Origin of the sequence: Chryseobacterium sp. PET-29 (assembly GCF_025736815.1) — a bacterium.
Taxonomy (GTDB): Bacteria; Bacteroidota; Bacteroidia; order Flavobacteriales; family Weeksellaceae; genus Chryseobacterium; species Chryseobacterium nepalense.
The window spans coordinates 1,095,756-1,557,128 of record NZ_CP107053.1 but is presented as its reverse complement, the minus strand read 5'-3'; the positions used below and the strand labels follow the sequence as shown (position 1 = coordinate 1,557,128).

Genomic DNA, 461,373 nt, shown 5'->3' with positions numbered 1-461,373 from the left:
AATCTAAAAAGCAGTGAGTTGTAAATATCATAAAACATTTTAGGATATCTTATTTAGCAAGATTAAATTCAAACTTTATTAACTTAAATTACTTTATGTTGAATATCAAATGTTAATAGAATAAATTATTCTAAATTAAAATCTGCGAAGTCTATGATACTTCACAGAGCATGAGTTAAGTAGACGTAAAAATCTATTATCCTTAGTTAATTTTTATGTAATAATAAATAGAAATATTTTTTGGGCGAGTCTCAATACCTCCTTTAGAATCCGTATTTACCTTCATATATCCACCCCAGTTACCGGGATCCATATCCTCCTGTCTTGGATATCCATCATTTCTGTGACCGAATACATTTAGAGTAGTTGTATGAAAATGATTTTTAAAATCATCTGTTTGTAAACTACCAACAATCCTATTTTCAGGGTCTTTCTGATTAGTATCAATTGTTTTTACAGTAGAAGGTGGATTAATATCAAAAGAATTAAGACCTCTTAAAAAAACTCCTCTTAAATCTGGAGCTAAAGAAGAACCTGATATTTTAGAAAATGTAGAATTTGCAACCTCTCTTCCGTCACATGGTGCCCATTTGCTATTAGATTTCCAAACTCCTCTTTCACCTATTGCCTCAAGAAATCTATCAAAAGATAAATATGATGCGATAATAGTACCAACTGGTGTCTCGAACTTTGAACTTTTCGTTGGACCAGAGTTATCACTTACATAGCCGTTTTCTGTTTGAAGACTAAAAACAATCTCATTAATTTCACTTCTTCTGCAAACAACCTGCATAAGAAAGGACGGAATTCTTTTGCCTTCAACAATACCTCCTGCGTTAATTAATGCGCTTTTCGGTTCTATAGTAAATGATTTTACTTTCGGAGCTTTATCATTGGGAGATGAAGGTCGGTAAAAAAAAGTAAATATCACAGTTTCCTCATTTTCGATTTTTTTCCCAGGTACAAGACCTGTTCTGTATCGATCAGAATCAATTTCTTTGCACTTGACATAAGACTCATACAGTGATGCATTAGGGAGTTGTTTTGATATATTGACAAAATCATTTATGTTAATACTTAATGAGGTAGTTTCTTCAACTTTTCTTCTAAAATTACTAAATGCATCGTCACTAGAATTCATTCCTAAAGAAAATGGAATACCTTCGATTGGAATAGAAAAAGATCCACCCCAACTTCCTTTTTTGACATCATTTTTAAAATCTTCGGAAAGAAAATATGTTTTTAAATCCTGGTTAAATGATGATCTAGTTGTGATATTCATTTTCTGATATAGTCCATCTTGAAGCAGTTTATCACAAGAGTCTTGTGATTTAAGATGATTTGCATACATTAAAACAATTAGGGCTAATAGAGTTTTTTTCATGGTCAGTTTTTTTGCAATTAGTATTTATTCGTAAATGAGTTCTAAATGTATATAAAAACTTTTATTATGAAAATACCACAAAAGGGTGATTTTTATAAATGACTGTAATTAATCGGATTTAAGTTTTAAAATTAATCAGATAGATATAAGGGTTGCTGACGATGGTTTCTAAAAGCTAAAATTTTTTATGTATATTTTGGAAACTATGTATTGTAATAGATTTTCATTTAAATTTATGATATAATCTATAAATACTTGTAACCAGTAATTAATAATATATATGATGAAAATAATTCAAAAGGATTGGCTTTATGAATTTAAAGTAGAGCTTACCGAAACCGAGGTTGTAAGAATAGTTTCTCCCTTTTTAAATGAAAATATAGTTCGTCACTTACTTGAAAATTTTTCAGGTAAAAAAATTGAGCTTATCACAAGATATAACCTTAATGATTTTCAATCTGGTGTTTCAAGTATAACTGCTTTAGAACTGTTGCTGAAAAAAAAAACAAATATAAAAGGAATTAGAGATTTACATAGTAAATTGTATTTGTTTGATAATAAATGTGTAATAATAACATCAGCTAATTTTACAAATGGCGGCTTCTTCAGGAATAAAGAATTTGGCATAAAATCATACGATGATTACACAGTTAGTGAAGCAAATGATTACTTTAATGAACTTTGGCGAATTGATGAAGAAATATTAGATACAGAGAAAATAGATAATTGGAAAAAAATACTTGATGATAGTTCACATACGAAAGTATCTGTTGAACCATTGCCAGACTATGGAAAATCCTATGAAAAGAAGATAATTGATTCGAATAAACGTTACTTTATAAAATTCTTTGGAAAAAATGAAAATAGGGTAAGTTTGGATTATCATTCAAAAGATGAAATTCGGGAAGCACATAGCCATTACACGTTATCATTTTCTAGAAAATCTAACGATAAACGCCCTCGAAAGTATAGGAATGGAGATATTGTTTTTATGGCAATGCTCTTACAAGGAACTGATTATGCAATTTTTGGTAAGGCAATCACATATGCCCATAATGATGAACGAGATATAGCATCCTCAGAAGATATAATTCACGTTCCTTGGCGAGAAGATTGGCCTATTTTAGTTCGGGTTCATTCACCTCAATTTATAAATTCTACAATGAGATATTGCCCTAAAATGAGTCAGTTAATATCACAGTTAGATTACGAAAGTTTTGATAAGACGTTAAAAAAATATAATAAAGGAGTAAGGAATATAAATCCCTGGAAGTCTTTACGACAACAAGCAGATGTTCAATTAAGTGAATATGGTGCACTGTGGATTACCAAGTATTTTGAAAATGCCATCAAACAATATGGTGCTGTTGATGATGAATATATAAATATGTTTTATCAAGGTAGGCCTATCGCTGAATAAAAATTAATGAGATTTAATGTCGACTGATAAAAAGACATTAAGTTTCAATTATAATAATCAAATGTAAAAATCATCCTTATGACTGTCAGGATTTATGATTTTTCATGGATGGGAAAACCAAGATAATATCGTATTTTATATAATGAAATATTATAAGATTGATTTAACAAGTAAGAAGATTCATAAGAAGGAATATGATGATGTTGAGAAGATTGAGAATTTAAAATACTTTAAACCAACGCTTATAAGTGAAAAATAAGGCTTGATTAAATAATCTCAGCATTGTTTTTAAATAATATATTTGAAAATAAAAATACCACACTAAAAACTAATAATTAATGAAAGACGGCTTTAAATTACTAGCTATCAGACCACAGTCGAATTGTGATAGAAGATTTCTTAAAAATTTAAAGAAAGGAATGATTTATAAATTCTACAATGACTATACGTACTATAACAATCAAGGTTTAGAAATTGAGAACTCTTATAATGAAATAAATGAAATTTTACATAACTCTACGACACCTGATAATCTCTATAGTAATAATCTTGACCACACACGTAGTTTTAATATAAATGTTTCAGCAATTGTTGGGAAAAATGGAGCCGGAAAAAGTTCCCTTTTAGAGCTTCTTTATATAACTTGTTATATTGTTGCTGCTAAAGCAAGTATAATTACAGGAGTTGATTTGATAAAGGATGAGATTAATTATCGAGAACTAAAGAAAAAAATCTCAGAGAAGGAAATGTCTGATTTATCTGAGCAGATAAATGAGATTCAAAAAGTTTATGATGATTTAGATGTCGAAATTGTATATGAAATAGATAATAGGATAAGGATTTTAAAAGTTGAAAATGGCAAGATTTCAGTAAGCCTGTTTAGTGCCACCAATAAATCACATTTTTCCAGAGAATTACACATTGATGATCGAAGCCAGATTCTGTCATTTCTGAAATATTTTTTTTACACAATTTCTATTAATTATTCGCAATATGGACTGAATGAAAACTCTCTTGGAATTTGGGCAAGGTATCTGTTCCATAAGAATGATGCATATCAGACTCCATTGGTAGTAAACCCTTACAGAGATGAAGGAAATATTGATGTTAACAATGAATTACATTTATCTCAGACAAGATTCATTACAAATTATATCCTGACCAACAACATTAAGACAGGTAATAATAAAACATTGAAATCTGTAGAATTCAGGCTGAATAAACAAAAACTTGTTAATGAATTTGGAAAGTTTCTATTCAGAAATAATCTTGATGAAATAGGATTTGCCCAAATTGTTTATAATTCCATTTATAGTATAAAAGCTAATGGTAACAGGATTTTTGACAAAGATCACAACGTAAATTTTTTGGGAGTTCAAGCAAACTACCTTTATGTTAAGATCATTAAAATAAGAGATCAATATTATAAAAATGTTAGTCTTGGATCGAGTAAGAATATTAGTTTAAAGCTAATGCTTAAATTTCTGAATATCTTATCGTTTGATAATAGCCACATAACTTTAAAATTAAGGCAAACGCTTAATAATATCAGATTCAATATCTTAAGTGATGATAGAGTAAAGTGGGAAATAGATAGATATACTATTGATTTCACTCGTTTAAGATCAAAGATAGTAAGTATTAAAAAATATAACAATTATGTCGAATATGAGGAATTAATTCCTATAGCTTGCTTTACACCTACTGTTTTTGTTTTAAATGATGATGGGATAAAGGATTCTATAAGTGAAATGACAACTTTAAGTTCCGGTGAGCAGCATCAGATACATACTATTCAATCTATTTTGTATCATATTCTGAACTTAGATTCAGTTCATCAAAATAATAAGAAGAATATCAAATACAAAAATGTAAATATAATTTTTGATGAGATTGAACTTTATTTTCACCCAGAATTCCAACGTACATTCCTATATGAACTTCTAAAATCATTAAAATCTTTACCGCTCAAAAAAATTAAAAATATAAATATTTTATTCTGCACGCATTCTCCATTTATATTGTCGGATGTAACAAAACAAGCTACGTTAAAATTAGCTGCCGGAAAAGCTCAAACTTATATCGGTACTTCGGATAACAGTTATGGAAATAATATTCATGATCTATTAAAAGAAGATTTTTACTTAGCTAAAGGTTTTATGGGCGAATACTCACGAAGAAAGACAAAATCACTTATCTATTTTTTAGATGAAAATAAGGACATCGATGATGAAATTGATTTTGAAATTAATGAATATTTTTGGAATGACGATGATAATACTCTAAAATACATTGAAACCATCGGTGAACCGTTGCTAAGAGAAACTTTGCGTGAAATGTATTTTAAAAGTAAAAAAAATAAAATCATTATTGAAAGAGAAATCGAAAGATTGGAAAAATTAAAAAAAGAATTAGAATGATTTCGATAAACAGAAGATTAGTTGATGCCAAAATTCTTGATCATATTCTCGAAATAAATGCTGAAAACCAAAAAGTTGCTGAAAGGCTGGAGTTATTTAAATCTGCAAATATAGAATTAGCTTCCGAAGCTCTAATTTATATCAATAAAATTGTTGATGAGTTCAAATCAGTAAACTTTATTTCCATGTCGCTGGAAGAATTGGAAAGAATTAAAAATGATATAGGTAAAGTTCCTACAATTAAAGCTCAGTTTGACGGACGAGACAAAATAACGTCTTTGAAAGATGAAATTCTTCATATATTTGATTATGACGGTAAAAGAAGTAAATTTTATCCTAAATATTTCTCGGATTTAGGCATAAAGGCTTGTGTCTATTGCAATTCACAATTAACGGTCGTGATAGACGAAAGTTTAAATCCAGTTAGTGGTGAAATTAAATATACCGCAAAGTTTCAATTGGATCATTTTTATCCTAAAGGTAAATACCCTCATCTAAGTATTGCGCTTTTCAATCTATATCCTGTTTGCTCAACCTGCAATCAAACTAAAAGCACTAACGAAAATGTTGATTTTAAATTGTATGCAGATAAAGTTACAAAGAGTGAATTTTCATTCAAGTTAGATAGTACATCGAAAGCATTATTCCTCCTATCGCGGGATAGTGCTGATTTAAAGATAACTTTCGAAAAGGAACTTGAAAAAAACTATACTGATGTTTTTAAGATTAACGAAATATATAAAACTCAACTTGATATTGCTGAAGAAATTATTCTTAAAAGTTTGGTTTATAACCAATCATATCGAGAGATTTTAAAAATGAATTATTTAAAACATAGAATTAATGACAGTTTAATTAATAGATTTATTTTGGGAAATTACACTGAACAGAGCGAAATACATAAACGACCTAATGCCAAATTTATGCAGGATATAGGGAAGGAAGTGGGGTTAATATGAGATTTTCATCTTTTAAATGTAAAAATACAAAGCCTGAGGTTTTGGTGAGGAAATATTTATTTGCAAATGGCTTAAGGTACAGATTGTATGATAGAAGAGCTCCTGATAAGCCAGATATTGTTCTGGCTAAATGTAAAACTGTTGTGTTTATAAAAATATGTTTTTGGAAAAGAGATGTGAATTGTAAATATGAATTTATACCAAAAAAGAGAACGGAATTTGGGCTGAACAAAATGTAAGGTAAGATAAATAGAAATACAAATATTGAAAAATTATTTAAGTAGTTAACGCTTGTAGCTCTTTTACTAAATCACCTATTGAATTCATATCGCCACTTTGTATATAATAATTTTCTGCATCCATTTTTGTGTAATGATTAAGAATGGAGTTTTGTGGCAGAACACAGCCATCGGCAATTGCCTCTCTAATATTTTGATTTGTACAATAACCTGCAAGATCGTAGCTCCAGATGTTTTCAGATATTATTTTTTCAATATCAGCCTTACTTATATTGTCGCTGTAATACATTTTATTAGTCTGAAAGACTCTTTTAATATCAGGATTAATCCTCACTAAAATAAAATAATCATATTGAGTGGTAGAACCATTATTTAACAAGATATTTGGTAAATATCTGCCTTGCTGATCCCAATCCCGGGTTTCGAGAAGCAGAAGATTTGACTGTGAAGCAACTGATTTTACATTAATTTTCATACCGTTGATCTCTAAGTCCGAATCATCCCATTGTCCGGCTCCTAATATTCTAAAATCCGGCGTCTCTAAATTTAGATTTTGTGATTTGAAATAGTTGTATAATGCAGCTTCAGCTAATTTTCCCTGAAATGTGTTGCAGAATTTTTCTCCTGCTTTTCTGCCGTACTGTCCGCCGGTTCTGTTTGCTCTATGATGCCCTTGTCCAAAGCACATATTGTATGCAAAATCAAGCACATTTTGGATGTCCTCATCAGCAATAGGTAAACCATCAAATGGTTTTGGCCTGCTGACATAATACTTATTTGAATTTGGTGTTTGATCTAATTTCATATCTGGATTGTTCTAGTGCCTGCCACTTCTGCTATGATATTCCAGTTTTCTTTATACTGCTCAAGAGAAGATAGACTCACACTGGTTATTTCATCGTCTGAAATAGTTTCAACATAGGTCATAGGAATTATGTAGCATATTCCGACCTGCTTATCAACTGCTGCGTAAATATCGCAGTGTTCCGCCGTTATTCTCTGTCCTCGGTTTCGTTCATGCTGATAATCAATTCCCTGTCCTCCTCTGTCTCTGTCTTTAAAACTGATCGTATTTCCTGATGCCCCTTTTATCTGAATCCTTAAAAGAATATTATTATAATCTATTACCGCATCATATTTGCTGGATCTGACATCAACATTTGAGCAGTTAAAACCTGCAAGTATCGCTCTTGCCAAAAATAGAAACTGAGCACTGTCTCCTGCATTGGCGGTCATTACACCGCTGTTTATATTTTGAATGTTTGTCGGAAATCCGTTTGAAAAAATAAAGTCGTACTGATTTTCCAGAATTTTCCGAAGGCTTGTAGTTGTATATCTATAGTGATGAGGATTCTCCATATTTTGTCTGATGTAATTTACTGCATTATCAATAAATCCGCGTTTATCTAATTGGTTGCTGATACTAGCTTGTAAATTAGCATCATAATAATTCTGGAGATCAGATCTTAAAATGAAATGACGGTTTGCAATATCTTTAATTCTTGCTTTTACAAAGTCAGTAGCAGCGAACTCACGATCTAAGACTTGGATAAATTCAGAATTGTTACACCGTTCTATGAAATAACGCTTCATTATATTTTTAAAATCAGTCTGGGAACCAAGCAAGCAGCCCCATTGCGGCCGACATTTGCGATATTAAAATTCGGTGAGTTTACGGCATTCATATTTTCCGTAAGATATTCAATTTGTTCTTCTGTCATCTTCCAATAAATCTATTATGCTCACACCTAGTCCATATGCAATTTTTTGAATGCTTGTCAGCGTAACGTTTTTTTCAGCTCTTTCGATCATTCCGATATAAGTACGATGGACATCAGAAAGATGAGCCAGCTGTTCCTGTGAAAGCCCTTTTTGAATTCTTAAATTCCTGACAGTACTGCCGAACTTTACTAATATTTCTGATTTCTCTTTCATTTCTGGTTGTTATACGTAAATCTATAGATTGTTCCTATTTTAATCAACATACTATAGTTAGCATGTGTTCAGGTATGATGTGATATAAACCCTTTAAATGCAGATTATATATTAAAATAATAGCCATTTGTAAACAGATTTACTTTACTTTGTATTTGTTATGAAAAATTTTATCCGCTATGTACTGCCGTTTAGAAGTGCCTTTCATCAAATTACTCTCAGCAGAAGGGAATTGTTAGTGTTAGAGAAATTAGTAATCAGATATTTAAGCGTAAGGGATTTAAATGAACTTCGTGACAGATTTGAAGGGCAGGCTTTTTTGGATAATTATTTCCAGAAAGCTGTGCCGCTGTTAGGACTTCAGAAATATCTGAAAACAGATTTAATAGATTTTGAAAATATTTCACCAGATAAAATCAAGCCGGAGATTAAAATTGATGGAAATACAGTAAATGTTATTCAGTTTGAGGATGACCTGCCTCTTATTGACACTTCTGATAATCTTCCGTGTATATTTATTTATTCTACACACAAACAGATACCTGAGCTGTGCGGTTTTGCTTCGGCAGAAACTGTTAAAAATTATATTTTAGATATTAAGAGATATGGATTTGGTTCAAAAGAAACAATAAAAGGTTCTTTCTACGGATTTGATAAATTGAAAATGTTTGAAAGTATTGGTGATTTGGCTGAACTGCTTAAAAAGTAAATTAATAAAGTTATTCAGCATCGTCATTCTCTGGTATAGGCTCACCTTTCATAAAAGCTTCAAAAGCTCCAACCGGAGCAAAATCAATATGTATTAATGAATAGTCTTGCTTTTTTCTCCAAAGACGGACTGAGTCCGTTCCCTTTTTTTCAAGCCAGTCTTTTGTAACCAAAGTTCTGCTTTTTAAGCCTAAGACATCGACAAGGAGCCACTGCCCTAAAGCTGACTGTCCATAGATATTTCCAAACTGGTCACGCTCCGTTAAGCTTCCTGATTGAAAGTTTTTCAGATTATCACCAGTCAGAAGTGCAGGAATAGTTCTTCCATCGGGAAGTGCTAAGTGAAAACGGACTTCTGGCCGTAATACTCTGCTGATTTTTCTTTCTTCTATAATTTTTAAAATATCTGGGCAGAAAAAGTTTCCGAATTTCTGATGAAAATCTATTGGTATCGGTATGTAAATTTCGTTTAGAGGTCTTAAAGTGTTAGAACCTTTATTTTTAGGAGCTGCGTTCCATGCATTCAAGCCTGATTTTTCTTCTACTTCTTTACTTTTATAAGAATATAGCGGCAGATAAATTTCAACAAACTCCTCTGCTGTATTTTTCTTCTCAATTGTTTCTGTAAGTTGGAGATAAGCTTTCAGCAGAAATGAAAATGGGTCTTCGATAATTTTAATATCAAAACGGTTTAACAGAAGAGTGTTGTATTTATCTGAATCAAATCTCTGCCATATCTGAGAATCACCGAATGTGTATTTATATTCTTTCAGGCCGTCAGACCAGACTATTCCGCTGTCATTTGAACTTACTGTAGTAATGTTTGAAACATCAATAAGGGGATAAGAACATTCATGTATACTGAAAAGACCTTTATCTCGTGTAACATAGTGATAAATGTTATCTGTCTCAGTAAGCCCGAGTCTTACGTAGTCGCTTGACATTCTTTCGTTTTTTATTCCCGAAATCTTAGAAGCGAGAGAGTGCGCATCTGTTTTGTAAAGGTCAATTTCATTCTTGTACTTTTTCAGCTGCATAACTTTCTGGAAAGAAGGTCTGCTTCCCATCCATGTTTTTAAGCCTATCCCAATCCTTTTGTTTCCAAAAACCGATAAAACATCATGAGGAGTATTTCCTATATCTACGTTTTCGCTGTCAAATATTTTAGCAAAGACAGTTTCCTGAAATTTAGAATCAAGATGAGGAACAGCATCGCCGTGCTTTTGTCTGAAAAGATTAGACAAAGCACCATAAACCTGCAGAAACTGTATGTATTCTTTCCGCTGGTCAGCTGTATACTGCTCCCAGACACTCATATTAAAGAACTCTTATAATTTCACGGCTGATTCTTTCAATTAATGTGGTGGTCACAGAATTTCCTGCCTGCATGTAAAGTTTGCTGTCTGCAATTTTTGGAAGTATGTATCTATCCATTGGATATCCCTGGAAAGCAAAACATTCTTTTGGTGTAAGTTTTCTGATTCCGAAATCGTCTTTAATTAACGGAACGTTATGTCCTCCTGCACCCATATTTGCTGTCAGAGTAGGGCAGACGTTGCTTTTATTCTCCCTTACATAAACTCTTCTCCACTGATAAACAGTATCCTTTTTTGTCATTGTTTTTTCAAGTTCAGGATAGTATTGGTGGGTTTCTTTATAATAGTATTTTTCATCCTGTTTTCCTTCCTCTAAAAAGTCGTGAATCGTATGCGTCAGAGGAATCTCTTCTGGAAATTGGAAGTCGGCGAAATCAGCTACCTGTTCGGGATCAAATGCGACAATAAATATTCTTTCTCTGTTTTGCGGCACATTTCCATGAGTCATAGAGTTTAAAACTTTTGCAAAAACTCTGTATTTCAATTTTTCTTCAAGGATTTCACAAATAACTCTAAATGTTTTCCCATTATCATGACCAACCAGATTCTTCACGTTTTCAAGAAAAACAACTTTAGGTCTGTGCTTTTCAATAATTTTTTCAATGTCAAAAAACAATGTTCCTCTTGTATCAGAAAAGCCTTTTTGATAGCCTGCAATGGAAAATGCCTGGCACGGAAATCCCGCGCAGAGAATATCAAAAGTGTCTGGAATATAATTCTTGATATTTTCCTGAGATATATCACCGAAAGGAACTTCTCCGAAATTTTCTTTATAGGTAATCTGTGCATCCTTATTCCATTCGCTGGTATATACACATCTTCCTCCCGCATTCTGCATTGCAATTCTGAAACCTCCGATTCCGGCGAATAAGTCGATGAACTTAAAAGTATAGTTTTTTGGAGTGGTAAACGGAACATTTTCAACCTCTGCGAGAAGTTTTTTTACTGCCGATTTTACAGTAGTTTTTTCAGCATTTCTTTTTCTGTAGTTTACAAAATTTTCAATGATGTTAATAGCTTTTTTTTCATAATGCTTAGCAACTCCATTATGGTAATTATGAAGGTAATGAGTCAGCACGGCTTTTTCCTCAGAGGCGTTTCCTGTTACTGAAAATTCATAATCTTTATTGTCTAATTCAGCTATTCTTATACTTTCTGTATCTAACATCATACTCCTAAAATTGTATCGCAATTTACAAAAAAAGGCTTAGATTTTTGTAAGTAAAATGTCGGTAGGACTTATAAATTTTATTTCAATTTCATCACCGATCTGAGCATCAATATGATAAAACCAGTCACCGAGAAGCTGAAGATTGCCGTCACCATGAAACTGCTTGGCGTATTTTTCTTGGGCTTGATTTCCGGAAGCTTTCAGCCGGCCGTTTGTTATAAAACCATCCGAAGTGCTGAAATTATATACCTGGCTTCTAGCTGGTTCTTTATCATTTGTAATTTCACAATTATAGGCATCGGGCGCAGGTATTTGCAGATAACCTTCTCCGTAACGGATTCCTCTCGTGTTGGTATGGCGGTGAGAACCCCATTCTAAGTGGGCTTGTTTAAGTGTTGTTCTAAAGTACTGTCCTGTAGTCGGCATAGTTTTTAATTTTTTAAGGTTTTTAGTTCATTTATTTTGCTTTCTATCTGAGCTGAGTAAAACTCTGTATTTTTTTCGATTTCTTTTGCCCAAAATCTCATTACTGTCCAGCCTTCCTTTATTAATTCGGAGTTGACAGTTTTATCTCTGCTGATGTTCCTTTCTATCTTGGGGATCCAATACTGTCGGTTAGATTTGATATTTTCTTTTTTTATTTCCCAGTCTTTTCCGTGCCAGAATTCTCCGTCGATAAATATGGCAAGTTTAATTTTCTTGAAAGTTAGATCAGGCTTTCCGAAGACTGATTTATTGTTTTTACGATATCGAAAACCCTTTCTGAACAAAGATTTTGCAAGCAATATTTCAGCTTTTGTATCAGAAGCCTTAATTGCCTGCATGTTTTTTTTTCTTTGCTCTGGTGTAAGGTTGTCCATTCATTTATATAATTACAAATTTATTTTGTATATTATTAATCAAAGTAATAGAGTTGTCTATAGCAGATTTAGAAAATGTTCTATTATTTGAAAAGTAATTGCTTAACCAATGAAAATTGTTAAAAATAATTCATGCAAATATATTTATTCTTTAGCTTAACCGAGCGAGTTTAAGTAGTTTAGATGATCTGTTGTTATATCTCTGATCTGCGATATTACTTCGTCTTTATCTTGAGGTTTAATCAGACCTAGCACTATATAACTTTCTAACATTTTCTCGACATTTTTAGTTTGGTTAAGAAATTCGCTTGTCCACCTTTTTAATTCTTCTAATTTTTCAATATCGGTAGTTTTATTTGTATAATCAACCGGCTTTAAATTCCTGTACATTTCTTTTACTATACGTAGGAAGTTTTCATTATCAGTCATAATATAGTTTAATATGTTTGTTGATATTTTAATGTATTAAGGACTCTTTAAAACAGAATAAGTTAATCGTAAAAATTATTTATACGTTCGTAAACTATTACAAATGATTAGAAAAAGGTTCAAACAATAGTCAAGACTTTCTCTTATTTTGATTTTTAAATTCTTTCTGTAGGCGTTCAATTTCTTTACTCAAATCATTTAGTTCTTTTTCGCTGAGTTTTGTAAATAGATATAAAATATCAATCTCGAAAAAATTGCAGAATTTAACAATAATTTCTAATGTTGGGTTTGTTTCACCTCTTTCGATTCTTCCAACATGATTGCTGGATAAATTTAGTTCATTACCAAGCTGTAACTGTGATAGTTTATTCTTCAATCTATTAAATTGAAACAATTTTCCCGTTTGGAATTTTAATTCTTCTATTTCCCATATATACATTTAGTAAATTTTGGGTTTTCAAAAGTTTTTCATCAACACATATATGTTATTGTATTCATTTTTTTACTATATTTGTAAAATTAGTTACAGAAATGTAACTTTGCGATACTTCAACGAATAATAGAAGCTATTGCTTAGAATCTCAACTTGAAAACTGGTAATTTACGAAACGAGAGGATAAGTATCAAGCTCACGACCTAGGCGTGAGCTCTCTTATCTGTTTCAAGGTATACCAGTACCCCAAGTTAGATAATGTAGAGTTTCACGCCGTTTTATTTTCTCAATGCAGTCCGCTTTTCTCTACAGTAATTTCTAAGCCGCTTCTTTAAGATATAGTATCAGACTGTACGATACAATGGGGTGTACAACTCATTGCGGCTTTTAATGCTTTTCACGGGACACAATTTCATTCATATTAAATGGCTTTCAGGTGCCTTGCGGTTATCTTATGTGAAATCCTTTACCAAAGGGCACTGCGAAAGTTTTGTTTTCAAATACCTGAATCCGGTAGTAATAAATAAGAAGAAATGAGATAGAATCTTCCTCAGCATAAAAAAAGCTCCTCCCATAAGTTTGCAGACCAGGGAAAGAGCTAGAGTTTATTCGAGGATTTTAATAAAATTAAAACCCATACAAAACTATGAAAAAATCCTATTCTAACATAGGAAGCATCGGTCTTGTGTTTATATCTACCGTAATATTCGGTAACATTAAAGCGCAGACCAAAACAGTGACGGGAACTGTTACTGTCGGAGAGGATCAGTCACCGCTTTCGGGAGTTGTGGTCTCTCAGGAAGGCAGTGACCAGGTTACCTTAACCAATTTAAAAGGCATATATCAATTAGAAATAACAGGAGAGAATCCATCTGTCATCTTTCGGCATCCTGAATATTCGGAAAAGAAGATCGCTATTGGCGGTAGAACAATTGTCAATCTTAAGCTGGATCATAAGGAACAGGGCATTGAGGAAGTGGTTGTCAATGCCGGATATTATAAGGTTAAGGACAAAGAAAGGACGGGAAGTATTGCTCGGATTTCCGCTAAGGAAATTGAAAATCAGCCTGTGACGAATGTGCTGGCATCTGCACAAGGTCGTATGTCAGGAGTAAGTATTATGCAAAACTCCGGTACTGCCGGTGGTGGGTTTGATATTCAGATAAGAGGTAAAAACAGCCTAAGGTTTGATGGTAATTATCCTTTGATCATTGTTGATGGTGTACCCCTCAATGCGCAGTCCAACTCTTTAAGTACTTTATCGAACAATATTCTTTCCAAGGGAGAATCAAGTCCGCTCAATTCCATCAACCCGAATGATATTGAAAGTATGGAAGTTCTCAAGGATGCGGATGCAACGGCAATTTATGGTTCCAGAGGGGCAAATGGTGTTGTGATTGTAACCACAAAAAAGGGGAAAAAGGGAAAATCTTCGCTGGAGTTCAATGCCATTAGTTCTGTATCAGGAACTAACAAGTTGGTAGAAATGGCCAATACAGAGCAGTATCTTCAATTGAGAAGGGATGCCTATGCCAATGATGGAATAACAACCTATCCTGCAACAGCATACGATATTAACGGGAAATGGGATCAAAGCAGAAATACGGACTGGTACAGGGAATTCATTGGAAAAACTTTTATAAGCCAGCAGCAACAGCTCGCTTATTCTGGAGGATCGGAAAATGTCCAGTATTATCTGGGGTTGTCCAATTTGGAGCAGGGTAGTGCTTTTGGCCATGGTTTAAGATACAAACGTTCTGGATTTAATTTTAGCACGGTAATTACCAGCCCCGACAAGAAGCTTAAAATAAGTCCGACCATCTTTTATACCAAGGAAAACAACGATCAGACAGATGCAGACCTTACCCGGCAGATCTTGCTGGCTCCCGATGCTCCAATGTTATATCAGTCTGACGGCAGTCTGAACTGGGAAGGAAATACTTTTACCAATCCTTTGGCAAAATTGGAAAATAAGTATCTGAACGCTATCAGATCATTAGTAACCAACGTTAATGCCTCTTATGAGATCTCAGAACATTGGGCTTTAAAATTGAATGCAGGATATACGCAGACGCAGCAAAATGAATCAAGGATCAATCCCTCGTCCGCCTTCAATCCAGGTTTAGGCTATACGAGCAGTACTTCTGCACGTTATGAAGGATTGGTTTCTAAGACAAGCTGGATTGTTGAACCTCAGCTTCACTGGAATACAAAATGGAATGACCATTCTTTCAGCGCATTCCTGGGTTCTACATTTGAGGATAGAAAAAATGATATCGTAAGATTGCAGGCATCTGATTTTACTTCAAATGAGTTTATAGATAATTTGTCCAATGCCAAGGTCCAGAAGATCATTGAAGATACCAATATCGACTACCGCTACACTGCGTTCTTTGGACGTTTTAATTACAATTATTTAGGGAAATACATTTTTAATCTGACAGGTCGAAGAGATGGTTCCAGCAGGTTTGGCCCGGACAAGAGATTTGCCAACTTTGGTGCTGTTGGTGCAGCCTGGTTATTTTCTGAGGAACACTTTATTAAGCAAAACTTAAAGTGGTTGAGCTTTGGAAAGCTGAGAGCTAGTTTAGGGACTTCCGGAAGTGATCTTATTGGGGATTATCAATATCTGAATACTTATACAACCACATCGCAAGCTTATGATGGAACGATAGGGATCTATCCTTCAAGATTATATAATCCTGATTTCAGTTGGGAGAAAACGACAAAGCTGGAATATGCTTTAGAACTTGGGTTTTTAAAAGATCGTATCAACCTTGCTGTAGGCTGGTTCAGAAACAGATCATCCAATCAATTGGTAGGGATTCCTCTTCCGGCTACTACGGGTTTTGCAACGATACAAAGCAATTTTTCTGCTAAAGTTCAGAACTCAGGAACGGAGGCGGATCTGAGTATTTCAATTGTAAGGGGACAATATGTGAGATGGAAAATGACCGGAAACTGGACTCTTCCAAAGAGCAGGCTTCTCGAATATGATAATTTGCAATCATCATCATATTCTTCTACTTATGAAGTAGGGCAATCACTAAATATCAAAAAGGTTTATGAACTTAAAGGGGTCAATCCGACTACAGGGTTGTTTGAGTTTTCCGATCTGAATGGCGATGGTAAGATAGATTCCAATGATAGAACGAAGGTGGTTGACATAGGTGTTAAATATTTCGGTGGAATAGGAAGTCAGGTCTCATATAAAAATTGGTCATTGGATTTTCTGTTTCAATTCGTTAAACAGAGACAGTTTAATTTAGATTATAGTCTGCCATTACTTGGCTCTATGTCCAACGTTCCAACCTATATGCTGGATTACTGGACTCCTGAAAATCCTGATGCACGTTTTCAAAAACCTAGTACAGGTTCCAATACCAATGCATCCAGAGCTTTTGCGCAGTATCAGGCCAGTGATGCGGTTATTGTCGATGCTTCATTTATAAGGCTGAATAATCTACAGATAGGCTACAAAGTTCCTCTGTCGGGAGCTTGGGTCAATGATCTGACACTGCAATTGCATGCGCAGAATCTCGTGACCTTCACTAAGTACAAAGGCATTGATCCCGAAGTGCAGGGGTTATTTCTGCCCCTGGCAAGAACGTTTGCCTTTTCAGCTAATATTAAATTTTAACAAAATGAAAAATTCATATCATTATAAAAAGTATTTTTTACGCTCTATTATTCTATTTTTCGGTTTTTATGTGATAAGCTGTGAGAAGTTTCTTGAAGTGGATGAGCCCAACAATCAGATATCCCAATCTATAGTGTTTAAAGATAAGAGTCTTGCATATGCAGCTTTGTCTGATGTTTATTCCAATTTAAGAGCCAATACGCTTTTAAATGGTTCGCTTTATGGGGTAGGAACATTAATGGGCTGTTATACAGATGAACTCAATTCTGTAAGTAATCAGTCTCTTGATTTTAAAACCTTTTTTGATCTTAGTGTCCAGCAAAATACCACGGTTGTCAATACGATCTGGGTGAATGCCTACAAGCAGATCTATGCTGTTAATAATATCATTGAAGGCGTTGAAAAAAGTACCGCCTATCTTGATCAGCAGACCGTTAATCAGATCTTGGGCGAGGCTTATTTTATACGCGGGTTCTTACATTTTTATCTGGTAAATCTCTATGGTGATGTACCGTATATCACGACTACTGATTATCTGCAAAATCAATCTGTTTCAAGACAGAGTTCAGATAATGTGTATGTTCATATTGAGGAAGATTATCAGAAAGCGGATCAGTTCTTAACAGATCAATATCCTACAGCCAATCGGACGAGAATTAACAAATCAGGCGTCAGATTGGCATTGGCCAGACTCTATCTATACAAGCAGGAATGGGCAAAAGCCAGAATAATGGCGGATTTGATTATTCAAAATCCACTTTATACCATGGAGCAGGATATTTCAAAAACATTTTTAAAAGATAGTAAAAGTGCTATTTGGCAATTTATGCCTTTGGAAGCAGGAGTCAACACTTTGGAGGGACAGTATTATATTTTTGTCACCTTGCCTCCGCAAAATGTCGTTTTATCTCAAAATTTATTGAATTCATTCGAACCCAATGATCAGAGAAAACTAAAATGGACAAAGGCTTTATCTAATGCCACGATGAATTATTCTTATCCTTATAAATATACCCAGAATAATAAAACTTCATCATCCCTAGAGTTTTCAATTGTGTTAAGAGTTGAAGAGGCTTACTTGATTTCGGCTGAAGCTGAGAATGAGTTAGGAAATATTCAGACTGCAATGACGCGTTTAAATCAATTGAGGCAAAGAGTAGGGCTCGCTGGTCTTGATAATTTAAATCAACAGCAGATAAGAGTTGCTGTGATGGATGAACGGCGGCACGAATTGTTTACTGAGTTTGGACATAGATTCTTTGATCTTAAAAGAAAAGGTCTGTTAAACATCTATATGCCCACAGTTAAATCCTCTTGGAAAAACTATATGTCTCTATTGCCCCTGCCTGAAAATGAATTGATTGCCAATCCATCTCTTAAACCTCAGAATGATGGGTATTAGATTTTATGCATCATTATTTGCCTTATTGTGTTTTTGTTGCGGAAAAATTTCTGGACAAAGGATTTTAGATGATCAAAAAATGGATAAATGGTACAAGATCGTTAATTCGGATATCAGTAATAATGGTCATTGGAGTTCATTTACTAAAATTTATGACAACTTTGAAAAAAGAACAGTTCTGTTAAATGCACAAACCAAAGATACGATCTCATTTAAAAATGTTGTTAAGAGTTTTCTCAATGATCATTTCTTTGTAGTGCTTCAATCAGATAATAGTCTATTAATGATCAACTTAAAAACTAAAGAAAACAAAGTAATTAAAGATGTATCTGATTTTAATTTTAAAGATGATTTTCAATATGGTTTTATCATAACACGTTCTAAACAGCTTTTCGGTATAGGAAAGTCTCTGAGGTTGTTTAATATTGCAGAAAGGATATCAAAAATTCAGACGCTTGATAGTGATCTGTCATTGGTTCTGGGCAGTGATTTTTCTTTCATACTTAGTTATCGAACAGGTAAGACCATAACAAGATTTGACAGTATAAGATCGCAGGAGCTGATCAATCATACGCCTGACATCTCACGTAAATTATCAAAGTTTATTGTAAAAGATAGTGGAAGACTGAAGGTATTATCGTACAATTGGAATGGGGAGAAAATATTGGATAAATTCATTGACAACAAGTTTAATGATTTTACCGGGTTCGGATTTGGCGATCAGAATATGCTTATTGCATCAAGGAAAAACAAACCCATTTCGTACAAAGACAGCATTGAGAATTGGTACGGTAGTGACCTTGCTTTAAAACCCAATTTCGATGCAAGGGCAAATAGTGATTTTGAAGCATTACTGCTTGATCTGTCAACCGGGGAACAGGTATCTAATGAGAGTGATCCAAATGTAAGCAATCGTTATCTGATCTTTAATGATCGGTATATATTGGAGGTTCTGGATTTTGCCAATGGTGATTCCGAAACTGAGTTTTTAATTCCCTCCATTAGAATTAGAAATCTTCACGATAATAAAGTTGAATTTGAAGTTGAAAAAGCGAAACAGTTTTATCCGGTAGGAGAAGGTTCACTGATCTACTTTGAGAACCGGGATTGGTGGATGTATAATTTACGTTCTAAGAAGAAAGAAAATTTGACGAGTAAAATAAAGGAAAAATTTTATCGATCTAACAGACAAAATGAGAGTAACCTCAATCCGGCAGGAGATCTGTTTTTTTCGAATAAGATGAATAAAATCTATCTAACATCAGTAAATAATTTGTGGGAATATGATCTGAATTCTAAGACATATAAAAATATGACAAACTCTTCTGATCCGGACGTATCCTTTAAAATATTAAATAGATCGGTAGTGACAAGTGCACCTCTCAGATGGACAAGATATCGGAAAATCAAAGAAAATTATATTTTGATCAAGGTAAGTCATAAAGATGATATTCGAGAGGGGCTGTCAGTGTATGACGGTAAGAAACTTGAAGGGATTTCAGGCTTGGACTTTTATAAGCTTGATCAATTCGTCTGTTCTAAAAGTAATATCAGTTTTACAAAAGAAAATGCTAACACGCCATATTTGTTAGAAAAATACAACGTCAGAGATAAAACATTGAAGGTTATTTATGAGTCCAATAAGGAAACGTTTCAGAAAGAAAAATTTCCAAAATCAGAATTAATTAATTTTAGGGATGATGATGGAAATGCAACCTATGTAAGTGTCATTCTGCCTCCGGGCTACGATCATAATAGAAAGTATCCTGCCATAGTATGTGTCTACGAGAATGAAGCAGCTTCCTACAAGTCTTTTTATTTTCCGAGCGTTTTCAATCAGTCCGGATTCAACCGTTCCCTGACGGCTATGGAAGATTATATTATCATTTTGCCCAGAATAAAATATATCATCGACCAACCTGGAGAATCTGCTCTCAAGTCCGTTAATAAAGCTATTGAAGTAGCATCTGATTCTTTTGGTATCGACCAAAATAAAATGGGAATAATGGGGGAATCATTTGGAGGCTTTGAAACAAATTATATCATTGCGCACTCGGGATTGTTCAAAGCAGCAATAAGTGGAGCTTCCTTATCGGATATTACTGCTTCTTATTTCTCAGTCAGTAAAACCAATTTTAGACCGAACATTTGGAGATATAAAGATCAAAGTTTTCGATTTTCCGGTAATTTTTATGATAATAAAAATGTGTATATTAATAATAATCCTGTCTTCAATGCCGATAAAATAAACACCCCGCTGTTGCTGTGGGCAGGAAAGGAAGATCGTCACGTTGATTTTGAGCAAAGTATTGCAATGTTTGTCGGACTAAGAAGTCTTAATAAACCTGTTGAACTCATGTTATTTCCGCATGATGGACATACACTGATGAAACCTGAAAATCAAAAGAAGGCAACTCAATATTTCTTACAATGGTTCGATCGTTATCTTAAATAGAAACTATGATAAAATAAAGAAAGCTGCCGATAGGCAGCTCTTTTTATTATGGTCTGTAAAGAGACTCAGGGCAACTTGTTCCCTGAAGTTCTCGCAAAACGTTACCGTTGCCATCCTGACAGGCAAAAGCCGAAGGGATGGTCGAACATTCAATAAATGTATTTTCACATTTTGGATTGGCCGGATCTGAAACATCCAGCATATGTCCATCTACAATAGCGCTGTTATGCGCTTTGAAACTCTGAGTTGTCAATGCTGCACCTGTAGCTAGTAATCCTACACATACAGGTAAAATGAATTTTTTCATAATAATGTAATTTTAGTTTTTGCCTACTCTTTTATAGGTTTTGGGCTTTCCCTATTAAATTGTTTTGATATCACCTGCGCATAGCGGTATCTCACAATTTCGCTTCCGATCAATGTATAAAAGAACTGATCGGTTGCCAACATCTGGGTCATCTTATTGTCACCGCGGTTCTCGACGTAAAAACTTCCCAGATATTCTCTTTTACTGATGTTGTACATATCTACAACACTATTGTTTTTCCAGTGTTTTCTCAGTTCATACCTTCCGATCAAATTCGATCTATTAAATAAAATGTCTTGCTGAACAGTTGCATATCCATTGACGATCTGTGGTGGTGCTGCCATTTTCTTTATACCATTTTTCATTTCGACCACTTTAATTTGAGGCGTTGATATCGTATCGATAGTATGATATATCAATTTTTCACTTATGGTCTTATCAAAAACATCAAAACGGTTTTTGTAGTAATAAACATAGATCAGTGATTCACTAAACGGGCTGTATAATAACTGTCCATCTGTCTCAAACAGACCATTTCCATCCAATGAGGTATCATTCAATTTTACTCGGTTATCTTCTGAAAGATTTAATATTCCTAGTGTATTGGAACCACTATTGCTACTTTTGGAACGTAAAGCAATATGATCATTGTCGACAATTTCCAGATCACTGAAATAAGCGTCGTTTACACTAATGATCTTCATTTCAGTTTGCCCTATCGGAGCTTTGCAAATTATAGGAATTTTCCCATCGTATAAAAATACATACGGAGGAGCAACTTTGATCTTCGTACTTGACCACTTGAATGTCCTATAATTTTCAGGTTTCAGTAAATACTGTTCATAAGATTGTAGGTCTTTTGAGAGTGCAGTAAGAAGAAATGGAGAAGTATAATTTCCAAGATAGATCTTATCATTATCATGTCCGGCAAAATAAAATGAATTGAATTTCAGATCATAACGATCTATTTCGACCACGCCATGATGAGGAAAACGCCTGATAAAATTGTTTTCTTTTTTTATCATGTATTCAGAGGTATAATACAATAATACCACCAAACCACTACTAAATACCAACATAAAAAGAACTACCGAGATAGTTCTTTTATAATTTACATTTCTATCAATTTCTACTAGAAAATAGGAGATAATGGCTAACAAAATGCAGCATATGTTGAATACCAGATGTGTATTCCAATCCATTTTTTCCAAAATACCGCCGCAAGAGCAAGGTATAAATTCACTATAATTCAAAATAAGATAAATGTAAGCTGTAAATGCTGCCATCAGTCCTATTGAGAAGTATAGTCCAATCCTTCTGGTTGTAGGAATGGCTAGTAAAAAAGCAATCGCTATTTCAATAATTATGGTGAAATATGATACAATTCCTGCATAGGCACTTAATAGTGGTGATTGACCGATCTGTATTTGAAAATTCTCAAAATCTAATATTTTACTTATGCTGGCATAGCAAAATAATAGTATGAAAAAATAACCTGTACATTCTACAAATCTTGATTTGAAGGTTTTCATTGGTCTGATTTTACTTCTGTTTTTATCCTTTTCTGATCAATATCCATTTGACATTCTTTCCGCAGTAGGCCGGCATGATCTCTCCCTTTGAGACATATATGATCGTGCCGAGCCTTCCCTGTGTTTCCCATTCGCCGCTGACGGTGCATTTTCGCCCTGTGGCCAGCGTGATTTTCTGATCTTCCATACCGAGGCTTATCGTCTGGGTTCAGCTTAGACTACCACACTGAATCGGTCGGCACTTTCCAATGTTGCTTGTCATCTTGCGGTTCATCGTCGTCGCCGGTATCCTTCTTAGACGCTGAATCAACCTGCGTTTCCTGACTCCGTCTGGATTCGGTTTTATGTTGATTACTCTTGTACTGGATGCGTTGAACGTTGTCCTCAGACATTTCATTTGTAGTGGTTTCTCTGTCGCACGATACCATACCAAGTACCGGTGCCAGCATTAAAATTGAGATATACTTTTTCATAGTGGTTTGTAATTTTTGATGTTTTAAAAAAGTCTATCCCGGCCGGGGTCGTCTAGAATTCTGACACCGAAATTAGTGGGACTGGTGCGTTGAAAAAAGTGAAGGTGGTAACGATGGATCTTTTAACAGGGAATTATTGGTACATTGTTCCCTGTATTTTTATGGTTATCGTTCTGATAATCAAGTATTAAAAGAATTTTAAGTTCAGGGAAAGTGAAACAGATGTTTAATTGTCGATTTTTCAGTAAATTTGAATATATCTCATTGTTATGAACTATCATAATAGCATTTTACTACTGATCTTTAATCTGTTTTGGTGTTTTATTGATGGTCATCAATACCCTGAACGATCGTATAAGGAAATCGCAGCACTTTTTAATTCCTATCACGAAAATGACGAAAGGGCTTTGATCTTCGTAAACCTGTACATTAATAAAGCAAAGGATGAGAATGATCTCAAAAAACTGATCAGAGGTTATGAAGAGGCGATATACTACAGTGCACAATCTGAGAGAAAACTGTTATATGCAGACAGTGCCATCATATGTGCCTTAAGGTCCCGCGATGCTGATCAAATTGCACGGGCCTATCTGGGCAAAGGTATTATCTACTATTATAACCGCAGGCAGTACAAGCCTGCGCTGGAAGAATACCTGATTGCATTCAGGTACTCAAAAAGTTCGGAGGACCTCTATCTTAAAAATAAGATCACCTACCATCTCGGAATGGTAAAGAGCTATTTGGGATATTACAGGGAAGCTGCTGCTCATTTTAAAGAGACTGCTGAGTACTTCGGGAAAAAAGCAAAAGAGAACGAAAACATGACGTTGAGAATCAATAACGAGCGAGGCTATTTTAACAGTATCTACAGGCTGAGTACGTGCTACAAACATTTACATCTTTATAAAGAGGAAGATTCGCTCATCAATATAGGACTGAAGCAGCTTCGAAAAAGGAAGGAGTTTCTACCTGAGCTTGGATTGTTCAGAAAGGGGAAAGGTATTCAAATGCTGCGGCAGGGCAGAGCGGATGAAGCCCAGGAACAATTAATCGCATCAAGGGATATTTTAAGCAGCGTACGTGATCAGGCTTCTTTGACAACCGTTTACTTTTATTTAGGGAAATTATACTGGTATAAGCGGGACAGAATTGATGCTGTAAACTATTTTAAGAAAGTGGACTCCCTGGTGAATAAATTCTGCTTTATCACGCCTGAGATCAGGTCCAATTACGAATACCTGATCAATGATGCAAAAAGCAATAAAGATAAAGACGGCCAGCTGTATTATACCGGGCAGCTTCTGAAGGCAGATTCGATCATTAATGCAGATTTTGCAATGCTCTCTTCCAGGCTCTACCGAGAGTATGATACAGATACTTTAATTGAGGAGAAAAACAGACTTGAAAAAAAACATAATAAAGACCTGGCGTTGATCTACATCTCTGTTGGGACCGGAATGTTGTTTTCATCTTATATGATCTGGCGATCCCGCAAAAGAGAAAGAAGGCTTACGCAGAAGTATAAGGAACTACTTATCAAATTAAGAGAGTCAGAAAATCAGCAGTCCGTTCACGATCATACGGTGAACAGCGAGGAGAAAAGTCTTTACAGTCCTGAGATCATTGAAGATATACGAAGCAAATTGAAGGGATTTGAGGATCAAAAACTGTTTCTCAACCAGAATCTTACCATCCCAACAGTTGCAAAAATGCTCGGAAGTAATCGGACGCATCTGTCTTATGTGCTCAATGTCCATATGGGGATTTCATTCCCAAGCTATCTGAAAGAATTACGGATCCGGTATATCACGAAACTTATTTTGGAGGACAACAAATATCTGAATTATAGTATTGATGCCTTGGCGGTTGAGTGCGGAATGACCAACCGGCAAAAATTTTCGTCCCATTTCCTGGAAATCAATGGAATGAGACCGATTGATTTCATCAGAAAAAGACAGCAGGAGCTGAGAGATAGTTGATTTTATCTGTTTTTAAGCCGATTTTTACGTGAACATTAAAGGTAAACGTATGAACGGAAAGAATTTTCGAAAAAAGATCGATCAGCTTTGGATAGAGCTCAACAACGCTGTCGACCAGATCAACAGGAGCAATAATGGCATCGTAAGCTGTTCCGAAGAAATATTGATGGAAACCGATTCGGCGATAAGGCAACTGAAGGAATTGCTGCGTAGTTACCAGTTCACAGACTGGAGTGAAGAAATTTATTTCTTCAAAACCATCAAACCAAAATTTATATCACTTTATATCTATTATGCGAAGATATTATCAATAGAGTCTTCAAGGCCTTATTCGGACCCCGAGGTGCTGAAGTCTTATTATCAGAATGAAAGAGCCAATCTGCTGCACTTTTATAATGAGCACAAAGATTTTATGACGTACTATCGCCGTAAATCTACTTATCTCGATAAGAAATACTTTGTCCGATTTAAGTTTGATTTCAAGCTGAAGCTCAGCCCCGAACTCTACAGCTACGACGAAGAATTTTCAACATCCCATGACCATCTGGTGTCCCAGATTCTTGCCAATGATCTGCTGGAAAAATTTCTTGCGGACAAAATCAATTCAGGGGATTACCTCGGACATTCTTCTGAAGTAATTAAAAGTATTGAATGGACAGCTCCTAAGGTAGCATTGACCGAACTGCTGTATGCGCTTCATCTCACAAAATGTTTCAATGGCGGACATGCTGACCTGGCGGAGATTTTCAGATGGGCAGAAAGTTCGATGAATATCAATTTAGGGAACTACCACAAGACGCTGGCAGAATTGCGGCTGCGTAAAACCGACAGAAGTAAGTTTCTTTCATTGCTGCAACAGAACTTTAATCAATATCTTGATGATCTGGATTCTTAATTAATTGTTTTTGATCGGTTTTTATTTGATTTTTTGTTCTGAATTGCTCTGGTAATAGCTTTTGTGATGCTTTTTTGTCTGAATCGATCACATTCTGTGTCTCTGTTTTTAAGAGCGTGACTGATGAAGCATTTGTTTGTAGGATAAACACTGTAATCTTTCGGTAGTACCGAAGAACTACCGAAAGATATCACCATTCCTTTTGGAATTTTGCCTTGTGATTATTTTATCACAAGACGATAATCTTAAAAGCTATGGAAAAGAAAAGTATTGATCCTAAGACGCCGATATGGCAGCTCACTGTTGCTGAATTTCTTGAAGTGTCCAAAAATCTGAATACAGAGAAGAAGTATGAATATGGTCTTAAAGGTCTTGCCAAGATTCTTGGATGCTCTGTTTCGAAAGCGTCTGAGGTAAAGTCTTCGGGCATACTGGATAAGGCGATCATTCAAAACGGTAATATCATCATCATCGATAAGGAAAAAGCTTTACAGCTGTTCGGAAAAAAATAAACGATGTACTATGTTGAGCTCATTGATCGATTCTGGGTATTCAGTGACAGGTTCAAACCCGGCACCGCTGTAACTTCCCTGTACCTGTATCTGCTTAATATCGCAAAAGAAAAAGATTCTTATCAGTTCAGGATGTCTGATGTTGAGCTGGGGAAAAGGCTGGGACTTAGCAGGGCAACCATAAAAACAGCCAGGGAAAAGCTTAGAGATTTTGGATTGATCCAATATGCGGTCGTAAACGGCGCGCCCACAAGCTACAAGCTAATTGTTAACTTCCCAATCGAGGAAGCCAATTGTGATGAAATGCCAAATGATGTCGTAGAGCCCATTGTTTTCACTAAAGAGAATGAAATTCGTTTTCGAAGCGAAGAGAAAAATAAGTCCGAGACTGCTGATACCATTGGTGACAAAGATCCAACGTCTGTATCCCGGGAGTCTTTAAAGGGAAAAAGAATGGTGCCGGACCTCCAGGAATTTTTAATGTACGCCAGGTCACTGGATGCCTACAGTCCTGAACTTGATGACATTATCAAAGATAAATATTCAAACTGGTTATTCAATGACTGGAAAAGCGACTCGGGAAGGGTTATTACCAACTGGCGTACATCGCTCAAAAATGTGTTGCCGTTTCTGAAATCCAGAGAGAAAGATTCTCAACTGACGATTGACAGTATACCCGATATCCGGCATCCCAAAGTAGACCCTGAATTGTAAGTGTTGTCAGAATAATTAAAAAATAAGAAGGATATGACATTCCCTCAGAAGGACAGAAGAATTGTCAGAAAAGAATATACAGCAAGGACAGGGAAGGAGCCGGAAAGAATCAGACTGGGAAATGGTTTCGTAGATGATTTTATATTCGAGGATCAGGAAGCGGCTGATATTCCGATCAATGCATTGCGTGTCATATTCAATATCATTGCAACCATCAGCAGCGAGCAGTTCCGACCGGAAGACCGACCGCAACAACTTTCTTTGTTTAATGAGGAATTCGAGACCGACAACAATGTTTTTGCCGTGATGAAAATCAAAAACCATAAGATCTCACCCAGCGGTTCCACCAGGCAGGTCATTGATGCCTATGAATTTCTGGCCAGGTTCAGGATGGGCTGGTACCGAGCGGTCAATTCCCGGGGAAAGGAGATTCGAACGTTCGGAGGTCTTATCTCAACACCAAGCTATGAGCATCGCGGCTATACCAGTTTCTTGATTAGCAGCTACTGGCTGAAAAAGCTGATGGTCATTCCACAGTATAATTATGTGCTGTATAACCTGGTGTACAACATTAGGAACAACAAGCATATCATCTTTGCGATTTGGCTGTCAAAAATTCCACCGACCGGCACAGCTCTGAAGCTCTCTACATTGAACAGAAAGTTCGGACTCAACTACAAAACAGCTAACGACCTGTGCTTTAAATTTCTAAAGCCCGCCAGATCAAATCTTGATCGGTATAATAGTTTATCATTCCACTTTAAATATAAAGGGGATATGATCTCAATCATACCGTACGCAACGGATGCTGTTCCTGAAAAAAGGGTAGAACCGGATAACGTGCCAATTGATATTACGAGACGGCTAAGGTATTTCAGGAAAAGATATGGTTTACAAGAGGATGAAATGTTGCAGTTTTCCTACCAGTATAAAAATATTCTGCAGACACGCGAGCTGATTGAAAAGGCATTCAGGCAATTGATCAGAACGTCCAGGTTAAAAGGGAAAAGTTCTACCGAATTCCAGGGCAGAAGATTTTTGATGGAGATCCAAAAGAATATGATTAAACTCTATCGTGAAAGCAAGATCGGAAAACTGCTGCCGAATGGCTATCCGGTTATCCTGTGAATTCGGATTGGTACTCATCCGTATTTCGGAATTGTACTGCTTTCAAATTCGGAATTGCGCTCGCTGAAGTTAATGACGTATTAACAAAACAAGCATAAGGAATCTGATATCGGACTTGGACTCATTCCTGAAAGTCTGGTAAGCTTGCCGTTTGTTGATTATACCTCAAGATTGCGGATAAGGTTCTGATCTGAAGAATTGGTTGTAATTGAAAACGGATTTGCACTCATTTCAAAAACGGTGCTTTTTCGAATTTATACTCATTTTAATTTCGGAAATGAACTGATCTCCATATCGGAATTGGACTCATTCCTAAAATCATCCAAGCGGTTTCTAAGATTGCAGTACACCAAATAGCTAAAAGTAGAGTGAAAAGGATGAAAAGTTATTTTTTATTTAAAAAGAAATTGGTAAGAGAAACGTGCTTTAAAAAAGAAAAAAATGAATTGCGGAAAAATCAAACAAAATATCAGCATCCGTTCGTTGCTGGAATCATTCAACCTTTTTCCTGTCAAAGAAAATCGCAGAACCGCTTTTTACTTTGCGTTGGACAGAGAAGAGACTATTCCAAGTCTTTGTGTGGATTTTATTAAGAATATCGCTTTTGATTTTGGAACAGGGAAGAGTTACGATGTAATTTCTGTTGTGCGGCAAATAAAAAAATGCTCCGTTGCGGAAGCATTGGAATACCTTGCATCGTTTAATTTTACGGTTAATATTGAACGGTTTGCTGAAGAGATACAACCTAAAACTTCTTACACAATACTAAAAGTAGACGAAGTCAGGCACCCTGCATTGATTCAATATCTGGATTCGAGAAAAGTTTCTGAGCAAAAGAAGTGCGTTAGGGAGGTGCATTATGAACTTAATGGAAAAAAGTATTTCGGGATCGGATTTAAAAACGATTCCGGTGGTTTTGAAATAAGGAACAAGTATGCTAAAATCTGTCTCGGTGCGAAAGATGTAAGTTGGATCAGTAATTCAAAGAATATGAATCATGAGGTGGCAGTTTTCGAAGGCTGCTTTGACTATTTAACCTTTAGGAATCTTGAATGTAAATTAGGTTTGACCTGCGATTGTTTAATTTTAAACTCTACGGCTATGCTTTTTAAAGCTGAGAAAATATTAGATACATATGAGAAAATCTTGCTTTATCTTGACAATGACAAAAACGGAAAGTTTGTTGCATCAAAAATTAAAAAAGAATATACTAATGTAGAAGATTGCTCTTTAATGTATTACGATTTTAAAGATATGAATGATTGGTTTGTTAAAAATGCAAACAGTTTAAATGATTTTTAACTTATTGCTGTTTTTTATAATTTAAAAAAATTAGATTATAATTTTACTATTAATTTTTATTATCGTAATATTGCAATATAAAAATATCAATTATGGGACTTACTAAAACAGAAATCTTCACAGACGAGCAAAATAATCTAGCTTCTCTCTTTAAAGTTTTGGCACATCCTGCAAGAATCGCAATCCTCCAATACATCATTAATCAGAAAGCCTGTATTTGTAATGACTTAGTGGACGAACTTGGACTAGCACAGGCGACCATCTCTCAACATTTGAAAGAATTGAAAAGTATCGGGATTATTCAAGGAACTATCGAAGGGAAATCAGTTTGCTATTGTATCGAAGATAAAAAATGGAAAAAGATTCAGGTATTGTTCAATCAATTCTTTGAACAAGATGTAAAAGTTGGGCAATGTTGCTAACAATTTTTTTTATCCATTTAACATCGTCATATTGCAATATATAAATTAAATAAACATTAATTATTATGAAATTATCAAACATCAAAGAAATCTTACCAAAATTGAACAATGTAGAATTTCAATTAGAAAACGGGAAATTTGTTCCTGAGCATTTTCACGTTACAGAAATAGGAGTTATTACAAAACATTTCATAGACTGCGGTGGCAATACCAGAAATGAAAAGGTTGTCAATTTCCAATTGTGGGATGCGAACGACTTTGAGCATAGATTGAAGCCGACCAAACTCTTGGACATCATCTCACTGTGTGAAGACAAACTGGGAATCGAAGATTTAGAGATAGAGGTTGAATATCAAAGCGAAACTATCGGTAAGTATGATTTAGATTTTAACGGAAATAATTTTGTTCTGAAAAATAAACAAACTGCTTGTCTGGCTAATGAAGCTTGCGGAGTTCCTGAAGGAAAACAAAATGTCAAAATTTCTGATTTGAATACTTCGTGCTGTACTCCTAATTCGGGTTGTTGCTAAAAAAAGAAAGCGTAATGGAAATCAGACCTATAACTAAAGACAATTTTTCGGAAGTCATAGAAATCTACAAACAGGGATTGGCAACCAATATAGCCACTTTTCAAAACGATTCTCCACAATGGGAAGAATGGGATAAAAAACATCTCGATTTTTGTAGAATCAGCATTTATGATAATGATAAGATGCTTGGCTGGACGTCTTTGACACCTGTTTCAAGCCGATGTGTCTATTCGGGTGTAGCTGAAGTAAGCGTTTATGTTGCAACGGATGCACGAGGTAAAGGAATCGGAAAAACTCTTTTGACAGAATTAATCCAACAAAGCGAAGAAAACGGGATATGGACATTACAGTCCGGTATATTCGCCGAAAATGAAGGCAGTATCAAGCTACACGAGAAATGTGGATTCCGATTAGTTGGTTACCGAGAAAAGATCGGTAAGAAAAATGGGATTTGGAAAGATAACGTTCTTATGGAACGCAGAAGCAAAAATATCGGAATAGATTAATAAGAATAAAGCTTAAATAAAGACTATGTATCCAGAATTAACCAATACTATACAGCAATTACAACATCAAAGCATTAGTGAAGAAAGAAAAATTACATTGCAGTCATTAATTGATTTTGTACAGCAAAAAATGGATGAAGGAAAAGATATTAATCTCGTTTTCATTTGTACCCATAATTCACGCAGAAGTCACCTCTCACAAATCTGGGCGCAAGCTGGAGCTGCCTATTTTAATATTCCAAATGTGCGTTGTTATTCGGGAGGTACGGAAGAAACGGCATTATTTCCAAAAGTGGCTGAGACACTCGTAAATCAAGGTTTTAACATTTTCAAAATTGCGGATGAAAATAACCCTGTATATGCTATCAAGTATAATGATGATTCGTTACCTGTAATTGGATTTTCAAAAAGATATGATAGTGCGTTCAATCCTACATCCGGTTTTGCCGCAATTATGACCTGTTCACAAGCAGACGGTGGTTGTCCTTTCATAGCAGGAGCAGAGAAAAGAATCCCTATCACATTCGAAGATCCTAAAATCTCCGATAACACACCACAGCAGTCACAAGTATATGCAGAAAGAAGTTTGCAGATCGCTTCTGTAATGTTCTACGTTTTCTCTAAGATAAAAAAATAGTTTTTATGCAACCAAAGCTAAAATTTCTTGACCGCTACCTTACCTTATGGATATTCCTTGCAATGGCAGCAGGTATAGGCTTAGGATATTTCTTTCCTTCAATTTCACAAATTACAAATGCGATGTCCGTAGGAACGACAAATATTCCATTGGCAATTGGTCTTATTTTGATGATGTACCCCCCTTTGGCAAAAGTTGATTATTCACTATTACCTCAAGCATTCAAAGATAAAAAAGTAATAGGTATTTCATTATTTCTCAATTGGTTTGTTGGGACTGTGCTGATGTTCGGATTAGCAGTTTTGTTTTTACGAAATGAACCCGATTATATGACAGGATTGATACTGATAGGTTTGGCGAGATGTATTGCAATGGTAATTGTCTGGAGTGATCTGGCAAAAGCCAACAGAGAATATACCGCTATGCTGGTTGCATTGAACAGTATATTTCAGGTGGTTTTTTACAGCTTTTTAGTTTGGCTGTTTATCAATGTATTACCAAGCAAATTAGGACTGGCCAACTTCAACGTAACGGTATCAATGAAAGATGTTTCAGAGAGTGTATTGATTTATTTAGGGGTTCCATTTTTAACAGGTTTTCTAAGTCGTTACTATCTTATCAAATCAAAAGGTATAGAATGGTATAACAGAAAATTTGTTCCAAGAATATCACCTGTTACATTGTATGCTTTACTATTTACCATTGTAATAATGTTTAGTCTGAAAGGAGACAAAATATTGGAGCTGCCAATGGATGTGATAAAAGTTGCCGTACCGTTGGTTATCTATTTTGTAATGATGTTTTTTGTCAGCTTCTTTATCAATAAATCTTTAAATATCCCCTATGATAAAAATGCCTCAATCGCATTTACCGCTACAGGGAACAACTTTGAATTAGCGATAGCTGTAGCAATAGCAGTTTTCGGAATTCATTCTCCGCAGGCTTTTGTAGGGGTTATCGGACCATTAGTGGAAGTTCCTGTGCTTATATTACTTGTAAAAGCAAGTTTGAGTTTAAAAAATAAATACTGATATTACCATTATTTTTTCCGTTGTACAAAGATCTGAACAAACTGAAAATCAGAATGAAAAAATAATAAGATTTAGAGATTTGAGTTAATTAATTCATCTTCCTTCTTGGTAATCCGATCTCATGTTCCTGTGGATAAGGCTTTCTAAAGGTCATGCTGACATCTTCCCTGATATTGTTATAAGCTTCGTACGCTTTGTCTTTATCCAAAGTATATCGGGGGTCATGAATGAAAGGCATTTTTGCCATTTTTAAAATGGTTATGGTGGGAAAGTGAAAATCGACCTCCACGGTTCCTAATAATAAATAACATCCACCACCTTGAAAAGGATATTGAGTTAGATTGTCAGGGAAATGCGCTGTATCAAAATATTCACCTTCCGCATCGATCCAAGTACCGAAAAACATTGTTCCTCTTTTTGTCGGAACGTGCTTTCGGGAAATCAGATAGGCCAACATCTTGACCTGCTTCTTGTGGTATTTCGTCAGGTCCTTTGCCATCACGCTGCCTCTGTATTTGGTTTGTAATAAGTCGAACGGACTTACCGAAACCGGAAATCCCAAGATCTCAATTTCGTCAAAAGCATCCTCCAAAGGATGCCTTTGTACTTTTGGAAGTGTGTATTCTTTTTGCGGTTCTTCCAGTAATGTCAAATGCTTAAAACTCGGCCTGTTTCCTGCTAAAAGAAATCGGGCTTCAATTAACAGTTCGTGCTTTTGCTTTCCGGTAAACCTGAATGCTCCTATGAATATTAAAGTTTGTAAGGTCTCGATACCAATGGGGATTCTTTTGACAAAGTTTTCCAGGGAGGTATAATCACCATTATTTTTTCGTTCTTCAGGAATTAAAACCGCGATTTTGCTTTCGAGCTTTTCGATGTGCATCAATCCTAAATAGACGTTTTTTTCATAAACCGTAGTCTGGTATTCACTTAGATTGACACAAGGGTTTAATATGGTTGCACCTGACATTTTCGCTTCATGGGCATATACCTCTGTTCTGTAGAAACCGCCGCCATTATTGATCGCCGAAACCATAAATTCAATAGGGTAGTACACCTTCAGATAAAGACTTTGGTAGCTTTCTACCGCATAGGATGCCGAATGGGCCTTGCAGAATGAATAGCCTGCAAAGGATTCTATCTGGCGATAGACCTCTTTGGAGAGCTGCTCCGGATGACCCAGGGCTTTACAGGATTCGAAGAAATGGTCTTTGACTTTCTGCAGGGCAGAGAGCGAACGTCCTTTGCCGCTCATCGCCCGGCGTAATACATCGCCGTCAGCAGGGGAGAGGCCTCCGAAATGAAGGGCGATTTTGATAACATCCTCCTGGTAAACCATAATCCCGTAAGTCTCTCCCAGTTCCTTTTCAAAAACCGGATGGAAATATTCAAATTGATCAGGATTATTATGGCGGAAAATATATTCCTTCATCATTCCGCTTTGTGCCACGCCCGGACGTATGATGGATGATGCTGCTACCAATACTTTATAATTGTTGCATTTTAATCTTCGGAGAAGTCCGCGCATAGCAGGACTTTCAATATAGAAGCAACCGATTGTTTTTCCCCTGCTCAGAAATTCATTGCATTTCTCTTCATCTTTTGACAAGCTCACATCACGGATATCAACTTTGATACCTCGTTTCTCTTCGATGAGTTTTACCGTATCTTTGATGGTTCCTAAGCCCCGCTGGGAAAGGATGTCGAATTTTTCCAGACCGATTTCCTCAGCCACGTGCATATCGAACTGGACGATCGGAAATCCTTTCGGCGGCATTTCCAATGCGGAGTAATTGGTGATGGGCTCTTCAGAGATTAGAATCCCGCAAGAGTGCATACTTCTCTGGTTTGGAAATTTCTCTAAAAGCTTTCCATATTTGTGAACCATTGCTGACACCGAATTAATATCGTGCTGCTCAATAGATCTGGTGGCAAGCTCGTCAAGCTCCTCTTTTGGCAGACCAAATGCTTTTCCCACCTCACGGAAGATCGATCTGTATTTAAACTCGACATTTGTTCCGCAAAATGCCACGTGGTCTTTTCCATATTTATCAAAGATGTATTGTAAAATCGTATCCCTGTTCTGCCAGCTCCAGTCGATATCAAAATCCGGCGGTGTTTTCCGGTTCAGATTCAGAAAGCGTTCAAAGTACAGATCAAGCTCCAGCGGGCAGATGTCTGTAATGCCAAGACAGTAGGCCACAATACTATTGGCACCGCTTCCGCGACCGACATGCATAAACCCCATCCGATTGCTGTACTGTATGATGTCCCATGTGATGAGAAAGTAAGCACAGAAATTCAGCTGATCAATGACATCAAGTTCCTTGTCCATCCGTGCTCTTGCCTTTCCGTCATCATCAGGATATCTCTTAATAAACCCTTTATAGGCAAGTTCCTTCAAAAGCTTTATATCGCTGTCTTTACTTTCTGTAAAGTTCTTTTTGTTTTTAGGGGTCTTATAATCAAAATGGAAATGGCATTGTTCCAGTAATTGTTTCGTATTTTCAATGATCTGTGGATAATGATGGTAATTCTTTAAAAGCTCATCCTTTGAGATCAGCTTCTCGTTTGGGCCGCATATATCATTTTCTTCAAGCTTAGTGACCAGGGTATTCCGGTCGATGGCACGCAGGATCTTATGCAGTCTATATTCTCTCTTTGTTGTAAAAGTTACCGGCTGTAACATGACCATTCTTGGCAGATACTTTCTCAGGCTGGGATTGATCAAAAGATTGATCTCTTCGGGACGTATCCCGATGTATTCGTTTCTGCCCAGTTTCTCAGGATAATTGCTCAGAGGGTATACGACAAAGACCTCCGACAGATCAGGGTGATGTACAGGCAAGTCCTTTCCTTCACAATTATGCTGTGTCAAAAGCCTGTTGATCTCACCAATACCTGATTGATTTTTTGCCAGGCAGATATAATACTGTCTATTGTCATTTCTTATATCCACACCCACGACTGGCCTTATGTTGCTTCTTTCACATAACCTGTGAAAATCATAAATGCCGGAGATACAATTGATGTCGGTCAAAGCAGACGCACCGATTCCCAGATCAACACACTGCTGAACCAGTTCTTTTACGGAAATAGTGCCGTAGCGTAAGCTGTGGAAAGAATGACAATTGATGAACATAACATCGTGAATTTATTGGTTTAAAAATGCGGATGCCCGGCCAACGCTATCTGAACCGAATCTCGTTTTAATTTTGTCCAACGTTTGATAAAGACTGATAAGCTCTTCCGTATCTTCAAACAGGTTCATCTGGTGACAGCCGTGAACTAATCCGGTAAATTTTATCCCTATCAGCCTGATTCGCATCCTGCGGTTGTAGACCTTTTCAAATAATTCTAATGCATACCTGAGCAGCGTATGGTCGGATGAAGTGTAAGGGATCATGTATTGCTTGGTCTCCGTATCGAAATTGGAATACCGAATCTTTACCACAACGGTAGATGTCAGCCACTTCTCCTGACGGAGCTGGAAGCATAAGTGTTCCACCATTCCTGACAGTATGCTCTTTATGGCGGTGATATCGATGGTATCCTGTGAAAATGTATTTTCCTTTGAGATGGACTTTCTTTCGGAATGGGGAATAACTGGCGTTTCATCAATGCCGTTGGCTTTCTTCCAGAGTTCCTGCCCGTTTTTTCCGATCAGCTGGTGCAAAACTTCAATCGGTGTTTCCGATAGGGTTTCAATGGTTCTGACTCCTAATCTGGATAAGAGTTGAAAAGTGACATTCCCAACCATTGGAATCTTCTTTATGGAAAGTGGATTCAGAAAGGGCTTGATGTTCTGCTCAGGAATTTCAAGTTTTCCGATGGGCTTCGATTCCCCGGTTCCGATTTTGGAAACAGTTTTATTGGTGGATAAGGCAAAGCTGATGGGCAGACCAGTATTTTTTCTGACAGCCTCTGCAATTTCAGTGGTCCATTGATAGCAACCGAAAAATTTATCCATCCCGGAAAGATCAAGATAGAATTCATCAACACTTGCCTTTTCAAGAACAGGGACTTTTTCCTGTATGATCTCTGTAACGATATGCGACATATTGGAGTACATTTCCATATCGCCCCGGATTACCTTTGCTTCCGGGCAAAGCCTTAAAGCCATCTTTATCGGCATGGCACTTCGCACCCCAAAATATCGTGTTTCATAAGAGCAGGATGCTACCACTCCTCTGTCTCCGCCACCAATGATAAGCGGCTTTCCAACAAGTTCGGAGTTCTTCAGTCTCTCACAGGAGACGAAGAATGTGTCAAGGTCCATATGGGCAATCGCGCGATTCATGTTGACAAAATTATTATGTTTTGTAGCAAAAAATTGTATATTTGTTGCTATAAATCATAGCAATGTCAATTTTATCAGAAAATATGCGGTATTTGAGAGGTAAGCTGGGCCATTCACAACAGAAGGTTGCTGATGATCTTTCAATAACCCGTGGCAGGTACGCAAAATATGAAGACGATGCCACAGAGCCACCTCTTGAGATCTTGGTCAAGATCTCGAAATATTATAATATCAGTATCGATCTACTGCTGAAAATAAATGTCAGCAAATATTCCATCGATGAGATCATGGAACTTCCTGACAACAGGAGCGTTCTGCCTATCAGGGTCGATCAGGATGGGAACGATCAGATCGAGATCATTCCGCAAAAGGCTTCAATGGGGTACTTGAACGGTTATAGTGACCCGGAATACATAGAAGGTCTTGATACCATATCTTTACCGTTCTTGAAGGGCGGTAAGTTCAGGGCATTTCCTGCTGACGGGGATTCCATGCCTCCCTATAAGAACGGAACTTATATCGTGGGAAGATATGTTGAAAATCTTTCTGATCTTAAAACGGACCGGACTTATGTTTTTATTACTACTAATAATGGTATCAGTTATAAAAGATTTCAGTTTCACGAAGCGGATGGAATTTGGGTCAAGGCTGACAATAGTTTTTACGAACCTTATAAAATTCCATTACCTGAGATCAAAGAGATCTGGGAATTTGCCTGTAGTATCAGTACAAAAGAATATGCGCCTGATGAGTTTGCAGAGCGTAATATTCAAAGCTTCATTGCAGAGATCAAAACTGATATAAAACAGATCAAAGAAAAGATCGGAAATAAGAATTGAGCTTTAGAGCAGAAGGTAACATAAAAAGAATTATAGATTATGGAGCAGTTAACCTTATTCAATTCCGAAGAATTATATGAATTTCCGAAAGACCTTTTGGAATTCAGGGAACATTTTTTAAATAGGGATGAAGCTGATCTTTTAAAAGATAAACTGCTTCATTCTGCACCGTGGGAACAGCGTACTCAGAAAATGTACGACAAAACAGTAATAACACCGCGTCTGACAGCTTGGTATGGTGATGACAGGAAATCATATGATTCTGCAGATAACAATACTTTAAGTTCCAATTCCTGGACTCCTGAATTGTTTTCTTTGAAAGAAAGGATAGAGAAAGAATTCGGCTATCAATTCAATGGTGTGCTGTTGAACCTTTACCGTGACAATAATGATTCAGTAGCGTGGCATAGGGATAAGGAGAGCCGTTATGGTAAACGACCTGTTATCGCATCGATTAGCCTTGGGCAAACCAGAAATTTTGATTTCAGGAAAAAAGATCATCATCAAAGCAAATACAGTCTGCCGCTTCCTCACGGTTCGTTGCTTATTATGAAGGGAGATCTTCAGGAACATTGGGAGCACAGGATCGCTAAATCCAGATTACAAATGGAACCAAGGATAAACCTTACCTTCCGGTTGATCCACGCGTTATAGGGATCATTATCTTGTCTGCCAAATTAATCAGTTCATTTTGTGTGGCTGGGTCGGCTTCATTTGACAACAGAACAATACCGGAATTCAAGTCAGGATAAAAGACCATATAGCTGCTGAATCCCAGGCTTCCTCCTGTATGTGAGATACTTCTCCTGCCATCTTCTGTTTTTTTCACCTTCCAGTTGAGTGCAATAGCTCCGTCTTCCATTTTACCAAAAGTAGGCTGATGGCTCAGAGATACAACGGGATCTTTTTCATTCAGTTGGAAGGCCATATATTTCAACATATCTGAAGTGGAGGATGCGATGCTGGCTGCTACTCTAAGGTCTTCCCAATCAATCACAGGCATTATTCGCCCTTTGCCATCGTAGCCCTTTGCCATTTTTAATGGGACTTCCCCGGATTTCAGCAGATAGGTATTTTTCATCTTTAATGGCTTTGCAAAATATTTTTTCAGAAGATTTTCGTAATTGTCATTATAAACACGCTCCATTATGTATCCCAACAATTGTGCTGCGGTATTACAATGCCTCGAAATACTTCCTGGTAACACCTTTAATTTCACCTGATGGAGATCCCGATAGAGATCCTGTCCGCTATATATCGTATGGACAGAATCTAAAATGTAGGGTATATCGTCCGGGTCTGCCTTTCCAAATAGATCCTTATCAGGCATCCAATTGGGTAGTCCCGATGTAAGATTGGCCAAATTCAGCAAAGTGATCGGTGTTCCATTATATTCCAAGTTAGGATAGTCGTCCTTCAGATATTTTCTTATATCATCATTCAGTTTTACCTTCTTGTCGAGAACGGCCTTTGCCAGTAGCGTAGCACCGAATGTCTTTGTAATGGAAGCCAGTTCGTATATGGTATTTTCTGTCGGAAGATCCTGCTTGTCTCTTTGAGTCGAGCCGTAATTATAAATAAACTTCTTCCCATTTTTTATGATACCTACTGAAATACCGACTCTGGAATTATTTTGCATAAACGCAGCAACTGAACGCTGTACCAATGAATCTAAAGGCGTCTTTAACCGATTATCAGTTGGTAATTGAGCAATCGTCTGCTGTGAAAATAATACTGCAGAGAGCAGCAATACTAACTTGATGATCTGAAATGGCTTTTTCATTTGAAATATTTAGTGGTTACTTACACTAATGACAATCGTAACAATCAAATTGTTACATGATAATCACTTTCCTTAACGATGATTGCATCAGTCTGAGTCAAAGGATAGTCTACGTATAAAAGAAAGTCAGACGATGAAAGTTAGGTGTCACTTATCCGTTTTGATAAGCATGCAGATTTGCTTACCAATTTCTACATTGAACTTAAACAAAATAGAGATTCACTAATGAAAAATGTCCGCCGAAAGTTGCTTTTAGCCCATTTTATCGAAACTAACGGACTGAGAACCATCGAATCTATAAAGAATAGATTGGATCAAATTAAAGAGAAGTGATTATTGTGTAAATTTGATAACTGATCGCTAATTATTAGAATATGTTAAGAAGCCTGGGAGTTTTTTCGGATTTTGAAGTGCAATTGTTTAATCAGAATATTGAAATCAAAACCGTCGAAAAAAATGAAATTCTACTTGCCGAAGGTGAAATTTCAAAATCGGTTTTCTTTATTAAAACCGGAGCTCTTTTTCAAGTTCAAACAATAGATGATGAAGAAAAAATTATTGATCTAAATATTCAGAATGATTGGGTTTTCAATTTTGATAGTTTGACAAATCAAATTCCTTCTAATACAATGATAAAGGCATTTGCTAGATCTGAAGTTGTAGAGCTAAAGTTGGAAAGCTTACATAAACTGATCTCGATTTCTCAAAACTTTTTGCAACTCAACAAGATCTTCAATTCTTTGTCTACTAAAATCCATATTTATGACAGCAATCTGAATCCGACTGAAAAGTATAATTACCTTCTTAGCAATAAACCTCAGATCATAAAAATTTTCCCTTTGAATATGATCGCTTCTTATTTGAAAATGCGCCAGGAAACTTTGAGCCGGGTAAGGGCTAATGTGTTTTTTTGATTTCAGTCAAGTGCTTCTTCGAGATTAATTATAGAAATTTGAAAGAAAAAAAATGATCACTGATATTATTGAAAATTGCCAATGAGGCAAAAAGAATTGACTTCAGATTTTTATAAAAAATTAGGTTTTACGGTTTTCGGAAATGAATTTGATCATTACTTAATGCTACAAAAAGATGATCTGCAATTGCATTTTTTTGAATTTAAAGATCTTGTTCCGGACGACAATTATGGGCAGATCTATATCCGTACAACATCCATCGAAAACCTGTACAATACTTTCATTGAAAATAAAGTTCCGATACATCCCAATGGTCATTTAGCGGAAAAACCTTGGGGACAAAAAGAATTCTCCATTCTTGACCCCGATAATAATTTAATAACTTTTGGAGAAACATTGAATTAAAAAGTTTTAAAACATTCATTATGCGAATAGATTTTACAGGCTCACATCGAGTCGGAAAAACAACTTTGGCAGAAGAGATCGCTGATAGTTTACCTGATCATGAATTTATAATTGAACCTTACTTACAACTTGAGAAGGAAGGATATTTGTTTTCAGAAATACCGACATTGGACGATTATATTGAGCAATTCAATTTTTCTGTAGACCAGCTACAGAATAGTGGAGACAATGTGATTTTTGACCGTTGTCCATTAGACCTCTTGGCGTATGTTTATGCGGTTGGCAAAAAGAAAAATATATCCGATCTCTATAAAGAGATGTCCGCGGCAATTGCTGAGATTGACCTTTTGGTTTTTGTCCCCATAGAAAAAGTTGATCTAATAGTTTGCCAGGAATCGGATCTGCCGAATCTAAGACAGGAAGTAAATGATATTTTAGAGGATTGGATCGGAGATTTCAGCAATGAAATCCTTGAAGTAACCGGAACTTTAGAGAACCGGAAAAAGCAAATATTGGATAAGATAACTAATATGGAAAAATAGAACCTTATTTACACTCTTATTCTCTATTTGTAATATTTGGTCGCGACTACTTTTCAATTACGTTTTCTTTCTATAATTTCACTGCATTGAAAATGTATTAGCCTCGTTTGGTTGAAACTGGACCTTTCCTTCATTTTTGCCCGCACTTCTAAAAATAGTTAATTGAGCAAAAAATTGACGACGGGTAATTTCGTACGCTATAATTCACTTTTTCCCTATTCGGCTTCTTTAAATAACTATATTTGAATTTGAAACCTTCAAAAACAAATAGTTATGAGAATAATCATGTTGATTTGACTGCTCATCGGAAGTCTCCTTCAGGCACTTCGTCCATATTTGTTCCATTATCTGCAAGCTAATACAAACACTATCACACTGAAATGATAAGATCGATCAGCTTTTTGAGTCTAATACTATTACTGAACTCCTGCATTTCATCTAAAGGTATTTTTATTGAGAATCCACAAAATAATGAAAATGAAAATCCTTACAATTATGATAATAATATATATTTATCCAATAGAGAATACTTTTATACTTATCAGATAGTTAAAGGCGATGATTCATTGAAATATAAAATTGACAGTGACAGTATTTTTTCATTATTAAAATATAATTCAAAAGATGATAAGGCAATTGATCTATTGAGTATCAAAACACTGAAAACAAAAGGTCCGATATTCCAAGACCATCCGGATTATAGCCAAACAGAAATTATTTTATCTCATTTAAATTCTAATAAAAAAACAATAACCAGTGAACTTACCGGTGTTATAGAAAATAATACAAATGTCTGGTTGCATCCTTTCCGAATGAATGCTTTCCAAATATTACAATTTTCGCCATTTCCATACGTAAAACCTAATGAGTCTAAAAAATACAAATGGAATTTAAAAATTGGTGAACATTGGAACGAATTAAAAGACATTACCTGGAAAGGTAAATTGAACCTGAAATGTGTTTATGAAAACACGCTAAAAGATAAAAAGATCATATTACCATTTGGTACCATAAATACAATTGAGACAAAATCGAGTTGTTCCTCGAAAATTGGAAAAACTTTTTTAACATCGTATTTCAATGAACAATTGGGATTTGTTCGTTTACAATATTTACTTCCTAAAGATGAAAAAATTATAATTAGCTTGGAAAAAATTGAGAATAAATAAACCCTTTAACTAACAAGGGTTATTATAAAACCGCTGAAACTTGAATAAAGATGCCATTCAAAAAATTAAGTAGATCATCAATTATACTTTTTGTGTTTTTTATTTTTTCAAAGACTGAAGCACAGACAGATAATAGCTTCAGTATTAGGAAACTCGCGCAATCATCTGACGAATTCTTTAATAAGAATCTGCTGCAAAACAAAAACATCGTTGGTCTAAGTGCTGCGATCATCGTAAATGATTCAGTGATCTGGTCAAACGGATTCGGATACGCAGACAAATTGAACAAAGTACCCATGACAGCCAATACGGTCGTCAATATGGGCTCAATAACCAAAACATTTACTTCGTTAAGCGTGATGCAGCTTCAGCAAAAAGGATCATTAAATATAAACAATCCATTAAACAGCTATCTCACTGATTTCAGGCCTAAAACAAAAAATATCGACATAAGGGATATTACGATAAGATCCGTTCTTACCCACACATCAGGTATTCAAGCCGACATATGGAAGAATTCAGATCTGAGATCTGGAAAGTACACTGACGTATTAGGTTATATCAATAATACCTATATTACCTATCCGCCAGGTATGGTAGGTTTATATTCAAATGCAGGTTATAATATTTTAGGAACTTTGGTGAAAGCAGTAAGCAAACAAGATTATGCGGACTATGTCCATCAAAATATTTTTGCCCCGCTTGGCATGAGCCGATCCGGATTTGCAATGGATGGCTTAAAATATCGTTCGAAGATCTATCTTGGTGGAAATGAAGTGGAAGAATATGAATTGCGGGATATTCCATCCGGCGGGATTTATACCAACATCAATGACTTTTCCAAATATGCGATCGAACTGATGAAAGCCTATAACGGAGAAAGTTCTTCGATAATAGATTCCCGAACTATTCATGAAATGTTTTCACTGCAAAACCAAAATGTACCTATTGAAAGTAATAAAAAAGGATTAGGATGGTTTATGTTTAAGAATGATTCCAATTTTGCTGTGTACCATGCGGGAAGTGCCGGATTTGCACAGGCAAAACTGCTATTGATTCCCAAAAGTAAATTTGCGGTGATTGTAATGACAAACTCAGCAGAAGGTGGCGCAATTGCAGAAGAATTTTGTTTCAGTTTCCTGAACAAGTACCAATTGAGTATCAGCGACCTGTTTCCTGCTCCCATAACAGGAAAAATTCATAGTTCTTCAACTCATATCAGATTATCCCGGCACAGCCTGAAAAGGTATTTAGGTAATTATGCTCAAGACGAAGATTATATAAAGGTCATTTTAGAAAAAGACCGTCTTAGGCTTATTGATGGGGAAAGACAATATTTTCTCACTCCTTTATCGAGGGATGAATTTCTACCTACTGAAATATTTCCAAATGATAGCTTAGTGGAAAGGAGCAACAAAAGATTTGTTTTCAAGAAAGTGAATAACGAAAATTTTTTATTTCAAAGAATTGGAGATCGTGAGTACGAATCCGGACTAAAACTCAAAAACGTCGATCGCTCTGTGTGGGAGAATAAAACTGGAAAATACAAGCATTTCGGATATCAAATGCTGATTGGCGATACAAAATTCAAAGAAGTTGAAATTTATATATCGGAAGACAACGTTTTGATGATGAAGCTTACAACATTTGGTAGTGTAAGACATATACCTTTACGTATAATAACACCTGATCATGCTGTTACCTGTGGCATAAATGCGGGTTTCGGAGGATTTAATGTTAGCTTCTCTGAAAAAGATGACCAAAAAGTAGTTGACTTTGCGGGTTTGACATTTAGAAAGGACAGATGAAATATCAACAGCTAATATTGCATTTGTTCACACAGAGTCGGTAGACAACTTTGAAGAAGAGATTGTATCGTAAACATTTGTGTGAAGACCATTCTCATTTCAGGTCATTTCTGGCATTATTTTATCAACACTAATGATAAAGATAATAAATGGAAGATTTGCTACTTGAAAATTGGGAAAAACTTGGACAGGTCGCACTGATGACGATTGCCTCTTTTGTCATTCTATTCCTTTTCATCAGGATCTCAGGTAAAAGGACACTGGCCAAGTTCAACGCTTTTGATTTTGTGGTCACGGTCGCTCTGGGTTCCACATTGGCCTATATGATGCTTGCGATGGTTCCCTTAGCAGAAGGTGTAATGGTGTTATTTCTTATAATAGCATTACAATACCTGTTCGCAAAACTGCCAGTACATCCGATAAGATGGAACATCTGATCAATTCCTCTCCACGCTTATTGTTCTATAAAGGCAAATACCTCAAAGACAATATGAGCACCGAGGCTATAACGGTTGATGAAATCAACGCTGTAGTGCGTCAGGAAGGAATTGAAAAGTTAGATGATGTTCTGGCAGTTGTCATCGAGCTCAATGGAGAGATCAGTGTCATCAAAAGATCGGATACTCCAGGCGGTAAAAGTTCTTTAGAGGATCTTGATATTCCTGACGGTCAGTAAAACATAGATGCTCTGTACGAAGTAATATCTTTATGAAACAATTTGATACTTGTATTTAACAGTTTTACTTCACTAAAGAATCGTTTTAGGAGGCACTATTTTGAAAATCTATTTTTTCGTCTTAACTGTTTTTAGCCAGCTTTGGTAGATCGGAAACCAAACCCGGTCACCATTAGATCCGTTGCATAGAATAATGATACCGCTCTTAGTTGGCAGGTCCAAAAATAAAGCTGCACTCCAGCCTACATTTTCGCCGGTATGCCCTATGGTTCTGAAACCTTCATAATTCATAAACCGATATCCCAGCCCGCTTTCACCTTCGTTGGAAGATGGGAGGACAGGCTTTTCCATTAACTTGATGGTTTCAGGTTTCAAAACTTTATTCAATTGTTTTGGATCACGGTTAATTGACAATTCTGCAAAATGTGCCAGATCTTTGATCGTGGTCTGAAGTCCTGCCGCTGCTTTTTCAGTGAAGATCCGGTTTTTTATAGGATTACCATTCTCATCATATGCCGTTGCTGAAGTAGCCATCATTTCTGCTGTCCATTCATAATTGGTATTCTTCATTCCAAGTGGCAGGAAGATATTACTTTTCATATAGGTGGCAAAACTCTGTTTCGTTCTCTCTTCAAGGAGCAGTTGTGCAAGAGTGTAGCCTCCCCCGGAATAGTCCCATTTAGTTCCCGGCTCGCTGATAAGATGTACGGTTTCACCATTGCGTTTGGTTTTTCCGTTTAATGATTCTTCCAGACTAAGCAGTGTTATTCCTTGGTCTGATCCTCCGTAACCGTGGACCGAAAGTCCTGCGGTATGGCTTAAGATCCGTCTCAGTGTTACTTTTGATCTGTCAAATTCGGATTCCGGCAGATGCCACCGGGTTAGATATTGATCAACGGGATCATCCAGTTTAATAAGACCTTTTTCAGTAAGCTGCATAAAGCCCCAGGCAGATACCAGCTTGGAAATAGAGCCAATATTAAAGATCGTTTCAGAAGTTACTGGTTTTTTGCTTGCAAGATCCGCATAACCGCTCGATTGTATCCAGGCAATCTTTCCATCCCGAATTACGGCTACTGCAACTCCGGGAACATTATTCTTTACGGTAAGCTCATTACTTAATGTTTCAATTTCTTCATACATCGGATCTGTCGTATGAAGAATTGAATTCTGAGAGTGCCTGGTTGCCGAACAAGAGAAAATCATTCCCAAACAGACGATCAACAAGGTAAATGAGAAGAAGCTTTTTAGGTGAATAGTATTTCCCATAAATTTTAATTAGCCAATATTCAAATATCCGAAATAATAATCAGCTGCAATAAAATATTAATTACGTTTTTATCTTTTCACTCTTTTCATTGGAAAGGTCTGTTTGCGTTTCTGTCCGTTTTTTGTTCCTGAAATTTCGGCTATCAATGAATCTGAAGTGATTTTTGTGTAAGCGATGATCTGCGGAAAGTCGTGTTGTGGATTTTCAAAGACCAATTGATCTTCAGAAATGGTTTTGGCGGCAAAACGAACAGGCAAATCATCATTTTGGTTTTTAACAGTCGGAATGTAAAACAACTTTTTATTTTCCTGCAATAGGCGGATATTTTCAAAAACAATCGTGTCTTGGTCTTTGATACTATAACTTTTTCCCGAAAATTCATTATTGCCAGCCTTGGTCCAGGTTTCATAGATACTGCCTCTTTGGGTTTTATTTTCCCAGGTCCCAATCAGCCATTCAGCTTTTTGAATGTCGTTTGTCCTTTTTATTGTCCAGGCATATAGAATAGCCAAACTAACAACCGTAATAAAAAATTTTGTTCCTGTTTTCATAATTTTAGCTCATTGAATGATTATCATTTTATTTAATTTCCAAACACGGGATAACTTCCTTGCTGAAAGTTTAGATGACAAAGTTGCAATGCTTTTGAAAACTAAAATTGTAAAAATGGGACAAGTCTAATCCGTTCCGTAAAAAAGTGAAGACATTTTGAGGTGAGTGCCATAAAATTCTTTGGGCGTAGATCCGGTAAATTCTTTAAATTCTTTGATAAAGTGTGCCTGGTCGTAATACTCGTTTTCGTAAGCCAATTCAGCGAGGTTGGAAAACTGATCATTCAACAACATTTTGAGCGCAGCTTGTAATCGAATTGTCCTGGATAGTTGTTTCGGACTTAGACCAATGGCTGAAGAAAATTTCCGTAACAATTGTCTTCGATTAACTTGGGTAAGCGTGGACAATTCGTCAACCGAGAGTTGCCCGTTGGCTGTTATAATCGTTTCAACCGTTGATTTGACAATGCGGTCAATGTTTTCTATGTCAGTCAGTCGATCCAGTAAAAATTTTTCAACAATCTTTATTTTCTCCAGAATGGAATTGGCATTTAAAACCTGTTGCTCAATTTCCTGCCCATCCTTTCCAAACAGCTTTTCCAATGAAACGGCTGTATTTTCCATCTCCTTTATGGAATTAATGGTAAAAGGCAAAAATCCTTCCGGATGAAAGCGGACGGAGAAAATTCCGGTTTCGCCAGTAGGCTCTATGTCAAGTGGTCGTGTCAGTTGACCGATGACAAAACATCTGGGCTGGATAATGCTATTCCCATTATTCAAGTATTGTTTGTATAGATCACCATAATGAAAGATCATCTCCATACATCCGTCAGGAACGATGGTTTGCTTTTCAGGCGTTTCTTCTTTCGGGCTTTCCAATGTCCAATAACATCTGATAAATGTTGTCAAGTCCTGATCCGGTTCAAATGTCTGGTAATTCATTTGGCTTCTTTTTGATAAAAATTATTCTACCTAAAAACTTCATAGTGATTCAAATATAATCAATCTTCGCACAAGAGATTGATGGATAATCTATCATAAACCTGCGTAATTTAAATACAGGTTAGCTGGAAACCTGCGCAAAATGTGCACAGGTCAGCTTAGAACCGGCTCAAAAAGTAAGCCGCTCATCCCAAAGCCGGCTCAGAATTTGAGCCGGGTACTGTTAATGCGGCTCAAAAATTGAACAACCCTGATGTTATTGTTTTTTCTGCTTTTTTTCTTTTCAAAAGTAATTATTGCAACTTATTAATAATCAATTAAATGCAGTTTCATTTCAGAGCTCTGAAAAAAATAGCGGTATAAGTAGCAAGATGTGTCTTTGTATATACAAACTTTTCAAGTTGTACATCCAAAGACTCTCTTGCCTTTTTGCAAAAGGGGAAAAGACTTCGGAACTCGTCTTTTTTCATTGTAAACAATATGGTAGATTCCAATTTATTCTTTTTTAATCTCCAAAAGATTCCTGCATCATCCAGATTGTTCTTATTTAGCCCACACTCCTCTAACACTATTGTTTTCAATGTTTTAATGCTACAACTTTGTAGAAGAAAACTAAGTCAAAAACAAAAATGAAGTAGTTATGATCGTAAACCTAATCACCAAAGAAGACCTTCAGGAATTTAGAACCGAATTGCTGGAAGACCTACAAAACCTGTTTCAAATAAAAATTTCCCAGCAGAAACTATGGCTGCGTTCGTCAGAGGTCAAAGCACTTCTGAAAATTTCTTCCGGAACCTTGCAAAATCTCCGCATTAATGGAACCTTATCTTACACTCGTATTGGCGGAACACTATATTACAATTACAAAGACATCGAAGAAATGCTGAAAAAGAAGTAATGATATTTCACATCACCGAAACCAAATTATGAATTATATTAAACACCTCACGGCTTTCTACGAAAAGGTGGCTCAGGACAATTCGCTTAATCCATCACACATCAGCCTCTATTTAGCCTTATTCCAGTTCTGGAACTTCAGCCGCTTCCGAAATCCGGTCAGTATTTCCCGTGATGAGGTGATGCGCATTAGTAAAATTCGTTCAAAAGCTACCTACCATAAATGCCTGAAGAATCTTCATTCTTCGGGCTATATTGATTATCAGCCGTCTTATAATCCGTTTCAGGGAAGTCAGGTGGTGATGGTGGATTTTGGTGGAGAGTTGAAGGTTGGTGGAAGGAAAAATAAAACTTACTAGCTTCTAAATAAGAAATCCCAATCAGTGTTTGGGATTTCTTAAGAGAGTGAAACATTAACGTTAATCTATACTGAGTTCCATTTTTTTAAAGGCCTATTTACTCATAATTTATAAACTAAAACGGTTTTAATAAAAAGATTCAACAGATAAGTTGTAATAAAAAATAGTGATATCTTTCTTTCCAATACTCTTATTTTATTTTGTATATATATGTGGTTGTACCATATTTTTTGACGTTCATAAATTTCCCAAAATTTAAGTTTAATCAAAATTTTAATTAATTTTAAAGATTTAAAAGTTATAATTACGGAAAACCGTAAATCTCACTAAAACTAATAATTTAATTTTGCTAGATTCCAAATATTGGAATCTCTAATAAACAGGAATTAAAAACTATGGCAAACTTTGAAAACTCGGAACAGCAAATCGTGACCGTTAAAGCAAGAGCTGATAAGGCAATCAATTCTCTCAAAGGAATTTTATTAGGAATCATTTCCGATGATAAAATAGACTCTTATGAGATGAAGGAATTGCAGTTATGGGCAAGAGAACACCATTATTTAGTGAACAGAAATCCTTTTCGGGAATTTATGTCGCTGATTGATAATACAGTGTCAAACGGTATTCCGCCAAAGGAAGCTATCGAAGACCTTTATTGGCTTTGTCAAAAATATGAACACGACAGTATCTACTATAATGGTATTACTTCTGATTTGCAACAGCTCCAAGGGATTTTTCACGGAATCTTATCTGATGGAGAACTCAATGATACAGAAATTTTTAAACTTCACGAATGGCTTTCAGAAAATGAGCATCTGAATTCCTATTATCCTTATGATGAAATACGAAGTCTTGTTCTTTCGGTGGTTTCTGATAAGAAGATTGATGAAGACGAGAGATTAATACTGATGGCATTTATCAAGCAATTCGTTGAACTTAGCAATAGTGAGGTAAAAGCATCAATTGAGAGAGCAACGGCCGATATAAATATTTCCGGAATATGCGCAGTTGATCCTGAGATTATTTTTGAAAATAAAACGTTCTGTGTCACAGGAATTCTCAGCAGAGGAACCAGAACTGAACTTCAGAATGCCATTAAAGATAAAGGAGGCATTCCTGTAAATTCTATTTCAAAAAAAACAGATTATTTGATTATTGGCGATACCAGCAATGCTTGCTGGAGCTATGCCTGCTATGGTAGAAAAGTAGAAAAAGCATTGGACTTGAGAAAGTCAGGACATACCATTGTTTTGGTTCACGAATTTGATGTGTTTGACGCCATATAAACGTAGGAGAATATGACTTTTTTTATCATTCTGGTAATTTTATTTTTTATCATTACCATAAGCAAAAACCAAAAGAAAAAACCTAAAAATAAAGTAACTTTTAAGAATACAAGTTCTAATCCTATAAAAGTACAACCTCAAAAAAAGTATATCGAAAAAAGAAACGAGATCCCCCCATCCCAACCTAAAAACCAGATAAATTCTGTAGAATCTAATATGAAGGATGATTCAATTATTGATGTATCTGATTTGATGAGCACTTTGATAAGTAATATAAAGATTACGTCAGAGTATTCGTCTTCGTCATCATCTTATTCTTCTGTTCCTTATTGGCCGCATCAATATGTATATTCTTATGATGAAATTAACTATGCTACACAGGAGCAGCGAAATTTTTATGACAAATTCAGAGCGGAATTTTTAAAAGGGAATGTTTTGTCTCTCAATGGAAATACCAACTATGCTTTTATTCTGCTTTTTGATTTATTAAACGATTTTGAAGTTCATAAAGATTATAAAAAAGTCGAGCATCAATTGGAAATGTTAGGAAATACTTTTCCGCGAACAAAATCATACGGTGTGTCATTTCTGCTACAGAAGCTTGAAGAATATAATATGGATGACGAAGCTGAACATTTCAGAGAAAAAAATCAACAATATGATTATGATTACTGGAAGCTTGGTAAAACATATAAGAAAAAACTTAATCTTTCAACTGAGCAAGAAGAAATCCTAAACAGAATTTGGCTTCAAACTAATGTTTTTAATAATGCTGAATTCTGTAAAACTGAAATCCTGAAGCAGTTTTTGAGAGCTGTGGAATTTCTTCAGAGCAATTATGTTTCTAGTGATAATTCATTCGTTAACCTGATGGATGAATTGTCTGATTTGATTGTGAGAAAATATTACAGATATAGAAAAGGAAGCCAAAATTATAAATATACTTTTGACTCTGTAAAAGGTGAAATTTATGGACACATTCTGAAATTAAGTGAAAACAATGTCAGAGAGGTCTACTCAAATAAAAGGAAACTGACAGCAGAGTTTAATTACAGTTCACCTGAAATTTTTACATCATACTATGAAAAAGTGATTTCAAAATTAGATGTGTTCTTAATTGATGACCAGAAGAATATTGTTTCTCCTGATACTGAAACAGAAAAATTATTGAACGAAAGCAATACCACCCGTTGGAAATCTAAATTTGAAACAATAACACAAACTTATACGGATATAGCCGACTTTGAAAATCAAATTATCAGACTAGCCGATGAAAACATAAAAAATCCTTCGGTAGAAAATATTTTTTATGAAGCTTCCAAGTTTATGGCGAAACAGGATAAGCCAAGTTCTCTTAAGCTTTACGTTTATTACATAGATTCCGATTTGAAATCATCAAAGTTTGATAACAAGCAGATGAATAAAACCATTCAGAAAAGTCTTTTTAAAACTGATGAACAATTGAGAGATTTTGAAGAGATTCTGAATGATTTTATTAAAGACAGGCAACTTGAAAATGCCTTGAAAAGAATAGCTTCTGTATATGAGCCAAAACGGAAAAAAATTATTATCGATAGAAACTCAATACAAGAAGTTCAGAAACAGCATTCCGGAACGGTCAATCTTCTGAATGAATATCTTCAGGACGAATTGGAGGATGAAATAAAAACATCTGATTCTATAGAAGAAAATGAAACCGGAGAAGTTCAGATTCATATAACCGGCGATAATAATAAAGAATCCGCTATATCAAGATTTAATTCAGATTTACGCCTTTCAGAACTTCAGAAAGAAGTATTAGAAATTTTTGAAAAAAACAGCTTCAATATTTCCCGAAATGAATTGGAAGAAGTAATGAAAAGTAAAAACCAGATGATGAGCTCGGTAATTGATTCAATTAATGAATCCTGCTATGAAACACTGGATGATGTATTGATTGAAGAAGAAGATGACCAATTTACCATATCCCCAGATTATTACAAAAAACTATTAAACAATGATTGATAATATTAAACCTAAAGAAGCTACCTCTATTATTAACTCTCTTGTAGGAGGAGTTGTTCCAAAAATTGGAGTGCAGCATATTACAGTAGGAAGAACAGAGGAAATAGAGGCCTTTATAACCGCACTGAATGATGTAAAGAACGGACACAGTATTGCAAAATTCTGGATCGGAGACTTCGGAAGCGGTAAATCATTTATGCTTCATTTGCTTAATACCGTAGCACTAAAACAAAAATTTGTGGTTGCAAATGCAGACTTTACTCCGGATAACCGACTGTATGCAAATGATGGAAAAAGTGTTTTATTATATTCGGCAATTATGGATAATATTGCCATCCAAACCAAACCGGAAGGAGGTGCTTTGCAGACATTATTGGAAAAGTGGATAGAGCAGGTTATTTCAAAAACTGCACAGGAAAACAATATTTCATTGGTTGATATCCGTAATGAAGAATATCTTGGACTCATTCAAAACAGCATAATGAAAACCATCAATGAAATCACAGAAGTAGGTGGTTTTGACTTTGGTTCTGTCATCGTTAAATATTATGAAGGCTATATCAAAAATGATGAATTTTTAAGAAGGAATGCATTAAAGTGGCTGAAAGGAGAATATAAAACAAAGACCGAAGCAAGGCAGGATTTGGGTGTGCGGGAGATTATAAATGACCAGAATTTTTATGATATGCTCAAAAATTTCTGCAAATTGTTTGTAAGTATGGGATATAGCGGATTTATGATAAATCTTGACGAAGCTATCAACCTTTACAAAATTTCCACCTCCGTAATGCGTGAGAAAAACTATGAGAAAATTCTTACGATTTACAATGACTGCTTTCAGGGAAAGGTGTCTAATCTATTCATCAACTTTGCCGGGACAAGAGAATTTCTTGAAAACGAAAGAAGAGGTTTGTTTAGTTACCAGGCATTAAAATCCAGATTGCAGACTAACAAATTTGAAACTTTGGAAATGCGTGACTTTGCACAGCCTGTCATCAAACTTACGCCTTTGGACCATAACGAAATATTTGTTCTTTTAAAAAAATTGAAATTAATCTTTGATTTTAATTACAAAACTGAAATCAGTATTTCTGATGAAGAGATTTCTGCTTTTATGGAAGAAATATTTAACAAGCCAGGTGCATCAGAGTTCTTGACACCCAGAGAAGTTATTCGTGATTTCTTGAATATTCTAAATATCATTCGTCAAAACCCGGATGTTGACAAAAAGCAGTTGTTTGGAGATATTGAAATTGAAGACGAACGGCCAAATGACTTGAATATCCTGGATAGTATTGAAGAACTATGACGGCGTTCAATCTACTTTCTGAACCCATTAGGAAATACGTCAGAGACAAAGGCTGGGAAAGGTTGCGACCGATTCAGGAAGCAGCAATCCAAAGAATATTATCAACTGAGAATAATTATGTGTTAATTTCCAGAACAGCTTCCGGAAAAACGGAAGCTGCTTTTCTACCCATTTTATCAAGAACAGATTTTAAAGAAGAGGGTGTGAAAGTGCTTTACATTTCTCCATTAATTGCTTTGATTAATGACCAGTTCCGTCGTGTTGAAGAATTGTGTGAATATTTGGACATCAGTGTAACCAAATGGCACGGTGAGGCGAGCAAAAGTCAGAAAGATAAACTGCTGAAAAATCCGAACGGAATCGTTCTGATTACACCGGAATCTTTGGAAGCAATGTTTGTTAATAAACCCTATAACTTAAAACATTTGTTTGCTTCATTAGAATATGTAGTAATTGATGAAGTTCACTCTTTTTTAGGTTCCGACAGAGGCGTTCAATTGCAATCTATTTTATCACGTTTACAAAAAATAAATAAAACCAGATTCAAAACGATAGCACTTTCTGCAACCGTCAGTGATTCTAATCAATATTTAGAACTGAAAAGTTTCCTCGGAGACGTTGAGAGCACAAAAATCATACGGGATACAAACCCCAAACCTATTAATGCAGTCTTCAGATATTTTGAAGGCAGCGGTGCAGAACTGCCTCTCAAATTATTAAAAGATTTATATATCCAAACAAGAAATAGCAAATCGTTGATTTTTCCAAATGCCAGGGGAAGAGTTGAGGAAGTTGCTGTTAAATTGAGAAAGATTTCTGATAAAGTCGGAGGACATCAGAATTACTTTTCCCATCATTCTTCCGTAGATAAAGAAGTGCGGGAATATGTAGAATTCTTTGCAAAGAATCACACATATCAGAATTTCAGCATTGCTTGTACTTCAACATTGGAATTAGGAATTGATATTGGAAGTGTAGACCAGGTTGTTCAGATTGATGCTACACATAGTATTGCTTCTTTAATCCAGAGAGTCGGAAGGAGTGGACGAAGAGATGACAAAGCAAGTAATTTGTTTTTATATGCAACAAATCGCTGGACACTATTACAATCAGTTGCTTGTTGGCTTTTATATGATGAGAAATATATTGAGCCGGTTTCTTTGAATGAAAAGCCTTATGATGTTTTACTCCACCAGACGCTTTCCATCGTAAAAGGGAGCTCTGGAATGTTAAAACCAAATTTGCTTAGTGAATTACATCATAACTGTGCTTTCAAGAATATACTGGAAAGTGAAATCGAAGAAATCATTGCATTCCTGATTGAAAAAGATCTTCTTGAACAACTCGGTTCAGAACTGATTTTAGGAATTGAAGGAGAGAAAATTGTTAATAACAGAGAATTTTACAGTGTTTTCCAAACCGAAAATTTATTCAAAGTATCTTATAAAGGAAATAAGGTAGGTGAAATTCCACTAACCCTACAGATTAGAGAAGATGAAAATGTTTACTTATCTGCAAGAATCTGGAAAATCATAGCAATTGACTTAAAATCAAAGAAAATTGAAGTAATTCCAGCAAAAGATGGTAAGAAACCAGTCTTTGAGGGCAACGTTGCCAATATCGCAGACAAAATCAGAGAAAAAATGCTGGAAGTACTGATTTCTAAAAAAGAATATGATTTTCTTGATGAACCAAGTCAGGATGTTATATCGGAGATGCAGAAAGAATTTTCAGTCTTTGATTTTTCAGATATTATCAAAGAACGACCATTACTTTCAACTAATAGAAATCTTACATTTTACTCTTTTACAGGCTCAAAAGTAAACAGAACGCTTAAACTTATTTTTGATACTTTAGGAATTAAGAATATTTTCTCCGACTTGGATTCTTCTTTTGAGATAAAAACTTCCCAAGAAGAATTTATATTAAAATTAAAAAGTATAGAATCATCCAACATTAATTTTGATTTCATTTTAGAAAATCTTCTGGAGAATACTCCTGAGATTCTGGATTTTTCGAAATACGGTAAATTTTTACCTCTAAAATTTCAAATTGAAATATTAAAGAATTCTTATTACGATTTTTATAAATGTGAAGAGTTTATAAAGCATTTACAATTAGTAATTAATTAGAAATTCTTTTGTATCTGATCTGATTATGTTTCACAAGAAAATAAAAACTATGAGTTTCAATTAATTTGTAATAAGACCTCCTGAAGAATGTGATGAAAAATCTCCTGAAATCTCATTCCACATTTGATTTATAAATTATATAATCAGTTATTACAAATACCGATAATCCCTGTAAGAATAATCATTACAGCGGCGAAAACCGTATCTCTTGCAAGGCTGATTGTTTCTAAACCTTTTGCACTCACCATTATCAAAATAATAAGAGAAACTTCTATTACGGTTATTGCAAAAGCCAAAAGTAAAGTTCCATAAGGATTGCCTACCCGATAAACAATGATTTCCGAATGATAACCGCTGCTAGAACGGCTCCTATAAGAAAGAATGTGAGGATTAAAGAATATAAATGCCCCGTTGGAAAATAATGCAGCAGTTAAGCTATCCAAGCCAATATGGGAACAATTATCGTCCAGCCTAAAAGGTAGATCTTTTTTTTCATATAATTCTAATTATCTGATGATTGAAAACTTTTGTTGGTAAAATCAGATAACATCATAGTCGTTCAAAGTTGTTACAAAATGATAATCAATAAAACTTTTAGAAGTCTTGCATAATTCTAACAATTCTTCATCGGTGTGGTATTCAAAATTAAAATCGTCAGGAATATCTATTGTATATTCCGTTATTATTTCTGTATCCAGAAGCTCAATTGCCATCAGATCATTAAGTGAACTAAGCAGACTTTTTTCTTTAAGGAGAGGCATTTTCTGCGTGAAAGAGTTTTTAAATTTATATAATATAATTGTTTTCATTTTTTTATTTTTTCTTTCTCAAAGGTAACAAGCTGCATTCTAATAGACGAAAGATATTGCTTTAGATCCTGAACCGTAATATCTTCATGATTTATAGACATAAACAGAGGCGTTTCATTCAACAGGAAATACAATTCTGGATGTGAAGACTGAATTTTACCCGTCACTTTAAAAATCTTTCTTGTAAGATTCTGTAAATTGTCCGGTGGTCTCATATTTTTTTATTTAAATGGAGCATAACATAGTAGGATATTTTCAAATAAAAAAGGACAGGGCTTTAAAAGCACCTGCCCCTTTTTCTATTAAATCCATCAAAACATATGTACTATTTCTCTGGATTTAATATGCTCATTATGAAAGTTGAGTATTATTAAGAATCTTAATAACCTCTTCACGGCTTTTGCTTAGTTTATTTTCTAATCTTCCCAGCAATTCATTTTCTTTTCCTTTTTCAAGCACTAAATCTGAATCTTTAAGCTGTGAAAATTTTTCTTTTAATTGTTTCGATTGTTCTTTCCAATCTCCTGTAATTTTAAAAGCCTCATTAGCTTTATTGTGACTTGTATTCATAATTCGAATTTATATGTAACAGAATTATTACAAGCCAAAGGTGATATATTTTAATCTTATCCTGTTATACATTTCGAAAGTAGATTTGCATATATCACACTTTTTATAAGTCTTCTAAATTTTTCAGCCGTTTTTGCTTCAGCTGTTTGTAGAAAGAAGGAGAAAGTCCTGTTATTTTTTTAAACTGATTGGAAAGATGCGCAACACTGCTGTAATTGAGTTTATAAGAGATTTCAGTAAGATTGAGTTCATCATACAAAAGGAGCTCTTTTACCCTTTCCACTTTATTGATAATGATAAAGTGCTGCAAAGTCATACCTTTCACTTCAGAAAATGTATTGGCGAGGTAAGTGTAATCGTAGCCAAGCTTTTCACTGAGATAGTCCGAGAAATTTTCTTTCGGAAGAGATTCGGAATAATGGATCATTTCTGTGACTGCATTTTTTATTTTTTCGATCAGAATGCTTTTTTTATTATCCAATAACTCAAGTCCGGTTTTGAGGAGATTTTCTTTTAACAACTGTCGCTGTTCATCCGTAATATCATCCAATATTTCTACAAGTCCAAGGTCTACTACGGCATTTCTTATATTCAGTTTTTCAAGCTCCTGATGAACCACCATTTTGCAGCGCAGGCTTACCATATATTTTATATATAACTTCATTATCCTACCGTATTTAGAGTTTGTCAATCTATATGTTAACAGCCACTCTTTCAAAGTTAGTCCTTTAAATTTTAATATCTATGATTTATGTAACAAATTGAAAGACTATTACAAACCTTTCTTTTTTTAATGGATGACCTTTACATACAATAAAAATATTTTAAAATGTCAAAAGAAAAGGATACAAAGAAAAAAACAGATAAAACACCTGCTGCCAAATCACTAAAAGAGAAGCGGGAAGACAAACAAAACAAAAGGAAAGACAAAGAAAATGAAAGTCGCAACGCAACAACCTAAATGGTAGAAATAAAAAAAGAAGGAATTATACTCAGAAAAACCAATTTAAGTTTTGAAAACGAAGGAGTTCTGAATCCTGCCGTCATTAAAGAAAATGGCAAAATACATTTGTTTTATCGCGCCGTGGCCAAAGGTAATTTCTCAACTGTCGGGCATTGTGTATTGTCAGATCCGCTTACGGTAGAAAAACGGTCAGATTCACCCATCATTGTTCCTGAATCTGAATATGAAAAACACGGTGTAGAAGATCCCCGAATTGTAAAAATAGATGACGTATTTTATCTTACTTACACCAGTTATGACGGCATCAATGCCTTAGGAACATTAACGACTTCAAACGATCTTAAATACTTTAAAAACAAAAAAATTATTGTTCCGAAAATTTCTTATAAAGAGTTTAAGCTTTTATCGGAATCAGAGGGTTTAATCCCGGATAAGTATAGAAGATACAATGAATTTCAAATCAATCATACTGACAGTGACCCCATCTTTTTATGGGATAAAAATCTGATTTTCTTCCCCAGAAAAATAAACGATAAATTTTATTTCATTCACAGGATAAGACCTGAAATTCAGATCGTCAGCGTAAAAAATATCGAAGATCTGAATTCTGATTTCTGGCAGGATTACTTTTCACATTTTAAAGCTCACATTCTTTTATCTCCGAAATATGATCACGAATCAAGTTATATCGGAGGCGGGTGTCCGCCAATAGAAACAGAATACGGCTGGCTAATGATTTATCACGGTGTTTATGATACCATTAATGGTTATGTTTACAACGCCTGTGCAGCTTTATTGGATCTTGAAAACCCGGAAAAAGAAATTTCCCGACTTCCCTATCCGCTTTTCAAACCCGAAGAAGAATGGGAACTGAAGGGTGAAGTCAACAATGTGTGTTTCCCGACAGGAACCATTGTAGAGAATGGCAGACTGTATATCTATTATGGAGCTGCAGACGAAAGGATAGCTGTTGCATCACTCAATATTTCAAAACTATTGAAAGAGTTAATGATGTACGCTGTATAAAGATGATTAGGCAGAATACGGTTAAAAGAAATTAAAAATGAATAAAAATATTAATTCAGACGTGGAGGATAAAGCAATTAGACAAACTTATAATGACAAAAAACACGAAATCTATAATAAAACCAACATTGTCTTTGTAAGCACTTTTCCTCCGAAGGTATGCGGAATTGCCACTTATACACAGGATCTTATAAAATCTCTTCATTCGAAATTCGGAGAATCTTTCAATGCGATGATTTGCCCGATAGAAACAGAAGAGGAAAACTATGAGTATAACCAATATACCGAGTACAAATTAAATATTTCAGAAGCCGTTTCTTATTTGGAATTGGCTGCAAAGATCAATAAAAACGACACAATTGAGTTGGTAATGCTCCAGCACGAATTCGGCTTTTTTAATGAAACCCGAAATGGTTTGTTTCTTTTTCTTAAGAACTTAAAAAAAGATGTTATCATCACTTTTCACACTGTTTTGCCAAAACCTGATAAAGAGCTAAAGGAAAAGGTGAAAGAAATTGCCGATTTTGCAAAATCTCTTGTTGTAATGACTAGTATTTCTGCAGACATTCTCTCGAATGATTATGAAATTCCTTCCGATAAAATTACGGTAATCCCTCACGGCACGCATCTTCTGCCATTCACAGACAAAATTGCGTTGAAAGAAAAGTATAATCTTAAAAATAAAAAAGTTCTTTCTACTTTCGGATTATTAGGTTCCGGAAAAAATATTGAAACTACACTGAAAGCCTTGCCGGAAATCATTGCTAAAAATCCTGATGTTATTTTTTTAATTCTGGGCAAAACACATCCTGCAATAGTAAGGCACGAAGGCGAAAAATACCGTGGTTTTTTGGAAGATCTCACCTGTAAACTTCATCTGGAAAACAACATCCGCTTTATCAATGATTATCTGCCACTCCCGGAATTACTAGAATATCTTCAGCTTACCGATGTTTATCTTTTCACGTCAAAAGACAGAAATCAGGCAGTAAGCGGTACATTTTCCTATGCGATCAGCAGCGGATGTGCCATTGTCTCTACTCCAATTCCACATGCTTTGGAAGTTTTAAAGGAAGACACGGGAATTATTATTGATTTTGAAGCTCCGGAGCAGTTGTCTGTTGCTGTAAACACATTATTAGAAAATGAAAGCAAACGGGAGGAATTACGTTCAAAATCACTCGAAAAAATGGCTCCGACAGCGTGGGAAAATTCATCTATTTTACATGCTTTGTTATTTCAGAAATTTAGAAATAATAAAATAGAACTCAATTATACTATACCGGAAATCAATCTTGGGCATATTCAAAATATGACAACCGATTTCGGGATGATTCAGTTTTCAAAGATCAGTAAACCAGATATTAATTCCGGATATACGCTGGATGATAATGCACGGGCGATGATTGCTATTTGCAGGCATTTTCAAATCAGTAAAGACAAAGCAGATCTGGAATTGATTTCAATTTATTTAAACTTTATTAAATTTTGCCAGCATAATGACGGAAGTTTCTTGAATTACGTTGACGAGCACAAACAGTTTACACAGCAGAACTACGAAACTAATCTGGATGATTCCAACGGAAGAGCAATCTGGGCTTTAGGTTATTTAATTTCATTAAAACAAATTTTACCACAGGAGTTTTCTGAAACTGCAGAGAAAATCATTCAAAAAAATCTTATCTGGGCAGAAAAAATCCATTCTACAAGAGCAATGGCTTTTATTATTAAAGGATTGCATTATCAAAACTCAGAAAAAAACCTTCCATTGTTAAAACAATTTGCGAATCGTTTAGTGAAGATGTATCAACACGAAGCAAAAGACGATTGGCATTGGTATGAGAATTATCTGACTTACGGAAACAGCGTATTACCGGAAGCTTTACTCTGTGCGTGGATTTCAACCAAAGATGAGCTTTACAAACAAATTGCGGAAGAATCTTTCCAGTTTTTGTTATCTAAAATTATGATTGACGATAATATAAAAGTAATATCAAACAAAGGCTGGATGCAAAAAGAAAAAACTGAAAATAACACTCCAATTGGTGGAGAACAGCCTATTGATGTCGCCTATACGGTTTTGGCACTATCTGCATTTTACAAAGTTTTCCATGATGAAAAATATTTACAAATGATGAATAACTCATTCAACTGGTTTTTAGGAAAAAATCATTTGAATCAAATCGTTTATAACCCTGCAACAGGAGGTTGCTATGATGGGCTTGAGGAAAAAAATGTAAATCTTAACCAGGGTGCAGAATCTACAGTTAGTTATCTGCTGGCAAGGCTTTGTTTTGAGTAATTAGAGATATCAATTTTTTAGGTTGACAGAAACTTCAACTATAAAAAAACACTTGATAAAGATGAGCTTTGGAATTCCTGTTTAATTTGACTTAATTGAACCAAATCACCTATAAAAGTGTTTGAAGATATGCTCGTCAAAGTCACAACCAGCCAAACGGCGCCATTTAAGACAAGTAGTGCAATTTTTCTCTTTCTAATTAATTTTAAATTTTGATCTCAAACTTACACTATCAAAGTTACTACTTAAAAATACTCCATTTGTATATTTTTAGTTCATTTTTTTGATTTTAAAAGTAAAAAAAGGATAAGAAGTTTATTATATTAAAGTTAGCAACTCCTGTTTTACGTATATAACTTTCATATAAACGATGTGATTAAGATTAGTTTAACGAATATAACTCATTTTTATCGCAAATTTTTGCGCATCCAAATTACATCAGTAAGTATAGCGCATAAAATTCCAACATGGAAAAATTATTTTACAATAGATCGTACCAATCTGAAGACAATTTGAATGTTAAATTCCTGAATTTATCGAATAGCCAAATAAACATAGTCAAGTTATAATGACATATCACTTCTTTAGTGACAGACATTTTTAAGGACACTGATTTCGATTATTTTTTTGTACATTTACGTGAAAATTAGTGACTTATGGAGAAAAAAGTGGTGCTTATCCAGGATGATGAATATATATTGGAACTTATGGATCACATCTTGAGCAATGAAGGATATGATGTAACACCATCATTAAACACCGATCCCATTGATGAGATTGATGATATCAATCCTGATGTTGTTATTGTTGACGAATTTATTAAAGGAGATAAAAGAGGAACTGACGTGATTCAAGACCTAAAGTCTGATCCTGCCACCGAAGACTTGTCAGCCTTACTGACTTCCACCTCGACCGAATTATCTAAAAAAGCAGAACAATGCAAAGCTGATGACTATATTGAAAAACCTTTTGACATTGATCATCTGGTAGATGTCGTTAAAAAGAATACGTAAAACTCAAGGTGCTTTTTGATTTAGATTTGCTGCCGAAAGATTATATCTCAGCTTCAGGCATATTAACATTAGTTAGAAAATTAGCCAGAATGAGCATAATCCTGATTTGAGGTAATAGATATTAATTACAGTAATCCGTCACAACAGATCTGTCAACTTTAAAGTAAGCATTACCATTCTTAAATAATATTATCTTTAAACAAAGACGTTAAAACGCTACGTAGATTCCTTTTACTTTCACCGTTACTAAAATTATATTTATAATAAATATTTGTCGCATAGTATTTGCTTAACTTATCCCGCAGCATGCCATTTTTATCTGGCTAATATAAATAGTCCGTTGCGTAAGATTCAAAATTATGAAGACAATATTTATATTAGAAGATGAAGACAGCATCCGCGAATTGCTGGAAGTGCTTTTCAATATGGAAGGTTACAAGATAATATCCAGTTCAAGTATCCGGGAATTCAATAAAATGAATATCGGCAGTAATATCGACCTGTATCTGCTTGACATCCGGCTTCCGGATGGCTCAGGTATTGCTGTCTGCAACGATTTGAAAAATAATGCAGAAACATCCAAAATCCCTGTACTTATGATGAGCGCCCATGCCAAAACACTTGAATTACAGGATTGCTGTCAGTATGATGAATTTATTTCTAAACCTTTCGATCTTGATACTATGGTGGCAACGGTATCAGGTTTGATAGGCAAAATGTAAAAAGTCTTCACAATGCGTTCCAATCCGATTTACTTAGAAAAATATTTTACCTTTAACAATCTTAATTAAGCCTTGGTCTTCCAAATTCTCAATGGCTGATCGAACGGTCTTAATTGACAAATTTGCTATATAAGAGATTTGCTGTAAACTCATCTTGATCACAAAAGACAATAACTCCTGATCTGTTTCATCATACTTTAGGCTGTGAAACAGGTGCTCAATCTTGTTTTCTGCACTATCCGTGATATAACAGCAGCCCTTAAGCGGCTGATAATAAAAATCACTTGAAAGCTCTTTCAGAACCATTAACATTAAAACTTTGTTCCGCCCGATCATCTGATTAAAGTTATCCTTTTGCATGACAAGTATTCGGCAGTCGGTAAGTGCTACGGCATGATGAAGTGAAGGCATCTCAACAAACACAGAATACAGACTGATATGTTCTCTATTTCTTAACAATTGAAAGGTCATATCTTTGGCATCATAACCTGTATTGGAAAGTTTGACAATACCGTCAATGATCTGGTAATAATGGTTTTGAATGGTCCCGTGACTAAAGATGCAAGAACCTGCAGTAAATTTCTTTTCTACTGCACCATGACATCTTAAATATTTTTCATCTATCATTTTTCTGCTTTTTATTTCATGATGAAGGTAATTAATACTAACTTTTTACTTTATGACTGTTGTCATAAAAGAAATTTTATAAACATAACTATTGGTTTTAAGGGACAATCGATGTGAAAAGGTAAATCATAAAGATGCCGACCAGTACAACGCCCTGCATGATGTTGGTTTTTCCTGTAGCCAGGGAAACCGTAATGATAAAGAGGGAGAGTCCCAGCAATACTGTCGACTTAATGTCAATTCCTAAGGTCATCCTGATACCACTAATGACCGAAATAATAGCGATGGCAGGAATGCTGAGTCCGATGCTGGCCAAAGCAGAGCCGAATGCCAGATTAAGAGAAGTCTGTATCTCATCATTTCTGGCTGCTCTCACGGCTGCAAGAGCTTCAGGCAGTAAAACTATCCCGGCAATAATGATCCCAACCACAGATCTTGGCGCACCAACTGCCTTCACAAGATACTCGACATCCTTTGAAAGAAGCTTGGCCATCATCACGACAATGCCCAGACTGACAAGAAGCATTAAAACACTAATGTAGCTTCTTTTGTTGCTAACTTTAATTTCAGCATCATTATTCTGAACAGTACCATCTTTCTGTGGCGACCGGAAAAAACTACGATGCCTGATCGTCTGCACCATGGTAAATCCCAAATATAGGAAGAGACATATTACTGCAATAAACAGCAGCTGAAAAGAGGTATATTCTCCACCGCCGTGACTCACAGTGTAATTGGGCAGGATCAAGACAAACACTACCACCGCGGTCAAGGTAATTAAGGCCGTGCTCACACCTTTTAAGGTAAATGCCTGCTCCCTGTATCGCAGTGATCCTATGACGATGCAAATCCCGATAATGCCATTTAGTATGAGCATTACAGCCGCAAACACCGTATCCCTTGCCAGGGTAATGGTTTCCAGACCTTTGGCACCTAGCATAATGGATATGATCAATCCCACCTCTATGACAGTGATCGCAAAGGCGAGAAGCAGCGTGCCGAAAGGCTCGCCCAACCGGTGCGCCAATACTTCAGAATGGTAGACGGCAGTGATCACGCTTCCCAGCAGAAGGACCGTAAGCAGGATCGAATAATAGCCTGACGAAAAGAAGAAGCTACCAAAATAGAAGAGCCAGGATAAAATCGGTATGACAATCGTCCAGTAGTGCAAATATTTAATTTGTTTCATAAAATAATGGTCAATCTAAATTCCTTAATAATGTAAAATTTCTATTTGAATTGATAAAGAAATACAACATCACCCGTATAAGCAGGCCTTGATTCATTCTCAACGACAAGTGTGGCACCGACAATTACTTTGACCATTCCTCGCAGATCTTTGACCGATCTGATCGTTGCCTGTAATGATACTCTGGAATTTACTTTCACAGGTACTCCGAATCTCAGGTCTTCGATCCCATAGTTGACCTCAACGCTTACATTCTGCACCGATGCTATTTGTTTCCACAAATAAGGAATCAATGAAAGCGTCAGATATCCGTGGGCAATGGTTGATCCGTAAGGACTTTCATTTGCTGCCCTCTCCTCGTTAATGTGTATCCACTGGTGGTCTAAGGTAGCTTTGGCAAATCGGTCGATCTGCTTCTGGTCAATCGTGTGCCAGGGTGAACTTCCCACAAGGATTCCTTCCAGTAACTTATATTCTTGAAAATTATTGATGATCCGCATGATGTTTTTAATTATAAATTGAATACTAAAGATTGTAGTCGAAAAAAGATAAAAAGCCTCTCGCAATATGCGGAGGCCGGTAATATAACTAACAGTAAATTACTATATTGCTCAGATTATGCCAGTTTAACGTTGATAGCGCTTAAACCTCTCTCTCCTTTCTGTACATTGAAAACAACCTCGTCATTCTCACGGATGCCTCGTGAATCAAGTCCTGAAGTATGTACAAATATATCTGCGCCACCTTCTGATGGTGCGATGAAACCGAAGCCTTTTGCCTCGTTGAAAAATTTTACGGTGCCTTTTTGCATTGTAATAAAATTAAAAATTAATATAATAAGATCTGTACACTTTACAGATTTCATTTTTTGTTGAAAATTTTGATAGAGAGGACAAAATGTAATGTTACACGATATATCTATCATACTTTGCACAGCTCACCGATAGTCTGAATACTATCCTGGCCTGCAATATCACATCATTTTTTAAGATCAAAGGAATCACTGTTCTCAATATCATTAAAAAATCGGATCTATAAATGGGAAACTGGAGAAGCAGACCGGTCCGTGTCATGGAACCGGTTAAGCAAAGGCAGGAACCTTTCTTTATGAATACTTTGCAAATGTACATGAATATTCCTCAAAATTAAAAAATATAAATAATTGATTATCATTATTTTATTCGTACATTACGCACACAGAAGAATTATTTGCACAGTGCGGATGATCTAAATTCCGTAAATATGCAGAGCAATTCAACTATATCCCAGACCCTTCCTCAGACCAAAGAAAGATATTCCGTACTACAGGTTCGTATCGCTTATTTTATAATGGTACATCAGCGACCCGAGGCCTTCAAGACCTTGCTTGAAAAAATATATACCCGTGACCAATTCTACCTGATACACATTGACCGGAAAGCCAGTGCCGAAACAACGGAAGTGATCCAGGATTATGTTGTTCAATATCCGAATGTCTACATTCTGGAAAGTATGAATATCGTCTCAGGGGGATTCAGCATGATTCAGGCTGAGCTTAACGCCATGGAATTCTTACTCAATGCCAGCAAGCATTGGGACTATCTGATCAATCTAAGTGGCGAAGACCTCCCATTGAGGTCCCAGCAAATTATCAGGCAATTTCTGACGGTCAATGCGGGAAGAAATTACATCTTTTATTATGATCAGAAGTTTTACAGACCCGACACATTGCAAAGGATCCAGAATCACTTTACAGAATTGACCCACAGGATTTCCTCACTTATCTATAAAAGAGACTTTATGAGGGGCGTCATTCCCTACATAGGCGGGAAATGGTTTATTTTTACCCGGGAAACATGCTCTTTCTTATCTAACAATGAGAAAGTGATGGATTTTGAAGATTATTACTTACACACCCTGCTTCCTGCTGAATCTTTTTTTCAGACCGTTCTGATGAATACCGATTTTAATGATATTATCGTTAATGATGACAAAAGAGCAACCATTAATCCTCCGTTAATAGGCAAAGATAATTATTACAACCGTTTTCTGAAATTTCTGAAAGAGAGTAACAGCCTTTTCATCAATAAGTTTGGTGATCTGACTGACGACCGAATAATCGAATGTGTGGCTACTGGTTATGACATCCCGCTACCGGAAATCGATGAAATTGAAAGAGAGTTGAAAAGAGATCTACCCGGCAGTAATTAGTATGTACTTACAAGTAACCATCTAGTATTCCATCACCTCAGTAAAGATAAAATACTGTGTGTTCATTGCATTCTCTTCTAGATATCGTTGTGATAAAATATAATTTAAATATTTATTAAATCTCCAAAATATTATCCAAATTTAACAACCTATTTAAAAGATATTATTATATATTTTTATTTACACGGAAATTACCGCATAAACGATTTTTTACATTGAAATATAAATTTAATGTCATTTAGTACCTTCAGTATATATCTATATCCTGTAATAAATGATTTGAGTAGATCTGTGGAGCTTGCAGGATAGGATTAATTAATTCAAAAATTATTTACAGATCATCAGATCTTTCAACAAATGTTTTAATATTTATTCATTTATAGGTAGACAAGTAAAGCCAGTGATGTACTTACCGTTCCAATACTTGTTCTTATTAATTTTTAAAATTAAATTGCGTTAAACATATATTAAGAGAAATTATTTGATTAAAATAAATTTTACAATTCTTGCTTGATTTGGCTCAAACGAAACAAATCGTCGATAAAAGTGTTTGAAGATAAGCTCGTTAATGGCCTTTGAAGAGATTTTTTTAATTATACTGTACTTAGTAGCAATCACAAAATAATAAAACTGTTAAATAAAATTTTCTAAAACAGAGTGCTACTATAAATTCTTCAGGTAATGCCTGATTGTAAAATACACTTTCATCTAATATCAAGAAAATTATACCCTACTGTTTTACAGTACATTTAAGCAATATTTGAACTCAATTTTAACTACGATAGATCAAATAACAATATTTAATGAATTACTATATTAAACAATTGCTATGAAAGTAAATATTGTCACAATTGAAGACCTAGAAGAATTTAAAGCTGAATTATTTAATGAAATCAAGATTTTGTTTCACATTATAAATAAGGAAGAAAAATTATGGTTACTTTCTGGTGAAATGAAAGAACTTTTTAAAATTTCTACTGTAACATTGCAGAAACTCCGTACCAATGGAAGCTTATCGTACACTCGTGCGGACGGGGACACCATATTACAATTACAAAGACATCGAAGAAATGCTGAAGAAGAAGCAATGATATTTCAAAATACATGCATCAATTATCATCCACTCTTTTAAAATCCATTAAGCACTTGATTGAAAATGCTAAAAATAATATTGTCCGCAATATCAACACTACAATGTTGTTAACCTATTTTGAAATAGGTAGAATAATTGTTGAGGACGAAAAAAATGGCGGAGGTAGAGCGGAATATGCTAAGGAAATACTTAAAAAGCTCAGTAAACAATTAACGAAAGAATTTGGAAGAGGATATTCTATGTCCAATCTAGAATATTTCAGAAAATTTTATTTAACATTTCAAGGCAGAATCCCCCAGTCACTGATTGGGGGTGTACTTAATGAATATATGAATCGTGACATTCAAGTTTGGACCATTAAGGACAATTATCGCTTAGGAAGTGATATTAATTCTAAAGTGTTGGCATTTGTATTTGGTTTATCAGCCGAAATTGAAAGAAAGATTATATCCCAGAGAACTAAAGAAGCATTAACTCGAAAAAGAGCAGAAGGTGTAATTTTAGGCCGTCCCATGGGTAGTAAACCCTCTAAGACAAAATTAACTGGTCAGGAAAAGAAGATTCAAGAATTAATTGAAAAAAAAGTTTCATATTCTGCAATAGGTAGGATTTTAGGTGTGCATAGATTAACCGTTTCTAGTTTTGTAAAAGAAAGAATGAACTAATTACAACTACAAATTAAAATAAAAAAAAAGAAACCAAAGGTAATTCGCTACTAAGTCCAATAGCTAAATTCTGTCAAGGTCAAGCCCTCCGGATTTTCAGAAAAACTTTTTTTACGTATGAAAATCTATAAAAAACTTTTTCCAAAAAACCTTGACAGAATGTCACGCTCATTTTCAAAAGGCTTTCTTTTTTTTCTTTTTTTCGGTTTTTCTTCGTTTTCTTTTAGAAATATTTCAACTGAGAAATTTCAGGCCAAATAGAAGGATTAAACTCTAAAAAACTTGTTCAAATTTTGGCCTTTTTACTTGCAGATTTGAGCAGAAATTTTTAGCTTTACTACGTAAAATTTAAATTAGGATTTTACCACTTTTTTGCAAATGTCCTATTTGAGGCCATTCACAGAGATGCCACAGCGAAAATCTTATCCATAAAGCGATGGGAAAAGGGCACAAAATCCCTCACTCTCCGCCAGGTTAGAAACCAAAATAAGCTAAAACGCTGTAACATCAATGTTTACAGCGTTTTTTGTTTTAGTGCAGGCACAAAAAAACCAAAATAAGCCACGATTTATATGACTTTTGAATGTCCTCTCCGAAATGATAAAAGAGGTTACCGGATTTCCGGAAAACCTATCAATTTAATTGTAGCTAGCCAAAATATGGGAAAAGCTTTGTAAATAAAAGCGCTTGTAAATAAGTATCATTAGTTTTACAATACGAAAACAAATGATTTTTATCTCATGTTTAGATTATAGTCATGAGTCAGTTGGACTAATTGAGTGTGGTTTGTAGGAAAATAATCCGATAAAAGTATAGAAAAGTACAATGTTACTTTAGGATTTTTTTCCATTACTGAGTCAAAGCCAATATTTTTAATAGGTAGATCTTTAAATTGAAGTAATTGTTTATAGACTTCATCTTTAAGTATTGATTGTAAACTATCCAACATCCATTTTAATTTCGGCTTTGATGGAAACGAGAGATAAATCTCACGGATATTCCCTTGATTTTCCTGTATCCAGTTTCCGAACAAGCGATTGTATGCCTTTCCATTTTTCAATACATCACAGAACTCTGTCAATTCAGGATGTATAAAGTTCATATTTTGTTTTGTAGTATCATTTAAGCCAAATCGATAATAACATCTGTCAAAATTTTCTTTGTCTTTCCAGCGATAGGAGTGAATATAAGAATAACCTTCTTCATGGATATATAAGCACTTATAATCATCATCTGACTCAGGGATTCGAATTCCTTGGTACATTGATTTAAGAATGCTTTCTTCCTGAATTTTTACTAAATTTTCTGATGTACCAACAAATCTTAATAAATTACTCAATTCTCGAAAAGTTTCTTTTTGGCGGTCCGGATAAAGGTATATTGTTGGTTTATAACGTGAGATAAACTCATCTCTGCTGAATTGTACTGACCATTCCATCAGTTGTTTTATGTCTTTGCGATGTAAGGTTCTGAGCAGTTTATACGTGTTTTTCATAATTCAACGGAATAAAAGAGACTGCCTGGTAGAGACAGTCTCTGAATGTTTATCTTATGACCAGTGATCCCAATGTGAAACGGCATGCCAGATGCTGGATGCTGCAGAAGCAAAAGCCCCTCCAATGGATTCAAACGCAGATTTTATGGCATCATCTGCATATCCTACCCCCAGCATAATATCACGCACCGCATCTGGGGCCAGTCCAAAAACCGTATTCAGCGCCTGTGCCGTGTCCTGTGCTCCAATGCCAATTTCCTGGAATGCCTCCGCTACTACCTGGCTGGTAGCACCATATCCTTCTTCCATCGCCTGAGCGACCTCTGTCGCAGAATAGGAGAATGCATTGCCTATGTCACTTGCAATAGTAGAGGCACTGTATCCTACAGAATTCATGATATTCGCTGTTTCTGCCGCTGTTTTATTGTAAGCCTGTTTTAATCCCTGGGCAACATCTGAAACACCATTTACTATAGCATTTTTAACATATCCGGCCCATTTTTCGGCATCATTGATGATATCCTGGAAGATTGATGACGCATTTTGGACAATATAGGTTTCAATAGCGCTTAATAATCCCGAAATACTGGAAATATTAAGGTCTGCCTCAAACGGTCCGAAATTCAGATTTAAACCTTCAAAATTAAATCCTCCTGATACCTGAAATGAGATTTCAGAAGCCGAGGTATTCAGAACTACACTTACTGCGCAGCCCGCATCCAAATGAATGGATCCTAAAGAGAAACCTGCAATGGACGGTAATGAAACATCAAAATCCAATCCGTAAGAAAAGACTCCTGAAAAATTATGATAATCAGACAGTTTGCAGGCCATTTTAGTTTCAAGTATCGCGCCGTAATCCATCTCAAAACTTATTCCGTCATTAGCGATGACAGCATCTATTTTATCATTCACCAATCCGAAAAGACTTGCAGCTGCGTCCAGTGTAAAATACGGAGAAGAAGATGTGCTGACACTCATTTCCGGTCCGCCCGCAGATACAACTGTTTTATCTGTTGCATTTTTAATAGTCTGCTGGTCCAGTTTTGTTTTCGGTACTGCATTAATCGGAATCGGATTGCCGTTTTGATCTACTTTAATTGATGCTCCCTTTCCGTCTCCTGTAATGCTCAGGATATTTCCGAAATTCAGCGGTGCCATAGTGATCGTACCATGAACCCCTGTGTTAAGATCAATCTGAAGATATCCGTAAAACTGTAACCCGAACAGATCCATCACTGCATTGAATCCGTATCCCATCGGCGCAAGTGAGCCATCGGGCAGGACAACAGGTTCCATAGGGTTTTCAGCCCATCTGAATGAAAGATCTGTGAAGGAAACCGGAAGATCGATATTGTATGATGTATTGGTGAATAATGTTATAATTTCATTAAAATCCAGTTTAGGTACATAAAATGCGATATACAAAGGATTTGGGATTTCTTCTTCCATTTCGCAAACGACTGCAAAATTATCATCCGTTAAGGGTACCTGCCCCTGGTCTCCGATATGGAATGTACCTTCCAGTCCGATGGCAAAGCCTGGGGGTTCAAAAATTACACCGAGTCCTACGCCGAATGAATCGAAATGTAATCCTTTAATTCCCGGCGGAGTAAGCAAACTTGTGGTATTGCCTCTCAGATTTACCCCGATTTCGGCCTCAATATTATCAATAGTCATGGCAATATCTGCATCAATTTCCGGACTTCCAAACAGATTAAACGGAATGGTTGCCTTAATTTCAAAAACTACAAACTTGAAAAGCGGATTTAGCGACAGCAACATGGTAGGCTTGTCAATATCAAAAGTATTTCCTCCTCCAATCGGAATTTTCACTTCATCCATACTGAATTTCAAACAAGTCATACCGGTTGCCAATCCGTCGTTATAAACAAATTCAACTCCGAAATCAATAGTCGGATTTCCGATAAAAGACTGAATGATTCCCAATACACCGGAATCGAAGGTAACATCCGTAATGTTTAATTCGCCTCCGATAAATATTGCAGTATCTGTTTCGTTGCAGTTAAAGTGAGAGATGGTAACATCCGGAATGGAAGAAGGCCAGCTGAAACCAAAATAATTGACTAATGTACTGAGGCTGTACGCCTGATCCTGAGGTGGTGATTTTTGAGTCTGCGGGGTTCGGGCCAATGCCACCACAGCCAGCATATAAGTGACAAAGGTAACTGTTTTATAATCCGTGGTTGACTGGAAAAACTGGTTTACCTGTGCTGCAGTTGCCTTTCCGTTTTTTATGAGTGCCTGAAACTGCACGACTTCCGGATTATCCGGCTGATCCTGCATTAGTTTAATAAATGCTTCCGTGGTGTTCATCGTATCCACATCGCTTTGCTGTACTTCGAAGGAAGCCGGCTGAGTGCCTAATGTGAAAAAACGGGTAAGGGGATTATTCTGATCATCAAAAACAATAAATGTTGAGATGGGTCCATGAATCGGCGTAAACTCCTGGCTGCCACCTGCCGGTACGGTAACCAGCGGTGTAAGTGTTCCGAAAAAGTTGGCTAGACTTTTATCATCTTCGTTATTTTGAAAAGCATCAAAAATCTGAATACTTGCCGACAGATCATTTTTGATCGTCACAGATGGATATGTAGTGCTCATTGATTTATATTTTAGGATTATAATACTTCTGTTTCTTCAACACCAATCTCCGCTTCGTATTCTTCTATTGAATTTGCTTTTTCCAGATTTTCATACTCCAGATCAATATTTTCCCATGTCGTGGCATCTGCAACTGCAGCATCGACAGCTGTATTGGTATTATTTAACTGAGTCTCCAGATTATTGTAATACGCTGCCTCAATGGTTTTTGATTCGTTCATTAGCTGATTTTTGGCAGCCTGAAATTCTTCCATCGCGGATTTTACTGCGATACCGCTTTCTACAGCAGCATTTGCATTCATATATTTTTCGATAAAATTTGAATAACTTTTGCTGAACTCTTCCGTGGGCACCATTCCTTCATCTGTAATCTGTTCTTTGATCGAATCAATAAGTGCGTCGGCTTCTTCTAAGCTTGAGTTTATATTTTCTTTTGACGGAAGTATTTCATTTTGTTTAATCTGAGCGACCTGTCTTTGTAAAGTTTTCAAAAGATCCTCATTGGTAATCTCATTGAAGGGTTTTCCCACTACTTTTGCAACCTGACCTTTGAGTACGGCAGACAATTCAGCGCCGGAAGCTGCAGACGAGGTCAGGGGAATTCCTTTTTCTCCCAAAATGGCTTCATTAGCAAGCACTCCCAGATGTTTGTTTTGAATTCCTTCCGGAAAATGTGTGTCAGCTGAGTTTGAGACACTGTTTCCGAAATGGGGTACGGTGTCACCCGGAGACATATCCACAACATTATATCCCGGTTGCGGAGTTTGAGAAAGCGGGACACCTCTTAAGAGTACTTCTCCTGTAGCTTCATCAATTGAAAAATCTGAATCCGGATATTCCTGTTCTTCTTCAATAAAGTCAATATCTGAAAAACCTACAGCACGGTCGTTATCGTAAATTATCATCGTTTCACCGTTACTTTCGGTTCTGCCAAGCTCTAATCGAATTCTTACAAATTTATGTGATACCGTATCATATTGGTAATAAGAAGAATATTTTGTACTTCCGGGTGCAAAGGTACCCTTGGAAGGATCTGTATTCCATGATATAATCATTTTTTTATTTTTTAAATTAATTATTATTGTATTAGGAACCTGTTTTACGAGATATGGATATATTCTTATATTTTCTTACAGGTTCCTGATTTTACAGTTCGGCCATTTCTTCTGCTTCAGGCCATTCCGAATCCTCATCTGCATCGTAGCCCGAATCATTCTCCTCATCGTTCATATCATTTTCATAATCTTCCTGTGCCGTGTCAAGTGCATCTGAAGCTTCTGCAGCATCATTTACCGCATCAGCCGAATCCTGTAAAGATTGTGTTTCCCACTCCTGCATGCTGCTTTCACTTTGAGAAATCGTCTCTTCCATATTGCTGGCGGCTGATGAGAGTTCCTTGCTGGCATCGGAAAAATTTCCTTCCTCAATCTGGGCGCTGGCATCTTTAAAAGAGTTTTGTAAATCTGAAACTGCAGATTCATATTCCTCTGTAGGGGTAAATCCGTTTTCTACCTGCTCAGTTATTTCATTATTGATATCGGACATCGTATCTTCCATGGTTTGTGTCATGACGTCTTTCTGCATAGATTCTGAAATATCAGAATAAGAATCTGCTACGGAAGAGGCATCAGAATTAAATGTTTCTTCTTGTTGGCTGACTTCATTAACAATGTTCTCATCCGGAGTATTTTCAATTTCATTTTCTTCATTTTCATATTCATTTTCTGAGGTTGCTTTTTCTTTTGCCGATGCTAATTTTTCCTTAGCACTATCAAACATTTTTTTAGCAAATTCTCCCAGCATCAACAGTCCTACCAAAAGCCCGACGCCCTGACAGATTTTTCCGAAAGTTGAATCAAATGAACTTTGTTTGTTTTTATCTGCCGGTTTGCCCGGAATCTGCCGGGCTGTCTGCGAAGAAACAACCGTTTTATTGGCGATGGTTCCCGTTAATGTAGGACCCGCCAGGTAAGTGGAAACGGGCTGACCATTTTGCATGGAGGTCTGAATGACATTCATCCAGACGGGCGTCAGGTTTACTGAAACATCATTTCCGGGATTACTGTCGCCTATGGTACCGTCTCCGTTCATAATGAGGGAAGTAGGTTGTGAATTTTCTGCATACACAGGATTTCCACTGGCATCCTGGGTGCACAATTTCAAAGTAGCCGAATTTTCAGAGGCTGTTGAAAGAATGTTGATTGTTCCCACCAAAACCGGGATATATCCGGTCGGTGCCGGATTCGGAGCCTGTTCATACATATAGAAAGGTCCCTGCCAGCCTGAGGTAAACATCTGTAACCAGCTCATTACTGCGTTCCATGAACTTAAAGTACACGCTTTAAAGTTTTGTGTGGAAGCAAAAAAGCTGTTTACCGAAGCTGTACTTCCGCCCTTCAAAGCGGCATATAAATTCTTTGTCAGCGCCGAATTCGGGTTGGCCATCGCATAGCGGTGAAAAAGGAAAGACTGGATCATGGCATTCTGATCGTCAGCCGTAATGGTAAAAACCAAAGGCGGCGGATTATCGAATGAAAACTGAACGGCTGCCATTACTTTAACCGGAAACTGGTAGAAATACAGACTGCTCAGCTGATCAATGGTTCCCGTGTACATTGCCTGTAATTGTGATGCTGCACGGATAGTCTGGATCGTACTGGTGCTTCCTGCGGGAATAGTGCCTAATTTCGTATAGGTATAAGGAACTGTTTGTCCGGTTGTACCCGGATTGAAAACATCATAAATATCAACCGGAATGGTTGAATTGTTTGTAATTTGAACGGTTGGGTTATTAGTGCTCATGATTAAAATGATTTGGATTAAATATTATTATGGATTAAAATTACGGGAACAGGATATTTTATTTTTCAGTAGTATTACCTCATTTATAAAGTAGTATTTATACTGATTTACAATCCAGTAAGTATTTATTCACTATCATGAAGTTATCAACTACTATACAAATTGATTAATTTCTCATAGCACCTTAACAATATGTTCCAATCTGACAAAAAATCTTATCAGAGATATCACAATTAAAATAATTGCTTTAATAGCTGAGGATACATATTATATGGTCCTGGATTTCCTCTTAGTAACTACTCATTATCCGATAGGAACAGTTAAAGACTATTTTTATGAGCAGTCAAAATCGGGGAATCAATACTCCTGAGTTTTCAGAGTGTCTGGGAACGATGCTTTTGCGGGGAAAAAAATTAGAATTTAATGTGAAACAATCAGATCAAAATCATTTCAGTATACCGGATCACCTATTTTGAATTTGGTTATATGGAGATTGCGGAATGAAGAATCTTGGGCCTTAAAAAGGCCCTTATTTTATCGGATGGCACTAATTATCTTCAGGAAATAGCGATGCGTAGTGATTATGAACGGCATCTGTAAAAAGGTGCTCTTTCTTCCGGTTGATAGGTCAGTTTATCATAATAAATCTTTCTGGAAAATGACATACCGTGGAATAATCTAATGTTTACTTATTATAAAGCCTAAGAATTTCTACCAATTCGGGTACGGATCGGATTTTCAGCTTCTCAAACAGCCTGTTTTTGTAAGTGCTGACCGTTGAAGAATGGATATTCAGCTGATTAGAAATTTCTTTGAGAGGAAGACCTTCTGCAAGCTTATTGGCAATTTGCAGTTCGCGGTCTGATAACGCTTCAAAAGGAGAATCTTTTGTGGCGCCGGTTAGTGATTCTAAAAACATTGCTTCTTTTACATTATCACTGAAATATCTGCCCTTATCAAGCATTGCCGTCACAGCATCCTTAACTACTTCAGGGGAGCTTTGCTTACTCAGGTAGCCACCGGCACCCATCTTTAGGTAACGCATTGCATACAGCTCTTCATCTTGAGAAGAAAATATTAAAATTTTTAATTCAGGTTTATGAATTTTTATGTAATGTATTGCTTCCTGGACAGTGCCATTAGGCATATTAACGTCCATAATGGCCAAATCAAATTCTTCTTTAAGAATTATCTTATACAGCGATTTATAATCCTCTACTTCTGAAATCAGGGCATCGGGCTTGAGTCGTTTGACTGTTTGTACCAGACCCATCCGGACAATACCATGATCATCTGCTACAACAATACGAACATTTAATTTTGAATCCTTCATGCCGTAAATTTAGATAAAAAAAGGGAAACAGTTCTATTACTTTCAGATGAAATGATACCATGTTTCTGCGCATTAAGGATATAAAATTTTTACAATTTTCAAACTTAATTCACTCGAAAAGTCGGATTTAGTTTTACAAATTTACTTCTAAAGACAGAACGGCTAACAAATCGTCGGATATTTCAAACAGCGCATCATAATTATCAGCTGTTGTTTTTTTGCTTGAATCACGATATTAGTAACGAACTCTTTCTCTGATTTTTAGGAGTATTGTTAAATTGCCGTAAAGCTATAATAAACATTGATGGAGTAGGTGGTATTTTCCTTTCCTACCAAACTTTGAGCACCTGAAGGGAGTATGGTGTATGTTACGTTCAGTTCCCGGTCCAAAACCGGTGTTCCGTTAAAAAGTATTTTTTGGGGAGTTTTCGATAAGGCCGCATTTACAGAACTTCCATCTATCCCAATTTGTAATATGTTGGAATTGATGTCGGTCTGGAGACCGCCTTTCTTAAAATAATTTTCATCCGATTTTACATACAGTTCAAAACTTTCATTATTGGACAATATAATCTGGCTTGGAATCGTCTGTGACTGACCATTCGTGTAATGGGCAGCTGTATTAAAATTGAAGTTTACATTACGCCCGGAAGTGGGGATGGTGATCTCTGAGCGGGGAAGCACCTTTAACTGAACAGCGGTATTTTGCAAACTGTTAATCGAATTATCGGTACTTGCAGCATTGAAGTTCAACTCAAAAGTATAAGTTCCGGCTTCAAAAAAAAAGTTCCTAAAATCTTCAGCAGATACATAAAGCTCTGGCGTGAAGCTGTTTCTGTTTCCTGCTACAACACTGAAATTAGCAGCGGAAAAATTCTGAAAATTGGCAGATAAGGCTTTGGTTGTGAGTGCAGATCCATTACTGCCCAATTTAATGCTTGCTATACTTCTTGTTCCCGGAACTCCTTTAGAAGATGTGAACTGAATATTTGTGGCGGCAGTTTTCGCCCATAAATTAAAATCAACCGTATGCGCGATTTCCGCATTATCCAAACTGAACACCCGCGTGCCCGTAATCCGGTAATCATTCAAAGAAGATATTTCTATATATTTTGTTAAAGATGTTGTGAGCCACCTGACGGATGCAGGAATGACTAAAATCGTTTTAAAATTACGAGGCGTGAAATCATTGTAATTCTGAAGGATATCCATGGAGTAATTCCCAGCCCGGTAGGCATTGGCAGCAAACTGTGCGCCAGGGATTTTAAACGTAAAATTGATGTTTCCCTTGTTGAACCCTCCTCCAAAAATAATGGATCCGGGCGGTTCAAACCATCTTACGGCGCTTGTACTGAACGACTGAAAACCGGGCAAGGAACCCGAAAATCCGGTAGATGGCAGCTGTCCGCCCATGCTTTCCAACTGCCACAGAAGCGTAGAGCTGGGTAAAGTAAATGAAGAAGATGAGTGAGTAAAAGCAGGTCCGGACACGGAAGTAAAAGTAGGAGCTATTGGTGCAAGTCCAAAAAAGACATAATCCCAGTTTGTTCTGTTGGCGTTTACCATTACCCTTGTAGGTAAGGAAGTGAATTCACTTCTGTTAAAAATATTATTTTCCGGAATCGACAGGTACACATCCTGTGCTTTGGCTACTGTTAATCCGCATAACACTGTAAAAATTCCTATTAAAAAAGTCCTCATCTTTTTCATACCTTTAAATTTAAAACTTTTTCACCTTAATGGTGGTGTCTTTCTTCTTATATTCAAAAACCACAGCTTTTGAATAACCTTCTTTTGTCACCTGAATGGTTTGGGTGGGTTGTGTATAGCTGTATTTGTCATTTTCAATGTAGAGGTCATATTTCCCGTCTTTAAGGAAAAACTCAAACTCATTTTTTTGATTAACTACGGCGGTATAAATCATACCATTTTCACTTTTTGCATACACCACAATTCCGGTTACATCGGTTTCCAAATTATCATAAGCTTGTTTGATTTCTGTTAATTTCCCACTTACCCTGATGTTTTTCACCAAGCCTACTTTGCGGTTGATATTGCAATTTACCATAATCATAGGATCCATCATCAACCGGGCACCTGCACTTTCGTTCACCTTCAGGGTATACATACCTTCAGGCACATTCTGGAAAACTACTTTTCCGTTCTTATCGGTCATTGCAACAAAATTGTCCAGTTTCACTATTTCATTGGCTAGGATCTGTTCACCTGCCTCCAGAAGTCCATTGGAATTTTTATCTTCAAATAACTGGAACGTCACTTTATGGTTTCCAAGGGCCGTAGCTGCAGCAAAATATTTTTTAATCCCTACTCTGAACTGGTAATAACTGCCGCTGCTTGCATAAGAAGCCGTAGATTTATAACCGGAAAAATTAAAATAACCTGTGGTAGACCAGGAAGGAGAAATCTTATATTCCAGATTACCGGTTATATTGTTGTTTAGATTTTTATAAAGTTCCGAATAAGAAGTTCCGGCTGAAAAAGATCCAATCAGATTATTATTAAGCATCTGGAAATTATACGAGGCATATACATTGTAGTTGGCGAAATTACGGTCTGCACCGTCAAAAGAATTTAAATCAAAAACATTGGTTGCATTCCATTGGGCTGTTCCGCTGAGGGAGAAGGATTTATATCTGTAAGACAAAGTTGTTTTCAGACTGTTGAACCAATCGGCCCTATTGTTTTCTTTTGAATAAGAATATTCCGCCGTCCAGTTTAATCCGTGGGCACCCAATGTAGTGCTGATATTGGCCTCTAGCCGGTAAGAAAAAAGTTCCCGTGATGTATAAAAATTGGCTGTTTTTTGTCTCTCCACCTTTGGAGACAGTAGAAAATTCCAATGTTTTACAGAAAACTGATATCCTGATCCCAAAGATTCCGTACTATTAAAATAATAACGCAAGTTGGCGGTATTCCCAAGTTGGATAGGTGCACTCTGGAAACTAAGGAACTCGGGGTCTATCTGCGAATTCTGATATTGTATAAAAGCGCGCTGAAAAGCAGAAAATTGGTGGCCAATACGCTGATTTGAGAAAAAAGATCCCCGTTTGATTCCTGCATAACTTTTGGTGGCAAAGGAATTAACAGACTGTAGGTCCCATGTTCCTATTTTTCCCTCATAATTGGCTCCTACTGAAGCTCCTGCATTTTCATCTTTATTTAAAAGGCCTTTTTCGTGGCTCAGGCCAGCTTCTGTGCGGATGGTGTGTTTATCATTAATTATAAATGATGTTACCGCGTTTGCCACCTGGGTATCGATATTAAAGCGAGGATCATGGTCGAATATATAAGATACTTTTCCATTAAAGGTTTTAGTATTCCCAAAGTTATATTTGGCACCCGCCATGGTAGATCCTTCTGTTTGCTGAAAATAAGTACCATACAGGTTATAATTATTTTCCAGCGCAAGAATTTCAATCTGGTTATTTTTACCAAATTTAGTAGAAAGTTTCCCGCCTCTCCCGAAAACCGGGTAGTCGTAATCTGTACTATTAACATTCCCCACCCGTAATGCCGTATTTTTTCTCTCCAGTTCCAGCCATGTATCATACAGGTTATAACGGCTGTCTTCAACATAGTAATCTGCGCCGATATTGAACCGCGATTTCAGATTTTCGGTCACCCGAAACGCTGTGTTTCCTCTCAGTTGAAGAAAATTAAAACCAGAACTGTTTTCGTTATAGCTAATTTCTGCAAAATTACTTCCGTTTGCTGCTTCATTTCCCCGGGCAATTTGTCTGTTGTTTGATAAGATGACTAAGTGGAGCGTGTTGCTTCCCACGATTTCATTAGTAAGCAGGTTTGTAACGATTGCATTAATACTAAATTCTGGAAAAAGCGTATTCTGTTTTCGGACCGCAATTTTGATCTCAACCGTTTGTTTTTCTAAACCTTCCAGTGATAAGGTTTGCTGTTTAGGCATCATTTCCAAACCATCAGGAATGGATTGCAAATCAATCTTAACGGTTTGTTTACTGTAGCCTTGGTTTTCTACAGTCAGCAGAATTGAAGAGTCGGGCGCAGCAGGATTAATGAAATTTTCGTATGCTGCCGTATAAATTGCGATGTTTTTATTCTCGTCTTTTTTAACGAAGAACGAGGCGCTTTCAGTTTTGGTAACTGTTGGGCTTGTATACGAAACCTGGAATTGGATTTTATTGGATCTCAGCTTCATAAAATCCACGTTGGCGATCAGTTTCACAGGAAAATTCTTAGACTGACCCGCTCCTAAAGTAAAGTCATTTTTTGGATAAAAAAGCAATCCCGGATATTTTTCATCAGGTATGATATTCTGAATGGTAATCTCTTCAGAACTTTTATTATCAATGACCAAAAAATTAGTAAAAGTAGAGCCTTTTTCAACAGCCATGCTGTCGTTTTCAAAATGGATTTGGATATCCTTCTTTTCCTGTGCAAAGGCCAGCGAAAAGTGCAGAAGAACAAATACAAAAACTAAGATTGTTCTTTTTATGATTGACATCGATATTCCATTTTGGGAGTTCAAGACTTAATTTTAAAATTTAAAGTTTTTTTCGCCTACGCGTAAATCATTGGATCCTGCCATTTTGATAATAGCCACGCCAAGGAAATTCCCTGAAATGTTTTCCGGTAAAGAAAATTGAACGGTCTGATTGGTATCGGGAAGCATGGAGATGGAGATTGCGGGTAATTTTATTTCCTTACCATTGTCTGTATTGGTCAGTTCAAACTCTACGGTAGCATCATTGATGGTATTTCCATCATTATGAATACTTACTGCTACTTTCCTGTTTGCTGCATTCTCTTTGCTTACCTCTGAAATATTGGTTATATCCAAACTTTTTACATTGTTTCCCATTGGAGTATAAAATATGTGAAGTCCCACCTCAAACAATGTGATAACACCAATCCCGTTTTGAGCACGTGCCTGATCTGCCTGTTGAGGAAGTTGGGTGAAAAATAACATACTGTTTGTAACGGCAGACTTTGATGCGTTTGCCGGAATCTGCATGGTTACAACGATCTCTTTTGTACTTCTTGCAGGAACTGTGACAGTATTTTCTAAAGTGGATACCCAAGAGGCATTGGAAGTTTTTGAACTGCCTGCATCAAGATAAACCTTATTTCCATCTTCTTCTCTAACCCAATCTTTATAGTTGAGATTAAAAACATAATCCTTATCCGAACTGTTTTGAAGCGTGACTGTCTGTGCCACTTTTTCTCCTGGATTACCGGTGAAAAATAATCGGGTAGGGGACATAGAGATACTTTGTGCCAGAAGTAAAGAGGACCCTGTGAAGATAAAAATGAAAAGGTAAATAAACTTGTGCATGGTGTAAATTGTTTAAAAATAAAAGATTCCCAAAACTACTGAAAACTTATCTTAGGAACCTTTAGAAACTGAAAAATTTTATAAAGCAGTCGCAGTATACGTTACTGTTTGCGTATAAGTTCCGGCCGGTTTACCTAAAATATCAGAAGAAGATGATTTCGCGGCAGGAATGGTGTAATCCAGATTCAGTGTCAATGCGCTTCCAAGCGGAGCATTTGCCACTAAAGTTTGATCAGCTGCAGATAAAACAACAGCGTTTTTTGTACCGCCCATGGTTCCGGAAGCTGCTGCAGCTTTAATAGTCAGAACATTTACAGGGATTACGTTGGTTCCATTCATGAAATTAGCGCCTCCTGCTTTTACTTTTACATTAAAATTCTTAGTTGAAGTTACTTTTAAAGAGTTGGCTTTAGTAATCGTCTGATCAGAATTATAATCTGCTGCAGTAGCATAGTTAAAGTCAACCGTATTCCCGATTGCAGTACTTCCCGCATCAATAGAGATCACATCGTTCAGGGTAATGTTTACCGTTGTAGTTGCGGTAGTGTTTTGAGCCTGAATAGTGTTTGTTCCTAATACGAATGCTCCGATGGTTAATGCTGCGATTGCAATTTGCTTTTTCATAATGATATTATTTTTATTTTTTATTCTTGTTTAATTGTTCTCTTTTGAACAATACAAATGTACAGCGGCAAAAAAAGTTTCTCTGTAGTGGAACATAGAAGTTCGTGTAGTGAAATCGCCACACGTATTTATTTCATTGCTTTAAAAAGAAAAAGCCCCAACACTAAAAGTGTTGAAGGCTTATATAAAATTCCCTTTTGTTTTTTATTATAAAGCTGTCGCGGTATACGTTACTGTTTGCGTATAAGTTCCGGCCGGTTTCCCTAAAATATCAGAAGAAGATGATTTCGCGGCAGGAATAGTGTAATCCAGATTCAGTGTCAATGCGCTTCCAAGCGGAGCATTTGCCACTAAAGTTTGATCAGCTGCAGATAAAACAACAGTGCTTTTTGTACCGCCCATGGTTCCGGAAGCTGCAGAAGCTTTGATGGTTAGAACATCTACGGGGATCAAGTTGGTTCCATTTATAAAATTAGCACCTCCTGCTTTTACTTTTACATTAAAATTCTTAGTTGAAGTAACTTTTAAAGCATTAGCTTGAGCTACCGTTTTTTCTGAGTTATAATCCGCTGCAGTAGCATAATTAAAGGCCACTGCGCCACTAATTGCAGTACTTCCCGCATCAATAGAGATCACATCGTTCAGGGTAATGTTTACCGTTGTGGTTGCGGTAGTGTTTTGAGCCTGAATAGTGTTTGTTCCTAATACGAATGCTCCGATAGTTAATGCTGCGATTGCAATTTGCTTTTTCATAATGATATTATTTTATTTTTTATTCTTGTTTAATTGTTCTCTTTTGAACATTACAAATGTACATCGGCAAAAAAAGTTTCTCTGTAGTGGAACATGGAAGTTCGTGTAGTGAAATCGCCACACGTATTTTAGTTCATTGTTTAAAAAGAAAAGCCCTCAACATTTTGTGTTGAGGGCTTATATAAAATTTTCTTTTATTTTTATTATAAAGCTGTTGCGGCATACGTTACTGTTTGCGAATAATTTTCTTCAGGTTTCACAAAAAATATCTATAGGTTGGTAATTTGTTATCATCGTTTTTAAGACAGGTTTATATTGTAAAATTACTCTTTGCAAAAGAGTATTTATGATTCTATAATTCGAATTATTCCCTGTTAAATTATAAAAATTATCTTGTAACTCATGTAAGTATGTACTAATAGTCCAAGTATTTTTTTGGTACACCTTATTGCCCTATTAGTATTTCTGCCTGGCTAACCTTTAAAATATCAATCATCATTATAAATGATAATTCTTCCTGAAAAACATTGCTCTTTGTCGGTTAATATATATAAAATCAAAGGCCTCCCGTAGGAAGCCTCTGAAACACCAAATCACAAAATATTAATATGAAAAAAAGTTTCTTTAGAATTAGCAATTTATAAAGCAGTCGCAGTATACGTTACTGTTTGCGTATAAGTTCCGGCCGGTTTACCTAAAATATCAGAAGAAGATGATTTCGCGGCAGGAATGGTGTAATCCAGATTCAGTGTCAAGGCGCTTCCAAGCGGAGCATTTGCCACTAAAGTTTGATCAGCTACAGATAAAACAACAGCGTTTTTTGTACCGCCCATGGTTCCGGAAGCTGCAGCAGCTTTAATAGTCAGAACATTTACAGGGATTACGTTGGTTCCATTCATGAAATTAGCGCCTCCTGCTTTTACTTTTACATTAAAATTCTTAGTTGAAGTTACTTTTAAAGAGTTGGCTTTAGTAATCGTCTGATCAGAATTATAATCTGCTGCAGTAGCATAGTTAAAGTCAACCGTATTCCCGATTGCAGTACTTCCCGCATCAATGGAGATCACATCGTTCAGGGTAATGTTTACCGTTGTGGTTGCGGTAGTGTTTTGAGCCTGAATAGTGTTTGTTCCTAATACGAATGCTCCGATGGTTAATGCTGCGATTGCAATTTGCTTTTTCATAATGATATTATTTTATTTTTTATTCTTATTTAATTGTTCTCTTTTGAACATTACAAATGTACATCGGCAAAAAAAGTTTCTCTGTAGTGGAACATGGAAGTTCGTGTAGTGAAATCGCCACACGTATTTTAGTTCATTATTTAAAAAGAAAAGCCCTCAACACAAAATGTTGAGGGCTTATATAAATTATTGTTTGTTTTAATTACAATGCAGTGGCAGTATAAATTATTTTTTGCATGTAAGTTCCTTTAGGCTTTCCCAGAAGTACCTTTGATGCTTTTTCTGCCGAAATAGAATAGGCAATATTTAAAGATTGTTTTGCCCCTAAACTTGCGTTACTTACCAGAACCTGATCGTTTGTGGATAAGGTAACCTCATTCAGGGTTCCTGTTAAACTTCCGCCCGCTATTGCTTTTACCTGTAATACGTCTACCGGAATTACATTTGCGCCACTTACAAAGTTTGCGCCCTCAGATTTTACTTTTACATCGAAATTCTTGGAAGAAATAATGACTAAGCTATTCGGCACCGTCACATTTTTGGAAGAATTATAATCTGTTGTATTCACATAATTAAAATCCACAGTGCCTCCTGAAGCAACACTTCCTACGTCCATTGAAATAACATCGGCTAAATTAATGTTGACGGAGGTATTAACCTGATTAGAATTTTGTGCCAGAACTTGGTTGCTTCCTAAAACGATTGCTCCCCAAGACAACGCAGCGATAACAAATTGTTTTTTCATGATAGAATAAATTTAATGGAACTCTAATAAAATGATGCCATTCAATATAATTATACTGACAAATGTCATTAAAATCAAATCTAATAACATTATTTGACATGACCAAACCATTATTGTTATTTTTAACTGATTGTAATTCTGTTCGTTAAGCATATTTTCTTTTGAATCGGGATATTATCACTATCATATTTCACTTTCAAATGATAAATAAATGTAGATTTTTTTACAAAACACAGGATAATGATGAAACTTGTTGATACATTTATATACCATACTGTGGTACAGCCACAGAAATACTATTTTATATTCCGGCTGCTTTAGACTGAAGAGTTGTATTTGGTTAAGTGTTACCAGGATTTTGTTAATTCTAATCGTATTTATCATTGCAATTTTGTACTTATAAAATATGACAATGAAAATAGTATTAACAGGTTCTCTAGGGAACATAGGAAATCCGCTTACCCAATTATTGGTTGGGGCAGGACATCAGGTTACGGTGATCAGCCGCAGAAAGGAAAGAATACCTGAAATAGAAAATTTAGGTGCTGTAGCAGCCATAGGAAGCATACAGGATGTGGAATTTTTAACAGAAACTTTTAAAAATGCTGATGCGGTCTACTTAATGGAAGCATGGGAAGGTATGGGAAGTCTTTTTGATCAGGAAATCGATTTTCTGGCTGAATTTAAAAAAACAGCTCGGAACTATGTAAAAGCCGTTCAACAGTCAGGAATCAGGAAAATCATTCATTTAAGCAGTATCGGGGCACATTCGGATCAAGGCACCGGAAGTCTTTTGGTTCACTATCATGTTGAGCAGATTTTACAGACTCTTCCTGAAGAGGTTTCCATAAAATTTATGCGTCCCGTGGGATTTTTCAGCAATATCTACCGCTGGCTTCCGGCAATACAATCTCAGGGTAAAATTATTCAAAGCTATGGAGGATCGCGCAAAGAACCCTGGGTTTCACCTTATGATATTGCTGCGACCATTGCAGACGAGATGGAAGAACCGTTCAGCGGCAGAACAGTACATTATATCGCCAGTGATGAGGTTTCTCCTGATGAAATTACCGTGGCATTAGGACAATCGATTGGGAATCCGGATTTGGAATGGAAGGTAGTTTCAAGTGAAGAATTATTGCATCAAATGCTGTCTGCGGGCATTAATGAATGGATTGCCAAAGGAATGGTTGCCATGCAAAGAGCACAGGCAGACGGTAGCCTGTATGAGGATTTTTATGCCAATAAACCCACCTTCGGAAAAGTGAAGTTTGAAGATTTTACAAAAGAATTTGCTCAGAAATATAAAATATAAATATAAATTAAAATGAAAATAGCATTAATAACAGGAGCCAACAAAGGAATAGGCTTTGAGACCGCTAAACAACTTTTAGAAAACGGATATTTTGTCTTTATAGGAAGCCGTGATATTGATAACGGAGAATCTGCAGTGGAACAACTGAAAAAAGCAGGTTTCGCGCATACGGAAGCCATTCAATTGGATGTAACCGACGCCGGCTCAGTGGAAAAAGCAAAATCAGCGGTCAGAAGCAAAACCGATGTATTGGATGTGCTGATCAACAACGCTGGAATAAACGGAGGAATGCCGCAGGCAGCTTTGGAAGCGCCGGTTGAGTCTTTTCAAAAAGTACTGGATACCAATCTGTACGGTGTTATAAGAATGACCCAGACATTTATGGATCTTCTTAGAAAATCGGAGGAGCCGAGAATCGTCAATGTTTCTTCAAGCGGCTGTTCCCTCACGTTACATTCTGATCCCGACTGGATCTACTACAGTCATAAAGCAGCGGTGTATACCGCTTCAAAAGCCGCCATGAATATGTATACCATCAACCTTGCCTATGAGCTCCGTGATACCCCATTTAAAGTTAATGCAGTCTGTCCGGGATTTGTCGCTACAGATTTTAATAATCACCGCGGTACAGGAACTGTGGAAGAAGGCGGAAAAAGAATTGCAAAATATGCCATGATCGGGCAGGACGGGCCTACCGGAAAATTCATCAGCGAAGAATATAATCCCGAAACCGGGGAAACACCATGGTAATTAATTCACTATTTTTACAGAACCAATCAAACAAATGAAAAGCAACCCAAATCATTTTCATAAATTTCACTCGTTAACTGAATTTCATAAGATGTTCGGAGTTCCTAAACCTGAGCATCCACTGGTCAGTTTCATCCGTCTGGAAGATATGACCCTACCTGTTGAGGAGCTATCGGAAAATCTGATATTGGATTTTTACAAGATCGCCTATAAGGATACGATCGGAAGTGCCAAATATGGCCAGCATCATTATGATTTTGGTGAAGGTGGTCTGGTATTTACAGCTCCGGGACAGCTCTTTGAAAAACCTAAGAATAATAAGAGCAAAGGCTTCCTGATCCTGCTTCATCCTGATTTTCTGCTTTCCTATCCATTGGCAAAAAAAATCAGACAATACGGATTCTTTTCCTATGCAACGGATGAAGCGCTGCATGTATCAGAAAAAGAAAAAGAGACCTTATTTTCAGTATTTAAGATTATTGAGGAGGAGCTTAATAACAGAACAGACGATGTGAGTCAGGATGTGGTTGTCTCTCAGATCGAACTTCTTCTGAATTACAGCAGTAGGTATTACAAACGTCAGTTTATTACGTATAAGGCAGTTAATGACCGCCTCATTGATAAGTTTGAAAAAGTTCTTGACGTTTATTTTAATACCGATGAAGAGCTGCAGAACGGAATGCCAACGGTGCAGGATCTTGCTGATCAGCTAAACGTATCCGCAAATTACCTGAGTGACATGTTACGTTCTTTAACCGGACTCAATACACAGCAGCATATCCACAACAGATTCATTGAAACCGCAAAGAAAATATTATCCACTACGGATCTGTCGGTATCTGAAATTGCCTACCATATGGGATTTGAGTATCCGCAGTCCTTCACCAGATTATTCAAGAGTAAAACCAATCAGACTCCTTTGGAGTTCAGGCAATCATTTAATTAGACCGTCAGCAATTGTATTTATCAACCATTTGTTTTAGGTTTTCGTAATCTGACGGTCGGTTCATCATCATTGTCTTATATAAATTAAAAAAGGTGAATCATGTTGATTCACCTTTATATATAATCGTTTATTATTCTTCAATAAACGCTAAAAGATCTTTGTTAATGGTTTCATGCTCGGTAGTTGGCATTCCGTGAGGGAAACCTGGATAGGTGATCAGTTTACCGTTCTTTAATAATTTAATGGATTTTAATGCAGCATTGGCAATAGGAACGATCTGGTCATCCTCACCATGCATCACCAAAACCGGAATATCCACCGCTTTAAGATCTTCACTTAAATCGGTCTCTGAAAACGCTTTAATTCCGTCATAATGAGCTACGATTCCGCCCATCAGTCCCTGTCTCCACCAGTTTCTCTGGACACCGTCTTTTACATCTGCGCCTTCTCTGTTATACCCGTAAAAAGGAAAAGTAAGGTCATAATAAAACTGATTTCTGTTGTTCATGGTCTGATTTCTGATATCATCAAAAACCGACATCGGCACACCGTCCGGATTGCTTTCACTCTGCACCATCACAGGAGGAATTGCACTGATCAATACTGCTTTTTTAGCTCTTCCGTTGGCATATTTATTCACATAACGGATTACTTCACCACCGCCTGTTGAGTGTCCGATGTGAACCACATCCTTCAAATCTAAAAATTCAACCAATTCTGCAGCATCAGAAGCATATTGCTCAATGGTGTGGTTGTAAATATTCTGGCTGGAACGTCCGTGACCTCTCCTGTCGTGAGCGATTACCCGGTACCCTTTTTTCAGAAAGAAAATAACCTGGGCATCCCAGTCGTCTGAAGATAATGGCCATCCGTGGTGAAACATCAATACCGGTCCTTCACCCTGGTCTTTGTAAAAAATTTCTGTTCCGTCTTTTAATGTAAGTGTACTCATAATATTAATTTTTTTAAGTTATTAATTGTTTTGTCTTATTTCTTTAGCAAATGTATGGAGGATAAAACAGGTAGAAATTAATCTAGTTTAACTTCATACATTTTGATGAAATTTTTATTAGAGGCAGCTTTTTGACAATTATCTAAAGCTGTTTGCTAATTTCTATGGCAGCTTTTCCTTGTGTAGATTATCCTGAGCTTGTGGAATGGTTTTCTCTTTTTTGCCATTACAGACATACTCAGATCGGACTGCAATTCGGGATTAATTCACATTTTCCCTTACCAGTTCGAGTAAATCTTCCGCACCGCCATTGAATTTATTTCCATTAATGAAAAACGAAGGCGTGCCGTTTACGCCGCTGATAATACCGCTCTCGAAATCTGAATCTACTTTCTTTTCCAGTTCGGGTTTCTGAATATCTTCTTTGAATTGAGAAAGGTTTAAACCTATTTTTTCTGCGAGCTGAAATAAGAAATTTTCATTCAGAGATTGCTGATTTTCATAAATGACATCATGCATTTCCCAGAATTTCCCCTGAAGATCGGCGGCTTCTGCTGCAATTGCGGCGGGTCTTGCATATGGATGCATTTCCGACAACGGAAAATTCCTGAAAACAAACTTTACCTGACCTTTGAATTCTTTCATTAATTCTTTAAGAACAGGATAAGCGGCTCCACAATACGGACATTGATAATCGCCGTATTCTACAATGGTAAGGTCGGCATTGTCGTTACCTTGCGCATGGTCAGTTTTACTTACTGATGGTTTTAGTGACATAATTATTTTGTATTAAGTGTTTCTAAAGCTTCCAATATTCCGTCTGCACCAGGATTGATGGCAGTTGGTGACAGATAACTCCATTCGATGATGCCCTCTTTATTGATAACAAATAAAGCCCTTTTGCATTCTCCTTCCTCCTCATCATAAACGCCATACTTTTTTGCGGTTTCTCCTTTTGCTTCAAAGTCGGCAAGCAAGGGAAAATGGAGGTTCCGTGATTCTGAAAAAGCCAGATGACACCATTTGCTGTCCACAGAGATTCCGAATATTTCTGCATCATATTTTTTGAAGAATTTCAGCATTTCGTTGTACAATGCCATCTGATCACTGCAAACCGGGCTCCAGTCTGCGGGATAAAAGGCGAGAATAACATTTTTTCCTTTAAATTCAGATAATGTTATTTTCTGGTCTGGTGTAGCAAATAATGTAAAATCTGGGGCAACAGTTCCTTTTTGTAACATAATATTTAGTTTTTTGGGTTATTGAATTGAAAATCTACAACAAGTTAGCAATAAAATGGCAGGTAAAAGCAAATGCCAGTTTACCAATATATTAATTAAGGCAGGAGCTACCGCAGCGCCATATAGAAATCCCGTCCACAATAGCGGAAGATTCCGTCATCATGGGTATGGAGTTCTTTTTTCTAACTGATATTTAAAGCTTAAATTTTTCAGTATGCGTCCTATTACTTTTTATGATTATTATTTACAGTTCTTAATTTCTATGGTAAAGCTACTTCCTAATCGGGTATTTTTTAGATCTTATTCGATCAACGGGCAAAATCAGTCGTTGGGCTTTATATTGGTGTAGAAAATAGTGTTGTAGATGAATATCCGTTGTATTGAGAAGTTTATGATTTGAAGATAAATTTCATTCTCGAAACATTTTTCTTCACTTTGTTACAAAAAAATACTCGAATTGACGAAGCAAATATCAAAATATTCAATACACAATTTGTAGATGAATTAAAAGTTATTTGATTACAAACAAGGTATGCTAATTCTAAAAAGGCTGATTGTATTTGCCTGTCAATGCTTTGTTTTCGATACTTTTTGCAAAGTTGGGTGTTTCTTCGTGGTTGTGCGCATCGGAAGCAGCTTGTCTGGAAGCGGCTGCACTTGCTAATTCGATGCCGTGTTCTTTCATATATTCGAACATTTCCGGCGTTGCCGTTGCGTGAATTTCGTTGGTATACAAAGTCGTGTTATCATCAATTTTTGAGGCTTTCAGCTCCCATAAAACCTGCACTTTCGTTCTTCCGTTTTTGGTAATGGAATCAGATATTGACAGCATTCTGCAGTAATCCGGTCGATAGACGGTGGCTACATAATGCTGAACCATCAAAGCGTCTCCGATTGTTTCCACATTCAGCGAAACCGGCTCGCCATCGAAAGTGGTGGAAATAGCCGCTCCGATATGTTGGGTTGAGCATCTTTGATATTCGGCATCGGGTAAGTTTAATAACCAGTCTGCAATGTTAACTTTTTCGAATGGTGCATTAATAACAGCAGTTACACTTGAGTGAGATAATGCATTTTCTGATGTTTGTAGAATTTCCATAATGTTTGGGTTTTAATTATTGTATTAATTGTTGATGTAAAGCTACTGCCAACTTAGCGGGAAATCAGCTGGTGTTCGATGAACAGGCAGAAACTGTCGTTAGATAAGATCGAAAAATTAAAAAGATAAAAAGGATGGTGTTTTTGAGAAAAAACGAAAAAAATCACTGTAAAAACAGTGATTGGTCATATTAATGTTAAATGATATTATTTAAAAAGCCATTTTCTGATCAGCTTTGTATAATTGGGCATTACAACGAAAACCATCAGGAAAACAATGGATGCAGAGATCAAAAGTCCGTCTGAATAATGATTTGCAGGGATTTTTAATAATCTTAAAAAGGGCAGAAGTAAGAGCGGAACCACTAATGATAAAGGATAAATGGCTGACCAGGTTACCAAAAACTGTTTCCATCGTACGGGAACCTTTGTTTCGTTTTCGTTTTCAAAAAGAAAATCGAGCCCGGATTTTATTTTGTAATGGTCATTTTTATGAAATAGGGGGTTGGCTTTTTCAATCAGTTTTTTTCTGTCATCGGAATCAATCCAGTTTTTGAGATTTTCAATCGTATCAAATCTGATAATCACGGTGTAAACAAAAGTTAAACCCTGGATCGGTCTGATGATCTGCCAATCAATAAAACCTTTTGCATGTCTGGTTAAAGGAACGATCTCATTGAGCCATTGCTCGTACTGTTGCTGTTTCCCATCCAGAATGTGATGCGAAATCACTACAGATGCTCCCTGATTTTCCATAACGATAGTTTTCTTTAATTAATAGTTTGTAAAAATAATTCTGCCTCGGAAACTGCTTTTAAAACAATCTCTTTTACATCTTTTAAAGTCTGTTTTGAAGCTGGGTTTTCTCCATTGGTTAATTCTAAAGTATTCAGTTTTTCCTCTAATAAAGGAAGTAATCCCATTATTGCAACACTGGATTTCAAATCATGTGCTCTGAGTTTTACGATCTTAAAATCTGTATTTTCATAAGCCGATTCCATTTCCTGCAAATGACCGGGAACTTTGTCTAAAAACTGCTTTGTGACCGTTCTTTCAAAATCTTGGTCACCATTGCTGACAGACTTCATATAATTAAGGTCAATGTATTGATAAACAGGAATGGTTTCTTGGATTTTTAATTCATTATTTTTATTTTCTTTCAATCCGAAACCTGAAATTAATTTAAATAATTCATCTTCATTGACCGGTTTGGAAATATATCCGTTCATTCCCCGGCTCAGGCATCTTTCTCTTTCTCCGGCCATTGCATGTGCGGTCATTGCGATGACTGGAAGATTCAGATTCAATTCTTCGCGGATTTTTTGTGTTGCGGTATAGCCGTCCATTTGTGGCATCTGAATGTCCATTAAAACCAGATCACAGTCGTGATTTTTAAGATATTCTACTGCTTCAAGACCATTGTTTGCGGTGTCAAACTCAATGTTCCATTGTGACAGAAGATGCTTCATCAGACTTTGATTGATGGCGTTATCATCTACTACCAAAACTTTCAATGGTGTATTGGATCTGTCTTTAAAATACGTTATATCATGAGAAGGAATTACGGCAATCTGTTCTTTCGCAATGACATAAGGAATGAAAAAATGAAAAGTCGTGCCTTTTCCCTGTTCGCTTACAACTTCAATATCTCCATTTTGTAATTGAATTAAACTTTTCACAATGGATAAACCAAGTCCGGTTCCTCCGTAATTTCTTGTTATAGAATCTTCACCCTGGTTGAATCTTTCAAAAACCTCGCTGAGTTTTTCTTTATCGATTCCGATTCCTGTATCTGAGACTTTAAAACCGACAACAACCTCGTTTTCGGTTTGATTTTTATTGTAAATCTCAATACTAATGCTGCCTTGCTGTGTAAATTTAACGGCATTTCCGATGAGGTTAACCAAAATCTGGGTTAGCCTCGTTGCATCACCATTCAGCGTATCTGGAATCGACGGATCTATTTTGCTGGAAATTGTTAATCCTTTTTCTTTTGCCCGTTCCACAAAAAAAGTTTCTACCGAATTTACCAGTCCGTTGATGCTGAATATTCCTTTGGTAATGCGCATCATTCCGGCTTCGATTTTTGATAAATCCAGAATATCGTTGATAATGGCCATCAGATTTTCTCCTGAGCTTTGAATGGATGATACAAATTCTTTTGAAGTCTGATCCAAAGGTCTTTTCTGTAAAAGATTGGTAAAGCCCAAAATTCCGCTGAGGGGCGTTCTGATTTCGTGGCTCATATTGGCTAAAAAATTTTCTTTGGTTTGTGCAGCAACCGAAGCTTTTTTTTCTGCGATATCCAATTCCTGGATCAGCAATCTCTGACGTTTAAACTGGCGAAGAATATGAAAGCCAACGATGGATCCGCTCAAAATCAATAAAATCAATAAAGAAATATCATATAACCTTGCCTTTTGCCCCATTGTTTCGGTCTTTTTGCTGAGGTCTACCATATGAAATTTACGGCTTTCATAGATTTTTGCGGTGATTGTTGTGATTTCATTTGATATTTTTCTCGCTCTCGGGTTGGCAATGGAGGTCTGATCATCCATGTTTCCGAGTGTATGATAACGAAGCAATAATTTGTCTTTCGTGGTTTTCTTTTCCATAGCGAGAACACTCAGTCTGTGAATCAGCCTTTCCTCTTCTGCATCGGTGTTGTCTTTGGAAAGGGAGTCTAAAAAGTTTTCTATCTGGCTGATCTTTTGGTCAATTCCTTCAAGGTGAGTAGTATCATTGGTTGCAATGGAAGCCCGGATTCTGCTTTCAACGCCTAAAATATCACGGTCTATTTCACGCAAATGATTGCTGGAACGCAATTCGTTAAGAAGTTTATTGTTATTACAGATAAGCTCCTTCGTATTCTGCGCCGAATTGATTTGAACCGCGATCAACAGGAGAGAACCTGCAATAAATGTGAGGATGATAAAATAGCTGAATCTCCTGTTGTCCATTATTGAAGATATTTTTTTCATAAATGTTTTTCCTTGTTTTTAATGCATACTTCGACTCCGCTCGGTACTCGCAACGTTTTTTTTCTTCTTATTGAAAATATTTAGTTCTAAAGGTACTTCGTCAAGCTTAGCATAAACTATTCACTCAGCAAGATTTAATATTAAGTTTATCATTCTGTAGGAATCTAACCGTGGATGCCGGGATTCCTACGGAATGACAAATACTGTTTTTATTTTGACGCTACTTTTTGTGCTGAATCTGCATCTTGGCTTGAGCGGAGCTCTTTTTGTTATTGCGATGCTGAACGGTTCAACAGATTGCTGCGTGAACTTAGCTCAGGATATACTACAGGAGGATTAAGCTGCCCGAATAAAATTTAAAAAACATTCATTCTCGTGTTGAGTGCTTTCCTGTATGCATCTGCAACCGGGATAAATTTTCCGTTAATCATAATTCCGCCGTCCTGAAGTGTATCTATTTTACCGACTGAAACAATGTATGAACGATGAACCCTGATGAAATTGTCTTTCGGAAGGCGTTCTTCCGCCGTTTTCATTTTACCATGGATGGCAAACATTTTTTCCCGGGTGTAGAACTTTACATAATCGCCCATCGCTTCGGCATAAAAAATGTCATCGAGCTTCAGTCGCCTTGTAATATTGGAATCCCTTACAAAAAGGAATTCATCTTTTGTGACTTCCACATTTTCTTTTCTGCTTTCCAGAATTGTCTGCGCTTTGCTTACTGCCTGTAAAAACCTTGCCGGTGTTATTGGTTTCAGAATGTAATCTGCAATATTCAGTTCAAAAGCTTCCAGTGCATATTCCTTATTGGATGTTGTGAAAATGATAATGGTACCTCTTCCCGAAAGATTCTTGGTAAGTTCAATACCTGTCATTTCCGGCATTTCGATATCGAGAAAAATCAAATCGACGTGATTAGACTGCAAGTGGTTGTAAGCCTCAATGGCATTGGAAAATTCGCTGACAATTGTGAGACTGGGAATTTGTTTTGCCAAATGTGAGAGTGTGGTTCTTGCAATGTCGTTATCATCTACGATGAGAGCTTTCATAAGGATATTTATTTATGGTTACACAAATATAATTATTCCTTTCTGTTTTCCCAATTTATCTGAAATACGAGCGGATCATCCAGGCCATTTCTTCGTGCGTTTCCATCAATCCTGTGATGAAATCACTTGTACCGTAATCTTTGAATTCTTCGGCAAAAGGAGTGATATTCCCTCTCAGAAATTCAATAATGCTTTCTTGGTCGCTTAATAGGTCTTTCATATAGCCTAAACCGTCGTTGGTTCTGTCGGTATATTCTGTAAGATGGGTTAATTCGAGATAGATTTTCATTGTTGCCGGCGCATAATGTCCTATTTTTCGCATGCGTTCTGCAACGCTGTCAATCAGCTCATCCAATTGCTTGTATTGCTCTTCGAAAAAGATATGGTTGGCATGAAAGTTATCCCCGGTAACGTTCCAGTGAGCATTTCTGGTTTTAATGTAAAGTACAGTTTCATCTGCTAATAATTTAGCCAATTGTTCTGCTACTGCTTCTGTGTTTTTTTCTGTGATTCCGATTTTTGTTTTCATAATAATAGGATTTTAAGTTGTTTGTTTTACTGATGTAAAGTTCGATCGGAATGCTGTTATTTTGAGATTATTTTCGATAAATCGGCAAAATGAGTAGTTGAATTTGATATTGAAGATTTTAAATGCCGGAAGAATCGTCATCAGCTCCCGTTGTAAATCAAGGAGCCTAAGACCGGGACATTTGATTTTTTATTGAATTTCAATATTATACATACTTTTCAGATGTTTTGCTGAAAATTTTGAGTTCTTATTTGATTAGGCAATAATATACTTAGGTTACCGGAGTTAGGTAATATCATCATTAGATAAGCACATACCGGTCATACTATCTGTTTATAAAACAAGTAATGCCTTAGTAGATCATTGCCTTTTTAATTAATTACAGTAGTAAACCCGCGGATTGGTGCTGTTCCCACATTTAAACTGGTATTTAAACTGCAGGTATTTCGGCGTGGGATTATCTGTGACTTCAAGAGGATTCATTGTTTGTCCGTTATAAGAAGGCATGGTGACCTGCGCGGCAGAACCATTCCCCAAAGCAGTATTTTTTGCACTGCTGTTTCCATTGAAACTATAATCCATCATAGCATCCAAAAGACGGTACACTCCATAATAGTCCAATGCATCGAAAATTACTCTTGAACTTGGCATGGCGTGGTCTGTTACATAATTATATCCGTTAACAGTAGACGATTTAATATAAATAAAATCCTTTTCAGCATTAGGAATATTGATATTTTTAAAGATATCAATTGCCATCCTGTGATCGTTGACATCATCCTCATCATAGACCTGGGTGATCATTTTGGTATTGGAAGGAAAACTTTGTAATTGCTGTTGGGTACTTAATGGACTGTTCCAGTTAAAAGAATACCATGGAGCCATAGTGAAAAGAAAACGTCCATTTTGTCCCCATCCCTTCTCTGTAAATGCTTTGTAGGCCAGATCGATACTTGCTCCACCTCCAAAAGAGTGGCCCATAAAACCTACTTTCTGAGTGTCAATAATGTTAGGATAATCTGCAGCAGCCTTCGTGAATCCTTCCCACAGGGTCTGGTAACGATGGTCTACACTTACATCAATGGTACGGTAAGGCACAAATACTACCACGTAACCTTTCTTTGCAATGAATTTGTACAACTCTATATTATATTCTTTGTCTTCACCACCAAACGGATGCGAAAAGAAAATGGTAGGTCTGGGAGAAGTAATCCCCTGAGGATAGAAAATTGAAACCTGTGTTCCCGGATACTCCGGATTATCAAAGTCAATTTCTGCCACATCATAGTTTCCATCTGCACCGTATCCTGTTACAGGCTTTTGAATAGGTCCTTGAAGGCTGTTGCCAACCTTTGACTGGAGAGGTGCTGTTTCGTAAGTGTCGGTTGCGCTCTGAGAGCATGCTGAGGTGGTAATAAATAAAATTATTATCCATGGATTTAATAGTTTTTTCATTTTCTTTTATTTTTAATATTTTGAATCATCTGATCTTTAATATCCTCATATTTTTTATATTGTTCCTCGCTTAAAATTTGGCTGAGCATGTTAGATTTTTCTTTCTGTAGGGCTTTCAGTTTTCTAAATTTGGAGAGCTTGCTGCTGTTACTTTGAATAATAGGCTCATTCTTCCGGGCGTACTGAAGGTTTAGCGCGGAAATCTGCTGAGTTTGTGAAGCATTTAAGTTTAATTTAGTTGTCATCCACTCCGTCTGCATTTTTGCACGCTGTTCAGGGGTACTGTCCTTTAATTTATTTTTCTGTGCCGATAAAACTGTACATGCAAGGCATATAAAAGCTGCTATAAGAAAAATCTTCTGTTTTTTTGTCTTTAGAATCATCCTGGAAATTTAGTTTTTAATAAAACAAATGTAGTAATAGCAATAGTGTATGGTAAAATAAAAAAGGGTGAACCGACTAAATCAGGTGGTAAAACAAATTATTGGTCCAGTCATTTTCTAAAAGTCATGGCTTTTGCCTTGCTGACGATGATCTGGTCCTGTGGTGAAGGATGAATTTTAATTAACAGTCTTCCGTTAAAAAAGTATTCCACGGCTTCTACGGCTTTTTTATTAATAATGAATTGGCGGTTAGCCCTGAAAAAAAGAGTAGGTTCAAGTTCATTTTCCAGCTGTTCCAGTGTAAATTCCATTATATATTGCCTGCCGTCAGACAAATGTGCATATACAATCTCATTGGCCGTATGAAACCAGTTAATCTTAGCTGCTTCCACAGGGATAAGCCTGCCGCAATAATGTATAAGGAAAGATTTTCGATAGTGCTTCGTCGCATTTTGCAGTTCCTGAAGCAGAGATGCTTTTGCATTCTGTCTTTTTTCAGAATCAGCAGCAATTAAGATGTGATATTTAAATATCGTGCGCGTTATTTCTTCTTTATCGAAGGGTTTTAACACGTAATCAATGCCATTGTTACGGAAGGCCTCAATAGCATAATCATGATATGCCGTAACAAAGATGACAGGCTTTTTTATTTTAACCTTTCTAAATATTTCAAACGATAATCCATCAGAAAGTCTTATGTCTGAAAATATCAGGTCAAAATTATTATCATTTAAGGTAAACCACTCCGTTGCTTCTGCTATACTCTGCAAACATTTTGTGATTTGTATTTCCGGATTGATTTCTTTCAGGATGTATTCCAGATGTCTCGCGGTAGCAGGTTCATCCTCAATAATGATAATATGTATATTTCTTCTCATAATAAAGGAAGCTTTACGATGAAATATTCTGTCGTTTGATGGATCTCTATCTCTTGCTGATTTTGCAGCTTATATCTTTCATTTAAATTGGTAAGACCAATTCCGGCACCCTCTGTCTTGCTGATGGTGGGCTGGAGGTTGTTTCGGATGATAAGCCATCTGTTTTCTTCATAAATCTCTATGATTAAAGGATCTGAAAGTGTCGCTCTGTTATGTTTAACCGCATTTTCGATCAAAGGTTGCAGTGATAAATGAAGGATTTGCATTTGGATTAAATCTTTGCTGATATTGATATGAATCTGGAAGGTGTTTTCCAGCCGCATTGTTATGAGTTGGGTATAAGACTTTAAATGCTCAAGCTCCTTCTCAAGGGTTACCAGATTATTACCTGAATGAACCAATGTATATCTGAAAATTTTGGAAAGATGAAGGATATAGTTTTGGGCCAGACCTGGATTTTCCATGACTATGGCAGAAAGACTGCTCAGGGTATTGAAAAGAAAATGCGGATTAAGTTGTTCCTGAAGCAATTGAAGCTGAGTCTGAAGGTAAGCGGAATTGAGCTGCTCGTTAAGCATGTCTTTTTTTCTGCTTTCACGCATCAGAAGAATGAGACGGATTACTACGGCAATCATGATGCTGCTTAGCAAAAACCTGGCAAAATACCCTCTGATTCTTCCTCCGGGAAGATGGAAGATTCCAAAAATAAAAGAATGGATCAAGCTTCCCAGGACAATTGCTGCAACAATAACCAGGGAATTGCACAGGTAGAATTTCCAGTATTGTTTGTTTTCTCTAAAGACACTTAGAAATTTACCGTCGGAAAGATTAAGGTATAATAAAAGAAGGCAGAATAACATATTATACAAAAACTGGAAGCTATATTCCTCAATATTGAACTGCCAGTAACGGGCGATAATCCCATCACTGTTCAGTGCCATCAGTTTTGCAGAATTTACCATCAATGTGATCAAAAACGCACTGTAAATATATATTTTTCTCTCATTTTTATTCATTGGTACAAAGAAATGAAAATATTAAAATCATTGATATAATAAAATGACCGAAGCGGCAAAAGTTGATGTTGAAATAACATTGCAATAGGATGTAAATACTAATTTAAAAATCTTTTGGTTATTGTGAAAATGATAGTTTATGTAAATAATTTCAATAACCATTTTAGCCTGTTATAAGTATGAAGCATAACGTAAACATAGTGCAAAAATTGAGGATTTTTGTACTAACTGTAATTTCTTATGTACCTGAAATAAGCTTTCATTAAATATCAAACAGAAGCAAAGCCGATTGCTTAAAAACCATCAGAAGAAGGTGTAGACTAGGTTCGCGGAAATATGAATATTTTGAGTTATATTTTTCATACCTTTAAACGTTGATAATATAGATATAAATGATCCACTTTTTCTCCGCATTAGGCACTGATGCAATTTTCGATATACTGAAGCAATCCAGTGATCCCACCGCAATCTATACCGGTGAGGATTTACGTATCCAGTTTGCGAATGATGCGATGCTTAAAATATGGAACAAAGATGAATCAATACGCGGCAAAAAGTTGGAGGAAGTGCTTCCTGAGCTGAATGGAGCGTCCTATTCAGATATCCTGCGGGACACCTGGCATTCGGGAAAAGCATTTGAGGTCCGCAACATACCGATAACAACTGATGTTAATGGTAAAAAGATCACGCTATATTATGATTTTAAATATAAGCCGGTTGCTGATAAAGCCGGCAAGATCTATTGTATTCTGCATACCGCAAGTAATGTGACGGAAAGACAGCAGGCCTGGGAACTCCTTCGAAACCGGGAGGCTGAGCTCAACCTTGCCAATCATGATCTTTCATCCTTAAATCATGACCTCAGGTCAAGTAACGAAGAATTGACGACGGTCAATAGAGAATACATAGAAATGAACAGGAAGTTGGATCATGCCAATAAGGAAATTTATTTTTTAAGTGATCAGTTGAGAAAAGACAATTCCGATCTGTTGTCCGGCAAGACTGAAAATGAGAGCAATATCTCTGAGCTTACTTTGCATAATAAAGAGCTTAATAGTCAGAATGATCAGCTAAAACATTTAAATGATACCATTTCCTTACTCAACGAAAAACTCACGACCAGTGAAATGAGTTTTCGTGACCTTATCACACAGTCGCCTGTTGCCATGATGCTTTTAAAGGGTGAAGACTACATGGTAACGATGGTTAATGTCGCTATGCTGGAGCTTTTGGGCAAAGATGTAACCATCATCGGGAAGCCTTTATTTAACGAATTTCCCGAGCTTAGAGGACAAAAAGCTGCGGATATGTTAGAAGATACTTACAAAAACGGTGTAAGGCATTCAGATGACGCGTCCCCTGTGATGATCAAAAAGGATGGTCAGCTGGAAGAAAGGTTTTTTAATTTCAGTTACACACCCTATGTTGAAAACGGAGTTATTACCGGGGTAATTGATATGGCTATTGATGTTACCTCACATGCTGAAGCTATAATCCGTTTGGAAGAAAATATCAGAGAAAAAGCAGAACTTGAAAATAACCTAAGGGAGAGTGAACAACGATTGAGGTCGATATTGGAAACGATGGCAGAAGGTGTTGGTGTCATAGATGCATCAGGGCAGATGGTCTATGCCAATCCGATGGCTCAGCAGATTCTTGGTTTAAAGGAAACTGAGATCAAAACTCGTACTTATGATGATCCGCAATGGCAGAATCTGCGTATCGACGGAACACCTCTGCCATCTGAAGAACATCCCATGTCCATCATGATGAAGACACAGAAACCGCTCACTGATCATGAGATTGCCGTACAGCCTCCGAATGGTGATAGAATATACATTTCCATTAATGCGGCACCGATGTTTGATCAGAACGGTGTTCTTACCGGAGGGATAGGAACCTTTATGAATGTGACCGAAAGAAGGCTCATCGCACAAAGTAAAGATGATTTTATCAGCATCGCCAGTCACGAACTCAGAACACCGGTCACTGCACTGAAAGCATCATTACAGATGCTTCAAAAAAGAGGAATGAATTTGACCGAAGAAACTAAAGTAAGGCTTATAGATCAATCTGTAGTAAGCCTCAACAAGCTCACTATCCTGATGAACGATCTTCTGGATACCAGCAGGCTTGAACAAGGACATCTGAAGATCGACAAGAAACCTTTTACACTGTCAGAATTGTTCGAGGAATGTTGTGCTAATTTTGCCCAGCAGACAGAAAGAAAAATCACTTTTGAAGGGGAGCTCCACGAAAAGATTGTTGCGGACAACCAGCAGATCGGACAGGTGATGGTCAACCTTATCAATAATGCCATTAAATATGCACCGGAGTCTGATATATTTATTAAGGCGGATCTGCTGGATGCTAAAGAGATGATAATCAGTGTTAGTGATAACGGTCCCGGAATCCCGAAAGAAAAGTTATCCAGACTCTTTGAAAGATACTACCGAACGGACTATCAGGGGCAAAAATTTTCAGGACTTGGCCTGGGACTTTTTATCTGTGCCGATATCATCAAGAATCACGGTGGTTCTATCGGTGTCGAAAGCGAGGTTGGACAAGGCTCAACTTTTTGGTTTACCCTGCCAGTGTAGTATTTAAAATCTATTTTAATATAGTTATGATGAAATAATTTGGAGAGCCAGCAGGTACTGATTGACTACTGCAATGGCTGTCCAAAGGTGATCAGATTGTTATCAGGATCCAGTATCGAAAACTCTTTTTGTCCCCAGTGCTTTTGTTTCAGATGGCCAGCAGGATGGATTTCAATATTATTTTTAAGAAAGGATTCATAAGTCGCATCGATTTCTGTACATCGGATGTAGATCTGCCCATAATTTTCAGATGGTATCAGCGCTGCAAATTCAAAAAAATGGATTTCCAAACCATCTTTCTTCAACATCAGGTATCCCTGGAAATCATTTTCAGAGACTTCAAATCCCAATTTGGCGTAGAATGTTCTGGTTATTTCTTTATTGCGCATCGGCAATTTTGGAATTACTGCTGTCATCATATTTTTTTCTTCAAAATTGATGATAATATATTAAACTCACACTTGATCGAAATCAAAAAGCAATATTAGCCCGCACTCTGCTCAGCGTTTCAGGTCTTATTTTCAGAAAAGAAGCGATCATGGATAGAGGGAACGTTTGTATCAGTTGTGGCTTTGTTTGCAATAGATGATTATATTTCTCAGCAGGACTCATATTTTCATTATAAAAATCCATTTTTAAATTGGGCGCATTGAGAAGTTGTTAAATTGCAAAAACCTCTGCGAAACTGCAATAAGCTCATGGAGATCCTGAAGCTTAAGTTCACGAACTTCGGACTTTTCAAAAGCCTTTAAAGTTGCCTTTGCCGGTTGCTGCATCACCAGACTCTGAAGATTTATTGCCCATTCGCCTTCAACGTGCAGATCCGTAATAATTTCTTCTTCAACATACTCATTCCTGTAATACTGATAAAAAGAACCTTTGACAATGTAAAACAATGATGTTGAAATACTCCTGGATTCATCTAATATTTCATTCTTATCCAAATGCCTTGTATAGAGATGGTTATCCAATAAATGCATTTCAGCATCAGAGAAATTTCCGAGTTGTTTCAGCATGATGAACTTTTTATTATTAGCAAATATAAGATGTGTCGGATGTATTTTGAGTGTAATATATCAATAAATAGCATGGCTATAAATAATAATATTGAAATTACTTTTCATCTGAGGTTTCCCGTCGAATGAGTTCACAGGGAGATTTTGACATTTTCGTAATTTTAGGATCTTTAGCAATAACTTTCTCTAAAAAATCCCGGTTCTGATCTCCCCAAATGTTCATCGCATCAATAATGGGCATTAAAGACCAGCCAATTTCGCTAAGTGAATATTCTACTTTAGGAGGTAACTGCGGATAGATTTTCTTTTCTATTATCCCGTGTTCTTCAAGTTCTTTCAGCTGTGCGCTCAGGACCCGGCGTGTTGCGTCAGGCAGTGTTCTTCCAATTTCACTTGGACGTTTTATATTCATAGAAATTGCATTAAGTATCGCAGGCTTCCATTTGCCGTTGAGTATTTCCCGGGTAAGATGCAGCCCGCAGTCAATGGTAAGAGGAATCTTTCTTTCGTACATAACAAAAATTTATACAAAAATACATCATATCAACCAATAAGTACATAGGGATAAATTTATCACCAGGGTCTTAATTTATCCATTATTGTTCTTTAGTTCGCATTACTCGAAATTTGTCAGGCATTAACATTAAATAGAAAATGGAAAATACATTATCACCTCTTTTAGAGGAATATCAATTAGGAGATCTGAAATTAAAAAACAGAGTAGTAATGGCATCACTTACCCGCGGAAGGGCGACTAATCCGGAGCTGATTCCTACACCGATAATGGCGGAATATTATGCGCAGCGGGCTTCTGCTGGACTGATTTTATCAGAAGGAACATGGGTGAATCCACAGTCTATCGGCTTTATTAATGTCCCGGGAATTTATACCCAGGAACAAGTTGAAGGATGGAAAACTGTTACGAAAGCTGTGCATGATAAAGGTGGTTTAATTTTTTCGCAACTGGGACATATTGGTGCAGGGGCACATCCTGATCTGCAGAAAAGTGAGCTTCCTGTGGGACCTTCCCCAGTGAATATACAGTCGCAGTCTTTTACGCCGGAAGGTTTTAAAGATACCGTAACGCCGCGCGAAATGACAGCTGCAGAAATCCACAGTACCATACAGGATTATAAAAAAGCTGCTCAAAATGCAAAAGAAGCTGGTTTTGATGGAGTTGAGGTACATGCTATAGCCGGTATGCTCATTCCGCAATTTCTTAGTATTGCCACCAACAGGCGTACCGACGAGTATGGAGGAAGTCTTGAAAACCGTACCCGGATAATCTTTGAGATTCTGGATGCGATTATCGAAGTCTGGGACAGCAGCCGGGTGTCCATAAAATTTTCTCCGGTAATGATAAGCCATGTGGGAATCGTACAGCCGGACGAAGAAACAATTCCGCTATTTAAATATATTTTGAAAAAACTGGATTCTTATAATTTGGCTTTTGTACATATTGTAGGGCCTGCTGAAGATTTATCAGGTACTCCCGTAGATCAGTTGCAGGAAGATTATTTCGCTCATTTTCGAAACAATTACAAAGGCAGAATCATGGCTAATCTGGGATTTTCCAAGGAAAGCGGAAATAAAATTCTAAGGGAAGGAAATGCGGATTTTGTATCTTTTGGAGAACCTTTTATTGCAAATCCGGATCTTGTTGAACGGTTTAAGCATAATGTACCGTTATCACAAAGCGACAGAGATACCTATTACACCGGAGAGGAAAATGGATATATTACCTATCCTAAAGCATTAATTACTGAATAGGAATTATAAATAATAAAGTAATACAAATGTTATTAGAGAGAAGTATTTGTAACTATTTAATTATGAATAAATCTTTTGAAGAAGGAATCATTAATTAATGATTCCTTTTCTTATAATTCGTTAGAAATAAACCTTTTTCAGAACTCTTTGAAAAATTATTGCTGAATTCCCAGAAGAAACGGGCATTTTTTCTTGCCTGCTCATTGGTGAAATGTTCATATTCAATCCTGTAAATTGAACTAAACAAACGGGAACGTCCAACCCCGTGATGACAATGAATCAGAACAGGGTAGTTTTTGGGATCATCCATTATCTTTAAAAACTTCTTCACGGTACTGTCTTGGGGAATCTGGTCGGTAGGAAGGTTAAAATAATGTACATTTGCTATCTTTCCCGCTGCGGCAGCTTCAGTGTTGACCTGCTTTTTGGTTTCAGGATTAAGTTCTGTCTGTTCTGCACCATCGCGTAAATCGATAATGGTTTTTATATGATGATCATTGATAACATCAGGCAGTTTATCCGGAGGAATAACACCGGAATTATAAACTTTATTTTCCGAGATCGTTACCAGATTGTAGCGAATTTTTTTCTGATAAAAAGCAAAAGCTAAACCAAGGAACAATACCGTAATCAATGAAATAATTGCAATTTTCATCTTTTTAGATTTAAAAATTCTGCTCATAGGCTGAAGTTGTCAAATTTTGAAATTTATGGTTGCTAAGATACTATCTTATAATTAAATATCCGGACTTTACGTCATGTAAGAAATTTTCATGATTTTTTTTGATAAGAATTAAATAATTAACGCGGAAAATGTTAGACCATGATAATTTTCACCTGATATTTCAAGGTAAAGTTATTTGCTTGTGATGTTTTGTGTTTTTTTACTGTTTGTGGTATACTTTTAATCCCTATATAGGCTCGTCTTTTTCTCTATTTTCGTATTTTCGTGATTGAAACCAATATGGAACAATGAAGGACTCGTTATCACTAAATTTTGAACAACTCACTCACATATTTTCTTTCATCAATACTGCCACTGCGGTGCATGTTGGTGAAAATGCGAGGATAGAATTTGCAAATAAAGCTATGTTGGCCATTTGGGGCCGCGGTCCGGAAGTTATCGGGAAAAGCTTGGAAGAAGCAATGCCCGAACTCTCAGGCCAGCCCTTTATTGAAATGTTTGCAAGGGTTTGGCGTGAAGGTATAACGATTTCGGGAAATGATACTCCTGCAGATCTATTAGTTGACGGAGTGATAAGTACCTACTACTTTGATTTTGAATACCGGGCCGTGAAAGACGAAAATGGCCGCGTAATAGCAATTTTACATACTGCTACTGATGTCACTGAACGCTATCTGAACAGACTTGAACTGGAAGAGGCCAGCCAAAATAAACAGCTGCTCATCCGTGAGCAATCTTTAAATGAACAGCTCGCGGCAGCAAATGAAGAATTAAGCGCAGTTAATGAAGAACTTGAAGCAAGCAGGGAAGAACTCTCCCGTATGAATACTGAGCTTGAACAGATGGTAGAAGATAGGGTAAAAGCTTTAGTGGAAAGTGAAGAGCGCTTCAGGTCTATGGCCGACAATACAGATATTCTGATAGCTGTACGTGATGAAACAGGGAAACTGATCTATTTTAATAAAGCATGGTCCACACTTAGCGGACGTAATGCACATCAGCTGCTGGAGATGGGTTGGTATGATCTTATTCATCCTCTGGATAAACAAAAGTTTTTAAACATTCATCAGCAGGCATTTGTACAAAGGATTTCTTACAGCGCTGAAATGAGGCTTCTGGGATCCGACGGATCTTATCACTGGCTGCTAAAAAAAGGAACACCAAGGTTTCTTTCCGATGGTAAATTTGCAGGATATATAAGTTCCTGTGTAGATATCACCCAAATGAAACTGAGTGAACAGCAGCTGCAGGATATGAATGAAGAGTTGGCTGCTTCTAATGAAGAATTTACAGCGCTTAATGAAGAGCTTGCAGCAACCAATGAAGAGCTTGCAGAATCTAATGAAGAACTGCTCCTCAGTGAAGCACGTTTTAGAAATCTTATCAGGCAGGCTCCGGTTGCTATTTGTGTAATCCGTGCAGAAGATCTTTTGGTTATTGAAGTGAATGACGGTTACCTGGAATTGGTGGGCAAATCCAGAGAACAGCTGGAAATGCGAAGTATCTGGGATGGTGTGGCGGAAGCTGCTGATGTATATGCCCCGATTATGCAACAGGTAATCGAAACCGGAACCGCATTTCATGGATTGGAACATGAACTCGTCCTGAACCGGAAAGGAGTAGATCAAATCATGTTTATCGACTTTGTTTACGAACCTGTTAAAGACTTAAAAGGAATAGTTACTTCCATTATGGTAGTAGGAAATGATGTGACGGCAAAAGTGATAGCGAGAAGACAGATTGAAGATATTGAAGAACGTAACCGTCTTGCCATTGAAGCATCGGAAATCGGAACTTACGAGTTCAGATATGCAGAACAATCAGTAATTGGCTCCAGGCGTTTTGATGAAATATTTGGTGTTACAAGCCCTGTTTCAAGAGCAGAAGTACTCACCAGTTTCCATCCTTTGGATGCCCATCTCAGTGATGAGGCTCATGCTACTGCCCGAAAAACAGGAAAACTTTTTTATGAAGCCAGAATTGTCCTTGCCAATAATGTGATAAAATGGATTCGTTTACAGGGTAATGTTCATTATGATAACCAGGGTAATGCAGAAAAACTTCTGGGCACCGTAATGGATATTACGGCTTTAAAACAAATTCAGCAGCAGAAGGATGATTTTATCTCAATTGCCAGCCATGAACTTAAAACACCGCTTACCAGTCTTAAGGCTTCTTTACAGCTTCTTGAAAGAATGAAGACAAATCCTACGGCTCTGCTTCCAAGATTAATTGATCAGTCCAACAAAAGCATGGAAAAGATTTCCGAGCTGGTGGAAGAACTGCTAAATGTAACCAGAATAAATGAAGGCAAGGTGATGTTAAACAAAAAGAAATTCAACTTTGCCCATATGGTAGACGAGTGCTGTTCTCATGTGATCCATCTGGGAACTCATGAGTTATTGGTAGAAGGTGAAAAAAACCTGGAAATCGTAGCAGATGAAAACAGGATCCAGCAGGTTGTTATTAATTTCATCAATAATGCCATTAAATATGCACCTAAAAGCAGACAGATATTCCTGACCATCGAAAAGGACATTTATTCGGTGAAAGTTTCAGTAAGGGATACCGGTCCGGGCATACCTGCTGAAAAATTACCTTATCTTTTTGAACGGTATTATCGGGTAGATCCGAATGGTATACAGGCTTCCGGCCTTGGATTAGGACTCTATATCAGCGCGGATATTATTGAACGCCATGGCGGAAAGATTGGCGTTGAAAGTGAAGAAGGTATGGGAAGTACATTCTGGTTTACGCTACCGGATGAGGATCAGAATGATTAAAGCTAATTTTTCTAAATTTTATCAAAGTTAAAAATTTCATTTTGCTGAGGTAGCCGAAGTTTGCGTAGTAAGCTTACACAGACCCTCGGACAGTCATTAGCAATCAGCAGAAAAATTATTAAAGATTAAGATTAAAACAAATTAATAACAAAGGCTGTCTGATGAAGACAGCCTTTTTCGTTGGTATATAAGCTCTATAATGCAATAAAAGTTTTTCTGATCGTTAATTTTTTTAAATAACCTCAATCCGGCTTCACATTTCCTCAATTTGGATACATCTGTTATTTTTTATGGGCGCATCTTTGCAATATAAATTTAAAATAATTGAAAATGGACAATAGAGAAGAAAGTAAAGTGGCACTGGTATCGGGTGCCAATACAGGAGTAGGTTTTCAGATCGCGAAAGCTCTTGTGAAAAACGGATACATTGTGTATGTCGGTTCACGTGATTTACAAAAAGGAAAAGCAGCGGTATCCGAATTGGGTGAAAATGCAAAAGCTATTCAGCTGGACATTACGGATTCGGAATCGATCAGAAGGGTAGTGGAAACTGTAGCGAATCAATATGGCTACTTAACGCTCCTGGTGAATAATGCGGCAATCTCACATATTGGAAAGGCAGGCCGAACGATGGAGGACGTTCTGGGTTCACAGCGTGCCAGCATTGCACCAATTAATGAACTGAAAACTGTTTGGGACACCAATGTTTTCGGAACTCTTGCTTTAACGCAGGCTTTTTTACCGTTATTGCATAAAGCTTCAAGTGCACGTATCGTAACGGTTTCAAGTGCATTAGGCTCTCTTGGGATTAATGCCAATCCGGAAAATCCATACAGGGGAAATTTTGACGCAGTTTACGGTGCTTCCAAGACCGCACTCAACGGCATTTTTCTTTCACTGGCGATAGACCTGGAGCATACGAATATTAAAGTCCATCTGGTAAGTCCGGGATTTACGGCTACGGCGCTTAATAATTTCCAGGGAACTGATTCTGTAGAGGAAGGTTCAAAGGAACCGATCCGTGTGGCTTTAGCCGAAGATCTTCCGAACGGCAGTTTCACCGGCCCTGCCGGTTTCAGTGGTAAAGATCATGTTCTTCCCTGGTAATATTTTAATATAGTAAACCTGTGATCACTGATCATAGGTTTTTTTATACATTTATCGCATGAAAAATAAAGAGGATAAACTGGTTCGTTTTATTTCGATATCGGAAAGCCATAAGGCATTCGGGTTGCCTGCACCGCAGCATCCGCTCATCAGTCTTGTGCATTTCCATAAAGACCATCCTTTTAATACGGAAATGGCGCCGATTTACGATATTCTGAGTTTTTATAAAATAACTTTCATCACCAGAAATAAAGGAAGGCTGAAGTACGGTCGGAATTATTACGACTATAATGAAGGAAGCATGCTGTTCCTGGCACCGAATCAGCTGGTAGGAAGCACTGATTACAACAGTGAAACGTACTGTTATATTTTACTGATTCATCCTGATTTTCTGCTGGGTTATCCTTTGGCCAGGAAAATTAAGCAATATGCCTATTTTTCCTATTCATGGAATGAAGCGCTGCATCTTTCGGATTCGGAAAAAGGAATCATTCTTTCCATTTACAAGATTATGGAACAGGAGCTGAACAGTCGCGTGGATGAATTCAGTCAGGAGGTTGTCATTGCACAGCTGGAACTGCTTTTGAGCTATGTCAACAGGTTTTATAAACGCCAGTTCATTACACGAAAAGTAATGAATAATGATATTATTCAGAAGGTAGAAGTCATTCTTGATAATTATATCAATGATCAGGATACCTTACAACGGGGAATTCCTACGGTACAGTATCTTTCGGAGCAGCTCAGCATTTCGCCCGGGTATCTGAGTGATGTTTTACGTTCCGTGATCGGGAAAAGCACACAACAGTATATCCGGGAAAAACTCACCGAAAAAGCCAAGGAAAGATTAACTTCCACTGATTTGACGGTAGGAGAAATTGCGTATGAACTGGGTTTCGAGCATCCGCAGTCATTCAGCAAAATGTTCAGGGTGCAGACAGGTCTTTCTCCCGTAGAGTTTCGTAAAAATATTTCTTAGTTATTCAAAACGATTTTTAAATATTTAAAATAAGACAGGATCATTTAAATAATATACAATTACGTTAGGAATAAGGTATTTATATAATTTAAGCACTTTCTTTATTTTTCGCCTGGTGACCTGCTGTTGGGAGGCCTCCATAATTGTTTTCAGACAAATAGCTTTTGATGTACCGTATAAACTGGCATATTCTCCGGCAATAATTTCTATAATCTCCGGATTGTTAGTAAGCCTTGCGAAATTCTTTAGCCTTTTATTAAGATCAATAGAATCGTAAAAATTCATTCTGTTAAGATCAACCAGATAAATTGAATAGCGGCTATCTTCCTTACGGATCAGGAAATTATTTGGTGAATTATCAAGAAACTGAATTCCGTCGTTATGCAGACGAAACATTAGTCGTGCATATTCTTTTATAATCTTTTCGCGATCGGTAAAAGACTGATCATGAAGAACACGGTCAAGCGTCCAGACATCCTCCAGTTGTTCACTGATATAGTAGCTGGATGTCAATCCGATAAAATCATGGTTTTCTATGTAGGCAACGGGACGGGGAGTATGGTAGTTCTTGCTGATGAGCATATGAGCATACTCGAATGAACGGTGTGCTTTAGATTTACGGTAAAATTTGTAAACGTGCCTGTTGATAATATTATGTTGTTTGAAGGACTTAAAATTGAGATGCATTCCATTAACATCGAAAACCTTAATCACATTTCGGGAACCATTACCAATTAATGTTCCTTCGCTTTTAAACTTCTTCAAAGTTGATAGAATATCATCTTTATATTGAGATAAACCTTCAGCAAAAATCAATTTCATATCATATATTTTTAGTTTGTGTAATTCTATCCTACGGTTGTACGCAGTAAACGCATAATATCTTCGTTCGTCGTATGCTGCGTATTTACAGAGAAACTTTTTGGGTTGTAAGGTTTGTAAAGATTTTCATCAGTTACCATAAATAAACCCACCGTTGGTGTCCCGCTTGCACTGGCAAGATGCATTACGCCATTATCTGCTGCAATAAATACTGCCGTATTGGCCATAAAACCACCCATTTCTCTGATATCCTTACTGTAAAAATGTGGTATGGAAAAGTTGAGTTTGGAAATGTTTTCAACGGGTAAAAGTTCTACAATATTATAATCGGGAAATGTTTCTTTCAGTATATTATAAAAATCGGACCACCATTGTTCGGAATAGCATTTATCGCCCGTAGCATTGGTAAACAGGCAGATCGTAGGTCTGTCATTGTTTGTGATGGAAAAAAGTTTCTTTTTCCCGGCTTCTATTTCTTCGGCATCCAGTTTAATATCAAGAAAGGGAATGTCATTCTTATTTTCCGGAACTCCCAGTTCGGATAAAAAATGTCTTAAGTCATAAATACTCTGTTTTGCAGAATGCTGATAATCATTAAATTCCTGTAAGTATTTTTCATCAAATTCGCCAAACATCTTGTATCTGGAATTGGCTGCTAAGGTGGATATCCTTCCTGAAGATGACCCAAAATTAGCATTAATAACCAAATCATATTTTTTTGTGCGCAGTGACATCCAGCCTTTCAGATATTTAAAAATATTGCTGAACGGTTTTTTCGGAAGCTGGATAATTTTGTCAATATTTGTATAATTTTTATAAATAATAGGGGTGATTTGTCCTTTTACAAAAAGATCAATTTTACTTTCGGGGAATGTATTGATTACTTCCTGTACCAGTGGGGTTAGAAGCAGCAGATTTCCAAGACGGTGATTAGGTCTTGTGATGAGAATTCTTTTTATTTTAATATCGTTTTTTTCAGATTTCTTTAAGCCGGACTTCCCAATATTTTTTGTTAGATTTCTCATTAATGACCTCCTAACCTTGTTAATTCCCTTCGGTATTTTCATGAAAAAATAGTATTTAAAATAGTGCACAATTTACTGATAAATACTAATGTATTTTCTATGTTATTCGGATTTCCGATAGTAATTATCTATAAAGGTAATAGGCATTTATTGTATTGCATGACACTGATTATAATGCTGATTATTAGATAAATCTAATTTTTGCTTTATACATTCAGTCTTTACTGTTACCAATAGTATTCATTAAATCGCTCCACGCTCCTCCGTTATACACATTTTTGAAGCCTCTTTCTTTTAAAATACTTTCGGCTTTTACACTTCTTAAGCCATGAGAACATACGGTAATGTAGGTTTTGTCGGGATCAAGTTCGATATACCGTTCTCTAATTATACCTAAAGAAATATTCCTTGAGCCGGGGATATGTCCGGTGCTGAATTCTTTTTCTGTTCTCACATCAAGGATTACCGCCCCGTTTTTGATCAGTTGATCCAATCCGTTGTCCAAAGTCTGAAATTTATAAATCCTATAAATTATATATACCGTGAGAACAATTCCCAAAAATATAACCGCGTTTTTCATATTTTGCTTAAAATTTTTCTGTCAATATAAAATGTTCCGAAAGGAATCATGCAGGCCAAAAGCACTTTCCACGTGATTTGTTTAAATTTCCATTGCTGTTCGACACCTACACTTAATGTATTAAACAAAAACAGAAGAAATAATGAACCGTGAAAAGGTCCCATTACTTTTACTATTGCCGGATTGTTGTATGCATACTTTAATGGCACAGCGATGAAAACAAGTACCAACAGCGAAATCCCTTCAAGGATGGCGATTATTCTTAATCTTCCGATCCTGGTTTTAAATAAATTGATCATATTATCGTATATAAGGTCTCTGAGCAAGAGGAGAAAACGGCCACGGAATAGCCAATAGTATAATAATCAATGCGATACTGAAATAGATAAGCATTATGGCAAACTTTTCCTTATCGGTAGATTTTCTTTTTGCAAGAGCGGAACCAATGGTAATCAGAACAATTGAGAAAAGCATCAGTGCAATATGGATCAGTCCGAAAAAAAGGATCTCAAACGATGCTTTGGCTTCATTGAAATTTTTCCAGAAATATTTGACTGTCGGACTTTTGGAATATAATATAATTCCTAATACCAGCTGAACATGAGCAACTGTAGCAGTCCAGTGTCTTAGGGAATCCACTGTTTTTGAGAATTCCAGATTTAAAAAATACCCTTTATAGGCTTTGAAAATTGAATATACAAGGCTTAAAAGAACCAGCCAGCGAAACAAAGAATGTAAAAAAGTCAATGTCTGATACATGTCACATTTTTAAGATGCAACAAAGATATAATAAAAAACATACTAACTGGTATGTTTTTTTAGAAAAATTATTTTAAGCTGTTAAAATAGGATTTGAGTCCGTTCAGAAATACCAGATATACCTCTTTGGAATTTTCCAGTTTGCCTAAATTTCTCACTCCCCAATATCCAGACATTACAAACACAGCAATTTCCCGGGGATCAACTTCAGGTTTTACCAGGCCATTTTTTTTGCTTCGCTCCACTGCTTCTGTGATGGCCTGTTCCCATTGTTTGGAAATTTCATTCAAAGTTTTGGTAAATTCAATATTCCAGGGTGCCATCTCCTGGGTGAAATTTGAGGCGGGGCATCCGCTTTCAACGGTCATAAAAGAATCCTCCATCAGGATATGGTAAACGAGATCGTAGATTTTTTCCAATGCATTTTCCGAACTTTTCAGAGGTTCTATAAAGTTTGCTGAAAAATTAGGACGCAATAATTCATTCAGAATAGCCAGCCCCATTTCGTCCTTGGTCTTAAAGTGATAATAGAAAGCGCCTTTCGTCACCTTTGTCTTTGCAATAATCTCATCAATGCTTGTGGTCTGGTAGCCTTTGCTATAGATAAGGATAAAAGCGGTTTGAAGAATATGCAGTCTGGTCTCCTGTGATTTTTTCATAAAGTGTACTAACTGGTATGTTTGCAAAGTAACAAATTTATTATATTATTAGCCTTTGCATTTTGCAGATACCGCCAAGTGAATGACAATTAAATCTTTGTTTTTCTTTATTAAATGAAATTCCATTATTATCTTAAAAAAATAAAGATTTATTTCAAAAATTTGTCTTTCCTATCGATAAAAAAGCGCAAGATTATACAAAGAATTATAAAAAAATACTGATTATAAAGCTAAACAAAGGCGTGTCACTTATTTTCGAAAAACAATAATTCAAAATGCACAACGGGTTATATTATAAATTGCAAAGAACCGTAATTGTAGTCTAATGGCATAGCTGGCCGTATTCGAATTATGTATATAAGTAGCTGTTATTGATGAATCGTAAATTTAACTTTCTTCAGTAATAACAATTTGTTCTGGTAAAAGTAATGTTAAAAGATTAAATCTGAATTCATTTAACGCAACCAGGCTTTCCTGATGAATTTCCCGGTGAAGATTGGAAGGATCCGGAATATCCCATAATCCGCTGTGATGCCATATTTCAGGAAAATCCCAATCGGGTCGGTCAATAATCGGGTAAATGCAACATCCATATAAAGGAATTTCTTTTTTAATGATTTTGATACATTCTTTATGAATCATTTTCAGCCAGGAATACCTTTTATGCTCCGGAATGCTGGTTTCTGAAATGACAACAGGCCTTTTGTATTGCAGATATACTTCTTCCACAAGGGAACTCAGGCTTCTCCACATGGGGTTTGGCGGATCGCAATCCCAGGGAATGGATTGGTGCTCATTGAGCGTCCATTGATTGTTAAAATAAAAGTTGACGCCGATAATATCAAGATATTCTTCTTTTCCCCGAAGTTCAGGGCACATCTTTCCACTCAATATATCTAAGACCTGAAACTGTTCCTGATGTTTTTCCTGTGCTGCAAAACATAAATCCGGATCAGACGAATCTGATGCCGAAATATGGACAAGCGGTTCGGTAACCATAATTCTTACAGAAGGATCTGCCTCTTTCATCATTTCTATACCTTCTATATAAGCTTTCATCAGCATGTATTTTACTTCCCATCCCTGGTTGATGCAATACGGACTGGTTCCTTTTACTTCCCCGCCCAGCCAGGATAAAAAACTGACTTCATTAATTGGGGTAATGATAAGTGCTCCATCCGGAACAAGGCTCCTGTATTTCTTAACAAAAGCCCTGCAGAGGTGGGCAAAACGACGCGCAAACATAGGATGTAAAGGCGTGAGATCATCCGGAAAACCAAAATGGCAGATGTCCCAAACTACCTGAATATCATGTTTATGTGCATGAATTATTAGGTCCTCCACCTGAGTCCAGTCATACACGAAAGGTTTTTTTTCTACATGGCTCCAGCGGATTCCTTCTCTCACTGTCGTAATATCGATTTCACGGAGTCGTTTATAGTCTTCATTAATCAACCGGTCGTGACCCGTTAATACAATAAGATCAATCCTTTCTCCAAATGCATTCTGATGATCTGCACATTCAAACCCTCCCATAATGAAAGAGCGAAAAGGATTTCCTGAAACTGACTTACTGACTGTCATTTTCTTTTATGATTTTTCGAAACAATGCCAGCGATTGAGCAACCACCTGATCCATATTATAATATTTATAAGTGCCCAGACGTCCCGTAAAGTAAACATCCGGCATTTCATCAGCCAGTTTTCTATACTGATTGTAAATTTCCTGATTTTCTTTTCTGGGAATAGGATAATAAGGATCTCCTTCACCGGTTGGATATTCGTATACAATGGTTGTTTTAGAATGCTTTTGACCGGTAAGGTGTTTAAATTCAGTAATTCTGGTGTAAAGGTTGGATGTAGGATAATTAATCGTACCTGTAACCTGATATTGATGTTGATCGAGAGTTTCAAACTCGAAATTGATAGACCGGTAAGGCAGTTTACCGAAACGGAAATCAAAATAACTGTCTACAGGTCCTGTAAAGATCAGCTTTTGGTGCGGAATCAGATTTACGATGTCCTTGTAATTAGTATTCAGCATAATGTGAATATTGGGATGTGACAGCATCTTTCTGAACATTTCAGTATAACCGTTTTTAGGCATTGCCTGGAAAGTGTCGGTAAAATAGCGGTCGTCGCTGTTGGTTCTGGTAGGCACTCTGGCTGTAACCGATGCATCCAGTTCTGAAGGATCAAGATTCCACTGTTTTTTGGTATATCCACGAAAAAATTTTTCATATAACTCTTTTCCCACGGCATTGATCACTACATCTTCCGAAGTTAAAACCTGCTTTCTGGCTTCAGCTTTTGAGGCCAGAAATTCTTTCACTTCAGAAGAAGAAAGCTTGCTTCCATAAAGTGTATTAATGGTAGTAAGATTGATGGGAATAGGAACAAGCTGCCCGTCGACACTTGCTAAAACCCTGTGTTCATAAGGTCTCCATTCGGTAAATTGTGAAAGATATTTAAAAACTTCTTCAGAATTTGTGTGGAAGATATGAGGCCCGTATTTATGAATCATAATCCCGTCTTCATTATAATGATCATAGGCGTTTCCTGCAATATGGTCTCTTTTGTCTACAATAAGAACTTTTTTCCCCTGCTTTGCAAGGCGTTCGGCAAGTACTGCTCCCGCAAACCCGCAGCCGATTATCAGAAAATCATACATGGATTCCGTTTTTTTCTTTAACCGTATCGATTAACAGGCACATTTTTTCAAAAGTATTGTCCCAGGAATCATCAGCAAGGAATTCGTCAACCTTCAATAACCATTCCGTGCGGGATTTTTTTTGAAGTTCCTCTTCTCCGGAAGCAATAAAGGATTCCGCATTCTTGGTAATATATACAAGGTTTTCTTCACCATACGTTCTTACAATATCCTTTATCGGGCTGGAAATTACAGGGAGACCGGCAGCAAGATATTCCGGAGTTTTTGTAGGGCTGATAAATTCTGTTGATTCATTAATGGCAAATAAAACCAGCGCAATATCCCAATGACTGATATAATTTGGAAGTTCTTCATATTTTTTAGGTCCTAAATAATGAATATTCGGGGCTTGTGGAAGTTCTGCCGGATCTATTTTTACAACAGGCCCAATCATCACAAAATGCCAGTCGGGTTTTTTCTGTGAAACCAGATTTAACAAATCCGTATCAAACCTTTCATCAATAACCCCGAAAAAACCGAACCTTGGATGAGGGATTTCTTGCTGATCGGGCTGATCTGTCATATTGAGCCGTGCCTTTTGGAAATGTTCCTTATCAATACTGCTCGGAAAAGGATGGATGTTATGATGTCTTTCTTTTTTGGCTTCATAAAGACTGTAACCACCGGTAAAAACAATATCGGCCTTATTAAAAAGTTCTTCTTCATATTCCAGTAACCGGGGAGGAGCAAAACGGAATGCAGAAAGCTCATCCATAGAATCATAGACCGTAATTTTAGGGGTAAGATGCGAAGTATATTCCAATGCCATCGGGGTATAGTACCAGCACAGGTATTCCCGGATATTATGATCTTTAAGGAAATTATCAATTTGTCTGGCCATACGCTTTTTAAAGTCAGAATGATAGTCTTCTAAATAAATAACCACTACTGAAACCCCATTTTGTTGTGTCAGTTCATACGAATCGGGGCCTGTTTTAGGTTCTTCAAAATAGAAAACATTGTATTGTTTTGCGAAACGGGTAAGTAAATGTTGAGGTCGTTGAAATACGAAATTCCACCGGAGGTGGCTGAAGCATAGAATATTTTGCATTAGATGTTATATTATGTATTCATAAAGCTACTCTTAAAAAAGTGTGAGATTCATGACCGCAGTCATAAATAAAGAAGTTTATTTTATAATTTTATACGGCAACTGGATTGATTTTGCTCCTGATAACAACTATTTATGCAAATTCTAAATCACGGAAAATCATGTACAAAAATGGTTTTCTAAAAAGAAAAAACACCCCTTTAAAAAGGAGTGTAGGATATGTGTAAAAACAAGGTAGTACATCTCAAAAATACTGCGTTTCCATCTTCATTTTTATGATCTGTTGCATAATTGTAATAATTAAAACAGGCAACTATCAGCATTTAACTTTGCCGCTAACATAATGTGTGGGCTGAAACAAAGCAATTCGCGGTCTTTTTCAGTCATTTGAATTAATCTCAGAAGCTGACTGCGTTTTAAAGGGTCTGCCCAATTTTGAAAAAAATTACCGTCGAGCCAGGCCATACCTTCCACGGGTAAAAGATCAATCGTTTCAAAACCTGCGGTGCTGAACTCTGCAATTAATTCTGAAGGACGGTGGTAAAACCCTTTTGGCAGCATAAACGGAAATCCGGATGGCGGTTCATGGATTCCCGAAGAAAGTTCTTCAGCACACATGGCACATATCTCATTCTGATAAATAAGTCCGCTGTGAAGAGCAGCAACAGCAGATGCCGAATGCGTAATTGCAAAACCTAATATGATTCCGTTTTTTTTAAGTTTACGGCCGGCTTCACGCAGTGCTGCAATTCGGTCTTCCTCCTCCTGTAAATGATACAAAGGACCATGCATAATGATCAGATCCTGGCTTGCATCATCAAGCGGAAGGTGGCGTGCTTCTCCCTGCAGGCAATTGAAAAAATTTTTTGCAGAACGCTTTTTAGCCTGATTGATATGCTTTTTAACCGGATCAATTAGCGTAACATCGTGACCTAGACCAGCCAGCCACTGCGCATAATGTCCCGGGCCACCGCCAATATCAGCAATTTTATCTGATGGAATAAGATAACGGCTGATTAATATTTTATTGCGTTCGAATTCGAGAGGTCCCAAACCTACGGAGAGCCTCAATTCTTCCTGACTTTGTGTATAGAATTGATCTATAGATGAATCTATAAACTTCATAATTGTTTCATTAAAATTAATAATAAGAGTAATGAGCCGGCTCAGAATAAGCTGGCTGAAACGCAAGGATGCGTCTGTATGATATTTATGAAACAATTTTAATGGGATAAAGATAAAGAAATTTTCAATCGGTTATAATTATTATAATAATATTATAGATGTGAAAATTGACTGACAGGTAAGGACAGGATGCTCCGGATGCTCAAAAACTATATTTTTATTTTCGTTTATTAGCAATACAAAACCGGTTATGACAATTCAAAACATATCAAAGCTTCTATTTTCTTTTTCTTTTCTCTTTTTCTTTTCCGGATTAAAAAGCCAGGAAAAATTTCCGGATGGAACTGCTATCCCGAAATGGTTCAAAGAAAACAAACCAACCGACATCAATACTTTAGGCAAAAAATACATCATTACTGAAAACGGAATGAAGAACGACAGCACAATTCTTCAGACCAAAAAACTTCAGGAAATTATTGATTTGGCTGCGAAAAACGGAGGTGGAGTCATCATCATTCCGAAAGGAACTTTCCTCATCAGTTCAGTTTTCTTTAAACAAGGAACACATTTATATTTAGAAAATGGTGCAAAACTAAAAGGAAGCGATGATATCAACGATTTTCCTGTCGTGACAACCAGAATGGAAGGTCAGACTGTAAAATATTTTCCTGCTTTAATTAATGCAGACGGGTTAGACGGTTTCACGATTTCAGGAAAAGGAACGCTTGACGGAAACGGATTGAGATTTTGGAAATCATTCTGGAAAAGACGCGAATGGAATCCCAAATGCACCAATATGGATGAAATGCGACCTAGGATCATCTACATTTCAAACTCCAAAAACGTACAGATTGAAGGAATTACCGTTAAGAATTCGCCCTTCTGGAGCACGCATTATTATAAATCTCAATTCGTAAAATTATTAAATCTCACGATTCTTGCGCCTAAAGCTCCGGTAAAAGCGCCTAGTACAGATGCAATCGATATCGATGCGTGTTCAAATTTCCTGGTTAAAAATTGCTATATGTCAGTCAATGACGATGCGATTGCTTTGAAAGGCGGAAAAGGTCCGAAGGCAGATGTTGACCCGAATAATGGCGAAAACAGAAATATTATTATCGAAGACAATACGTTCGGCTTCTGTCATTCTGCGCTCACTTGCGGAAGCGAATCGATTCATAATTACAATATCATTTTCAGAAATTCTACCGTGAAGGATGCTTCAAGATTATTACACTTGAAAATGCGTCCCGATACGCCTCAACATTATGAATACATTACTTTGGATAATATCAAAGGAAATGTAAAAACATTCTTATATGTAAAAGGCTGGAATCAGTTTTTTGATTTGAAAGGAGAAGAAGCGCCGAAAAGGAGATTGGCAAATAATATCGTCTTGAAAAATATTGACATCGATTGCGAAACTGCATTTTCAGTTGAAGCTTCAGATTTGTATGAATTGAAAGATTTTACGTTTGAAAATTTGAAAATCAGAGCGTTAAAGCCTGAAGAACAGAATTTAAAGGCTATCAAGAATTTGAAACAGACCAAAGTTAACATCACCAAAGTTGCTTCTCTTAGCCAGACTTACGATAAAAAAGACGACTCCGATACTGCTGCAAAATAATGAGTTTTTATTCCAAAATATTCGTTCTTTTATGCTTTTGCTCACAGTTTCTGCATTCGCAATCTAAGGAAATTCAATTCCTGAGCGGGACAGATGCTGAACATACCAAAGAATGGGATTTTTGGATTAATGATGGACGAAAATCAGGAAGCTGGAACAAAATTCAGGTGCCTTCGCAATGGGAACAGCAGGGTTTCGGCTCGTACAATTATGGCCGGGATTATGTTACTTACGGGAGAAATTTTAAGTTTCACGATGAAATGGGTTTGTATAAACACAAATTCACTGTTCCGAATTCCTGGAAAGGAAAATCAATCAATATCGTTTTTGAAGGTTCAATGACCGATACCGAAGTTAAAATCAATGGAAAGTTGGCGGGAGCAATTCATCAGGGCGCTTTTTATGAATTTAAATATGATATTTCCGATAAAATTCAATTCGGAAAAGAGAATGTTTTAGAAGTTAAAGTTTCCAAAATGTCAGCAGATAAATCGGTCAACAACGCAGAACGATTGGCAGATTACTGGATTTTAGGCGGAATTTTTCGACCTGTTTATCTGGAAGCGACTCCAAAAGAACATATTTTATCAGTGTCAATTGATGCAAAAGCAGATGGAAGTTTTCGTTCAAATATTAATTTAAAAGGAATTAATTCTGCTAACAATGTAAAAGTTGAATTATTTGATGTTAAAAATAATTTAGTTGGTGAATGTCAGGTTCAGATTCAAAAAGGAGATACTTTAAAACAGATTCAGTTTTCTGTTAAAAATCCAAAACTCTGGACGGCGGAAACCCCGAATTTATACAAAGCCAAATTTATTTTAAGCAAAAACAAAAAAACAATCAGCCAAACTGAAGAAAAATTTGGTTTCCGAACCATTGAAATCCGTAAAGGCGACGGAATTTTCATCAACGGAACCAAAATCAAAATGAAAGGCATCAACCGTCACGTTTGGTGGCCTGAAACGGGTAGGGCTGTTACGGAAAATATTGATTTAATGGACGTTCAGCTCATCAAAGAAATGAATATGAATGCCGTTCGATGTTCTCATTATCCGCCAAATAAATCGTTTCTGAAAATTTGTGATTCGCTAGGTTTATATGTTTTGGATGAATTGGCAGGCTGGCAAAAAAAATACAGCACCGAAGTCGGGAAAAAACTCGTGAAAGAAATGGTGACGAGAGATGCAAATCATCCTTCGATTATTTTCTGGAGCAACGGAAATGAAGGCGGACATAATTTTGATTTGGATGCCGAATTTGCAAAATATGATCTGTCAAACCGTCCTGTTATTCACGCACATCACAAACCTGGAAATGCTTTCAACGGAATCGACTGCAATCATTACGAAGATTATTACAGCACCAAAAAAATTCTTGAAGGCGAAAATATCTATATGCCGACCGAGTTTCTTCACGCACAGGACGACGGCGGTGGCGGAACTTCTCTTGCCGATTATTGGGAACTTCACTGGAATTCCAAAAAAGGTGCGGGCGGTTTTCTGTGGGCTTTCATGGATGAAGGTTTGGTACGGACGGATTTTAATAACCAGATTGATGTCAACGCCATCAACGCTCCTGACGGAGTTTTAGGGCCACATCGGGAAAAAGAAGGAAGTTTTTACGCTATCCGTGAAATTTACAGTCCGGTAAAAATTGATTTGAAAACTTTGCCGAATGATTTTAACGGAATCATTCCTATAGAAAACCGTTATCATTTTACGAATTTAAAAGATTGCCAGCTTGAATGGAAATTAGTGAAATTCAAAACACCATTTTCTTCCGAATCCGGATTTGATGTAATTCAGAAAGGAAAAGCAGAATCGCCAGATATTCAACCGACAGAAAAAGGAAATATCAATCTTAATCTTCCTCCAAACTGGAGAGAAAACGAAGGATTACTATTAACCGCAATCGATTCTTTCGGAAAAGAAATTTACACCTGGACCTGGAAAATCAAATTGAATGACGAGATTACAAAACAGTTTTCCAAATCATTAATCAAAGAATTCCCTGTTTCTCTAATCGAAAATGATTCATTATTTATTCTAAAATCACACGAAAAAGAATTTGCCATTGGTAAAAAAGACGGATTATTAAAATCCGTCATTGTCGACAAAAAAGGAAAGAAAATGACCTTCAAAAACGGACCTATTTTTGTGAACGGAACAATGGAATTATCTTCCATAAAATCTTTTGCAGAAGGACAGAATCAACTGATTGAAATCAATTATAAAAACGGAAATAAAATCATTTGGACACTCAATCCAAACGGTATTTTAGAATTGAATTATGAATATTCATTGTCGGGAGATTATCAGTTTGCAGGCGTAAGTTTTGATTATCCAGAAAATTATGTCATCAACGCCAAATGGCTGGGCAAAGGACCTTATCACGTTTGGAAAAACCGTTTGCAGGGGCAGACTTATAATGTTTGGCAGAATCTGAAAAACTCAACAAGAACCGGACAATCACCTTGGATTTATCCAGAATTTAAAGGTTATTTCGATGACGTTTCTTGGTTGCAATTGGATACGGCAGAAGGAAAAATTATGGTTGGAACTAAAGAAGAAAAAATGTTCGTCAGATTGTTTGATTTTTACGGAATTTACGGAGCAGAAGCTTACCCAAAATTACCAAGCGGAAATATTTCTTTCCTCGATGCAATTCCGCCATTGGGAACGGTTCTGGCATTTAATGTTAATAATGACACGTCCACTCTAGGACCAGAAAGCGAACCCAATCATTTGAATGGAACGTTTAAAAGAACCTTATATTTCTATTTTGGTTTGCCGGATTTAGGCGATGAAAATAAACAGTTTACAATGCCGAAAGAAAATATTTTAACGGATTAAAAATGAAAAGTCAAATACAGTTTTTAATGTTTTTTGTAGGTTCGTTTTTGTTCGCGCAACAGACGATATTCAAGTTTGATTTTGGCGGAAACAGAGTAGAAAAAGGCTTTATCCCTATCACTTCAACTTCCAAATTCGATAAGAAAAGTGGCTATGGTTTTATGGATATTTCCGGTTTGAAATCTGTTGACAATGGCGGAAATGCTTTGTCAGGAGATTTTATCACGAGCGACAAACCTTTCTATTTTTCGGTGGCAATTCCGGAAGGAAATTATAATATTACACTGAACTTAGGTGATACAAAAGGAAGTTCAGAAACAACAGTTCGTGTAGAAAACCGCAGATTAATGTTGAATGATATTAAAACAAAACAAGGTGAAGTCGTTGAAAAAACAATAACTATTCACGTTAAAGACAGCATTATTCGAAATCAGAAAGGAGAAAACATCGGATTTGTAAAATTGAAGCCAAGAGAAAGAAAATACCTGCATTGGGACAATTTGCTGACGATTGAATTTAATGATAAAGCTCCGAAAGTCTGTTCGGTAATTATTCAGCCCAATAAAACGGCGAAAACTATTTATTTGACGGGAGATTCAACGGTTGTTGATGCGCAATACGAACCCTGGGCTTCCTGGGGACAAATGTTGCCTTACTTTTTCGTTCCGAATGAAGTGGTCATTGCGAATTACGCAGAAAGTGGAGAAACTCTAAAAGCCTTTGAAGACCGCCATCGAATCGATAAAATCTGGACTCAATTAAAGCCCGGAGATTATTTATTCATCCAATTCGGTCACAATGACCAAAAAGCAGGGAATAGCACAAAATCCGGTTACCGAAAAAGATTAGAAGAATGGATTCAAAAAGCCAGACAATTGGGCGCCGATCCGGTTTTAGTAACCTCAATGAACCGAAGAGTTTTTGATGAAAATAATAAAATCATCAATACTTTAGACGATTTTCCGGATGCGATGAGGGAAATTGCGAAAGAAGAAAATGTGAATTTAATTGATTTAAATGCAATGAGCAAGACTTTGTTTGAAGCGATGGGACCGGAGAATTCTAAGAAAGCATTCGTATATTATCCCGCAAATGCTTATCCTAATCAACAAAATGCTTTGGCAGACGATACCCATTTTAATCCATATGGAGCTTACGAATTAGCACAATGTGTTGTAAAGTCAATCGTTGACCAAAACTTACCATTAAAGAAGTATATTTCAAAAAACTATAAAAATTTTAACCCCAATAAACCCGATGATGTTGAAAAATTCCACTGGCCGGAATCTGTTTTTATGGAATCTTTAAAACCTGATGGAAATTGATTGGAAAAACACTAATAAAAATATTTGATTTTTAAACTAATGTGTTCTTCTAAGCATTCGAATCACAAACTTAAAACAACTAATGTGTTTAAAAACTTTTGTGACTTTTGTGGTTAAATTAAACAAGTAAAAAATGAATATTCATAATATCATAAAAATAAGCGTTCTCTGTTTTGCCTTCGGAAATCTCTCCGCGCAAAATCCGTGGCCAAAAGCGACCAACACCGCTCAGCCGTGGACGCGCTGGTGGTGGATGGGAAGTGCCGTTGACGAAGAAGGTCTGGACAAACAACTGACAACCCTTTCTAATGCCGGTTTCGGTGGGGTGGAAATTGTCCCAATTTATGGAGCAAAAGGGTTTGAGAATAAATACATCAATTACCTTTCTCAGGAATGGATGAGAATGCTCCAGTTCACAACAACGAAAGCAAAAAGTCTGAATATGGGTGTTGATATGGCAGTCGGAACAGGCTGGCCGATTGGCGGGCCGCAAGTGAACGAACAGGATGCTGCAACAAAAATGATTGTTCAGACTTACGAGATTCAAACAAATGAAAAATTTTCTGAAAAAATTGTCCTGAAAGACGAAAAACAGAAGAATTTAAAGACCATAAAACTCGATATCGTTACTGCTTATAATGAAAAAAATGAAGCTGTTGTTTTAACGGATAAAGTCAATGCAGACGGAACTTTAAACTGGAAACCAAGCGCAGTAAAATGGACAATCTACGCAGTTTTTGCAGGCAAGACTTTGCAGAAAGTAAAACGTGCTGCTCCGGGTGGTGATGGCTATACTTTAAACCATTTTTCGCCTAATGCAACCAAAGATTATCTGAAAACTTTCGATAAGGCTTTTGGAAATTCAAACTATGGAATCCGTTCGTTTTTCAATGACAGCTATGAGGTTTATGGGGCAGACTGGACGGCAAATTTTAAAGAAGAATTTAAGAAAAGAAGAGGGTATGATTTAAGTCCTTACATCAAATATTTGGTTGGAAATGAGGAAAACGAAATCGCCGGAAGAATAAAATCCGATTACCGCGAAACGATGAGTGAGCTGATTCTGCATAATTTCGCTGAAAATTTTACGAATTGGGCACATTCCAAAAACTCTAGAAATACCAATCAGGCGCACGGTTCGCCGGGAAATTTGTTGGATTTATATGCTGCAGTTGATATTCCGGAATCTGAGACTTTCGGAAGCACAAAATTTGATATTCAGGGTTTGAAAAGAAATCTGGAAGATATCAATACAAAGGAAGTTCCAGATATTAATATGTTGAAATTTGCATCTTCAGCAGCCAATATTACAGGAAAACCTCTGATTTCCAACGAATCTTTCACCTGGTTGACGGAACATTTCAAAACATCCTGGTCACAGGTAAAACCGGAAGCTGAACAGATTTTTTTATCAGGGATCAACCATATTTTTTATCACGGAACAACGTATACGCCGGCTGATGTTCAGTTTCCGGGGTGGTTGTTTTATGCTTCGACGAATTTCGTTCCTGAAAACAGTTTGTGGCCAGATATTAAAGGATTAAATTCTTATATCGAAAGAACGCAGTCTGTTCTGCAAAGCGGCAAATCAGACAATGAAATCCTGATGTACTGGCCGGTTTACGACCAATGGGCGAGTCCGAAAGGAAAAGATATGGCGTTCAAAATTCATAATATTGAAAAGTGGCTGCATCCGACTGTATTTTATGAAAACCTCGAAAAATTAGGGAAATCCGGTTATTCTCTGGATATGATTTCGGATAAAATGATTTCCGAAGCGAAATTTGAAAATCAGAATATTCAGGTTTCAAAAAATGGAGGTTCTTACAAGGTATTAATTATTCCTCAATTGAATTATTTCTCTGAATCAACGTTAAAAAATATTTTAAACTTAGCTCAAAACGGCGCTTGTGTGATTTTTCAAAGTGAGCCAAAAGATGTTCCGGGATTTTTTGAATTTGAGAAAAGAAGAAATGTATTACAGTCTTTATGGAATCAAATTCCTTTCCAGCAAAACGAAAATTTAAAATCGGCAACATTCGGAAAAGGAAAGCTTGTGTTGAGTTCTGATGTTGAAAAAGCTTTAGAATTCTTAAAAATCGAAAGAGAAAAATTAACCGATACAGGATTGAAATTTGTCAGAAGACAGTTTGATGGCGGGAAATTTTATTACGTCGTCAATCACACTTCAAAAGAAATCAATCAAAATATTCCCGTAAATTATATCGGGAAACAGGTCGTTTTGATGAATCCGGAAAATGAAGATTTCGGCATTGCTGAAACCCGGAATAATTCAGTCAAAGTTCAGTTGAAATCCGGAGAATCTTTAATTATAAAAGCATCAGAAACGCCAGATAACTCAATTGCAAAATGGAAATATATTGAAAAAACTGATGCTCCGATTGTTTTAAACCAACCTTGGCAACTGACGTTCAAAGAAGGTGGACCCGAACTTCCGAAATCAAGAATTTTAACGAAACTCCAGCCTTGGACGAATTTCACGGAAGATGCTTCAACGCAAAGTTTTTCAGGAACAGGAATTTACACGACAACTTTAAATTTAAAAAAGAAAGAAGCAGACGATTATCAATTGAAATTTGATAAACTCTACGAAAGCGTAAAAGTGCTTGTCAACGGACAGGAAGCTGGAATTGTCTGGAGCAATCCGTTTGAAATCAATGTTGGAAAATATTTAAAAAAAGGGAAAAATACCATTCAGATTGAAGTTTCAAACCTGATGGCGAACCGTATCCGCTATATGGATCAGAATAAAATCCCGTGGCGAAATTACCATGAAATTAATTTTGTCAACATCGATTACAAACCGTTCGACGCTTCGAATTGGAAAGTACAACCTTCAGGTTTAGATGGCGAAATTCAATTAATTCCTGTATATTTCTCAAAATAATTTTAATGACATCCTGCAATTAACAATCTTTGTGTTCTTAGCTGAGTTTACGCCCTTGCGAACTTAAAAACAGTTAGTAGTTAAAAAAACTTTGCGGACTTTGCGTTAAAAAATTATAGAGAAACAGGTTAAATTAAATATTAAAATAAATTATGAGACAAATCATAGTAAAAACATTGGCATTAGGAACGCTCCTCACATTCGGATTTTCTAATGCTCAAAACAAACCAAAAGTTGTTCTGGACAACTTTTTCAACAACGAAAAAAGAGAAAATAAAGAAACCAAAGTTTTGGAATCGTGGCATTATACGTGGAATGATACAACCAATGGGGGCTTTTCTATGTTGGGCGAACTTTTCCAAAAGCAAGACGCAGAAATCAGCACATTAACAACAGCTCCTTCAAAAAATGATTTAAAAAATGCTAACATTTACATCATTGTTGACCCCGATATCGACAAGGAAGCGTACGGCGGAAAAGCCAACCTAATGGATGCTAAAACAATAAAAAACCTGGAAAAATGGGTGAAAAACGGAGGTGTTCTCGTTCTGTTAAGCAACGACAATGGCAACTCTGAGTTTGAACATTTCAACAAACTGGCAGAGAAATTCGGGATTCATTTTAATGATGACAGTATTAACAGGCTGAAAGGCAGAGAATTTGAGAAAGGTGCAGTGTACGTAAAACCGGGAAATGAAGTATTTTCGGAACTTAAATTATATATGAAAGAAGTGAGTACTATTTCAGTAAAAGCACCTGCAAAGCCATTTTTGTATGCTGAGAACCAAGTGATTGGTGCCATTGCGAAAGTAGGAAAAGGAACTGTCTTCGCTTTAGGTGATCCTTGGTGTTATAACGAATACATTGACGGAAAAAAACTAACTGAAGATTTTTCGAATTATGAAGGAACCGAAGAATGGGTAAAATGGTTATTGAAGCAGATTTCAAAAAAATAACCAAAGTTGTGCAATCGATTAAATTCGAGTGATGTCATTACGAGGGAACGACGAAGCAATCTGCTCAAGCAGTTTGCAATTTCAGCGGATTGCTTCGTTCCTCGCAATGACGATTTCCGCTCAAGTCGTGCTGCGTGCAATTCAACGTTTAAATGTTATTGATAGAACGTTTGTCATTCTGACGAAGGAAGAATCTTACCAGATAAATTGAGATTCTTCACTGCATTTTTGAACTTCGTTCGTAGACTTTCAGTCTATGTTTAGAATGACATCGAGCAAATATTATAAAGCATTCTGCTAACTTATTAAAACAAGATTTATGAAAATCAAATGCATATTCTTTACATCCGCCATTTTTCTTTCGCAAGTTTTTTTCGCGCAAAGACAAATGGAATACCTGAAAAGAGGAATCGTTGCCATTCCAGCGGAATCAGGAATTTTTATAAGTTGGCGATTATTGGGAACGGAAGCTCAGAACACGCATTTCGATTTGTATCGCACAGAAAAAAATCAGACCAAAAAACTGAATGATAAACCTTTGCTCAGCGAAACCAATTTTTTAGATAAAACCGCTAACAAAGGAAAAAACTATACCTACTTCGTAAAATCAAATACGCAACACCAAGACGTTGACCAGGATTTTGCGGAATATACGGCGAATCAAAAACCTTATTTTTCAATTCCACTGAAAACACCTCAAGGTTACACGCCGAATGACGCTTCAGTGGCTGATTTGGATGGCGATGGCGAATATGAAATCATCCTTCATCAAACCGGAAGATCGCACGATAACAGCCAGAAAGGAGAAACTGACCCACCGGTTATTCAGGCTTACAAACTGAATGGAAAGTTTCTGTGGGAGATTAATTTAGGCAAAAATATCAGGGAAGGAGCGCATTACACGCAGTTTTTAGTTTATGATTTAGATCAGGACGGAAAAGCGGAAATCGTAATGAAAACTGCCGACGGAAGCAAAGACGGAAAAGGAAAATTCATTGGCGACCCAACGAAAAATTACGTTAACGAAAACGGAATAATTCTTTCCGGACCCGAATTTCTGACGGTTTTCGATGGGCAAACAGGAGAAGAAATTCATACCGTCAATTATCAGGTTCCAAGATTTGCAGGAAGTTTAAATCCAACTGCCGAACAAATGACCGAAACCTGGGGCGATGCCAAAGGAAACCGTATCGATCGGTTTTTGGGAGCTGTTGCTTATCTCGATGGGAAGACTCCGAGTGTGATTATGTCACGAGGCTATTACACCAGAACAGCGATTGCAGCCTGGGATTTTAAAGACAAAAAACTGAGTCTTCGGTGGCTTTTCGATACCGAAAGTTCAGAAGAAAACAAACAATACCGCGGACAGGGAAATCATAACTTAACAATTGCCGATGTCGATAATGACGGAAAGGATGAAATCGTTTTCGGAGCAATGACGGTTGATGATGACGGAAAAGTGTTGAACAGTACAGGCTTCGGTCACGGCGATGCTTTGCACGTTGGAGATTTAGACCCATCTAATCCGGGATTGGAAATTTTTGATATTCAGGAACGTTTTGATGATGCGGGAGCGCACTTCAGGGATGGAAAAACAGGAAAAGTGCTTTGGAAATTGCCGTCAACCGTGTACAGTCAGGCGAGTAAATTCCAGGGTCCGGGAAGAGGTTTGTCTTTAAATATCGACACTCGTTATGAAGGTTCCGAATGTTGGGCGGCCGGTGCAGGACTGAAAGGCGTTTATAGTGCAAAGGGAAAGAAAATCAGTGATAAAAATCCGGCAGTGAATATGGGGATTTATTGGGATGATGATTTTTTAAGTGAAATTTTAGACGGAACTGTTGTTTCCAAATGGGACTGGGAAAATGAAAAGTCAAACCTGATTTTTGATGCTAAAGATTTTCAGTGCGAATCCAATAACGGAACAAAGAAAAATCCGGCTCTGGTTGCCGATTTATTCGGAGACTGGCGAGAAGAAGTGATTTACAGAACTGCAGATAATCAGGAATTGAGAATTTTCAGCACGACCATTCCGACAAAACACAGATTGTACACTTTAATGCACAATCCGCAATACCGATTGAGTATCGTTTGGCAAAATGTGGGGTACAATCAGCCTCCACACACCGATTATTATTTGGATGAATCGGTGAAAGAAGTTCCAAAACCTAATGTTTATGTTGTAAAACCTAAGATTGATAATTAAATTTAAATATAAAATGAAAAGACTATTAACAGCAGGCATTTTTGCACTGATCATCGCAGGAATGACTTCCTGTTCGGTTCAAAAGAAAAATACAGCAAATGCAGATCTTCCAAATAAAAAAGAAGTTCTGGAAGTTGCAGAACGAGCCAATCAATACTTTATGAAAAAATGGCCGGATCCGGGAAAAGAAATTGTCGGGAAAAAAGTCTGGCCGAGCAATCTATGGACTAGAGCGGTATATTATGAAGGACTGATGGCATTGTACAAAATCGATCCGAAGAAAGAATATTATGACTACGCTTTGGATTGGTCGCAAAAACACAATTGGGATATGATGCGCGGAACATTTACAAGAAATGCTGATAACCAGGCGTGCGGACAGACCTATCTTGATCTTTATGAGATCGATGGAAAAAAGCATCCGGAAAGAATTAAATATGTAAAGATGTCGATGGACAGTATGATTGCTTCCGGGAAGTCGGATGATTGGTGGTGGATTGACGCTTTACAAATGGGAATGCCGATTTTTACAAAATTGGGAGGAATCACCGGCGACAAAAAGTATTTTGACAAGAATTACGAAATGTACGCTTTCACCAAATATAAGCACGGAGGAAACGGCCTCTACAACGCAAAAGATAAACTCTGGTGGAGAGATAAAAGCTTTGTTCCGCCATATAAAGAACCGAACGGCGAAGACTGCTACTGGAGCCGCGGAAACGGCTGGGTAGTAGCCGCACTTGCGAGAACTTTGGAAGATACACCCAAGTCGGATGCGCATTATCAGGAATATCTGCAGGATTATAAAGATTTGTTATCGGCTTTGGTTTCCATCCAGAGAGAAGATGGTTTCTGGAATGTAAGCCTTCACGATCCCACAAATTTCGGTGGTAAGGAAATGACGGGAACTGCATTGTTCGTATATGGAATGGCCTATGGAATCAACAAAGGTCTGATTGATAAAAAGACATATCTGCCGGTTGTAATCAAAGCCTGGAATGCCATTGTGAAAGATTCTGTTCAGCCCAGCGGATTTTTGGGTTGGGTTCAGGGTACCGGAAAAGAACCGAAAGATGGACAGCCACTTTCCGTGAGCAAAGAACCTGATTTTGAAGATTATGGCCTTGGTTGTCTATTGCTGGCTGCAAGTGAAGTGTATCAATTAAAATAATAAAAGGCTTTTGTTTTCGAATTTTTATTTGATTGAAACCTTTAACAGATGCTTACAACATGGGTTTTACGTTTAAATGTATACTATAATTATATTTATTTATAGTTTAGAAATTTTAAATTTGCCTTTTCAATCCAGAATCACATTTATTTACATGACACTACAAGATGCGCGATCGATTACATCTTGTTAATTTTCAGACTCAATCGAACGATAAAATTATGAACGCATTATTAGGAGTTATTTTTCATTTTTTAGGAGGTTTTTCTTCGGGAAGTTTTTATTTGCCCTATAAAAAAGTTAAAGGCTGGCAATGGGAAACATTTTGGTTAATAGGAGGTGTCTTTTCATGGATTATTGTTCCGCCGCTGGCTGCCTATCTTACTATTCCGGATTTTTGGGAAATTATTCAGAATGAAAGTTCATCAATTTTAGGATTAACCTTTTTGTTCGGAGCGTTGTGGGGAATCGGTGGCTTCATGTACGGTTTAGGAGTCAGGTACTTAGGGGTTGCCCTGGGAAGCAGTATCATGCTGGGGCTTACCATGGTGATCGGTTCGCTTGTTCCTTCCATTTTTTACGAATTTTCGCCTCACGAAGGAAAGGACAATATCGGACTGATGATTTCAAGCACATGGGGAATAATGGTCCTTCTGGGACTTTTTGTATGCGTTATCGGAATTATCATCAGCGGAAAGGCCGGTGTTATGAAAGATAAAGAGCTTCAGAAAGAATCTAAAGATCCTCACGGTACATCGGTAAAAACCGAGTATAAATTCGGACTTGGACTTACGGTGGCTATCATTTCCGGAGTTTTGAGCGCCTGTTTCAATTTCGGACTTGAAGCCGGAAAACCTATGGCGATGGTAGCCAACGAAGCATGGAAAGCTGCAAATCCCGGTCAGGGAGAATTTCTGTTCCAGAATAATGTAACCTATATTGTTGTCCTTTGGGGCGGTATGGCTTCCAATCTTTTGGGCTGCCTTTATCTTTCATTTAAAAATAAATCTTATTCAGATTACACTAAAAAAAATGTGCCTGTTGCAAAAAATATTCTTTTCTGCGCATTGGCAGGGACCATGTGGTTCTTACAGTTTTTCTTTTACGGAATGGGTGAAAGTAAAATGGGGAACGGTCCGAGCTCATGGATTTTACACATGGCGTTTATCATCTTGATCGCCAATCTCTGGGGAGTGGTCATTAAAGAATGGAAAGGGGTTTCCAAAAAAACAATTTCTACTATTGTGGTTGGGATGATTGTTATGTTTATCTCTATTCTTATCGTAGGATACGGAAATTCCTTGCGCTAATAAAGCTTTACCACGGTATTATTTCATACAGTTTATATAGTTTAATTTCTCTTAGGTGTTGATTTTTCAGCACCTTTTTTTATGCTATGTGTATAATTTCGGGAGAAGGTGTTTGATTTATCTTGAAATTTATTTATTGCGAATTTTTATTTTAATTCATTTAATTGTGACTAAATTTTTATATTTAATTGATTTTAATTATAAAATTGATATTTAATTAACTTAAATAATGAATATTTTAATACAGGATATTGCAGGATGGCTGAATATTTCTAAGGATGTATTTTGGTGATGTAAAAATTAATATATGTCTATTAAAATCAAACAGAAGAATTTTAAGCCACTTATTGCACCGCTATTTTTGCTTGCATCTGGCTTTATGTTCGGGCAAAAGGCAGTAAATGACACTGTGAAAGAAAAGACTAAAGATATTGAGGAGGTGGTCGTTATTGGTTATGGTAAAGTTAAAAAATCAGATCTTACAGGATCGGTATCTTCAGTTTCTGCAAAAGATCTGGCGGCAACACCGGCAATGAATGCTTTACAGGCATTACAGGGCAGGGCAGCAGGATTAAATATTGTTACGGCAGGTGGTGCACCCGGAGCAGGAGCAAATGTTACCGTTCGTGGTGGTGCTTCCATTACCCAGGGAACGGAGCCTCTTTATATTGTAGACGGTTTCCAGCTGGACAACGCGCTTAATATTATTAATCCCAACGATATTGAAAGTATTGATGTACTGAAAGGTGCTTCCGCCATTGCAATTTACGGTGCAAGAGGTTCAAACGGTATTATTGTTATTAAAACTAAAACCGGAAAAAAAGGAAGAATTACCATCAACTACAATTCATTCATGTCTTTCGATATGCTGTCAAAGAAGCTGGACATGGTTTCAAATTCTGAACAGTTTGTGAAATATCAGTATGAAATGGCACAGCTCCAGGGAAAAACCACTCAGTGGAGCAATGTTTTTGATAACAGTTTAGGAACAGACTCTCCCGGATTTTACACTGGTGCATTTGCCAGGATCAACAACCGCTACGCATCTGCACCTGCACTGGACTGGCAGGAAAGAATGCTTGGGGGGACGGGAGTTACCCAAAACCATAACGTGAGTGTTTCGGCAGGTAGTGATAAGACGCAGACGTTCATCAGTTATAATTATAATAAGCAGGATGGTTTGCTGCAGAATTTCAGTGAAACCAGAAACTCTTTACGTGCTAATGTCAATTCAGAACTGTACAAAGGAATAAGGTTGGATTTCAGTTCCATGTTTAATTCAAATTCCACTAATGGTGGCGGAGCCTATTCGGGAATGAAAAAAATATTGCTCCAGCCTATCACAGGAGGAACATTATTTAGCCAGGATCAGTTATTCAATACGCAGACTTTTCCTGATTTTTCAGCATTGGATTCAGGTTTCGACACGGAAAATCCGTATATCGAAACGGCAGCATCTACGCAGAACAGAAGGGTAAGAACCTTCCTTGCCAATGTGGGTCTGGAATTTGATTTCCTGAAAGATTTTACATTCAGAACGGCAGGATCTTATAACTGGACCAATACAAAAGCCACTGCTTTTTCAGATAAAAATTCCCGTGCGTACCTTACAGATCCTGTCAATACCGGTATTAACGGAAGTATCGGGAATTCTGAGGCATACCGATATCAGATCACCAATACATTGACATATAATAAAACGTTAGGCGAGAAACATAAAATCACCGGTTTGATCGGGAATGAAATCATCTATCAGGAAAGTGAGAGCAACAGCATGAGGCTAGTAAGATTTCCATCTATTTTAAATTATGGACTGGATGATATATCCAATGCGACTGTTGCGGATAAAAGTACGGACAGATCATCATTCAGCCTGCTTTCCTATTTTGCAAGAGTAAATTATAATTATGATAATCGTTACCTTCTTACCGGTACGGTGCGCCGTGACGGATCTTCAAAATTCGGACCGGATAATAAATGGGGTGTATTTCCTTCTGTAGCTGCTGCATGGAGAGTTTCAGAAGAAGGTTTCTGGAAAAACTCCAAAATCGAAAATTATGTTAATGATCTTAAATTCAGGTTTGAATACGGCATCGTTGGTAATAACAGTATTCCGGATAATGTTTTCAGAACCAATGTTGTGGGAACAGATTATCCTCTGAATAATACGGTAGGAAATCTTGCTCTGGTAACAAGCAGTGTTCTGGGAAATCGTATGGTTCAGTGGGAGGAAATGAGATCCACCAATATCGGGGTAGATTTAGCCTTGTTTAATAACAGGATTAAATTAACCTCAGAATGGTACAACAACAATGTAACCGGCATGTTGCTGGAAACTGTATTGCCTGCATCTACGGGATATGCGAGACAGTTTAAAAATATCGGTTCCATGAAAAATACCGGTATGGAATTCACTTTAAACTCAATCAATGTAAAGTCCGGTGATTTCAGATGGTCTACAGATGCTAATGTTGGGTTCAATAAATCAAAAGTATTATCACTGGATGAAGGAAGACAATTCAGAAACTTCAGTGTCGGCAGCAACAGGGCGGGTATGGTTACATATTACGCTACAGTTGGGGAAGAACTGGGAGATATGTATGGATATGTTTATCAGGGAATTTATACGACCGACGATTTTATCCAGGAATCCAACGGATCATTAACATTAAAACCAGGAGTTGTAAAACCGGCTTCCGGAACTCCTAAACCCGGAGATATTAAATTTGCAGCAGATAATGAGGCCGGAGATCAGTTTACAAGAAAACTGGTAAAAATAGGAAATGGAACACCGGATTTTATCGGAGGGATCAGCAATAATTTTTCGTATAAAGGTTTTGATCTTGCAGTATTCTTAAAATTTAGTGTAGGGGGTGATATTTACAATGCTACCAAGCATAGTTTGAGCCCTTATGCTCTGTTCCAGAATACGCCTTCGGAATTCGGAGATAATTATTATCGTATTATTGATCCTAATACCGGTCAGGCCACTACAAATCTTGCACGATTAAAAGAACTGAATCCTGATGAGGAATCCCGTCTTTGGAGCTTAAATACTACCAACTCAGGATATATTACTTATCCGTCATCGTATTATGTGGAAGATGGTTCTTATTTAAGAATTGCTATGGTAACGCTGGGGTACTCATTCCCGAGAGAATTTTTAAGCCATGTGAAACTTACCAATGCACGTATCTATTTTACCGTTAATAACTTAGCAACAATTACGGGGTATTCAGGCTATGATCCGGAAGTTTCTGCGGCCAGCGGTGTTACGGTTACGCCGGGATACGACAGCTCTTCATACCCACGTTCAAGAAGTTACGTTCTTGGTATTAATTTAACTTTCTAAATGCAAACGATTACATCATGAAAAACAGATATAATAAAAAAAATCTTTTAAAAACGCTGATTATCATTCCGGCAATTTTAGCCGGCAGCGTCAGTATCAATTCCTGCAGTGATGATTTTTTGGATCAGCCTGCTTATAATTCATCCAATACAGAATCGGTATTTGACAATATAGAAACCGCAGATGCTTTTGTCCAGGGACTTTACAGAGGGCTTGTTCCTACTGAAATGTTTTATCAGCTCGGTGCCGGAGATACCGTAACCCACTCTGCGGAAGACGGCTCAACCAACAATTCCAAGTACAATATCTGCAACTATCAGTACGATGCCTATACTCCAAATACCGTTACAGGAATTTATGCTGCCATGTATGCTATTATTGAAAGGGCTAATATTGCCATTAGCAGATTACCGACCATGCCTGCAAGCACAAAGCGTGATGCCTTATTGGCAGAAGCGAAAGCAATTCGTGCATTTTGTTATCATAACTTAATACGCGTTTACGGAGATGTGCCTGCTATTTGGATCCCCCTTGAAGATGCAGATCCTAATGATCAGAATACATTTTATCCGAAACGTTCTCCAAGAGACGGAATTTACGATCGCATCATTGCTGATATTCAGGAATCGGTAAACAATTTGCCGGGTTCAAACGGAACTCCGGAAAGACTGAACAAACAGTCTGCTAATGCACTTTTAGCAAGAATTGCATTGTATGCCGCGGGATATTCTCTTCGTTGGGATCTGAATACAGGATCTGCCGGTACGATGTCCCGTCGCCCTGATAACAGCAGAGTTCAGCAGCTTTACCAGATTGCAGATGCAGCAGCAGCTTCTGTAATTAATGCAGGTACCAACAGCCTGGTGCAGGCTCAGGGAGGAAAAAGTGGTTTCGAAGCCTTATGGTTCAATTTTGACAGAAGAAACTTTGCAGCCGTAAATCAGGAGATGCTTTGGCATATCGCCGAATATGGTCCGAATACCAACTCTGCATTTGGTGTTTATGCACATCCGGGTTCCAGAGGGGGTACATATGGATCCAGAAAAGCTTTACAGTTCATATTGCCAACCTATTATTTGTCTTTTAATCAGGCAGATAAACGCAGGGATGTCGCATGTACTTCTTACAGTATTTATTTTCTGAAAACAGGTGCTGCATCAGACACCTGGGTGGATGTGGGAACTACTTATTCCTGTATTATGCCGGGTAAATTCAGAATAAGCTGGTGTGTGGAGCCACAGGCGGCCGACGCACGTAACCTCAATATTCCGATCATAAGATATGCTGATGTATTGCTGATGTATGCAGAAACTCAAAACTATCTGAACGGAGGTCCTACAGCCGCAGGAACTGCTGCTTTGCAACAGGTGAGAAACCGTGCCGGAATAGGCCCATTGCCAATACCAAGCGGTCAGCAGGCGTTTCAGGATGCTATTGTTCAGGAGCGGAAGTGGGAGTTTTCCGATGAATTTATGCTTCGTACAGACTTAATAAGAATGAACCGCATCGCCAGCGAAATTAATGCGACAAAACAGGCAATGAAAAATCTTTCGGACCGTACAGGACAGTTTGCATCGACCCCGGTGTACAGATTGTATAAATTTCATAAAAATGCACAGGTTTACGGAGATCCGTTCCTGGCAGTTACCTATATAGATTTAACAAATCCGGCAGAAATTGCTGCGGTTCAGGCGGTTCCTACCAATTCTTCAGGGTATGCCGCTTATCAGACGACTCTAAAGAGTATTGCACTGGCAAACGGACAAACTTCAGCGGCTGAAGACAAATGGTATCCTGTAAATATGTTCCAGGCTTACACAAGTACATTTAACGGAAATGCCAGAAAAGCGGTAGGATTTGTTGAAGGATTTAATGCATTGCAGATCGGGAATATTATCTATACCAAACCTACAGGTTCCGCTGAAAACGGAGGCACTTATCCGAACTGGATTGAAGGAGGCGGAGACGGTCTCTTCTATGGATTTGTACCTAATAAAACAGAGCTATTGCCTTTCGCAGCAGCTTCTGCAGGACATCCTTTGGTTGATAATCCTAATTTGACTCAGTTGCCCGGATATTAATTAAACTAAACTCATTCAGCATAAACATTGAGAAGTTCTAGATTTCTTGATGTTTATTTTTTAAAATATAGATCACAAAATATTAATTATGATTCATCCGGATCAGATTGAAATAAACCATACTAAGCTGAATTAAAAGTAACGTGTTAATTTATTTTTACATAAAGCATTTAGCAGTATAGTACGGGATGCTGTACAAAACAGAACAATCTAATTTTGGGTGAGAATTTAGAAATATAAGTAAAGACAATGGAAAAACTAAAAACATTTAGATACGTAAACTATTTGTGGGATGATGAAAAAGCAGCATCTTTTGGAGATGACCAGGTAGCCTTATTTTTATACCGTTCAAATATTCTGGGAGCAGACTTAAGAATCACCAACTACGGAGGAGGAAATACAAGCTGTAAAACCATAGAAAAAGATCCTTTAACCAATGAAGAAGTTGAAGTAATGTGGGTGAAAGGTTCCGGAGGCGATATCGGGACTTTAACAAGAAAAGGAATTGCGGGTTTATATACTGAAAGGTTGAGAAACCTTAAAAATGTTTACGAAGGTCTGGAAGATGAAGACAGAATGGTAGGATTATTTGATCACTGCATCTACGATCTGGACAGTAAAGCGCCATCCATCGATACACCTCTTCATGGACTTCTTCCATTCAGACATATAGACCACCTTCATCCTGATGCATTAATTGCAGTCGCTGCAGCAAAAGACAGTGAAGCTATCACCAAAGAAATCTGGGGTGATACAATGGGATGGGTGCCATGGCAAAGGCCGGGCTTCGACCTGGGTTTGCAGCTGGAAAAATGTTTAAACGATAATCCGGGAATCAGGGGGATTGTTTTAGGTAGTCATGGATTATTTACCTGGGGAGATACTTCCTACGAGTGTTATATTAACAGCCTGGAAGTTATCGAAACGGCTTCAGAATATATTGCTAAAAAAATTGAAGAAAAAGGACAGGTTTTTGGCGGACAAAAAATAGAATCTCTGCCTGCGGACGAACGTAAGAATAAAGCGGCGCAGATTATGCCGTTGTTGAGAGGTCTGGCTTCTTCAGAAAACAGGATGGTTGGCCATTTTACTGACAGTGATACTGTTCTGGAATTCATCAATAGCAATGATCTTGAAAGACTGGCTCCGCTGGGAACTTCATGCCCGGATCACTTTCTGAGAACGAAAATTCAGCCGTTGGTGCTCACTTTAGGTAAAAACGAAGATCTTACTGATTCTAAAGCTGTTTTGGAAAAATTAACTCCGCTTTTCGAACAATACCGACAGGAATATAAAGAATATTACGAAACCTGTAAACATCCGAACAGCCCTGCAATGCGAGACCCGAATCCGGTGATCATCATTTATCCGGGAGTGGGAATGTTCAGCTTTTCAAAAGATAAGCAGACTACGCGTGTGGCCAGTGAATTTTATGTCAACGCCATCAATGTAATGCGCGGTGCAGAAGCTATTTCTGAATACACCTCATTACCAAGACAGGAAGCTTTCGATATCGAATACTGGCTGCTGGAAGAGGCTAAACTTCAGAGAATGCCGAAGGAGAAGCCTTTGTCAAGAAAAGTTGCCATAGTTACGGGAGCAGGAGGCGGAATAGGGCAGGCCATTGCCGATAAAATGATTGCTGAAGGTGCAGTTGTTGTGTATACGGATTTGAATACAGAAGCCGTACAATCGGCTATTTCAAAATACAGCAAAGACCAGGCAATTGCCGTTCAGTGTGATGTAACGAGTGATGAAGCGATTGCCGATGCATTCAAAGAAACCGTTTTGGCATTCGGTGGAGTAGATATCATCATTCATTCTGCCGGACTGGCCATTTCAAAGTCGCTGGAAGAAACTACTTTAAATGATTGGGATCTTCTTGAAAATGTTTTGGTGAAAGGGCAGTTTTTATTGTCAAAAATCGGAACCGAGATCATGAAAAAACAGAATCTGGGCGGAGATATCGTCAATATTGCAAGCAAAAACGGACTCGTTGCGGGACCGAATAATGTAGCGTACGGAACTGCAAAAGCGGCTCAGCAACATATGACTAGACTGTTGGCTGCAGAACTGGCTGCAGATAAGATCAGGGTAAATGTTGTAAATCCGGACGGTGTAATTGTAGGAAGCAAAATCTGGGAAGGAGAATGGGCAGAAGGCCGTGCAAAAGCCAATGGAATCACGGTGGAAGAACTTCCGGCATTTTACGCCAAAAGAAATCTTTTAAATGAAATCATTCTTCCGGAAGACATTGCCAACGGAGTTTTCGCTTGTGTTGCCATTTTAGATAAAAGCACAGGAAACATCATCAATGTAGATGGCGGAATGGCTAATGCTTTCCCAAGATAATTTTTTGTATCAATCCTGAAAGAATTTATTTTAAATCGTAAGTTTGATATTATTATGTTAAATGAATTTGAAAATAAATTTCCTCAACCAGAGCCACGAAGTGGCGACCTACAATAGCACAGGATGCAAGTCCTGTGCATAATAAATATAATTCTGTAAAAAATAAATCAGAATATGATTATAAACAAAGAAAGTATAGAACAGTATAATAAAAGTGAAACCGCAAATTTCAATTCAGACTTTGACTATTTATCAGATAAACTCACGAAATCAGGAGCGAATGTTTCTGAAATTGTCAAAAAAATTGCCGATTTTCAGGTAGCCATTCCAAGTTGGGCTTTGGGAGCAGGCGGAACACGTTTTGGAAGATTTTCTTACGGTGGAGAGCCGGCAACATTAGAGCAGAAATTAGATGATGTTGGATTGATTCATGCTTTAACACACTCCGCAGGAGCAGTTTCGCTTCACATTCCCTGGGATATTCCTGGTGATATAAAAGCGATTAAAGAAAAAGCAATAGCTCACGGATTAGTTTTCGATGCAATGAATTCCAATACGTTTCAGGATCAGCCGGGAGCAAAACAATCCTACAAATTCGGCTCTTTGAATGCAGCGAATGAAGAGGTAAGAGCCTATGCCGTTGAACACAATAAAGAAGTAATCCGCATTGGTGAAGAATTAGGTTCAAAAAGCTTAACGGTTTGGTTGGCAGACGGCGCAAGCTTCCCGGGACAGTTAAATTTCCAGACCGCTTTGTCGAAAACAGAGCAAAGTTTAAAAGAAATTTATGCAGGAATGCCGGAAGACTGGAAACTGTTCATCGAATATAAACCTTATGAACCGAATTTCTATTCAACAACCATTCAGGATTGGGGAACGTCTTTCATGTTGGCCAATGCTTGTGGAGAAAGAGCTTATACTTTGGTTGATCTTGGTCATCATTTGCCCAATTCAAATATAGAGCAGATTGTTGCTACGTTAATGTATAAAGGAAAATTAGGTGGATTCCATTTCAACGACAGTAAATATGGCGATGATGATTTAACAGTAGGGTCTATCAAACCTTATGCATTATTCCTGATTTTCAATGAATTGGTATACGGGATGGAAAACAATCCGCAGAATCCGTATCCGGCTTGGATGATTGATGCAAGCCACAATATTAAAGATCCGTTGGAAGACCTTATTCAGTCACTGGAAGCGATTTTGATCGCGTATGCTCAGGCACTTTTAGTAGATCAGAAAGCATTGAAAGATGCGCAGCTGAATAACGATGTGGTTCGTGCACAGGAAATTTTACAAAATGCATACAGAACGGATGTTCGTCCTTTATTAAAAGCTGCAAGATTACAGACAGGCGCAGCGATTGATCCTATTTCGGCTTACAGAAATCTTAAAGTGAGAGAAAATTTAATTTCCGAAAGAGGCCTGAATGTAAAAGCTACAGGATTATAACCTGTTTTAATTTGATAATTTGAACTTTCAAGTGCAATCGAAAGTTTTTAATTATATGTATCCTTATATTTTTATCATTAAGGTTGAAAGTGTTTAGATTATTGGGGTTTAAGCAATATGCTTGAAGAATTAGTGGATTTTTTCTTAATGATCTTAATATCTGAACACTCCTTAATGGTGTTAATTATTAATGTAATTGAATATTTAACAAAATACATTATGAATTTACAGAATATACAGTACATTCTTTTGTGCTCTTTGCTAAGTAAGACGCCTTTGCGAACTTAAAAAACGTATAGTATTAAAAAAACTCTTTGCGGGCTTTGCGTTTAAATAAAAGAAAGTGCTTAATTAAAAAGATTGCTTGGTCGCTCCTCGCAATGACAGAATAATCTTTGCTTAAAAAAGTTATAAATAAAAAATAACACAATTGAATTTACAGAATATATAGTACATTCTTTCGTGATCTTTGCTAAGTAGAACGCCTTTGCGAACTTAAAAAACGTATAGTATTTAAAAAAAAATCTTTGCGGGCTTTGCGTTTAAATAAAAGAAAGTATTTAATTAAAAAGATTGCTTGGTCGCTCCTCGCAATGACAAAATGACCTTTGCTTAAAAAAGTTATAAATAAAAAATAACACAATTGAATTTACAGAATATACAGTACATTCTTTTGTGCTCTTTGCTAAGTAAGACGCCTTTGCGAACTTAAAAACATATAGTATTAAAAAAACTCTTTGCGGACTTTGCGTTTAAAAGTCATTCGCAATGACCAAAATAATCATCCTTGAAAATGTCTAAAAAAAAGAAAGTAACCATTGTATTTGATATTGGAAAAACCAATAAAAAATTCTTTCTGTTTGATAAAAATTACAAAGAAGTTGTCCGGGAATATACCGAATTACCGCTCACAACTGATGAAGATGGCTATCCAACGGAAGATCTGGCTGCACTCCAAAACTGGATCAAAGATAATTTCAATACTATTCTTGATGATGAAAATTTTGAAGTAAAAGCCATCAATTTCTCTACATACGGGGCAAGTTTTGTACATCTGGACCAGAAAGGAAATGTTCTCACACCATTGTACAATTACACCAAACCGATGGATGAAGAAATCTTGGATTTATTCTATAAAAAACACGGCAGTAAACTTAAAATTGCCCGTGAAACAGCCTCTCCGCAGGCAGGAATGCTGAATTCCGGATTACAGCTTTTCTGGTTGAAATATAAACATCCGGAAGTTTTCAAAAAAATCCGGTACAGTCTTCATTTACCACAATATTTATCCTACCTGTTTACCGGAATCTGTGTCTCCGAATTTACATCAATCGGCTGTCACACCAATTTATGGGATTACGATAAAGCAGATTACCATGATTGGGTGTACGAAGAAGAGATCGATGCTTTGTTACCGCCGATTGTGCCGACTTCAGCAAGCATTAATACCTCATACAGAAATAAGAAAATTAAAATCGGGGTTGGAATCCACGACAGTTCTTCGGCACTCTTGCCTTATATTTTAAGCAAAAAAGAACCGTTCTTGCTGCTTTCAACAGGTACCTGGAGTATTTCTCTCAATCCTTTCAATGATGAGAGTTTAACCGATGAAGACATCGAAAACAATTGCCTGAATTACATGAGAATCGACGGAAAACGTGTGAAAGCATCCCGTTTTTTCATGGGAAATGAATATAAAATTCAGGTTGAAAAATTATGTGCGCATTATGGAAAAGAGTATGGTTTCCACAGGGAAGTACAGTTTGATCAGGATTTGTACCTTCGTTTAATGAAGCATAAAGCAGTTTATTTCCGTTTTGAAGGCATTATTTTAAAAAGAAAAATGATCAGCGAGACCGATTTAAATTCTTTCGCAACTTTTGAAGAAGCCTATCATCAGCTGATGATCGAGCTTATGGATCTACAAATTCATACGATTGCAAATGCCATCGGAAATTCTGAAATTCAGCATATTTATATCGATGGTGGATTTACCGATAATGATGTATTTATGAAACTGATGTCACACCATTTTCAGCATTATAATGTAATGTCCAGCCATTCGCCGCTGGGTTCTGCATTGGGAGCGTCCATGGTGATTTCCAACAAAAAAATAGATGAAGCTTTTCTGCAACAGCATTATCAGATGAAAGTGCTTCAGCCCTTAATTTTTAATTTGTAAATATGTAAAGTAAAATGTGAAAGAATCAACTTCTAATTTTTACTTCTGACTTCTGACTTTTTAACATAAAACCTGTAATCATGGCTTTCCCATTTGACACAAGATATGCATCGCTTGAGCTTTTAATTGAAAGAGCAAAGAAAAGAATGCCCCGTTTTGCTTTTGAATACCTGGACGGCGGCTGTAATGAAAATATAAACCGTGACAGAAATACCAACGAATTAAGAGAGGTGTTGCTTCGCCCGCGTTATCTGAATAACAATTTTGCCGAAGCCAATATGGAAACCGAATTATTCGGGGTGAATTATTCCGCACCTTTCGGGATTTCTCCTGTTGGTCTGCAGGGATTAATGTGGCCGAATGCCCCGGAAATCCTTGCAAAGGCAGCTTTTAAACATAATATTCCTTTTATTTTAAGCACGGTTACCACAAGCAGCATTGAAAGAATTGCGGAATTAACGGAAGGAAAAGCATGGTATCAGCTTTATCACCCGAGGGAAGAATGGCTGCGTGATGATATTCTCAACCGCTGTGAAGCTTCGGGATATGATGTCCTGGTGGTTCTGGCAGATGTTCCTACCTTCGGGTACAGAGCCAAAGAAATCAGAAATGGATTGGCGATGCCGCCACAACTGAATTTCCGGAATGTTTCCCAGGCACTGGCAAAACCTCAATGGTGTCTGGAGATGCTGAAACATGGCGTTCCGGGTTTTAAAACAATAGAAAAATATATGGATAAAAACATGAATGTAAAACAGCTGGGACAGTTCATGAACTCCACTTTTTCAGGAAGATTAAATTCAGACAGAATCAAGGCGATCCGCGATCAGTGGAAAGGAAAACTGGTCATCAAAGGCGTGGCTTCCGATGAAGATGCGGAAGAAGCAGTACGTTTGGGTTTCGACGGAATGATTATTTCCAACCACGGAGGAAGACAGCTGGATGCCGGAGAATCTACCATTGCGGTGGTAAAAGAAATCAGTGAAAAATATAAAGATCAGATTAAAATTATGATGGACAGCGGCGTGAGAACCGGTCCTGATGTAGCCCGAGCCTTGAGCTGCGGTGCAGAATTTACCTTTATGGGAAGAACATTTATGTATGCTGTAGGTGCTTTGGGTGATCAGGGTGGTGATCATATTATTGAAATGCTCAAAATGCAGTTCAGACAGGTAATGGAACAGCTTTGCTGTGAAAAGCCGGAACAGCTGCGGGATTTTAGGGTGAGGTAGGTTTTGAGCGCGAAGCTGGATGATGGAAGTTAATAAGCTTTCTCAAAAAATTAACAGAAGAAATTGATTAATAGAAACGGGCTTTAAGCCCGTTTTTTATTAGTGTATCTCAATCGGCTTTAGCCGAAACTTAAAATAATGTAAATGTAAAAGTTTTAATTTGTGCTGACTCTCATAAGCCCATCAATCCCTCTTTTTCCATATAAACTGACAGATTGACTTTTGGGAGTAATATCAATCTGTTTGATGTTTAATTTATTTAATACTTCAATTAATTTACCTTTTTCATAATCTACTATTTTCCAATCTACCATTAATAGTGGATTTTCTCCAAGCTCATTGTTGGCTAATTTAACCTTCATAAATTCAGGAATGTTATATTTCTGAATCGTGGAATCAGAACTGTAATACTGGGGCTTTTCAATTTTCAGATTGTTATTTTGAATTAAATCCCAAAATTTTTCTGACCAATTTCCAACATCCCATATTTTTATTTTCGAATTTAATGTATTTTCAATGGCAGACTTATCACTACCATTTTCAATTAAAAGCTCTGATACTATATACATATCGTAAGGAAAAGCCGCAGTTTCTAATTTTTCAAATAAAATCTGATTATAGGGTTTTAAATCAACTTTAGACAATTTAATATGGTACAAAAAATTGCCTAATTCTGTACCTGTTTTAGATCGTAAATTTGAAGATATGTACTCGTTACGTTCACGATTACTCATTTTTTTTAATGAAAAAGCATCATTTGATTTACAACTTAAAATCATCATCAAAATGACAAAAAGAATGCATTTTAATTTCATGGTCGAAATATAATTGTTGCAAAAATAATTAATTTACTTTTTCTTCTCCGCTTTCACAGCCTGTCTTGCCAATAATTTCCAGTCGTTTTTCACTTTAGCCCAAACCAGTAAAATATCCAGAGTAACATCACCGGGAGCTTTTCCTGCGTCGGCGGTCGTTGCGTAAAAATGATGGCGGACAATCGCTGTATTTCCAACAATCTGCACGGTTTGATTGGTTATATCAATTGTCAGAAAATCAGATTTCTTCGTAACTAATTTTTCCACAAATTCTGTGGCATCATCAATGTGGCCTCCGGAATGTCCGTATGTAAGTTCAGGTAAAATTAAAGATTCGAGAGCAGATTTTTCCCCGCTTATCATGGCCGTTCGCAACTTTTCGGCGGCGGCTGTCACAGCATCAGTATCATTTATTTTCTGTGCGGTGATGGTAATTACCATGATAAAGCTCAAAGCAAAAATTAATTTTTTAATCATAATGAAATAATGTATTTAAAATAAAAAATAGTGTAATCGATTGCGCAATTTTTGCGAAATTTAAATATGGGTTAAAGAGAATCCCTCTGAATAAATTTGAAAACATTGTTCACTGATTCTTTTTTGTTCTTTAGGATCATATATGCTGCAGATTCGCCCATCGCCTTAAAATCAGTCGTGATTACGGTAATTCCCAGCAGTTCCTTTAGCGGTGTCTCATTGTATGAAATAATGCCGATATCTTCACCAAGCTTCAGATTTTTCTGCCTGATCTGTTTTACAAGGTTTACAAGATCACGTTCACGGATGGTAATAAAGATATCTTTGTCCTGCAGTTCCATGTCATGATAAATTTCATCGAGAATTTCATAATCAAGCTTAAAATCCCTGCAGAATTTTTCAAAACCTCTTACGATCCTGAAAGGATAGGGATGGATGGATTTATCGGGATACACGAGTATAATTTTCTCGTATTTCCTGATCTTATCCAGACCTTCTTTTAAAGCATTGTAAATATCATGCTCGAAATCCTGAAAAATAGAACCGTATTCTCCTGAAATATTGGGTTTTGTATTGTCCAGCATCAGCAATTTATTCTTAGGAATTTTTTCAATCATTTCAATTACCTCTCTGGTAGAGCTCGTGTGTTTAGACTGTTCGTCCCGGAAATGGGGCATGATGACATAATAATCAAAACCTCCTATATTTTTTTTCAAAGCATTTATAAAAAGCGTTTCATCGCAGTGGTAAATATACATTTCCACATTGCCTTTGGTACCGATTGCATTCACAAAATAATTATAAATCATCATTTTGTATGTGCTCGGCTTATTGATCAGAAAGAAAATATTAATCGTGTCATTCTTATTGATTCGGGAAATATAATATCCTTTGCCTTTCACAGATTCAATTATCTGTCGTTTTCTCAGTTCTTTATATGCTTTTTCCACTGTATCTCTTGAAAGAAAACAGGATTCACTTAACTCATTAATGGAGGGAATTTTTTCGCCGATGCTGATCTCTCCGCCATCAATTCCATTTAAAATAGAATCTACAATCTGTTTGTATTTGGGAACTCTGGAGTTTTCGTTGATATGTATTTCAAAAGTTTCTGCCATAGCTTTTGTGGTATAGGAATTATTTTCTTTAACCAAAATGAATTTTCAGAAAAATGATTTGTTAAAGAAGACAAGTTACAAAAATTTATAATAACTGATAATCATCATGTTTAATGAAATAAATTAATATAAATAACTTGTTTTCAGTGTTTTATAGTTGTGGATTCATATGAGTTTAAATTTATTAAATTACCAATCCTCAACTGTAAAACGATGATAACTCCAATTTTATTGTAAACTTTAATCCGAACTTTGAACCCTAAACCTTAAACAAAAAAGCCTGCCCTATAAAAGGACAGACTTCAACTATATGAATGTGAAATTTTTAAGGCATCTTTTTAAACCCTTCCGTTTTTATTTTCCAGCTGCCGTCTTTCGGGAAACCTGGAAATTGTCCTGTTGAACTGTCCCAACCTTCCAGCATCATCGCAACGGCTGTTAAAGTTCCGCCGTTTCCGGGAAGATAAATTCTCAAACGTCCATCCTGGAAATTATGCCCGTTTTTTAAATAAGTATTGGTCTGAATATCCATAAAAAGCGCATCCAGAGCCTTATTCGGAAGTCCAAGCCTTGCAGCATTCATCGCCGTCATCGGGAAATCCCAACCCCAGGTATGAGCCCAGTTCCATCTTTCCCAAACGGTATCCAAAGTATTTTTCATAATCTTTTTATCCAGTTTCAGAGATTCCGGAACCATTCCTAATGCTCCCAAAACTGAAGGGTGGTCGGTCATCCATTTTGGAAAAGTGAAAGAATCTTTCGCCGATTCTGTTGACAAATAAACGCCGTCCTGCACCGGAAGCGGAGCCAGTTTGGTAATCACGTCATCCCATTTTTTATTTCTTGATTCACCCAGTCTTTCTTTCCATTGCTGAGCAACTTTCAGCGCCCAATCCCAATAAGCGACTTCGTAAGTCGGATTATAAGTATCTTTTGCAGGGAAAACTTCCTGTGCCGGAATCACACCTTTTCCGAGATTATAACGGTTTTTTTCTTTGTCGAAAGTCGCAAAATCAGCCATAAACTCAGCCGTTGCAAAAACCAGGTCTTTATATTTTTCTAATACTTTTTTATCCTTTTTATCACGATATAAAAGCTCGGTCATATAAATCAAATGCGGTTGTTCCCAGATCAAAAATGCAGCCACAGAAGACGGACTTTCATTGCCGTCATTATCCGACATTTTAATCCAACGAACGCCTTTATAGCCTTGTCTTTCCGCTAGCTTTTTAGCTTTGTCAAATGACCTGAAATAATAATCCAGTTGCTTTTCCAAAATTTCAGATCTTCCCCACAAAGCGAAATGAACGCCGTGCCACCAGTGCATTTCGGTGTGTGGCTTTCCGTACCAGCTGTTGAAGGTCAAACCTGTTTCCTGCGGCGGATTGCTTCCTCCACACTGAACTTTCGTTAGATATTCAGACAAAACAATTCTTCGCTCTAATTCATTGGCTCTTTTATCCGTACTTCCTTCAAAATCAACAGCAGCACCGCTTTCCCAAAAGTTTTTCCAGCCGGAAATACTTTCTTTTTCAGCATCCGTAAATAAACTTTTTGTAGTCTTTTGATTTTTATCTGAAAACTCAACTGTCAATTCAAGAGTTTTGTTTTTTGAAGAAGGTTCGTAAACAAAATGATGTTTTCCGGCTTCACTTAATTTTCCATCGGTGAAATATAATTGCGTAAAATAATCTGCAGTTTGTAATTTATGTTCAATCAGTCCCTGCGTTGAGTTTGATGAAATGATTTTTGTTGAATGTTTATCTGCGTTTCCATAAAAAGCCGCTTCATCTAAAAACTGTCCGCTCGGATAAGGATATTTAGCGAAAACCTTTAATCTTTTCTGACTAATCAAATCAGATTCAATTTTCACCCCGATTTTATCTGAATTTTGGAAAGAAGCCGTCCACACTTTTACAGGAGTTCCTTCCAAAGTAAATTCACTCGTAATAATTCCCGTCCATAAATCAATTTTCTGATTGATATTCTGCAAATCTGAAACCTGAGCTTTTTGGCCGTCTTTTTTAAGCAGCTCAAGACCTATATTTCCCAACTGCAAACGATGTTGATTGACCCTGAAATATTCCACCGCTTTTCTGTTGCGTTCGGGTTCTTTCAGTTGAACACTGTACAAAGCTTTTCTACCGTCATTATTGAAATCGTAAGGTTTTAAAGTTTCCTCAAACGTATAATTTTCAGTATTCGGAAAACTGTTCCAGCCCCATTCCGACTGCGTTCCCAATGAAACACCGTTTTTGTAGTATTCAGGGAACGACTGCATTCCGGTAATGTCAACAGTGTAGGCAAATTTCCCGTTGCCAACCGTTAAAGTGGACAACGTATCTGCTTTGGTGTTGACGATATTATGCCGCTGAACGACTTTTTTACGGTCAATTTTCTGGGCATTGATTGAAGAAAGTCCCATCAGGAAAATCCCGAGATATATGGTTAATTTTTTCATTGTATACAGAAATTTTATTTTTATCCGGTATGTTATTTTAAAATAGCATTCCTACGGAATGTGTTTTTTGATATTATTTTACTACACATATGGCATTCCTCTGGAATGCGTCTACAGTAGTCATTTTCAATCCACATATACATTGTGATGAAACATTTTATTCCGTTAAGGAATAATATCTGTGTAGAAATAACGTCTGATATTCCGGTGGCATTCCGTAGGAATGCTATTATTTTCATTATCTTTTATTTTCATTAATATTAATGTGAAAATTAAACTCATCTCAAAACCGTCGCACTCATCATCCCAATCACAACGTCATTGCTCAATGTCGTTAATTTTATCGATTTTAATTCTTTATTCGGGGCAATCGGCAAATCCAAAATCGTTGCAGAGCCGCCATCAATCTGACGGTCTGTAAATCCTTTAATGCTCGAATAGTTGCTTAAAGTTCCGCCTTTATATAATTCCCCCGTTTTCAATTTTACACGATACGGAATTTTATCATCCGGAATTTCAAAAGCAAAATTATCATCAAACAAATCCTGCTCGATTGGCCACCAGTTCATCGGATTTTTCAATTCTAATTCCGAAGTTGAACCATCAACGTATTGAACGGTAATTGTTCCATTCACAATCTGCGACTGCATCGGATTGGTAGAGCCGGCCATCAGGAAATAGATTTTTTTGCCTTTTCCTGAAACCGGAATTTCAATCGAATCCGGGTAATTATCCCACTGACTTGCAAATGCAATATTTTTATCTGATTTATCAATTAAAAAAGGAATTCCAAGGAAATCAACTTTGTTATTTTTTCTTTTATTCATCAACCCAGAATCATCAATTTGAGCAGTAATCAATGGATAACACCAGTTTCCGATTCCCTGCCACGGAAGTTGTAGAGTAGGGAATTCTAACCTCGGCGAAAGATACTTTTGATTGAAAATCTCTGTTACTTTTTCATTGTATTTTGAAGCTAATGAAATGTTGTTAAACTGACCTTGGTTTTCTACTTCCCAATCCGTGATTTCAATATTTTGTTTGATTCCGTTGTATTCAAGCTCGATAGAATTGGTTCCTTTGCTTAAATAATTTACAGGAATTTCAATTAATATATTTTGATTTTTCTGAATGCTAAAAGTTTTTTTTAAACCATTAACAGACAGTTTTCCATTAATTGGATTGGAAGATTTTGACTGAATCTGAAGTTTTTTATTCACCCATTTTGTCTCCAACGGAAAACGAATATCTACATTCACAGGTTGCCACCAAATTGTTCCGTTTTGCTCAACTTGCACGAAAAAAGTTCCTTTTCTTTCTTCCTGAATCAAATTAAATTGACTTCCATTTCTGGATTTAATCAATTCCTGAGGGTCAAGAACATCTTTAATTTTCTTTTTTGAATCAAAATTTAGCTGAAGACTTTCAGAAATATAAGTGATATAATCGGTTTGTTCATTTTTGATTTCTCCTGAATGAATAATTTCAATTTTAAAATCTTTCGCTTTGGGAGTTTCAAACTGAATGATTGGCTGTAAAATAGAATTTGGTTTCACTTTCCAATCCACTTTTTTACCATTCACTTTTACCGATTTGATGTTGGAATGATTCACGGGAATCTGCATTTCCAGCGATACCGGATTCTGATATTTTGATTTAAATAAATATTCTGTTTTTTTCGAAGTTCGGTTAAATTTATATTCCCAATCCGGAAGTTTCAGTTCGGCAGAATTCCAGTCTTTCGGAAAACCAGGTTTGATGCTGATTTTATTTTCCAACAAATTCGGATGAACGCCAAAAAGTCCTTCCGTCAAAGTTCTGGACGCCACACCAATCGGGTCAGCAAAATCTCTGTACAATTCACCACGAAACGCATCATAATGAGAAAGCTGCTCAAAATTCCCCGGGCTGATGCCGTAATACATCGACTCCACCAGATTTCCTTTCCAAAGTTGGTACGCCTCAGCATTTCTTCCGGCCTGCCAATACGCCAAAGCGGTTTGTAGATTTTCCGCCAAAGCAACATTGTTAATCGACCAATCGTAAGGTTGCCAGTTGGTCGTCGCCAACGTAAAATAATCTTTATTGTCCGCACCTTTTACCGTAATCGGAATTTTCGGAGTGTGATTATTGATGTACTGTAAATTCTGATAATCCTCAAATTCATTCAAAATAAATGCATCAGAAACGTGATAAATCGACCAGATTCCCGGTTGGTCGTGAACAATTTGATTTCCCAAAGCATCTTTATATTCAGCAAAATAACCTTTGTTTTTAATCCAAAGTTCTTTTTTCATTGCTTTCAAAATCGCATCAGCTTCCTGTTCATAGGGTTTTGGATTTTTACCAATAATTTTCGCCAGTTTCGCCATTTCACGGTTGGCTCTGTAGTTATAGGCCGAAGTATGCGTCACTTTTCCACCCGAATATTGCAGGGCATCACTCGCCCAAATTGCCGCATACGCATCATACAAATCGCCACGCTTGAAGTTTCTTTTTTCCCAATCCATATGTCGAACCATCGTCGGCCACATTTTTTTCAGAAATTCTTTGTCTCCCGTGTAATTGAAATGCGAAAACATCTGGTCAAAAAACACCAGATTCATATCATAATGATGCGGTTTTGTATTGTCATTAGGATTTCTGGAAATATATCCGCTTGAAAAAACGGAAGTTCCCATTTTCTCTTCATGTCTTGCTAAATGACGCATCGTATCCATTTCCACAGGCGCAGAATCGGGTTTCAAAACCTGCGAATTGGCATAACTTTCAAAATGTTCTTTCGCCCTGTCGTGCCAGCTCAAAGCATCGGCCGTGTAAGCTCCTCTCCAGGCATTTAACCGCATTCTCCAGGCAATAGCGCCGTGAAGGAAAGTCGGACTTTCCCAAATTCCGTCTGCGGCAACCGCTAAATTGGCTCCGAAATTATTCAAATCTGCATCCGGAGTTTTTAACTGAATTCGATTCGTTAATGTTAAACGAGCTTTTTCAGCTTCATTAAAAATGCTTTTCAATTCTTCGTCAGAAAATTTTTTAGCTGATTTTCCTTTTGCAACCTGAATGTAAATCAGTTGTTTTTGCGAAGAATACGAAGCGTAAACAATCGGTGATTTGTCTGTCTTATTTTGAGTAAACTCACCCAATTTTTCTAAAGTTGTCGCATCGGTTTGCTGTAAGGAACTGACATTCGAAAAACTTCCGCTGACGATCTGAATTTCCTTTTTCTTATTTATATAATTGAGCTGAAACTGATTGTTATTAATCTGAAACTGATTGTTCAGGCAATATTCAGGCAACAGGTAAAATCCGGATTCCGGGTCTGCGCCGATGTCGCCGTTTCTGCTGAAAGTCGTTCCGCTTGCTCCGCCGTAAACCGCATAGATTTTTGTTGAAGAATCTATGTTTACCGTTTCCATTTTTACAACCAAACCTTCTTCTTTAGCCTGCGCTAAAACTGTTAATTTCAAAGTTCCGGTTCCAAGAATCGGGTCTTTGATTTCATATAACATAGAACCCGGACGATAACGGGTTTCAATTTTATCAGCCTGAATTAATTTCTTGATTGAATTTCCTTTCTGAATAACGAATTGAAGGTTTCCGCCCATTCCGGGAAGATACAATGCAAATTCCGGCAAGTCTCCAGCTTCGACTCTTGATGCACGGTTATCTCCGTACAACGCACGGTTGAAACGGTATTTCCCGTTGACCAGTAAAAAATCGCCGTTGTCTTCTTTGTAATGCAGCTCACGCTCGATGTTCTGCCAATGTTTCGATTGGGCAAAAGAGTGTGAAATTGATGATAAAGCAATCAGTCCGGCGACAATGGTCTTTCTACGCATTTTAGGGTTTTAACTCGGTTAAAGGCTTTCCGTTTACAGTTACATTTTTTAAGGTCACGTTTTTCATATAATCTACTTTGTACGGAATCTGAACACCGACCATTTTAGTTTTAATCATTGTGAAATCGGTTACAGGTGAAGATTCGTAAGCATCAGAAAATACAGCATATTTTCCGCCTTTATCAACGGTTAGATTTTCAACCCAAATATTTCTGATGGTCGGAATGTGATTTCCAGGCTTTTCATAATGCATATTGAAACGCACTGCCGCTTCTTTATAAGCGCCCACTTTTGTGTTATAGAAAAATACGTTTTCGATAATTCCGCCACGGCTTGAGCTGGTTTTTATTCTTAAAGCTCTGTCAAGGTTTTTGCTATCCATTACATTTCCAACGGCATAAATATTTTTCGCTCCACCAGCAATTTCGCTTCCGATAACGACTCCGCCGTGACCGTCTTTCATTTCACAGTTTTCAATGATATGGTTTTCGGCTGGTCTTCCGATGTCTCTTCCGTCTTCGTCTCTTCCGGATTTGATGGCGATACAGTCATCCCCGGTATCAAAATAGGAATCTTTGATCCAGACATTTTTACAGGCTTCAGGATCGAATCCGTCGTTGTTAGGCCCGTGACTGATGACTTTTACTCTTTCAATTAAAACATTTTCACAAAGCACAGGATTCAGATTCCACATCGGAGAATTTTTAACCAAAACATCTGCCATATAGAAGTTCTTGGACTTGTAAGGCTGAACGAAATTCGGTCTTAAATAATAACCGTCGCCAAAAATTCTTTCTCTTGCGGGTTTTCTCTGTGCCATATATTCGTGAAGCTTTGCGCGGGCAGGATTTTGTCTTCCCGGACGGGTTTCATTGTAACCGTATTTTGTAGCTCCGCACCAAAACCACCAGTTGTCATTGTCAGCGTTTCCGTCCAACGTTCCTTTTCCTGTTACGGCGATGTTTTCCTCTTCGTAAGCGTAAATTAAGGATGAATAATTCATACATTCCATTCCTTCCCAACGCGTGAAAACGATAGGATAGTCATTGCTGTCCTGGCTGAATAAAATCGTAGAATCATCATTTAAATGAAGTTCGACGTTACTTTTTAAATAAATAGCTCCCGTTAAAAATATACCTTTTGGAACGACAACTCTTCCGCCGCCTTCAGCATTACATTTTTCAATCGCTTTTTTGAACGCTTCCGTATTTTTTGTTTTTCCGTCGCCAACTGCGCCGAAATCGGTAATCAGATAATCCGCCTTTCTGAATTCTGGTTTTTTGATTTGCTTTTTTAAAGCTTTGATTTCCTTTAAAGGCTGTTTTGCGGAAGCCCAGGGTTTATATTGAGCCGAAACTGTACCAGAAAGAACTAAAAAAAGAAGAAACAGAATATATTTTTTCATAAGAATCAGGGAAATGTAGAATGGTTTTATGTATTGCAATCTAAAATAAATATAAGAATTGATTATCCTGCACTGTCGGTAAGAAAAATTATTTGTTCGGAAATAATGTTTTCAGCCAATCGGAACAAAGTTTCTTCCAGTTATCGGTTAATTCTGATTTGTTTGTAATTCCGATTTTATGTTCGCCTTCCGGGAAAATAAATAATGAACCTTTCACCTTATTTTTTGTCATTGCCTGATAATAAAGAAGGCTGTTCATCACCGGAACTGTCTTATCATTTTGCGCGTGAAAGAGAATGGTGGGCGGTGTTTTTTCGGTCACTCTGTTTTGCATAGAATATTCGCTGATTTTTTCCGGAGAAGCATTTTCACCCAACAAGCTCTTGCGACTTCCCACGTGCGCAAATTCTCCCAAATCGATAACGGGAGAAATTAAAATTGCAAAATTGGGAATGGTGGAAATGGAGGTCCAGCTGTCCTTCAGTTCTGTGTAATCCGTAGCGATATTACTTACAGATGCGGCCAGATGTCCGCCGGCTGAAGTTCCGATCACACCGATCTGCTCCGGTGAAATTCCGTATTGTTCTGCATTTTTTCTTATGTATTTTATCGCCGCCTGAATATCCTGCAACGGAGCAATCTCCCGCTGTTTTACATCAGGAGAAATCGGTAATCTGTAATTCAGGACAAAAGCAGAAATTCCTAAGGTGTTGAACCATTTTGCAATCTGGTAACCTCCAAGATCATACGTCAGTTTGTAATAGCCTCCTCCGGGAATCACAATGACCGCCATTGGTTTTCTTTCTTCTTTTGGAGGCAGAAAGGCAAATAATTCGGGTTCTTTTATCTGTATAATTCGTCCGTCCTTTTCTTCAGTTTTTAACTGTAATCCTTTGGAGTTTGGCATCTGGCCTTTTGGCCACAAAATGATTTTCTCCTGTGCAATGATTAAGTTTACCATTAGAAAACACAGAAACAATAACCGTTTTTTCATTATAAGTCCAATTTATTGATGATCTTTTTTTTCAAACTCTATACTGGCGAGTATAAATGGTCCGGTTCCTTTGGCATCGTTAGAACGGATCTTTTCATTCACATAATATTCGTAAGAACCATCTCTGTATGGCTTTCCTCCTAAACCGGCAACCGCACAGCATTTGTTGAGATTAACAACGCCGTTTTCATCAACTGTGATTAAATTTTTAATAATTCCATGATAGCCTTTTTTAGCATACACTTTATAAGATTGGGGAAGATATCCTTTGTTGACGGCTTTTATCATTGTGTATACAAACATTGCAGATGCAGTTGCTTCTTCATAATTCCCGTTTTCCAAAGGTTTATCCAAAACCTGATACCAAAGTCCGGAATTTTTGTCCTGAACTTTGATGATAGCGTCTGAAAAAGATTTAATATAAGAAATTAATCTCGCTCTGCCGGGATGATTTTGGGGTAAATAATCCAGAACATCTACCATAGCCATTCCGTACCAGCCCATCGCTCTGCCCCAGAAATTAGGAGATAATCCGGACTCTTTATCAGCCCAGGCTTCCTTTTTACTCTCGTCCCAGGCATGATACAGCAGTCCTGTTTTTTTGTCTAAAAGATTTTTCTGAACAGAATCAAACTGGAAAATAATGTCATCATACGCTTTTGCGGCATCATTTCCTTTTGAGAAATCTTTTGTGTAATGCGCGTAGAAAGGCATTCCCATATAAAGCCCGTCCAGCCAGACCTGATACGGATATATTTTTTTATGCCAGAAAGAACCTTCATTAGTCCTTGGCTGACCGGTGATTTGTAAACGAAGAGTTTGAAGTGCCTTAAGGTATTTTTCTTTTTTCTCTTTTTCATAAAGATAAAGCAATACGTTTCCGCTATTGAGAAGATCGATATTGTACTTTTCCAGTTCGTATGTGAGAATTGTACCGTCTTCTTTTATGAGTTTTTCTCCGAAACCCCTGATGTAATCGTAATATTCCTTTTTGCCGGTCTTTGTATAAAGCTGCTCGGCACCGTCCAGTACAATAGCTGAAGGGTAAGTCCATTTCGGACTTTTACTGAAATCAAGCATCCAGGATTCCGGAAAGCGATGCATTTCAGAAAGCAGCATTCTTTCTGACCATTTCAGATTTGTGGGCACAACATTGCCGGATTGTGCTTTTGCCGTTTCAGCTTTGTTGTGAATTGCAGGCTGAGCTGATGTCTGCATTATTCCTGTATGAAGAATTGTGAAGACCAGGATTTTTATTTTATCATTGATGAACTTCATTTTCAAAATATTAATAATTGCAATCTAAGACAAACGCCGGTAAATATTGTCCTGCACTGTCTGGATTTCATTTGAATTTACTAATCTGATTGCTTTCATTTTGGTAATAATTCAGATGTAATTTTATAAACTAATGATAATAATTATTTATCATTTTCATATTCATATTATTTTATTGAAAATTATTCTTAATCTGATGAAAAGTTTTTAAATTAGTAATAGAATAAAAACTAAAACCAACCACAATAATGAAAATCTTTTTAGTTGATGATGATCCTTTCTTCGCGGAAATGCTTAAATATTACCTGCAGCTGAATCCCGATTATAATGTTCATATCTGCAACACCGGAAAGGAATGTCTTTCTGCACTTTACCAGGCTCCTGATATTATCTGTATTGATTTCGGATTACCTGATCTGCAGGGAGACGAATTGTTTACCCAAATTAAGAATTTATACCCCGATCTTCCGATTATCGTCATCAGCGGACAGGAAAATATTGAGGTAGCCGTTAATTTTTTAAAACTCGGTGCGAGAGATTATATTGTAAAAAACGAGCATACAAAAGAACTGCTCTGGAATTCAATCATTAGGCTTAAAGAAAATATTTCCCTAAAACAGGAGGTTAAAGATCTGAAGGATGAGCTCGGAACCAAATACGCCTTTGAAAAAACCATTATCGGCCAGAGCGAATCTGTGAAAAGAATATTTTCAAAAATCAACAAAGCATTACAATCCAATATCAACGTTTCGATAACCGGCGAAACCGGTACAGGGAAGGAAGTTGTGGCTAAAGCAATTCATTACAATTCTCCCAGAAAAAACAAGCCGTTTATAGCGGTGAATATGGCTGCGATCCCGAAGGAGCTTGTTGAGAGCGAGTTTTTCGGGCATGAAAAAGGCTCATTTACAGGAGCAACAGAAAGAGCGTTAGGAAAATTTGAACAGGCTAACGGCGGAACTATTTTTCTGGACGAGATTGCAGAACTTGATCTCAATATCCAGAGTAAACTGCTTCGTGCGCTTCAGGAAAGAGAGATTACCAGAGTCGGCGGAACCCAGAAAATAAAGCTTGATGTACGTGTTATTACGGCAACACATAAAGATCTTGCTAATGAAGTTAAGAAAGGTACTTTCAGGGAAGATTTGTATTACCGGATTATCGGACTTCCGATTGAGCTTCCACCGCTTCGCGAAAGAGAACAGGATGCCTTAATTCTCGCAAGACATTTTATAGAATTATTTGCAAAGGAAAATAAAAGCAAACCTTTAGCTTTGTCGGATGAGGCTAAAAAAAAACTTTTGTCATACAGTTTTCCGGGAAACGTAAGAGAGCTGAAATCGGTTATTGATCTGGCATGTGTAATGGCGGATAACGGGGAGATTATGGCAGAAGATATTACTTTTTATAACCTTGAAAAAAAATCGGAGAACTTCCTTAACGGCCGGAAAACACTGAAAGAATACACCACCGATATTATCTTCCATTTTCTGAAAAAAAATAATAATGATGTTATTAAAACAGCCAAAATGCTGGATATCGGGAAATCAACGATATACAATTTACTAAGCCAGACTGAAAATAAAAGAACAGAATAACATGAAAGTTGCCGAACTACTTTATAAGAACAGAGAATGGAAGCTTGAAAGGAATGATGAAAACCTTAACTACGAAAATGCTCAGCTTGTATTGGCTTACGGAGCAAGAAACATTATTGAAGATGCCTCTTTTTTTAAGCTTTTAAAAGAAAAATTTCCCAACGCGGAGATCGTTCTGTCATCATCTTCTGGCGAAATTTACGACAATGATGTTTATGATGATACTGTAGCAGTAACTATACTCAAGTTTGAGACAGCCTGGCTGAAAACCTCCCAAATTGATATTACCAATTTCCCGGATAGCTATCAGGCCGGAAAAGTGCTTATGGACAAGCTTCCCAAAAAAGATCTCAAATGGGTCTTCATTTTGTCGGACGGAAGCAGTGTCAACGGAAGCCAGCTTGTTGAAGGTCTCAATTCCGGACGTCCTGAAAATGTTTTAATTACGGGAGGTCTGGCGGGCGACGGTGATCATTTTGAAAAAACGGTAGTAGGGTTAAATGCTATGGCAGAACCCAATAAGATTGTGGCCATAGGATTTTACGGCAACAATTTGGTATTGTCTCATTCTTCATTAGGGGGATGGGAAAGCTTCGGACTCGAAAAAACAGTTACAAAGTCCCGGCATAATATTCTTTATGAAATCGACGGAAAAAATGCTCTTGAGTTGTACAAAAAATATCTTGGGAAATATGCCCAGGATCTACCGGGATCAGCTTTACTTTTCCCGCTGTCGCTTACTTCAGGCGATCATTCTTATCCTGTGGTGAGAACTATTTTATCGGTAAATGAAAATGATAAAACGATGGTATTTGCAGGAGATCTTCCGGAAGGCAGCAAAGTGAGGTTCATGAAGGCCAATATAGACCGGCTGGTTGACGCAGCCCATGAGGCAGCCAACCAATGTCTTGAAATATGCCGCCAAAATCCTAAAATGGCAATTATCATCAGCTGTGTGGGCAGAAAACTCGTTTTGGGAGACCGTACTGCAGAAGAAGTTGATATGGTAAAGGATGTTTTAGGTCCGGATACTTTAATTTCAGGGTTTTATTCTTACGGCGAAATATCACCGCTGCGACCTTTTGATAACGGTGTTTTACATAACCAGACCATTACCATTACTACCATTAACGAAATTACACAAAATGGAAATTGAATTTCATAAGCTATTAAGAAGGCAGATTGATAAATACCTTACGGAAGACTGCAAAAATCATCCTCAGTTTAAAAGCTTTATCAATGCAGTCAATGAATCGTATAAATCTTTTGAGCGGGATAAAGATCTTATGGACCATGTTTTTAAGCAAAGTGAAGAAGAGTATAATGAGATCAATGAAAGCCTCAAAAATGAAAATATTCTCAAGCAAAAATCAATTTCAAATCTCTATGAAGTTATTAAAATGCTGGACTCTTCTGTTGAAAATCGGGGTTCCGAAGATCTTACAGAGTTGTCATCTTATGTTTCCGAACAGCTTAAAAAGAGAATATTCTTACAGGAACAGCTAAATAAACAGCTTGAATTTCAGAATCTTTTAATGGATATATCTTCAGAATATATCAATATTCCCATTGAAAAAGTATCTCAAAGTGTTAATAAATCCCTTAAAGAAATGTCTGAATTTGTACATGCAGACCGTGCATATATCTTCAGATATGATTTCGCTGAAAAAACCTGTTCAAATGTTTACGAATACTGCAATGAAGGAATTACTCCGCAAATAGACAACCTTCAGGATATTCCTCTTGAAATGATGGGCGATTGGGTAGACATCAACAAAAAAGGAGGAAGTATTTATTATCCCGATGTTGATGAACTTCCCGAAAGCGAAATTAAAGAAATTTTGCAGGCGCAGGATATCAAAAGTCTTTTCGTCATTCCGGCCATGATGCAGAATGAATGTTTAGGTTTTGTCGGTTTTGATTTTGTGAAAGATTATCACAACTTATCAGATACGGAAAAAAACCTGCTCACCATATTTACCCAGGTTCTTGTCAATGTGAGAGAACGACTCGTATTGGAAAGAAACCTTTCCCGAACTGTGGAAATGCTTAAAAAGCTATTGGCCAATTTGCAGTCCGGGATATTAATGGAAGACGAAAAGCGTCAGATTATTTTCACCAATGATCTTTTTTGCAATATGTTTAATATACCGGTTTCTGCTGATGATATGATTGGTCTGGACTGTACAAATTCTGCGGAAGAATCTAAGACGCTGTTTAAAAATGAAGAATATTTTGTTCAGAGAATCAATAAAATCCTTGAAGAGAAGAAAATTGTAACCAATGAGCTTCTGGAAATGCAGAACGGAAGGTTTCTGGAAAGAGATTATATTCCCATTTTCATTAATGACCGCTATCAGGGACATCTCTGGAAGTATAATGATATTTCTGAAAGAAAAAGGGCAGAAGATCATCTCAGAAGACAGGAAGAAAAATACCGCAATATTATTGCCAATATGAATCTGGGGCTTATTGAAGTCGATAATAACCAGATGATTCAGTACGCCAATCAAAGCTTTTGTGACGTATCGGGCTTTGAAGCTGATGAATTGATAGGGAAAAATCCGTCTCAGCTTTTCCTTTATGGAGAAAATAATATGAAATTCCTGGAAGAGCAGATCGAATTAAGGAAAAAGGGAGTTTCTAGTGTTTATCAGCTTCCTGTAAAGAACAAACGCGGAGAAATAAGGTGGTGGGCAATAAGCGGCGCGCCCAATTATGATGACCAGGGAAATCTTCTCGGTTCTGTAGGAATTCACCTGGATATCACAGATCAGAAAAAACTGGAAGAAGAACTGAAACTCCAGCGCGCCAAAGCGCTTGAAGCATCTAAAGCGAAAGAAGTTTTTCTCGCTAACATGAGCCATGAAATCAGAACGCCGCTCAATGCCATTATCGGATTTCTTCGTGAACTGAAAAGAGCAGGAGTAAGTGGTTCGCAACAGGAATTTTTAGATTACAGCTATAATGCTTCCCAGCATTTACTTTCAATCATCAACAATATTCTTGATATTTCAAAAATAGAATCCGGTGAGATGCTGCTGGAGAATAAAAACTTTTCATTAAAAGAAAGTATTGAAAATGTAATTACGATCCTTAAACCCAAAGCACGGGAAAAAGGACTGATGCTTACCACATCATTTTCCGATAGGCTCTATCCTGTTTTTAAAGGAGATCCTTCTAAAATAGAACAGGTTTTATACAATATTCTCGGTAACGCCCTTAAGTTTACGAATCAAGGGAAAATTGCGGTTGATTGTAAAGTGCTGCAGGATTTACCTCATCAGCAGACATTCTCAATCGTTATTACTGATACTGGCATCGGGATGAGCGAAGAATACGTCAGAAGCATATTTAAAAAATTCAACCAGGAAGATAGTTCTATTTCCAGAAAATATGGAGGCACGGGATTGGGAATGTCTATTACTAAAGAGCTTATCCATCTGATGAAAGGAGAAATAGATGTGAAAAGTGAGAAAAACGTCGGAACTTCCATTACCATTCAGCTGGTTCTTCATAAAGGAAATGAAAAGTTAAACCGGGACGTTTCAGCAGAAAAACAGCATATTGTTCTGGATGGTATCCGTGTGCTTTTGGTTGAGGATAATGAGCTTAATCAGCTTGTTGCCGAAAATTCGCTGAAACATTACAACTGTCTGGTCACAAAAGCAGATAATGGCAGAATAGCAGTAGAACTTCTTGAAAAAGAACAATTTGATATTATTTTGATGGACATTCAGATGCCCGAGATGGATGGTATTGAGGCTACCCAGATTTTACGGGAAAATATGGGAGTCAAAACACCGATTATTGCACTTACCGCCAACGCTTTTAAAAGTGAAATCGACAAATGCATCAGCATCGGAATGGATGATTATATTACCAAACCTTTTGCGGAAGAAAGCCTGATCAACATTATTGAGAAGCATATCGGGCGACAAAAAAATCAATCAGATGCAGTGAAGGTAAGAGCAATGCCTTATGATTTAACAGGCATTCAAAAGCTGGGACAGGGCGACGAAGCTTTTATTAAGAAAATCATTACTTTATTTATTACTCAGACACAAGAAATGATTCCGATGATAGATCTTGCATTCAATAACCAAAACTTTGCAGAAATCGCCAGGCTTGTGCATAAACTCAGACCGAGTGTGGAAGCGGTTGGCATTGCATCTATATCTGAAGAAATGAGAGAACTGGAAGTTTCGGCAAAGGAGCAGAGCATGGAGAGTTCTAAAATGTATTCCTTATTTGAAAAAATCAAAAATATACTTATCGAAGCAATTGAACAGATGAAAGAAGACTATCTGTAACGATCCGGAATCCGGATTAAATTCCATATTATGGAAATGTATTTAAATTTAAATAATTGAAAATCATATCCTTATGTAAAAGGTACGGTTGTGGGGAGCTTATTCTATAAATTAATTATAAAATGGAAAACACTCACAACCTGAAGCTTTTTATTGTAGATGATGATCAATTCTGCTCAAGCATGTATGAGCGGTATTTAAAAAATCACCATTACAGTGATATTACCATCTTCAGCAACGGCACGGAATGTCTAAATGCGCTTCATCTTAAACCCGATATTATTTTCCTTGATCACAACATGGAGGATCTCAACGGCTTTGAAGTTCTGAAAAAAATAAAACGCTACGATCCGAATATTTATGTAATTATGGTTTCGGCGCAGCAAAGTATTGACACCGCTGTAGATACGCTTAAATACGGTACTTTCGATTATTTGGTAAAAGGAAATGATGTCTGCGAAAAAATGAAGGAGACCATAGAAAAGATTGTAAGCATCAGGCAGGAAATGGCCCAGAATAAATTTAAAACAATCAGAAGGTTTTTTTCATTTTTATTTTAAAGCCATGTTGAAAAAATTACTCTTTTACGCAATTGTCCTACTGTCGGTGCTTTCGTGTAAGACGTATAACGTTCTGGAAGAAGAAAAAGCCACACGGAATATGCAGGATTTCAGCTTTGATCCGTCCTATCAGTACAGGATCCGGAAAGATGATAAAATTACCTTGTCGGTATGGGGGCAGGATGATCTCAGTGTAGGCTCGGTGTACGGAATCTATAACTCCAATGAAGTGTACGGAAAATGGCTGCTGGTAGATGCCGGCGGAAATATTGAAATTCCGAGGCTGGGAACTACGCCGGTGATCGGGAAATCCGTTCCGGAACTTAAAGAAGAAATAAAAAACAAGCTTAAAAAATGGCTGGTGAATCCCATTGTTGATGTAAAAGTGCTCAACAAGGAAATTTCAGTGATGGGAGAAGTCCGTAATCCTGCGGTAATCCAGGTTGATAAAGATCAGAATACCCTGCTGGAGCTGGTCTCCAAAGCCGGAGGTTTTGAAATGTATGCCAATCTGAAATCAGTCAAAATATTAAGACAGGAAGGCGAAAATGTGAGGGTAACCAATATAGATCTTACTCAGATGAAGGATATTCCTAATCAGAATATTGTACTGCATCCCGGAGATTACGTTATTGTTCCTTCCAAAAAAAGCAAAGACTTCGATAAGCGAATTTCTACCATTATCCCGTTTGCTACGGTTACATCTGCTGCGGCAATATTATTCGGAATGTTATAACGATTACCATGAACAACGAGAATGTAAGATTTTTAAAACCTCTGTTAAGAGGGCTTCCCATTGTAATTGCCGTGATGGTGATTTCCGTATTGGGTGCAAAAAAATACCTAAATTACGTTACCCCGATGTACGAAAGTACTGCCAAACTGAAATTGGCAGACACCCAGGAAGGTGTTCCCAGTGCCAATCTTTTTAAAGATTTTGATGTCTTTGCATCGCCCAATAAAATAAGCACTGAAATTGAAGTCCTGAAATCAACATCATTAATTGAAAAAACACTCGGAAAATTACCTTTTTCAACGGAAATATACCGAAAAGGGAAAGTCCGTTCCGTAGAATTATTCAATGATTCTCCCATTAAGGTAGAAGCAACTTTTAATGATAAAAAAAACGATGATAAAAAATTTCAGCTTGTTGTCACTTCACAAAATCAATACACTTTATTAGTGCCGGATTCATCAAAAGAAATAAAAGGAACTTTCAGTATTCCGGTAAACATCAAAGGCGGAAAAATAATAATCTCAAAAAATGAAGAGTATCTTTCGGGAAAACGGGATGCAAAGATCATTGATCAGTATGAGTTTGAATTTCTGAGCAGGGAAAAACTTTTAGATAAAATCAATAAAGACCTGGATATTGTTGCGGTTGATAAAGATGTTCCCGTTATCAGGATCAATTTTAAAAGTAATGTGCCTGAAAAAGCTTCACTCTTTGTGAATACGCTGGCTGAAACTTATATTCAGGATTATATAGAAAATAAATACCGTGCTGCCAATACCACGGTAGATTTTCTTAAAGGTGAGATCGGACAGGCCAACAACAAACTTTCGGATGCCGAAAACAGGATAGAACATTACAGGGAAAAGGAAAATATCATCAATATCCCGCAGGAAACCGAAACGGATCTCAGGAAAATTGCACAGCTGAAAATTCAGAAAAGCAATATTAAAATGGATCTTGATGCCATCAAAAGTCTTAACAGCTATGTAGAAAATGGAAAAGATAATTTTCCTGATCTGGCCACAAATTTTGAGGCTTTCAACGATCTTCTTTCAACGGAAATGATCAAAAATATCAAACAGCTGCAGGCTGAAAAAAAGGAACTTCTTCTTACCTACACTCCCGAACATGAAAAAGTGAAAACCATCGATGCTAAAATAAAAGATCTTACCGATTATCAGATCGAAAGCATTAAAAATACACAGAATAATCTCCAGATCAAGTATAATGATCTGAACCGCGATATCAATGTTGCCGAACAGGCTTTTGTAGGGCTGCCGGAAAAAGAAAAACTGCTCAACATTATGAACAGGGAATTTAATCTTTATGAGAAAAATTATAACTTCCTGAATGAAAAAAGGATAGATGCGGAAATTGCCAAATCTGCCAAAATTTCTTTTCATAAAATCATTACCAGAGGAGAGCTTCCCGAACACCCGGTGTCTCCCATGCGCTCCATTATCATTATTGTTGCCGCTGTTATGGGAATGATCGGTTCAATCATATTGATTTATGCTGTTCATTTTGCCAAAGCTAAAGTAAATGATATTTACACCATTGAAAAGAACAGTTCAGTTCCTGTTGCTTTTACGACGCCTTACATCAGAAATAAAGACCAGGTAATGCACCATTTCCTTGAAAATATCCTCGAGATGGATCTCAAAGGTATTCTTAAAGAAAAAAAAGTCATCTGTCTTACCTCTTACGACGATGCTTCTCAGCATGCTTTTCATGCAGAACATATGATAAAGGCGTTAAATGCTCAGTCAAGAAATATATTGGTAGTTGATGTTGCCGGAACATTAAAAAATACAATCGGAGGTCAGTATATCCATTGTTCAGCGGAAGAAAACCTTCAGCATACTGCTCATGAAATGGAAGAGATCATCCACCGGAATATGGAAGATAAAGACCTCTGCATTATTAATAATCAGGCTATAAAACAGGGAAAACTTCCCTTGATGTTCCTGAAACTTGCCGATCAGAATATTTTTCTGCTGGACAGCCGGAAAACTGCCGCCCGAAATATCATGAATGTAGAACTCCTGAAAGATGAATACCATCTTGATAATCTATGGTTTGTCCTAAACAAAGAAGGATATAACCCAAGCCTGATGACCACAATTATGAAGATGCTGAAAAAATTCAGATCATGAAAAATATTTTTAAAATCGTACAAAAACATTCTTTTCTTGTCTTGGCTGACCAGATGATATTCAGCGGATCTAATTTTCTGCTGGCATTTCTTCTGGCCAGGAAATTAAGCATTTCGGGTTTCGGATTTTTTTCATCCGTTCTTTTGATAACCTATCTTTTGGTTGCAGTTTCTAATGCGCTTATTGTACAGCCATTTCAGATTCTGGCGGCGAAAGAATTCGGTAAAAAATCACTGGGGTTTGTATTTCAGGCTGCACTGCTGCTGCTATTGATTTTTGCCTTGCTGATATTTTCGTCTGCATTTTTACCGTTTTCAGTTTTGACAATTTTTCAGCATCATATTTTTTCTATTATAATTTTTATATCAGCATATATTTTACAGGATTTTCTGAGAAAAGTGTTGCTGATAACAGACAAGATTAAGCTTGTACTTATTATCGACAGTATTTTTCTCCTCGTTTTTCCCCTAATCGCTATCCAGGAAAATCTTTCGCCCGGTAAAAGTTTGATGATCATTGGATGGGTCAATGGTATTGCTTCCATACCGGGAATCTACCATATCGTAAGGAATTCGGATTTAAGCATTAAAAATTCCGCTCTCTGGAAGTATCACTGGAATGCGGGAAAATGGTTCGTAAGCGCATCCCTTTTACAGTGGTTTTCATCGAATTTCTTTACGCTGGCTGCCGGAATATATTTAGGGGCGAGTGCGTTGGGAGCTTTACGACTGGTGCAGTCGTTTTTTGGAGTCATCAATATTATCCTGCAGACAGTAGAGAATTATTATATTCCTAAAACAGCAAAGCTGTACTATGAGGATCAGGAATCAGCAAGAAAAACACTGTTTAAAAATATGGTACAGTGGATGACGGCCCTTGGAATCGTCATTGGGTTATTCTTCGTTTTTTCCCAACCGCTGATTGCTTTGCTTGGCGGTGAAAAATACCGTCAGTACGGATTTGTAGTAAGGCTCATTTCGGTACTGTATCTTTTGATTATTTACAGTTACCCAACCCGCATTTCCATCAGGGTGCTTGAACAGAATAAAGCATTTTTTACCGGATATTGTATTTCTTTTTTATTTTCTGTTCTCAGCTTTCATTTTTTATTACAATTCGGAGGATTGTACGGAGCCGTGGGCGGACTCGCCATGAATCAGATTCTGATGATTGCTTACTGGAAAATTCTCCTCAACAAAAAAAAGATTTCACTATGGACATAGTACATCTTATATTAGGAAAAGCGAACCCCGAGAAAATGAACGGGGTGAACAAAGTTGTTTTTAACATTGCTTCCAAACAGGCTTCGCAAAAGATGAAAGTGGAAGTTTGGGGTATTTCGGAAAATACAGAAATTAATTATCCTGCGAGAGTATTTATTACAAAAATTTTTAAAAGAAGGAAAAATCCCTTTTCCATTCCGGAAGGATTGAAAAAAGAAATTCTGAAAAGCCGTCAGGAAACGATCTTTCATTTTCATGGCGGATGGATTCCTGTATTTTCCTCATTGAGCCGGTTTTTAAAGAAAAATAACCGCAGATACGTGATCACGCCGCATGGTTCCTATAACGAAATTGCAATGAAGAAAAGCAAATTTGTTAAAAAGCTGTACTTCAGGTGGTTTGAAAAAAAAGTTATTATCGATGCCCAAAAAATTCACTGTATCGGAGAAAGCGAAATCGATGGCCTTCAAACGCTTCAGCGTACTGATAAAACGGTTTTAATTAATTACGGATTTGAAAAAATAAATTCAGATCGTAATACAGCTACAGCAAATGGACCTGTTGTTTTTGGTTTCGTAGGTAGGCTTGATGTGTACACAAAAGGACTTGATCTTTTGATTGAAAGTTTCACAGCATTTTCTAAAGAATATCCGGAATCCCGGCTGTGGCTTATCGGAGACGGTGCGGAAAAAGAAAAGCTTCATCAGCAGATTAAACAAAATAATCTTGAGAATAAAGTAGAACTGATGGGCAGTAAATTTGGAGAAGAAAAAAATGACCTTATCCGGAAAATGGATGTTTTTCTGCACCCTTCAAGAAATGAAGGTCTTCCGGTTTCTGTAATTGAAGCGGCTGCTTTCGGCAAACCTTGTATTGTTACCAGAAATACGAATGTAGGGCATCTTGTAGAAAAATATAACGCCGGCATTTGCATAGCTTTTCCTGAATCAAAACTTCTTACTGATGCTTTAATTAAAATCTGCAAGATACGGCAAAAAAATAATCAGGAATATCAGATGATGGGCAATAATGCCTTAAAAATGGTAGAACAAGCCTTTAACTGGAATACAATTCTTGATGAAATGAACAGAAAATTATATACTTTCTGAAATGCAAACACCCACTACAGAACATCAGCGCTTTCTCAAAAAGATCAACAATCAGCTTTTTATTATTCTGCTGCTTATGGTGGCTTGTTTTTTTACGTGGAGTGAAAACGTAGCCATTACGAGAGCCATAAAAGTTGTCGGCAGAATGGGAGTGATGATTTCATCTATAATCGTTTATTACAGAATTATTTCTTACGGAAGTGTTAATTCATTAGTATATAAAAATATATTTTCACCGATTTTATATATTGCCTATCTTATCTTAGGCTTTATCTCGTTTTCCTGGAGCACCAATCCGGGATTTAGTGCTTTGCAATGGTTTATGACTTTTCAAAGCTTTGTTTTTGCTTATTTTTTTGTGAAGAGCCTAGCGATACTTGATGTCTATTTTGAAGGTCATTCAATACGGCTGTATCATCTTTTAGGAAATACGGTTTTTGTACTGCAGCTGGTTTTTGTGATCGGCATGTGGACGAATCCGGACGTTTTTTTCCGTCTTACAGACGGAGGGGAAGAAGCCCGTCTGGGGGGAACTTTAATGAACCCCAACGAATTGGGAATGCTTGCCGGAGTAGGCTCTGCATGCCTGATTTTTGATCTTTATCGGTTTAAAAATAAAGTCTGGACCATCATCAAAATTATGATCATTTTATATGCATTATATATGACCGGTTCAAGGTCTTCGCTGATTGGTGTTCTGCTGATCATATTTTTTCATGTTAACCAAACCAAACGGAAAGGACTGAAGCTGGGCATTATTGCAGTGGTTTTGGCAATAGCACCATTTGCAGTGTACACGGTCATTCTTAAAGGCGGAGACCAGTCCAGGCTGGAAGAAGTGATGAGTCTTACCGGAAGATTGCCTTTCTGGAAAGCCCTGATTACAGAAGGGTTGCCCAGGGAACCTCTTCTGGGCTTCGGTTTTATGAGGATTGACTATAAAGAATTCTTTCAGAGTGCTCATACTTATCCCGGAAAAATGACGCACAATACCTTTATGCAGGTACTGATGAACCTCGGTTTTATCGGTTTTACCATCGTTCTTTTTCAGGTATTTTTTACCGTTAAATCCATACTTTCCGCACAGAAGGAACTAAAACTTATGCTGATCGGTATTCTGATACCTATTCTCATCAACTCATTCACCGAATTTGGAATTTTCGGAGAAAGTAACTATGGAATATTATTTTATCAGATCATTATTTTCTCAATTGCATTCCGCAATAATAATCATCTTACGAGAATACAAAGAATAATTCTTCAAAAGAAAAGACCGGATATGATGGGGGCAATTCGAGTTTAAAAATTAGACTTTATTCCAGAATATGGAAAAAAGGTATCTTTTTTATTGTATTTAAATTATTGATAATCATATAATTGTATTTTTGGCAGCGTATTTATATCTCTTTGTATAAAAGCAAGAATTATGAAGACTTTATTTAAAAATACAGGATATAAATTGTACGCCAAAGAACAGCCTGAAAGTTTTAAAATATCTTTTTCTTACATCAGAAACACAGACGGTTCTCTACGCTGGTTTTGGAATTCAAAATCAAAAAAACCATTGTTTTTAAAATTTTATAATGCTTCTTCTTTTAAAGCAAAATTATATGCAATAGCGGTAAAACTGGTATTTGAACTTGGTCTGCAAAATCTGATCTTCGAAAAAGAAATCTTATACTATAAAGTTGAGGGAAATCCTATTTTCAATATCAAATCAGACTGGGCCATGTTCACCGGAACACCCGGACCTAATAATAAGGCTCTGTTGTATACAGCGGGAAGTTTTTATAAAATTGCCTGTACGGAAACAGCAAAAGACCTGTTGATCAATGAATTTGCCAACATACGCTTTGCTTCCGCCAGCCGGTTATATACTGTTCCGAAAACGGTCTTACACAACGGCAATATTCTACAGACCGATGATATGTCAAAAAAAGGCAATCGAAGTAATACCTTTGGAAGAATTCATGCTAAAACAGTGCAGGGTATTACACAGAAATATCAGCGGTGTTGTTCAATATCAGAATGGGGGTATTTTCAGATGCTGAAAAAAGAAATTAATACATTAAGCGATGAAAGAATACCGCCGAATCTGCTAAGGAAGCTGAATTCCCTATTGGAAAAAGTAGATGAAACCGAACGTATCAGCCTTTCTTTTTCTCACGGTGATTTCACTCCATGGAATTGTTTTCTTCACCATAATACGCTGTCGGTTTACGATTGGGAACTGGCTTCCTGCGAAAAGCCTAAAGGATTCGATTTCTTTCATTTCATTATTCAGAAAGGAATTTTGATTGATAAAAGATCTTGGAAATCTATCCTAGACGAAATTAGACATAAAAACAGGCTTACTTTTCATTTTAATGAAGATGAATTGTATCATCACCTGAAATTTTATCTTTTAATCAACATATCAGTTTACCTTAAAATATATTCGGAACAAAAGGAATGGCACCTTCAGATTCATTGGCTGCTGAAGACATGGACAGAAGCGCTGAACCATTTTGCAAAAGAAATATATACGGAAAGGGAGCTGTTGATCATGGATATTTTTGACAGTCTTCACACGATTCCTTACGCAGCGTTGAAATTTCACGATAAGAAACCTGAAAAGCTGAGCCTTGATTCTGACATTGATATTCTGATGTCTTCTCAAAATGCAGAAGGATTAATTCGTTTTCTGAAAAGAAACAGTCTTGCAGAACGTATGGTAGTTTCAAAAAAATCATATATGTACAGGGTCAGGATTATTACAAATGATAAGCAGATTCTTCATCTTGACCTGATCCTGAAAATCCAGTGGAAAGGTTTTGAATTTATGAATGTGAATAAAGTCATCAAGCACTCTGTTTCAAATGAATATGGTGTTAAAACAGCATGCGACAGTGATACCGCCAAATACCTGCATTACTTCTATACTCTTAACGGCAGTGAGATACCGGAATATTACAGAGGTTTTACTGAAAAAAATATTTCAGAAAATAAGCTTGTAAAAATAACGGACCATATTAATCAACTGAAAATGAATACAAAACGAAGAATATCCTTTTTGAAAGACACATTCATATATATCAAAGACACATTCTCAGAAAAAGGATTTGTTATGACCTTCAGCGGTGTTGACGGTGCCGGAAAATCAACAGTCATTTCGGAAATTTCGAATCTTATTGAAAAACGGTACCGCAGACCGGTGAAAATTTTAAGGCACAGACCTTCTTTACTACCGATTTTAAGCGTCTGGATAAAAGGGAAAGAAAAAGCGCATCTTGATGTAGTCAGTTCATTGCCAAGACAAGGCAGCAATAGCAACACATTTTCGTCTTTTGCAAGGTTCTGTTATTATTATACGGATTACATCATCGGGCAGTTTATTATTTATCTGAAATATGTCTTGCGTGGTAAAGTTGTTCTGTATGACCGGTATTATTTTGATTTTATGGCCGATGCCCGAAGGAGTAATATTAAACTTCCCAAATCAATTGCCGAAAGCGGGTATTTTTTCTTAATGAAACCGAAGTTCAACTTCTTCCTGTATGCATCACCAGAGAAGATTCTCAGCAGAAAAGAAGAACTTTCTTATCAGTCGATCTCCTATCTCAATGCAGAATACAATAAACTGTTCTCAAAACTGGGAAAGCATAATAACAGTGCAAAATACATTGCAATTGAGAATAATGATCTGAATGACACTTTAGATATCATCATGAACAGCATCATCACAGCAAAATGAAAATATTGATTGAGAAAATTGTAAAAATGAGAAACCCGGATTTCACGGTAGACCCCGGTTTGAATTCCGGTGCGGTTATGCAGATGATCTGGATTCAGGCGTGCAGTATGCTCCGCGGATTAAGCGTTCTTTTATTTCTTAAAAATCCAAAAGGAATGTTGTTGGGAAAACGGGTAGGTTTTTTTAACCTTTCCAAAATAAAATGGGGACAGTTTTTAAGATTGGGGAATGACGTCTATGTTTCCGCACTGGGAAAGAAAGGAGTGGAGTTTGGCAATAATGTTTCCATCGGGGCTTTCAGCCGGATTATTCTATCCACTTCCATGAACAATATCGGAGAACAGATCAAAATAGGAAATAATGTCGGTATCGGAGAATTTGCCTATCTCGGTGGTGCAGGAGGATTGGAAATTGGTGATGACTGCATTGCAGGACAATACTTAAGCTGTCACCCGGAAAATCACAATTATGAAAATCCTGATGTTTTCATCCGGCTTCAAGGGGTAAGCCGGAAAGGAATTAAAATAGGAAAAAACTGCTGGATCGGAAGCAAAGTTACCATTCTGGACGGTGTGAAAATAGGGGAAGGAAGCATTCTGGCAGCAGGAAGCGTTATCACAAAATCATTCCCCGCAAACAGTATCATCGCAGGAGTTCCTGCAAAACTAATAAAAACAAGAAATTATGAAAACGAATCAGACTATATTGGCGAGTTGCTATGCCGTAAATCCATATAAAGGATCCGAAGATGCAATGGGCTGGAATTTTGTATGCCAGATTGCGAGATTCCGGAAAGTAATTGCTATTACCCGGGAAAACAACAGGGCAAACATAGAAAAATACATTTCAGAACATCCGGACGGTGTGCACAGAAATATCACCTTCCTTTATTTTGACCTTCCTTACTGGATGAGGTTCTGGAAAAAAGGCAGCAGAGGAGCATTACTGTACTATTACCTATGGCAAAAAGGCATTGTTTCTTTCATCAAAAAACAGAAACTGGATTTTGATATCACCCACAATATAAATTTCCATAATGACTGGACCCCGAGTTTTCTCTGGAAACTCCGTAAACCAATGGTTTGGGGTCCGGTAGGGCATCACCCGCTGATTCCGGGTCAATACTTAAATATGTATTCGAAAACACATTTTATAAAAGACAGGCTTACGTGGATGGTTAAGAATTTTTTCTGGAAATTTTCGTCTTCATTACAAAATACCATCAGACATTCCGGACATATCTGGTGTATGAATACCAGTGTTCCGCAGAAACTGAATCTTGCTGAAAGTTCCTATTCTTTGTGTCCTTCAGTTGCAACGGAAGATTTTAAGAAACACGAGGAAATCAGCCCTAAATCAGGATTTACGGTAATAAGTGTGGGAAGGTTTGTCCCTTTAAAAGGTTTTGATTTAACGATACGCTCATTTATAGAATTTATTAATCAGCTTCAGGAAAAAAAACAGTCCGAATGCAAACTCATCCTTGTAGGAGCAGGAGAACAGAAAGCGCTCTACGAAAGCCTGATTGAACGCAGCGGAATGAATGATTTCATTGAAATTAAAGAATGGGTAGAGCGTAAAGAACTTATGAAACTGTATGACAGTGCTTCGGTATTTCTTTTTCCTTCCCACGAAGGTGCCGGAATGGTAGTGCCTGAAGCACTCTGTTTCGGTTTGCCGGTGATCTGCCTGCAAAATGAAGGTCCCGGAGAATTTATCAATCATTCCTGTGGAATTGCCGTTCCGAAGCAGAGTTATAAAAAAACATTGGAAGAATTGAGTCTTGCTTTGATAAGAGTGTATTTAGATGAGCCTCTCAGAAAAAAATTAAGCCTGGGAGCCAGAAAACAATATGTTGAAAAGTTTTCATGGGAGAAAAGGGGAGAGCACCTGGATGAAATTTATAGCAAAATGTAATATGAATAGAATTGTAGCCATACATTTATTAAACGACTATAGCGGAAGCCCGAAGGTATTAATGCAGCTTCTAAAAACCTGGACAGGAAAAAATATAGAAGTTCACTTATTTACTTCCGGCGGGAGTACAGGCTTTTTATCAGATTTGCCTAAAGTAGCCCGCCATCTGATTTGGTACCGGTTTTCTCAGAACCCGCTGATAAAAATCTGTAACTTTTTTATCAGTCAGCTTTTTCTTACGATTAAGCTTCTGTTATTCCTGAAAAGGGAAGATATTATCTACATTAATACCGTGCTTCCTTTTGGAGCAGCTATTGCGGGAAAATTACGGGGTTGCAGAATAATTTATCATATCCATGAAACTTCCGTAAAACCTAGAATTTTTAAAGATTTTCTGTTCGGAATCGCAAGATTAACGGCTTCAAAAGGGGTTTTTGTTTCAGATTATCTGATGAAAAAAGAACCGATTGTTCAAAATCAGGTACTTCTTTATAATGTTCTGGAGCGCGAATTTGCCGAAAAGGCAGATCAATCCCATGGTATTTACGGTAAAGAACCTATTATTTTAATGATCTGCTCTTTAAAGTCTTACAAAGGGGTAGATGAATTTGTAAAACTTGCAGAAATAAACAGGACGTATCTTTTTAAACTGGTGCTGAATGCTTCGCAGAAGGAGATCGATATTTATTTTAAAGGAAAAACTTTACCGGATCATCTTAAAATTTATCCAACCCAGACTGATACCCATTCTTTTTACCGGGAAGCAAGCATTATTGTTAACCTTTCCCGACCGGATGAATGGGTGGAAACTTTCGGATTAACGATTCTGGAAGGAATGCGCTACCGGCTTCCTGCAATAGTCCCGCCGGTGGGAGGAATCACAGAACTGGTAAACGAAAATAAAAACGGTTTTCTTATTAATTCTGCAGACGTATATGAGCTGTCCGGCAAAATCCATTATCTGATGTGTAATGAAGAAATTTACAAATCTTTCAGCGAATCGGCATATCAAAAAAGTCTGATGTTTTCAGAAGATTATTTTGAAGAAACCTGTGTGCAGATGATTTCCATTTAACGGTTGTTTTTCCGGAATCTGGAATGATGGTCATTTAATTTTTAATTTAAATATTTGAAAATCAGTTATTTGTAATTTAATTTGAATTTGGAATATCAATAGTATAGCTTTTATAAAAATATAATCGTATGAAAACTAAAGTAGCTATTATCGGAACTGTCGGACTTCCTGCCCGATACGGTGGATTTGAAACCCTTACGGAACATCTTGTAGAAGAACTTTCTGATACTTATGATTTTACGGTGTACTGTTCATCAAAAAAATACAGCAGGGAAGAAAGAAAAGAAAGCTGGAAAGGTAGCAGACTTAAATACATTCCTCTTGATGCAAACGGAATTCAGAGCATATTCTACGACAGCTGGTCTATCCTGCATGCATTGCGCGGCAGTGATGTGTTGCTCATTCTCGGAGTTGCTGGGGCATGGCTTCTGCCTTTTGTAAGAATGTTCACCAATAAAAAAATAATTATTTCTATTGACGGAATCGAATGGAAGAGAGATAAATGGCCGCTGGCTGCAAAACTATATTTGTGGTTTGCAGAAAATCTGGCCGTAAAATATTCCCATATTGATATTTCAGATAACGAGTCAATTCAGGATTATACGTCTTTACGGTATGAAACCATCAGCAGGGTTATTGAATATGGTGCAGATCATACAAGAGTAAATGCTGCTCCCTCAGAACAGGATTTTCTGACCTATCCTTTTTTATCAAAGCCATATGCAGTAAAAGTATGCCGGATAGAGCCCGAAAATAATGTTTTAACGATTTTAAAAGTTTTTAGTGAAAATCCTGAGCATCACCTTGTGTTAGTCGGTAATTGGGAAAACAGTCATTATGGAAAAGATCTGAAGCAAAAATTTTCTGTTTTTGAGAATATCAGTCTTCTTGATCCTATTTATGACCAGCATACATTAGATATGATCCGCGGGAATGCTTCTCTGTATATTCACGGGCATTCGGCTGGAGGAACCAATCCTTCTCTAGTAGAAGCGATGTTTTTGGGGCTACCTGTTATCTGCTATGGCGTTTCATATAACAGAACGACAACAGGCGACCAGGCCTTCTATTTTTCTGATGAGAAAGAGCTGGAAAACCTCCTTAAGACCCTTACGCAGGCTGATATTAAGAAATGCGCTTTGAGAATGAAAAAAATTGCGGAAAATAAATATGTATGGAACACTGTCGCCGAAAAGTACAGCCAGGTTATTCAGGAGAGTTTTTCGGTTACAGCAAAGAAAAATGTCTATCCTGAAATTTCAAGGCTGGATAAAAAAATGCTTGAAAAATATAATATCAGTCATCTGCAGAATATACAGTTATTTAACAATGCTAAAAGCAGGATTTAAAAATTAAACCATTATGAAAAATTTTACAGAACTTACCGTGTATGGGCTTCTTGCTTTTACCCTGTCGATCTGCATCATTCCGCTGATGACGATGGTTGCCCAAAAATTTAAATTAGTTGATGTTCCTAACGCCCGGAAGGTGCATCAGAAAGCCATTCCGCTTATTGGTGGCTTAGCGATAGGTATTATCGTGGCATTGCTTGGCGGATTAACCAGCATGAAGGATGTAGAGGAAATCTTACCGATAATCATTACTTCTTATATAATGCTTCTGGTGGGGACTATGGATGATAAAACAGATATCAAGGCAATCTATAAGTTAGGAATTCAGATTTGTATAAGTATTATTATTGCTTCTTCAGGAATAAGAATTACCTCTTTATACGGACTTTTCGGGATCTATGAAATTGACGTGCTTGCTCAATATATAATTACGGTGTTGGTGATTGCAGCTGCAGTGAATGCCTTTAACCTTATTGATGGTATAGACGGACTGGCAGGAAGCGTTGCCGGAATTGGCTTCATTTTGCTTTTAGCGATTGCCGTTATCGAAAAAAATTACGGTTTGATGAAACTGGTGATGTTATTTATAGGAGGTATTGCTGCTTTTCTCAGATATAATTTTTCAAAAAAGAATAAAGTTTTCCTGGGAAATTCGGGATCACTATTCTTAGGATATTTTCTGGTGTCAATAGGAATTTATATATCAAAATTTGATCATCCGGCGTCCGGTTTCCCTCATGGATTATTTTTCCTGTTATTTGTGTTTACCATCCCGATGATCGACTCCGTGAGAGTATATGCAGACCGGGTATTGCAGGGTAAATCACCTTTTAACGCAGATAAATCCCATATTCATCATTACCTTCTGCAGCTGGGAATATCACATAAAAAAATTACAATACTTTTTGTGATGATGAATATTTCCATATTTGCTGCACAATACATCTTTCTGAAAAGCTTTTCCATATATACCTTTCTGGTATCATTGATTGCTTTTGTGGCCATTTTTAAATGCATTAAAGTTCTTAATTTCTTTACCATATGGAAAACTAAAGTGAAAGAATTGGAAAATAATGCACAATGATGATTCTGGGTCTGGTTAATAATTTTTGTTTAGCTAAAGTTGTTTTTCATGTATAATTAGTTTTTGAAAATGCTCCGGAATTTTTCGGAGCATTTATTCATTTTAAAAGTTAACCCTGATGTCTGCAGGTTTTTTCATTCTTATGGTAATCTTTAAAGGATCATCTGTGATCTGATAATCTGCGTCTTCATAGATTTCATCATCTTTTCTTTCCTGTACTTTGATTTCATCAAATCCGATCTCTGCCTTGGAGATCTCGATCACGAAATCATTTGTATTTTCATCCTCTTTAAAATGTTCTTTTTTAAAATCAATAAACTGCATAATATTTTGTATTTGGTTTGTTTTACAGATGGAGCAAATTGTATGCAAATACGATCTTTATTAGGTTTTTAAATTTAATGAAGATAAGAAAAACCGATAAAATAATGTTTTTCCGAATGGTGCTGTAATCCATAATTAAGTCCGGCGTCGATTTTAAAATTTTTCATCACTTCCATCTGAAGGGCAGCATTAATGTAGTTTGAAAATTCATGTGCTTTAAAATCGTAAGTATAATAAGTTTCTGCAATTCCGTCAAGGTTTTTGGTCAGCGGATGACTTATGGTAAGAGTCTGCAAAATTTCCGTATGCATTTCGGGAAGGTCCTGGTCTTTCAGTCGGTCCACTTCTACCTGAAAACCTAAATTCCAGTCTCCTGCAAATTCATAAAGCATAGGTACGATCAATCCGTATTCAAACCGGCTTTCGTCATCATATTGTGAAGAAGGAATTTTAGCATACGGCAGTACTGCCATTACAAAATTGCCTTTATCGTTTCCTGTAATATTCTGTTTTATCCGTAAAGTAATATCACCAAAACCATGCGTTTTAGAAATATCCCCGGAGCTTTTTTCAGTTTCTTTTTGTATGCCGTAACTCTGAAAACCGACCTGTACAGCGGTTGATCCGGTAATTCCGATTTTTATATTACCCTGATTGATTAGTAAGGTTTTTGTTTTCGTAAGATCAGATTCTTCTCTTGTTAATCGTACGGCATCTGTTTCATATTGAATATGCCCGGCATCCACTGTGTAAGGTGATTCTGTGACATCCGGACGGTCGGTTTCCATTTCCCGCATCATTGATTTCGGAACGGGATTAAATAATGTATATTTTTTTTCATGTTCTTCCTGTGCACTGCAGGTGAAAGAAATTAAAAAAGCCGATAAAACCAATAAGGAGAAACTGTAATGATGAGTCATTGTTTTTTTTAATGACTATTGCAAATTGTATACTAATTTTCATCATAAAACTTATATGTGGTATTTAAAATTAAATTTATCTGCAGGCATAATAGCCAATCAAGAAATTCCATCTTGTAAATTGTTTTCAAAGCAATTACTTTTGCATAGGCTGAATGCAAACTTTTTATTCTATGAATACATTTCCAGAACATCATCATATAGGTTTGGTTTCCTCATTTCCGGAATTGGTAAAAACACAATTTCGGGGGAATGTGAATGCTGTTTGCTGGGAAAGAAATCTGGAAGGCGATTTTCAGGAAATTGTATCAAAACTTAAACTGAAAGAGAATATTACAGAAGTTTTTATAGATGATCTTTTGGCACTTGATCTGTCTGAAAAAGGGAATACAGCAAGAGAAACCATCATAAAGGATATGCAGATGCTGTCGGATTTTGGAGCAGCACCGTCCCTTAATTTATTGAAAAAGTATGAGCGTGATAATGAATTTGATTTTATATCCACCGATGTTTATTCCTATCATGCAGACCGCTCCCCAATAGAGACTTCTACTTTTTTATGTACATACTACGGAGCAGCAAGCGAACTTATCCCGAATGATCAATGCACGCAGAAAATTCTCATTCCTGAAATAAGAGAATCCCTTAAAAAATTGTACGAAGGCTCCGATGAAGAGTTTGAAAATTTTCTGAAAGACAACTTTTTTGACCTTCATTATGCGGCAAATGAAGATGCGAAACCGGTTAATTTAGGAAAGGGTAACCTATGGAGACTTGCAGTAGATCATCCCGGACAAAATGTTTTACCCTGCATTCATCGGGCCCCGCAGGAAAATCCGGGAGAATACCGTCTTCTGTTAATTTGTTAGTAGGCACTACTTTGTAATTTTATACTTTTGTTTCAGAATCCCTTTTTATTTGACGGGACAACATATTAAAACGTTGGGATTAAATTGATATTAAAAAAGTTTGTCAATCACTTTTCTCGTCTGCTCCATCGCTACGCCAAATACTAGATGTGACCCGAATTCCCATACCCACCAGGATGTTGGCATTTCGGAAACTTTTCCCTGTAGATTAAGAGCCGGAACGGTAGAACCGTGGGTTAATGCCCAAACTGCTGTTCCTGCTGCAATACCTTCACCTGCTGTGAATTTTTTTCTTTTATCTGTCAGAAAAATATAGCTTACTCCAATCAATGCTCCTAACGTGTAATGGATGATTTTCATGGATTTCATTGTGCTATTATATGAAAGTTCTTTTCCTGTTATCTCAGAATATACTTTTTTAGCCAAAACCGCCGGCGGCATATTTTCCGCCTGATGGGTTACATCTGCACCACGCAACTTCAGTTCATCTTTTTTGGGCGGAAATTTTTTTTCTCCTATTTTCTGAAGTGGTGGTTCTGCAAGAGATTTGACATAAGAAGCAATCAGTCCTACAGCAACTCCTTTTATTAATATTTTTGTAATGGTATTCATTTTTATAATGTAAGATTGTTATTTGGGCAGATTTTCGGGCGGCCGTTTTCAACGGCCGCCCTAAAAATCTTATATTCAAAAAAACCAAATTATTTCTTCAGAACAGACATTAATTTTTCTGCAACACCTTCTGAGGAAGCCGGATTTTGTCCGGTAATCAGCAATCCGTCCTGCACAACATGTACGCCCCAGTCGTCTGTTCTGGTATAGTGTCCGCCTGATTTTTTAAGTTCATCTTCAACAAGGAAAGGCACAATCTCTGTAAGCTGAACAGCCTCCTCTTCACTATTTGAAAAACCGGTAACATTTTTATCTTTAACAAAAGGATTACCGTTTTCGAGAACGATATCTTTAAAAACTCCAGGAGCATGACAAACCGCTGCTACTGGCTTCTCATTATTGTAAAAATCAAGGATCAATTGCTGAGAATCTTTGTCAAAAGCAAGATCCCAAAGCGGACCGTGGCCTCCCGGATAAAAAACAGCATCAAAATCAGCTGCTTTCTGATCGCTCAGTTTTTTGGTATTGGCAATGATATTTTTTACTTCTTCATCCTGATAATAACGTTTTGTTGCAGTGGTCTGCGCATCAGGATCTTCACTTTTCGGATCAATAGGAGCCTGTCCGCCTTTTGGGGTTGCTACGGTAATATCAAATCCCGCATCTTTCAGTAGATAATAAGGTGCTGCAAATTCTTCTACCCAGAATCCTGTTTTTTTTCCTGTATTTCCCAACTCATCATGGGAGGTTACTACGAATAGTATTTTCATTGTATTTATTTTATGGTTGATTTTTTAATAGATTTAGGTTGAAAAGTGTACTGTTTTTCAATAGAATGGCAAGTTTTATCAATAGAAAATCCTGCCTTTTCTTAAGGTACTTTTCACACCATATTCGGGTACTACTATACAACTTTATTGCCAATCAGGATCAAAATCAAATAAAATGTGGTATGTAATGAATAGATTAAAAAGAAGGAAATATTTCTTTGATCTATTGACTTTTCATCAGAAGCTCGATCATGAGGATAATAGAAATAAATTTCTTAGAAGACTGATATTTGGGATTCAGCTGTTCCCGGATTTCACCCAGCGCATTGCTCAGCTTGTTGCTGACGGTTTTATTGCTCAAGCCTAATGTTTCAGCAGTTTCATCTACCGACATATTTTTGCGAATTCTCATGTCATATACCTTTTGCTCAGTGGCAGGAAGTGTTGAAACAACTTCGTCAATCATTGCAAAAAGATCGGTAATTTCATATTCGTCAAGAATTTCAAAATATTCTGTATCAGTAAGGTGTACAAAATTTTCAGATTCGTCAATGCTTACGGTAGCCCATTCTTTTTTATGGCTGTTGAAATAATCAATCACCCGGTAATGAAGATGCTTCAGGAAATACCCTTTTGCACTTTCGTTTCCGTCGGTCTGGATGCTTTCTGCATCTTCCAGAACTTTTATCCATAGATTCTGAAGTAATTCTTCTGCCAATTCCTTGTCTTTGGTTCGTGCAAAAACAAAACGGTACAAATCATCCCAATACCTTTCATAGAGTATCATAAAAGCCGGCCGGTCGCCTGTTTTTATTTTTTTCAATAAGATGTGATCCGTCTGATTCATTGATGCAAAATTACCTAAACGAAAATTAACTTTTTGTGAACTTTGGGGAATGTAATATTAATTATTTCTGAAAATGAGACATGAATAATGGAATGAATTTTTATAAATGATTAAAAAATACCGCAAATTGTTAACAAGTCGATGCTAATATAAATACAATGTTAAATCCTTGCTGGGGAAGTTTTTCATTTTTGCTGTTTTATAGATGTAACGGCAAACGTTGATCAGGCATTTATGAAAAACCTACAGTATAAAGAAATTCAGGCATTCGTTTTCAGACTTTGGGAAAGGGAGGTTACTGAAGAAAAAATTTCAGAAAAAGAAAAACAACTTTTAGGGCAATGGAAAACCGGTGTGGAAAAAAATCTGGATGAACACTATATGAAAGAATCAAGAGAAAGAGTTCTGTTTTCTTTGGAACCTTATTTTGCATCAAGACATATTTCACATCATTCGAATACGTTTAAAAAACATTTTTTCCGGATAGCGGCTGCAATCATATTGCTTTTTACGGTAGGTGGTTTTTTCATCTATCATTCGTTCTTTAAGGTGGACAAATATTATGCAGAATCTGCCAATAGAAAAATAATATTGGCAGACGGTTCAGTTGTCATATTGCTTCCCGGTTCGCAGCTTACGGTAGAAAAGTCTTTTCCACAGGATACCCGGATTGTTGATCTGAAAGGTAACGCTGTTTTCACGGTGGCAAAATCAAAAAAACATCCGTTCATTGTACATGCTGAAGGTTTCAGTACAAAAGTATTGGGAACTGTTTTTAAAATTACACAAAACGGAAACAGTAAAACAGTAGATCTTTATGAAGGAAAAGTTGCCGTTTCTTACGCGGGTGCTCCGGTCGCTTTTCTGAAGCCTCATCAGAAATGGACGAATTTCGGGATTTCACGGACTGCAGCTGTAATTTCTTATGAGAAAGAAAAAACAACTCATAAAATATTTCCGTCTTTATTATCATTAAGCTTTAATGATGTTATGATGAAGGAAGTAGCGGAAGTTCTTCAGAAAAACTACGGTATCAGTATCATTTATCCTAAAGAATTTGCAGAAAAGAAAATAACCGCCGATTTCACAGGTGGTAGTACTGACGAAAATATTGAAGCACTTGCTTTCATACTTGGACTTGAAGTACAAAAAGAAAATCAGACCTACATTCTTAAATAATACCAATTAAACTAATAATCAGATCAATATAATAAAGTAAACACTAGAAATGAAAAGTTTGAAATGTAGTTTTACCATTGCGGCCATATTTTTTTCGATAGCGGCAGAGGCGCAGGAATTGTCACAGAAAGTGTCGTTTACGGCTCCGGCAGGAAGGTCTTTGATCGAAGTGCTGGAAGAATTTGCAGGTAAAACAGGAATGAGATTGGCTTATTCAAAGACAGATATTAAAGATGTAAAAATAAAAAAAATACAGTGTGAAAATATTCCTGTTCATCGCTGTCTGGACGATTTAACCACCGGGCTTCCTGTCGTATATCGGCTTCGTGGAGATCTTATTTCGGTTAAATATAATGCATCTGAAGTTTCCGTATCGGGAAACGGAAGAATATCCGGAAAAATAGTGGATGAAGTCGGGAATCCGGTTGCAGGTGCAGAAATCAGTATTGCAGGCAGAAGAACCGTAACCGATAACAACGGAGATTTTGTGATAGAACTTCCTTCAGGAATCTATACGTTAACGGTAAAGTCTCCCAAATACAACTCTTTACGTGTAGAAAAACTGCAGGTAAAAGATAATACAACCAATACCGTTTCTTTTGCCATGCGGCAGGTTTCGGATAAAGTTTCAGATATAAAAGAAGTGGTGATCACGGCGACAAAAAAAGCAGATACACAGGCCGGATTATTAACGCAGCAAAAAAAAGCTGCTCAGATGAGTGATGGAATCTCGGCAGAACAGATTTCAAAAACACCGGATAATGATTTGGGTGCAACTCTGAAAAGAGTAACGGGCGTCACTACTATCGATAATAAATATGTGGTAGTACGATCCATGGGCGAGCGCTGGAATACCGCTGCGATGGATGGAATCAACCTTCCAAGTACGGAAGCCTATAACCAGAATTTTTCCTTTGATATTATTCCGAATTCTATGGTGGAAAGTGTTGTGATCAGTAAAACCGCAACACCCGATATGAATGCAAGTTTTGCCGGAGGATTTGTAGAAGTAAAAACAAAGGACATTCCTAATGAAAATTTTACAACTGTGACACTGGGAACTTCTTATAATGATATCGCAACTTTTAAAGAATTTCTTACCCGGAAAAGAGGGAAATATGATTACTTCGGCTATGACGATGGAACAAGAGATTTTCCTCTAGACCTTGTGTACACAGATTGGAATAATCCGTTGTTTTTTGAACAGTCAAAGCGTTTTGTTAATGATAATTTTACCAATTATAAGACGAAGGCAGATCTGAATTCCAATATGCAATTAGCATTGGGAAGAAGCTTTAAATTGAAAAATGATAATAAATGGGGACTTGCCGGCGCACTGACTATTCGGAACGAACAAAATAAACTAGATATAGATCACACCGGAAGGGGAGGATGGCTGGATAATGCAGGACTTATCAACAACTGGCAGGAATTGGGAGTGGCACCAGTGAAGTTTTTTAATTTTAAAAATAAAGGAGCATCTTACAGTTACAATTCCACCATTGGAGCGATGCTGAATTTCGGATTGCAGCTGGGAAAGAACAGGTTATCCTTCCGTAACTCATATACGCATATTTACGATCAGACCCTTACAAGAATTACGGGATGGAACGAGTATACCGGTGGTACCGGCCAGCCGGCAATGGCAGAAGGTTCATACAATTATTTTTATAATGGGATCATCCCTGATAACGATCCTTCTCAGCTTGCTGCCCTGGATCGTCCTTATACGGATAATACGGATTATCCTGTTTATCAGACCTTACTGCAGAATAAGCTGGAGGGAAACCACAAGATAAAAGAGTTGGAAATCAACTGGTTTGCTGCAAGAACAGGTGTAATTTCAGATACTAAAGATTATACGCAGTACCAGACTTTTTATGATTTTGTGGGAAGTGAAATTTTAACCTACCATCAGATTTATAATTCAGGGAATAATTTTTCAAGAGGATATATCGGAAATAAAGAAACCGATTATAATTTCGGAGCTTCGGCAAAATGGAAAATGAATGCCGGAAACTTTAAAACCGATATCAAAATAGGGTATGCCGGCGCTCTGAAAAGCAATACCAACGAGCAGCAGAAATTTTTCCTGAAAGTGGATGAAAACCGTGATGTTCCCAATAGTGAAAAAAATTACCTGAAAATGTACGGTCTGCTTTCAAACTGGTTTGATGGTTCACACTATACGCAGGGAGGCATCGGGTGGCAGACCAAACCGCTTTACAAAAGTGATACATATGAAGGAGAGGTAGATCAGCATGCACCCTACATCATGTTTGATAACCGCTGGAAAAACAAATTGAGACTGGTTTGGGGAGTTCGCGCCGAATATTTTAAATATACACTTATCTCTCAGCAGCTGGATGCAGATGATCCTAGAAACGTAACCAAAGGATCTATTGAAGAAAAGCCGTGGCAATGGATGCCTTCTGCCAACTTCACGTACAGCCCTTCCAGTAAAATTAATGTGAGGCTTGCGTATAACAGATCGGTAATCCGACCACAATTTAATGAAAGAACCGGTCTGCCTTATTTTGATCCTGTTGCCAATGGGTTGATTTACAATACGGAAATGACCTCTTCCGTAATCAATAATTATGATTTCAAATTTGAATGGTTTCATAATTTGGGCGAAATTATTTCAGCAGGTCTATACTACAAAAATATCGATCGGCCAATAGAACGTGAAGGTTTTATTTCTAATGAAGGAAATCTTTTTTTATACAATGGAAATTCAAAAAATGCAAAACTGAAAGGATTTGAAGTGGAGGTAAAGAAAAGTTTGGGTTTTATACAAGAGAGCTTTTTTCTGCAGCATCTTTTTATCAGCGGAAACTTTACCTATAACACGACGAAGGTAATCGCTTTTAAAGACCGTTACAAAACTGAAGATACCGATGAGACTTATGAAGTGGAACGGCCGCTGTATGGACAGACACCCTATGCTTACAATCTTGGACTTTTATATGACGGAGAGCGCCTTGGAGTGAACTTCCTGTACAATGCCAAAGGAGACCAGTACATCACTGTAGGATATGCTTACATCGGGGAAGAGATCCAGAGGCCTTATGCAGTGGCCGATGCACAGATTTCTTACAAATTGTTAAGGAATAAAAACTTAGAAGTAAAATTTAATGTCAGAAACCTGTTTAACAGGGTAAAAGAATTTTACAACAATTTCAATTCCTATTCAGTCTTTAAAGGATCCGGAACGGATTATCAGACGCAGAGAGAAGCGCTTGAGCTTCTACCCGGAGCTACCGATAAATATGATAAAGATATAGACAGGATATTGTTCAGAGCTTATAACGGAAGAACTTTCGGGTTAAGCGTGAATTATACTTTCTAAATAAATGAATATTCAGTAAAGAGCTCATTGCAATGTTACAGGTCTTATCCTGATGATTTGAATCAATATAATACTGATGATGCGCGCCACAGTATTGATTCGGAAAAAGCTGATACCTTCCCGAATATCAGCAATGAAAAATAGGGGACTCTTCATTATAGCTCCTCATGTAATGTTGGGTAAAAATAACCAAATCGCAGAAATACAGAGGCGGGTATTTCTAAATATTTAAAAACATCAGGTCTGGAAAAACTTAGATAAAAGGCTTGATCATTCAAAAACTTTAACAATGAGAAAATTAACTTTAATCGCAGTTACAGCTTTATCTCTTACAGCTTGTCAGCATGAAACTTTAGCAGATGCTACGACACCGTTCGAAATGCAGTCTGCTTCTGCAGAATATTTAACAGCTTCTTCACTTCCTGTTACCACAGTAAGCGGAGCCATTACATCAAATACTACATGGAGCGGAGTTGTTGAGCTTGATGGTATTGTAACCGTGAAAAACGGAGCGGTACTTACCATTCAGCCGGGAACATTTATTAAAGCAAAGCCAACTGCTGCCAATACGGCCACCGGAGTATTGGTAATTTCAAGAGGAAGCAGGCTTGATGCTCAGGGAACTTCTTCTCAGCCAATTGTTTTCACAAGCTACAACTTATTGGATGGAGACGAAAGCACAACCGCTAAGCCTGGAGATTTTGGAGGGGTAATCATGCTGGGAGCTGCACCTACCAACAAACCGACCACTACGGTAATCGAAGGGTTATCCGGAGCAGATTACCAGTACGGAGGCTCTAATGCTTCAGACAACAGCGGAATTCTGAAGTACGCCCGTATCGAATTTGCAGGGTACGATCTTCTTGCTCCTAATTCAGGAAACGAAATCAACGGATTAACTTTAGGAGGAGTTGGAAGCGGTACTACTTTGGATCACATCCAGGTTGCTTACGGTAGAGACGATTCTTTCGAATTCTTCGGAGGTACTGTAAATGCATCAAATCTTATTTCTTTTGCATCGGATGATGATAACTTCGATTTCGATTTCGGATACAGCGGAACAATTGACTGTGCTCTGGCATTGGCAGATCAAAATTCTACGCACAGTCTTAGTGGTTCTAATCCTGATTCTAATGGTATTGAGCTTGATAACGACGGAACTGGTTCTTCTGCTTCACCATTTACGCATCCGGTAATCAACAATCTTACGATTGTAGGAGCGGGTACTTCTTCATTCGGAGCTTTGTATGAAAATGCAATTCACGTGAGAAGAAATGGAAAATTAACATTAAACAATGCTACGGTAACGGGCTATCCTGTTGGGGTACTATTGGAAACGGTAAGCGGTGCTCCTGTGAACCTTTCTGATCTTAATTTTACGAATGTACAGGCTTATGGGTATACTTTCAATTTTGCTTCATTAGTAGGATCTACAAAGTCTGCACTTACTGTTTCCGGAGGTACGGCAACCACACTTAACGGAGGTATGCCTCAGCCGTTCTTCAACTCAGGTACTGTTGATCTTGGATCAAGAAACTGCGGAAATTTCTTTGCTTCCTGGACTAAATATGATTTCTCAATCGTAGAATAACTTTCAATGCAGGAAATAGTGGAGATGCTGCTGTTTCCTGCTTTTTTAATCTGATAAATATTTTCATAATGAAAAAAACAATTTTATTTTCTATTCTGCTTCTGCCGCTGATGGCTTATTCTCAGATTCCTGTATGGGTAAATTCTTTTGATACCCCTGATGATCTTCAGGGATGGACGTTTTTTAACGGAAATGGAAACAGCAACCAATGGCAGCAGGGAAATAATATTTACTACAACGGAACGGCTCTTACATATGGTGCTTCAGGGGTTTTAAGATATTCCATTAATCTTGTGCCTACTGGTACAGCTGCCAATTTTTCTACGGAGAATGACTGGATTATTTCGCCTGAAATCGATTTAACAGGAGCTTCAGGAACGATCACTCTTGCAGCCTATATCAGCAGACAGAGAACAACCCATACTATTGTAGGGAGAGATCTTTGGATTTTTACCAGCACCCCTCAGAAACCGGTTCCTACCGTTGCAGATTTCCAGGCAATGACGGTAGACGGAAACGGTAACACCATTACAAGCCCATATACCATTATCGCCGGAAATACGGCGAATCCGTGGCCTTCTACAGATTTAACACAGTCTGCGGAAAGTTTAGTGAACCTTTCAAGCTTTGCTGGAAAGAAAATTTATATCGGTTTCTGGTCAAATAGAATTACTTCAGGACTGAACGTTCAGAATATCAATATTGATGAGATAGGAATTTATGCATCCTCATTTGTTCTTGGGACAAAAGAATCAGCAGCACAAAAAACACTTACGAAAGTAAAGGAAAATCCTGTTTCCGAATTTTTGCAGCTTAAGCTTAATCCGGTATTGAATGAAAATTCGGTTGTGGTAAGCGTTTACAATATGTCAGGACAAAAAGTTTTGATGTCAAAGTATTCAAAAAACATTAATGTTACAGCTTTATCTTCAGGAACATATGTGGCAGAAGTATCCGATGGTAAAATAGCGGAAAGACTGAAGTTTATTAAAAAATAAAAGATTCCTTTACAAGGAAACCATGAAAACTCAAGTAAACATTTTCAATTAGATTTTAAAATTAGGTAATTGCCCGATGCCAGATCGGTTTTGGGCAGTTTTTTTAATGTTGATAATGACCCAATACTAATAAAATGAAAAACTTTTTAGCATTTTTAGCGTTCACCATATTTTTTTCATGCACCGACAACAGCACGTTGGAAACTTATGATAAAGATCAGATTCCTGCCGAAGTTACGGTGAAAGGATTTTCAAAACCGGATATTATTCAGATGAGGCTGAATGGCCAGCCCGTTTCCATCAATGGTGCCACATCTTATACGGATAAAATAGAAACCAAAATCAATTTTGTGCTTGATAACGGGGAAACCGACGAATTGGAAATTTACAACCATCAGACAGGAAGCAAGATTGTTGCATATTCTATTAATTATAATAATGCCAAGGGTTACAAAAATCTGTATTTCTTCAATCTTCCTGGAATTTTCCTGCAGACCTATGCCGTAAAACCACAGGTGAATTTGGGAAAAGTAGGCTTTGAGTTTATCTTTCCCAATCTTGGCGAATTTTCAGGATCTTCCCTTCAGAGTGTGAAAGGTGTCCTAAAAAGAGAAAATGGCGTCGTGCTTGCCGAATTTGACAACATTGGAAGAAGAGATTTTACCAGTGTAAAAATATATAACTATTTCAGTGCTACCGCTCCTGTCTATCTTGAATTGTATAAATCTGGAACTACGGAACCTTACACAGGAACTACTATTATAAAAGCAACCTTAAAACAGGATATTGGAGCCAATATGATTGTTCTTCAGGAAAAAATGGAAAATGGAGTATTGGTCATTAAAGGAGATATTGACGTAGCAGATTATTTATAAATAATTATTTATGAAAGATTTTTTTAAAATTCAGTTTTTGTGGGTAATGATGTTGTCAGCTTTCACGGTTTCTTGTAACCGGACGGATGATGACGTGCCGGACTTCCCGGAAGGAACTACGGAATATACCAACCGCTGGATTCAGGATAGCATGCGCCGGTATTATTACTGGGCAGATCAAATGCCTGCAAAACCGGACTATTATCTTTCTACAAAGGATTTTTTTAAAAGCTTATTATCATCCCAGGACCGCTTTTCTTTCATTGTTAATACTGCTGATCCCAATACATATCCGAAATCTGTACGGAACTTGTTCGGTTTCGATTACGCGATCCTGCAGTTGTCAGGAGGTGAAATAGTAACGGTAGTTAAACTGGTTTTAAAAAATTCTCCTGCTTCCAACTCAGGCCTGGAACGTGGAATGGTGATCAAAAAAATAAACGGACAAGCCATTACTGCTTCCAATGCGAAACAATTGACGGAATCCATTTCAAGCAAAACCGTTATTGATCTGACAGTCGGAAACTGGCAGAACGGATCTGTTATTAATGAAAAAAATGTAACGGTATATTACGGTTATTCTCTTGAACAGCCGCTACTCTCCAAAATTTTTGAGCAGAACGGTAAAAAAACCGGTTATCTTTACATGTATGATTTTCCGGATGGAATGACTTCCGCTCTGAACCAGAAGTTCAGTGAATTCAAATCATCAGGGATTCAGGAACTTATTTTAGATCTCCGCTACAATTACGGAGGTTCTGTTTCCTCTGCAGCAGCACTGTGTGCAATGATACCTTCAGGAATTTCAGCGAATTCCAAGTTCATTATCTATAAAGGTAATAAGAACGGTGGTGAACTCAGCAGAACCTTTTCCCAGCAAATGGCCTATGATCCCGGTGCACTATCTTTTGATGCTTTGCATGCCCATTCCTTAGGCTTAAACAGAGTGTATGTGCTGACTTCGGGAAGTACAGCATCCGCCGCTGAAATTGTAATCAATAATCTTAAGCCGTACATGGAAGTAATTCAGGTAGGAGAGGCTACTTTAGGAAAAGATATGGCCGGATTTATCATTGAGGATAAAAGAAAACCGAAAAAAATTACATGGCAGCTTCATCCTGTTATTTATAAAGTGTTCAATGCCAATGAAGAGGGTGGTTATATCAATGGTATAAGTCCGCAATTTGCTGTCAATGAATTTAATAATTTACCGTTAATGCCTTTAGGCGATCCTGCTGAAGCTTTACTTTCATCTGTTCTGAATAAAATCTATTCTAAGCAGGGAAATACGAATGCTGATGAAAATGAAATTAAAGTTTTATTTCAGAGTGACAGTCCGGCAGCGGGATTTTCAGGGTTAAATTTTAAATAAACAAAAATGCAGGGAATAGAGCCGAAAATCCATACCAGTCTCATCGAAAGAATGAAATATTATTCGGATCTCATCAAGAATTCGAAACATGAATCCTGTATCAATCCGGAAGATGCTCATCAGATGATGATCGAGCTGAATGAGCTGTATGAAGATTATTTAAGCAAGAAAAGAAACCTGGAAAAGAGTATAAAAAAATACCGGGAGTTCTATCAGGGACAACAAAAATTACTGACTCCCAGAATACGCCAGTTAAAAAGGACACGGAAATAATACTCATAAAAAGAGCTCACCGTTATGCGAGCTCATTGATTTATCATTAAATATTCTGAATTAAGAAACGATTTGGTCAGCAATTATCCCTGATTTTAAACAGGTTGCCACTCTTTTTCCCGCGGTATCACAAAAATCAAGACCCGAATAATCCGGATTGAGTCCTGCAATGTATGGCACGGTCATAATAAAAAGATTTTGTGTTGCCCTTCCGTAATAATCAAGTGCCTGGAAATAATCGTTTATATTCAGTCCATCCACACGAAGATAATAGTTTTCCGGTTCGATTTTCAGGATTTTTTTATTGCCTTCTTCAAACTGCATTTTCCCTGTACTTGTATCTTTAAACTTAAGATATCCGGAACTGATTAATCCTTCTTCACGAAGTGTTTCGAATGGAATATCATTGAATTGTACCGGCTGCTGTCCCACAGCATCAACATACATTCTGTAATGATCTGATTTTGCCTCTCCTGAATGATGATCGGTATAATGATATATTGCACCTTCTTCCTGATGGGGTTCTACATGGCTTTCATCATCTACGCTGACAAGACTGATGAGCCCCTGATTATATAAAGCAATAATTTCCCTGTATGAGGACTGTGGTAATGATGCAATAATCACCGAAATAAGAGGAAGCAGCGTTTTTTTCATCCTGATCATATCTTCTGCCGAAAAATGCTTGGCAGGATAATTAATCGCATAGCTGAATGCCGAAAGTGTTTCTTTCCAGGCGATGGTCTGGTGTCTTTCGATTGATTTTTGTGCTTCGTAATATTCTGCTTTAAACAGCTCGAAACTGTCCAGTTCCTCACGCAAAGCCAGCATTTTTTCTACAAACTGTTCAATGGTGAGGTCTTTAATTTCATTATAAAATTTTTCATTTTTTTTACGGAGCGGCTGCTTGAAATTGCGTTCAAATACATAATTTAAATCTACAAAACCTCCGTTTTTCTCTTTGTATTCATAAATTTCTTCCTGAGACATAATCCATCCCTCTGAAAAAGCACTTCCCTCAGAATGAAAACGAAGCGCAGGAAGATACCCTCTTTTTGAAAATAAGGTAAGGGAAAAATTACTGCTGTTTTCATGTAAAGTATAGGTCATCTCATTATCTTTTTCACTAAATGTTCCGTTAATTCTCGCAAGTGTTTTAATAGCATCAACCGCTGTGAGAGAAGTTCCGCGTATGGCAATCGGGTAATTGGTTGGCGAAGAAAATTTTGACGGCGGATAAGGAGAATCGTACCATCCGTTTTTATTTCCTTCAAATTTTTTAGGCCAGTGATGCCCGGTACAGATAATTGTTGCCGAGCACTCATAGATATCATCCCCACCTGTAATAATTTCAAAAAGATGATCTTTTTTGCGGATATCAATAACTGTCGTTTCGGTGAACACTTTTACTGTAACACCTTTTTTTCTGGCAGTATTCAGAAGTATTTTGAATTGTTCTTCCAGATAATCGCCTAATATTAACCTCGGGATCACTTTATATTCATTGATATTGCGATAATCTGAGAAATCAGGATGATGCGGATAAGGTTTTCTTTGGATAAATGATGAAAAAGTTTCGGGAAGCTCAGGAAGTTCATTGGCAGAAACATTAGCTACATGCTCTTTGGCTGCACCTTCTTGGCTGTAAGGCATTCCTGCGCCTATTCTCGTGTTTTTTTCAAAAATATATAATGTCTGGGGATATATATCTTCGGAGATCAGATGTTTGACAACAAATAATGCTGCCGGTCCGCCCCCGACAATTCCTATACTGTCGATTTTTTCCATATCTATACTTCTATTTTGCAGTAATTGATGCATCATTGAAAACCGGTTGTATAAATTTTTTTGAACCGGTTTATGATTGCAGTCATGATCTTACTCCAAAGCGTATGCCAGTACCTGGGTACCTAATAAAATGTGGTATATATAGAATTAAAAAATGATTCTGATCATCTAGATCATCTTTGAAAATTCTTCGGCGAAAAGTTTTACCTGAAGTGGCCGTTTCTTTTGATCCACTTCCAGTCTGTTGTAAAATCCGGTTTTTACAATAACCATTTTTTTTTCAGGAATCATAATGATAAACTGGCCTAAAAAGCCGTAGAAAAACCGGTATTGTAAAGAATCTTCATCATCTGCCCAGATGGTAAAGCCAAATGCGTCATTTATTTTCGTTGGTGTCAACATTCTTTTGCAGTATTCTTCGCTGATAATTTGTTTTCCTTTCCAGCTTCCATTCTGCATCACCAGCTGACCAATTTTAGCAAAATCTCTTGATCTGGCATGAATGCAGCAGAATGCTTTTTCTACACCTTTTTTATCAATGCTCCATTTTGCGGGAGATTCCATACCCAGAGGTTTCCATATTTTTTCAGAAAGATATGTGGCAAGATCTTTTTGTGTGGCTTTTCTTAACGCAAGACCAAGAAGCTGTGCAGCAACGCTTTGATATTCATAATGCTGACCCGGCAATTCTTTACATTCAGTTTCAAAAGCCTGTTGGGCAAGATCTTCAACAAAATATTGTTTTGAATTTTCAGAAAAAGGGTGGTGGTATTCTTCCTTCCAGTCCAGTCCGGCCTGCATGGTCATGAGATGGTATAAGGTAATATGCTTACCGTATTTATTGTTTTTATAGGATGGAAAAATTGATGAAAGAAGCTGATGTTCCGACTGAAGATAACCGTCGTCAATGGCACATCCCACCAATAATGAAAGAATACCTTTAGCCATTGAAAAAGAATTCATCAGGGATGAAGAATTGTGGTCTTTCCAATATTTTTCGTGAATGATTTCGTTATTTTGGATAACAATAAGAGATGAGGCTCTTGTTTTTTTCAGCTCTTTAAGAATAGTTTCCGGAATTGCAGCAGAATTGTACGATGTTGATTTTTGCCAGGGCTCGGGATTTTTATTCGGAATGCTTCTGGAAGAAAACTTTTCTGCATCATCGCTTGATGGCGTTATCGGACCTTTTTTGATATTCAGGGCAAACACTTTAAATATAAAATGGTAACCTGAAAGACAGATTACAGCAATAAATGCTGATATTACGGCGATGAATACAGACAGAAATTTTTTCATATTGATTTCAGATGAAGTCGGTTCAGATTGCTGTAATTATAGTGGATATCCTGATGATCCGGTTTTACAATTACAACACATCTGCTGATTTCATTCAAAGGCTGTGCCGACAATATTTTGGAATCTGAATATGATGTTTAAGAATTATTCAATATAGAAATTATAAAAAATCAGTCTTTTATAATTTTATCCACATGCGATTTAGCATATTGGAGTGCTTCTTCCGCATCCTGAAATAGAATTTTCATGGAGATCTGAAAACCGTTCATCATAAAATAAGTAACCTTACTTTCCGTATCAAAGCTTAAAAAGGTAACATGATCAGCGTTGATAATTAAAGGACCACCGGAAACTTTTGCACCGTCAATCGAGTTGGGTCTGCTTACTCCTATAATGCTTGAAGCTTTAATATAAATCAATCCTTCCTTCGTTGTTTTTATGGTATAAGACACCTTTATTTTTTTGCTAATGTATTAAAACATTGGAGAAAAAATAATAATTGTGGTATGTAAAGCAGGTTGATGAAATTGTAATGATTTATGATTACAATGTTAAAATTTCAGGATTTTTGAATTTTATTTTCTGTACGAAAGATTTTGGGAGATTTGTTGGTGGCAGACTTAAAATATTTTCCGAAATGTGAATTGTCGCTAAATCCGAGTTCATAAGAAATTTCAGTAACGGATAGATGAGTGTGGAGCAACAGCCTTTCTGCTTCCAGAATTACCCTGTTTTTTATAAGCTGTCCTGCACTTAGGGCAAGATGTTGCTTAATAAGCATGTTTAAATAATTAGGACTAAGATTTAATTTTTCTGCATAGGGGGCAGTTGTTTTCAGTTCTTTATAAAACTGATTGACAAGCTCTGAAAACCTGTCAACAATTTCTTTTTTATGATCGGCAGGCAGGCTGTGTTCTTTTATTATTTTAGAAGCTCTTATGCATCTCAATATGAATATCTTAAGCTGCATACAGATCATTTCTTTTGCAAACATCCGGTTTCTGCCGTATTCTTTTCTGATGATATAAAATTGCTGCCAGAACTCCGCTACAGATGATGCACCAAGATCTATCATCTGTGGCATTTCCGCCATTGCGGTGTCGCTTCTGATGAGCTTATTGCCGGTATAAACATGATTGTAAAAGGATTTTGTAAATAATATCACATAGCCTTCGGGAACCAATGAAGGATTAAAATAATATACCTGGTTGTAATTAAGGAAGAGCAGACTGTCTTTTTTCAATTCATACAAATGATCATCAATGATTACCGAACCTTTTGCTTCTTTAAACAGAAAAATAGAATAAAAACGGTTTCGCCAATGTTTATTAACGTTCATTTTATCAAATAACAAAGCAACAGGGAGAATCAGTACTTCATTTTTCAGATAATGCACTTTCTCCAGATGATACAATTGCAGTGTTTTGATATCCTGTTTCACAATGTATGCTTTTCCTTTATTGATTTAATACCGAAAGTTTAAAAATTAAACTTCTGCCTTTTCGGATTTTTTCTTCATTTTTAATGAATTGACTACCTTCTTGTCTACATAATCTGAATTCATAGCACGCAGTACAGCGAGATAGCTTACTCCGAAATTGATTTCATCGCCAACTTTTAAATCTTTTTTATCATCGGTGATATTCAGAATCATCATGTCTGAGCTTGCTCCCAACACTTCAATCCCTTCAGAGAGAGGATATACCTGCTTCACATCAATATCAAGAACGCCAAGATCTACAATGGCCCTTACAGAAGTCTTATCTCTGTCTTTTTCATCGTATTCCGGACTTTCACCGGTAAGATTTTTTCCCACTCTTCCGGTAGGAACCATGGGTTTTTTAATCATTTCAATTACTTCCGCCGTCAGGGTAAAAACATCCTTGTGCATTCCTTTAATGTAAGTATCATTAAAGACATCGGTTCCGAAGAAAAGACTTTCTCCAACCCGGAAATGATTGATTCCGTCCGGAACTTTGCCCTTGCTGATCAAAGGAATCGTTACGGATGAACCTGCACTGATGTATGGAATTTTCTTTTTAAAAATCTTCTCAGTGTTTCTTCTGTAATTCACAAGACGATTAAGTTTTTCCCGGTCCGGAAGAATCCCGTTAAGACATTTGAGGTTGGTTCCGATTCCTGAAACTTCAATATTGGGAAACTTTAAAACTTCCGCATAAAAATCAGGAAGAGAATCTGCCATAATACCTTCCCGAAGCTCACCCATCTCTATCATAATGACGATACGGTGAATTTTGTCTTGTTTGAAAGCTTCTTCTGAAAGTGCTTTTATGGTTTCAATTTCTGAATTGAAACTTACATCTGCATATTTTACAATACTTGCTGCAAGACGTTTTGCCGGAGGTTTTATGTAAACAGTTTTGGTTTCAGGGGAAAGTTCCTTGATTTTTTTCAGATTGCTGAGACGCGAATCACAGATATCCGTATCTATTACTGAAAGAAGACTCTTCAGGAAGATTTCGTTTCCGCAGAGAAGTTTGGCAACAACTGCCCATTCTATTTCATGCCTGTCAAAAAGATGATTTAAAAAATCATAATTCTGCGCAAGCTTTTCTGTATTTAGAGTGATATAAGACATATTATTTTTTTAATCGCATTTCAAGATATTTGCTTTTGAATCCAAGTTTTTCGTAAAGGTTACGGGCAGGATTTTCGCTTTCACAGTGAAGAGCGATATCTCCATCTGTGGTTTCAATAACTTTCTGCATGATATTTTTTCCAATTCCCAGTCCTCTGGATTCTTTGTCTGTAGCAATGTAAACCAGAATATTTTCGGGAATGTAACCGCTCATTCCGGTTTTATTGACAACACAGACTCCCTTCAGTTTTCCGGTCTGCTGATCCACCGCTGTGACAATTGTTCCGCCGGGTTTATTTTCAATACCTAAAGCATATTCTATAGCTTTTCTGATATCTTTCTTAGGATCTCCGTACTGGCCGAGGTGCTTGAAGAGAAATGCTGTTAATGCTGAAATTTCAGTTGTTTCTGTTAAATTTTTTGGGTTGTATATATTAATTGTTATCATCTTTATTATTATCCCGGAAAAGGCAGTGTAATGTCGTAACCCGCCGGTTCCGGATCCTGGGCAGGCATGTCATCATCTTTAAAAAACAACAACGGAACGGATGTGTTATTAATGATCTGCTTGAAAAAATTCTCAGAAAAGAATGATTTCCAGCTTTCTTCATCCTGATAATTTAGAATAATAAGATCAAATTCGGCATCTTTAGAAGCTTTGGATATTTCCACGGCTTTATCATTGCTCACAGTAAATGAAGTATAATGTTCCGTATCACTTCCTTTCAGAGATTCCCGTATATTTATAAAAGCTTTTCGGATGCTGGTAAAATTTTCATCTCCCGAAATTCCGAAAAGACTGATAAAACCTTTATTTTTTTCGGCTATAAGTTTTGAGATTTCCATTTTTTCTTTAAGTTTTTCAAGAACACGTACAGGAACCAGGATTCTCTCAAATTTGAATTGTCTGGAATCTTCCGGCATCATCAGAACCGAACAGTTTACTCCTTTAAGAATCTGATAAGAAGACGACCCAAGGATAAGCTCCCGCAATCCCTGTTTTCCGGATGTTCCGGTAATGACAATGTCTACAGATTCTTCCTCAACAATCTTATTGATGCTGTTGGTAATGGTCTCTGTCCCGATTCTTTTTAAAAAGGTAATGTCGTTATAGTTTTGCTGCAGAGAATTTTTAATCATTTCGAGACTGTTTTCTGCTTCAGCATATTGTTTAGTAACTGTATCTTCACCTACGATCTGCCTGCCTGTCCGGTCAATGATAAAAAAATTCATTACATTATGGAACAGGATGATTCTTGCATTATGTCTTTTTGCCATATGTACGGCAAGAATTGTTGCGCTATCTGTTTTTTGGGTAAAATCAATAGCAACTAAGATTGTTTTTATTTTGGTGTGTCTTTCCATATCAATTGTGATATAAGAGTGCAAAATTACGGCCAAGCATAAGAAAAACATGTCATGATTTATTGTTGTTATGGTATATTTTACTTTTTATATTCGATTAGGTCTCATATTTGTTTTATCAAATGAAACTATTTGACAATCGTTCTGTGTGGAAAAAAAAGTTCTCTTTTAAATATGGTATGTTAAAAGTGGAGTTATTTTTTTAATTGATTTTTGGATTGTATTAATGAATAAAAGATATTATTTTTAAATTTTTGACTGTCAATAGTTTAAAAATTATTTCAATAGATCCTGCGTTAAATTACTTAGCATTTTATTAGTGGCAGCACTGTTTTAAAACGGGTACATTACTTTGTAATTCAATAAATTTTAAGTTTTATTTTTTCATTTATTTTCTTAAATCTGAATATATTTTACTAAATTTGAATTCAATATGCGGTGATATAATAAAATCCGGAAAAATTATATGAATATTCTTATAGGAAATAAGAAGTAATTATTATATTTTTACTATGTCTAAATTTAGAGGTAAAAGCTTTATCTTTAGGTGCTAAAAATTATTTTTACTATGAACATAAAACTATTATTATCCGGAATCTTATTATTATCCCTTTTAGCGGCTTGTTCGGATAGGTATGAAGAGGGAGATTCATACCCGAAGACGAGTAAGACTTCAGAAGCTTTTAAAATTGAAAGCAAACAAGGAGATGAAACCGCTAAAAAAACAGATTCAACAAAAAGCAAGGAAATTATCGATGTACCACAAGCAATCCCAGCAGACATCTCCGCAGAACAGGCAGGAACTGACACAGGAGAAACAATTGATCCGACAAAACCGGACAGGCCTAAGTAAGCTCATTATTGAGATTACGGCTTCTGTTTTTGTTATTATTTCAGCTATATTGCCTTTTCTGAACAATATAGTAGGATACTTCACTGATGTAACGGTGCAGTTGGATAATAACGCAGGTGTAAGAAGTCTTGATCTGGATTCTGCTATTTACTTTTTGTCGATACCGGTTTGTATGATACTGTTGGCGCTGGGCGGATTGTTCAGGGCAAACAGGTTTACTTTTTATGCGGCTTTAATATCGGGGTATTTTCACCTAAGCACTTATGTGAAATTTGTGTTCTTTAACCAGAACAAAATTTCCGCAATTGCGGATGCAGCAATAATTTGCCTGCTGTTGGTGATTATAGTCCTTGTGTTTCTGCTGGATAGATATTACAGAAAAATTTATCTGCTTGATAAATTTAATAACAGTACGCTTGAAAGATTTTCTTCCATATTATTTAAACGTTTAGGAAAAAATGAGTAGTCACAGAGATAGATTAAAGATTCTTGTTGCTCTCTCGGATAAATTATGGGAAGATTATGACAATACGGTAATATCTGAGGAGGAATATATAAGAAAAATGAATTTGGTAAAGAAAGAAATCAATAACGGATTTATAAAAACCCTTGAGGAACTGGAAGTATTTACCAATGAACTGGGGTATATCGTTATGTCTGTACCTACGAAGAGTTTTATTTATGGTTCAGAAAAGATTATCATTAATAAAAACTAATTTATTTGGCAGATATTTTCATTGCTGAAAGTATTTCGTTCAACATCTTATTTTGTTCTGAAATAGCTTTACTGTATTTCTTTTCAATTTTACTGATCTGGCTTTGCAGAAACATTAATGTTTTGTCCTGAGTATTATACTGGGCAAACAAATTGGCAAGCAGATCTCCAATCTTATCATTAATCTCATTAGTATAAAGATCATCATTCCGATGGTCTTTTTTGTTTTTATCAGCTTCTGTTAATAATTCTCCTTCACCGGTGATCAGCCAGACAAGGTTATCATTAAGGTCCGGATAGACTCTTAGAATCCGGGCAAGCTTATCTACACCCAGGTCACTCTTCAGTCCGGCACCTTTAAAATTGGATGCCGAAATCCCGCTTTCTCTGTAAAAAGTTTCCTTTTTAATGTTGTTTGCCTCTAAAAAAATTAAAATTCTTTCTTTCGTGGTCTGAATTTTGTCCATAATTATTTTTTATAGTCGGAATTTAGTCTATATTTGCAAAGATAAAACAAAATTATAGAATATTAATACAAATGAAAAATTATATGCAATCGGCGAATGACTATTACCGTCATTTTATACAGCCAAGAGATTTTATTGAATTCCAATCCGGATTTTTTCTCTCTGAAGGGATTTTCAGAATATCCGGCGAAACACAATGCCAATGGCTTTTACAGATCATCTGTTTTCAGCAGAAAGCATCTGGTGTACAACTGGTGGAGTTCTGGAAGCTGAAGAGAAAAGAAGGGTTAGAATATGAGCTCCAATGCAAAGACAGTTCAGGAAGTATTCTTTTTGAAAATACTTTTATATCACCGGATTTTTTATTTAATGAAATCACGATATGGAAAATTGGCAGCTACCTCATCTTGCCGGGAGAATATAATGAATTTGTAAAGCTTATCAAAAATGAAACAGCCAATCATACTTCCAAAAGTATGGATGATATTAAAACAAAATTGAACTAAAACTAAGAATAATTAATTAACTAATCTCATGAGTATTAAAAGAAACAAAAAAAGAAATTCCGTAAACACGCTTTACGACTCTTACACATCAACAGAAGAACTGTTTGAATTTAAAGAAGGTTATAAATTAACCAAAGGAATTGTGGATGTTTCCAACGAAGAAGATTGCAGCTGGCTGCTGGAGATCATTCTGGAAGAACAGCCAAAAATCAACTGTGAAACACAGCACTGGCATTTTAAAAGAGTAGAAGGAAACGTTTTCAGGCTTTACTGTACCGATGAGGACGGAATAATTCTTACTGAAAAAAATGATATCTCTATTCCTTTTTATTTTGATGACCTCTTCCTGCTGGTAAAGAAAAACCTTCTTTGTCTGCCGATTGAATCAAAAATGTATGCGTAACCATTGGAAATGTTAAGATTTGAACTCAAAATTTATTATTAAATAAAGTGCCGTTATTGAATAACGGCACTTAACTTTTCTGAGGTATGCGCGGAAAAGTATCCCAGCGCGCCATTACTGATATTACTCGGCGGATTGGCCGGCGTAATTCCGCCACCGGGACCACTGCCGGAAAGCTGAAGAAGAGCAGAGTAGAAGGTATATACCTGGTTATCGATACACTGCATTTCAACATAAATAATATCTCCGGGCACAACTTTTATATCTCCGGGATCACTGTCATCATTAGGAAGCAGCAATGGCCTTTGATTGAGCATACCATTATTTACATTGTCTGAAAATTCCGAGAAAAACTTTTTAGGATTATTGTTTACGGTGAAACTGAAAAGGTAACGGTTCCCTAAGGCAGGAGGATCCGTGAAAACAGGCAGAAGTGTATAGCTTGTTTCGCCTGCCACTACAAAAGAATCCTGCAGAAGGCCTTCAAAAGCAACCGGCTGGGGCATGGTGCTCTGCGCAACATATTCATTACCTTCAGCTTTTACTGTCAGGGTATACGTTCTTCCCGGCTCACCGGTGATCGCGGAGGTCCGATAGTTTCCGCCGCCTATGTACTGCAGTATTTCAGAATGTCCCGCATCGTCTCTCAGGGTTACCTGAGCACCTTCTACGGCAGGATACTCATTGAGAGAGGTAAAAGAAGCCGATTTTGTTATTTTTACAATATAAGGACCTGCTTTATCCGTAATATTACCTTCAATTACAATTTTTCCGCTTTGATTTTCGAGATCAAGATCAATTTCTTTTTCACATGAAACGGTTATTGTAAGTGCTGCTATGATTAAAAATATTTTTTTCATGATTAAAACTTAAAATTATAAGTGATATTGGGAACCCATCTGAACAGGGATGTCTGTACGGCCCTCGTTGTTCCCGGGCTGTCAGGATTATCTTCAAAATTAATTACATAGGCATTTTCCCGGCCGTAAACATTGTAGATCCCGAATGACCATGATCCCTTAAAGCGTCGGTTGGAAGCGGGTTCATAAGTGGCATTCAGATCCATTCTGTGATAAGCCGGCATACGGTCTGCGTTTCGTTTGCTGTATTGAAAAACAGTTTGCCCGTTCAGTTCATATTTTCCTGTAGGGAAAGTTACGGCATTACCGGTACTGTACAGAAACAATCCGGAAAAAGACCATTTCGGATTAAGCTGATACGTTGCTACTAGCGAAAGATCATGCGTTTTATCCATTCTTGCGTTATACCATTCATTATCATTAATGCCGTCAATTTTTCTTTCCGTTTTCGAAAGGGTGTAGGAAATCCATCCGGTAAGTTTTCCGCTTTTCTTTTTGGCGATAATTTCAAGTCCGTATGCTCTTCCTTTACCGAAAAGAAGCTCACTCTCTACATCGGCTGCCGTATCGAAGGTTATCTGTGCCCCGTTTTTATAATCGATCTGGTTCTGCATAGATTTGTAATATACTTCAGTATTAAGTTCATAATTATTATTACTGAAATTTCTGCTGTAGCCAATGCTTACCTGATCTGCGATTTCCGGTTTCACTGTATAGCTGCTTCCGATCCATTGGTCTGTAGGATTTCCGCTTCCACTGTTGCTCAGCAAATGCAGGTTCTGCGTATTTCTGGAATACCCTCCTTTTATGCTGCTTACATCGTTGATGCGGTAGTTGGCTGTAATTCTAGGTTCCGGATTTATATAGGTTTTGCCAAATTTTCCTTTTTCAAGAAATTCCGAATCTGTAAGAACTCCATTTTCATACGTGTTGAAAGTATCACCGCCTAAAACACTGAATAAGGAAAGCCTTATCCCGTAGTTCACGGTAAGTTTCTCATTTACTTTATAATCATCATTTATGTAAAAAGCATTTTCCCACGAGTGTCTCGGATTTCTGGGAAAACTGCTGACACTGGTTCCGGATGCGCTGCTTGGTGTAATGGTGTGGTAAATCGACTGAAGACCAAACTTCACGGAATGATTATTCCCCGCAAACCAGGTAAAATCCTGCTTCAGATTCCAGTCTTCAATTTCGGAAGAAAGTCCGAAAGTATTATTGTTGCTGCTTAAGCTTACATTATAATTATAATTGCTGAATATAAAAGAGGTATTAGAAAACAATTTGCTGCTGATGATACTGTTCCAACGCAGGGTAGCAGTAGTATTTCCCCAGTCGGTTGCAAAAGTGTCACCCAATCCCAAAACATCTCTTCCGAAATATCCTGATAAATAAAGCCTGTTGTTTTCGTTAATCTGGTAATTAGCCTTTAAATTTAAATCGTAAAAATAAAGTTTACTGTCTTTAAAATCATCGGTTGCCTTTAAGAATACATCAGCATAGGTTCTTCTTCCGGAAACAATGAAAGAAGACTTTTCTTTTTGAATAGGACCTTCAACACTCAGTCTGCTGCTGATCAGTCCGAGGCCGCCGTTCACATTATATTCTTTATTATTTCCATCCTTCATTTTAACATCCAGTACAGAAGACAGGCGGCCGCCATATTGAGCCGGACTGTTTCCCTTGATAATACTCGCATCCTTCAGGGCATCACTGTTGAAAGTACTGAAAAAACCAAGAAGATGTGAAGCGTTGTAAACGGCAGCTTCATCAAGCAGAATAAGGTTTTGATCTGTTGCTCCGCCACGAACGCTGAATCCGCTGCTGCCTTCTCCATTGCTTTTTATACCCGGTAAAAGCTGAATGGTTTTCATAATATCTTTTTCGCCAAAAAGAACAGGCAGTTTTTCGATATTTTTGATGCTTAGCGTTTCTGTTCCCATTTGTGCGGTAGTCAGGTTTTTGTCCTTTTTAACTCCCGAGATGACTACCTCCTCAATCTTCGCTACTTTTTCTTCTTCCTGAGCGAGCTGCAGATCCTGTTTTATATTATCTTCAACCGTAATATTTTGCTGAAAATCTTTAAAACCTGGATTTGAAATGATGAGGTGATAAGTGCCTTTGGGAAGCGAAAGCGAATAAAATCCATAATCGTTGGAAACTACAGAAATGGTAGGGTCTTCAGCAACTTTTACTGTAACCCCAATCATAAGCTCTCCGTTATTAATATCTTTTATAGTACCGCTTACAGAATATTTTTGTTGTGCAAAAACAGCCGTACTGAAACAAATTGCTGCTGCGGAAGTGGCAATTTTAAAGGATAATATCTGCATTTTGGTTTAATTGATTGAGGATGTAATAATATTTTTAATCTGAACTGGTCAAAAATACAATTTTTATAGACGTCATCATATCTCTTAAGACATGATTTTTAGCGAAAAGAAATTATCTGTCGAGAATGAATTATTTCAGATGATTATTGATAAAATCAGCCAGCATTTTCGTATTGCCACCATAATGATGATCTCCGGGGATATGTTTCATCTGATAATTGTTCTTCAGGGTAATTTGTTGATAAGGAAAATGCGTGTATTCAAAATCGCTGAGGACGACCATTACCGGAATTTGCGTTATTTTATTAATTTCCGGGATAACGGGTAAACTTCCTTTAGGTTCCTGACCCAAATATTCTTCAAGATGAATTTTAAAATCATTACTTTTTGAAGGGCCAATAATAAATATTTTCTGAATTTTATTTTTTAAATTATTTGAAAATCTGTTATATACGAAAGGTGTGACATCTGCTCCAAATGAAAATCCTATGATGATCACATGCTGGTTTTTTCTTCCCTGCAGCTGTTCGTTAATATACTTTTCAATATCGGAGGAAGTCTGTTCCGGTGTTTTTTTATCCCAGAAATAAATTTGGGTATTCAAGGCAAAAATATCATATCCGAAATGATGCAGGTTTTCACCTAAACTTTTTGAAAAAGTATTAAAACCGGCATCTCCGCTGAGGTAAAAAATAATAGGTTTTTCAGAATGACTATTCCATTCGGTAATCCTGAAATCAGATTCAGATTTGCATCCTCCGATGGTCAGAACCAGTGATACACAGATTATTTTAAAGATTAATGTAATGAATTGCTTCATGGTTTCATTATTTTATTTAGAACGGCAGGCAGCTGCAAAAGATCGAAATCATTATCATATATTATATACTTGTTTTCCCACAGATCGGCATATTTTTCTTTAAAATTTCTCAGGGTTTGATAATGCTTAAAACTTCCGACTCTCTGATAGGCAAATTTCATTATTTCTTCTGCAGTATTACCGGGTTCTTTAATCCCGGCCATTGGCGTCATTCCCATATTAATGAATTTGAGGTTTTTGCTTTTAGCATATTCTATTAATTTCACAATCATGGCATCAGTAGAGCCATTGGGAGCATTTTCAGTTTTCCTGATCATATCATAACTACACTCATCCGGAGCGCAAAAAGGGATTATATTAAGAAAAGCAATACATTTTCCTTCCGGATCGGATATCGTTATAAGGTCCTGGTTTTTTACGACTTCACGTTCAAACATTCCTTCAGCAAAAACAATTTCTTTTTTGTCGAATTCTTTCAGCCATTCGTTCGAAACAGACTCCACCTGATCTAAAGTTTTTCCATCGTGTGGGGCGTATTTTATTTCTGTTGAATATCCGGATTTCTGAAGAGCATTAATTCCGTTTCTTACTGACTTTCTTTCTTTACCTGTCAGATTGAAGTTTTCGGCATCCAGAATAGCATCCTGACCAATAAAAAGTTTCTGCTTTTGAAGCGGATTGAAATAAATCAGGCTGCTTTCCCCAACGCGGTAATAAGAAGTTTTTAGGCTGTGATTTCTGCAGTAATTTTCAAATTCCAGAATACTGTTTGTTTTATTACCTTCTGCGCATACGGGATCTTCAAGCACTACCGCAAAACCATTGGCGATCCGGTAAGATAAAAAAGCTTCCCTGTTTTCGGAAAAGAAAAACTGCTTATCCCGGGTCAGTTTAAAATAATCTAGAGAAGAGGCTCCGTATTCTTTTACCAGGCTTTCTGCATCTGCATGATTTTGTGAACTGTTCTGCTTCTTATAAGTATTGGTACGGTAAAATGAAAAGATAAAAACAAGCCATGAAATAACTCCCAGGATATAATTTAATTGCTGAAAATCTTTAGCAAATCCTGTTTTGGGCACCAATCCGGAATCTTTAAAAAGAAGAAAAGTATGCAAAGTATAATACAGGGCTTGCTCCTTTGTAAAATCTATTCCGAAATGAGACTTACTGATAAAATAAAATGCAAGATAATTAAATAGAAAGATTGCCGTGAAGATTCCTATAAACCACTCAAATCCGCGCTGAAGTGACATTCTGCTTGTTGTGAAAGTATATTCTTTACGGCTGTAAAATAATAAACCAAGTGTAAACAGTGCAAATAATGCCTCTTCGTAGTCGAGGGCTTTCGCAATATTGAAAATAACTGATGTGATGGCCAGCCCTACCGCAAAATACCACGCTCTTTTTGTTCCCTTAAAGAGATTGGCGGAAGTTACCAACAGCAGAACTCCCGCAATAAGGGTGAGCATTTTTGAAAGATGAATAAAATCTAATGATAAATAATTTTTTACAAGATTCAGCCTGTTGGCCAAGGCCGGGGTAATAACCGAAAGAATATTGATCACACCAAGTAAAAAAATCATCATAACAGGCAGAAGGCGCGCAAACAATTTCCGGCCACCCCACAGAAAAGCTAAAACTCCAAAAACAAGCGGCAGCCAAAATTCAAAAAAACGATAAAGAAGAGTGATTCCCAATCCTTCAGAATGCTGATAGCCAAAAACAGAAAGAATATAAGTAAGGGAAAATTCCACAGCACCCAGTCCTCTTAAAAAAGGAGATATGATCATCAGTAATACAGAAATTACATAGGAAATTGCTGCGGCGGAGAAAGAATCTTTAACGCCAAAAGCGTACATTGCAATCAACAAATGAAAAACACCGCAAAATTCTATAATTACCGAAATCGCAACGGTGTACCAGAAGTTTTTCTTGTTGACCTCGCTGCTGAAAATTTCTTCGGAGGAACTGATCAATTTTGGAAATCTTTGTCCGATAAGATGATAGAATCTGTTTTTTCTCTTAAAAGAAATAAAGATTGCATACAATAAGGAAAGTGATGCAATTAACACAAAAATTCCAATCCAGCTGTTACCAAAATTTTTATGAATTGATAAAGCATAAAAAAGTAGGGGAATTCCTACAATAACAACGGTAAGAAGACCTACAAAACCATAAATGGCACTGGCCTGATGCACTTTTGAAGATTTGTAGCCGAGAATTCTTATATTTCTTGGAAGATAAGCCAGAGAGCTTACTCCTCCGGCCGGCAGAAAAACACTTAAAAAATTACGCTTCAGAAAAAGCGAAATGGCATCAGGAGTACTGATAGACAGGTCAACACTTTTAAAGCTGGTAACATACATTAAACCCTGGAGAAGAATATAGATAAGTGATAAAAAAATTCCGGCGACAATCCATGCAGGGTCTGATTCCTTGAGTTGAGGCCCGATAGAAGCAAGTTCATGCCTTTCACTTCTGAAGAAAACAAATGCCAAAAGTAAAATGACAATGGCAAGAATTTCTTTCCAGCGGATTAGTTTGAAGACTCCTGATATTTTGGAACTTTTCATATCAGTTAATTTTGGATTTAGCTTCTCAAAAATACTAAAATTCCGTGTTGAAACAGCTGTTAATAATCTGATATTTAAAAAATCTAATCCGACTTTTGTTAAAATTTATTAATTAATGAAAAGCTTTTAGAAATGGTTTTTAGATATATAAAATAAATATTATTTAAATAATTTACATTGTTTTGAGATATTAATTGATTTTTTAATGATTTTAATGATTTTGATAATAAGCAGTTTTTTGAACTTTATTTTTTTCATCATAAGCATTTGTGTAATTTTATTCTCTGGAAACAGAATTTATATTAATATCAATACAATGAAAGGATATAATTATGGGATGGTTGGTCTCGGAGTGATGGGAAGAAATCTTCTCTACAACATTGCTGACAACGGATTCTCAGTAGCAGGTTTTGACCTCGATGAGGAGAAAGTAAAACAGCTGCACAGCGACGCAACTTCGGAAATGCAAATCAAAGGAACAGGCTCTCTGGAAGAATTTGTAGCCACATTGGAAACTCCAAGAAAAATCATTCTTATGGTTCCTGCAGGAAAACCGGTGGATGCCGTTCTGGACAATATTTCACCATTACTCAGCAAAGGTGATATTGTAATTGATGCCGGGAATTCTTACTTTAAAGATACCGACAGACGTATTTCCGGGATGTCTTCCAAAGGTCTCCATTTTATGGGAATCGGCGTTTCAGGTGGTGAAAAAGGGGCCAGAACGGGACCGAGTATTATGCCCGGCGGAGATGCTGAAGCATTCGGCCTTCTTCAGCCTATGCTTGAAGCTATTGCTGCCAAAGTTGACGGTGAAGCTTGTACGGCGTATATGGGAAAAGGTTCTGCCGGAAACTATGTGAAAATGGTGCATAACGGTATCGAATATGCCATTATGCAGCTCATCAGTGAAGCGTACGATCTTCTAAAAAGAGGAGCAAACCTTTCCAATAATGAATTGTATGAAGTATTCAGAGATTGGAATAATGGTGAAATGAATTCATTTCTCATCGAAATCACCAGAGATATTTTTAAACAGAAAGACGAATTTACCGATCATGATCTTCTTGATCAGATCCTGGATAAAGCCGGCGCAAAAGGAACGGGAAAATGGACCTCGGAACAGGCCATGGAAATAGGCGTTTCTATCCCGACTATTGATATTGCGGTAACATCAAGAATTTTATCCGCCTATAAAGATGAAAGAATTCAGGCTTCAGAGCTGTATGCCGAAAAAGAAATTAACACTCCTGAAGATAAAGAACTTTTCATCCGTGAAGTTGGAGAGGCACTTTACCTTTCCACTCTTATCAGCTATGTGCAGGGATTAGCTTTACTCATCAAAGCCTCTGAAGAGTATGACTTCGGAATTCCTTTAAAAGATGTTGTGAAAATTTGGAGAGGCGGTTGCATCATCCGGTCGCTGCTTCTTGAAAAATTCTATTCCGCTTATACGGAAAATCCTCAATTAACGAATATTTTACTGGATAATGAGATTTCAGAATTGGTGAAATCTAAAATAAAGTCCCTTCGAAAAACTGCTGCATTTGCGGTTTCAAACGGAATTTCAAGTCTTGGCATTCAGACAGCTCTGGGATATTTTGATGCGTATACCACAAAATCATTGCCGGTAAATCTTATCCAGGCACAAAGGGATTACTTCGGCGCGCACACTTACCAAAGAATTGACAGAGAAGGGATCTTTCACACAATCTGGAACAGTACAAATCAATAAAATTTCGGGAAAATGAATGAAAATAAAAGCCTGAGGCCGACTACTGTTATCATCTTTGGTGCTACAGGCGATCTTGCAAAAAGAAAATTATTTCCGGCATTTTATAATTTATATATTGACGGAAGAATGCCTAAAGGATTCAATATACTTGCTTTGGGCAGGGCAGAAAATACGGATGAAGATTTTAAAAATTATGTAAAAGAAAATCTTGAGAATTTCTCAAGGAAAAAACTGACTCAGGAAGACTGGGCAGGATTTCAGGCGCATATTACCTATTTCAGACATCAGCTTGACCAGGAAGATTCTTATGCAGATTTACAAAAGAAGTTAAAAAACTTCGACACGATCTACGGAACCAGGGCCAACCGGTTATTCTATTTGTCCATCGGACCAAATTTTATCTCCACCATTTCCAATCACATTAAAAAAAGTGAGCTTGCTTCCGATCCTAAAAAAGACAGGATTATTATTGAAAAACCTTTCGGACACGATAAACAATCGGCCATTGAGCTGAATAATCTTCTCTCCGAAGCTTTTGAAGAAGAGCAGATTTATAGAATTGATCATTATCTGGGTAAAGAAACAGTACAGAATATTCTGGCTTTCAGATTCGGAAATTCTATTTTTGAACCTTTATGGGATCACAAACATATAGAATCAATACAGATTACCGTAGCAGAAGAAGTAGGCGTAGAGACAAGAGGAAGCTTCTACGAACAGACCGGGGCACTCCGTGATATGATCCAGAACCATTTGCTGCAGATTCTCTGCATGGTGGCCATGGAACCGCCTGCAACACTGGAATCCGGAGAAATAAGAGACCGTAAAGTTGACGTCCTGAAGTCAATCCGAAGAATTCCCGCCGATAAGGTGGATCATTACGCTGTGAGAGGTCAGTATGGAAGAAATAAAATCAATGGTTTTGAAGCCAAAGGCTACCGCCAGGAAAACGGAATTGCACCGGATTCCAACACAGAAACTTTTGCAGCGGTAAAATTCTATCTTGATAATGAACGTTGGCAGGGTGTTCCTTTTTATGTACGTACTGGTAAAAAAATGAAAGAAAAGCATTCTTATATTACCATTCAGTTTAAACCGCTCCCGAATTCCACTTTTTCAGATACGCAACATCATCTTGCGGCTAACAGGTTGGTTATCAATATTCAGCCGCTGATGGATATCAGGCTGCAGTTCATGGCCAAAAAGCCAGGACTTACCCTGTCGCTTGAGCCGGTAGAAATGATCTTCGATTATTTCGTGTGTCAGGAAGATACTCCAGAAGCATATGAAACATTACTGCTTGATGCATTGTTGGGAGACCTTACTTTATTCATGCGTTCCGATCAGGTGGAAGAAGCATGGGATGTTGTGAAAACAATTCAGGAAGCCTGGGAAAACAGTAAAGACGCTTCTTTTCCGAATTATAAAGCCGGAAGCTGGGGTCCTGATGAAAGCTTCACGCTGGTGGAAAGACAGGGAGACAAGTGGTGGTAACTTTAAATAAAGAAAAAATGAATATCAGAATATTTGATGATTTAGATACATTGTATACGGAAGCAGCCGATATTTTTAAGGATCTTTCCGAAAAATCAATACACGAAAAAGGACGTTTTACCATTGCTTTAAGCGGTGGCTCTTCACCAAAAGCCATATTCAAATTGCTCGCAACACAGCAATATGCAGAAAAGATTGACTGGAGTAAAATCTATTTTTTCTGGGTTGATGAAAGATGGGTTCCTTTACATGATGATAAAAGTAATGCAAGAATGACCTTTGAAACGCTGCTGGATAAGGTTCCGGTTCCTGATGATCATATTTTTCCGATGTATAAAGATCACACCCTTCCTGAAGAATATGCTCAGGAATATGAATCCTACATCCGAAATGTACTCGGAAATGAGGGCGTTTTCGATTTTATCCTTCTTGGAATGGGGGATGATGGTCACACCGCGTCGCTGTTTCCGGGAGAAGAAATTCTTAATGAAAAAGAAAAATGGGTTTCTGCATATTATTTAAAACCACAGGAAATGTATAGAATTACCCTGACTGCACCTATTATCAACAAGGCGGAAAATATACTGGCCGTTGCATTCGGTGAATCTAAAAAACATGCATTGAACGAAATCCTGAACGGAGAATATAACCCGGAATTATATCCTATGCAGCTTATTGAAAAAAAGGAAAATTTTATGTTCTTTACAGATCATAACGCAATGGGAAAATAGAAATCGTAAAATATATCATTTGGTCCTGCAGAATAATCTGCAGGATTTTTTTATTATAAGTATATTATAAATTGATTAATTATTAAGATAATACAGATTTCATATTGTCCGATTTAAAAAAATGCATAGTTTTGTATGAAAACTAGAAAATAACCCTTATGAAACACTCAATTTCGATGCATATTCGTGCAGCAATTCATTAAAGCTTTAATTAACCGGCAATTCTATCATGTCCTTATTTTGATGTGATAAAAGTTCTGTTATACGCTTACAATTAAGAAATAATCTTTTAAAATATTCAAATAATTAATAACTAAAAAAAACGAAACATGGCAGACGAATCAAAAAGTATATTCATAGCACATGCTAACATCACTTTATGGGGGGGTACGCTCGAAGGAATCATTGACAATTCACAAAAGTTTTACAGCCTGAAAACCTTGAAACCAATAGAATTGAGCAAAGTACAGATCGGAGAAACAAAGATCGGAGACGAAGTTGCAAAAGCGCAACTGGGGCTGGAAGATTTAACAGTTGATTTCATGGTAGAATATCAGGGAGATTCTGCAGCACAAGGAAGTCCGAAAAAAAATGACAATTATACAAAAATGGTTTTTGCAGTTACATCAAAGGAAAAAACTGAGGAAGCATTAAAAAAAGGAGGTCTTTTAGGAAATGACTTTACAATCAATTCGGTTAAAGTAGGATACCTGAGCTATGGTTCGGAACAAGAAAAACAAAAGGAAGAATTTGTCACCTGGATGAGCGACAATGTAAAAAAGCTGGAAAAATAATATTCTAATTTACAAAATCGAACTTTTATAATATTGGGAAGCCATTGATGCATTTGCAGAATGGCTTTTTATTCTTACCGTTACACTATGCATTTTCAACTGCCTGTAAAAATACAAGCTTTACTTCTTGAGGCTCCGGAACAAATGATCGGTCAGGATATTGTTTTTGAAAATATACCCTGGTTCAATCAGCAGGAAGAAACATTCATCAATTCGCTTACGCCGTTTGTTTCGCAATCGGTGATTCCACGGCCGTTCTCCAATGATAATCTTATTACTTTGGGAAAAGGGATGCACCTCCACTGGTCGCTGCCGTCTCTGCTGAAAACATTCGATGAATACGGAACTCTTCCCGAAGTGCCCAACCGGTGGCTGGTTATAAAACAGGATCAAAACGGTAAAAAAGAAGAGTGGGTTGTAGAAAGCGATTATATCTGGAATATCAATACAGATGGGTTTTCCAGCGCTGAACTTTGCTCTTATCCGATCATAAAAAAAGGACAAAATTCCGGGATAAAAGAAGGTTTTGAATTCCGGTATGTAGGAAGGAAATATCTTAAAAACGAATATAAAGAAAGTCAAAAACCAGATTATCTTGAAGGGCTCACCGCTCTGGGTTGGGGAAGTCTTTCATTTGACAGCCATTACGCAAATTGCAGAAGTATTTTCGGTTTTTATGATGATGATTTTAATGGTGAAATTGATTCAACATATACCATCACAGGCTATTACAGTGAAAATAAAAAAGAACAGGATTATTTTAAAAAACTGCTTGAGGTAAACAGGATTAAGCTCAAAAAAAGAATAGAGTCCCTTGATCTCCGGAAAATGGCGGATGATGAGCTTTTCAGAATGGGAATTCAGGCTGATGAAAGGTCAGAAGGCAATTTTTCTGCAGAACAGCTGGAGGTCATGCGAAATTTACATATTGATTATTTATCCGAAGAAATCAATAAAGCTGTGATATTTGATCCGGATCATGCATTCCGGTATTTCGTCAACGGAAACTCTTTCAAAGCAGATGATTACGCACTCCATCTTTCGGAATCTTCCGTGAATATTAACGAATGGAAGATTAATTCTTTTAACATAAGTAACATTTCAGGAGATATAAAAACAATTTGTTTTGGGGTTTTTGAATATAAAAAATCGGCCGTTAAAGAATACGAAGACCATTCGGAAAGTCTTAATATTTCCATTGCAAATACATTACCGGAAGCACTTACAGCCATCCTTTTGAAAGATCATGATGAAGTGGAAAAACTGGTGAAGGAAGAGCAGCTGGAAGCCATCCTCAACTGGGGCGAACTGAATGATAAAAACCTCGACTGGGTAAGCAGGCTGCGTCACAAAAGACATGAAAATCAGTTTAAAACAAACGGAAATATAAGAAAATGGGAAATTGTTCCCTCCCTAAAACCAGATGAAAACGAAGAATCTGCAGTTCCTGAAATTCCGGTACGTATTGAAGAAAGGCTGGACAGTCTAAATGCAAAACAGGCTCAGCTTGATTCTGAAAAATACAGGTTATATCGCGACCTGGAAAATCTTTATATGGACTGGCATACTTATCTTATGAGTCTTTTCGTGTATAAGAATGAAGATATTTCCAACAGCAATATCCGCGTGATCATGGAGAAAAAACTGCTGCCGGTTATTCTCAATACGGAACGTAAAATAAAAATGCTTCATGCTAAAATTTATAATCAGAAAAAATACATCGCAGATCTGCTGGGTGATCAGTTTATATTGGAACGTAAAGATGATTTTTATTTTCATGAACCTATTCCGCCTACAGTTATTGTTTACGATAAGAAGAGTTCCGGACAGGAAAAAAAGAACATTGATTTTCTGAGAAATTCTTATGAAGAACCGGTTAAAGAAATTTTGATTTCTGATATCATTTTTGATGAAAACGGCATGCCGGTTTTCAGGCAGGAAGATCATCAACTTTTTAAAAAGTATACCCTTGTAAACTCATGGAATACCTATAAAATTGATTGGGAAGCTTTTTTTATGGCTCACAAAACCCCAAAACCAGAAACAGGATTCAGCCAGGATTTTTTAACGGCAGGCTATATTTTGGATGATCAGAATGCCGATCTTGTTAAGAAATATGATCTTCAGAATCTTACTTATTCTCAAACCCCGGATTTATATTATGGATCTTCATTTGTAAATGATTCGGTAAAAGGATTTGTTGAAAGCAAACTCAATGCTTTTCTAAACAGCCAGGACGTTGAAAATGTCCAGATTACGGAAGGGAGTCCGGATAAAGTAAAATCCAGTAACAGGCAATATATCCGGAATATAAAAGAAAGCCTTAATTCTATTGATTTACTGGAAATAAGCCTTAGCGATTTTAATACTATTTTTACACAGCGGACAAGTGCATTAAGCATGATGCCACTCATTCCCAATGGTTTCAGAGATCATCGCGAATTAGCAGGAACCATCACAGGACTGATTAAAAAATATGAGTCGAGGCTTAATCTTCTAACTCCCAATTCCAATGCTGCTTTCAACCCATTCAGAAATGGAGCATTTAAAGTCAACAGAATACGGTTGGTAGATACTTTTGGCAGAAGTAAAATGATGACCGTAAATGAGGTTACAACAGGATACCATCAACAGATTCCAGCCAAAAAAAACTGGATTTCCTTACCTCCGAGGTTGGCGCAGCCTGTATCGGTTTCCGGAAAATGGAAAAAACTTCCGGGTACCAATTCTCCGGTACTCGGCTGGTTTGTTCTCAATACAATAAACACCAGACTTGAAATATTCAACGAAAAAGGTGATCACCTGGGTACTTTTACGGATAAAGGAAAATGGGAGTTTTCTCCTTTTGATCATGCTTTTGGTGAAGGATTTTCGGAAGAGGATCAGAATAACGATCTGAATCTGGTTTTAAGCTGGCTTAATGTACAAAGCAAAAAAGAGAATTTTATTGAAAATTTTATTGAAGAAACCATATTTGCGTTAAAAAGTGTTCAGCCGGAATCTGCTTACGATCCTTCGTTATTAGAAAGTATATCAACAACACCTATTGCTATTACCCGTTTAGATGTCGGATTATATCTGAAAGGCGGACTTTATTATGATTTAAGTACGGAGAGCCAGAAAATATTTTCCGAAAAAGGAGGCGAACGCAACGAACTGGAATATTCCAGGGTTAAAATTCCTGTAAGTATCGGCGATCCGAATCAATACAATGATGGGTGTGTTGCCTATTGGCATTGCAACAATGACAACGATGGAGAAACACGCAGTATTTCTGAAGAAATTTATTTTAACAGTTCTCAGAAAGCGGTTTTTAATCCGGATAAATCAATCGATGAATCTGTAGTTGATCTGGATGATCAGTTCAGGGCATCAAATCAGCAGAATAACGGTACAAAATCATTTCTCGAAAAACGTGAAAGTCTGATCCGTTTTCTTAATGATCTGATGGAAAACGAGGATACAGGCTATATAAACCAGAGAGATTTTCTGAAAAATTACATTATTGAAGGAAACAATATCTGGTTTAAATTAATGGAAAAAGGAATTCTTATTCCTTATCCGGAATCTTCGCAAAATACGGCTCTCAGACTGAAAAAAAGCGATACGGAAAGCTGGCTGGCTGCAGCAACGGATTTACGTTCCAGATCCTATATACTTCTTATGCATCCTAAGGGAGAAGTTTTTATAAAGTCTGGTATTCTGCCTGTTACAAAACTGCAGATGCCTTACAAAAAAATTAAAAGTGCACTCAGAAAAATTGCTTTAACGATATACACCGGACCAGTTCTTACGCCTAAGGATCGCTTTGAAATGACACTGCTAAAAGATCACCGCTATCATTGGAGCTGGATAGAACTGAAAAAAGAAAAGAGCAGCCGGTCTGTGGTAACCGAAAATAGCGTTAAAAAAATCCGGCTGACACAAACAAAATCGTTGGATCTTAAAAAATGCAATATTGAAGGGGAGTTCAGAACGGTAAGTGAACTTAGGGAGTATCTTTTCATGCAAAAAATTATCACAAAGATAAAGCCCTGTGTTAAAGGGCATCCGGATGCGTATATTGTTACGGATCAGAGGAAAAGAAGAGCTTCTTTTGGTCGGGCTGTTTACGAATATGCCGAACAGAAGTTTTTTGATAAAAGATGGAGACTTTTTGATCCAAACTTCGGACAGGATTATACTTTGGCAGAAATAATTAATTATACTTCAGGTTTAAAAAAAACACTCCTGGACAATGAAATAATTTATGATGCTCCTTTTTTTCATGATGAAAAATATATTGTGGTTACAGAAAAGTATTTTCAGATGTTCAGCAGACATGATTCTGAAAATGAAAAGGTATTAAAAAGAATTCGTGTTCTTGCTTCAGAAGAGACGAAAGACATTCAGATTCAAGCGAGTAAGCTTGTCGATGTCGATGATGAGCTTTTGATTCACATCAACCTGAACCTACGGTCAGAGGAATATCTGCAATCTGTATTCTTGAATCCCGATGATTTTTTTCCGGATGAGCATATTTATTTCATCAATGAGAAGCCTTATGCTGAATTTGAGAGCATTTACAATGACTGGCATTATGTGTATGATACTTTTTCAGAACAAAATCTTATAAAAATGGAAAAAGATAACCTGTCCGTTAAAAGCAGGCTGATCGGTGTATTATCTTTTTCAGAAGCTTTGGGTGCAGAAAATATCCCGGAACTAAAGGTAATCGATATTTTGAATGCACGGAGACAAACACTTATTGATGACAGGGAACAATACGAAATACTGTTGGATTTTTTTGAAAGAATTGAGCTGATGGTTTTTAACGGCAATGAAGATGTACGTTCTAAATATTCATTAAGAAACAGGCTTTCCCGCATCATGGCTGCTAAAGAGAAAAATTTTACGGAAAAGCTTAAGAATCATTATAAAACATTTGAATTCATTCTTGCAAACAGTCAGGCAATATCTTCGATTAATGATTTTAATACCAACAACCCAACTGTTCCGGAACTCATGATGAAAGAAGGCTGGCTATCCATAAAACCTACTAATAACTAATTATGAATAAAGAAATTTTTTATTGTTCGCTTGATCAGTTTGACAGTTTCAATACTGTGATCAATCCCTGGGCAGATTCCCGGAAAGAGGGTACGATAAAGCTTGAAATAAAAAATCCGGAACTGCCGTTAATGAGTTTTGACAGGTTTAAAGGTTCTTTTATGAGAATCCGGAACAAAACAATACTTCAGATAATTCCGGGAAACAATGATCTGCTGTTCGGGAATAATACTCTTAGTGTTAATATGTTCTTGAATATCAGTCTGATAGCTGAATCAGGTAAAAATAATTTTATTCTTTTTGATATAAAACTCGATGAGTTTTTAATAACTTTTTATCTGATTAAAAATTCAGAGAAAAGCAATACGGCAGAAATTTACATAGACTGCAGAATGACGGGAGAAAATGAAGAAATATTTGATGTGATCAATCAAAAAACCGGTGTTGAAATAAACCTGGATTATTGGTATAATGTCAACCTGAATATTAATAAAAAAGGAGTCCTGGAAATCAGTGTATTATATATAAATTCGGTATTACATTCAGGAAATATTTCGGAGCGCCTTGCAGGTAGTTATCAGCTTGATCTCAAAGAACTTATCGATAACGACAATATTAATTTCCGGAAAATTCATGCTCTCAATTTCGGGTCGGAGAACAATAAAGGAGAATTCAATCTTTCAGATCTGTATTTATTCAAAGGATTAAATGAAGAAGAATTGTGGACGTATATTGAAAAAGGGGTAAATGTCTCATCCAAATATACTTACAGATCCAGAATCAATTTTGAAATATTTACGGATTATCAGGGCGAAGAATATAAAGGCATTCAGGTTTTTGATCGCAGAAACGAAAAATATATTCTGAAACTTTTACCGGACCGCTATTCTTTTGCTTCAAGAGCAGGAAATTCAAGCATCATCATAAAACTGAAGAAAGGATTTTTTACAGTAAGTGATAAGGAAAACCTATTTAAAATTAAAGAAGAAAAAGATGAATTGCAGATTTCAATGGATTTTAATGACAACCTGTTTGAGTATGAATTGCCGCATATAAAGGCTGTTAGCATTGCCAATACGGAAAACCTTTTTGTCCAGTGCGAAATTACGGACATTACGGTGTTTGAGAATAATAATCCTGTTGAAGTCTGCGAAAGCCTTTCGATGGATAAACTGATTTTCATTAAAGATCTGTCAAAGAAAACAACGGTTCCTTTAGATGCTATGATGTTGGGAGAACCATCTTTTGAAATTAAGCCCGATACGGAGATTCTTGTACAGCTTAACCTGATCAACAAATCCGGGAATGATCTGAAATTTATCCATCAGGAATCCCGTGGAATAAAAGGAAGGCTCAAAATTCATTCAATTTTCTGGAAGCAGTTGATTCCAAAAGATGCGGTTTCTCTCATAAAAATAGAGGCCAGACGTATTTCAGGAAATGCGTTAACAGAAATCAAAGAATTGGTTTTTAAATGCAGTCAGAATGAAGTATTTCTGGAAACCAATCAGGATTTTATACTTAAAAAAGATGAGATTATAAGATTTAAAATCAGTGGTTTAAAGATAAATGGCTTATCAGAGCTTACTCCTCCAGGTGCTTATCCTTTTCAGATTCAGTTTGAAAATATCGAAGATTATAATGACGGCAGTATTCCCTTCACAATCGGTCTTATAGCCGAAAAAGAACTTTCCTGTCCTGTTGGAAGTATTGTTGCCTTTTACACCAGGGATATACCTGAAAACTGGCTGCTGTGTGACGGACAGCGTGTTGATGCAAAACTTTATCCGGAATTGTATAACTTATTGCAGCACCGAAACGTACCGGATTTAAGAAACCGTTTTTTAGTAGGTGCGGGTGACAATTATCCATTGGGCAGCACAGGAGGCCAGGAATCTGTTACCCTGCAGACAAGCCAGATTCCTGCTCATACGCATCATATTAAGGGAATACAGAGTAACTATGAACCTTTCAAGGAAATTGACCTTGGATGGACACAGAGAGAAGAAATGCACGGCGTTTACGGAACAGATCGTACGGTATATTATTATGGAAAGGATTCGGCACGTTCCACAACCTTTTTCAACACCAAAACATCTACTCCGATCCAGAGTACAGGTGACGGACTTTCCCACGAGAACAGACCTCCTTATCATGCAGTGTACTACATCATAAAAGCAAAATGAGATGAATGCGAAAATGATCGTCCTTTCGGCTGATGTTCAGATTTTTAATAAAAATTTCATCCTTACAGGTTCTGTACAGGAAAAAGAAACGATACTGCAGGTGAAAACCAATGATATTGCTTTCATTGTGAAGGATTTGGTGGGCGATGCATCATTTTTTTCGATGATAGAGGGAATCTTGCCTGAAGAGGTTGAGCTGTCATTAATAATACCAAAAGGGAAAGAAAATATCCTTTCTATATCTGCAGATTTTGCGGAAAAAAAGGTCAGTATCCAGATTGTTAAGACCGGAAAATACACGTTGTTTAGCTGCTGGATCAACAATTCAATCGGATTTTCCAATCTTCCGCTGGTGGGAGAATATATCCCGGCAGAACATGCCATTTCCGGGATCAGTTTTATATATCTGAAGAAGCAGGACAAAAATAGTACGATTTATCCTGAAGATTTTTCATTATTGCTATTTCCGCAACTGGAAAAAATATATTCTGATGATGGTAAAACCATGATGCTGAATGAAGGTGAAAATATATTCATACATTACAATGCAGGAAAAGGAAAAACTTTCTTAACCTATCCTGAAGATCTGCAGGATAGCAGTTCTGATGCGGATAATAATATTTCGTTGCCGCAGAAGAATCCGGAAAGCAAGGAGTCTGTATTCAAAATTACTGAAGTAGGAGCTGATACCGATTTTCAGAACGGCAATAAATCGGTACTCCTGAAATTATCGGCCAGACTTTCCATATCAAGATTTTCCTTTGAAGTGATCGGGTTAAATGTCGGCCTGAATATCAATCATTATTTAGAAACTATAAAAGAATATTCCAGGAAAAAAGAAAGTGATCCGCTTAAATTAATTGCCGGATTTTTTAAAGGAACATCTTTTGGAATCCAGGGATTGGCACTTCAGTATAAATCGCCTGCTTTTTCTATTTATGGAGGCTTTTATCGTGAAAAATCTGCTAAAAACGAAGAATACAACGGCTTATTGACCATTAAGCTACAGAAAATTGAAATCATAGCCTTAGGCTCTTACGTAAAACAAAGCACATATTCTTCATTATTTGCATTCGGATATCTAGGTGTAACAATTCCTCTGCATCCCGCATTTGAAATTAAAGGCTTCGCGATTGGTTTAGGTCTGAACCGGGAGTTTAAACTGCCGGCAATCAGTGAAATTGAAAATTTCCCGTTAATTCAGATTGTCAAAAACAATGGGCCGCGTCCCGGAGAAGGCATTAAAGAAATCTTTTCAAAACTAAACCATTATATTCCGCCTAAAGAAGGGGCTTATGTAATCATGATCGGCTTACGTTTTCAGTCTTTTAAAATAATTGATACTATCGCACTTATTGCGCTCAATATTGAAAACGGACTGGTATTTAACATGCTTGGGCTGAGTGTGATGGAAGTTCCGGAAGTTTACAGGATCAAATTTGCATTTTCATTACAGGCAGATTTTAATTCGGGTTTTGTGATCGCGCGGGGGGAAATTACCGACGGAAGTTACCTGATTTTTAAAGAAGTTAAACTGCAGGGAAGCTTTGTTTTTGCAATGTGGTTTTCGGAAAGTCTGAAAGGTGATTTTTTATTTACCATCGGTGGATATCATCCTAATTTTAATGTACCGAAACATTATCCGTCTTCAGGAGAATTATATCGATTAGGATTTTCGTTAAGACGCGGAAATCTTTCAGCTGCACTCCAGATGTATTTTGCTTTGACGCCACAGGCAATTATGTTCGGGTTAATTGGTAGATTAAATTACACATTAGATCTGTCAAAAAGCATTACTATTGATTATTGGATCGGATCCAAAACTTTTACTTTTACCATTGGTGTTGAAGTTGAAATAAAACTTGAAGCTAATTTTGTAATGTTTTGGAAGCCTTTTAGTTATAAGGCTGATTTAGAGTTGCTGTTTAATGTAAGACTCTATGCGGATTTCTGGTTTTTTGCCATCAATATTAATGTAAGTCTCAATGCAAGATTAAGCATTTGGGGGCCGGATCTGGAAGGAGTGGCATATCTTAGTGTTGCAGGATATAGTTTTACGGTGAAGTTCGGGGATTCGGTTTCCAGAAATTCACAGTTGAGCATGTATGAATTTAAAAAAGAATTTATTCCTGACGATCATCTTAAGCTGAATATTTCCAATGGTAAGATTGGCAAAGAAACGGATAAGGATGATCATACGGAAGCTGCTGTTGTGAATCCCAAAGAGTTTATGATGGAGTTCACCAGCCAGATTCCAATTACTTCATTAACACTAAAAGATACAAAAGTAATATCCGGTAATTCTGCATTTGGAGTTACGTATCAAAGAGATAATTCAAAAGCATTTATACACGAAGTTAATATCGAAGTGCTGTATATGGAAGGCCGCGTGCCTCAAATACAGAAAGGCTGGATGATGGAACCGCTCCTTCAGAATATGCCTAAAGCTTTATGGAGCAGGGAACCGTTAACCCAGAATTCTGTACTTTCAGGGGATGGACTGATAAAAAACTTAACTACCGGAGCGGTAATTAAATTCCCGGAAGCAAAGGCTGGACAAATCATTTCCGGAGAAAAAATACAGAGTTATGACGAAAACCTTTACCGCTATACCCAAAAAAGTACCACAAAAGTTCAGGATTTTAAAAAAGAAAAAATAAAAGAAAAAGATAAAGCCGCCTCCGTGTTCGAAAATTTTGGCTCTGATAAAAAAGTTTTCGCTGCCATCCTCGATGAAAACGACTGGGATTTTGCCGACGTACTGTCTGGTAAAGAAATATACTCATACCAGTCAGATAATGAAATTATTAGCTATTCAATCAATGCATAATTATGGCTGAAAATACTATAAATGTTATAGCATCCCATATTCCTCAGGTCGCTGCAGGAAAATACCGTATCAATGTGAAATCTGAAAATGAGATTCTTACAGCTTCATCGTCTGTAGATTTTATTGTTTCAGGATTTGTCAGTCAGATTCCGCAGACGGAAATATTATCGGTTTATCCGCCTAAAGAAGGACATGGCAATTATGCAGGCACTTTTCCTATGGTTCAGTTCAGGAGAAGCTCTCTTCCGTGGGATTTTGAATTCACTGCAGAAGGGGAAAGAATACCATATCTTTTTCTGGCACTTTTTGAAGAAGATGAGTTTGATCAGGAGTCCGGAAGTATAGATTCAACAAAAATAAAAATAAGAAACGGAAATACTTCCGATCTGGATCCGGGCTATGAGAAGGATAAAGAATTTACCTATCTCACTGTTCCTAAGGGAAGTATGCACCTTTTACCGGATGCTGATGAAATGGGGCATCTTGCGCATGTAAGAATTCAGGAAGATCAGAATGCGGAAATGAATTCTCCGTCACAGACTTCCATTGTGCTTTCAAAAAGGATGGCTTTCCCGGAAAAAAAATACAGGGCAGTTGTCTGTTCTTATCTTATGCGTTCGGGAAATACGTTCCGGATTTCAGGAGAAAAAACAGAGGTGCTGATTGTTCTTTATCAATGGAATTTTGAAGTGCTTGCAAATAATGCTTATCAGTTTAATGATTTGAAATTCAAAGGTTTTTATGAAGAAAATACAAGTGAGAGAAGAAACTATGAAAATCCCGTGCTTTATGGAGAGGACAAATTGTTTGCATTTTTAGAAAAGAATAAATCCCGTTTTGGGAGTATGCTTAAGGGTATTAATTCGGATGATAAAAAAAGATCGGAAATCTTGTCTCTTTTAAAATATGAAGGCAAAACATTAAAGGGACTTCTTCATGAACTCAAGTTTTCAGAGATTGGTTATCACAAAACGTTGATGGGCAACCAATGGATCTCGGAATTAATAGACCTTGGCAAAGTACCGTTGCTTCATCACCTGAAATCAGGAGGAAAAACTGTTTCGTGGTATCATGGTCCATTCGTGAGAAGCGGGTATAATGTTGTTTTTAAAGAGTTTAGCATTAATCCGGAACAAGGAATCGATTTGGGTGAAAATATTCCGGACCATTCGGAAAAATTGATTTTTTACAGCAAAGACACGAATATGCTTGATCTTGGCTATGCGGCAGCGTGGCAGTTGGGCAGACTGCTGGTTATGAATAATGTTAAAGTTGTTCAGGAGATCAAAAAGTGGAAACATCAGCTGAAAATAAATGAACTGATTCTTTCGCAAAATCAGGAATATAGTCCTGTTAATTTATCTGTCGATAATAGTGTAAGACAACTTCCTGATTTTATAAGGAATTTTATCATAAACATTTTGAAGTTTGTTGATTTTCCATATGACTACCTTTTCCCGGACGAAACGATGCTACCTGAAGGTTCACTAAGTTATTTTAAATTAGATAATACCTGGATTCTGTCATTACTTTTCGGGATATTTAGTATAGGTAATGATTTTAAAATCAGAGATTTTAAAAGATATGTGCTTCACAATTCTTCATTGAGGGAGGTGTTCGATTATAAAAAAGACTATACCGGTTTTGTAATGCATTCGGAAATTATTTCCAATTGGCCGCAGCTTCAGATTGAAACCGATAATATTTTAGGTTTTCAATATGTTACGGATGTTGCCTCTACGGTAAGAATATTCCTGGTAAATGGAACTTTCAAAACAATATTCTTATATATGAAAAATGAAAACGCACATTTTGCCCTGGATTTTCCCAATCAATATGCGGTGAACAAAAATACGGATGGACTGTTAACTTTTTCAAACAAGAATGGAGACACAGAATATTCCGTATCTGGATTTGAAAAGAATATTTATAAAAACAGAATGCCTTTCGATCTTTTATTCAGACAGCCAAAAGTGGTTTTTACCATCAGTTAAATATTGCTTTTAGTTTATGTAAATGATTTATGGCGTTATGGTTATCGTTAAAATTAATAACTAATTGTATGCTTTGGTGTTCATTGCATTATTTTAACGTGTTAATGTCTTCCTAATGTGGTACTTTTTCATTAAATTTGTTAGTGGCCCTGAACATAGTAAACACCATTCACAAATGTTATGAGCATAAAGAAAACTTCCGTGTCGCTTTTTTTAATGCTTTCGGCAAAAATTTTCTGTCAGCAGTTTTCTTTAAAATATTGCATGGAGAAAGCGCAGCAAAATAATACCGCAGTAAAGCTTGCCGAACAGTCGCTTGAAACCCGGCAGAAGCTTCTCGAATCCAGTAAAAATAACGGACTCCCGAAGCTTGACCTTCTTGCGGGGTATAATTATATCGGTGAACCTCTAAGAGTCAATCTGCAACAGGTAAAAGACGGTATCGTTGAAGGCTCTGCCAATCAGGCGGTATATTCAGCAAATACTGCTTACCAGCAGATTACAGGCAATCCGCTTTCACAGCAGGTACAGAATGTGATTTATCAGACCTCAAAAGATATCATCAGTGCTGTTTATCCTGATTATAATCCTGAAATCACGAAGCAAAGTTATTTCCTTGCCGGCCTCGTTGTACGGCAACCCATTTATCTTGGTGGGAAACTGAAATCTTCCCGAAAACTTTCCGAAGAACAGGTAAAAAGCAGCGAAGCAAACCTTCAGTCTTCAAAAGATCTTACGGCTTACAATATTACCCTGCAATATCTACAGGTGATGTATCTGAACTCAATGATTGACAAGCAAAAAAGCAGTCTGGAATCTTTACAGAAGAATGAAATGTATGCCGGAAACCTGCTTAAAGCAGAAATTATTGCCCCTTATCAGAAGAACTGGGCAGATATTGCCAGAATGCAGGGCGAAACCAACCTGAAAAATTTAACGACTGAAAAAGAAAATGCTCTTTTCATTTTAAAAGATATGATGGGAATTCCTCTCGACGAACCGGTAGAAATTACCGAAATGTTGAAAGAATCTGCAGAATTTCCGGTTTTTTCATCACAATCGGTAAATGCCGATGTAAAGTTTCTTCAAAGTAAGAAAGCAGAAGCGGAAACCGGACTGGATATCACAAAATCATTGTCAAGACCCAATATATTTGCCATAGGAAATGTTCAGTTCTTCAGAAAAGACCTTCCTGTAATTACTCCTCCATGGCTTGTAGGTATAGAGCTGCAGTGGACACTTTTTGACCCGGAAAGACGTTCCAGGAATCTGGCCTCACAATCTCTGGTGAAAGAAGCTGATCTTCTTATAGAGCAAAAGCACAAATCGGTAAACCTTGCTGCGAAAATAGCGGAAAATAAAATGATGAGTCTTAAACAACAAAGTGAAACCCTGGATGCATCACGCAAACAGGCGTATCAGACAACGGTTATGGTGAGAAAGAGAATGGAAAACAGCCTTTCTTCCGTAAAAGATGTTAATGATGTATTACAGCTGCAGTATGAAACCGAAAAGCTTTATTATACCTCACTGGTAGCTTATCAGACCGCTCTGGCAACTTATTTTTATATCATCGGAAAACCGGAGAATATTACCACTTATATTCCGTGATAGTAAGACGTGGGCTGAGCATATTTCTTGCATAAATTAATAACCGGATAGTATCCGAAGCATAATCAACCAACAGATGAAAAATTTTATAAAAAACTACTGGGCTGTTTTTATTCCGGTTGCTGTACTCGCAGCAGCTCTTATTTACCTCCTGAAAGACAAATCTGCTGATACGCCTAAAGATGCTGTGATCGGTATGGTGGATGCTGAGTTTATTGATGTTTCAGCTTCTCTTCCGGGACGTGTTCTGGATATTCCGGTAAAGGAGGGGGAAGACGTGAAAGAAGGACAGACCGTGGCCCAAATGAAAACTTCTGAAATAGAAACCATTCAGTCTCAGGTGGCAGATGCGGTTGAGATTGCACGCAGTCAAATGGATAAAATAGATCGTGGAGTAGAGCCGGAAGTGCTGGCTTCTGCAAAAAACCTTCAGCAGATTGCCCAGCAGCAGATGGATCTGATGTCTAAAACCTACAGCAGGTTTCAGAATCTGTATTCCGAAGGCGTTGTTTCCGGTCAGGAAAGGGACGTCATTTATTTTAAATATAAAGCAGCCCAAAAAGAACTCGAAACCGCAAAGTTGAATGTACAGCTTCTGGAAAGAGGCAGTAACATGGAAATGAAAAATTCTGCACAGGCTATTCTCAATCAGGCCCAGAAAGCGGAAAAACTTACACAGGAAATTAAAGAGAATGCTTCTATCAAAGCGCCTGTATCCGGCAGAATATCGACCATAGTTTCTAATAAAGGCGAAATGGTAAATGCAGGATATCCCATGATGACCATTCAAAAAGACGATTCATTTTTTGTTAAATTTAATCTCCGCCAGAATCAGATGGCAAAAATTGATAAAGGGAGCATGGTAACGATGAAAATCCCCGGCTGTATTCCGGAAACCGTGAAAGGTAAAGTTTCTGAACTGGCTCCGGCATTGGGGTATGCAGATTGGGTCCCTGAAAAACAGAACGGAGAATTTGAGCTGAGAACTTTCCAGATCAAAGTAAAGCCCGAAAATCCGAAAGCCATAAAAGGGCTTCGCTCGGGAATGACAGCACAGCTTATCTTACCTTAATTTAAATCTTTTAAGCTTGAAAAAAATCAGCATCATCATGGTACGCGAATGGAAACGGATTTTTTCGATTCCTAATTTCTATGTGGTATTGCTGATTATTCCGCCCATTATTTTCCTGTTTTATGGGTTTATTTATCAGAAGCAGTTTGCCAGAGAGCTTCCGATGGCGGTATGGGACGAAGACAGGTCCTCTGTTTCCAGAATGCTCACGGATATGATGGAGCAGAATGAAAGCATCCATTTTACTCATGTTGTTTTCAGCAATGCGGAAATTGAACAACTGATGAAAGAAGGGAAAATTTTCGGAGCCGTTCATTTTCCGAAAAATATGGAAGCGAATGCCAAGAAAAATCATCAGTCGAATATCACATTATATACCAATGGCGCTTACCTTGTTCCTGCAAAAATGATTTATAAAGGTGCTGCCGAAATCATCATTAAAGGAGGCCTTGCGGTGGTGCTTCAAAAAGCGAAAAAGCAGGGAATGGCAGCTGATAAAGCCAATGCTCTTGTACAGCCTGTTAAACTCAACACAACGGTTCTGTATAATCCGGAATTCAATTATCAGATGTATCTTACCCCGGGGCTGGTTACCGTAGGCTTGCAGATGGCGTTAATTGTCGCTTCCGTTCTTATTCTTAATCTCGAATTTAAAAAAGAAACAATAGACAGTCTGCTGAAAATTTCTGCTTCATCTTCACAGATCATTACCGGAAAGTTACTGGCACATCTTTGTATAGCCTGGTTATTATTTATCCTCATCAGTTTTGTGGTGTTTCCTGTTTTTGATCTAGGGAAACCGGAGACGGATTTCAGCTTTTTCATATTATATACATTACTGGCTCTTTCATGCATTGGGATCGGAATGATGCTTTCCGCGATTTCAGACAATCTTCTTTTTGTGGTGGATGTAGCACTTTTTTTTACTTCACCGGCATTTGTGTTCAGTGGTTTTACGTTTCCAAGATGGGCAATGCCGTGGTACGATCAGCTGTACGCAGACATCATGCCTTATACACATTTTCTGGATGGTTTCATCAAACTTTATTTTATGGAACTTCCCATTGGATATGCTATTCCGGAGATGGTAAGGCTCCTGGTTTTTACAGGAATTACTTTTCCGGTGGCCATCATATTTTTTCAGAGAAAAATTAACCGGTATCTAAAAAATCATCGGGCATGAAAGATATTTTTAACATAATGAAAAGAGAAGTAAGGAATATTTCGGGAGATTCCAGCCTTTTTCTTATTCTGTTGATTGCTCCGGTTTTATATGCTTTTATGTACGGCAGTATTTACCTGAATAAAGGTGAAGAAAAAGTAAAGCTGGCTCTTATTGATGATGACGGATCTGCGGTTTCAAGATTACTTACGGATCAGCTTAATGTTACGCCTATGATTGAAATTGTTCCGGCTTCCAATATCTCGGAAGCCCAGGAGAAAATGTACCACGGCGAAGTAGAAGGGTATTTTTATATTCAGAAAGATCTTGAAAAATATATTCTTTCCCAAAAACAGGGCAATGTAAATTTAGTCTTAAATGCGTCCCGTTTTCTGCCTTCCAGCGATTTGCTGAGTACCGTAACAAAAGTCTGTCTTACGGTGGGAGCCGGTGTAAGAAAGACCTATTTTAATAAGCAGGGAATGGGTGAAGACGAATCCATGAAAATGACCAATCCTATCAATATGGATTACAGACCTTTATACAATTCGGGGATGACATACGGCTCTTTTCTTTTGCCGGGGTTGCTCGCCATTATTCTTCAGCAGACTTTGCTGATTGGTGTTGCTGCAGGTTTCACATCCGAAAGGGAAGAAAAGAAATTACCGGAGCTTTATAAGATTTCAGGATTCAGTATTTCAAAATTAATCTTCGGGAAAGGAATTCTTTATCTGTGTATTTTTATGATCTTCGGAACTTTTTTTACCATCGTTAATTTTTCAGTGTTTGGCGTTTCGGTAAGGGGAAGCTTTATGGATCTTGCTCTTATTGCGGTTCTATTTATTTCTTCCATAATCATTTTGGGAATGCTGATCGGAAGTTTTTTCAGAAGTAAACTTTTTGCTTTTCAGGTATTGGTATTTTCGTCTTACCCTATATTTTTGATTACGGGGTATTCCATGCCTTATCAATCATTGCCGTCTGCCATTCAGGTAATGTCTGATCTGATTCCCACTTCGCCATTTCTGAAAATATATATATCAATGGTTCAGGCGGGCGGATCACTCAGGGATAATATTGATTCGGTAATACATCTTGTGATTTTGCTTCTCGTCCTTCTTATTCTTTTAATTTTAAGATTGAAATATCTTATAAAGCTCGATAAAAAATAGCAGCATTTATTAAATTTAAAAATATATTTAAATATTGATCTGCTTTATTAGAAGGGTTTAATTTAAATTGCTTTAAAACAGACTTATTAATAATATCCTAAAACTTTCATCCAGATTCCGCCAAGTCCCATATAAATAATCAATAAAACAATTCCGATTTCAAGTCCACGCAGCCACCACGATTTCAGATCAACATAACCACTTCCGAAAAACACAGGCGCAGGGCCATGCCCGTAATGCGTGAGTACACCGTAGATAGATCCTAAGAAACCAAGCATCATTGCCAGGAGCATTGGCGGAATTCCTACAGCAATTCCTACCGCCAGTAAAGCGGCATACATGGCGGCAACATGTGCCGTGGCACTCGCAAAAATATAATGACTGAAAAAATACACCAGAATAATAACCGGAAAAGCAACAGTCCACGTCATACCTCCGATTTTTTGTTTAATAAGATCACTGAACCATCCGATGAATCCCAGTTCATTTAAGGAACTTGCCATCATCACCAGAACCGCAAACCAGACAATGGTGTCCCATGCTCCTTTTTCAGATTTCACATCTTCCCAGGTAAGAACCGATGTGAGTAACAGTAACGTAAGACCGATGAAAGCTGTTGTTGTAGCATCAATAGACAGGCTTCCTCCAAAAATCCAGAGCGTAAGCAATATGAAAAACGCAAAAAGCATGAGCCATTCATTTTTGCTGATAGGGCCCATTTCTCTCAGTTTTTCGGCGGCCATTTTCGGGGCATCACCTGTTTTTTTCAATTCCGGCGGATAAAGTTTATATAAAACCAAAGGGACGATGAAGAATGCTGCCAATCCTGGAATAAAGCCTGCCGCAGCCCATGACATCCATGTAATATTAACTCCCAGGTTAGCTGCAAATTTCTGGCACATCGGATTACTGGCGGTTCCCGTTAAAAACATCGAAGAGGAAATCAGATTCATATAATAACTGTTGAGCGTAAGATATGAGCCTAATTTTCTGTGCGTTTCAGGTTTTTCAGGTACCGAATCGAAACTGGTTGCCATTGATTTCATAATGGGATAAATAATTCCTCCGCCTCTGGCTGTATTGCTGGGAATTGCCGGAGCGAGACAGACATCTGCCAGTCCTAGTCCATAAGCCAGTCCAAGAGAACTTTTACCGAATATCCGGATAAATAGGAACGCGATACGATTTCCCAGTCCGGTCTTGATAAATCCTCTGGCTATAAAAAAAGATATTCCGATCAGCCATATTACCTTATCTCCGAAACCGGAGAGCGCTTTGGTAATAGATTTTCCTGCATCTCCCGGAGCGATTACCTGCGTAAGTGCAGTAAAGCCGATGGCCAGCATACACATCGTGCCCATAGGCGCCGCTTTAAGAATTATTCCTAAAATAGTAGCCGCAAAAATCGCAAAAAGATGCCATGCGTTCTCACTTACACCTTCCGGTACGGGAATGAACCAAAGAATAAGTGCTACTGCAAAAGTAATTGCAACATTTTTGATATTTATTTCTTTCATGATAATTTAAGTTTTTTAGAACCGGCTCTGTACCTGAATGATAAAGAGATTATTATTGTATTGCGTAGTATTTTCCACCTGATATTTATAACGGTCAATCTGCATCCCAATCTGAATTCTGGCTCCGTAATTTTTCAGAAATTCCAGGCCGAACATGGGAGTAATGGTTTGCCTCGGGTTTGAATGAACTCTAAAGCTTCTGTCTAAATATTCGTACCGGCAGGAAAGCTCAAAGGCACTAAGATTTTTGTGGTTGATTTCATAACGGATGTTCGGAAGGAAATAAGCTCCTCTGATCAGGTATTCATCGGGATTCCGGGGTCTTGTTTCGGGATCTTCCGAAAAATAAAGAGTATGATTCGTTGCCTGTTTTGCCTCAAGCTGCATATCCAGGCTCCATTTGGAATCAAAATGAATTAACGAGCTGATGTCTATTCCCAATGCATATACTTTTTGACCAAAAACTTCTCCGATGCCACCGTTTAAGCCCAGGTTCAGATTATATTTTTCTGAGAAACCGAAAACAAGCCTTGTGGAATATTGTTTACCGTTATCATTGTCATTCACCTGGTTTTTACCATTACCGTTCACTACAGAAACGGCATACTGAAAAGGAACTTTACCCAGATTGAGCTGGCCTGTTGCTGAAAGACCAATCTGAAAGCTCGTCCAGCCCAGTCTACCAAATTCGGTATACTGATTGGACCAGTCCAACGATTTAATAATATCGATAGGGTAGGTCTCTTCGATCCCGAACCAGGGGCGGAACTGCCCTACAGTGAATGCCAGCTTAGGATTAAAAGTGTATTTTAAATATGCATTCTCGAGCACTCTCGACTTAGGGTCATTTTTAAAATCCGCAAGATTAGCCAGCGCCACAACTTCCGTACGTTTGCTGATCTGGGCACGCATCTGAACTCTCATATATTTGATCATGAAATTATTATCAGTGCCGCTGTGATCAGAATGATGGAGTCCGTTTACATCCACGTCTTTACTCATTCCCACCAGATATCGGGCTTGGAAAAGCCCTTTTACCTGTAGTTGGGGATATTTTATATTTTCCTGTTCCGGTTTGGTGTATAATGAATCCGGTTTCTGAGCGGCAGTTAAACAAAAAAATATGATAAAGAAAGAGGAGGCAGCCTTTTTTGTAAGTAAAGCCATATCGTATTGTATTTGATTAATAAGATATCCGAATTACTTTAACCCTAAAAATGTAAAGGGTTTTGTTTCTTTAAAGCTCGCATTGGCTTTGCCACTGTATGTTTGAAAATTGCTCAGGTCCAGTTTCATGGTCTTACCTTTTGGGCTGAGATCAAATTCCTTAAGATTTATCCAAAAAGTATTCGGAGTAAAAACGGTTTCAAAATAATACGTCAGATTTTTTTGATCGGAAACGGAACGCCATCTTGTGGAGGAAATATTAGGTTCTGTTTCGGAGGTAATTCCGTACGGAACAGAACAGTTTCGGATGACACTGAATACGCTTGCTACGGCGGTTCTTGTATCCGATGTCTGCGGAATGGCATTGATATAATAGGAAGCTCTTACAAAACGGTCGGCGGCGCGGTTGGTTCCGGGCAGCATTATTGTCCCAGGAATTCCTTTCCAGTAATTGTTTAGCGCAAGCTGCTGATCAAAAACAGGCGAGTTGGTCATTACGGTGTAATCTGAAGAATGGTGAATTACCAGTCTGCCTCCGATATATTCGAAAACGGCGCTGTCTCCGGACGCATCTGAAATGGAAAGATGAACGGTAGTAAAACGTTCTGTTCCGGGAATATAATCGCTTACAATGACGAAGCTTTCTTTTCGCGCAGCTTCCACGGCTTCTTTCACTGTTGCAAAATTATCAAGAAAGTATTGTGCCCATAAAGAGATGGCTATTCCTTTCTGCTTTCCTTTTGGATCAAATTTCGGGTACTGTGACTCTCCAAGCCAGAGAAGATTGGCTACAAGTCCGCTTTCATTCATTCCGTCGCAGGAGGCAATATCCCAGGAAGTACTTACTACGCTGCCGTATTTCGACTTCCATTTCATAGAAAGCGGTCCTACTTCACCATTTCTTTCTGTTCCTTTGGGAAGAATCCAGATATTGGCAGGGATTTCATCTCGCCAATCCATTGATCGGGCAGTGATTACTGTGTTTTCCGGACCTTTGTAAACGATCCTTGTACAGGCTTCGGAATGGGTCCATGCTCCAGCAAAAAGAGCAGCTGACAGCAGACTCAGATAAAATGTTTTCATGATATAGTATTTTGTGTGATGACATTATTTTATGCAGTTATAAAATAGTATCCAATTGGTGAAATAAATGTAATGAAATAATTTTACAATCCCTGCATACCTGTTGACATAATTTTCCAGATCAAACGATCAAGGAATGATTGGGTAATGTTTTTAAAAAAGGTAACGTTTTTAAAAAGGTTATTGTAAAAATTAATCAGGAACAGGAATTCCTGCAGAAAAAATCATGAAAAGTTATTCTTGACGGATGATAAGAATGTTGTATAGAAGTTCAGCCATTGATATTACATTCAGTGACCAAAAAGCAAATTGAAATTCATAAAAAGATTTTTCCTATGCTTACTGACCAAACTCTATACGTAAGGATTTAATTAAGTTCGTAATTGGAAATAATCATGCTCAACATAAAGTGGATATAATTCTGGTCCGCTTCTTTTCTATTGATCAGTTTATTTTTATAATCATAAGAATTTAGCACTTTTGATAATTGCTGATAGGCATCAAATTTGTCATCTTTGATTTTTACCCTTAGATTTCCATCTCTTCTTTTAATAATTTCATCATCCAGTGTTCTTAGCTTAAAGATAACCTCGCATAATTTCGGATTAAAATTCATTTTACCGGTATATCTTTCAATAATATTTACCTTAAATGTATCAAATTTTATGGTGTTAAAAATAAGATTAGAGCCAGACTCCTGTGTGTTGAGCTCAAGCGTGTAGTTCATAAGTTTAAATTTAGTACAAATGTAATCAGAAGCTGAAAAAATTCAAAATAATTTGATCAACTAATGTACCATTTATATCAATTTTGTTTTTAATTTCAGAAAAGGGTAGGTGGCAAGACTATTGAGTACCGAATTTTTTCACCCGGATTTTCTTTTCTTTCACTTTAATAGTGAACGGACTGAGTTCGGCTATTTTTCCCGGTTCAACATTAAATTCCTGAAGGATATTCTCACAATAAGTATTGGAAGGCAGCGAATTTTCATTCAGTTTTATCTTGTAATTGCCGGATTCTATGAATGATATGATCTCCCCGTTGTCATCTGATATTGTGTGTCTTACAAGTGTATCATCCTTATAGATGTCGAAAGCAATAGCCGCCAGTTTGGGATCGAATTCAAGTGAGGTTTTGGCATCAAAATCATAAGTTACTTTCCCGTGAACCGTTCCGTTCTGATGCAGCGGAATTTCTAAAGAATGGTTGTGCGTAGTTACATCAAAGGCTGCTTCATCATAATACCACCCCTGCTGAATAACCTGTCGCAAATTATATTTGTTATAAGGAATCGCACGATATTCAATATTTCCATTGTCATCTGTTTTAAATGATATATTGTTAATCATAATAATATATCCTGCAGCTTTTTCGTCTCCGTCATCATAAACATTATTATTATTTCGGTCATAATATACAAAAGCTTTAATATTACTTTTCTTGCCCGGATCGAGGTTATTGCTTCTTAAATTAATCGTAACCCCGGCTTCTATTGTAAAAAGATTATTGGTGAAATTATTAAGGGAATAATTAAACCATGAAGAATTCAGATAGAACCCGTACTGCTCTTTTGAGTATTTCAGATTGACAAATCCTGAAGGGGATTTTCCATAAAGTGTATCTTCTGTGTAAGACAGCCCGGAATTGATGCTCAGCTTTCCATGAAGCATATTGTGGGTAACAAATGCTGAAGCTGAAGATTTTTCATAATTGCTGTTAGTGGTTAATAATTTAGAAAATGCAAATTCTGAAAGGTAATAGCTTCCATACTGGTAAATAAACTGGAAATTAAGCCACTTGTAAGCATATGTTCCGGTAAACCGCATCTGATATTGATTGGCATCGCTGTCAGGATAATTTACAAGTCCCGTTTCAATACCCAATATGGATGAATGCTTCCTGTCCGGGCTGGACCAGCTTACACGTTCCACCAGCCTTTTCGCGCTCATTTCTTTAAGATCCCTGCTTTGGGCAAGCCCTAAAAAAGAATTATAAGTATTGGAATTTTCATTCTGATACTGAAGGCTTATGCTTAATCCGAAATTTTTTCTTTTAGGGAAATTGAATCCCGTTTCCAGCCTGCTGCTGTTGGTCTCCAGGTTATTATCGAAAAAATAAAATTTAGGAGAAAAATTGGACACCATGAAGTTGGCGTAAATAGATTTGTCGTTAAATAAACTGCTGGAAATATTCTGCTGAATCTGGAATATTCCTCTCTGGTTTCCCGGATAATAGTTGGAGCTGAAAGAATAGTTACCGCTCAGGTTAATTTTATTGATAGTTCCTGAGTATTGTGTTTCTATTGCACCGGATGGTTTTGTAGTATTGATCGTTTCATAAATGCTCATCCCGCTGAATAATTTACCGCTCATTTTCCATTCTTTATTAAAAGCATACTGGAAATCGGTTCCCAAAAGATTATGCTTTACATGTTCGAAAGGATCACTTTTAAAGATATAGGCTGCTGAAATATTGCGGGTTGCATTGCTTGCTCCCAGTGTGCCGCGTACATAAAATCCATATCCCAGTTTCAGGAAACGGGTCCTGTCGATAAGGCTGAAACTCTGATCTATAAACCCGAATTCAAGCTTTTTGTCTTTATCCGCAGACGTAAAAGCATATTCTGCGCCTCTTCCGTACAGCGAGACTTCAATGATTTTGGTAATGTTTCCGAGGGTAAACTCATTCTGCTCTCTTTTATACGTTATAAAAGTATTGTTCACTACAGGATCTTCCGGCCCGTTGGTTTTGTAAATGTTTCCTCTGATTGAAACATATCCGGAAGGAAGGTTAAAGCCTCCCGAACCAATAACCTGATATAAATACGTTTCCCTCCCCAGATAGCGTAAGCTCGTTGTAATGCTGTTTTTGGTGTAGCTGAGCGTATTGTTGTCTAAAGAGTGATACCGTTGCATGGAAGAGTTATTCTGAATGGAGACCGTACTGTTTCCGAATATTTCTTTATCAGGTTCTCTGAAACCAACGACATTTACACTGAACTGAGGAATTTTAACCATATTAGCGGAAGGTCTGAACCTGTAAATAAACACCGAATCTTTCTGTACCGAGATGCTTCCTTTTTGCTCTGCAAAAAAACTTCCCTGGTCTGTTTCCGGAATTTTAAATACAATAGTAACATTCTGTTTTTTATTGCCTAAATTCGATACCCTCGCTCTTATTTCTATAGAATCGTTCACATTACTCATGTAGATAACAGGAATATCCGTACTAATTGCCATGGAATTGTTTTCTGCAATGGTGTGAGAAAGGGTATGTGTTTTTATAACATTATTCTGTAAGTCTGTAAGGGTAAATTCTATTTTGCTTTCTCCGAAATTGGCATTGCTGTTTACAAGTATTTTCAGGGGCAAAAATAAATTTCCTCCTGCGGGTATTTCAATGTCTGAAGCATTTACTGAGATATTTCTGAAACCTTTTGGAACAATAATATTCAGTTTGCCTTTAAAAGGATTTTGAGAATCATTTTTAATTTCAGCAATGGTACTTATAATACGATCCTGTCCTAAGTTGGAATCGTTCCGGATTTCCATGGTAATTCCATTACCGGTTTGTGCGGAAACCAGTGCAGAAATGAAGGAAATAAGAAATACAAATAAAATTCTCCGGAATTGGCTTGAAAACATTTTGTTTTATTGAGGTGTTATCTCGTACTGAAGAGTTGCGGTATAATCGTCTGATTTTGCATTGATAAAAATTTCATCATTATGAATGGTAGAATATTTCACATCATAATAAATCATATTTCCCTGCGTAGCATTTCCTTTGGCAACAATTTGTGACGCTGCACTTAATGAGATAGGATACACGTTTATATTGGGTGTCGCTGAAGAAAGTGCCAGTTTTACAGCATCTATCGGAATGGTATTACCATAAGACGAAGTAAACTGAGACTGCAGTGATTTCAGTTTAATCTGATAATTGGTATTGCTTTTCACCATCAAAGCATTGTTGTACGTTACACTTACTCCGTTGGTGTAATCATCCATGGTTTTGAATTCCAGTAACGCATTTTGTGCATTCGGTGCAAAAGTAAGTGACATTTCAGGAATATCCACAGGGGGAGTTCCGGATAATGTACCAATCTGGATTTCAAAGTTATGGTTCATTTTACCGGTAACATTGTTGTATTTATCATACATGGTAAATTCTACCGGGGCATAGAATTTCATCCACGCAGGGTATGTACCAAGATAAGCTCCTCCCATTACGGTAAGGCTGAATTTTATCTGCAGGTTATAATATCCGTTCGGCTGTGAAGGCTGATTGTACAGTGGTGCATTAGAATCCGGAACCAGAAATACTTCCTGGCCTTCCTGAAGAATAACATTAAGGGGCATCCCAATCTGCGGAATGGTAGGAACCGGCCCGGGCTCTCCCTGTCCTGAAGAAGCTACAGGATGAAGTGATATTTTGTTCCCCGGAATGGTATAATTACCATCAGTAGATTTTATGGGCTGTTTCAGTTTTGCAGACAGTCGCCATGAAGGAATATTAAAATTGCCGTTTCCGCTCAACATGGCGGTATAAGCATCGGGATTTGTGTTTCCTTCGTAGGAATTTATCTGAATGTAACTATTTACCCAAGAATAATATGAAATTTGTGAATAGCAATATTGACTTAATAACAGTACTAATACTGTGATTATTTTAATCATACGTGAAGTTTAACTCTCCGAGTTCAAGGTTATTATCTCCGTAATCAATCATTACGGAAGCTGTATATTTTCCTTTCGGAAGATCTGCAGGAAGTGAGATCCCCATTTCTCTTTTATTACCGGGTAAGGTATAAAATATGATAGGATCTATGGAAAACTTCTTGCCGTCTTCAATATTTACAAAATCTGCGTATACTTTACCGTCTGTCCAGATATTTCCCTGATTTTCAAAAAAAAGGTTAAGCTGTTTTTTAGTTTTATCAAAGATGAGGTTCTGGATTTCGATTTTTTTAGTCTTCGCTGATGGAATTTTATGAAAGACCTTAATACCAGAGCGGATACTTACTTTGATTTTTGCGCCCTTATTATCCACATCATCTACAGGATTCATCTGGCTTACAAACAAAACAGCGGTGTGTGCCGCCAATGTATCCGTAGGTTTTGTGGGTGTGGTAATGGTGACATCTATGTCTTTTCTTTCTCCCGGTGCCAGTGAAAAATAATTATCTTCTTTTTTTACACTGATCCATCCCGCGCAGGAATTTTTCAAGGTATTGGCTGCGTACATAAGATTTTCACCTTTTTCGCTATATTCCCAATCTCCGAGGCTTACCGCAAGATCCAGCGTATTTTTTGTACTTACGTTGGTAATGGTAATGGTTTGTGTATTACTGTTTCCCGCAGTAGATTCGAAATACAATCTTGGGGGAGACACGGAAACACCTGTTTGTGCGTAATTCAGGGAGAAAAGCAAAACGAATATAAAAAAGTAAATGCGATGATGTATTGTATAGGTCTTGTTCATCATGAAATTTAAGACTAAAACAGCATGAAAAATGCCACAATTTCTTGTAGCATTTTTTATTTTATAAATAGATCTACAATATTATTGTGCAATAATGGTGTAGGTAAGCTCAGTACTGTATACTGTAGGATCCTGTCCTGCGATATAATTGTCAAGGTAAGCATTTCCTCCTGCACCTTTGTATTCAACACTGATTTTTTTGTTTACACCTCCGGCTGCAGATGTTACCAATGTTGTTTCGTTGGCAGAAAGAGTAGTACCTTGTGCATATTGTGCTCCGTTTACAGCTTCTGTACCTGCAGACGCTTTAATCTGGATGGTGTTAGCCTGGATGTTTTTACCACCGTTTTGTAAAGCTGCACTGGCGCTTTTTACTTTTACCTGGAATCCTCCTGTACTGTAGATTGTTAAGTGATCTGGATTATTAGAAGTTACTCCATTCGCATAATCATCTTTCGTTACATAGTCTAAGTTTACAATTTTCTGAGAATTGTTAACTACCAAAGTCTGGATTGGTTTTAATCTTACGTTTAACGTAACAGTTTGTTGTGCTCCTACAGTTATGAACCCTAATAACGCAGCAGAAGCTAGAATACACTTTTTCATAAATTGATTATTGTTTTTTAATTTTTAATTCAAAAATTATGGTGCAAATGTATATACTTCTTTGAGTAGCGTTATTGTGAAAAAAGACTATTTTTTTGTGATTTTTGTCGCTGATAATAAGCAACATAAGAATATACTTTTATTGAATATTCAATAAAAATTATTTATGAAAGTGGAAATAACTCCACAAATGACGATTATTTTATCGTTAAATAATCATTAATTAATTATGAGTGGAAAATTAATAAATCTTTAATTCTATAAAATTTTATTTTTAATATTAATTTTTTTCTTCTAATTGGACATCATTGTTAAAATATAGTAATTATTGTCCGTATTTGAAGTATAATTTTTTTCTTCTTTAGCATGGTGATTAATTTCAAATATTTTTTCAATAACACCTTTTTCATAGTTAATAAGATTGTATGCTTTATCTTTTTCCCCAAAAAGATGCCCCGGGTCTGAATTTTTTAAACCCGCAGATTGATTTTGCATATTTTGCTGCATGATAATTTCAAATCCGGAAGGACTTGAGATAACAACAAAACTGGATTCCTTATTAACTTTTGTTTCGGGTGAATTTATAACCGCAGGGTTTATAGCCAGCATCTGAACAGGGTATAAACGTACATTCACAGTAGTTCCGTCGTGTTGAGCACTGACAGAAGTAAAGGCCAGAAGACAAAATACTATGAAAAAATATTTGATGTACATTTTCTGATTTATCACCGTGTGGTTACTTAATCAAATATACAAATATTTTTCAATTATCTCATTTCTGAAGGGTTTTTTTTTGTGTGTTTTTTAAAAAAATTTGTAAAGTTGCCTTCATCGCTGAATCCCAGGTCATAAGCGATTTGAGAAATCGTATAGTTGGTATAGCTAAGCATTTTTTTAGATTCTGCTATAAGTTTCTCAATGATAACGTGTTTCGCGCTTTTTCCCAAAACATATTCAGTCATTTCAGTGAGTTTTCTTGGGGTAACATTTAGCTCGGATGCATAATGGGAAACTTTTTTTGCAGTCTTATAATCTCTCTGTAAAGTAACTTTGAACTTATTTACACAATAAAGATAGTCAAATTTTACATCTTTTTTTACTTCTTCGGTAGGGATGTGAAGGAAAGCATCCAGCATTAATCTTTCAATTGCGTTGTGAGCAGCAGAAAGATAAAGGCTTTTGTCTTTTTTACGGAAACTGTTCATTCTGTCCATAAAAACCACACGCATTTCTTCTATATTAATAAATGGAGCAATGAAAATGTCGGAATTATAATTGAAAAACAGCTGTGAATTTATAAATAAGCTGTCTTTTATAGACCGTTCAAAAAAAGTAGAAGAAAATGTGATGAGGAAGGTGTCATAGCCTCGTGCTTTTAAAAACTGTACATTTTTTTGAGGTCCTACAAAAACGATGTTTCCGGCGGCTATGTCATATGAATTATTTTCTACTATCAGATGAAGATCTTCCATAATAATATAGATGCAAAAGTATTCAAGCGTGTTAAACTGTCTTTTATTATTGTTTCTCTTTATAATCTGATCCAAACGGTTGATGCTGAAACCATTTTCCCTTAACTGATCTGTAATAATATACATATTATGTTTTAGTAGACTTAATAATGGGCTAAGATAATTTTTTACAAAGATTATATCGATATTATTAGATTAGACATAATTCTATAATTAGTATGGAATTATATAGTATTTTTTATATCAAAAACTGGTCCTGAAAAGAAAATAATGTTATTGTTGATATTAAAATATGGTTAATCAATTAATGATAAATTCAAATAATTTTTATAAGTAGTCTTATAATATTCTCTTAAAAAAATAAACAGCTGACATTTATTTCTAAAAACAATGAGTATTTTAATTATCCAAAATATTGCGGTTATTAAAAGTTGTAAGAGTATTATGCTGAATGCTATTTATTTATTGATCTGAAGTGTAAGATATCGTATGAATATTCCTGTTGTGTAGAATTATTTGCAATTATTATACACATAATTTATTATCTTTGGCGTGCTGAAATTGTATTGTATTTAAAATGAAAATGGTGTGTGACACTGCAATAGCTCTTTCAAAAAAAGAAATGTTTTTAACTTCAGAGAGTTAGAGCTTAAGCCGGAATTCCGGGTTGCAGTTGCTGCGCTCTGGTTGTTTTTAATGCCGTTTTCATTTATTTGCATAAAATACATACTGTATAATTGATACGCATTTTCTTGACCTGTTATCAAATGTTTCTAACCGTAGCTGCTGCTTTTTTGTTATTCGTTATATATAATTATAATGATGAAATGTTGATGATCATTTAATTTTAATGCTATATTAAATTAAGAAAAGAAAGCATATATTTATATGAAAAAATATAAATGAATTTTTGATGGGAGTATATTATAATTGAATAAAAAATAATACAATTTAATTATGCTGATAATCTGATAATTCCATTTTATAATAAATAATATTCTTCTTATTATAGCATTTCGGCAGAAAAATTGATATAAGAAAGCATTAAAAAATCACACATAAAGTGTGATAATGGATTTATAATATAAACTTTTAAAATAAGATGGCTCTCTTAAACAGAGTGCCGTCTTAGCAGAGTGAATGAATATGAATAAAAATATCATTACGTATCTATTATTGATATCAATTACCTTACTTTCCTGCAAGCCCAAGCAGAACATGGTCTATATGTCTAAAAGCAACATGGAAGAAGAAGTTGCAAAAGCGAAATACGACGGACTGCGCATTCAGGAAGGAGATGTACTTCTCGTCCTTGTCTCCGCACTTGATGAAGCTGCAGTGAAACCCTTCAATCTTAACACCGCCAATAAAGTTGGAAGTGAGAACAGCACAGGAATTAACCAATATGTGCAGCCAAGTGAATATCTTGTAAATGAAGAAGGGTATATCAATTTTCCAGTTCTTGGACCTGTATTTACGAAAGGTATGACGCAAATCCAGCTGAAGCAGGATCTGGAGTCCCGTCTGAAAAGATATCTTACTGATCCTTTGGTTACCATCACACTTAAAAACTTCAACGTCAGTATTCTTGGAGAAGTTAAACAGCCCGGACAAAAGGAAAGTGTTTCTCAGAAAATTAACATTTTTCAAGCGCTTGGTTTGGCAGGAGATATGACGGATTTCGGCGACCGTACCCAAGTAAAGCTTATCCGTACAAAAGATGATGGTAATGACGAAATTGTTAATCTGGATCTTACAAGATCAGACATTGTAAGCTCACCTTATTATTATATGAAACAAAACGACATATTGTATGTGCAGCCTGATAAAAACAAACAGATCCAGGCTAATTCTAATCCGAACAGAGCTCTTACCTTCCAGATTATTGGTGCAATATTAACAGCAGCTACTCTAATTGTTGCTCTAAAAAGATAAATGTAAATATGCAGCAGTTAGAATTACAAGAGAAAGAAGAGAAAGTTGATCTAAGAAAAACCATCGCCAAATATCTCAACAAATGGCCATGGTTCGTTGCATCTGTCCTGATTTGCATATTAGGTGCTTATATTTATCTCAGATATAGTGTTCCTAAATACCAGACAAAGACTACCCTTAAATTTGATAAAAAAGAAAGCGATCTTACTTCCGCGTTAGCCGATCTTTCCAACCTGGGTACAGGCCTCGGAAATTCAGATGAATTAAAAAGTGAGGCAGCTGTAGTTACTTCAAGACCAATTTTAATGCAGGTTGTGAAAAACCTTAATCTCAATGTAGAGTATTTCAATACCGGTGAGATTAAAGATTCCCAGCTGTTTACAGAACTGCCCATATCCGGGAGAATTCTCAATTTTAAAAAAGATTTTGTATCATCAGAATATTATATAAGAAAAATTAATGGCGATGAGTTCACCCTGACGAGCGAAGCGCACGGTAAATTTACGGGAAAATTTGATGTGCCTTTAAAACTCGATTTCGGAACTGTTATTTTAACCAGAAACCGACAGCTCGTTCTTAAGCCGGATTACAAAGTTATTTTCTGGAATCCGATCGAAAAAGTAAAAAAACTTGAAAAAACAATTCAGGTTACTTTACCCGATGAAAAGGCTCTTCTTATGGATATTACCCTGATTGGTACAGTGCCGGATAAATCGGAGAGAATCCTTAATGAAGTTACCCGTCAGTATAACTTAGATGGGCAGAAAGATAAAAACCTGCAGGCTGAAAATACCCAGAAGTTTATCGATAAAAGACTGGAAGTGATTACCCGAGATTTGTCAGGAGTAGAAAATCAGAAGGAAGATTTCCAGAACCGTAATCGTATTGTTGACCTTCAGGCACAGGCAGAACTGGCTCTGCAAAATACCAGTGAAAATACAAAATCACTTCTTCAGCAGCAGGCCCAGCTTGATCTTCTGAACTCTCTTACTGCGGAAGCCGCAAAAGGCAATAATCAGCTGATGCCTTCCAATCTTGGGCTTAATCCATCACTGGAACAGTCTATTGCGCAATACAATCAGATGCTTATCAGTAGAAATAAAACGCTGAAGCAGGCTACCAGCGAAAACCCTGCTGTTATTGAAATGAACAGGGAAATTGCTTCTTTAAAAGATATCATCAGAGATAATATCAGGGAGCAGAAAGATGCGGTAAAAGCTACTATTTCACAAATCCAGAATCAGATTACAACAAGCAACAGCCTTATAGAAAAAGTTCCCGGACAATCGAAAGTATACAGAGGAATTGAACGTCAGCAGAATCTTAAAGAACAGCTCTTCTTATTCCTTCTTCAGAAAAGGGAAGAAAATGCGATAAATTTATCCGTGGATGTTCCTAAAGCTAAAATTGTTAACCCTGCATTTACAGATGATATACCGGTATCTCCTAAAGGAAATATTATTCTTATGGGGGCTTTCTTCCTTGGGTTATTATTACCATTCGCTGTCTTCTATATCGTATTTATCGTAGATGATAAGATTTATAACAGAGATGATATAAAAGCCCGTTCAGGCTTGGGCGTACTGGTAGATATCCCTTCATTAAACGAAGATGAAAACCACCTGGTACAAAAAAACGACTTCTCAGAACTTGCAGAATCATTCAGAGTGTTGGTTTCCAACCTTAAATTTGTTTTGCCTAAAAAAGATTCGGCTAAAGTGATTATGGTTACTTCTTCCGTAAAAGGGGAAGGTAAAACCCTTGTATCCGTTAACCTGGCATTAACAATTGCCAATAAAAACGGAAGAGCCCTGCTGATAGGTTCAGATATCCGGAATCCGCAGATTCAGAGATATGACAGTGAGCCTGTAAAAAGAAAGGGTCTTACAGAATATTTATACGATGAATCTGTAGATGTGGAAGATCTCATTCATACGTCTTATACCAATCCTTACTGTGATGTAGTTTACGCAGGTACCATTCCTCCGAATCCTCAGGAACTTCTTTCCAATGGAAGATATCAGAAGCTGATTGCTCAGATGGCATCTCAATATGCTTACATTATTATAGACTCGGCTCCGCTTATGCTGGTTTCAGATACCCTGAGCATAGCAGATGTTGCTGATGCTACATTGTATGTAGTAAGATCGGGAGTTTCAAGAAATGTTCTTATTGATTTTGCGGAAGATCTGGTAAAAGAATCAAAACTAAGAAACGTATCGTTTGTGGTAAATGATGTTTCCAAGAAAGCAAGAGGATACGGATATGGTTATAATTATGGCTATGGTTATGGCTATAATAATAAAGAAACTGAAAAAAGTTGGTGGAATAAAATTTTTAAATCATAAAAATGGGTAAAATTTTAATTACGGGAGGAGCAGGGTTCATAGGCTCCAACCTTACGGAGTACTTTTTAAATAAAGGCTATCAGGTAGTTTGTCTGGACAATTTTTCAACCGGACACCGCCACAATATCGAGCCTTTCTTAAAAAATCCGGATTATAAACTGATTGAAGGAAGCATCTGCGATCTTGAGGTCTGCAGAACCGCAATGGAAAATGTAGATTATGTGTTGCATCAGGCGGCATTAGGGTCTGTTCCAAGATCAATCAACGATCCCATTACCAGTAATGAAGTTAATGTTTCAGGTTTCCTGAACATGCTTGTTGCAGCGAGGGACGCAAAAGTTAAACGTTTCGTGTATGCTGCATCATCTTCTACATACGGCGACTCGGCTGCACTTCCGAAAGTGGAAGAAGTGATCGGAAGACCGTTATCTCCCTATGCGATTACCAAATATGTTAATGAGCTGTACGCAGATGTTTTCTCTAAAACCTACGGGATAGAATGCATCGGGCTAAGATATTTCAATGTATTCGGACGCAGACAGGACCCTAACGGTACTTACGCAGCCGTAATTCCGTTGTTTGTAAAACAGCTGATGAATCACCAGTCCCCAAAAATCAACGGTACGGGAGATTATTCCAGAGACTTTACTTACGTTGATAACGTGATCCAGATGAATGAGCTGGCGATGCTTACCGAAAATCCGGAAGCTGTAAATACCGTTTATAATACGGCAGTGGGAGACCGTACCACATTAAATGATCTCGTACATTATATTAAAAAATACCTGAGTGAATACGACGGAAATATAGCTGATATCGAAATCGTACATGGCCCGAACCGCGTAGGAGACATTCCCCATTCACTCGCATCAATTGAAAAAGCTAAAAACCTTTTGGGATACAATCCCAGCCATACTATTGAAAATGGTCTGAAAGAAGCTATTAAATGGTATTGGGAAAATTTAAAATAAACTATTAAAAGAATTTTTGTGGAAAAACAATATAAAATTGCCGTTATCGGTCTTGGGTATGTAGGATTGCCGCTGGCCCGTTTATTTGCAACACAATATCCTGTAGTAGGATTTGATATCAATCAGAAAAGAATTGAAGAATTAAGAACAGGAAACGACAGTACGCTCGAAGTCGAAGCTGATGTTTTACAGTCGGTTTTAGTCGATCATAGTCCTTTTAATGATGAAAAGGGAAAAGGATTCTTTGCTTCAGCTGATATTGAAGATATTAAAGATGCAAATATCTATGTGGTCACTGTACCGACACCTGTAGACAAGCATAACCGTCCGGACCTTACTCCGCTTTACAAATCTTCTGAAACCGTAGGAAAGGTTTTGTCTAAAGGTGATATTGTAATTTACGAATCTACCGTTTATCCTGGTGCCACTGAAGAAGAATGTATTCCTGTACTGGAAAGAGTGTCGGGGATGAAATTCAATGAAGATTTCTTTGCAGGCTATTCTCCGGAGCGTATCAACCCGGGAGACAAAGAACATACAGTAGAAAAAATTCTAAAAGTAACCTCCGGTTCTACACCGGAAATCGGCGAAATTGTAAACAGTTTATACCAATCTGTTATTGTAGCAGGTACCCATCTTGCACCTACCATCAAAATTGCTGAAGCGGCCAAAGTGATTGAAAACTCCCAGAGAGATATCAATATTGCATTCGTGAATGAGCTGGCGAAAATTTTCAACCTTCTCGAAATCGATACGCATGAAGTACTGAAAGCGGCAGGAACAAAATGGAACTTTTTGCCTTTCAAACCGGGATTGGTTGGAGGTCACTGTATTGGAGTAGATCCTTACTATCTTGCACAGAAAGCACAGGAAAACGGCTATCATCCCGAAATCATCCTTGCAGGACGCAGACTTAATGATTCTATGGGACAATATGTAGCCTCTGAACTTGTGAAATGCATGATCAAGAAAAATATCAACATCAACGGTGCGGAAGTTCTGAATTTGGGAATAACATTTAAAGAAAACTGTCCTGATGTACGCAATACGAAAGCCGTAGATGTAATCTGCGGACTTGAAGATTACGCATTGAAAGTAACTACTTTCGATCCGTGGGCAAATCCTGAAGAGGTGGATCATGAATATGGTCTTCAGGTAGTGAACGAAATTCCGGAAAAGAAATTTGATGCGGTGATTCTTACCGTTGCCCATAAAGAATTTATGAATCTTAATCTCAAGGATTACCTGAAAGAAAACGGTGTGATCTACGATGTGAAAGGAATTCTGGCAGATTGTGATTCCAGATTATAACAAAAGCAGTAAGACGATAATATGCCATTAATGTCAATAAAGTCTAAAATATCTGGTTCAGGTTTCGTTAAAAAACTCGTATTAGGTACTTTTTGGATGACCTTCGGATCATTGATGTCCAGAGGATTGTTTTCCTTAGCGTCGATAGTATTGGCAAGGATTTTAACTGTTTCTGAATTCGGGGAATTCGGAATGATAAAATCAACCATAGATAATTTTCTGATATTTGCTTCATTGGGAATCGGCTTAACGACAACAAAATATATTTCTGAGCTGAAGGACGATCATAAGCAGGAAGCTTCTTCCATGCTCGGAGCATCGCTGTCACTCGTAGTATTGCTCAGTTCAGCCGTTGCAGTAATTATCATGCTGTTTTCCGGACCGATATCCGGAACCTTTTTAAACAATCAGGATCTCCAGATCCCGCTTATCATAGGAGGAGGTACCCTGGTTTTTATTTCTCTGAACGGAACGCAGATGGGCGCGCTGCTTGGTTTTCAGGCATATCGCAAGAACTCCACTGCAAATATCCTTCAGGGTTTGTTTCTGTTTTTAGGTTTAGTGATAGGAGGATATCTTGGTGGCGTAAAAGGAGCTTTACTGGGAAACCTGATTGCAATATTTTTAGTATCGATTGCTTTGCAGAAACTGGTAAGGGATGAAAGTAAAAAACAGTCTATCAGTGTAAGCTTTAAAGAATGGAAAGCTAGTGTACGGAAGATCTACAAATTTGCCATTCCGGCTTCATTAAGCACCATTATCGTTGCGCCGACAATATGGGTTTTAAATACCATGCTGGTTAATCAGCCGAATGGTTATAAGGAACTTGGGCTATATAGCGCGGTAATTATTTTCTCCACTGCTATTCAGATGTTTAACGGTGCTATCGGGAATGTTCTGCTGCCTATTTTTCTTTCCAAGTCAGAAGGAAAATCGCCGAAAAAAGAGTTCTTCAATTATTTCGGTTCATGGATTATTTCCATTATGATTGCTATTCCGCTGATTTTATTTCCTGAAGTAACTTCACTTATCTTGGGTAAAAAGTTTAGTATAGAACAAATTGTGCCTATTCTAGGCATGTCTATAATAACAACTCTTATTATTACCAACAGAGCGGGTGTTTCAAGAGATTTGATCGTAAAAAATAAAATGTGGCTCAGTGTTTTCAGTATGGGACAATGGGCAATTACGAATCTTATTATATTTTATTTTTTAAAAGATCTTGGAGCATGGGGATTTGCTTTTTCATATATGATTTCTTATGTAATTAATTATTTGGTTTTTGTTCCATATTTTATTAACAAAGGAATATCCCCCAGAATTATATTTTACAACAAATGGAATATGATTTTATGGCTAATGATAGCATCGCTTGTTGCAGTAAATGTTTATTATTTCGATGTTTTATTTCTTAGAATAATTATTTCTGTTATAATATTACTGATCATATTATTTTCAATTTTTAAACTGTATAAGGTATGTTTGCAAAAATTATAAATTTATACTGGAAATTATCAAGTTCTAAAATAATAAACCGAATTGGAAAAAGAGGCGAGAATGTTATTATTGGAACTCCTATAGATATAACCAAACCAGAAAACCTTCAGCTAGGAAATCATGTTTATATAGGACCGAATGCTTGGATTTCAACATATGGAACCGTTCAAATAATGACTGGAACGATCATAGGACCGAGATTAAAAATTTATACAGGTAATCACAATTATAACAGTGATAGACTTTTGCCTTATGATGAAATTACCATAGCAAAAAATGTTACTATAAAAGAAAACGTCTGGATTGGAGGTGATGTAACAATCCTTCCGGGTATAACTATAGAAGAGGGAGCCATTGTAGGAGCTTCTTCGGTAGTGACTAAAGATGTTCCTAAAGGTGCTATTATAGGCGGAAATCCTGCGAAAATCCTGAAATACAGAGATCTTGAAAAATATGATAAATTAAAACAAGAAGGAAAAATTTATCTGCAGGAAAAAACGAAAACAAACTTAAAAATGGTTGTGAAAAATTATGAAAGCAATATTTAGTGGATATTATGGTGCGAAAAATTCAGGGGACGATGCTTTTGTGGAAGTTTCAGCCTGGGGAAGCCGGAAATACTGGAATTCAACAGAACAGCTTTTCTTCGCCGCTGAATTGCCTACAATTTTAACACCGGCAGACCACTATTTTGCGCATAAAAACTATCTTTCTTTTGCACGGGCAGCCAAAGATATTATGTTAAGCGATGTCTTTGTGTCTGCAGGAGGATCTACATTCCATTCGGCATTGAAAAAAACGGATCTCCGTACTTATGCAAAGCTTAAGAAAAAATTAGGAATGAAAGGCCAAACCGGCGCCATAGGAATTTCATTAGGACCTTTTGTGAATGCCGCTGCAGAAAAAAATACACAGGAGTATTTAAAAACACTGGATTTTCTTGCATTACGGGATGATGTTTCTCATAAGCTCGCACTTACTTATGATCTGCCTTATGAACCGGTGAGAGCATTTGATCTGGCGGCGTTGCTTCCGGAAATATACCATTTTAATCCTGATAAGAATGCAGACAAAAAAGAATTTGTCATCGGGATCAGTGTTTGTCAGTATGAATCTTATACAAACGGTGATCTGAACAGGGAACGTAAAAGAAATCAGTTCATCGAGAATGTAATTAAAAATTTAAAGAAATACCACAATATTAAGTTTCGTTTTTTCGTTTTTAATGGTAATTCTATGAAAGGTGATCATAAGCTTACGATGGAAACAATCGGAAATCTTAATACAGATAACACATTGAATTTTGAAGTAGTAGCGTACAATCCTCTTGTAAAAGATACTTTTGAGAAAATTGCGGAATGTGATGCTGTGATCTCAACAAGATTACATGCGAGCATTTTTGCGTGCTACAGCAATACACCTTTTTTCCTTCTGGAATATCACAGGAAATGTACCGATTTTCTGAACGATGTAGGACAACCCGAAAAATACAGGGTCTTTGATGGTGATGCGGAAGTAGAATCAATCGTTGCGGAAATAGAAAAAATTGTGTTCAATAAAGAAATTACGGCTCCTCAATACATTCGGGAAACAACAGAACGTGCCCGGCTGAATTTTACCGCAACCTATAAAACCATATGATTACAGTAGTAATACCTTTATATAACAAAGAAAGAAGTATTTTAGATACAGTACATTCGGTTTTGGCCCAAACTTATAAGGATTTTGAGCTGGTTATTGTAAATGACGGATCGAAGGATAACAGTCTCCATGTTGTACAAGGCATCAATGATGTCCGTGTGGTAATTGTAGATAAAGAGAACGGGGGTGTTTCATCGGCAAGAAATGCCGGTATACTGGCCGCTAAAAACAACTATATCGCTTTTTTGGACGGTGATGATATCTGGCATCCCGAGCATCTGGGGATCCTCGCAGATTCTATGAAAATACTGGACAATGATGAAATCGGAGGGGTGGGATCAAGCTTTTATAAATCAAATTCAAAAGAATTTGACGGATCAAAGTTTAAAAGAGAAGAGGCGGTAATTATTGATGATTATTTCAATTTTATGTCTTCCTCAGCTCCCAGATTCAATTCTTCAACACTGATGGTAAAAAAGGATAAGGTACTGGAGACAGGCCTGTTTGATGAGCAGTTGAAATACGGTGAAGATGTAGATTTCTGGTACCGGCTTTTTTCAAAATATAAACTGATCTATAACAAAGCTGTTACCACCATCTATTTCATAGCGGCGGAAAACAGGAGTGTTCATTATGTAATGCCTCTGGAAAGAAGATTTCACCAGTTTGATTATGCAGGTAAAACAGCTTCCGAAAAAAGATATCTTGATAAGCTTGTTGCATTGATTGTACTGGATTATTTCAATCAAAAGGCCTACAAACAGGCTGGAATCATCTTAAAAATGTATGCTTCAAGAATGGTTGGAGTGATGCTGTACTTTATAGGATTAATTAAAAAGAAATTAAAATGAGAAAATATCTGGCGATCTTTCTGTTTTTAATACCTGTTTCATTATTTTTTGCCCAGGTTAAATATTTTGACCTTACGAAAGTACTTCCCAAAGGATATGTAACGGACGGAAGTGTAGATTATACCGAAGTTCTTCAGAAGGCAATTGATCAAAGCGGGGATATTACCTTTCCCAACTTTCCGGTTTTAATTAATGATAACGGACTTAAGTTAAAAAACGGATGCTCTTATACATTCCAGGCTAATTCCAAACTTATTTTAAAACCTTCCTTGAAGTCCGGGTACAATATGCTGGATTGTAATAATAAAGAGAATATTACAATTACCAATGCTGTACTGGTTGGAGATAAAAATACACATCTCGGCAAACAGGGAGAGTGGGGATTCGGGATCAGCGTAAGAGGATCAAAAAATATTACCATCAACAAAGCCAAAATTTATGACTGTTACGGGGATGGCATTTATATCGGCCGTCTTAACAATAAAATATCGGATAATATTACTATTACCAATACTCTGGTATCCAACAGCAGGAGAAACGGACTTTCAATAACTTCCGGAACCAATATTAAGGTCTATCATTCCAAATTTATGAATTCCAGCGGTAAAGGACCTTCAAGTGGCATCGATATTGAACCCAACAATGCTCAGGATGAGCTTAAAAACATTACCATCAGCGATGTTTCTACTGCAAATAATGAAAATTGGGGACTGCTGCTGAATCTTGTGAACCTGAGAAAAGATAACTCCATTAATAAGGATATTTCGATTACCATTACTAATTTTTCTGACAACAGATCAAAGTACGGAATGTCTATGTGGCTGAACAGGAAGAATAACTATTCCAGAAATATATCCGGGAGTATCACCCTGAATAATGTAAGCCTGCTTAATAATACGGAAGAACCTGTAAAATATTACGGAACTAATGATAATGCCATCAACGTTTCCGTAAACCAGCTCACCGTAGATTCAAAAAGCTATAGAAAACTACAGAATACCATCAACAGTTATCAAAACGATCAGCGAATTAAATTTAAACAACTGAAAACTAAATAAATTGATAAAGCTTTATAAAAATAAAACGTTTTTTAATCTGCTAAATGTCCTGATCGTCATCGTAGCATTCATGCTCTTTGTCTTTCCGAATTCATTTAGGAACATTAAACTGCCGTTTTTACTGTTGTTTTTTATCGTTGGTCTTTCTCAGATACATAAGATTGAAAGGGTAGTTGTTTTCAGTCTTCTGCTGAGTCTGATGATCACCATTATTTATCTTGTGATCGGGGTCAATAAGTCTAAAGATCCTATGGAAGCACTCAGTCAGGTTCTTATTGTTTATGCTTTTACACCGATCATGTGGACGGTTATTATGAATTATTGCTTTGAGAAATTTCCCTTACCAAAAATCATCAGATACCTCAATATATACATGGTTTTAGGCTGTATTTCCGTATTTGTGGCCATCTGGCTTTTCATGAACGGAAAAAGACAGATTCTGGAGCTCATTATCGAAGATCCGAATATGACCTTTACTAAAAAAGGTATTGTGGAGATGAAGCTTTTCGTTTATGGTTCACTGATCTTTTTTATTCCTGCATTTATACAGATACAGAAAATTTTCCCGAGAAAAATCCTGTTTTTTGTGATCCTTCTTTTAACGATAAGTACAGCAATTGTTTCCGGAAGATCCGCACTTCTTTTAAGTGTTTTTTTAGGATTGTTTTTTTATGTTATGATTAATGCCTCCTTTGAAATTGTAAAGTATATTTTTCTCGGGCTTTTATTGGCGGTCTTACTGTTTTTTATATTAAACAGTTATGGGGTAAATGTATTCAACGTATTGGAAGGTTTTTATGATAAATTATTCGGTGGAGGAGATAAGGTTCGTGCAGAGCAGACCGAGGCACTGATTAAAGGGATTAACAGAAATATTTTCGGAGCCGGGCACGGCGTAGGTGTTGACTATATTAGAAGTAAAAAATTCCCCTGGCGTTATGAAAATGTGCCTTTTGCAATCATTTTCAGAGTAGGGCTTTTCGGATTTTTAATTTATTCTATTCCTTTTCTGTATTCGGTATATAAATACGTGACGTTAAAATCAAGAAATCCGTACGATCATTATATGCTGGTAGGATTTATATCGATGCTTGTAGCCACCTTTACCAATCCTTATCTGGAATCTTTCGAGTTTAATATATTTTATGTGATACCATTCATATATTTTGTAAAAAGAGATAAAATTTTTAATGAAAAAAATAGTTTACTTCACTAAATATTCTTCTTTGGGTGCAAGCAGCAGGCTCAGGAGCTTTCAGTTCTTTTCTTCTTTACAGGAAAAAGGATTTGAAGTAAGCCATTCTTGTCTTCTTGGGGATCGATATCTCTCGGCTTTGTATGATAACAGGAAAAGTAGGTTTTTATATTTGGTTGCAGGATATTTTAAGCGGATGCTTGTGCTGCTTTCCGTCAAAAAGTATCATATTGTTGTTATAGAAAAAGAATTATTCCCTTACCTGCCGGCTTGGGCAGAGGTCGCTTTAAATAAAGCCGGAATCGGATATTTCGCAGATTATGATGATGCTATTTTTCACAACTATGATCTTAGCAAAAACAAATGGCTGCGAAAATTTTTGTCTGATAAAATAGATATCGTGATGAAAAACAGTAAATGTGTATTTGCCGGTAACAGCTATCTTGCAGACAGAGCAAAAAAAGCGGGCGCCAGGAAAATAATTCTTTTACCAACGGTAATTAATCGTAATAAATATTATAAAATAGATAATAAGGATCTTTCCCATTTTACACTAGGCTGGATCGGTTCACCATCTACCTATAAATATATTGAAGAATTATTTCCTGTATTCAAAAAACTTAACGAAGAATTTCCGCATTTCAGGGTCAATATTATCGGGGCCAGGCAATCTCCGGAAACAGATGGATTTATCAGCTTTATTCCCTGGAATGAAAATACAGAGGTTGAAGAAATCAATAAATTTGATCTTGGAATAATGCCTTTACATGACACACCTTGGGAACAGGGCAAATGTTCTTACAAGCTCATACAGTATATGGGATGCAGTATCGCGGTTCTTGCATCGCCTGTAGGGATGAATAACGATATCGTAAATCCGGGGAAAAACGGAGATTTTGTACACGGAGATGATTGGTATAATGCCATAAAAAAATACATAGAAAATAAGCAGGTAACAATTCAGGAAGGTCATGAAGGAAGAATGTTGATAGATTCAACATACAATACAGATAATAACTTGAAAAAAATAATTAGAGCGTTTGAAAACTAAATTAGTACGTATAACAACAGTTCCGGTTTCTCTGAAAGTATTACTGAAGGGGCAGCATAAATTTATGTCAGAATATTTTGATGTAACGGGCGTTTCTTCATCAGGACAAGAGCTATATGATGTAAAAGATTCGGAAGGTATTAATGTGGTAGCTATTGAAATGTCAAGGGCAATTACTCCTCTCAGCGATTTAAAATCTCTTTGGAAAACCTATCAGTTTCTAAAAAGACAGAAACCACAGATCGTTCATACGCATACTCCGAAAGCGGGAATTATAGGAATGCTGGCTGCAAAATTGGCAAAAGTTCCGCTTAGGCTTCATACTGTGGCTGGACTGCCTTTAATGGAAGCACAGGGAACCAAGCGTAAAGTATTGGATTTTGTTGAAAAACTCACCTACACTTCCGCAACAAAAGTGTACCCGAATTCTAAAGGATTGTATGATTTCATCCTTAAAAATAATTTAACACAAAGCAAAAAACTGAAGGTTATAGGCAATGGATCATCCAACGGAATCGATACCCGCTTTTTTTCTCCTGAAAATATTAATGATGAACAAAAAGATCAGCTAAAAAAAGAGCTCAACATCACTGCATCAGATTTTGTTTTTGTATTTGTAGGACGTTTGGTAGGTGATAAAGGCATTAATGAACTGGTTCAGGCTTTTTCACAGATCAGTAAGAATGCAAATCGGTCAAAATCGGTAAAGCTTTTACTGATCGGCCCTTTGGAAGAACACCTTGATCCCTTGCAGCCGGAAACAGTACAAGAGATAAAAAACAATCCTGATATTTTGGATTTAGGATTTCAGAAAGATGTGAGACCCTATTTTGCGGTTTCAGACGCGCTGGTTTTTCCAAGCTACCGTGAGGGCTTCCCTAATGTTGTTATGCAGGCGGGAGCGATGGAATTGCCAAGCATCGTTTCCGATATCAACGGCTGCAACGAAATCATTGTTGAAGGACAAAACGGAATGATTATTCCGGTAAAAAATAGTGATAAACTCAAAGTAGCCATGGAGAAAATACTTTCGGATACAGATTTGTATCAGAAGCTGAAAATAAATTCCAGGCCTATGATTCAGTCGCGGTACGAGCAGTCTGTGATCTGGAATGAATTATTAAAGGAATATAAAACCCTGCTTAAAGAAAATAATATAGATGTATAAGAACTTATTGAAAAGAGTAATTGATTTTCTGATTGCTTTTTCAGGTTTGATTTTATTGTCACCTGTTTTTCTTATTGTACTTGTGGTGCTGTATTTTCAGAATGACGGCAAACCGTTCTTTTTCCAGAGAAGGCCGGGACTTAATGAAAAAATGTTTAACATTATTAAGTTTAAAACCATGACGGATAAAAAAGACAGCAAAGGAAATTATCTGCCGGACGCTGACAGACTTACGCCAATGGGAAGTTTTATACGCCAGACTTCTCTTGATGAGATTCCGCAGCTGATCAATGTTCTTAAAGGAGATATGGCCATCATTGGTCCGAGACCTTTATTACCACAGTATCTGCCTTTGTATAATGAATCTCAGAAAAGAAGACACGAAGTTCGTCCGGGAATCACAGGTTGGGCTCAGGTCAATGGAAGAAATGCTATTTCATGGGCAAAGAAATTTGAACTGGATGTGTGGTATATTGATCATGTTTCATTTGTCCTGGATTGTAAAATTGTACTCCTTACTATTAAAAAAGTTTTTAAAAAAGAAGGAATCAATAAAGAAGGGCAGGCAACAACAGAAGCCTTTAACGGAAATAATTAAAAAGTGTAGCAGTGTATTTATATGGGAGTAAGCGTCATGGCAAGGTAGTTGCTGAAACTGCAGAATAAAACGGATTCATATTGAAGCATCCATAAATGAAGATATTTCAGATAAAATTCCTGATTATTCTGTACGTTATAAACTACATAAGAAATATAGAAGTCGTTATTGCGACAGAAAAGACAAATAAGAAAAAGTAATTGATCAACTGTTATTAATTATTTGAGCTTACCTGACCCTCCAATCATGAATATTCAAAAATAGTACATAAAAATGAGTGTGCTTGTAGTTGTCCCAAGTTTTAATTAATGTTGCTGATACAGTAAGAAGTTTCAATAGCAAAAAATGGGAAGACTATAAATCACCAGATTTGAGATAGTAATAAATTAAAAAAAATAATTATGAGCATTGAAATATGGCTCTCTTCCCCTCATATGGGTGGAACAGAAATAAAATATGTCAACGAAGCATTTGATACCAATTGGATAGCTCCTCTAGGTCCGAACGTAAACGGCTTTGAAACTGATCTGGAAAAATTTCTGAACCAGGAAGTAAAAGTTGCGGCACTTTCATCCGGAACAGCAGCCCTGCATTTAGCATTGATCGAATGCAATGTTGGTTACGGCGATGAAGTGATTTGTCAGTCTCTTACTTTTTCAGCTTCGGCCAATCCTATTGTATATCAGGGAGCGACCCCGGTTTTTGTTGATTCAGAAAAAGATACCTGGAATATGTGTCCTGTCGCATTAAGGGAGGCAGTAGTAGACAGAATTTCCAAAAATAAAAAACCAAAAGCTATTGTTGCGGTTAATCTTTATGGGATGCCGGCAAAAATGGATGAGATTTTAGCCATCGCTACAGAATTTGATATTCCTCTTATTGAAGATGCTGCCGAATCACTTGGTTCTACTTACAAAGGAAGATCTTGTGGTACTTTCGGACGTTTTGGAATTTTATCTTTTAATGGAAATAAAATTATCACAACTTCCGGCGGAGGAGCATTGGTATGCCATTCAAAGGAAGACAAAGACAGGGCCGTTTTCCTTTCTACACAGGCGAGGGATAAGGCACCGCATTACCAGCATTCAGAGATAGGATACAACTATAGAATGAGTAACGTTTCAGCAGGAATAGGAAGAGGGCAAATGGAAGTCCTGAACAGCCGGGTAGAAGGCCGAAGAAAAATGCACGACTTCTATGCTGAAATTACCAGAAATATGGATGGTGTAGAACTGTTTTGCGAGCCGGACACAGATTTTTTCAGCAACCACTGGCTGTCGGTAATAACAATTGATGAAGCAAAAGCATCTAAAAACCGGGAAGATCTTCGTCTTGCATTTTTGGAAGATAAAATAGAATCACGCCCAATCTGGAAACCGATGCATATGCAGCCCGTTTTTAAAGACGCACCCTATTACGGAGGAGATTTTGCAGAGAAGCTTTTTGAAAGCAGCCTGTGCCTGCCATCGGGATCTAATCTTTCTGATGCTGACAGAGCAAGAATTGAAAAAGTAATGGTAAACGTTTTTTCAAACAAAAAACTTTCAGATAGTATCGTACCTTAAAATCCTAAATAATTTATAATTTATAAGGCAAAACAAAAAGCAGAGATGATATTATCTCTGCTTTTTTATAGTGTAAATACAAGTATCGGTTATCTGAATTTCCGGTTAGAATTGCTGTAATTACCGGCATTTATTCCGTGGAAATTATTGTAGGTGTAATAAAGATCCTTAAAGTAAATATCCGTATCGGCATCATACTTTTCGATCGCAGGAAGAGTGTGCTGCTTCTTGGATGCGCTGTAAGCGTATTTCTTTTTGGAAACTGTTTTTTTCTTAGGACAATGGCAGTGCAGATGGTCCTGTTTTCTGTGCTCATCAAGTTCAACAACTTTAATCTCAGTACGCTCATACTTTTTGAATTTTTCAAAAGCATTCAGATCAAGGGTAAACCAGGGTTCGCCATGATAAAAATAATGATCGGTAATTTCAGGATTAAAAATATCTTTATTTTCTAGTGGTGCGGATGAGTAGTAACCATTGCAGTCAGTACACTTGGCAACTTGTATTTTTATCGACATAATATTAGGATTTAAAGTGATTCTCTTTGCTATATCAGAAGTTGTGCCATAGGTGCAAATCTCACATAAAAATTAATAAACCACATCAGGAAGATGGCAAATAATATCAGAATAGACTTTACGTAAAGAAAAACTCCGGCGAATCTTCATCAATAATAATTTCTTTTTATTTAATTTTCGGTTATCATAAATTTAATCTCCAAATTTTCTCCCGATTTTCTTTTTACTATAATTTTTACGTCTTGCATATAAAAATGGTTAAGGAAAAATCAAAAAATTAACGAATTTTTATGTCTAAAAGTGTTTTTTTTACACTTTTTAATAAAAAAAATAATCTTTTTTTTAACGTTTCTTATCATAGTATTTTAAAACAAAATTTCAGTCTCTTTTTTTAATTATTTTTTTTCCAAGGTGTTGTAAACTCATGTTTTAAGATTATCATAAGTGTAATTTTAATGATAACCTTATCATAAAATATATACAATTGTTATCATAAAAAATCGATATGTAAATAGTTGATATGTAAGTGTTAGCAGTAAATTTATTTTTTTTATTCAATTGAATTTTTATATTTGTGATGTTACATAAATGTTAACGATTAAATGAGCCCTGACTTTATTCATACATACGTGTCTGTAGATTGTGTAGTATTCGGATTTGATCTCGAAAACCGCCTGAACATTTTATTGGTTCAGCGACATGTAGATGAGATCCCTTTGGAAAGAAGAAGAAAACTGCCCGGAAGCCTGATCTTTAGCAACGAAGATGTAGATGATGCTGCAGAAAGAGTACTTCATGAACTTACAGGAATCCGTAAAATGGTTCTTAAACAGTTTAAATGTTTTGCAGATCCGGGACGTGCAAATAATGAACATGATATCACGTGGATGGGTAAAGAATATAAACACCATATCGACAGGATTATTACGGTGGCTTATCTTTCACTCTGCAAGATTGATCATAAGATCAACAGTACCAAGTATGATAATGTAGACTGGTTCCCGATTGATGAAGTGCCGGAGCTGCCATTTGATCACAATAAGATTATCAGTGAATCACTGGTGGAAATCAGAAAATGGATAGAATCAGACTTCTCTATCATTTTTGAACTGCTGCCGAAAAGATTCACCATCAGACAGCTTTATCAGCTCTACAGCGCATTAAGTGAAAAATATATTGACATTAAAAATTTTCATAAAAAAATATCATCATTCAACTATATCGTGCCGCTGGACGAAATTGAAAAAAATGTTTCGCACCGTGCTGCAAGATATTATAAGTTCGATGCGAAAATCTACAAGAAAAACAATACTAAACTCATTAAATAAAAGCTCCTCAATAAAATTATGTACTTACTAGGCTATGACATCGGCAGTTCTTCTGTAAAAGTTTGTCTCATCGAGGCATCCAGCGGAAAAGTGATTGCTTCAGAATTTTCCCCGAAAAAGGAAATGAAAATCACCGCTGTGAATCCGGGATGGGCAGAACAGAACCCTGTTGATTGGTGGACTAACCTTAAACTGGCACACGAAGCCGTCATGCACGAATCAGGAATTCATCCTGAAGACATCAAAGGAATCGGAATTACCTGGCAGATGCACGGTCTTATCCTTGTAGATAAAGATCAGAATTTATTGAGACCGTCTATTATATGGTGTGACAGCCGTGCGGTACAGTATGGTGAAAGAGCTTTCAAAGAAATAGGAGAAGAAAAATGCCTTTCGCATTTGCTGAATTCACCGGGTAATTTTACGGCATCCAAATTAGCCTGGGTAAAAGAAAACGAACCGGAAATTTTTAATAAAATTGATAAAATAATGCTTCCGGGAGATTACATCGCCATGAGACTTTCCGGACAGATAGGAATGACCATTGAAGGCCTTTCGGAAGGGATTTTCTGGGACTTTAAAAACAACTGTATTTCAGAAGATGTGATTGGCCACTACGGAATACCTAAAAGCTTCTTCCCTGAGATTATTCCTACTTTTGGAATCCAGGCTTCGGTTTCGGCATCTGCAGCCCAGGAATTAGGTTTAAAAGAAGGAACCCCGATTTCCTACAGAGCCGGAGATCAGCCGAACAACGCACTTTCACTGAACGTGTTTAATCCGGGAGAAATCGCTTCCACTGCCGGAACTTCAGGAGTTGTTTACGGAGTGCTTGATCAGCTGGAATATGATAAATTATCAAGAGTTAATACGTTTGCCCACGTTAATTATACTCCGGAACAAATCAGGCTGGGCGTTTTACTCTGCATCAACGGGACAGGAATTCTGAATTCATGGTTGAAGCATAATTTTGCAACGTCCTTATCTTCATATGGAGACATGAATGAGCTGGCTTCGCTTTCGCCTGTAGGATCTAAAGGTCTTAGCATTGTCCCTTTCGGTAACGGTGCCGAAAGAGTGTTGGAAAACAAAGAAACCAACTGCTCTATTCACGGAATTAATTTTAACATTCACACTAAAGGAGATATTCTGCGTGCGGCGCAGGAAGGAATTGTCTTTTCCTATGAATACGGAATGAATATCATGAGAAATATCGGGATGGATATTCAGGTAATCCGTGCAGGAAATGCCAATATGTTTTTAAGTTCAATATTTCGTCAGTCACTTTCCAGTGTCAGCAATGCGGTTATTGAACTTTATGATACCGACGGAGCCGTAGGAGCTGCAAGAGCTGCGGGAATAGGAATCGGGTTTTATGCAGATTCTAAAGAAGCTTTTTCATCACTCGAAAAAATAGCAGTGATAGAGCCTGAACACGAAAAACAAGAACAATATCTGGAAGCTTACACAAGATGGAAACATCATCTTAATGAAATAATCTAAAAAATCAACAGAAGTTTTCCATAGCTCTTACCGACCTCTCAAAGCCGGTGAGCAGGGGATTTCTACGCAAAAAAAAAATTAAAATAAATAAAAAATATGAACACTTTAACTGGTACGAAAGAGTTTTTTACGGGGATCGAAAAGATTAAGTTTGAAGGGAAAGAAAGCAGAAATCCAATGGCATTCCGCTACTACGATGCAGAAAAAGTAGTAATGGGAAAACCCATGAAAGACTGGACCCGTTTTGCAATGGCGTGGTGGCACACTCTGTGTGCAAACGGAAGCGATCCGTTCGGAGGGGCAACCATCCACCATCCGTGGGATATCGGAAATGATGCCGTAACAAGAGCAATGCACAAAATGGATGCAGGCTTTGAATTCATGTCTAAAATGGGATTCAGCTACTACTGTTTCCATGATATCGACCTTGTAGACCCGGCAAATAACTGGAAAGATTATGAGAAAAACCTTCAGACTGTGGTTGAGTACGCCAAACAAAAGCAGGCAGAAACCGGAATTAAACTTTTATGGGGAACCGCCAATGTTTTCACCCACGAAAGGTACATGAACGGAGCTTCTACCAACCCGAATTTTGATGTAGTAGCATGCGCGGGAACTCAGGTGAAAAACTCTATCGATGCAACCATTGCTTTAGGTGGAGAAAACTACGTATTCTGGGGCGGAAGAGAAGGATATATGAGCCTTCTAAACACAGACATGAAACGTGAAAAAGACCACCTTGCCCGTTTCCTTTCAATGTCCAGAGATTATGCGCGTCAGCAGGGTTTTAAAGGAACTTTCCTGATCGAACCTAAACCAATGGAACCTACAAAACACCAGTACGACTACGATTCTGAAACGGTAATCGGGTTTTTAAGACATTACGGACTTGACAAAGATTTTAAATTAAATATTGAAGTAAACCACGCAACCCTGGCAGGACACACTTTTGAACATGAGCTTCAGGTAGCGGTGGATGCCGGACTTTTAGGAAGCATTGACGCCAACAGAGGAGACTATCAGAACGGATGGGATACAGACCAATTCCCGGTAGATTATCTGGAAATGGTTCAGGCATGGCTAGTGCTTCTTCCGGCAGGCGGACTGGGAACCGGAGGGGTAAACTTTGATGCAAAAATCAGAAGAAATTCTATTGATCCGGAAGACTTATTCATCTCTCACATTTCAGGAATGGATGTTTTTGCAAAAGGACTTTTGGCCGCTGCTGATATTCTTGAAAACTCAGACTATAAAAAATTAAGAACAGACCGCTACGCTTCTTTTGACAACGGAAACGGAAAGGCATTCGAAGAAGGAAACCTTAAACTGGAAGATCTTCAGAGAATAGCACATGAAATAGGGGAACCTCAGCCAAAAAGCGGAAAACAGGAATTGTTTGAAGCTATCGTAAACATGTATATCTAATCTTAAAAAATGAAAAGGCTGCTAACACTAGGGATTTACCAGAACTATAATTATTAATAGCCTTTTATTCAACCCTAATATTTAAAAATAATAATTATGAACCGATTTTATTTAGCTAAAACCAATAAGGCGGCCCTGTTTTTTGCCATGGCCTTATTACCTTCCGGCTTCGCGTATGCCCAGGTTAAAAAAGATTCGGTAACAAAAGAGAGAAAGATAGATGAAGTTGTTGTTATTGGATATGGTACACAAAGAAAAGAAGCTGTCACGGGATCTGTGGCTACCGTAAAAGGAGATGTTCTTCGTGAAGTGCCTTCAGCAAACATTACACAGGCTTTACAGGGAAGAACTGCCGGGGTAGATATTTCCCAGACTTCTACAAAACCTGGAGCAGCCATGCAGATCCGGATCAGGGGAACAAGATCATTAACAGGGGACAACAACCCGCTTATCGTTCTCGATGGGATTCCGTTCGTGGGATCTTTGAGCGATATTAGCTCAAGTGACATTAAAAGTATAGACATCCTCAAAGATGCTTCTGCAACGGCAATTTATGGCTCAAGAGGTGCAAACGGAGTTATACTCGTAACAACAAACAGAGGATCAAAAGGACAAAAACCGAGATTTACGTACAACTCTTTTACCGGAGTTCAGACTCTGTTTTCAAAATACCCGATGATGGATGGGCCTAAATTTGCCCAGCTTCGTGCCTATGCCACACCTGCAGGAAACACAACGCCTTTGTATACCAATGGTGCAGACGAAAATAACAATAACAATACCGACTGGCAAAGTCTTTACTACAAACCGGCAATGATGACCAGCCACGATGTCGGTGTTTCAGGAGGTACGGAAGGAGGAAATTATAATGTAGGATTGTCTTACTTTAAACAAGATGCATTAATACCGCTTCAGAGCTACGAAAGATTCTCTTTGCGTACGGCAATAGATCAGCAGGTAGGAAAGTCCTTTAAATTCGGATTCACCACTAATACCAATTATTCGGTTTCAGAAGGAAACGGAGTAAATCCGGGAGCTGTTCTGGGATATTCACCGCTTGCGGATCCTTATAATGCAGACGGAACCTTCAAAAGAGTAATGAGTACTGCAGGAGGAATAGATCAGACCTGGATCTATACCCGTAAAACATTAGAAGGATTAAACGATAAATATGTAGATGAAACCAAATCTTTTGCCTCGTACAATAACCTTTACGGTGAGGTAAGTCTTCCTCTGAACGGGCTTAAATACAGATTGAATGTTGGATTAGACTTCCGTACAGCCAATAACGGAAACTACACGGGAGTTGGAGTATTCAATACCAATCCGCTCGGGCCGTCATCTGCAGGAAGAGGGAATAACCAGACCTATCACTGGGTAGTGGAAAACCTTTTAACTTACGACCGTACATTTGGCAAACATAAGGTAAACGCGGTAGGATTATATTCGGCAGAAGGAAACAGGTTTACAAGTTCCTACATGAGTGCAAAAAATGTACCTGCAGACTTTTTCCAGTATTATAATTTAGGACAGTCTCCTCAGGCGGACATTACCGTAAGACCGGAAGATCAAAGGTATGAGCAGACAGGTCTTCTTTCAGCGATGGGAAGAGTAATGTATACTTATGACAATAAATATATGTTGACCGCAACGCTTCGTGCAGACGGATCTTCAAGACTTGCTCCGGGAAATAAATGGCATACCTATCCGGCACTGTCTTTAGGATGGAACATTACGAATGAATCTTTCATGCAGAATATCAAGGCGCTGAATCTTTTCAAGCTAAGAGCAGGTTGGGGACAAACTTCCAATCAGGCAGTAGCTCCTTACTCAACATTAGGATCACTTACCGTAACGCCTTATAATTTCGGAGGTTCAAATGGTACAGGGGTTTACGTAAATCAGGCTCCCAACGCTGATCTCGGATGGGAATATTCTAAAACACAAAACTACGGTGCAGATTTCGGATTATTCAATAACCGTATTACCGGTAGTATAGAATATTACAGAACACATACTTATGATCTGTTATCTAATAAATCGCTGCCACCATCTTCAGGTCTTTCTTTTGTAACGAAAAATGTTGCGGAAACAGAAAATAAAGGATGGGAATTCTCTTTAAACGGAACAATTTTAGACAATCCGGACGGTTTCTCTTTGGATGCAGGAGTTAACTTTTATACCAACAGAAATAAGATTTTAGCACTTGCTTCAGGAATTGACAGAGATGTAAACAACCTTTGGTTTGTAGGCCATAATATTAACTCTCTGTATGATTATCAGTATATTGGTCTTTGGCAGGCAGGAGACCCATACCAGAATATTCTTGAGCCGGGAACGGCAGCAGATGTGGTGGGTTCTATTAAAGTGCTGTATACCGGAGGATATAATGCGGACGGAACTCCTGTACGTGCTATTGGCCCGGATGACAGGCAGATTTTTGATACGGCACCGAAATATCAGGGCGGATTTAATATTCGTCTGGCATATAAAAATTTCGAACTTAGTACCGTTGGGGCTTTCCAGCACGGCGGAATTTTAATCAGTACATTGTACGGATCTGCAAGTTACCTGAACAGGTTAACAGGTAGAGGAAACAACGTAGATGTAGATTATTGGACGGAAAATAATACAGAAGCATACTTCCCTCGTCCGGGACGCCATTTAAGTGGTGACAACCCGAAGTATTCTTCCACGTTAGCTATGTTTGATGCTTCTTATCTTAAGCTTCGTACTATTACTTTAGGATACAACATCGATAAAGATTTCTTAAAAGATCTGAAAATCACAAGTTTCAGAATCTATGTAACGGTTACCAATCCTTTAGTCCTGTTTTCACCATATCATAAGTTTTCAGGAATGGATCCGGAACCTAACTCTTTCGGAAATGAAAACCAGGCGGTTAGCGGATATCAGAGCCGTCAGCTTATTATCGGAACCAATAATCCGTCTACAAGAAATTATTTAATGGGTCTTAATTTAACTTTTTAAAACTGTACAGTCATGATAAATTTTAACAAAAAAATGATATTGGGAGCAATCTTTTTATCATTAACATTTACAGGATGTAACGAGATTCTTGACGAGCAGCCAAGGTCCGTCTATACTGTTGATTACTTAAGTACACCAGACGGTATCAACCAGAGTTTTACTTCTTTATACAGACAATTACGACTTTTATATGGTAACGGTTACTTTATGAGCAACTGTCAGAATGGTACCGATGAATCTACCTGGGCACAAAGTGCGGATGGTAATTTTAAAGAACTGGATATGTCAGGACAGGGGAATATCAATTCCAATACATTTCCTACAAGCATGGTTTGGGGTTCTGTTTTTCCATACATAAATACAGCCAACGGAATTATTGAAAAAGGGCCTGCTGCAGGTGTTGCAGAAGCCATGATTTCTGAAGCCAGGTTTTTCAGGGCGTTTGATTATTTTATGCTTGTTCAGACCTACGGAGGTGTTCCTTTGGATCTCGGTTCGGGAGAACTTAAATTTAATACAGCACCGGTAGCTACTTCCACAAGAAATACGGTACCGGAAGTTTACTCAAAAGTAATTTTCCCGGATCTCAAAAAGGCGGTAGACAATTTGCCAATTTCACCACGTGTAACGGGAGGTGTTACGAAAAATGCAGCTAGATTATTTTTGGCTAAGGCATATCTTACTTACGGTTGGTGGTTGCAGAACCCTAACAATATCCCTACCTATCCGGAAACACCCAGAACTGATCCGGACGGTCACAATGCACAATGGTATTTCCAGCAGGCTTATGACGTGGCAATGGCGGGAATTACCAATCCTGCACCGTACAGTTTACAGGCTACTTTTTATGATGTAAATGTAGGTTCCAATGATAGAAATAATGAATGCATGCTGTATGCAGACCATACTTCATCCAGCACATATTACAATGAAAGTGATCCTGTAGGATTCGGTTCAGGATGGGCTCCTGATAACTTTGCAGCCTGGATGCAGACCTGGAACTATACGGCCATCAAAAGCAGCAAAACAGCAGCGTGGGGCGCGAATGACGCTGTGAGTTCTATTCAGCGTGAAGCAGCTCAGTCACTGGGAAGACCTTGGGTTCGTATGTGTCCTACATTAGGTGTTATTAAAAATACTTTTGCCGATAAAACCCTTGATTCCCGTTACGATGGTACTTTTGTAACCACGTATAGAGGAAACTGGAATAAAAACGGAACAGGACTTACAACAGTACCGGTTCTATACAACGCAAACAGCCTTCCGGTACAGCCTGGAGGAGCTATTCTCAGCTTCCTGAACGACGATTCTCAAACTCCTACCTATCCTTCAGGGGCAGGACAAAGCGGAGTAGGAGCAGGAACACTGCCAGGAAGAGCAGACTGGGTAATTGCACCGAACGGTATCAGCAGAATTGTTTATCCTGGTCTTTGGAAAATCGGAACTTACCGTACGGATGATCCGAATGGCTTAGGTTATCCGAATGCAGGCCTTACCCGTCCGTTTAATGTTGCGAAATTCTCCGAATTTTACTTCATTGCAGCGGAAGCAGCCGTAAAAGGAGCTTCTGGAGCAATGAGCGCAAGAGATCTCATAAACGTTATCCGTGCAAGAGCAGGAAAATGGAAGTTCAATAATGCGCAGAATGTTTCTTATATCGCTGACAACAGCGCAGCTATGATCGCCGCAACGCCTTCAACAATCACTATTGATTATATCCTTGCAGAAAGATCCAGAGAATATTATGGAGAATTCTACAGATGGTATGATTTGGTACGTACCCAAAAATGGGAGCAGTATGCAGCCACTTACCAGATCGCAGGAGCTTCTTACGGAGACCATACGCCGCAGACGGTAACAAGAACAATAAAACCTTTCCATTATCTGAGACCGATTCCTCAGAATCAGCTGGATGCGATGGAAGTGTCTGCAGATGTAAAAGCAAAATACCAGAATCCTGGTTATTAATTGATTTTTATTCTTACATTCATATTAACAGCAAAGTAGGTGTTTACCAAAAAGCACCTGCTTTGTTTTAATAAAATTAAAATATAATATTATGGAAAAAACATGGCGTTGGTTTGGGAAGAATGATCAAATAAAGCTTGGCACACTCCGGCAAATCGGGGTAGAAGGAATTGTTTCTGCACTTCATGATATTCCGAACGGAGAAATCTGGAGTTTAGAGGCTGTTAATGATTACAAAAACTATATAGAAAGTCACGGTCTTCGCTGGTCTGTTGTGGAGAGCCTTCCGGTAAGTGAAGCAATAAAATACGGAGGTCAAGACCGGGATTTTTTAATAGATAATTATATCAAAAGTCTCGAAAATCTTGGAAAAGCAGGAATAACAACAGTATGCTATAACTTTATGCCAGTGCTCGACTGGGCAAGGACAGATCTATTCCACGAATGGGAAGACGGTTCATCATCATTATATTTTGATAAAGCTAAATTTGCTTATTTTGAAATTCATATTCTGAAAAGTAAAGACGCAGAAAACGATTATACACCGGAGATTCTTCAGAAAGTGGAAGAGCTGAAAAGCACGCTTACCGAAGAAGACAAAAACATTCTCATTGATTCGGTTATTGTAAAAACCCAGGGATTTGTTAATGGAAACATTAAAGAGGGTGATTTAAACCCTGTCGATAAGTTCAATAATTTACTGGCTTTGTATGATGGAATTGATAAAAACCAACTTCGCCAGAATCTTAAATACTTCCTTGAAAAAATAATGCCGGTTTGTAAAGAATGGAACATCCAGATGTGTGTACACCCCGATGATCCTCCGTTTGCGCTCTTAGGCTTGCCAAGAATCGTAACCAATGAAGAAGATATAGAGTGGTTTCTGAATGCCGTGGACAATCCTCACAACGGATTGACCTTTTGTGCAGGCTCTTTAAGTGCCAACCCGAATAATGATGTACCAAAGCTGGCTGAGAAGTTTGCCCGCCGGACAAAATTTGTTCACCTGAGAAGCACAAATGTTTTCGAAAACGGAGATTTCATAGAGGCACACCACCTTGGAGGAAGAGGTAAATTGATTGACGTAGTCCGCATATTTGAAAAGGAAAATCCTGAGTTGCCGATGAGAATTGACCACGGAAGACTTTTAACTGAAGATATCGGAAAAGGTTATAATCCCGGTTACTCTTTCTTAGGAAGAATGCTGGCTTTAGGACAGATTGAAGGCGTGATGGCGGCTGTACAAAATGAAATATCGAAGAAAAAATAGGATCCGAAGGATCCAATAATAGTAGCCACATATGAAACCTGTGGAAAATATATCAATCATCATTTATCATCAATTATAGTCATGAAAGATTTATTCAGCATTAAAGATAAAGTTGCCATCATTACAGGTGCTTCAGGCGTTTTGGGAGGAAGTCTTGCCAAAAGTTTCATAGAAGCAGGAGCAAAAATAGTAGCATTGGGCAGAAATCAGGAAAAACTGGATGCTCTTGTAAAAGAACTGACGCTATCAGGAGGTGAAGCATTTGCCGTAGAAGCAAACGTGTTGAACATTGAAAGTCTTGAAGCGGCCTCAGAAAAAATTAAGGAAAAATACGGAAGAATTGATATTCTGCTGAATATTGCCGGTGGAAACATTCCTTCCGCAACATTATCTCCGGAACAGTCATTTTTTGATATGAATATACAAGGCTGGGATGAGGTTACCGATCTCAATATCAACGGTACCGTTTACCCAAGCTATGTTTTCGGAAAAGCAATGGCAGAGCAGGGAAGCGGAAGCATCGTAAATATATCATCAATGGCAGCTTATTCTGCGATTACCCGAGTGGCAGGATATTCTGCGGCCAAATCCGCAATTACCAATTTTACCCAATGGCTGGCTTCAGATATAGCATTGAAATTCGGAGATAAAATCCGTGTGAATGCAGTAGCTCCCGGTTTTTTTATTGGTGACCAGAACCGGGCGATTTTGTTAAATCCGGACGGTTCTCTTACGGACAGAAGCAAAAAAGTAATTGCTAAAACGCCGATGCAGCGTTTTGGTGAAGTAGAAGAACTAAACGGGGCAATACAATTTCTCTGTTCAGATGCGGCAAGTTTTATTACCGGTGCATTATTGCCTGTTGATGGTGGTTTCAGCGCTTTCAGCGGGGTTTAAATTTGAGTTAATTTTCTTCATGTTAAAGTAACAGAACTACATGCAGGAAATGTATATCCTTTATAATATCAGATTATTAAAGTGATAAATAAAAACGAAACAGCTTAATATCAGTTTGCAGTTTGAAGTATTAAAAAAGTAAAAATGAAATCTAAACTTTGCAATATCGCAATCTGTCTTTTGATCAGTATATTTTCCTCTGCCCAAAAAGGAGGAAAATATAAGCTGTGGTACATCAAGCCCGCCCAGCAATGGGTTGAAGCTTTACCTATCGGCAACGGAAGAATTGCAGCAATGGTTTTCGGAGATCCTCACAAGGAAAAACTTCAGCTTAATGAAGCGACATTCTGGTCGGGAGGACCTTCCCGAAATGATAATCCGGACGGCCCTAAAGTCCTGGATTCTATTAGATATTATCTCTTCAAGGGAAATTATAAAAAAGCACAGATTCTTGCTGATAAAGGTCTGACGGCAAAAACACTTCACGGCTCAGCATTTCAGAATATCGGTGATTTCACACTTGATTTTCATAATCTTGATGACATTAAAGATTATTACAGGGAATTAGATATTGAGAAAGCACTTACGACGACAACTTTCATTTCCGGCGGAGTTCATTTTAAAAGAGAGGTATTTGCCTCAATTCCGGATAATATAATGGTGGTTAAACTCAGCGCTGACAAAAAAAATGCACTGAATTTCACAGCAAATTTCGACAGTGAGCTCAAAAAAAATACTCAGGCCGATGGTGTTACATTGCAGATGAACGGTTTATCATCAACTTTAGACGGTGTAGCAGGACAAGTGAAATTTAATGCCGTGGCAAAATTTATTACAAAAGGCGGAAATACTTCTATTTCAGGAAAATCTGTCTCGGTAAACAATGCAGATGAAGTTACCATTTTGATATCAATCGCAACAAACTTTACAGATTATAAAACGTTAAATACAGACGAAGTTCTGAAAAGCAGAAAATACATTTCGGAAGCAGAACATAAAAATTTTAAAACCTTATTTAAAAATCATTTAAAGACGTATCAAAACTACTTCAAAAGGGTTGATATTGATTTAGGAACTTCTGAAGCCGCAAAAAATCCTACTGATATTCGTGTTAAAAATTTTGCATCAGGTTACGATCCGGAACTTATCTCATTATACTATCAGTTCGGGCGTTACCTTTTAATTTCTTCATCACAGCCCGGCGGTCAGCCTGCCAATCTTCAGGGAATCTGGAACAATTCGAATAAACCGGCATGGGACAGCAAATACACCATCAATATCAATACGGAGATGAATTACTGGCCTGCCGAAAAAACCAATCTCTCTGAAATGCACGAACCTCTGATTCAGATGGTCAGAGATTTAAGCAATACAGGAAAAGAAACGGCGAAAGTAATGTACAACAGCCGAGGCTGGGTAGCTCATCACAATACCGATATCTGGAGAATAACAGGGGTTGTGGATTTTGCGAATGCCGGTATGTGGCCGATGGGCGGAGCTTGGCTTTCGCAGCATCTTTGGGAAAAATACTTATACAATGGTGATAAAAATTATTTAAAATCTGTTTATCCTGTACTTAAATCAGCTACAGAGTTTTATGAGGATTTTTTAATTGAAGAGCCTACGCACCAATGGCTCGTGGTAAGTCCGTCCATGTCTCCAGAGAACATTCCTCAAAGGCATCAGGGAAGTGCATTGGCAGCCGGAAATACCATGGACAATCAGCTAATGTTCGACCTATTTACAAAAACAAAAAAAGCAGCAGAAATTCTCAATGTGGATGCTGGAAAAGTTCAGGTCTGGAATTCTGTTATTTCAAAATTACCACCCATGAAAATCGGAAGATATGGACAGCTGCAGGAGTGGATGGAAGATCTGGATAACCCTGAAGATAATCACAGGCACGTTTCCCATTTATACGGATTGTTTCCTTCCAACCAAGTTAATCCGTTTACTGCTCCTGAACTAACGGATGCTTCGAGAACGGTTTTAATTCATCGTGGCGACATTTCCACAGGCTGGTCAATGGGCTGGAAAGTAAATCTCTGGGCAAAACTTTTGGATGGAAATCATGCAAATAAACTGATCAAAGACCAGCTTACCTTGGTCGAAAAAGATGGCTGGGGGAAAAAAGGAGGAACCTATCCGAATCTTTTTGATGCGCATCCGCCGTTCCAGATCGACGGAAATTTCGGCTGCACTTCAGGAATTACGGAAATGTTGCTGCAGACACAGAATGGCTTTATCGACGTGCTGCCTGCACTGCCTGATGAGTGGAAAAACGGAAAAATTTCCGGTTTAAAAACATACGGAGGTTTTGAAATAAGTATTATATGGGAAAATAATAAGGTAAAAGAGGTAATGATAAAGTCAGGACTTGGCGGGAATTGCAGAATAAGAATTCCGAATGAAATGCAGCTTTCAGGAAGCTCAAAACTTAAAAAAGCACAAGGTAAGAATCCGAATGCATTTTTCGAAATTCCTGAAATCAAAGCACCTTTAATTTCGGCAGATGCAAAATTAAATCCTTTTGAAATTAAAGCATCGTTGATATATGATTTCCAAACAGAGCCGGGAAAAACATACATCTTAAAAATAAAGTCCTGAAAGGACGACCTAATCAGAATAGGATGAAATCCTATTAAACAATGAAAAACAAACCCGAAGGGTTCAACAAAAATAGCCACAGGTGAAACCTGTGGAATAATGACAAAATAATAAAGAACCCGAAGGGTTCAACACTTAAAACAGAAATTAAGAAATTTATATATGAAAAAGAGACCCATGAATCCAAATTTTTTAAAGAACAGGACTAATATTCTGGCAGCAGCGGCCCTGCTTTCCATAAGCAATATTTCCGCACAGACATTCTCCAATTTCAATTACCGTGGAAACGATAAAATATACAATGATAATCCTTTACAGTCAGATGAATTTTATTCACCGATTCTTCAGGGCTGTTATCCGGATCCGAGCATCACTAAAAAAGGTGAAGATTATTATCTGGTGAATTCTTCCTTTTCAATGTTCCCGGGAGTTCCGATTTTTACGTCCAAAGATTTGGTAAACTGGAAACAGGTAGGGCACGTTCTGGACAGACCTTCTCAGTTGAAAGTTGAAAAAGGAGGAGTCTCGCAGGGAATTTACGCACCGGATATCAAATACAACAAATACAACGATACATTTTATATGATTACGACCCAGATTGCTGGTGGAGTAGGAAATATGGTCGTAAAAACGAAAGATCCCGCAAAAGGTTGGAGCGAAGTTCAGAAGCTTAATTTCGACGGAATCGATCCTGCGATTTTCTTTGATGAAGACGGAAAAGCCTATATCGTTCATAATGATGCGCCGCCAAAAGGAACCGAACAATACAACGGACACCGCGTGATCAAAATCTGGGATTACGATCTGGAAAAAGACCAGGTGGTACCGGGTACAGATAAAATTATAGTAAACGGTGGTGTTGACCTTACCCAAAAACCAATTTGGATTGAAGGTCCGCATCTTTACAAATATAAAGGAAAATACTACCTGATGTGTGCAGAAGGAGGAACCGGTGGCAATCACAGCGAGGTAATCTTTATGGCCGATTCTCCGAAAGGCCCTTTTATTCCTGCAAAAAATAACCCTATTCTTACACAGCGCTATTTTCCGAAAGACCGAAAAGAGAAAGTAGATTGGGCTGGTCATGCCGACTTGGTGGAAGGCCCGAACGGACAATGGTACGGGTTTTTTCTGGCCATTCGTCCGAATGTAAACAACCGTGTGAACAAAGGCCGCGAAACATTCATTCTTCCGGTTGACTGGAGCGGGACGTATCCTGTTTTCCAAAACGGATTGGTTCCCATGAAACCAACGTTGAAACTGCCTCAGGGTGCGCAAAATCAAACCGGGAAAAATGGCTTTTTCCCGAACGGAAATTTTACATATTCGGATAAATTAACCGATAAAAATCTGGATTTCCGATGGATCGCTATGAGAGGACCGCGTGAAAATTTTATCACAATAACAAAAAACGGAGTAAAGGTGAATCCTTTTCAAACCAATATCAAAGCATTAGCACCGGTTTCGGCTTTATTCCACAGATTGCAGCATGAGGATTTTGAAACATCTGTCAGTTTGGATTTTAAACCTAAATCTGAAAAAGAACTTGCCGGAATCACCTGCTATCAGAGCGAAAGATTCAATTATGTTTTCGGAATTACGAAGAAAGATAAAGATTTTTATATGGTCTTGGAAAGAACTGAAAAAGGGGAATCTAAATTGATAGCAAGCGAAAAAATTTCCTGGTCGAAAGCTTTTACACTAAAAGTAACCGGTGAAAAAGATATGCTCGGTTTCAGTTATTCTGCGGATGGTAAAAATTTTAAAAGTCTTGGAGAACCGGTTTCGGGAGATATTCTTTCTACAGATGTTGCGGGTGGCTTTACAGGAAGTTTAATAGGATTATACAGTACCTCTTCAAATGATATTGTTCCGAATTAATTAAATACTGATTCTAAATCTTCAGGATTTCAAAACCTTGAATGCTGTAAAATAACCATATCACCATGAATATCAAAAAATCATTTTATATAGTTTCTTTTTTGGGATTTATCGGGCTGAATCATCTTTCAGCCCAGATAAACCCTTTTCAGAAATCCGTTACAAAATTTACCAATCCCATTATTTGGGCTGATGCTCCGGATTTGTCCATCACCAGAAACGGTGATGATTTTTATCTCATTAGCACTACCATGCATCTCATGCCGGGAGCACCGGTGATGCATTCCAAAGATCTCGTACACTGGGAAATGTCTGGCTATGTTTTCAATACATTAAATGACAATTCGAAATATGATTTATTAAACGGAACAGTCTATGGACGCGGACAATGGGCCTCTTCCATCCGTTATCACAAAGGAAAGTATTACGTACTGTTTTCTCCCAATGACGAGCCGTTCAAATCTTATTTTTACATAACGGAAAATCCCGAAAAAGACAGTTGGAAATTAATCACCAGAACAAAACACTTTCATGATGCGTCCTTGTTTTTTGAAGATGATGACCGCGTGTATGTTTTTACGTCCAATAAAGTTTTTGAGCTCAGTCCTGATTTTAAAAATGTTATCGGAGATCAGAACGGAACGGAGATTTTTCAGAAAGATGCTGAAGAAACCGGACTTCTGGAAGGCAACCAGATCATCAAAAGAGATGGAAAATATTATTTGATGATGATTTCCTGGCCGCGAAATGCAAAACGCCGACAGGTCGTTTACAGAGCTGATAAAATAACGGGACCCTACGAAAAAAAAGTAATTCTTGAAGATAATTTTCTGGGGTTTTCTTACGCAGGGCAAGGTGCTTTGATCGACGATAAAAATGGAAACTGGTATTCCTTAATTTTCCAGGATCGAAACGGAGTGGGGCGTGTGCCCATTTTGCTTCCTGTAAAGTGGCAAAACGACTGGCCGGTGTTGGGAGATAACGGAAAAGTTCCTTTGCATGGAGAAATTCCGCTTCCACCTTTTAAACCTAAAAACCACCTGATCGAAAGCGACGATTTTTCCGGAAAGAAAATGAAAATCCAGTGGCAATGGAATCATAATCCGGTAAATGAAGCCTGGTCTCTATCTGAAAGAAAAGGATTTTTAAGACTGAAAACAAGCAGGGTTGTAGATAATCTGTTTGCCGCTCCCAATACTTTAACTCAAAGAATGGAAGGCCCGAAATCGAGCGGAATTATTTCCCTGGATGTTAAAGGGATGAAAGAAGGTGATGTAGCCGGTTTCAGTGCTTTCAACGGAGATTCCGGAATTTTATCTGTTGTGAAAGAAGGCAGCAAAAAATTCATCGTTTTTACTTCTGCTTCGGTAAGTTTGGACAATAAAACAAAAGCCATTACCGATGTGAAAGTGCAGGAAACAAAACGTATTCCGCTAAATTCGGACAAAGTTTTCTTGAAGATTGATGCCGATTTTAATTTAGGTAAAGACACAGCCGATTTCTATTACAGCACGGATCAGAAAAACTGGACGGAAATGGCAAAAGACTACAAAATGATTTTCGATTACAGAAGGTTCTTTATGGGGTCCAAATTTGCCGTGTTCAACTATGCAACAAAAACTTCAGGAGGATTTGTAGATGTAGACTTTTTTGAATTTAAACGAAAAGATTAAATCAATCTTAATAAAATTTTTTATCCAAACTAATAAGTGTATAAAATACAAATAAAAATATGAAAAATTCAATTGTATTTGCAATCGCATTTTCACTCACAGGAATTTTTGCATCAGCCCAGAATTTTGAAAAGCAGGCTCCTGTCGGTTTTGACCAGATAAAACAAAATATTCCCCATGGAAAAATTGACAGCATTCAGTATCCTTCCAAAACGGTAGGAACGGTAAGAAAAGCGTTGATTTATACACCGCCGGGTTTTAATAAAAATAAAAAATATCCTGTTCTGTATTTGCTGCACGGAATCGGAGGCGACGAAAAAGAATGGTATAAAAACGGAACGCCCCAAATCATTCTTGACAATCTTTATTCCGAAGGGAAATTAACACCCATGATCGTTGTTTTGCCTAATGGCAGAGCCATGAAAGACGATCGTGCAACGGGAAATATCATGGCAAAAGATAAGGTGGAAGCATTCGCAACTTTTGAAAAAGATTTGTTGAATGATCTTATTCCTTTTGTTGAAAAGAAATTTCCGGTAAAAAAAGACCGTGAAAACAGAGCCATTGCCGGACTTTCCATGGGAGGCGGACAAACCCTGAATTTCGGACTGGGAAATATTGATAAATTTGCCTGGGTAGGTGGTTTTTCATCTGCTCCTAATACAAAAGAACCTCAGGTTTTACTTCCGGATTCTCAAAAAGCAAAAGAATTAAAACTGATCTGGATCTCCTGCGGCGATGCCGACGGATTGATGCCGTTTAGCAAAAGAACCAGCGATTATCTCAGACAAAACAAAATTCCACACATATTCTACATTGAACCGGGCGGACATGATTTTAAAGTCTGGAAAAATGATTTGTACATATTTTCACAGCTCATTTTTAAACCCGTAGATCAGAGTGCATTTCCCAATTTTACCGTATTGGGAATTCCTGCTGAATCTAACATAAGGAATGCCCAGTTTCCACAGATTTTACCCAACGGAAAGGCTATTTTCAGGGTGAAAGCGCCGGAAGCACAGAAAGTGCAGATTGATCTCGGAAAAAAATATGATCTTACAAAAGACCAGGACGGTATCTGGAAAGCCACAACAGATTCTTTAAGTGAAGGTTTTCATTATTATTCCTTAGTAATTGATAACGTTGCTGTTGCCGATCCTTCCAGCAAAACATTTTACGGAATGGGAAGATATGCCAGCGGTATAGAAGTGCCTTTTGCGGATGATGGATACTACGCAATGAAAGATGTTCCGCATGGAGAGATCAGAATTCAAAGTTTTTTCTCGAAAGTAACCAATTCATGGAGAAGAGTTTTCATTTACACGCCTCCCGGTTATGATAAAAATCAGAATGAAAAATATCCTGTTCTCTATATTTTGCACGGCGGCGGCGAAGACGAAAGCGGCTGGGCAATGCAGGGGAAAACGAATTTTATTCTGGACAATTTAATTGCTGAAGGTAAAGCAAAACCAATGATCATCGTAATGCCGGATGCCAATATCGGACCTGCCGGGTTCGGAAGTTTCGGAGCCAGGAATCTGCAGATGTTTGATAAAGAATTAAAGGAATCTGTTATTCCATTTACCGAATCTAATTTCAGGGTTAAAAAAGATGCAGCGAACAGAGCACTTGCCGGACTTTCAATGGGCGGAATTTACACATTACATACAGGCGTTCAGAATTCTGATATGTTTTCTTCATTGGGCGTTTTCAGTTCAGGATGGATTCTCCCGTCTCTTCAGGAAGTAGCTGATAGTGAATATAAGTTTATGAATGACAACAAAGAAAAAATCAATTCCAATATAAAAAACTTCTGGATCTCAATGGGCGGAAAAGAAGATATTGCCTATAAAAATTGTCAGGTTATGATGAAAAAACTGGATGAGTTAGGCATTAAGTATTCGTATTCCGAGTATCCCGGAGGCCACACCTGGCCGGTCTGGAGAAACAACCTGTACAATTTTGCTCAGCTGCTGTTTAAAGATTCTGAATAGTTTTTTAGCAGTTACACAGCCGGGAAAATCTAAAAGAGACAATATATTTTTTATTATGATGATAAAAAAATGAAAGCTTAAAATTTAATTACAATCCAAATCACAAAATGAATTTCAATACCATCAGAAATAAAGCGTTTATCGTAACGATTGTATTACTTTCGGGAAATTTCAATGCACAGTCTTACAGAAAAACAGACTCAGGCATCAACGTTACTGTAAAAAATGCAACTGTTGAATTAAAATGGTATGGTGAAAATACGGTAAGAATCATTAAGTATCCATCTGGAAAAACATTCATAAAAAATAGTCTTTCCGTCATTCAAAAAGAACAGAAAACCAAATTTTCGGTTTCGGAAGGCAAGAACAATATTTTAGTAAAAACAAAAGATCTTCAGCTTTCTATAAACAATACAACAGGAGAAATAACCTATCAGCTGCCATCAGGAGAAGAGCTTCTTAAAGAATCGGGAAGCGCATTCAAACCTTTTGACGATGCCGGAAATCAGACTCTTTCTGTTTCACAGTCTTTTCAGCTTGAAAAAAATGAACCTGTTTATGGCTTGGGAATTTTACAAAACGGAAAAATGTCCCAACGGAATACAGACGTGAAAATGATTCAGAATAACACCTGGGATTTTGTGCCGTTTTTTCAGTCTGTAAAAGGGTATGGTATTTTTTGGGACAATGCATCTCCCACGCAGTTTACCGATACACCGGAGAAAACATCGTTCTCTTCGGAAGTAGGAGACGGGATAGATTATTATTTTATCTACGGAAAAAATGCCGACGGAGTGATTGCAGGAATGCGCAGCCTCACAGGAAATGTGCCGATGCTTCCTTTATGGACCTACGGCTACTGGCAAAGCAAAGAGCGGTATAAAAGTCAGGAGGAACTGGTAGAGGTGATAAAAAAATACCGCGATTTAAAAGTTCCTTTAGATGGAATCATCCAGGACTGGCAATATTGGGGGAATAATTATCAGTGGAACGCGATGGATTTCATCAGCCCCGATTTTCCCGATGCCAAAAAATTGATACAGGATATTCACGATATGAATGCACATCTCTCCGTTTCTATTTGGTCTTCTTTCGGACCAATGACCAATCAGTACCGTGAAATGGATAAAAAAAGGATGCTTTTCAATTTCAAAACCTGGCCGGAATCAGGAAGAGACACTTGGCCTCCGGATCTGAACTATCCTTCAGGTGTCCGTGTTTACGATGCTTACAACCCTGAAGCCCGGGAAATTTACTGGAAATTTTTAAATAAAGGGTTGTTCAGCCTTGGAGTAGACAGCTGGTGGATGGATTCTACGGAACCGGACCATCTTAGCCAGAGCCCCGAAGATTTAAATACCAAAACATATCTCGGTTCTTTCCGCAAAGTGAGAAATGCCTATCCTTTGATGACAGTAGGCGGAGTTTACGATCACCAGCGCGAAACCACAAGTGATAAAAGAGTTTTTATTCTCACAAGATCGGCTTTTGCCGGCCAGCAAAGATATGCTGCCAATACTTGGTCCGGCGATATCAATTCTTCCTGGGAATCGTTGAGAAACCAGGTTCCTGCAGGACTGAATTTCAGTCTGACAGGCAATCCGAATTTTAATTCAGATATTGGTGGGTTTTTCGGCGGGGTTTATAAAAGAAACGGAGGCCCTCAAAACAAAATGTTTCAGGAACTGTACGTTCGGTGGTTGCAGTATGGAACTTTCACACCCATGATGCGTTCACACGGAACTGATGTGCCGAGAGAAATTTATCAGTTTGGCCAGAAAGGCGATCCGGCTTATGATGCAATAGAGAAATTCATCAGGTTGCGTTACAGTATATTGCCCTATATCTATTCTGTTTCTTGGGACGTTTCTAAAAAAAATTCAAGTTTTCTGCGTGCTCTTTCAATGGATTTTTCGGCAGACAAAAAAAACTGGGATATCAATAACGAATATCTTTTCGGAAAGTCATTTTTAGTTGCTCCGATTCTGAATGCACAGTATACTCCTGAAAAAATAGTAAAAACCGATGAAAATGAAGGCTGGAATAAAACTGATGCCAACAAAAAAGAAAATTCACTTTCCAATGTAGATTTCTCACAAAATAAAACGGTGAAAGTCTATCTTCCGGCAGGCGCAGATTGGTTTGATTTCTGGACGAATGAAAAACACAACGGAGGTCATGAAATTCAGAAAACGCTTAATCTTCAGGTCATTCCTTTATATGTAAAAGCGGGAAGCATCATTCCGTTTGGTCCCGATGTACAATATGCGACTGAGAAAAAATGGGACAATCTTACCATTAAAGTTTATCCTGGAGCTAACTCGGATTTCATCTTATACGAAGATGAATTTGATAATTACAATTATGAAAAAGGAAAGTATACAGAAATTCCCTTTCACTGGAATGATAAAGCTGAAATACTTACGATTTGTGCCCGGAAAGGCGGATATCAGGGAATAATTGCGAAAAGGACTTTTCATATAATTCTACCGGATGGGCGGGAGAAAAAAGTCAGTTATTCCGGCAAGAGCGTAAGTGTAAAATTTAAATAATCTTAAAATAATAACGATGAAATATTTAGCTCTAATAACAATTTTAGGATTTTTTCAGATGTCATTCGCCCAGAATCCCATTATCCAAACCAAATTCACTGCAGATCCTGCACCGATGGTCTACAAAGACACGGTTTTTCTGTATACGAGTCATGATGAAGATGATGCTTTCGGATTTAAAATGAAAAACTGGCTGCTTTATACTTCCACGGATATGGTCAACTGGACAGACCACGGCGTTGTGGCTTCCCTTAAAGATTTCAAATGGACCGATCCGGAAAACGGAGCATGGGCGCCGCAGGTAATCGAAAGAAACGGGAAATTTTATATGTACTGCCCGATGCCCGGACAAAGAGGAATTGGAGTTCTGGTCGCTGATAGTCCGTACGGTCCTTTCAAAGATCCGATTGGAAAACCTTTGGTTAAAAATTCAAGCGACGATATAGACCCTACGGTCCTGATTGATGATGACGGGCAAGCTTACCTGTATTGGGGAAATCCAAACCTTTGGTATGTGAAGCTGAACGAAGATATGATTTCGGTAAATGGCAATATTGTAAAAGATCCATCTGTGGCCAAGATCAAAGGCTCTCCTGACCCTTTTCATTATCAGGAAGGACCCTGGGCGTGGAAAAGAAACGGGAAATATTATATGGCCTATGCATCTACCTGCTGTCCCGAAGGAATCGGTTATGCGATGGGAAAATCGGCAACAGGACCTTGGGAATTTAAAGGAATGATTATGGACAGCGACAAACGTTCCAACGGAAATCATCCGGGAATCATTGATTATAAAGGTAAATCTTACGTTTTCGGATTCAATTACAATATAGGAAAACAGACAATGAGCAAACATTACGAGAGACGTTCTGTCTGCGTAAGTGAAATGAAATACAATGCTGATGGTACCATTCAGAAGCTTCCGTTCTGGGATTCGGAAGGCGTGCAAAGAATTGCAACGCTTAATCCATATCAAAGAGTAGAAGCCGAAACCATCGCTTTTAGCGAAGGCCTTAAAACCGAGAAAATGACCGAATGGGAAAGAAATAATCCTTATGATACTGGTAAAAAAATCACCGATCGTATCGTTGTATCGTCGGTCAACAATGGAGATTATATCAAAGTCCAGGGCGTAGATTTTTCTAAAGGAACCCATTCTATAGAAGTGTCTGTAGCAGCATTGTACGGCGGAAAAATAGAAATTCGTACCGATGCGATCGACGGACCTCTTTTGGGAACGGTGACAGTAACCGGAAAAGCTGAAGGTGATATTTTCAAAACCATAAAGACGCCGGTTAAGAATATGAAAGGCATTCATAATGTATATTTTGTTTTCAGAGGAGACAGAGACCTTTTCTATTTCGACTGGTGGAAGTTTAATGAAATCTAATCTAAAATAATGTTGAAGAATACAATACTCCTTACAGCAGTAACCTTTTTATTGTCGGTCAATATTTACAAATCTCAGTCAGTAGTCTGGCTGGATAAGCTCGATCTCAGCGTTGCTACACAGGGAAACGGAAAACCGGGCATCAATACTTCGGTGGACGGAAAAAAATTGACGATTGCCGGAGAGACATTCGACAGGGGTTTCGGCACTCACGCCGAAAGTTCTTTATTGATAAAATTGAATGGTAAAGCCCACAAGTTTTCAGCATTAGTGGGATTAGATGATGAAATGAAAGGCCATGATCCTGCCGTGGAATTTGAAATTTACGGAGACAACAAAAAGCTTTGGTCCAGCGGAATCATGCATTTGGGCGATAAGGCAAAACCCGTTTCGGTATCATTAAAAGGAATAAAGCAGCTCGAACTTGTAGTAACGGATGGCGGAAACGGTCCTTATTACGATCACGCAAACTGGGTCAATGCAAAATTCGAAACCAACGGAATTGCTACTTTGGAAACATTCAATCCGATTGCTTCAGAACCATATATTTTAACTCCAAAACCTCCAGCAACGCCCCGTATCAACTCAGCAGGTGTTTATGGTGTTCGTCCCGGTTCGCCTTTCCTTTTCAGAATTGCAGCAACAGGGGACCGGCCGATGATTTTCTCTGCAAAAAAGCTTCCCGAAGGATTAAAGCTGGATCCCGAAACGGGAATCATTACCGGAAAAATAGATTCGAAAGGAACGTATGAAGTAGAATTATCTGCAAAAAATGCAAAAGGTTCAGCCTCAAAAAAATTAAGAATAGAAGCAGGGGACAGAATTGCACTTACCCCAACGATGGGCTGGAACAGCTGGAACTGTTTCGGACACGAAGTTTCTGCCGACAAAGTGAAACGTGCTGCCGATGCTTTGGTTAAAACAGGATTGGTAAACCACGGCTGGAATTACATCAATATCGATGATTCGTGGCAATTTAACAGAGACGGAAAAGACCCTTTGTTTCAAGGAAAGATGCGCGATGAAAACGGTTATATTTTAGCCAACTCCAAATTTCCGGATATGAAAAATCTGGGCGATTATATTCACGGAAACGGACTGAAAATGGGAATTTATTCTTCTCCCGGACCATGGACGTGCGGAGGATGTGCAGGGAGCTATGGCTACGAAAAGCAGGATGCCGAAAGCTATGCAAAATGGGGTGTCGATTACCTGAAATACGACTGGTGCAGCTACGGCGGTGTCATTGACGGATTACCGGATAATGATGCCGATAAAGTTCCTTCTCTTGCTTTTCAGGGCGGCGGTGATCCTGAGAAAGGCGTAAGACCTTTCCTGCTGATGGGAAACATGTTGAAACAGCAGCCTAGAGATATCGTATACAATCTTTGCCAATACGGAATGGGTGATGTCTGGAAATGGGGTAATGAAGTTCATGCTCAGTCATGGCGTACTACCAACGATATAACGGACACCTGGGCAAGCGTGAAAAATATCGCATTGGCTCAGGAGAAAGCTGCTTCTTACGCAAAACCCGGTAACTGGAACGATCCCGATATGCTGGTGGTGGGTGTAGTGGGTTGGGGTAATCCGCACCAGAGCCGTTTAAAACCGGATGAACAATACCTCCACATCAGCCTTTGGAGTATTTTTTCGGCACCATTGCTGATTGGCTGTGATCTCGAAAAACTGGATGATTTTACCTTAAACCTTCTGACAAACGATGAGGTGATTGCCGTTAATCAGGATGCTTTGGGAAAACAAGGTGTTTGCTTACATACCATCGGCGAACTCAGAATTTATGTAAAAGAACTGGAAGACGGAGGAAAGGCTGTCGCTTTCGCCAATTTCGGAAGGGAAAAAGTAAAGTTGCCATATAAAGATTTCAAAAAATTAGGAATTTCAGGAACTCAGACTGTAAGAGATCTCTGGAGACAGAAAAAGATCGCAGACATCAATACGGATAAAGAAAGCCTTTCATTGGATATTCCCGCGCACGGCGTTGCGTACTATAAATTTATTCCAACAAAATAATAATAACTATGATTCATCGAAATTTAAAATATATTACATTACCTTTTCTGTTGGCAACCACTGCTATTTTTGCTCAGAATCCGGTTGTTCAGACGCATTTTACACCCGATCCGGCACCAATGGTGTATAAAAACAAACTATATGTGTACACGGGAGACGATCAGCCTGGATTTGATTTTTATACGATGACCAAATGGCGGGTTCATTCAACTGATGACATGGTAAACTGGACGGATCATGGTGTTCCCATTTCTTTAGAATCCTTCAGCTGGGCGAGGGACAGAGCCTGGGCAGCACAATGCATCGAACGAAATGGTAAATTTTACTGGTATATCTGTGCTCAAACTGTTGATAATAATATGGCGATTGGTGTTGCTGTTTCGGATAGTCCTGTCGGTCCTTTTGAGGATGCAATCGGAAAACCATTGATTTCAACCGGAACATGGGATAATATCGATCCTACCGTTTTTATTGATGATGACGGACAGGCTTATCTCTATTGGGGAAACAGCAAATTATTTTATGCTAAACTAAATAAGGATATGATTTCTTATGCCGGGAAAATTACGGAAATTCCACAATCGGCGGAATCTTTCGGCGGATTGAGACGTCCCGGAAGAAGTGATGAGGTTTTACAAAAACAGGAAAAGTTTGATGATGTTTATGTAGAAGGTCCGTGGCTGTACAAAAGAAACAATCAATATTATATGATGTATGCAGGTATGACCGGAAAAACGGAGTGTTTATCATATGCAACCAGCGAATCACCAACCGGGCCATGGAAATATCAGGGGAAAATTATGACCGATCAGCCCACAAACAGCTTTACCAATCACGGCGGAATTATCGATTTTAAAGGGAAATCCTACTTGTTTTACCATACCGGACTTTTACCAAACGGCGGAAGTTACGGACGCTCTACTGCTGTTGAAGAATTTAAATACAATGCCGATGGAAGTATTCCAAAAATAAAAATGACTAGGGAAGGAGTAACCCCTGTCGGAACATTAGATCCTTACAAAAGAAATGAGGCGGAAACCATGGCCTGGTCGGAAAAATGCAGCACTTCAGAAAATAAAAAAACCGGAGTTTTTGTTTCCGATACCAGAGTGGGCGGATTTATAAAAGTCCGTGCAGTGGATTTCGGAACTGGCGCTACAGAATTTTCAGCTTCAGTAGCTGCAGGCGTGGACGGCGGAATTTTAGAAGTCCATCTTGATGAGGTAAAAGGACCAAAGATAGCGTCAATTGATATTCCAAGAACCGGTGGCTGGGAAGACTTTAAAACAATATCATCAAAAATTTCAGAAAAGGTTTCCGGTGTTCACGATGTCTATTTTGTATTTCAGGGGAAAAATATTACGGCAGGAAGAAAGCTATTTAATTTCGATTATTGGAGCTTTAAGAAAAAATAGAGCGCTACCACAAAGTATCAATGACGAATATGAAATTTTCAAACATAAAAAATCTTGTGATCTGAAATATGCGCAAAGTTGGAACTAAAACCTAATGTGTTCATGTGCAAAAAACTTTGTGGATAGACTTTGTAAAATTTTAGATAGATATAAAAGATAAGTTCATTCTTAAATGATGTCTGAACAACAGCTACAAATAAAAATATGAAAAATACGATACAATCTATATTGGGTTTGTTTTTAATGATTTCAGGAGCAGTTTCTGCCCAGAATCCTATCATACAGACCAACTACACCGCAGATCCGGCTCCTATGGTTTACAATAGAAGGCTCTATGTTTATACCACGCATGATGAAGACGATTCAACATGGTTTACCATGAATGACTGGAAAGTTTATTCCACCAATGATATGGTAAACTGGACCGACCACGGAACCATTCTTTCATATAACGATTTTGAATGGGCAAAACGAGATGCATGGGCTGCTCAGTGCGTGGAAAGGAACGGCAAATTTTTTATGTATGTTCCCATGTGGTCTAAAACCAACAATAAAGGAGCGATTGGTGTTGCCGTTGGCGACAGTCCGTTCGGGCCGTTTCACGATCCGTTGGGAAAACCGCTGGTGCAGAGCGAATGGGGTGATATTGATCCCACCGTTTTCGTTGATGATGACGGTCAAGCCTATATGTATTGGGGAAATCCGAAACTGAAATATGTTAAATTAAATGAAGATATGATTTCCTACTCAGGAAATATTATTGAAGTACCCATGACCGAAGAATCATTCGGAAAAAGAGACGGAAAACCCAATCCCGAAAGACCCTCAAAATATGAGGAAGGGCCTTGGCTGTATAAAAAGAAAAATTTATATTACCTTTTCTGGCCGGGTGGTCCGCTTCCCGAATTCATAGGATATTCTACCAGCAAAAATCCGCAGGGACCATGGAAATACGGTGGAGTTATTATGCCTGCCGAAGGAAAATCATTTACCAACCATCCCGGAGTCATAGATTTTAAAGGAAAAACATATTTCTTCTATCATAATGGTGCTTTGCCGGGCGGGAGCGGATTTACACGTTCTGTCAGCGTTCAGGAACTGGAATTCAACAAAGATGGTTCTATTTCACCATTTACAATGACTAATGGAATTACCAAAGCCACCGCAACAGTAAATCCTTACAGCTTTAATCAGGCGGAAACCATCGCATGGTCGGAAAATGTAAAGTCGTATCAGAACAAAGAAGCCGATGTTTTTATTAAAGCCAAAAAAAGCGGTGCTTACACCAGTGTGAAAAATGTGGATTTTGGAAAAAATGATGCCAAAGTATTTTCCGCAAGAGTAGGAACCACACACAACAGCGAGGTAACGATGGATGTTCATCTGGACAGTGTTACCGGACCGGTAGTAGCCACAATAAAAGTTCCCTTGACCGGCGGGGATGACCGTTGGGAAACCGTGAAAACAGAATTAAAAGAAAAAATGACCGGTATTCACGATGTATATTTTGTATTTAACGGAAAAGCAGCAAAGGATGTCATGTTTTTCGATTACTGGACTTTTCTTGAAAATAAATGATTATGATTAAAATAATATCTTACGTATCACTACTATTATGCCTGTTGAGCGGAATTTCAGTTTTTGCCCAGGTTGCAGAGGCTATCAGTCCCGATGGGAAACTGAAGCTGAATGTCTTTTCAGAAAACGGAAAAGCTCTGTACAATATATCGTATCAGGAAAAAGTTATGCTGGAGAAATCTCCGCTGGGTTTAATCACCAATGAATCTGATTTATCTCAAAATTTAAAATTCACCGACAGTAAAAAAGATCAGGTTTCAAAAACGTATACCAACGAAAAAAATAAAAAATCACAGGTCGATTATAAAGCCAATACATTAACAGTTAATTTCACCAATGCAGATCAGTTCAGCATCAGTATTGAATTTCAGGTAAGCAATAATAATATCGCATTCCGATATCATCTTTTACCGATGAAAGACCGCCTGAGCGCAGTTGTACAATCAGAAATTACCGGTTACCGGTTTCCCGTTCAGACCACTACCTTTCTTTCTCCCATAATGAAACCGATGACCGGGTTTGCCCGTACGGCGCCAAGCTATGAAAGCGGGTATAAAGCGGATGCGGAACTCGGAGCCAAAGCTGATTACGGATATGTTTTCCCGGGATTATTTCACCTCGGAAATAACGGCTGGATATTGCTTTCGGAAACAGGTGTGAACAGTTTATACTGTGCCTCTCATCTGGAAACGACTTCTGAAAAGAGTCTGTATAAAGTTGCTTATCCCAATATGGCTGAAAACAACGGATTCGGAAGTACGGGGGCAGCCATTTCCCTGCCCGGATCAACACCATGGAGAACCATTACCGTTGGTGCATCTTTACAACCGATTGTAGAAACTACGGTTCCGTTTGATGTAGTGAAACCGATGTATGAATCCTCCCGGAAATATCAGTTCGGAAAATCTACCTGGAGCTGGATTCTTTGGCAGGATAACAGTATGAATTATGATGATCAGGTGAAATTCATTGATCTCGCTGCTGCATTAAACTTCCAATATATCCTTATGGATGCGCTTTGGGACAAAAACATCGGCAAAGACCGGATGAAGGAACTCATTCAGTATGCAAAATCCAAAAATGTTGGGGTTATGCTTTGGTACAATTCCAATGGCGCAGCCAATGATGCACCAATGGGACCGAGAAATAAAATGAGTTCCTCCGTTGAACGCAAAAAAGAAATGAAATGGCTGAAGGAAGTTGGCGTAAAAGGATTAAAAGTCGATTTCTTCGGCGGCGATAAGCAGGAAACCATGCGTCTTTATGAAGATATTCTTTCGGATGCGAATGATTTTGGTTTAACGATTATTTTCCACGGAACCACCTTACCGAGAGGCTGGGAAGTCATGTACCCGAATTATGCCGGAAGCGAAGCCGTTTTAGCATCCGAAATGCTGTATTTTTCTGAAGATGTGCGTAAACAGGAAGCTTTTTTCGCTTCGTTACATCCGTTTATCAGAAACACGGTCGGAAGCATGGAATTTGGGGGGACTTTCCTCAACAAGTTTTTAACAAAATCCAATAAGGATAAAAATAAAAGATATACCACAGACGGTTTTCAGCTGGCAACAGCAGTATTATTCCAGAATCCTGTTCAGATGTTCGCCGTAATGCCGAATAACCTGACGGATGCCCCGAAATTCCAGCTGGATTTTATGAAAGACATTCCTACTCTTTGGGACGAAACGGTTTTCATAGATGGGTATCCCGGAAAATATGCTGTGATAGGGAGACGACATCAGGATCAATGGTATATTGCCGGAATAAATGCAGAAAAAACGGGTAAGAAATTAAAGATCAGACTTCCGATGTTCGCAGGAAAAACAGGGAAATTAATCAATGATGATGCTCAGGGAAATTCTTCCGAAAAAGAAGTCAAAGTTAATAAAAACGGTGATTTCACGATAGAAATCCAGCCTAATGGAGGTTTTGTGCTGAGAAATTAGATTAAAAATTTGGGCAGCTTTATCCGCCTTCCGCTCCCGCTTTTTTGCCTACGCTTCGCTGCGGCAAAAAGAGCTCCGCTCAAGTCGGGCTGCAAAAAATTCGCTGCAATCAAAGAATCCGCAGGATTCAATATCAATAGCCGTAGGTAAAACCTATGGATAAAAGAATAAGATATTACATTCAACCTCATAGGTTTCAAAAGCCTATGAGGTTTAGCAAAAAGAAAATAAAAAATATGAAGCATATAAAATTCTATATTCTGGTCATGCTATTCGGATTCTGCCTGCACATCAAAGCAGCACAGCCGTTCATCACCACGGAAAAAAATTCTGAAACCATTGTTTTAAAAGAGAAAAATTCAGGATTTTCGATTTTTACCAATCCGGGAATCGACAAAGGAATTCTCAGGGCTGTTAAAAGCCTGCAATCCGATTTCCAAAAAGTGTCCGGAGCCGAGCCGAATTTGCTGAATCAGCTTTCCGCACAGCAATCGCCTTTGATTATTATTGGGACAGCAGGAACAAAATCGATAATTGATGATTTAATCAGGCAAAAAAAAATTGACGGAAAATTATTAACAGGAAAAAAAGAAAAATACATTATCCAAAATGTAAGCAATCCATATCCGGGAATTTCCGAAGCCATCGTAATTGCCGGAAGCGACAAGCGCGGAACGATTTACGGAATTTACGAAATGTCCCGGCAGATCGGGGTTTCGCCTTGGTATTACTGGGCAGATGTTCCGGTTGAGGTAAAAGAAAATATCTATTTTAAAAAAGGAATCTACACCGATGGAGAGCCGGCTGTGGAATACCGCGGGATTTTCCTAAATGATGAAGAACCTTCACTCGGAGGCTGGGCGAGAGCTACTTTTGGCGGGTTCAATTCCAAATTTTATGAGAAAGTTTTTGAACTGATCCTGCGTTTAAAAGGCAATTACATCTGGCCTGCCATGTGGGGAAAAGCATTTTATGACGATGATGTGTTGAACGGACCGCTGGCAAATGAAATGGGAATTATTATGGGAACTTCACACCACGAACCGATGGCTTTGGCACAAACCGACTGGCATCGGTATATCAAAAAAAATAATCTTCCAAACGTGTGGGATTATAATAAAAACAGTGAAGTTTTACGGAAATTCTGGAAATCGGGGATTGAAAGAAGCAACCACTGGGAAAGACTTGTAACGGTGGGAATGCGTGGCGACGGCGATGAAGCCATGGGAGAGGGAACGAATATTACTCTGCTGGAAAAAATCGTAAAAGATCAGCGGAAAATTATTACAGATGTTACCGGGAAAAAAGCGGAAAAAACACCACAGGTGTGGGCATTATACAAAGAAGTGCAGGATTATTACGATAAAGGAATGCGAGTTCCGGATGATGTCATCCTTTTATTCTGTGATGACAACTGGGGCAATGTGAGAAAGCTTCCGGACCTTTCGAAACCTCTGCATAAAGGCGGTTACGGAATGTATTATCACTTTGATTATGTGGGAGGGCCTAGAAATTCAAAATGGATCAATATCAGTCCCATCCAGCGGGTTTGGGAGCAGATGAATCTTTCTTATGAACATAAAGTAGATAAGCTCTGGGTCGTAAATGTAGGAGATTTGAAACCCATGGAATTCCCGATCAGTTTTTTCATGGAAATGGCCTGGAATCCGAAACAGTTTAATTCAAAAAACCTTTTGGAATATACCGAAAATTGGTCTGCACAACAGTTCGGCGAAAAATATGCTAAGGAAATTGCAAGGATGATCAACCTGTATGCAAAATACAACCGCAGAGTAACGCCGGAAACACTGGACAGCAAAACCTACAGCCTGGAAAATTATTATGAATTTGAAAGGGTTCTGAATGAGTACAGAGCTTTGGCAATCGATGCTTTACGATTAAAAGAAAAAATTCCCGCAGAATATCAGGATGCTTATTACCAGCTGGTTTTGTACCCGATTGATGCCTGCAGCAATTTGTATGAAATGTACTATGCTGTTGCCAAAAACAGGCAACTGGCCGCAAAATATGATTTGCAGGCAAATTATTATGCAGACAGGGTAAAAGAATGTTTTGAAAGAAATGCTTATCTGGATCGTAAATACAATACTGAGATTGCCGGCGGAAAATGGCAGCATATGATGGATCAGATGCGTATTGGTTACAAATCATGGAATGATAGCAAAGAAAACATCATGCCTGAAGTAACATATGTTTATGACGATAATGCTTCAAAAGAAAAAGTCTTTCAGGAGAAGAATGGCTACATTTCGATGGAAGCCGAAAATTTTTCAGGATTGAATAATTCAGACCGGATCCATTGGGAAGTGATTCCTGATTTCGGAAAAACCAAATCTGGAGTAACAACTTTTCCTCAAAATGCTTACCCAAAAGCTGATGAAAATATATATCTTGAATATGATATTAACTTTGAATCCAAAGGGGAATTTGAGGTTCAGTTATTACTGGCTCCGACATTGAATTTTAATCATAATAAAGGGTTGCGTTACGAAATTTCTTTCGACGGACAGGCTCCGCAGGTGGTTAATTTCAACGGTCATTATAAAGGAGAACTGGGAAGATGGCAGTCAGAACATATTATTAAATCAGCTACAAAACATCTTATTTCACAGCCCGGAAAGCATAGATTACGATTCCGTGTTCTGGAACCGGGAATTGTTCTGGAAAAGATCATGATCAATACCGGAGGTTTAAAACCTTCCTATCTGGGTGCACCCGAAAGCGAAATCCTTCAATGAAATTTCAAAAAATAGTAACCACTATCAAATATGCCTATGAAATAATTATCTCTAATCTCAATTTCATTTAAATATTGTTTTATCAAAATGAAAAGATAACAGCAAAAGACCTGATATCACTTTATTTATAATGGTTGCCTGAATTATTTCAGGAGATTTTTCTTGGCGGTTTTTTAATCAGACTGTCTTGAAGGGGATTCTTTGCCCAAAACTTTATACCTGAACATCACAAAATTAAAACTAAAACATTATGAAAAAACTAGTCAGCCTTTTTACTATTCATGCGCTGTGCATGCTTTTTAGCAGCTTGTGTTACGGACAGCTTACCACTGTTAAGATCGATAAAAATATTACCTACCAGAATATAAAAGGTTTTGGTGGATTTGTCTGCAGCCCTCAGTTTGCGTATAATCATATGTCAACATCTGAAATTCAAACACTTTGGGGATCGGGAAGTACAGCGGGATATAACATTATGCGATTATATATTCCTGAAGACAGCAATAACTGGAATGTGGTATTACCTACTGCACAGCTTGCAAAATCAATGGGTTTAACCATTTTCGCAAGTCCGTGGACGATGCCCGCAGCATGGAAAACCAACAATCACGTAAATGCAGTGTATACCGATGCAAACGGCGTACAACAAATTGGTTATTTAAAACCGGAAAACTATCAGGATTATGCTTTATATCTCAATAGTTTCGTAACTTATCTTCAGTCTAACGGTGTGGATCTGGACTATATTTCCATTCAGAATGAACCTGATGAAATGGCACAATACCAGGGATGCATCTGGACTCCGACGCAAATTGCGACTTTCGTAAAAGATTACGGTCATCTCATCAACTGTAAGGTGATTGCTCCGGAAAGTGTAGGTTTTACTGATAATTTTGCCAACGCTATGCTGAATACCGCTACAATAGCTAATTTTGAAGTGTACGGTGGACATCAGTACGGATTGATGCAGTCTGCTTACAAGCAATTTCAGAATTATAATAAAGAAATATGGCAGACGGAATATCTCATCAACTGGAATTCAGGAAGTCAGACGCCGCGCGATTTTAACTGGAATCTGGATGCTTTCAACTTCGCTTCAAGTATCAATAATTCGATGCTGGGGAATATCAATGCCTGGATTCATTACGCTTCCAAAAGATATTACGGACTGATGGGAGACGGTACCAACGGAACTGCGGCAGGAGTAATAACGAAAAGAGGATATATTCTTTCTCACTTTGCCAAATATACAACCGGAAAAACGCGTATTGCAGCAACCTGGGGAGACAGTACGGGTGCGCTTCAGGGATCTTCCTACATTTCTTCAGACGGGAATCAGGTGGTTTTAATGGTCATTAATCCCTCATCAAACACTTATAATCTTAAAGTGGATCTGCCTTTTTATACGACTTCAGGAACAAAAATATTAACGAATTCTTCGTCTGATATGCTTACAACTCCGGTTTCATTCAGTACCCAGACTTTCCGGCCGGGAGTGGAAATAACACCGTCCAGCGTAATGACTTTCGTTTTTAACAAAAGCGCCGACAGGCCTGTTTCTTCAATGACAGGAGGAAATATTCGTTACAACAAAATAGAAACGCAGACAGCAACAAATTCAGCTTTCGGAACAGCATTTAACATCAGCAACACAACCGTTACTTTCTCCAATCCAAGCCCTTTGTTCAGTAACAATATGACCGCTTCCAATGGTTATCTTCAGCTGAATGACCGGTTTAATAAACTGATATTGCATGTTAACAGTTATACAACGGCAGGGCAGAGCTATTCGGATAATACGACTTTATACTACATTAACAGTCAGGGAATGGCCAAATCCTATAATTATGGAAGAATTAATTTTCCTTCGGGCGGAAACTTTGATATCACTTTAGATATTTCAAGACAGGTTCTTACGGACGGATGCAAAGGCATTTTAGGACTTAGAAATTCAAACTACAGTTCTGTACTTACGCTGAATTTGGGAGATGTTTATTTTAATGTGGGAAATGAAATTGCATCAAAGTTTAACGGCACGTATTCGGACAGCGACAGCAATATGATGGATGCGCTGGAAAACGGATATTATACATCTTTGGATTTCAGAACAGTTTCAGGAATCACCGCCACCAACTGGCAGCCTTTAAGCGTTAATTCAAACAATATATTTTATGTGAATTCAAATGTAAATTCTACCGCTAACAATGTCATTTCGGGGACAAATTGTTCAAACCTTGTTCTCTCAGATTCAGGAAAAGATTTTCAGGTACCATTTAATTTCACAGCAGGAGCAGCTTCCTACAGCAGGGTATTTAATGGTTATGATATACTGTTGCTGCCTTTCGAAGCCAATATTCCTTCCGGAGTGAATGTATATCTGATATCACCCGGAATAACGGCCATTTCCTGCACTCCGGTTTCTAACGGAATTATTCCTGCCAATACTCCAGTGCTTGTAAACGCTACAGGAAACGTTACATTTACCGGTACGGGAAATGTCTCTACCCCGAAAGCAATCACTGTCAGCCAGATGAATGGTGTTTATCATACAATTAAAGTTCCTGCCAATGCTTATGTTTTAAAAACAGAAAACGGACTAACAGGATTTTATAAAGTTGCAGCAGGCAGCGAACCGATGATTAATCCTTTCAGAGCTTACGTGAGTGAAGAAAATACATATGCTGCCAATATTCTTCCGTTAAATTTCTCAGTGCTTTTGGCAAAAGAGACAGAATTAAATCAGTCTAAAATATATCCTAATCCTGCAAAAACAGAAATCTTTATAGAACTGAGATCCAGTAATTCGACGGCTTCTATTTATGACTCAAAAGGAAGTTTGATAAAATCAGGTCTGAAAATGACTTCAGGTAAAAACAGGATTGATGTTTCAACACTTACTTCAGGAGTTTATTTTATTGAATTATCTGATGAAAACAATAAGGTCTTAACGCATAAATTTATAAGGCAGTAAGCTCTATATCAATTAATTTTATCCCATAGGCTGTCTCATTTCTGAAACAGCCTATTGCTTTAAAGGTGAAAACATACATTACAAATCAGTTAATAGATTTTTTATTTAAAATTCGATTGGTTAGCAATCTTAAGTTCTAATTTTTGTCAAATGGCAAATAAGCGTCAGTTAACAATTTGTAATTTTATAAAATGGAAAAATTTATTGATTATATCCTGCAATTTGATAATCTGAACAGTCAACAGCTGGATTTTATAAAAAGTAAAGCCCGTGAAATCGAACTCCATAAAGATGAGTTTTTCTGGGAAGCCGGAAAAACAGTTAAACAGATTGGGTTCCTTACAGATGGTATCATTAGGGTTTTTTATTACAACAATAAAGGCGAAGAAATTACGCGATATTTCATTGACGAAAAACATTTGATTTTGTCAGGAAATACAATTGACGAAATTTATATGCCTTCAGAATATTTGTCGGCCATTACAGACTGCAAGCTGGTTGTTTTTTCAAGACAGGACTGGAAAGAAATCTCCCAGACAATAATAAATTGGGACCATATTATTCAGAAAATAATTACCAAACATCACAGTGAGAAGATCGTTCGGAGAAGTGAATTGGTCTCACAGGATGGAACTGAACGCTATCTTGATTTTATTCAGAAATTTCCAACCTTGGTCAACCGTGTTCCTTTATCATACATCGCTTCTTATCTTGGGATTACCCAGTCTTCATTGAGCAGAATAAGAAAAAATATCCGTTAAAGTCACTTTTTTGCCAAATGACAAATCCATTCATTTTTCTTTGAACCAACTTTGATGTGTTAAATTTTAAATCAAAAAATAATGAATACACGAAAATTAGGCAAGAGCGGATTAGAAGTCTCAGAATTGGGTTTTGGCTGTATGGGATTAAGTTTCCCAAATGCACCGGCAAAGGATGAAAGCATACAACTGATTCGTTCGGCAGTTGAAAACGGAATCACTTTTTTCGACACGGCTCAGGGTTATGGCGAAAACGAGATTTTAGTTGGCGAAGCACTCAAACCGTTAAGAAATGAAGTTGTCATTGCAACAAAGTTTGGTTTTAAAGATGGTAATGTGAAATTCGGTTTAGACAGTCGCCCGGAAACCATAAAAGCAGTTGCAGAAGCTTCTTTGAAAAGATTGAGAACCGATGTCATTGATTTGTTTTATCAGCATAGACCCGATCCGGATGTTCCGATTGAAGACGTTGCAGGAACCGTAAAAGATTTGATACAGCAAGGAAAAGTAAAACATTTCGGATTGTCGGAAGCCAATGCAGAAACCATTCGTAAAGCAAATTCTGTTCTGTGCGTCACGGCTTTGCAAAGCGAGTATTCGATGTTTTATCGTGAACCTGAAAAAGAAATCATTCCTGTATTGGAAGAGTTAGGAATTGGTTTTGTCCCTTTCAGCCCTTTAGGCAAAGGCTTTCTGACGGGAACAATCAACGCTGATGTTGAATTAGCTAAAGAGGATACCCGAAATATGCTGCCACGTTTCAGTAGAGAAAACAGAGAAGCCAATCAAGCTTTGGTGGATTTGGTTGTATCGATTGCGACAGGCAAAAACGCAACACCTGCACAAATTGCATTAAGTTGGTTGCTTGCTCAAAAATCTTTTATTGTCCCAATTCCGGGAACATCAAAATTACATCGCTTACAGGAGAATATTAGTGCAACAGGCATCTCACTTTCAAATGAAGAATTGAAAGAAATAAATTCTACTTTGGCAACTATTAAAATTGTGGGCGAAAGATATCCTGCATATATGCGGGATTCTGCAGAAAGGAAATAGAAGATTTTAAATTTTATCGAAATTACATTTGTAATAAATTAAAAACCCATCGATTCTGTTGGGTTTCTTTTTTATGTATGCTGATGGCGATGAAATGAACTAATTTCAATAAATTAAGTGTGAATATTACATTTATTTAAAATAGAATCTTATATTTGTTTTTCTTATCAAATTATTAATGATAATCTAAATGGGTTATGATTTAACAAAAAGAATTAAAAAAAATTCCATGAAAAAGATTCTGTTAAATATATCAATCTTCATCTGCGCTGTCTCATCTGCACAGAATTTCAAATATCCTTTTCAAAACCCCAAACTTCCGGTCGATCAGAGAATCGAAAATCTTCTCGGATTACTAACAGTGGAAGAAAAAATCGGGATGATGATGGACAATTCCAAAGCAGTTCCCAGATTGGATATCCCCGGTTACGGCTGGTGGAATGAAGCGCTTCACGGCGTAGCAAGAGCAGGAACGGCTACCGTTTTTCCACAGGCAATCGGAATGGCGGCAACCTGGGATGTTCCGGAACATCTCAAAACTTTTGAAATGATTTCCGATGAAGCCCGTGCCAAATACAATAAGTCTTTCGATGAATCCCAGAAAACAGGCCGTTACGAAGGTCTTACTTTCTGGACGCCGAACATCAATATTTTCCGTGATCCGAGATGGGGAAGAGGCCAGGAAACCTATGGTGAAGATCCGTATCTGACTTCCGTTTTAGGCGTTGCTGCGGTGAAAGGCTTACAGGGAAATGATCCTAAATATTTCAAGACCCACGCCTGCGCCAAACACTTCGCAGTTCACAGTGGCCCGGAATGGAACCGACATTCTTACAACGCCGAAGTTTCCAAACGAGATTTGTACGAAACCTATCTTCCGGCTTTCAAAGCATTGGTGTTGGAAGGAAATGTGAGAGAAGTGATGTGCGCTTATAACGCTTTTGACGGACAGCCGTGTTGCGACAATAATACATTATTGACAGAAATTCTCCGCGGAAAATGGAACTACGATGGAATGGTCGTTTCAGATTGCTGGGCGTTGGCAGATTTCTATCAGAAACAATACCACGGAACACATCCTGACGAAAAAAGTACCGCTGCAGATGCCTTGAAACATTCGACAGATTTAGAATGTGGTGACACGTATAATAATTTAAATAAATCTTTAGCGAGCGGATTAATCACCGAAAAAGACCTCGATATTTCGATGAGAAGAATTCTGAAAGGTTGGTTTGAGTTGGGAATGCTTGACCCAAAATCTTCCGTTCACTGGAACTCAATTCCATATTCTGTTGTGGATTCTGAAGAACATAAAAAGCAGGCGTTGAAAATGGCACAAAAATCAATTGTGCTGATGAAAAATGAGAATAATGTTTTGCCTTTAAATAAAAACATCAAAAAAATCGCTGTTGTCGGTCCAAATGCTAATGACGGACTGATGCAGCTGGGAAATTACAACGGAACACCTTCTTCAATTGTTACTATTTTGGATGGAATTAAAGCCAAATTTCCAAACGCTGAAATCATTTATGAAAAGGGAACCGAAGTGGTCGATCCATCATCCAGAACTTCGCTTTACCAAAACTTTTTAAGCCAAAAAAAAGGCGAAAAAGGAATGAAGGTAACTTTTTTTAATAATAATGAATTCAAGGGAGAACCGGCTAACATTTCAATTAATAAAGGAGGAATCAACTACAACAGTTTCGGCGGAACCCAGCTTGCCCCGAATGTGGGAAGGGAAAATACTTCGGCGATTATTTCCGGTATTTTCAAAAGCCCTTACACTGGTGATGTTATTCTTTCACCTTCAACATCTGATGTTTACATACTTTTCGTTGACGGAAAAGAAATTGCCACGAGAAAAGGTCCCGATGCCAGACATCCTTCAGAATTTCCTGTGAAAATGGAAAAAGGCAAAGAATATCAGATCGAGTTACGCCACACCCAAAAAGGAAAATATGTGAGCATCACTTTCGATGTTTACAGAAAAGACCCTGTAAATTTTGCTGCGGTTAGGGAAAAAGTGAAAGATGCAGATGTTATCGTTTTCGCAGGCGGACTTTCTCCAAGTCTGGAAGGCGAAGAAATGATGGTAAATGCAGAAGGTTTCAAAGGCGGTGATAAAACTTCCATTGATCTTCCGAAAGTTCAGCGTGAATTGCTCGCTGAATTAAGAAAAACCGGAAAGCCTGTCGTTTTCGTGCTTTGTACGGGAAGTTCATTGGGATTAGAACAAGACGAAAAATATTATGATGCATTACTGAACGCATGGTATGGCGGACAATCCAGCGGAACTGCAGTTGCGGACGTTTTGGCAGGAGATTACAATCCGTCCGGAAAATTGCCAATCACATTCTACAAAAATCTGGAACAGCTCGACAATAATTTGTCTAAAACCAGCAAACATCAGGGCTTTGAGAATTACGATATGCAGGGAAGAACTTACCGTTATATGACCGAAAAACCTTTGTACGCTTTCGGACACGGGTTGAGCTATTCAAAATTTAATTATGGTGATGCTAAATTGAGTAAAAATACCATCAATACGAATGAAAATTTAAACATTACAATTCCTGTTAAGAATATTTCAAAGGTAGATGGAGAAGAAGTGATTGAAGTGTATGTGAAAAGAAATAATGATGCTTCAGCTCCTGTAAAGACTTTGAGAGCTTTCGAAAGATTCTTGATTAAAGCTGGTGAAACCAAGAATGTTCAGCTTACTATTTCTCAGGATTCATTTAAATTTTATGATGAAAAGGTAGATGATCTGGCTCCAAAAGCAGGAAATTATACGATTTTCTACGGCGGAACTTCTGATGAGTCAGGTTTGAAAAATCTAAAATTACAAGTTAAATAATTTTTGATGAAAAAATAATCGTGGAATTATATTCTGAAATTAATTACTTGAAATCAAAAAAGCGCACTTCCGCTCCGTAGGAGCGCCATCTGTGTAGAAATTATGATTTAAGGTCAAGCGGAACTCCATAGGAGTTCTATCTAAGTCCTCCAAAATAAAATTAGTAAATGAAAACAAAATCCAAAATATTCGCCACCGCATTTTCTTTAAGCGTCGCCTTCTTTTCAGCGCAAAACGGAAATGCCAAAAAGCATTTTCTCGATTTAGATGGATCTTCCACCAATATCAAAATCCAACCAACGATGTACGGAATTTTCTTTGAAGACATCAACTTTGCGGCAGATGGTGGCTTGTATGCGGAATTAATCAAAAATCGCAGTTTTGAATTCGACGAACCGTTGACAGGATGGAAACAGCCCAACACAAAGACATTGTCTCCTAATTTAGATTCCGGCTTTCTGACGATAATCACCGATAAATCCAAAACCAATAAAAACTACGCAAGATTCACGGTTTGGAATGATAAAAATTATTCGCTTGAGAACGAAGGGTTCAGGGGAATTGGCTTGCATCAAGGTGAGAAATACGATTTAAGCTTTAATCTCGAAAATGTTTCAGGAAATATTTCTGCGGTCAACGCAAGCCTGATTGATGAAAATGGAAAAGTAATTTCTTCAGTTTCTACCATCATAAAAGGTGGAGGCTGGCAAAAATATAATACTGTTTTCACACCTTCCAAAACCGTTGAAAAAGCAAAACTCCATATCACTTTTACCGGGAAAGGCATCGTAAATATGGATATGATTTCACTGTTTCCGCAAGACACATGGAAAGGAAGAAAAGGCGGGATGAGAAAAGATTTAGTTCAGAAATTATATGATTTGCAGCCGGGATTTTTACGTTTTCCGGGTGGATGTATTGTGGAAGGCAGGACATTGGCGGAACGCTACCAGTGGAAAAAAACGATTGGTAAAGTAGAAGACCGCGAAAATCTCATCAACAAATGGAACAATGGATTTGCGCACCGCCTAACGCCGGACTACTGGCAGTCTTTCGGGCTTGGATTTTTTGAATATTTCCAATTGGCGGAGGATTTGGGCGCAGAACCGCTTCCTATTTTAAGCTGCGGAATGGCGTGCCAATTCAATACTGCCGAACTCGTAAAAATGGAAGATTTAGATCCATATGTTCAGGACGCTTTGGATTTGATAGAGTTTGCAAACGGTGATTCCAGTACGAAATGGGGGAAAATTCGTGCTGAAATGGGACATCCGAAACCTTTTAATATGAAATTCATTGGTGTTGGAAATGAGCAGTGGGGGGCAGATTATATAGAACGTTATAAAGTTTTTGAAAAAGCCATTCACACAAAATATCCAGATATCAAAATCATTTCCGGAAGCGGACCGTCACCTGACGGAGAATTTTTCGATTATGGCTGGAAAGAGCTTAAAAAACTCAATGCTCAGATTGTTGACGAACATTACTATAATTCCCCGGAATGGTTTATGGAAAATGCCGGAAGATATGATAAATACGACCGTTCAGGACCAAAAGTTTTCGCTGGTGAATATGCAGCGCAATCCGTTGGTGTTGTAAAACCTGATAACAAAAACAATTGGCTTACCGCACTTTCGGAAGCTGCTTTTATGACCGGACTGGAGCGCAATGCAGATGTTGTGACAATGACTTCTTACGCACCGCTTTTTGCCCACGCAGAAGGATGGCAATGGACGCCGGATTTGATCTGGTTTAATAATTTAAAATCTTACGCAACTCCGAATTATTACGTTCAGAAATTATTTTCAAATAATAAAGGAACTGATTTAATTAAAATATCCGAAAACGGAAAGTCATTGAAAGGGGAGAATAATCTCTATGCATCGGCAGTTCGTGATCTTAAAAAAGGAGAAATAATCATTAAAATAGTCAATTCAAATCCAAAGGAAACTTCGCTTGAAATTAACCCAAAAAACATTAAAATAGGCAGTCAACTCACCAAAATTGTACTGACTTCTACAGGACTTTCCGATGAAAATAATTTCCAGTCAGAAACCATTTCGCCAAAAGAAGAAACGCAGACCATTAAAAGAGGAAAAATTTCTGTTGAAATTCCGGCAAATTCTTTGGTTATTTTGAAAATGAAATAGCTGTGAAATACCATGAATAAAGTAAAATTTAAAATTAAGTGTAAATATTACATTTATTTAAAATAGAATCTTATATTTGTTTTATCTCTTAAACAGAAAACTGAAGAATTCTTTAAGGTAAATTAAAACTTAAAGAAAAATCTTTGCATAATGTAATCCATTGCATCTGTTATTTTAAAAAGAGCTAAAACAAATAATCAAATAAATCACTTTCGTTAATGAAAAAATACATTATCGGCTTAGACTACGGAACAGACTCTGTTCGAGCCGTTTTGATTGATACGGAAAATGGGGCAGAATTGGCGACTTCCGTAAGCTATTACAAAAGATGGAAAGAAGGAAAATTCTGTAAGCCGGAAGAAAATCAATTTCGTCAGCATCCGCTCGACCATATCGAAGGATTGGAAAAAACCATTTCAACCGTTGTAAAAGAAAGTGGCATTACGCCTGAAAATATTGTTAGCATTTGTATTGATACGACAGGTTCGTCACCTCTTCCCGTAAATAAAGAAGGAATTGCATTATCCCTTTTACCTGAATTTTTAGAAAATCCCAATGCAATGATGGTGTTGTGGAAAGACCATACTTCCATCAGTGAAGCTGAAGAAATCAATCATCTGGCGAGAAACTGGGGTGGCGAAGATTACACAAAATTTGAAGGCGGGATCTATTCTTCTGAATGGTTTTGGGCTAAAATTCTTCACATCAACAGAGAAGATGAAACCGTAAAAAATGCGGCATACAGCTGGATGGAACATTGCGATTACCTTACGTTTTTACTTTCCGATAACCAAGATTTAGCAACATTTAAGAGAAGCCGTTGCGCTGCGGGTCACAAAGCCATGTGGCACGAGTCATGGGACGGTCTTCCTTCCAAAGATTTTCTTGGTCAGCTGGATGCTTCGCTGGCAGAACTTCGTGACAGATTATATGATAAAACCTACACTTCTAATGAAGTTGCAGGAAATCTTAATAAAGAGTGGGCAACAAAATTGGGCTTAACAACCAACACGGTAATTGCTGTCGGGACTTTCGACGCACATTCCGGAGCGGTTGGTGCAAAAGTCGAGGAGAATACGCTGATTAGAATTATGGGAACATCAACCTGCGATATTATGGTGGCTCCCAACGAACTTATCGGCGATAAAACCGTGAAAGGGATTTGCGGACAGGTCGATGGTTCAGTGATTCCCGGATTGATGGGATTAGAAGCGGGACAATCTGCATTTGGCGATGTTCTTGCGTGGTATAAAGATATTCTAACTTGGCCGACTCACAATATTCTGATGAATTCCAATGTGATTGATGAAAACCAAAAACAATTGCTGAAAGAAGAAATAGAAAATAATATTATCCGCAATCTCACCTTGGAAGCGGAAAAAATTCCACTTTCAGAAGTTGTTCCGGTGGCCTTGGATTGGATCAACGGACGAAGAACTCCCGATGCCAATCAGGAACTGAAAATGGCGATCAGCAATCTTTCGTTGGGAACAAAAGCACCGCATATTTTCAAAGCATTGGTGAATGCTATTTGTTTTGGAGCCAAGAAAATCGTCGATCGGTTTGAGGATGAAGGCGTTAAAATCAATAAAGTAATAGGAATTGGAGGTGTTGCCAGAAAATCACCGTTCATTATGCAGACGTTGGCTAATGTCCTGAATATGCCGATTGTAGTGGCAGCTTCAGACCAGGCTCCGGCTTTAGGTGCAGCCATTTATGCAGCCGTTGCGGCAGGAATTTATCCGACTGTCCAGGAAGCAAGTCAGAAAATGGGCTCCGATTTCGAAGCAGAGTATTTCCCTCAAACAGAAAAGGTAGAAAAATATGCAGAATTTATGAAGCAATATCAGATCCTGGCAGATTTTACCGAAAATAATATCAAATCAAAGAAAAAGTTGACGGTTGATAGTTTATAGCAATTTTAAAGCTAATAACCATCAACCAAAAAACTAACAACTAAAATAATTATGGCGCTTAATCCGTCTGTAGTTTATCCTTGTCAAAGGACTCCGCTTTTTTGTTCTGCCCAAGCAGGCGCGATTGATTCGTAGGAGAGAACCCGAAGGGTTCAATATAAATAGCCGTAGGTGAAACCTATGAATTTAAAAGACAGATTTTCCAACAAATATGTAAATAAAATGAGCATCTATAAAGAATTAAAAAGAGAATGTTATGAAGCCAATATGCAGCTCGATGCATTGAAGCTGGTCGTTTATACGTTCGGAAATGTAAGCGCGGTTGACCGTGATAAAGGGATTTTTGCCATCAAACCGAGCGGTGTTCCTTACGAATCACTGAAACCGGAAGATATCGTAATTTTGGATTATGATGCCAATGTTGTTGAAGGAAATCTAAGACCGTCTTCCGATACCAAAACCCACGCTTACTTGTATAAAAACTGGGAAGACATTGGTGGAATATCGCATACACACGCTGTTTATTCCGTAGCTTGGGCACAGGCACAATTAGACATCCCGATTTTTGGGACGACCCACGCAGACCATCTGACAACAGATATTCCTTGTGCGCCGCCAATGCGGGATGATTTAATCGAAGGCAATTATGAATACAATACCGGAATTCAGATTCTCGATTGTTTTAAAGAAAAAAACTTGTCTTATGAAGAAGTCGAAATGGTGCTCATCGGAAACCACGGACCGTTCACTTGGGGCAAAAATGCGGAAAAAGCAGTCTACAACAGCAAAGTCCTGGAAACCATCGCGGAAATGGCTTATCTCACAAGACAAATAAACCCAAATGCGCCTCGCTTGAAAGATTCATTAATCAAAAAACATTACGAACGAAAACACGGCAAAAATGCCTATTACGGCCAGTAAGTTGGCTTTTAGCTTTTGGCAATTGTCATCGTTCAATAAAAGACTACGAACCCGAAGGGTTCAACATCAGTAGCCGTAGGTGAAACCTATGGCGAAAATGCACAAATTCTACAGAACCCGAAGGGTTCAACATTAATAGCCGTAGGTGAAACCTATGGAAAAACGAAAAAATAAAAATTAATTATAAATCATCATTTATCAATTATAACTATGTTAACACCTCTCAATACGAAAGAAATCTGGTTCATCACCGGAAGCCAGCATTTGTACGGTCCTGAAACATTAGCACAGGTTGCCGAGCATTCAGCAAAAATCGTGGAAGCGCTCAATGCTTCGTCACAGATTCCTGTAAAAGTTGTTTTAAAACCAACGGTAAAAACGACAGAAGAAATTTTTGAAACACTTACCGCTGCCAATTTTGCAAAAGATTGTATCGGAATTGTAACCTGGATGCACACGTTTTCACCCGCAAAAATGTGGATTCGCGGACTGACCGCTTTGCAAAAACCAATGCTGCATCTTCACACGCAATTCAATCAGGATATTCCGTGGTCTACGATGGATATGGACTTTATGAACCTGAATCAGGCTGCTCACGGCGACAGGGAATTCGGATTTATGGTGAGCCGTCTTCGCAAAAACAGAAAAGTCGTTGTAGGACATTGGGCTGAAGAAAGAGTTCAGAAACAAATCGGAGAATGGAGTAGAGTTGCGGCTGGTTGGGACGATTGGCAAGGAGCGAAGTTTGCCCGTTTTGGTGATAATATGAGATTTGTTGCGGTTACGGATGGCGATAAAGTGGAAGCAGAAACCAAATTCGGATTTTCGGTTAATACTTGGGGAATCGGGGATTTGGTAAGCGTTGTTAATTCGATTGGTGATGGTGAAATCAGAACATTAATTGAAGAATATGAGGCTTCATATAAAATGGCAGAATCTCTTCTTTCCGGAGGTTCAAACAGAAAATCTCTGGAAGTTGCCGCAAGAATCGAATTAGGTTTGGAAAAATTCCTGAAAGACGGAAATTTCAAAGGGTTCTCTGATACTTTCGAAGACCTTCACGGCTTGGAGCAACTCCCTGGAATTGCCGTTCAGAGATTAATGGAAAAAGGATATGGATTTGCCGGTGAAGGCGACTGGAAAACCGCTGCATTAGTTCGTGCAATGAAAACAATGGGCCAAGGTCTTGAAGGTGGAAATGCTTTTATGGAAGATTATACGTATCATTTAAATCCATCAAATCCTTCTGTTTTAGGCTCTCACATGCTGGAGGTAGATCCGGTTTTGGCGGTTGACAAACCTTCTTGTGAAATTCATCCGTTAGGAATTGGTGGAAAAGCAGATCCTGTCCGTTTGGTATTTAATTCAAGAGGAAATATTGATTCTTTAAATGCTGCGTTGATGGATTTTGGAAATCATTTCAGACTGTTAATCAACAAAACAAAAGCATTGGAAATCACCGAAGAATTGCCAAAACTTCCCGTTGCAAGAGTGCTTTGGAAACCACTTCCTGATTTATATACCGCTGCTGAAGCCTGGATATTGGCAGGTGGCGCGCATCATACTTGCTACAGCGAAAATATCAGTGCGGAGCAACTGGAAGATTTTGCTGAGATTGCAGGTATTGAATCGTTGGTAATTGATGAAAACACAAAAATCCGTGATTTCAAGAATACACTTCGCTGGAATGAAATATATTATCGTTAAACTTGCAAAATATTCAGAAAAATGAAAAAAACAGGTAGGAACCTGATAATTCTTTTTGCCGTTTTATGTATTTTCGGCTGTAATAAAAAGGAAAATCAATCAAAAACTCATTCAAAATCCATGGAAAACATACAAGTTTCAGATTACGGAGTAACTTCAAAAGGGGATTCCATTAAAAGATATACACTTACCAATAAAAATGGAATGAAGGTGGAAGTCATCAATTTCGGTGGAATTATAACTTCACTTACCGCTCCCGATAAAAACGGAAAGTATGAAGATGTTGTACTAGGATTTACCAGGTCTGAAGATTATTTTAATGGAAATCCATATTATTTCGGAGCTTTAATTGGCCGTTATGGAAACAGAATTGCCAACGCCCATTTTAATTTGGAAGGAAAAGCTTTTAATATCGATAAAAATGACGGACCGAACAACCTTCACGGCGGGAAGGAAGGATTCCACACCAAATTCTGGAATATTGAGCCTGTAAAAGATCCAAAATTTCCAACATTGAAGCTGACTTATACGAGTGCAGATGGAGAGGAAGGCTTTCCTGGAAAATTAACAACAACGGTTCTTTATACGCTAACAGACGATAACGCTCTGGAAATTTCTTACGAAGCTGAAACAGATAAACCAACAATCGTAAATCTTACACAGCATTCCTATTTTAATCTTTCCGGAAATTTCACAAAAGAAATTACAGACCATGAACTGCAGATTAACGGCGATAAATTCTTACCGGTGAATGAAACATTGATTCCCACAGGTGAACAAAAATCAGTAAAAGGAACTCCATTTGATTTCACGGCTTCAAAACCAATCGGAAAAGATATCAATTCTGATGATGACCAGCTGAAAAAAGGAAAGGGCTACGATCATAACTGGATTCTTAACGGAAGCGGATTAAGAAGCATTGCCAAAGTTTATCATCCGGAATCCGGAAGAGTAATGGAGGTTTTGACCGATGAACCGGGAGTTCAGTTTTATTCCGGGAATTTCCTTGATGGAAAGTTTGATACGAAAACCGGTGGTAAAAATGAATTGAGAACAGGGTTTTGCCTGGAAACACAGCATTTCCCGGATTCACCAAATCAGCCGAGTTTCCCTTCTACAGAGTTGAAGCCGGAACAAAAATACCAGTCGAAAACAATTTATAAATTCTCAGTAAAAAAATAAAGTATGGGGAATTTAGCAACTCTTGATATCATTATATTTTTGGTATATTTTGTAGTCGTTGCAGGCTACGGAATCTGGATCTATAACAGAAAAAAATCTACAGCAACAGGCAGTAAAGATTATTTCCTGGCAGAAGGGTCACTCACGTGGTGGGCAATCGGCGCAAGTTTAATAGCCTCCAATATTTCTGCGGAACAGTTCATCGGAATGTCCGGAGAAGGATTTTTCGTAGGAATTGCAGTGGCAGCTTACGAATGGATTGCTGCAATTGCCTTAATCATCATTGCCGTGTGGTTTATTCCGATTTATCTTAAAAATAAGATCTACACAATGCCACAGTTCCTCGAAACCCGTTACAATAAGTCGGTTTCGTTGATTATGGCGGTATTCTGGCTGTTTTTGTATGTCATTGTAAACCTTACCTCCATTCTTTATCTGGGGGCTCTGGCCATTGATACACTGCTTGGCGGAGGAAGTTTGCATATCATCATGATCGGATTGCTTTTAATGGCTTTACTGATCGGACTTGGCGGGATGAAGGTAATCGGTTACACAGATGTAATTCAGGTAGCCGTTTTAATCATCGGAGGTTTTGCTACGGTGTATATGGCTTTGCAAATTGTTGACCAGAGAATCAACGGCGCGGCGGTAGGAAATGCACTAGCAGGTTTCAACACCCTGATTAATGAAGCACCGCAGCATTTTAAACTTATTCTTGAAAAACCGAAAGCGACTACCACAACGTTGGCTATGCCTGAAAACCTCAATGTTCAGAAATATGTTGTTTTACCAGGATTGGCAATGTATTTTGCAGGACAATGGATTGTAAATTTAAATTATTGGGGGTGCAATCAATACATCACACAAAGAGCTTTAGGAGCTGATCTGAAAACAGCAAGAACCGGGATTTTATTCGCGGGATTCCTGAAATTATTTATGCCGATTATCGTAATGCTTCCTGGAATTGCAGCTTATGTTCTGTATACGAAAGGGCATCTGCCTGGCTTCAATGGAGTGAAAGACGGTGCTTATTCTGCTATTTTAGGATTCTTGCCGGTGGGTCTGAAAGGTCTTGCCGTAGCCGCTCTTACTGCAGCAATTGTAGCGTCGCTGGCTGGAAAAGTGAACAGTATTTCAACGATCTTTACGTTGGATATTTATAAAAAATACCTGAAAGCAGATGCTACGGAAATTGAGATGGTGAGAACCGGAAGATGGGCGATCATTATTGCGATGTTCCTGGCATTGACGTTTACATGGACCGATGTTTTAGGTATTGGCGGAGAAGGTGGGTTTACCTTCATTCAGAAGTATACAGGATTTATCAGTCCCGGAGTTTTTGCCATGTTCCTTTTAGGAATGTTCTGGAAAAGAACAACGGGAACGGCGGCTTTAGTTGGGGTAATCTTAGGATTTGTTCTGGCGATTTTCTTCAACAGTTTTGCAGTGGATATTTTCGGCAAGGAAACATGGCTGTATACCGCTTTCACCTATGAAAAGTTAGAAGGAGGAGTTGTTCACACCATTACGGAAATTCCGTTTCTGATCAACATGGGATGGTCGTTTGTAATTACCATTGCTGTAATGATTCTTATAAGTCTTGCCGGCCCGAAAGTGAATCCGAAAGCTTTTGTTATCGATGCCTCTATGTTCAAGGTAGACAACAGAACGCTGGTTCTGATTGTGGTAACATTACTTTTGCTGACTGCGCTTTATGTAAGGTTTTGGTAAAATTTAAATATTTGAAAATAAGCAGGATATCAGTCTTTGATATCCTGTTTTATTTTTAATCCAAATTGCAGTTGTTTTGTATAATACTTTTGTATATTTGGCGCAAAACTGTTAACTATAAAAATAAATTAGATGAGTTTCTTCAGAAAAATTTTTTCAAAAAATAAGGTGACGAACAACGAAAATCATAAAGCTCCGGGATTAAAAGAAGTCTATACTGAAGAATACTTCAAAGGAAGATACACTGAGCAGAAGCTTTCTGAAAATGATCTGTTGGTAGACGGCTCCTTTAAAATGCTTGAAAGTTTTTTCATTGACAATAAAATTAAGCCCGTTATAGATCAGCCGGTTTACCATCCGCTGAATATCGATCAGGCTGTGCAGGAAGGAATGGGATTTTATGAATATTGCAAACAATTTGATCAGGACGACAAACAGATTGGCTTAATAATCACCATCGCATTTTCTTATTTCTTAATTAATGAGTGGGATTTTAAACTTTTTAATGATAAAACACCTGAATTTCCGCTGAGATTTATGACATTAAAATATGACAGGGACGGCGGTGTACTCTCGTTGTATCCATTTGAATATTCATTAAAAGTGCTAAACGGTGAAGCGAGATTCAGTGATTTGTTTGAAAAGATAAAAAATAATCTTGGAAATATTCCTTCAGCAAAAGATATTTTAGACAATTTAAAACGGGATCTTAATCAGGAATGATATGATTTGAATTATAATAGCAGCAGAAGAATTTTCAAATGAAAGATTTCAGCCGGTTAGTACAGGAACATTTCGGGGCGCTTAGTCAGGATGATTTAGCAGTTATTCATTCTTTCTTTAAAGAAGAAAAACTGAACCGGAATGAAAAATTTACAGAATCCGGACAGATTTGCAATAAACTGAGTATCGTAAAATCAGGAATTCTTCGGGTATATGCTTTGTCGGAAGATGGCAGAGAAATTACACAATGGCTTTCGACCAAAGATTTTTTCGTAACTGAATTGATGGGATTTTTCTTTAATCAACCCAATCGCTGGACAATACAGGCTTTCACCGACACAGAATTGTTATCCATTTCAAAAACAGATTATATAACACTTTGCCGGAAATTTCCAAAATGGATTGAAATTGAGAAACAATTTATTATTAAATGTTTTGCAATGATGGAAGACCGTATTTTTTCGCATCTTTCGATGACGGCGGAAGAACGGTATAATCGGTATTTTGAGCAGCATAAAGAATTATTTCATCTGGTTCCGTTGCAATATATTGCTTCAGTTCTGGGAATGGCGCCGGAAACATTCAGTAGAATAAGAAAACGAAAGGCACAAAATTCTTGATTTTTGTCAAGAGAACATGTGTTGAATTGTCAGACATTTGTCTGATAAATCTTAGACATGAAACATCTTTTACAGCTCGAAGAATTGGGACAATTTGGTCTTGCTATTTTTCTTTTTACTCAGATAGGATTTCAGTGGTGGCTTTTTCCACTTTGCCTCTTGCTTCCCGACGTTTCGATGGTTGGCTATTTAATCAATCCTAAGGTTGGAGCCTGGCTCTACAATTTTTTCCATCATAAATTGCTCGCAATCTTTGTTTTGGTTTTAGGATTCTACCTCAAAATTCAGACTGTAGAATTCATTGGAATTATTTTATTTGCACATGCTGCGATGGACAGGATTTTCGGATACGGATTGAAATTTGAGGATGATTTTAAGCATACCCACTTAGACTGGATTGGGAAGAAATTATAATGTTTAAATCTTAAACATAAATCCTTCGGCAAGCTTTTTTTTATATTGATCCTCATCAAAACGATATAGGAAAGATCCTTTTTTAGACGAGGTCATATCTTTTTCCTCTGTTTTTACCAGAATATCCAGTGCATTGATTTTACTGATGAAATTCCGTTTGTCGTATTGTTCATTAAAAATGGCTTCATAAAGACTCTGCAGATCTTTCATGGTGAATTTCTCCGGAAGAAGCTCAAAGCCGATCGGTCTTGTGGAAGCTCTTCTTCGTAATCTTAAAACAGCATCTTTTACCATCTCATTATGATCGAAAATGAGAGTAGGAAAATCCTGAAGATCAAACCATTTTGCATTATATTTTTGATTGATACGGATATTCTTTTCAATATTAATCAGGGCATAATAAGAAATTGACATGATTCGTGCGGTAGGCTCACGGTCAATCTGCGTATAACAGTTAAGCTGCTCAAGATAAATGTTTTCCAGGCCTGTCAATGTTTTAAGAACACGCTGTGCAGCCTCATCAGAGGTTTCATCGCTCCCGATAAACCCTCCCATTAAAGACCATTCTCCCATTTTGGGTTCGAAGTTTCTTTGCACAAGAAGAATTTTAAGATTTTCACCGTCAAAGCCGAAAATAATACAGTCAACGGCTACCAAATGTCTTGGATATTGAGAATAATCCTGGGTCATCTTTATATTTTATACAAAGGTAACTTATTTACCCTTATGATTATATATAAATGTATTTTTCACACTTTTTTAATGAAATTATTTTCTTTCGGTTAAAAAAGCAATGCTGAAGAACATTTCGGGAGAAAATATGTTGTCTTTAGACGTAATTATTTCCCAAAAATTGATTAATCAAATATAAAATTAATGTTAAAATTATGTTAATTTTTGAGTCTGATTTTACCGGATTAAAAAAAAATAAATTTTCAACCTTACTATTAAAAATACGATAAGTTCTTACATGTATTATTTTCCTCTTCTTTCAAATGTTATGTATTCATTTTGTACACAAACATTTAATTTTATGTTCCTGATTTTCTATACCATCAATAATCTTATTTTTTATGATAAGCTTTAATCGGTTTATAATTTTTAAAGTTTGTTAAAACTTGTTTTTATATGCAATCTCCGGTTCATATTTTTAAAAATGTTTTATATATAAATTCTTTCTTTTATTTTAGAAATGTTGAAATAACATTTATTAATGAACCGAAAAATCTCCATTATCGTATTCGCATTTTCATCATTTACTTTTGCACAGGTAAATAAGAAAATTCAGTATTTCCCGCTGAGAGATGTAAAGCTGTCGGAAAGTGTTTTTAACAAAGCCATGAAGGCTGATAAAAATTATATGATGTCTATGGAACCAGACAGGTTGCTGGCTCCTTATCTCAGGGAAGCAGGCTTGCAGCCAAAAGCTGAAAATTATCCGAACTGGGAAAATACAGGCCTGGACGGGCATATCGGAGGACACTATATTTCTGCACTTTCATTAATGTATGCTTCAACAGGAGATCCAAAGGTTAAGCAGAGACTCGATTATATGATTGATGAGCTTGACCGTTGCCAGCAATCATCCGTAAACGGTTATCTTTCAGGGGTACCTTCGGGTAAAAAAATCTGGAAAGAAATTTCGGAGGGAAATATTCGCGCTTCAGGTTTTGGATTGAACGACCGCTGGGTACCTTTATACAATATTCATAAAATTTATGCAGGACTCCGCGATGCCTATTGGTATGGCGGAAGTGAAAAGGCAAAAAAAATGTTGGTACAACTTACCGACTGGATGATGAATGAAGTTTCCGGACTTTCAGATGAACAGATTCAGGAGATGCTTCGCAGCGAACATGGGGGACTGAATGAAGTTTTCGCTGATGTGTATGAAATTACCGGAAATAAAAAATATCTTCAGCTTGCCCACAGATTTTCACATCAGGCCATTCTAAATCCACTGCTTTTAGGAGAAGATAAGCTTACAGGAATTCATGCCAATACCCAAATTCCAAAAGTAATCGGCTACAAACGAATTGCAGATCTCGAAAACAATGTGCAGTGGAGCAATGCTGCAGTTTTTTTCTGGCACAATGTTACTGAAAAAAGATCTTCCGTTATCGGTGGAAACAGTGTCAGTGAGCATTTTAATCCTGTTAATAATTTCAGCAGCATGATTAAAAGCATTGAAGGTCCCGAAACCTGCAACACCTACAACATGCTGAAACTTACCAAAGAGCTTTTCGCAACTTTGCCCAAGTCATATTATATGGATTATTATGAGCGCGCGCTCTATAATCATATTCTTTCTACTGAAAATTATGATAAAGGAGGATTTGTATATTTTACACCGATGCGTCCCGGTCATTACCGTGTATACTCACAGCCGCAGACAAGTTTCTGGTGCTGTGTAGGTTCCGGACTGGAAAATCACGCCAAGTATGGTGAAATGATTTATGCACATTCTGATAATGATCTTTATGTTAATCTTTTCATTCCATCAACACTCAAATGGGCAGAAAAGAAAATCCTGATCAGACAGGAAAATAACTTTCCTGAAACTCCGTCCACCAAACTGATTGTTGATCTGGCCGGAAAAGGAAATTTTAACCTGAAACTAAGATCTCCGCAATGGACAAATCCTTCTGAAGTAAACATTTCAATTAACGGGAAAAAGCAAAATGTACAGCCGGATGTCAACGGTTATTTTACTTTAACTAAGAAATGGAAAAAAGGAGATGTGATCGAAATGAATCTTCCGATGCATCTTTCTGCAGAGCAATTGCCTGATAAATCAGATTATTATGCCTTTAAATACGGGCCTGTTGTTCTTGCTGCGACATATGGAACCGAAAATCAACAAGGATTATTAGCAGATGACAGCCGCGGCGGACATATTGCGCACGGTCCGCAGATTCCGTTGAATGAAATTCCGGTTATTTTAGGAAATAATCAGGAAGTTATTAGTCATGTAAAACCGGTTGAAAATAAAGATCTTACATTCAGTCTTACAGGTTTATATCCGGAAGAAAAATTTGGTAAAGGTTTTCAGCTGGTGCCGTTTTACAAGATTCAGGAAGAAAGATATATTTTGTACTGGCCGCAGGCTGATCAGGATAAAATTGAATCTATCCAGAAAAAGAAAGCGGAAGAAGAAGCTGAAACCCGAAAACTTGATCTCATTACGGTCGATAAAATTCAGTTGGGTGAGCAGCAGCCGGAGTCTGATCACTATTTTGAAAGCAAAGATTCCAACACGGGATATATGGAAGACCGTCATTTCCGGGATGCAAAAGGATGGTTCAGCTACCGGATGAAAAATCAGCATAAAAATGCTGCTTATCTGTATGTTTTATATTTTGATGCGAACGCCAACCGTTCTCTCAATGTAGAAATCAACGGCAAAAAAGTATCAGCAAAAAAACTGTACGGAAAAGCCGGAAGCTCGCCTCAATTCATGCTTTTACCAATTCCAGAAACGGAAAAAAATAAAGAAATTCTTAGCGTAAAATTTTATGCAGAAGAGCAGATGCTTACTTCAAAAATAATCGAGGTTCGTTTGCTTACGCAGAACTACCAAAAGTCTGTTAATAAAAATTAAAACATCAACCCATGAAAATATATTGCTCAAAATTATTTCTAATAATAGCCATTTTCAGCGCCTGTTTATTTGATGCTAAAGTAAGGCTTCCTGCACTGGTTTCAGACGGGATGATTCTCCAGCGGAACCAGAAACTTAAAATCTGGGGTTATGCGGATTCGGGAGAAAAGGTACATATTAAATTTTTAAATAAAACCTATTCTGCAACTGCAGATAATAGCGGCAACTGGAACATTATGCTTTCTGAACTTAAAGCCGGTGGACCGTTTGTGATGACCATTAACGACATTACGATTAAAGATGTTTTAATCGGCGATGTTTGGGTGGCATCCGGACAGTCTAATATGGAACTTCCCATGAGAAGACTTAAACCTTTATATGGTGAAGAGATGAAAACGGTAAATAATCAGAATATCAGGTTTTTTACGGTTCCGCAGAAATACAATTTTAAAGCACCGCAAAATGATCTTGACGGCGGAAAATGGGAAAGCACCAATCCACAGACGATTCAGAATTTTTCGGGTGTAGCTTATTTTTTTGCTAAAAATCTATATGAAAAAAATAAAGTTCCTGTAGGCATTGTCCATACAAGTTTAGGCGGTTCTCCGGTTCAGGCATGGATGGATGTCAATGCTCTGAAAAAATATCCCGAATATCTTGAAGAAGCTGAAAAATGGAAGAATGATGATCTGATAAAATCTACAGAATCCGGTGAACAGGCTTTAAGCAAAGCATGGTATTCCGAACTGGATCAGAGCGACATTGGTTTAAACCAACATTGGGAAAAATTTGATCTTGATGATTCTTCATGGAAAACCATGAGTGTTCCAGGATCATGGGAAGATCAGGAAGGACCGTTTGAAGGTTCGGTATGGTTCAGAAAAGAGATCACACTGTCAAAAAGAGAAGCAGGAAAAGCAGCTTTCCTGAATCTTGGTAGAATAAAAGATGCCGATGTAACTTATATCAACGGGGTGAAAGTAGGAAACGTTACTTATGAATATCCACCGAGATGGTATGATATTCCTGCCGGTATTTTAAAAGAAGGTAAAAATAGTATTGCCGTAAGAATCACCAACGGAAGCGGAAAAGGACAGTTTATCGCTGACAAAACGTATTATCTTGAAATCGGCGGAAAGAAAATCGATCTTACAGGTTCATGGAAATATAAAATCGGTGCAAAAATGGATAAAATGGCTCCGGGCCAGACATTCATCCGCTGGAAACCAACCGGGCTTTACAATTCTATGATCAATCCGTTAATTAACTATAAAGTAAAAGGATTTCTCTGGTATCAGGGAGAAAGCAATACCGGAAAACCGAAAGAATACGGTGATCTTTTAACCACGATGATCAACGATTGGCGGTTAAAATGGAACGAAAAAGACGCTCCATTCCTGATCGTTCAGCTTGCAAATTTTATGGAAGCTAAAAATCAGCCGGTGGAAAGCAACTGGGCAGAACTCAGAGATCAGCAGCGTAAAGTTTCGCTCAATGTTCCGCAAACCGGACTTGCCGTAATCATCGATGTTGGAGAATGGAACGATATTCATCCGCTTGATAAAAAAACAGTGGGCGACAGGTTAGCATTGCAGGCCTTGAAAATTGCTGATAAAAAAGATATTGTTGCAGACGGACCTGTTTATCAGTCAATGAAAATTGAAGGAAATAAGATCATGCTTTCATTTAAAAAAGGAACCGATGATTTTGCTTCCGTTTCCGAATTAAAAGGTTTTGCAATAGCAGGTAAAGACAGAAAATACCAGTGGGCAAAAGCGAAAACAGAAGGTAAAAATATTATTGTCTGGAATGATGAAATTAAAAATCCCGTTTCAGTACGCTATGACTGGGCCGACAATCCTGACGGAAATTTAAAAAACAAATCAGGTCTTCCGGCTTCATCCTTCACCACAGAATAAAATTAAAAAAATCATATAGAATTTATATTTTGAGAAACAGGTTAGAAAATCTATGATCTATCAGTCTATCATCTATAATCGTTTATCAATTATCAAGCATCAATTATTTAATAACATATCTACAACCATATGAACAATCCATCACAGAAAATATCTGTCATTGAAAAAATAGGCTACAGCCTGGGAGACCTTGCCGCCAATCTTGTTTTTCAGACTTTGGTAACCTATCTCGCCTACTTTTATACGGATATTTACGGACTCAAAGCAGAAGATGCTTCGGTGATCACATTAATTGTAGGATTGATTGCCGGTTTTGGTTTCAACCCGATGGTTGGCGCCTTGGCAGACCGTACCGCGACAAGATGGGGGAAATTTCGTCCGTGGATTCTTTTCACGTCTGTTCCTCTTGGAATCACTGCTTTACTGGCATTTAGTACGCCGGATTTTTCTTATAAAGGTAAAATGATCTACGCTGCAGCAACGTACTCGTTGTTACTGTTGTTATATGCAGCGAATAACCTGCCGTACGCAGCACTAAGCGGCGTTATCACGGGAGATATGTCAGAACGTAACAGTATTTCTTCTTACCGTTTTGTGGCGGTGATGTTTGCGCAGTTTTTCGTTCAGGTATTTATGTTGCCAATCATTTTATCTGTAGGGAATGGTGATAAAGCTGCCGGTATCGAAACGGTGATGACCTGGCTTGCGATAATTGGCTCCGTAATGTTGCTGATTACCTTTTTCACCACCAAAGAAAGAATCATCCCAAAACCTGAACAGAAATCAACCTTGAAAGAAGATTTAAAAGATGTTTTCCAAAACAGGCCATGGATTATTATGCTTACTGTTACAGCTTTCATTTTCATAACCCTGGCGATGAAAGGCGGCGCTTATGTGTATTACTTTAACAATTATGTGGATGAAGCTTCACTTAAAAGTTTTATTTCACCGATTACCACATTTTTTAACTCGGTAGGAATGAATTTCTTTGGTGAAGATCCAAAGTCTGCCGGTTTCGGATTGTTTAATGCAGGTGGAATTATCATGATGATTGTCGGGATTACTTTTTCCAAAAGATTTGCCGATAAGTACGGAAAGCGGGATACATTTATCGCGTCACTTTTTATTTCCACGCTATTTGTACTGTTCTTTATTTTTTATCCTCCGAAAGCAGTAGGAGTTATGTTCCTTTCCCAGATTTTGCACGGATTCTTTTATGGCATCAGTACCCCTTTACTTTGGGCTATGATTGCAGATGTAGCCGACTATTCCGAGTGGAAAAACAACAGGAGAGCCACTGCTATTATCTTTTCTGCAATGATGGTAGGCTTAAAAGTAGGTTTAAGTATTGGAAGTTCTTTGGTAGCATTAATCATCGGTAAATACGGATATATTTCTGCTGAAGGAGGCGTAAACGCCGTTCAGCCTGAAACCGTTGCAACAGGCGCGAAAATGCTTGTGAGTGTGTTCCCTTCGATACCGTTTTTTATCGCATGCGGATTACTTTTATTCTATAAAATCAACAAAAAAATGGAAGTTCAGATTGAGAAAGATCTGGCCGAAAGAAGAAAATAATTATGACTATGAAACGATTAATTGTATTGGGCTTAATGACCCTGGCGGTCTCAAATGCAGTTGCCCAGAAAGCAGAAAATTCCCTGAAGAAAGCTTTTAAAGATAAATTTTATATCGGTACAGCCATGAGCCTTCCGCAGATTAACGGAACAGATGTGAAATCTGATCAGATTATCACTTCACAGTTCAGTTCCATCGTCGCTGAAAACTGTATGAAGTCGATGTTCCTGCAGCCTCAGGAAGGAAAATTCTTTTTTGATGACGCCGACCGTTTCGTGGCTTTCGGTGAAAAAAACAAAATGTTTATCGTCGGTCATACCCTGATCTGGCATTCACAGCTGCCAAAATGGTTTTTCGTGGACAAAGACGGGAAAGATGTTTCTGCTGAAGTGCTTAAACAACGAATGAAAAATCATATTACGACTGTTGTCTCCAGATACAAAGGACGCGTAAAAGGTTGGGACGTAGTCAATGAAGCCATTATGGAAGACGGAACGTACAGAAAAAGTAAGTTTTATGAAATTTTAGGCGAAGAATTTATCCCTTTGGCATTCCAATACGCCCAGGAAGCTGATCCTAATGCTGAACTGTATTACAATGATTATAATGAATGGTATCCTGAAAAGGTAAAAACGGTCATAAATATCGTTAAAAATCTCAAATCGAGAGGAATCAGGATCGATGGCGTAGGAATGCAGACACACGTCGGCCTGGATACTCCTAAACTGGCGGAATATGAAAAAGCAATAACAGATTATGCATCTGCCGGAGTAAAAGTAAATGTTACCGAAATGGAAATCAGTGCGCTGCCTTCACCTTGGGGAACTTCTGCCAACGTCTCAGATACGGTAGAATATCAGGCGAAGATGAATCCTTACACCAAAGGTCTTCCTGAAAATATAGAGAAAGAATGGGAAAATCGTTATCTTGATTTCTTCCGTCTTTTCATCAAACACGAAGACAAAATCAGAAGAGTGACGTTGTGGGGTGTTACCGATAAACAATCATGGAAAAATGATTTCCCGGTAAAAGGCAGAACCGATTATCCTTTACTTTTCGACCGTAATTTTAAAGCAAAACCAGTGGTTGAAAAAATTATTCAATTAACAAAAGAGAAAAAATATTAACAAACCACAAAAGCCACAAAAGAAATAATTGGAAACAGAGTAATTAGAAGAACAAAAAGCGGAATATTTATTACACTAATACTTTTTGAACTTTTGGAAAACTTATTAAAAAAAATCTTTTGTGACTTTTGTGGTTAAAAATAAAATCTATTATCTAAAAGTCTAAACTAAAATGAACAAAGCAAAATATCTATTCCCGAACGACTATATGGCAGATCCTTCAGTACACGTTTTTGAGGGGAAAATTTATATCTACCCTTCCCACGACCGCGAAAGCGGAATTGAAGAAAATGACAACGGAGATCACTTTGATATGAATGATTACCATGTGTTTTCTTTAGATGATGTAGAAAACGGAGAAATTACGGATCATGGTGTAGTGCTTTCCGTTAAAGATATTCCATGGTCGGGGAGACAGCTCTGGGACTGCGATGTTGCTTTTAAAAACGGCAAATATTTTATGTACTTTCCCTTGAAAGACAAAAACGATATCTTCAGAATCGGGGTTGCAGTGAGCGAGAAACCGTACGGACCTTTCGTCCCTGAAAAACACCCAATGATGGGAAGCTACAGCATCGATCCTTGTATTTTTGAAGAAGATGGAAAACATTATATGTATTTCGGAGGAATCTGGGGCGGACAGCTTCAGCGTTACCGAAATAATAAAGCCCTGGAATCTGCCGTAATTCCTCAGGATGATGAGCCTGCCATTCCGTCCAAAGTTGCCTTGTTAAGCGACAATATGCTGGAATTTGGTGAAGAACCTAAAGACATTCTTATCCTCGATGAAAAGGGAAATCCGCTTCTTCACGGAGACAAACACCGTTTCTTTGAAGCTTCCTGGATGCACAAATACAACGGTAAATATTATTTTTCGTATTCAACCGGTGACACTCATTTGCTTTGTTATGCAACCGGAGATAATCCTTACGGACCATTCACTTTTCAGGGTGAAATTTTAACACCAGTAGTAGGCTGGACTACCCATCATAGTATTGTTGAATTTAAAGGGAAATGGTACCTGTTTTTTCACGACAGTGTTCCGAGCGGAGGAAGAACATGGCTCAGAAGCATGAAGGTTGTAGAACTTGAATATGATGAAAACGGTAAAATAAAAACCATCGAAGGATTGGACAAAAATCAGTAAAATGCAATCAACTTTGTCAAAATTCTGAACCTTGACAAAGTTTTTAAACCAATTTCACACGCGGAACCCGAAGGGTTCAATAACAATAGCCGTAGGTGAAACCTATGGAATTTAAATTAAATGTAAAAAATTGCCATGCAGCATTTCCGAATTTATTTTATCGCATTTCTAATGATTCCGTTAATGACCTTCGCGGAAGACGGAAGCCAGCTTTGGCTTCGCTTTCCAGCAAAAAACGGAATTTCTGCAGATCATATTATTGCTAAAGGAAACAGTGCGACGCTGAATATTGCCAGAAAAGAACTGAGCAGTCACTGGCAGGGCCAAACCGTGGAGCTGCGAACAGATAAAACCTTAAAAAACCTGAAAGACGGTTACACCATAAAATCCGGACAGAATAAAATTGTCATTGCTTCAGGAAAGGAAATCGGATTATTGTATGGGGTGTATCATATTTTACGGCTTCAGCAAACCAACGTTTCCACTACCAATTTAAATATTACAGAAAAACCTTCGTACGATGTAAGAATTCTAAACCATTGGGATAATCTGGACGGAACGATTGAACGCGGTTATGCAGGACATTCTCTCTGGAAATGGGAAGATCTTCCGAATACAATTTCTCCCCGATATGAAGAATATGCGAGAACGAATGCCTCTGTCGGGATCAATGCTGTAGTATTGAATAATGTTAATGCCTCTCCGAACATGCTTCGTGAAGATTATCTGAAAAAAGTAAAAATACTGGCCGATATTTTCAGACCGTATGGAATCAGGGTTTATCTTTCGGTCAATTTTGCCTCGCCAAAAGTGTTGGGAGGAACCGAAAATTCAGATCCGTTAAATAAAAATGTTCAGAAGTGGTGGAAAGAGAAAGCCTCTGAAATTTATAAATTAATTCCTGACTTCGGCGGATTTTTGGTGAAAGCCAATTCAGAAGGCCAGCCAGGACCACAGGATTATGGAAGAACGCATGCCGACGGAGCCAATATGATGGCTGATGTTTTAAAACCATACGGAGGAATCGTAATGTGGAGGGCTTTCGTATACAGTCCGAGCAAAGACGACCGCGCGAAGCAGGCTTATCTGGAATTTGTTCCTCTTGATGGAAAATTCAGGGATAATGTGATCATTCAGATTAAAAACGGACCTGTTGATTTTCAGCCTCGTGAAGCATTTAATCCTTTGTTTGGTGCATTAAAGAAAACTCCTGAAATGGTGGAATTTCAGATCACACAGGAATATCTGGGACAGGCTAATCATCTGGCTTATCTCGCTCCTTTATTCAAAGAAACTTTGGAAAGCGATACTTATTCTGATGGCAAAGGCTCAACTATTGCTAAAATTACCGACGGCACATTAAGACCCGCAAAAATCACAGCCATTTCTGCTGTGGCCAATATCGGAGAAGATACCAACTGGACAGGCCATCATTTTGCACAGGCCAACTGGTATGCATTCGGACGCCTTGCGTGGAATCATGAGCTTACGCCAGAACAGATTGCCGACGAATGGATTACAATGACCTTTACGGATAATGAAAAATTCGTTAACCCGGTGAAAGAAATGATGCTTACTTCAAGGGAAACGGTTGTTGACTACATGATGCCCTTAGGACTTCATCATATTTTCGCAGGAGGACATCATTACGGTCCCGAACCTTGGGGAGATTACAAAGGCGGTAGACCCGACTGGTCGCCGGTATATTATCATCAGGCCGATAAAAATGGAGTAGGATTTGACAGAACCGTAACAGGAAGTAACGCGGTTTCACAATATTTTCCTCCTTTAAATGACATTTATGGAAATATTAAAACGTGTCCGGAAAATCTTATCCTTTGGTTTCATCATGTTCCGTGGGAGTATAAAATGAAAGATGGGAAAACATTATGGGAAGAACTTTGCTACAAATATGATTCAGGAGTTCATAAGGTGAGGGATTACCAGAAACTCTGGGACACGATGAAACCTTATATCGACGAACAAAGGTTTACGGAAGTACAGTCGAAACTAAAAATCCAGGCGAAAGATGCTGTCTGGTGGAAAGATGCTTGTCTATTATATTTCCAGACTTTCTCTGAAATGCCTATCCCGTATGATATTGAAAGACCTGTGCATAAGCTGGAAGATTTGAAAAAAATCAAACTGAATATGGGCCACCATAATTAAAAATAAGGCAACTCTTTTCTGTATTTGAAAGAAGAGTTGCCTTATAAAAAATAACTGTACTTGAAATTTTATCCGGTATTAATCGGAATAACTATATAATAATTAGTATATGGAATAATTAGTATTACACTAAATGTTCTTTATTTTAATGAAATGATCTTATTAAAAACATTTCCGTTTTCTTCTACCCGGATAATGTAATTTTCTGATGTATTTTTGTCCAGATCAAAAGTAACATTCAGATCTCCGTTTTCAGACTGCTTGGTTGCTGTGTAATAGTTGTTGTCTGAAAAATCTGTTACAGAAATCATTACAGGATTTTTTACAGCAGACATATGAAGTTTTACAAAGTTACCTGAAACAGTATATTCCGGTTTGTTGATAACACTTACAGGGGTTTTATCAACTTCCATCACATTATCTTTGTTAATGCTGATTCTGTATTTTTCAACTTTTCCTTCAGATTCCGCCACTAGATAATAAGTACCTGTAGAAAGTTCCTTAAGATCGTAAGATTTTGAAATAACGTTTTCCGCATCAAGTTTTTCAGAAAATATTTCGCCGTCTATATCGTTATATACAAACAATGAAACATTTTTAGCATTAGATATCTCAAAGTTTATTGTTTTTGCACTCACCGTTCCTAAAGCAATAGAAAAGTCTCTGTCTTTACTCATCAGGCTTGCTGAGATTAATAAGAATCCTGCAAGAAATGTAGATTTTAAAAATGTATTCATAATGACAAGTTTTTTGTTATCAATAATTTATACTGCAAATCTACAGCAGATCCTCTTTCAATTCTACAATACAATTTTCACATATATGTACAATATTAACCTAATTGTTATATTAATTAAATATTAATTGTTAATTTTACATATAATTAATTGAACAGCATATGAAACATGCCAATCCTGCTTTTGAAGCCATAAAACCTAATATCGGAAGCAGTTTTACAAGTCTGAAGTTTCAGCGTAATGAAAATATAAAATCCCACGTCTGGCATTATCATCCGGAAGTAGAACTAATATTTGTTTGCAAAGGTTCCGGAAAGAGACAGATCGGGAGTAATATCTCCTATTTTTCGGATGGAGATCTCGTATTGATCGGCAGCAATCTTCCACATTGCGGACTTACCAACGAAAATACCAATAATGATTACGAAATGGTCATCCAGTTCAAGCCGGATTTTTTAGGAGAAAATATTTGGGAAACTCCTGAAATGCAGCGGATTTCTGCCCTGCTTGAAAAATCAAAAGCCGGAATTGTTTTTAACGAAAATATAAAAAAAACAGTGGGTAAGAAAATTGCTGATATGCACGAAATGTCATCGCTCAACAAGCTGCTGAACTTCCTGGAAATATTAGATGAACTTGCCACCACACAGGATTACAGAATACTGAATGCCGGGAAATATTATCTACAGACACAAGTGGAGGATAATGAGAGAATCAACCATATATTTAATTATGTGAAGGACCACTTTAAAGAACAGATCACGCTGGAAGAAATAGCGGATCTTGCCAATATGAAAGTGCCATCGTTTTGCCGTTATTTTAAGAAAATTACCAATAAAACATTTACCCAGTTTGTCAATGAATACCGGATTACCCATTCGCTGAAACTCCTTGCGGAACAGCCGTTAAGCATTACCGAAGTCTGTTTTGAATCCGGATTCAACAATTTCAGCTATTTTAATAAAACGTTTAAAGAATACATTAAGAAAAGCCCGTCACAATACCGTAAAGAATTTAATTATTTTATGGAATAATTTTAAAAAAACAACCTTGTTTTATTTGAAATATACGTGTACATTTAACACTTATAAAATTCATTACAATACTCTTATTTTGATCCAGGAAAAATTAATTAATAATACGAAAGAGGCTTTTCGAAAAGCCTTTCAAACTCAACCGGAGCATATTTTCCTTTCTCCCGGAAGAATAAATATTATCGGTGAACATGTAGATTATAGTGACGGCTTTGTTTTACCGGCAGCCATTGATAAATATATCTGTTTTGCTGTTGAAAAGGCAGAAAATTCTGATATCTGTACTTTTTTTGCGAAAGATTTTAACGACAGTTTCAGTTTTAACGTGAAAGAAAAACAATCGCCGGTTTCGCAGACGTGGGTCAATTATTTACTTGGGGTTTTCAATGCCATTCAGGAAGAAGGAAAAATAACTGGAGGATTGAATATAGCTTTCAGCAGCACGATTCCTATGGGTTCCGGGTTGTCTTCATCAGCCGCTCTGGAATGTGGTTTCGCCTATATTCTCAACCAGATTTTTGACCTCGGTTTTTCTAAAAAAGAACTCGCCTTGATTGGCCAGAAGTCGGAACATACTTTTGTCGGAGTAAAGTGCGGAATTATGGATCAGTTTGCGTCCGTTTTCGGAAAAGAGGAAAAAGTCATCATGCTCGACTGTCACTCGCTGGATCATCAATATTTTAACGCGGATCTCAAAGGCTACAGCCTGGTTTTATTTGACAGTTGTGTCAAGCATACGCATCTTAATTCCGGGTATAATGACAGGCGCAGAGAGGTAGACAACGGAAAAAATGCACTTTGGAAAAAGTTTCCGGAAATTACAAAATTCCGGGATTTCAGTGTAGATATGCTTGATGCAGTGCGCGAAGAAATAGGAGAAATTTCATACAAAAGATGTTTCTACCTCCTGAAAGAAATCGGAAGGGTAGAGCAGGCTGCTGTTGCACTTTCTGAAAATAATGCCGCACGTCTCGGAAAATTGCTTACCGAAACCCATTCCGGACTTTCCAATGAATTTGAGGTAAGCTGTAATGAACTTGATTTTCTGGTGGAGCAGACCTTACAGGAAAAAGGCGTTATCGGGGCAAGAATGATGGGAGGCGGATTTGGCGGCTGCAGTATCAATCTTATCAAAGAAGATTGTGTTGAAAATGTAATCAGCAGAATCCGTGAAAAATACGAAGCTGAATTCAATATTCAGCTAAAAGTGTATCAGGTTAAAATTTCCGAAGGAATAAAAGAATATACCAACAATGAATGTAGAATTTGACAGTAAAAAACACCCTCACAGAAGATACAACCCGCTTCTCGACGAATGGATTCTGGTTTCTCCGCAACGCTCCAACAGACCATGGCAGGGACAGACCGAAAAAACGGTTCAGGAAGAATTGCCGGCTTATGATTCCGGATGCTACCTTTGCCCGGGAAATGAAAGGGCAAACGGTGAAAAAAATCCCGACTATCAGGGGGTCTATGTCTTCGACAATGACTTCGGATCTTTGCTCAGCGATAAGGTGGATTTTTCTGTTAACAATTCAGATTTTTTTTCCATAAAACCTGAAAGAGGAATTAATAGAGTAATCTGTTTTTCTGAAAATCACAGCCTTACTTTGCCTGAAATGGAAAAGGACGCTATTAAAGAGGTAATTGACGTCTGGCAGCAGCAGTATGATGAACTCGGAAGTAAAGAATTCATTAATCATGTACAGATTTTCGAGAATAAAGGGCAGATCATGGGGTGCAGTAATCCTCATCCGCATGGTCAGATCTGGGCTCAATCGTCGATTCCGACTGCCGTGGTAAAAACTCAGGAAAATCTTAAAAACTATTTTGAAAAATCCGGAAGATCACTGTTGGAAGATTACCTTAAAAAAGAACTTGAATCCGGTGAAAGAATGGTACTTGAAAATGAAAGCTTCGTTGTTTTGGTTCCATTTTGGGCGGTTTGGCCTTATGAAACGATGATCATCAGCAAAAGGAAAGCCGGAAATATCCTTGAGTTTTCAGAAGACGAGAAATATGATTTGGCCGAAATAATAAAAGATCTTACCATTAAATATGATAATCTTTTTGAAATTTCGTTTCCATATTCTGCAGGAATTCACCAATCTCCAACTGATGGAATTTCACATCCCGAATGGCATTTCCACATGCATTTTTATCCGCCGCTTCTTCGTAATGCAGAGGTTAAAAAATTCATGGTGGGTTATGAAATGCTCGCCGAAGCACAAAGAGATATAACTCCGGAACAAAGCGCAGAAGTACTTAAAAATCTTTCTACCATACACTATAAAAGCAGAAACTAAGTTGTTAATGCTTTAAAAAATTATATCTTTAAAATTCTAAGAAATTAAGATTAGTTTCCATTTTAAAATCTTTAAATTTAATTTCTTGAATATTAAAACAAAAATAAGAGGACCCTAAAAAGAGTTCTCTTATTTCTAATATTACTGAAACAGTAGGTATTAACTTAATTCTTCCAGATTTTCAAATCTTGAATAAGAAGATTTCAAATGATGAAGATGATCAGAAACCACCTGTGAACTTTCCGGACAAAGATCTCCGCTTTCTAAAGCATCCTCATAAGCATTGATTGCCGCTTTTTCCCCAAATACAACATTTTCAAGGGTAGACTCATCTTTGTTACCGGTAAAAGAATTTTTGATGTCGATCCATGCTCTGTGCACGGCACCTGCGGTACTTGTTGAATTGTCAGCCTCACCTCCTTTTTCATTAATAAGCCTGATAAGATCAGATTTCATAGTCTGAGACTGTGATACCATTTGGTCATAATCATTTTTCAGAGCAGAATGGGTGTCCCATACTTTGTCCTCTACTTTAGAAAATCCTTCAATTCTGTCGTTCGTGATGTTCAGTAAATCATTTAGTACTGATACTGTTTTTTCGTTGTTCATATTAAATTTTTAATTGGTGTCCTTTGTAGGTTACAATAAACATGCCTTGTTTAGGGACTTTCTAAATTTTTTTTTAAAAGTTTTTTGGCATAAAAAATGATGATAGTATATTATTGTACTAAGATCTAAAAAATTAGTATATTTATATAAAAATTCAATATCATGAATTACAGAATGACAAAAGAAGTCATTGATCTTCTCGAAAAGTTTGAAAAAGAAAATGATAAACAGTATTATACTGCTGATATCAATGGTTTTAAAGAATGGGTTTGCGATCGCACATCCTCAGGAAATTCACAAATAGACGAGCCTTATTGGGAAGGAAAAGAAAAAGGAAGATCTCCTGAAAGCGCTATTACTACTTTACTGCTACATTTGAACAGATATGCCAAAAACTATTCGAAATCTGCCATTTCGGATTCTGATTTTGTGACACAGGAAGATTTTATTTATCTTATTAATCTCAGAGCTTTTGGACAAATGACCAAAATGGAGCTTATTAAAAAGAATATTCATGATAAGCCTGTAGGAATGCTCATTATCACCAGATTGCTTAAGAATGGTTGGATTGAGCAGACAGAATCTGATATAGACCGAAGAAATAAATTGATAAAAATTTCTGAAAAAGGTAATGAAGCACTTGAAAAACAGATGACAAAGATTCGGCAGGCTACGGATATTGTTTCAGGAAATCTTACCTACAGTGAAAAAATGGAGCTTATCAGAATGCTTAATAAGTTAGATCGATTTCATTATCCTATTTTCTCAAAAAATATTGACAGTAAAGATCTTATTAAAACAGTTTACGAAGAACATTCATTTAAAAATTAACTATGAAAAAAAAGATTGCGGTAATAGGATCTGGATTTTCAGGACTTTCGGCTGCGGCATATGCTTCAAAGGAAGGCCATGAAGTTCATCTTTTTGAGAAGAACGGCAGCATTGGAGGAAGAGCCAGAAAATTTACAACAGATAACGGCTACACATTTGATATGGGGCCCAGCTGGTACTGGATGCCCGATATTATAGAATCATTTTTTAATGATTTTGGTAAAAAAGCCACAGATTTCTATACGCTTGTTCCTTTGGATCCGCAATTTGAAATGGTTTTTTCAGACGGCACCATGAATATTCCTCACAACTATGAAGAAATGAAAGAACTGTTTGAAAAAACAGAACCCGGAGCCGGAAAAAAACTGTATGCATTTATGAAAGATGCACAGTATAAATATGAGGTCGGGATGCAGGATTTTGTGAATAAGCCATGCCACTCCTGGTTTGAATTCGTATCTCCGAAAATAGCCAAAAGCGCACTGAAACTGGATCTCCTCACCAATTTTCAGCGTTTTGTAAGAAAATATTTCAATAATCCTAAACTGATTGTTTTAATGGAGTTCCCTGTTATTTTTCTGGGAGCTGCTCCAAAGGATATTCCTGCGTTGTACAGTTTAATGAACTACGGAGGATATAAGTTAGGGACATGGTATCCAATGGGCGGTTTTTCAAAAATTATAGAGGCAATGAAAAATATTGCTGAAGAGCAGGGAACCCGTTTTTATGTAAATGCGGATGTTGAAAAAATTAATATTAATCAAAAAGAGGCTTCTTCGCTGACGGTCAATCAGAAACAGATTGATTTTGACGTAATTATTGCATCATCAGATTATCATCACACGGAAACAAAACTTTTACCGGAAGAATTCAGGAATTATGATGAAAGTTATTGGGAGAAACGTGTTTTTGCTCCTTCCTGTCTCATCTATTATCTCGGGTTTAAAGAAAAAATCCCGAACCTTAAACATCATACTTTGTTTTTTGAAAACGATCTGGAACTTCATACCCATGAAATTTATAAAGATAAAAAGTGGCCTACTAAACCATTATTCTATGCCTGCTGTCCTTCAAAAACAGATCCGGACATGGCTCCCGAAAATTGTGAAAATGTTTTCCTGCTAATGCCCGTAGCTCCGGGAATTGAAGATTCTGAAGAAATAAGAGAAATGTATTTTATGGAAATGATTCTCAGGCTCGAAAAACATACAGGAGCAACCGATCTCCTGCTGAAAATTGACTATAAAAAAAGCTATTGCGTAAAAGATTTTAAGGAAGATTACAATGCTTATCAAGGAAATGCTTACGGGCTTGCCAACACTTTATCTCAGACCGCCGTTTTAAAACCTTCACTCAGAAACAAAAAAATAAAAAATTTATTTTATACAGGGCAGCTTACCGTACCTGGACCGGGCGTACCGCCTTCCATCATATCAGGAAAAATAGCTGCAACAGAAGCCATAAAAAATTGATTGCTATGAAAAAATTATTTGACGAACTTTCTTTCAAAGTAAGTAAAGAGACCACAAAACAGTACAGCACCAGTTTTTCGCTGGGAATCCTTGCTCTTTCTTCCGCTATCAGAAATCCTATCTATGCTATTTACGGATACGTACGTCTGGCTGATGAAATTGTAGACAGCTTCCATGATTATGACAAAGAAAAGCTGCTCCGTAAGTTTAAAAAAGATACTTTTAATGCATTGGAAGACGGGATTTCTCTAAATCCTATTCTCCAGTCTTTTCAGGAAACCGTCCATCAATATGATATTGATGAGAGCCTTATTCATCAGTTTTTGAAAAGTATGGAAATGGATCTTCAGAAAATAGATTATAATTCGGATCTTTACAAAGAGTATATATTGGGATCTGCAGAAGTGGTGGGATTAATGTGTCTTCAGATTTTTGTAAATGGAGACAAGGAACAGTACGAAAAGCTTAAGCCATATGCTATGATTTTAGGATCGGCTTTCCAGAAAGTAAATTTTTTACGGGATATGAAGGACGATTATTACACGTTGGGAAGGGTTTATTTTCCGGGACTGGACATGACATACTTTGACAACAATGTGAAATCATCAATTGAAAAAGAAATTGAAGAAGAATTCAGACAGGCATTGATCGGTATTAAAATGCTTCCGCCTTCCTCTAGATTCGGGGTGTATCTTGCATACAGATATTACATATCCTTATTCAGGAAAATCAAAAGAAAATCTGCCCAGAATATATTAAACGGAAGAATAAGAATATCCAACGGCGCGAAAATTTCTTTAATGATGAGCTGCTATGTTCAGTACAAAACTTCTTTATTTTAAGATTAATAAATACAACTAAAAAATGAATTTTCTCATTGTAGTAGCAACTTTTTTTGTGATGGAAGGAATAACCTGGCTCACACACAAATATATTATGCACGGATTTTTATGGTCTCTGCACAAAGACCATCATGACCACAGCAATGACGGCCATATGGAAAAAAACGATTACTTTTTTGTAATCTTTGCAGTTCCGACTATTCTTTTGATGTATTACGGGACTGTTCAGGGATTTAATTACTGGTTCTATATAGCGATAGGCATTGCCCTTTATGGGATGGCCTATTTTTTTGTACATGATATTTTTATTCATCAGCGGATAAAATTGTTACGTGATACACAAAACCCGTATTTACTTGCTATCAGAAGAGCACACAAACAGCATCATAAGCATATCGGAAAGGAGAAGGGGGAGTGTTTCGGTTTTCTTTGGGTGCCTGTAAAATATTTTAAATTATATTTTAATAAAAATAAATAGATGCAGCAATATACCTATCTTCTTATTAATTTTTTTACGGTCATCGTCTGTTTTATTTTTTCATTTCATCATAAGATTAAATTCAACAGGTATTTCGGTGCTTTTTTAGCTGCTTCATTAATTGTCGGAGTGGTATTTGTTGCCTGGGATGCGTGGTTTACAAAAATAGGAGTGTGGTGGTTCAATGACCAATATCTTTTAGGAATACGTTTTGCCGGACTTCCCCTGGAAGAGCTGCTTTTCTTTATCTGTATTCCTTTTGCCTGTCTTTTTACCTATTTCTGTTTGGATAAATTTTTTAAACTCGACTGGAAGCCGCTTCCGGAGAAAATTTTTGTAATAATAAGTATTATTATTGCTTTATGTATTGCATTCTGGTTCAGGGAAAAGATTTATACCTTTATTACTTTTCTGTCAACAGCGTGTAGCCTTTTTATTTTAAAATTTTTATTGAAAGTAAGATGGATCGGAAAAGTTTCTTTCGTTTACCTTCTTCTAATGCCGGGTTTTCTGATGGTCAACGGAATATTGACAGGCACCGGACTGGAATCTCCCATCGTAAACTACAATCCCGAAGAGTTTATGGGGATCAGAATATTAACTATTCCTGTGGAAGATACGGTCTATGGCTATGAACTTATTCTTTGGAATATTTTTCTTTTTCAAATGTTTAAAAAATCTAAAACTACCTCCTTGGTCGAAGTGGAGGCATAATTCAGCAGGTTTAAATCATATTTGAACAGTTAAAATAATGAACCGATGACACTCCGTAATATTACGGGCAGGTATTCAGGCTAATCGATGACGTTTTTTAATGCTCCGGATCTTTATATAACGCTTCTAAAGTGATAATCAACGTATCGCAACAGGTTAAACAACCCCAAAAGACACATTATTTACCTTACCGGATCATTATACTATGCCACCAGATGGCTGTGGAAACCCATATATTATCGAGAATTACTCATCCGAAGTATTCTGAAATAGGTCGTGATGAATGTGAAACCTTTCCGGACAGATAAACCTATGTCTCGCGATACGTTATACAACCCCGAAATACACGTCCTGAACCCCGCCGGACAGGTTACTAAATGTCGTCGGATAGGTTATGCAACCTATCTGTTGCGGTGAAAAACATCTCCAGATCATCAAATTACGTGTGCAGATAGGTGAACAACGTTTCGCAATACGTTATACAACCCCAAAATATACGTCCTGAACCCCGCCAGATACCTTACTAACATGGTCTGAGAGGTTATACGACCTATCTGTTACGGTAAATAACGCCTCCGGACCAATAAACAACGTCTCTCGATAGGTCCGGAACCTGTTTGGAAATATTTTTAATGGATCGAAATGCGGTAAAAACTCAGGAACCCGCTTTTATATAATGTAAAGATGCTTCAAAATTAAAAAATATCCTCAATTCAATAGGGGCGTGCTTAGCCCGCTTTTCTCTACCAAACACTACATTCGGTTTTAACCAAAATTTAAAAATAAACTTTACACAAATTCGAGCTCAATTTCTTTTTCAGGAATACACAATTCTTTATTAAAGCGAATAAGGAGTTAATAAATTTACGGTATTACGTAAAATATTCTATTCTGGGTTTTATTTAATGTATTATAAATCAATATTTTAAATCTTTAGGTTGTTTTTTGGCATTACTCAGGGAAATAAATATAACCTTTAAAATATTTTATCATGAAAAAAACTAAACCCATTATCGCAGTTGCTGTTTTATCGGCCCTTATGTTTGTTTCCTGCACAAAGGCAAGCAAATCAGAAAATCAATCCCAGGATGCAGCACAGACTACTACCCAGGCAAGAGCAGAATACATCGAAGTTGAGCCCAATGTAAGGCTTCACGTAACCGACCTAGGTGAAGGAAAACCGGTTGTTTTAATTCACGGATATCCGGTGAGCGACGCTTCATGGGAATATCAGTATCTTCCTTTAATCAAGGCAGGATACCGTGTAATCGGGATTACTTTGAGAGGATTCGGACAATCGGATAAACCATACGGAAAATACAATTACGACCAGTTTGCTTCTGATATTAAAACGGTTTTAGACAAATTGGATATCAAAGATGCTACATTAGGCGGGCACTCAATGGGCGGTGCTATTGCTTTGCATTACGTGGCAAAATATAACGCTGCTCACGTTAGCAAATTAGCTTTATTCGCTGCTGCTGCACCTGTTCATACCAAAAAACCGGATTATCCTTATCCATTATTTACCAAAGAAGAAATCACCAAATGGGTAGACCTTGTCAGCGTAGACAGACCTGGATTACTGAACACCATTGGTGAAAGATTCGTTTTATCTCCAACTTCTGTTTCACCGGGTATTGGTGCCTGGTTAGGCGGAATCGAAATGCAGTCATCGGCATATGCCATGGAACAGGCATTAATCGCTTTACGGGATGAAGATTTAAGAGGTGACCTGCCGAAAATTAAAATTCCAACGCTTATCATGCAGGCAAAACAGGACCGGATTGTGGCGTATGCTTTAGCAGAGCAAATGAACAAAGCCATCAAAGGATCTACCTTAATTCCTTTTGAAAACAGCGGACACGCATTATTCCTGGAAGAAAAGGATAAATTCAACGCAGAACTCCTTAAGTTTTTAAAACAATAATTAGCCCCGATTGCCTGTGGCTGAAGTTGCGGGCAATTTTTTTTAAGATTTAAATACATATTTAACCAAAATAAACTTTTATGAAACCATCTACAAACTTATTATCACCGGAGAATCACGCATTGGTACTGATTGATTTTGAAGGACAAATGGCATTTGCCACAAAAAGTATCGCCATCAGCGAATTAAGAAATAATGTCGCCATCATTTGCGGAGCATCAAAAATATTCAATGTTCCTACCGTTGTAACAACCGTTGCCGAACAAAGTTTTTCGGGTCCTGCATTTCCTGAAGTTCAGGAAGCCTATCCTATGGAAGCCTCAAATTATATCGATCGCACTACCATGAATACCTGGGAAGATGAAGCGGCTTACAAAGCCATTACAGGGACTCAAAAACAGAAACTTGTTCTTGCAGGTTTATGGACAGGGGTATGTATCGTAGGTCCAGCCTTGTCTGCGCTGGAAGAAAATTATGATGTATATGTCATTACAGATGCCTGCGGCGATGTAAGCGATGAAGCTCATGAAAGAGCTATACAACGTATGATCCACGCCGGTGTGAAACCTGTAACTTCTGTACAGTATCTGTTGGAGCTTCAGAGAGACTGGGCCCGTCAGGAAACTTATGTAGCGGTAACCGACCTGATGAAAAAGTACGGAGGATCGTACGGACTGGGAATTCACTATGCTCACAATATGCTGAATCATTAATATTTAAAATTAAAATGTTGAAGTCTTCATATTTCATATCCTGCCTCTCCGGAATTTTAATGGTTATCTTGTTTTCGGGAAAGATCTCTGCGCAGTCTTTTAAGCTGTTGCGATACGATGAAAACTATGAATATCTCAAAGATTCTTCAGACACTTTTTATAATAAGGTGAAATTTCTCCCGCTTAATAATGAGAAAAATATCTATTTATCTTTCGGGGGAGAAGCACGGTATGAATATGTAGATTTCAACAATGAAGACTGGGGCAGACTCAATCTCGGACACAATAACTTTTTCCTCCAACGGTATGATCTTCATGCAGATCTTCATTTGGGAGAACGTGTCAGAATATTTTCACAAGTGCGCAGTGCCTTGCAGAACGGAAGAAAAAATGGTCCACGAGGAATCGACGAAGATGAGCTGAATATTCAGAATCTCTTTGTTGATGTTAAAGCTTTTAAAAGCCAGGATAAAAATCTCGTTTTTCGTGTAGGAAGACAGGAACTGGATTACGGTTCCGGGAGGCTGATCTCAGTAAGGGAAGGTCCGAATGTCAGGCTTTCATTTACCGGAGCTAAACTGATGTATTCCCAAAAGAATTTTTCGGTGGATGCATTTGCGATGATGGCAGACAGCATTAATGCCGGAGTTTTTGATAATACAATATCTAAACAGCTTAATCTTTGGGGAGCTTATTCTAAAATCATCTTTCAGAAAGCCGGGAATCTGGATATGTATTATCTGGGAATCCGCAGGGATAATGCGGTTTTCGAAGCAGGAATTGCCAAAGAAAAACGACATACGCTTGGCGCACGTTTCTGGAAATACGGCGGTGGATTCATCTACAACCTGGAAGCCGCCTACCAGTTCGGAACTTTCGGGGATAAAGCGATTCGCGCATGGACAGGCTCGGTAGATCTCGGATATTTATTTGAAAATATAAAGTTTAAACCCAGCATTAATCTCCGCAATGATTATATCTCGGGAGACCGTTCCAAAGATGACAATACGCTTCAGACCTTTAATCCTCTGTATCCGAAAGGCGGGTATTTCGGGTTCAGTCCGCAGGTTGGACCAGTGAATCTTATTGATATTCATCCTTACGTTACGTTAGATCTTTCTTCAAAGCTTAAAATGCAGGCAGATGTTGTGTTCAACTGGCGATATTCTCTTCAGGATGGGGTCTACAGACCGAGCGGAGCCCTGAATCGTCCGGGCAGCAGCTCTGATAAAAGATATATCGGGACGGCATATTTAACCAATTTTACGTACAGTTTTAACAAATATATGGCATTGGTAAGCGGTATCCAGTATTTCAGGAAAGGAGCGTTCATTGAAGACATTATTCCCGGAGCTAAAAGCGGCGTGTTTTATAATATCCGTTTAGGCTTTAAATTTTAATTATCACTTAAAAAAAATAAACTTTCTATTTAACCACAATAGTATTTAAAAATCTTTGATTTTTATTCTTTTGAGAGCTTTGTTTATCTAAACTTTAAAATAATCTTTTGTCTCTTTTGCGGTTAAAATCAAATTAGTTTAAAAGGTAAATCACTAAAACTACTTATTATGCAAAATATAATATCAAAATATTTCGGAATCTCAAAAGTATTGCTTGTTGCAGTACTTGTAGGAGGTTCAATAACAAATTATGTTTCGGCTCAACAAACAGCAGACGCAAAAACGGCTGTCGGCACAAAGAAAGTATGGGGAACAGTAGATGGCGTGACCATTGAAGGTCTGGTGAACGGTCCTTCTGCAGCGGTGGCAGATCTCCAGATTGCCTGCATTTTTGAATATACGGAAGGTGATATTTTTAAATCTCCGGCACTTCCTGCAGAACTTAACGGAATGGTACACTTAGATGAGGCATTAAAAGGAATCATCACAGAAGTAAGAAAGACCGGAAAATTCAAAGGCTATGCTTTAGAAACATTACTGATGGATCCTCCGAAAGGAAGTATGGGTTCTAAAAAACTCCTGCTCATCGGGCTTGGCGACAGAAATAATTTCGATGCGGAATTAATGAAAAAAGTTGGAAGCGTAGCCATGAGAGAAGCATTAAGACTGAAAGTTCAGACCGTTTCATTTGCCAGTGACATTAAGGATGCCGGTATTGATTCTCCTACAGCACTTGTTGCCGGAAATGTAGTGTTAGGCGCATTTGATGCCTACCGCGCTCAGGCTTACCTTAATACTCAGCATGTATCAGAAAAAATGACCGTGAAAAAGCTGATCTTATTGGCCGGCCCTTCATTTTTTACGGTTGCCGGGGGCGGAATTAAAGAGGCGATTGATCAACTTAATGCTAAATAACCATGACAGCAGATCTTATTTTATATAACGGAAAAATCCACAGTTTCAGCAATGAAGCTCAGGATATTTCAGCAGTTGCCATTAAAGATGGAAAAATTATCGCAGTAGGAAATGACGGATTGACTGATCAGTTTGTCGGTGAAAAGACCAGAATCATCGACCTTAAAAAGAAAAGAGTGGTGCCGGGAATTAATGATTCGCATATTCATTTGATTCGCGGCGGACTGAATTATAATCTTGAATTAAGATGGGACGGCGTGCCTTCACTCGCCGATGCATTGCGTATGCTGAAAGAGCAGGTAGACCGTACGCCTTCTCCGCAATGGGTGCGTGTCGTTGGTGGCTGGTCAGAGTTTCAGTTTGCGGAAAGAAGAATGCCAACACTGGAAGAGATTAATGCGATTGCGCCTGAAACTCCTGTTTTTATTCTCCATCTTTATGACAGAGCATTGATGAACAGGGCTGCTTTGAAAGCAGTGGGATATACTAAAAATACACCAGCTCCTCCCGGAGGACAGATCGAACGTGATTCTAATGGAGAGCCGACAGGATTGATTATCGCAACACCAAATGCCATGATTTTGTATTCAACACTGGCTAAAGGTCCCAAGCTTTCTTACGAACATCAGCTGAACTCTACAAGACACTTTATGAAAGAGCTCAACCGCTTTGGAATAACGAGTGTTATTGATGCCGGCGGAGGTTTTCAGAATTTCCCGGATGATTACCAGGTGGTGAATGAATTGAATCAGAAGAAACAGCTGACAGTAAGAATTGCCTATAATTTATTCACACAAAAACCAAAACATGAGTTTGAGGATTTCAGTGAATGGATTGATACGGTAAAACTCTATCAGGGTGACGACATGTACCGTCACAACGGTGCCGGGGAAATGTTGGTTTTCTCTGCGACAGATTTTGAAGACTTTTTGCAGCCAAGACCCAATCTTCCGGAAAATATGGAGGAAGAACTCGAAAAGGTTGTTCGTTTGCTCGTTGAAAATCGTTGGCCTTTCAGGCTGCATGCTACCTATGATGAAAGTATCTCCAGGTTTTTAAATGTTTTTGAAAAGATCAATCAGGAAATTCCATTCAATGGGCTGCCATGGATTTTCGATCATGCGGAAACGATCAGCGAAAGAAATATTGAAAGAGTCAAAAATCTTGGTGGTGGCATCGCCATACAAAGCAGAATGGCCTATCAGGGAGAATATTTTACCGATCGTTATGGCTCAGCAGCTGCAGAAAATACACCGCCGGTAAAGAAAATGATTGCCATGGAAGTACCTGTAGGAGCAGGATCTGATGCCACAAGAGTGAGCAGCTATAATCCCTGGGTTTCTATGTATTGGTTAACAGCCGGTAAAACGGTTGGCGGTCTTCAGCTGTATCAGGAATCAAGGCTGGACAGAAGGACAGCGCTTGAACTTTATACCAAAGGAAGCGCTTGGTTTTCTCAGGAGCATCATAAAAAAGGAGATATCAAAGTAGGAATGTTTGCCGATCTGGCAGTTCTTGATAAGGATTATTTCACCATCGATGAAGAAGATATTAAAAATATTGAAGCTGAAATGACGATGGTAGACGGTAATATTGTTTACGCAAAAGGAGAATTTTCATCATTTGCGCCACCTTCTGTTCCCATTCTTCCGGAATGGTCGCCGACGAATCTGTATAACGGCTATTATCCTGTAGGAGGACACACTCAGAAGGAAATTGAAAAGAATTCAAAGTCAGCACATAAAGTACCGCTGACTTCCCAGATTCACAGTTGTGCAGGAAGTTGTGGTGTTCATTCCCACAATCATGATCAGGCAAGGATGAGTAATCTTCCCGTTAATAATTATCATGCGTTTTGGGGAGCTTTAGGATGTTCATGTTTTGCTTTTTAAATTAAAATTATGGAAATTATACAACAGATTCTCCATTCAGATGTAGGATCATCATTTAATAACGTATCGTTGTTGGCCTTCAGAATACTGCTGGGATTTGAACTCTTCAGAGTACACGGACTGAAAAAATTCAGACTGGAAAACGGAAAAAAGGAAGTCATTCCTAATCCTTTGGGACTGCCAACAAAGCTGAATGCCCTCGTAGCTTCTTTTGCCGATCTGGTAGTACCTTTTTTAATTATTCTCGGCTTGGGAACGCGGCTCGCGGTACTTCCAACAATTGGCGTGACAGCTATCGGATATTTCGTAGTTCACAGAAAAGATTCTCTGGAAGTACGGGATGTTCCTTTCATGTACACCTTATCTTTATTGTTAATTCTTGCTTTAGGTGCAGGAACATATTCACTTGATTATTACTTATTAAATACACTTTAAGAAAATGAAAACTTCAATTGGAATTAAAAATGAAAATTTAGCAAAAGTTGCTGAAGTATTGGTAAAAGTATTGGCAGACGAATTCGTGCTGTACACCAAAACAAGAAAAGCCCACTGGAATGTGGAAGGCGCAGATTTTTACAACAAACATCTGTTTTTTGAAGCCCAGTATCAACAATTAGATGAAATGATCGATGGCCTTGCAGAAAGAATAAGAACTTTAGGACATTATGCACCGGCTACTCTGAGAGAATATCTTGAATTAACACATCTTTCGGAACATCATCTTGATGCTAATGACAGTTTTACTTACATCAAAGAACTTCTTTCTGATCATGAAAGTGTTTTAATTCATCTTAGAGAAAATATCAATAATTTTGCTTCTGAATTTCATGATGCGGGAACCAGCGATTATATCACAGGTTTAATGGAAACTCATGAGAAAATGGCCTGGATGCTGCGTTCACATTTAAAATAACCTTATGGAGACCAAATCAAATATAGCTTGGGTAACTCTGCTGCTGACCATGATTGCAGGGTATTGCGATACGGTAACCTTTGTTTCAGCAGATTCTATTTTTTCCGCACACGTGACCGGTAACTTTATTGTGTTTGCCTATCAGCTGATAAAAGGATCTGAGCTGAATGCATGGGTGAAACTGCTGACTTTCCCCATATTCATTATGGCTGTGATTACAGGCGGAAGAATGGCATACAGATTTACCAATCATTATTTTATTATGTTTTGGGAAGGTTTGTTGCTGCTTCTAAGCGGAATTTTTGTAGCCGTATTTACGTATCTGGGAATTTTTGAAAAATGGATGATGTATGCCGTAGTGATGGCCACCGTATTTGCGATGGGGTTGCAAAATGCATTCGGAAAGCTTTACGCTAAAGAAACTTACGGGCCAACTACCATGATGACGGGAAATGTGACGCAGGCCTCTCTGGATTTCGGAAATTTACTAAAAAACGGTTTCAAAAATCCTGATGCCATAACCAGCCTGAAAAAACAGATGATAACCATCTTTGGCTTTCTTACCGGATGTTTCCTGGGAGCTTTTGCGGGGAAGCAGTTCGGGTTGATAACACTGATTGCTCCGGGAATAGGAATGCTGATCTGTTATTTTTACCATCGTAACAATTCAGAGTTTAAAATTTAGATTAGATTTGATAATCAATTATCTTTAGCAAATGAAGTCCAATCCTTATTTTTTTATTAAATCTCCGGTAGCGATATTCCGTTTACCATTGGTTTTTGTTCTTTTAAGTATTTCTTTGAAAGCCCAGACGAAGGAGAATCCGTATCTGTTATCAAAACAGATTAATTCTTCACAGAATGATAAGGAAAAAATTAAATTATACCTCAGGCTGGGAGAATATTATGTAACAAAAGCAGGAGAGAAAAAAAAAGATCTGGACAGTGCCGCAATCAGCAACAAACAAGCGCAAAAGCTAAGTTTGAAACTAAATGATAAGCTAAGCCTTGGAAAAGTGATGCTTCTGGATGCCAAAATAGATAAAGACAGAGGAAAATGGGACCTTGCTATTTCTAAAATGAAAAAGTCATTAAACTATTTTCTTTCTCAAAATATGCAGGAGCAGGCCGGAGATGCCTATAATGAACTTTCTTATATGTATACCAATGATTCCGGAAGTTTTGAAACTAAGGTAGAACTCAAGAAAAAGGCGATCGAATGTTTCGGAAAATCTGGTGTATTGGTTAAGAAAGCAGCGGTCCTTAAAGATTTAGCTGAACTTTATAGTGTCATAGATAATCCGGATGAGGCGATAAAACTCCTTAAGCAGTCCCTGTCAGCTTATCAGTCGGCCAAATACAAAGATATACACACGGTGTATAAGCTCTTGTCTCTTGCAGAAGCCCAGAAAAGTAATTATAATGAAGCACTGAAATATGCACATTTAGCAGAAAAAACAGCGGAAAAAGCAGGTGATTATTCTACGGAGCTGGCTTCTATTTATAATCAGATAGGGCTTGTTTATTACTACCTGAAAAAAAATCAGCTGGCTTTAGACTATTGGGAAAAAGGATTGGTTGTCGCGAAAAAGAATAAAGATAAACCATCGGTGAGATTAATTGCTTCCAATATTTCCACAATGCTGATCCGGCAGAAAAAGTTTGATGAAGGTATTGCGATCATTAAAGAGTACAAAAAGCTTTATCCGCTTGATGATAAAGTATTTGAAATGAGAGAAAATTATATTTTATTTCACACGTATACTACTCTCAGACAGCTTAAAAATGCGGATAAATATTATAAAAAACTGATAGAATATTACGGTGAATACGGTGAATACGGAGGAGGCCAGACAACGGTATTGCTCAGTTTTGCGATGTATCGTCTGTATAAAGACGATTATCGGGCATTTTATAAAAGTGTAAAATTGTTAGATTCCATAAATGCTAAAACGGGAAATGACATGGTGCGGGCACAAAATTTTATGCTTTGGTTTAAAGCAGACAGTACACAAGGTAAATATCTGGACGCCATTAAACATTATCAGTTGTATAAAAAACATTCGGATTCTGCTTTTAATGGTGAAAAAAGCAGGCAGATCAATAGCCTTCAGATTCAGTTTGATACTGAAAAAAAAGACAAGGATATTCAGCTGTTGACTCAAAAAGGGAAACTACAGGAAGCACGCATCAGTACAGACAGTATTCTGCGATATGTTTTTATCGGAAGTATCATTGTCCTTATCCTTTTTGCAGCGCTTTTGTATAACCGTTCAAGGCTTAAAAACCGGGCGAATAAAACACTGGAACTAAAACGTCAGCAGATCGATGAGCAGAATGAACAGCTTAAAAAACTTCTTGGTGAAAAAGAATGGCTCCTGAAGGAGATCCATCACCGGGTAAAAAATAATCTACAGATTGTTATCAGTCTGCTGAATACGCAGTCTGCATATCTTGACAATGAAGATGCTTTAATGGCTATTCAGAACAGTCAGCACAGAATGCATGCCATGTCACTGATCCATCAGAAACTTTATCAGTCTGATAATCTGGCAACAATTGATATGTCATGGTATATCTATGAGCTTATCAATTACATTAAAGAATGTTACTCGTCAGAAAAAAATATCAGCTTTGTAATGGATGTGGATAAAATATTTCTGGATGTTGCTCAGGCAGTTCCCCTGGGGCTTATTCTTAATGAGGCAGTAAACAATACCATTAAATATGCTTTTCCGGACAGCAGAAGAGGAGAAGTGCAGGTTTCATTTAAAAAATCAGAAAATGGAGAATACAAACTGATGATTTCTGACAACGGAATTGGACTTCCTGATGATTTCAATATTGATGAAACAGAATCTCTCGGAATGAATCTTATGCGCGGACTTACCGATCAGCTGGAAGGAAATTTCACCTTAGAAAGCAGAAACGGATTAAAAATTACAGTCAACTTTAGAAAAACTACAGATGTTGATGATCAGAATATCAATATCGTAAGACAATAATGAAAGAAAAAATTTTAATTGTAGAAGATGAATTTATCGTAGCCAATGATCTTAAAATCATGCTTAAAAAGGCGGGCTATCAGGTGACGGGAATAGCCTCTTCCGTGCAGCAGGCCAGAAAATCAATACAGGAAAAAAGACCAGACTGGGTACTGATTGATATTATCCTGAAAGGCGACCTCACAGGAATTGATCTTGCGTGGGAACTGCGAAAAATTAATCTGCCGTTTCTCTACATTTCTGCCAATACCAACCAGTCAATACTGGAAGCAGTAAAGGAAACACAGCCTTACGGATTTATGGTAAAGCCTTTCCGCGAACGTGATCTGATGGTGATGCTGGATATCGCAAAATACCGTTACGATATTGAAAAAAAATCCGGGATTGCAGATGTTCCGGCTCCTCAGAAAATAGAAGGAATCATTGGTAAAAGTGATTCGCTCCAGGAAGTGATTGAAAAAATAACAGTAGTAGCCCCTACCGATACTTCGGTTCTTATTGTTGGCGAAAGCGGTACCGGAAAAGAAAAAGTAGCTCATGCCGTGCATGAACTGTCAGACCGTAAATCAAATCCGATTGTTATTGTAAACTGCGCTGCTCTTCCGCATTCTCTCATAGAATCCGAGCTTTTCGGTCATGAGAAAGGAAGCTTTACCGGAGCAAATTCCATGAGAATCGGGAAATTTGAACAGGCCAATGGCGGAACGATATTTTTAGATGAAATTGGTGAGCTTCCTCTGGATTCCCAGGTAAAGCTTCTCCGGGTCCTTCAGGAAAAAGAAATAGAACGCCTGGGAGGAAATAAAACCCTGAAAGTGAATGTCAGAATTGTAGCGGCAACAAACCGTTCCCTTGAAAAAGAAGTCGCAGAAGGAAGATTCAGGCTGGATCTTTATTATCGCTTAAATGTATTTCCGGTAGAACTTCCGCCGTTGAGAGAAAGAAAAGAAGATATAGAACTGCTTGCCCATTTTTTCCTTAAAAAATATGCATCAGCTTCTAAGAGAAATATTAATTCAATAAACGGCAAAGCAATGGAACAGCTCCTGGGTTATTACTGGCCGGGAAATATCAGGGAGCTGGAACACCTTATCGAAAGAAGCGTTCTCCTTGCTAAAACTTCAGAAATTGAAAATTTTGATCTTCCTAAAAACACTGAAGTAAAATCTGATATCAGTTCGGGAGTATTAAAATCAATGGAAGAAATGGAAAGAGAACACATTATGAATGCACTCGAAAGTAGCGGCGGGAAAGTTTCCGGCATTGGTGGTGCAGCAGAGCTGTTAAAAATGCAGCCTCAAACTTTATACTCTAAAATGAAAAAACTGGGAATTGATAAAGGGTACAGATAAGCAGTGACAATTAACACATTCAATAGGTCATTATCCTGAGCCTGTCGAAGGATGGCGACTACCATTAAACGTAAAATAAAAAGCTTTAACAACTCACTTATTCAATAAGTGAAGCATTATCCTGTATATAAACATTAATATTAAATCACATCAATTATGGAAAAAGAAACCGTACGAATCGAAGGCTTCAGCGATGCCGTTTTTGCCATTGCCATTACCCTTTTAGTGCTGGATCTTCATATGCCGGAAGAAAATTCTGTGAAAAACAGCAATGATCTGCTCATCTTTCTTAAAAACCAATGGCCGGCATTTTTAGCATTCTTCCTGTCTTTTTTCAGTATTTTTATTATGTGGGTGAACCATCATAAAATTTTTAAACAGATTTACAGCAGGAATTCCGGAATTATGTTTTCCAACGGGCTGATTTTATTTCTCGTCTCTGCAGTTTCATATCCTACTTCCTTGCTGGCGAGATTCTTTAATGGAGAAGCTTCCGCAGCTGTAGTGGCAATTTATACGGGGATATTTGTATTAATCAATCTTGCGTATAATCTGTTATGGTTTCTGGCCAGCCGTAATAAAAATCTTTTACGTCCGGGCATCAGCGATGTAGCGATCAGGAAAATTCAAAACAATTACCTGTTTGGATTTCCTGTGTATTTGATTGCATTGATATGTTCTTTCAAAGCTCCCTCAGTGGCTCTTGTTATTATTTTAGGATTATGGATTTTCTGGGCATTATCATCAGGAAAAATAGAAATGGGAATTAAAAAAGAACTGGAATCTGAGCTTTAATGTTTAAAAATTTTAATCTTTATCTTTAAAATAATGTTGCTTATGGATGCCTAATTTCTGCATCTTGGAAATCAGTGTTGTGGATGGAAGTCCCAGCAATATTGCAGCTCCCTGCTTTCCTGAAATCCGGCCATTACATTTTTCAACAACCTTCAGGATATGTTCTTTTTCAATTTGCTGAAGAGTCTTAACCTGCCATTCCTGTGAATTTTCCTGCTGAAGATCAGTGATTTTCGGAAAAGCCATTTCTTTGATCATATTGTCTTTTGCGGTGATGATGCTTCTCTGGACCATATTTTCCAGTTCGCGGATATTTCCCGGCCATGAATTCAGGGACATCTGCTGAAGTACCTTCTGTGAAAATCCGATAATTTTTTTTCCGCTGTTCCGGCCATGTTTTTCCAGGAAAAAGTTTGCCAGAAGAGGAATATCTTCTTTTCGTTCTCTAAGCGGTGGCAATTCTATCGGGAAGATATTTAAACGGTAATACAGATCACTTCTGAATTTACCTGCGGTTACTTCTTTTTCCAGATCTCTGTTCGTGGCTGCAATAACGCGTACTTCTACCTTTATCCTTTTATTTCCACCGATACGTTCCACTTCTTTTTCCTGCAGCACCCGAAGCAGCCTTCCCTGAAGTTCCAGCGGAAGCTCGCCGATTTCATCTAAAAAGATCGTTCCGCCATTGGCCAGTTCAAATTTTCCTTTACGCTGTTCCGTCGCTCCCGTAAAGCTTCCTTTCTCATGCCCGAAAAGCTCAGATTCAATGAGATTGGAAGGAATGGCCGCACAATTGATGCTAACTATTTTTTTATGCGATGAAGGCGAAAGATCATGGATAGCCTGCGCAATAAGTTCTTTTCCGGTTCCCGTCTCACCATATATTAAGACTCCCGATTGAGAAGGTGCTACCTGTGCAATCTTTTCGTAGATTTTTTTCATTGCCGTACTTTCTCCGATAATTCCATTAAAACCTTTCTGAATCATTTTTTCCTGCGGTTCAACGGTTTCGGTTTCCCGTGCAGGAATTTTTAAAGAACCGGCCATCCGGAGAATCTGGATCGTGCGCATGCTTACAGCCAGCTGTGTGGAAACGGCAGCAAGTATTCTTTCAGGAATATCTTCTGGGGTGAGATAATTTTTATACAGTAGAAAAAGGATGCTTTCATGATCATGAAGGGAAGGAAGCGCTAGTCCGGCCGCCATACGCATTCCCGTATTTCCGGAGGACAAAAGCGATGAAAATTCCTGATTTTTCCGGTCACTAAAATTCTTAAGATCAAAGATAATGGGCTCTGCAGATCTTTGGCACTGCATCAGGATTTCATCTTTGGAAGAATATACGGTGTCAGATCCGAATTTCCTGTCTGCAAAACTGCTGTGGAAAACCCTGAAGTTTTTAGCATCGCGGTCACCATGTAAAATAATAATTTCATCATAGTTCAAAACCGGTTTACAGTGATTTTGCAGAGCCATACCAAACTGAAACAAATCCATAACCTTTGAAACCGCCATATTCACAGAAGATATGCCGAGATGTTCTTTCTGCATGTCCTGAAGCCGCTTGATGAGGATGAGATTTTGCTCAGATGTATTCATTTGTCCGGAATTGAAAGGTTAAAGATAATGAAATTGCTTTTTATTCGACAGCTTTAAAGAGATAGAGTAGTTTAAATTTATGTTTAGGAATTATTAACAATTTAGGTCAGCATCAAATAAATAATTTGAACAATAAAACGTCAATAAAAAAGAGATGAAAATTTTTCCACCCCTTATTATTGATTTTAGTTCAGGCTAAAGTTATTTCTTTTCATGATCTGCAATCGTAGAGTTTTTTTGCTGCTTTTACCAATTCATTGATTTCTGCATACAAGAGTTCCCAGCCTGTGACTTCTTTCATGGCGCTGATAAGATTGAGATAAGATTTTAAGGTCTTCTCCAGATCCCTGCGGATTGCAGAGGCACTTTTCATATTTCGAAGGTTCGCATTCGCTTCTGCTTGTCCCGCAAAAATTTGTTCAAAGAAATTTTGTTTGGACTTCATATCTTCAAAAGTGGGAAATAAAGAAAGTGCATTAAGCTTTTGAATATTTTCGGGTTTCTCAAGATCTTCAACCAGTTTTTTCATCCGGGCAGTTTGAGAAGAATAGCTCATCTTGTCGAGAGTCAGATCATACCGCAGAAAAATTTGAAACAGCTCTTCCGCCAACTGATAATTCGGTAATAAAGGCATTTTCCGGTAGGCGTTCACATAATTTTTAAAAGCTCTGAAACTAATATCTCTATCCCTGTCTGCGCGCGCTACGTCATTACCTTTCCCGCTGAATGTAGATTTTGTATAGACCACATCATAATCTGCATATATGGTTTTAACTTCTGAAAGTAATGGATGACCGGAGATGATTTCATATTTCCCTGAATCGGAAGCAACAATGATTCTTTGTGCTAATGTAGCTAAATCTTTTGTGCTGAGTTTTGCTAATGTAATTTTCATAACATCCGTGTTGAGCTTGTAAATACTATTGAATTTTGAAAATTAAATATAAATAAATTGTCATTTTAAACCAAATCTGATATTTTAAACTAAAACAGTTTTGTATTTCTTTTTATTCCGGAAGATTAGACTTTCACAGTGTTTTGCTTTTGTTTAATCTGGTGGATTAGACTCTCCACAAGTTTTGTTTTTGTTTAATCTGTCAGTTTAGACTAAAATACAGTTGTGATTTTGTTTAAAATGGCGGTTTGAAATGAAATGGTATTGTAAGACTCATTTCGTTAGCGCGAGGGTCCCGCTGGTGCTTAGATTTGTTATTTTTTATAAATATTTTATATTGGACACGAGCGAGACGCTCGCGCCAGCATCGTATCAGGATATACTGTCCAATAAAAATAAATTCTTCTCCGCTGGCGCTAGCGCGAGCGTCTCGCTCGTGCTGAATATCTATTATGTTTTTAATAAATATTTATGTTTAACATGAGCAAGACTCGCACTAACATTGCAGGTTTAAACATAAAAGAGTTTACCATTAATAAAAATTTCCTGACTATATTATATATTTACTGAAAAATACAAATGAGTAGAAAATATAAGTTTAACGAAAAAGAGGGAGCTTATTTTATAAGTTTTGCAACAGTTTTCTGGATTGATGTTTTTACCAGAATTGAGTACTTTGATATTATTATAGAATCTTTAGACTATTGCCGAAAAAATAAAAGCATGATTATTTTCGGATATTGTATTATGCCAAGTCATATTCATTTGATATTTCGGTCTGAAAATGGTAAACCATCAGAATTAATAAGAGATTTTAAAGGATTTACCTCTAAAAAAATGCTAAATGTTATAAAGGAGAATCAACAGGAAAGCAGAAGAGATTGGATGCTGTGGATGTTTAAAAAAGCAGGAAGTAAAAAATCTAATGTTACGGAATATCAATTCTGGCAACAGCATAATCATCCCATAGAAATATGGTCACTCAAAGTATTTGAGCAAAAACTTGAGTACACTCATAAAAATCCTGTCGAGGCAGGATTTGTAATGGAACCATGGGAATGGAAATACAGCAGTGCCCGCAATTATTGTGATGATTATGATGGTATTTTAAAGATTGATGTTAATTTATAATATTGTTTTTCCGCTCGAGGCAGGATTTGTAATGGAACCATGGGAATGGAAATACAGCAGTGCCCGCAATTATTGTGATGATTATGATGGTATTTTAAAGATTGATGTTAATTTATAATATTGTTTTTCCGCTGGCGCGAGCGTCCCGCTCGTGCTTATATTTTAATAATGATTTTATAGTGGCACGAGCGGGACGCTCACGCCAGCATTGAGAAAATCAGATAGTAAACGGAAACCGTTAAAAAAAGTTATTTTTTTATCCGTGATCAAATTTATTTGTTCTTTTGTAGAAAATAAAAATAGGAAAATGATAAAAAGTCTAAAAATTACGGGAGTAGTTCTGCTCTTGCTTTGTTCACAACAAATCTTCTCTCAGCAAAAATCAGATGATGATGCTTTGAAGTTCAAAAGTGAAAACACCCATAGAAATCTGCAGAAAAAGATAACAGTTTTTACCGGAAATGTTTCTTTATCATCAAAGGCCATCAGCTTTGAAAATGCAGAAAAGGTAATTGTTGATGAAACAACAAATGAAGTAAAAATTTATAAGCCAAAGAATTTTAAGATTGTTCATGTTGACGGTTTAATGAAAACAGGAAAACAGCCGGATGATGATGTCATTGTTTACAATACCAAAACAAAAACAGTTTCGATATAATTTTATTAAATATAAAAAACAAAAACCTGCCCAGCGGCAGGTTTTTCCCTTATATAAAAAATAATATTTAATGTCCCGATTTTGCATCGGCATCTTGCTTTACATGCGCCAGATACTTGGTACAGTAAGCTCCGAAAATCAGAATCACGATATAGCAGAATACGGGAATAATAAACGAATGCTGCACTCCGAAAACATCAGCCAGATATCCCTGGAATATAGGGACGATAGCTCCTCCTAAAATAGCCATTACAACTAACGAAGAGCCTTGACTCGTATATTTACCCAGTCCTGAAATCGCCAGTGTATAGATATTCGAGAACATGATGGAATTGAAGATTCCGATTCCCAGAATGCTGTACATCGCCATTTCACCATGATTTAACATAGCGGAAATTAACAGAACGACATTCACTGCCGCGAAAATGGATAAGGTTCTTGCCGGAGCTGCTTTCCCGATGAAGAATGCCACAAAATTCAACGCTATAAATACAAGGAAGAAGCTGATCTGTGCAAAAGTAAGATTTACAATACTGAAGATCACCAAAAACACAGCGGACGCTGCTCCCAGCATATACAATGCTTTTTTCCCCTGACTGATCGATTGGTTTAATGATATAGCGCCTAAGAAACGTCCAATCATGGCGCCACCCCAATATAAGGAAAGATAATTTTTGCTGACTACTTCAGATAAGTTCATCACCTGTGGCTGCTCCAGGAAACTGATGATGAAACTTCCCACGGCTACTTCTCCGCCTACATAGCAAAACATCGCCAAGACTCCGAATTTCAGGTGGTTGTGTTGCAATGCTCCGAAACCTTTCACGATTTCTTCACCTTTTACCTGAAAGTCAGGAAGCTTCACTCTTGAAATTAATAAAGCTACGAGTAAAAGAATTCCGGCAAAGATCAGATAAGGAATCTTAGTTGCTGCCGCAGAGAATGAACCGTCCGGTGCAGAAAATAATTCAAAAATAAGATGTCCGCCCAAAACCGGTGCGATCGTTGTTCCGAAGGCGTTGAAAGCCTGCGTCATATTCAGTCTGCTGGATGCAGATTCTTCCGGACCAAGCAGGGAAACATAGGCATTCGCTGTAATCTGCAGGACGGTAAATCCTAATCCTAAAATGAACAGCGCTCCTAAAAACAATCCGTATGAGGCAAAGCTTGCTGCAGGATAAAAGAGTACGCAGCCTAATGCCGCAAGAAAGATCCCGAAAAGGATTCCTTTTTTATAACCCACTTTATCTATCGGGTCACCCTGTGTACTCGATATTAAGAAGTAGATCAGGGAACCAATAAAATAGGCACCGAAGAAACAGAATTGCACCAGCATCGATTCAAAGAACGAAAGGTTGAAAAGCTGTTTCAGATAAGGAATAAGGATATCATTCATACAGGTAATAAATCCCCACATGAAAAATAAGAGGGTGATGGTAATGAGAGGAACTGTATAATTCCTGCCTTTAGCCTTTACATCATTGATCATAACATTCATTTATTTAAAAAAGTGGTTAAAGATACCTATTTTAAAGATAAAATCTTAATTTGAGACATTAAACTTATCATGAAAATTCTATGTTTCTTAAACATAAAGGAGCCTTGAAATAAAATACAGAAAAGTGTTTGGGTTTTAATTTTTGAATTAAATATGAATGTAAGCATTCTATATCTTCAGCTCCCTATATGTAAATCCTTATGGTTTCATATCCTCAAATGGTGTATCTGCAGAAAACACATGCTGAACTTTTTCAACTACCAATTCTTTCGGTAAAGAAAATTCCGCTGTCTGTCTGATGTCTAAAGAAGACGCTCCGACAGAAACTTTATAATTTCCCGCTTCAGCAACCCAAGCCGATTTTGCAGTTTCATAGGATGCTAAATCTTTCGGATTCAATGTCAGAGTAATCGTTTGAGATTCTCCCGGTTTCAGATCTTTGGTTTTAGCATATGCCTTCAGCTCAGATGTTGGTTTATCGATACTTTTGTTCGGTGCAGAAAGGTATAATTCTACCACTTCTTTTCCGTTTACTTTTCCGGTATTTTTAACATCAATACTTACTTCTAATTTATTATTAAAAGTTTTTGAACTTGTTTTAATATTGGAATAAGCAAAATCGGTGTACGATTTTCCGTATCCGAATTCATACGAAGGTTTTACCCCAAAGGTATTGAAATAACGGTAGCCGACATAAACACCTTCCTGATAGGTTACGTCTTTCGGATTATCTGCAGGTACTCCCGGGAAATTCTTTGCTGAAGCATGATCTGAGTACTTCACAGGGAACGTCATCGTCAGTTTTCCTGAAGGATTTACCTTTCCTGAAACCACATCTGCAACGGAATGTCCGCCTTCCTGTCCGGGTTGCCATGCCAGCAAAATAGCATCTGCCTTATCCTTCCATGAAGCTGTTTCGATTACGCCACCAATATTTAAAATCACAACAACTTTTTTCCCTTTTGCATGGAATGCTTTTGAGATCTTGTCCAGCATTTCGATTTCTTCTGTTGCCAGATTAAAGTCGTTATCTACAACTCTGTCGCCGCCTTCCCCGGAATTTCTTCCCAGCGTTACAAAAGCGATTTCTGAAGTTTCTGCTTTTTTTGCGATAAATGCATCATCCATTTTCATTTCAGGAAGCCTTTCGGGTAAAGCTAAAATCCCTCTTGCTTTTCTTCTTTCCTTTTCGGCGGCAACTTCTTTTTCAGCATGGGGTCTGTACAAATCAACTAATTGTTTGTCTAATTTATAACCGGCAGCAGTTAAACCTTCCAATAAAGAAACAGTGTGCTTGTTATTCACACTTCCGCTTCCTGTTCCTCCGGTAATCCACGCATAAGAAGTTACCCCGAATAACGAAACTTCTTTTTGTTTATCGGCAAAAGGCAGCGCATTATTTTCATTTTTAAGTAAAACCATTCCTTCTGTCGCAGCGTTTCTTGTTACCTCAGCATGGTCGCTTAAATTTGGTTTGTCGCTGTATTTGTATTGTGCGAAAGTCGGCGTTTTAAAAATATATTCTAAAATTCTTTTGACATTTAAATCTGCCACTTGCTGAGAAAGCTTACCAGAATTAAGAGCTTCCAGCAATACCTTTTTCTGCGCAGGAATTCCCGGCATTAAAAGGTCATTTCCGGCATTCATCTGTTTAACAACATCAGAAATTCCACCACTCCGGATAGATTCAAATCCCGGGAAACCGCCAAACCAGTCGGTCATTACGATTCCTTTGAAGCCCCATTCGTTTCTCAAAACCTGAGTCAGCAAATCTTTTGAGTCTGAGGTATACACACCATTTACTTTGTTATACGATGACATTACCGTCCACGGTTGGGATTCTTTAACAGTGATTTCGAAATTTCTCAGATACAATTCTCTCATTGCTCTTTCGGAAACGTGAGCATTAATCGTCAAACGGTTGGTTTCTTCATTATTTGCTGCAAAGTGTTTGATGGAAGTCCCCACACCCTGAGATTGAATTCCGTTCACAATAGCTGCTGCTGTTTTCCCTGAAATTAAAGGATCTTCGCTGTAATATTCGAAGTTTCTTCCGTTAAGAGGATTTCTGTGAATATTAAGAGCAGGAGCGAGTAATACATCAACGCCGTATTCCTTTACTTCATTACCCATTGCTTGTCCTACCTGCTCAAGAAGTGCTTTATTCCACGTTGAAGCTAAAGCAGTTCCCACTGGGAAGGCAGTAGCGTAATATGTTTTGGAATCGTTTTTTCTTGTTGGCGAAATTCTCAATCCTGCAGGACCGTCTGCCACTACCGTTGCCGGAATTCCGAATCTTGTCAACTCTGCAGTTCCTCCCGCAGCACCGGGAACCAGTCCTTGCTTAGAATCTCCTACAGGCCCGGTAAGAACTTCTATACCTGGCATTCCGGTTCCTATCAGCAGGTCCACCTTTTCTGCATTGGTCATCTGTTTGATGATGGCATCAATTCTTTTGTCGGTTGAAAGTCGGGTATCTTCCCAAGCATCAAGTTTTCCGTTTCCGTTGAGGTCTTTGAAGGTTTTTCCGTTAACCGTTACTGTCGGATTATTCTGGGCTTTAACAACTGGTGAAGCTGCTAATAATGCCAGGAATAATCCTGCATATTTTGCTTTCTGAGAAAGTGCTGTTAATGTTGATATATTCTTCTTCATAATTCTTTTTTTTATTGATTACATTCTAAAATCACGGCAACAAACTGTGCAGATACAGTCATTGCCGTAAAAAAAGAAACTATATATTAAAATTGATTTTGATTTTCTGATTATAAGCTCTCGCAGATCTTGCAAATTTTGCAGATGAAAAATCTGCTTAATCTGTGGGAAATAAAAACTATAAGAACTTGTGGAATTTCAGCCAATTCAGATAGATATCCGACCATTTATCGACAGGCAAATTCTGTTTTGCCATTCCGAATCCGTGACCGCCTTTTTCGTAGATATGCAGTTCGACCGGTTGTCCGGCCTGCAGCCATTTACTGTAAAGCAAAACTGATTTTGGAGCCAGCTTCAGTTGGTCGTCGCTGGCTGCACAGATAAACAGCGGTAGAGTAGTGTTCGGTATTTCTGTATTTAAAATTTCTTCACTTGGTCCTCCGTAAATGGAAGCAGCAAAATTTGGTAATGTGGAAGCATCTTTGCTATGAAGTACACTTTCCAGAATCACACTTGCGCCTGCAGAAAACCCGATAACGCCTAGTTTTTCTGTATTGATATTTAATTCTTTTGCATGCGTTCTGATGTAGGAAATTGCAGTTTTGATGTCTTCACCAGCCATTACTTTGATTGGTGCTGTTTTTGCGTCAAAAGCTTTTCTGTCTTTAATGTTTTCCATCATTTCGCGAGCAGGATCTCCGGTTTTGGTTTCCAGCAAACGGTATTTTAAAACAACCGCTGTAATTCCTTTCTCCTGAAGAATTTTTGCTAAATCTCTTCCTTCTTTATTAATAGAAAGACTTTGAAAACCACCACCGGGAGCAATAACGATTACGGTACCATTGGCTTTTGCCTTTGGGGCTTCGTAGATTTCTATTGCGGGAGCGGCAACGTTATACACCAAATGGGTTTTGAACAAATCGGAATCCATTTCTTTTTCAGAATACGTCCAGTTTTCTGAACCAGGTGCTTTTCCTTGATATAATGGAATTGATTTTTGAGCATTAATGCTATTTAATCCGAATAGGAAGATACTTGCTATAATTAATTTTTTCATTTTGATTTTAGATTTTAACGCAAAGAGCGCAAAGTTTTTTTGATTATTAAACTGTTTTAAAGTTCGCAAAGGCGTTGGCACTCAGCTAAGGACCAAATTAAATAACAGTTATTTTTGTTATTGATTTTAACAGCGAATCTCACGCAGCCCGACCTGAGTGGAGCTCTTTTTGCCGCAGCAAAGCGGAGGTAAAAAAGCGGGAACGGAGGGCGGAAATAGCTGCCCAAATATTTATTTTACTTAAATAATTGAGGAACAAATTCATTTAAATATGTTCTCCAATTGCTCCAGGTGTGACCGCCTTCGGATTCTACATATTGATATCTGAAATTCATTTTGTCGAGTTTCTGACGATAATCCGATACATTTTTGTACAGGAAATCTGTTTTTCCGATTCCGATCCAATAAAGTTTATAAGTATTGTTCTGCTGGGCTTTCAGCTTTGAATCTAAATTCTGGTAAACCGAGCTTTTCTTTTCATCCGGCGGAAGAATGGCAGGAGAAAAAAGACCGACATAATCAAACGTTTTCGGCTGATTGGCAGAAATGTATAATGAATGGAAACCTCCCATTGAAAGTCCGGCAATTGCGCGGTTTTTCGCATCGGCTTTTGTGCGGTAGTTTGCTTCAGTAAAATTCATAATTTCCTTGAAGTAGGTTTCCATATCACCGCTGAAAATATCCGGTGTTCTCATATCGATTTTATAAAAACCTTTCGAAGATTCTCCGGGTGCAGCGGAATTGCTGGTGTGACCGTTCGGCATTACGACGATCATCGGTTTTGCTTTTCCCTGAGCAATAAGGTTGTCTAAAATCTGGGAAGCTCTTCCTAATGTCATCCATGCTTCTTCATCGCCACCCATTCCGTGCAACAAGTACAGAACAGGATATTTTTCTTTGGAATTTTCGTAACCCGGTGGTGTATAAATCGTTAATCTTCGGTCTTCTTTCAGTCCATTTGATTTGTACCACCTTTTGGAAACGGTGCCGTGAGGAACGTTCTGAACTTTGTAATTTTCCGACTGCTTTCCGTCCACCAAAACCATACTCATCACCGAAGCGACATCGCGTACCTGATAAGAATTGTTCGGGTCATTGGCTTTTACGCCATCCACAATAAATGAATAGGTATATAAATCCGGTGCGAAATCATTTTTACTGAACGACCAAATGCCGTCTTTGTCTTTCTGCAAATCCACGGAACCTGGCTCCATTCCTTTCGACGGAAACCAGTTGCCCTGGAGTTTTACGCTGTTCGCATTGGGTGCGAGTAGGCGAAAAGTAACATTCTGACCGCTGATTTCCGGAGAAATTAAATTTTTCTTTCCGCTGAAATCTAGGCTTTCCTGAGCAAACATGAGTGAACCCAGCATTAATGAATATAAAGTGTATCTGATTTTCATATTAAATTGTTTTTATCTTTTTAACCGCAAAAAAAACACAAAAGTTTTTGATTTTGACACATTAGTCACTTTAGATTTAATTTTAAAATGCTGAAAAATCTTAGAACACAGAAGTTTTTAAAATATTGGATTTCCATTTTGTTAACTTTTTAAAGTATTATTTACAGCTATAATTCTTTTGTGTTTTATTTAAATTTTAATCTAAAAAAAACCGGACAAAGAATGCCCGGTTTAAGACATCAATTACGAATCAATTTATGATGAATCATTTTTTATACTTCTCTGTTCTTGCATCTTTGATAACACCAGACCAGTTCATTCCGTATCCGAAATCGTAGCTGTGACCTTCAGAATCTTTATGCGTTTCCATATCGTAAGGCACGTCTTCTTTCTGCTTTTCCACCGTTGTCATATTTGCTGGCATCTGAAGCGGAAGCAATCCGGAAGGTTCATACTTTCCTGTAATGATATCCAAAACGGCCTGATTGGATACGTTGAAATTCATAAGAATCGCATCGGCGTGCTTTTCAAATTCATTAAAAACCATCGGTTTTGATGCGGTTACAGAAACAATCACAGGTTTTCCGTTCATTGCTTTGTAAGTGTTCTGGATGGTTAATAAATCTGTAAAGTTGGTTGCTGTTGAAGTTTTATTTTTAAACGTTCTGTCGTGTACATTCGGTGCTACCACAGGATCTCCCACTGCAATACTTTTTTCACGGGCTTCTGTTGCTGTATAAGTCTGGTACTGAAGCGAAATCGGGAGGTAACCGTTTCCGCCCTCTGCCACATCAATGTCGCTGTATCCGCCTTCTTCACTGTGCGGACTTTTTACGAAAACCAAGGCAAAATCAGCTTTTGAAGGGTCTTCAGTGATGTTATAATGTGTCTTTACTTTTTCAATATCGATAGGATAATCTAAAGACGGTGCCGTGTAAATTCCCCACCAGTTAAACGTTGCCGGAGAATATCTCTTTGGAATATAAACCGTTTTTCTTTCTTTAATCGGAAGAATATTGGCTTTGTTTTTTAACATCACGATGGATTTTACCTGAGCTTCGTAACCTGCTTTCATAAATTCAGGATTACCCACTATTTTCTTGGTTTCTTCAACATTGACGTAAGGATTTTCAAACAATCCGATTCTGAAGAAATTTCGCAGCAAACGAACGGCTGACTGCTCAAATTTTGCACGATATGCTTTTTCACCATGCTCTTTCACACCCATCTGATACGCTTCCAAAACAGGTCCTTTATCATTATTTCCTCCGAACTGGTCAACGCCCGCTTCCAAGACTTTGTAATGACGTTCAGCGATGGATAATTTTTCTGCACCCCAAGGTTTTCCGGCAAATCCGCCCGGAGATTTTGGTTCGTCAGCGGTAATTAGCCAGTCGGTGCAGACTACGCCGTCGTATTTGTATTTACCACGAAGTAAATCGGTGATTAGATATTTACTGTATCCGTTTCCAACGTTTTCTCCGTTTTTGGTATCCTGGTTAAAACTAATCGTATAATAAGGCATTACCGCGGCAGCTTCTTTCGTTCCTCCATTGAGTTTGAAAGCACCTTCTGTAAAAGGTTTTACGTGGTTCTGGAAATTATTTCCCGGATAAACCGCGAATTTTCCCATCGCCCAGTGAGCGTCGCGACCGCCTTCTTCAGGTCCGCCTCCCGGCCAGTGTTTCACCATGGCATTCACACTTTTGTTTCCCCAGCCGTTTTTATTTCCGACAGTGGTCTGGAATCCGTCGATGTAGCCTCTTGCCATATCTGCTGTCAATTCAGGACTTTCAGAAAAGACATAGGCAATTCTGTACCAACGAGGTTCTGTTCCCAAATCGATTTGAGGAGATAAAGCGGTTGAAATTCCTAGCGCTCTGTATTCTTGTGCGGCAATATTTCCGAATTTCTTCACCAATTCTGGGTCAAAAGTCGCGCCCATAGCCAAACCATCCGGCCAAAGAGAGATTTGCCCGCCAGAACCTTCATTAAATTCGGCTGTTACTGTTGCAGAATGTCTCGGGTCTGTACTATTGTTGGCGGGAATTCCCAATCCCAAGCCTTCAATGTACGCCTGGATGTTGTTGCTCCATTTCGCGGCAACTTCCGGTGATTCTACTGTTGTTACCAGCACATGACGCAAATTATCTTCCTTTAAAAATTTCTTCTGCTGATCCGTAAGATCCCATGCATTGGCACCGCTTTCTTTATATAATTTTCCATTATATTTTCCGGCTCTGAAGCCGTCTGCTGGAGCAGGAACAGACTGGTGACCGCTGTATAGCATCAGACCTGCAATCTGCTCGATGGTCATTTTTGAAGCTAAATCTTTCGCTCTTTCATCAACAGGAAGTCTCCAGTCTTCGTATTTATCGAGTTTTCCGTTTTTGTTTAAATCTTTGAATTTATTTCCGCCAATGGTTAGAATTTTTACTCCCGAATCTGCGGAATATCCTAAAACCGGACCTTTAGAATTGGTAACCGTTTGAATATTCTGTGAAAATGCTGTTATTCCGAAAAATAATGCAGCCACATTTAAAACTGTCCTTTTCATTGTTTTACATTTAGAAATTAAAGCTTACTGAGAATTGTCCTGTTAATGGCATAATGTAAGTTCCCGTCAACAATTTTCCGTAGTATGGACTTGCATCGGTGATCAGTTCGGCACCGTTAATTGTTCCGCTGGCTCCTCTTTGATTCAGGAAGTTGATCACCGTTGCGCCAACGTTGATGTTTTTATTAACCGTATAACTCACACCGCCAAAAGTTTCCCATCTCGGAGCGAAATACAGTGCATTGGTAAGGTTTGCATATTGTTTTGAGAAATATCTGAAACTTGCCCAGAATCTCCATTTGTCAACGGTATAGCTTGGGTCGATTTCCATCAACACTTTAGCAACGCCCAATACATTGTTATCACTGTAGTTGTAATCTTTTCCGAAAGCATTGAAATTAAATTTCTTGTATACCGGATTCTGGAACGTCACCAAATAATGTAAATTGAATCCTTTAAATGGTTTTAAAACAAAATCAGTGGTCCAGCCTAATGTCTGAATATCATAATAAACCGTTGTCGTTTGAGCCTGAGAACTATTAGCTGGGTTTACAAGATTATATCTGTTAAGGTTGTTGTTTTTCTTAAGATAAGTCGCCTGAGAAATCAATTGGATCCAGTTGGTGTTCCAGAAAACCCCGAATGCTCCCAATGGACTTTTAATTTTATTGGTATTCGGTTCGAAAGCCTGAGAATAACTTTCCAGTCTTCTGTTTTCTTCCGTGTATAAGAAGTTGGCTAAAACTCCGAAGTTTTTGGTAATGTTGTACGTTGCATTCAGGCTTCCTGCAATCTGGAAGAAACTCTGACTGATATGATCAAACTGAGCAGGATCTGTGAAGTTGAAACCAATTGTTCTTGGCGTCAGAGAATATTCACCGTCAAGGATGTGATTTCTCAAATGCAATCCATAGCTTACATTGAAGTTGTCGGTAACTTTCCATTCATCCGTTCCATAGATTGACAATTTGTTTTCTGTTCCGCTGTGATATTCTCCGCCTGCATTATAATTGTAGAAACCGTCTGCATCTGTATTTGGGCCGATCAGTCTTTGCGGCTGCGGTTCAACAGTCTGAAAGAAGAAGGTACGGTCGGATGTGAATTTGTTAACGTGGTAAAATTGTTCCAACACTCCGAAGGTTACATTGTGATTTCCAAGCTGTTTATTTAAAGAAAAACGTCCCGCAACGCTGGTGATCGGAGTCTCCGGTGTGTACATTCCCAGAATTGTTCCTACCGGACCTGAATAAGACTGACCATTGGAAGCCAAAGTATATCCTGCTGAAGAGTCCGCATTGAAAATACTTAAAGGGATCATATTAGACATTTTCACTTTAGAAAAATGTGCTCTTGTTGAGAATTTAAAATTCCAGCCGCTGTCTAAAAGATAATTACCGAAAATATCGATATTATGCGATGTTGATCTGTTATCATTTCCACTCATCGAGCGCCACGAATACTCACCGGTAAGAATATCTTTTACTTTCATCAGCCCGTCTCTTACCACATAAGAATCTCTTCCGATTTTGAAATTATCGAGCTCGGTCACTTTACCTTCCGCTCCATATTGGAAAACGGCATAATTGGTTATACTGTAAGAATCTGCATATTTGTATAAAACCGAGATTTTACCCTTATCATTATTGAAATATTTGGTAATACCTGCTCTGAAAATTTTGGTTTCATCAGCATTTCTTGCGAAGCCTAATTTGTACGTACTCGGGTCAAAGTTGGCAAAAGCACCTACGGTATACGTCCATCCGTTTTTGGAAACCGGTCCGGAAACATTAACATCTCCCTGAAGCCATCCAAATGTACTTGTTGTAAATTTTCCTTTTACTTTAAGATCTTTTGTTCCTGTCTGAGAATAAGAATTAACTGCAAAACCGAGATCACCCATCGTATTGGCGAGCTGATCCATTTTTAAAAGCCCGGTTTTTTCTAAAGCTACACTTTGTCTCCATGTTTTATTCGGGAGTTCCGGCCAAAAGAAATAGACAGCGGGAAGATCATTTTCAAGAATCGTAATTCCGCCTACGGTGGAAGGTAATCCGATATTTACATCCCGCGGACTTGTATTGTTTGCTGCGTTCAGCATTACATTTCTGTTGTTATCTTCTTTTGACGAAGTGGTAACCGTTTTTACGCCTTCTTCATTTTTAACCACTGCTTTTACTGCTGTTTTCACTGAAGCACTGTCGGTTTCCTGTCCAAAAGCTGTTGCGAAGGAAAGCATCAATGCCAATGCTGAAATCTTAAGAGTTGATTTTCTCATTGCTTAGTTTTCTAAAATTCTATATAGTTGTTATCGTACATGTTTAAAGGCATAGCTCATCCTGCATCCAAAAAGTGTATGGATGAAACTTATTTCAGTACCGGAATTATTTTTACAGCCGGTATTCCTCAGCATCGGGTTTCTCGAAAATGGGTCAGCAGCTTTTGCTTTTACTGATCTGCTTTCGATTCAGTGTAAAGACGGTTGTCTTTCGATTCAATTCTTTATTTCTAAAGTGTAATCGTCGAAGCAATTTCGTTCAGATTAGTGTTTAAATTCATTGCTTCTGTATGAAGCAATACAATACTACATTCTTTTGTTCAATTATCCAAAAAAATGTTAATAAAATTTAATAATGTAATTTAGTTGTTTGATAATCAATTATTTGAACTTTTTATTTTAAAAATATAATCATTGTTTCCTATTGAAACAATGATTATAAATAACCAAATTGTTCCCGAAAAAGTATCACGATACGGCCCTTTTTAAGTTTTTTCAAAATTTTTACTAGATTTGTTTAATAAAATTTTCCCAAATTCCCGAATGGATTCCAAACAACAAATTCTAAATAAATCTAATGAGCTGAAAGAGGTTTTTTTACCTCACCTTTCTGCCGATCCCGTCATTTTCGGTTTTGATCAAAATGAGCTCAAGGTTCTTCTTCTTAAAATGAATTATAGAAAACAGTGGCTTTTACCGGGAGGATATGTACGAAAAGACGAAGATCTTGATGAAGCTGTCGTGCGTATTTTGCAGGAAAGAGCCGGAATCACGGGAGTATATCTTGAAGAATTTTGTGTTTTCGGCAAAAAGAACAGAAGTGAGTTTTATTTTGAGGATTTTGATGAAACGCTTTTTCACAAGCAGAGATTTGTCACAATAGGCTATTATGCACTCTATAATCCGGGCCGTTTTAAGCTTATAGCCGATGAATACAGTGAAACCTGTGAATGGGTTTACCTAAGTAAACTTCCTGAAATCGAGCTGGCAATGGATCATAGGGATATTATTGAAAAAGCATTGTTAACATTAAGAGAAAAAATTTCACATAAACCAATAGGTTATAATCTTTTACCTGAAAAATTTACGCTTTCGGAATTGCAGAAACTGTATGAAGTGATTCTCGGGAAAGAACTCAACAGAGGAAATTTTTACCGGAAGATTAAAAATATGGGGATTCTTAAAAAGCTTAATGAACAAAGAAAAGGAGGCGCTCACAAAGCCCCTGATTTATACTCATTCGATAAGAGAAAATATATGAAAGCTCTGGAAAACGGGCTCAACAGCTGGTAATTATCATGAAAATAAGTGCAGGAATTTTGCTGTTCAAAAGATCGGAAGAACATACTTTTTATTTTCTTGTTCATCCGGGCGGACCGTTTTGGAAAAATAAAGATTCGGGAGCATGGTCTATCCCAAAAGGAGAAGCCGAAGAAGATGAAAGTTTACTGGACCGTGCGAAAACTGAATTTATGGAAGAAACTGGAAAAGTTGTGAACGGAAATTTTATTGAACTGATGCCGATTACACAAAAAGCCGGCAAGAAAGTTTTTGCATGGGCGTTGGAACAGGATCTTGAAACATCCGGATTAAGCAGTAACATGATCACAATCAGCTGGCCGCCAAAATCAGGAAAGACCATACAAATCCCTGAGGTAGACCGTTGGGAATGGTTTTCTTCAGAAGAAGCAAAGCAAAAAATAAATCCCGCACAGGCAGGATTTATTGCTCAGTTGGAAAAAATTCTTTCATCCGAATAATCGTTTTTACTTATTCAGTGGTTTCTTTTTTGAAACTTACCACTTCATAATTTCCGTCGGTACAATATTTTTTACAGCTTTCATCGTTGAAAGACTCCGGGGATTTCAGAAAATCTTCAATAAATTTTGCACTTTCATCCGTATTCGCGGGCGTGATTATTACATGAAAAAGATTCAGTACAGATTCGTCGGCATTTTTCAGGGATTCCTTTTTATGTTCTTTTGCTTCGTTAAAGTTCATACTAATATTTTTGTTTTTGGCTAATGAATAAATTATGCCATCACAGATATTTTTGTTTAATAAGTAAATATTTTTAGAATTATGATAGAATAAATTCAATAGTAATGGCTTGATTTTAGATAAGTGTAATTTATTAAACTAAAATTGAAAATAGATGGAAAGGTTTAAAAGAATCGTTATAAAGATTCTGAAATGGATGGGGATTTCAATCGCATCCATTCTTTTTTTGATGTTTATTATCCCTATTTTATTTCCGGGAACCATTTCGGAACAGGTAAAAATATTTGCCAATCAGCATCTTGCCGGAAAGCTTGATTACAGAAGAACCCACCTTACATTTTTCAGGCACTTTCCTTCGCTTACTGTTTCGGTAGATGATTTTTTATTGAAAGGATCAAAACCTTTTCAGCAAGATACCTTACTCGCTGCACGTGAAGTTGCAGTAGGAATTAATCTAAAAAACCTGATCTTCGACCGTGAAGTTAAAATTGATGAAATTTACGTAACGGATGCCTACGGAAATGTTTTTGTTAACAGTAAAGGTGAAGCTAATTATAACGTATATGTTTCAAAACCTTCACAAAAGCCTAAAGATACCACGGGTTCAGGAACATCGATAAAACTTGATCTTATCAAACTTAAAAACTGGAATATTACCTACAGAGACCATGCAGCAAGAGTTTTGGTAGATGCGAAAGGGCTTAATTACACAGGACGCGGTGGATTAAGTGAAGATATTTTTGATCTTGAAACTGATTTGGATATTGATAAACTTGATTTCAGCCTCAATAGAATTTATTATGCTAAACAAAAGACACTGCATGCGGATCTTATTACAAGAATCAATACGAATGCGCTGACCTTTGTATTGAGAAAAAACGAATTACGAATTAATGATCTTCCTTTAAAATTTACCGGTTTTTTAAGTATTCTCAAAGATGGTTACAATCTTGATGTAAAAGCAGCTTCTGAGAAAACAACCATTCGGGATATGATCTCCGTTCTTCCGCCACAATATCTGGATTGGGCAAAAGATACTAAAATTGAAGGCAACAGCGACCTCTTCTTCAACCTTAAAGGTCGTTTTAGCGAGCAGAAAAACCTAAAGCCGCGACTTAAAGCAAGATTGCTCGTAAGGGACGGATTTGTTTCCAACGGAAAAGCGCCGGTTCCGATGAATCATCTCAACATGGATCTGAATGTTGATCTGCCTTCTCTTGATACGAATCAACTGGCAATCGATCTTAAAAATCTCGGTTTTGATCTCGGCCCGAAGAACAGTTTCAAAGCTGTAGTAAAAACAAAAGGTCTGGATGAAATGCAGATCAATGCCGATATAAAAGGAGCAGTGGATTTGCAGACGCTGGATCAGGCATTAGGTTTGAAAGATATTGATATGCGCGGCCTAATGGATACCAATATTAAAGCCAACGGAGTTTTCAGTCTGGATAAAAAGTTATTCCCAAAAACCAATGGTTACCTCAATCTTAAAAATGGCTGGCTTAAAACAAAATATTATCCGAATCCTATTCAGAATATCAACATTGTAGCCAACATTACCAATACAGACGGGACTTTCAAAAGTCTTGGTGTGAAACTGGATCCTTTCCGGTTTGATTTTGAAGGAAATCCTGTTTTTGTAAATGCAGATCTGCAGAATTTTGAAGATGTTTTGTATAAAGTCCGTGCAAAAGGAGTCCTGAATGTAGGAAGAATTTACCGCGTTTTTGCGAAGAAAGGCTTTGATGTGAGCGGACTAATTATGGCCGACCTTTCCCTGAACGGAAGACAAAGTTATGCGACTACCGGACAGTACAGCAAGCTTGACAATAAGGGTAATTTAATTTTAAAAAATATAAAAGCAACAACAGAATTTTTACCGAAATCATTTTTTATTAAAGAAGGAAACTTCAGGTTTGAAAATGAGAAAATGTGGTTCAGTAAATTCTTTGCGACATATGGAAAATCAGATTTTTCTCTGAACGGATATCTGCTGAATACGATCAATTATTTTATCGAAAGAAAAGGGACGCTGCATGGTAAGTTCAACCTGAATTCCAACTATGTCCTCATTGATGAATTTATGGCTTTAAAAAATGGCGATAATTCAAGGAAATCGATTGAAGTAGAGTATGCAAAAGTAGAAAATCCTAAAAGCAGCGGCGTAGTGATCATTCCTAAAAATCTTGACGTTTCTTTACAGACGAATATCAGGAAAGTAGAATTTAAAGGATTGGCATTAAATCATGTTAAAGGTCAGGCTTCCGTGGAAAAAGGCCAGGTTTATCTCAAAAATACGTCTTTTGATATCATCGGAAGTAAAATGAATATTGATGCCCGTTACCAGGATGAATCTCCGCTTACCGCAAATTATGATGTTGCCCTGAAGGTTTTGGATTTTGATGTACAGCGTGCTTACAAAGAAATTGATATGGTACGTGAAATGGCAACGGCAGCGAAAAATGTAAAAGGAATTGTTTCTGTTGATTACAAATTAAAGGGAGATTTCGACCGGAATATGAAACCGATTTATCCCTCTCTTGAGGGCGGCGGAATCGTTAATCTCCGGGATGTGGAAGTTAAAAACTTAAAAATGCTTTCTGCGGTAGGCGACAATATCGGTGCAAAAGCCTTCAATAATCCTGATATGAAAGGCGTCAATATTGAGACTCATATTAAGAATAATCTGATTCATGTTGATAAATTTACATTCAGGGTTTCTATTTTAAGACCAAGCATCAGCGGAACTACCAGCTTTAATGGTCTCCTTGATCTCAGAGTGAGAATAGGAATTCTTCCGGGCGGACTGATCGGGTTTCCTATTGTGGTAACCGGAACCCATGAAAATCCGAAAATTAAGATTTTCAGTAAAAAAGGACAGGGAATTCTGGATGCGGCTTACAACAGAAAACTCAATAAAGTAATCCGACAGGAGAGAAGGGCTGAGAAAAAAACAAAAAGACAGCAGCGTAAAGAAAAAGAAGCGCAGGAAGAACGCGCTAAAAATGCCGAAAAACAGATTACTAAAGACTTAAAAGAAAAATAAAATGAGCCAGCTAAGCCTGTTTGAAGCAGATGAATATTATGAATTTCCGGAAGAATTGTTGGAATATAGAAAGAGTTTTTTATCTGAACAGGAAGCTTCGGAACTTTTTAATCAGCTTATAGCTACAACACCCTGGAAGCAGAACACCCAGAAGATGTATGATAAAACAGTTGTTACTCCAAGATTAACGTCATGGTTCGGCGATAGCAGTAAAATGTATCATTTGGGAAATAACGATTTTCATGTCAATGAATGGTCTCCGGAATTAATTGGTTTAAAAGAGAAAATCGAAACATTTTCGGGGTATGAATTTAATTCAGTACTCCTTAACCTTTACCGGGACGGGAATGATTCGGTTGCGTGGCATCGGGATAAGGAAAGCGAACTGGGAAATCGGCCCGTAATTGCTTCTGTTAGTCTGGGCCAGGTAAGGAATTTTGATTTCAGAAATATTAATGATCATCAAAAGAAATACAGTCTTGCTTTAGATCACGGATCGCTCCTGATCATGAAGGGGGACTTGCAGGTCAACTGGGAACATCGGATTGCAAAGTCTGTAAAGAAAATGAATCCGAGAATCAATCTTACCTTCAGGCTGATTCGTGAAATATAGCTTGGAATATTTATTCTTGAAAATATTTTCATGGTTATAATAATAAAGTGAAAAAAATAAAAGGCATTAACATAATTTGGCAAAGAAATTGTGTATTGATAACCAAAGTATTAAAACATCCGCTATGAATATTTCTTATTACGATTTTAAAAATATGCCTAATCAGGATCAATTCAGCTTAGTGATGAATGAAGGACGTGTTATGAACGAAAGAACAATTAATACTCTTAAGTATGTTCTTTACGAAATATCTCATTTTACGGTTGAAATGATTTACAATGTTCAGAATAATAAAATTGAAGGAATTAATGTATTCCAGAATAAAGGAGCGTACGCGATCTAAGTAACACAAACTGACAGGAAATAATGCAGAGCAGCTTTTAAATAAGCTGCTCTTTTATTTTGTTTTAATAGGATTGGAAAAATAATAACGTCGAATTTTTATCATATTAATATTAAAAATTGTTTAAAACAAAAAAATCCTCAGAAATCTGAGGATAAAAACTAATAACCATGAAAACTCAAATTAAACATGAGTACTAGTATATATTAAAATATTATGCCACTAAGACTGTCCGACAGGATTTTTTAATATTATTTATAAGTTTTTAAGAAAAAATATAATTTTTGATTTTAATTTGGAGAAAAATTTAAAACACGAATTTTAATGTTCGGAATTAGTCGCTCTTGGCACGGTTTATTCAGTATTTACAAAAATATAAATATGGCACATAAAAATTTCAGAAAAGAAGATTTTGTTAAAGATGAAGGTTCAGATCTTTACCAGGTGGAATTCCGAAAAGGAAATATAGGCGAGGGAGCTGATTTAATTGTTGAAAGACAAAAAGAAGATGGAGAATACGAAAACCTTCAGGCAGAAATCAGGAGGCACAATGATCGTATTTTTATCTGCTGGAGTGAACCTTTCAACGGTAGAGTAATTTTCGACGAATAAAAAATCCCGGCTAATTTCCGGGATTTTTGTTTATTATAAGCGTTTGAGGGATGTGGCATAATAATAGGTGAGTTATAGATAATTAACCAAAACCAATTACAAAATGAAATCCAATAACGAAATTCACGAAAGCCTTAAAGGTAAAACAGTTGTCATCACCGGCGGAAGCAGCGGAGTAGGGAGAGCAGCAGCTGAAGCATTCGCTCTGGAGGGCTGTACTATCGTTGTGGCAGCGCGCGGAAAAGATGCACTTGACGAAACCGTTTCTTTATGCCGTGATCTGGGAGTTGCTGCACTGGGCGTTCCTACTGATGTATCAATCGCTGCCGATGTTCAGAACCTTGCTAATAAGGCATTACAGTTTAACGGAAGAATAGATATATGGATCAACAATGCAGGAGTAATGGCAAGCGGTAAGTTTGAAGAAATTCCTATGGATCTGAACGAACAGGTGATCAAAACCAATCTTTTCGGATATATGCACGGTGCATACAGTGTTCTGCCGATTTTTAAAAAACAGGAAGACGGAATTTTAATCAACAATATATCAATAGGAGGTTTTATGCCGGCTCCTTACAGTGCAGTGTACTCTGCTACCAAATTCGGAATTCGGGGGATGATGGAATGCCTTCACGGTGAGATTTCAGATTTCCCGAATATACACATATGCAATCTGTATCCGCAGATTCAAAGGTCTACCGGAAACATGCATTCTGCTAAATTTTCCGGACTGGATTTTAAAATTCCTCCTTTTGCTGCAGATCCCCGGGATACCGCTGCGAAATTTGTACAGCTTGCTAAAAATCCACAAAAAGAATTATTCCCGGATATTACCTCCAGACTTCTCACGGGAGTTTATAAACTTTTTCCAAAACCCGTTATCAATACCGCTTCTGCCGGAATGAGAATGATGATGAAAATGAAAAAGGCACCGTCAGATTCTGGGAATATCTTATCGCCTTCACCCGAACCGCATAGGATTTACGGTGATACCATGTTTCCTGTTCCTTCCAGAAAAACAGGATTGGCAGTAATAGCAGGACTTGGATTAGGACTTGCTTTTATGTTTCTTAAATTAAAATCATCCAACGAAAATTAAATCAGAATAAATTTAATTTTATAAAAGTTTCGGGCAAATCTTCGATTTGCCCGAAACTTTTTTTACTTTCTGATGATTTTAGACATAATCACACAAATTAATCTATTATTGTAAGCATAATTAATTTAAAACTGATATTTTTGTGTCCAGTGAATAAGTTGATGGGAATTTAGAGGTAAGCAATTATTTTAATCAATATAAAAATGATCAAAAAGCCTTTACACAATTTCCATATTCCCGTAATGGGATTAGCGTACACTATTGACAGTCCTGTCCGTGTGGCGCAGTACGGAATTTCATCCGTAGTTTCTATAATTGATGATGAGATTATAGAAAAAATGAAAAATTTTTACAGCAACCGGTTCAACCTGAATTATGCAAGTATTTCGACAAGGGTTGAGGACTACCGTGCCAAGAGAATTACCGCGTATCTCAATATGCTGGATGATATTGTGACCGAAAAATTTGAAGCCTTTAAAGAGGAACTTTCAAAAAACAGAATGGCACTTGCCAATTTTGCGGATATGCTTCCCAACACTTCGGAACTGAAAGCCGGTCTTGAGCATTTCATGACCCACAAAGAAGGAATTGCTTCTGCTATTAAAAGCTTTATCGAAAAACATCTTTCTCCGGGAAATATTGATGTCAATATCATGACGAAAGTTGATAAGGATAATTTTAAAAACAAGCAACAACTGCCAGTAACCTATAATGATGCACATGCCTCATTGCGTGGATTTGCAAATAGCAAATTGTCTTCATCGGTAGTGCTTTCGGCAGGAATGAATCCCAGACTTTACAGTTATATCGAAGAATTTGAAGATTTTTATCCTGATGAAAAAGGAAGCATTAAAAAGAAAATTATTCTTAAAGTAAGTGATTTCCGTTCTGCGATGATTCAGGGGAATTTTTTAGCTAAAAAAGGGCTCTGGGTATCGGAATATAGGATTGAATCCGGGTTGAATTGCGGCGGACACGCCTTTGCAACGGAAGGACTTTTACTGGGACCTATTCTTGAAGAGTTTAAAAATAAAAAACATGAACTTATTGAATCTTCCCATATTTTAATGAACAAAGCATTGGAGCAGAAAGAAAAACTTCCTGTTGTCCAGCCTTTAGAATTAAAAATTACGGTTCAAGGTGGAGTTGGAACAGCTGAAGAACATGAATTTCTTTTAAATACCTATAATATTGACAGCATTGGCTGGGGCTCTCCTTTTTTACTGGTTCCTGAAGCGACCTCAGTGGATCACGAAACCAGGAAACTTCTTTCAGAATCAAAAGAAAAAGATTTCTATATCAGTAATTTATCCCCGCTTGGTGTGCCTTTTAATACGGTTAGAGATTCTTCCAATGAAATCATCAGACGTCAGAAACAGTCGAGAGGCAGATATGGAAGTTCTTGTCCTAAAAAGCTGCTGGCTTTAAGTAAAGAATATTCACCGGAAGGAATTTGTACGGCATCGAAAAAATATCAGGAACTGAAATTACAGGAACTTGAATCGCAAAAATATGAGTTTAGTTCCGAAATATATCGTAGAAAAAGACACAATATAACCGAAAAAGCATGTCTGTGTGTTGGTTTAGTAAATTCCGCATATCTTGAAAACGGTATTGAAATAAAAGGGGAGCAACAGGGCGTTGTGATCTGCCCCGGCCCGAATCTGGCGTACTTTGATAAGGAAGTTTCACTTTTGGAAATGGTAAAGCATATTTATGGTAGATCTAATGTTATTTCACATAAAAACAGGCCAAATATTTTCGTCAACGAAATGAAAATGTATATTGATTATCTGAAAAAGGAGATTGAAGAGTTTTCAGGAAATATAACAGCAGGCCAGATAAAAAAGTGGAAAAATTTTAAGGAAAATCTACTTCAAGGCATTGAATATTATGAGAACTTACTGAAAAAAACAGATTTTTTCAAAACAGATCTTAATATAAAATGTCTTCTACAATACAATAAATCAATACTATCAGGCATTGTAATTCCTGAAAGTTAGTCAACTGAAAATTAATTTGAAATTGTCTATGTGATTATATTTAATCTAAAATCTTTAAGTCACATCAAATTAATTAAAAATTGTTCTATATAAAGTGCTACAGGAAATTGTAGCACTTTTGTTTTATATTAGCTTGAAATTACCTTTAATATCAAATTAATTATAATATAAGAAGTCGTAATTACTTTTGTGCAATTGCAGATTAAAAAAACTGAAGGAAAAATGAACAAAAGATTACTAAAATACAATATATCACAGTAATCCATTTTATACTTGATGCTGCATAAATTTTTAACTTTGAGTGGTTAATCAATCTGTTCAATGAATTTTCTATTTCGAGTCTTTCATCAATATGGCCAACCTCTTCAGCCTGTAGCTTCTGGACCCGATATATTAACTTTTTAGTCAGATAGTTTTCACCGATATCGCATAGATAAGCTATAAAAGGAAGTATAAGTGCATATTGCAGAAAAGGAAACATGGGGAATATAGCCGAATTATACTCTCTTGAAAGAAGGTAAAAATGCGTAATCAGCAAAAAAATACTTGTATAAGCAAATGGCATAAAAATATTATCCATTTTCAGTGATTTTGTAATAATTTTTTGGGTTTTCGGGTTGATTTTAAGAATGATTTCGTTAAACATTCTACTCTTGTACGGAAGCTGGAGATCAAATATAGAAAAGTAGATCACGCAATTTTCCTTTTTCCCCGATTTGACTTCATAATAGAGGGTTGGTGCAAACGAAGAAAGACATGCACTTGTAATAATGGTGCCAAATATCATAAGTATTGAAAGCCATAAAATAACCTGGTCAAAATTTTCAATACACAGGTCAAAGGTTTCTCTAAAAATATATATAAATAACATAATTGGAAATTTAGTTGGTAAAACTGGATTTTTCTTTTAGTTTAGGACTAAGATTTTTATAAATCTCTGCCATTCCGCGTTCCTTTTTATAATTTTCCCAGTCGAAGAAAATGTCAGGATATACAAAATCTTCTAGCTTAAAATCAGTAATTCCGAAATCGGATTTTGCTTTTTGAAGGAGCTTATCCCGATCTTCAAAATTTAATTTTTTGCCTGACAGAAAGATCGTAGCGGCCAGTGCGCCTCTGTAAAACAGTTCAATCTGCTCATACGATTTTGGTGCAAAATTCAGCCAGCTTATTTTTCCTGTATCTACACTTCGTACTGTTTTTCTGAAATTGCTGTTTCTGATTAAAAAATCACGATCATAAAAATAGCGCATCGTTGAAATCATGGATAGGGCAAGCTTGGATTCATTATCTATCAGTTTATATAAATCGTCATTATCATACTCTAACTTAATGCCGAAAGTAGGTCGGGTAGGTATTGTGTGATGATTGCTGTCATAGAAAACATTGATAGGAAAATTTGATAGCGCTCCGCCATCTACAAAGAGAATCTCATTATTTCCCTGAATAAAATTCTTATAAGAGCCCAATTTTGTTTTCCAGGTTTCATTGATATTAATAAGTTGGGTATTAGACATCGTAACTTTATAAGGCTTGAAGAAAAAAGGAATTGACATAGAAGCTCTTACGTACTCTGCCGGCGAGATGGATTCGTCGGTTCCCCAATAAAACTCATGCATTCCGGGAAATTCAACTTTAATTTGGTTGGTAATGTCTGCCGCAACAACCACAAGCTGCTGAAAAAATTTGTTACCACATGCATTTACGATATTTTTTGTGTTTATAAAAAGTTTTTTTAGTATTTCCTCAATTATTTTATCGTTATTATTAATAGAAATAAATTTTTTGGTAGTGAGAAATTCGTTGATTATTTTAAGATCCTGCCAATTAATTTGGCTAAAATTGGAAATCCCACAAATTAATTGGATAAGGAGATGATCGACGAATTTCTGATCTTCGGCAGCTAAGTTATTTTTTGTTAGGTAATCGTCAAAAATTTCTTTAAGCTGTATATCTATCATTCTGTCTTTTAACTCATGCCAATCATTCTTTGAATCGTGCTGCGTATCCTGTTCTCCTATTTTATTTTCAGCACCACCATCAGAGGAATTTGTTGTTTCTTTAGTATTTACTAATTTTTCTGTACTTTCATTACCATTGGGATCTGTATTTTCAAAATGAGGATGATCAGGGACATAATAACACCGGTAAAGATCATTTTCTGTAAGCATTTTCCTTTTAAGATCACTAACGGTCTTAATGCCATTATTTTCCATGAGCCCCTGAATCCATTCTTTGAAATTATCTCCTGGATTAATACCCATTTTTTCGCTATTGAAGTATAATAGCCGTAAACTTGTAATATTTCTAATAAGCAAGGCTATACAAATCATAAACCCTATAATGGCCGCCAGAAGAGTTCGGTTAATCCATATTTGCCATGAAGCGGGATAATGCGTTAGAATTCCGACTCCGGTACCGCTAACAATAATTAGTAACAATAATATAGGCAAAAAGATAACGGTTAATCTCAGCCTGTTTTTAATTCTCTTAAGAAGAGGTCCTCTTTCTTTATTTGAAAAAAACTGTAAAATAAAAGATCTCCATGAGGGATGCCCGTCTACCAGTTCCCGCAAATCTTTTTGGGATAAATATTCAATAATTTTTTCCGAACGGGTTTCGTAACATTGTCTGATAAATTCTTCTTTCATACCCATCATAATAGCATCTCGGCGGGAATATACGCAGTTGAGCATCATGGTGTTGATTGCTCCTGCGCTTGTGCCTGCGCTGTTTAAAAAGGAAATTCCCATTTTTTCTAGAATATAGGTATAGCCCGCCAGTGCAATGCCGTGGACACCTCCGCCTTCTTGAATCAAATCCACATATTGCCTTGATGATTTTGGATTAATTCCGTATTTTCTGAGAAGGTCTTTTTTAGAATCTTCCCAGTTGATATTATCTCTGATATCAGAAACATGTAAGGAATCATTACTATAAAGTTTCTCGAGATGATCCAGCATGTGTTCAACAGTTTGAGTGAAATCTGATACATTCATGGTATTTATAATTTTATTTGTGATTATAATAGTTCAGATCGGATGAACCGAAAAACATCTTAGCATGGTTTATAATTTGGAAACAATCACTTAAGGAAGCTGATCTTTCTTTATAACCATGATGAGAGTAAATGTCTTAATTCGAAACCAAATGAGTGTGAATCTGGTCTTTTAGAAAAATATAGGATAGTTTTTTAAGTATCCTCAATGCAAAAGAATAATTTCATAATAATGGTTTTTAGTTTATATAAAGATAATTAAAACGGATGGTATGTAAAATAACACTTTTGTAGTATTTTGCTTTAACATCTTCAATATTAGTTTATTAAGCAGGTAATTCTTTCCATTTAAATATGTATATGTTAGTTAGTTTAGAAAATTAACATGTATCAACTATAGAAGGAATTATTCAGATATTTGTAAATGAATATTATAGTACCAAAAAATATTATTGTGCTCTGATTTTATTCTTTTTGATGAAGATAACAGATGGAATGTTTTGTGTGATAACTTAATGCTTTAGTAATTTACTTTTTGTTACCACTTTTTGCAAAATGTACAATCGTTAAACTGCCTATTGGTCAGGCTTTCCTTGATTTTTCTTGACCCATTTTTTATTTTTTGAATGGGACATGAAATAGGACATATAAATCGTGACCTATTTTGTTTTTTTTTGATACTGCGCTAAAACAAAAAACGCTGTAAACATTGATGTTTACAGCGTTTTAGCTTATTTTGGTTTCCCAACTGGCGGAGAGTGAGGGATTCGAACCCCCGGACCTGTTACAGTCAACAGTTTTCAAGACTGCCGCAATCGACCACTCTGCCAACTCTCCAGAAACTCCGATTATATCGTCGTTTTCAGTGGTGCAAATATAGAAATATTTTTTATACCTGCAAAATATTTTTTATATCATATTTATGCACCATATTTTTCAGCTGTCAGATAAATGTTTTGGAAATTGAACCCCCTTTAGATTAATTGCTTGGAACCAACAGGTTATCAATTTTCAGCAGTACAGCATCAATATCGAACGGTTTACTGATAAATTCATCGGCGTTGCATCTGCTGATTACTTCATGATCTTTTGCGTGTGCACTCATAATCATAATAGGAATATTTGACGTTTCAGGACGTGTTCTCAATTCATTGCAAACATCAATCCCGTTTCCGTCGGGCATCATCACGTCCAGGATAAAAATATCAGGAACTACAGAAAGATCTCTGTTGTTGAATGCTTCTACTGTAGAGAAAGAGCGAACGTCGTAGTCTTCGAATGACAGGAGGAGCTGTAATGCATCTCTGATGCCTGTCTCATCTTCAAGTATAAAAATTGTTTTCATAACGGTTGCATCGCAAAAACAAAGCCAAATCATTAATGACGGAAAATTTTATAATAATTATTTAAAGATTTTAATTTTCGAATAAAGTGTATTATTGAATCTGACTGCATTTGGGGCATATTCCGCTGATGACAAAATTATAACTATGCGCCGTAAAATTTTCAGGAAGATTAATTTCAGGAACCACATTTTCAATACAGGTCACTTCTTTACAATTTTCACAATTAAAATGTAAGTGATTATGTGAGTGTCTTTCCTTATTGCAATGGTTGCACTTCGCATAATTGACAACCCCGTCCATATTGATAATTTTATGAATTTTTCCTTCTTTTTCAAGCCTTTCCAAAACACGGTATATCGTTACCCGATTGCAGAGACCATTGAGCTTTTCCTGTATTTCATGATGTGATAAAGCACTGGTAGCATTGCTTAAGAGATGGAGTATTTCTGTTTTTGCCTGGGTATTCCGTACCTGTTTCATATTGAATTGCTAATGAAAATATGATGTAATATGCAACAAAGTTACAATAAGAATTTGTATATAATCTTAATATATAAAATGATAGTGCCTAATATGATGACATGCTTAAACATCAGATAGATTTTAGTCTATAATCGCGTGAAAAATTAATCAAGGGTAATCCACACCGGAGCATGGTCGCTGCTTTTCTCCCATCCGCGGACATGCTTATCCACGCCTCCTGATTTCAGATTTTTAGACAGATAAGGACTCAGCAATATATGATCCAGCCGCATTCCCGCATTCCGGCTGTAGGAATTATAAAGATAATCCCAAAATGTATAAACAGTTTCTTCGGGATAAAGCGTACGGATAGAGTCTGTCCAGCCTTTTTTTAGAATTTGCTGGTATGCTTTTTTTACCTCAAGCCGATATAAAGCATTATCTTCCCAACGTTCAGGTTTGTATACATCAGATGCGGTGGGAATTATATTGAAATCTCCAATGACAACTGCGGGAAGATCCATTTCTATAAGCTGATTCAGTCTTTTTTTTAGACGTTTGATCCATGAAAGTTTATAATCGAATTTTGGTCCGGGATATGGATTTCCATTGGGGAGATAGAGACAGCATATAACGGTCTGGTTAATGATTGCTTCAATATACCGGCTTTGTTCATCTTCCGGATCTCCGGGTAAAGATCGCTGAACTTCGGTGATTTCCATATCTTTTGCCAGTATTGCAACACCATTCCAGCTTTTCTGTCCTTTCCAGATTGCGTTGTAGCCTGCAGCATTGATTTCACTTACAGGAAATCGTTCCTGCGGAGCTTTCAGTTCCTGAAGACATACAATGTCAGGTTGAGCTTCTTCCAGCCAGCGAAGTAGGACAGGAAGTCTTCCGTTTATTCCGTTTACATTATAAGTTGCTATTTTCATAAGCTGCAGGGATTTATTTTTTTCATATCCACAATATTTGTTCCATATGAAAGCTATGTTAATGCGTAATTTATTATAAAAAATAAGTTGTGGTATCATAAATAACTTATTTGTTAAACTTTGGCAAATAAATTGTTACTATCAGCGTGAGCAATATAATTGCTATTTATCTTTAACCATTTTACAATAATATTATGAAAAATTCAATTTTAACAGTTCTTGCGGTTGCTGCAATGGTAGCTTGTAAGAAAAATGAAACTACAACTTCCGACCAGTCTGCAGATTCAACGACAATGTCTGCTCCTGCAGATACCTCAATGAATAGGGGAGATTCTGCCACTACAGCGATGTCGGATTCCAATGCTGCGAACAGCACATTAAGTGCTCAGGATAAAAAATTTGCAGACGCAGCAGCGACAGGTGGTATGATGGAAGTAATGCTTGGACAGCTTGCTTCAACCAATGCTTCTAGTGCAACTGTAAAATCATTGGGAGCAATGATGGTAAAAGATCATGGAAAAGCCAATGATGAACTTAAAAAGTGGGCTTCTGCGTCCGGATATACCTTACCGACAAATTTGAACGCTGAACAACAGAAAAAACATGACGAGCTTAAAGCTAAAAAAGGAGCAGAATTTGACCGTATGTATGCAGATCTTATGGTAACAGATCACCAGAAAGATATTGCTGAATTTAAAAAACAGGCTTCTGAAGGATCTGAAGCATCTCTGAAGTCTTTTGCAAGCAGTACTCTTCCTACATTGGAGCATCATCTGATGGAATCTGAAAAAGCAAAGACTGCTGTAAAATAAACATATTCAATATTTATTATAAATCCAATTTAATTACGGAAGATCAAAACTCTTCCGTAATTTTTTTATCAATTATTTAATTACTTTTTACTTACATACCGATTGTTTTTAAGGTAAAACCGAAGCGGCAGTTGGGCATGTTCATCAGCATAAGCAACCCCGATCCGTGAGGTAGAAGCAATATCCTCCGTACGATACTGTAATCCCGAATCTTCAATCCAAATATCTTCTCCTGTCAACGATTTTCTGTTGAAGGTCATATCGATACCCAAAGCTTTGCAGACAGATCCGGGACCTGAAGAAATGGATTTGTCGGATGAAGACCTGTTTCTTCTGTTTTCGATAACCGAGAATCCCTTATATGGCTCTACAGATCTTATAAGAACACTTTTAGGATCGTTTTTTAGTGAAACCACAATATTAAAAAGATGATGAATGCCATAACATAAATAAATGTAAGAATATCCACCCGGCTGATACATAGCTTCTGTTCTCAATGTCCGCCGTCCGCCGTAAGCATGAGAAGCTTTATCCTCTTCTCCGAAATACGCTTCTGTTTCAGTAATAATTCCGGCGGTGATTTCTCCATTTTTCTTCGTGAAGAGTATTTTGCCTAAAAGATCCTGGGCAAGGAAAATAACATCTTTATTCTGAAAATATTCTGGTTTTAGCTTTGCCATAAAACAGCGTTTGATTGAAATGTAATAATTTTTTTACTGTTAAACGTATATTTTTCTTTCAATAATTTTAAGATAATTTTCTTTTTCAAGCTTTTTGATGCATCTTACCACGGTTTCGGTTCGCAAACCCGTGATTGCAGCAAGTTCTTTTCTGGTAAAAGGAACTTCAAAAGCAAATTTAGACATATTGTTGCTGAAACTTTTATGATATTCCAAGGCGCCTTTAATCCTGATTTCGGGATGAAGCGACGAATTGTTTTGCAGCATGATGTATTTATAATACAGCCGTTGGGACAAAAAACTGTTGATATCCATTGAAATATTGGGGTTTTCATCCAAAAGCTTCATGAATTTTTCTTTAGAAAGAGTAATAATGCTTGTAGGCTCAATGGCAACTGCATTTACGGGATATTTTTTATCAATAAAAAGCAAAAGTTCACAGACACTGAAACCATTATGCAAAACAGCAAGAATAAGTTCTTTGCCGTCTTCATTAAAATGGCTTAGCTTTATCCGTCCTCTTCTGATTTGGTAAAACAGTCTCGGCGTATCTCCTTCGTTGAAAATAATCTCAGAATTTTTCAGGTCTTCAACTGCTGCACCGTACGATAGCAAAAGTTCTTCTTCAATTAGCATGGATATGGTTTAAGGTTAAAAAGCTGTGAAGATGTATTCTTGACATCTTATCCTTCGAAGTTATTATTATAAAAGCGAAAAGATTATGACCTATATCATATCACCCTCATTTTCTTTAATATGAAATTTCATATCACCATCATAATAAAACAAATTGTATTTGCATTGATTAGAATCAATCATATTGTTAGAGTTCTTTCGTAAATTCGATAGAAGCAGAAAACAAAATATTGATTATCATATGAACAGCAAAACGAAAGACAAGGCAGTTCCAAAAGGAAAATTGTTGATTATCGGGGGAAAAGAAGACCGTAATGGAACAGAAGTGGAAATAAAGGATAAAAATAAAAATTTCATCCCTCACGAAATTCTTCAGCTTCTCATAAATGATAAGGCAGACAGAATTGAAGTCATTACCACGGCAAGTTCAGAGCCTGAAAGCATGCGCGAAACCTACACCAAAACATTTAAAGAAATAGGATATATTAATTTCGGATTTATTCATTTCACCGGAAAAGCTGAAGATGAATATGTTCAAAGAATCAGAAAAAGTAAAGCTGTCTTTTTCACCGGAGGCGATCAGAACAGAATTTGTAATGAAATAAAAAATACCGAAATCTGCGATGTACTGATGGAGAAATACCTCGGTGAAAAGGATTTTATAATTGCCGGAACCAGCGCAGGAGCTATGTGTATGCCTGAAATTATTATTTGTGAAGCCGAAGATGATGAGGCGATTTTGGAAAACGATATTAAACTCGCATCAGGACTTGGACTTTTATCGGGCTGCATTGTAGATACTCATTTTGTTCACAGAGGAAGGTTTGGAAGGCTGGCACATGCCGTAATGCTTCACCGTGAATGTTTCGGAATTGGTTTGGGGGAAGATACTGCACTTTTAATTGAAGAGGGAAAGAAGGCAATCTGTAAAGGATCCGGAATGGTGATCGCAATGAGTGCGAAAGAAATCGGAAAAACAAATATAGAAACAGTGGAAGAGGGCCATCCTGTATATGCAGAAAATATAAAAGTTCATATCATTACGGACGGCTGTTCCATCAATCTGGAATCCGGAGAATTCAGGGCTTCCTAAAACTCAGGAATAAAACAAAAGGAATATGCAATTTCAGCAGATTCCTTTTTTTATTTATATTTTAAAAATTGCTTATTTCAAGACCAGCAGGCCATTTATTTTTGAAACAATATGATCAAGATCAAAAGGTTTCGCAACAAAATCATTTGCTCCCGCATCTGCTGCAATATCATCTCCGTCAACGCTTGCGGAAAGTACGATTACCGGAAGATCTTTAATGTCCTGTGTGTTTCTGATTGCCTTTAAAACCTGGTCACCCGACAAAAGGGGCATCCAAAGATCAAGAAGAATAAGATCCGGTTTGTCGATCTGGATCTGCTTAATGAGGTTCGTACTGTTGATTTCGGTGAAGACGGTAAAACCTTCAGATTCCAGAAGCATCTCCAGGACATCAAGTATACCTTGGTCATCATCACAGACCATTATTTTTTTGCTATTCATTCTTAGTGATTTTTCATAATGGGTAATGTAAAACTAAACGTAGAACCTGCCCCGATTTCACTTTCTACCCAAAGTGTCCCGCTGTGGTTGGCAATAATTTCATGTGAAATATAGAGTCCGATTCCCAGTCCCGGAAATTTTTTCTGTATTTCTCGTGCCCTGAAAAAGCGGTCGAAAATTTTCGCTTTATCCTGAGTACTTATTCCCATTCCGTAATCTGTGACCGAAACTTTCACGAAATTTCCAACCCTGTTGATATAAATATCTACTTTATCTGATCCCGGAGAATATTTTATGGCATTCGATATTAAATTATTAATAACCTGTGAGATCTGCAGCTCATCCCCTAAAATAGTAGCATTGGTGGAGCCCGTTAATGAGATGTTGTGGCTCGGTGCAGATACGGAAAGATTATCAACGGTATCGCGAATGGTTTTGTCAATATCAAAAGGATCAAGATGGAGTTCTATATTTCCCGACTGTATCTTGGAGGTATCCAGAAGATCCGAAATAAGTACGTTCAGACGGTCTACATATACCGATACTTTATCAAGAGTTGTATTGAATCTCTCCGGAGAATTTTCCGGAACCATTCTCTGTAAAAGCTGTACAAGACCTTTTATAGTGGTCAGAGGTGTTTTAAGCTCATGACTTGCAATGGAAAGGAAATCATCTTTTCTTCGGTCAAGTTCTTTCTTTTCTGTAATATCTTCAATTGCAATAAGAATTCTGTCTTTATATTGACCTTCAAATTCAATACGATAAGCATTCAGGAGCATTACTTTTTTACCAATATGTGGAAAATCGTGTTCTACTTCATAATCAATTACCGGATTATTGGTCGGTAATATTTTCGTCAGGAGTTTTTTCAGAGGATCAATATCCCATTGATGATTACCCAGTTCAAAAAGGATTTTTCCTACGGTATCTTCTGAAGTTACTTTAAATGAATTTAAAAAATGCGTATTTGCACTTAATACTTTATAATCAGCATCAAGTACCAACAGACTTTCCCTCACGGTCTGAACAATACTTGAAAGAAAAGTCTCACTGTCTACAAGTTCTTTTGTTCTTTCAAGGATCTTTCTTTCTACTGAAGATTTTTCTTCCCTCAGCTCATGCTCTGCTTTTTTACGTTCCGTGATATCATTTTGCACTCCGATAAAATGAGTAATAATGCCTTCTTCATTTTTTACAGGAGAAATATAAAGTTCATTCCAGAAGAGTTTTCCGTCTTTTTTGTAATTTCTTATTTCAAGTTTGCTGTCTTTTCCTTTTCTGATGCATTCTTTAATGAATTCTCTTTCGGGCTGAGATCTGTCCTGTCCCTGAAGAAACCGGCAATTGTGCCCAATGATTTCGTCATGTGAATATCCTGTTATGGTTTCGAAGGCCTTGTTACAGTAAATAATTGGATTGTCCGGCTGGGTATTATCGGTGATGATAATTCCGCAGTTGGCCGAGTTCAGTGCCTGTATATAGATGTCAATGTTGTTATTCATCGGATTATAGCTGTTTTGTAAAGTTTCCAAGCTTTAAACTTTCATTGATATGCAAATATGAGAAAAAGCAAAATGTTTTGCAAATTTCCATAAATGCTACAAGGTTATTCGCAAATAATATGCCTTTAATATATTTTTTAAATTTAATCTTAAAAAAAATAATTGTTTTTTACTTTGAATTATAATTGGTGTATGATTAATCTCATAAGTATATATCTTTGTGCTTTATACTGAAACATGAAAAAAGTCGGAATTATAGGTTATGGTTGGTTGGGGTCAAGAATAAGCAGAAACTTTGCTGAAAGTTTTGAGATGCATGCTACCACAACATCACCGCAAAAGCTTAAAAATATTCGCTCTGAAGGAATTCAGGCGGATCTTGCAGTTTTTAATGAAGATGAAAAGCAATTTCCTGATCCATGGAATATTGCTCCGGAGCTTGATGTCATTATTATCACGGTTCCTTTTTCAGAAAGAAGAACATCAAAGGAAATACTGCAAAAAAAGCTTTCAAACTTAATTTCATTCATAGGAAAATTTGAAAAACAACTGTTTTTTATGAGTACCACAAGCGTTTACCCTGACGAACCGGGTATTTTTAAAGAAGAAATGTTGCCTTCAGAAAATGTTTTTACAGAAAATAAAATTAAAGAAGCTTTTCCACAGATTAACATTCTGAGGCTTGGCGGATTGATGGGAGATTCAAGGTTACTGAAGAATTTTAAGATCTCGGATCTGTCCGGAGTTGTCAATCATGTTCATTATGAAGATGTTTCAGCAGTGATCCTGAAAATGATTGAAAAGGATGTTCGTAGGAAAGTTTATAATGTTGTGGCGCCGCTTCATCCTTTAAAACAGGAAGTGATTGCCGCTCAGAATAATCAACATATTGATGATTTGCAGTATAATAATAAAGAAAGAATCATCTCGTCTGAAAAACTCATTACTGAATTAGATTTTACCTTTATACATCCTGATCCGAAAAACTTTCATCTGGATTAATAATATTAATTTAATGTAAATTCATTTATATAAGAAAATATTTTCAGGTTTTGCTAAAAAATGGTCTGCTTTATGCTAAGACAATAGTAAGCTGGTTAAAAGCTTACACCATAATCAAACACCTTAAAATATTAAATTATGAAAGAATTTACACAATGGGAAAATTCCCCGTCGCTTAACAGAGAAATTGAACGCCAGAAAGCCCTTAAAGTTCTTGAAAAAGCAAAAATGATAAAAAGAAAAGTTGTTTTCCTGCCTAAAGGAGCTACAGGAAATGCAAGATTGAACGATATTTTTTAACGTATCTATTTAAAAAGATTTTATTTATATTGCGAACAATACAATAGACCATAGCAGTTTCTGTTATGGTCATTTGTTTAAACAAGGCTTTACAAAGTCAAATGAACAAGGACCGTGAAAAAATGATAATCGATATGAGTTTTCCGGAACAAATTAATGCCGGTAAATCTTTTGTAGGATCTGAAGATATTATTTAAATCTGCAAAATTAATTATTGTAAGCTTCTGACATTCACATTCGGACTTTCTCCTTTCGGTACGATAAAGATTGCATCATCATTTACAGAATCGCCGCTGTCAAGGTAATATCCTGCAACAATGGGAATGACAAAGCTTTGGTATTTACCATCCTTGGTATAAGCCCAGTAAGTAACATTTACATTTTGAGGCTTAAGTTTAAGATCAATTTTTTTTGATGTAAGTTTAGCTCCTGTAGCATTAATGCAGTTAACTTCCACTAGTGTATTGCTGGGAACGAGCTGCGGAGCATTACTAAGCCGGACATTATAGCTTTTTTGAGTATTGTTCACCAATTTTGCAGATACCTTATAACGGTCGAATTCTTTGCCGCCAACAGTTATCGCTTCTTTATTAAGGATATTAAAGGTAACGGAAAGTCCGTTAACATCTACTGATTCACCATCTGTTATTTTCTGTGCACTGACAAAAGAAAAAGAGGTAACTAAAACGAAAATAGAAGAATAAAATAGTTTTTTCATAATAATATTGAGTTTTGAATGGTATATATTTTAAATAAAATTAATGAAAATTATGAATATACCACACTTCTTTACTAAAGTTTAATATTATAGAAGCTTAAATGATTTATGCTTGAAAACATTGTCCCTGGTTAAAACTTTATTTACCTTTATCATACCAAATTACTGATATGAAAAAATATACCATTGGAGCATTGTTGTTCTCGATGATGCTTATAAATGTTAATGCCCAATCCTTACAATCTCCTGACGGAAAGTTTGAAATGAACTTTCAGCTGAAGCAGGGAATTCCGTATTACAATCTGAAATATAACGGAAATGTAGTAGTGGAGGATTCTAAATTGGGGCTGAGATTATTTAAAGATACCGCCATTAAATTTGCTTCGGAAATCGCAAAACCCGAAGATGCCAAATTTGACCTCAACAACGGCTTTACCAAAACAGAAGAAAAAAAGGATTCTAAAAACGAAACCTGGCAGCCTGTGTTGGGAGAGAAAAAAAATTATATCAATCAATACAATGAACTGGCGATAACTCTTCATCAGGACGCTACCGATAGAAATATTGTGGTTAAGTTCAGGCTGTTCAATGACGGATTAGGATTTCGGTATGAATTTCCTCAGCAGAAAAACCTGAATTATTTTGTGATCCGTGAAGAAGACTCGGAAATTGATTTTCCAACGGATATGAAAGCATGGTGGATTGTTGCTGATTATGACTCCCAGGAATACCAGCCGCAGACAACAAAAATCTCTGAAATTCCCGGTCGATGGGATCAGGCATTTGATAAACATTCTTCCCAGACTTTAATAAAAAATGCCGTACAGTCTCCTTTAATGCTGAAAAAAGAAGGTAAAGATCCTTTGTACGTAAATGTTGGAGAGGCAGCGGTGTTAAATTATCCTGCTTCACATCTTGAAGTAGATCCGGTTAATTTTAAATTTAAAACACATCTTACTCCTGATAAGCAGGGTGCAAAAGGATATATCCAAACCTCTTCCGTTTCCCCGTGGAGAACAATCATTGTTTCTCCTAAAGCAGAAGAAGTTTTAGCATCTAAAATGATGTTTAACCTGAATGAACCTACAAAATATACCGATACTTCATACATTCACCCTACAAAATACATGGGTGTCTGGTGGGAAATGATCATCGGAAAATCACAGTGGGCGTATTCTACAGCCAATAATGTGCACATCGGAGAAACTGATTTTACAAAGCTCACCCCAAACGGAAAGCATGCCGCCAACAATACAAAAGTAAAAGAATACATCGATTTTGCAGCAGCCAACGGTTTTGGCGGATTACTTATCGAAGGATGGAACATCGGCTGGGAAGACTGGATCGGTCATAACAAAGAATTTGTTTTCGATTTCATCACACCTTATCCTGATTTTGATATTAAAATGCTGAACGATTATGCGCATTCAAAAGGAATTAAATTAATGATGCACCACGAGACCTCAGCATCTGCAACCAATTACGAAAGGTGGGCCGATCAGGCATTTCAGCTGATGAACAAATATGGTTATGATGCCGTGAAAACGGGTTATGTAGGGGATATGGTTCCAAGAGGTGAACACCACTATTCCCAGTGGACCATCAACCATTTCTATAGAATTGCAGAAAAAGCGAATGAATACAAAATCATGGTGAATTCCCATGAATCGGTAAGACCCGGAGGAGAGAGCAGAACGTACCCAAACTGGATTTCAGCAGAAGCAGCTAGAGGAACGGAACATGAAGCTTTTCAGGGTAATAATCCGGATCACCAGACGATTCTTCCGTTCACGAGATGGATGGGAGGATCTATGGATTATACACCGGGAATTTTCCAGACGAAACTGGATTATTATTTTCCGGGTGATAAACGTTTTGTAAAAACAACGCTGGTAAAACAACTCGCTTTGTATGTGGTTATGTACATGCCGCTTCAGATGGCTGCAGATTTACCGGAGAATTATCAAAAGCATATGGATGCTTTCCAGTTTATTAAAGATGTCGCTGCAGACTGGGATGATACGAAGATTTTATCGGCAGAACCGGGAGATTATATTATCACGGCCAGAAAAGCAAAAGGCACAGAAAACTGGTTCGTAGGAGGAATCACCGACGAAAACAAACGTGATTACACGGTAGATTTTTCATTTTTAGATAAAGGAAAAAAATACGAAGCCACGATTTATGAAGATGGAAAAGATGCGGATTACATCAACAATCCACAGAGTTACAATATCTACAAAAAACAGATCACAAGTAAGTCTAAAATCAATTTTAAAATGGTGAGAAGTGGCGGTTTCGCGATTTCAATAAAACCATTGTAAGCATATACATAAACTTGTCAAAGTTTTAATTTTCTGATCTGAAGAAAGAAAAGCTCCGGTTAATTCGATTAACCGGAGCTTTTAACTTTAATGGTGTCTTACACCTTTTTGGTGGTAATTAATATCCTTATTTACCGCTTCATAATTTTTTGGAATATTTCCGGACTGTTCATCAAATGCATGATTTCCCGAAAAATTCTGTTCCGTTACCGGAGTTTCAAAATGGATTTCTTTACCATTTTTATAAAGTTTATTATCAAAAGTCCGGTATATTTTATTCTCCTCATAGGTATTTCCGTCGGGAGCCGTAAAAGTTTTCACTTTCGGTTTCTTTTTTCTGTTTATTCCCCAGGCAACTGCTGTTCCTGCTCCTACAAGCGCTAGCGCTATTTTTATTTTGTTATTCATAATATGATGATTTTTGATTAATTAAATGTTAACTGTTACGGCTGACCGCTTCCTCCTGCAGCACCGTAAATCTGGCCGGTAGAAAAACTGGCGTCATTCGCGGCAAGTTGCACAAAGATTGAAGCAAGTTCTGCCGGTTGTCCAGGTCTTCCCAAAGGGGTATCCGCCCCGAATTTTACAAGATTTTCCTGTGTCTGTCCGCCACTCACTTCAAGAGCGGTCCAAACGGGCCCCGGAGCAACACCGTTTACCCGGATTCCTTTGGGACCAAGCTGTTTGGCTAAGGATTTTACATAACTTGTTGTTGCCGCTTTCGTCTGTGCGTAATCATACAGATTTTCAGAAGGATCATAAGCCTGAACCGAAGAAAGTCCGATAATAGAAGAACCTGGTTTCAAATGGGGCAAGGCAGCTTTTGTAATCCAGAAAGGTGCATAAATATTGGTTTTCATCGTTCTTTCAAATGCTTCAGTACTGATATCCAAGATTGATTCATGGGTTTTTTGATGTCCTGCATTGTTGACAAGGATATCAAGTCCGCCCAGCTGTTCCACAGCCTGTGCAACAAGTTTTTTACAAAATGATTCATCCCGGATATCTCCCGGAATAGCGATCGCTTTTCTTCCTGCTTTTCTGATAAGTTCAATAACTTCTGCTGCATCAGATTCTTCTTCAGGTAAATAATTAATCGCAACATCTGCTCCTTCACGAGCATAAGCAATTGCTGCAGCCCTGCCTATTCCGGAATCTCCGCCCGTAATTAGCGCTTTTCTACCCATAAGTCTTCCTGACCCTACATAGCTTTTCTCGCCATGATCAGGGACGGGATCCATTTTGCTTGCCAATCCCGGGAAAGGCTGCGACTGGCTTTTAAAAGGGGGCCGCGGATATTTTGTTGTAGGATCTGTGAGATCAGGACCTGTAGAATTTTTTGGTTTTTGATTTTGTGATTGCGCAAACGCTCCCGGAGAAACAGCAGCAACTGCAACAGTAGCCGCAATCTTTCCAAGAGCATTTCTTCTTGTGATTGATTTTTCCATAATATCAGATTTGGTGTGGTATGGCCTTAAATGCCTTTCAATAATGTATAGCAATGAATATTCCAAGCTGTACAAACTTTTATTTTTTTAACAGAAATTGCAGATAAGATTTGACGTTCATCTAAAAAAGACCAAGTTTTGAATGAATATTATATTAAATTTATATCTCAGCGGCAAGATAGTTGCTAAATTTTAATACCCAAATTACAATTTATATGAGCCTGCAATTAACCAAAGAACCCAAAAAAAGAAGTGAAAAAAATAATTCGGATCATTTTCTGAATGATGTTCTTACCGGTCTTCAAAGCGATCCTAAACATTTATCTTCAAAATATTTTTATGATAAAACAGGAGACGAGCTTTTTCAGAAGATCATGGCAATGCCGGAATATTATCTTACCCGATGTGAACTTGATATTTTTAAAAATAAAACGTCCGGACTTGCAGAAGCTATCCGATCCGATGAGCAACCTTTTGATCTGATTGAACTCGGAGCAGGAGATGCCATGAAATCGACATATCTGCTTAAATATTTAAGTGAAAAACGAGCCGATTTTACTTATATGCCGATCGATATTTCGGGTAATATTTTATCCGTACTTGAAAATAATCTTAAAGATAAACTTCCTGAAATCAATATTAAAACTCTTGAAGGAGAATATTTCCAGATGCTGAAAAAAGCAATGAAGCTTTCATCAAGAAGAAAAGTAATTTTATTTTTAGGGGGAAACATTGGAAATATGACCAGTAAGGAAGCTGAAAAATTCTGTACTTCACTACATCAGCTATTGAATAGTGAAGATATTGTTCTTATCGGTTTCGATCTTAAAAAAAATCCTTTTACCGTATTGAATGCTTACAGCGACAAGTCAGGAATTACGGCAGAATTTAATCTGAATCTTTTAACGAGAATCAACCGTGAGCTGGGTGGAAATTTCGATATTGAACAATTTGAACATTATGAGTCGTACGACCCGATTACAGGAGCGTGCCGAAGTTTTCTGATAAGCTTAAAAAATCAGCAGGTAAAAATTGAAGAAGAAACAATTGATTTTGCTGAAAATGAAGTGATTGATATGGAAGTTTCACAGAAGTTTTCAAAATCGGACATTGAATATCTCGCTGAAAAATCGGGATTTTCAATAACTAGGAACATCAGTGATTCAAAAGAGTGGTTTATAGACAGCATCTGGAAGGTAAACAAATAAAAACAAAAGCATGGAAATCATTACAAAGCCAAAATCTGTTTTAAAAAAGTTCATGGATGTAAGATCGCGTTCTGAAGAAATCTGTAAGCCTCTTGAAATTGAAGATTATGTGGTGCAGCCTATTGTGGATGTTAGTCCGCCAAAATGGCATTTAGGGCATACAACGTGGTTTTTCGAGACATTCATATTACTTCCGAATTTTCCTTCTTATGAAGTTTTTGATCCGCAATATAATTTTGTGTTCAACAGTTATTACGAAACCATTGGGGCAAGAGTGATCCGTACCGACCGCGGAAATTTAAGCCGCCCGTCTGTTTCAGATGTATACCGATACCGAAAATACGTTGATGAGAAAATGACCGAATTTCTCAACAGTTACCATATGAATGATGCAATTCTTCCGATTCTGGAATTAGGCCTTAATCATGAACAGCAGCATCAGGAGCTTTTAATTACCGATATTAAATATATTTTGGGACATAATCCCCTTTTCCCGGCTTATAAAAAAGAGATTAAGGAAAACCAAAATCTATCTGGTGAAAAAAGAATGCTTCATTTTTCAGAGGGAATTTATGAAATCGGATTTGATGCACCTGCATTTTGCTTTGATAATGAGATGGGAAAACATAAAGTTTATCTGAATGATTTTGCAATTTCGAATCATCTGGTTACCAATGGAGAATATCTTGAGTTCATGGAAGCGGGAGGGTATTCGGATTTTAAATACTGGCATGCGGACGGCTGGAACTGGGTAAAAGAAAACGATGCACAATCTCCTTTATACTGGCATAAAATTGACGGCAAATGGATGCATTATACTTTAAGCGGACTTCAGGAGGTAGATCCGGATGAAGAACTTTGTCATATCAACTTTTACGAAGCTTCCGCTTTCGCAGCATGGAGAGGAATGCGACTTCCGACCGAGCAGGAATGGGAAGCCGCTTCATCATGTTTTTCATGGGGGAAAAGATGGGAGTGGACTAACAGCGCCTATCTTCCATATCCCGGTTTTAAAAAAGAGGCGGGAGCCGTAGGCGAGTACAATGGAAAATTTATGGTTAACCAAATGGTTTTACGCGGAGCATCTGTAGCCACTCCTCCGGGACACAGCAGACGTACATACCGGAATTTTTTTCAGCCTGAGCTGAAATGGCAGTTTAGCGGAATAAGGCTTGCAAAATAAACATGAAAGACCAACTATCATACTTAAATTTTGATTCCGACAAGTATTTCTGGAAGCCGGATATAGATTACAGGAAACATCCTGAAAAATATAAAGTAGGAAAAGGAGAGCAGGGTGTTTTGATCTGTGAACCTTATAAGTCGGAAATTGGAAAATACTGGCGGTTTAAAAATGTGGATATCGCAAAAGAAAGTTCGGTGAAAATTTTTGAGCTGTTCAAAGAATATCTTGCTAATGATGATTTTGTAGGAGCCGACATGGCCCGGAAATATCTTCAAATGGGATTTACCCGGGCAAGGCGGTATTTCAACTATAAAAGCGGAAAAAAATATGATTCGCAAAATGATCATAAACCTTTACAGCGCGGAACAGGAGATCCCGAAAAAGAAAAATCAGCAGCTATTTTTTTCAGCAAATGGAAAGAAGCTGAAGCAGATGAACAGTACGCACAAATGAAAAAAGACTGGAAAAAGAATTTTGGATAACAAACAGTAAAAATATAACAATGTAACAATTTATCAGTGTACCAGTTTACCAATAATGAATTGTTATTGTTACACTGATAAATTGTTACATTAAATTTATTTCTTCACCGCATTAATCATTTCCCTTTTCCCCGGAGGTCCCTGTTTTTTTTCCACTATAAAATCAAGTTCCTGAAGAATCCGTCTCACACTTCCTTTTGAAGAATAGGTTGTTAACAAACCGTTAACCGCCATTTTGTCAGAAACCATTTCAAACAGAGGTTTTTCCCAAAGATCAGGCTGTACTCTTGCGCCAAAACAGTCGTAATAAACCAGGTTTATTTTCGGTAAGTCTATGTTTTTCAGTTCAAAAAAATCACATTCTATTTTTTTTAGATGAAAACCTTTAACAATTTCAATATCTTTTTCCCACTCAGTCTGATGAATTTTATGATAAATATTTTTGAATTCCGGGTTATCAAACAGGTCAAAATATGCCAAATCGTTCATTTCAGATTCATTTATGGGATATTTTTCCAATGTAAAATAGTTGATGATATGATTTTTGTCAGTTTTTAAATATTCATTAATTGTTACCAAAACATTCAAACCTGTTCCAAAACCCAGTTCTAAAATATTAATTTCGTAATCATTTATTAAATTTAATCCATTTTTAATAAACACGTGTTCCGCTTCCTGAAGCGCTCCGTGATGAGAATGGTAGTTTTCATTTAATTCGTTGATAAACAATGTTTTACTACCATCGTTTGTGGTCCTAATTTCTCTTTTCAAACTATTTTTTTACAAAATTACTCTAAAATTTTTATATTTAGAAAATTATGTTAAATTTGTAGAACATCATAAAAAATTTTAGAAATGATAATTCAAAAAACTGAAAACTCCCGAATTTCTACATTCGATCCAAACAATTTTTCTTTCGGTAATACTTTTATTGATCACATGATCATCTGTGAGTATGAGGACGGAAAATGGGGTGATGTAAAATTGGTTCCTTATGGTCCACTGATGTTTACGCCTGCGATGATGGGGGTAAACTACGGACAAGCTTGTTTTGAAGGTATGAAAGCCTATAAAGACAAAGACGGACAGGTTTTCCTTTTCAGGCCCGAAAAGAATTTTGAACGTATCAATAAGTCGGCAAAACGTCTAGCGATGCCGGAAGTAACGGAAGAAATGTTCCTTGATGGATTAAAAGCTTTGGTTGATATTGACAGAGACTGGATTCCTCACGGAGAAGGAATGTCCTTATATATCAGACCTTTAATTTTCGCAACAGAAGAAGCATTGAAAGCAAGAGTATCGAATAAATATATGTTTGCTATCGTTGCAACACCGGCAAAAAGCTACTATACAGCTCCGGTTTCCGTAAAAATTTCAGACCACTATTCAAGAGCGGCCAGCGGAGGAGTAGGTTCTGCAAAAGCAGCAGGAAACTATGCTGCATCTTTCTATCCTACACAACTTGCCATTGAAGAAGGGTATGAGCAGATTATCTGGACAGATGATGCTACTCACGAATACTTCGAGGAAAGCGGAACGATGAATGTTTTTGTGAGAATTAACGATACCATCTATACACCACCGACTTCAGAGAAAATCCTGGACGGAGTTACCAGAGACAGTTTTATCCAGTTGGCTAAAAAAAGAGGTATTGAAGTGAAAATTGAGCCTATTAAAGTAAAAGACGTTATTGAAGCTCAGAAAAACGGAACCCTGAAAGAAGTATGGGGCGTAGGAACAGCTGTGGTAACAACAGTTTTTGAAGCGTTAGGATATCAGGGAGAAAAGCTTGAATTGCCAAAATTATCCAGTGAAGAGAGTTATGCAGAATTGCTTAAAAATGATTTGGTAAGCCTGCAGAATAACCTCTCGGAAGATCCTTTCGGATGGAGAGTGCAGGTAGACCATGTTTTAGAAACTGTTTAATTTTTTTAAACTCTAAATAAATAAAAGCCGGGATTTTCCCGGCTTTATTGCTTTTACTATGTTTGTTATTTGTTTTTCATGAGGTTGTTTATGCCAAAATCTTTAGGTGGAAGTAGTTCAAGCATCTTAATATAACTTGTTATAAATACTTTGCCTGCTTAGATCCTTACACAATGACAATTGGAGTGTGAAAGCATCTCAACATGATTGTATAAAGCCTTTACTTGGTTTAGATCCTTACAAATTGGAATTAATTTTAAACGAGTCATAATGAACGTGAAAATTCCCCTCCCTTGGAGGGGTGTCAAAATTCCTGAGAATTTTGACGGGGTGGTTCTGAAAAGTAACACTACTGAATGATGAATTTCACTTCTTGAGTAAACGGTTAATTTTTAAAATTCACGATTGATCATTCACTTTCCACCTTTCCTAGCCGCGATTGCAGCAATTGTCTGAGCTCATTTTTCAGTTTTTAGGCAGGCATGAAGCCGCCGCCCAAAAACTGAAAAATAGCGAGTGCGGAAAGCGTGAAAAAGCTCCTGAAAAAATCAAACGGCACATGTATTAATAAGAAACGTCAAAAATTCTTACTCTTCATATTTGTGAAATATTTAAACTTTACTTTACAAGTTTTGTTAATCATTTCCGAAATGTGTATTTTCGCAAAAGTTTATGAAAAAAATACTCTTCATATCGATTCTCGGCTTATTCAGCTGCAGCAAGAATACGCAGACGCATCCACCCGTAGGAGGTGTGCTCAGCAAAAATGATCTTGATGTATCCAAACAAAGGATGAAAAACCTTAACAGCCAGGAAAGATATCACATCCAGGAATGGATCAGCGGCCAGCCGGTAAAATATTATCCTACCCAGCTGAATTACTGGGTAAATGTTCAGGGGTTTGATCAAAGACAGAGAAGGCAGGATGATACTTTCATTTCGTATTCGTACGATCTTTATGATTTCGATCAGACAAAGATCTATGACCAGCCGGTGCAGAGAAGAGATGCCAGATTCGGACACTTTGATGAGCTGAAAGCGGTAGAAGATGCTTTGCGTTTTATCCATGATGGGGAAGAAGTTACGCTTTTGGTTCCTTCGGCGCTTGCCTACGGTACATACGGAGATGAGAAGAAGATCGATAATGATATCCCTTTAATCATAAAATTAAAAGCATTATAATCAATGAAATTGTTTAACAAGAATATAATTCTGGCAGCGGCAAGCATTTCGCTCATGAGTTGTACACCAATTTATAAAAAAATGAACGTAGACAAAGAAACTTACGAAGGTCTTAATGACGGACTGTATGCAAATCTTCAGACAACGAAAGGAAATATGATCGTAAAGTTTGAAGACAAAAAAGCACCTGTAACTGTAGCCAATTTTATTGGTCTTGCAGAAGGGAAAATCGACAACAAGGCAAAAGCCAAAGGAGTTCCTTACTATGACGGAACTATTTTCCACAGAGTGATCAAAGATTTCATGATCCAGGGAGGAGACCCTCAGGGAACGGGAATGGGAGATCCCGGGTATAAATTCGAGGACGAAAGAAACGATCTTAAACATACCGGAAAAGGAATTCTTTCCATGGCCAACTCAGGACCGAATACCAACGGTTCTCAGTTCTTCATCACAGAAGTGGCTACACCATGGTTAGACGGAAGACACACCATTTTCGGCAAAGTAGTAAAAGGAGAAGAAGTAATTGATGCGATTGCCAATGTAGAGAAAGGGCCTCAGGATAAGCCTAAAACAGATATCGTATTGGAAAAAGTGTCTGTCTTCAGCAAAGGAGACGAGTATAAAAACTACGACGCTGCAAAAACCTTCACGGAAGGAAAAGCAAAAATCGCAGAAAGCAACAAAGCGTATTTAGCAAAAGAAGAAGCCGATAAGAAGAAAAAAGAAGAAGAATTCAAAGCCAACCAGGAAAAAATGGTGGAAGATATGAAAGCCGGAATGCAGAAAACCGAATCCGGGCTGTATTATAAAATCACCAAAACTACCGATGGGAAAGCTCCCAAAGCAGGTGATAATGTTTCCGTACATTATGCCGGAAAATTGGTTGACGGTTCCGAATTCGATTCTTCATTCAAAAGAAACGAGCCGATTGAAATTCCGATCGGAATGGGAAGAGTAATTAAAGGATGGGACGAAGGTATCCTTTTATTAAAAGAAGGTGAAACCGCTACCTTATTGATTCCGCCGGCAATGGGCTACGGAGAAAGAGGGGCAGGAGGGGTAATCCCGCCAAATGCATGGCTGATCTTCGATGTTGAGCTGGTAAAAGTAAAATAATCAAAAAACTTACCATATAATTGAAAAGCCGTCCGTAAGGATGGCTTTTTAACGATTTAACCCAAGATTAAAATAACCATGAATAAAAAATACTATTTAATCATCCTTTTATTGTTTTTTAATAATGCTTTTTCACAAATCAGCTTTTTGCCCTATGAAAACAAATGGACAGAATCCTGGCCGGAAGTTGTGGAAATAGGAGATGTAAATAATGACGGACTTAATGATGTGGTTTTAGGGCTGCAGAATTACGGTTCAAGTATAAATAATCATTCGATTTTGGTATATCTGCAAAATGTAAATGGAACGCTGGATGCACCGGTCAGATATCCTTACGCAAGTGATTTTAAAAACATAGGTTCTATTGACATCGGGGATCTTAATCAGGACGGGAAAAATGATATCATTGTCGGAATCAAATCGCCATCCTCTTTTTACGGGATCTTTTACCAGAATGCATCCGGAACGTTGGATCCTATAATTACCTTTCCCATCTCTGAAACCAATGAAAGAGTAAGAATTGCGGATATGAACAGGGATGGCAGAAATGATATTGTTCTTTCCAACTGGCAGAATATTCAGGTGTTATATCAGCAGAATACACCCGGAACTTTCCAGACTTTTACAATTCCTAAGCCTGCAAATGCTTATTTTCATCCGGCTCCGATGGTAGAAATTGCTGACATGAATAATGACGCCAGCAATGACCTGGTAATCCATATCCCGAATCTGCATGCAGTGTATACCTATTTTTCTGTAGGAAATACATTGAATCCCAATCCCGTAGTATTTGATACAGGCCAGACGTACGACGGTATGACGTTAGGAGACATTAACAATGATACTAAGAAGGATCTGATTCTTTGTAAAGGATCGAACGGAAATTCTAAGATCAGGATATTACATCAGGTTTCCGGCAGTGCACTTTATGCAGACCAGGGGGAAATTCCGGCTTATGAACTTCCTGATGCCGTAAAAATTGCAGATCTCAATAATGACGGGAAGAACGAAATTATTGCTGCTCACGGAGGCTGGAGTAAAGTAACGGTGTATTCCCAAAATACATCGGGGAATTATGCCAACGGCTATCAGTCATTTCCGGTGGCTTATGCTACGAGTTATAACGAAGATGGCGTTGCGGTTGGTGATATTAATAATGACGGCAAAAAAGACATTGTAATTGCTGATTATAATGTCGGCTTGGATATTTTATATAACATAAGTGCAGTTCTGGCAAACGAAGAGGTTGAAAAAAAATATTCATTGGCGATCTATCCGAATCCTGCAACCGATTATATTAGCATAAAAGGAGTTTCAGTATTTGACAGGTATAATATCTATGATATGTCAGGAAGAATGATCACATCCGGTAACCTGAACGGCAAAGACATTGATATTAGGAATTTATCAGCCGGAAAATACATATTGGCTTTACATGCATCCAGGAATGCGAATGCAAAACAGGTGATGACCTCTTTTATCAAAAAATAATGTAGAAATCACTTTGTAACGATTCCACCGAATTCCACGACCTATCAGCCAAAATCCAATGTCACTTCGGATAGGTTTTGAAAGTTCGTATTGGAAAGTTAATTATCTGAATAAGTTGATGCATTTCTCAGTTGTATTATGAAAAACACCGAGCTGACGTACATAAAAAATAGTAAAATTATGAAAACCAGATCACTGCTGTTTGTATTCGTCCTGATCTCCTCTTTAACATTTGCTCAGGCAAAGCAGAATCCCGACGATGCAGCCATTAAAAAGAGCCTTTCCTATTTCATGAATTCGGTGATGACTAAAAAAATCGACCAGGCTGTCGGCTATATTTACCCGAAATTCTTTACCGTTGTTCCGAAGGAACAGATGACCCAGATCCTGAACATGACGTACAACAATCCCTTCATGAAGATTGAAGTCAGCAACCTGAAATTCGGGAATATTGAAAAGGCGGAACTCATCAACGGGGAATATTTCTCCATTGCCCATTATTATTTTACCATGAAATGCAATATGTCTTCCCTGAATGACGATATGAAAAAGCAGGTCAACACCATGCTGGAAAAAAGATACGGGAAAAACAACGTGAAATATCTGTCAAAAGAAGGCATCTACACCATCAATACGAATATGAAAGCCTGTGCCGTTTCCAAAGACCGCAAAAACTGGAAGTTTGTGATTGTCGAAAAGGAATACAAACCGCAATTGGTAAAAGTGCTTCCGAAAAAGATTTTGGATAAAATATAGAATTTAAATGTTTTTATTGAAAGCCGTCCGTTGGGATGGCTTTTTACATAATAAATGATGAATTTAAGCTACAAAGGTAAGTTTAATGATTTTACATTTCCCACAAAAATCTTATTTTAGCCATAAAATAAGCCCATGATAAAAATCCTTTACACCTTATTTCTATTCTCAGCAGTTACGGTTTTCGGACAGGGGAAATTTTTTTTTGAAAAAGGGGAGGTACAGCTGCAGCAGCCTGTTGAAAAAGTCGGCCTGAGATATGAAAACAACCTGCCGTTTGTAAAGGTGAACATCAGCGGGAAAACCTACAATTTTATTTTCGATTCCGGGGCGCCGACGGTTATTTCCCAGGCGATTTACAAAGAACTCAACCTCAGGAAAAAATACAAAAGATCCATTAAAGATTCTGATGAAAAGGTGCAGCAGCAGATCTTCACCGAACTTCCGGAAATGAAAGTGGACAACCTTGTTTTTAAAAACGTAGGCGCTATTGTACTTGATCTAAACTCAGCGGAACTGGGATGCCTGAAAGTGGATGGCATTATCGGAGCCAATCAGATGGCAAAACTCTTCTGGAAAGTCAACTATTCCGAAAACACCCTGGATGCTTCTGCAGATCTTTCCAATTTTAACGTTCAGGATTATGACATTGTGATTCCTTTTGACAGTCAGCCGCAAAAGACGCCTGTCATTACCGCATCGCTTCTCCATAAAGATATAAAACTGACTTTCGATACCGGGTTTACAGGCAGGCTGGAAATTTCCGGCGATGGCATTGATCCCAAAATCTTTCAGCATGTGATCAAAACTTTCGGGACACGTACTACCGGCGCTTTCGGGACCGCCACTCCGGCAGCTGGATATATTTTCCGTGCCGATTCCCTGAAAATGGGAAATACAGTGTTTCAGGATGAAAAGATAGGCTCAGGAAAAACGGATCTTATCGGGAATGAATTCTTTAAAGATTTCACCTTCATCCTCGACTGGAAAAACAGCAAAATCTACATGAAAAGAATCGCCAAAAGTCCTTCAACTCTTGAGTCGTTCGGTTTCAGTTATAGGTTTGTCAATGGCAATGCGATGGTAACTTTTGTTTTCGAAGAAGACAATTTTCCACTGAAAATCGGGGACGCTATTCTCAGCATGAACGGAATTTCTTTCCAGAATCTTGATAAAGAAAAGTCGTGTTATTATTTCATTAACCGCGTGGAAAAGGATCTGGATCGCCTCAAATTACAGATAAAACGAGGCGGTAAGATTATTGATATACAAATGAATAAAAAGGTGTATCTGAAGTAGTTTTTCTAATGATGCTTATAATAATCGGAACAGTTTTTATCCTACCATAAATCTGCTAAATCAGCAAAATCAGCGGGAGAAACAAATTAATCTTTTTTAATTTTTAGCGCAAAGTATGCTTGGTTATTTAATTAAATATTGCGCTTATCTCCGTTCGCAAAGGCGTTCTACTCAGCAAATGACAGATGTATTTTGAAGATTAACAATTTTGAATTCAGCATTGCTATCATTTGCTGAACAGAGTGCCCTTGGGAGCGTAAATTAACAAACAATAAAATATCGCCTTGCGGACTTAGCGTTAATGTATATAATATCAATCATTTTTTAATTAGTCCCGCAGATCCTACAGATAATCCAGATTAAATCATGAGCTTTCAAATCAACCTGTTGATTACTCTTTGCTCCTTAAATAATACGGTTATTTATCATCAACTTTGCGATTGAATTCATACACAATAACATTGCATTGCGATCATAGTATTAAAAATAAGAAAACTTTATTTTTTATCGCAAAGAACGCTTGGTTATTAATTAATATCTTGCGTCTATTTCCGTTCGCAAAGGCGTTCTACTCAGCAAATGACAGATGTATTTTGAAGATTAACAATTTTGAATTCAGCATTGCTATCATTTGCTGAACAGAGTGCCCTTGCGAGCGTAAATTAATAAACAATAAAATATCGCCTTGCGGACTTAGCATTAATGTATATAATATCAATCATTTTTTAATTAGTCCAGCAGATCCCAAAGATTATCCAGATTAAATCATGTGCTTTATCAAATCAACTTGTTGATTACTCTTTGTTCCTTAAATAATACGGTTATTTATCATCATCTTTGCGATTGAATTCATACATAATAACATTGCATTGCGATCATAGTATTAAAAATAAGAAAACTTTATTTTATCGCAAAGAACGCTTGGTTATTAATTAATATCTTGCGTCTATTTCCGTTCGCAAAGGCGTTCTACTCAGCAAATGAAAGATGTATTTAAAGATTAACAATTTTGAATTCAGCATTGCTATCACTTGCTGAACAGAGTGCCCTTGCGAGCGTAAATTAACAAACAATAAAATATCGCCTTGCGGACTTAGCGTTAATGTATATAATATCAATCATTTTTTAATTAGTCCCGCAGATCCTACAGATAATCCAGATTAAATCATGAGCTTTCAAATCAACTTGTTGATTACTCTTTGCTCCTTAAATAATACGGTTATTTATCATCATCTTTGCGATTGAATTCATACATAATAACATTGCATTGCGATCATAGTATTAAAAATAAGAAAACTTTATTTTTTATCGCAAAGAACGCTTGGTTATTAATTATATCTTGCGTCTATTTCCGTTCGCAAAGGCATTCCACTCAGAAAATGAAAGATGTAAAGATTAACAATTTTGAATTCAGCATTGCTATCACTTGCTGAACAGAGTGCCCTTGCGAGCGTAAATTAACAAACAATAAAATATCGCCTTGCGGACTTAGCGTTAATGTATATAATATCAATCATTTTTTAATTAGTCCCGCAGATCCTACAGATAATCCAGATTAAATCATGAGCTTTCAAATCAACTTGTTGATTACTCTTTGCTCCTTAAATAATACGGTTATTTATCATCATCTTTGCGATTGAATTCATACATAATAACATTGCATTGCGATCATAGTATTAAAAATAAGAAAACTTTATTTTTTATCGCAAAGAACGCTTGGTTATTAATTATATCTTGCGTCTATTTCCGTTCGCAAAAACGTTCTACTTAGCAAATGACAGATGTATTTTAAAGATTAACAATTTTGAATCAGCATTGCTATCACTTGCTGAACAGAGTGTCCTTGCGAGCGTAAATTAACAAACAATAAAATATCGCCTTGCAGACATAGCGTTAATGTTATAATATCAATCATCCGGGAAATCTGCTGCAGGGGTGCAACAACCTTTCCCGGTTCCCGGAAAAGTCATTGCAGGGGTGCGTGGAACTTTCCCGGTTACCGGAAAGCTTCCTGCAGGGTGCAGCAGCCTTTCGGTAACACCCGAAAGTTCATTACTAGGGTGCGACAGGTTTTCGGGAAAGTATGCTAAGAAATCATCTCAAAAAAACCGCTCTTAAAAAAGAACGGTTGAATATATTTACCAGTTTTTATCAATCATATAAATAAGCTGGGTCATGGCTACTGCGCCCAAAAGAAGTTCCCGGCGGTTTACCTTTTCAAACGTATCTTCTTCTGTGTGGTGAATATCAAAATACCGCTGAGAATCCGGAACCAGCTCTGCCGCAGGAATGCCCATATCATGAAGAGGATATAAATCCGTCCCGGAATAGGTGTTTTTAAAATCATAAATTCCGTACGGTAAGAAAAGTTCCGACCAGCTTTGGATCTGCTTTCTTTTTTCCGGATCCATATCCAGGGAAATTCCTCTCGGGGTAAATCCTCCCGCATCGGATTCTATGGCGAAAAGATGTTTCTCATTGCTTTCTTTGGCAGTTTTTCCGTACTGAACACCGCCTCTAACTCCGTTTTCTTCATTGGCAAAACACACCACCCGGATCGTATGGTTATTCCGGATTCCCAGGTTTTTAAAAGTCCTCAATACTTCGATGCTCTGAACAATTCCAGCGCCGTCATCATGAGCTCCTTCCCCCACATCCCAGGAATCGAGATGTCCGCCGACGACAATGGCGCTTTGATCTTTCTTACCGGTAATTTCTCCGATAACAGAGTGGGAGCGCCTTTCGCCTTTCATCCCACAGTTGGAATTAAGCTTTGCCGTAACTTTTTGGGATTGCAGCAGTTCGGCAAGTTCATCTGCAGTAGTGCTTCCGATGGCAACGGCAGGAATTTTTTGTTCATCTGCATAACGCATTGCCCCGGTATGCGGTACGTCGTCAAATGCCGAGGAAAGTGAACGGATTATGGCAAACTTACCGCCCTTTTTTGCAGTTAAAGAAGCGGCAGTTGTTCTGTATTTCGCAGCATCGCTATATCCTAAGAATGTTTCGATATACGACTGGCTGAAAGGATAATTGAAGAAAACAATTTTATCCTTCACCTGTTCCGGAGAAAGTTTTTCATATTCCTCCATCGAGCGCACCATGATCATCTCGCCGGAAACGTCTTTGCCGCCGGTTCCTTCGGAATTACCCAACGAAAGCATTTTTAAGCTTTTCCAGTTTCCTTTTGCTGTTTTGATGTACAGAGATTCTTTTCCTCTCACCCAGACCGGAATCATCACTTCCTGGAGCCACACTTTATCTGCTCCGGCTTCCCGAAGTTTTTGTGCAGACCATTGTACGGCCTTCTCGTAGGATTCTGAACCGCTGAGACGGTGACCGATATTTTTGGTTAACTCTCTTAATTCCGTATATCCTTTTCCTTTATTTAAAATTTCCGTGGAAATTTTTGCAAACTGTATGGAGTCTTCTTTTACCTGTGCGGAAACAGCGATGGTTCCGGCTAAAAGAATGGTGCTTAAAATATTTTTCATATATTTTCAATACTAATTATAATTGGTTTGATGGGGAACTTCTTAGTGAAAGAAGCATATAATAATTTTAAATTAATTTATTAAAATCATTAAACTAATATTTAAAATCTTATATTTTTTAATGTTATAAATAAATTAGTTATCTGTTGATGTCTTTCCTGTTAAGCTTTAATTTCAACATCCAGCTGTCTTCCTTCCGCTTCAGCTTTTTTATCAAGAGAAGTGCCGACGGCAACGCCAATGCCCATCCCGATAGGTAATCCGATACTGAGCAGTGCAATGTTTCCCATCAGCAGCCCGAATGCAACACCAATTGGAAGCCCGAACGCGCCCATCCCTGCAGCCAGCCATAAATTGCGGTAGTAGTTTTTAGGGACGATTTTATGTTCTTTTTCAAGAAGTTTGATGATGCCGGTTTGCTTTTGTTTCAGCATTTTATATAAATCTTTATCCCTTAAAGAAGTGGCGCTGATTGCTGCGGTCTCGCTGTTGATCTTTTGTACTGTTTCTTCCGAAATTTTCTTTTTCTCAAGCTCGTTCAGGAGGTGTTGCAGCTGTTCATAGAGTGCTTTGGTTTTGGTATCGGCAAGAAGTTCAGGTTTCAGGTCAGGTTTGATGATTTCCATGTAATATTTATAGTGGTTATTTTTATAAAACGCAAGGTTGCACAAAGTTCTTTATATTTGAGATACAAATTTTGTATGAAACTTCGTTTTTCCTGCGATATAAGAGTTATTTAAATTTCCATTTTATTGCTACCAGTTGTTGTCGATTATAAAAATCATCTGTGTCATGGCGACAGCGCCGAGAAGAAGTTCTCTTTTATTTACCTTATCAAAGGTATCTTCCACGGAATGATGGTAATCGAAATATCTTTGCGTATCAACCACCAGTTCAGCCAGTGGAATATCAAGCTTTTTCAATGGCGAAATATCCTGAATGGCATCTGTCTGGTCAAAATCATAGACTCCGTAAGGAAGGAAATAGTTTTTCCATTCAAAGATCTGTCTTCGCCTCTGAGGAGACATATCCAGTGAAAATCCTCTTGGGGAATATCCTCCGGCATCTGTTCCTAACGCAAAAACGTGTTTTTCCTCTTTCTTTTTCACGTAAGCAGCATACATTTCACGGCCTTGTCCGCCATTTTCACTGTTTGCATACAATACAACTCTTATGGTGTGATTATTTTCAATACCCAGAGCTTTGAAGGTTCTTAAAACTTCAATACATTGCGCAACACCGGTACCGTCGTCAATTGCACCTTCTCCAAAATCCCAGGAATCAAGTTGAGCACCCAGAACGATTACTTTAGAATCTTTTTTACCGGGAATTTCCGCAATGATATTGGGATTGGTAGTTTCGCCTTTCGATTCTGCGGTCATGTTGATTTTAGCGGTAACTTTCTGCTTTTTCAGCAGGTTTTCAAGTTCATCTGCCGATTTGGCTCCTATGGTGAGAGCCGGAATTTTTACTTTATCATCCGGTTCATAATAAATCATCTTTGCATGTGGCGTATCATCGCTAGCGGTGGTTAATGACCGTATGATTAATGCTTTTGCTCCAGTTTTGGCTATCACAGAAGGTGAAATCAGCTTTGATTTTGCGGCAATAAGATAGGAATCACTTGTATTGATAATTTTCGGGTCCATAGGAAGGTTTACAAAAACGACCTTATCTTTCAGCTGACCTATCGACATGGCATTCAATTCTGAAGTAGTGCTGATCAATATGATTTCTCCGGTAAGATCTTTTCCTCCGGTGCCTTCAGAGTTGCCGAAAGACAGCATCCTGATATTTTTCCAGTCTCCGTTTCCTGCTTTTATCTGAAGAGATTCTCTTCCTCTTATCCAGACCGGAACTTTTGCTTGCTGCCTCCAGATCATTTCCACACCTATTTCTTTCAGCTTTCTTTCAGCCCATTCCACTGCTTTCATATATCCCGGAGTAGCGCTGAAGCGTGGACCGATCCCTTTGGTAAGTTCTCCCAGATTGTTATAGGCCATACCGTTCACCATGATTTCATCCGAAATTTTTTTAAACTCATCATGATAGTTGAGTTTTTGGGTGATGGCAGTCTTTTTTACCGGTTTTTTTACCGGTTTTTTCTGAGAAAATAAAAATCCACCCAAAAAGAGTGGAATGATAATGAAGATCTTTTTCATTTATTTTACCGTTCTTTTTCCATGCTAAAAGTAAGGAAAAAATGGTTAGTATTTATTGTTTCATATCGTACATCAGGAGTGCAGTAACCAATTTAGGTTCAATGAATGTACATTTCGGAGGCATACTCAGCTTTAAATCGGAAATTTTAATCATATCGTTAAAGCTTACTGGATAAATTCCGAATCCCGCTTTGCCACCACCGCTATCAATTCTTTCTTTGAGATGGCCGATTCCTTCAATATTCGATGTTCCTTTGATATAATCGATTTTTTCAGAGCTGTCCGGGTCTTCAATTTTCAAAATATTTTTGAAAACATATTTATCAAGAAGGTGGTGATCCAGGTTATCAAGAGACATTTCCTGTGAACGCAGGTCATGTTTTACGTGAAGTGAGTAGAATTTACCATCCATGTACATTGAGATATGGAATTTCTGCGAAGGGAAATAGGGCGTTTCTCCTTTTTCGTGGATAAGGAAGTAGGTTTCCAGCTCTTTTAAAAATTCTTCGTTTGACAGTCCGTTAAGATCCGTTACGATTCTATTGTAATCATGGATTTTAATAGACTGGTTGGAAACGATAAAGCTGTAGACGAAGTTGTAAAGTTCTGTTCCGTTATGTCTTTTGTTTTTGTCTTTCTGATGTTTGGCATTCAGTGCCGTAGAACCTATTCTGTGGTGGCCGTCTGCAATATAAAAAGAATCAATCTGATCAATCACTTCCTTGAACTGCTGTAATTTAAGACGGTTGTCGATCCTCCAGATTTTATGCCTGATTCCTTTGGTATCAACGTGGTTAAAGATCGGAACGTTTTTTTCCTCATGGTTCATGAGAAGTTCAATCTTCGAATTAGCAGGGTAGGTAAGCAAAACCGGTTCTGCCTGAAGGTTTACTTTTTCCAGGTAATGCGCAAGCTTTTCTTTTTTCTGCGGAATGGTACTTTCGTGCCTTTTAATCTTTCCGTTCCAGAAATCTTCAATACTAGCCAATCCTAAAAGTCCTCTGAAAACCTGTTTGTTGGGATAGATCTGCTCATAAAGATAATAGGCCGAATTGTCCTGAACGAGCTTATTTTCGTCCATCAGTTCTTCAAATGTAGAACGGATTTTTCTTAAATTCCTATCAATATCTTTGGATTTACTTACAACATAAGGTTTTATCATATTAATGTAAGTATCTTCAACTTGAGCTTTTTCCGCTATCTCTTCCTGTGTGAAGTTATCAAGAGGGTGAGTAGGGAAAGTACTCTCATAGTCTTTATGAGGTCTTATTCCGCGAAAAGGTTTAAAAACAGGCATATTTTATTGTATAGTTTCTTTTATTTTGATAATTTGTTCTGCAAGTTCCACCCCGATTTTTTCCTGGGCATCTACCGTATTTCCGCCCACGTGCGGAGACAGGGACAGAGCAGGGTTCATCAACAGAAGAACTTCCGGATTGGGTTCTTTTTCAAAAACGTCCAGTGCAGCGCCGGCAACTTTCCCGGATTCGATAAAATCGATCAGGGATACTTCATTGATGACACCGCCTCTTGCAGTATTTACGATATAGACTCCATCCTTCATTTTTTCAAATTGGGGAGTATCTATGATATATTCATTTGTTTTCGGAGTATTGATGCTGATAAAGTCTGCTTCTTTAAGGAATGCATCCATATCGTTGGTAGAAGTAATTTCAAAATTTAAAGTCTGACCGTCAAAAAATTCAAGCGTAAGAACTTTTGTTTTTGGTTTTCTTGTGAGAACAATGACTTTCATTCCCAGAGAAATTCCCATTTTCACTACTTCCTGACCTATGCTTCCAAAGCCGATTACTCCTAATGTTTTTCCTGAAAGTTCATGTGCTTTGCTGAACGACTTTTTCATTGCATCAAAATGGGTTTCCCCTTCCAGCGGCATCAGTCTGTTGGATTCATGAAGAAATCTTGCCAGTGAAAAAAAATGCCCGAAAACAAGTTCTGCAACGGATTTCGATGAAGCAGTCGGCGTATTGATGACATACAGTCCTTTATCAATCGCATACTCCACGTCGATATTATCCATTCCGATACCGCCTCTTCCGATGATTTTGAGGCCTGGACAGGCATCTATCAGATCCTGTCTTACTTTGGTAGCGCTTCTTACCAGCAGAACATCAACGTTATTTTCGTTGATGAAATTGATGACATGATCCTGCGCAACCCTGTTATCCAGAATTTCAATTCCTGCATTCTTTAATGCCTGTTCACCTGCTTTGGAAATACCGTCGTTAGCTAAAACTTTCATTTTTTATTTGATTTAAGATTTAAAAAATTAATGTATTTAAAAATTCCAAATCGGCTCGCAAATTAAGAAAATTTAAAATAATGGTATTCATTTTTTAATCTCTGAATTTTTAATCTTTAATTACTTGATCGATTTCATGACATCTACCAATACCTGAACACTTTCGATCGGTAAAGCATTGTAAAGGCTTGCACGGTAACCTCCAAGGCTTCTGTGTCCGTTTAATCCGCTTATTCCTGCAGCTTTCCATGCGTTATCGAATGCTTCTTTTTTGCTTTCATCGGTAATCTTGAAGGAAACATTCATCAGGGAACGATCTTCCTTTACACAGAATGTTTCAAAAAGCGGGTTGCGGTCTATTTCGTCGTATAATAATTTTGCTTTTGCCTCATTTCGGGCTTCAGCTCCTGCAATTCCGCCGTTTTGTTCAAGATGCTGCAAAGTCAGCAAAGACGCATATACCGGGAAAACCGGAGGCGTATTGTACATTGATTCTTTAGCAATATGCTGGGAATAATCCAAAATGGAGAACATGTTTTCTCTTCCTGTTTTGCCTAAGATCTCTTTTTTGATTACTACTAAAGTCACTCCTGCAGGGCCCATATTTTTCTGTGCTCCGGCGTAGATCAGATCAAATTTTGAGAAATCTAATTGTCTTGAGAAAATATCTGAGCTCATGTCACAAACCATCAGCGTGTCTACTTCCGGGAAAGATTTCATTTGGGTTCCATAGATGGTATTATTGGACGTGCAGTGAAAATAATCGTATTCTGAACCTACTGTGTAATCTTTTGGAATGAAAGAATAGTTTTCCTCTTTGGAAGAGCCCACTACATCAACAGTTCCTACTTTTTTAGCTTCTTTAACGGCTCCTGCTGCCCAGGTTCCCGTATCAAGATAGGCTGCTTTTCCGCCCACCTTCATCAGGTTATACGGAACCATAGCAAACTGAAGGCTTGCACCACCGCCCAGATACAACACTTCATAATCATCACCCAGATTCATCAGTCTTTTTACAATGGCGCGTGCTTCATCCATTACCGCCACGAAATCCTTGCTTCTGTGGGATATTTCCAGAAGAGACAAGCCGATTCCGTTGAAATCTAAAATGGCCTGTGCCGATTTTTCGAAAACTTCCTGAGGTAAAATACATGGTCCTGCGCTAAAGTTGTGTTTTTTGCTCATATTATTGATTTTTTGGCTGCCGCAATAGATTCATCTTACGGCTTCATTTATAATGTATTGATAAAATATAGGATTTCGGATATAAAAAACCGTCTCATAATGAATGAGACGGCAGTTTTTATTCTCCGTGTAAGAATGCTTTTTTATTAAGCAGTGCTTCTTCAGATTCTACATGATCTTCATCCGGAACACAGCAGTCTACCGGACATACTGCAGCACACTGCGGCTCTTCATGGAAGCCTTTGCACTCCGTACATTTGTCTGTTACAATAAAATAGACATCATCACTTACCGGTTCCTGCGGTGCATCTGCATCTACCGTAAGACCTGATGGTAATGTTACGGTACCTTTGAGTTCTGTACCTTCTGAAGCTTTCCAGTCGACTGCTCCTTCATAAATTGCATTATTCGGGCATTCCGGTTCGCAGGCTCCGCAATTAATGCATTCATCAGTTATTTTAATAGCCATCGCTAATTTTTTTTAAATTTGCACAAAATTACAAAATATTCCCCAATTTTGCAGTACTTATGAATATTGAAAATCAAGTTTTAGGACTTATACGGCTTAGTGATTATATAAAAGCATTTTTATCAAAAAAATCTGAAAATTATAACGAAAATGATGTTGATTTTGAACTTTTGATAAAGAAGTCTGAAATTGAGAACCCCTGGTTTACGGTTGAGAACCAGAAATTTGCTTTGAAACAATGGGCTGATCTGCTGACGGATGAAAATATAAATAATTGGCTTAAAGAATATTCCATTTCCAAAACATCAAAAAGAGTAGGGCTCATCTTGGCCGGCAACATTCCTCTTGTGGGATTTCATGATGTGATCTCCGTGGTACTGAGCAATCATATTCCAATAATAAAACTGTCTTCAAAAGATCGTTATATGATTCCTTTTTTACTTAAAAAATGGAAAGAATTTTCCGATGAAAATGTAACATTTGAATTTGTGGAAAGGCTCGAAAATTTTGATGCGGTAATTGCTACGGGAAGCAACAATACGGCACGGTATCTCGAGTATTACTTTAAAAATCATCTACACATCATCAGAAAGAACAGAACGTCTGTTGCCGTAATCAAAGGTGATGAAACAGAAGATGAACTGAAGCTTCTGGCTGAAGACATTTTCCGGTATTTCGGGTTAGGCTGCAGAAATGTAACCCGCCTTTTAATTCCGCAAGATTATGTTATTGACAGGCTTTTTGAAAGTTTCATTGGTTTTCAGGATATTATCAATCATAATAAATACGCGAATAATTACGATTATAACAGGGCGGTTTATCTTTTAAACCAGGAAAAATTCTGGGATAATAATTTTGTGATGCTGAAAGAAGACGATAAGCTGTTCAGTCCGCTTTCGGTTATTAATTTCAGCAGATATTCTTCTCTGGATGAAGTAAAGGACTTCATTGCTGAAAATGAAGAAAATATTCAGTGTGTTGTGGCGAAGGAAGAATTGGGATTAAACTCCGTTGCTTTGGGTGAAGCTCAAAACCCGGGTCTTGATACGTACGCCGATAATGTTGATACGATGAAATTTTTATCAGTAATATAATTCTTCGTATCTTGCTATCAACCAATCATAGATTCACATGAAAAAAATACTTTTTATAGGTGCGTTTTTTGCCTTTCACTGGGCTGTTTCCCAGCAAAAGAGCAGTATAAAGATTGTTGAGAGCAAGAAGATAGAGCTTACCTCGGAATTAAGTAAGGATAAAGTTGATTTATATAATCAGGCCTTCATGAAATTTGTTGCTGCGCTGAAATCTTCGGACAAAGGAAAAATCAAAATTCTGGTTTCTGATAAAATAGCCTATTATATGTCTGATGATATAATTTCAAAATTATCAGGCGGAATAAGCTTTGAACGGAAAATGGTAGTGTACAAATCCGGCTATCAGAAATTGTACGAAAATGAAACCTATCCGATCATTCAATATAAATATGCCGATGATCAGCAGACTCCGCCGAGGGATATTATCAATGTAATTTTTGAAAATGATGGTAAAATTCTTGGGGTAAAACCTGAATATGCAGAGTAGCTCATGAGTAATGAGCAATAAATAATGAGTAATAAATTAATATATAAACTATGATGACAGACGTTTTGGTTGCGCATTCTTCAGATATTGAAAAAGCCGACTTTTACAAAAAAACGTATTTACACGTTGCATTAGCAATTCTTGCGTTTATCGGTGTGGAAACTGTTTTACTGCAGGTTGTGCCGGATCAGTTAATCTTTGCCATGTTTGCTCAGCGCTACATCTGGCTTTTAATTATCGGAGTATTCTGGATTGCTTCTGTTTTGGCTACAAAATGGTCGCTTTCACTGAGCAAATCGACACAATATTTCGGGTTAGGATTTTATATTTTGCTGGAAGCAGTTATTTTTCTTCCGCTGATTAAAATTGCAACGCTTTATACCGGGCCGCAGGTGATTTTCCAGGCAGCAATGCTTACGATTGCCATGTTTTCAGGGATTTCATTCGTCGCATTTACTTCAAAAAGGGACTTTTCTTTCCTTAGAAACATCATTGTGATTGGAGGATTTATATCTCTTGGGTTGATTGTTGGGGGAATGTTATTCGGATTTAATCTTGGACTTTGGTTCTCGGTAGGAATGGTAATTCTGGCTTCTGCAACCATTCTTTATCAGACAAGTAAATTAAAGGATTCTTACAGCACGAACCAATATGTAGGAGCTTCTTTACAGCTTTTTGCTTCAATCATGCTTTTATTCTGGTATATCTTAAGTATTCTGATGAGCAGAAGAAGTTAAGATGGTGAGAAATGAGAGGTAAAAAGTTAGAAGTGAGAAGTTAGAAGTAAAAAGGTAAGAAGTTAACTTTTTTATAACAAAAATCCTGATGTTTTTTCATCGGGATTTTTGTTTGGAAGTTATGGGTAAACTTCGCAAAAATTTAGTTTAAAATCTTTCAATTTTAAATCAGATTTATTTATCAATCGATCCTAAAACCTTCTGAGCAAAAGAGTTTAAAGCATCTTTTTCACTCATTCCTGTTTGTACGTTGGCATGAACTTCCAGAGCTCCGCAGATATTGGTAATCAATTCTCCGGCAACATTAAGGTCTTCCTCGCTTGTTCCTCTGAATTCACAGAAACTTTCCAGTACTTCCAGTGTTTTTTCAAGGTTTTCAGGCGTCTGATTCTGATAAAACTGTCTTATGATGGGTAACTTCATTATAATTCGTTAAATAATTCGGTTAAACTCTCTGCTTTATTGGTTTGAACCTGATTCACCAGCTCACCGTTTCTGAAGATGGCAAACGTTGGTAAATTGTCTACTTTAGCCAATTTTCTGCTTTCCGGCAATTTTTCGGCATCTACATATAAGAAAGGAATACTGTCATTTTCAGAAGCTAATTTTTTGAATTTCGGCTTCATTATTCTGCAGTTTCCACACCATGTTGCACCGTACTGCACTACTACTTTTTCATTTTCGCTTACAATATTCTGCAGCGTATCTTCTGTTAATTCTGTATACATAAATTTATTTTTATAAAAATAACAATGTAACAATCTAAAAATTTACCAATGTAACAATTCAAAAAACTACTTTTAAAATTGTTATACTGTTAGATTATTACATTGTTATATTAAAAATTATTAATTTTTAGCTAAATATTCAGCGGTAGAAGTTCTGTCAGCTTTCATTGCATCTTTTCCTTCTTCCCAGTTGGCAGGGCAAACTTCACCATGCTTCTGAACGTGAGTATAAGCGTCAATTAATCTTAAATATTCTTTTACATTTCTTCCCAAAGGCATATCATTTACAGACTCATGGAAAATTTTTCCTGTTTCGTCGATAAGATAAGTTGCTCTGTAAGTAACGTTTGAACCTGTGAAAACTTCTTCACCTTCGTCATTGTATTCAAAATCCTGATCAACAATTCCTAAAAGGTTTGCCAGTTGTCTGTGCGTATCGGCAAGAATTGGATAAGTAACTCCTTCAATACCTCCGTTGTCTTTTGAAACATTCAGCCATGCAAAATGCACTTCGTTTGTATCGCAAGAAGCACCGATTACTTTAGTGTTTCTTTTTTCAAATTCTCCTAAAGCTTCCTGGAAAGCGTGAAGTTCGGTAGGGCATACAAAAGTGAAATCTTTCGGATACCAGAACAAAAGAACTTTTTGCTGATTTGCAGTTGCTTCTTCAAAAACATTGATTCTAAGATCATCACCCATTTCAGACATTGCGTCAATGGTTACATTCGGGAATTTTTTTCCTACTAAAGACATAATTTCTTGTTTTTTTATTTAAATTTTTCTGTTGCAAATATAGAAATACTTCGTCTATCAAACAAACAAGTTTTGATAAATAAAATCTATAATCATTTTAGCCTTAATACAAATAAAAAAGCCCTGAATTCAGGGCTTTTTGTTATTTATGGTGAATTTTAATAACCAAATATTTCCGTAAGATTTAATTTTTTTACTTCACCGAGTTTTTGCATGTCAGCCTCTTGTATTTTATCCTGAGAAGCTACAACACAGTACGTATAGTTTTTGCCTTTCATTTCTTTGTTGTGGAAAGTATTGATGTCTGCAAAAGTAAGTTTAGGAGCCTGTTCGTAAACGATCTTTCTCACGTCTGAATTGTTCCCGAGTTTCTGTGCTCTCAGATAATTAAAGATAATACCGTCCTGAGTGATCCTTTCTGCAGCAATAGATTTTTTCAATCCGCTTTTTGCTGTTTCGAATAGCTGATCAGATTTCGGAAGGGTAGTAAGCAGTTCATTCATGGCTGTTGTAGATTCATTGAATTTATCAGCCTGAGTTCCTACATAGGCCATAATCATATCTTTATCCTCTTTTTTTCCCGGAAGAGAAAAATAAGAATATGTAGAATACGCTAAAGCTTTAGACTCCCTGATCGTCTGGAACACTACTGATCCCATTCCGCCACCGAAGTAGTTGTTGAATAAACTTACCGTTGGTGTAATGCTTACATTATAAGGATCGCTGTTTCGTACCCAGAAGATTTCTGCCTGAACCATGTCATAATGAGCAAATAGAACCTGATTTTTATCTGTTGAAACCTGTGTGAACGTTTTAGATTTCGGCATGTCTTTAAGCGAGGCCGGAACATTATGAATGGTTGCTAAAGAAGATGATACTTCATTCGCAGATTTTGGCCCGTAGTGAAGGATTTTATGTTTATAATTAAATAAATCATGAAGCATATTCACCAGATCTTCTGCTTTTAATGCATCAAGCTCAGCATCCGTTAAAACATTATTGAATGGATTCTGTGCACCGTATTGAGCATAACTTCTTAGTCCGCTCATGATTGCACCTTTATTTTGTTTTGCGTTTGCTCTGGACTTTTTTACTCTTGCTTTATAGGAATCCAGGGCTTTCTGATCCGGTTGGCAGTTTTTAATAAGATCTTCGAATAGCGCAGCCGTTTTTTCGAAGTTTTCATTTAAACCTTCCAGCGAAACGTAGGTTTCTTCATTTCCTGCACTTACATTAAAGCTTGAAGCCAGTTTGTAAAACTCCTTGCTGATTTGTTCCGAAGATTTGTTTTTTGTTCCTAAATATTGCAGATACTCTGCAGCAAAAGGAAGCATTTTGTTATTCCATCTTCCGGAATCAAAATAATAATATAGTCTGAAAAGCTGATTGTCCGTATTCTTTACCGAAAGAACATCAACTGATTTCAGCTTGCCTTTATCAATATCTTTATTAAAATCAAGCCACATTGGAGCGATCGGCGATTCCGGCATCTCATCAACTTTTTTCAGGAACGGCGACTGATCTTCTCTGTTTACGGAAACTGCAGTGATAGCAGGTTTGTCTACCTTCAGAATATTTTTATCTTCTCCTTTTCTCTTGTAAACTGCTACGTAATTGTTATCTTTAAGATATTTTGAAGCAAAATCCATAATATCTTTTTTCGTTATCTTGGAGATTTCTTCAATATATTCTAATTGTGTTCTATGATCTACTTCAGAGGTAAATTCATCCATGAGAGACTCTGCTCTTGAATTATATTTTTCATACTTCTGAATAATATTCTTCTTCTCATTGTTAACAATGGACTGCATGAGATCATCTGAAAATTCACCCTTTCTCAGCTTATCAATTTCCTGAATCAGAAGGCTTTTCACCTCGTCCAGAGATTGTCCTTCCGTAGGATTACCCTGCAATAAAAGGACGGAATAATCTTTCAGAACATATGGGAAAGCATAAGCGCTGAGCAGTTTTTGTTTTTTAACAAGATCAAGGTCGATTAATCCGGCCTGGCCGTTGGTAAGCATACTTCCGATGAAATTCAGCATTCTTGCGTCTTTCGTTGTTGCTCCAGGAAAACGGAACCCGATCATTATATTTTCAGGATTCGGGCCGTAGACTTCTCTTGTAATAGGTGCCGTAATCGGACTTTCCTGGCCAACTTTATAATCAGGAATCGTTTTAGGCTTCATATAAGAGAATGCTTTATCGATTTTGGCAATCATTTCATCAGGATTAAAATCTCCGGACATGATAATTCCCATATTATTCGGCACGTAATAATTATTGTAATATTCTCTGATCGCTTTTAATGAAGGATTTTTAAGGTGTTCAATGGTTCCTATTGTGGTTTGTTTTCCGTAATTGTTGTTAGGGAAAATCGCCGCAAACATCGCTTCGTACACTTTTCTTCCGTCGTTATCCAGACCTCTGTTTTTTTCTTCATAAACGGCTTCCAGCTCGGTGTGGAAAAGTCTTAAAATCGGTTGTCTGAAACGTTCTGCCTGTACAGCAAGAAATTTATCCGTTACGTTGGCAGGAATATCTTCCGTATACACGGTCTGTTCATAAGACGTAAAGGCATTGGTTCCGTCCGCACCCATTCCCGACATCATTTTGTCATATTCATTGGCGATGGCATATTTTGCAGCTTCCCCGGAAACTTTATCAATCTCTTTATAGATTTCTTTTCTTTTGGCTTCGTCTTTCGTAGAGTTATACTTTTCATAAAGAGCGTCAATCTGATCTAAAAGAGGTTTTTCTTTTGCCCAGTCCTTGGAGCCGAACTGATCTGTTCCTTTGAATAGCATATGCTCAAGATAATGAGCAAGACCCGTATGATCTGCCGGATCGGTTTTGCTTCCGGCTTTGGTAGCAATAAAAGTCTGTATCCTAGGGTCTTTTTTGGTTGGACTTAAAATCACGGTAAGCCCGTTTTTCAGGGTGTAATATCTTGCAGCAGTAGGATCATTGGTTACATATTTATAAGTGTAACCGTTTGATTTTGCTTCTTTCCACTGGAAATCCTGTCCATAAGCATATCCGCAGTAGCTGGCCGCGGCAATGCTTGTAGCGATGGTAATTCTTTTAAAAAAATTCATTGTAGAAATAGTTTTAGTTTTTTATTGTAATTATATTTAACTGAATTGTTCTAATGTATTCTTGATTCTCTTCATTGCTTCAATGAGGTCTTCTTCAGAAGCTGCATAAGAAAATCTAATGCATTCCGGGCTCCCGAATGACACTCCGCCTACACAACCAACATGGGCGTTTTCGAGAAGGAACATGGCAAAATCGTCAGAGTCTTTAATTTCTGTTCCGTTTAATGTTTTTCCTATATAAAATGAGATGTCCGGAAAGAAATAAAAAGCAGCTTTTGGAAGTACCACTTTGAATCCGGGAATTTGTTTAATTAAATCATACACAAGATCTCTTCTTTTTCTGAAAGCGTCAATCATATACTGATATTCCGAAGGATCTGTTTTTAATGCGGTAATGGAAGCTCGCTGTGCTACCGTGTTGGCTCCGCTCGTCATCTGTCCCTGAATTTTTTCACAGGCTTTTGCCAGCCATTCCGGACATGCGGAATACCCGATCCGCCATCCTGTCATTGCGAAAGCTTTTGACATCCCGTTGATAACGGCTGTCTGCTCATATACTTCAGGAAACTGAGCAATCGAAGTGGTTTTCGTTTCGTAATTGATATATTCGTAGATCTCATCCGAGATTACTGTGACATGAGGATATTTTGCGATAACTCTCGCTATGGATTTCAACTCATCATAGGTATAATATCCACCTGATGGATTACATGGTGAACTGAAAAGCACCGCATTGGTCTTCTCAGTAATGGCTTCTTCCAGCTGTTCGGCTGTAATCTTAAAATCCGTTACATAGGAAGTGGGAAGCATCACTGAAGTTCCGCCCATCATTTTTACCATTTCGTCATAGCTTACCCAGTAAGGGTTTGGAAGGATCACTTCGTCACCGTCATTTAGCAAAGCGGCCAAAACATTTAAAATAGACTGTTTTGCGCCGTTTGACACACAAATTTGTGACGGTTTGTATTCTAATTCATTGTCTCTTTTCAGTTTGTGGACAATTGCTTCCCGAAGTTCCAAAAATCCGGGAACAGGAGAGTAGTGACTGTAATTCTGGTTAATGGCATCGAAAGCTGCCTGTTTGATATTATCCGGAACATCAAAATCCGGTTCACCTAAAGTAAGGCTGATAACGTCTATTCCGCCGGCCTTCATTTCCCGTGCCTTATTGGACATAACAAAAGTCTGTGAGTAACCAAGTCGTTTTACTCTGTCTGAAAGTTTCTCCATTTAATAATTTCTAATTTAACAAATATATAATAAAAAGTATTTTATGGAAAATTAAAATATAAGTAAACTTTTTTGTCCGGCTGAAAGTTTATCACTATGTTTGTAGTTATTCGATTGGATTCTGATTCCTAAAATATTAATAATGTATAAATTACTCTTTCTGCTCATTGTTTCTTTTGTTTCGGCTCAGCAGTACCGTTTTACGTATTCTTACCAGATGAAACCTGATGCAGGTAAAAAAGATTCTGTGATTACCGATTATATGAATCTTGATACAGATGGCATGAAATCTTATTTTTATAATACCGCCAAGTATGAAAGAGATTCTTCCTACGCTGTTACAAGAAATTTCGGTGATTTACTTCAGGCAAAATCTTATGATCAGAATTTAAGCTATATTGTAGAAAAGGATTATACAAAAAAGGAGATAAATTTTTATGATCAATTTAAAACCGTACATCTTGTAATTCAGGAAAGCGATGTTCCGAAATGGAAGATCGAAAAGGAATTTATGAAGATAAAAGGTATCAGCTGCCAGAAAGCCACCGCGCGTTATAAAGGAAGAGTCTGGGAAGCATGGTTCAGTAAAGAGTATCCCATCAACGATGGTCCGTATAAATTTTCAGGCCTTCCCGGAATTGTTGTCAGCATTAAAGATTCTGAAAACGATCACGTTTTCAATTTAATTCAGATTAAGAAGATTAACAAAATTTTTTCACTGCTTCCAAAATCTGTAAAAAAGATGACCTTTACGGAATATAAAAAAATAATGCGTGGTTATATTTTTAATAGTGAAGATATTGAAAATATGAGTGTTAATAAGCAGGAAGGCAGGGTTGATCTTCAGCTTAAGGACGGATATATTGCAAGGATCGGAACGGATGAAATGAAGAAGATGAAGAAGATGGATGAAGAAATGACAAAAAGGTTACGAAGAACCAATAATAATATTGAAAGAGAATAACTCTAAAAAAGTAATATCTGAGAATCTTTAGTTAATGTTATTTGAATAAAGTTTATAAAAACTTATTTTTGCTTTTTATAATATTTTACATGTCTACAACGTTACTACTAAAATACTTTCCGGATCTTACAGAAAAACAGATTGAACAATTCGGTAAACTGGAAAATCTTTATCATGAATGGAACGAAAAAATTAATGTAATTTCCAGGAAAGATATGGAATCACTCTATGAGAAGCACATTTTGCATTCTCTGGGGATTGCCAAAGTAATGGAGTTTGCTCCCGGAACCAGGGTTTTGGATATCGGAACAGGCGGCGGTTTCCCCGGAATTCCACTGGCGATTTTGTTTCCGGAAACAGAATTTACTTTAATTGATTCTATCGGAAAGAAAATAACTGTTGTACAAGCAGTTGCGGAAGGTGTAGGACTGCAGAATGTGAATGCCGTTCACGGAAGGGCAGAAAAGCTGAAGGAGAAATTTCATTTTGTGGTAAGCCGTGCGGTAACCCAGATGCCGGAATTTCTGAAATGGCTGAAAGGCAAATTTGAAAAGGAACAATTTAATCCCAAGCATAACGGAATTTTATATTTAAAAGGTGGAGATCTTGCGGAAGAGCTCGCCGGAATCAAATGTGAAATTTTCAATCTTAAAAACTATTTTGATGAAGAATTTTTTGATACGAAAAGAGTGGTTTACGTGTCAAAAGGCAATTTCAATTCTTAAATTTTAACATATTTTAGGAATAATTTTTGCTCAAAATATACTGATAATCAAAATTTGTTGTTATGAAAAAGCTTCTGTTTTTTGTGCTGATTTTAGGATTGTCCATTACTTCCTGTGATGATGACGACGATTATCAGACGATTGAATCTATCGATAAAATTAAAATAGACAGCGTAAAAATAGTGAATGACACGATGGATGTTTTCAGTATTCAGAGCATTAAAACGTATTCTACCTATCCGTCTCATTGTGAGGGATTTTATGGCTACGATTATGTTCATAACGACAATCTTACCAGAACGGTTACCGCTTATAAATATATAACCAGCGGACCTTGTACCCAAGCCACGTACACTTCTGCCAACCAGATAAATTTCAGTCCTCGTAAAACGGGTATTTATACTTTTAAATTCTGGAACGGAGGTAATAACTGGATCACCAAGACAATTGTAGTTGAGTAAATAAATGAAATGGATTTTTTTAGCCTGTTTTCTGATTTCCAATGTATTATTCAGTCAGAAAATCTATTGGAATGAAAATGTAAAGTTAGACTGGAGTAACTTTAAAAGTAAAATAAATAACCAGAGAGGAACCAATGTAGTCGCCTATACCAATTGCGGCTGGATTTATTCCTATGTAAAATCATCAAATCCGCAAGCACCGATTAAAATAGAAATCAATACGGTTTTTAACGAAGATAAATCATGGAAAGATGTTAAAAGGATTAACGATTATGTGCTTCTTCATGAACAAAAACATTTTGATGTAGCCGAAGTATACGCACGTAAACTTCGCAAAGAAGTGGCGGAAAATATAAAAACATCCTCGGATTTCGACAGGCATTTTAAAACAATTTATAACAGAATTCTCAAGGAATATCAGGATTTCCAGCGACAATACGACAGTGAAACAAAAAACGGAATTCTTGAAGACAAACAATCGGAATATAATCGTATTATTGCTGAAGGATTAGAAAATTACAAAAGCTATAAATCGTCTTGAAATTCCTGAATAAAATCATTGATGAACTTCTTGGGCAAAACACGGATCTGTCCGGGTTTAATGTCATTCTACCCGGAAAACGGCCTATTGTCTTTATACGTCAGATTTTAAAAGAAAGAAATTACTCCGGTTTTTTACCCAATTTTTTTACGATTGAAGAACTCATTCATCGTATTGCCGATACACAGGAAATTCAGGGAATTTCACTCTGGCTTTTTGCTTTTGATGTTTATAAAAGCCTTAATCTTATTCCGAATGACGATTTTTCAGAATTTCTGAAATGGTTTCCTACTTTGCAGAAGGATTGGGACGACATGATGAAATTCTCAGAGAGCGACCAGGCGGTGCTGCACTACATGTTTGATGAAGAAAGAATAAAAGACTGGGCGCAAAATCTTGGTGATGAAGACGATGTTCCCAGAAAGAAATTCCTCAATTTCTGGAAAAATATGAATGTTTTTCTTCCGGTATTAAAGAAAAAATTGCTGGAAAAAAACTGGGCAACCTCAGGAATGATTCATGAGACGGCAAGAAAGCACATTGATGAGTATTCTAAAAATACAAAAGAAGAATTTGTCTTTTGCGGTTTCAATGCATTTACTCCGGTAGAGGAAAAACTGGTGAGAAGCCTTCTGCAATGGAATAAAGCACAGTGTTTCTTTCAGGCAGACAGATACTATTTTGATGATGAAAGACAGGAAGCAGGAAAGTTCCTCAGAGATCATAAAACATGGAAAGAGTTTAATGACAGTCGTGTTTTTAAATGGATTGAGGACGATTTTAACCAGCCCAAAAATATAAAAGTGTATGAAGTTTCCGGAAATATTACCCAAACCAAGATTTTACCGGAAATTTTTAAAGAAATTGACAATAAAACCTATTCGAATACAGCTGTAGTCTTGCTGGATGAAAATCTTCTGCCTGCAAGCCTTGATGTGATGTATGGGATTCAGAACCTGAATATTACGATGGGCTTTCCGTTGAAAAACCTTTCTTTTTCAAATGCGGTCAAACAGCTTTTTTATCTTCAGAAGCAACTGGAAAAAAATAAATCTTCTTATTATTACCGCGATATTTTTCCTATTCTTGAAGAACTGCCGAAATCTGCTGAAGATGAATTGGTTATCAATAATTTTAAAACTAAAATTGAGGAAAGAAATATCGTCTATATTTCTAAAAAACTTCTGAATGAACTGCTGAGCAGTCTTTCCTACTTTAATTTACTCCAGAAAGCAAACTCTACCAACGATTATCTTGATGCACTGATTGCTTTCTGCCAGGAAATAAAATGGCTTGACATTGATGATATTCAGTATGAGAATGTTTCCCATTTTGAGAATGCGTTCAGGATTATTAAAAATCAGCTTTCTCCGTATCTGTTTGAGATAAAAATGGAGACACTGGAAATCCTGATCAATCAGCATATTAATTCAGAAAGCATTGATTTTCAGGGAGAACCTTTACGAGGACTTCAGATCATGGGACTTCTGGAAACGCGTCTTCTCAACTTTGAAAATGTTATTTTACTTTCCGTGAATGAGGGAAAACTTCCACTTGGAAATTCGCAGAATACCTATATTCCTTTTGATGTAAGAAAGTTCTTTGACCTTCATACCTTTTTAGAAAACGACAGTATTTATGCCTATCATTTTTACCGGCTTATTCAGGATTCTAAGAATGTTCACCTGTTGTTTAATGCATTAAGTTCGGGTGTAAATACCGGAGAAAAAAGCAGATTTATTACGCAGATCGAAATGGAAAGCTCCCATGAAATTGAACATCTTATTATAGAGAATTCTTCGGAGCCTATCATTACACAGCCCATTGAAATCAAGAAAACGGATATCGTTCTGGAAAGACTGGCAAAATGGAAATCAAAAGTTTCGGCATCGCACCTTACCAGTTACCTGTATAACCCTATTGATTTTTATCTTTCAAAAATTCTTAACACCTCTGAAACAGATGAGATTGAAGAAGAACTTTCTGTGAAAAACTATGGAAATCTTGTTCATTACTCACTTCAAGAAGTTTATGAGGCTTTAAAAGGTAAAGTATTAAAAGAAAATGATTTAAAGAATTCAATTAAAGCAATAGATCATTATATAGAAATTGCTATTGACAAACTGAAACACCAGCCGGAATTTTATGAAAAAGGAATGAATTTTATTCATCGGGCAATTGCTAAAAAAGTAATCGAAACAATTCTGACGTATGATCTAGAGCTAGTGAAAAGTGGAAATTCATTAGAAATTATTGATATTGAAAAACGCTTTGAAGGAGTAGATTTTTATTTAAATGAAAACGATAAAATCTCTTTTTTTGGTTTTATAGACCGAATCGACAGGCTCAACGGAACGCTTAGAATTATAGATTATAAAACAGCTAAAATCAAAAATCTCGTTGTAAAAATCGATGAAGATAAAATTGATGAATATTTCCATAACAGTGACCGAAAGCAGGCTTTGCAGCTTTGCATTTATCAATATGTGGTTGAAAATCTCCCCGAGTTCTGGGGAATGCCTGTAGAAACAGGAATCTGGAGTTTTGCCGAAGCTAAAAAAGGAGTAGTTTCTCTTCAGTTTGAGAAAGGAAATATTGAGGATGCTATGAAATCCGTAAAGAGCCTGATTGAAGAAATCCTGAATCCTAATATTAATTTTATTGAAGAAATTAAGACGTATTCAAATTAAAAAAAGGTGGCTGAGATTATCGAAGCCACCTTTTTTGATTATTTAAAATGCGTTTATTCCGGTAATATCAAGACCTGTAATAAGAAGGTGTACATCATGAGTTCCTTCATAAGTTATTACAGATTCCAGGTTCGCAGCATGCCTCATCATTGGGAATTCTCCCATGATTCCCATTCCTCCTAAAATCTGTCGGGATTCTCTTGCAATATCAAGGGCCATTTTCACATTGTTTCTTTTCGCCATTGAAATCTGTGCCGGGGTAGCTTTATGCTCATTTTTAAGAGTCCCCAACTGCAGGCAAAGTAACTGAGCTTTCGTGATTTCCGTTAAAAATTCTGCTAATTTTTTTTGTTGCAGCTGATAAGAACCGATTGGTTTCCCGAACTGCTTTCTTTCTTTAGAGTATTGAACTGCAGTACAGTAACAATCAATAGCAGCACCGATGACACCCCATGAAATACCATATCTCGCTGAATTTAAACAAGATAAAGGTCCTTTCAATCCGGTAACTCCCGGAAGTAAATTTTCTTTTGGAACTTTCACATTATTGAAAACAAGTTCTCCTGTTTTGGAGGCTCTCAAACTCCATTTATTGTGGGTTTCCGGAGTAGTAAAACCGTCCATTCCTCTTTCAACAATCAATCCCTGTACTTTGCCTTCTTCATTTTTAGCCCAAACTACAGCAATATCGCACAATGGCGAATTGGTAATCCACATTTTGGCACCATTTAAAAGATAATGATCTCCCATATCTTTAAAGTTGGTTTCCATAGAACCGGGATCAGAGCCGTGGTTAGGCTCGGTAAGACCGAAGGATCCGATCATTTCTCCGGCTGCGAGTTTAGGTAAATATTTTTTCTTCTGCTCTTCAGAACCGAATTCATTGATAGGAAACATTACCAGCGAACTTTGTACGGAAGCCGCAGAACGCACGGCAGAATCACCTCTTTCAAGCTCCTGCATAATCAGCCCGTAGGAAATCTGATCCAGTCCGGAACCACCGTATTCGACAGGAATATAAGGTCCTAAAGCTCCGATCTGTCCCAATTCTTTCATCAGGTTCGGGATATCGGTGTGGTTTTGTGCAGCATGATCAATCTGTGGCATTACAAAACTTTCTACCCAATCTCTTACAGACTGGCGGATAAGTTTGTGTTCTTCGGTAAGTAAGGAATCAATCCCGTAATAATCGGGAATGCTTGTAAGGGAATAATATGACATTATATTTTAATTTTCCTAAAAATAAGACTTTTAACTATTTCAGAGAAATTTTTTTGAATGTCTTTTTATAAGCTGATTTTTAATAGTTTATGTTGATGTATCGGTTTAAAAACAATAAATCAGTTTTCCTCTTCTTCGTTTGAAATAGGGTATTGATTGGTAGGATTGTAAATTCTGTTTTTAAATTTGTATAAATAGGGCGCTTTATTAGCAGATCCGTCATACAGTTTTTCAAGCCTGTCTAAAATATTTAAGCTTAAGATTTTGCGCTGAAAGTTATTTCTTCTGAATTTCTGTCCTAAAATTGTTTCATACAGGCACTGAAGATCTTTCATGGTGAATTTTTCGGGAAGAAGGTTACTTGCTGCCACTTCCGTATTGATATTCATTCTTAAATATTCCAGTCCGGTTTCAATAATTCTGTCGTGATCGAAAGCCATTTTAGGTAAGTTGTTGACTTCAAACCATTCGCAGGTTTCATTGAAAGCATCGGGAAAAGTATTTGCAATAGAAAAATCGATAAGGCTGCAGTAGCCCACTGTGATAAATCTCTGGAAAATCCAGTGGTCTTTCGGAACTTCAATACCTTTATTTTTTAACAGGATCTGATGCACATTATTCTCTGTTCTGTCGATTCTTCCAAACGTGTGAAACTGTTTCAGAAAAATATCCTTAAGATGCGTTCTTTCATGTAAAACTCTTTCTGCCGCTTCGCGAAGATCTTCATCATTGAATACAAAACCTCCCGGAAGAGACCACAAATCAAGATCATGGTATTTTAAAAGCAAAACCTTAAGAATATTGTTATGAAAACCGAATATGGTGCAGTCGACAGATACGTGTGCTACAAAATCTTTTGTATCAATAAGTTCCCGGAGTGTTTCCTTATTTTTTTCGGTATTCATTTTCATGGTGGTAAAAATAAAATTATTTTCTAAATTTCTTTATCTGCAAATCTAAAATAAATTAAACTAATTATAAATATCACAATAACAGCAGATAAGATATACAGCGGATAGAAAGACAGCAGTTCGTTTCCGAATAAAAGGGCCATAATAATAGAACTTACAGAACTTCCTAAAGACGAAAAAATAACAATAAGCGATGTAAAAAGGTTTGCTCTGGATTTATCTATCCTTGCAATCATTTTTGAATTGATAACAGGGTAGAGCGGGGCTAGAAATAATCCTATTACAGGAAACAGGAACAAAAGCGCCCTTGAATCTTCGGTATCAAAAAACTGTATTCCTATGATGATGATCAGTACCATTATGATAAGCGATATACAAAAAATATAATATCTTGACAGTGAAAATCTGTGAATGATATTTGCCGTAATTGTTCTTCCCAAATAAGAAAATAGTGCTAAAAATGATGAAGCCTGCAATGCAAAAAAAGAATTGACTTTCAAATGTTTCTTATAGAAAGAAGGCAGCCAGGAATTAAAACTCTGTTCAAGAAATACGGTAGAAAAAATAACCGCCAAAAATATGATTAATATCGGATTAAAAATTTCCGCAAGATCTTTTATAATATTATCTTTCCTTATTCTTTCCGGCTCTGAAACGGGAAGTTTTGAAAATAAAAAGATCGTAACAGCACATAGCAGGGAAACTGATAAAAATCCGAATTTCCAGAATTGTGAATACTGACTGGAAATAAGCCATCCGAAACCTGTATTCACCACAAAAATTCCTATCATAAAAGACGCCTCTACGCTGTTCATGGTTTTGGCGAGTGCTTTTTCTTCTGAAATATTATTCCTGATAATCCCGAAAACACATATTTTGCCAATCGCAAAACAGGCCCCGATGATTGCAAACCACAGCCGGTAAAACCAAAATACTTCCACAAATGGTAAAATAAGTGAACAGATCCCAACAATTGTTAAAGCCAGAATGAGTGATTTTTTCGTTCCGAATCTGCTGATAAAATTTACTGCAAAAAGTGAAATAAATGCAATCGGAAGATCCTTGAATGATTCTAAGAAACCAAGTTTTTCATAGGTAACTTTTGCCTCTGAAAGCTGGAGGATAACGATACCCATACAATTCAGCACCATCGAAAAAATTAGAAAAGTAAGTCGCAGCGGAAGTGAAATTTTTGAAAGTTTGGTTGTCATTTTGGGGACGGTTATCATTAAAATTTTAACAAAAATCAGCTTTTTAAAGATAAAAATTATGCCTTTAAACCCCCAAAAATAAACGAAAAATTAAAATAATTATTAATAAAATGTTAAATAAAAGAAAAAAAATATATTTTTATTGTCTCAATTTGAGAATTAAAAAACTAACTGTATATGAATGTAAGAATATCTAGAAGTTTGGGAATGGTTGCAGTGCTTTATTTTACTGCCAATTTCAATGCCCAGAACACAAAGAATGACACCCTCGAGAAAGAGCAGAAAATCGAAGAGGTTGTAATGATCGGTTATGGAACTCAGAAGAAGAGTAATGTTACCGGTGCTATTTCAAGTATCAAGGCAAGTGATATCGAAAATATTCCTGCCGGAAAACCTGAGCAGGTACTTCAGGGTAGAGCTGCAGGGGTAAATGTAATCACCAATTCAGGACAGCCTGGATCATCAGCTACGATTCGGGTAAGAGGTATTACCAGTTATTATTCCAATAACGATCCTTTGTGGGTGGTAGACGGTATTGTTGTGGATGGTATCGGATGGCTGAATCAATCTGACATTGAAAGCATGGAAGTACTGAAAGACGGTGCATCTTCTGCCATTTACGGGGTTTCAGCTGCAAGAGGAGTTATTCTTGTAACAACCAAAAAAGGAAGAAGAGGAAGACTAAATCTTTCGTATAATGGTTCTTACGGTACGGCAAGGGCATCACGCAAGCTGGACCTTTTAGATGCAACACAGTATGCAACAATCCTGAATGAAGCTTATGTAAACGGAGGGCAAAACCCTGTATTCCAGAATCCACAATCATTGGGTGGCGGAACAGATTGGCAGAATGTCATTTTTGGTACAGGAGAAAGATCAAACCACGAAGTAAGCATCAGCGGAGGAAATGAAAAATCTACATTCTACGGTTCATTCGGATATTTTGATCAGACCGGGATTGTTTTAAGTGACATTTCTTATTACAAAAGATTAACAGGACGTTTAAATTCAACACATAAATTAACAGACTGGTTGACGGTAGGACAGACCTTTGCCTATACGCATACAAAGTCTCAGGGAATTAATTCCAACGGTGAATTCGGAGGGCCTTTAAGCTCTGCCGTAAATTTGGATCCTACAACACCCGTAGTTGTAACAGATCCTGCTGTAGCCAACAGCAACACCTATTCAAATCCAAATATTGTAAGAGATCCTTATGGAAATCCTTACGGTATTTCAACATTGGTGGGACAGGAAATGTCTAATCCGCTTGCTTTCAGATATACGCAATTAGGAAATTCAGGATGGTCTGATGATTTCATCGCCAATATTTTTGCAGAAGTGAAGTTTTTAAAAGATTTTACATTTAAATCATCAATCAATGGTAAAAAAGCATACTGGGGCAACCAGAGCTTTACACCGCTTTTTTATCTAAACCCTAACTACAGTAATCTAAATTTTAACAGCTTAAGCAGAACTACCCAGCAAAAACTGGAGTGGAGTTTTGAAAATACATTAAACTGGCAGAAGAGATTCGGAGAGCATAACCTTAATGTTTTGGCGGGTACCGGATATTACGAATATAATATCGGATTCGGACAAACAGTGACGCACACCAATCTTCCTATCAGCAGTTATGAAGATGCATCTTTTAATTATTTTATTCCTCAGGATCAAAAGAATGTTAATGCATGGGATTACATCAATACTCACAAAGCATCTTATTTTGGTAGAGTTGTATATGATTATGCAAATAAATATTTATTCACCGGAACCATAAGACGTGACGGATCATCTAAATTCGGGTCAAATAATCATTGGGGGACATTCCCTGCATTCTCTTTGGGTTGGAATGTAGATAAAGAAAATTTCTGGCCAGAAAATAAAATTGTCAATACCTTAAAATTACGCGGAGGATACGGGGTATTAGGAAATGATGGTATCGGCGATTTCCTTTTTGCAAACTTTTATGTACCGGGAGCGAATTATACCAATGGAAACAATGTAATTATGCCGGGATATATCCCAAATACACTTGCAAATCCTGATCTGAAATGGGAATCAACATCACAGCTTAACGTTGCGGCGGATATTAAATTCCTGAATAACTTTAATTTAACGGTTGATTATTATAAAAAGAAAACTTCAGATATCTTAAGACAGGTTCAGATCCCGGGATATGTGGGAGTAACGGTTGCGCCTACGGCCAATATTGGTGACATGGAAAACGAAGGGGTAGAAGTTGAGTTAGGATACAAAAAAAACTGGACAGATTTTGGTGTTTCTGTTAACGGAAACTTTGCATACCTTAAAAACACGGTTACAAGTTTGGAATCCGGAAGATTATATATCGACGGACCAGGCTTCCAGTCTATGGGACCTGTTTCCAGAATTCAGGTAGGAGAATCATACGGTTCCTTCTATGGATATAAAACATTAGGAATTTTCCAAAATCAGGATCAGATTAATGCATACAGAAACGCAGGCGGCCAATTGATCCTTCCTGATGCGAAACCTGGAGATTTCATCTGGGCAGATACCAATGGTGATGGGAAAATAACTGATCTGGATAAAGTAAATTTAGGAAATTCGGTTCCGAAATATACCTTCGGTATGACGGTTAATATGAATTATAAAAACTGGGATTTAATGGTATTTGCACAAGGACAGGCTGGTAATAAGATTTTCCAGGGACTTAGACGTCTTGATATCTTAAATGCCAACTACCAGACTGCTATCTTAGATCGATGGACGGGTGAAGGGACATCCAACACCACACCAAGAGTAACAACTAATGACACCAACCATAACTATACATGGATGTCCGATTACTATCTGCAAAAAGGAGATTATGTAAGGGTAAAATTAGTTCAGGTAGGATATACTCTTCCACAGACAATGACGCAAAACTTCGGAGTAAGCAAACTGCGTTTTTATATAACTGCGGAAAATCTTTTCACATTTACAAAGTATACAGGATATGATCCTGAAATTGCTGCGGGTGACAGCTTTGGTATTGACAGGGCATACTATCCACAGGCAAAGACTTTCCTTTTTGGAGCAAATATCACATTCTAAATTTTACTGACAATGAAAAATAAAATATATAAAATAAGTATAGCAGCATCATTATTAATAGGGACAGGGCTTATCAATGTTGCCTGTACTACCGATAATCTTGAAGATGTAAAAAACCTGGGTGCATTCGATACCAATAATTTTTTCAGAAATGAACAGGAATGTTTCTTTGCTCTTGTAGGAGCATATGATCCTGTAAGAAAATATGCCGGAGGATTTGAAAATATGGTTACTTTTTTCAACGCAGGTTCCGATGATTTCTACGCCGGAGGAGGAAGTGCCACAGACGGGGCAGGAATTCAGGGATTATCAAACTATCAGCTGAATCCTAATACAATGCCTGCAAGCTATTGGAGAGATTACTATCAGGGTGTTTCAAGAACAAATGTCTTGATTGAAAAGGTTCCTCTGGCAAATATGAGTGATGCCATTAAAAAAAGATTTGTAGCAGAATCCAAAACGTTAAGGGCATTATATTATTTCGAACTGGTGAGAATGTTTGGTAATATTCCGTTGATTCTTAATGAAATTAAAGCTAATGACGATTATTATAATATTCCTCAGGCAGCAAAAACGGCAGTTTACGCACAGATAGAGGCAGATTTGGTTGCTGCTATTCCGGATCTTCCAATGACTGTTTCGGGAGATCAGAGAGGAAGATTTACGCAGGGTGCAGCCAGAGCTTTACTTGGAAAAGTATACTTATATGAGAATAAAAAAACGGAGGCAGCAGCTCAATTTGCTGAAGTAAACGGAACTCCGGGAGGAACAAGCCAGTACGGGTACAAATTAGTATCGGACTTTGCCAGCCTTTGGGTAACCGATAATAAATTCACGTCAGAATCTATTTTCGAAGTGATGCATACCAATAAAGGAAACTCGGACTGGGGCTTCTGGGGACAGGGAAATGATGAAGGAAACTCTATTAATATTATGGTTGCACCAAGAGGATACAGCAAATCTGCAACAACAGCTCCGGATGTAGTTGCCGGCTGGGCATTCAATCCTGTTACACCGGATCTGTATAATTTCATGCTGGGGGATCCGAGAATGGGTGCTACTATATTAAATGTAAAACAGTTGAAACAGGAAGGTAAAGCAGATTATTCACCTGCTTACATGGATTCAGGATACTTCCTTAATAAGTTTATGCCTACAAAAGATGAAGTGACTACATTACCCGGAGCTTCAGAGCTAAATTACCGCCAGAACTACATCTATATCAGATTAGCAGATACTTACCTAATGGAAGCTGAAGCACTTAACGGAACGGGAGCAAGAGCACAGGCTCTTCTTGATGCAGTAAGAGCAAGAGTAGGGCTGTCTTCAGTACCGGTAACTTTACAGGCGGTAAAAGATGAAAGAAGAAGAGAACTTGCAGGAGAAGGACACAGATGGTTTGATCTGGTAAGATGGGGAGAAGCATCTTCTAAATTAGGTTCAAGAGGATTTATCACAGGTAAAAATGAAATCCTTCCAATTCCTTATACAGAGCTTACAGGAACAATCCTAAAACAAAATCCTGGATATTAATTTAAAAATTATATAAAAATGACAACTAAATATATTTGTAAATCATTCTTATTAGGAGCTGCAGCCTTATTTCTTGCAAGCTGTACACCGGATACTTTGGATGATAACGGAAACGGACTTACTCAAGGCAGTGTGGATGCATCTTTTAAGGTATCTAAAACAGCTGAAAACAGATACAGACTTACAACAAATGCCAATAACTATATTACCACAAAATGGAATATAGATGATGAAGGATACAACATAGGAAAAAACATTCAGGATATTTTTCTTCCGGATAAAGGAACTTATGTAATACAGCATCAGGCATATGGTATAGGTGGTACCCTTGCAGGTACGGCCAGCCAGACAATTACCGTTCCTGCAGATGATCCTGTGGCCGGAAACATTATTCAGGGCGGAAGATTTGATTCAGCGGATGATGTTTCAAAATGGACGATACATCCCATAAGTGCTTCGGGGGCTCAATGGATAATGGGAAATGGTACGGGCGTAGCAACTATCGTAGCGAACGGCGGAAATCAGCAGGCAATCTATCAGGCTGTGAATGTCGTTGCAGGGCAGAAATATGCCATCGATATGGTAGCATCATCCAACTCTGCTCTGGTAGATACGTGGTTTGAGGTGTATATGTTGAACAGCATTCCTCCTGCGGGACAGGACGTAAGCGGAAAAGTGTACAGAAATATTAATACATGGGACGGATGCGGAAAATCGGCTTTTAAAGGAAGAGTTTCGTCAATAGGATGTAACGGTGACAAAAACGGAGGAATATACACAGCAACAACAACGGGAACAGTTTATCTTGTTATTAAATGCGGAGGAACTACAGTCAACGGTCTGAGTATTGATAAGGTTGAACTAAGAAGAACACAATAAACTTTTCCAAAAATTTGATATGAACTCACAATATTCATATAGTTTCTTATTCAGAAGTGCTGCACTTTGCGGTGTAGCGCTTCTTTCTTTTTTAAACTGTAGCAGCACATCTTCGGATCTGGCAAATAATAATGATAACTCCGGGAACAACGGAGGGGGAGGTGCCACGGGAGATCCTGTACAGGTATGGCTTACCAAAGGAGACCAGTCTGTAAAATTACAACAACAGAGTACCGCCTACTTTTCAGGAAATCAAAACTCGGGAACAACCATTGAAGTTGATGCTTCACAGGTATTCCAGACTGTTGATGGTTTTGGGTACACCTTAACCGGGGGAAGTGTGCAGGTGATCAATCAGCTGAATGCTGCTAAAAAGCAGGAGCTTCTAAACGATTTATTCAGCAGCTCGGGAATCGGAATCAGCTATTTAAGAATCAGCATCGGCGCTTCAGACCTTAACAGTGAAGTTTTTTCCTATGATGATATGCCGACAGGACAGACAGATCCTACATTGGCACAGTTTAGCCTTACGAAAGACCAGGCAGTTATTCAGATGTTAAAAGATATTCTGGTAATTAATCCGAATATTAAAATATTGGCTACTCCATGGTCGCCACCGGTTTGGATGAAAGATAACGGAAACAGCATGGGAGGAAGTTTAAAACCTGAATTTTATGGGGTATATGCACAATATTTCGTGAAATATATTCAGGCAATGCAGGCCCAGGGAATCAGGATTGATGCCATAACTCCTCAGAACGAACCTCTACACCCGGGTAATAATCCCAGCATGTACATGAGTGCGGGAGATCAGGCAACTTTCATTAAAAACAATTTGGGCCCGGCATTCCAGGCTGCAAATATTACAACAAAGATCATTGCTTACGATCACAACTGTGATAATCCGGCTTATCCTTTATCCATATTGAATGATGCTGCAGCAAATCCTTATGTAGACGGATCTGCATTTCATTTATATGCCGGAGATATTTCAGCATTGGGAACCGTTCACAATTTATTTCCTAATAAAAATGTCTATTTTACAGAACAGTGGACAAGCTCCACAGGAAATTTCGGCGGAGATTTGGATTGGCACACAAAAAACATTATTATTGGATCTATGAGAAACTGGAGCAGGACAGCTTTGGAATGGAATGTAGCCAATGATGCATCATTCGGGCCTCATACACCGGGTGGTTGTACGCAGTGTAAAGGTGCGGTTACCATTACCGGATCTGCAGCGTATGATAAAAATGTTGCCTATTATATTATTGCTCATGCCTCGAAATTTGTTCCTGCAAATTCTCAGAGAATTGAATCTACACAAGGGGATAACCTCTCAACCGTAGCTTTCAAAACTCCGGCAGGAAAAACGGTTTTAATTGTTCAGAACGGCAATTCAACGGATAAAGCATTTAATATTAAATATAATCAGAAAACGGCCCCTGTTACCATTTCAGGAAGCTCAACGGCGACCTATATTTTTTAAGTTTAATATGATTATCTGAAATTTGTAAAGAATAAAAACTTTGTGTCTTTATAAGTAGAAAAAGCATTTAGTTTAAAAATCTTTGCGGTTTTGCGTTAAAACAAACAGCAAAAAACAGATAGTCAAAAATAATTATAAATGAAAAGAGTTTATTTCTTATTGGCAATTACAGCCTTTGGAATGAATGCATTCGGGCAAAAGACCATTGATCAGAAAGTTTCTGAACTGTTATCTAAAATGACGCTGGAAGAAAAAGTTGGCCAATTGGTTCAGTACAGTGGTTTTGAATACGCAACGGGGCCTCAGAATTCCAATTCTGCAAGTGTTTTAAACGAAATAAAACAAGGTAAAGTCGGTTCTATGCTCAATGTAGCCGGAGCCGGTGAAACCAGGAAGTTTCAGGCATTAGCTTTACAGTCAAGGTTAAAAATTCCTTTATTGTTCGGGCAGGATGTTATTCATGGGTACAGAACAACGTTTCCTGTAAATTTAGGTCAGGCAGCAAGCTGGGATTTAGCATTAATTGAAAAATCAGAAAGAATTGCAGCAACGGAAGCTTCCGCATACGGAATTCACTGGACTTTTGCACCCATGGTAGACATTGCCAGAGATCCGAGATGGGGAAGGGTGATGGAAGGTTCCGGAGAAGATACCTATTTGGGAACGCAGATCGGCTTGGCAAGAATCCATGGTTTTCAAGGAAAAGGTCTTGGAAATCTTGATGCCATCATGGCCTGTGCGAAACATTTTGCGGCTTACGGAGCAGCAGTGGGTGGAAGAGATTATAATTCGGTAGATATGAGCTTGAGACAGCTGAATGAAACGTATTTACCTCCTTTCAAGGCTGCAGCAGAAGCCGGGGTTGCCACGTTTATGAACTCTTTTAATGATATTAACGGAATTCCTGCTACAGCCAACAAATATATTTTAAGAGATTTATTAAAAGGATCGTGGAATTTTAAAGGTTTTGTTGTATCAGATTGGGGAAGTATCGGAGAAATGGTTCCTCACGGTTACGCTAAAGACAATAAAGAAGCTGCGGAAAGAGCTATTCTTGCAGGAAGCGATATGGATATGGAAAGCCGTGCTTACATGGCGGAACTTCCAAAACTGGTTCAGGAAGGAAAAGTGGATCCAAAGTTTATTGATGATGCTGCGAGAAGGATTTTGGTTAAAAAATTCGAGATGGGATTATTTGATGATCCTTACCGTTTCAGCGACGAAAAAAGACAAAAGGAGCAGACGAATAATCAGGAAAACCGGAAATTCGGAAGAGAATTCGGTTCAAAAAGTATTGTCTTACTGAAAAATGAAAAAAATATTCTTCCGCTTTCAAGATCAACAAAAACCATTGCTTTAATCGGGCCTTTCGGAAAAGAAACTTCTGCCAATCACGGATTCTGGTCGGTGGCATTTAAAGATGATAACCAAAGAATTGTAACGCAGTTTGACGGAATTAAAAATCAATTGGATAAAAATTCAACCTTATTATACGCAAAAGGCGCCAATGCTGATGATCAGGACCGATCAATGTTTGCAGAGGCAGTGGAAACTGCGAAAAAAGCGGACGTTGTCATTATGACATTAGGTGAAGGCCATGCGATGAGTGGTGAAGCAAAAAGCCGAAGCAATATTCATTTTTCAGGAGTTCAGGAAGAACTTTTAAAAGAAGTTACCAAAACCGGGAAACCGATTGTCTTAATGATCAATGCGGGCAGACCTTTGGTTTTTGATTGGGCAGCAGACAATATTCCTACAATCTTATACACCTGGTGGCTGGGTACGGAAGCCGGCAATTCTATTGCAGACGTACTTTTCGGAACCGTAAATCCAGGAGGAAAACTTCCAATGACTTTCCCAAGAACAGAAGGACAGATTCCCGTGTATTATAATCATTATAACACCGGAAGACCTGCAAAAAACAATACCGACAGAAATTATGTTTCGGCATATATTGATCTGGATAATGATCCAAAATTTCCATTTGGTTATGGTTTAAGCTATACACAGTTTAAATATGCTGATATGAATTTAAGTTCTACGAACCTTAAAGGAAATCAGACTTTAAAAATCAGTGTCAACATCAGCAACAATGGGAGGTATGATGGCGAAGAAGTGGTTCAGCTGTATATCAGAGATCTGTTTGGAAAAGTGGTACGACCTGTAAAAGAGCTGAAAGGATTCCAGAAAGTTTTTATTAAAAAAGGAGAGACCAAAACCGTCAGTTTTACTTTGACTCCGGAAGATCTTAAATTCTATGATGATGAATTAAATTTTGACTGGGAAGGCGGCGAATTTGATATTATGGTAGGAACAAATTCACGGGATGTTCAGACGAAAAGAATTAATTGGTTAAAATAATACTATAGTTTACTTACTAAGAGCGGGATAAAACCCGCTTTTGGCAGTATAAAACTGAATGTTTTTACAAAATCATACTATGAAAATTACGTTTCAATATATATTTAATTTTATTATCGGGGGAACGCTCGCTTTTACTATGGTAAATTGTACGGCTAACAAATATCCCGGTAAAAAGCTGGTCTGGTCGGATGAGTTTAATTATAAAGGTCTGCCGGATTCCACCAAGTGGAATTATGATGTTGGCGGACATGGTTTCGGAAACGAGGAATCTCAGTTTTATACCAAAAACCGACTGGAAAATGCAAGGGTAGAAAAAGGAAATCTCATCATTGAAGCTAAAAAAGAAAATTGGGAAGAAAGCAAATATACTTCTGCAAGACTTCTTACAAAAGGAAAGTTCTCATTTGAATACGGAACCGTTGAAGTAAGAGCCAAACTTCCGAAAGGCCGCGGCACTTGGCCCGCAATCTGGATGATGAGCGAAAAAATGAAAACCTGGCCGGACGACGGTGAGCTGGATATTATGGAACATGTAGGTTATAATCAGGGATTTATCCATGCATCGGCACACACCAAAAATTACAATCACAAGATCAATACTCAGAAAACCGATACGATCTTTGTAAAAGATGTCAGCGAAAAATTTCATGTCTATAAAGCAAACTGGACTCCGGAAAAAATTGAAGTATACGTAGATGATAAAAAGTTTTTCACCTACGAAAACAAAGAAAAGACCTACGGCGCATGGCCTTTTGACCAGCCTTACTTTCTGATTCTGAATGTTGCGGTAGGAGGATTTTGGGGTGGATTAAAAGGTATTGATGATACCGTTTTCCCTCAAAAATTTGAAATCGATTACGTAAGGGTATATCAGGATAAATAAATTCTTCAGTGAAAAGATTTCTCAGAATTTAAAAGTGAATAGATAAAGAAGAAGAAATAAATGAAAAAGCTAATTGTAAGTTGTTTTGTGATAGGAATTGCCTGTAATATAAATGCACAGAGCTACTGGAAGAAGAATGCGGGAAAATCGGCAAAAGTTATTTTTACCCATTCTGAAACCAACGAAAAAATGGTTGATAAGGGAATGGTGAAGTTTGAAAAAATGCCTCAGCCTAAAGAAACGGATGCCTGTATTTTCGTGGATCCTGATTTCAGATATCAGAAATTAATAGGAATCGGAGGAGCAATTACGGATGCATCCGCTGAGACGCTGTACAAACTTCCAAAGAATAAGCAGAAAGAAATTCTGGAAGCATATTATGGAAAAAACGGACTTGGTTACACTGTAGTTCGTGCCAATATGAATTCATGTGATTTCTCAAGCGATTCTTATACTTACGTGCAGGATAACGACAATGCGTTGAAAACTTTTACCGTGGCACATGACGAGAAATATAAAATTCCGATGATTAAGGAAGCTCAGAAAATGATCGGTAAGGATTTCACTTTTTATTTTTCACCATGGAGCCCGCCGGCGTGGATGAAATCCAACAAAAGTATGCTGAAAGGAGGAAGGCTTGAAAATGCTTTTTACCAGAGCTGGGCAGATTATTATATTAAATTCATCAAAGAATACGAAAAGAGAGGCATCAATGTTTGGGGATTAACAGTGCAGAATGAGCCTATGGCTACACAGACCTGGGAATCATGCATTTACACGGCAGAAGAGGAAGGCGAATTCCTTAAAAATAATCTGGGACCGACACTCTGGAAAAACGGCTATAAAGATAAAAAAGTGATGATCTGGGATCATAACCGTGACCTGATCTACCAAAGAGCAACTACCACGCTAAGCGATCCCGAAACTTCAAAATACGCTTCAGGAATCGGATATCACTGGTATGAAACCTGGAACAACAAAACGCAGCTTTTTGATAATCTTTCTGAAACACATAAGGCTTTTCCGGATAAATTTCTTGCCTTTACGGAAGGCTGTAAGGAACAGTTTGACCTATCTAAAATCGATGATGTGAAACTGGGCGAACTCTACGGAAGAAATATGCTGAACGACTTCAACAAAGGAACAGCTTTATGGACAGACTGGAATGTTCTCCTGGATGAAACAGGTGGCCCGAACCATGTCGGTAATTTCTGTTTTGCTCCTATCATTGCAGATACCAAAACCGGTGAAGTTCATTATACTTACGAGTATTATTATATCGGTCATGTTTCTAAATTCATAAAGCCAAATGCACAGCGCATCGGAACCTCATCGAATCGTGCGGCACTTACTTCCACAACATTTATGAATGAAAACGGACAGCTGGTAACGGTAATCATGAACGACTCCGATACTGATATTGACACCAATCTCTGGATTGAAGGAATGGCAGCAAAACTATCTGCTCCGGCACATTCTATACAAACCGTAATTTTATAAAACTCTTCATATTAACATTATTTTTAAAGAATCAGCGGCACCTTTGGTGCCTGCCGATTCTGTTTTTCAGAATTAATATTATTCCTTCTTCAATTGCAGCCAATCCTGTACGGTGGCTTCACCTCCAACTCCTTTAATATAATATTTTTCTCTATCTTTTTTTAGGTAAAATATACCAGAAGATGTACAGTTGTCTTCCTTATCATTGTAAGATAATTCGAATATATTGTTATTTTCTCTTACAAGGTATTTTCCGTTACATCTTATAGGTTCATGATAAGTATTTGTTTCCAATATCGCTTCATTGCCTCTTATTTTAAATGAATAACTGATGGAAGCCATTCCTGTAGAGGTAGTTTCTGTTTCTACATGAATATTATAATTACCGTCAATACCTGAAAGATTGGAACTTTTATTATTGTTACTCAATGACAGATTTGCTTTATAGTATTTAAACGTTTTTGAATCATCATCGGTAACTTTTATTCCGATATAATCATCACCGAACCAGACTACATCTTTAATATTAAAATTATCTGAAGAAAAGCTCCGATATTCAGTGAATGTCTTGTTGCTGTTAATTTTAAGGATACCTAAAAAACTTTCATTTGTACCGTAAACGTAATTATAATAGTATGCTACATATTTTGTGTCAGGAGAAATAACAGGATTTTCTACTTTGTCATCGCCCGGCGATACAATGCTGTAAACAGAAGGATTCGTTGCATTAATCAGGTAAAGTTCGCTAAAGCCTAAATTATCGCTTATACTGTTTGCAGAAAATGCGTACATATTTAAAGATGGATAAAATCCTAAATAATCATATTGGGTTTCTCCTTCTTTTAATGTATTATCTCCTTTTTTTAACTGAACAATTTTATCGTTTATTTTTAGTTCATAATTATCATTTCTGGCCTGGAGTGGTAAATCTGTAATAATATGGGCCGTACTTTTCAGATTATCATATTCATTTTTAGTAATCTCTGTAAAATCTAATAAGGGCAGCGTTTCAAACTTTTCTTCAAGCCCAACCTGAAAATGTTTTAAATTTTTAATACCTACGATTTCCTTTTGAACAATCGGTTCTGATATTACTTTCTGTTCTTTAGTACAGCATACAAGAATTACCGATCCAATAAGTATTTGTGTTATATTTTTCATTGTTGATTGCAATAAAAAAACCAAAGTAAATTATACTTTGGTTTATATATTTAAAATAATTTAATTATTGCTCAGTATCATATTTATTGATTACTTTCTGCGTTACGCCGGAACTGCTGAATCCACCGTCGTGGAAAAGATTCTGCATGGTTACTTTTTTCGTAAGATCAGAGAATAAAGTAACACAGTAGTTGGCACAGTCAAGAGCCGTGGCATTTCCAAGAGGAGACATGTCTTCAGCATATCCAAGGAATCCTCCGAAGCCTTTCACGCCGCTTCCCGCCGTAGTAGGAGTAGGAGACTGTGAAACCGTGTTTACACGAACTTTTCTTTCACCCCAGTAGTTACCGAATGTTCTTGCAATACTTTCCAGGTAAGCCTTGTTATCAGACATATCGTTGTAATCCGGGAAGGTACGCTGAGCTGCAATATAAGAAAGGGCCAAAATACTTCCCCATTCATTCATACAGTCTTTTTCCCATGCCACGCGCATTACTTTATGGAAAGAAACGGCGGATACATCCCAGCCTTTTTCCAACCAGTCATAATTCATTTCCGTATAATGTTTTCCTTTTCTCACATTCACGGACATTCCGATAGAGTGAAGGATAAAATCGATTTTACCAAATTTTGCAACAGCGGCATCAAAAAGTTTCTCTAAATCTTCAATGGAAGTGGCATCAGCTCCTATTACTTCAGATCCTGTTTTTTCTGCTAACGCGTTCAGTTCGCCCATTCTCATAGCGATAGGAGCATTAGACAAAATAAACTCAGCACCTTCTTCATGACATCTTTCTGCAACCTTCCAAGCGATCGATTGTTCATTAAGGGCTCCAAATATAATTCCCTTTTTGCCTTTAAGTAAACCGTATGACATATTTTTAATGTTTATTAGTTTACAAATGTAGCAATATTTGTGTTTATTACATAATAAAAAACGGAGCCTCTTGTAAAAAGACTCCGTTTTTCTTGAAAATATTTATATGACTGAAATTAATTTGTTTTTTTATTCCATTCTGCCTTCACATCTTCTGCTGCATCTTTGGTTTTTTCCCATGCTTCATTAGCTTTGTCTTTTACGTTTTCCCAAGCGTCGGAAGCATTGTTTTTTGCTCTGTCCAGCCAGTCTTCATGTCTTGCCTCTTCATCATTGGCTCTTTTTTCGTTGATATAATCTTTTGCTCTGTCTGCAAACTCCTCAACTTTCCATTTTGTTTTGTCAGCTGCATTTTTTAAAGAGTTTTCAGTGTTATCTACTGCGTTTTCTGCTTTGTTGTATTCTGAATTGTTCATAATAAAATATTTTAGTGATATTACTAGTAAAACAATAACTATTCCTAAAATCGTGGTACACTGTTAAATTTTTCATAAAAACAATAAATTTATTCATAAATATTTTCATATAGTTGATTTGTAATTTATTGAGAATATTTATATTTGTGATTCAATACAAAAACACAAAAGATGAAAAAAAGCACTTATTTTAAAGTAATATCTGTTTGTATATTATTATTTAAATCTACTTACGGCTTCACTCAGGTTGGAATAGGTACAACCACACCTGCCAATTCTTCTATCCTGGATATCACTTCCGGAAACAAAGGAGTTCTTATACCAAGAATCACTCTCCTGTCAACCACAGATGTTACTACAATATCATCGCCGGCAGAAGGTTTACTGATATGGAACAACGGCCTTGGCGGTGTTTCTCCTTCCGGATTTTATTTCTGGAGCAATTCAAAATGGAACCAGATTGCTACGGTCTCTACAGTTTTACCAAGTTCGGGAAACTGGAGCACATCAGGAAATAATGCGGGAAATTATGGTGGCAATGCTACCAATCTTTCCATAGGAACAGCAACTTATGATGACCTCATCTTTAAAGTAAACGCTTCTAATATTGGGAAATTAAGTGTAGATGGATCAATAAGCTTCGGTAATTCGGCAAGCTCAAAATATCAGTCAACAGCTATCGGATACAATGCTGTTGCAGATAATAACGAAGCTGCCGCAGTGGGGAAAAATGCGTTTTCAGGAGGCTATAGATCTCTTGCCTTAGGTTTTGCAGCAAAAACTAACAGCAATAACGAAACAGCAGTGGGCAATAATACACTTACATCAGGACAAAACTCTACGGCATTGGGTTCCGGAGCTTCTGCAAGTGGGCAGAATTCTACGGCAATAGGTTATAACGCTTCAACATCTCAACCTAATGCAATTGTTTTAGGAGACATCAATGCAAATGTGGGTATCGGAACCGGTACACCCAATACTGCAGCGAAACTAGATGTTAGTGGGCAGTATAAATTGGGAAATAAAGGAACGGTGCAAAAGAATCAAATCAGTTTTGAAGTATTTCCTTCGGTGTCTATTACCAACCTTCCCTCAGGAAAAACTACAACGATGGATATTCCTGTTCCGCCGGCTTTGGTCATGACTTCTACAAGAGCAACTATTGTCGTTACACCGGCAAATGATTTTGCAGGAAATTCTACCTTCTCGATATCAAATCCCAGGTTGACCTCGGTTTCAAACATTACCATTAACCTTACCAATATTGCAGGTAGCGCCGAAAGCTTAAATTCAGCACATTTTTATGTTACCATTAATGAATTTTAGATTATATATTGCTTTATTGTTTCGTATGTTGTCAAGATTAAAATCAAATGCCTTACAATAATTACTGTATTTCAGTTTCAAAAGTGAATTTGTAATATATTCTTGACCTAAATTGATTTCACAATAGTAATTTTTTAATAATTCTAACTTATTTTTGAGATATAATAAATTTTAGTATGTTTGAGCTTCGAAAGATTAAACTAATAATACTTTATGAAACTTAAATTACTTCTTTTATTAATTTGTATCACAAGTACAAAATTATTTTCTCAACCTTATGGAAAACAAGGTACTAAAGATTTACCCAAAGTGGAGTTTCTGTTAACGGACGGTTCCAAGGCCGATGGTTTTTTTGTGGGATTTACTTATCCCAACGGAACATATCCTGCATTTTTTGACAAAGATAATATCTACAATTTCATTTATAAGAAAACGAAAAGTTCCGAAGATGAGAAATTTGGTGCAGATGAAGTAAAATCCGTAAAAATATATGATGAATATGGCGACGTAACAAATGAAATAAACAGACTCGACATGAAATATGTTGATAAAGACGGTAAAGTCAGCGATAAAAAGAAGAGGTCATTTCAGCCGTTACTTTATGATGGGAAAATCCAGATCTATGGTTCAAATATAAAAATGTGCAGCACTGCGATCTGTAATTATGGTTATTCTCAGCTTTATATCAGGAATGCTAAAGATGATTTTGCCGTTATGCCTGTAGATTACGACAAGTTGGGCTTGTTTGCGGGTTCTTTATATGACAAAATGGTGGAAGCCTTCAGGTATGCAGGCCGCGACTGCCCGGAATTCCAGAAATATATGAATACTTTTGAGGCAAAACTACAAGATAAAGATTTCAAAAAAGCATTGAATACGAAATTTAAAGATATCAGAAAACAGGCTTTTGATGAAGGCAAAAAAAATAAACTGGGTCATAATGCAACTCAGGATTTGCTCGGAGATTATATGCTTCAGGCTTACCTGGAATTCTATGGCGGCATTATAAAAGAATACGAAAAGAATTGTCCGTACTAAAAACATAAAGGATTGCGTTTCTGCAATCCTTTTTTAATTTATTTGATAATTCTTTCCAAAACCCATTCAATGAGGTTCTTTTCGGAAGCGTGATGATCTGATGAAAACTCGCCGCGTCTTCTGTTGGCAATGACATTATTTACGGTAATGGCTTGATGCCCTAATAATTTTGAAAACGCATAAATTGCGGAAGTTTCCATTTCAAAATTCGTGATGCCCAGATCATTCAATGTTTCAAGGAATTGATCATCCAGAGCTTTTAAACGAAGCTGTCTGCCCTGAGGTGCATAAAAGCCGGGAAATGTCGCTGTATTTCCGTGGTATTTCGCGTCTTTATATAATTCACCCAGTTCTTCTGACCATTCTGAAAAATAAAGCATCGGTTTTATATTTTCATACGGGAATTTTTTATAAAAGTTTCTGGAAAATTCGTTTTCAAAATGGTAATCCTGGTAAAAATGCATTAAACCGTCTAATCCAACCACATTTTGTGTTACCAGCATATTATCCACCTGAACATCCGGATTTACACTTCCGCAGGTTCCCATTCTGAAAAGCTTCAGAGAAGTATGTTCGGTTTTGAATTCCTTTTGTTTAAGGTCAATGTTCACCAAAGCATCCAGCTCATTCATTACGATATCAATATTCTCCGTCCCGATTCCTGTTGACATTACAGTGATTCTTTCACCACGAAGTGTTCCGGTATGGGTATAAAATTCCCTTTTATTTTTGCGGATTTCCACCGTGTCGAAATATTTTGAAACTTTGGCAACACGATCGGGATCCCCAACGAGAATAATCTTTTCAGCAATATCTTCAGGTAAAAGATTCAGATGATAGACACTTCCGTCTTCGTTCAGAACAAGTTCTGAAGCAGCAAGTTTATTGAGCATAATATGTTTTTATTTGAATTAAAGTTGTATTAAATCTGTCCCAAATATCCTCTTCATTATTAAAACATCGGTATAGAAACCGTTAGTTTAGTTCTGAATGTGATTTCGGGATTTAAAATTAGTAAAAATTCCATTATCTGAAATGTAAAGATTAGTTAATTCAAATTTAAAGTTGGGATAACCTGTAAAGCTTTTCCTATCGGTAGTTTTGCAGAAAAAAATTAATGAAGTTTTATTCTTTGATTGTTCTGTTTGTGTTGTTAGGTTTTGCTGTAATGTCTTTCAATCCTTCTCATAAAGGTTTTAAAAATGAAAATTCTGTGATCCATGAAGGTTTATCAGATTTTAAAACCAGACTCAGTCAATTGAAATCCGATGCTTATGGTTTTTCCGAAAACAAAATAACGCTTGAAGATTTGCGCAAAACTTTAAAGGAAACAAGAAATTCATTCAAAGAAATAGAGTTTTATGTAGCCTATCATTATCCTGAATTTACAAAAACACACCTTAACGCTGCTCCTTTATTTCATATTGAAGCGGCTGGAACAACTTCTTATACACTTCCTCCGGAAGGTCTTCAGGTTCTGGATGAACTGGTGTTTTCTGATGAAGCAGAAACCAAAAAAGAAGAAATAAAGACTATTGCCGATTTTCTTTTCAACAGTTATTCAAGTTTCTATTTAAGCTCACTGAAAAACGGTTTAAGTAAAGGAAGCAATAAAACATTGCCGTTGAGAATTGAACTCATCAGAATATATAGCCTCGGCGTGACAGGCTTTGATACGCCGGGCTCTTTAAATATTTCCGAAGAAACCCTGCATGCCTTTTCAGGAATGAAAAAGTATATTCAGGATGATCCTTATTTTAAAAATTACAACACGGAAAAAGCAGATCAGTTGTTTTCCGCAGGCATCACTTACCTTTCAGAAAATAAAGAATTTGAAACTTTCGACAGGATAGAGTTTTACAAAAAATACATTCAGCCTTTATACCGGGAACTGGGAAGCTGGGACGGAAGAACGGATGATCTGAAAGAATTTTCCGGATGGAATCCCGGAAGCAAAGATTTTTTCAGCAGCGATTTTCTTGATCCCTATTTTTATACTTTGCTGAAAAAGGATGAAGATAATGAAGCGTTAAGAAAGCTGGGCAAACAAATTTTCTATGATCAGAATGTAAGCGGCAACGGTAAAATGAGTTGTGCTACATGTCATCTTCCCGAAAATGCATTTACGGATCTTAAATCCAAATCGCCAAGCAATGTAGACGGAAAAACAGTACTGAGGAATTCTCCTACACTTTACAACGCTGTTTTTGCCAAAAGATTTTTCTATGATTTAAGGGCTTTTTACCTCGAGCAGCAGGCCGAACATGTTATTTACAACAAAGACGAATTCAACACCAGTTATGATAATATTATTAAGAAAATAAACGTAGATCCGGAATATAAGAAAGCCTTCAAAAAAGCTTTTAAAAAAGGAAATATCAACCGGGAAAATTTTTCAAAAGCGTTGAGTTCTTACGTTGCTTCCCTCTATTCTTACGAGAGTGATTTTGATAAATTTATGAGAAGTGAAAAAGAAATTTCTGACGATGCAAAAAAGGGTTTCAACCTGTTTATGGGAAAAGCCAATTGCGCAACCTGCCATTTTGCACCGAACTTTTCAGGTCTTGTGCCGCCATTTTTTAATGAAAATGAATCTGAAGTATTGGGAGTCACCAAAAGACCTATCGATCAAAAGCCTGTTGAAATTGATGCCGACAAAGGAAGGATCAACAGCCCGGTGAAAAAAGAAAATTCATGGATTTACGAAAATTCTTTCAAAACCGTAACCGTAAGGAATATTGCGCTTACCAAACCCTACTTTCACAACGGCGCTTTCAACAGCCTGGAAGAAGTTCTTGAGTTCTATAATGAAGGAGGTGGAGAAGGATTAGGATTAAAAATGAAAAACCAGACGCTTGCTCCGGATAAATTAAATCTCACTCAAACCGAAATCAAACAGGTTATTGCTTTTCTTAATTCTTTAACGGATATCAGCAATAAATAAAAAAGCATCCTTTTGTCATTCTGGAAAATCTCAACGTCATGATAATTTAGGCTGATATATATAATCTTTATTCCTTTTTGCGGTTAAATTTTTCCTCCCGCTGATTGCACGGATTTCGCAGATTTTTATCTTGAGATATTACATGTTGCGATTTTTTAGCGGCAATCTTGTATTTCAGCTTATAGTTTAAATACTCTTTGTTTTTTTGCGGTTAAAAATTAATGTAACATTTCCTTAACCTGATTAACATTAAATTTTCCATTAATTAATATTTCGAAAGAATTATTTAAACTCCTATTAATAGGCTCTTCACAGCAATAAAATAGATTTGCAGAGTCTAATAAATCGAAATTTAAAATGAAAAGAAAACTACTAACAGTTGCAGCTCTTGCAATGGTTTCGGGTACGCTGTTGAATGCCCAGACTTTTATCTTCAACAAAAATTCTTCATGGAAGTACAATGATACCAACACCGCGTTGGCAGACCAGTGGAAAAATGCAAACTATGATGTTACGGCATGGCAGCAGGGAAATGGTCCGTTAGGATACGGAGATCCTGTAACCACCCAAACCAATACAGGATTAATCACCGCCTATTTTGCGAAAGATTTCACGGTTAATTTAAATGATCTTTCCTCAACGATGGAACTGGGTGTGATGAGAGATGACGGAATTGTAGTTTACCTGAACGGGGAAGAAGTGGTAAGAGACAATATGCCTTCAGGAACAATTGATTTCACTACTTTGTCTTCAACAACCATAGACGGAGCTGCAGAAAGCGTATATAACGTATTCTCTATTCCAAAATCTAAATTTGTAAACGGAAACAACAGGATTTCCATCGAATTACATAACAGAGGCGCTTCAAGTTCGGATTTAAGAATTGATGCTTATCTGAAAACAACAGCTACGGTAACTCCCGTACCTTGTAACGCAACTCATATCAGCTGCTTTACATCCATTGTTCCTACAGCACAAACGAATAAATTAATCATTCCTACAGAACATAAATATCAATTGATCCTTAAAGAAGGAGACAGCTATACAGAAGGAGGAGGATTAGTAGGAGGCCAGAATGACTTCACAGGATACGTGGCTAAAAATTCAAGCAGCACGAACGGTTATCTTTCCGTAAACCACGAAACCAATCCTGGAGGTGTTACAATGGCGGAAATCAATTATAACGCAACAACCAAATTGTGGCAGCTTACAAGATCAAGAGCCGTAAGTTTCTCTGCACCAAGCCTGGTTCAGACCATCAGAAACTGTTCAGGAGGAGTAACGCCTTGGGGAACGATCATTACAGCTGAAGAACAGACCACTTCCAATGATGTTAATGCCGATGGAATGAAGGATTATGGCTGGCTGGTAGAAATTGATCCGGTTACTGCACAGGTAATTACTCAGAATACGGACGGTTCTAAAGGAAAACTTTGGCAGATGGGAATCATGAACCACGAAAATGTGGTGGTGAACAATACCGGAACGGTGGCCTATTATGGTGAAGATGGCGGAACACATATGGTGTACAAATATGTAATGGATACGCCGAATAACCTTTCTTCAGGAAATCTTTATGTATTGAAATTAGATCAGGGATTAAGCAGCGGGGATCCTGTAGCGACAACTGCAACCTGGGTTCAGGTGCCTAATAAAACAAAAGCAGATCAGAACAATACGTCATCTTTGGCGCAATCGCTTGGTGGAACTTCTTTCAATGGAATAGAAGACGTGGAAATCAGTCCGCTTGATGGCAAAGTATATTTTACAGCAAAGGGATTGAATAAAGTATACCGGTTAAAAGACGACGGAGCAACCGCTTCTCAGGTGGAAACTTTCGTGGGAGGTCTTACGACTAACTATTCTTTCGACACGGCACAGGGAACAAAAACTGAAGCCTGGGGAGACGGGAACGACAACCTTACTTTTGATGAGCTTGGGAACCTGTGGGTTCTTCAGGATGGTGGGAAAAATTATATCTGGGTAGTGGCTCCGGATCATACGCAGGCAAATCCTAAAGTGAAATTATTTGCATCCATGCCGGCAGGATCAGAACCTACCGGACTTACTTTCACGCCGGATCACAAATTCGGGTTCTTCTCTATCCAGCATCCGGATTCTACTATTTCTACAGATGTTGACGCTACCGGAAATACGATTGACTACAGAGGGAAATCTGCAACAATAGTAGTAGCCCTGAAAAACAATCTGGGTACGGCAGGTTCTCTTGGAACCATCGAAACACAGCCGGAAAACACAGTAACCGTTGCTCCGAATCCTACTTCAGGAATCGTAAAAATCAATTCTCCAAAAGGACTGAAAAACATTATGGTAACAGCTTACAGTATTGATGGTAAAATTGTTTTTACCCAGAAATATTCAGGATTAAACAAAGTTTTAGACCTTGATTTTACCAATCAGCTTAATACTTCAAGAGTTTTAATTCTGAACATTGAAGCGGAAGGAGGATTCCAGCAGACCGTAAAATTGCTGAAAAAATAAATTATTAATATTTTACACAACTGCCGGTAATCCATGGGTTGCCGGTAGTTTTTTTAGTTTATGAAAAAGTTATTTTTTTCTGTTCCGTTAATCATTTTTTTACAGGCAAAAGCACAGATTGATCCTGTAAAATACCCAACATATACCAATATAGATGATGCGTTGAAAAGTGGAAAAACAGTTTACAGCATGAGTTTTCGGGGGAAAACAATGTTTAATCTTCCTGTTGAAATTCAGAAGTTCGATTCTGTTTTCTTTCTGAATCTGATGGAAAATAAATTTGAGAAAATGGACGAATCTATCTTTAAACTGAAAGAGCTTACGATTTTGAACCTCAATGAAAACAGCATCAAATATATTCCCGATGAAATTGCAGAACTTCAGAAACTTGAAAGTTTTTCCATTAATTTAAATAATCTGACCAGTATCAATCCAAATTTAGGTAAGCTTAAAAAGTTAAAAACCATTCATCTTGATGCCAATAATCTGAACGTTTTTCCGGAAGCATTACTGGAAATTCCGGGACTGGAAGAAATTAACTTGCAGGGAAACCAGATCAGCTTTATTGCTAAAGATTTAGATAAAATTAAAAATCTGAGATCATTGAATTTATCTTCCAATCAGATTAATGATCTGGGAAAACTGGAATTTCCGCAACAGTTGAAATATCTTGAATTACAACAAAATTCTATTGCTCAGTTGCCCGAAGGTTTATTTAAATCTAAGCAACTGGAATTTTTAAATCTAAGCCAGAACAGCATCAGGGAAATCTCCCCTAAAGTCAAAGGGTTAAAAAATATGGTAAGTATGAATCTGGCCAATAATCAACTTACTGATCTGCCACCGGAATTTTCTGAGTTGAAAAATCTTAAAACCTTAATATTAACAGGCAATCCGATAAAAAAATCAATCCTTGAAAAACTAAAGAAAATGATTCCGCAAACGCAGATTTACTTTTAAAAGGAAAATTAAAATATTTTTAGCGCAATATGCACAAAAGTCTTAGCTGAGTGAAGCGCCATTGCGAACAAAAAATGTTTTCAAGTTTAATTAAAAAACTTTTTGCGGTCATAGCGTTTGAAGTATTTAAAAATTGTAAACTATCCGCCGACTCTTTTGGTCTTATATCCCATTTCTTTAAGGATATCCATTATTTTATCACGGTTATCCCCCTGAATGATGATCGTTCCATCCTTTTCAGAGCCACCGATTCCCAAGGTGGTTTTTATTTTTTTTGAAATTTTCTTCAGTTCTTCTTCGGTACCTTCCCAGCCCTCAATGACGGTCACAGGCTTGCCATTTCTGCCTTTCTTCTCAAATTTACATACCAGAGGTTCTTTCTGCTTAAATTTCTCTTCAGGCATTTCAAAATCCTGCTCATCATGATCAGGAAAAAGGTTTTTCAGTTGATCTCTTAAATCCATAAGGCAAAATTAATAAAATATTTAAGGCAGAAAAATACCAGCCCATTCAAACCTTCAAGGTTTAGATAAAACAATTTTAAATAAATTTTAAGTCCTTCAATTCTTCAATTCATTTCAAAATAAATAAATTTGTAATACAAAAGTTTATACAAAATGTCGAAAAAAGCAATATTAGCAATCCTTGACGGATGGGGATTGGGAATGAATCCTGATGTTTCAGCCATTGATAAAGCCAATACACCATTTATAGATAACTGCCTTAAAAACTTTCCGCATACAACCCTCGAAGCAAGCGGTCTGGCGGTAGGATTACCGGCGGGACAAATGGGAAATTCCGAAGTAGGACATATGAATCTTGGTGCGGGAAGAGTGGTATATCAGAATCTGGTAAAGCTGAATATGGCGGTGGAAAATGGTTCTCTAGGCCAGCAGAAAGTTATTCAGGATGCATTTGAATATGCTAAAAGAGAAAATAAGAAAGTACACTTTATCGGTCTGGTTTCAGATGGAGGTGTGCATTCCCATATCAATCACCTTAAAGGACTTCTTACGGCGGCACACGAATTCGGACTACGTGAAAACGTATTTGTTCATGCTTTCACAGATGGGCGCGACTGCGATCCGCACTCCGGAAAAGGTTTTATTGAAGATCTTCAGGAACATATGATAAAAACGGTAGGCAAGCTTGCTTCTGTTGTAGGAAGATATTACGCGATGGACAGAGATAAACGATGGGAACGTGTAAAAATTGCTTACGATGCAATGGTGGAAGGTGTAGGAGCGCAGACAACCAATGCTTTGCTGGAAATTCAAAAATCCTACGACGAAAATATTACCGACGAATTCATGAAACCGATTATCATGATTGATTCCACCGCAATTGGAAATGTGGTTCCGGTGGCTAAAATCACAGATCATGATGTTGTTATTTGTTTCAATTTCCGTACAGACAGAGGCCGTGAAATCACAGAAGTGCTTACACAGCATGATAACCCGGAATATTTCATGAGAAAGTTGCCATTGTATTATGTGACACTTACGAATTATGATAAAACCTTCCAAAACGTACACGTGGTTTTTGATGAAGAAGTATTGCATGAAACGATGGGTGAAATCCTGGAAAGAAATCATAAAACACAGATCAGGATTGCAGAGACTGAGAAATACCCTCACGTAACATTCTTCTTTTCAGGAGGAAGGGAAGAACCTTTTAACGGAGAGAAAAGACTGCTTTGCCCGAGTCCTAAAGATGTTCCTACTTACGATCTTAAACCGGAAATGTCAGCCTACGATATTACCAATGCCATTCTTCCGGAACTTGAAAATGAGACTGCGGATTTTATATGTTTAAATTTTGCCAATACCGATATGGTAGGTCATACAGGTGTATTTTCAGCGGCTGTAAAAGCAGCGGAAACAGTGGATCAATGTATTGAAAAAGTAGCGACTACAGCGTATGAACATGGCTATGCAGTTTTCATTCTTGCCGACCATGGGAATTCAGATGTTATGATTAACCCGGACGGATCACCAAACACGCAGCATTCAACCAATCTGGTTCCTTTTATCGTGATGGATAAAAACCATACCTGGAATCTGAAACCTGGCAAGCTTGGTGATGTGGCACCTACCATTTTAAAAGTAATGGGTGTGGAAATACCACAAATAATGACCGGAGATATATTAATAAGCTAAAATAATAATATAAGAGATAAATTGCCGTTATAATTATGTATAGCGGCATTTTTATGATTAATATTAGAACAATTAACAGTTTATTATGTTCTAAATAATAAATAAAAAACTTAAATTTGCAAATTAAACCTAAATTTATAAAATGTATCAAAAGCTTGTTAGGAAAGAAGTAATGGGAATTTTGGAAAAGGAAGTAGGCTCTTTTCTGGATAAATTTTTAACGCCAATCGAGAAGATCTGGCAACCTTCTGATTATCTTCCGGATCCTTCAAGCTCAGAATTTAAATATGATCTTGAAGAAATTCAGACGTTCGCAAGAGAAATGCCTTATGATCTTTTTGTAACCCTTATCGGAGACTGTATTACGGAAGAAGCTTTACCTTCCTACGAATCCTGGCTGATGGGCGTAGACGGTGTAGATCAGGAGCAAAGAGAAGTAGGCTGGGCACACTGGGTAAGAGCATGGACCGCTGAAGAAAACAGACACGGTGATCTTTTGAGCAAATATCTTTATCTGTGCGGAAGAGTAAATATGAGAGAAGTGGAAGTAACTACCCAATACCTGATTAATGACGGTTTTGATTTGGGAACAAGTATGGATCCGTACAGAAACTTTATCTACACAAGTTTTCAGGAAACAGCCACTAATATTTCTCACAGAAGAGTAGGGACGCTGGCAAAACAATCCGGAAACGGGAAGCTGGCTAAAATGTGTGGTGTTATTGCCGCCGATGAGGCAAGACATGCCAAAGCTTACAAGCATTTTGTGGCAAAGATCCTGGAAATAGATCCTTCGGAAATGATCCTTGCTTTTGAAGATATGATGCGCAAGAAAATTGTAATGCCTGCTCACATGATGAGACAGTCCGGACAGAAAGCCGGTGAACTTTGGGGACATTTTTCAGATGCGGCACAAAGATGTATGGTGTACACAGGTCAGGATTACATCAACATTATGAAAGAACTTCTTGACGAGTGGAAAATAGAACACGTTAAAGGTCTTAATGAAAAAGCCGAAAAAGCTCAGGAATACCTGATGAAGCTTCCGGCAAGACTTCAGAAAATTACGGACAGAATATCCACTCCGGATCTGCAGTTCCAGTTCAGCTGGGTAAAAAGTTAATCTATATTATTAAATTATAAAAGTAAGAGCGCCGGAGTATACTTGGGCGTTCTTTTTTGTATCTTTGCATTTTTAAAAACAAATTCACAGAATGAATAATAAAAAAATTGCAGTTGACTTTGACGGAACTATTGTTGATGATGCTTATCCCGCGATTGGCAAACCAAAGATTTTTGCTTTTGAAACACTAAAAAAACTTCAGTCGGAAGGATACAGACTTATCCTTTGGACTTACCGTCACGGAAGAGCATTGGATGAAGCCGTAGAATTCTGTATGAAAAACGGTGTTGAGTTTTATGCGGTAAATTCCAGCTTTGAAGGAGAAGTTTTTGATTCCGAAAATCAATCCAGAAAAATTGATGCGGATTGGTTCATAGATGACAGAAATCTGGGAGGATTTCCGGGTTGGGGTGAAATCTACAATATTATTCAGGAGAGAATAGAATTCCGGGTTGAAGGAAAAGAAGTCCTGGCTTATTCAAAGCTTAAAAAAGAAAAGAAAAAAGGATTGTTCTGGTAGAATATCCGATGTAACAATTTACCAATATAACAATCTACCAATCAGACATTGTTACACTGATACACTGTTATATTGTTACATTTTATAATTAAAAAATGATTCAATTAAAAACAATAGACGAGCTTCGTCTTATGAAAGAAAGTGCCCGATTGGTTTCCAGAACATTAGGAATGCTGGCAAAAGAAATCAAACCGGGAATTACCACTTTATATTTGGATAAACTGGCACATGATTTTATTAAAGATCATGGCGCGGAGCCTGCATTTTTAGGATATGGAGGATTTCCGTATTCCCTTTGTATTTCACCAAACGAACAGGTGGTTCACGGTTTCCCCAGCAAAGAAGAAATCAAAGAAGGCGATGTGCTTTCCGTAGATTGTGGTGCTATTTTGAATGGTTTTGTGGGCGATCATGCCTACACTTTTGAAATCGGTGAAGTAAAACCGGAAACCAAAAAGCTTCTGAAAGTTGCTAAAGAATCTCTTTACAAAGGAATTGAGCAGTGTGTCAGGGGAAAAAGAATCGGAGATATTTCTCATGCCATACAATCGCACTGTGAAAAAGAGGGATATGGTGTTGTAAGAGAGCTTGTGGGGCATGGTGTCGGAAGACAGATGCATGAAGATCCTCAGGTTCCCAATTACGGAAGACAGGGTAGCGGAAAAGTAATCAAAGACGGACTTACAATTGCCATCGAACCCATGATTAATCTCGGTACGGAAAAAGTAAAATTCCATAATGATGGCTGGACAGTCACTACTCTTGACAATCAGCCATCCGCACATTTTGAGCATGATGTTGCCGTGATCAACGGAAAACCCGTGTTGCTTTCCACCTTTCAGTATATTTACGATGCCCTGGGTATTGAAAGTGATGAAGAGAAAGCTTTTCAACTGGATTTTTAAATGAAAAAGGCAGCCAAATTTTTATTAAATAAAATTCCGCGTCCTATGCTTATTAGGTTAAGCATCTGGGCGAGGCCGCTTATTTACCAGCTGTTTAAAGGAGACCGGTTTGTTGATCCTATCGATGGACGGTCCTACAGGAAGTTTCTTCCTTACGGGTATGGTAAACAAAGAGAAAATGCTTTATCGCCAGGGACTTTAAGCCTCGAAAGACATCGCCAGATGTGGCTGTATCTCCAGAATGAAACGGATTTTTTTATTAAAAACCATAAAGTTTTGCACATTGCTCCCGAACAGGAATTTCTAAGAAAATTCAAAAGGATGAGTAATCTGGATTATATTTCGTCGGATCTTTTTTCTCCCATAGTGGACGTAAAAGCAGATATTCTCGACCTCCCGTTTGCAGATGAAAGTTTCGATATCATTTTCTGTAATCATGTACTGGAGCATATTGCTGATGATGCTAAAGCAATGAGCGAATTATACAGGGTGCTAAGACCAGGAGGATGGGGAATATTACAGGTTCCGATGAAAAACACGTTGCAAAAAACGTATGAAGATTTTACCATCACAGATCCCAAAGAACGACAAAAACATTTCGGGCAGTATGACCACGTACGCTGGTACGGGATGGATTATTTCGAAAGGCTTCAGAAAGCAGGCTTTGAAACAGATGCCAATTTCTATTCCCAGCGTTTTTCAGATGAAGAAATTGAAAAATACGGACTCAGGAAAAGTGAAATTTTACCCATTGTTTATAAAAAATAACGTCTCCAAACCGGAGACGTTTTTAGTTATTTATTCTTTAATAAACTTCAGGGGTTTTTCCGCTTGGGTTCAATAATATTTAAATAGATTATTTAAGCTCATACCTATTTTTTAATAAAGTTTAATGAGAAGAAACTGCTTTAAGACCTACAACAGAACCGATTAGTGTTACAATAAAAAAGATTCTCCAGAAGCTTACCGGGTCTTTAAAAAAGAAAATCCCCATTAATACCGTTCCCACTGCGCCAATACCTGTCCACACGGCATATGCCGTTCCGATAGGAAGGGTTTGGGTAGCCTTAATGAGCAACAGCATACTTATGGTAAGAGAGATCAGAAAACCTCCGAACCAAAGGTACATAGTAGTTCCGCTTGTTTCTTTTACCTTTCCCAGACATGACGCAAAAGCAACTTCAAATAATCCTGCAATAATTAAGATGATCCAATTCATTTTTTAAGTTTCTTCTGCAAATTTCAGCATTAAAAAGCAATTTTGCTTTAAATAAATATTTTTCTGTTAATAATTTTCAAAAAACCTTCTTTTTCGAGTTTCTTAATGGTGCGAATTACCGTTTCGACCCGTAAAGCGGTTATGGATGCGATATCTTTTCTTGTAAGCGGAACTTCAAATGAAAATTGCTCCTGATTATCACTGAAACTTTTCTGATAATTAAGGGCTCCTTTTATGCGGACATCAGGCCTTAAGGAAGTATTGTTTTCCAGCATGATATATTTGAAATAAAGGCGTTCGGATAAAAATTTATTGATATCCCTTGAAATCTGGACATTTTCATCCAGCAGTCTGATAAAATCACTTTTCGGAAGTTTCAGTACACTGGTTTCTTCGAAAGTAATGGCGTTAACGGGATATTTTTCATCAATAAATAAAAGAAGCTCACACACGCTCAGTCCTTTACTTAGGATCGCAAGAATAAGCTCTTTTCCGTCTTCATCGTAGTGATTGAGTTTTATTCTGCCTTTTATGATCTGGTAATAAAATTTCGGTGTGCTGCCTTCCTCGAAAATGACATACGAAGAATCGAGGTCTTCAATTTCTGCACCGTAAGACAGTAAGAGTTGTTCTTCAATTAACATAATAATAATCTGCTTTAATTGGAATTAGGGGTATACCACATTTTTAAATTTATCAAATTGAAAAACGTTTCAATTATGATCCTGATCATAAATATACAGTTATATTTTGATAAAGTTATAGAAATTTCACCATTATTAGATTGTGATTACCGTCATAAAAAGCTCATCGATTATTCAATAAGTTTGAGAATACCAAATTTTTAAATATGAAAAAAATAATTTTCACAGTGTTTATTTTTACAGTCACTATGGGCTGCACAAAATCAGAAACGCAGTATACTGATCAGGAAAACAAAGGGGAAACCGTTAACAACCGCCAATCTGACACCATTAATACCCTGGAGCAACGCTCTGACACGCTGCAGAACCAGGATAATCTTAAGAATGTACCGACGGATAATGAATAACGATTTTAAGAAGTGAACATCCTATTCGTGGAAACTTTAAAAGTAATATTCTTGAGGCTGTCCGCTGAAAAACGGGGAAGTTCTGAATACGGTACATAAATTAAAATACTTTACACTAACTGCAGAATAGTATAATATGGCAAAAGGAAGATTGTTAATCATAGGAGGGAAGGAAGATAAAAACGGGAACGACTCCGAAATGGAAGAAAAAAACAAGGATTTTTCACCAAATGAAATTTTAAAGCTTCTCACTGCTTCAAAAGATGACAGGATTGAGGTTATTACAATCGCAAGCTCCGAGCCGGAAAGTATTCGGGAGACCTATACCAAAACATTCATTGAAATTGGGTATACTAATTTTGACTTTCTGGATCTCTGCGATGATCAATTGCATACCGATTATCAGTTTAAAAGAGTCTCAGCAGCAAAAACAGTATTTTTTACGGGTGGAGATCAACGCAGGATTTATGAAAAATTAAAAGATTCTGCATTGAAATATTTGCTTAAGGAAAAATACACCAATGAGAAAGATTTTACCATTGCAGGTACCAGTGCCGGCGCCATGTGTATTCCGGAAATCATCATTATGGAAGCCGTAAATGGTGAAGCAATGCTTGAACATGACATCGAACTGAATTCCGGATTGGGCTTTATCAATAACTGCATTATAGATACTCATTTCGTGCATCGCGCCAGGTTCGGGAGGCTTGCACACGCTGTTATCCTTCATCAGCATTGCTGGGGAATTGGTTTAGGTGAAGATACGGCACTGCTTATTGAGGAAGGATATAAAGCAACGTGTCGCGGATCTGGTATGGTTTGGCTGCTAAACGCTGAAAATATTGGACAAACAAATATTGATACGGTGAAAAAAGGATCGCCTATTTATGTTGAAAATCTTAAAGTACATATCTTAACAGACAATTGTATGTTTGATTTTAACGAGAAAATTTTTAAAGGCGCAGAATAAACTTATAGGTACAGGAGAATATGTACCGTAGATCATAATCACACTTGAAAAACAATAAACCCCTGATAATACAGGGGTTTATAATTTGAAAGTATATATTTAAGTGAAAAAGTGTTGCCAGTCAATATTCAAACACTGTGCCGTGAATTATAATTTTAAAGGAAAATTTTCTAAGTTTATTTCATTTTAAATTAAAAATATTTCTAAAATATTGATTCAGTGGAATAAATATTGCTTCGTCCTTTACAATTTTTTTAATGTTAAATAATATTCACAGTAATGTGGTACCTACAACTATAATCGCTAAAACATTACTGTTTTTCGGAATATTGTGAGTATTTTTGATGTTGAACTAAATATAATTAATTATTGATTTTATATTTCTATGATCTTAATTGTTGATGATAACCAGAGCAACCTTTATTCCCTGAAAAAACTGCTGGAATCAAAAGATTTTCAGGTGGATACGGCTGACTCCGGTGAAGTAGCGTTGGGAAAAGCACTGAAGAATGATTATGCATTAATTATTTTAGACGTACAGATGCCCGATATGGATGGTTTTGAAGTGGCCGAAACACTTGCCGGTTATAGCAAAACCAAAGAAGTACCTATTATATTTTTGTCTGCGGTAAATACTGAGAAAAGATTTATTACACGGGGTTACGCTTCAGGAGGTAAAGACTACGTGACAAAACCGGTAGACCCCGAAATTCTTATGCTGAAGGTAAAAACGTTCTACAGTCTTCAGGAACAGAATCTCGCGATGAAGAAAGCGCAGCAAAGCCTGGAGCTTGAAGTAAAAGGCAGAAGGGAATCCCAGGTTACCATGAAGTCACAGATCGATCATTTTCATCTGATGCTGGAATCACTTCCGCAGATCGCTTTTACATTAAATGAAGAAGGAGTCATAGATTTTGTAAATGGCAAGTGGTACGAATATTCCCAATCTGAAAAACAATTTCCCGAGACTCATCCGGATGATTTCAATATCAAAGAAGAATTAAAGCGTTGCAGAAAAAAAGGAACCGCCTTAGAACTTGAAGTCAGAATCAAGAAAATGGAATCCGGTAAGTATCGTTATCATCTTCTTAGGGTAACTCCTGTCTACGACGGAGACTCAATCAAAAACTGGGTGGGAACTTTTACGGATATCGACGATCAGAAGAAAGTAGAAAAGGAAAAAGATGAATTCCTGAGTATTGCCAGCCACGAACTCAAAACTCCTTTAACAAGTATCAAAGCATATGTTCAGCTTCTTGAAAGGAAACTTAAGCTTGATAAGGAAAGTGCCGAAGCAGGTTTCGTGACTAAAGTTCAGGACCAGATCGAAAAACTTAATACCCTCATTACCGATTTGCTTGATGTTTCCAAAATAGAAAACGGTAAGCTTAAAATTAATAAAAAACCAACCAATCTGGAAAGTGTTATCAGTAATGCGATCGATACCATTCTTCAGACTCATGATGAAAATCGTGTGAAAATAAAACGCGACGGCGTGAAGCCCGATATTCTTATTCCGCTTGATGAAATCCGCATTGAGCAGGTCCTCATCAATTTTTTAACGAACGCTATTAAATATTCTCCTAAAAACAATCAGGTAATTGTTACCACTTTTGTAGATGAAGAAGAGCAGGAAGTAAAGGTAAATGTCACCGATTTTGGAATCGGTATTCCGGATTTCAAGCAGGAAGCTGTTTTCAGGAAGTTTTATCGTGTTGAAGAATCTTCCCTCCAGTTTCAGGGGATGGGGATAGGATTATTCATATGCTCTGAAATCATTAAGCAGCATCATGGAAGTATTGGTGTTTCCAGTAAAGTAGATGAAGGATCTACGTTTTATTTCACATTACCATTAAACTAATTTTCAATGCCGAAAAAAATTATAAGAAATCTTCAGTTTGGAGTAGGACTCTCTTTAGTGATACTGATTGCGAGTTCAATTGCCTCTTATGTAAGCATACAAAAACAGATGGAAAATCGGGAAAGCCTTTCAAAAAGCCGGAGATCCATCACTGCCGTTAAAGATGTTTTGATTTCTTTACTGGATGCTGAAACCGGGAGCCGGGGATATCAGCTTACCGGCCGGGAAAATTTCCTCGATCCTTTCAATCGCAGCCTTATTGAATTTCCAAAAGCAATAGAGCGGGCAAAAAACCTTGATATTACCGATGAAAATCAGGTGAAACTTTTACATGAGCTTGAACGAAATGTTAACACGAACATTTCAAATCTGAAACATTTTGTAGACAACAGGAAGAAAGGCATTGTCATGAGCCAGGAGCAGGTTCTTATGAGTAAATCATATATGGACAGATGCCGGAAAATTGTTCAGGAATTTGTACAAACCGAAGAGTCACAGCTCGCTATCAAAAACAAAGACCTTACCAGATCATCCAACACTACGGTTTTATTCATCATCTTTTCTGCCATTGCTGCCATTGTAGTAACCACATTCTTTTATCTGAAATTACGGGCAGACCTTATTCGCAGGGACAAGCTTGAAAGGGCACTTCAAGCTAAAGATATTGAAATCAGCAAAAGAGTAAGTGCAATCCGTGAAATTGCCAACAGGGTTGCCAACGGAGATTATAACCAAAGGGCGACAGATAACTCCCAGGACGATCTTGGAGATCTTGCCGAGTCACTTAATCACATGACCGAATCATTGAAAATTTCTTTCGATAAAATTAATGCCAGCGACTGGCGCCAGAAAGGTCTTGCTTTGCTTAATGAATCTCTTATGGGGAACAAATCGGTACAGGAAGTCTCAGATAATGCCCTGAAACAGATCATTGAATATGGAAAATGCATCAACGGATCAATTTATCTTTATGATGAAGGAATGCTGAAATTGAAAGCTGCTTTCGGACTGGAAAACAATATGAAAAAAGTTTTTGAACCCGGAGAAGGAATGGTAGGACAAACTTTCATTAGCAAAAAAACACAGGTTTATAATAATCTTCATGAAGAAGATTTTGTAGTAACCTTTGCCAGCAGTACCATAAAAATTTACGGAATATTACTACTGCCGGTTTTTGCAGACGGCAACATTATCGGGGTGCTGGAACTGGGATCTACTAATAATTTTGATGAAAGCAGAATTGATTATTTCATTGAATGTACAAGAAATATCGGGGTTGCGCTCAACGCTGCGAAAAGCCGCGAAAAAGAACAGCAGCTTCTGGAAGAAACACAGGCACAGTCCGAAGAATTACAGGTGCAGCATTCGGAACTTGAAAACCTGAATACAGAACTTGAAGCACAAACCCAAAAGTTGCAGGCTTCTGAAGAAGAACTGAAAGTGCAGCAGGAAGAGCTGATGCAGGCCAATGCAGAGCTGGAAGAAAGATCAAGATTGCTGGAAGAAAAAAATCATCTGATTGCAGAACGTAACAGTGAAATTCAGAAAAAAGTAGAAGAATTGGCTTTAAGCACAAAATATAAATCTGAATTTCTTGCAAATATGTCTCACGAATTACGTACACCGCTTAATTCAATTCTGCTTTTATCCCGTTTGATGGCAGAAAATCCGGAAGAAAACCTGAATGAAGATCAGATTGAATCGGCTA

379 protein-coding genes and 1 tRNA gene (1 of these 380 cut by a window edge) are annotated in these 461,373 nt (G+C 37.3%); 229 read left to right on the top strand and 151 right to left on the bottom strand.

The genetic code is table 11. From position 1 onward, the window contains the following. Positions 1 to 202: 202 nt before the first annotated feature. Positions 203 to 1,384 (bottom strand): hypothetical protein, encoded by a 1,182-nt coding sequence (locus ODE14_RS06755; RefSeq protein WP_263603458.1) that lies wholly within the window; start codon positions 1,382 to 1,384, stop codon positions 203 to 205. Positions 1,385 to 1,664: 280 nt separating this feature from the next. Here ODE14_RS06755 and ODE14_RS06750 point away from each other — a divergent pair, with 280 nt between their 5' ends. The 4 genes from ODE14_RS06750 to ODE14_RS18725 all read left to right on the top strand — a co-directional run bounded on the left by ODE14_RS06750 (position 1,665) and on the right by ODE14_RS18725 (position 6,422). Then, complete coding sequence (locus tag ODE14_RS06750; protein WP_263603457.1) at positions 1,665 to 2,804, top strand: phospholipase D-like domain-containing protein; 1,140 nt, start codon at positions 1,665 to 1,667, stop codon at positions 2,802 to 2,804. A 338-nt stretch (positions 2,805 to 3,142) separates the two neighbouring features. Next, positions 3,143 to 5,224, top strand: coding sequence for an AAA family ATPase (locus ODE14_RS06745; protein WP_263603456.1), 2,082 nt, complete (start codon positions 3,143 to 3,145; stop codon positions 5,222 to 5,224). Further along, on the top strand, positions 5,221 to 6,183 hold the full coding sequence (locus ODE14_RS06740) for a hypothetical protein (protein WP_263603455.1): 963 nt from the start codon (positions 5,221 to 5,223) through the stop codon (positions 6,181 to 6,183). The genes ODE14_RS06745 and ODE14_RS06740 overlap by 4 nt, the downstream gene beginning before the upstream one ends. Beyond that, complete coding sequence (locus ODE14_RS18725) at positions 6,180 to 6,422, top strand: hypothetical protein (RefSeq protein WP_412059349.1); 243 nt, start codon at positions 6,180 to 6,182, stop codon at positions 6,420 to 6,422. Before ODE14_RS06740 ends, ODE14_RS18725 begins: the two co-directional genes overlap by 4 nt. Positions 6,423 to 6,459: 37 nt before the next feature. Here ODE14_RS18725 and ODE14_RS06735 read toward each other — a convergent pair whose 3' ends face one another. From ODE14_RS06735 to ODE14_RS06725, 3 genes are all read right to left on the bottom strand, one after another. After that, positions 6,460 to 7,227, bottom strand: a complete 768-nt coding sequence (locus ODE14_RS06735; RefSeq protein ID WP_263603454.1) for a hypothetical protein — start codon at positions 7,225 to 7,227, stop codon at positions 6,460 to 6,462. After that, complete coding sequence (locus ODE14_RS06730; RefSeq protein ID WP_263603453.1) at positions 7,224 to 8,015, bottom strand: hypothetical protein; 792 nt, start codon at positions 8,013 to 8,015, stop codon at positions 7,224 to 7,226. The genes ODE14_RS06735 and ODE14_RS06730 overlap by 4 nt, the downstream gene beginning before the upstream one ends. 108 nt (positions 8,016 to 8,123) lie before the next feature. Next, positions 8,124 to 8,357 (bottom strand): helix-turn-helix domain-containing protein, encoded by a 234-nt coding sequence (locus ODE14_RS06725; RefSeq protein WP_263603452.1) that lies wholly within the window; start codon positions 8,355 to 8,357, stop codon positions 8,124 to 8,126. A 160-nt stretch (positions 8,358 to 8,517) separates the two neighbouring features. On the opposite strand from ODE14_RS06725, the gene ODE14_RS06720 reads away from it, so the two are divergent. Next, positions 8,518 to 9,066, top strand: a complete 549-nt coding sequence (locus ODE14_RS06720) for a hypothetical protein (protein WP_263603451.1) — start codon at positions 8,518 to 8,520, stop codon at positions 9,064 to 9,066. A gap of 10 nt (positions 9,067 to 9,076) precedes the next feature. Here ODE14_RS06720 and ODE14_RS06715 read toward each other — a convergent pair whose 3' ends face one another. From ODE14_RS06715 to ODE14_RS06690, 6 genes are all read right to left on the bottom strand, one after another. Then, the gene (locus ODE14_RS06715; RefSeq protein ID WP_263603450.1) at positions 9,077 to 10,381 is read right to left on the bottom strand and encodes a restriction endonuclease PLD domain-containing protein; all 1,305 of its coding nucleotides are present in this window, start codon (positions 10,379 to 10,381) and stop codon (positions 9,077 to 9,079) included. 1 nt (position 10,382) lies between these two features. Next, entirely contained in the window at positions 10,383 to 11,612 is a 1,230-nt protein-coding gene (gene dcm, locus ODE14_RS06710; protein ID WP_263603449.1) for a DNA (cytosine-5-)-methyltransferase, read from the bottom strand. 36 nt (positions 11,613 to 11,648) lie between these two features. Continuing rightward, the gene (locus tag ODE14_RS06705) at positions 11,649 to 12,038 is read right to left on the bottom strand and encodes a hypothetical protein (protein ID WP_263603448.1); all 390 of its coding nucleotides are present in this window, start codon (positions 12,036 to 12,038) and stop codon (positions 11,649 to 11,651) included. Positions 12,039 to 12,043: 5 nt separating this feature from the next. After that, a complete protein-coding gene (locus tag ODE14_RS06700) occupies positions 12,044 to 12,472 on the bottom strand; it encodes a very short patch repair endonuclease (protein ID WP_263603447.1) in 429 nt (142 codons plus the stop codon). A 156-nt stretch (positions 12,473 to 12,628) separates the two neighbouring features. Continuing rightward, the gene (locus ODE14_RS06695; protein WP_263603446.1) at positions 12,629 to 12,901 is read right to left on the bottom strand and encodes a hypothetical protein; all 273 of its coding nucleotides are present in this window, start codon (positions 12,899 to 12,901) and stop codon (positions 12,629 to 12,631) included. 130 nt (positions 12,902 to 13,031) lie between these two features. Beyond that, positions 13,032 to 13,340 (bottom strand): helix-turn-helix domain-containing protein, encoded by a 309-nt coding sequence (locus ODE14_RS06690; RefSeq protein ID WP_263603445.1) that lies wholly within the window; start codon positions 13,338 to 13,340, stop codon positions 13,032 to 13,034. A gap of 640 nt (positions 13,341 to 13,980) precedes the next feature. Here ODE14_RS06690 and ODE14_RS06685 point away from each other — a divergent pair. The 3 genes from ODE14_RS06685 to ODE14_RS06675 all read left to right on the top strand — a co-directional run bounded on the left by ODE14_RS06685 (position 13,981) and on the right by ODE14_RS06675 (position 20,831). Then, complete coding sequence (locus ODE14_RS06685; RefSeq protein ID WP_263603444.1) at positions 13,981 to 16,974, top strand: SusC/RagA family TonB-linked outer membrane protein; 2,994 nt, start codon at positions 13,981 to 13,983, stop codon at positions 16,972 to 16,974. A gap of 4 nt (positions 16,975 to 16,978) precedes the next feature. After that, complete coding sequence (locus tag ODE14_RS06680) at positions 16,979 to 18,376, top strand: RagB/SusD family nutrient uptake outer membrane protein (protein ID WP_263603443.1); 1,398 nt, start codon at positions 16,979 to 16,981, stop codon at positions 18,374 to 18,376. Between the two features lie 79 nt (positions 18,377 to 18,455). After that, positions 18,456 to 20,831: an alpha/beta hydrolase family protein gene (locus ODE14_RS06675; protein ID WP_263603442.1), complete on the top strand. Its 2,376-nt coding sequence runs from the start codon at positions 18,456 to 18,458 to the stop codon at positions 20,829 to 20,831. Positions 20,832 to 20,877: 46 nt separating this feature from the next. Here the strand turns inward: ODE14_RS06675 and ODE14_RS06670 are convergent, their stop codons facing one another. From ODE14_RS06670 to ODE14_RS06655, 4 genes are read right to left on the bottom strand one after another with little or no spacing between them, the layout of a single operon-like run. Continuing rightward, positions 20,878 to 21,138, bottom strand: a complete 261-nt coding sequence (locus tag ODE14_RS06670; protein WP_241613706.1) for a DUF6520 family protein — start codon at positions 21,136 to 21,138, stop codon at positions 20,878 to 20,880. Positions 21,139 to 21,161: 23 nt separating this feature from the next. Continuing rightward, positions 21,162 to 22,670: a MauE/DoxX family redox-associated membrane protein gene (locus ODE14_RS06665; protein WP_263603441.1), complete on the bottom strand. Its 1,509-nt coding sequence runs from the start codon at positions 22,668 to 22,670 to the stop codon at positions 21,162 to 21,164. Between the two features lie 22 nt (positions 22,671 to 22,692). Next, positions 22,693 to 22,857, bottom strand: a complete 165-nt coding sequence (locus ODE14_RS06660; RefSeq protein ID WP_241613702.1) for a hypothetical protein — start codon at positions 22,855 to 22,857, stop codon at positions 22,693 to 22,695. A 31-nt stretch (positions 22,858 to 22,888) separates the two neighbouring features. Next, positions 22,889 to 23,143, bottom strand: coding sequence for a hypothetical protein (locus ODE14_RS06655; protein ID WP_263603440.1), 255 nt, complete (start codon positions 23,141 to 23,143; stop codon positions 22,889 to 22,891). Positions 23,144 to 23,412: 269 nt separating this feature from the next. On the opposite strand from ODE14_RS06655, the gene ODE14_RS06650 reads away from it, so the two are divergent. The 11 genes from ODE14_RS06650 to arsB all read left to right on the top strand — a co-directional run bounded on the left by ODE14_RS06650 (position 23,413) and on the right by arsB (position 32,799). Next, positions 23,413 to 25,122: a helix-turn-helix domain-containing protein gene (locus tag ODE14_RS06650; RefSeq protein ID WP_263603439.1), complete on the top strand. Its 1,710-nt coding sequence runs from the start codon at positions 23,413 to 23,415 to the stop codon at positions 25,120 to 25,122. 49 nt (positions 25,123 to 25,171) lie between these two features. Then, positions 25,172 to 26,017, top strand: a complete 846-nt coding sequence (locus tag ODE14_RS06645; protein WP_263603438.1) for an RteC domain-containing protein — start codon at positions 25,172 to 25,174, stop codon at positions 26,015 to 26,017. 254 nt (positions 26,018 to 26,271) lie between these two features. After that, complete coding sequence (locus ODE14_RS06640; RefSeq protein WP_073000169.1) at positions 26,272 to 26,529, top strand: DUF3853 family protein; 258 nt, start codon at positions 26,272 to 26,274, stop codon at positions 26,527 to 26,529. A gap of 3 nt (positions 26,530 to 26,532) precedes the next feature. After that, complete coding sequence (locus ODE14_RS06635; protein ID WP_263603437.1) at positions 26,533 to 27,243, top strand: hypothetical protein; 711 nt, start codon at positions 26,533 to 26,535, stop codon at positions 27,241 to 27,243. 33 nt (positions 27,244 to 27,276) lie between these two features. Further along, positions 27,277 to 28,371, top strand: coding sequence for a hypothetical protein (locus ODE14_RS06630; RefSeq protein WP_241613691.1), 1,095 nt, complete (start codon positions 27,277 to 27,279; stop codon positions 28,369 to 28,371). 441 nt (positions 28,372 to 28,812) lie between these two features. Further along, entirely contained in the window at positions 28,813 to 29,673 is an 861-nt protein-coding gene (locus ODE14_RS06625; protein ID WP_263603436.1) for a toprim domain-containing protein, read from the top strand. 92 nt (positions 29,674 to 29,765) lie between these two features. After that, positions 29,766 to 30,095 (top strand): ArsR/SmtB family transcription factor, encoded by a 330-nt coding sequence (locus ODE14_RS06620; RefSeq protein ID WP_241613687.1) that lies wholly within the window; start codon positions 29,766 to 29,768, stop codon positions 30,093 to 30,095. Between the two features lie 65 nt (positions 30,096 to 30,160). After that, positions 30,161 to 30,625: a DUF6428 family protein gene (locus ODE14_RS06615; protein ID WP_241613685.1), complete on the top strand. Its 465-nt coding sequence runs from the start codon at positions 30,161 to 30,163 to the stop codon at positions 30,623 to 30,625. A 14-nt stretch (positions 30,626 to 30,639) separates the two neighbouring features. Beyond that, a complete protein-coding gene (locus tag ODE14_RS06610; protein ID WP_241613683.1) occupies positions 30,640 to 31,131 on the top strand; it encodes a GNAT family N-acetyltransferase in 492 nt (163 codons plus the stop codon). A gap of 25 nt (positions 31,132 to 31,156) precedes the next feature. After that, complete coding sequence (locus ODE14_RS06605; RefSeq protein ID WP_241613682.1) at positions 31,157 to 31,768, top strand: hypothetical protein; 612 nt, start codon at positions 31,157 to 31,159, stop codon at positions 31,766 to 31,768. A gap of 5 nt (positions 31,769 to 31,773) precedes the next feature. Then, a complete protein-coding gene (gene arsB / locus ODE14_RS06600) occupies positions 31,774 to 32,799 on the top strand; it encodes an ACR3 family arsenite efflux transporter (RefSeq protein WP_241613679.1) in 1,026 nt (341 codons plus the stop codon). 88 nt (positions 32,800 to 32,887) lie between these two features. Here arsB and ODE14_RS06595 read toward each other — a convergent pair whose 3' ends face one another. Then, complete coding sequence (locus ODE14_RS06595) at positions 32,888 to 35,941, bottom strand: DNA polymerase III subunit alpha (protein ID WP_241613677.1); 3,054 nt, start codon at positions 35,939 to 35,941, stop codon at positions 32,888 to 32,890. Positions 35,942 to 35,953: 12 nt separating this feature from the next. After that, positions 35,954 to 37,099 carry a DNA polymerase IV gene (gene dinB / locus ODE14_RS06590; RefSeq protein WP_241613675.1) on the bottom strand — a complete coding sequence of 382 codons (1,146 nt, stop codon included), beginning with the start codon at positions 37,097 to 37,099 and terminating at the stop codon, positions 35,954 to 35,956. A gap of 62 nt (positions 37,100 to 37,161) precedes the next feature. Here dinB and ODE14_RS06585 point away from each other — a divergent pair, with 62 nt between their 5' ends. Together ODE14_RS06585 and ODE14_RS06580 are read left to right on the top strand one after the other, a co-directional pair. After that, complete coding sequence (locus ODE14_RS06585; protein WP_241613673.1) at positions 37,162 to 37,938, top strand: XRE family transcriptional regulator; 777 nt, start codon at positions 37,162 to 37,164, stop codon at positions 37,936 to 37,938. A gap of 39 nt (positions 37,939 to 37,977) precedes the next feature. Next, entirely contained in the window at positions 37,978 to 38,592 is a 615-nt protein-coding gene (locus ODE14_RS06580; RefSeq protein ID WP_241613671.1) for an alpha-ketoglutarate-dependent dioxygenase AlkB family protein, read from the top strand. Here ODE14_RS06580 and ODE14_RS06575 read toward each other — a convergent pair. Next, complete coding sequence (locus ODE14_RS06575; protein ID WP_241613669.1) at positions 38,564 to 39,721, bottom strand: serine hydrolase domain-containing protein; 1,158 nt, start codon at positions 39,719 to 39,721, stop codon at positions 38,564 to 38,566. The genes ODE14_RS06580 and ODE14_RS06575 overlap by 29 nt on opposite strands. Positions 39,722 to 40,137: 416 nt before the next feature. On the opposite strand from ODE14_RS06575, the gene ODE14_RS06570 reads away from it, so the two are divergent. The 7 genes from ODE14_RS06570 (at position 40,138) to ODE14_RS06540 (ending at position 45,235) form a co-directional block, all read left to right on the top strand. Continuing rightward, positions 40,138 to 40,635, top strand: a complete 498-nt coding sequence (locus ODE14_RS06570) for a Crp/Fnr family transcriptional regulator (protein ID WP_263603435.1) — start codon at positions 40,138 to 40,140, stop codon at positions 40,633 to 40,635. 81 nt (positions 40,636 to 40,716) lie between these two features. After that, the gene (locus tag ODE14_RS06565; protein WP_241613666.1) at positions 40,717 to 41,040 is read left to right on the top strand and encodes a hypothetical protein; all 324 of its coding nucleotides are present in this window, start codon (positions 40,717 to 40,719) and stop codon (positions 41,038 to 41,040) included. Between the two features lie 20 nt (positions 41,041 to 41,060). Next, positions 41,061 to 41,582: an ATP-binding protein gene (locus ODE14_RS06560; RefSeq protein WP_263603434.1), complete on the top strand. Its 522-nt coding sequence runs from the start codon at positions 41,061 to 41,063 to the stop codon at positions 41,580 to 41,582. 380 nt (positions 41,583 to 41,962) lie between these two features. After that, complete coding sequence (locus ODE14_RS06555) at positions 41,963 to 42,751, top strand: hypothetical protein (protein WP_263603433.1); 789 nt, start codon at positions 41,963 to 41,965, stop codon at positions 42,749 to 42,751. Positions 42,752 to 42,843: 92 nt separating this feature from the next. Continuing rightward, positions 42,844 to 44,559 carry a serine hydrolase domain-containing protein gene (locus ODE14_RS06550; RefSeq protein WP_263603432.1) on the top strand — a complete coding sequence of 572 codons (1,716 nt, stop codon included), beginning with the start codon at positions 42,844 to 42,846 and terminating at the stop codon, positions 44,557 to 44,559. Positions 44,560 to 44,708: 149 nt separating this feature from the next. Continuing rightward, positions 44,709 to 44,996, top strand: a complete 288-nt coding sequence (locus ODE14_RS06545) for a hypothetical protein (protein WP_263603431.1) — start codon at positions 44,709 to 44,711, stop codon at positions 44,994 to 44,996. Then, positions 44,984 to 45,235 carry a YetF domain-containing protein gene (locus tag ODE14_RS06540; protein ID WP_241613655.1) on the top strand — a complete coding sequence of 84 codons (252 nt, stop codon included), beginning with the start codon at positions 44,984 to 44,986 and terminating at the stop codon, positions 45,233 to 45,235. The genes ODE14_RS06545 and ODE14_RS06540 overlap by 13 nt, the downstream gene beginning before the upstream one ends. Before the next feature lie 108 nt (positions 45,236 to 45,343). Here ODE14_RS06540 and ODE14_RS06535 read toward each other — a convergent pair whose 3' ends face one another. The 3 genes from ODE14_RS06535 to ODE14_RS06525 all read right to left on the bottom strand — a co-directional run bounded on the left by ODE14_RS06535 (position 45,344) and on the right by ODE14_RS06525 (position 47,998). Continuing rightward, positions 45,344 to 46,504, bottom strand: coding sequence for a serine hydrolase domain-containing protein (locus tag ODE14_RS06535; protein WP_263603429.1), 1,161 nt, complete (start codon positions 46,502 to 46,504; stop codon positions 45,344 to 45,346). Between the two features lie 69 nt (positions 46,505 to 46,573). Next, positions 46,574 to 47,056, bottom strand: coding sequence for a DUF6265 family protein (locus ODE14_RS06530; protein ID WP_241613651.1), 483 nt, complete (start codon positions 47,054 to 47,056; stop codon positions 46,574 to 46,576). A 126-nt stretch (positions 47,057 to 47,182) separates the two neighbouring features. Then, on the bottom strand, positions 47,183 to 47,998 hold the full coding sequence (locus ODE14_RS06525; protein ID WP_241613649.1) for a helix-turn-helix transcriptional regulator: 816 nt from the start codon (positions 47,996 to 47,998) through the stop codon (positions 47,183 to 47,185). A 640-nt stretch (positions 47,999 to 48,638) separates the two neighbouring features. Between ODE14_RS06525 and ODE14_RS06520 the strand changes: the two genes are divergently transcribed. From ODE14_RS06520 to ODE14_RS06495, 6 genes are all read left to right on the top strand, one after another. Next, positions 48,639 to 48,896 (top strand): helix-turn-helix domain-containing protein, encoded by a 258-nt coding sequence (locus ODE14_RS06520; RefSeq protein WP_241613647.1) that lies wholly within the window; start codon positions 48,639 to 48,641, stop codon positions 48,894 to 48,896. Positions 48,897 to 48,924: 28 nt separating this feature from the next. After that, the gene (locus ODE14_RS06515) at positions 48,925 to 49,254 is read left to right on the top strand and encodes a hypothetical protein (protein WP_241613645.1); all 330 of its coding nucleotides are present in this window, start codon (positions 48,925 to 48,927) and stop codon (positions 49,252 to 49,254) included. 395 nt (positions 49,255 to 49,649) lie between these two features. After that, complete coding sequence (locus tag ODE14_RS06510) at positions 49,650 to 50,540, top strand: BRCT domain-containing protein (protein ID WP_241613643.1); 891 nt, start codon at positions 49,650 to 49,652, stop codon at positions 50,538 to 50,540. Between the two features lie 12 nt (positions 50,541 to 50,552). Continuing rightward, positions 50,553 to 52,544 carry a tellurite resistance TerB C-terminal domain-containing protein gene (locus tag ODE14_RS06505; protein WP_241613640.1) on the top strand — a complete coding sequence of 664 codons (1,992 nt, stop codon included), beginning with the start codon at positions 50,553 to 50,555 and terminating at the stop codon, positions 52,542 to 52,544. After that, positions 52,537 to 53,853: an ATP-binding protein gene (locus tag ODE14_RS06500; protein WP_241613638.1), complete on the top strand. Its 1,317-nt coding sequence runs from the start codon at positions 52,537 to 52,539 to the stop codon at positions 53,851 to 53,853. The genes ODE14_RS06505 and ODE14_RS06500 overlap by 8 nt, the downstream gene beginning before the upstream one ends. After that, positions 53,850 to 55,985, top strand: coding sequence for a DEAD/DEAH box helicase (locus tag ODE14_RS06495; protein ID WP_241613636.1), 2,136 nt, complete (start codon positions 53,850 to 53,852; stop codon positions 55,983 to 55,985). The genes ODE14_RS06500 and ODE14_RS06495 overlap by 4 nt, the downstream gene beginning before the upstream one ends. A gap of 143 nt (positions 55,986 to 56,128) precedes the next feature. Here the strand turns inward: ODE14_RS06495 and ODE14_RS06490 are convergent, their stop codons facing one another. The 5 genes from ODE14_RS06490 to ODE14_RS06470 form a co-directional block, all read right to left on the bottom strand. Then, on the bottom strand, positions 56,129 to 56,428 hold the full coding sequence (locus ODE14_RS06490) for a hypothetical protein (protein WP_263603428.1): 300 nt from the start codon (positions 56,426 to 56,428) through the stop codon (positions 56,129 to 56,131). A gap of 96 nt (positions 56,429 to 56,524) precedes the next feature. Continuing rightward, the gene (locus tag ODE14_RS06485; RefSeq protein WP_263603427.1) at positions 56,525 to 56,794 is read right to left on the bottom strand and encodes a heme oxygenase; all 270 of its coding nucleotides are present in this window, start codon (positions 56,792 to 56,794) and stop codon (positions 56,525 to 56,527) included. Next, complete coding sequence (locus ODE14_RS06480; protein ID WP_263603426.1) at positions 56,791 to 57,009, bottom strand: hypothetical protein; 219 nt, start codon at positions 57,007 to 57,009, stop codon at positions 56,791 to 56,793. Before ODE14_RS06480 ends, ODE14_RS06485 begins: the two co-directional genes overlap by 4 nt. 136 nt (positions 57,010 to 57,145) lie before the next feature. Then, the gene (locus ODE14_RS06475) at positions 57,146 to 57,364 is read right to left on the bottom strand and encodes a hypothetical protein (protein WP_105700755.1); all 219 of its coding nucleotides are present in this window, start codon (positions 57,362 to 57,364) and stop codon (positions 57,146 to 57,148) included. A gap of 103 nt (positions 57,365 to 57,467) precedes the next feature. Beyond that, positions 57,468 to 58,028, bottom strand: a complete 561-nt coding sequence (locus ODE14_RS06470) for a helix-turn-helix domain-containing protein (RefSeq protein ID WP_241613629.1) — start codon at positions 58,026 to 58,028, stop codon at positions 57,468 to 57,470. 165 nt (positions 58,029 to 58,193) lie between these two features. On the opposite strand from ODE14_RS06470, the gene ODE14_RS06465 reads away from it, so the two are divergent. The 5 genes from ODE14_RS06465 to ODE14_RS06445 all read left to right on the top strand — a co-directional run bounded on the left by ODE14_RS06465 (position 58,194) and on the right by ODE14_RS06445 (position 63,391). Next, positions 58,194 to 58,325: a hypothetical protein gene (locus tag ODE14_RS06465; RefSeq protein ID WP_263603425.1), complete on the top strand. Its 132-nt coding sequence runs from the start codon at positions 58,194 to 58,196 to the stop codon at positions 58,323 to 58,325. Next, the gene (locus ODE14_RS06460) at positions 58,326 to 59,354 is read left to right on the top strand and encodes a pesticidal protein Cry7Aa (protein WP_263603424.1); all 1,029 of its coding nucleotides are present in this window, start codon (positions 58,326 to 58,328) and stop codon (positions 59,352 to 59,354) included. 37 nt (positions 59,355 to 59,391) lie between these two features. Continuing rightward, positions 59,392 to 61,656: a glycosyltransferase gene (locus ODE14_RS06455; protein ID WP_263603423.1), complete on the top strand. Its 2,265-nt coding sequence runs from the start codon at positions 59,392 to 59,394 to the stop codon at positions 61,654 to 61,656. Between the two features lie 668 nt (positions 61,657 to 62,324). Continuing rightward, on the top strand, positions 62,325 to 62,669 hold the full coding sequence (locus tag ODE14_RS06450) for a two-component system response regulator (RefSeq protein WP_263603422.1): 345 nt from the start codon (positions 62,325 to 62,327) through the stop codon (positions 62,667 to 62,669). 359 nt (positions 62,670 to 63,028) lie between these two features. Next, positions 63,029 to 63,391 carry a response regulator transcription factor gene (locus tag ODE14_RS06445; protein ID WP_263603421.1) on the top strand — a complete coding sequence of 121 codons (363 nt, stop codon included), beginning with the start codon at positions 63,029 to 63,031 and terminating at the stop codon, positions 63,389 to 63,391. 33 nt (positions 63,392 to 63,424) lie between these two features. Here ODE14_RS06445 and ODE14_RS06440 read toward each other — a convergent pair whose 3' ends face one another. The 4 genes from ODE14_RS06440 to ODE14_RS06425 form a co-directional block, all read right to left on the bottom strand. Next, positions 63,425 to 64,018 carry a Crp/Fnr family transcriptional regulator gene (locus tag ODE14_RS06440; RefSeq protein ID WP_263603420.1) on the bottom strand — a complete coding sequence of 198 codons (594 nt, stop codon included), beginning with the start codon at positions 64,016 to 64,018 and terminating at the stop codon, positions 63,425 to 63,427. 97 nt (positions 64,019 to 64,115) lie between these two features. Then, positions 64,116 to 65,207, bottom strand: coding sequence for a calcium:proton antiporter (locus ODE14_RS06435; protein ID WP_263603419.1), 1,092 nt, complete (start codon positions 65,205 to 65,207; stop codon positions 64,116 to 64,118). A 41-nt stretch (positions 65,208 to 65,248) separates the two neighbouring features. Beyond that, entirely contained in the window at positions 65,249 to 65,707 is a 459-nt protein-coding gene (locus ODE14_RS06430; protein ID WP_241613618.1) for a MaoC family dehydratase, read from the bottom strand. 116 nt (positions 65,708 to 65,823) lie between these two features. Next, the gene (locus tag ODE14_RS06425) at positions 65,824 to 66,018 is read right to left on the bottom strand and encodes a cold-shock protein (protein WP_241613616.1); all 195 of its coding nucleotides are present in this window, start codon (positions 66,016 to 66,018) and stop codon (positions 65,824 to 65,826) included. Between the two features lie 431 nt (positions 66,019 to 66,449). Here ODE14_RS06425 and ODE14_RS06420 point away from each other — a divergent pair, with 431 nt between their 5' ends. From ODE14_RS06420 to ODE14_RS06410, 3 genes are all read left to right on the top strand, one after another. Further along, positions 66,450 to 67,397 (top strand): beta-1,6-N-acetylglucosaminyltransferase, encoded by a 948-nt coding sequence (locus ODE14_RS06420; protein ID WP_263603418.1) that lies wholly within the window; start codon positions 66,450 to 66,452, stop codon positions 67,395 to 67,397. 829 nt (positions 67,398 to 68,226) lie between these two features. Next, positions 68,227 to 68,529: a hypothetical protein gene (locus tag ODE14_RS06415; protein ID WP_241613612.1), complete on the top strand. Its 303-nt coding sequence runs from the start codon at positions 68,227 to 68,229 to the stop codon at positions 68,527 to 68,529. Then, positions 68,502 to 69,155 (top strand): DUF1016 N-terminal domain-containing protein, encoded by a 654-nt coding sequence (locus tag ODE14_RS06410; RefSeq protein WP_263603417.1) that lies wholly within the window; start codon positions 68,502 to 68,504, stop codon positions 69,153 to 69,155. Before ODE14_RS06415 ends, ODE14_RS06410 begins: the two co-directional genes overlap by 28 nt. Before the next feature lie 733 nt (positions 69,156 to 69,888). Here ODE14_RS06410 and ODE14_RS06405 read toward each other — a convergent pair. The 12 genes from ODE14_RS06405 to ODE14_RS06350 all read right to left on the bottom strand — a co-directional run bounded on the left by ODE14_RS06405 (position 69,889) and on the right by ODE14_RS06350 (position 86,048). Further along, positions 69,889 to 70,650 (bottom strand): hypothetical protein, encoded by a 762-nt coding sequence (locus ODE14_RS06405; RefSeq protein ID WP_263603416.1) that lies wholly within the window; start codon positions 70,648 to 70,650, stop codon positions 69,889 to 69,891. 54 nt (positions 70,651 to 70,704) lie between these two features. Next, positions 70,705 to 73,275: a phage tail tape measure protein gene (locus ODE14_RS06400; protein ID WP_263603415.1), complete on the bottom strand. Its 2,571-nt coding sequence runs from the start codon at positions 73,273 to 73,275 to the stop codon at positions 70,705 to 70,707. 17 nt (positions 73,276 to 73,292) lie between these two features. Next, entirely contained in the window at positions 73,293 to 74,330 is a 1,038-nt protein-coding gene (locus ODE14_RS06395; RefSeq protein ID WP_263603414.1) for a hypothetical protein, read from the bottom strand. A gap of 91 nt (positions 74,331 to 74,421) precedes the next feature. Further along, the gene (locus ODE14_RS06390; RefSeq protein WP_263603413.1) at positions 74,422 to 76,077 is read right to left on the bottom strand and encodes a hypothetical protein; all 1,656 of its coding nucleotides are present in this window, start codon (positions 76,075 to 76,077) and stop codon (positions 74,422 to 74,424) included. Between the two features lie 685 nt (positions 76,078 to 76,762). After that, positions 76,763 to 77,410, bottom strand: coding sequence for a response regulator transcription factor (locus ODE14_RS06385; protein ID WP_248392658.1), 648 nt, complete (start codon positions 77,408 to 77,410; stop codon positions 76,763 to 76,765). Positions 77,411 to 77,683: 273 nt separating this feature from the next. Next, a complete protein-coding gene (locus ODE14_RS06380) occupies positions 77,684 to 79,120 on the bottom strand; it encodes a hypothetical protein (protein WP_263603412.1) in 1,437 nt (478 codons plus the stop codon). Positions 79,121 to 79,130: 10 nt separating this feature from the next. Continuing rightward, complete coding sequence (locus ODE14_RS06375; RefSeq protein WP_263603411.1) at positions 79,131 to 81,911, bottom strand: hypothetical protein; 2,781 nt, start codon at positions 81,909 to 81,911, stop codon at positions 79,131 to 79,133. 33 nt (positions 81,912 to 81,944) lie between these two features. Next, positions 81,945 to 82,742, bottom strand: a complete 798-nt coding sequence (locus ODE14_RS06370) for an Fn3-like domain-containing protein (protein ID WP_263603410.1) — start codon at positions 82,740 to 82,742, stop codon at positions 81,945 to 81,947. Positions 82,743 to 82,820: 78 nt separating this feature from the next. Further along, positions 82,821 to 83,366: a peptidoglycan-binding protein LysM gene (locus tag ODE14_RS06365; RefSeq protein ID WP_248392674.1), complete on the bottom strand. Its 546-nt coding sequence runs from the start codon at positions 83,364 to 83,366 to the stop codon at positions 82,821 to 82,823. A 207-nt stretch (positions 83,367 to 83,573) separates the two neighbouring features. Further along, complete coding sequence (locus ODE14_RS06360) at positions 83,574 to 84,119, bottom strand: peptidoglycan-binding protein LysM (RefSeq protein ID WP_248392676.1); 546 nt, start codon at positions 84,117 to 84,119, stop codon at positions 83,574 to 83,576. A 638-nt stretch (positions 84,120 to 84,757) separates the two neighbouring features. Further along, positions 84,758 to 85,303 (bottom strand): peptidoglycan-binding protein LysM, encoded by a 546-nt coding sequence (locus ODE14_RS06355; protein WP_248392682.1) that lies wholly within the window; start codon positions 85,301 to 85,303, stop codon positions 84,758 to 84,760. Between the two features lie 202 nt (positions 85,304 to 85,505). Further along, positions 85,506 to 86,048: a peptidoglycan-binding protein LysM gene (locus ODE14_RS06350; RefSeq protein ID WP_263603409.1), complete on the bottom strand. Its 543-nt coding sequence runs from the start codon at positions 86,046 to 86,048 to the stop codon at positions 85,506 to 85,508. A gap of 412 nt (positions 86,049 to 86,460) precedes the next feature. On the opposite strand from ODE14_RS06350, the gene ODE14_RS06345 reads away from it, so the two are divergent. Genes ODE14_RS06345 through ODE14_RS06335 form a run of 3 tightly spaced genes read left to right on the top strand, consistent with a single transcriptional unit; the run spans position 86,461 to position 89,059 of the window. Then, complete coding sequence (locus tag ODE14_RS06345) at positions 86,461 to 87,363, top strand: NAD(P)H-binding protein (RefSeq protein ID WP_263603408.1); 903 nt, start codon at positions 86,461 to 86,463, stop codon at positions 87,361 to 87,363. Between the two features lie 12 nt (positions 87,364 to 87,375). Continuing rightward, positions 87,376 to 88,113, top strand: a complete 738-nt coding sequence (locus tag ODE14_RS06340) for an SDR family oxidoreductase (RefSeq protein WP_263603407.1) — start codon at positions 87,376 to 87,378, stop codon at positions 88,111 to 88,113. A 34-nt stretch (positions 88,114 to 88,147) separates the two neighbouring features. After that, the gene (locus ODE14_RS06335; RefSeq protein ID WP_263603406.1) at positions 88,148 to 89,059 is read left to right on the top strand and encodes a helix-turn-helix domain-containing protein; all 912 of its coding nucleotides are present in this window, start codon (positions 88,148 to 88,150) and stop codon (positions 89,057 to 89,059) included. A 130-nt stretch (positions 89,060 to 89,189) separates the two neighbouring features. Here ODE14_RS06335 and ODE14_RS06330 read toward each other — a convergent pair whose 3' ends face one another. From ODE14_RS06330 to ODE14_RS06275, 12 genes are all read right to left on the bottom strand, one after another. Continuing rightward, positions 89,190 to 90,011, bottom strand: coding sequence for an alpha/beta fold hydrolase (locus tag ODE14_RS06330; protein ID WP_248392691.1), 822 nt, complete (start codon positions 90,009 to 90,011; stop codon positions 89,190 to 89,192). A gap of 261 nt (positions 90,012 to 90,272) precedes the next feature. Continuing rightward, a complete protein-coding gene (locus ODE14_RS06325) occupies positions 90,273 to 90,788 on the bottom strand; it encodes a DsbA family protein (protein WP_263603405.1) in 516 nt (171 codons plus the stop codon). Positions 90,789 to 90,790: 2 nt separating this feature from the next. Then, complete coding sequence (locus ODE14_RS06320; RefSeq protein WP_248392695.1) at positions 90,791 to 91,252, bottom strand: redoxin domain-containing protein; 462 nt, start codon at positions 91,250 to 91,252, stop codon at positions 90,791 to 90,793. Between the two features lie 541 nt (positions 91,253 to 91,793). Continuing rightward, positions 91,794 to 92,351, bottom strand: coding sequence for a hypothetical protein (locus tag ODE14_RS06315; protein ID WP_263603404.1), 558 nt, complete (start codon positions 92,349 to 92,351; stop codon positions 91,794 to 91,796). Positions 92,352 to 92,557: 206 nt separating this feature from the next. Further along, positions 92,558 to 93,106: an antibiotic biosynthesis monooxygenase gene (locus ODE14_RS06310; RefSeq protein WP_263603403.1), complete on the bottom strand. Its 549-nt coding sequence runs from the start codon at positions 93,104 to 93,106 to the stop codon at positions 92,558 to 92,560. Positions 93,107 to 93,120: 14 nt separating this feature from the next. Continuing rightward, positions 93,121 to 95,331, bottom strand: coding sequence for a hybrid sensor histidine kinase/response regulator (locus ODE14_RS06305; protein WP_263603402.1), 2,211 nt, complete (start codon positions 95,329 to 95,331; stop codon positions 93,121 to 93,123). A 356-nt stretch (positions 95,332 to 95,687) separates the two neighbouring features. Next, positions 95,688 to 96,383 (bottom strand): LytR/AlgR family response regulator transcription factor, encoded by a 696-nt coding sequence (locus tag ODE14_RS06300; RefSeq protein ID WP_263603401.1) that lies wholly within the window; start codon positions 96,381 to 96,383, stop codon positions 95,688 to 95,690. A gap of 55 nt (positions 96,384 to 96,438) precedes the next feature. After that, positions 96,439 to 96,912, bottom strand: a complete 474-nt coding sequence (locus ODE14_RS06295) for a Dps family protein (RefSeq protein WP_263603400.1) — start codon at positions 96,910 to 96,912, stop codon at positions 96,439 to 96,441. A 375-nt stretch (positions 96,913 to 97,287) separates the two neighbouring features. Further along, complete coding sequence (locus ODE14_RS06290) at positions 97,288 to 98,367, bottom strand: alpha/beta hydrolase (protein WP_263603399.1); 1,080 nt, start codon at positions 98,365 to 98,367, stop codon at positions 97,288 to 97,290. Continuing rightward, entirely contained in the window at positions 98,364 to 98,750 is a 387-nt protein-coding gene (locus ODE14_RS06285) for a hypothetical protein (protein WP_263603398.1), read from the bottom strand. Before ODE14_RS06285 ends, ODE14_RS06290 begins: the two co-directional genes overlap by 4 nt. Positions 98,751 to 98,860: 110 nt before the next feature. Then, on the bottom strand, positions 98,861 to 99,628 hold the full coding sequence (locus ODE14_RS06280) for a LytR/AlgR family response regulator transcription factor (protein WP_263603397.1): 768 nt from the start codon (positions 99,626 to 99,628) through the stop codon (positions 98,861 to 98,863). Next, on the bottom strand, positions 99,625 to 100,644 hold the full coding sequence (locus ODE14_RS06275; protein WP_263603396.1) for a sensor histidine kinase: 1,020 nt from the start codon (positions 100,642 to 100,644) through the stop codon (positions 99,625 to 99,627). The genes ODE14_RS06280 and ODE14_RS06275 overlap by 4 nt, the downstream gene beginning before the upstream one ends. 392 nt (positions 100,645 to 101,036) lie before the next feature. On the opposite strand from ODE14_RS06275, the gene ODE14_RS06270 reads away from it, so the two are divergent. Further along, on the top strand, positions 101,037 to 103,244 hold the full coding sequence (locus tag ODE14_RS06270) for an ATP-binding protein (protein ID WP_263603395.1): 2,208 nt from the start codon (positions 101,037 to 101,039) through the stop codon (positions 103,242 to 103,244). Positions 103,245 to 103,309: 65 nt separating this feature from the next. On the opposite strand, the gene ODE14_RS06265 is transcribed toward ODE14_RS06270, so the two are convergent. The 3 genes from ODE14_RS06265 to ODE14_RS06255 all read right to left on the bottom strand — a co-directional run bounded on the left by ODE14_RS06265 (position 103,310) and on the right by ODE14_RS06255 (position 104,774). Continuing rightward, the gene (locus tag ODE14_RS06265) at positions 103,310 to 103,663 is read right to left on the bottom strand and encodes a bleomycin resistance protein (RefSeq protein WP_263603394.1); all 354 of its coding nucleotides are present in this window, start codon (positions 103,661 to 103,663) and stop codon (positions 103,310 to 103,312) included. Between the two features lie 216 nt (positions 103,664 to 103,879). After that, entirely contained in the window at positions 103,880 to 104,260 is a 381-nt protein-coding gene (locus ODE14_RS06260) for a Crp/Fnr family transcriptional regulator (protein ID WP_263603393.1), read from the bottom strand. Between the two features lie 97 nt (positions 104,261 to 104,357). Beyond that, positions 104,358 to 104,774, bottom strand: a complete 417-nt coding sequence (locus ODE14_RS06255; protein WP_248392720.1) for a winged helix-turn-helix transcriptional regulator — start codon at positions 104,772 to 104,774, stop codon at positions 104,358 to 104,360. A 140-nt stretch (positions 104,775 to 104,914) separates the two neighbouring features. On the opposite strand from ODE14_RS06255, the gene ODE14_RS06250 reads away from it, so the two are divergent. Then, positions 104,915 to 106,030 carry an alkene reductase gene (locus ODE14_RS06250; protein ID WP_263603392.1) on the top strand — a complete coding sequence of 372 codons (1,116 nt, stop codon included), beginning with the start codon at positions 104,915 to 104,917 and terminating at the stop codon, positions 106,028 to 106,030. A gap of 94 nt (positions 106,031 to 106,124) precedes the next feature. On the opposite strand, the gene ODE14_RS06245 is transcribed toward ODE14_RS06250, so the two are convergent. After that, the gene (locus ODE14_RS06245) at positions 106,125 to 106,685 is read right to left on the bottom strand and encodes a dual specificity protein phosphatase family protein (RefSeq protein WP_248392724.1); all 561 of its coding nucleotides are present in this window, start codon (positions 106,683 to 106,685) and stop codon (positions 106,125 to 106,127) included. Between the two features lie 317 nt (positions 106,686 to 107,002). Here ODE14_RS06245 and ODE14_RS06240 point away from each other — a divergent pair, with 317 nt between their 5' ends. The 3 genes from ODE14_RS06240 (at position 107,003) to ODE14_RS06230 (ending at position 111,584) form a co-directional block, all read left to right on the top strand. Continuing rightward, a complete protein-coding gene (locus ODE14_RS06240; RefSeq protein WP_263603391.1) occupies positions 107,003 to 109,498 on the top strand; it encodes a PAS domain S-box protein in 2,496 nt (831 codons plus the stop codon). A 330-nt stretch (positions 109,499 to 109,828) separates the two neighbouring features. After that, positions 109,829 to 110,605 (top strand): SDR family NAD(P)-dependent oxidoreductase, encoded by a 777-nt coding sequence (locus tag ODE14_RS06235; RefSeq protein WP_263603390.1) that lies wholly within the window; start codon positions 109,829 to 109,831, stop codon positions 110,603 to 110,605. Positions 110,606 to 110,663: 58 nt separating this feature from the next. Then, positions 110,664 to 111,584, top strand: coding sequence for a helix-turn-helix domain-containing protein (locus ODE14_RS06230; RefSeq protein WP_263603389.1), 921 nt, complete (start codon positions 110,664 to 110,666; stop codon positions 111,582 to 111,584). A gap of 24 nt (positions 111,585 to 111,608) precedes the next feature. Here the strand turns inward: ODE14_RS06230 and ODE14_RS06225 are convergent, their stop codons facing one another. From ODE14_RS06225 to ODE14_RS06180, 10 genes are all read right to left on the bottom strand, one after another. Next, a complete protein-coding gene (locus ODE14_RS06225) occupies positions 111,609 to 112,406 on the bottom strand; it encodes a lipopolysaccharide kinase InaA family protein (RefSeq protein ID WP_263603388.1) in 798 nt (265 codons plus the stop codon). 26 nt (positions 112,407 to 112,432) lie between these two features. Further along, positions 112,433 to 113,431 (bottom strand): glycosyltransferase family 9 protein, encoded by a 999-nt coding sequence (locus ODE14_RS06220; RefSeq protein ID WP_263603387.1) that lies wholly within the window; start codon positions 113,429 to 113,431, stop codon positions 112,433 to 112,435. A 214-nt stretch (positions 113,432 to 113,645) separates the two neighbouring features. After that, positions 113,646 to 114,011: a rhodanese-like domain-containing protein gene (locus tag ODE14_RS06215; RefSeq protein ID WP_263603386.1), complete on the bottom strand. Its 366-nt coding sequence runs from the start codon at positions 114,009 to 114,011 to the stop codon at positions 113,646 to 113,648. Beyond that, on the bottom strand, positions 114,008 to 114,310 hold the full coding sequence (locus tag ODE14_RS06210) for a DUF3817 domain-containing protein (protein WP_263603385.1): 303 nt from the start codon (positions 114,308 to 114,310) through the stop codon (positions 114,008 to 114,010). The genes ODE14_RS06215 and ODE14_RS06210 overlap by 4 nt, the downstream gene beginning before the upstream one ends. Position 114,311: 1 nt before the next feature. After that, positions 114,312 to 114,770 (bottom strand): hypothetical protein, encoded by a 459-nt coding sequence (locus ODE14_RS06205; RefSeq protein ID WP_263603384.1) that lies wholly within the window; start codon positions 114,768 to 114,770, stop codon positions 114,312 to 114,314. A gap of 68 nt (positions 114,771 to 114,838) precedes the next feature. After that, on the bottom strand, positions 114,839 to 115,429 hold the full coding sequence (locus tag ODE14_RS06200) for a TetR/AcrR family transcriptional regulator (protein ID WP_263603383.1): 591 nt from the start codon (positions 115,427 to 115,429) through the stop codon (positions 114,839 to 114,841). Between the two features lie 387 nt (positions 115,430 to 115,816). Beyond that, a complete protein-coding gene (locus ODE14_RS06195; protein ID WP_263603382.1) occupies positions 115,817 to 117,013 on the bottom strand; it encodes a hypothetical protein in 1,197 nt (398 codons plus the stop codon). Then, complete coding sequence (glf, locus tag ODE14_RS06190) at positions 117,000 to 118,100, bottom strand: UDP-galactopyranose mutase (RefSeq protein WP_248392762.1); 1,101 nt, start codon at positions 118,098 to 118,100, stop codon at positions 117,000 to 117,002. The genes ODE14_RS06195 and glf overlap by 14 nt, the downstream gene beginning before the upstream one ends. Beyond that, positions 118,093 to 119,190, bottom strand: a complete 1,098-nt coding sequence (locus ODE14_RS06185; protein ID WP_263603381.1) for a glycosyltransferase family 1 protein — start codon at positions 119,188 to 119,190, stop codon at positions 118,093 to 118,095. Before ODE14_RS06185 ends, glf begins: the two co-directional genes overlap by 8 nt. Before the next feature lie 300 nt (positions 119,191 to 119,490). Next, positions 119,491 to 120,315, bottom strand: a complete 825-nt coding sequence (locus ODE14_RS06180; RefSeq protein WP_248392764.1) for a class I SAM-dependent methyltransferase — start codon at positions 120,313 to 120,315, stop codon at positions 119,491 to 119,493. 250 nt (positions 120,316 to 120,565) lie between these two features. Here ODE14_RS06180 and ODE14_RS06175 point away from each other — a divergent pair, with 250 nt between their 5' ends. The 14 genes from ODE14_RS06175 (at position 120,566) to ODE14_RS06110 (ending at position 147,327) form a co-directional block, all read left to right on the top strand. Beyond that, positions 120,566 to 121,942: a glycoside hydrolase family 28 protein gene (locus ODE14_RS06175; protein WP_248392765.1), complete on the top strand. Its 1,377-nt coding sequence runs from the start codon at positions 120,566 to 120,568 to the stop codon at positions 121,940 to 121,942. After that, entirely contained in the window at positions 121,942 to 124,797 is a 2,856-nt protein-coding gene (locus tag ODE14_RS06170) for a glycoside hydrolase family 2 TIM barrel-domain containing protein (RefSeq protein WP_263603380.1), read from the top strand. Before ODE14_RS06175 ends, ODE14_RS06170 begins: the two co-directional genes overlap by 1 nt. A 2-nt stretch (positions 124,798 to 124,799) precedes the next feature. Then, a complete protein-coding gene (locus ODE14_RS06165) occupies positions 124,800 to 126,122 on the top strand; it encodes a rhamnogalacturonan acetylesterase (RefSeq protein ID WP_263603379.1) in 1,323 nt (440 codons plus the stop codon). Positions 126,123 to 126,255: 133 nt separating this feature from the next. Further along, entirely contained in the window at positions 126,256 to 129,030 is a 2,775-nt protein-coding gene (locus ODE14_RS06160) for a glycosyl hydrolase (RefSeq protein WP_263603378.1), read from the top strand. A 152-nt stretch (positions 129,031 to 129,182) separates the two neighbouring features. After that, the gene (locus ODE14_RS06155) at positions 129,183 to 129,986 is read left to right on the top strand and encodes a DUF4350 domain-containing protein (protein ID WP_263603377.1); all 804 of its coding nucleotides are present in this window, start codon (positions 129,183 to 129,185) and stop codon (positions 129,984 to 129,986) included. A 319-nt stretch (positions 129,987 to 130,305) separates the two neighbouring features. After that, a complete protein-coding gene (locus ODE14_RS06150; RefSeq protein WP_263603376.1) occupies positions 130,306 to 132,192 on the top strand; it encodes a rhamnogalacturonan lyase in 1,887 nt (628 codons plus the stop codon). Between the two features lie 13 nt (positions 132,193 to 132,205). Continuing rightward, complete coding sequence (locus ODE14_RS06145; RefSeq protein WP_263603375.1) at positions 132,206 to 133,363, top strand: glycoside hydrolase family 88 protein; 1,158 nt, start codon at positions 132,206 to 132,208, stop codon at positions 133,361 to 133,363. A gap of 221 nt (positions 133,364 to 133,584) precedes the next feature. Then, positions 133,585 to 134,673, top strand: a complete 1,089-nt coding sequence (gene rhaT / locus ODE14_RS06140; protein ID WP_263603374.1) for an L-rhamnose/proton symporter RhaT — start codon at positions 133,585 to 133,587, stop codon at positions 134,671 to 134,673. A gap of 307 nt (positions 134,674 to 134,980) precedes the next feature. After that, positions 134,981 to 138,025 (top strand): SusC/RagA family TonB-linked outer membrane protein, encoded by a 3,045-nt coding sequence (locus tag ODE14_RS06135; RefSeq protein ID WP_248392776.1) that lies wholly within the window; start codon positions 134,981 to 134,983, stop codon positions 138,023 to 138,025. Positions 138,026 to 138,042: 17 nt separating this feature from the next. Next, on the top strand, positions 138,043 to 140,106 hold the full coding sequence (locus tag ODE14_RS06130; RefSeq protein WP_263603373.1) for a RagB/SusD family nutrient uptake outer membrane protein: 2,064 nt from the start codon (positions 138,043 to 138,045) through the stop codon (positions 140,104 to 140,106). A gap of 249 nt (positions 140,107 to 140,355) precedes the next feature. After that, entirely contained in the window at positions 140,356 to 142,458 is a 2,103-nt protein-coding gene (locus tag ODE14_RS06125; RefSeq protein WP_263603372.1) for a bifunctional aldolase/short-chain dehydrogenase, read from the top strand. A gap of 174 nt (positions 142,459 to 142,632) precedes the next feature. Beyond that, a complete protein-coding gene (locus ODE14_RS06120) occupies positions 142,633 to 143,913 on the top strand; it encodes a sugar isomerase (protein ID WP_263603371.1) in 1,281 nt (426 codons plus the stop codon). A gap of 793 nt (positions 143,914 to 144,706) precedes the next feature. Continuing rightward, on the top strand, positions 144,707 to 146,095 hold the full coding sequence (locus ODE14_RS06115) for an FGGY-family carbohydrate kinase (protein WP_263603370.1): 1,389 nt from the start codon (positions 144,707 to 144,709) through the stop codon (positions 146,093 to 146,095). 80 nt (positions 146,096 to 146,175) lie between these two features. Beyond that, positions 146,176 to 147,327 (top strand): alpha-hydroxy acid oxidase, encoded by a 1,152-nt coding sequence (locus ODE14_RS06110; protein ID WP_263603369.1) that lies wholly within the window; start codon positions 146,176 to 146,178, stop codon positions 147,325 to 147,327. Between the two features lie 155 nt (positions 147,328 to 147,482). Here the strand turns inward: ODE14_RS06110 and ODE14_RS06105 are convergent, their stop codons facing one another. From ODE14_RS06105 to ODE14_RS06070, 8 genes are all read right to left on the bottom strand, one after another. Further along, entirely contained in the window at positions 147,483 to 148,142 is a 660-nt protein-coding gene (locus ODE14_RS06105; RefSeq protein ID WP_263603368.1) for a hypothetical protein, read from the bottom strand. 33 nt (positions 148,143 to 148,175) lie between these two features. Further along, positions 148,176 to 148,619 (bottom strand): nuclear transport factor 2 family protein, encoded by a 444-nt coding sequence (locus ODE14_RS06100; protein ID WP_263603367.1) that lies wholly within the window; start codon positions 148,617 to 148,619, stop codon positions 148,176 to 148,178. 71 nt (positions 148,620 to 148,690) lie between these two features. Beyond that, positions 148,691 to 149,737 (bottom strand): GntR family transcriptional regulator, encoded by a 1,047-nt coding sequence (locus tag ODE14_RS06095; RefSeq protein ID WP_248392788.1) that lies wholly within the window; start codon positions 149,735 to 149,737, stop codon positions 148,691 to 148,693. A 325-nt stretch (positions 149,738 to 150,062) separates the two neighbouring features. Further along, a complete protein-coding gene (locus tag ODE14_RS06090) occupies positions 150,063 to 152,198 on the bottom strand; it encodes a hypothetical protein (RefSeq protein WP_263603366.1) in 2,136 nt (711 codons plus the stop codon). A gap of 278 nt (positions 152,199 to 152,476) precedes the next feature. Beyond that, positions 152,477 to 156,037, bottom strand: coding sequence for a DUF4450 domain-containing protein (locus ODE14_RS06085; RefSeq protein WP_263603365.1), 3,561 nt, complete (start codon positions 156,035 to 156,037; stop codon positions 152,477 to 152,479). Position 156,038: 1 nt separating this feature from the next. Then, a complete protein-coding gene (locus ODE14_RS06080; protein ID WP_263603364.1) occupies positions 156,039 to 157,442 on the bottom strand; it encodes a glycoside hydrolase family 28 protein in 1,404 nt (467 codons plus the stop codon). 88 nt (positions 157,443 to 157,530) lie between these two features. After that, positions 157,531 to 158,436 (bottom strand): alpha/beta hydrolase, encoded by a 906-nt coding sequence (locus ODE14_RS06075; protein WP_263603363.1) that lies wholly within the window; start codon positions 158,434 to 158,436, stop codon positions 157,531 to 157,533. Positions 158,437 to 158,448: 12 nt separating this feature from the next. Further along, a complete protein-coding gene (locus ODE14_RS06070) occupies positions 158,449 to 159,714 on the bottom strand; it encodes a glycoside hydrolase family 105 protein (protein ID WP_263603362.1) in 1,266 nt (421 codons plus the stop codon). A 248-nt stretch (positions 159,715 to 159,962) separates the two neighbouring features. Here ODE14_RS06070 and ODE14_RS06065 point away from each other — a divergent pair, with 248 nt between their 5' ends. From ODE14_RS06065 to ODE14_RS05995, 15 genes are all read left to right on the top strand, one after another. Next, positions 159,963 to 161,312, top strand: a complete 1,350-nt coding sequence (locus ODE14_RS06065; protein ID WP_263603361.1) for a sigma-54-dependent transcriptional regulator — start codon at positions 159,963 to 159,965, stop codon at positions 161,310 to 161,312. 1 nt (position 161,313) lies between these two features. Continuing rightward, on the top strand, positions 161,314 to 162,468 hold the full coding sequence (locus tag ODE14_RS06060) for an FIST signal transduction protein (protein ID WP_263603360.1): 1,155 nt from the start codon (positions 161,314 to 161,316) through the stop codon (positions 162,466 to 162,468). Beyond that, a complete protein-coding gene (locus ODE14_RS06055; protein WP_263603359.1) occupies positions 162,458 to 165,625 on the top strand; it encodes a response regulator in 3,168 nt (1,055 codons plus the stop codon). The genes ODE14_RS06060 and ODE14_RS06055 overlap by 11 nt, the downstream gene beginning before the upstream one ends. Before the next feature lie 122 nt (positions 165,626 to 165,747). Next, on the top strand, positions 165,748 to 166,185 hold the full coding sequence (locus tag ODE14_RS06050) for a response regulator (protein WP_248392812.1): 438 nt from the start codon (positions 165,748 to 165,750) through the stop codon (positions 166,183 to 166,185). 4 nt (positions 166,186 to 166,189) lie between these two features. Beyond that, the gene (locus ODE14_RS06045) at positions 166,190 to 166,921 is read left to right on the top strand and encodes a polysaccharide biosynthesis/export family protein (protein ID WP_263603358.1); all 732 of its coding nucleotides are present in this window, start codon (positions 166,190 to 166,192) and stop codon (positions 166,919 to 166,921) included. 8 nt (positions 166,922 to 166,929) lie between these two features. Continuing rightward, a complete protein-coding gene (locus ODE14_RS06040) occupies positions 166,930 to 169,077 on the top strand; it encodes a GumC family protein (protein ID WP_263603357.1) in 2,148 nt (715 codons plus the stop codon). Next, positions 169,074 to 170,300, top strand: a complete 1,227-nt coding sequence (locus ODE14_RS06035; protein WP_263603356.1) for a lipopolysaccharide biosynthesis protein — start codon at positions 169,074 to 169,076, stop codon at positions 170,298 to 170,300. Before ODE14_RS06040 ends, ODE14_RS06035 begins: the two co-directional genes overlap by 4 nt. Further along, positions 170,291 to 171,409, top strand: coding sequence for a glycosyltransferase family 4 protein (locus tag ODE14_RS06030; RefSeq protein ID WP_263603355.1), 1,119 nt, complete (start codon positions 170,291 to 170,293; stop codon positions 171,407 to 171,409). Before ODE14_RS06035 ends, ODE14_RS06030 begins: the two co-directional genes overlap by 10 nt. Position 171,410: 1 nt before the next feature. Then, complete coding sequence (locus tag ODE14_RS06025) at positions 171,411 to 172,712, top strand: O-antigen ligase family protein (protein ID WP_263603354.1); 1,302 nt, start codon at positions 171,411 to 171,413, stop codon at positions 172,710 to 172,712. Positions 172,713 to 172,835: 123 nt separating this feature from the next. Then, positions 172,836 to 175,142 (top strand): hypothetical protein, encoded by a 2,307-nt coding sequence (locus tag ODE14_RS06020; RefSeq protein WP_263603353.1) that lies wholly within the window; start codon positions 172,836 to 172,838, stop codon positions 175,140 to 175,142. After that, positions 175,139 to 175,879, top strand: coding sequence for an acyltransferase (locus tag ODE14_RS06015; RefSeq protein ID WP_263603352.1), 741 nt, complete (start codon positions 175,139 to 175,141; stop codon positions 175,877 to 175,879). The genes ODE14_RS06020 and ODE14_RS06015 overlap by 4 nt, the downstream gene beginning before the upstream one ends. Next, a complete protein-coding gene (locus ODE14_RS06010) occupies positions 175,827 to 177,059 on the top strand; it encodes a glycosyltransferase family 4 protein (protein ID WP_263603351.1) in 1,233 nt (410 codons plus the stop codon). Before ODE14_RS06015 ends, ODE14_RS06010 begins: the two co-directional genes overlap by 53 nt. A 1-nt stretch (position 177,060) precedes the next feature. Continuing rightward, positions 177,061 to 178,134: a glycosyltransferase family 4 protein gene (locus ODE14_RS06005; protein WP_263603350.1), complete on the top strand. Its 1,074-nt coding sequence runs from the start codon at positions 177,061 to 177,063 to the stop codon at positions 178,132 to 178,134. Between the two features lie 128 nt (positions 178,135 to 178,262). Then, positions 178,263 to 179,483 carry a DUF1972 domain-containing protein gene (locus tag ODE14_RS06000; RefSeq protein ID WP_263603349.1) on the top strand — a complete coding sequence of 407 codons (1,221 nt, stop codon included), beginning with the start codon at positions 178,263 to 178,265 and terminating at the stop codon, positions 179,481 to 179,483. Positions 179,484 to 179,496: 13 nt separating this feature from the next. Then, a complete protein-coding gene (locus tag ODE14_RS05995; protein WP_263603348.1) occupies positions 179,497 to 180,570 on the top strand; it encodes a glycosyltransferase family 4 protein in 1,074 nt (357 codons plus the stop codon). A gap of 102 nt (positions 180,571 to 180,672) precedes the next feature. Here ODE14_RS05995 and ODE14_RS05990 read toward each other — a convergent pair whose 3' ends face one another. Both ODE14_RS05990 and ODE14_RS05985 read right to left on the bottom strand, forming a co-directional pair. After that, positions 180,673 to 180,894: a hypothetical protein gene (locus ODE14_RS05990; RefSeq protein ID WP_248392832.1), complete on the bottom strand. Its 222-nt coding sequence runs from the start codon at positions 180,892 to 180,894 to the stop codon at positions 180,673 to 180,675. A 74-nt stretch (positions 180,895 to 180,968) separates the two neighbouring features. Beyond that, positions 180,969 to 181,814, bottom strand: coding sequence for a transporter (locus tag ODE14_RS05985; protein WP_263603347.1), 846 nt, complete (start codon positions 181,812 to 181,814; stop codon positions 180,969 to 180,971). A 173-nt stretch (positions 181,815 to 181,987) separates the two neighbouring features. Between ODE14_RS05985 and ODE14_RS05980 the strand changes: the two genes are divergently transcribed. Further along, positions 181,988 to 182,683 carry a DUF1826 domain-containing protein gene (locus tag ODE14_RS05980; RefSeq protein ID WP_263603346.1) on the top strand — a complete coding sequence of 232 codons (696 nt, stop codon included), beginning with the start codon at positions 181,988 to 181,990 and terminating at the stop codon, positions 182,681 to 182,683. Between the two features lie 90 nt (positions 182,684 to 182,773). Here ODE14_RS05980 and ODE14_RS05975 read toward each other — a convergent pair whose 3' ends face one another. The 3 genes from ODE14_RS05975 to ODE14_RS05965 all read right to left on the bottom strand — a co-directional run bounded on the left by ODE14_RS05975 (position 182,774) and on the right by ODE14_RS05965 (position 184,912). Further along, complete coding sequence (locus tag ODE14_RS05975; protein WP_263603345.1) at positions 182,774 to 183,295, bottom strand: DUF1440 domain-containing protein; 522 nt, start codon at positions 183,293 to 183,295, stop codon at positions 182,774 to 182,776. An 89-nt stretch (positions 183,296 to 183,384) separates the two neighbouring features. Further along, positions 183,385 to 184,065: a type 1 glutamine amidotransferase domain-containing protein gene (locus ODE14_RS05970; protein ID WP_248392837.1), complete on the bottom strand. Its 681-nt coding sequence runs from the start codon at positions 184,063 to 184,065 to the stop codon at positions 183,385 to 183,387. 223 nt (positions 184,066 to 184,288) lie between these two features. Further along, the gene (locus ODE14_RS05965; protein WP_263603344.1) at positions 184,289 to 184,912 is read right to left on the bottom strand and encodes an RNA polymerase sigma factor; all 624 of its coding nucleotides are present in this window, start codon (positions 184,910 to 184,912) and stop codon (positions 184,289 to 184,291) included. Positions 184,913 to 185,146: 234 nt separating this feature from the next. Between ODE14_RS05965 and ODE14_RS05960 the strand changes: the two genes are divergently transcribed. The 7 genes from ODE14_RS05960 to ODE14_RS05930 all read left to right on the top strand — a co-directional run bounded on the left by ODE14_RS05960 (position 185,147) and on the right by ODE14_RS05930 (position 194,552). Then, positions 185,147 to 186,091, top strand: a complete 945-nt coding sequence (locus ODE14_RS05960; protein WP_263603343.1) for a FecR family protein — start codon at positions 185,147 to 185,149, stop codon at positions 186,089 to 186,091. 49 nt (positions 186,092 to 186,140) lie between these two features. Next, entirely contained in the window at positions 186,141 to 189,443 is a 3,303-nt protein-coding gene (locus tag ODE14_RS05955; RefSeq protein WP_263603342.1) for a TonB-dependent receptor, read from the top strand. Between the two features lie 289 nt (positions 189,444 to 189,732). Next, positions 189,733 to 191,034, top strand: coding sequence for a hypothetical protein (locus ODE14_RS05950; RefSeq protein ID WP_248392841.1), 1,302 nt, complete (start codon positions 189,733 to 189,735; stop codon positions 191,032 to 191,034). A gap of 68 nt (positions 191,035 to 191,102) precedes the next feature. Continuing rightward, positions 191,103 to 192,032, top strand: coding sequence for a T9SS type A sorting domain-containing protein (locus ODE14_RS05945; protein ID WP_248392842.1), 930 nt, complete (start codon positions 191,103 to 191,105; stop codon positions 192,030 to 192,032). Between the two features lie 134 nt (positions 192,033 to 192,166). After that, positions 192,167 to 192,907: a hypothetical protein gene (locus tag ODE14_RS05940; RefSeq protein WP_263603341.1), complete on the top strand. Its 741-nt coding sequence runs from the start codon at positions 192,167 to 192,169 to the stop codon at positions 192,905 to 192,907. A gap of 10 nt (positions 192,908 to 192,917) precedes the next feature. After that, on the top strand, positions 192,918 to 194,279 hold the full coding sequence (locus tag ODE14_RS05935) for a S41 family peptidase (RefSeq protein ID WP_263603340.1): 1,362 nt from the start codon (positions 192,918 to 192,920) through the stop codon (positions 194,277 to 194,279). 6 nt (positions 194,280 to 194,285) lie between these two features. After that, positions 194,286 to 194,552 (top strand): hypothetical protein, encoded by a 267-nt coding sequence (locus tag ODE14_RS05930; RefSeq protein ID WP_263603339.1) that lies wholly within the window; start codon positions 194,286 to 194,288, stop codon positions 194,550 to 194,552. A gap of 60 nt (positions 194,553 to 194,612) precedes the next feature. Here the strand turns inward: ODE14_RS05930 and ODE14_RS05925 are convergent, their stop codons facing one another. The 7 genes from ODE14_RS05925 to ODE14_RS05895 all read right to left on the bottom strand — a co-directional run bounded on the left by ODE14_RS05925 (position 194,613) and on the right by ODE14_RS05895 (position 201,603). Then, on the bottom strand, positions 194,613 to 196,376 hold the full coding sequence (locus ODE14_RS05925) for an FAD/NAD(P)-binding protein (protein WP_263603338.1): 1,764 nt from the start codon (positions 196,374 to 196,376) through the stop codon (positions 194,613 to 194,615). 132 nt (positions 196,377 to 196,508) lie between these two features. Then, the gene (locus tag ODE14_RS05920; protein ID WP_263603337.1) at positions 196,509 to 197,639 is read right to left on the bottom strand and encodes a serine hydrolase domain-containing protein; all 1,131 of its coding nucleotides are present in this window, start codon (positions 197,637 to 197,639) and stop codon (positions 196,509 to 196,511) included. Positions 197,640 to 197,809: 170 nt separating this feature from the next. Further along, the gene (locus ODE14_RS05915; RefSeq protein WP_248392858.1) at positions 197,810 to 198,091 is read right to left on the bottom strand and encodes a hypothetical protein; all 282 of its coding nucleotides are present in this window, start codon (positions 198,089 to 198,091) and stop codon (positions 197,810 to 197,812) included. A gap of 107 nt (positions 198,092 to 198,198) precedes the next feature. Continuing rightward, positions 198,199 to 199,080 carry a helix-turn-helix domain-containing protein gene (locus ODE14_RS05910; RefSeq protein WP_263603336.1) on the bottom strand — a complete coding sequence of 294 codons (882 nt, stop codon included), beginning with the start codon at positions 199,078 to 199,080 and terminating at the stop codon, positions 198,199 to 198,201. Positions 199,081 to 199,125: 45 nt separating this feature from the next. Continuing rightward, a complete protein-coding gene (locus ODE14_RS05905; protein WP_263603335.1) occupies positions 199,126 to 200,238 on the bottom strand; it encodes an alanine/ornithine racemase family PLP-dependent enzyme in 1,113 nt (370 codons plus the stop codon). 1 nt (position 200,239) lies between these two features. After that, on the bottom strand, positions 200,240 to 200,686 hold the full coding sequence (locus ODE14_RS05900; RefSeq protein WP_263603334.1) for a GNAT family N-acetyltransferase: 447 nt from the start codon (positions 200,684 to 200,686) through the stop codon (positions 200,240 to 200,242). Positions 200,687 to 200,694: 8 nt separating this feature from the next. Continuing rightward, on the bottom strand, positions 200,695 to 201,603 hold the full coding sequence (locus ODE14_RS05895) for a universal stress protein (RefSeq protein WP_263603333.1): 909 nt from the start codon (positions 201,601 to 201,603) through the stop codon (positions 200,695 to 200,697). A gap of 568 nt (positions 201,604 to 202,171) precedes the next feature. Between ODE14_RS05895 and ODE14_RS05890 the strand changes: the two genes are divergently transcribed. From ODE14_RS05890 to ODE14_RS05880, 3 genes are read left to right on the top strand one after another with little or no spacing between them, the layout of a single operon-like run. Continuing rightward, the gene (locus ODE14_RS05890; protein WP_263603332.1) at positions 202,172 to 202,456 is read left to right on the top strand and encodes a hypothetical protein; all 285 of its coding nucleotides are present in this window, start codon (positions 202,172 to 202,174) and stop codon (positions 202,454 to 202,456) included. Continuing rightward, a complete protein-coding gene (locus ODE14_RS05885) occupies positions 202,359 to 202,922 on the top strand; it encodes a hypothetical protein (protein ID WP_263603331.1) in 564 nt (187 codons plus the stop codon). The genes ODE14_RS05890 and ODE14_RS05885 overlap by 98 nt, the downstream gene beginning before the upstream one ends. Beyond that, entirely contained in the window at positions 202,915 to 203,172 is a 258-nt protein-coding gene (locus tag ODE14_RS05880; protein WP_072883220.1) for a hypothetical protein, read from the top strand. Before ODE14_RS05885 ends, ODE14_RS05880 begins: the two co-directional genes overlap by 8 nt. A gap of 1 nt (position 203,173) precedes the next feature. On the opposite strand, the gene ODE14_RS05875 is transcribed toward ODE14_RS05880, so the two are convergent. Further along, positions 203,174 to 203,638, bottom strand: a complete 465-nt coding sequence (locus ODE14_RS05875; protein ID WP_248392866.1) for a hypothetical protein — start codon at positions 203,636 to 203,638, stop codon at positions 203,174 to 203,176. A gap of 71 nt (positions 203,639 to 203,709) precedes the next feature. Here ODE14_RS05875 and ODE14_RS05870 point away from each other — a divergent pair, with 71 nt between their 5' ends. Together ODE14_RS05870 and ODE14_RS05865 are read left to right on the top strand one after the other, a co-directional pair. Then, positions 203,710 to 204,144, top strand: a complete 435-nt coding sequence (locus ODE14_RS05870) for a DUF6876 family protein (protein WP_263603330.1) — start codon at positions 203,710 to 203,712, stop codon at positions 204,142 to 204,144. Positions 204,145 to 204,172: 28 nt separating this feature from the next. After that, entirely contained in the window at positions 204,173 to 204,547 is a 375-nt protein-coding gene (locus ODE14_RS05865; protein WP_072883217.1) for a DUF6876 family protein, read from the top strand. A 53-nt stretch (positions 204,548 to 204,600) separates the two neighbouring features. Here ODE14_RS05865 and ODE14_RS05860 read toward each other — a convergent pair whose 3' ends face one another. The 4 genes from ODE14_RS05860 to ODE14_RS05845 all read right to left on the bottom strand — a co-directional run bounded on the left by ODE14_RS05860 (position 204,601) and on the right by ODE14_RS05845 (position 211,133). Further along, on the bottom strand, positions 204,601 to 205,407 hold the full coding sequence (locus ODE14_RS05860) for a DUF4249 domain-containing protein (RefSeq protein WP_263603329.1): 807 nt from the start codon (positions 205,405 to 205,407) through the stop codon (positions 204,601 to 204,603). Between the two features lie 2 nt (positions 205,408 to 205,409). After that, complete coding sequence (locus ODE14_RS05855; RefSeq protein WP_263603328.1) at positions 205,410 to 207,740, bottom strand: TonB-dependent receptor; 2,331 nt, start codon at positions 207,738 to 207,740, stop codon at positions 205,410 to 205,412. A gap of 130 nt (positions 207,741 to 207,870) precedes the next feature. Next, positions 207,871 to 208,560 (bottom strand): virulence factor, encoded by a 690-nt coding sequence (locus ODE14_RS05850; protein WP_263603327.1) that lies wholly within the window; start codon positions 208,558 to 208,560, stop codon positions 207,871 to 207,873. Further along, positions 208,557 to 211,133: a phosphatidylglycerol lysyltransferase domain-containing protein gene (locus ODE14_RS05845; RefSeq protein ID WP_263603326.1), complete on the bottom strand. Its 2,577-nt coding sequence runs from the start codon at positions 211,131 to 211,133 to the stop codon at positions 208,557 to 208,559. Before ODE14_RS05845 ends, ODE14_RS05850 begins: the two co-directional genes overlap by 4 nt. 316 nt (positions 211,134 to 211,449) lie before the next feature. On the opposite strand from ODE14_RS05845, the gene gndA reads away from it, so the two are divergent. The 12 genes from gndA to ODE14_RS05785 all read left to right on the top strand — a co-directional run bounded on the left by gndA (position 211,450) and on the right by ODE14_RS05785 (position 232,963). Further along, a complete protein-coding gene (gndA, locus tag ODE14_RS05840; RefSeq protein ID WP_263603325.1) occupies positions 211,450 to 212,868 on the top strand; it encodes an NADP-dependent phosphogluconate dehydrogenase in 1,419 nt (472 codons plus the stop codon). 12 nt (positions 212,869 to 212,880) lie between these two features. Further along, positions 212,881 to 214,362 (top strand): glucose-6-phosphate dehydrogenase, encoded by a 1,482-nt coding sequence (gene zwf / locus ODE14_RS05835; RefSeq protein ID WP_263603324.1) that lies wholly within the window; start codon positions 212,881 to 212,883, stop codon positions 214,360 to 214,362. Positions 214,363 to 214,379: 17 nt separating this feature from the next. After that, positions 214,380 to 215,093: a 6-phosphogluconolactonase gene (gene pgl, locus ODE14_RS05830; RefSeq protein ID WP_263603323.1), complete on the top strand. Its 714-nt coding sequence runs from the start codon at positions 214,380 to 214,382 to the stop codon at positions 215,091 to 215,093. Positions 215,094 to 215,422: 329 nt separating this feature from the next. Next, complete coding sequence (locus tag ODE14_RS05825; RefSeq protein ID WP_263603322.1) at positions 215,423 to 215,887, top strand: hypothetical protein; 465 nt, start codon at positions 215,423 to 215,425, stop codon at positions 215,885 to 215,887. Positions 215,888 to 215,974: 87 nt separating this feature from the next. Then, on the top strand, positions 215,975 to 220,936 hold the full coding sequence (locus tag ODE14_RS05820; protein ID WP_263603321.1) for a hypothetical protein: 4,962 nt from the start codon (positions 215,975 to 215,977) through the stop codon (positions 220,934 to 220,936). Between the two features lie 2 nt (positions 220,937 to 220,938). Continuing rightward, the gene (locus tag ODE14_RS05815; RefSeq protein WP_263603320.1) at positions 220,939 to 223,122 is read left to right on the top strand and encodes a phage tail protein; all 2,184 of its coding nucleotides are present in this window, start codon (positions 220,939 to 220,941) and stop codon (positions 223,120 to 223,122) included. Between the two features lies 1 nt (position 223,123). Continuing rightward, complete coding sequence (locus tag ODE14_RS05810; protein WP_263603319.1) at positions 223,124 to 225,952, top strand: DUF6603 domain-containing protein; 2,829 nt, start codon at positions 223,124 to 223,126, stop codon at positions 225,950 to 225,952. Between the two features lie 2 nt (positions 225,953 to 225,954). After that, the gene (locus tag ODE14_RS05805; protein ID WP_263603318.1) at positions 225,955 to 227,946 is read left to right on the top strand and encodes a hypothetical protein; all 1,992 of its coding nucleotides are present in this window, start codon (positions 225,955 to 225,957) and stop codon (positions 227,944 to 227,946) included. A gap of 180 nt (positions 227,947 to 228,126) precedes the next feature. Then, positions 228,127 to 229,557: a TolC family protein gene (locus tag ODE14_RS05800; protein WP_263603317.1), complete on the top strand. Its 1,431-nt coding sequence runs from the start codon at positions 228,127 to 228,129 to the stop codon at positions 229,555 to 229,557. 76 nt (positions 229,558 to 229,633) lie between these two features. Continuing rightward, positions 229,634 to 230,629: an HlyD family secretion protein gene (locus tag ODE14_RS05795; RefSeq protein ID WP_263603316.1), complete on the top strand. Its 996-nt coding sequence runs from the start codon at positions 229,634 to 229,636 to the stop codon at positions 230,627 to 230,629. A gap of 16 nt (positions 230,630 to 230,645) precedes the next feature. Further along, the gene (locus tag ODE14_RS05790) at positions 230,646 to 231,812 is read left to right on the top strand and encodes an ABC transporter permease (RefSeq protein ID WP_263603315.1); all 1,167 of its coding nucleotides are present in this window, start codon (positions 230,646 to 230,648) and stop codon (positions 231,810 to 231,812) included. Next, positions 231,809 to 232,963, top strand: coding sequence for an ABC transporter permease (locus ODE14_RS05785; RefSeq protein ID WP_263603314.1), 1,155 nt, complete (start codon positions 231,809 to 231,811; stop codon positions 232,961 to 232,963). The genes ODE14_RS05790 and ODE14_RS05785 overlap by 4 nt, the downstream gene beginning before the upstream one ends. Before the next feature lie 86 nt (positions 232,964 to 233,049). Here ODE14_RS05785 and ODE14_RS05780 read toward each other — a convergent pair whose 3' ends face one another. The 10 genes from ODE14_RS05780 to ODE14_RS05735 form a co-directional block, all read right to left on the bottom strand. Then, positions 233,050 to 234,480: an anion permease gene (locus ODE14_RS05780; protein ID WP_263603313.1), complete on the bottom strand. Its 1,431-nt coding sequence runs from the start codon at positions 234,478 to 234,480 to the stop codon at positions 233,050 to 233,052. Between the two features lie 15 nt (positions 234,481 to 234,495). Further along, the gene (locus ODE14_RS05775; protein ID WP_263603312.1) at positions 234,496 to 235,647 is read right to left on the bottom strand and encodes an OprO/OprP family phosphate-selective porin; all 1,152 of its coding nucleotides are present in this window, start codon (positions 235,645 to 235,647) and stop codon (positions 234,496 to 234,498) included. Positions 235,648 to 235,680: 33 nt separating this feature from the next. Beyond that, positions 235,681 to 236,730 (bottom strand): linear amide C-N hydrolase, encoded by a 1,050-nt coding sequence (locus tag ODE14_RS05770; RefSeq protein WP_263603311.1) that lies wholly within the window; start codon positions 236,728 to 236,730, stop codon positions 235,681 to 235,683. A 367-nt stretch (positions 236,731 to 237,097) separates the two neighbouring features. Next, positions 237,098 to 237,457, bottom strand: a complete 360-nt coding sequence (locus ODE14_RS05765; protein ID WP_248392899.1) for a prevent-host-death protein — start codon at positions 237,455 to 237,457, stop codon at positions 237,098 to 237,100. Positions 237,458 to 237,575: 118 nt separating this feature from the next. Next, positions 237,576 to 240,374: a hypothetical protein gene (locus tag ODE14_RS05760; protein WP_263603310.1), complete on the bottom strand. Its 2,799-nt coding sequence runs from the start codon at positions 240,372 to 240,374 to the stop codon at positions 237,576 to 237,578. Positions 240,375 to 240,380: 6 nt separating this feature from the next. Beyond that, a complete protein-coding gene (locus ODE14_RS05755; protein ID WP_263603309.1) occupies positions 240,381 to 241,406 on the bottom strand; it encodes a hypothetical protein in 1,026 nt (341 codons plus the stop codon). Continuing rightward, positions 241,399 to 242,214 (bottom strand): molecular chaperone, encoded by an 816-nt coding sequence (locus ODE14_RS05750; protein WP_263603308.1) that lies wholly within the window; start codon positions 242,212 to 242,214, stop codon positions 241,399 to 241,401. Before ODE14_RS05750 ends, ODE14_RS05755 begins: the two co-directional genes overlap by 8 nt. Positions 242,215 to 242,292: 78 nt before the next feature. Next, a complete protein-coding gene (locus ODE14_RS05745) occupies positions 242,293 to 242,817 on the bottom strand; it encodes a hypothetical protein (RefSeq protein ID WP_248392910.1) in 525 nt (174 codons plus the stop codon). 294 nt (positions 242,818 to 243,111) lie between these two features. Beyond that, positions 243,112 to 243,531: a hypothetical protein gene (locus tag ODE14_RS05740; RefSeq protein WP_263603307.1), complete on the bottom strand. Its 420-nt coding sequence runs from the start codon at positions 243,529 to 243,531 to the stop codon at positions 243,112 to 243,114. 53 nt (positions 243,532 to 243,584) lie between these two features. After that, complete coding sequence (locus tag ODE14_RS05735) at positions 243,585 to 244,415, bottom strand: helix-turn-helix domain-containing protein (RefSeq protein WP_263603306.1); 831 nt, start codon at positions 244,413 to 244,415, stop codon at positions 243,585 to 243,587. A 1,020-nt stretch (positions 244,416 to 245,435) separates the two neighbouring features. Between ODE14_RS05735 and ODE14_RS05730 the strand changes: the two genes are divergently transcribed. The 14 genes from ODE14_RS05730 to ODE14_RS05665 all read left to right on the top strand — a co-directional run bounded on the left by ODE14_RS05730 (position 245,436) and on the right by ODE14_RS05665 (position 261,478). Continuing rightward, complete coding sequence (locus ODE14_RS05730; protein WP_263603305.1) at positions 245,436 to 246,224, top strand: polysaccharide biosynthesis/export family protein; 789 nt, start codon at positions 245,436 to 245,438, stop codon at positions 246,222 to 246,224. An 8-nt stretch (positions 246,225 to 246,232) separates the two neighbouring features. Continuing rightward, a complete protein-coding gene (locus tag ODE14_RS05725; protein WP_263603304.1) occupies positions 246,233 to 248,572 on the top strand; it encodes a GumC family protein in 2,340 nt (779 codons plus the stop codon). Between the two features lie 2 nt (positions 248,573 to 248,574). Continuing rightward, a complete protein-coding gene (locus ODE14_RS05720) occupies positions 248,575 to 249,543 on the top strand; it encodes an SDR family oxidoreductase (RefSeq protein ID WP_248392916.1) in 969 nt (322 codons plus the stop codon). A gap of 18 nt (positions 249,544 to 249,561) precedes the next feature. Continuing rightward, the gene (locus ODE14_RS05715; protein WP_312172703.1) at positions 249,562 to 250,854 is read left to right on the top strand and encodes a nucleotide sugar dehydrogenase; all 1,293 of its coding nucleotides are present in this window, start codon (positions 249,562 to 249,564) and stop codon (positions 250,852 to 250,854) included. 30 nt (positions 250,855 to 250,884) lie between these two features. Further along, complete coding sequence (locus ODE14_RS05710; protein WP_263603303.1) at positions 250,885 to 252,351, top strand: oligosaccharide flippase family protein; 1,467 nt, start codon at positions 250,885 to 250,887, stop codon at positions 252,349 to 252,351. After that, on the top strand, positions 252,333 to 252,899 hold the full coding sequence (locus tag ODE14_RS05705) for an acyltransferase (protein WP_282569132.1): 567 nt from the start codon (positions 252,333 to 252,335) through the stop codon (positions 252,897 to 252,899). Before ODE14_RS05710 ends, ODE14_RS05705 begins: the two co-directional genes overlap by 19 nt. After that, complete coding sequence (locus tag ODE14_RS05700; RefSeq protein ID WP_248392920.1) at positions 252,883 to 253,992, top strand: polysaccharide pyruvyl transferase family protein; 1,110 nt, start codon at positions 252,883 to 252,885, stop codon at positions 253,990 to 253,992. Before ODE14_RS05705 ends, ODE14_RS05700 begins: the two co-directional genes overlap by 17 nt. After that, positions 253,989 to 254,843 carry a glycosyltransferase family 2 protein gene (locus tag ODE14_RS05695; protein ID WP_248392922.1) on the top strand — a complete coding sequence of 285 codons (855 nt, stop codon included), beginning with the start codon at positions 253,989 to 253,991 and terminating at the stop codon, positions 254,841 to 254,843. Before ODE14_RS05700 ends, ODE14_RS05695 begins: the two co-directional genes overlap by 4 nt. Then, entirely contained in the window at positions 254,840 to 255,901 is a 1,062-nt protein-coding gene (locus tag ODE14_RS05690) for a right-handed parallel beta-helix repeat-containing protein (RefSeq protein ID WP_263603302.1), read from the top strand. The genes ODE14_RS05695 and ODE14_RS05690 overlap by 4 nt, the downstream gene beginning before the upstream one ends. Before the next feature lies 1 nt (position 255,902). Continuing rightward, complete coding sequence (locus tag ODE14_RS05685; protein WP_263603301.1) at positions 255,903 to 257,117, top strand: hypothetical protein; 1,215 nt, start codon at positions 255,903 to 255,905, stop codon at positions 257,115 to 257,117. Then, positions 257,092 to 258,147, top strand: a complete 1,056-nt coding sequence (locus ODE14_RS05680; protein ID WP_263603300.1) for a glycosyltransferase family 4 protein — start codon at positions 257,092 to 257,094, stop codon at positions 258,145 to 258,147. The genes ODE14_RS05685 and ODE14_RS05680 overlap by 26 nt, the downstream gene beginning before the upstream one ends. Then, positions 258,137 to 259,315, top strand: a complete 1,179-nt coding sequence (locus tag ODE14_RS05675) for a glycosyltransferase family 4 protein (RefSeq protein WP_263603299.1) — start codon at positions 258,137 to 258,139, stop codon at positions 259,313 to 259,315. Before ODE14_RS05680 ends, ODE14_RS05675 begins: the two co-directional genes overlap by 11 nt. After that, on the top strand, positions 259,308 to 259,913 hold the full coding sequence (locus ODE14_RS05670; protein ID WP_263603298.1) for a sugar transferase: 606 nt from the start codon (positions 259,308 to 259,310) through the stop codon (positions 259,911 to 259,913). The genes ODE14_RS05675 and ODE14_RS05670 overlap by 8 nt, the downstream gene beginning before the upstream one ends. Positions 259,914 to 260,314: 401 nt before the next feature. Then, positions 260,315 to 261,478 (top strand): DegT/DnrJ/EryC1/StrS family aminotransferase, encoded by a 1,164-nt coding sequence (locus ODE14_RS05665; protein WP_263603297.1) that lies wholly within the window; start codon positions 260,315 to 260,317, stop codon positions 261,476 to 261,478. 89 nt (positions 261,479 to 261,567) lie between these two features. Here the strand turns inward: ODE14_RS05665 and ODE14_RS05660 are convergent, their stop codons facing one another. Then, positions 261,568 to 261,996, bottom strand: coding sequence for a hypothetical protein (locus ODE14_RS05660; RefSeq protein ID WP_248392936.1), 429 nt, complete (start codon positions 261,994 to 261,996; stop codon positions 261,568 to 261,570). Between the two features lie 602 nt (positions 261,997 to 262,598). On the opposite strand from ODE14_RS05660, the gene ODE14_RS05655 reads away from it, so the two are divergent. The 31 genes from ODE14_RS05655 to ODE14_RS05505 all read left to right on the top strand — a co-directional run bounded on the left by ODE14_RS05655 (position 262,599) and on the right by ODE14_RS05505 (position 314,216). Next, positions 262,599 to 263,324 (top strand): NUDIX hydrolase, encoded by a 726-nt coding sequence (locus tag ODE14_RS05655; RefSeq protein ID WP_066438240.1) that lies wholly within the window; start codon positions 262,599 to 262,601, stop codon positions 263,322 to 263,324. Positions 263,325 to 263,342: 18 nt separating this feature from the next. Next, positions 263,343 to 264,827, top strand: a complete 1,485-nt coding sequence (locus ODE14_RS05650) for a xylulokinase (protein ID WP_263603296.1) — start codon at positions 263,343 to 263,345, stop codon at positions 264,825 to 264,827. Positions 264,828 to 264,923: 96 nt separating this feature from the next. Next, positions 264,924 to 266,252: a xylose isomerase gene (gene xylA, locus ODE14_RS05645; protein ID WP_263603295.1), complete on the top strand. Its 1,329-nt coding sequence runs from the start codon at positions 264,924 to 264,926 to the stop codon at positions 266,250 to 266,252. A gap of 96 nt (positions 266,253 to 266,348) precedes the next feature. Then, positions 266,349 to 269,243 (top strand): SusC/RagA family TonB-linked outer membrane protein, encoded by a 2,895-nt coding sequence (locus ODE14_RS05640; RefSeq protein WP_248392941.1) that lies wholly within the window; start codon positions 266,349 to 266,351, stop codon positions 269,241 to 269,243. Between the two features lie 12 nt (positions 269,244 to 269,255). Next, positions 269,256 to 271,211: a RagB/SusD family nutrient uptake outer membrane protein gene (locus ODE14_RS05635; RefSeq protein ID WP_263603294.1), complete on the top strand. Its 1,956-nt coding sequence runs from the start codon at positions 269,256 to 269,258 to the stop codon at positions 271,209 to 271,211. A 91-nt stretch (positions 271,212 to 271,302) separates the two neighbouring features. Further along, positions 271,303 to 272,481, top strand: coding sequence for a mannonate dehydratase (uxuA, locus tag ODE14_RS05630; RefSeq protein WP_263603293.1), 1,179 nt, complete (start codon positions 271,303 to 271,305; stop codon positions 272,479 to 272,481). 81 nt (positions 272,482 to 272,562) lie between these two features. Then, positions 272,563 to 273,378, top strand: coding sequence for an SDR family oxidoreductase (locus ODE14_RS05625; RefSeq protein WP_263603292.1), 816 nt, complete (start codon positions 272,563 to 272,565; stop codon positions 273,376 to 273,378). Between the two features lie 144 nt (positions 273,379 to 273,522). Beyond that, entirely contained in the window at positions 273,523 to 275,985 is a 2,463-nt protein-coding gene (locus ODE14_RS05620) for a glycoside hydrolase family 95 protein (RefSeq protein WP_263603291.1), read from the top strand. 177 nt (positions 275,986 to 276,162) lie between these two features. Continuing rightward, entirely contained in the window at positions 276,163 to 277,866 is a 1,704-nt protein-coding gene (locus ODE14_RS05615) for a glycoside hydrolase family 43 protein (protein ID WP_412059348.1), read from the top strand. 65 nt (positions 277,867 to 277,931) lie between these two features. Next, positions 277,932 to 279,539 carry a glycoside hydrolase 43 family protein gene (locus ODE14_RS05610; protein WP_263603289.1) on the top strand — a complete coding sequence of 536 codons (1,608 nt, stop codon included), beginning with the start codon at positions 277,932 to 277,934 and terminating at the stop codon, positions 279,537 to 279,539. A 59-nt stretch (positions 279,540 to 279,598) separates the two neighbouring features. Then, complete coding sequence (locus tag ODE14_RS05605; protein WP_263603288.1) at positions 279,599 to 281,533, top strand: alpha/beta hydrolase-fold protein; 1,935 nt, start codon at positions 279,599 to 279,601, stop codon at positions 281,531 to 281,533. A gap of 107 nt (positions 281,534 to 281,640) precedes the next feature. Beyond that, a complete protein-coding gene (locus ODE14_RS05600; RefSeq protein WP_263603287.1) occupies positions 281,641 to 284,085 on the top strand; it encodes a TIM-barrel domain-containing protein in 2,445 nt (814 codons plus the stop codon). A gap of 16 nt (positions 284,086 to 284,101) precedes the next feature. Continuing rightward, a complete protein-coding gene (locus tag ODE14_RS05595) occupies positions 284,102 to 285,475 on the top strand; it encodes a glycoside hydrolase family 43 protein (RefSeq protein ID WP_263603286.1) in 1,374 nt (457 codons plus the stop codon). 9 nt (positions 285,476 to 285,484) lie between these two features. Continuing rightward, on the top strand, positions 285,485 to 287,509 hold the full coding sequence (locus ODE14_RS05590; RefSeq protein ID WP_263603285.1) for an NPCBM/NEW2 domain-containing protein: 2,025 nt from the start codon (positions 285,485 to 285,487) through the stop codon (positions 287,507 to 287,509). Positions 287,510 to 287,517: 8 nt separating this feature from the next. Further along, the gene (locus ODE14_RS05585) at positions 287,518 to 288,924 is read left to right on the top strand and encodes a glycoside hydrolase family 43 protein (protein WP_263603284.1); all 1,407 of its coding nucleotides are present in this window, start codon (positions 287,518 to 287,520) and stop codon (positions 288,922 to 288,924) included. Between the two features lie 204 nt (positions 288,925 to 289,128). Next, on the top strand, positions 289,129 to 290,502 hold the full coding sequence (locus tag ODE14_RS05580) for a glycoside hydrolase family 43 protein (protein ID WP_263603283.1): 1,374 nt from the start codon (positions 289,129 to 289,131) through the stop codon (positions 290,500 to 290,502). A 2-nt stretch (positions 290,503 to 290,504) separates the two neighbouring features. After that, positions 290,505 to 292,448, top strand: coding sequence for a glycoside hydrolase family 97 protein (locus ODE14_RS05575; protein ID WP_263603282.1), 1,944 nt, complete (start codon positions 290,505 to 290,507; stop codon positions 292,446 to 292,448). A 236-nt stretch (positions 292,449 to 292,684) separates the two neighbouring features. Next, positions 292,685 to 295,207: a glycosyl hydrolase 115 family protein gene (locus ODE14_RS05570; protein ID WP_263603281.1), complete on the top strand. Its 2,523-nt coding sequence runs from the start codon at positions 292,685 to 292,687 to the stop codon at positions 295,205 to 295,207. A 250-nt stretch (positions 295,208 to 295,457) separates the two neighbouring features. Next, complete coding sequence (locus tag ODE14_RS05565; RefSeq protein WP_263603280.1) at positions 295,458 to 298,178, top strand: T9SS type A sorting domain-containing protein; 2,721 nt, start codon at positions 295,458 to 295,460, stop codon at positions 298,176 to 298,178. Positions 298,179 to 298,369: 191 nt separating this feature from the next. Next, a complete protein-coding gene (locus ODE14_RS05560; RefSeq protein ID WP_263603279.1) occupies positions 298,370 to 298,939 on the top strand; it encodes a Crp/Fnr family transcriptional regulator in 570 nt (189 codons plus the stop codon). 81 nt (positions 298,940 to 299,020) lie between these two features. Next, complete coding sequence (locus ODE14_RS05555) at positions 299,021 to 299,995, top strand: aldo/keto reductase (RefSeq protein ID WP_263603278.1); 975 nt, start codon at positions 299,021 to 299,023, stop codon at positions 299,993 to 299,995. A gap of 229 nt (positions 299,996 to 300,224) precedes the next feature. Further along, a complete protein-coding gene (locus ODE14_RS05550; protein ID WP_263603277.1) occupies positions 300,225 to 302,852 on the top strand; it encodes a glycoside hydrolase family 3 C-terminal domain-containing protein in 2,628 nt (875 codons plus the stop codon). Between the two features lie 167 nt (positions 302,853 to 303,019). Next, positions 303,020 to 305,002, top strand: coding sequence for an alpha-L-arabinofuranosidase C-terminal domain-containing protein (locus ODE14_RS05545; protein WP_263603276.1), 1,983 nt, complete (start codon positions 303,020 to 303,022; stop codon positions 305,000 to 305,002). Positions 305,003 to 305,220: 218 nt separating this feature from the next. Further along, complete coding sequence (locus ODE14_RS05540; RefSeq protein ID WP_263603275.1) at positions 305,221 to 306,918, top strand: ribulokinase; 1,698 nt, start codon at positions 305,221 to 305,223, stop codon at positions 306,916 to 306,918. 222 nt (positions 306,919 to 307,140) lie between these two features. Further along, positions 307,141 to 307,839: an L-ribulose-5-phosphate 4-epimerase gene (locus tag ODE14_RS05535; protein WP_248395004.1), complete on the top strand. Its 699-nt coding sequence runs from the start codon at positions 307,141 to 307,143 to the stop codon at positions 307,837 to 307,839. Between the two features lie 210 nt (positions 307,840 to 308,049). Next, complete coding sequence (araA, locus tag ODE14_RS05530; protein WP_263603274.1) at positions 308,050 to 309,546, top strand: L-arabinose isomerase; 1,497 nt, start codon at positions 308,050 to 308,052, stop codon at positions 309,544 to 309,546. A 21-nt stretch (positions 309,547 to 309,567) separates the two neighbouring features. After that, on the top strand, positions 309,568 to 310,728 hold the full coding sequence (locus tag ODE14_RS05525) for an aldose epimerase family protein (protein ID WP_412059347.1): 1,161 nt from the start codon (positions 309,568 to 309,570) through the stop codon (positions 310,726 to 310,728). Positions 310,729 to 310,731: 3 nt separating this feature from the next. Continuing rightward, positions 310,732 to 312,459, top strand: coding sequence for a sodium:solute symporter family transporter (locus tag ODE14_RS05520; protein ID WP_263603272.1), 1,728 nt, complete (start codon positions 310,732 to 310,734; stop codon positions 312,457 to 312,459). A 132-nt stretch (positions 312,460 to 312,591) separates the two neighbouring features. Beyond that, positions 312,592 to 313,182, top strand: coding sequence for a hypothetical protein (locus tag ODE14_RS05515; RefSeq protein ID WP_263603271.1), 591 nt, complete (start codon positions 312,592 to 312,594; stop codon positions 313,180 to 313,182). Positions 313,183 to 313,220: 38 nt separating this feature from the next. Continuing rightward, the gene (locus tag ODE14_RS05510; protein ID WP_263603270.1) at positions 313,221 to 313,802 is read left to right on the top strand and encodes a Crp/Fnr family transcriptional regulator; all 582 of its coding nucleotides are present in this window, start codon (positions 313,221 to 313,223) and stop codon (positions 313,800 to 313,802) included. Between the two features lie 57 nt (positions 313,803 to 313,859). Continuing rightward, positions 313,860 to 314,216: a DUF4260 domain-containing protein gene (locus ODE14_RS05505; protein WP_263603269.1), complete on the top strand. Its 357-nt coding sequence runs from the start codon at positions 313,860 to 313,862 to the stop codon at positions 314,214 to 314,216. Positions 314,217 to 314,219: 3 nt separating this feature from the next. On the opposite strand, the gene ODE14_RS05500 is transcribed toward ODE14_RS05505, so the two are convergent. Next, entirely contained in the window at positions 314,220 to 314,906 is a 687-nt protein-coding gene (locus ODE14_RS05500; protein ID WP_248392996.1) for an NUDIX hydrolase, read from the bottom strand. Between the two features lie 523 nt (positions 314,907 to 315,429). Here ODE14_RS05500 and ODE14_RS05495 point away from each other — a divergent pair. From ODE14_RS05495 to ODE14_RS05470, 6 genes are all read left to right on the top strand, one after another. Then, the gene (locus ODE14_RS05495) at positions 315,430 to 317,817 is read left to right on the top strand and encodes a glycoside hydrolase family 127 protein (protein ID WP_263603268.1); all 2,388 of its coding nucleotides are present in this window, start codon (positions 315,430 to 315,432) and stop codon (positions 317,815 to 317,817) included. Between the two features lie 11 nt (positions 317,818 to 317,828). Beyond that, the gene (locus ODE14_RS05490; RefSeq protein WP_263603267.1) at positions 317,829 to 319,736 is read left to right on the top strand and encodes a sialate O-acetylesterase; all 1,908 of its coding nucleotides are present in this window, start codon (positions 317,829 to 317,831) and stop codon (positions 319,734 to 319,736) included. 129 nt (positions 319,737 to 319,865) lie between these two features. Then, entirely contained in the window at positions 319,866 to 321,311 is a 1,446-nt protein-coding gene (locus ODE14_RS05485; RefSeq protein ID WP_169230329.1) for an MFS transporter, read from the top strand. Positions 321,312 to 321,319: 8 nt separating this feature from the next. Then, positions 321,320 to 322,438, top strand: a complete 1,119-nt coding sequence (locus ODE14_RS05480) for an endo-1,4-beta-xylanase (RefSeq protein ID WP_263603266.1) — start codon at positions 321,320 to 321,322, stop codon at positions 322,436 to 322,438. Between the two features lie 172 nt (positions 322,439 to 322,610). Continuing rightward, positions 322,611 to 323,585, top strand: coding sequence for a glycoside hydrolase family 43 protein (locus ODE14_RS05475; protein ID WP_263603265.1), 975 nt, complete (start codon positions 322,611 to 322,613; stop codon positions 323,583 to 323,585). A 135-nt stretch (positions 323,586 to 323,720) separates the two neighbouring features. Next, positions 323,721 to 325,754 (top strand): alpha-glucuronidase, encoded by a 2,034-nt coding sequence (locus ODE14_RS05470; RefSeq protein ID WP_263603264.1) that lies wholly within the window; start codon positions 323,721 to 323,723, stop codon positions 325,752 to 325,754. 140 nt (positions 325,755 to 325,894) lie between these two features. Here ODE14_RS05470 and ODE14_RS05465 read toward each other — a convergent pair whose 3' ends face one another. After that, positions 325,895 to 326,491 carry a hypothetical protein gene (locus tag ODE14_RS05465; RefSeq protein WP_263603263.1) on the bottom strand — a complete coding sequence of 199 codons (597 nt, stop codon included), beginning with the start codon at positions 326,489 to 326,491 and terminating at the stop codon, positions 325,895 to 325,897. Positions 326,492 to 326,652: 161 nt separating this feature from the next. Between ODE14_RS05465 and ODE14_RS05460 the strand changes: the two genes are divergently transcribed. The 3 genes from ODE14_RS05460 to ODE14_RS05450 are packed head-to-tail and all read left to right on the top strand — an operon-like array spanning position 326,653 to position 329,831. Next, complete coding sequence (locus ODE14_RS05460) at positions 326,653 to 327,525, top strand: AraC family transcriptional regulator (protein WP_263603262.1); 873 nt, start codon at positions 326,653 to 326,655, stop codon at positions 327,523 to 327,525. Between the two features lie 25 nt (positions 327,526 to 327,550). Continuing rightward, positions 327,551 to 328,795: a galactokinase gene (gene galK, locus ODE14_RS05455; protein ID WP_263603261.1), complete on the top strand. Its 1,245-nt coding sequence runs from the start codon at positions 327,551 to 327,553 to the stop codon at positions 328,793 to 328,795. Continuing rightward, positions 328,779 to 329,831, top strand: coding sequence for a UDP-glucose--hexose-1-phosphate uridylyltransferase (locus ODE14_RS05450; protein ID WP_263603260.1), 1,053 nt, complete (start codon positions 328,779 to 328,781; stop codon positions 329,829 to 329,831). Before galK ends, ODE14_RS05450 begins: the two co-directional genes overlap by 17 nt. A 159-nt stretch (positions 329,832 to 329,990) precedes the next feature. Here ODE14_RS05450 and ODE14_RS05445 read toward each other — a convergent pair whose 3' ends face one another. Beyond that, positions 329,991 to 330,440, bottom strand: a complete 450-nt coding sequence (locus ODE14_RS05445) for a PA2169 family four-helix-bundle protein (protein WP_263603259.1) — start codon at positions 330,438 to 330,440, stop codon at positions 329,991 to 329,993. A 162-nt stretch (positions 330,441 to 330,602) separates the two neighbouring features. On the opposite strand from ODE14_RS05445, the gene ODE14_RS05440 reads away from it, so the two are divergent. From ODE14_RS05440 to ODE14_RS05365, 16 genes are all read left to right on the top strand, one after another. Next, positions 330,603 to 331,271: a MarR family winged helix-turn-helix transcriptional regulator gene (locus ODE14_RS05440; protein WP_248393020.1), complete on the top strand. Its 669-nt coding sequence runs from the start codon at positions 330,603 to 330,605 to the stop codon at positions 331,269 to 331,271. A gap of 2 nt (positions 331,272 to 331,273) precedes the next feature. Then, on the top strand, positions 331,274 to 332,743 hold the full coding sequence (locus ODE14_RS05435) for a phytoene desaturase family protein (RefSeq protein ID WP_263603258.1): 1,470 nt from the start codon (positions 331,274 to 331,276) through the stop codon (positions 332,741 to 332,743). Positions 332,744 to 332,748: 5 nt separating this feature from the next. Then, on the top strand, positions 332,749 to 333,585 hold the full coding sequence (locus ODE14_RS05430) for a phytoene/squalene synthase family protein (protein ID WP_248393023.1): 837 nt from the start codon (positions 332,749 to 332,751) through the stop codon (positions 333,583 to 333,585). Between the two features lie 22 nt (positions 333,586 to 333,607). Further along, positions 333,608 to 334,063 (top strand): sterol desaturase family protein, encoded by a 456-nt coding sequence (locus ODE14_RS05425; protein ID WP_263603257.1) that lies wholly within the window; start codon positions 333,608 to 333,610, stop codon positions 334,061 to 334,063. Further along, positions 334,064 to 334,777, top strand: a complete 714-nt coding sequence (locus ODE14_RS05420) for a lycopene cyclase domain-containing protein (RefSeq protein ID WP_263603256.1) — start codon at positions 334,064 to 334,066, stop codon at positions 334,775 to 334,777. 991 nt (positions 334,778 to 335,768) lie between these two features. Next, the gene (locus tag ODE14_RS05415) at positions 335,769 to 336,707 is read left to right on the top strand and encodes an alpha/beta fold hydrolase (RefSeq protein WP_263603255.1); all 939 of its coding nucleotides are present in this window, start codon (positions 335,769 to 335,771) and stop codon (positions 336,705 to 336,707) included. An 80-nt stretch (positions 336,708 to 336,787) separates the two neighbouring features. Then, positions 336,788 to 337,420: a hydrolase gene (locus tag ODE14_RS05410; protein ID WP_263603254.1), complete on the top strand. Its 633-nt coding sequence runs from the start codon at positions 336,788 to 336,790 to the stop codon at positions 337,418 to 337,420. 14 nt (positions 337,421 to 337,434) lie between these two features. Continuing rightward, positions 337,435 to 338,820, top strand: coding sequence for an alginate export family protein (locus tag ODE14_RS05405; protein WP_263603253.1), 1,386 nt, complete (start codon positions 337,435 to 337,437; stop codon positions 338,818 to 338,820). 168 nt (positions 338,821 to 338,988) lie between these two features. Beyond that, a complete protein-coding gene (locus ODE14_RS05400; protein ID WP_263603252.1) occupies positions 338,989 to 339,735 on the top strand; it encodes a M17 family peptidase N-terminal domain-containing protein in 747 nt (248 codons plus the stop codon). A 2-nt stretch (positions 339,736 to 339,737) separates the two neighbouring features. After that, positions 339,738 to 341,627 carry an amidohydrolase gene (locus tag ODE14_RS05395; RefSeq protein WP_263603251.1) on the top strand — a complete coding sequence of 630 codons (1,890 nt, stop codon included), beginning with the start codon at positions 339,738 to 339,740 and terminating at the stop codon, positions 341,625 to 341,627. A 9-nt stretch (positions 341,628 to 341,636) separates the two neighbouring features. Beyond that, on the top strand, positions 341,637 to 342,062 hold the full coding sequence (locus ODE14_RS05390) for a DoxX family protein (RefSeq protein ID WP_263603250.1): 426 nt from the start codon (positions 341,637 to 341,639) through the stop codon (positions 342,060 to 342,062). A gap of 4 nt (positions 342,063 to 342,066) precedes the next feature. Next, complete coding sequence (locus ODE14_RS05385) at positions 342,067 to 342,540, top strand: Dps family protein (RefSeq protein ID WP_263603249.1); 474 nt, start codon at positions 342,067 to 342,069, stop codon at positions 342,538 to 342,540. Positions 342,541 to 342,544: 4 nt separating this feature from the next. Next, positions 342,545 to 343,225 (top strand): YoaK family protein, encoded by a 681-nt coding sequence (locus ODE14_RS05380; RefSeq protein WP_263603248.1) that lies wholly within the window; start codon positions 342,545 to 342,547, stop codon positions 343,223 to 343,225. Positions 343,226 to 343,256: 31 nt separating this feature from the next. Then, positions 343,257 to 345,545, top strand: a complete 2,289-nt coding sequence (locus tag ODE14_RS05375) for a histidine kinase dimerization/phosphoacceptor domain -containing protein (protein WP_263603247.1) — start codon at positions 343,257 to 343,259, stop codon at positions 345,543 to 345,545. Further along, positions 345,545 to 346,897, top strand: a complete 1,353-nt coding sequence (locus ODE14_RS05370) for a sigma-54-dependent transcriptional regulator (protein ID WP_263603246.1) — start codon at positions 345,545 to 345,547, stop codon at positions 346,895 to 346,897. Before ODE14_RS05375 ends, ODE14_RS05370 begins: the two co-directional genes overlap by 1 nt. 156 nt (positions 346,898 to 347,053) lie before the next feature. Next, positions 347,054 to 347,692: a TMEM175 family protein gene (locus ODE14_RS05365; RefSeq protein ID WP_263603245.1), complete on the top strand. Its 639-nt coding sequence runs from the start codon at positions 347,054 to 347,056 to the stop codon at positions 347,690 to 347,692. A 12-nt stretch (positions 347,693 to 347,704) separates the two neighbouring features. On the opposite strand, the gene ODE14_RS05360 is transcribed toward ODE14_RS05365, so the two are convergent. Both ODE14_RS05360 and ODE14_RS05355 read right to left on the bottom strand, forming a co-directional pair. Continuing rightward, the gene (locus tag ODE14_RS05360) at positions 347,705 to 349,291 is read right to left on the bottom strand and encodes a sigma-54 interaction domain-containing protein (protein ID WP_263603244.1); all 1,587 of its coding nucleotides are present in this window, start codon (positions 349,289 to 349,291) and stop codon (positions 347,705 to 347,707) included. Between the two features lie 211 nt (positions 349,292 to 349,502). After that, positions 349,503 to 350,186 (bottom strand): DUF6261 family protein, encoded by a 684-nt coding sequence (locus tag ODE14_RS05355; protein WP_263603243.1) that lies wholly within the window; start codon positions 350,184 to 350,186, stop codon positions 349,503 to 349,505. Between the two features lie 579 nt (positions 350,187 to 350,765). Here ODE14_RS05355 and ODE14_RS05350 point away from each other — a divergent pair. Together ODE14_RS05350 and ODE14_RS05345 are read left to right on the top strand one after the other, a co-directional pair. Further along, positions 350,766 to 351,317, top strand: coding sequence for an REP-associated tyrosine transposase (locus tag ODE14_RS05350; protein ID WP_248393057.1), 552 nt, complete (start codon positions 350,766 to 350,768; stop codon positions 351,315 to 351,317). Positions 351,318 to 351,624: 307 nt separating this feature from the next. After that, positions 351,625 to 351,975, top strand: coding sequence for a hypothetical protein (locus ODE14_RS05345; protein WP_263603242.1), 351 nt, complete (start codon positions 351,625 to 351,627; stop codon positions 351,973 to 351,975). 67 nt (positions 351,976 to 352,042) lie between these two features. On the opposite strand, the gene ODE14_RS05340 is transcribed toward ODE14_RS05345, so the two are convergent. The 6 genes from ODE14_RS05340 to ODE14_RS05315 form a co-directional block, all read right to left on the bottom strand. Then, positions 352,043 to 353,473: a sugar MFS transporter gene (locus tag ODE14_RS05340; RefSeq protein ID WP_263603241.1), complete on the bottom strand. Its 1,431-nt coding sequence runs from the start codon at positions 353,471 to 353,473 to the stop codon at positions 352,043 to 352,045. Positions 353,474 to 353,671: 198 nt separating this feature from the next. After that, complete coding sequence (locus ODE14_RS05335) at positions 353,672 to 356,128, bottom strand: glycoside hydrolase family 3 C-terminal domain-containing protein (protein WP_263603240.1); 2,457 nt, start codon at positions 356,126 to 356,128, stop codon at positions 353,672 to 353,674. A 178-nt stretch (positions 356,129 to 356,306) separates the two neighbouring features. Further along, the gene (locus tag ODE14_RS05330; protein WP_263603239.1) at positions 356,307 to 357,185 is read right to left on the bottom strand and encodes an alpha/beta hydrolase; all 879 of its coding nucleotides are present in this window, start codon (positions 357,183 to 357,185) and stop codon (positions 356,307 to 356,309) included. Between the two features lie 236 nt (positions 357,186 to 357,421). Then, entirely contained in the window at positions 357,422 to 358,588 is a 1,167-nt protein-coding gene (locus tag ODE14_RS05325) for an esterase (protein ID WP_263603238.1), read from the bottom strand. A 265-nt stretch (positions 358,589 to 358,853) separates the two neighbouring features. After that, positions 358,854 to 361,145: a glycoside hydrolase family 3 protein gene (locus ODE14_RS05320; RefSeq protein ID WP_263603237.1), complete on the bottom strand. Its 2,292-nt coding sequence runs from the start codon at positions 361,143 to 361,145 to the stop codon at positions 358,854 to 358,856. Positions 361,146 to 361,155: 10 nt separating this feature from the next. After that, a complete protein-coding gene (locus ODE14_RS05315) occupies positions 361,156 to 363,420 on the bottom strand; it encodes a TonB-dependent receptor (RefSeq protein ID WP_248393068.1) in 2,265 nt (754 codons plus the stop codon). Positions 363,421 to 363,502: 82 nt separating this feature from the next. On the opposite strand from ODE14_RS05315, the gene ODE14_RS05310 reads away from it, so the two are divergent. From ODE14_RS05310 to ODE14_RS05300, 3 genes are all read left to right on the top strand, one after another. Next, positions 363,503 to 363,661, top strand: coding sequence for a hypothetical protein (locus ODE14_RS05310; protein WP_248393069.1), 159 nt, complete (start codon positions 363,503 to 363,505; stop codon positions 363,659 to 363,661). Between the two features lie 302 nt (positions 363,662 to 363,963). Then, positions 363,964 to 364,713, top strand: a complete 750-nt coding sequence (locus ODE14_RS05305; RefSeq protein WP_263603236.1) for an NUDIX hydrolase — start codon at positions 363,964 to 363,966, stop codon at positions 364,711 to 364,713. 5 nt (positions 364,714 to 364,718) lie between these two features. Then, positions 364,719 to 365,180 carry an NUDIX hydrolase gene (locus ODE14_RS05300; RefSeq protein ID WP_263603235.1) on the top strand — a complete coding sequence of 154 codons (462 nt, stop codon included), beginning with the start codon at positions 364,719 to 364,721 and terminating at the stop codon, positions 365,178 to 365,180. Positions 365,181 to 365,190: 10 nt separating this feature from the next. Here the strand turns inward: ODE14_RS05300 and ODE14_RS05295 are convergent, their stop codons facing one another. Further along, complete coding sequence (locus ODE14_RS05295; RefSeq protein WP_263603234.1) at positions 365,191 to 365,421, bottom strand: hypothetical protein; 231 nt, start codon at positions 365,419 to 365,421, stop codon at positions 365,191 to 365,193. Positions 365,422 to 365,575: 154 nt separating this feature from the next. Here ODE14_RS05295 and ODE14_RS05290 point away from each other — a divergent pair, with 154 nt between their 5' ends. From ODE14_RS05290 to ODE14_RS05265, 6 genes are all read left to right on the top strand, one after another. Next, positions 365,576 to 368,467, top strand: coding sequence for an AsmA-like C-terminal region-containing protein (locus tag ODE14_RS05290; RefSeq protein ID WP_263603233.1), 2,892 nt, complete (start codon positions 365,576 to 365,578; stop codon positions 368,465 to 368,467). 1 nt (position 368,468) lies between these two features. Then, a complete protein-coding gene (locus ODE14_RS05285) occupies positions 368,469 to 369,080 on the top strand; it encodes an alpha-ketoglutarate-dependent dioxygenase AlkB family protein (protein ID WP_248393079.1) in 612 nt (203 codons plus the stop codon). Between the two features lie 124 nt (positions 369,081 to 369,204). Beyond that, positions 369,205 to 369,423, top strand: coding sequence for a hypothetical protein (locus tag ODE14_RS05280; protein WP_248393081.1), 219 nt, complete (start codon positions 369,205 to 369,207; stop codon positions 369,421 to 369,423). Positions 369,424 to 369,804: 381 nt separating this feature from the next. Further along, complete coding sequence (locus ODE14_RS05275; RefSeq protein ID WP_263603232.1) at positions 369,805 to 370,035, top strand: glutathione synthase; 231 nt, start codon at positions 369,805 to 369,807, stop codon at positions 370,033 to 370,035. A gap of 103 nt (positions 370,036 to 370,138) precedes the next feature. Beyond that, the gene (locus ODE14_RS05270) at positions 370,139 to 371,134 is read left to right on the top strand and encodes an SDR family oxidoreductase (RefSeq protein WP_263603231.1); all 996 of its coding nucleotides are present in this window, start codon (positions 370,139 to 370,141) and stop codon (positions 371,132 to 371,134) included. Between the two features lie 203 nt (positions 371,135 to 371,337). Then, the gene (locus ODE14_RS05265; protein ID WP_263603230.1) at positions 371,338 to 373,137 is read left to right on the top strand and encodes a hypothetical protein; all 1,800 of its coding nucleotides are present in this window, start codon (positions 371,338 to 371,340) and stop codon (positions 373,135 to 373,137) included. Between the two features lie 202 nt (positions 373,138 to 373,339). Here the strand turns inward: ODE14_RS05265 and ODE14_RS05260 are convergent, their stop codons facing one another. From ODE14_RS05260 to xth, 6 genes are all read right to left on the bottom strand, one after another. Next, positions 373,340 to 374,008: a hypothetical protein gene (locus ODE14_RS05260; protein WP_263603229.1), complete on the bottom strand. Its 669-nt coding sequence runs from the start codon at positions 374,006 to 374,008 to the stop codon at positions 373,340 to 373,342. Between the two features lie 10 nt (positions 374,009 to 374,018). Then, entirely contained in the window at positions 374,019 to 376,136 is a 2,118-nt protein-coding gene (locus ODE14_RS05255; RefSeq protein WP_263603228.1) for a patatin-like phospholipase family protein, read from the bottom strand. Between the two features lie 748 nt (positions 376,137 to 376,884). Continuing rightward, positions 376,885 to 376,972: transfer RNA gene (locus tag ODE14_RS05250), tRNA-Ser, on the bottom strand. Positions 376,973 to 377,114: 142 nt separating this feature from the next. Further along, positions 377,115 to 377,480, bottom strand: coding sequence for a response regulator transcription factor (locus ODE14_RS05245; protein ID WP_248393087.1), 366 nt, complete (start codon positions 377,478 to 377,480; stop codon positions 377,115 to 377,117). A 91-nt stretch (positions 377,481 to 377,571) separates the two neighbouring features. Continuing rightward, complete coding sequence (locus ODE14_RS05240) at positions 377,572 to 377,961, bottom strand: Fur family transcriptional regulator (protein ID WP_248393088.1); 390 nt, start codon at positions 377,959 to 377,961, stop codon at positions 377,572 to 377,574. A gap of 146 nt (positions 377,962 to 378,107) precedes the next feature. Beyond that, on the bottom strand, positions 378,108 to 378,878 hold the full coding sequence (xth, locus tag ODE14_RS05235; protein WP_263603227.1) for an exodeoxyribonuclease III: 771 nt from the start codon (positions 378,876 to 378,878) through the stop codon (positions 378,108 to 378,110). A 194-nt stretch (positions 378,879 to 379,072) separates the two neighbouring features. On the opposite strand from xth, the gene ODE14_RS05230 reads away from it, so the two are divergent. After that, a complete protein-coding gene (locus ODE14_RS05230; RefSeq protein WP_263603226.1) occupies positions 379,073 to 379,690 on the top strand; it encodes a DUF4142 domain-containing protein in 618 nt (205 codons plus the stop codon). 80 nt (positions 379,691 to 379,770) lie between these two features. Here ODE14_RS05230 and ODE14_RS05225 read toward each other — a convergent pair whose 3' ends face one another. Both ODE14_RS05225 and ODE14_RS05220 read right to left on the bottom strand, forming a co-directional pair. After that, the gene (locus tag ODE14_RS05225) at positions 379,771 to 380,370 is read right to left on the bottom strand and encodes a DNA-3-methyladenine glycosylase (protein ID WP_263603225.1); all 600 of its coding nucleotides are present in this window, start codon (positions 380,368 to 380,370) and stop codon (positions 379,771 to 379,773) included. A 39-nt stretch (positions 380,371 to 380,409) separates the two neighbouring features. Next, positions 380,410 to 381,006 (bottom strand): Crp/Fnr family transcriptional regulator, encoded by a 597-nt coding sequence (locus ODE14_RS05220; RefSeq protein ID WP_248393101.1) that lies wholly within the window; start codon positions 381,004 to 381,006, stop codon positions 380,410 to 380,412. Between the two features lie 241 nt (positions 381,007 to 381,247). Between ODE14_RS05220 and ODE14_RS05215 the strand changes: the two genes are divergently transcribed. Beyond that, the gene (locus tag ODE14_RS05215) at positions 381,248 to 382,099 is read left to right on the top strand and encodes a cyanophycinase (protein WP_263603224.1); all 852 of its coding nucleotides are present in this window, start codon (positions 381,248 to 381,250) and stop codon (positions 382,097 to 382,099) included. Between the two features lie 72 nt (positions 382,100 to 382,171). Here ODE14_RS05215 and ODE14_RS05210 read toward each other — a convergent pair whose 3' ends face one another. After that, complete coding sequence (locus ODE14_RS05210; RefSeq protein WP_248393105.1) at positions 382,172 to 382,540, bottom strand: response regulator transcription factor; 369 nt, start codon at positions 382,538 to 382,540, stop codon at positions 382,172 to 382,174. Positions 382,541 to 382,542: 2 nt separating this feature from the next. After that, positions 382,543 to 384,042, bottom strand: coding sequence for a PAS domain-containing protein (locus ODE14_RS05205; RefSeq protein WP_263603223.1), 1,500 nt, complete (start codon positions 384,040 to 384,042; stop codon positions 382,543 to 382,545). A 237-nt stretch (positions 384,043 to 384,279) separates the two neighbouring features. On the opposite strand from ODE14_RS05205, the gene ODE14_RS05200 reads away from it, so the two are divergent. Together ODE14_RS05200 and ODE14_RS05195 are read left to right on the top strand one after the other, a co-directional pair. Further along, positions 384,280 to 385,044 carry a hypothetical protein gene (locus ODE14_RS05200; RefSeq protein WP_263603222.1) on the top strand — a complete coding sequence of 255 codons (765 nt, stop codon included), beginning with the start codon at positions 384,280 to 384,282 and terminating at the stop codon, positions 385,042 to 385,044. Positions 385,045 to 385,182: 138 nt separating this feature from the next. Beyond that, positions 385,183 to 385,344 carry a hypothetical protein gene (locus ODE14_RS05195; RefSeq protein WP_248393111.1) on the top strand — a complete coding sequence of 54 codons (162 nt, stop codon included), beginning with the start codon at positions 385,183 to 385,185 and terminating at the stop codon, positions 385,342 to 385,344. A 211-nt stretch (positions 385,345 to 385,555) separates the two neighbouring features. On the opposite strand, the gene ODE14_RS05190 is transcribed toward ODE14_RS05195, so the two are convergent. Continuing rightward, on the bottom strand, positions 385,556 to 386,062 hold the full coding sequence (locus ODE14_RS05190; protein ID WP_263603221.1) for a hypothetical protein: 507 nt from the start codon (positions 386,060 to 386,062) through the stop codon (positions 385,556 to 385,558). 170 nt (positions 386,063 to 386,232) lie between these two features. On the opposite strand from ODE14_RS05190, the gene ODE14_RS05185 reads away from it, so the two are divergent. After that, positions 386,233 to 388,386 carry a glycoside hydrolase family 97 protein gene (locus ODE14_RS05185; RefSeq protein ID WP_263603220.1) on the top strand — a complete coding sequence of 718 codons (2,154 nt, stop codon included), beginning with the start codon at positions 386,233 to 386,235 and terminating at the stop codon, positions 388,384 to 388,386. A gap of 87 nt (positions 388,387 to 388,473) precedes the next feature. Here ODE14_RS05185 and ODE14_RS05180 read toward each other — a convergent pair whose 3' ends face one another. Both ODE14_RS05180 and ODE14_RS05175 read right to left on the bottom strand, forming a co-directional pair. Further along, positions 388,474 to 388,794 (bottom strand): hypothetical protein, encoded by a 321-nt coding sequence (locus tag ODE14_RS05180; protein WP_263603219.1) that lies wholly within the window; start codon positions 388,792 to 388,794, stop codon positions 388,474 to 388,476. A 35-nt stretch (positions 388,795 to 388,829) separates the two neighbouring features. Further along, entirely contained in the window at positions 388,830 to 389,834 is a 1,005-nt protein-coding gene (locus tag ODE14_RS05175; RefSeq protein ID WP_263603218.1) for an SDR family oxidoreductase, read from the bottom strand. Between the two features lie 215 nt (positions 389,835 to 390,049). Here ODE14_RS05175 and egtD point away from each other — a divergent pair, with 215 nt between their 5' ends. From egtD to ODE14_RS05160, 3 genes are read left to right on the top strand one after another with little or no spacing between them, the layout of a single operon-like run. Next, positions 390,050 to 391,042: an L-histidine N(alpha)-methyltransferase gene (gene egtD, locus ODE14_RS05170; protein ID WP_263603217.1), complete on the top strand. Its 993-nt coding sequence runs from the start codon at positions 390,050 to 390,052 to the stop codon at positions 391,040 to 391,042. A 10-nt stretch (positions 391,043 to 391,052) separates the two neighbouring features. Further along, the gene (egtB, locus tag ODE14_RS05165; protein WP_263603216.1) at positions 391,053 to 392,225 is read left to right on the top strand and encodes an ergothioneine biosynthesis protein EgtB; all 1,173 of its coding nucleotides are present in this window, start codon (positions 391,053 to 391,055) and stop codon (positions 392,223 to 392,225) included. Between the two features lie 2 nt (positions 392,226 to 392,227). Next, a complete protein-coding gene (locus ODE14_RS05160; RefSeq protein WP_263603215.1) occupies positions 392,228 to 392,710 on the top strand; it encodes a DUF4385 domain-containing protein in 483 nt (160 codons plus the stop codon). Between the two features lie 96 nt (positions 392,711 to 392,806). On the opposite strand, the gene mnmD is transcribed toward ODE14_RS05160, so the two are convergent. Further along, positions 392,807 to 393,481, bottom strand: a complete 675-nt coding sequence (gene mnmD / locus ODE14_RS05155; RefSeq protein WP_263603214.1) for a tRNA (5-methylaminomethyl-2-thiouridine)(34)-methyltransferase MnmD — start codon at positions 393,479 to 393,481, stop codon at positions 392,807 to 392,809. An 84-nt stretch (positions 393,482 to 393,565) separates the two neighbouring features. On the opposite strand from mnmD, the gene ODE14_RS05150 reads away from it, so the two are divergent. From ODE14_RS05150 to ODE14_RS05120, 7 genes are all read left to right on the top strand, one after another. Continuing rightward, the gene (locus ODE14_RS05150; RefSeq protein WP_248393130.1) at positions 393,566 to 394,636 is read left to right on the top strand and encodes a branched-chain amino acid aminotransferase; all 1,071 of its coding nucleotides are present in this window, start codon (positions 393,566 to 393,568) and stop codon (positions 394,634 to 394,636) included. A gap of 672 nt (positions 394,637 to 395,308) precedes the next feature. Then, on the top strand, positions 395,309 to 395,818 hold the full coding sequence (locus ODE14_RS05145; RefSeq protein WP_248393131.1) for an FKBP-type peptidyl-prolyl cis-trans isomerase: 510 nt from the start codon (positions 395,309 to 395,311) through the stop codon (positions 395,816 to 395,818). A gap of 81 nt (positions 395,819 to 395,899) precedes the next feature. After that, positions 395,900 to 396,937 (top strand): peptidylprolyl isomerase, encoded by a 1,038-nt coding sequence (locus tag ODE14_RS05140; RefSeq protein WP_263603213.1) that lies wholly within the window; start codon positions 395,900 to 395,902, stop codon positions 396,935 to 396,937. 78 nt (positions 396,938 to 397,015) lie between these two features. Beyond that, positions 397,016 to 398,428 carry an FG-GAP repeat domain-containing protein gene (locus ODE14_RS05135; RefSeq protein WP_263603212.1) on the top strand — a complete coding sequence of 471 codons (1,413 nt, stop codon included), beginning with the start codon at positions 397,016 to 397,018 and terminating at the stop codon, positions 398,426 to 398,428. Between the two features lie 180 nt (positions 398,429 to 398,608). Then, entirely contained in the window at positions 398,609 to 399,184 is a 576-nt protein-coding gene (locus ODE14_RS05130; protein WP_263603211.1) for a hypothetical protein, read from the top strand. Positions 399,185 to 399,319: 135 nt separating this feature from the next. Next, the gene (locus ODE14_RS05125; RefSeq protein WP_263603210.1) at positions 399,320 to 400,483 is read left to right on the top strand and encodes a retropepsin-like aspartic protease; all 1,164 of its coding nucleotides are present in this window, start codon (positions 399,320 to 399,322) and stop codon (positions 400,481 to 400,483) included. Between the two features lie 1,935 nt (positions 400,484 to 402,418). After that, the gene (locus tag ODE14_RS05120) at positions 402,419 to 402,601 is read left to right on the top strand and encodes a hypothetical protein (RefSeq protein ID WP_263603209.1); all 183 of its coding nucleotides are present in this window, start codon (positions 402,419 to 402,421) and stop codon (positions 402,599 to 402,601) included. Between the two features lie 20 nt (positions 402,602 to 402,621). Here the strand turns inward: ODE14_RS05120 and ODE14_RS05115 are convergent, their stop codons facing one another. The 7 genes from ODE14_RS05115 to ODE14_RS05085 all read right to left on the bottom strand — a co-directional run bounded on the left by ODE14_RS05115 (position 402,622) and on the right by ODE14_RS05085 (position 410,056). After that, positions 402,622 to 403,977 carry a M20/M25/M40 family metallo-hydrolase gene (locus ODE14_RS05115; protein WP_263603208.1) on the bottom strand — a complete coding sequence of 452 codons (1,356 nt, stop codon included), beginning with the start codon at positions 403,975 to 403,977 and terminating at the stop codon, positions 402,622 to 402,624. 161 nt (positions 403,978 to 404,138) lie between these two features. Beyond that, complete coding sequence (locus ODE14_RS05110; protein WP_263603207.1) at positions 404,139 to 404,603, bottom strand: hypothetical protein; 465 nt, start codon at positions 404,601 to 404,603, stop codon at positions 404,139 to 404,141. Positions 404,604 to 404,732: 129 nt separating this feature from the next. Beyond that, positions 404,733 to 406,139, bottom strand: a complete 1,407-nt coding sequence (locus tag ODE14_RS05105; protein WP_263603206.1) for a M28 family peptidase — start codon at positions 406,137 to 406,139, stop codon at positions 404,733 to 404,735. Positions 406,140 to 406,191: 52 nt separating this feature from the next. Further along, the gene (locus ODE14_RS05100; protein WP_263603205.1) at positions 406,192 to 407,436 is read right to left on the bottom strand and encodes a DUF1015 domain-containing protein; all 1,245 of its coding nucleotides are present in this window, start codon (positions 407,434 to 407,436) and stop codon (positions 406,192 to 406,194) included. 3 nt (positions 407,437 to 407,439) lie between these two features. Beyond that, positions 407,440 to 408,402: a D-2-hydroxyacid dehydrogenase gene (locus tag ODE14_RS05095; protein ID WP_263603204.1), complete on the bottom strand. Its 963-nt coding sequence runs from the start codon at positions 408,400 to 408,402 to the stop codon at positions 407,440 to 407,442. A gap of 120 nt (positions 408,403 to 408,522) precedes the next feature. After that, positions 408,523 to 409,587: a 3-phosphoserine/phosphohydroxythreonine transaminase gene (serC, locus tag ODE14_RS05090; RefSeq protein ID WP_263603203.1), complete on the bottom strand. Its 1,065-nt coding sequence runs from the start codon at positions 409,585 to 409,587 to the stop codon at positions 408,523 to 408,525. Positions 409,588 to 409,705: 118 nt separating this feature from the next. Next, positions 409,706 to 410,056, bottom strand: a complete 351-nt coding sequence (locus ODE14_RS05085; RefSeq protein ID WP_034682968.1) for a 4Fe-4S binding protein — start codon at positions 410,054 to 410,056, stop codon at positions 409,706 to 409,708. A gap of 59 nt (positions 410,057 to 410,115) precedes the next feature. Between ODE14_RS05085 and ODE14_RS05080 the strand changes: the two genes are divergently transcribed. From ODE14_RS05080 to ODE14_RS05070, 3 genes are read left to right on the top strand one after another with little or no spacing between them, the layout of a single operon-like run. Then, on the top strand, positions 410,116 to 411,150 hold the full coding sequence (locus ODE14_RS05080; RefSeq protein WP_248393161.1) for an acyl-CoA reductase: 1,035 nt from the start codon (positions 410,116 to 410,118) through the stop codon (positions 411,148 to 411,150). 37 nt (positions 411,151 to 411,187) lie between these two features. Beyond that, positions 411,188 to 411,637, top strand: coding sequence for a peptidylprolyl isomerase (locus ODE14_RS05075; RefSeq protein WP_263603202.1), 450 nt, complete (start codon positions 411,188 to 411,190; stop codon positions 411,635 to 411,637). 50 nt (positions 411,638 to 411,687) lie between these two features. Further along, positions 411,688 to 412,374, top strand: a complete 687-nt coding sequence (locus ODE14_RS05070; RefSeq protein WP_263603201.1) for a Bax inhibitor-1 family protein — start codon at positions 411,688 to 411,690, stop codon at positions 412,372 to 412,374. 174 nt (positions 412,375 to 412,548) lie between these two features. On the opposite strand, the gene ODE14_RS05065 is transcribed toward ODE14_RS05070, so the two are convergent. The 5 genes from ODE14_RS05065 to ODE14_RS05045 form a co-directional block, all read right to left on the bottom strand. Continuing rightward, positions 412,549 to 412,797: a DUF6952 family protein gene (locus ODE14_RS05065; protein ID WP_248393165.1), complete on the bottom strand. Its 249-nt coding sequence runs from the start codon at positions 412,795 to 412,797 to the stop codon at positions 412,549 to 412,551. Beyond that, a complete protein-coding gene (locus tag ODE14_RS05060; RefSeq protein WP_072883076.1) occupies positions 412,797 to 413,102 on the bottom strand; it encodes a thioredoxin family protein in 306 nt (101 codons plus the stop codon). The genes ODE14_RS05065 and ODE14_RS05060 overlap by 1 nt, the downstream gene beginning before the upstream one ends. Before the next feature lie 120 nt (positions 413,103 to 413,222). Next, entirely contained in the window at positions 413,223 to 413,855 is a 633-nt protein-coding gene (locus ODE14_RS05055; RefSeq protein WP_248393166.1) for a peroxiredoxin, read from the bottom strand. Between the two features lie 158 nt (positions 413,856 to 414,013). Further along, positions 414,014 to 416,953 (bottom strand): M16 family metallopeptidase, encoded by a 2,940-nt coding sequence (locus tag ODE14_RS05050; protein WP_263603200.1) that lies wholly within the window; start codon positions 416,951 to 416,953, stop codon positions 414,014 to 414,016. Positions 416,954 to 416,989: 36 nt separating this feature from the next. Continuing rightward, positions 416,990 to 418,183, bottom strand: coding sequence for a pyridoxal phosphate-dependent aminotransferase (locus tag ODE14_RS05045; protein WP_263603199.1), 1,194 nt, complete (start codon positions 418,181 to 418,183; stop codon positions 416,990 to 416,992). Positions 418,184 to 418,325: 142 nt separating this feature from the next. On the opposite strand from ODE14_RS05045, the gene ODE14_RS05040 reads away from it, so the two are divergent. From ODE14_RS05040 to ODE14_RS05020, 5 genes are all read left to right on the top strand, one after another. Further along, the gene (locus ODE14_RS05040) at positions 418,326 to 419,147 is read left to right on the top strand and encodes a GLPGLI family protein (protein WP_263603198.1); all 822 of its coding nucleotides are present in this window, start codon (positions 418,326 to 418,328) and stop codon (positions 419,145 to 419,147) included. 89 nt (positions 419,148 to 419,236) lie between these two features. Further along, positions 419,237 to 419,872 carry a 16S rRNA (guanine(527)-N(7))-methyltransferase RsmG gene (rsmG, locus tag ODE14_RS05035; protein WP_263603197.1) on the top strand — a complete coding sequence of 212 codons (636 nt, stop codon included), beginning with the start codon at positions 419,237 to 419,239 and terminating at the stop codon, positions 419,870 to 419,872. A gap of 62 nt (positions 419,873 to 419,934) precedes the next feature. Continuing rightward, on the top strand, positions 419,935 to 420,333 hold the full coding sequence (locus ODE14_RS05030; protein ID WP_248393184.1) for a hypothetical protein: 399 nt from the start codon (positions 419,935 to 419,937) through the stop codon (positions 420,331 to 420,333). Between the two features lie 4 nt (positions 420,334 to 420,337). Beyond that, a complete protein-coding gene (locus ODE14_RS05025; protein ID WP_263603196.1) occupies positions 420,338 to 420,874 on the top strand; it encodes a DUF922 domain-containing protein in 537 nt (178 codons plus the stop codon). Beyond that, the gene (locus ODE14_RS05020) at positions 420,871 to 423,564 is read left to right on the top strand and encodes a PD-(D/E)XK nuclease family protein (RefSeq protein ID WP_263603195.1); all 2,694 of its coding nucleotides are present in this window, start codon (positions 420,871 to 420,873) and stop codon (positions 423,562 to 423,564) included. Before ODE14_RS05025 ends, ODE14_RS05020 begins: the two co-directional genes overlap by 4 nt. Positions 423,565 to 423,606: 42 nt before the next feature. Here the strand turns inward: ODE14_RS05020 and ODE14_RS05015 are convergent, their stop codons facing one another. The 3 genes from ODE14_RS05015 to ODE14_RS05005 all read right to left on the bottom strand — a co-directional run bounded on the left by ODE14_RS05015 (position 423,607) and on the right by ODE14_RS05005 (position 426,907). Continuing rightward, positions 423,607 to 424,785, bottom strand: coding sequence for an acyl-CoA dehydrogenase family protein (locus ODE14_RS05015; protein WP_263603194.1), 1,179 nt, complete (start codon positions 424,783 to 424,785; stop codon positions 423,607 to 423,609). Positions 424,786 to 424,904: 119 nt separating this feature from the next. Continuing rightward, positions 424,905 to 425,690 (bottom strand): NUDIX hydrolase, encoded by a 786-nt coding sequence (locus ODE14_RS05010; RefSeq protein WP_248393204.1) that lies wholly within the window; start codon positions 425,688 to 425,690, stop codon positions 424,905 to 424,907. A 29-nt stretch (positions 425,691 to 425,719) separates the two neighbouring features. After that, positions 425,720 to 426,907 carry an MFS transporter gene (locus ODE14_RS05005; RefSeq protein WP_248393207.1) on the bottom strand — a complete coding sequence of 396 codons (1,188 nt, stop codon included), beginning with the start codon at positions 426,905 to 426,907 and terminating at the stop codon, positions 425,720 to 425,722. A gap of 177 nt (positions 426,908 to 427,084) precedes the next feature. On the opposite strand from ODE14_RS05005, the gene ODE14_RS05000 reads away from it, so the two are divergent. The 7 genes from ODE14_RS05000 (at position 427,085) to ODE14_RS04970 (ending at position 438,633) form a co-directional block, all read left to right on the top strand. Continuing rightward, positions 427,085 to 429,985 carry a SusC/RagA family TonB-linked outer membrane protein gene (locus ODE14_RS05000; RefSeq protein ID WP_263603193.1) on the top strand — a complete coding sequence of 967 codons (2,901 nt, stop codon included), beginning with the start codon at positions 427,085 to 427,087 and terminating at the stop codon, positions 429,983 to 429,985. 12 nt (positions 429,986 to 429,997) lie between these two features. Beyond that, complete coding sequence (locus ODE14_RS04995; protein ID WP_263603192.1) at positions 429,998 to 431,518, top strand: RagB/SusD family nutrient uptake outer membrane protein; 1,521 nt, start codon at positions 429,998 to 430,000, stop codon at positions 431,516 to 431,518. A gap of 18 nt (positions 431,519 to 431,536) precedes the next feature. Beyond that, positions 431,537 to 432,397 (top strand): hypothetical protein, encoded by an 861-nt coding sequence (locus ODE14_RS04990; RefSeq protein WP_263603191.1) that lies wholly within the window; start codon positions 431,537 to 431,539, stop codon positions 432,395 to 432,397. Between the two features lie 19 nt (positions 432,398 to 432,416). Then, a complete protein-coding gene (locus ODE14_RS04985; RefSeq protein ID WP_263603190.1) occupies positions 432,417 to 433,886 on the top strand; it encodes a glycoside hydrolase family 30 protein in 1,470 nt (489 codons plus the stop codon). A 138-nt stretch (positions 433,887 to 434,024) separates the two neighbouring features. Further along, positions 434,025 to 436,247: a beta-glucosidase BglX gene (gene bglX, locus ODE14_RS04980; protein WP_263603189.1), complete on the top strand. Its 2,223-nt coding sequence runs from the start codon at positions 434,025 to 434,027 to the stop codon at positions 436,245 to 436,247. Between the two features lie 79 nt (positions 436,248 to 436,326). Continuing rightward, on the top strand, positions 436,327 to 437,133 hold the full coding sequence (locus ODE14_RS04975; protein ID WP_169230433.1) for a family 16 glycosylhydrolase: 807 nt from the start codon (positions 436,327 to 436,329) through the stop codon (positions 437,131 to 437,133). A gap of 60 nt (positions 437,134 to 437,193) precedes the next feature. Beyond that, on the top strand, positions 437,194 to 438,633 hold the full coding sequence (locus tag ODE14_RS04970; RefSeq protein WP_263603188.1) for a glycoside hydrolase family 30 protein: 1,440 nt from the start codon (positions 437,194 to 437,196) through the stop codon (positions 438,631 to 438,633). Positions 438,634 to 438,711: 78 nt separating this feature from the next. Here the strand turns inward: ODE14_RS04970 and ODE14_RS04965 are convergent, their stop codons facing one another. From ODE14_RS04965 to ODE14_RS04955, 3 genes are all read right to left on the bottom strand, one after another. After that, positions 438,712 to 439,794 carry a hypothetical protein gene (locus ODE14_RS04965; RefSeq protein WP_263603187.1) on the bottom strand — a complete coding sequence of 361 codons (1,083 nt, stop codon included), beginning with the start codon at positions 439,792 to 439,794 and terminating at the stop codon, positions 438,712 to 438,714. Between the two features lie 64 nt (positions 439,795 to 439,858). Next, a complete protein-coding gene (locus ODE14_RS04960; RefSeq protein WP_248393225.1) occupies positions 439,859 to 440,671 on the bottom strand; it encodes an enoyl-ACP reductase in 813 nt (270 codons plus the stop codon). A gap of 116 nt (positions 440,672 to 440,787) precedes the next feature. Beyond that, positions 440,788 to 441,087: a hypothetical protein gene (locus ODE14_RS04955; RefSeq protein ID WP_248393229.1), complete on the bottom strand. Its 300-nt coding sequence runs from the start codon at positions 441,085 to 441,087 to the stop codon at positions 440,788 to 440,790. 171 nt (positions 441,088 to 441,258) lie between these two features. On the opposite strand from ODE14_RS04955, the gene ODE14_RS04950 reads away from it, so the two are divergent. Further along, positions 441,259 to 442,413 (top strand): hypothetical protein, encoded by a 1,155-nt coding sequence (locus tag ODE14_RS04950; protein WP_263603186.1) that lies wholly within the window; start codon positions 441,259 to 441,261, stop codon positions 442,411 to 442,413. 213 nt (positions 442,414 to 442,626) lie between these two features. Next, positions 442,627 to 443,451 carry a hypothetical protein gene (locus tag ODE14_RS04945; protein ID WP_263603185.1) on the top strand — a complete coding sequence of 275 codons (825 nt, stop codon included), beginning with the start codon at positions 442,627 to 442,629 and terminating at the stop codon, positions 443,449 to 443,451. 38 nt (positions 443,452 to 443,489) lie between these two features. On the opposite strand, the gene ODE14_RS04940 is transcribed toward ODE14_RS04945, so the two are convergent. Next, the gene (locus tag ODE14_RS04940) at positions 443,490 to 444,344 is read right to left on the bottom strand and encodes a nucleoside phosphorylase (RefSeq protein WP_263603184.1); all 855 of its coding nucleotides are present in this window, start codon (positions 444,342 to 444,344) and stop codon (positions 443,490 to 443,492) included. A gap of 224 nt (positions 444,345 to 444,568) precedes the next feature. On the opposite strand from ODE14_RS04940, the gene ODE14_RS04935 reads away from it, so the two are divergent. From ODE14_RS04935 to ODE14_RS04925, 3 genes are all read left to right on the top strand, one after another. Continuing rightward, the gene (locus ODE14_RS04935) at positions 444,569 to 446,395 is read left to right on the top strand and encodes a cytochrome-c peroxidase (RefSeq protein WP_263603183.1); all 1,827 of its coding nucleotides are present in this window, start codon (positions 444,569 to 444,571) and stop codon (positions 446,393 to 446,395) included. Between the two features lie 357 nt (positions 446,396 to 446,752). Next, a complete protein-coding gene (locus tag ODE14_RS04930) occupies positions 446,753 to 448,897 on the top strand; it encodes an alkaline phosphatase PhoX (RefSeq protein ID WP_263603182.1) in 2,145 nt (714 codons plus the stop codon). A 60-nt stretch (positions 448,898 to 448,957) separates the two neighbouring features. Further along, complete coding sequence (locus ODE14_RS04925) at positions 448,958 to 449,857, top strand: leucine-rich repeat domain-containing protein (protein WP_263603181.1); 900 nt, start codon at positions 448,958 to 448,960, stop codon at positions 449,855 to 449,857. Positions 449,858 to 449,997: 140 nt separating this feature from the next. Here the strand turns inward: ODE14_RS04925 and ODE14_RS04920 are convergent, their stop codons facing one another. Then, positions 449,998 to 450,321: a translation initiation factor gene (locus ODE14_RS04920; RefSeq protein WP_248393254.1), complete on the bottom strand. Its 324-nt coding sequence runs from the start codon at positions 450,319 to 450,321 to the stop codon at positions 449,998 to 450,000. Between the two features lie 153 nt (positions 450,322 to 450,474). Here ODE14_RS04920 and gpmI point away from each other — a divergent pair, with 153 nt between their 5' ends. The 5 genes from gpmI to ODE14_RS04895 all read left to right on the top strand — a co-directional run bounded on the left by gpmI (position 450,475) and on the right by ODE14_RS04895 (position 455,332). After that, positions 450,475 to 452,016: a 2,3-bisphosphoglycerate-independent phosphoglycerate mutase gene (gene gpmI / locus ODE14_RS04915; RefSeq protein WP_263603180.1), complete on the top strand. Its 1,542-nt coding sequence runs from the start codon at positions 450,475 to 450,477 to the stop codon at positions 452,014 to 452,016. A 142-nt stretch (positions 452,017 to 452,158) separates the two neighbouring features. Then, positions 452,159 to 453,139 carry an acyl-ACP desaturase gene (locus tag ODE14_RS04910; RefSeq protein WP_248393257.1) on the top strand — a complete coding sequence of 327 codons (981 nt, stop codon included), beginning with the start codon at positions 452,159 to 452,161 and terminating at the stop codon, positions 453,137 to 453,139. Positions 453,140 to 453,230: 91 nt separating this feature from the next. Further along, the gene (locus tag ODE14_RS04905; protein WP_072882997.1) at positions 453,231 to 453,659 is read left to right on the top strand and encodes a BT0820 family HAD-type phosphatase; all 429 of its coding nucleotides are present in this window, start codon (positions 453,231 to 453,233) and stop codon (positions 453,657 to 453,659) included. Between the two features lie 95 nt (positions 453,660 to 453,754). Continuing rightward, complete coding sequence (gene map / locus ODE14_RS04900; protein WP_263603179.1) at positions 453,755 to 454,564, top strand: type I methionyl aminopeptidase; 810 nt, start codon at positions 453,755 to 453,757, stop codon at positions 454,562 to 454,564. Then, positions 454,565 to 455,332 carry a class I SAM-dependent methyltransferase gene (locus ODE14_RS04895; RefSeq protein ID WP_263603178.1) on the top strand — a complete coding sequence of 256 codons (768 nt, stop codon included), beginning with the start codon at positions 454,565 to 454,567 and terminating at the stop codon, positions 455,330 to 455,332. Positions 455,333 to 455,453: 121 nt separating this feature from the next. Here ODE14_RS04895 and ODE14_RS04890 read toward each other — a convergent pair whose 3' ends face one another. Together ODE14_RS04890 and ODE14_RS04885 are read right to left on the bottom strand one after the other, a co-directional pair. Then, positions 455,454 to 455,783, bottom strand: coding sequence for a DMT family transporter (locus ODE14_RS04890; RefSeq protein ID WP_248393264.1), 330 nt, complete (start codon positions 455,781 to 455,783; stop codon positions 455,454 to 455,456). Positions 455,784 to 455,830: 47 nt separating this feature from the next. Further along, positions 455,831 to 456,427 (bottom strand): Crp/Fnr family transcriptional regulator, encoded by a 597-nt coding sequence (locus ODE14_RS04885; RefSeq protein WP_248393266.1) that lies wholly within the window; start codon positions 456,425 to 456,427, stop codon positions 455,831 to 455,833. Positions 456,428 to 456,633: 206 nt separating this feature from the next. On the opposite strand from ODE14_RS04885, the gene ODE14_RS04880 reads away from it, so the two are divergent. From ODE14_RS04880 to ODE14_RS04865, 4 genes are all read left to right on the top strand, one after another. Then, positions 456,634 to 456,834, top strand: a complete 201-nt coding sequence (locus tag ODE14_RS04880) for a hypothetical protein (RefSeq protein ID WP_263603177.1) — start codon at positions 456,634 to 456,636, stop codon at positions 456,832 to 456,834. A 136-nt stretch (positions 456,835 to 456,970) separates the two neighbouring features. Continuing rightward, the gene (locus ODE14_RS04875; RefSeq protein WP_263603176.1) at positions 456,971 to 457,804 is read left to right on the top strand and encodes a cyanophycinase; all 834 of its coding nucleotides are present in this window, start codon (positions 456,971 to 456,973) and stop codon (positions 457,802 to 457,804) included. Positions 457,805 to 458,189: 385 nt separating this feature from the next. Next, positions 458,190 to 459,665 carry an ATP-binding protein gene (locus tag ODE14_RS04870; RefSeq protein WP_248393273.1) on the top strand — a complete coding sequence of 492 codons (1,476 nt, stop codon included), beginning with the start codon at positions 458,190 to 458,192 and terminating at the stop codon, positions 459,663 to 459,665. A 6-nt stretch (positions 459,666 to 459,671) separates the two neighbouring features. Next, positions 459,672 to 461,373: the 5' portion of a response regulator gene (locus ODE14_RS04865; protein ID WP_263603175.1), read on the top strand. It continues 1,916 nt past the right edge of the window; 1,702 of the gene's 3,618 nt are visible here — the first part of the coding sequence; the start codon lies at positions 459,672 to 459,674; the stop codon falls past the right edge of the window.

Excerpts from the sequence above, each read along its gene's own strand:
- ODE14_RS06755 (WP_263603458.1), bottom strand. The coding sequence starts at position 1,384 with ATGAAAAAAACTCTATTAGCCCTAATTGTTTTAATGTATGCAAATCAT.
- ODE14_RS06750 (WP_263603457.1), top strand. The coding sequence starts at position 1,665 with ATGATGAAAATAATTCAAAAGGATTGGCTTTATGAATTTAAAGTAGAG.
- ODE14_RS06745 (WP_263603456.1), top strand. The coding sequence starts at position 3,143 with ATGAAAGACGGCTTTAAATTACTAGCTATCAGACCACAGTCGAATTGT.
- ODE14_RS06740 (WP_263603455.1), top strand. The coding sequence starts at position 5,221 with ATGATTTCGATAAACAGAAGATTAGTTGATGCCAAAATTCTTGATCAT.
- ODE14_RS18725 (WP_412059349.1), top strand. The coding sequence starts at position 6,180 with ATGAGATTTTCATCTTTTAAATGTAAAAATACAAAGCCTGAGGTTTTG.
- ODE14_RS06735 (WP_263603454.1), bottom strand. The coding sequence starts at position 7,227 with ATGAAATTAGATCAAACACCAAATTCAAATAAGTATTATGTCAGCAGG.
- ODE14_RS06730 (WP_263603453.1), bottom strand. The coding sequence starts at position 8,015 with ATGAAGCGTTATTTCATAGAACGGTGTAACAATTCTGAATTTATCCAA.
- ODE14_RS06725 (WP_263603452.1), bottom strand. The coding sequence starts at position 8,357 with ATGAAAGAGAAATCAGAAATATTAGTAAAGTTCGGCAGTACTGTCAGG.
- ODE14_RS06720 (WP_263603451.1), top strand. The coding sequence starts at position 8,518 with ATGAAAAATTTTATCCGCTATGTACTGCCGTTTAGAAGTGCCTTTCAT.
- ODE14_RS06715 (WP_263603450.1), bottom strand. The coding sequence starts at position 10,381 with ATGAGTGTCTGGGAGCAGTATACAGCTGACCAGCGGAAAGAATACATA.
- dcm (WP_263603449.1), bottom strand. The coding sequence starts at position 11,612 with ATGATGTTAGATACAGAAAGTATAAGAATAGCTGAATTAGACAATAAA.
- ODE14_RS06705 (WP_263603448.1), bottom strand. The coding sequence starts at position 12,038 with ATGCCGACTACAGGACAGTACTTTAGAACAACACTTAAACAAGCCCAC.
- ODE14_RS06700 (WP_263603447.1), bottom strand. The coding sequence starts at position 12,472 with ATGGACAACCTTACACCAGAGCAAAGAAAAAAAAACATGCAGGCAATT.
- ODE14_RS06695 (WP_263603446.1), bottom strand. The coding sequence starts at position 12,901 with ATGACTGATAATGAAAACTTCCTACGTATAGTAAAAGAAATGTACAGG.
- ODE14_RS06690 (WP_263603445.1), bottom strand. The coding sequence starts at position 13,340 with ATGTATATATGGGAAATAGAAGAATTAAAATTCCAAACGGGAAAATTG.
- ODE14_RS06685 (WP_263603444.1), top strand. The coding sequence starts at position 13,981 with ATGAAAAAATCCTATTCTAACATAGGAAGCATCGGTCTTGTGTTTATA.
- ODE14_RS06680 (WP_263603443.1), top strand. The coding sequence starts at position 16,979 with ATGAAAAATTCATATCATTATAAAAAGTATTTTTTACGCTCTATTATT.
- ODE14_RS06675 (WP_263603442.1), top strand. The coding sequence starts at position 18,456 with ATGGATAAATGGTACAAGATCGTTAATTCGGATATCAGTAATAATGGT.
- ODE14_RS06670 (WP_241613706.1), bottom strand. The coding sequence starts at position 21,138 with ATGAAAAAATTCATTTTACCTGTATGTGTAGGATTACTAGCTACAGGT.
- ODE14_RS06665 (WP_263603441.1), bottom strand. The coding sequence starts at position 22,670 with ATGAAAACCTTCAAATCAAGATTTGTAGAATGTACAGGTTATTTTTTC.
- ODE14_RS06660 (WP_241613702.1), bottom strand. The coding sequence starts at position 22,857 with ATGGAAGATCAGAAAATCACGCTGGCCACAGGGCGAAAATGCACCGTC.
- ODE14_RS06655 (WP_263603440.1), bottom strand. The coding sequence starts at position 23,143 with ATGAAAAAGTATATCTCAATTTTAATGCTGGCACCGGTACTTGGTATG.
- ODE14_RS06650 (WP_263603439.1), top strand. The coding sequence starts at position 23,413 with ATGAACTATCATAATAGCATTTTACTACTGATCTTTAATCTGTTTTGG.
- ODE14_RS06645 (WP_263603438.1), top strand. The coding sequence starts at position 25,172 with ATGAACGGAAAGAATTTTCGAAAAAAGATCGATCAGCTTTGGATAGAG.
- ODE14_RS06640 (WP_073000169.1), top strand. The coding sequence starts at position 26,272 with ATGGAAAAGAAAAGTATTGATCCTAAGACGCCGATATGGCAGCTCACT.
- ODE14_RS06635 (WP_263603437.1), top strand. The coding sequence starts at position 26,533 with ATGTACTATGTTGAGCTCATTGATCGATTCTGGGTATTCAGTGACAGG.
- ODE14_RS06630 (WP_241613691.1), top strand. The coding sequence starts at position 27,277 with ATGACATTCCCTCAGAAGGACAGAAGAATTGTCAGAAAAGAATATACA.
- ODE14_RS06625 (WP_263603436.1), top strand. The coding sequence starts at position 28,813 with ATGAATTGCGGAAAAATCAAACAAAATATCAGCATCCGTTCGTTGCTG.
- ODE14_RS06620 (WP_241613687.1), top strand. The coding sequence starts at position 29,766 with ATGGGACTTACTAAAACAGAAATCTTCACAGACGAGCAAAATAATCTA.
- ODE14_RS06615 (WP_241613685.1), top strand. The coding sequence starts at position 30,161 with ATGAAATTATCAAACATCAAAGAAATCTTACCAAAATTGAACAATGTA.
- ODE14_RS06610 (WP_241613683.1), top strand. The coding sequence starts at position 30,640 with ATGGAAATCAGACCTATAACTAAAGACAATTTTTCGGAAGTCATAGAA.
- ODE14_RS06605 (WP_241613682.1), top strand. The coding sequence starts at position 31,157 with ATGTATCCAGAATTAACCAATACTATACAGCAATTACAACATCAAAGC.
- arsB (WP_241613679.1), top strand. The coding sequence starts at position 31,774 with ATGCAACCAAAGCTAAAATTTCTTGACCGCTACCTTACCTTATGGATA.
- ODE14_RS06595 (WP_241613677.1), bottom strand. The coding sequence starts at position 35,941 with ATGTTCATCAATTGTCATTCTTTCCACAGCTTACGCTACGGCACTATT.
- dinB (WP_241613675.1), bottom strand. The coding sequence starts at position 37,099 with ATGAATCGCGCGATTGCCCATATGGACCTTGACACATTCTTCGTCTCC.
- ODE14_RS06585 (WP_241613673.1), top strand. The coding sequence starts at position 37,162 with ATGTCAATTTTATCAGAAAATATGCGGTATTTGAGAGGTAAGCTGGGC.
- ODE14_RS06580 (WP_241613671.1), top strand. The coding sequence starts at position 37,978 with ATGGAGCAGTTAACCTTATTCAATTCCGAAGAATTATATGAATTTCCG.
- ODE14_RS06575 (WP_241613669.1), bottom strand. The coding sequence starts at position 39,721 with ATGAAAAAGCCATTTCAGATCATCAAGTTAGTATTGCTGCTCTCTGCA.
- ODE14_RS06565 (WP_241613666.1), top strand. The coding sequence starts at position 40,717 with ATGAGGCAAAAAGAATTGACTTCAGATTTTTATAAAAAATTAGGTTTT.
- ODE14_RS06560 (WP_263603434.1), top strand. The coding sequence starts at position 41,061 with ATGCGAATAGATTTTACAGGCTCACATCGAGTCGGAAAAACAACTTTG.
- ODE14_RS06555 (WP_263603433.1), top strand. The coding sequence starts at position 41,963 with ATGATAAGATCGATCAGCTTTTTGAGTCTAATACTATTACTGAACTCC.
- ODE14_RS06545 (WP_263603431.1), top strand. The coding sequence starts at position 44,709 with ATGGAAGATTTGCTACTTGAAAATTGGGAAAAACTTGGACAGGTCGCA.
- ODE14_RS06540 (WP_241613655.1), top strand. The coding sequence starts at position 44,984 with ATGGAACATCTGATCAATTCCTCTCCACGCTTATTGTTCTATAAAGGC.
- ODE14_RS06535 (WP_263603429.1), bottom strand. The coding sequence starts at position 46,504 with ATGGGAAATACTATTCACCTAAAAAGCTTCTTCTCATTTACCTTGTTG.
- ODE14_RS06530 (WP_241613651.1), bottom strand. The coding sequence starts at position 47,056 with ATGAAAACAGGAACAAAATTTTTTATTACGGTTGTTAGTTTGGCTATT.
- ODE14_RS06525 (WP_241613649.1), bottom strand. The coding sequence starts at position 47,998 with ATGAATTACCAGACATTTGAACCGGATCAGGACTTGACAACATTTATC.
- ODE14_RS06520 (WP_241613647.1), top strand. The coding sequence starts at position 48,639 with ATGATCGTAAACCTAATCACCAAAGAAGACCTTCAGGAATTTAGAACC.
- ODE14_RS06515 (WP_241613645.1), top strand. The coding sequence starts at position 48,925 with ATGAATTATATTAAACACCTCACGGCTTTCTACGAAAAGGTGGCTCAG.
- ODE14_RS06510 (WP_241613643.1), top strand. The coding sequence starts at position 49,650 with ATGGCAAACTTTGAAAACTCGGAACAGCAAATCGTGACCGTTAAAGCA.
- ODE14_RS06505 (WP_241613640.1), top strand. The coding sequence starts at position 50,553 with ATGACTTTTTTTATCATTCTGGTAATTTTATTTTTTATCATTACCATA.
- ODE14_RS06500 (WP_241613638.1), top strand. The coding sequence starts at position 52,537 with ATGATTGATAATATTAAACCTAAAGAAGCTACCTCTATTATTAACTCT.
- ODE14_RS06495 (WP_241613636.1), top strand. The coding sequence starts at position 53,850 with ATGACGGCGTTCAATCTACTTTCTGAACCCATTAGGAAATACGTCAGA.
- ODE14_RS06485 (WP_263603427.1), bottom strand. The coding sequence starts at position 56,794 with ATGAAAACAATTATATTATATAAATTTAAAAACTCTTTCACGCAGAAA.
- ODE14_RS06480 (WP_263603426.1), bottom strand. The coding sequence starts at position 57,009 with ATGAGACCACCGGACAATTTACAGAATCTTACAAGAAAGATTTTTAAA.
- ODE14_RS06475 (WP_105700755.1), bottom strand. The coding sequence starts at position 57,364 with ATGAATACAAGTCACAATAAAGCTAATGAGGCTTTTAAAATTACAGGA.
- ODE14_RS06470 (WP_241613629.1), bottom strand. The coding sequence starts at position 58,028 with ATGAAGTTATATATAAAATATATGGTAAGCCTGCGCTGCAAAATGGTG.
- ODE14_RS06465 (WP_263603425.1), top strand. The coding sequence starts at position 58,194 with ATGTCAAAAGAAAAGGATACAAAGAAAAAAACAGATAAAACACCTGCT.
- ODE14_RS06460 (WP_263603424.1), top strand. The coding sequence starts at position 58,326 with ATGGTAGAAATAAAAAAAGAAGGAATTATACTCAGAAAAACCAATTTA.
- ODE14_RS06455 (WP_263603423.1), top strand. The coding sequence starts at position 59,392 with ATGAATAAAAATATTAATTCAGACGTGGAGGATAAAGCAATTAGACAA.
- ODE14_RS06445 (WP_263603421.1), top strand. The coding sequence starts at position 63,029 with ATGAAGACAATATTTATATTAGAAGATGAAGACAGCATCCGCGAATTG.
- ODE14_RS06440 (WP_263603420.1), bottom strand. The coding sequence starts at position 64,018 with ATGATAGATGAAAAATATTTAAGATGTCATGGTGCAGTAGAAAAGAAA.
- ODE14_RS06435 (WP_263603419.1), bottom strand. The coding sequence starts at position 65,207 with ATGAAACAAATTAAATATTTGCACTACTGGACGATTGTCATACCGATT.
- ODE14_RS06430 (WP_241613618.1), bottom strand. The coding sequence starts at position 65,707 with ATGCGGATCATCAATAATTTTCAAGAATATAAGTTACTGGAAGGAATC.
- ODE14_RS06425 (WP_241613616.1), bottom strand. The coding sequence starts at position 66,018 with ATGCAAAAAGGCACCGTAAAATTTTTCAACGAGGCAAAAGGCTTCGGT.
- ODE14_RS06420 (WP_263603418.1), top strand. The coding sequence starts at position 66,450 with ATGCAGAGCAATTCAACTATATCCCAGACCCTTCCTCAGACCAAAGAA.
- ODE14_RS06415 (WP_241613612.1), top strand. The coding sequence starts at position 68,227 with ATGAAAGTAAATATTGTCACAATTGAAGACCTAGAAGAATTTAAAGCT.
- ODE14_RS06410 (WP_263603417.1), top strand. The coding sequence starts at position 68,502 with ATGCATCAATTATCATCCACTCTTTTAAAATCCATTAAGCACTTGATT.
- ODE14_RS06405 (WP_263603416.1), bottom strand. The coding sequence starts at position 70,650 with ATGAAAAACACGTATAAACTGCTCAGAACCTTACATCGCAAAGACATA.
- ODE14_RS06400 (WP_263603415.1), bottom strand. The coding sequence starts at position 73,275 with ATGAGCACTACATATCCATCTGTGACGATCAAAAATGATCTGTCGGCA.
- ODE14_RS06395 (WP_263603414.1), bottom strand. The coding sequence starts at position 74,330 with ATGATTATATCATGGAATACAGATCCTTCCAAGGGTACCTTTGCACCC.
- ODE14_RS06390 (WP_263603413.1), bottom strand. The coding sequence starts at position 76,077 with ATGAGCACTAATAACCCAACCGTTCAAATTACAAACAATTCAACCATT.
- ODE14_RS06385 (WP_248392658.1), bottom strand. The coding sequence starts at position 77,410 with ATGAAGGATTCAAAATTAAATGTTCGTATTGTTGTAGCAGATGATCAT.
- ODE14_RS06380 (WP_263603412.1), bottom strand. The coding sequence starts at position 79,120 with ATGAAAAAGATGAGGACTTTTTTAATAGGAATTTTTACAGTGTTATGC.
- ODE14_RS06375 (WP_263603411.1), bottom strand. The coding sequence starts at position 81,911 with ATGTCAATCATAAAAAGAACAATCTTAGTTTTTGTATTTGTTCTTCTG.
- ODE14_RS06370 (WP_263603410.1), bottom strand. The coding sequence starts at position 82,742 with ATGCACAAGTTTATTTACCTTTTCATTTTTATCTTCACAGGGTCCTCT.
- ODE14_RS06365 (WP_248392674.1), bottom strand. The coding sequence starts at position 83,366 with ATGAAAAAGCAAATTGCAATCGCAGCATTAACCATCGGAGCATTCGTA.
- ODE14_RS06360 (WP_248392676.1), bottom strand. The coding sequence starts at position 84,119 with ATGAAAAAGCAAATTGCAATCGCAGCATTAACTATCGGAGCATTCGTA.
- ODE14_RS06355 (WP_248392682.1), bottom strand. The coding sequence starts at position 85,303 with ATGAAAAAGCAAATTGCAATCGCAGCATTAACCATCGGAGCATTCGTA.
- ODE14_RS06350 (WP_263603409.1), bottom strand. The coding sequence starts at position 86,048 with ATGAAAAAACAATTTGTTATCGCTGCGTTGTCTTGGGGAGCAATCGTT.
- ODE14_RS06345 (WP_263603408.1), top strand. The coding sequence starts at position 86,461 with ATGAAAATAGTATTAACAGGTTCTCTAGGGAACATAGGAAATCCGCTT.
- ODE14_RS06340 (WP_263603407.1), top strand. The coding sequence starts at position 87,376 with ATGAAAATAGCATTAATAACAGGAGCCAACAAAGGAATAGGCTTTGAG.
- ODE14_RS06335 (WP_263603406.1), top strand. The coding sequence starts at position 88,148 with ATGAAAAGCAACCCAAATCATTTTCATAAATTTCACTCGTTAACTGAA.
- ODE14_RS06330 (WP_248392691.1), bottom strand. The coding sequence starts at position 90,011 with ATGAGTACACTTACATTAAAAGACGGAACAGAAATTTTTTACAAAGAC.
- ODE14_RS06325 (WP_263603405.1), bottom strand. The coding sequence starts at position 90,788 with ATGTCACTAAAACCATCAGTAAGTAAAACTGACCATGCGCAAGGTAAC.
- ODE14_RS06320 (WP_248392695.1), bottom strand. The coding sequence starts at position 91,252 with ATGTTACAAAAAGGAACTGTTGCCCCAGATTTTACATTATTTGCTACA.
- ODE14_RS06315 (WP_263603404.1), bottom strand. The coding sequence starts at position 92,351 with ATGGAAATTCTACAAACATCAGAAAATGCATTATCTCACTCAAGTGTA.
- ODE14_RS06310 (WP_263603403.1), bottom strand. The coding sequence starts at position 93,106 with ATGGAAAATCAGGGAGCATCTGTAGTGATTTCGCATCACATTCTGGAT.
- ODE14_RS06305 (WP_263603402.1), bottom strand. The coding sequence starts at position 95,331 with ATGAAAAAAATATCTTCAATAATGGACAACAGGAGATTCAGCTATTTT.
- ODE14_RS06300 (WP_263603401.1), bottom strand. The coding sequence starts at position 96,383 with ATGAAAGCTCTCATCGTAGATGATAACGACATTGCAAGAACCACACTC.
- ODE14_RS06295 (WP_263603400.1), bottom strand. The coding sequence starts at position 96,912 with ATGAAAACAAAAATCGGAATCACAGAAAAAAACACAGAAGCAGTAGCA.
- ODE14_RS06290 (WP_263603399.1), bottom strand. The coding sequence starts at position 98,367 with ATGAAAAAACTATTAAATCCATGGATAATAATTTTATTTATTACCACC.
- ODE14_RS06285 (WP_263603398.1), bottom strand. The coding sequence starts at position 98,750 with ATGATTCTAAAGACAAAAAAACAGAAGATTTTTCTTATAGCAGCTTTT.
- ODE14_RS06280 (WP_263603397.1), bottom strand. The coding sequence starts at position 99,628 with ATGAGAAGAAATATACATATTATCATTATTGAGGATGAACCTGCTACC.
- ODE14_RS06275 (WP_263603396.1), bottom strand. The coding sequence starts at position 100,644 with ATGAATAAAAATGAGAGAAAAATATATATTTACAGTGCGTTTTTGATC.
- ODE14_RS06270 (WP_263603395.1), top strand. The coding sequence starts at position 101,037 with ATGATCCACTTTTTCTCCGCATTAGGCACTGATGCAATTTTCGATATA.
- ODE14_RS06265 (WP_263603394.1), bottom strand. The coding sequence starts at position 103,663 with ATGATGACAGCAGTAATTCCAAAATTGCCGATGCGCAATAAAGAAATA.
- ODE14_RS06260 (WP_263603393.1), bottom strand. The coding sequence starts at position 104,260 with ATGCTGAAACAACTCGGAAATTTCTCTGATGCTGAAATGCATTTATTG.
- ODE14_RS06255 (WP_248392720.1), bottom strand. The coding sequence starts at position 104,774 with ATGTACGAAAGAAAGATTCCTCTTACCATTGACTGCGGGCTGCATCTT.
- ODE14_RS06250 (WP_263603392.1), top strand. The coding sequence starts at position 104,915 with ATGGAAAATACATTATCACCTCTTTTAGAGGAATATCAATTAGGAGAT.
- ODE14_RS06245 (WP_248392724.1), bottom strand. The coding sequence starts at position 106,685 with ATGAAAATTGCAATTATTTCATTGATTACGGTATTGTTCCTTGGTTTA.
- ODE14_RS06240 (WP_263603391.1), top strand. The coding sequence starts at position 107,003 with ATGAAGGACTCGTTATCACTAAATTTTGAACAACTCACTCACATATTT.
- ODE14_RS06235 (WP_263603390.1), top strand. The coding sequence starts at position 109,829 with ATGGACAATAGAGAAGAAAGTAAAGTGGCACTGGTATCGGGTGCCAAT.
- ODE14_RS06230 (WP_263603389.1), top strand. The coding sequence starts at position 110,664 with ATGAAAAATAAAGAGGATAAACTGGTTCGTTTTATTTCGATATCGGAA.
- ODE14_RS06225 (WP_263603388.1), bottom strand. The coding sequence starts at position 112,406 with ATGAAATTGATTTTTGCTGAAGGTTTATCTCAATATAAAGATGATATT.
- ODE14_RS06220 (WP_263603387.1), bottom strand. The coding sequence starts at position 113,431 with ATGAGAAATCTAACAAAAAATATTGGGAAGTCCGGCTTAAAGAAATCT.
- ODE14_RS06215 (WP_263603386.1), bottom strand. The coding sequence starts at position 114,011 with ATGAAAAACGCGGTTATATTTTTGGGAATTGTTCTCACGGTATATATA.
- ODE14_RS06210 (WP_263603385.1), bottom strand. The coding sequence starts at position 114,310 with ATGATCAATTTATTTAAAACCAGGATCGGAAGATTAAGAATAATCGCC.
- ODE14_RS06205 (WP_263603384.1), bottom strand. The coding sequence starts at position 114,770 with ATGTATCAGACATTGACTTTTTTACATTCTTTGTTTCGCTGGCTGGTT.
- ODE14_RS06200 (WP_263603383.1), bottom strand. The coding sequence starts at position 115,429 with ATGAAAAAATCACAGGAGACCAGACTGCATATTCTTCAAACCGCTTTT.
- ODE14_RS06195 (WP_263603382.1), bottom strand. The coding sequence starts at position 117,013 with ATGACAGTCAGTAAGTCAGTTTCAGGAAATCCTTTTCGCTCTTTCATT.
- glf (WP_248392762.1), bottom strand. The coding sequence starts at position 118,100 with ATGTATGATTTTCTGATAATCGGCTGCGGGTTTGCGGGAGCAGTACTT.
- ODE14_RS06185 (WP_263603381.1), bottom strand. The coding sequence starts at position 119,190 with ATGCAAAATATTCTATGCTTCAGCCACCTCCGGTGGAATTTCGTATTT.
- ODE14_RS06180 (WP_248392764.1), bottom strand. The coding sequence starts at position 120,315 with ATGAAGTTTATAGATTCATCTATAGATCAATTCTATACACAAAGTCAG.
- ODE14_RS06175 (WP_248392765.1), top strand. The coding sequence starts at position 120,566 with ATGACAATTCAAAACATATCAAAGCTTCTATTTTCTTTTTCTTTTCTC.
- ODE14_RS06170 (WP_263603380.1), top strand. The coding sequence starts at position 121,942 with ATGAGTTTTTATTCCAAAATATTCGTTCTTTTATGCTTTTGCTCACAG.
- ODE14_RS06165 (WP_263603379.1), top strand. The coding sequence starts at position 124,800 with ATGAAAAGTCAAATACAGTTTTTAATGTTTTTTGTAGGTTCGTTTTTG.
- ODE14_RS06160 (WP_263603378.1), top strand. The coding sequence starts at position 126,256 with ATGAATATTCATAATATCATAAAAATAAGCGTTCTCTGTTTTGCCTTC.
- ODE14_RS06155 (WP_263603377.1), top strand. The coding sequence starts at position 129,183 with ATGAGACAAATCATAGTAAAAACATTGGCATTAGGAACGCTCCTCACA.
- ODE14_RS06150 (WP_263603376.1), top strand. The coding sequence starts at position 130,306 with ATGAAAATCAAATGCATATTCTTTACATCCGCCATTTTTCTTTCGCAA.
- ODE14_RS06145 (WP_263603375.1), top strand. The coding sequence starts at position 132,206 with ATGAAAAGACTATTAACAGCAGGCATTTTTGCACTGATCATCGCAGGA.
- rhaT (WP_263603374.1), top strand. The coding sequence starts at position 133,585 with ATGAACGCATTATTAGGAGTTATTTTTCATTTTTTAGGAGGTTTTTCT.
- ODE14_RS06135 (WP_248392776.1), top strand. The coding sequence starts at position 134,981 with ATGTCTATTAAAATCAAACAGAAGAATTTTAAGCCACTTATTGCACCG.
- ODE14_RS06130 (WP_263603373.1), top strand. The coding sequence starts at position 138,043 with ATGAAAAACAGATATAATAAAAAAAATCTTTTAAAAACGCTGATTATC.
- ODE14_RS06125 (WP_263603372.1), top strand. The coding sequence starts at position 140,356 with ATGGAAAAACTAAAAACATTTAGATACGTAAACTATTTGTGGGATGAT.
- ODE14_RS06120 (WP_263603371.1), top strand. The coding sequence starts at position 142,633 with ATGATTATAAACAAAGAAAGTATAGAACAGTATAATAAAAGTGAAACC.
- ODE14_RS06115 (WP_263603370.1), top strand. The coding sequence starts at position 144,707 with ATGTCTAAAAAAAAGAAAGTAACCATTGTATTTGATATTGGAAAAACC.
- ODE14_RS06110 (WP_263603369.1), top strand. The coding sequence starts at position 146,176 with ATGGCTTTCCCATTTGACACAAGATATGCATCGCTTGAGCTTTTAATT.
- ODE14_RS06105 (WP_263603368.1), bottom strand. The coding sequence starts at position 148,142 with ATGAAATTAAAATGCATTCTTTTTGTCATTTTGATGATGATTTTAAGT.
- ODE14_RS06100 (WP_263603367.1), bottom strand. The coding sequence starts at position 148,619 with ATGATTAAAAAATTAATTTTTGCTTTGAGCTTTATCATGGTAATTACC.
- ODE14_RS06095 (WP_248392788.1), bottom strand. The coding sequence starts at position 149,737 with ATGGCAGAAACTTTTGAAATACATATCAACGAAAACTCCAGAGTTCCC.
- ODE14_RS06090 (WP_263603366.1), bottom strand. The coding sequence starts at position 152,198 with ATGAAAAAATTAACCATATATCTCGGGATTTTCCTGATGGGACTTTCT.
- ODE14_RS06085 (WP_263603365.1), bottom strand. The coding sequence starts at position 156,037 with ATGCGTAGAAAGACCATTGTCGCCGGACTGATTGCTTTATCATCAATT.
- ODE14_RS06080 (WP_263603364.1), bottom strand. The coding sequence starts at position 157,442 with ATGAAAAAATATATTCTGTTTCTTCTTTTTTTAGTTCTTTCTGGTACA.
- ODE14_RS06075 (WP_263603363.1), bottom strand. The coding sequence starts at position 158,436 with ATGAAAAAACGGTTATTGTTTCTGTGTTTTCTAATGGTAAACTTAATC.
- ODE14_RS06070 (WP_263603362.1), bottom strand. The coding sequence starts at position 159,714 with ATGAAGTTCATCAATGATAAAATAAAAATCCTGGTCTTCACAATTCTT.
- ODE14_RS06065 (WP_263603361.1), top strand. The coding sequence starts at position 159,963 with ATGAAAATCTTTTTAGTTGATGATGATCCTTTCTTCGCGGAAATGCTT.
- ODE14_RS06060 (WP_263603360.1), top strand. The coding sequence starts at position 161,314 with ATGAAAGTTGCCGAACTACTTTATAAGAACAGAGAATGGAAGCTTGAA.
- ODE14_RS06055 (WP_263603359.1), top strand. The coding sequence starts at position 162,458 with ATGGAAATTGAATTTCATAAGCTATTAAGAAGGCAGATTGATAAATAC.
- ODE14_RS06050 (WP_248392812.1), top strand. The coding sequence starts at position 165,748 with ATGGAAAACACTCACAACCTGAAGCTTTTTATTGTAGATGATGATCAA.
- ODE14_RS06045 (WP_263603358.1), top strand. The coding sequence starts at position 166,190 with ATGTTGAAAAAATTACTCTTTTACGCAATTGTCCTACTGTCGGTGCTT.
- ODE14_RS06040 (WP_263603357.1), top strand. The coding sequence starts at position 166,930 with ATGAACAACGAGAATGTAAGATTTTTAAAACCTCTGTTAAGAGGGCTT.
- ODE14_RS06035 (WP_263603356.1), top strand. The coding sequence starts at position 169,074 with ATGAAAAATATTTTTAAAATCGTACAAAAACATTCTTTTCTTGTCTTG.
- ODE14_RS06030 (WP_263603355.1), top strand. The coding sequence starts at position 170,291 with ATGGACATAGTACATCTTATATTAGGAAAAGCGAACCCCGAGAAAATG.
- ODE14_RS06025 (WP_263603354.1), top strand. The coding sequence starts at position 171,411 with ATGCAAACACCCACTACAGAACATCAGCGCTTTCTCAAAAAGATCAAC.
- ODE14_RS06020 (WP_263603353.1), top strand. The coding sequence starts at position 172,836 with ATGAAGACTTTATTTAAAAATACAGGATATAAATTGTACGCCAAAGAA.
- ODE14_RS06015 (WP_263603352.1), top strand. The coding sequence starts at position 175,139 with ATGAAAATATTGATTGAGAAAATTGTAAAAATGAGAAACCCGGATTTC.
- ODE14_RS06010 (WP_263603351.1), top strand. The coding sequence starts at position 175,827 with ATGAAAACGAATCAGACTATATTGGCGAGTTGCTATGCCGTAAATCCA.
- ODE14_RS06005 (WP_263603350.1), top strand. The coding sequence starts at position 177,061 with ATGAATAGAATTGTAGCCATACATTTATTAAACGACTATAGCGGAAGC.
- ODE14_RS06000 (WP_263603349.1), top strand. The coding sequence starts at position 178,263 with ATGAAAACTAAAGTAGCTATTATCGGAACTGTCGGACTTCCTGCCCGA.
- ODE14_RS05995 (WP_263603348.1), top strand. The coding sequence starts at position 179,497 with ATGAAAAATTTTACAGAACTTACCGTGTATGGGCTTCTTGCTTTTACC.
- ODE14_RS05990 (WP_248392832.1), bottom strand. The coding sequence starts at position 180,894 with ATGCAGTTTATTGATTTTAAAAAAGAACATTTTAAAGAGGATGAAAAT.
- ODE14_RS05985 (WP_263603347.1), bottom strand. The coding sequence starts at position 181,814 with ATGACTCATCATTACAGTTTCTCCTTATTGGTTTTATCGGCTTTTTTA.
- ODE14_RS05980 (WP_263603346.1), top strand. The coding sequence starts at position 181,988 with ATGAATACATTTCCAGAACATCATCATATAGGTTTGGTTTCCTCATTT.
- ODE14_RS05975 (WP_263603345.1), bottom strand. The coding sequence starts at position 183,295 with ATGAATACCATTACAAAAATATTAATAAAAGGAGTTGCTGTAGGACTG.
- ODE14_RS05970 (WP_248392837.1), bottom strand. The coding sequence starts at position 184,065 with ATGAAAATACTATTCGTAGTAACCTCCCATGATGAGTTGGGAAATACA.
- ODE14_RS05965 (WP_263603344.1), bottom strand. The coding sequence starts at position 184,912 with ATGAATCAGACGGATCACATCTTATTGAAAAAAATAAAAACAGGCGAC.
- ODE14_RS05960 (WP_263603343.1), top strand. The coding sequence starts at position 185,147 with ATGAAAAACCTACAGTATAAAGAAATTCAGGCATTCGTTTTCAGACTT.
- ODE14_RS05955 (WP_263603342.1), top strand. The coding sequence starts at position 186,141 with ATGAAAAGTTTGAAATGTAGTTTTACCATTGCGGCCATATTTTTTTCG.
- ODE14_RS05950 (WP_248392841.1), top strand. The coding sequence starts at position 189,733 with ATGAGAAAATTAACTTTAATCGCAGTTACAGCTTTATCTCTTACAGCT.
- ODE14_RS05945 (WP_248392842.1), top strand. The coding sequence starts at position 191,103 with ATGAAAAAAACAATTTTATTTTCTATTCTGCTTCTGCCGCTGATGGCT.
- ODE14_RS05940 (WP_263603341.1), top strand. The coding sequence starts at position 192,167 with ATGAAAAACTTTTTAGCATTTTTAGCGTTCACCATATTTTTTTCATGC.
- ODE14_RS05935 (WP_263603340.1), top strand. The coding sequence starts at position 192,918 with ATGAAAGATTTTTTTAAAATTCAGTTTTTGTGGGTAATGATGTTGTCA.
- ODE14_RS05930 (WP_263603339.1), top strand. The coding sequence starts at position 194,286 with ATGCAGGGAATAGAGCCGAAAATCCATACCAGTCTCATCGAAAGAATG.
- ODE14_RS05925 (WP_263603338.1), bottom strand. The coding sequence starts at position 196,376 with ATGATGCATCAATTACTGCAAAATAGAAGTATAGATATGGAAAAAATC.
- ODE14_RS05920 (WP_263603337.1), bottom strand. The coding sequence starts at position 197,639 with ATGAAAAAATTTCTGTCTGTATTCATCGCCGTAATATCAGCATTTATT.
- ODE14_RS05905 (WP_263603335.1), bottom strand. The coding sequence starts at position 200,238 with ATGTCTTATATCACTCTAAATACAGAAAAGCTTGCGCAGAATTATGAT.
- ODE14_RS05900 (WP_263603334.1), bottom strand. The coding sequence starts at position 200,686 with ATGATAACAATTAATATATACAACCCAAAAAATTTAACAGAAACAACT.
- ODE14_RS05895 (WP_263603333.1), bottom strand. The coding sequence starts at position 201,603 with ATGGAAAGACACACCAAAATAAAAACAATCTTAGTTGCTATTGATTTT.
- ODE14_RS05890 (WP_263603332.1), top strand. The coding sequence starts at position 202,172 with ATGAACATAAAACTATTATTATCCGGAATCTTATTATTATCCCTTTTA.
- ODE14_RS05885 (WP_263603331.1), top strand. The coding sequence starts at position 202,359 with ATGTACCACAAGCAATCCCAGCAGACATCTCCGCAGAACAGGCAGGAA.
- ODE14_RS05880 (WP_072883220.1), top strand. The coding sequence starts at position 202,915 with ATGAGTAGTCACAGAGATAGATTAAAGATTCTTGTTGCTCTCTCGGAT.
- ODE14_RS05875 (WP_248392866.1), bottom strand. The coding sequence starts at position 203,638 with ATGGACAAAATTCAGACCACGAAAGAAAGAATTTTAATTTTTTTAGAG.
- ODE14_RS05870 (WP_263603330.1), top strand. The coding sequence starts at position 203,710 with ATGAAAAATTATATGCAATCGGCGAATGACTATTACCGTCATTTTATA.
- ODE14_RS05865 (WP_072883217.1), top strand. The coding sequence starts at position 204,173 with ATGAGTATTAAAAGAAACAAAAAAAGAAATTCCGTAAACACGCTTTAC.
- ODE14_RS05860 (WP_263603329.1), bottom strand. The coding sequence starts at position 205,407 with ATGAAAAAAATATTTTTAATCATAGCAGCACTTACAATAACCGTTTCA.
- ODE14_RS05855 (WP_263603328.1), bottom strand. The coding sequence starts at position 207,740 with ATGCAGATATTATCCTTTAAAATTGCCACTTCCGCAGCAGCAATTTGT.
- ODE14_RS05850 (WP_263603327.1), bottom strand. The coding sequence starts at position 208,560 with ATGAAGCAATTCATTACATTAATCTTTAAAATAATCTGTGTATCACTG.
- ODE14_RS05845 (WP_263603326.1), bottom strand. The coding sequence starts at position 211,133 with ATGAAAAGTTCCAAAATATCAGGAGTCTTCAAACTAATCCGCTGGAAA.
- gndA (WP_263603325.1), top strand. The coding sequence starts at position 211,450 with ATGAAAGGATATAATTATGGGATGGTTGGTCTCGGAGTGATGGGAAGA.
- zwf (WP_263603324.1), top strand. The coding sequence starts at position 212,881 with ATGAATGAAAATAAAAGCCTGAGGCCGACTACTGTTATCATCTTTGGT.
- pgl (WP_263603323.1), top strand. The coding sequence starts at position 214,380 with ATGAATATCAGAATATTTGATGATTTAGATACATTGTATACGGAAGCA.
- ODE14_RS05825 (WP_263603322.1), top strand. The coding sequence starts at position 215,423 with ATGGCAGACGAATCAAAAAGTATATTCATAGCACATGCTAACATCACT.
- ODE14_RS05820 (WP_263603321.1), top strand. The coding sequence starts at position 215,975 with ATGCATTTTCAACTGCCTGTAAAAATACAAGCTTTACTTCTTGAGGCT.
- ODE14_RS05815 (WP_263603320.1), top strand. The coding sequence starts at position 220,939 with ATGAATAAAGAAATTTTTTATTGTTCGCTTGATCAGTTTGACAGTTTC.
- ODE14_RS05810 (WP_263603319.1), top strand. The coding sequence starts at position 223,124 with ATGAATGCGAAAATGATCGTCCTTTCGGCTGATGTTCAGATTTTTAAT.
- ODE14_RS05805 (WP_263603318.1), top strand. The coding sequence starts at position 225,955 with ATGGCTGAAAATACTATAAATGTTATAGCATCCCATATTCCTCAGGTC.
- ODE14_RS05800 (WP_263603317.1), top strand. The coding sequence starts at position 228,127 with ATGAGCATAAAGAAAACTTCCGTGTCGCTTTTTTTAATGCTTTCGGCA.
- ODE14_RS05795 (WP_263603316.1), top strand. The coding sequence starts at position 229,634 with ATGAAAAATTTTATAAAAAACTACTGGGCTGTTTTTATTCCGGTTGCT.
- ODE14_RS05785 (WP_263603314.1), top strand. The coding sequence starts at position 231,809 with ATGAAAGATATTTTTAACATAATGAAAAGAGAAGTAAGGAATATTTCG.
- ODE14_RS05780 (WP_263603313.1), bottom strand. The coding sequence starts at position 234,480 with ATGAAAGAAATAAATATCAAAAATGTTGCAATTACTTTTGCAGTAGCA.
- ODE14_RS05775 (WP_263603312.1), bottom strand. The coding sequence starts at position 235,647 with ATGGCTTTACTTACAAAAAAGGCTGCCTCCTCTTTCTTTATCATATTT.
- ODE14_RS05770 (WP_263603311.1), bottom strand. The coding sequence starts at position 236,730 with ATGAAAACATTTTATCTGAGTCTGCTGTCAGCTGCTCTTTTTGCTGGA.
- ODE14_RS05765 (WP_248392899.1), bottom strand. The coding sequence starts at position 237,457 with ATGAACTACACGCTTGAGCTCAACACACAGGAGTCTGGCTCTAATCTT.
- ODE14_RS05760 (WP_263603310.1), bottom strand. The coding sequence starts at position 240,374 with ATGTTTTCAAGCCAATTCCGGAGAATTTTATTTGTATTTCTTATTTCC.
- ODE14_RS05755 (WP_263603309.1), bottom strand. The coding sequence starts at position 241,406 with ATGATTAAAATAATCACAGTATTAGTACTGTTATTAAGTCAATATTGC.
- ODE14_RS05750 (WP_263603308.1), bottom strand. The coding sequence starts at position 242,214 with ATGATGAACAAGACCTATACAATACATCATCGCATTTACTTTTTTATA.
- ODE14_RS05745 (WP_248392910.1), bottom strand. The coding sequence starts at position 242,817 with ATGAAAAAGTGTATTCTAGCTTCTGCTGCGTTATTAGGGTTCATAACT.
- ODE14_RS05740 (WP_263603307.1), bottom strand. The coding sequence starts at position 243,531 with ATGTACATCAAATATTTTTTCATAGTATTTTGTCTTCTGGCCTTTACT.
- ODE14_RS05735 (WP_263603306.1), bottom strand. The coding sequence starts at position 244,415 with ATGTATATTATTACAGATCAGTTAAGGGAAAATGGTTTCAGCATCAAC.
- ODE14_RS05730 (WP_263603305.1), top strand. The coding sequence starts at position 245,436 with ATGAATAAAAATATCATTACGTATCTATTATTGATATCAATTACCTTA.
- ODE14_RS05725 (WP_263603304.1), top strand. The coding sequence starts at position 246,233 with ATGCAGCAGTTAGAATTACAAGAGAAAGAAGAGAAAGTTGATCTAAGA.
- ODE14_RS05720 (WP_248392916.1), top strand. The coding sequence starts at position 248,575 with ATGGGTAAAATTTTAATTACGGGAGGAGCAGGGTTCATAGGCTCCAAC.
- ODE14_RS05710 (WP_263603303.1), top strand. The coding sequence starts at position 250,885 with ATGTCAATAAAGTCTAAAATATCTGGTTCAGGTTTCGTTAAAAAACTC.
- ODE14_RS05705 (WP_282569132.1), top strand. The coding sequence starts at position 252,333 with ATGTTTGCAAAAATTATAAATTTATACTGGAAATTATCAAGTTCTAAA.
- ODE14_RS05700 (WP_248392920.1), top strand. The coding sequence starts at position 252,883 with ATGAAAGCAATATTTAGTGGATATTATGGTGCGAAAAATTCAGGGGAC.
- ODE14_RS05695 (WP_248392922.1), top strand. The coding sequence starts at position 253,989 with ATGATTACAGTAGTAATACCTTTATATAACAAAGAAAGAAGTATTTTA.
- ODE14_RS05690 (WP_263603302.1), top strand. The coding sequence starts at position 254,840 with ATGAGAAAATATCTGGCGATCTTTCTGTTTTTAATACCTGTTTCATTA.
- ODE14_RS05680 (WP_263603300.1), top strand. The coding sequence starts at position 257,092 with ATGAAAAAAATAGTTTACTTCACTAAATATTCTTCTTTGGGTGCAAGC.
- ODE14_RS05670 (WP_263603298.1), top strand. The coding sequence starts at position 259,308 with ATGTATAAGAACTTATTGAAAAGAGTAATTGATTTTCTGATTGCTTTT.
- ODE14_RS05665 (WP_263603297.1), top strand. The coding sequence starts at position 260,315 with ATGAGCATTGAAATATGGCTCTCTTCCCCTCATATGGGTGGAACAGAA.
- ODE14_RS05660 (WP_248392936.1), bottom strand. The coding sequence starts at position 261,996 with ATGTCGATAAAAATACAAGTTGCCAAGTGTACTGACTGCAATGGTTAC.
- ODE14_RS05655 (WP_066438240.1), top strand. The coding sequence starts at position 262,599 with ATGAGCCCTGACTTTATTCATACATACGTGTCTGTAGATTGTGTAGTA.
- ODE14_RS05650 (WP_263603296.1), top strand. The coding sequence starts at position 263,343 with ATGTACTTACTAGGCTATGACATCGGCAGTTCTTCTGTAAAAGTTTGT.
- xylA (WP_263603295.1), top strand. The coding sequence starts at position 264,924 with ATGAACACTTTAACTGGTACGAAAGAGTTTTTTACGGGGATCGAAAAG.
- ODE14_RS05640 (WP_248392941.1), top strand. The coding sequence starts at position 266,349 with ATGAACCGATTTTATTTAGCTAAAACCAATAAGGCGGCCCTGTTTTTT.
- ODE14_RS05635 (WP_263603294.1), top strand. The coding sequence starts at position 269,256 with ATGATAAATTTTAACAAAAAAATGATATTGGGAGCAATCTTTTTATCA.
- uxuA (WP_263603293.1), top strand. The coding sequence starts at position 271,303 with ATGGAAAAAACATGGCGTTGGTTTGGGAAGAATGATCAAATAAAGCTT.
- ODE14_RS05625 (WP_263603292.1), top strand. The coding sequence starts at position 272,563 with ATGAAAGATTTATTCAGCATTAAAGATAAAGTTGCCATCATTACAGGT.
- ODE14_RS05620 (WP_263603291.1), top strand. The coding sequence starts at position 273,523 with ATGAAATCTAAACTTTGCAATATCGCAATCTGTCTTTTGATCAGTATA.
- ODE14_RS05615 (WP_412059348.1), top strand. The coding sequence starts at position 276,163 with ATGAATCCAAATTTTTTAAAGAACAGGACTAATATTCTGGCAGCAGCG.
- ODE14_RS05610 (WP_263603289.1), top strand. The coding sequence starts at position 277,932 with ATGAATATCAAAAAATCATTTTATATAGTTTCTTTTTTGGGATTTATC.
- ODE14_RS05605 (WP_263603288.1), top strand. The coding sequence starts at position 279,599 with ATGAAAAATTCAATTGTATTTGCAATCGCATTTTCACTCACAGGAATT.
- ODE14_RS05600 (WP_263603287.1), top strand. The coding sequence starts at position 281,641 with ATGAATTTCAATACCATCAGAAATAAAGCGTTTATCGTAACGATTGTA.
- ODE14_RS05595 (WP_263603286.1), top strand. The coding sequence starts at position 284,102 with ATGAAATATTTAGCTCTAATAACAATTTTAGGATTTTTTCAGATGTCA.
- ODE14_RS05590 (WP_263603285.1), top strand. The coding sequence starts at position 285,485 with ATGTTGAAGAATACAATACTCCTTACAGCAGTAACCTTTTTATTGTCG.
- ODE14_RS05585 (WP_263603284.1), top strand. The coding sequence starts at position 287,518 with ATGATTCATCGAAATTTAAAATATATTACATTACCTTTTCTGTTGGCA.
- ODE14_RS05580 (WP_263603283.1), top strand. The coding sequence starts at position 289,129 with ATGAAAAATACGATACAATCTATATTGGGTTTGTTTTTAATGATTTCA.
- ODE14_RS05575 (WP_263603282.1), top strand. The coding sequence starts at position 290,505 with ATGATTAAAATAATATCTTACGTATCACTACTATTATGCCTGTTGAGC.
- ODE14_RS05570 (WP_263603281.1), top strand. The coding sequence starts at position 292,685 with ATGAAGCATATAAAATTCTATATTCTGGTCATGCTATTCGGATTCTGC.
- ODE14_RS05565 (WP_263603280.1), top strand. The coding sequence starts at position 295,458 with ATGAAAAAACTAGTCAGCCTTTTTACTATTCATGCGCTGTGCATGCTT.
- ODE14_RS05560 (WP_263603279.1), top strand. The coding sequence starts at position 298,370 with ATGGAAAAATTTATTGATTATATCCTGCAATTTGATAATCTGAACAGT.
- ODE14_RS05555 (WP_263603278.1), top strand. The coding sequence starts at position 299,021 with ATGAATACACGAAAATTAGGCAAGAGCGGATTAGAAGTCTCAGAATTG.
- ODE14_RS05550 (WP_263603277.1), top strand. The coding sequence starts at position 300,225 with ATGAAAAAGATTCTGTTAAATATATCAATCTTCATCTGCGCTGTCTCA.
- ODE14_RS05545 (WP_263603276.1), top strand. The coding sequence starts at position 303,020 with ATGAAAACAAAATCCAAAATATTCGCCACCGCATTTTCTTTAAGCGTC.
- ODE14_RS05540 (WP_263603275.1), top strand. The coding sequence starts at position 305,221 with ATGAAAAAATACATTATCGGCTTAGACTACGGAACAGACTCTGTTCGA.
- ODE14_RS05535 (WP_248395004.1), top strand. The coding sequence starts at position 307,141 with ATGAGCATCTATAAAGAATTAAAAAGAGAATGTTATGAAGCCAATATG.
- araA (WP_263603274.1), top strand. The coding sequence starts at position 308,050 with ATGTTAACACCTCTCAATACGAAAGAAATCTGGTTCATCACCGGAAGC.
- ODE14_RS05525 (WP_412059347.1), top strand. The coding sequence starts at position 309,568 with ATGAAAAAAACAGGTAGGAACCTGATAATTCTTTTTGCCGTTTTATGT.
- ODE14_RS05520 (WP_263603272.1), top strand. The coding sequence starts at position 310,732 with ATGGGGAATTTAGCAACTCTTGATATCATTATATTTTTGGTATATTTT.
- ODE14_RS05515 (WP_263603271.1), top strand. The coding sequence starts at position 312,592 with ATGAGTTTCTTCAGAAAAATTTTTTCAAAAAATAAGGTGACGAACAAC.
- ODE14_RS05510 (WP_263603270.1), top strand. The coding sequence starts at position 313,221 with ATGAAAGATTTCAGCCGGTTAGTACAGGAACATTTCGGGGCGCTTAGT.
- ODE14_RS05505 (WP_263603269.1), top strand. The coding sequence starts at position 313,860 with ATGAAACATCTTTTACAGCTCGAAGAATTGGGACAATTTGGTCTTGCT.
- ODE14_RS05500 (WP_248392996.1), bottom strand. The coding sequence starts at position 314,906 with ATGACCCAGGATTATTCTCAATATCCAAGACATTTGGTAGCCGTTGAC.
- ODE14_RS05495 (WP_263603268.1), top strand. The coding sequence starts at position 315,430 with ATGAACCGAAAAATCTCCATTATCGTATTCGCATTTTCATCATTTACT.
- ODE14_RS05490 (WP_263603267.1), top strand. The coding sequence starts at position 317,829 with ATGAAAATATATTGCTCAAAATTATTTCTAATAATAGCCATTTTCAGC.
- ODE14_RS05485 (WP_169230329.1), top strand. The coding sequence starts at position 319,866 with ATGAACAATCCATCACAGAAAATATCTGTCATTGAAAAAATAGGCTAC.
- ODE14_RS05480 (WP_263603266.1), top strand. The coding sequence starts at position 321,320 with ATGAAACGATTAATTGTATTGGGCTTAATGACCCTGGCGGTCTCAAAT.
- ODE14_RS05475 (WP_263603265.1), top strand. The coding sequence starts at position 322,611 with ATGAACAAAGCAAAATATCTATTCCCGAACGACTATATGGCAGATCCT.
- ODE14_RS05470 (WP_263603264.1), top strand. The coding sequence starts at position 323,721 with ATGCAGCATTTCCGAATTTATTTTATCGCATTTCTAATGATTCCGTTA.
- ODE14_RS05465 (WP_263603263.1), bottom strand. The coding sequence starts at position 326,491 with ATGAATACATTTTTAAAATCTACATTTCTTGCAGGATTCTTATTAATC.
- ODE14_RS05460 (WP_263603262.1), top strand. The coding sequence starts at position 326,653 with ATGAAACATGCCAATCCTGCTTTTGAAGCCATAAAACCTAATATCGGA.
- ODE14_RS05450 (WP_263603260.1), top strand. The coding sequence starts at position 328,779 with ATGAATGTAGAATTTGACAGTAAAAAACACCCTCACAGAAGATACAAC.
- ODE14_RS05445 (WP_263603259.1), bottom strand. The coding sequence starts at position 330,440 with ATGAACAACGAAAAAACAGTATCAGTACTAAATGATTTACTGAACATC.
- ODE14_RS05440 (WP_248393020.1), top strand. The coding sequence starts at position 330,603 with ATGAATTACAGAATGACAAAAGAAGTCATTGATCTTCTCGAAAAGTTT.
- ODE14_RS05435 (WP_263603258.1), top strand. The coding sequence starts at position 331,274 with ATGAAAAAAAAGATTGCGGTAATAGGATCTGGATTTTCAGGACTTTCG.
- ODE14_RS05430 (WP_248393023.1), top strand. The coding sequence starts at position 332,749 with ATGAAAAAATTATTTGACGAACTTTCTTTCAAAGTAAGTAAAGAGACC.
- ODE14_RS05425 (WP_263603257.1), top strand. The coding sequence starts at position 333,608 with ATGAATTTTCTCATTGTAGTAGCAACTTTTTTTGTGATGGAAGGAATA.
- ODE14_RS05420 (WP_263603256.1), top strand. The coding sequence starts at position 334,064 with ATGCAGCAATATACCTATCTTCTTATTAATTTTTTTACGGTCATCGTC.
- ODE14_RS05415 (WP_263603255.1), top strand. The coding sequence starts at position 335,769 with ATGAAAAAAACTAAACCCATTATCGCAGTTGCTGTTTTATCGGCCCTT.
- ODE14_RS05410 (WP_263603254.1), top strand. The coding sequence starts at position 336,788 with ATGAAACCATCTACAAACTTATTATCACCGGAGAATCACGCATTGGTA.
- ODE14_RS05405 (WP_263603253.1), top strand. The coding sequence starts at position 337,435 with ATGTTGAAGTCTTCATATTTCATATCCTGCCTCTCCGGAATTTTAATG.
- ODE14_RS05400 (WP_263603252.1), top strand. The coding sequence starts at position 338,989 with ATGCAAAATATAATATCAAAATATTTCGGAATCTCAAAAGTATTGCTT.
- ODE14_RS05395 (WP_263603251.1), top strand. The coding sequence starts at position 339,738 with ATGACAGCAGATCTTATTTTATATAACGGAAAAATCCACAGTTTCAGC.
- ODE14_RS05390 (WP_263603250.1), top strand. The coding sequence starts at position 341,637 with ATGGAAATTATACAACAGATTCTCCATTCAGATGTAGGATCATCATTT.
- ODE14_RS05385 (WP_263603249.1), top strand. The coding sequence starts at position 342,067 with ATGAAAACTTCAATTGGAATTAAAAATGAAAATTTAGCAAAAGTTGCT.
- ODE14_RS05380 (WP_263603248.1), top strand. The coding sequence starts at position 342,545 with ATGGAGACCAAATCAAATATAGCTTGGGTAACTCTGCTGCTGACCATG.
- ODE14_RS05375 (WP_263603247.1), top strand. The coding sequence starts at position 343,257 with ATGAAGTCCAATCCTTATTTTTTTATTAAATCTCCGGTAGCGATATTC.
- ODE14_RS05370 (WP_263603246.1), top strand. The coding sequence starts at position 345,545 with ATGAAAGAAAAAATTTTAATTGTAGAAGATGAATTTATCGTAGCCAAT.
- ODE14_RS05365 (WP_263603245.1), top strand. The coding sequence starts at position 347,054 with ATGGAAAAAGAAACCGTACGAATCGAAGGCTTCAGCGATGCCGTTTTT.
- ODE14_RS05360 (WP_263603244.1), bottom strand. The coding sequence starts at position 349,291 with ATGAATACATCTGAGCAAAATCTCATCCTCATCAAGCGGCTTCAGGAC.
- ODE14_RS05355 (WP_263603243.1), bottom strand. The coding sequence starts at position 350,186 with ATGAAAATTACATTAGCAAAACTCAGCACAAAAGATTTAGCTACATTA.
- ODE14_RS05350 (WP_248393057.1), top strand. The coding sequence starts at position 350,766 with ATGAGTAGAAAATATAAGTTTAACGAAAAAGAGGGAGCTTATTTTATA.
- ODE14_RS05345 (WP_263603242.1), top strand. The coding sequence starts at position 351,625 with ATGATAAAAAGTCTAAAAATTACGGGAGTAGTTCTGCTCTTGCTTTGT.
- ODE14_RS05340 (WP_263603241.1), bottom strand. The coding sequence starts at position 353,473 with ATGAATGTTATGATCAATGATGTAAAGGCTAAAGGCAGGAATTATACA.
- ODE14_RS05335 (WP_263603240.1), bottom strand. The coding sequence starts at position 356,128 with ATGAAGAAGAATATATCAACATTAACAGCACTTTCTCAGAAAGCAAAA.
- ODE14_RS05330 (WP_263603239.1), bottom strand. The coding sequence starts at position 357,185 with ATGAAAAAATTAATTATAGCAAGTATCTTCCTATTCGGATTAAATAGC.
- ODE14_RS05325 (WP_263603238.1), bottom strand. The coding sequence starts at position 358,588 with ATGAAAATCAGATACACTTTATATTCATTAATGCTGGGTTCACTCATG.
- ODE14_RS05320 (WP_263603237.1), bottom strand. The coding sequence starts at position 361,145 with ATGAAAAGGACAGTTTTAAATGTGGCTGCATTATTTTTCGGAATAACA.
- ODE14_RS05315 (WP_248393068.1), bottom strand. The coding sequence starts at position 363,420 with ATGAGAAAATCAACTCTTAAGATTTCAGCATTGGCATTGATGCTTTCC.
- ODE14_RS05310 (WP_248393069.1), top strand. The coding sequence starts at position 363,503 with ATGAAACTTATTTCAGTACCGGAATTATTTTTACAGCCGGTATTCCTC.
- ODE14_RS05305 (WP_263603236.1), top strand. The coding sequence starts at position 363,964 with ATGGATTCCAAACAACAAATTCTAAATAAATCTAATGAGCTGAAAGAG.
- ODE14_RS05300 (WP_263603235.1), top strand. The coding sequence starts at position 364,719 with ATGAAAATAAGTGCAGGAATTTTGCTGTTCAAAAGATCGGAAGAACAT.
- ODE14_RS05295 (WP_263603234.1), bottom strand. The coding sequence starts at position 365,421 with ATGAACTTTAACGAAGCAAAAGAACATAAAAAGGAATCCCTGAAAAAT.
- ODE14_RS05290 (WP_263603233.1), top strand. The coding sequence starts at position 365,576 with ATGGAAAGGTTTAAAAGAATCGTTATAAAGATTCTGAAATGGATGGGG.
- ODE14_RS05285 (WP_248393079.1), top strand. The coding sequence starts at position 368,469 with ATGAGCCAGCTAAGCCTGTTTGAAGCAGATGAATATTATGAATTTCCG.
- ODE14_RS05280 (WP_248393081.1), top strand. The coding sequence starts at position 369,205 with ATGAATATTTCTTATTACGATTTTAAAAATATGCCTAATCAGGATCAA.
- ODE14_RS05275 (WP_263603232.1), top strand. The coding sequence starts at position 369,805 with ATGGCACATAAAAATTTCAGAAAAGAAGATTTTGTTAAAGATGAAGGT.
- ODE14_RS05270 (WP_263603231.1), top strand. The coding sequence starts at position 370,139 with ATGAAATCCAATAACGAAATTCACGAAAGCCTTAAAGGTAAAACAGTT.
- ODE14_RS05265 (WP_263603230.1), top strand. The coding sequence starts at position 371,338 with ATGATCAAAAAGCCTTTACACAATTTCCATATTCCCGTAATGGGATTA.
- ODE14_RS05260 (WP_263603229.1), bottom strand. The coding sequence starts at position 374,008 with ATGTTATTTATATATATTTTTAGAGAAACCTTTGACCTGTGTATTGAA.
- ODE14_RS05255 (WP_263603228.1), bottom strand. The coding sequence starts at position 376,136 with ATGAATGTATCAGATTTCACTCAAACTGTTGAACACATGCTGGATCAT.
- ODE14_RS05245 (WP_248393087.1), bottom strand. The coding sequence starts at position 377,480 with ATGAAAACAATTTTTATACTTGAAGATGAGACAGGCATCAGAGATGCA.
- ODE14_RS05240 (WP_248393088.1), bottom strand. The coding sequence starts at position 377,961 with ATGAAACAGGTACGGAATACCCAGGCAAAAACAGAAATACTCCATCTC.
- xth (WP_263603227.1), bottom strand. The coding sequence starts at position 378,878 with ATGAAAATAGCAACTTATAATGTAAACGGAATAAACGGAAGACTTCCT.
- ODE14_RS05230 (WP_263603226.1), top strand. The coding sequence starts at position 379,073 with ATGAAAAATTCAATTTTAACAGTTCTTGCGGTTGCTGCAATGGTAGCT.
- ODE14_RS05225 (WP_263603225.1), bottom strand. The coding sequence starts at position 380,370 with ATGGCAAAGCTAAAACCAGAATATTTTCAGAATAAAGATGTTATTTTC.
- ODE14_RS05220 (WP_248393101.1), bottom strand. The coding sequence starts at position 381,006 with ATGCTAATTGAAGAAGAACTTTTGCTATCGTACGGTGCAGCAGTTGAA.
- ODE14_RS05215 (WP_263603224.1), top strand. The coding sequence starts at position 381,248 with ATGAACAGCAAAACGAAAGACAAGGCAGTTCCAAAAGGAAAATTGTTG.
- ODE14_RS05210 (WP_248393105.1), bottom strand. The coding sequence starts at position 382,540 with ATGAATAGCAAAAAAATAATGGTCTGTGATGATGACCAAGGTATACTT.
- ODE14_RS05205 (WP_263603223.1), bottom strand. The coding sequence starts at position 384,042 with ATGAATAACAACATTGACATCTATATACAGGCACTGAACTCGGCCAAC.
- ODE14_RS05200 (WP_263603222.1), top strand. The coding sequence starts at position 384,280 with ATGAAAAAAGTCGGAATTATAGGTTATGGTTGGTTGGGGTCAAGAATA.
- ODE14_RS05195 (WP_248393111.1), top strand. The coding sequence starts at position 385,183 with ATGAAAGAATTTACACAATGGGAAAATTCCCCGTCGCTTAACAGAGAA.
- ODE14_RS05190 (WP_263603221.1), bottom strand. The coding sequence starts at position 386,062 with ATGAAAAAACTATTTTATTCTTCTATTTTCGTTTTAGTTACCTCTTTT.
- ODE14_RS05185 (WP_263603220.1), top strand. The coding sequence starts at position 386,233 with ATGAAAAAATATACCATTGGAGCATTGTTGTTCTCGATGATGCTTATA.
- ODE14_RS05180 (WP_263603219.1), bottom strand. The coding sequence starts at position 388,794 with ATGAATAACAAAATAAAAATAGCGCTAGCGCTTGTAGGAGCAGGAACA.
- ODE14_RS05175 (WP_263603218.1), bottom strand. The coding sequence starts at position 389,834 with ATGGAAAAATCAATCACAAGAAGAAATGCTCTTGGAAAGATTGCGGCT.
- egtD (WP_263603217.1), top strand. The coding sequence starts at position 390,050 with ATGAGCCTGCAATTAACCAAAGAACCCAAAAAAAGAAGTGAAAAAAAT.
- egtB (WP_263603216.1), top strand. The coding sequence starts at position 391,053 with ATGGAAATCATTACAAAGCCAAAATCTGTTTTAAAAAAGTTCATGGAT.
- ODE14_RS05160 (WP_263603215.1), top strand. The coding sequence starts at position 392,228 with ATGAAAGACCAACTATCATACTTAAATTTTGATTCCGACAAGTATTTC.
- ODE14_RS05150 (WP_248393130.1), top strand. The coding sequence starts at position 393,566 with ATGATAATTCAAAAAACTGAAAACTCCCGAATTTCTACATTCGATCCA.
- ODE14_RS05145 (WP_248393131.1), top strand. The coding sequence starts at position 395,309 with ATGAAAAAAATACTCTTCATATCGATTCTCGGCTTATTCAGCTGCAGC.
- ODE14_RS05140 (WP_263603213.1), top strand. The coding sequence starts at position 395,900 with ATGAACGTAGACAAAGAAACTTACGAAGGTCTTAATGACGGACTGTAT.
- ODE14_RS05135 (WP_263603212.1), top strand. The coding sequence starts at position 397,016 with ATGAATAAAAAATACTATTTAATCATCCTTTTATTGTTTTTTAATAAT.
- ODE14_RS05130 (WP_263603211.1), top strand. The coding sequence starts at position 398,609 with ATGAAAACCAGATCACTGCTGTTTGTATTCGTCCTGATCTCCTCTTTA.
- ODE14_RS05125 (WP_263603210.1), top strand. The coding sequence starts at position 399,320 with ATGATAAAAATCCTTTACACCTTATTTCTATTCTCAGCAGTTACGGTT.
- ODE14_RS05115 (WP_263603208.1), bottom strand. The coding sequence starts at position 403,977 with ATGAAAAATATTTTAAGCACCATTCTTTTAGCCGGAACCATCGCTGTT.
- ODE14_RS05110 (WP_263603207.1), bottom strand. The coding sequence starts at position 404,603 with ATGGAAATCATCAAACCTGACCTGAAACCTGAACTTCTTGCCGATACC.
- ODE14_RS05105 (WP_263603206.1), bottom strand. The coding sequence starts at position 406,139 with ATGAAAAAGATCTTCATTATCATTCCACTCTTTTTGGGTGGATTTTTA.
- ODE14_RS05100 (WP_263603205.1), bottom strand. The coding sequence starts at position 407,436 with ATGCCTGTTTTTAAACCTTTTCGCGGAATAAGACCTCATAAAGACTAT.
- ODE14_RS05095 (WP_263603204.1), bottom strand. The coding sequence starts at position 408,402 with ATGAAAGTTTTAGCTAACGACGGTATTTCCAAAGCAGGTGAACAGGCA.
- serC (WP_263603203.1), bottom strand. The coding sequence starts at position 409,587 with ATGAGCAAAAAACACAACTTTAGCGCAGGACCATGTATTTTACCTCAG.
- ODE14_RS05085 (WP_034682968.1), bottom strand. The coding sequence starts at position 410,056 with ATGGCTATTAAAATAACTGATGAATGCATTAATTGCGGAGCCTGCGAA.
- ODE14_RS05080 (WP_248393161.1), top strand. The coding sequence starts at position 410,116 with ATGAATATTGAAAATCAAGTTTTAGGACTTATACGGCTTAGTGATTAT.
- ODE14_RS05075 (WP_263603202.1), top strand. The coding sequence starts at position 411,188 with ATGAAAAAAATACTTTTTATAGGTGCGTTTTTTGCCTTTCACTGGGCT.
- ODE14_RS05070 (WP_263603201.1), top strand. The coding sequence starts at position 411,688 with ATGATGACAGACGTTTTGGTTGCGCATTCTTCAGATATTGAAAAAGCC.
- ODE14_RS05065 (WP_248393165.1), bottom strand. The coding sequence starts at position 412,797 with ATGAAGTTACCCATCATAAGACAGTTTTATCAGAATCAGACGCCTGAA.
- ODE14_RS05060 (WP_072883076.1), bottom strand. The coding sequence starts at position 413,102 with ATGTATACAGAATTAACAGAAGATACGCTGCAGAATATTGTAAGCGAA.
- ODE14_RS05055 (WP_248393166.1), bottom strand. The coding sequence starts at position 413,855 with ATGTCTTTAGTAGGAAAAAAATTCCCGAATGTAACCATTGACGCAATG.
- ODE14_RS05050 (WP_263603200.1), bottom strand. The coding sequence starts at position 416,953 with ATGAATTTTTTTAAAAGAATTACCATCGCTACAAGCATTGCCGCGGCC.
- ODE14_RS05045 (WP_263603199.1), bottom strand. The coding sequence starts at position 418,183 with ATGGAGAAACTTTCAGACAGAGTAAAACGACTTGGTTACTCACAGACT.
- ODE14_RS05040 (WP_263603198.1), top strand. The coding sequence starts at position 418,326 with ATGTATAAATTACTCTTTCTGCTCATTGTTTCTTTTGTTTCGGCTCAG.
- rsmG (WP_263603197.1), top strand. The coding sequence starts at position 419,237 with ATGTCTACAACGTTACTACTAAAATACTTTCCGGATCTTACAGAAAAA.
- ODE14_RS05030 (WP_248393184.1), top strand. The coding sequence starts at position 419,935 with ATGAAAAAGCTTCTGTTTTTTGTGCTGATTTTAGGATTGTCCATTACT.
- ODE14_RS05025 (WP_263603196.1), top strand. The coding sequence starts at position 420,338 with ATGAAATGGATTTTTTTAGCCTGTTTTCTGATTTCCAATGTATTATTC.
- ODE14_RS05015 (WP_263603194.1), bottom strand. The coding sequence starts at position 424,785 with ATGTCATATTATTCCCTTACAAGCATTCCCGATTATTACGGGATTGAT.
- ODE14_RS05010 (WP_248393204.1), bottom strand. The coding sequence starts at position 425,690 with ATGAATACCGAAAAAAATAAGGAAACACTCCGGGAACTTATTGATACA.
- ODE14_RS05005 (WP_248393207.1), bottom strand. The coding sequence starts at position 426,907 with ATGACAACCAAACTTTCAAAAATTTCACTTCCGCTGCGACTTACTTTT.
- ODE14_RS05000 (WP_263603193.1), top strand. The coding sequence starts at position 427,085 with ATGAATGTAAGAATATCTAGAAGTTTGGGAATGGTTGCAGTGCTTTAT.
- ODE14_RS04995 (WP_263603192.1), top strand. The coding sequence starts at position 429,998 with ATGAAAAATAAAATATATAAAATAAGTATAGCAGCATCATTATTAATA.
- ODE14_RS04990 (WP_263603191.1), top strand. The coding sequence starts at position 431,537 with ATGACAACTAAATATATTTGTAAATCATTCTTATTAGGAGCTGCAGCC.
- ODE14_RS04985 (WP_263603190.1), top strand. The coding sequence starts at position 432,417 with ATGAACTCACAATATTCATATAGTTTCTTATTCAGAAGTGCTGCACTT.
- bglX (WP_263603189.1), top strand. The coding sequence starts at position 434,025 with ATGAAAAGAGTTTATTTCTTATTGGCAATTACAGCCTTTGGAATGAAT.
- ODE14_RS04975 (WP_169230433.1), top strand. The coding sequence starts at position 436,327 with ATGAAAATTACGTTTCAATATATATTTAATTTTATTATCGGGGGAACG.
- ODE14_RS04970 (WP_263603188.1), top strand. The coding sequence starts at position 437,194 with ATGAAAAAGCTAATTGTAAGTTGTTTTGTGATAGGAATTGCCTGTAAT.
- ODE14_RS04965 (WP_263603187.1), bottom strand. The coding sequence starts at position 439,794 with ATGAAAAATATAACACAAATACTTATTGGATCGGTAATTCTTGTATGC.
- ODE14_RS04960 (WP_248393225.1), bottom strand. The coding sequence starts at position 440,671 with ATGTCATACGGTTTACTTAAAGGCAAAAAGGGAATTATATTTGGAGCC.
- ODE14_RS04955 (WP_248393229.1), bottom strand. The coding sequence starts at position 441,087 with ATGAACAATTCAGAATACAACAAAGCAGAAAACGCAGTAGATAACACT.
- ODE14_RS04950 (WP_263603186.1), top strand. The coding sequence starts at position 441,259 with ATGAAAAAAAGCACTTATTTTAAAGTAATATCTGTTTGTATATTATTA.
- ODE14_RS04945 (WP_263603185.1), top strand. The coding sequence starts at position 442,627 with ATGAAACTTAAATTACTTCTTTTATTAATTTGTATCACAAGTACAAAA.
- ODE14_RS04940 (WP_263603184.1), bottom strand. The coding sequence starts at position 444,344 with ATGCTCAATAAACTTGCTGCTTCAGAACTTGTTCTGAACGAAGACGGA.
- ODE14_RS04935 (WP_263603183.1), top strand. The coding sequence starts at position 444,569 with ATGAAGTTTTATTCTTTGATTGTTCTGTTTGTGTTGTTAGGTTTTGCT.
- ODE14_RS04930 (WP_263603182.1), top strand. The coding sequence starts at position 446,753 with ATGAAAAGAAAACTACTAACAGTTGCAGCTCTTGCAATGGTTTCGGGT.
- ODE14_RS04925 (WP_263603181.1), top strand. The coding sequence starts at position 448,958 with ATGAAAAAGTTATTTTTTTCTGTTCCGTTAATCATTTTTTTACAGGCA.
- ODE14_RS04920 (WP_248393254.1), bottom strand. The coding sequence starts at position 450,321 with ATGGATTTAAGAGATCAACTGAAAAACCTTTTTCCTGATCATGATGAG.
- gpmI (WP_263603180.1), top strand. The coding sequence starts at position 450,475 with ATGTCGAAAAAAGCAATATTAGCAATCCTTGACGGATGGGGATTGGGA.
- ODE14_RS04910 (WP_248393257.1), top strand. The coding sequence starts at position 452,159 with ATGTATCAAAAGCTTGTTAGGAAAGAAGTAATGGGAATTTTGGAAAAG.
- ODE14_RS04905 (WP_072882997.1), top strand. The coding sequence starts at position 453,231 with ATGAATAATAAAAAAATTGCAGTTGACTTTGACGGAACTATTGTTGAT.
- map (WP_263603179.1), top strand. The coding sequence starts at position 453,755 with ATGATTCAATTAAAAACAATAGACGAGCTTCGTCTTATGAAAGAAAGT.
- ODE14_RS04895 (WP_263603178.1), top strand. The coding sequence starts at position 454,565 with ATGAAAAAGGCAGCCAAATTTTTATTAAATAAAATTCCGCGTCCTATG.
- ODE14_RS04890 (WP_248393264.1), bottom strand. The coding sequence starts at position 455,783 with ATGAATTGGATCATCTTAATTATTGCAGGATTATTTGAAGTTGCTTTT.
- ODE14_RS04885 (WP_248393266.1), bottom strand. The coding sequence starts at position 456,427 with ATGTTAATTGAAGAACAACTCTTACTGTCTTACGGTGCAGAAATTGAA.
- ODE14_RS04880 (WP_263603177.1), top strand. The coding sequence starts at position 456,634 with ATGAAAAAAATAATTTTCACAGTGTTTATTTTTACAGTCACTATGGGC.
- ODE14_RS04875 (WP_263603176.1), top strand. The coding sequence starts at position 456,971 with ATGGCAAAAGGAAGATTGTTAATCATAGGAGGGAAGGAAGATAAAAAC.
- ODE14_RS04870 (WP_248393273.1), top strand. The coding sequence starts at position 458,190 with ATGATCTTAATTGTTGATGATAACCAGAGCAACCTTTATTCCCTGAAA.